The 451,559-nt window shown below is 61.2% G+C and carries 449 protein-coding genes, 1 tRNA gene, 4 pseudogenes and 1 riboswitch (2 of these 455 cut by a window edge); of the genes and pseudogenes, 161 read left to right on the top strand and 293 right to left on the bottom strand.

Features of this window, described 5'->3' with window-relative positions:
* A protein-coding gene (locus tag ASC80_RS03775) for a crotonase/enoyl-CoA hydratase family protein (RefSeq protein ID WP_056292958.1) crosses the window boundary here: on the top strand, positions 1-825 show its 3' portion. The gene continues 72 nt to the left of window position 1, outside the view; 825 of the gene's 897 nt are visible here — the last part of the coding sequence; the start codon falls outside the window, past its left edge; the stop codon is at positions 823-825.
* 62 nt (positions 826-887) lie between these two features.
* On the opposite strand, the gene ASC80_RS03770 is transcribed toward ASC80_RS03775, so the two are convergent.
* From ASC80_RS03770 to ASC80_RS03760, 3 genes are all read right to left on the bottom strand, one after another.
* Positions 888-1,862 carry an NADPH:quinone oxidoreductase family protein gene (locus ASC80_RS03770; protein ID WP_056292957.1) on the bottom strand — a complete coding sequence of 325 codons (975 nt, stop codon included), beginning with the start codon at positions 1,860-1,862 and terminating at the stop codon, positions 888-890.
* 99 nt (positions 1,863-1,961) lie between these two features.
* Positions 1,962-2,588 (bottom strand): 2-hydroxychromene-2-carboxylate isomerase, encoded by a 627-nt coding sequence (locus tag ASC80_RS03765; protein ID WP_056292956.1) that lies wholly within the window; start codon positions 2,586-2,588, stop codon positions 1,962-1,964.
* The gene (locus tag ASC80_RS03760; protein ID WP_056292955.1) at positions 2,588-3,295 is read right to left on the bottom strand and encodes a glutathione S-transferase N-terminal domain-containing protein; all 708 of its coding nucleotides are present in this window, start codon (positions 3,293-3,295) and stop codon (positions 2,588-2,590) included. The genes ASC80_RS03765 and ASC80_RS03760 overlap by 1 nt, the downstream gene beginning before the upstream one ends.
* A 277-nt stretch (positions 3,296-3,572) precedes the next feature.
* Between ASC80_RS03760 and ASC80_RS03755 the strand changes: the two genes are divergently transcribed.
* Positions 3,573-4,595 carry a methionine synthase gene (locus tag ASC80_RS03755; RefSeq protein WP_056292953.1) on the top strand — a complete coding sequence of 341 codons (1,023 nt, stop codon included), beginning with the start codon at positions 3,573-3,575 and terminating at the stop codon, positions 4,593-4,595.
* A gap of 69 nt (positions 4,596-4,664) precedes the next feature.
* Positions 4,665-5,537: an NHL repeat-containing protein gene (locus tag ASC80_RS03750; protein ID WP_056292951.1), complete on the top strand. Its 873-nt coding sequence runs from the start codon at positions 4,665-4,667 to the stop codon at positions 5,535-5,537.
* A 203-nt stretch (positions 5,538-5,740) separates the two neighbouring features.
* On the opposite strand, the gene gpt is transcribed toward ASC80_RS03750, so the two are convergent.
* Together gpt and ASC80_RS03740 are read right to left on the bottom strand one after the other, a co-directional pair.
* Positions 5,741-6,244, bottom strand: a complete 504-nt coding sequence (gene gpt / locus ASC80_RS03745) for a xanthine phosphoribosyltransferase (RefSeq protein WP_056295536.1) — start codon at positions 6,242-6,244, stop codon at positions 5,741-5,743.
* Positions 6,245-6,258: 14 nt separating this feature from the next.
* Positions 6,259-6,993 (bottom strand): competence/damage-inducible protein A, encoded by a 735-nt coding sequence (locus ASC80_RS03740; RefSeq protein WP_056292950.1) that lies wholly within the window; start codon positions 6,991-6,993, stop codon positions 6,259-6,261.
* Positions 6,994-7,215: 222 nt separating this feature from the next.
* Here ASC80_RS03740 and ASC80_RS03735 point away from each other — a divergent pair, with 222 nt between their 5' ends.
* The 6 genes from ASC80_RS03735 to ASC80_RS23525 all read left to right on the top strand — a co-directional run bounded on the left by ASC80_RS03735 (position 7,216) and on the right by ASC80_RS23525 (position 12,924).
* Positions 7,216-8,682, top strand: coding sequence for a circularly permuted type 2 ATP-grasp protein (locus ASC80_RS03735; protein ID WP_056292949.1), 1,467 nt, complete (start codon positions 7,216-7,218; stop codon positions 8,680-8,682).
* 2 nt (positions 8,683-8,684) lie between these two features.
* Positions 8,685-9,629, top strand: coding sequence for an alpha-E domain-containing protein (locus tag ASC80_RS03730; RefSeq protein WP_056292948.1), 945 nt, complete (start codon positions 8,685-8,687; stop codon positions 9,627-9,629).
* 7 nt (positions 9,630-9,636) lie between these two features.
* Entirely contained in the window at positions 9,637-10,461 is an 825-nt protein-coding gene (locus ASC80_RS03725; RefSeq protein WP_056292947.1) for a transglutaminase family protein, read from the top strand.
* A gap of 106 nt (positions 10,462-10,567) precedes the next feature.
* A complete protein-coding gene (locus ASC80_RS03720) occupies positions 10,568-11,314 on the top strand; it encodes a proteasome-type protease (RefSeq protein ID WP_056292946.1) in 747 nt (248 codons plus the stop codon).
* Between the two features lie 128 nt (positions 11,315-11,442).
* Complete coding sequence (locus tag ASC80_RS03715; RefSeq protein ID WP_056292945.1) at positions 11,443-12,195, top strand: SDR family oxidoreductase; 753 nt, start codon at positions 11,443-11,445, stop codon at positions 12,193-12,195.
* 54 nt (positions 12,196-12,249) lie between these two features.
* Entirely contained in the window at positions 12,250-12,924 is a 675-nt protein-coding gene (locus ASC80_RS23525; protein WP_156464249.1) for a hypothetical protein, read from the top strand.
* Positions 12,925-12,960: 36 nt separating this feature from the next.
* Here ASC80_RS23525 and ASC80_RS03705 read toward each other — a convergent pair whose 3' ends face one another.
* The 3 genes from ASC80_RS03705 to ASC80_RS03695 form a co-directional block, all read right to left on the bottom strand.
* A complete protein-coding gene (locus tag ASC80_RS03705; protein ID WP_056295534.1) occupies positions 12,961-13,770 on the bottom strand; it encodes an aminoglycoside phosphotransferase family protein in 810 nt (269 codons plus the stop codon).
* A 64-nt stretch (positions 13,771-13,834) separates the two neighbouring features.
* The gene (locus ASC80_RS03700; protein WP_056292943.1) at positions 13,835-14,392 is read right to left on the bottom strand and encodes a cupin domain-containing protein; all 558 of its coding nucleotides are present in this window, start codon (positions 14,390-14,392) and stop codon (positions 13,835-13,837) included.
* A gap of 103 nt (positions 14,393-14,495) precedes the next feature.
* The gene (locus tag ASC80_RS03695; RefSeq protein WP_056292941.1) at positions 14,496-14,798 is read right to left on the bottom strand and encodes an usg protein; all 303 of its coding nucleotides are present in this window, start codon (positions 14,796-14,798) and stop codon (positions 14,496-14,498) included.
* A 403-nt stretch (positions 14,799-15,201) separates the two neighbouring features.
* On the opposite strand from ASC80_RS03695, the gene ASC80_RS03690 reads away from it, so the two are divergent.
* The 6 genes from ASC80_RS03690 (at position 15,202) to ASC80_RS03670 (ending at position 21,355) form a co-directional block, all read left to right on the top strand.
* Positions 15,202-15,519, top strand: a complete 318-nt coding sequence (locus ASC80_RS03690) for a co-chaperone GroES (protein ID WP_056292939.1) — start codon at positions 15,202-15,204, stop codon at positions 15,517-15,519.
* 139 nt (positions 15,520-15,658) lie between these two features.
* Entirely contained in the window at positions 15,659-17,302 is a 1,644-nt protein-coding gene (gene groL / locus ASC80_RS03685; protein ID WP_056292937.1) for a chaperonin GroEL, read from the top strand.
* A gap of 263 nt (positions 17,303-17,565) precedes the next feature.
* On the top strand, positions 17,566-18,321 hold the full coding sequence (locus tag ASC80_RS03680) for a hypothetical protein (RefSeq protein WP_056292935.1): 756 nt from the start codon (positions 17,566-17,568) through the stop codon (positions 18,319-18,321).
* 187 nt (positions 18,322-18,508) lie between these two features.
* A complete protein-coding gene (locus ASC80_RS22895; protein WP_156464248.1) occupies positions 18,509-19,093 on the top strand; it encodes a reverse transcriptase domain-containing protein in 585 nt (194 codons plus the stop codon).
* Between the two features lie 437 nt (positions 19,094-19,530).
* A complete protein-coding gene (locus ASC80_RS03675) occupies positions 19,531-20,481 on the top strand; it encodes an IS1595 family transposase (RefSeq protein ID WP_056292933.1) in 951 nt (316 codons plus the stop codon).
* A gap of 247 nt (positions 20,482-20,728) precedes the next feature.
* Complete coding sequence (locus ASC80_RS03670) at positions 20,729-21,355, top strand: NYN domain-containing protein (RefSeq protein ID WP_056292931.1); 627 nt, start codon at positions 20,729-20,731, stop codon at positions 21,353-21,355.
* Here ASC80_RS03670 and ASC80_RS23520 read toward each other — a convergent pair.
* The gene (locus tag ASC80_RS23520) at positions 21,352-21,510 is read right to left on the bottom strand and encodes a hypothetical protein (protein WP_156464247.1); all 159 of its coding nucleotides are present in this window, start codon (positions 21,508-21,510) and stop codon (positions 21,352-21,354) included. The two genes, ASC80_RS03670 and ASC80_RS23520, sit on opposite strands and share 4 nt — an antisense overlap.
* Here ASC80_RS23520 and ASC80_RS03665 point away from each other — a divergent pair.
* Positions 21,509-22,186 carry a hypothetical protein gene (locus tag ASC80_RS03665; RefSeq protein WP_056292930.1) on the top strand — a complete coding sequence of 226 codons (678 nt, stop codon included), beginning with the start codon at positions 21,509-21,511 and terminating at the stop codon, positions 22,184-22,186. The genes ASC80_RS23520 and ASC80_RS03665 overlap by 2 nt on opposite strands.
* A 783-nt stretch (positions 22,187-22,969) precedes the next feature.
* On the opposite strand, the gene ASC80_RS03655 is transcribed toward ASC80_RS03665, so the two are convergent.
* Together ASC80_RS03655 and ASC80_RS03650 are read right to left on the bottom strand one after the other, a co-directional pair.
* Positions 22,970-23,272: a hypothetical protein gene (locus tag ASC80_RS03655; RefSeq protein ID WP_244487178.1), complete on the bottom strand. Its 303-nt coding sequence runs from the start codon at positions 23,270-23,272 to the stop codon at positions 22,970-22,972.
* 89 nt (positions 23,273-23,361) lie between these two features.
* Positions 23,362-24,474: a glycosyltransferase gene (locus ASC80_RS03650; protein WP_056292926.1), complete on the bottom strand. Its 1,113-nt coding sequence runs from the start codon at positions 24,472-24,474 to the stop codon at positions 23,362-23,364.
* 304 nt (positions 24,475-24,778) lie between these two features.
* Between ASC80_RS03650 and ASC80_RS03645 the strand changes: the two genes are divergently transcribed.
* From ASC80_RS03645 to bcsS, 3 genes are all read left to right on the top strand, one after another.
* Positions 24,779-25,582, top strand: coding sequence for a DUF72 domain-containing protein (locus ASC80_RS03645; RefSeq protein ID WP_056292925.1), 804 nt, complete (start codon positions 24,779-24,781; stop codon positions 25,580-25,582).
* Positions 25,583-25,609: 27 nt separating this feature from the next.
* Positions 25,610-26,071, top strand: coding sequence for a DUF488 domain-containing protein (locus ASC80_RS03640; RefSeq protein WP_056292924.1), 462 nt, complete (start codon positions 25,610-25,612; stop codon positions 26,069-26,071).
* A gap of 145 nt (positions 26,072-26,216) precedes the next feature.
* Positions 26,217-26,957 (top strand): cellulose biosynthesis protein BcsS, encoded by a 741-nt coding sequence (gene bcsS / locus ASC80_RS03635; protein ID WP_244487177.1) that lies wholly within the window; start codon positions 26,217-26,219, stop codon positions 26,955-26,957.
* 6 nt (positions 26,958-26,963) lie between these two features.
* Here bcsS and ASC80_RS03630 read toward each other — a convergent pair whose 3' ends face one another.
* The 15 genes from ASC80_RS03630 to ASC80_RS03560 all read right to left on the bottom strand — a co-directional run bounded on the left by ASC80_RS03630 (position 26,964) and on the right by ASC80_RS03560 (position 39,810).
* On the bottom strand, positions 26,964-28,265 hold the full coding sequence (locus ASC80_RS03630; protein ID WP_056292919.1) for an adenylate/guanylate cyclase domain-containing protein: 1,302 nt from the start codon (positions 28,263-28,265) through the stop codon (positions 26,964-26,966).
* Positions 28,266-28,316: 51 nt separating this feature from the next.
* A complete protein-coding gene (locus ASC80_RS03625; protein WP_056292918.1) occupies positions 28,317-29,465 on the bottom strand; it encodes an ABC transporter permease in 1,149 nt (382 codons plus the stop codon).
* Complete coding sequence (locus ASC80_RS03620) at positions 29,462-30,430, bottom strand: ABC transporter ATP-binding protein (protein WP_056292917.1); 969 nt, start codon at positions 30,428-30,430, stop codon at positions 29,462-29,464. Before ASC80_RS03620 ends, ASC80_RS03625 begins: the two co-directional genes overlap by 4 nt.
* Complete coding sequence (locus tag ASC80_RS03615) at positions 30,427-31,200, bottom strand: HlyD family secretion protein (protein WP_056292916.1); 774 nt, start codon at positions 31,198-31,200, stop codon at positions 30,427-30,429. The genes ASC80_RS03620 and ASC80_RS03615 overlap by 4 nt, the downstream gene beginning before the upstream one ends.
* Positions 31,197-31,907, bottom strand: a complete 711-nt coding sequence (locus tag ASC80_RS03610) for a TetR/AcrR family transcriptional regulator (protein ID WP_056292915.1) — start codon at positions 31,905-31,907, stop codon at positions 31,197-31,199. Before ASC80_RS03610 ends, ASC80_RS03615 begins: the two co-directional genes overlap by 4 nt.
* An 87-nt stretch (positions 31,908-31,994) precedes the next feature.
* Entirely contained in the window at positions 31,995-32,405 is a 411-nt protein-coding gene (locus ASC80_RS03605; protein ID WP_056292913.1) for a DUF2000 family protein, read from the bottom strand.
* A 42-nt stretch (positions 32,406-32,447) separates the two neighbouring features.
* The gene (locus ASC80_RS03600; RefSeq protein ID WP_082512390.1) at positions 32,448-32,837 is read right to left on the bottom strand and encodes a DUF4189 domain-containing protein; all 390 of its coding nucleotides are present in this window, start codon (positions 32,835-32,837) and stop codon (positions 32,448-32,450) included.
* A gap of 218 nt (positions 32,838-33,055) precedes the next feature.
* The gene (locus ASC80_RS03595; protein ID WP_056292912.1) at positions 33,056-34,660 is read right to left on the bottom strand and encodes an NTP transferase domain-containing protein; all 1,605 of its coding nucleotides are present in this window, start codon (positions 34,658-34,660) and stop codon (positions 33,056-33,058) included.
* Positions 34,657-35,376 carry an XdhC family protein gene (locus tag ASC80_RS03590; RefSeq protein WP_056292911.1) on the bottom strand — a complete coding sequence of 240 codons (720 nt, stop codon included), beginning with the start codon at positions 35,374-35,376 and terminating at the stop codon, positions 34,657-34,659. The genes ASC80_RS03595 and ASC80_RS03590 overlap by 4 nt, the downstream gene beginning before the upstream one ends.
* Positions 35,373-35,702, bottom strand: coding sequence for an XdhC family protein (locus ASC80_RS03585; RefSeq protein WP_056295527.1), 330 nt, complete (start codon positions 35,700-35,702; stop codon positions 35,373-35,375). The genes ASC80_RS03590 and ASC80_RS03585 overlap by 4 nt, the downstream gene beginning before the upstream one ends.
* A 10-nt stretch (positions 35,703-35,712) precedes the next feature.
* Positions 35,713-36,921, bottom strand: a complete 1,209-nt coding sequence (locus tag ASC80_RS03580; protein ID WP_056292909.1) for a vWA domain-containing protein — start codon at positions 36,919-36,921, stop codon at positions 35,713-35,715.
* An 8-nt stretch (positions 36,922-36,929) separates the two neighbouring features.
* Positions 36,930-37,847: an AAA family ATPase gene (locus tag ASC80_RS03575; RefSeq protein ID WP_056292907.1), complete on the bottom strand. Its 918-nt coding sequence runs from the start codon at positions 37,845-37,847 to the stop codon at positions 36,930-36,932.
* A 20-nt stretch (positions 37,848-37,867) separates the two neighbouring features.
* Complete coding sequence (locus ASC80_RS03570; RefSeq protein WP_056292906.1) at positions 37,868-38,674, bottom strand: FAD binding domain-containing protein; 807 nt, start codon at positions 38,672-38,674, stop codon at positions 37,868-37,870.
* Between the two features lie 32 nt (positions 38,675-38,706).
* Positions 38,707-39,192, bottom strand: a complete 486-nt coding sequence (locus ASC80_RS03565; protein ID WP_056295525.1) for a (2Fe-2S)-binding protein — start codon at positions 39,190-39,192, stop codon at positions 38,707-38,709.
* 165 nt (positions 39,193-39,357) lie between these two features.
* Complete coding sequence (locus tag ASC80_RS03560; protein ID WP_056292904.1) at positions 39,358-39,810, bottom strand: SRPBCC family protein; 453 nt, start codon at positions 39,808-39,810, stop codon at positions 39,358-39,360.
* A 184-nt stretch (positions 39,811-39,994) separates the two neighbouring features.
* Between ASC80_RS03560 and ASC80_RS23515 the strand changes: the two genes are divergently transcribed.
* From ASC80_RS23515 to ASC80_RS03545, 3 genes are read left to right on the top strand one after another with little or no spacing between them, the layout of a single operon-like run.
* Positions 39,995-41,350, top strand: coding sequence for a 3-carboxy-cis,cis-muconate cycloisomerase (locus tag ASC80_RS23515; protein ID WP_056292903.1), 1,356 nt, complete (start codon positions 39,995-39,997; stop codon positions 41,348-41,350).
* A gap of 15 nt (positions 41,351-41,365) precedes the next feature.
* On the top strand, positions 41,366-42,148 hold the full coding sequence (pcaD, locus tag ASC80_RS23510; protein WP_056292902.1) for a 3-oxoadipate enol-lactonase: 783 nt from the start codon (positions 41,366-41,368) through the stop codon (positions 42,146-42,148).
* A 10-nt stretch (positions 42,149-42,158) separates the two neighbouring features.
* Entirely contained in the window at positions 42,159-42,545 is a 387-nt protein-coding gene (locus tag ASC80_RS03545) for a carboxymuconolactone decarboxylase family protein (RefSeq protein ID WP_056292901.1), read from the top strand.
* Here the strand turns inward: ASC80_RS03545 and ASC80_RS03540 are convergent.
* On the bottom strand, positions 42,524-43,075 hold the full coding sequence (locus ASC80_RS03540) for a hypothetical protein (RefSeq protein ID WP_056292899.1): 552 nt from the start codon (positions 43,073-43,075) through the stop codon (positions 42,524-42,526). The two genes, ASC80_RS03545 and ASC80_RS03540, sit on opposite strands and share 22 nt — an antisense overlap.
* A gap of 208 nt (positions 43,076-43,283) precedes the next feature.
* The gene (locus ASC80_RS24105; RefSeq protein WP_200941141.1) at positions 43,284-43,445 is read right to left on the bottom strand and encodes a hypothetical protein; all 162 of its coding nucleotides are present in this window, start codon (positions 43,443-43,445) and stop codon (positions 43,284-43,286) included.
* Between the two features lie 276 nt (positions 43,446-43,721).
* Between ASC80_RS24105 and ASC80_RS03535 the strand changes: the two genes are divergently transcribed.
* From ASC80_RS03535 to ASC80_RS03510, 6 genes are all read left to right on the top strand, one after another.
* Positions 43,722-44,636: an ABC transporter permease subunit gene (locus tag ASC80_RS03535; RefSeq protein ID WP_056292898.1), complete on the top strand. Its 915-nt coding sequence runs from the start codon at positions 43,722-43,724 to the stop codon at positions 44,634-44,636.
* A gap of 18 nt (positions 44,637-44,654) precedes the next feature.
* Entirely contained in the window at positions 44,655-45,983 is a 1,329-nt protein-coding gene (livM, locus tag ASC80_RS03530; protein ID WP_056295522.1) for a high-affinity branched-chain amino acid ABC transporter permease LivM, read from the top strand.
* Positions 45,980-46,825 (top strand): ABC transporter ATP-binding protein, encoded by an 846-nt coding sequence (locus ASC80_RS03525; RefSeq protein ID WP_056292897.1) that lies wholly within the window; start codon positions 45,980-45,982, stop codon positions 46,823-46,825. Before livM ends, ASC80_RS03525 begins: the two co-directional genes overlap by 4 nt.
* A complete protein-coding gene (locus tag ASC80_RS03520; RefSeq protein ID WP_056292896.1) occupies positions 46,822-47,571 on the top strand; it encodes an ABC transporter ATP-binding protein in 750 nt (249 codons plus the stop codon). The genes ASC80_RS03525 and ASC80_RS03520 overlap by 4 nt, the downstream gene beginning before the upstream one ends.
* A complete protein-coding gene (locus ASC80_RS03515) occupies positions 47,571-47,942 on the top strand; it encodes a DUF6867 family protein (RefSeq protein WP_056292894.1) in 372 nt (123 codons plus the stop codon). Before ASC80_RS03520 ends, ASC80_RS03515 begins: the two co-directional genes overlap by 1 nt.
* 120 nt (positions 47,943-48,062) lie before the next feature.
* Complete coding sequence (locus ASC80_RS03510; RefSeq protein ID WP_056292893.1) at positions 48,063-49,184, top strand: branched-chain amino acid ABC transporter substrate-binding protein; 1,122 nt, start codon at positions 48,063-48,065, stop codon at positions 49,182-49,184.
* 149 nt (positions 49,185-49,333) lie between these two features.
* Here the strand turns inward: ASC80_RS03510 and ASC80_RS03505 are convergent, their stop codons facing one another.
* Positions 49,334-50,068, bottom strand: a complete 735-nt coding sequence (locus tag ASC80_RS03505; RefSeq protein WP_056292891.1) for a cytochrome c biogenesis CcdA family protein — start codon at positions 50,066-50,068, stop codon at positions 49,334-49,336.
* A gap of 192 nt (positions 50,069-50,260) precedes the next feature.
* Between ASC80_RS03505 and ASC80_RS03500 the strand changes: the two genes are divergently transcribed.
* Both ASC80_RS03500 and ASC80_RS03495 read left to right on the top strand, forming a co-directional pair.
* Positions 50,261-51,259, top strand: coding sequence for a P1 family peptidase (locus ASC80_RS03500; RefSeq protein ID WP_056292889.1), 999 nt, complete (start codon positions 50,261-50,263; stop codon positions 51,257-51,259).
* Positions 51,260-51,439: 180 nt separating this feature from the next.
* Positions 51,440-51,697, top strand: a complete 258-nt coding sequence (locus ASC80_RS03495; protein WP_056292888.1) for a hypothetical protein — start codon at positions 51,440-51,442, stop codon at positions 51,695-51,697.
* A 52-nt stretch (positions 51,698-51,749) separates the two neighbouring features.
* Here the strand turns inward: ASC80_RS03495 and ASC80_RS03490 are convergent, their stop codons facing one another.
* The gene (locus ASC80_RS03490) at positions 51,750-52,922 is read right to left on the bottom strand and encodes an outer membrane beta-barrel protein (RefSeq protein ID WP_200941140.1); all 1,173 of its coding nucleotides are present in this window, start codon (positions 52,920-52,922) and stop codon (positions 51,750-51,752) included.
* A gap of 121 nt (positions 52,923-53,043) precedes the next feature.
* Entirely contained in the window at positions 53,044-53,598 is a 555-nt protein-coding gene (locus ASC80_RS03485; protein ID WP_056292887.1) for an EF-hand domain-containing protein, read from the bottom strand.
* Between the two features lie 283 nt (positions 53,599-53,881).
* Here ASC80_RS03485 and rpe point away from each other — a divergent pair, with 283 nt between their 5' ends.
* From rpe to rpsD, 7 genes are all read left to right on the top strand, one after another.
* Positions 53,882-54,583: a ribulose-phosphate 3-epimerase gene (gene rpe, locus ASC80_RS03480; protein WP_056292886.1), complete on the top strand. Its 702-nt coding sequence runs from the start codon at positions 53,882-53,884 to the stop codon at positions 54,581-54,583.
* A gap of 139 nt (positions 54,584-54,722) precedes the next feature.
* Positions 54,723-56,030, top strand: coding sequence for an adenylosuccinate lyase (gene purB, locus ASC80_RS03475; protein WP_056292885.1), 1,308 nt, complete (start codon positions 54,723-54,725; stop codon positions 56,028-56,030).
* Positions 56,031-56,035: 5 nt separating this feature from the next.
* The gene (locus tag ASC80_RS03470; RefSeq protein WP_056292884.1) at positions 56,036-56,575 is read left to right on the top strand and encodes an MOSC domain-containing protein; all 540 of its coding nucleotides are present in this window, start codon (positions 56,036-56,038) and stop codon (positions 56,573-56,575) included.
* A gap of 38 nt (positions 56,576-56,613) precedes the next feature.
* The gene (murI, locus tag ASC80_RS03465) at positions 56,614-57,414 is read left to right on the top strand and encodes a glutamate racemase (protein WP_056295513.1); all 801 of its coding nucleotides are present in this window, start codon (positions 56,614-56,616) and stop codon (positions 57,412-57,414) included.
* Positions 57,415-57,543: 129 nt separating this feature from the next.
* Complete coding sequence (locus ASC80_RS03460) at positions 57,544-58,302, top strand: hypothetical protein (RefSeq protein WP_056292879.1); 759 nt, start codon at positions 57,544-57,546, stop codon at positions 58,300-58,302.
* Positions 58,303-58,393: 91 nt separating this feature from the next.
* Positions 58,394-58,789 carry a cupin domain-containing protein gene (locus ASC80_RS03455; RefSeq protein ID WP_056292877.1) on the top strand — a complete coding sequence of 132 codons (396 nt, stop codon included), beginning with the start codon at positions 58,394-58,396 and terminating at the stop codon, positions 58,787-58,789.
* A 218-nt stretch (positions 58,790-59,007) separates the two neighbouring features.
* Positions 59,008-59,625 (top strand): 30S ribosomal protein S4, encoded by a 618-nt coding sequence (gene rpsD / locus ASC80_RS03450; RefSeq protein ID WP_056292875.1) that lies wholly within the window; start codon positions 59,008-59,010, stop codon positions 59,623-59,625.
* A 75-nt stretch (positions 59,626-59,700) separates the two neighbouring features.
* Here rpsD and ASC80_RS03445 read toward each other — a convergent pair whose 3' ends face one another.
* From ASC80_RS03445 to grxD, 4 genes are all read right to left on the bottom strand, one after another.
* On the bottom strand, positions 59,701-60,987 hold the full coding sequence (locus ASC80_RS03445; protein ID WP_056292873.1) for a serine hydrolase domain-containing protein: 1,287 nt from the start codon (positions 60,985-60,987) through the stop codon (positions 59,701-59,703).
* A 67-nt stretch (positions 60,988-61,054) separates the two neighbouring features.
* The gene (locus ASC80_RS03440) at positions 61,055-62,332 is read right to left on the bottom strand and encodes a serine hydrolase domain-containing protein (protein WP_502690943.1); all 1,278 of its coding nucleotides are present in this window, start codon (positions 62,330-62,332) and stop codon (positions 61,055-61,057) included.
* 104 nt (positions 62,333-62,436) lie between these two features.
* On the bottom strand, positions 62,437-62,694 hold the full coding sequence (locus tag ASC80_RS03435) for a PepSY domain-containing protein (protein WP_056292869.1): 258 nt from the start codon (positions 62,692-62,694) through the stop codon (positions 62,437-62,439).
* Positions 62,695-62,772: 78 nt separating this feature from the next.
* The gene (gene grxD / locus ASC80_RS03430; protein ID WP_056292867.1) at positions 62,773-63,108 is read right to left on the bottom strand and encodes a Grx4 family monothiol glutaredoxin; all 336 of its coding nucleotides are present in this window, start codon (positions 63,106-63,108) and stop codon (positions 62,773-62,775) included.
* 307 nt (positions 63,109-63,415) lie between these two features.
* Between grxD and egtB the strand changes: the two genes are divergently transcribed.
* Positions 63,416-64,681 (top strand): ergothioneine biosynthesis protein EgtB, encoded by a 1,266-nt coding sequence (gene egtB, locus ASC80_RS03425; RefSeq protein ID WP_056292865.1) that lies wholly within the window; start codon positions 63,416-63,418, stop codon positions 64,679-64,681.
* Positions 64,682-64,768: 87 nt separating this feature from the next.
* Complete coding sequence (gene egtD / locus ASC80_RS03420; RefSeq protein WP_056292864.1) at positions 64,769-65,740, top strand: L-histidine N(alpha)-methyltransferase; 972 nt, start codon at positions 64,769-64,771, stop codon at positions 65,738-65,740.
* Here egtD and ASC80_RS03415 read toward each other — a convergent pair.
* Both ASC80_RS03415 and ASC80_RS03410 read right to left on the bottom strand, forming a co-directional pair.
* Positions 65,716-66,918 (bottom strand): annotated as a pseudogene (locus ASC80_RS03415) (low temperature requirement protein A). The gene egtD and the pseudogene ASC80_RS03415 overlap by 25 nt on opposite strands.
* A gap of 22 nt (positions 66,919-66,940) precedes the next feature.
* The gene (locus tag ASC80_RS03410; protein ID WP_056292862.1) at positions 66,941-67,177 is read right to left on the bottom strand and encodes a BolA/IbaG family iron-sulfur metabolism protein; all 237 of its coding nucleotides are present in this window, start codon (positions 67,175-67,177) and stop codon (positions 66,941-66,943) included.
* A 146-nt stretch (positions 67,178-67,323) separates the two neighbouring features.
* Here ASC80_RS03410 and ASC80_RS03405 point away from each other — a divergent pair, with 146 nt between their 5' ends.
* Both ASC80_RS03405 and ASC80_RS03400 read left to right on the top strand, forming a co-directional pair.
* Positions 67,324-67,686, top strand: coding sequence for a DUF427 domain-containing protein (locus ASC80_RS03405; protein ID WP_056292860.1), 363 nt, complete (start codon positions 67,324-67,326; stop codon positions 67,684-67,686).
* A 34-nt stretch (positions 67,687-67,720) separates the two neighbouring features.
* Positions 67,721-68,851: an acyltransferase family protein gene (locus tag ASC80_RS03400; RefSeq protein ID WP_056292858.1), complete on the top strand. Its 1,131-nt coding sequence runs from the start codon at positions 67,721-67,723 to the stop codon at positions 68,849-68,851.
* Positions 68,852-68,880: 29 nt separating this feature from the next.
* On the opposite strand, the gene purL is transcribed toward ASC80_RS03400, so the two are convergent.
* The gene (gene purL / locus ASC80_RS03395) at positions 68,881-71,088 is read right to left on the bottom strand and encodes a phosphoribosylformylglycinamidine synthase subunit PurL (RefSeq protein WP_056292856.1); all 2,208 of its coding nucleotides are present in this window, start codon (positions 71,086-71,088) and stop codon (positions 68,881-68,883) included.
* A 183-nt stretch (positions 71,089-71,271) separates the two neighbouring features.
* Here purL and ASC80_RS03390 point away from each other — a divergent pair, with 183 nt between their 5' ends.
* A complete protein-coding gene (locus ASC80_RS03390; RefSeq protein WP_056295511.1) occupies positions 71,272-71,733 on the top strand; it encodes a PaaI family thioesterase in 462 nt (153 codons plus the stop codon).
* A gap of 3 nt (positions 71,734-71,736) precedes the next feature.
* Here ASC80_RS03390 and purQ read toward each other — a convergent pair whose 3' ends face one another.
* The 3 genes from purQ to purC are packed head-to-tail and all read right to left on the bottom strand — an operon-like array spanning position 71,737 to position 73,462.
* A complete protein-coding gene (purQ, locus tag ASC80_RS03385; protein WP_056292855.1) occupies positions 71,737-72,438 on the bottom strand; it encodes a phosphoribosylformylglycinamidine synthase subunit PurQ in 702 nt (233 codons plus the stop codon).
* A 7-nt stretch (positions 72,439-72,445) separates the two neighbouring features.
* Positions 72,446-72,688 carry a phosphoribosylformylglycinamidine synthase subunit PurS gene (purS, locus tag ASC80_RS03380; RefSeq protein WP_056292853.1) on the bottom strand — a complete coding sequence of 81 codons (243 nt, stop codon included), beginning with the start codon at positions 72,686-72,688 and terminating at the stop codon, positions 72,446-72,448.
* Between the two features lie 6 nt (positions 72,689-72,694).
* A complete protein-coding gene (purC, locus tag ASC80_RS03375; protein WP_156464246.1) occupies positions 72,695-73,462 on the bottom strand; it encodes a phosphoribosylaminoimidazolesuccinocarboxamide synthase in 768 nt (255 codons plus the stop codon).
* 293 nt (positions 73,463-73,755) lie between these two features.
* On the opposite strand from purC, the gene ASC80_RS03370 reads away from it, so the two are divergent.
* Positions 73,756-74,070 carry a DUF1476 domain-containing protein gene (locus tag ASC80_RS03370; protein ID WP_056292848.1) on the top strand — a complete coding sequence of 105 codons (315 nt, stop codon included), beginning with the start codon at positions 73,756-73,758 and terminating at the stop codon, positions 74,068-74,070.
* A 52-nt stretch (positions 74,071-74,122) separates the two neighbouring features.
* Here ASC80_RS03370 and ASC80_RS03365 read toward each other — a convergent pair whose 3' ends face one another.
* Entirely contained in the window at positions 74,123-75,328 is a 1,206-nt protein-coding gene (locus ASC80_RS03365) for a TrmJ/YjtD family RNA methyltransferase (RefSeq protein WP_056292846.1), read from the bottom strand.
* Positions 75,329-75,360: 32 nt separating this feature from the next.
* On the opposite strand from ASC80_RS03365, the gene ASC80_RS23505 reads away from it, so the two are divergent.
* The gene (locus tag ASC80_RS23505) at positions 75,361-75,510 is read left to right on the top strand and encodes a hypothetical protein (protein WP_156464245.1); all 150 of its coding nucleotides are present in this window, start codon (positions 75,361-75,363) and stop codon (positions 75,508-75,510) included.
* Positions 75,511-75,640: 130 nt separating this feature from the next.
* On the opposite strand, the gene ASC80_RS03360 is transcribed toward ASC80_RS23505, so the two are convergent.
* Positions 75,641-76,528: an FkbM family methyltransferase gene (locus ASC80_RS03360; protein ID WP_162244569.1), complete on the bottom strand. Its 888-nt coding sequence runs from the start codon at positions 76,526-76,528 to the stop codon at positions 75,641-75,643.
* Positions 76,529-76,949: 421 nt separating this feature from the next.
* Between ASC80_RS03360 and ASC80_RS03355 the strand changes: the two genes are divergently transcribed.
* A complete protein-coding gene (locus ASC80_RS03355) occupies positions 76,950-78,164 on the top strand; it encodes an NADP-dependent isocitrate dehydrogenase (RefSeq protein WP_056292843.1) in 1,215 nt (404 codons plus the stop codon).
* Between the two features lie 95 nt (positions 78,165-78,259).
* Here the strand turns inward: ASC80_RS03355 and ASC80_RS03350 are convergent, their stop codons facing one another.
* Positions 78,260-78,574, bottom strand: a complete 315-nt coding sequence (locus ASC80_RS03350) for a GIY-YIG nuclease family protein (RefSeq protein WP_056292841.1) — start codon at positions 78,572-78,574, stop codon at positions 78,260-78,262.
* Positions 78,575-78,646: 72 nt separating this feature from the next.
* Here ASC80_RS03350 and ASC80_RS03345 point away from each other — a divergent pair, with 72 nt between their 5' ends.
* The gene (locus ASC80_RS03345; protein ID WP_056292839.1) at positions 78,647-79,084 is read left to right on the top strand and encodes an acyl-CoA thioesterase; all 438 of its coding nucleotides are present in this window, start codon (positions 78,647-78,649) and stop codon (positions 79,082-79,084) included.
* A 320-nt stretch (positions 79,085-79,404) separates the two neighbouring features.
* The gene (locus ASC80_RS03340; protein ID WP_056292837.1) at positions 79,405-80,286 is read left to right on the top strand and encodes a hypothetical protein; all 882 of its coding nucleotides are present in this window, start codon (positions 79,405-79,407) and stop codon (positions 80,284-80,286) included.
* 5 nt (positions 80,287-80,291) lie between these two features.
* Here ASC80_RS03340 and ybaL read toward each other — a convergent pair whose 3' ends face one another.
* A complete protein-coding gene (gene ybaL / locus ASC80_RS03335) occupies positions 80,292-81,962 on the bottom strand; it encodes a YbaL family putative K(+) efflux transporter (RefSeq protein ID WP_056292836.1) in 1,671 nt (556 codons plus the stop codon).
* A gap of 197 nt (positions 81,963-82,159) precedes the next feature.
* Here ybaL and ASC80_RS03330 point away from each other — a divergent pair, with 197 nt between their 5' ends.
* On the top strand, positions 82,160-82,993 hold the full coding sequence (locus ASC80_RS03330; protein ID WP_056292834.1) for a universal stress protein: 834 nt from the start codon (positions 82,160-82,162) through the stop codon (positions 82,991-82,993).
* A 55-nt stretch (positions 82,994-83,048) separates the two neighbouring features.
* Here ASC80_RS03330 and alaS read toward each other — a convergent pair whose 3' ends face one another.
* Positions 83,049-85,712 (bottom strand): alanine--tRNA ligase, encoded by a 2,664-nt coding sequence (gene alaS, locus ASC80_RS03325; RefSeq protein ID WP_056292832.1) that lies wholly within the window; start codon positions 85,710-85,712, stop codon positions 83,049-83,051.
* A 207-nt stretch (positions 85,713-85,919) separates the two neighbouring features.
* A riboswitch (glycine riboswitch) is annotated at positions 85,920-86,011 on the top strand.
* A 137-nt stretch (positions 86,012-86,148) separates the two neighbouring features.
* On the opposite strand from alaS, the gene gcvT reads away from it, so the two are divergent.
* The 3 genes from gcvT (at position 86,149) to gcvP (ending at position 90,614) form a co-directional block, all read left to right on the top strand.
* Positions 86,149-87,300 (top strand): glycine cleavage system aminomethyltransferase GcvT, encoded by a 1,152-nt coding sequence (gcvT, locus tag ASC80_RS03320; protein ID WP_056292830.1) that lies wholly within the window; start codon positions 86,149-86,151, stop codon positions 87,298-87,300.
* 9 nt (positions 87,301-87,309) lie between these two features.
* Positions 87,310-87,675 (top strand): glycine cleavage system protein GcvH, encoded by a 366-nt coding sequence (gcvH, locus tag ASC80_RS03315; RefSeq protein ID WP_056292828.1) that lies wholly within the window; start codon positions 87,310-87,312, stop codon positions 87,673-87,675.
* 68 nt (positions 87,676-87,743) lie between these two features.
* Positions 87,744-90,614: an aminomethyl-transferring glycine dehydrogenase gene (gene gcvP / locus ASC80_RS03310; RefSeq protein ID WP_056292826.1), complete on the top strand. Its 2,871-nt coding sequence runs from the start codon at positions 87,744-87,746 to the stop codon at positions 90,612-90,614.
* Positions 90,615-91,007: 393 nt separating this feature from the next.
* Here gcvP and recA read toward each other — a convergent pair whose 3' ends face one another.
* From recA to ASC80_RS03285, 5 genes are all read right to left on the bottom strand, one after another.
* On the bottom strand, positions 91,008-92,096 hold the full coding sequence (gene recA / locus ASC80_RS03305; protein WP_056292825.1) for a recombinase RecA: 1,089 nt from the start codon (positions 92,094-92,096) through the stop codon (positions 91,008-91,010).
* A 191-nt stretch (positions 92,097-92,287) separates the two neighbouring features.
* Positions 92,288-92,704: a DUF2335 domain-containing protein gene (locus ASC80_RS03300; RefSeq protein WP_162244568.1), complete on the bottom strand. Its 417-nt coding sequence runs from the start codon at positions 92,702-92,704 to the stop codon at positions 92,288-92,290.
* A gap of 352 nt (positions 92,705-93,056) precedes the next feature.
* Positions 93,057-93,923, bottom strand: coding sequence for a DDE-type integrase/transposase/recombinase (locus tag ASC80_RS03295; RefSeq protein WP_056292822.1), 867 nt, complete (start codon positions 93,921-93,923; stop codon positions 93,057-93,059).
* Positions 93,924-93,967: 44 nt separating this feature from the next.
* Positions 93,968-94,942, bottom strand: a complete 975-nt coding sequence (locus ASC80_RS03290) for a P63C domain-containing protein (RefSeq protein ID WP_056292819.1) — start codon at positions 94,940-94,942, stop codon at positions 93,968-93,970.
* A 91-nt stretch (positions 94,943-95,033) separates the two neighbouring features.
* Positions 95,034-95,261, bottom strand: coding sequence for a hypothetical protein (locus ASC80_RS03285; protein ID WP_056295508.1), 228 nt, complete (start codon positions 95,259-95,261; stop codon positions 95,034-95,036).
* 209 nt (positions 95,262-95,470) lie between these two features.
* Here ASC80_RS03285 and ASC80_RS03280 point away from each other — a divergent pair, with 209 nt between their 5' ends.
* Positions 95,471-95,827 (top strand): hypothetical protein, encoded by a 357-nt coding sequence (locus ASC80_RS03280; protein WP_156464243.1) that lies wholly within the window; start codon positions 95,471-95,473, stop codon positions 95,825-95,827.
* Here the strand turns inward: ASC80_RS03280 and ASC80_RS24700 are convergent.
* Positions 95,817-95,984, bottom strand: a pseudogene (locus ASC80_RS24700) (IS1 family transposase); the annotation flags it as partial. The gene ASC80_RS03280 and the pseudogene ASC80_RS24700 sit on opposite strands and share 11 nt — an antisense overlap.
* A 22-nt stretch (positions 95,985-96,006) precedes the next feature.
* Entirely contained in the window at positions 96,007-96,660 is a 654-nt protein-coding gene (locus ASC80_RS03275; protein ID WP_056292815.1) for a cation efflux transmembrane domain-containing protein, read from the bottom strand.
* Positions 96,661-96,811: 151 nt separating this feature from the next.
* On the opposite strand from ASC80_RS03275, the gene ASC80_RS03270 reads away from it, so the two are divergent.
* A complete protein-coding gene (locus ASC80_RS03270; RefSeq protein ID WP_056292813.1) occupies positions 96,812-97,240 on the top strand; it encodes a hypothetical protein in 429 nt (142 codons plus the stop codon).
* 150 nt (positions 97,241-97,390) lie between these two features.
* Here the strand turns inward: ASC80_RS03270 and ASC80_RS03265 are convergent, their stop codons facing one another.
* The gene (locus ASC80_RS03265) at positions 97,391-97,813 is read right to left on the bottom strand and encodes a DUF5413 family protein (RefSeq protein WP_056292811.1); all 423 of its coding nucleotides are present in this window, start codon (positions 97,811-97,813) and stop codon (positions 97,391-97,393) included.
* A gap of 222 nt (positions 97,814-98,035) precedes the next feature.
* Between ASC80_RS03265 and ASC80_RS23500 the strand changes: the two genes are divergently transcribed.
* On the top strand, positions 98,036-98,401 hold the full coding sequence (locus ASC80_RS23500) for a hypothetical protein (protein WP_156464242.1): 366 nt from the start codon (positions 98,036-98,038) through the stop codon (positions 98,399-98,401).
* Between the two features lie 63 nt (positions 98,402-98,464).
* Here the strand turns inward: ASC80_RS23500 and ASC80_RS03260 are convergent, their stop codons facing one another.
* Positions 98,465-98,722, bottom strand: a complete 258-nt coding sequence (locus ASC80_RS03260; protein WP_056292809.1) for a hypothetical protein — start codon at positions 98,720-98,722, stop codon at positions 98,465-98,467.
* A gap of 273 nt (positions 98,723-98,995) precedes the next feature.
* Between ASC80_RS03260 and ASC80_RS03255 the strand changes: the two genes are divergently transcribed.
* The 4 genes from ASC80_RS03255 (at position 98,996) to ASC80_RS03240 (ending at position 102,229) form a co-directional block, all read left to right on the top strand.
* Complete coding sequence (locus tag ASC80_RS03255) at positions 98,996-99,472, top strand: hypothetical protein (protein WP_056292808.1); 477 nt, start codon at positions 98,996-98,998, stop codon at positions 99,470-99,472.
* Between the two features lie 115 nt (positions 99,473-99,587).
* Entirely contained in the window at positions 99,588-99,827 is a 240-nt protein-coding gene (locus ASC80_RS03250) for a PilZ domain-containing protein (protein ID WP_244487175.1), read from the top strand.
* Positions 99,828-100,013: 186 nt separating this feature from the next.
* Positions 100,014-101,288: a GNAT family N-acetyltransferase gene (locus tag ASC80_RS03245; RefSeq protein ID WP_082512388.1), complete on the top strand. Its 1,275-nt coding sequence runs from the start codon at positions 100,014-100,016 to the stop codon at positions 101,286-101,288.
* Positions 101,285-102,229 carry a JmjC domain-containing protein gene (locus ASC80_RS03240; RefSeq protein ID WP_056292804.1) on the top strand — a complete coding sequence of 315 codons (945 nt, stop codon included), beginning with the start codon at positions 101,285-101,287 and terminating at the stop codon, positions 102,227-102,229. Before ASC80_RS03245 ends, ASC80_RS03240 begins: the two co-directional genes overlap by 4 nt.
* A 290-nt stretch (positions 102,230-102,519) precedes the next feature.
* Here the strand turns inward: ASC80_RS03240 and ASC80_RS03235 are convergent, their stop codons facing one another.
* Complete coding sequence (locus ASC80_RS03235; RefSeq protein WP_056295505.1) at positions 102,520-103,323, bottom strand: AraC family transcriptional regulator; 804 nt, start codon at positions 103,321-103,323, stop codon at positions 102,520-102,522.
* Positions 103,324-103,425: 102 nt separating this feature from the next.
* On the opposite strand from ASC80_RS03235, the gene ASC80_RS03230 reads away from it, so the two are divergent.
* A complete protein-coding gene (locus ASC80_RS03230) occupies positions 103,426-104,679 on the top strand; it encodes an MFS transporter (protein WP_056292802.1) in 1,254 nt (417 codons plus the stop codon).
* Between the two features lie 170 nt (positions 104,680-104,849).
* Here the strand turns inward: ASC80_RS03230 and ASC80_RS03225 are convergent, their stop codons facing one another.
* Both ASC80_RS03225 and ASC80_RS03220 read right to left on the bottom strand, forming a co-directional pair.
* Positions 104,850-105,503, bottom strand: a complete 654-nt coding sequence (locus ASC80_RS03225; protein ID WP_056292800.1) for a DsbA family oxidoreductase — start codon at positions 105,501-105,503, stop codon at positions 104,850-104,852.
* 199 nt (positions 105,504-105,702) lie between these two features.
* Complete coding sequence (locus ASC80_RS03220) at positions 105,703-106,521, bottom strand: helix-turn-helix transcriptional regulator (protein WP_200941166.1); 819 nt, start codon at positions 106,519-106,521, stop codon at positions 105,703-105,705.
* A gap of 103 nt (positions 106,522-106,624) precedes the next feature.
* On the opposite strand from ASC80_RS03220, the gene ASC80_RS03215 reads away from it, so the two are divergent.
* Both ASC80_RS03215 and ASC80_RS03210 read left to right on the top strand, forming a co-directional pair.
* Complete coding sequence (locus tag ASC80_RS03215) at positions 106,625-106,867, top strand: hypothetical protein (RefSeq protein ID WP_082512387.1); 243 nt, start codon at positions 106,625-106,627, stop codon at positions 106,865-106,867.
* A gap of 25 nt (positions 106,868-106,892) precedes the next feature.
* Positions 106,893-107,288: a hypothetical protein gene (locus tag ASC80_RS03210; protein ID WP_056292795.1), complete on the top strand. Its 396-nt coding sequence runs from the start codon at positions 106,893-106,895 to the stop codon at positions 107,286-107,288.
* 169 nt (positions 107,289-107,457) lie between these two features.
* Here ASC80_RS03210 and ASC80_RS03205 read toward each other — a convergent pair whose 3' ends face one another.
* The 3 genes from ASC80_RS03205 to ASC80_RS03195 all read right to left on the bottom strand — a co-directional run bounded on the left by ASC80_RS03205 (position 107,458) and on the right by ASC80_RS03195 (position 109,538).
* A complete protein-coding gene (locus ASC80_RS03205) occupies positions 107,458-108,183 on the bottom strand; it encodes an SET domain-containing protein (RefSeq protein WP_056292793.1) in 726 nt (241 codons plus the stop codon).
* Between the two features lie 136 nt (positions 108,184-108,319).
* Positions 108,320-108,979 carry a glutathione S-transferase family protein gene (locus tag ASC80_RS03200; protein ID WP_056292791.1) on the bottom strand — a complete coding sequence of 220 codons (660 nt, stop codon included), beginning with the start codon at positions 108,977-108,979 and terminating at the stop codon, positions 108,320-108,322.
* A 4-nt stretch (positions 108,980-108,983) separates the two neighbouring features.
* Positions 108,984-109,538, bottom strand: a complete 555-nt coding sequence (locus ASC80_RS03195) for a dihydrofolate reductase family protein (RefSeq protein ID WP_056292789.1) — start codon at positions 109,536-109,538, stop codon at positions 108,984-108,986.
* 100 nt (positions 109,539-109,638) lie between these two features.
* Between ASC80_RS03195 and ASC80_RS03190 the strand changes: the two genes are divergently transcribed.
* Entirely contained in the window at positions 109,639-110,142 is a 504-nt protein-coding gene (locus tag ASC80_RS03190; RefSeq protein ID WP_056292787.1) for a winged helix-turn-helix transcriptional regulator, read from the top strand.
* Positions 110,143-110,188: 46 nt separating this feature from the next.
* Entirely contained in the window at positions 110,189-110,974 is a 786-nt protein-coding gene (locus tag ASC80_RS03185; RefSeq protein ID WP_056292785.1) for an SDR family NAD(P)-dependent oxidoreductase, read from the top strand.
* 2 nt (positions 110,975-110,976) lie between these two features.
* Here ASC80_RS03185 and ASC80_RS03180 read toward each other — a convergent pair whose 3' ends face one another.
* From ASC80_RS03180 to ASC80_RS03145, 8 genes are all read right to left on the bottom strand, one after another.
* Entirely contained in the window at positions 110,977-112,179 is a 1,203-nt protein-coding gene (locus ASC80_RS03180) for a multidrug effflux MFS transporter (RefSeq protein WP_200941139.1), read from the bottom strand.
* A gap of 93 nt (positions 112,180-112,272) precedes the next feature.
* Entirely contained in the window at positions 112,273-112,746 is a 474-nt protein-coding gene (locus ASC80_RS03175) for a VOC family protein (RefSeq protein ID WP_056292781.1), read from the bottom strand.
* A 108-nt stretch (positions 112,747-112,854) separates the two neighbouring features.
* Positions 112,855-113,331, bottom strand: coding sequence for an SRPBCC family protein (locus tag ASC80_RS03170; RefSeq protein ID WP_056292779.1), 477 nt, complete (start codon positions 113,329-113,331; stop codon positions 112,855-112,857).
* Positions 113,332-113,364: 33 nt separating this feature from the next.
* Complete coding sequence (locus ASC80_RS03165; protein WP_056292777.1) at positions 113,365-113,787, bottom strand: VOC family protein; 423 nt, start codon at positions 113,785-113,787, stop codon at positions 113,365-113,367.
* Between the two features lie 93 nt (positions 113,788-113,880).
* Positions 113,881-114,276: a DoxX family protein gene (locus tag ASC80_RS03160; RefSeq protein WP_244487174.1), complete on the bottom strand. Its 396-nt coding sequence runs from the start codon at positions 114,274-114,276 to the stop codon at positions 113,881-113,883.
* Positions 114,277-114,310: 34 nt separating this feature from the next.
* Positions 114,311-114,817, bottom strand: a complete 507-nt coding sequence (locus tag ASC80_RS03155) for an SRPBCC family protein (RefSeq protein ID WP_056292773.1) — start codon at positions 114,815-114,817, stop codon at positions 114,311-114,313.
* Complete coding sequence (locus tag ASC80_RS03150) at positions 114,804-115,202, bottom strand: ArsR/SmtB family transcription factor (RefSeq protein WP_056292771.1); 399 nt, start codon at positions 115,200-115,202, stop codon at positions 114,804-114,806. The genes ASC80_RS03155 and ASC80_RS03150 overlap by 14 nt, the downstream gene beginning before the upstream one ends.
* Before the next feature lie 118 nt (positions 115,203-115,320).
* Entirely contained in the window at positions 115,321-116,073 is a 753-nt protein-coding gene (locus ASC80_RS03145) for a TetR/AcrR family transcriptional regulator (RefSeq protein ID WP_056292769.1), read from the bottom strand.
* Positions 116,074-116,199: 126 nt separating this feature from the next.
* On the opposite strand from ASC80_RS03145, the gene ASC80_RS03140 reads away from it, so the two are divergent.
* The 3 genes from ASC80_RS03140 to ASC80_RS03130 all read left to right on the top strand — a co-directional run bounded on the left by ASC80_RS03140 (position 116,200) and on the right by ASC80_RS03130 (position 117,902).
* Positions 116,200-116,805, top strand: a complete 606-nt coding sequence (locus ASC80_RS03140) for a DUF3159 domain-containing protein (protein ID WP_244487173.1) — start codon at positions 116,200-116,202, stop codon at positions 116,803-116,805.
* Positions 116,806-116,815: 10 nt separating this feature from the next.
* The gene (locus tag ASC80_RS23970; protein ID WP_056292767.1) at positions 116,816-117,124 is read left to right on the top strand and encodes a septation protein IspZ; all 309 of its coding nucleotides are present in this window, start codon (positions 116,816-116,818) and stop codon (positions 117,122-117,124) included.
* Between the two features lie 220 nt (positions 117,125-117,344).
* Positions 117,345-117,902 carry an inner membrane-spanning protein YciB gene (locus ASC80_RS03130; protein WP_056292765.1) on the top strand — a complete coding sequence of 186 codons (558 nt, stop codon included), beginning with the start codon at positions 117,345-117,347 and terminating at the stop codon, positions 117,900-117,902.
* An 8-nt stretch (positions 117,903-117,910) separates the two neighbouring features.
* Here ASC80_RS03130 and ASC80_RS03125 read toward each other — a convergent pair whose 3' ends face one another.
* Positions 117,911-118,513 (bottom strand): cysteine hydrolase family protein, encoded by a 603-nt coding sequence (locus tag ASC80_RS03125; RefSeq protein ID WP_056292763.1) that lies wholly within the window; start codon positions 118,511-118,513, stop codon positions 117,911-117,913.
* A 183-nt stretch (positions 118,514-118,696) separates the two neighbouring features.
* Between ASC80_RS03125 and ASC80_RS03120 the strand changes: the two genes are divergently transcribed.
* The gene (locus ASC80_RS03120; protein ID WP_056295499.1) at positions 118,697-118,993 is read left to right on the top strand and encodes a hypothetical protein; all 297 of its coding nucleotides are present in this window, start codon (positions 118,697-118,699) and stop codon (positions 118,991-118,993) included.
* Positions 118,994-119,442: 449 nt separating this feature from the next.
* Positions 119,443-120,393, top strand: coding sequence for a class I SAM-dependent methyltransferase (locus ASC80_RS03115; protein WP_200941138.1), 951 nt, complete (start codon positions 119,443-119,445; stop codon positions 120,391-120,393).
* 103 nt (positions 120,394-120,496) lie between these two features.
* Here ASC80_RS03115 and ASC80_RS03110 read toward each other — a convergent pair whose 3' ends face one another.
* Positions 120,497-122,143 (bottom strand): fumarate hydratase, encoded by a 1,647-nt coding sequence (locus ASC80_RS03110; protein WP_056292761.1) that lies wholly within the window; start codon positions 122,141-122,143, stop codon positions 120,497-120,499.
* A gap of 225 nt (positions 122,144-122,368) precedes the next feature.
* On the opposite strand from ASC80_RS03110, the gene ASC80_RS03105 reads away from it, so the two are divergent.
* Positions 122,369-122,827 carry a hypothetical protein gene (locus ASC80_RS03105; protein ID WP_056292759.1) on the top strand — a complete coding sequence of 153 codons (459 nt, stop codon included), beginning with the start codon at positions 122,369-122,371 and terminating at the stop codon, positions 122,825-122,827.
* An 81-nt stretch (positions 122,828-122,908) separates the two neighbouring features.
* Here the strand turns inward: ASC80_RS03105 and ASC80_RS03100 are convergent, their stop codons facing one another.
* Positions 122,909-123,292: a VOC family protein gene (locus tag ASC80_RS03100; protein ID WP_056295491.1), complete on the bottom strand. Its 384-nt coding sequence runs from the start codon at positions 123,290-123,292 to the stop codon at positions 122,909-122,911.
* Between the two features lie 212 nt (positions 123,293-123,504).
* Entirely contained in the window at positions 123,505-123,870 is a 366-nt protein-coding gene (locus ASC80_RS03095) for a hypothetical protein (protein ID WP_056292757.1), read from the bottom strand.
* 315 nt (positions 123,871-124,185) lie between these two features.
* On the opposite strand from ASC80_RS03095, the gene ASC80_RS03090 reads away from it, so the two are divergent.
* Positions 124,186-124,617, top strand: coding sequence for a hypothetical protein (locus tag ASC80_RS03090; RefSeq protein ID WP_056292755.1), 432 nt, complete (start codon positions 124,186-124,188; stop codon positions 124,615-124,617).
* 108 nt (positions 124,618-124,725) lie between these two features.
* On the opposite strand, the gene ASC80_RS03085 is transcribed toward ASC80_RS03090, so the two are convergent.
* The 11 genes from ASC80_RS03085 to flgB all read right to left on the bottom strand — a co-directional run bounded on the left by ASC80_RS03085 (position 124,726) and on the right by flgB (position 134,114).
* On the bottom strand, positions 124,726-125,133 hold the full coding sequence (locus tag ASC80_RS03085) for a (R)-mandelonitrile lyase (RefSeq protein WP_056292754.1): 408 nt from the start codon (positions 125,131-125,133) through the stop codon (positions 124,726-124,728).
* Positions 125,134-125,223: 90 nt separating this feature from the next.
* Positions 125,224-125,931, bottom strand: coding sequence for a glutathione S-transferase (locus tag ASC80_RS03080; RefSeq protein ID WP_056292752.1), 708 nt, complete (start codon positions 125,929-125,931; stop codon positions 125,224-125,226).
* Positions 125,932-126,017: 86 nt separating this feature from the next.
* Positions 126,018-126,704 (bottom strand): hypothetical protein, encoded by a 687-nt coding sequence (locus ASC80_RS03075; RefSeq protein ID WP_056292750.1) that lies wholly within the window; start codon positions 126,702-126,704, stop codon positions 126,018-126,020.
* 153 nt (positions 126,705-126,857) lie between these two features.
* Positions 126,858-127,835 (bottom strand): Tim44 domain-containing protein, encoded by a 978-nt coding sequence (locus tag ASC80_RS03070; protein ID WP_056292748.1) that lies wholly within the window; start codon positions 127,833-127,835, stop codon positions 126,858-126,860.
* Positions 127,836-128,043: 208 nt separating this feature from the next.
* Positions 128,044-130,596 carry a cell cycle histidine kinase CckA gene (gene cckA / locus ASC80_RS03065; RefSeq protein ID WP_056292747.1) on the bottom strand — a complete coding sequence of 851 codons (2,553 nt, stop codon included), beginning with the start codon at positions 130,594-130,596 and terminating at the stop codon, positions 128,044-128,046.
* 144 nt (positions 130,597-130,740) lie between these two features.
* A complete protein-coding gene (gene flhB / locus ASC80_RS03060) occupies positions 130,741-131,808 on the bottom strand; it encodes a flagellar biosynthesis protein FlhB (RefSeq protein ID WP_056292746.1) in 1,068 nt (355 codons plus the stop codon).
* A 12-nt stretch (positions 131,809-131,820) separates the two neighbouring features.
* Complete coding sequence (fliR, locus tag ASC80_RS03055) at positions 131,821-132,588, bottom strand: flagellar biosynthetic protein FliR (RefSeq protein ID WP_056292745.1); 768 nt, start codon at positions 132,586-132,588, stop codon at positions 131,821-131,823.
* A gap of 19 nt (positions 132,589-132,607) precedes the next feature.
* Positions 132,608-132,871, bottom strand: coding sequence for a flagellar biosynthesis protein FliQ (gene fliQ / locus ASC80_RS03050; protein WP_056292743.1), 264 nt, complete (start codon positions 132,869-132,871; stop codon positions 132,608-132,610).
* A gap of 42 nt (positions 132,872-132,913) precedes the next feature.
* Positions 132,914-133,234 (bottom strand): flagellar hook-basal body complex protein FliE, encoded by a 321-nt coding sequence (gene fliE, locus ASC80_RS03045; protein ID WP_056292742.1) that lies wholly within the window; start codon positions 133,232-133,234, stop codon positions 132,914-132,916.
* Positions 133,235-133,249: 15 nt separating this feature from the next.
* Positions 133,250-133,672, bottom strand: a complete 423-nt coding sequence (gene flgC / locus ASC80_RS03040; RefSeq protein ID WP_056292740.1) for a flagellar basal body rod protein FlgC — start codon at positions 133,670-133,672, stop codon at positions 133,250-133,252.
* Between the two features lie 34 nt (positions 133,673-133,706).
* Positions 133,707-134,114: a flagellar basal body rod protein FlgB gene (flgB, locus tag ASC80_RS03035; protein WP_056292738.1), complete on the bottom strand. Its 408-nt coding sequence runs from the start codon at positions 134,112-134,114 to the stop codon at positions 133,707-133,709.
* A 428-nt stretch (positions 134,115-134,542) separates the two neighbouring features.
* Between flgB and ASC80_RS03030 the strand changes: the two genes are divergently transcribed.
* Both ASC80_RS03030 and fliP read left to right on the top strand, forming a co-directional pair.
* Entirely contained in the window at positions 134,543-135,532 is a 990-nt protein-coding gene (locus ASC80_RS03030; RefSeq protein ID WP_056292736.1) for a flagellar biosynthetic protein FliO, read from the top strand.
* A complete protein-coding gene (gene fliP, locus ASC80_RS03025; protein ID WP_056292735.1) occupies positions 135,529-136,281 on the top strand; it encodes a flagellar type III secretion system pore protein FliP in 753 nt (250 codons plus the stop codon). The genes ASC80_RS03030 and fliP overlap by 4 nt, the downstream gene beginning before the upstream one ends.
* Before the next feature lie 12 nt (positions 136,282-136,293).
* Here fliP and ASC80_RS03020 read toward each other — a convergent pair whose 3' ends face one another.
* The 5 genes from ASC80_RS03020 to fliL form a co-directional block, all read right to left on the bottom strand.
* Complete coding sequence (locus ASC80_RS03020) at positions 136,294-139,944, bottom strand: tetratricopeptide repeat protein (RefSeq protein WP_056292733.1); 3,651 nt, start codon at positions 139,942-139,944, stop codon at positions 136,294-136,296.
* A 102-nt stretch (positions 139,945-140,046) separates the two neighbouring features.
* Positions 140,047-140,823: a MotE family protein gene (locus ASC80_RS03015; protein WP_056292732.1), complete on the bottom strand. Its 777-nt coding sequence runs from the start codon at positions 140,821-140,823 to the stop codon at positions 140,047-140,049.
* Positions 140,820-141,254, bottom strand: coding sequence for a DUF6468 domain-containing protein (locus ASC80_RS03010; RefSeq protein ID WP_056292730.1), 435 nt, complete (start codon positions 141,252-141,254; stop codon positions 140,820-140,822). Before ASC80_RS03010 ends, ASC80_RS03015 begins: the two co-directional genes overlap by 4 nt.
* Positions 141,251-142,456: a flagellar motor switch protein FliM gene (gene fliM, locus ASC80_RS03005; RefSeq protein ID WP_056292728.1), complete on the bottom strand. Its 1,206-nt coding sequence runs from the start codon at positions 142,454-142,456 to the stop codon at positions 141,251-141,253. Before fliM ends, ASC80_RS03010 begins: the two co-directional genes overlap by 4 nt.
* Before the next feature lie 18 nt (positions 142,457-142,474).
* The gene (gene fliL, locus ASC80_RS03000) at positions 142,475-142,969 is read right to left on the bottom strand and encodes a flagellar basal body-associated protein FliL (RefSeq protein ID WP_056292726.1); all 495 of its coding nucleotides are present in this window, start codon (positions 142,967-142,969) and stop codon (positions 142,475-142,477) included.
* 364 nt (positions 142,970-143,333) lie between these two features.
* Between fliL and flgF the strand changes: the two genes are divergently transcribed.
* The 5 genes from flgF (at position 143,334) to ASC80_RS02970 (ending at position 147,546) form a co-directional block, all read left to right on the top strand.
* The gene (gene flgF, locus ASC80_RS02995; RefSeq protein ID WP_056292724.1) at positions 143,334-144,101 is read left to right on the top strand and encodes a flagellar basal-body rod protein FlgF; all 768 of its coding nucleotides are present in this window, start codon (positions 143,334-143,336) and stop codon (positions 144,099-144,101) included.
* A gap of 12 nt (positions 144,102-144,113) precedes the next feature.
* Entirely contained in the window at positions 144,114-144,902 is a 789-nt protein-coding gene (gene flgG, locus ASC80_RS02990; RefSeq protein WP_056292722.1) for a flagellar basal-body rod protein FlgG, read from the top strand.
* A gap of 26 nt (positions 144,903-144,928) precedes the next feature.
* Positions 144,929-145,972, top strand: a complete 1,044-nt coding sequence (flgA, locus tag ASC80_RS02985; protein WP_244487172.1) for a flagellar basal body P-ring formation chaperone FlgA — start codon at positions 144,929-144,931, stop codon at positions 145,970-145,972.
* Between the two features lie 5 nt (positions 145,973-145,977).
* Positions 145,978-146,733: a flagellar basal body L-ring protein FlgH gene (gene flgH / locus ASC80_RS02980; RefSeq protein ID WP_056292718.1), complete on the top strand. Its 756-nt coding sequence runs from the start codon at positions 145,978-145,980 to the stop codon at positions 146,731-146,733.
* Between the two features lie 504 nt (positions 146,734-147,237).
* Positions 147,238-147,546 (top strand): hypothetical protein, encoded by a 309-nt coding sequence (locus tag ASC80_RS02970; protein ID WP_156464240.1) that lies wholly within the window; start codon positions 147,238-147,240, stop codon positions 147,544-147,546.
* Positions 147,547-147,672: 126 nt separating this feature from the next.
* Here ASC80_RS02970 and bla read toward each other — a convergent pair whose 3' ends face one another.
* From bla to ASC80_RS02955, 3 genes are all read right to left on the bottom strand, one after another.
* On the bottom strand, positions 147,673-148,530 hold the full coding sequence (gene bla, locus ASC80_RS02965; protein ID WP_056292711.1) for a class A beta-lactamase: 858 nt from the start codon (positions 148,528-148,530) through the stop codon (positions 147,673-147,675).
* A gap of 68 nt (positions 148,531-148,598) precedes the next feature.
* The gene (gene dksA / locus ASC80_RS02960; RefSeq protein ID WP_002715155.1) at positions 148,599-148,964 is read right to left on the bottom strand and encodes an RNA polymerase-binding protein DksA; all 366 of its coding nucleotides are present in this window, start codon (positions 148,962-148,964) and stop codon (positions 148,599-148,601) included.
* A 240-nt stretch (positions 148,965-149,204) separates the two neighbouring features.
* Complete coding sequence (locus ASC80_RS02955; RefSeq protein ID WP_056295488.1) at positions 149,205-149,612, bottom strand: flagellar assembly protein FliX; 408 nt, start codon at positions 149,610-149,612, stop codon at positions 149,205-149,207.
* 323 nt (positions 149,613-149,935) lie between these two features.
* On the opposite strand from ASC80_RS02955, the gene ASC80_RS02950 reads away from it, so the two are divergent.
* The 4 genes from ASC80_RS02950 (at position 149,936) to ASC80_RS02935 (ending at position 152,455) form a co-directional block, all read left to right on the top strand.
* Positions 149,936-151,045 (top strand): flagellar basal body P-ring protein FlgI, encoded by a 1,110-nt coding sequence (locus tag ASC80_RS02950; RefSeq protein ID WP_056292706.1) that lies wholly within the window; start codon positions 149,936-149,938, stop codon positions 151,043-151,045.
* The gene (flgJ, locus tag ASC80_RS02945) at positions 151,045-151,383 is read left to right on the top strand and encodes a flagellar assembly peptidoglycan hydrolase FlgJ (protein WP_056292705.1); all 339 of its coding nucleotides are present in this window, start codon (positions 151,045-151,047) and stop codon (positions 151,381-151,383) included. Before ASC80_RS02950 ends, flgJ begins: the two co-directional genes overlap by 1 nt.
* A gap of 20 nt (positions 151,384-151,403) precedes the next feature.
* Positions 151,404-151,895, top strand: a complete 492-nt coding sequence (locus ASC80_RS02940; protein ID WP_056292704.1) for a hypothetical protein — start codon at positions 151,404-151,406, stop codon at positions 151,893-151,895.
* A gap of 284 nt (positions 151,896-152,179) precedes the next feature.
* A complete protein-coding gene (locus ASC80_RS02935; RefSeq protein WP_349509645.1) occupies positions 152,180-152,455 on the top strand; it encodes a hypothetical protein in 276 nt (91 codons plus the stop codon).
* A 15-nt stretch (positions 152,456-152,470) separates the two neighbouring features.
* Here ASC80_RS02935 and ASC80_RS02930 read toward each other — a convergent pair whose 3' ends face one another.
* From ASC80_RS02930 to ASC80_RS02910, 5 genes are all read right to left on the bottom strand, one after another.
* Entirely contained in the window at positions 152,471-152,836 is a 366-nt protein-coding gene (locus ASC80_RS02930) for a hypothetical protein (RefSeq protein WP_056292701.1), read from the bottom strand.
* 21 nt (positions 152,837-152,857) lie between these two features.
* Positions 152,858-153,223 (bottom strand): flagellar biosynthesis regulator FlaF, encoded by a 366-nt coding sequence (gene flaF, locus ASC80_RS02925; RefSeq protein ID WP_056292699.1) that lies wholly within the window; start codon positions 153,221-153,223, stop codon positions 152,858-152,860.
* A 3-nt stretch (positions 153,224-153,226) separates the two neighbouring features.
* Positions 153,227-153,604, bottom strand: coding sequence for a flagellar biosynthesis repressor FlbT (gene flbT / locus ASC80_RS02920; protein ID WP_056292698.1), 378 nt, complete (start codon positions 153,602-153,604; stop codon positions 153,227-153,229).
* A gap of 171 nt (positions 153,605-153,775) precedes the next feature.
* On the bottom strand, positions 153,776-155,377 hold the full coding sequence (locus tag ASC80_RS02915; RefSeq protein WP_056292696.1) for a flagellin N-terminal helical domain-containing protein: 1,602 nt from the start codon (positions 155,375-155,377) through the stop codon (positions 153,776-153,778).
* Between the two features lie 275 nt (positions 155,378-155,652).
* Positions 155,653-157,221, bottom strand: coding sequence for a flagellin N-terminal helical domain-containing protein (locus tag ASC80_RS02910; protein ID WP_056292694.1), 1,569 nt, complete (start codon positions 157,219-157,221; stop codon positions 155,653-155,655).
* 297 nt (positions 157,222-157,518) lie between these two features.
* Here ASC80_RS02910 and flbT (ASC80_RS02905) point away from each other — a divergent pair, with 297 nt between their 5' ends.
* A complete protein-coding gene (gene flbT, locus ASC80_RS02905; protein ID WP_056292692.1) occupies positions 157,519-157,944 on the top strand; it encodes a flagellar biosynthesis repressor FlbT in 426 nt (141 codons plus the stop codon).
* Between the two features lie 58 nt (positions 157,945-158,002).
* On the opposite strand, the gene ASC80_RS02900 is transcribed toward flbT (ASC80_RS02905), so the two are convergent.
* From ASC80_RS02900 to ASC80_RS02880, 5 genes are all read right to left on the bottom strand, one after another.
* Positions 158,003-159,526, bottom strand: a complete 1,524-nt coding sequence (locus ASC80_RS02900) for a flagellar biosynthesis protein FlgL (RefSeq protein WP_056292691.1) — start codon at positions 159,524-159,526, stop codon at positions 158,003-158,005.
* Between the two features lie 10 nt (positions 159,527-159,536).
* Positions 159,537-161,420 (bottom strand): flagellar hook-associated protein FlgK, encoded by a 1,884-nt coding sequence (flgK, locus tag ASC80_RS02895; RefSeq protein WP_056292689.1) that lies wholly within the window; start codon positions 161,418-161,420, stop codon positions 159,537-159,539.
* A 41-nt stretch (positions 161,421-161,461) separates the two neighbouring features.
* Positions 161,462-163,273: a flagellar hook protein FlgE gene (locus ASC80_RS02890; RefSeq protein ID WP_056292688.1), complete on the bottom strand. Its 1,812-nt coding sequence runs from the start codon at positions 163,271-163,273 to the stop codon at positions 161,462-161,464.
* A gap of 187 nt (positions 163,274-163,460) precedes the next feature.
* Positions 163,461-163,964 carry a peptide-methionine (R)-S-oxide reductase MsrB gene (gene msrB, locus ASC80_RS02885; protein WP_056292687.1) on the bottom strand — a complete coding sequence of 168 codons (504 nt, stop codon included), beginning with the start codon at positions 163,962-163,964 and terminating at the stop codon, positions 163,461-163,463.
* 109 nt (positions 163,965-164,073) lie between these two features.
* The gene (locus ASC80_RS02880) at positions 164,074-165,492 is read right to left on the bottom strand and encodes an NAD(P)/FAD-dependent oxidoreductase (RefSeq protein ID WP_056292686.1); all 1,419 of its coding nucleotides are present in this window, start codon (positions 165,490-165,492) and stop codon (positions 164,074-164,076) included.
* Between the two features lie 118 nt (positions 165,493-165,610).
* Here ASC80_RS02880 and ASC80_RS02875 point away from each other — a divergent pair, with 118 nt between their 5' ends.
* A complete protein-coding gene (locus tag ASC80_RS02875; protein WP_056292684.1) occupies positions 165,611-166,150 on the top strand; it encodes a SixA phosphatase family protein in 540 nt (179 codons plus the stop codon).
* A gap of 33 nt (positions 166,151-166,183) precedes the next feature.
* Entirely contained in the window at positions 166,184-166,609 is a 426-nt protein-coding gene (locus tag ASC80_RS02870) for a universal stress protein (protein WP_056292683.1), read from the top strand.
* Positions 166,610-166,614: 5 nt separating this feature from the next.
* Here ASC80_RS02870 and ASC80_RS02865 read toward each other — a convergent pair whose 3' ends face one another.
* Positions 166,615-167,235 carry a hypothetical protein gene (locus ASC80_RS02865; RefSeq protein WP_082512386.1) on the bottom strand — a complete coding sequence of 207 codons (621 nt, stop codon included), beginning with the start codon at positions 167,233-167,235 and terminating at the stop codon, positions 166,615-166,617.
* Between the two features lie 105 nt (positions 167,236-167,340).
* On the opposite strand from ASC80_RS02865, the gene ASC80_RS02860 reads away from it, so the two are divergent.
* The 3 genes from ASC80_RS02860 to ASC80_RS02850 all read left to right on the top strand — a co-directional run bounded on the left by ASC80_RS02860 (position 167,341) and on the right by ASC80_RS02850 (position 171,460).
* Complete coding sequence (locus tag ASC80_RS02860) at positions 167,341-167,775, top strand: hypothetical protein (protein WP_056295480.1); 435 nt, start codon at positions 167,341-167,343, stop codon at positions 167,773-167,775.
* 510 nt (positions 167,776-168,285) lie between these two features.
* Entirely contained in the window at positions 168,286-169,341 is a 1,056-nt protein-coding gene (locus ASC80_RS02855) for a lysylphosphatidylglycerol synthase transmembrane domain-containing protein (protein WP_056292681.1), read from the top strand.
* Between the two features lie 79 nt (positions 169,342-169,420).
* Positions 169,421-171,460 (top strand): SGNH/GDSL hydrolase family protein, encoded by a 2,040-nt coding sequence (locus ASC80_RS02850; RefSeq protein WP_082512385.1) that lies wholly within the window; start codon positions 169,421-169,423, stop codon positions 171,458-171,460.
* 12 nt (positions 171,461-171,472) lie between these two features.
* On the opposite strand, the gene ASC80_RS02845 is transcribed toward ASC80_RS02850, so the two are convergent.
* Positions 171,473-172,501 carry an NAD(P)/FAD-dependent oxidoreductase gene (locus ASC80_RS02845; RefSeq protein WP_056292680.1) on the bottom strand — a complete coding sequence of 343 codons (1,029 nt, stop codon included), beginning with the start codon at positions 172,499-172,501 and terminating at the stop codon, positions 171,473-171,475.
* A 185-nt stretch (positions 172,502-172,686) separates the two neighbouring features.
* Between ASC80_RS02845 and ASC80_RS02840 the strand changes: the two genes are divergently transcribed.
* A complete protein-coding gene (locus ASC80_RS02840; RefSeq protein ID WP_056292679.1) occupies positions 172,687-173,145 on the top strand; it encodes an acyl-CoA thioesterase in 459 nt (152 codons plus the stop codon).
* A 35-nt stretch (positions 173,146-173,180) separates the two neighbouring features.
* Here the strand turns inward: ASC80_RS02840 and ASC80_RS02835 are convergent, their stop codons facing one another.
* Positions 173,181-173,501, bottom strand: coding sequence for a 2Fe-2S iron-sulfur cluster-binding protein (locus tag ASC80_RS02835; protein ID WP_056292678.1), 321 nt, complete (start codon positions 173,499-173,501; stop codon positions 173,181-173,183).
* Between the two features lie 102 nt (positions 173,502-173,603).
* Positions 173,604-173,981, bottom strand: a complete 378-nt coding sequence (locus tag ASC80_RS02830) for an Hpt domain-containing protein (RefSeq protein WP_056292676.1) — start codon at positions 173,979-173,981, stop codon at positions 173,604-173,606.
* 395 nt (positions 173,982-174,376) lie between these two features.
* Between ASC80_RS02830 and ASC80_RS02825 the strand changes: the two genes are divergently transcribed.
* Complete coding sequence (locus ASC80_RS02825; RefSeq protein ID WP_056292675.1) at positions 174,377-179,272, top strand: apolipoprotein A-IV repeat region-like domain-containing protein; 4,896 nt, start codon at positions 174,377-174,379, stop codon at positions 179,270-179,272.
* A gap of 63 nt (positions 179,273-179,335) precedes the next feature.
* Here ASC80_RS02825 and glk read toward each other — a convergent pair whose 3' ends face one another.
* The 4 genes from glk to ASC80_RS02805 form a co-directional block, all read right to left on the bottom strand.
* A complete protein-coding gene (gene glk / locus ASC80_RS02820) occupies positions 179,336-180,292 on the bottom strand; it encodes a glucokinase (protein WP_244487171.1) in 957 nt (318 codons plus the stop codon).
* A 62-nt stretch (positions 180,293-180,354) separates the two neighbouring features.
* On the bottom strand, positions 180,355-181,218 hold the full coding sequence (locus tag ASC80_RS02815) for an MlaD family protein (RefSeq protein WP_056292673.1): 864 nt from the start codon (positions 181,216-181,218) through the stop codon (positions 180,355-180,357).
* A 30-nt stretch (positions 181,219-181,248) separates the two neighbouring features.
* On the bottom strand, positions 181,249-182,016 hold the full coding sequence (locus ASC80_RS02810) for an ABC transporter ATP-binding protein (protein ID WP_056292672.1): 768 nt from the start codon (positions 182,014-182,016) through the stop codon (positions 181,249-181,251).
* A 3-nt stretch (positions 182,017-182,019) separates the two neighbouring features.
* Positions 182,020-183,159 (bottom strand): MlaE family ABC transporter permease, encoded by a 1,140-nt coding sequence (locus ASC80_RS02805; protein ID WP_056292671.1) that lies wholly within the window; start codon positions 183,157-183,159, stop codon positions 182,020-182,022.
* A 141-nt stretch (positions 183,160-183,300) separates the two neighbouring features.
* Between ASC80_RS02805 and dgcA the strand changes: the two genes are divergently transcribed.
* Positions 183,301-184,293, top strand: a complete 993-nt coding sequence (dgcA, locus tag ASC80_RS02800) for an N-acetyl-D-Glu racemase DgcA (RefSeq protein ID WP_056292669.1) — start codon at positions 183,301-183,303, stop codon at positions 184,291-184,293.
* On the opposite strand, the gene ASC80_RS02795 is transcribed toward dgcA, so the two are convergent.
* Positions 184,290-185,483 carry an MFS transporter gene (locus tag ASC80_RS02795; protein WP_056292668.1) on the bottom strand — a complete coding sequence of 398 codons (1,194 nt, stop codon included), beginning with the start codon at positions 185,481-185,483 and terminating at the stop codon, positions 184,290-184,292. The two genes, dgcA and ASC80_RS02795, sit on opposite strands and share 4 nt — an antisense overlap.
* 107 nt (positions 185,484-185,590) lie before the next feature.
* Here ASC80_RS02795 and ASC80_RS02790 point away from each other — a divergent pair, with 107 nt between their 5' ends.
* On the top strand, positions 185,591-186,676 hold the full coding sequence (locus ASC80_RS02790) for a hypothetical protein (protein ID WP_056292667.1): 1,086 nt from the start codon (positions 185,591-185,593) through the stop codon (positions 186,674-186,676).
* On the opposite strand, the gene ASC80_RS02785 is transcribed toward ASC80_RS02790, so the two are convergent.
* The 5 genes from ASC80_RS02785 to thiD all read right to left on the bottom strand — a co-directional run bounded on the left by ASC80_RS02785 (position 186,673) and on the right by thiD (position 191,273).
* Positions 186,673-187,659, bottom strand: coding sequence for a threonine ammonia-lyase (locus ASC80_RS02785; RefSeq protein ID WP_056292665.1), 987 nt, complete (start codon positions 187,657-187,659; stop codon positions 186,673-186,675). The two genes, ASC80_RS02790 and ASC80_RS02785, sit on opposite strands and share 4 nt — an antisense overlap.
* A gap of 49 nt (positions 187,660-187,708) precedes the next feature.
* Positions 187,709-188,764, bottom strand: a complete 1,056-nt coding sequence (locus tag ASC80_RS02780) for a glycosyltransferase family 4 protein (RefSeq protein WP_056292664.1) — start codon at positions 188,762-188,764, stop codon at positions 187,709-187,711.
* Positions 188,764-189,561, bottom strand: coding sequence for a UDP-2,3-diacylglucosamine diphosphatase (locus tag ASC80_RS02775; protein ID WP_200941137.1), 798 nt, complete (start codon positions 189,559-189,561; stop codon positions 188,764-188,766). Before ASC80_RS02775 ends, ASC80_RS02780 begins: the two co-directional genes overlap by 1 nt.
* 69 nt (positions 189,562-189,630) lie before the next feature.
* Complete coding sequence (locus ASC80_RS02770; protein WP_056292661.1) at positions 189,631-190,287, bottom strand: class I SAM-dependent methyltransferase; 657 nt, start codon at positions 190,285-190,287, stop codon at positions 189,631-189,633.
* Between the two features lie 179 nt (positions 190,288-190,466).
* Positions 190,467-191,273, bottom strand: coding sequence for a bifunctional hydroxymethylpyrimidine kinase/phosphomethylpyrimidine kinase (gene thiD / locus ASC80_RS02765; protein ID WP_056292659.1), 807 nt, complete (start codon positions 191,271-191,273; stop codon positions 190,467-190,469).
* Positions 191,274-191,431: 158 nt separating this feature from the next.
* On the opposite strand from thiD, the gene ASC80_RS02760 reads away from it, so the two are divergent.
* The gene (locus ASC80_RS02760) at positions 191,432-191,674 is read left to right on the top strand and encodes an Lrp/AsnC ligand binding domain-containing protein (RefSeq protein ID WP_056295474.1); all 243 of its coding nucleotides are present in this window, start codon (positions 191,432-191,434) and stop codon (positions 191,672-191,674) included.
* A 21-nt stretch (positions 191,675-191,695) separates the two neighbouring features.
* Here ASC80_RS02760 and ASC80_RS02755 read toward each other — a convergent pair whose 3' ends face one another.
* Positions 191,696-192,670 carry a DMT family transporter gene (locus ASC80_RS02755; RefSeq protein ID WP_056292658.1) on the bottom strand — a complete coding sequence of 325 codons (975 nt, stop codon included), beginning with the start codon at positions 192,668-192,670 and terminating at the stop codon, positions 191,696-191,698.
* Between the two features lie 124 nt (positions 192,671-192,794).
* On the bottom strand, positions 192,795-193,718 hold the full coding sequence (locus ASC80_RS02750; protein WP_056292657.1) for a c-type cytochrome: 924 nt from the start codon (positions 193,716-193,718) through the stop codon (positions 192,795-192,797).
* Positions 193,719-193,792: 74 nt separating this feature from the next.
* Here ASC80_RS02750 and ASC80_RS02745 point away from each other — a divergent pair, with 74 nt between their 5' ends.
* Entirely contained in the window at positions 193,793-194,221 is a 429-nt protein-coding gene (locus ASC80_RS02745) for a CHRD domain-containing protein (protein WP_056292655.1), read from the top strand.
* Between the two features lie 100 nt (positions 194,222-194,321).
* Here the strand turns inward: ASC80_RS02745 and ASC80_RS02740 are convergent, their stop codons facing one another.
* The 5 genes from ASC80_RS02740 to ASC80_RS02720 all read right to left on the bottom strand — a co-directional run bounded on the left by ASC80_RS02740 (position 194,322) and on the right by ASC80_RS02720 (position 201,135).
* Complete coding sequence (locus ASC80_RS02740; protein WP_056292654.1) at positions 194,322-194,768, bottom strand: c-type cytochrome; 447 nt, start codon at positions 194,766-194,768, stop codon at positions 194,322-194,324.
* A 109-nt stretch (positions 194,769-194,877) separates the two neighbouring features.
* Positions 194,878-197,181 carry a xanthine dehydrogenase family protein molybdopterin-binding subunit gene (locus ASC80_RS02735; protein WP_156464317.1) on the bottom strand — a complete coding sequence of 768 codons (2,304 nt, stop codon included), beginning with the start codon at positions 197,179-197,181 and terminating at the stop codon, positions 194,878-194,880.
* A gap of 80 nt (positions 197,182-197,261) precedes the next feature.
* Positions 197,262-198,791 (bottom strand): murein biosynthesis integral membrane protein MurJ, encoded by a 1,530-nt coding sequence (gene murJ, locus ASC80_RS02730; RefSeq protein WP_056292649.1) that lies wholly within the window; start codon positions 198,789-198,791, stop codon positions 197,262-197,264.
* Positions 198,792-198,931: 140 nt separating this feature from the next.
* Complete coding sequence (locus tag ASC80_RS02725) at positions 198,932-200,086, bottom strand: DegT/DnrJ/EryC1/StrS family aminotransferase (RefSeq protein WP_056292647.1); 1,155 nt, start codon at positions 200,084-200,086, stop codon at positions 198,932-198,934.
* A 35-nt stretch (positions 200,087-200,121) separates the two neighbouring features.
* Entirely contained in the window at positions 200,122-201,135 is a 1,014-nt protein-coding gene (locus ASC80_RS02720; RefSeq protein ID WP_056292646.1) for a Gfo/Idh/MocA family protein, read from the bottom strand.
* 360 nt (positions 201,136-201,495) lie between these two features.
* On the opposite strand from ASC80_RS02720, the gene ASC80_RS23490 reads away from it, so the two are divergent.
* The gene (locus tag ASC80_RS23490) at positions 201,496-201,885 is read left to right on the top strand and encodes a hypothetical protein (protein WP_156464239.1); all 390 of its coding nucleotides are present in this window, start codon (positions 201,496-201,498) and stop codon (positions 201,883-201,885) included.
* Positions 201,886-202,014: 129 nt separating this feature from the next.
* Here the strand turns inward: ASC80_RS23490 and ASC80_RS02715 are convergent, their stop codons facing one another.
* From ASC80_RS02715 to ASC80_RS02695, 5 genes are all read right to left on the bottom strand, one after another.
* Complete coding sequence (locus ASC80_RS02715; protein ID WP_056292645.1) at positions 202,015-202,434, bottom strand: hypothetical protein; 420 nt, start codon at positions 202,432-202,434, stop codon at positions 202,015-202,017.
* 1 nt (position 202,435) lies between these two features.
* Positions 202,436-203,056, bottom strand: coding sequence for a hypothetical protein (locus ASC80_RS02710; protein WP_056292643.1), 621 nt, complete (start codon positions 203,054-203,056; stop codon positions 202,436-202,438).
* A gap of 185 nt (positions 203,057-203,241) precedes the next feature.
* On the bottom strand, positions 203,242-204,654 hold the full coding sequence (locus ASC80_RS02705) for a mannose-1-phosphate guanylyltransferase/mannose-6-phosphate isomerase (RefSeq protein ID WP_056292641.1): 1,413 nt from the start codon (positions 204,652-204,654) through the stop codon (positions 203,242-203,244).
* 25 nt (positions 204,655-204,679) lie between these two features.
* Positions 204,680-205,696, bottom strand: coding sequence for an NAD-dependent epimerase (locus tag ASC80_RS02700; RefSeq protein ID WP_056292640.1), 1,017 nt, complete (start codon positions 205,694-205,696; stop codon positions 204,680-204,682).
* An 18-nt stretch (positions 205,697-205,714) separates the two neighbouring features.
* Complete coding sequence (locus ASC80_RS02695) at positions 205,715-207,001, bottom strand: nucleotide sugar dehydrogenase (protein WP_056292638.1); 1,287 nt, start codon at positions 206,999-207,001, stop codon at positions 205,715-205,717.
* A gap of 198 nt (positions 207,002-207,199) precedes the next feature.
* On the opposite strand from ASC80_RS02695, the gene ASC80_RS02690 reads away from it, so the two are divergent.
* Positions 207,200-208,159, top strand: coding sequence for a lysylphosphatidylglycerol synthase transmembrane domain-containing protein (locus ASC80_RS02690; RefSeq protein ID WP_056292636.1), 960 nt, complete (start codon positions 207,200-207,202; stop codon positions 208,157-208,159).
* 45 nt (positions 208,160-208,204) lie between these two features.
* On the opposite strand, the gene asnB (ASC80_RS02685) is transcribed toward ASC80_RS02690, so the two are convergent.
* The 30 genes from asnB (ASC80_RS02685) to ASC80_RS02540 all read right to left on the bottom strand — a co-directional run bounded on the left by asnB (ASC80_RS02685) (position 208,205) and on the right by ASC80_RS02540 (position 239,673).
* Entirely contained in the window at positions 208,205-210,166 is a 1,962-nt protein-coding gene (asnB, locus tag ASC80_RS02685; protein ID WP_056292635.1) for an asparagine synthase (glutamine-hydrolyzing), read from the bottom strand.
* A gap of 4 nt (positions 210,167-210,170) precedes the next feature.
* A complete protein-coding gene (locus ASC80_RS02680; RefSeq protein WP_056292633.1) occupies positions 210,171-211,373 on the bottom strand; it encodes a glycosyltransferase family protein in 1,203 nt (400 codons plus the stop codon).
* Between the two features lie 20 nt (positions 211,374-211,393).
* Positions 211,394-212,437: a non-hydrolyzing UDP-N-acetylglucosamine 2-epimerase gene (gene wecB / locus ASC80_RS02675; RefSeq protein ID WP_156464238.1), complete on the bottom strand. Its 1,044-nt coding sequence runs from the start codon at positions 212,435-212,437 to the stop codon at positions 211,394-211,396.
* The gene (locus ASC80_RS02670) at positions 212,434-213,501 is read right to left on the bottom strand and encodes an NAD-dependent epimerase/dehydratase family protein (RefSeq protein WP_056292631.1); all 1,068 of its coding nucleotides are present in this window, start codon (positions 213,499-213,501) and stop codon (positions 212,434-212,436) included. The genes wecB (ASC80_RS02675) and ASC80_RS02670 overlap by 4 nt, the downstream gene beginning before the upstream one ends.
* 134 nt (positions 213,502-213,635) lie before the next feature.
* Positions 213,636-214,565 (bottom strand): NAD-dependent epimerase/dehydratase family protein, encoded by a 930-nt coding sequence (locus tag ASC80_RS02665; RefSeq protein ID WP_056292630.1) that lies wholly within the window; start codon positions 214,563-214,565, stop codon positions 213,636-213,638.
* A 15-nt stretch (positions 214,566-214,580) separates the two neighbouring features.
* On the bottom strand, positions 214,581-215,516 hold the full coding sequence (locus ASC80_RS02660) for an NAD-dependent epimerase/dehydratase family protein (protein ID WP_056292628.1): 936 nt from the start codon (positions 215,514-215,516) through the stop codon (positions 214,581-214,583).
* Positions 215,517-215,540: 24 nt separating this feature from the next.
* A complete protein-coding gene (locus tag ASC80_RS02655) occupies positions 215,541-216,350 on the bottom strand; it encodes a class I SAM-dependent methyltransferase (protein ID WP_056292626.1) in 810 nt (269 codons plus the stop codon).
* Positions 216,351-216,419: 69 nt separating this feature from the next.
* A complete protein-coding gene (asnB, locus tag ASC80_RS02650; protein WP_056292624.1) occupies positions 216,420-218,333 on the bottom strand; it encodes an asparagine synthase (glutamine-hydrolyzing) in 1,914 nt (637 codons plus the stop codon).
* A 6-nt stretch (positions 218,334-218,339) separates the two neighbouring features.
* The gene (locus ASC80_RS02645; protein ID WP_156464237.1) at positions 218,340-219,698 is read right to left on the bottom strand and encodes a hypothetical protein; all 1,359 of its coding nucleotides are present in this window, start codon (positions 219,696-219,698) and stop codon (positions 218,340-218,342) included.
* Positions 219,699-219,771: 73 nt separating this feature from the next.
* Complete coding sequence (locus ASC80_RS02640; protein ID WP_056292620.1) at positions 219,772-221,142, bottom strand: glycosyltransferase; 1,371 nt, start codon at positions 221,140-221,142, stop codon at positions 219,772-219,774.
* 55 nt (positions 221,143-221,197) lie between these two features.
* Positions 221,198-222,106, bottom strand: coding sequence for a class I SAM-dependent methyltransferase (locus ASC80_RS02635; RefSeq protein ID WP_056292619.1), 909 nt, complete (start codon positions 222,104-222,106; stop codon positions 221,198-221,200).
* A 146-nt stretch (positions 222,107-222,252) separates the two neighbouring features.
* The gene (locus ASC80_RS02630; protein WP_056292617.1) at positions 222,253-223,146 is read right to left on the bottom strand and encodes an NAD-dependent epimerase/dehydratase family protein; all 894 of its coding nucleotides are present in this window, start codon (positions 223,144-223,146) and stop codon (positions 222,253-222,255) included.
* 1 nt (position 223,147) lies between these two features.
* Positions 223,148-223,918, bottom strand: a complete 771-nt coding sequence (locus tag ASC80_RS02625; protein WP_210168404.1) for an ABC transporter permease — start codon at positions 223,916-223,918, stop codon at positions 223,148-223,150.
* The gene (locus ASC80_RS02620) at positions 223,908-225,182 is read right to left on the bottom strand and encodes an ABC transporter ATP-binding protein (protein ID WP_056292614.1); all 1,275 of its coding nucleotides are present in this window, start codon (positions 225,180-225,182) and stop codon (positions 223,908-223,910) included. The genes ASC80_RS02625 and ASC80_RS02620 overlap by 11 nt, the downstream gene beginning before the upstream one ends.
* A gap of 18 nt (positions 225,183-225,200) precedes the next feature.
* Complete coding sequence (locus tag ASC80_RS02615) at positions 225,201-226,493, bottom strand: glycosyltransferase (protein ID WP_156464236.1); 1,293 nt, start codon at positions 226,491-226,493, stop codon at positions 225,201-225,203.
* Between the two features lie 73 nt (positions 226,494-226,566).
* Positions 226,567-226,809, bottom strand: coding sequence for an acyl carrier protein (locus ASC80_RS02610; protein ID WP_056292609.1), 243 nt, complete (start codon positions 226,807-226,809; stop codon positions 226,567-226,569).
* Complete coding sequence (locus ASC80_RS02605; RefSeq protein WP_056292607.1) at positions 226,806-227,738, bottom strand: ketoacyl-ACP synthase III; 933 nt, start codon at positions 227,736-227,738, stop codon at positions 226,806-226,808. Before ASC80_RS02605 ends, ASC80_RS02610 begins: the two co-directional genes overlap by 4 nt.
* 7 nt (positions 227,739-227,745) lie before the next feature.
* Entirely contained in the window at positions 227,746-228,357 is a 612-nt protein-coding gene (locus ASC80_RS02600) for a hypothetical protein (RefSeq protein WP_056292606.1), read from the bottom strand.
* A complete protein-coding gene (locus ASC80_RS02595; protein WP_056292604.1) occupies positions 228,344-229,249 on the bottom strand; it encodes an LbetaH domain-containing protein in 906 nt (301 codons plus the stop codon). The genes ASC80_RS02600 and ASC80_RS02595 overlap by 14 nt, the downstream gene beginning before the upstream one ends.
* Positions 229,246-229,989, bottom strand: a complete 744-nt coding sequence (locus tag ASC80_RS02590) for a polysaccharide deacetylase WbmS family protein (RefSeq protein ID WP_056292602.1) — start codon at positions 229,987-229,989, stop codon at positions 229,246-229,248. The genes ASC80_RS02595 and ASC80_RS02590 overlap by 4 nt, the downstream gene beginning before the upstream one ends.
* Positions 229,986-231,065 (bottom strand): GNAT family N-acetyltransferase, encoded by a 1,080-nt coding sequence (locus ASC80_RS02585; protein WP_056292600.1) that lies wholly within the window; start codon positions 231,063-231,065, stop codon positions 229,986-229,988. Before ASC80_RS02585 ends, ASC80_RS02590 begins: the two co-directional genes overlap by 4 nt.
* A gap of 61 nt (positions 231,066-231,126) precedes the next feature.
* The gene (locus ASC80_RS02580) at positions 231,127-231,714 is read right to left on the bottom strand and encodes an acyltransferase (protein ID WP_056292599.1); all 588 of its coding nucleotides are present in this window, start codon (positions 231,712-231,714) and stop codon (positions 231,127-231,129) included.
* Positions 231,715-231,764: 50 nt separating this feature from the next.
* A complete protein-coding gene (locus tag ASC80_RS02575; protein ID WP_056292597.1) occupies positions 231,765-232,817 on the bottom strand; it encodes an NAD-dependent epimerase/dehydratase family protein in 1,053 nt (350 codons plus the stop codon).
* On the bottom strand, positions 232,814-234,688 hold the full coding sequence (gene asnB, locus ASC80_RS02570) for an asparagine synthase (glutamine-hydrolyzing) (protein WP_056292595.1): 1,875 nt from the start codon (positions 234,686-234,688) through the stop codon (positions 232,814-232,816). The genes ASC80_RS02575 and asnB (ASC80_RS02570) overlap by 4 nt, the downstream gene beginning before the upstream one ends.
* Positions 234,689-234,692: 4 nt before the next feature.
* Complete coding sequence (locus ASC80_RS02565; protein ID WP_056292593.1) at positions 234,693-235,847, bottom strand: DegT/DnrJ/EryC1/StrS family aminotransferase; 1,155 nt, start codon at positions 235,845-235,847, stop codon at positions 234,693-234,695.
* Between the two features lie 15 nt (positions 235,848-235,862).
* Positions 235,863-236,858 (bottom strand): NAD-dependent epimerase/dehydratase family protein, encoded by a 996-nt coding sequence (locus ASC80_RS02560; RefSeq protein ID WP_156464235.1) that lies wholly within the window; start codon positions 236,856-236,858, stop codon positions 235,863-235,865.
* An 11-nt stretch (positions 236,859-236,869) separates the two neighbouring features.
* The gene (locus ASC80_RS02555) at positions 236,870-237,463 is read right to left on the bottom strand and encodes an acyltransferase (protein WP_056292591.1); all 594 of its coding nucleotides are present in this window, start codon (positions 237,461-237,463) and stop codon (positions 236,870-236,872) included.
* Positions 237,460-238,401, bottom strand: a complete 942-nt coding sequence (locus tag ASC80_RS02550) for a Gfo/Idh/MocA family oxidoreductase (protein WP_056292589.1) — start codon at positions 238,399-238,401, stop codon at positions 237,460-237,462. Before ASC80_RS02550 ends, ASC80_RS02555 begins: the two co-directional genes overlap by 4 nt.
* A 118-nt stretch (positions 238,402-238,519) precedes the next feature.
* A complete protein-coding gene (gene nusG / locus ASC80_RS02545) occupies positions 238,520-239,035 on the bottom strand; it encodes a transcription termination/antitermination protein NusG (protein ID WP_056292588.1) in 516 nt (171 codons plus the stop codon).
* Positions 239,032-239,673, bottom strand: a complete 642-nt coding sequence (locus ASC80_RS02540) for a winged helix-turn-helix transcriptional regulator (RefSeq protein WP_056292586.1) — start codon at positions 239,671-239,673, stop codon at positions 239,032-239,034. The genes nusG and ASC80_RS02540 overlap by 4 nt, the downstream gene beginning before the upstream one ends.
* A gap of 367 nt (positions 239,674-240,040) precedes the next feature.
* On the opposite strand from ASC80_RS02540, the gene ASC80_RS02535 reads away from it, so the two are divergent.
* The gene (locus tag ASC80_RS02535; RefSeq protein ID WP_056292584.1) at positions 240,041-240,922 is read left to right on the top strand and encodes an MBL fold metallo-hydrolase; all 882 of its coding nucleotides are present in this window, start codon (positions 240,041-240,043) and stop codon (positions 240,920-240,922) included.
* Here the strand turns inward: ASC80_RS02535 and ASC80_RS22885 are convergent.
* A complete protein-coding gene (locus ASC80_RS22885; RefSeq protein ID WP_082512381.1) occupies positions 240,919-241,164 on the bottom strand; it encodes a helix-turn-helix domain-containing protein in 246 nt (81 codons plus the stop codon). The two genes, ASC80_RS02535 and ASC80_RS22885, sit on opposite strands and share 4 nt — an antisense overlap.
* 56 nt (positions 241,165-241,220) lie before the next feature.
* On the opposite strand from ASC80_RS22885, the gene ASC80_RS02530 reads away from it, so the two are divergent.
* On the top strand, positions 241,221-242,045 hold the full coding sequence (locus ASC80_RS02530; protein WP_056292582.1) for a YqaJ viral recombinase family protein: 825 nt from the start codon (positions 241,221-241,223) through the stop codon (positions 242,043-242,045).
* On the top strand, positions 242,032-243,408 hold the full coding sequence (locus tag ASC80_RS02525) for an ERF family protein (RefSeq protein ID WP_056292581.1): 1,377 nt from the start codon (positions 242,032-242,034) through the stop codon (positions 243,406-243,408). Before ASC80_RS02530 ends, ASC80_RS02525 begins: the two co-directional genes overlap by 14 nt.
* 135 nt (positions 243,409-243,543) lie before the next feature.
* On the opposite strand, the gene ASC80_RS02520 is transcribed toward ASC80_RS02525, so the two are convergent.
* Entirely contained in the window at positions 243,544-244,284 is a 741-nt protein-coding gene (locus ASC80_RS02520) for a transglutaminase-like domain-containing protein (RefSeq protein ID WP_156464234.1), read from the bottom strand.
* Between the two features lie 643 nt (positions 244,285-244,927).
* On the opposite strand from ASC80_RS02520, the gene ASC80_RS02515 reads away from it, so the two are divergent.
* Together ASC80_RS02515 and ASC80_RS02510 are read left to right on the top strand one after the other, a co-directional pair.
* A complete protein-coding gene (locus ASC80_RS02515) occupies positions 244,928-246,070 on the top strand; it encodes a glycosyltransferase family 4 protein (protein ID WP_056292579.1) in 1,143 nt (380 codons plus the stop codon).
* 6 nt (positions 246,071-246,076) lie between these two features.
* Complete coding sequence (locus tag ASC80_RS02510) at positions 246,077-247,093, top strand: MraY family glycosyltransferase (RefSeq protein ID WP_244487170.1); 1,017 nt, start codon at positions 246,077-246,079, stop codon at positions 247,091-247,093.
* Here ASC80_RS02510 and ASC80_RS02505 read toward each other — a convergent pair whose 3' ends face one another.
* From ASC80_RS02505 to rfaD, 4 genes are read right to left on the bottom strand one after another with little or no spacing between them, the layout of a single operon-like run.
* Complete coding sequence (locus ASC80_RS02505) at positions 247,094-249,004, bottom strand: SDR family NAD(P)-dependent oxidoreductase (protein ID WP_056292578.1); 1,911 nt, start codon at positions 249,002-249,004, stop codon at positions 247,094-247,096.
* Positions 249,001-250,263 carry an O-antigen ligase family protein gene (locus ASC80_RS02500; RefSeq protein WP_056292576.1) on the bottom strand — a complete coding sequence of 421 codons (1,263 nt, stop codon included), beginning with the start codon at positions 250,261-250,263 and terminating at the stop codon, positions 249,001-249,003. The genes ASC80_RS02505 and ASC80_RS02500 overlap by 4 nt, the downstream gene beginning before the upstream one ends.
* Positions 250,260-251,732: a D-glycero-beta-D-manno-heptose-7-phosphate kinase gene (gene rfaE1, locus ASC80_RS02495; protein ID WP_056292574.1), complete on the bottom strand. Its 1,473-nt coding sequence runs from the start codon at positions 251,730-251,732 to the stop codon at positions 250,260-250,262. Before rfaE1 ends, ASC80_RS02500 begins: the two co-directional genes overlap by 4 nt.
* 18 nt (positions 251,733-251,750) lie before the next feature.
* Positions 251,751-252,731 (bottom strand): ADP-glyceromanno-heptose 6-epimerase, encoded by a 981-nt coding sequence (gene rfaD / locus ASC80_RS02490; protein ID WP_056292572.1) that lies wholly within the window; start codon positions 252,729-252,731, stop codon positions 251,751-251,753.
* Positions 252,732-252,917: 186 nt separating this feature from the next.
* Here rfaD and waaF point away from each other — a divergent pair, with 186 nt between their 5' ends.
* The 3 genes from waaF to ASC80_RS02475 all read left to right on the top strand — a co-directional run bounded on the left by waaF (position 252,918) and on the right by ASC80_RS02475 (position 255,177).
* Positions 252,918-253,991 carry a lipopolysaccharide heptosyltransferase II gene (gene waaF, locus ASC80_RS02485; RefSeq protein WP_056292571.1) on the top strand — a complete coding sequence of 358 codons (1,074 nt, stop codon included), beginning with the start codon at positions 252,918-252,920 and terminating at the stop codon, positions 253,989-253,991.
* A 68-nt stretch (positions 253,992-254,059) separates the two neighbouring features.
* Positions 254,060-254,653: a D-sedoheptulose 7-phosphate isomerase gene (locus ASC80_RS02480; RefSeq protein ID WP_056292569.1), complete on the top strand. Its 594-nt coding sequence runs from the start codon at positions 254,060-254,062 to the stop codon at positions 254,651-254,653.
* Positions 254,650-255,177: an HAD family hydrolase gene (locus ASC80_RS02475; RefSeq protein ID WP_056292567.1), complete on the top strand. Its 528-nt coding sequence runs from the start codon at positions 254,650-254,652 to the stop codon at positions 255,175-255,177. Before ASC80_RS02480 ends, ASC80_RS02475 begins: the two co-directional genes overlap by 4 nt.
* Positions 255,178-255,204: 27 nt before the next feature.
* Here ASC80_RS02475 and ASC80_RS02470 read toward each other — a convergent pair whose 3' ends face one another.
* Entirely contained in the window at positions 255,205-258,030 is a 2,826-nt protein-coding gene (locus ASC80_RS02470) for a hybrid sensor histidine kinase/response regulator (RefSeq protein WP_056292564.1), read from the bottom strand.
* 118 nt (positions 258,031-258,148) lie between these two features.
* Complete coding sequence (locus ASC80_RS02465; RefSeq protein WP_056292562.1) at positions 258,149-259,195, bottom strand: glycosyltransferase family 4 protein; 1,047 nt, start codon at positions 259,193-259,195, stop codon at positions 258,149-258,151.
* A gap of 124 nt (positions 259,196-259,319) precedes the next feature.
* Here ASC80_RS02465 and galE (ASC80_RS02460) point away from each other — a divergent pair, with 124 nt between their 5' ends.
* From galE (ASC80_RS02460) to ASC80_RS02450, 3 genes are all read left to right on the top strand, one after another.
* Positions 259,320-260,333, top strand: a complete 1,014-nt coding sequence (gene galE, locus ASC80_RS02460) for a UDP-glucose 4-epimerase GalE (RefSeq protein ID WP_056292560.1) — start codon at positions 259,320-259,322, stop codon at positions 260,331-260,333.
* Between the two features lie 88 nt (positions 260,334-260,421).
* Entirely contained in the window at positions 260,422-262,224 is a 1,803-nt protein-coding gene (locus tag ASC80_RS02455) for an ABC transporter ATP-binding protein (RefSeq protein WP_056292558.1), read from the top strand.
* A gap of 46 nt (positions 262,225-262,270) precedes the next feature.
* Positions 262,271-262,969: a fumarylacetoacetate hydrolase family protein gene (locus ASC80_RS02450; protein WP_056292556.1), complete on the top strand. Its 699-nt coding sequence runs from the start codon at positions 262,271-262,273 to the stop codon at positions 262,967-262,969.
* Between the two features lie 129 nt (positions 262,970-263,098).
* Here the strand turns inward: ASC80_RS02450 and ASC80_RS02445 are convergent, their stop codons facing one another.
* Positions 263,099-264,403, bottom strand: coding sequence for an amidase (locus tag ASC80_RS02445; RefSeq protein WP_056292555.1), 1,305 nt, complete (start codon positions 264,401-264,403; stop codon positions 263,099-263,101).
* Between the two features lie 95 nt (positions 264,404-264,498).
* Positions 264,499-265,515: a methyltransferase domain-containing protein gene (locus tag ASC80_RS02440; RefSeq protein ID WP_056292553.1), complete on the bottom strand. Its 1,017-nt coding sequence runs from the start codon at positions 265,513-265,515 to the stop codon at positions 264,499-264,501.
* Positions 265,516-265,856: 341 nt separating this feature from the next.
* On the opposite strand from ASC80_RS02440, the gene ASC80_RS02435 reads away from it, so the two are divergent.
* Complete coding sequence (locus ASC80_RS02435) at positions 265,857-266,186, top strand: DUF6968 family protein (RefSeq protein ID WP_056292551.1); 330 nt, start codon at positions 265,857-265,859, stop codon at positions 266,184-266,186.
* A 257-nt stretch (positions 266,187-266,443) separates the two neighbouring features.
* Here ASC80_RS02435 and ASC80_RS02430 read toward each other — a convergent pair whose 3' ends face one another.
* Positions 266,444-266,965: a DUF1993 domain-containing protein gene (locus ASC80_RS02430; protein WP_056292549.1), complete on the bottom strand. Its 522-nt coding sequence runs from the start codon at positions 266,963-266,965 to the stop codon at positions 266,444-266,446.
* 368 nt (positions 266,966-267,333) lie between these two features.
* Here ASC80_RS02430 and ASC80_RS02425 point away from each other — a divergent pair, with 368 nt between their 5' ends.
* Entirely contained in the window at positions 267,334-268,209 is an 876-nt protein-coding gene (locus tag ASC80_RS02425; RefSeq protein WP_056292547.1) for an alpha/beta hydrolase, read from the top strand.
* A gap of 196 nt (positions 268,210-268,405) precedes the next feature.
* Here ASC80_RS02425 and ASC80_RS02420 read toward each other — a convergent pair whose 3' ends face one another.
* The 4 genes from ASC80_RS02420 to ASC80_RS02405 all read right to left on the bottom strand — a co-directional run bounded on the left by ASC80_RS02420 (position 268,406) and on the right by ASC80_RS02405 (position 271,710).
* Positions 268,406-268,615, bottom strand: coding sequence for a cold-shock protein (locus ASC80_RS02420; protein WP_056295464.1), 210 nt, complete (start codon positions 268,613-268,615; stop codon positions 268,406-268,408).
* Positions 268,616-268,874: 259 nt separating this feature from the next.
* Positions 268,875-269,078, bottom strand: a complete 204-nt coding sequence (locus tag ASC80_RS02415) for a hypothetical protein (RefSeq protein ID WP_244487169.1) — start codon at positions 269,076-269,078, stop codon at positions 268,875-268,877.
* Positions 269,079-270,368: 1,290 nt separating this feature from the next.
* Positions 270,369-271,361 (bottom strand): UDP-glucose 4-epimerase GalE, encoded by a 993-nt coding sequence (gene galE, locus ASC80_RS02410; protein WP_056292544.1) that lies wholly within the window; start codon positions 271,359-271,361, stop codon positions 270,369-270,371.
* A 22-nt stretch (positions 271,362-271,383) separates the two neighbouring features.
* Entirely contained in the window at positions 271,384-271,710 is a 327-nt protein-coding gene (locus ASC80_RS02405) for a VanZ family protein (RefSeq protein WP_056292542.1), read from the bottom strand.
* A 261-nt stretch (positions 271,711-271,971) separates the two neighbouring features.
* Here ASC80_RS02405 and ASC80_RS02400 point away from each other — a divergent pair, with 261 nt between their 5' ends.
* A complete protein-coding gene (locus ASC80_RS02400; protein ID WP_082512378.1) occupies positions 271,972-272,886 on the top strand; it encodes a metallophosphoesterase family protein in 915 nt (304 codons plus the stop codon).
* A 71-nt stretch (positions 272,887-272,957) separates the two neighbouring features.
* Here the strand turns inward: ASC80_RS02400 and ASC80_RS02395 are convergent, their stop codons facing one another.
* From ASC80_RS02395 to ASC80_RS02385, 3 genes are all read right to left on the bottom strand, one after another.
* Positions 272,958-274,271, bottom strand: coding sequence for an HlyD family type I secretion periplasmic adaptor subunit (locus ASC80_RS02395; protein ID WP_056292539.1), 1,314 nt, complete (start codon positions 274,269-274,271; stop codon positions 272,958-272,960).
* Positions 274,271-276,286: a type I secretion system permease/ATPase gene (locus tag ASC80_RS02390; RefSeq protein WP_244487168.1), complete on the bottom strand. Its 2,016-nt coding sequence runs from the start codon at positions 276,284-276,286 to the stop codon at positions 274,271-274,273. Before ASC80_RS02390 ends, ASC80_RS02395 begins: the two co-directional genes overlap by 1 nt.
* A 99-nt stretch (positions 276,287-276,385) precedes the next feature.
* Positions 276,386-278,938 (bottom strand): Ig-like domain-containing protein, encoded by a 2,553-nt coding sequence (locus ASC80_RS02385; protein WP_156464232.1) that lies wholly within the window; start codon positions 278,936-278,938, stop codon positions 276,386-276,388.
* Positions 278,939-279,712: 774 nt separating this feature from the next.
* Here ASC80_RS02385 and ASC80_RS02380 point away from each other — a divergent pair.
* Positions 279,713-280,489 (top strand): FkbM family methyltransferase, encoded by a 777-nt coding sequence (locus ASC80_RS02380; protein ID WP_082512376.1) that lies wholly within the window; start codon positions 279,713-279,715, stop codon positions 280,487-280,489.
* Positions 280,490-280,573: 84 nt separating this feature from the next.
* Here the strand turns inward: ASC80_RS02380 and ASC80_RS02375 are convergent, their stop codons facing one another.
* From ASC80_RS02375 to ASC80_RS02295, 17 genes and pseudogenes are all read right to left on the bottom strand, one after another.
* Positions 280,574-281,344: a class I SAM-dependent methyltransferase gene (locus ASC80_RS02375; RefSeq protein ID WP_056292534.1), complete on the bottom strand. Its 771-nt coding sequence runs from the start codon at positions 281,342-281,344 to the stop codon at positions 280,574-280,576.
* A 56-nt stretch (positions 281,345-281,400) separates the two neighbouring features.
* Entirely contained in the window at positions 281,401-282,705 is a 1,305-nt protein-coding gene (locus tag ASC80_RS02370; RefSeq protein ID WP_056292532.1) for an O-antigen ligase family protein, read from the bottom strand.
* Positions 282,702-283,451, bottom strand: coding sequence for a right-handed parallel beta-helix repeat-containing protein (locus ASC80_RS02365; RefSeq protein WP_156464231.1), 750 nt, complete (start codon positions 283,449-283,451; stop codon positions 282,702-282,704). Before ASC80_RS02365 ends, ASC80_RS02370 begins: the two co-directional genes overlap by 4 nt.
* 175 nt (positions 283,452-283,626) lie before the next feature.
* Positions 283,627-284,622 carry a glycosyltransferase family 2 protein gene (locus ASC80_RS02360; protein ID WP_082512375.1) on the bottom strand — a complete coding sequence of 332 codons (996 nt, stop codon included), beginning with the start codon at positions 284,620-284,622 and terminating at the stop codon, positions 283,627-283,629.
* A gap of 164 nt (positions 284,623-284,786) precedes the next feature.
* Positions 284,787-285,914 carry an acyltransferase family protein gene (locus tag ASC80_RS02355; RefSeq protein WP_056292527.1) on the bottom strand — a complete coding sequence of 376 codons (1,128 nt, stop codon included), beginning with the start codon at positions 285,912-285,914 and terminating at the stop codon, positions 284,787-284,789.
* A 43-nt stretch (positions 285,915-285,957) separates the two neighbouring features.
* Positions 285,958-287,193, bottom strand: a complete 1,236-nt coding sequence (locus ASC80_RS02350; protein ID WP_056292525.1) for a glycosyltransferase — start codon at positions 287,191-287,193, stop codon at positions 285,958-285,960.
* Positions 287,193-288,227: a glycosyltransferase gene (locus tag ASC80_RS02345; RefSeq protein WP_056292522.1), complete on the bottom strand. Its 1,035-nt coding sequence runs from the start codon at positions 288,225-288,227 to the stop codon at positions 287,193-287,195. Before ASC80_RS02345 ends, ASC80_RS02350 begins: the two co-directional genes overlap by 1 nt.
* A 5-nt stretch (positions 288,228-288,232) precedes the next feature.
* The gene (locus tag ASC80_RS02340) at positions 288,233-289,357 is read right to left on the bottom strand and encodes a DegT/DnrJ/EryC1/StrS family aminotransferase (RefSeq protein WP_244487167.1); all 1,125 of its coding nucleotides are present in this window, start codon (positions 289,355-289,357) and stop codon (positions 288,233-288,235) included.
* A gap of 11 nt (positions 289,358-289,368) precedes the next feature.
* Positions 289,369-290,361 carry an SDR family NAD(P)-dependent oxidoreductase gene (locus ASC80_RS02335; protein WP_056295458.1) on the bottom strand — a complete coding sequence of 331 codons (993 nt, stop codon included), beginning with the start codon at positions 290,359-290,361 and terminating at the stop codon, positions 289,369-289,371.
* A gap of 58 nt (positions 290,362-290,419) precedes the next feature.
* Positions 290,420-291,529, bottom strand: coding sequence for a DegT/DnrJ/EryC1/StrS family aminotransferase (locus ASC80_RS02330; protein ID WP_056292520.1), 1,110 nt, complete (start codon positions 291,527-291,529; stop codon positions 290,420-290,422).
* Between the two features lie 272 nt (positions 291,530-291,801).
* Positions 291,802-292,032: pseudogene (locus tag ASC80_RS24695) on the bottom strand (DapH/DapD/GlmU-related protein); the annotation flags it as partial.
* Between the two features lie 294 nt (positions 292,033-292,326).
* Positions 292,327-293,853, bottom strand: coding sequence for an oligosaccharide flippase family protein (locus tag ASC80_RS02320; RefSeq protein ID WP_056292517.1), 1,527 nt, complete (start codon positions 293,851-293,853; stop codon positions 292,327-292,329).
* Positions 293,854-293,977: 124 nt separating this feature from the next.
* A complete protein-coding gene (locus ASC80_RS02315) occupies positions 293,978-294,745 on the bottom strand; it encodes an acyltransferase (RefSeq protein WP_056292515.1) in 768 nt (255 codons plus the stop codon).
* Positions 294,742-295,782, bottom strand: a complete 1,041-nt coding sequence (locus ASC80_RS02310; RefSeq protein WP_200941165.1) for a Gfo/Idh/MocA family protein — start codon at positions 295,780-295,782, stop codon at positions 294,742-294,744. Before ASC80_RS02310 ends, ASC80_RS02315 begins: the two co-directional genes overlap by 4 nt.
* A 77-nt stretch (positions 295,783-295,859) precedes the next feature.
* Positions 295,860-297,116, bottom strand: a complete 1,257-nt coding sequence (gene wecC, locus ASC80_RS02305; protein WP_056292512.1) for a UDP-N-acetyl-D-mannosamine dehydrogenase — start codon at positions 297,114-297,116, stop codon at positions 295,860-295,862.
* Complete coding sequence (gene wecB / locus ASC80_RS02300; RefSeq protein ID WP_056292511.1) at positions 297,109-298,227, bottom strand: non-hydrolyzing UDP-N-acetylglucosamine 2-epimerase; 1,119 nt, start codon at positions 298,225-298,227, stop codon at positions 297,109-297,111. Before wecB (ASC80_RS02300) ends, wecC begins: the two co-directional genes overlap by 8 nt.
* Positions 298,228-298,229: 2 nt before the next feature.
* On the bottom strand, positions 298,230-299,024 hold the full coding sequence (locus tag ASC80_RS02295) for a WecB/TagA/CpsF family glycosyltransferase (protein ID WP_056292509.1): 795 nt from the start codon (positions 299,022-299,024) through the stop codon (positions 298,230-298,232).
* Between the two features lie 276 nt (positions 299,025-299,300).
* On the opposite strand from ASC80_RS02295, the gene ASC80_RS02290 reads away from it, so the two are divergent.
* Entirely contained in the window at positions 299,301-300,221 is a 921-nt protein-coding gene (locus ASC80_RS02290; protein ID WP_056292506.1) for a glycosyltransferase family 2 protein, read from the top strand.
* Between the two features lie 26 nt (positions 300,222-300,247).
* Here ASC80_RS02290 and ASC80_RS02285 read toward each other — a convergent pair whose 3' ends face one another.
* The 9 genes from ASC80_RS02285 to rfbC all read right to left on the bottom strand — a co-directional run bounded on the left by ASC80_RS02285 (position 300,248) and on the right by rfbC (position 313,227).
* Positions 300,248-301,384, bottom strand: a complete 1,137-nt coding sequence (locus ASC80_RS02285; RefSeq protein ID WP_244487166.1) for a hypothetical protein — start codon at positions 301,382-301,384, stop codon at positions 300,248-300,250.
* 53 nt (positions 301,385-301,437) lie between these two features.
* On the bottom strand, positions 301,438-302,766 hold the full coding sequence (locus ASC80_RS02280) for an HlyD family type I secretion periplasmic adaptor subunit (RefSeq protein ID WP_244487165.1): 1,329 nt from the start codon (positions 302,764-302,766) through the stop codon (positions 301,438-301,440).
* A 95-nt stretch (positions 302,767-302,861) separates the two neighbouring features.
* Entirely contained in the window at positions 302,862-305,084 is a 2,223-nt protein-coding gene (locus tag ASC80_RS02275; protein WP_082512372.1) for a peptidase domain-containing ABC transporter, read from the bottom strand.
* Complete coding sequence (locus ASC80_RS02270; protein WP_056292503.1) at positions 305,062-305,400, bottom strand: hypothetical protein; 339 nt, start codon at positions 305,398-305,400, stop codon at positions 305,062-305,064. The genes ASC80_RS02275 and ASC80_RS02270 overlap by 23 nt, the downstream gene beginning before the upstream one ends.
* Positions 305,401-305,411: 11 nt before the next feature.
* Complete coding sequence (locus tag ASC80_RS02265) at positions 305,412-309,578, bottom strand: DUF4082 domain-containing protein (protein ID WP_056292502.1); 4,167 nt, start codon at positions 309,576-309,578, stop codon at positions 305,412-305,414.
* Between the two features lie 193 nt (positions 309,579-309,771).
* Complete coding sequence (gene rfbA, locus ASC80_RS02260; protein WP_056292501.1) at positions 309,772-310,686, bottom strand: glucose-1-phosphate thymidylyltransferase RfbA; 915 nt, start codon at positions 310,684-310,686, stop codon at positions 309,772-309,774.
* Positions 310,680-311,615 (bottom strand): dTDP-4-dehydrorhamnose reductase, encoded by a 936-nt coding sequence (gene rfbD, locus ASC80_RS02255; protein WP_244487164.1) that lies wholly within the window; start codon positions 311,613-311,615, stop codon positions 310,680-310,682. The genes rfbA and rfbD overlap by 7 nt, the downstream gene beginning before the upstream one ends.
* Complete coding sequence (gene rfbB / locus ASC80_RS02250) at positions 311,590-312,648, bottom strand: dTDP-glucose 4,6-dehydratase (RefSeq protein ID WP_056292499.1); 1,059 nt, start codon at positions 312,646-312,648, stop codon at positions 311,590-311,592. The genes rfbD and rfbB overlap by 26 nt, the downstream gene beginning before the upstream one ends.
* Positions 312,649-312,666: 18 nt before the next feature.
* Positions 312,667-313,227, bottom strand: a complete 561-nt coding sequence (gene rfbC, locus ASC80_RS02245) for a dTDP-4-dehydrorhamnose 3,5-epimerase (protein WP_056292498.1) — start codon at positions 313,225-313,227, stop codon at positions 312,667-312,669.
* A 267-nt stretch (positions 313,228-313,494) separates the two neighbouring features.
* Here rfbC and ASC80_RS02240 point away from each other — a divergent pair, with 267 nt between their 5' ends.
* The 5 genes from ASC80_RS02240 to ASC80_RS02220 all read left to right on the top strand — a co-directional run bounded on the left by ASC80_RS02240 (position 313,495) and on the right by ASC80_RS02220 (position 321,077).
* A complete protein-coding gene (locus ASC80_RS02240; RefSeq protein ID WP_056292497.1) occupies positions 313,495-315,819 on the top strand; it encodes a polysaccharide biosynthesis tyrosine autokinase in 2,325 nt (774 codons plus the stop codon).
* Positions 315,820-316,089: 270 nt separating this feature from the next.
* Positions 316,090-317,244 carry a polysaccharide biosynthesis/export family protein gene (locus ASC80_RS02235; protein WP_056292496.1) on the top strand — a complete coding sequence of 385 codons (1,155 nt, stop codon included), beginning with the start codon at positions 316,090-316,092 and terminating at the stop codon, positions 317,242-317,244.
* Between the two features lie 115 nt (positions 317,245-317,359).
* Positions 317,360-318,637, top strand: a complete 1,278-nt coding sequence (locus ASC80_RS02230; protein WP_056292495.1) for a hypothetical protein — start codon at positions 317,360-317,362, stop codon at positions 318,635-318,637.
* Between the two features lie 28 nt (positions 318,638-318,665).
* Positions 318,666-319,409 (top strand): hypothetical protein, encoded by a 744-nt coding sequence (locus tag ASC80_RS02225; RefSeq protein WP_056292494.1) that lies wholly within the window; start codon positions 318,666-318,668, stop codon positions 319,407-319,409.
* Positions 319,410-319,601: 192 nt separating this feature from the next.
* Complete coding sequence (locus ASC80_RS02220; RefSeq protein WP_056292493.1) at positions 319,602-321,077, top strand: undecaprenyl-phosphate glucose phosphotransferase; 1,476 nt, start codon at positions 319,602-319,604, stop codon at positions 321,075-321,077.
* A 37-nt stretch (positions 321,078-321,114) separates the two neighbouring features.
* Here the strand turns inward: ASC80_RS02220 and ASC80_RS02215 are convergent, their stop codons facing one another.
* The 3 genes from ASC80_RS02215 to ASC80_RS23485 form a co-directional block, all read right to left on the bottom strand.
* Positions 321,115-321,297, bottom strand: a complete 183-nt coding sequence (locus ASC80_RS02215; RefSeq protein WP_056292492.1) for a hypothetical protein — start codon at positions 321,295-321,297, stop codon at positions 321,115-321,117.
* A 222-nt stretch (positions 321,298-321,519) separates the two neighbouring features.
* The gene (locus ASC80_RS02210; protein ID WP_056292491.1) at positions 321,520-321,894 is read right to left on the bottom strand and encodes an H-NS histone family protein; all 375 of its coding nucleotides are present in this window, start codon (positions 321,892-321,894) and stop codon (positions 321,520-321,522) included.
* A 185-nt stretch (positions 321,895-322,079) separates the two neighbouring features.
* Positions 322,080-322,367: a hypothetical protein gene (locus tag ASC80_RS23485; protein WP_156464230.1), complete on the bottom strand. Its 288-nt coding sequence runs from the start codon at positions 322,365-322,367 to the stop codon at positions 322,080-322,082.
* A gap of 378 nt (positions 322,368-322,745) precedes the next feature.
* Between ASC80_RS23485 and ASC80_RS02205 the strand changes: the two genes are divergently transcribed.
* Positions 322,746-323,102 (top strand): H-NS histone family protein, encoded by a 357-nt coding sequence (locus ASC80_RS02205; protein WP_056292490.1) that lies wholly within the window; start codon positions 322,746-322,748, stop codon positions 323,100-323,102.
* Between the two features lie 142 nt (positions 323,103-323,244).
* Here the strand turns inward: ASC80_RS02205 and ASC80_RS02200 are convergent, their stop codons facing one another.
* On the bottom strand, positions 323,245-324,249 hold the full coding sequence (locus ASC80_RS02200; RefSeq protein ID WP_056292489.1) for a nucleotidyltransferase family protein: 1,005 nt from the start codon (positions 324,247-324,249) through the stop codon (positions 323,245-323,247).
* Positions 324,250-324,316: 67 nt separating this feature from the next.
* Positions 324,317-325,447 carry a PqqD family peptide modification chaperone gene (locus ASC80_RS02195; protein WP_056292488.1) on the bottom strand — a complete coding sequence of 377 codons (1,131 nt, stop codon included), beginning with the start codon at positions 325,445-325,447 and terminating at the stop codon, positions 324,317-324,319.
* A 243-nt stretch (positions 325,448-325,690) separates the two neighbouring features.
* Here ASC80_RS02195 and ASC80_RS23480 point away from each other — a divergent pair, with 243 nt between their 5' ends.
* Together ASC80_RS23480 and ASC80_RS02185 are read left to right on the top strand one after the other, a co-directional pair.
* Positions 325,691-326,035, top strand: coding sequence for a hypothetical protein (locus ASC80_RS23480; RefSeq protein WP_156464228.1), 345 nt, complete (start codon positions 325,691-325,693; stop codon positions 326,033-326,035).
* Positions 326,036-326,139: 104 nt separating this feature from the next.
* The gene (locus ASC80_RS02185) at positions 326,140-326,715 is read left to right on the top strand and encodes a hypothetical protein (RefSeq protein ID WP_056292487.1); all 576 of its coding nucleotides are present in this window, start codon (positions 326,140-326,142) and stop codon (positions 326,713-326,715) included.
* 555 nt (positions 326,716-327,270) lie between these two features.
* Here ASC80_RS02185 and ASC80_RS23965 read toward each other — a convergent pair.
* The 5 genes from ASC80_RS23965 to ASC80_RS02165 form a co-directional block, all read right to left on the bottom strand.
* Positions 327,271-327,630 carry a hypothetical protein gene (locus ASC80_RS23965; protein WP_162244566.1) on the bottom strand — a complete coding sequence of 120 codons (360 nt, stop codon included), beginning with the start codon at positions 327,628-327,630 and terminating at the stop codon, positions 327,271-327,273.
* A gap of 361 nt (positions 327,631-327,991) precedes the next feature.
* Positions 327,992-329,428, bottom strand: a complete 1,437-nt coding sequence (ahcY, locus tag ASC80_RS02175; protein ID WP_056292485.1) for an adenosylhomocysteinase — start codon at positions 329,426-329,428, stop codon at positions 327,992-327,994.
* The gene (locus ASC80_RS23475; RefSeq protein ID WP_156464227.1) at positions 329,425-329,568 is read right to left on the bottom strand and encodes a hypothetical protein; all 144 of its coding nucleotides are present in this window, start codon (positions 329,566-329,568) and stop codon (positions 329,425-329,427) included. Before ASC80_RS23475 ends, ahcY begins: the two co-directional genes overlap by 4 nt.
* 18 nt (positions 329,569-329,586) lie before the next feature.
* Entirely contained in the window at positions 329,587-330,783 is a 1,197-nt protein-coding gene (gene metK / locus ASC80_RS02170) for a methionine adenosyltransferase (protein WP_056292484.1), read from the bottom strand.
* Positions 330,784-330,840: 57 nt separating this feature from the next.
* Positions 330,841-332,184 carry a hypothetical protein gene (locus ASC80_RS02165; RefSeq protein WP_056292483.1) on the bottom strand — a complete coding sequence of 448 codons (1,344 nt, stop codon included), beginning with the start codon at positions 332,182-332,184 and terminating at the stop codon, positions 330,841-330,843.
* 213 nt (positions 332,185-332,397) lie between these two features.
* Between ASC80_RS02165 and ASC80_RS02160 the strand changes: the two genes are divergently transcribed.
* Positions 332,398-332,799, top strand: coding sequence for an META domain-containing protein (locus ASC80_RS02160; protein WP_056292482.1), 402 nt, complete (start codon positions 332,398-332,400; stop codon positions 332,797-332,799).
* Positions 332,800-332,810: 11 nt separating this feature from the next.
* Here the strand turns inward: ASC80_RS02160 and ASC80_RS02155 are convergent, their stop codons facing one another.
* From ASC80_RS02155 to purU, 9 genes are all read right to left on the bottom strand, one after another.
* Positions 332,811-334,775, bottom strand: coding sequence for an AI-2E family transporter (locus ASC80_RS02155; RefSeq protein WP_056295452.1), 1,965 nt, complete (start codon positions 334,773-334,775; stop codon positions 332,811-332,813).
* Between the two features lie 198 nt (positions 334,776-334,973).
* On the bottom strand, positions 334,974-335,228 hold the full coding sequence (locus ASC80_RS02150) for a hypothetical protein (RefSeq protein WP_056292481.1): 255 nt from the start codon (positions 335,226-335,228) through the stop codon (positions 334,974-334,976).
* A gap of 175 nt (positions 335,229-335,403) precedes the next feature.
* Complete coding sequence (locus ASC80_RS02145; RefSeq protein ID WP_056292479.1) at positions 335,404-336,522, bottom strand: cobalamin-independent methionine synthase II family protein; 1,119 nt, start codon at positions 336,520-336,522, stop codon at positions 335,404-335,406.
* Between the two features lie 22 nt (positions 336,523-336,544).
* Complete coding sequence (locus ASC80_RS02140; RefSeq protein ID WP_056292478.1) at positions 336,545-337,285, bottom strand: ABC transporter ATP-binding protein; 741 nt, start codon at positions 337,283-337,285, stop codon at positions 336,545-336,547.
* Positions 337,278-338,030 carry an ABC transporter ATP-binding protein gene (locus ASC80_RS02135; protein WP_056292476.1) on the bottom strand — a complete coding sequence of 251 codons (753 nt, stop codon included), beginning with the start codon at positions 338,028-338,030 and terminating at the stop codon, positions 337,278-337,280. Before ASC80_RS02135 ends, ASC80_RS02140 begins: the two co-directional genes overlap by 8 nt.
* On the bottom strand, positions 338,027-339,052 hold the full coding sequence (locus ASC80_RS02130; RefSeq protein ID WP_056292475.1) for a branched-chain amino acid ABC transporter permease: 1,026 nt from the start codon (positions 339,050-339,052) through the stop codon (positions 338,027-338,029). The genes ASC80_RS02135 and ASC80_RS02130 overlap by 4 nt, the downstream gene beginning before the upstream one ends.
* Positions 339,053-339,059: 7 nt before the next feature.
* Entirely contained in the window at positions 339,060-339,929 is an 870-nt protein-coding gene (locus ASC80_RS02125) for a branched-chain amino acid ABC transporter permease (RefSeq protein ID WP_056292473.1), read from the bottom strand.
* Positions 339,930-340,178: 249 nt separating this feature from the next.
* Positions 340,179-341,360 carry an ABC transporter substrate-binding protein gene (locus ASC80_RS02120; protein WP_056292471.1) on the bottom strand — a complete coding sequence of 394 codons (1,182 nt, stop codon included), beginning with the start codon at positions 341,358-341,360 and terminating at the stop codon, positions 340,179-340,181.
* A 238-nt stretch (positions 341,361-341,598) separates the two neighbouring features.
* Positions 341,599-342,462, bottom strand: coding sequence for a formyltetrahydrofolate deformylase (gene purU / locus ASC80_RS02115; protein WP_056292470.1), 864 nt, complete (start codon positions 342,460-342,462; stop codon positions 341,599-341,601).
* Between the two features lie 228 nt (positions 342,463-342,690).
* Between purU and ASC80_RS02110 the strand changes: the two genes are divergently transcribed.
* The 7 genes from ASC80_RS02110 (at position 342,691) to ASC80_RS02080 (ending at position 351,418) form a co-directional block, all read left to right on the top strand.
* On the top strand, positions 342,691-343,533 hold the full coding sequence (locus ASC80_RS02110) for a uroporphyrinogen-III synthase (protein WP_056292469.1): 843 nt from the start codon (positions 342,691-342,693) through the stop codon (positions 343,531-343,533).
* A gap of 86 nt (positions 343,534-343,619) precedes the next feature.
* Complete coding sequence (locus ASC80_RS02105; protein ID WP_056292467.1) at positions 343,620-346,076, top strand: CaiB/BaiF CoA transferase family protein; 2,457 nt, start codon at positions 343,620-343,622, stop codon at positions 346,074-346,076.
* A 338-nt stretch (positions 346,077-346,414) separates the two neighbouring features.
* Complete coding sequence (locus ASC80_RS02100; RefSeq protein WP_056292465.1) at positions 346,415-347,647, top strand: branched-chain amino acid ABC transporter substrate-binding protein; 1,233 nt, start codon at positions 346,415-346,417, stop codon at positions 347,645-347,647.
* Positions 347,648-347,731: 84 nt separating this feature from the next.
* Entirely contained in the window at positions 347,732-348,679 is a 948-nt protein-coding gene (locus tag ASC80_RS02095; RefSeq protein ID WP_056295449.1) for a branched-chain amino acid ABC transporter permease, read from the top strand.
* Positions 348,676-349,977: a branched-chain amino acid ABC transporter permease gene (locus tag ASC80_RS02090; RefSeq protein WP_056292463.1), complete on the top strand. Its 1,302-nt coding sequence runs from the start codon at positions 348,676-348,678 to the stop codon at positions 349,975-349,977. Before ASC80_RS02095 ends, ASC80_RS02090 begins: the two co-directional genes overlap by 4 nt.
* The gene (locus ASC80_RS02085; RefSeq protein ID WP_056292462.1) at positions 349,974-350,723 is read left to right on the top strand and encodes an ABC transporter ATP-binding protein; all 750 of its coding nucleotides are present in this window, start codon (positions 349,974-349,976) and stop codon (positions 350,721-350,723) included. The genes ASC80_RS02090 and ASC80_RS02085 overlap by 4 nt, the downstream gene beginning before the upstream one ends.
* Positions 350,723-351,418, top strand: a complete 696-nt coding sequence (locus tag ASC80_RS02080) for an ABC transporter ATP-binding protein (protein WP_056292460.1) — start codon at positions 350,723-350,725, stop codon at positions 351,416-351,418. The genes ASC80_RS02085 and ASC80_RS02080 overlap by 1 nt, the downstream gene beginning before the upstream one ends.
* Positions 351,419-351,500: 82 nt before the next feature.
* Here the strand turns inward: ASC80_RS02080 and ASC80_RS02075 are convergent, their stop codons facing one another.
* Positions 351,501-352,175 (bottom strand): Crp/Fnr family transcriptional regulator, encoded by a 675-nt coding sequence (locus ASC80_RS02075; protein WP_056292458.1) that lies wholly within the window; start codon positions 352,173-352,175, stop codon positions 351,501-351,503.
* A gap of 443 nt (positions 352,176-352,618) precedes the next feature.
* Between ASC80_RS02075 and ASC80_RS02070 the strand changes: the two genes are divergently transcribed.
* The 8 genes from ASC80_RS02070 (at position 352,619) to ASC80_RS02030 (ending at position 362,551) form a co-directional block, all read left to right on the top strand.
* Complete coding sequence (locus ASC80_RS02070; RefSeq protein ID WP_056292456.1) at positions 352,619-353,440, top strand: ABC transporter ATP-binding protein; 822 nt, start codon at positions 352,619-352,621, stop codon at positions 353,438-353,440.
* Positions 353,437-355,368, top strand: a complete 1,932-nt coding sequence (locus ASC80_RS02065) for a long-chain fatty acid--CoA ligase (protein ID WP_056292454.1) — start codon at positions 353,437-353,439, stop codon at positions 355,366-355,368. Before ASC80_RS02070 ends, ASC80_RS02065 begins: the two co-directional genes overlap by 4 nt.
* Complete coding sequence (locus ASC80_RS02060; RefSeq protein WP_056292452.1) at positions 355,365-356,258, top strand: branched-chain amino acid ABC transporter permease; 894 nt, start codon at positions 355,365-355,367, stop codon at positions 356,256-356,258. Before ASC80_RS02065 ends, ASC80_RS02060 begins: the two co-directional genes overlap by 4 nt.
* Before the next feature lie 202 nt (positions 356,259-356,460).
* Positions 356,461-357,534, top strand: coding sequence for a branched-chain amino acid ABC transporter permease (locus ASC80_RS02050; RefSeq protein ID WP_056292448.1), 1,074 nt, complete (start codon positions 356,461-356,463; stop codon positions 357,532-357,534).
* A 57-nt stretch (positions 357,535-357,591) separates the two neighbouring features.
* Positions 357,592-358,872: an ABC transporter substrate-binding protein gene (locus tag ASC80_RS02045; RefSeq protein ID WP_056292446.1), complete on the top strand. Its 1,281-nt coding sequence runs from the start codon at positions 357,592-357,594 to the stop codon at positions 358,870-358,872.
* Positions 358,873-359,033: 161 nt separating this feature from the next.
* Complete coding sequence (locus tag ASC80_RS02040) at positions 359,034-359,870, top strand: ABC transporter ATP-binding protein (protein ID WP_056295445.1); 837 nt, start codon at positions 359,034-359,036, stop codon at positions 359,868-359,870.
* A 133-nt stretch (positions 359,871-360,003) separates the two neighbouring features.
* Positions 360,004-361,236 (top strand): phenylacetate--CoA ligase family protein, encoded by a 1,233-nt coding sequence (locus tag ASC80_RS02035; protein WP_056292445.1) that lies wholly within the window; start codon positions 360,004-360,006, stop codon positions 361,234-361,236.
* A 106-nt stretch (positions 361,237-361,342) separates the two neighbouring features.
* Positions 361,343-362,551: a CaiB/BaiF CoA transferase family protein gene (locus tag ASC80_RS02030; protein WP_056292443.1), complete on the top strand. Its 1,209-nt coding sequence runs from the start codon at positions 361,343-361,345 to the stop codon at positions 362,549-362,551.
* A 190-nt stretch (positions 362,552-362,741) separates the two neighbouring features.
* Here ASC80_RS02030 and ASC80_RS02025 read toward each other — a convergent pair whose 3' ends face one another.
* Positions 362,742-364,316, bottom strand: coding sequence for a hypothetical protein (locus ASC80_RS02025; protein WP_056292441.1), 1,575 nt, complete (start codon positions 364,314-364,316; stop codon positions 362,742-362,744).
* A 45-nt stretch (positions 364,317-364,361) separates the two neighbouring features.
* Positions 364,362-365,630: an MFS transporter gene (locus ASC80_RS02020; RefSeq protein WP_056295442.1), complete on the bottom strand. Its 1,269-nt coding sequence runs from the start codon at positions 365,628-365,630 to the stop codon at positions 364,362-364,364.
* Between ASC80_RS02020 and ASC80_RS24285 the strand changes: the two genes are divergently transcribed.
* Positions 365,623-366,063, top strand: coding sequence for a hypothetical protein (locus ASC80_RS24285; RefSeq protein ID WP_244487163.1), 441 nt, complete (start codon positions 365,623-365,625; stop codon positions 366,061-366,063). The genes ASC80_RS02020 and ASC80_RS24285 overlap by 8 nt on opposite strands.
* A 17-nt stretch (positions 366,064-366,080) precedes the next feature.
* Here the strand turns inward: ASC80_RS24285 and ASC80_RS02010 are convergent, their stop codons facing one another.
* Positions 366,081-366,506: a DUF4399 domain-containing protein gene (locus ASC80_RS02010; RefSeq protein ID WP_056292437.1), complete on the bottom strand. Its 426-nt coding sequence runs from the start codon at positions 366,504-366,506 to the stop codon at positions 366,081-366,083.
* A 51-nt stretch (positions 366,507-366,557) separates the two neighbouring features.
* A complete protein-coding gene (locus ASC80_RS02005) occupies positions 366,558-368,096 on the bottom strand; it encodes an SUMF1/EgtB/PvdO family nonheme iron enzyme (RefSeq protein ID WP_056292436.1) in 1,539 nt (512 codons plus the stop codon).
* 316 nt (positions 368,097-368,412) lie between these two features.
* Between ASC80_RS02005 and ASC80_RS02000 the strand changes: the two genes are divergently transcribed.
* Both ASC80_RS02000 and ASC80_RS01995 read left to right on the top strand, forming a co-directional pair.
* Positions 368,413-368,892: a VOC family protein gene (locus ASC80_RS02000; protein WP_056292435.1), complete on the top strand. Its 480-nt coding sequence runs from the start codon at positions 368,413-368,415 to the stop codon at positions 368,890-368,892.
* A gap of 143 nt (positions 368,893-369,035) precedes the next feature.
* A complete protein-coding gene (locus ASC80_RS01995) occupies positions 369,036-369,791 on the top strand; it encodes an outer membrane protein (RefSeq protein WP_056292434.1) in 756 nt (251 codons plus the stop codon).
* A 160-nt stretch (positions 369,792-369,951) separates the two neighbouring features.
* On the opposite strand, the gene ASC80_RS01990 is transcribed toward ASC80_RS01995, so the two are convergent.
* On the bottom strand, positions 369,952-370,602 hold the full coding sequence (locus ASC80_RS01990) for a glutathione S-transferase family protein (RefSeq protein ID WP_056292433.1): 651 nt from the start codon (positions 370,600-370,602) through the stop codon (positions 369,952-369,954).
* A gap of 317 nt (positions 370,603-370,919) precedes the next feature.
* Here ASC80_RS01990 and ASC80_RS01985 point away from each other — a divergent pair, with 317 nt between their 5' ends.
* On the top strand, positions 370,920-372,065 hold the full coding sequence (locus ASC80_RS01985; protein WP_210168403.1) for a hypothetical protein: 1,146 nt from the start codon (positions 370,920-370,922) through the stop codon (positions 372,063-372,065).
* Positions 372,066-372,150: 85 nt separating this feature from the next.
* On the opposite strand, the gene ASC80_RS01980 is transcribed toward ASC80_RS01985, so the two are convergent.
* A complete protein-coding gene (locus ASC80_RS01980) occupies positions 372,151-373,554 on the bottom strand; it encodes an amidase family protein (RefSeq protein ID WP_056292428.1) in 1,404 nt (467 codons plus the stop codon).
* Between the two features lie 223 nt (positions 373,555-373,777).
* Here ASC80_RS01980 and ASC80_RS01975 point away from each other — a divergent pair, with 223 nt between their 5' ends.
* Positions 373,778-374,065 (top strand): hypothetical protein, encoded by a 288-nt coding sequence (locus ASC80_RS01975; RefSeq protein ID WP_244487162.1) that lies wholly within the window; start codon positions 373,778-373,780, stop codon positions 374,063-374,065.
* A 9-nt stretch (positions 374,066-374,074) separates the two neighbouring features.
* On the opposite strand, the gene ASC80_RS01970 is transcribed toward ASC80_RS01975, so the two are convergent.
* Complete coding sequence (locus tag ASC80_RS01970; RefSeq protein WP_056292425.1) at positions 374,075-374,770, bottom strand: sulfite exporter TauE/SafE family protein; 696 nt, start codon at positions 374,768-374,770, stop codon at positions 374,075-374,077.
* A 72-nt stretch (positions 374,771-374,842) separates the two neighbouring features.
* Positions 374,843-375,169: pseudogene (locus tag ASC80_RS01965) on the bottom strand (TonB-dependent receptor); the annotation flags it as partial.
* On the opposite strand from ASC80_RS01965, the gene ASC80_RS01960 reads away from it, so the two are divergent.
* Complete coding sequence (locus tag ASC80_RS01960) at positions 375,071-375,673, top strand: CopG family ribbon-helix-helix protein (protein ID WP_502690942.1); 603 nt, start codon at positions 375,071-375,073, stop codon at positions 375,671-375,673. The pseudogene ASC80_RS01965 and the gene ASC80_RS01960 overlap by 99 nt on opposite strands.
* 11 nt (positions 375,674-375,684) lie before the next feature.
* Here ASC80_RS01960 and fdhF read toward each other — a convergent pair whose 3' ends face one another.
* From fdhF to mobB, 7 genes are all read right to left on the bottom strand, one after another.
* On the bottom strand, positions 375,685-378,450 hold the full coding sequence (gene fdhF, locus ASC80_RS01955; protein WP_056292421.1) for a formate dehydrogenase subunit alpha: 2,766 nt from the start codon (positions 378,448-378,450) through the stop codon (positions 375,685-375,687).
* Positions 378,447-380,168, bottom strand: coding sequence for an NADH-ubiquinone oxidoreductase-F iron-sulfur binding region domain-containing protein (locus ASC80_RS01950; RefSeq protein WP_056292419.1), 1,722 nt, complete (start codon positions 380,166-380,168; stop codon positions 378,447-378,449). The genes fdhF and ASC80_RS01950 overlap by 4 nt, the downstream gene beginning before the upstream one ends.
* Positions 380,169-380,491: 323 nt before the next feature.
* Entirely contained in the window at positions 380,492-380,617 is a 126-nt protein-coding gene (locus ASC80_RS24510) for an MFS transporter small subunit (protein WP_283805032.1), read from the bottom strand.
* A gap of 12 nt (positions 380,618-380,629) precedes the next feature.
* Entirely contained in the window at positions 380,630-381,970 is a 1,341-nt protein-coding gene (locus ASC80_RS01945; protein WP_244487161.1) for an OFA family MFS transporter, read from the bottom strand.
* A gap of 520 nt (positions 381,971-382,490) precedes the next feature.
* Entirely contained in the window at positions 382,491-382,715 is a 225-nt protein-coding gene (locus tag ASC80_RS01940; RefSeq protein ID WP_056292416.1) for a sulfurtransferase TusA family protein, read from the bottom strand.
* A 9-nt stretch (positions 382,716-382,724) separates the two neighbouring features.
* Positions 382,725-383,981: a molybdopterin molybdotransferase MoeA gene (locus tag ASC80_RS01935; protein WP_056292413.1), complete on the bottom strand. Its 1,257-nt coding sequence runs from the start codon at positions 383,979-383,981 to the stop codon at positions 382,725-382,727.
* 5 nt (positions 383,982-383,986) lie between these two features.
* Positions 383,987-384,514, bottom strand: coding sequence for a molybdopterin-guanine dinucleotide biosynthesis protein B (gene mobB, locus ASC80_RS01930; protein ID WP_056292411.1), 528 nt, complete (start codon positions 384,512-384,514; stop codon positions 383,987-383,989).
* 168 nt (positions 384,515-384,682) lie between these two features.
* Between mobB and ASC80_RS01925 the strand changes: the two genes are divergently transcribed.
* Both ASC80_RS01925 and mobA read left to right on the top strand, forming a co-directional pair.
* Entirely contained in the window at positions 384,683-385,573 is an 891-nt protein-coding gene (locus ASC80_RS01925) for a formate dehydrogenase accessory sulfurtransferase FdhD (RefSeq protein ID WP_056292408.1), read from the top strand.
* Entirely contained in the window at positions 385,566-386,192 is a 627-nt protein-coding gene (mobA, locus tag ASC80_RS01920) for a molybdenum cofactor guanylyltransferase MobA (RefSeq protein WP_056292406.1), read from the top strand. The genes ASC80_RS01925 and mobA overlap by 8 nt, the downstream gene beginning before the upstream one ends.
* Here mobA and ASC80_RS01915 read toward each other — a convergent pair.
* Together ASC80_RS01915 and ASC80_RS01910 are read right to left on the bottom strand one after the other, a co-directional pair.
* The gene (locus ASC80_RS01915) at positions 386,189-388,138 is read right to left on the bottom strand and encodes a molybdopterin biosynthesis protein (RefSeq protein ID WP_056292404.1); all 1,950 of its coding nucleotides are present in this window, start codon (positions 388,136-388,138) and stop codon (positions 386,189-386,191) included. The two genes, mobA and ASC80_RS01915, sit on opposite strands and share 4 nt — an antisense overlap.
* 13 nt (positions 388,139-388,151) lie before the next feature.
* Positions 388,152-389,276: a molybdopterin-binding protein gene (locus ASC80_RS01910; protein WP_056292402.1), complete on the bottom strand. Its 1,125-nt coding sequence runs from the start codon at positions 389,274-389,276 to the stop codon at positions 388,152-388,154.
* Between the two features lie 139 nt (positions 389,277-389,415).
* On the opposite strand from ASC80_RS01910, the gene ASC80_RS01905 reads away from it, so the two are divergent.
* From ASC80_RS01905 to ASC80_RS01895, 3 genes are read left to right on the top strand one after another with little or no spacing between them, the layout of a single operon-like run.
* Positions 389,416-390,111: an ABC transporter permease gene (locus ASC80_RS01905; protein WP_056292400.1), complete on the top strand. Its 696-nt coding sequence runs from the start codon at positions 389,416-389,418 to the stop codon at positions 390,109-390,111.
* A gap of 2 nt (positions 390,112-390,113) precedes the next feature.
* Positions 390,114-390,836 carry an ABC transporter ATP-binding protein gene (locus ASC80_RS01900; RefSeq protein WP_056292397.1) on the top strand — a complete coding sequence of 241 codons (723 nt, stop codon included), beginning with the start codon at positions 390,114-390,116 and terminating at the stop codon, positions 390,834-390,836.
* Between the two features lie 12 nt (positions 390,837-390,848).
* Entirely contained in the window at positions 390,849-391,682 is an 834-nt protein-coding gene (locus ASC80_RS01895; RefSeq protein ID WP_056292394.1) for an ABC transporter substrate-binding protein, read from the top strand.
* 21 nt (positions 391,683-391,703) lie between these two features.
* Here ASC80_RS01895 and ppc read toward each other — a convergent pair whose 3' ends face one another.
* Both ppc and ASC80_RS01885 read right to left on the bottom strand, forming a co-directional pair.
* Entirely contained in the window at positions 391,704-394,481 is a 2,778-nt protein-coding gene (ppc, locus tag ASC80_RS01890) for a phosphoenolpyruvate carboxylase (protein ID WP_056292391.1), read from the bottom strand.
* Between the two features lie 143 nt (positions 394,482-394,624).
* Complete coding sequence (locus tag ASC80_RS01885) at positions 394,625-396,085, bottom strand: flavin-containing monooxygenase (RefSeq protein ID WP_162244565.1); 1,461 nt, start codon at positions 396,083-396,085, stop codon at positions 394,625-394,627.
* A gap of 172 nt (positions 396,086-396,257) precedes the next feature.
* On the opposite strand from ASC80_RS01885, the gene hemE reads away from it, so the two are divergent.
* Complete coding sequence (gene hemE, locus ASC80_RS01880) at positions 396,258-397,313, top strand: uroporphyrinogen decarboxylase (protein WP_056292386.1); 1,056 nt, start codon at positions 396,258-396,260, stop codon at positions 397,311-397,313.
* Positions 397,314-397,330: 17 nt separating this feature from the next.
* Here hemE and ASC80_RS01875 read toward each other — a convergent pair whose 3' ends face one another.
* Positions 397,331-397,612: a hypothetical protein gene (locus ASC80_RS01875; RefSeq protein ID WP_056292383.1), complete on the bottom strand. Its 282-nt coding sequence runs from the start codon at positions 397,610-397,612 to the stop codon at positions 397,331-397,333.
* Positions 397,613-397,834: 222 nt separating this feature from the next.
* Between ASC80_RS01875 and ASC80_RS01870 the strand changes: the two genes are divergently transcribed.
* Together ASC80_RS01870 and ASC80_RS01865 are read left to right on the top strand one after the other, a co-directional pair.
* Positions 397,835-398,047: a hypothetical protein gene (locus tag ASC80_RS01870; protein WP_056292381.1), complete on the top strand. Its 213-nt coding sequence runs from the start codon at positions 397,835-397,837 to the stop codon at positions 398,045-398,047.
* Positions 398,048-398,142: 95 nt separating this feature from the next.
* The gene (locus ASC80_RS01865) at positions 398,143-398,802 is read left to right on the top strand and encodes a glutathione S-transferase family protein (protein WP_056292379.1); all 660 of its coding nucleotides are present in this window, start codon (positions 398,143-398,145) and stop codon (positions 398,800-398,802) included.
* 35 nt (positions 398,803-398,837) lie between these two features.
* On the opposite strand, the gene ASC80_RS01860 is transcribed toward ASC80_RS01865, so the two are convergent.
* Entirely contained in the window at positions 398,838-400,112 is a 1,275-nt protein-coding gene (locus tag ASC80_RS01860; protein ID WP_056292376.1) for an acyl-CoA dehydrogenase family protein, read from the bottom strand.
* Between the two features lie 187 nt (positions 400,113-400,299).
* Here ASC80_RS01860 and ASC80_RS01855 point away from each other — a divergent pair, with 187 nt between their 5' ends.
* On the top strand, positions 400,300-401,079 hold the full coding sequence (locus ASC80_RS01855; RefSeq protein WP_056295441.1) for an enoyl-CoA hydratase-related protein: 780 nt from the start codon (positions 400,300-400,302) through the stop codon (positions 401,077-401,079).
* Between the two features lie 68 nt (positions 401,080-401,147).
* Here the strand turns inward: ASC80_RS01855 and ASC80_RS01850 are convergent, their stop codons facing one another.
* From ASC80_RS01850 to ASC80_RS01700, 31 genes are all read right to left on the bottom strand, one after another.
* The gene (locus ASC80_RS01850) at positions 401,148-401,528 is read right to left on the bottom strand and encodes a DUF6285 domain-containing protein (RefSeq protein ID WP_056295438.1); all 381 of its coding nucleotides are present in this window, start codon (positions 401,526-401,528) and stop codon (positions 401,148-401,150) included.
* A 19-nt stretch (positions 401,529-401,547) separates the two neighbouring features.
* Complete coding sequence (locus ASC80_RS01845; protein ID WP_244487160.1) at positions 401,548-402,555, bottom strand: phosphotransferase family protein; 1,008 nt, start codon at positions 402,553-402,555, stop codon at positions 401,548-401,550.
* A 90-nt stretch (positions 402,556-402,645) separates the two neighbouring features.
* Positions 402,646-403,845 carry an ABC transporter substrate-binding protein gene (locus tag ASC80_RS01840; RefSeq protein ID WP_056295434.1) on the bottom strand — a complete coding sequence of 400 codons (1,200 nt, stop codon included), beginning with the start codon at positions 403,843-403,845 and terminating at the stop codon, positions 402,646-402,648.
* Between the two features lie 113 nt (positions 403,846-403,958).
* A complete protein-coding gene (locus tag ASC80_RS01835) occupies positions 403,959-405,797 on the bottom strand; it encodes an AMP-dependent synthetase/ligase (RefSeq protein ID WP_056292374.1) in 1,839 nt (612 codons plus the stop codon).
* Between the two features lie 103 nt (positions 405,798-405,900).
* The gene (locus tag ASC80_RS01830; protein ID WP_056295433.1) at positions 405,901-406,680 is read right to left on the bottom strand and encodes an ABC transporter ATP-binding protein; all 780 of its coding nucleotides are present in this window, start codon (positions 406,678-406,680) and stop codon (positions 405,901-405,903) included.
* Between the two features lie 10 nt (positions 406,681-406,690).
* Positions 406,691-407,449, bottom strand: coding sequence for an ABC transporter ATP-binding protein (locus ASC80_RS01825; protein ID WP_056292370.1), 759 nt, complete (start codon positions 407,447-407,449; stop codon positions 406,691-406,693).
* The gene (locus ASC80_RS01820; protein ID WP_056292364.1) at positions 407,446-408,597 is read right to left on the bottom strand and encodes a branched-chain amino acid ABC transporter permease; all 1,152 of its coding nucleotides are present in this window, start codon (positions 408,595-408,597) and stop codon (positions 407,446-407,448) included. The genes ASC80_RS01825 and ASC80_RS01820 overlap by 4 nt, the downstream gene beginning before the upstream one ends.
* A gap of 6 nt (positions 408,598-408,603) precedes the next feature.
* Positions 408,604-409,479 (bottom strand): branched-chain amino acid ABC transporter permease, encoded by an 876-nt coding sequence (locus ASC80_RS01815; protein WP_056292361.1) that lies wholly within the window; start codon positions 409,477-409,479, stop codon positions 408,604-408,606.
* A 271-nt stretch (positions 409,480-409,750) separates the two neighbouring features.
* Positions 409,751-410,896: an alpha-hydroxy acid oxidase gene (locus tag ASC80_RS01810; RefSeq protein ID WP_056292357.1), complete on the bottom strand. Its 1,146-nt coding sequence runs from the start codon at positions 410,894-410,896 to the stop codon at positions 409,751-409,753.
* A gap of 250 nt (positions 410,897-411,146) precedes the next feature.
* Positions 411,147-411,512: a hypothetical protein gene (locus ASC80_RS01805; protein WP_056292355.1), complete on the bottom strand. Its 366-nt coding sequence runs from the start codon at positions 411,510-411,512 to the stop codon at positions 411,147-411,149.
* A 38-nt stretch (positions 411,513-411,550) separates the two neighbouring features.
* The gene (locus ASC80_RS01800) at positions 411,551-411,988 is read right to left on the bottom strand and encodes a hypothetical protein (RefSeq protein ID WP_056292352.1); all 438 of its coding nucleotides are present in this window, start codon (positions 411,986-411,988) and stop codon (positions 411,551-411,553) included.
* Entirely contained in the window at positions 411,988-412,362 is a 375-nt protein-coding gene (locus tag ASC80_RS01795; protein WP_056292350.1) for a hypothetical protein, read from the bottom strand. The genes ASC80_RS01800 and ASC80_RS01795 overlap by 1 nt, the downstream gene beginning before the upstream one ends.
* Positions 412,359-413,030, bottom strand: coding sequence for a hypothetical protein (locus tag ASC80_RS01790; RefSeq protein ID WP_056292347.1), 672 nt, complete (start codon positions 413,028-413,030; stop codon positions 412,359-412,361). Before ASC80_RS01790 ends, ASC80_RS01795 begins: the two co-directional genes overlap by 4 nt.
* A gap of 66 nt (positions 413,031-413,096) precedes the next feature.
* The gene (locus ASC80_RS01785) at positions 413,097-415,181 is read right to left on the bottom strand and encodes a hyaluronate lyase N-terminal domain-containing protein (protein ID WP_056292345.1); all 2,085 of its coding nucleotides are present in this window, start codon (positions 415,179-415,181) and stop codon (positions 413,097-413,099) included.
* A complete protein-coding gene (locus tag ASC80_RS01780; protein ID WP_156464224.1) occupies positions 415,178-415,876 on the bottom strand; it encodes a hypothetical protein in 699 nt (232 codons plus the stop codon). The genes ASC80_RS01785 and ASC80_RS01780 overlap by 4 nt, the downstream gene beginning before the upstream one ends.
* A 40-nt stretch (positions 415,877-415,916) precedes the next feature.
* Entirely contained in the window at positions 415,917-418,520 is a 2,604-nt protein-coding gene (locus tag ASC80_RS01775; RefSeq protein ID WP_056292340.1) for a hypothetical protein, read from the bottom strand.
* Positions 418,517-420,865, bottom strand: a complete 2,349-nt coding sequence (locus tag ASC80_RS01770; protein ID WP_056292338.1) for a hypothetical protein — start codon at positions 420,863-420,865, stop codon at positions 418,517-418,519. The genes ASC80_RS01775 and ASC80_RS01770 overlap by 4 nt, the downstream gene beginning before the upstream one ends.
* Positions 420,862-423,849, bottom strand: a complete 2,988-nt coding sequence (locus ASC80_RS24100) for a transglycosylase SLT domain-containing protein (RefSeq protein WP_056292335.1) — start codon at positions 423,847-423,849, stop codon at positions 420,862-420,864. The genes ASC80_RS01770 and ASC80_RS24100 overlap by 4 nt, the downstream gene beginning before the upstream one ends.
* Positions 423,849-424,547, bottom strand: coding sequence for a hypothetical protein (locus tag ASC80_RS01760; RefSeq protein ID WP_056292332.1), 699 nt, complete (start codon positions 424,545-424,547; stop codon positions 423,849-423,851). Before ASC80_RS01760 ends, ASC80_RS24100 begins: the two co-directional genes overlap by 1 nt.
* Positions 424,547-426,799: a phage tail protein gene (locus tag ASC80_RS01755; protein ID WP_056292331.1), complete on the bottom strand. Its 2,253-nt coding sequence runs from the start codon at positions 426,797-426,799 to the stop codon at positions 424,547-424,549. Before ASC80_RS01755 ends, ASC80_RS01760 begins: the two co-directional genes overlap by 1 nt.
* Positions 426,800-426,807: 8 nt before the next feature.
* The gene (locus ASC80_RS01750; protein ID WP_056292330.1) at positions 426,808-427,440 is read right to left on the bottom strand and encodes a phage connector family protein; all 633 of its coding nucleotides are present in this window, start codon (positions 427,438-427,440) and stop codon (positions 426,808-426,810) included.
* 18 nt (positions 427,441-427,458) lie between these two features.
* Positions 427,459-427,941, bottom strand: coding sequence for a hypothetical protein (locus ASC80_RS01745; protein WP_156464223.1), 483 nt, complete (start codon positions 427,939-427,941; stop codon positions 427,459-427,461).
* A gap of 87 nt (positions 427,942-428,028) precedes the next feature.
* The gene (locus ASC80_RS01740; RefSeq protein WP_056292328.1) at positions 428,029-428,922 is read right to left on the bottom strand and encodes a phage capsid protein; all 894 of its coding nucleotides are present in this window, start codon (positions 428,920-428,922) and stop codon (positions 428,029-428,031) included.
* 292 nt (positions 428,923-429,214) lie between these two features.
* On the bottom strand, positions 429,215-429,736 hold the full coding sequence (locus ASC80_RS01735) for a hypothetical protein (RefSeq protein WP_056292327.1): 522 nt from the start codon (positions 429,734-429,736) through the stop codon (positions 429,215-429,217).
* A gap of 31 nt (positions 429,737-429,767) precedes the next feature.
* Entirely contained in the window at positions 429,768-430,775 is a 1,008-nt protein-coding gene (locus ASC80_RS01730; protein ID WP_056292325.1) for a hypothetical protein, read from the bottom strand.
* A complete protein-coding gene (locus ASC80_RS01725) occupies positions 430,772-431,086 on the bottom strand; it encodes a hypothetical protein (RefSeq protein ID WP_156464222.1) in 315 nt (104 codons plus the stop codon). Before ASC80_RS01725 ends, ASC80_RS01730 begins: the two co-directional genes overlap by 4 nt.
* Entirely contained in the window at positions 431,083-432,699 is a 1,617-nt protein-coding gene (locus tag ASC80_RS01720) for a portal protein (RefSeq protein WP_056292317.1), read from the bottom strand. Before ASC80_RS01720 ends, ASC80_RS01725 begins: the two co-directional genes overlap by 4 nt.
* A gap of 6 nt (positions 432,700-432,705) precedes the next feature.
* Positions 432,706-433,053, bottom strand: coding sequence for a hypothetical protein (locus ASC80_RS01715; RefSeq protein WP_056292313.1), 348 nt, complete (start codon positions 433,051-433,053; stop codon positions 432,706-432,708).
* 79 nt (positions 433,054-433,132) lie between these two features.
* Positions 433,133-434,752 (bottom strand): hypothetical protein, encoded by a 1,620-nt coding sequence (locus ASC80_RS01710; RefSeq protein WP_056292311.1) that lies wholly within the window; start codon positions 434,750-434,752, stop codon positions 433,133-433,135.
* 339 nt (positions 434,753-435,091) lie between these two features.
* Positions 435,092-435,694: a hypothetical protein gene (locus ASC80_RS01705; RefSeq protein WP_156464220.1), complete on the bottom strand. Its 603-nt coding sequence runs from the start codon at positions 435,692-435,694 to the stop codon at positions 435,092-435,094.
* Between the two features lie 565 nt (positions 435,695-436,259).
* Positions 436,260-437,159, bottom strand: coding sequence for a Rha family transcriptional regulator (locus tag ASC80_RS01700; RefSeq protein ID WP_156464219.1), 900 nt, complete (start codon positions 437,157-437,159; stop codon positions 436,260-436,262).
* A 236-nt stretch (positions 437,160-437,395) separates the two neighbouring features.
* On the opposite strand from ASC80_RS01700, the gene ASC80_RS01695 reads away from it, so the two are divergent.
* Both ASC80_RS01695 and ASC80_RS01690 read left to right on the top strand, forming a co-directional pair.
* Positions 437,396-437,719 carry a hypothetical protein gene (locus ASC80_RS01695; RefSeq protein ID WP_056292304.1) on the top strand — a complete coding sequence of 108 codons (324 nt, stop codon included), beginning with the start codon at positions 437,396-437,398 and terminating at the stop codon, positions 437,717-437,719.
* An 11-nt stretch (positions 437,720-437,730) separates the two neighbouring features.
* Complete coding sequence (locus tag ASC80_RS01690; RefSeq protein ID WP_056292302.1) at positions 437,731-437,919, top strand: hypothetical protein; 189 nt, start codon at positions 437,731-437,733, stop codon at positions 437,917-437,919.
* Here the strand turns inward: ASC80_RS01690 and ASC80_RS01685 are convergent.
* The 16 genes from ASC80_RS01685 to ASC80_RS01615 all read right to left on the bottom strand — a co-directional run bounded on the left by ASC80_RS01685 (position 437,916) and on the right by ASC80_RS01615 (position 446,184).
* The gene (locus ASC80_RS01685; protein ID WP_056292299.1) at positions 437,916-438,359 is read right to left on the bottom strand and encodes an HNH endonuclease; all 444 of its coding nucleotides are present in this window, start codon (positions 438,357-438,359) and stop codon (positions 437,916-437,918) included. The genes ASC80_RS01690 and ASC80_RS01685 overlap by 4 nt on opposite strands.
* A 259-nt stretch (positions 438,360-438,618) precedes the next feature.
* On the bottom strand, positions 438,619-438,942 hold the full coding sequence (locus tag ASC80_RS01680; protein WP_056292296.1) for a hypothetical protein: 324 nt from the start codon (positions 438,940-438,942) through the stop codon (positions 438,619-438,621).
* Positions 438,943-438,944: 2 nt separating this feature from the next.
* The gene (locus ASC80_RS01675; protein ID WP_156464218.1) at positions 438,945-440,933 is read right to left on the bottom strand and encodes a hypothetical protein; all 1,989 of its coding nucleotides are present in this window, start codon (positions 440,931-440,933) and stop codon (positions 438,945-438,947) included.
* A 38-nt stretch (positions 440,934-440,971) separates the two neighbouring features.
* Entirely contained in the window at positions 440,972-441,490 is a 519-nt protein-coding gene (locus tag ASC80_RS01670; protein WP_056292289.1) for a hypothetical protein, read from the bottom strand.
* The gene (locus tag ASC80_RS01665) at positions 441,490-441,759 is read right to left on the bottom strand and encodes a DUF2312 domain-containing protein (RefSeq protein WP_056292284.1); all 270 of its coding nucleotides are present in this window, start codon (positions 441,757-441,759) and stop codon (positions 441,490-441,492) included. Before ASC80_RS01665 ends, ASC80_RS01670 begins: the two co-directional genes overlap by 1 nt.
* 54 nt (positions 441,760-441,813) lie before the next feature.
* Entirely contained in the window at positions 441,814-442,155 is a 342-nt protein-coding gene (locus ASC80_RS01660; protein ID WP_056292281.1) for a Gp49 family protein, read from the bottom strand.
* An 18-nt stretch (positions 442,156-442,173) separates the two neighbouring features.
* Positions 442,174-443,343, bottom strand: coding sequence for a DUF7146 domain-containing protein (locus tag ASC80_RS01655; protein WP_056292280.1), 1,170 nt, complete (start codon positions 443,341-443,343; stop codon positions 442,174-442,176).
* Positions 443,333-443,716, bottom strand: a complete 384-nt coding sequence (locus ASC80_RS01650; protein ID WP_056292277.1) for a hypothetical protein — start codon at positions 443,714-443,716, stop codon at positions 443,333-443,335. The genes ASC80_RS01655 and ASC80_RS01650 overlap by 11 nt, the downstream gene beginning before the upstream one ends.
* Positions 443,716-443,928: a hypothetical protein gene (locus ASC80_RS01645; RefSeq protein WP_156464217.1), complete on the bottom strand. Its 213-nt coding sequence runs from the start codon at positions 443,926-443,928 to the stop codon at positions 443,716-443,718. Before ASC80_RS01645 ends, ASC80_RS01650 begins: the two co-directional genes overlap by 1 nt.
* Positions 443,928-444,608 carry a hypothetical protein gene (locus tag ASC80_RS01640; protein ID WP_056292270.1) on the bottom strand — a complete coding sequence of 227 codons (681 nt, stop codon included), beginning with the start codon at positions 444,606-444,608 and terminating at the stop codon, positions 443,928-443,930. Before ASC80_RS01640 ends, ASC80_RS01645 begins: the two co-directional genes overlap by 1 nt.
* Positions 444,609-444,611: 3 nt before the next feature.
* Positions 444,612-444,887 carry a hypothetical protein gene (locus tag ASC80_RS01635; protein WP_056292269.1) on the bottom strand — a complete coding sequence of 92 codons (276 nt, stop codon included), beginning with the start codon at positions 444,885-444,887 and terminating at the stop codon, positions 444,612-444,614.
* A complete protein-coding gene (locus tag ASC80_RS01630) occupies positions 444,884-445,114 on the bottom strand; it encodes a hypothetical protein (protein ID WP_056292266.1) in 231 nt (76 codons plus the stop codon). The genes ASC80_RS01635 and ASC80_RS01630 overlap by 4 nt, the downstream gene beginning before the upstream one ends.
* Positions 445,111-445,473: a hypothetical protein gene (locus tag ASC80_RS01625; protein ID WP_156464216.1), complete on the bottom strand. Its 363-nt coding sequence runs from the start codon at positions 445,471-445,473 to the stop codon at positions 445,111-445,113. Before ASC80_RS01625 ends, ASC80_RS01630 begins: the two co-directional genes overlap by 4 nt.
* On the bottom strand, positions 445,437-445,760 hold the full coding sequence (locus ASC80_RS01620) for a hypothetical protein (protein ID WP_056292261.1): 324 nt from the start codon (positions 445,758-445,760) through the stop codon (positions 445,437-445,439). The genes ASC80_RS01625 and ASC80_RS01620 overlap by 37 nt, the downstream gene beginning before the upstream one ends.
* Before the next feature lie 8 nt (positions 445,761-445,768).
* Complete coding sequence (locus tag ASC80_RS23470; RefSeq protein WP_156464215.1) at positions 445,769-445,921, bottom strand: hypothetical protein; 153 nt, start codon at positions 445,919-445,921, stop codon at positions 445,769-445,771.
* A complete protein-coding gene (locus ASC80_RS01615; protein ID WP_056292258.1) occupies positions 445,921-446,184 on the bottom strand; it encodes a hypothetical protein in 264 nt (87 codons plus the stop codon). The genes ASC80_RS23470 and ASC80_RS01615 overlap by 1 nt, the downstream gene beginning before the upstream one ends.
* Before the next feature lie 145 nt (positions 446,185-446,329).
* Here ASC80_RS01615 and ASC80_RS01610 point away from each other — a divergent pair, with 145 nt between their 5' ends.
* The 9 genes from ASC80_RS01610 to ASC80_RS01575 all read left to right on the top strand — a co-directional run bounded on the left by ASC80_RS01610 (position 446,330) and on the right by ASC80_RS01575 (position 450,455).
* The gene (locus ASC80_RS01610; protein ID WP_056292255.1) at positions 446,330-446,983 is read left to right on the top strand and encodes a LexA family transcriptional regulator; all 654 of its coding nucleotides are present in this window, start codon (positions 446,330-446,332) and stop codon (positions 446,981-446,983) included.
* A 99-nt stretch (positions 446,984-447,082) separates the two neighbouring features.
* Entirely contained in the window at positions 447,083-447,277 is a 195-nt protein-coding gene (locus ASC80_RS01605) for a hypothetical protein (RefSeq protein ID WP_056292252.1), read from the top strand.
* Positions 447,274-447,657, top strand: coding sequence for a hypothetical protein (locus ASC80_RS01600; RefSeq protein ID WP_056292249.1), 384 nt, complete (start codon positions 447,274-447,276; stop codon positions 447,655-447,657). Before ASC80_RS01605 ends, ASC80_RS01600 begins: the two co-directional genes overlap by 4 nt.
* Before the next feature lie 94 nt (positions 447,658-447,751).
* A complete protein-coding gene (locus tag ASC80_RS01595; protein WP_056292246.1) occupies positions 447,752-447,949 on the top strand; it encodes a hypothetical protein in 198 nt (65 codons plus the stop codon).
* Positions 447,949-448,086 (top strand): hypothetical protein, encoded by a 138-nt coding sequence (locus tag ASC80_RS23465; protein ID WP_156464214.1) that lies wholly within the window; start codon positions 447,949-447,951, stop codon positions 448,084-448,086. Before ASC80_RS01595 ends, ASC80_RS23465 begins: the two co-directional genes overlap by 1 nt.
* Entirely contained in the window at positions 448,086-448,370 is a 285-nt protein-coding gene (locus ASC80_RS01590; protein WP_056292243.1) for a hypothetical protein, read from the top strand. Before ASC80_RS23465 ends, ASC80_RS01590 begins: the two co-directional genes overlap by 1 nt.
* A complete protein-coding gene (locus ASC80_RS01585; RefSeq protein ID WP_056292240.1) occupies positions 448,363-448,698 on the top strand; it encodes a hypothetical protein in 336 nt (111 codons plus the stop codon). The genes ASC80_RS01590 and ASC80_RS01585 overlap by 8 nt, the downstream gene beginning before the upstream one ends.
* A 30-nt stretch (positions 448,699-448,728) precedes the next feature.
* A complete protein-coding gene (locus ASC80_RS01580; protein WP_056292237.1) occupies positions 448,729-450,243 on the top strand; it encodes a site-specific integrase in 1,515 nt (504 codons plus the stop codon).
* Entirely contained in the window at positions 450,240-450,455 is a 216-nt protein-coding gene (locus ASC80_RS01575) for a hypothetical protein (RefSeq protein ID WP_056292233.1), read from the top strand. The genes ASC80_RS01580 and ASC80_RS01575 overlap by 4 nt, the downstream gene beginning before the upstream one ends.
* Here the strand turns inward: ASC80_RS01575 and ASC80_RS01570 are convergent.
* The 3 genes from ASC80_RS01570 to ASC80_RS01560 form a co-directional block, all read right to left on the bottom strand.
* Positions 450,445-450,687, bottom strand: coding sequence for a hypothetical protein (locus ASC80_RS01570; protein ID WP_056292230.1), 243 nt, complete (start codon positions 450,685-450,687; stop codon positions 450,445-450,447). The two genes, ASC80_RS01575 and ASC80_RS01570, sit on opposite strands and share 11 nt — an antisense overlap.
* Before the next feature lie 148 nt (positions 450,688-450,835).
* Positions 450,836-450,911 (bottom strand) — tRNA-Lys (locus ASC80_RS01565).
* 262 nt (positions 450,912-451,173) lie between these two features.
* A protein-coding gene (locus tag ASC80_RS01560) for a TRAP transporter large permease (RefSeq protein ID WP_056292227.1) crosses the window boundary here: on the bottom strand, positions 451,174-451,559 show its end. The gene runs 907 nt beyond the window's last position; only the last 386 of its 1,293 coding nucleotides appear in the window; the start codon falls outside the window, past its right edge; it ends in the stop codon at positions 451,174-451,176.

Genomic DNA, 451,559 nt, shown 5'->3' with positions numbered 1-451,559 from the left:
CTCAACGCCTTCACGCACATCATGATGGCGGAACTGATCGACGCCTTCGACAAGGCGGATGCCGACGACGATGTGCGCGCGATCATCGTCACCGGCGCGGGCCGCGCCTTCTGCGCCGGCGCCGATCTCTCCGCCGGCGGCGCGACCTTCGACCGCGCGGCGCGCCCCGACCGCAAGACCGCGCCGCTGCGCCCGAATGGCGAAGTGGAATGGAGCGACGATGCGGTGCGTGACGGCGGCGGGCGCGTGACGCTGCGCATCTTCAAAAGCCTCAAGCCGGTAATCGGCGCGATCAACGGCGCAGCCGTCGGCATCGGCGTCACCATGCAGTTGCCGATGGATATCCGCATCGCCTCGGTGAACGCGCGCTTCGGCTTCGTGTTCGCACGGCGCGGCATCGTGCCGGAAGCGGCGTCAAGCTGGTTCCTGCCGCGCCTCGTCGGCATTTCGCAGGCGCTGGAGTGGACCTATTCCGGCCGGGTGTTTCCGGCGCAGGAAGCACTCGAAGGCCGTTTGGTCAGCAAGGTGGTCCCGGCTGACGAACTGCTGCCGACAGCGCGCGCCATCGCCCGCGAAATCGTGGAGAACACCGCGCCGGTGTCGATCGCGCTGATCCGCCAGATGATGTGGCGGATGTTGGGGGCCGACGATCCGATGGAGGCGCACAAAGTCGACAGTCGCGGCATCTATTCGCGCGGCCAATCGGCCGACGTCAAGGAAGGCGTGATGTCGTTCCTCGAAAAGCGCCCGGCGAAATTCACCCAGACGGTGTCGAAGGACATGCCGTCCTATTTCCCGTGGTGGACCGAGCGGGAATATAAGTAGCGGTACAAGAACTTCGTCATCCTGAGGTAGTCATCCCTTCCCCTTGTGGGGAGGGATAAGCGTTACCGCGTCTCCAGCACCATGCGGCCGATCGCCTTGCGCTCGATCAGCAGCCGCATCGCGGGCGCGAACTCCGCGAGCGGCAGGCGGTGCGAAATGTTGGGACTGATCCTGCCCTCGACGGCCAGCGCATCAAGGGCCTTCATGCGCGCAACACCGAGCGCGGGATTTTTCCGCACCGCTTCGCCGGCCCGCACCCCGAGCACGCTCGCGCCCTTGATCAGAACCAGATTTGTGCGCGCCAACCCAATGCCGCCGGTGAAGCCGACCACCAGCACGCGCGCGCCCCACGCCATGCAGCGCAGGCTCTGCTCGAAAATCTCGCCGCCGACCGGATCGAAAATCACGTCGGCGCCCTGCCCGCCCGTGATGCGCTTGACGGCATCGCGAAACGGCTCGCTTGCATAGAGAATCACATGATCCGCGCCGCGCTGTTTCGCGACCGCGAGCTTCTCTTCGCTCGATGCCGCCGCGATCACGGTCGCGCCCAACACCTTGCCGAGTTCGACGGCGGCAAGCCCGACACCGCCGCCCGCGCCATGCACCAGCAGCGTCTCACCTGCGCGGAGGCGCGCGCGATCCACCAGTGCGTGATAAGCGGTGCCATGCGCGGCGAGAAACGCAGCGCCCTGCGCGTAATCGAAATTTTCCGGCAACGGCGACAACTGGTCCGGCATCACCACCATCTCGTCGGTGTAGCAGCCGTGCCGCGCCTTCACGATCACGCGGTCGCCAATCGACACACCATCTGCGCCGGACACTTCAATCACCTCCCCCGCCGCCTCCATGCCCGGCGTGAACGGCAGCGGCGGCTTGAGCTGGTATTCGCCGGCGACCATCAGGATATCGGGGAAATTGATTCCGGCGGCACGGATTGCCACGCGCACCTGCCCGGCCGCCAGCGGCGCTGACGATACCGTTTCAAGCGTCAGGCTTTCCGGCGGACCGAGTTCGCGGCAGATCACGGCGCGGGGCATGGTTCGATTTCCTGGCAGACTTGCGCTCGCTTCGCTCACGACCCTCGGGTCAAGCCCGAGGGCGGGCTCTCTCCCCGTAAACGGGGAGAGGTGAAAGCATCACGACCACGCCTTGCCGTCCTTCTTCCGAATGATTGCCGCGCGCAGCAGCGGCAGGCGATCGTTGCCGAAGTACATATCGGTCTTTTCGAAATAGATTGTCGGCGAGCCGAAGGCGCCGCGCCGGATCGCCTCGTCTGTATTCGACTTGAGTCGATCCTTGGTTGCCTGTTCGCCGATGCCGGCGAAAAACGCTGCAGGGTCGATCCCGACCCGCTCGCAGATTTTGGTCAGCACTGCCTCCTGCGACACGTCCTGATCGTCGCCCCAATAGGCCTCGAACACGGCGGTGGCGAACGGCACCAGTTTGTCCGGCGCCTGCTCCTGTACCCAGCAGCAGCCGCGCATCGACTTCACCGCATTCACCGGAAACACCGTCGGCGGCATCTTGATCTTCAGTCCCGCGACGCGCGCCCAGTCGGCAAGGTCCTTCAGCATGTAGGCCTGTTTCGCGGGCACCGGCTTGGCCCGGGTCTCATACATCGTCGGGTTGACGGTGTTGAAAATGCCGCCGACCAGGATCGGCCGCCACGTGATGTCCTCGCCAAGCTCGGTCGCCAGCGGCTGGATGTTGTGGAACGCGAGATAGGTCCACGGGCTGGAGCAGTCGAAGAAGAACTCAATCATCAGCGTTGTCCCTTTTGAATGGCGGCTGCGGTCTGGCCAAACATGTTGCGCCGTTCCTCTTCTGTAAACGGCTCCTTCACGAACTTGCCGACCGCAAGCCCCTTCTGCACCTCCGGCCGCGCGCGCACCGTCGCGTACCAGCGCTTGATGTTCGAATAGTCGTCGAGGGTAAAGCCCTGCGCCTTGTGGGTCATGGTCCACGGAAAGCAGGCGATGTCGGCGATGGTATAGTCGTCACCGGCAACATAGGCGCCGGTTTTGCCGAGCTGGATGTCGAGCACGCCGTAAAGCCGCGCTGCCTCGGCGCGATAACGATCGATGGCATAGGGAATTTTCTCCGCCGCATAGAGCGCGAAGTGGCCGTGCTGGCCGAGCATCGGCCCGAGCCCACCCATCTGCCACATCAGCCATTGAATCACCTTGAAGCGCCCGCGCGTGTCGGACGGTAAAAAGCGCCCGGTCTTTTCCGCGAGATAGATCAGGATCGCGCCGGTCTCGAACATCGCGATCGGCTCGCCGCCGTCCTTGGGCGCCTGATCGACGATCGCCGGAATCCGGTTGTTCGGGCTGATCGCGAGGAATTCCGGCCTGAATTGCTCGCCGGTGCGGATGTTCACGGGGTGGACGGTGTAAGGCAGCCCCAGTTCCTCGAGCATGATGGAAATCTTCCATCCGTTCGGGGTCGGCGCGTAATGCAGATCGATCATGAATTCATCCGCTCGAATATGACGGGGTCTGACGGCGGCGCGATCCTAACCGCGGCTTCCGGCACATTCCATCCTTGACGGATCATTTCGACGCGCGCAGTCCAAGGCTTGGTGTCCCGGGCGACGCAGCGTGTAACGCTGCTTTGCGGGCCCGGGACCATGACGAACTCTGGAGTATGGAACGGCCCCGTTCATAAACCCGATTATCTTGTATGCCACCGCTCCGCTGTGGCACATACTCCGGCAAAATCAAAAAACACCAGGAGAGGACACGCCCATGCTGTTTCCCACCACCAATGCCGGATCGTTGCCGAAGCCCTCATGGCTCGCGGAGCCCAACACGCTGTGGGCGCCGTGGAAGCTCGAAGGCGCGGAGCTTAAAAGCGCCAAGCGCGACGCAACGCTGCTGGCGGTGAAAGTCCAGGAAGACGCCGGCATCGATATCGTTACCGATGGCGAGCAGGCGCGGCAGCATTTCGTCCACGGCTTTCTCGAGCGCATCGATGGTATCGACTTCGCCCACAAGGTCGAAATGGGCATCCGCAACGATCGCTACAAGGCGATGGTGCCGCAGGTGGTCGCGCCGCTTAAACTGAAAGGCCGCGTCCACGCCGACGAGGCCCGCGCCGCGCGCGCCCACACCACGCGCAAGCTGAAATTCACCATGCCCGGCCCGATGACCATCATCGACACCATTGCGGACTCGCACTACGGCGACCGGGTGAAGATGGCATTCGCCTTCGCCGACCTCCTCAACGAGGAAGCGCGCGCCCTGCAGGCCGATGGCGTCGACCTGATCCAGTTCGACGAGCCTGCCTTCAACGTCTACATGGACGAGGTCAATGAATGGGGCATCGAGGCGCTGACCCGCGCCGCCAAGGGACTGACCTGCACCACCGCCGTTCACATCTGCTACGGCTACGGCATCAAGGCCAATATCGACTGGAAGGGATCACTGGGCGCCGAATGGCGGCAATACGAAAAGATCTTCCCGGCGATCGACAACAGCCTGATCCAGCAGGTCGCCATCGAGTGCCGCAACTCGCATGTGCCGCTGGATATTCTCGGCCTGCTCAAGAACACCGCCGTGCAGGCCGGCGTGATCGACGTCGCCAGCGACACCATCGAGACGCCGGAAGATGTGGTGAAGACCATTGAAGCGGTAATGAAGTTCGTGCCGAAGGACAAGATCATCGCCACCACCAATTGCGGCATGGCGCCGATGCGCCGCGATATCGCCGAAGCCAAGCTGCAGGCGCTCGGCGCCGGCGCGAAACTGGCACGGGAGAGGCTTGCGTAAAGCCAGTCAGGGACCGGAGACCGCCACCGTCGTTGACGAAAGACCCAACGGCTACGCCGGACTTTGAGCATGACTGGATTCGCATCTTTCAAACACATCGTCATCGCCGCCGCCGTGACGGCGATGACCGGTGCGGCATTGCACGCGGAAGAACCGCGCGGGACGCGCCCCTCCTCCGTCACCAAGCCGTTGTCGGAGGTGCCGAACAGCGCAGCATTCACCGCGCGCATCTGGGCGCCGCAGATCGACGACGGCTACGTGCCGCAGGGCCTGTCCTTTGCGGACGGGCATCTCTTGCTGTCGGCGTATCGCAGCACCGATCCGAAACAGGGTCGCGGCCCATGCCGGCTGTTCGTCATCGCGCCCGACACCGGCGCGGTGAACGATCACGTCGATCTGCCGGAGAGTTGCGGCCAGGCCGGCGGCATCGCGGTGCTGGCGGATGGCCGCATTGTCGTCGCCGATACCCATGCGATTTATGAGATCAAGGACCGCAAGGTGACCGCGACCGTCCAGCTGAAAGGCAAGCTGCGCGGCTCGTTCGCCGATGCGGATGGCAACGCGCTGTGGATCGGCTCCTACGACAAAAGCGGCGGCGCGTTGTGGCAACTGCCATCCGATGTGTTCAGCCGATCCGACATCGACGAGAGCGGCGCCACGAAGACGCTGACGATCCCTGCCCGCGTGCAGGGATTGCTGTTCGACGGCAAGGGCAACGGCTGGATGACGATTTCCGGCTCGCACGACGGCGCATTGCTCAAATTCGATCCCGCCGACGGCCATGTCATCGCGACCTATCCGATGCCCGCCGGCATCGAGGACCTTGCGATGGATTCGAAAGGCTTGATCTGGGCCGTGTCGGAAGCCGGCTCGCTCCGCTGGTCGGACTGGGCAACCACCTATCCGGTGCTGTTCGCCATCGATCCGGCGAAGCTGCGGTAGATGCGCGAACCACGGCCCGACGACGAGACTCAAATTGTCATGCGCGGATATAGCCGTCCGAAGAACGGCGTCGCTTCGCTCGCCCAGGATCCGCGCATCCATCCATTTCCGAAAGGTGGATTGCCGGGTCAAGCCCGGCAATGACGGACCCGTCTTTCTTTGGGAAACATTCGCCTTCGGACTGATCGCGCGTGGGCGAGAAACTACGCCGCGCCATCCCGGATCGGCGGCTGGAACGACAGGCCGGTATCCCACGGAAAGAAGATCCAGGTGTCCTGCGACACCTCAGTGATAAACGTATCAACCAGCGGCTTGCCCATCGGCTTGGCATAGACTGCCGCGATGTGCGCCTGCGGCACCAGTTCGCGCACGATGCGCGCGGTCTTGCCGGTGTCCACGAGATCCTCGATCACCAGCAAGCCTTTTCCGGTGCCGCGCCCAAGTTTCGCAACAGCATCGGAGACACCTTTCAGCACGGTCGGCTCGCCCTGCGCGGTGTGATTGTAGCTCGACACGCAGATCGTATCGATGACGCGGATGCCGATCTCACGCGCGACGATCGCCGCCGGCACGAGGCCACCGCGCGTCACCGCCACCAGCGCCTCGAACGGCCCAGCACCATTGAGCCGCCACGCCAGCGCACGCGCATCGCGGTGGAATTGATCCCACGAGACCGGAAACGGCTTTTTCGCATTCTCGTCCGCCATCGCGCCTGCTCCGCTCATCGCGCGACGTTGAGACCGGCGAGCATCGCCTTGACCTCGTCCATCGCGGCTTGCAGCCTGGCTTCGTCGCGCGAACGGACCACGACGTTGGTGTTCGGCTTGCCGTTCTCGTCGAGGAATGGATAGCTGCCGATGCTGGTGTCCGGGTGCGCCTCCTGAATGGCGCGCAGCGGGCCGCCGATATCGCCCTCGCGGGCGTTGGCGCGCACCGAATCGGACAGCATCCGCACGCCGGATTTCAACCGCGGCGTGATGATGTCCATCATCGCCTGCATGATCGACGGCACGCCGGCCATCACGATCACATTGTCGATCTTGAATCCCGGCGCGAGGATGGTCGCGCTTTCGATCAGCTCCGCGCCATCGGGAATCCGGGCCATCCGCAGCCGCGCCTCGTTGGCGTCGGCGCCGAACCGCTCCCTGAAGCGCGCGACCACGTCCGGGTGATGATGGATGCCGACCCGGAACGCCTTCGCCACGCTGTCGGCGGTGATGTCGTCATGGGTCGGCCCGATGCCGCCGGTGGTGAAGACATACGTATAGCGATTGCGCAGCGCGTCGAGCGCTTCGATGATCGCGCCCTCGTCGTCGGCCACCACCCGCACTTCCTTCAGGTCGATGCCGATATTGGTCAGGTACTCGGCGATGAAGCCGATGTTCTTGTCCTTGGTCCGCCCGGACAGGATTTCGTCGCCGATCACCAGAATGCCGGCCGTGACGATCTCGCTCATTGTTCTTGTCTCCCACCCTTTCGGGAACCGTTGCACGTTCGGCGCATTGAAGTCACGGGGCGCCTGCCAAATCAACAAGCACTTGTCCGCCTGTTTTCCAGGCAATGCATCGCCCGCGGCTGCGAAATGCCACCTGACAAGGCATATCGCGACGGCGCAAGCCTTGCTAGCATCCCTTGGTACGGCATTTGCTCAGATCGTCTGGGAAGCACCAGGGGACTTATGGCAGTTGCGTTCGACGAGATGAATGGACCGGGCGGGCATTTGCGCCCGGCCTATGAAGAACTGGCGCGGTGGTTGAAGGAAACCCCGCCCGATGCACTCGACTATCGCCGCAAGGAAGCCGAGCTGCTGTTTCGGCGGATCGGCATCACCTTCGCGGTCTACGGCGAGGCCGAATCCACTGAACGCCTGATCCCGTTCGATGTCATCCCCCGCATCCTGTCCGGCCGCGAATGGACCAAGCTCGAGCAGGGACTGCGGCAGCGCGTCCGCGCGCTCAACATGTTCCTGCGCGACATCTATCACGATCGCGACATTCTGCGCGCGAAACTCATTCCCAGCGACCTGATTTTCCAGAACCCGGTGTTTCGCCCGGAGATGAACGGCCAGAACGTGCCGTACGACGTTTATGTCCACATCGCCGGCATCGACGTCGTCCGCGTCAATCCGGATGAATTTTTCGTGCTGGAGGACAATGCGCGCACGCCGTCCGGCGTCTCCTACATGCTGGAAAACCGCGAAATCATGATGCGGCTGTTTCCGGACCTGTTCTCGCGCCATCGCGTCGCGCCGGTCGAGAAATATCCCGACGAGCTGTTGTCCGCGCTGCGCTCGGTAGCGCCGGTCACCGCCAAGACCGAGCCGACCGTCGCACTGCTGACGCCCGGCATCTACAATTCCGCCTATTACGAACACTCGTTTCTCGCCGACAAGCTCGGCGTCGAGCTGGTCGAGGGCCGCGACCTGATCGTGCGCAACAACGAAGTGCTGATGCGCACCACCGAAGGGCTCAAGCGCGTCGACGTGATCTATCGCCGCGTCGACGACGATTTCATCGATCCCCTCACCTTCCGTCCGGATTCAGCACTCGGCGTACCGGGCCTGATGTCGGCCTATGCCGCCGGCAACGTCACGCTTGCGAATGCCGTCGGCACCGGCATCGCCGACGACAAGGCGATCTACAGCTACATGCCGGAGATCGTGAAATTCTATCTCGGCGAAGACCCGATCCTGAAGAACGTGCCGACCTGGCGCTGCCGCGAACCGGACCACCTCTCTTATGTGCTCGACAACCTGCACGACCTCGTCGTCAAGGAAGTCCACGGCTCGGGCGGCTACGGCATGCTGATCGGCCCGGCCGCAACGAAGGACGCGATCGAGACCTTCCGCGCCCGGCTGACGGAGGATCCGGAAGGCTTCATCGCCCAGCCGACGCTGGCGTTGTCGACCTGCCCCACCTGCACCGCGGCGGGCCTCGCGCCGCGCCACGTCGACCTGCGTCCATTCGTGCTGACCGGGCGCGATCGCGTCACCGTGGTGCCGGGCGGCCTCACCCGCGTCGCGCTCAAGGAAGGATCGCTGGTGGTCAATTCAAGCCAGGGCGGCGGCACCAAGGACACCTGGATTCTCGACGACGAACCCGACGCGCAGAGCGACCTGTTTTCCGTGCCGGCGCGAGCGAGCTAGCCATGCTGTCGCGCACCGCCGAAAACCTGTTCTGGCTCGCACGCTACGTCGAGCGCGCGGAATATCTCGCCCGCACGATGGAAGCGACGCTGCGCGCCACCTCGCTGCCCGATGCCTATGCCGGCAAGACCAACGAGTGGGAATCGGCCCTGCTCACCGCCGGGATCGGCGATGCATTCTACGAGGTGCATCAGGAGGCCAACGAGCGCACCGTGGTCGATTACCTGTCGTTCTCGCGCGACAATCCGTCATCGATCCGCAACTGCATCGAGAATGCGCGGCTCAATTCGCGCTCGGTCCGCACCGCGCTGACCGGCGAGATGTGGGACACCATCAACAGCGCGTGGATCGAGCTGCAGCAGATCTGGCAATGCGGCGTGCGAACCCGCGAGGAACTGGCGAACTTCCTGCGCTTCGTGCAGGAAATTTCGTTGCGCTTCGACGGTTCGGCCTACCGCACCATGCTGCGCAACGATGCCTACTGGTTTTCGCGGCTCGGACTGCATCTGGAGCGCGCCGACAACACCGCGCGCATTCTCGACGTGAAGTACCACATGCTGCTGCCGGAGAAGGAGCATGTCGGCGGCCCGCTCGATTATTATCAATGGACCTCGATCCTGCGCTCGGTGTCGGCGCTGACTGCCTATCACTGGGTCTATCGCGAGACGCTGAAGCCGTGGCTGATCGCCGATCTGCTGATCCTGAATGAAACGCTGCCGCGCTCGCTGGCAAGCTGCTACGGCAACCTCGTTCGCAACCTCGACCAGATCGGCGTCGCCTACGGCCGCCAGGGCGCGGCGCAGCGCCACGCGCGCGGCGTGCGGAACCGGCTCGGCCATAGCAACATGAACGACATTTTCCAGCGCGGCGTTCACGAGTTCATTCAGGAATTCCTCGCAGACAACAGCCGGCTCGGTGAGATCATCTCCAAGCAATATCTTTTGTGAGCGCACCATGCGACTACAGATTCGCCACTCCACCACCTACCGTTACGACCCGCCGGCGGCGAGCGTGATCCAGGTGCTGCGCCTGACGCCCGGCAACCATGACGGCCAGTATGTCGCCGACTGGCAGATCGACGTCTCGACCGACACGCGGCTCGATGTCCATGAGGATGCGTTCGGCAACATCACCCACGTGCTGACCGACGGCCCGGTATCGGACCTCACCATTAGCGTCGAGGGCCGGATCGAAACCCAGGACACCGGCGGCGTGCTGCGCGGCACCGACGAGCGCTTTCCGCCCGAGCTGTTCCTGCGCGCGACGCCGCTGACCCTGACCGATTCCGCAATGGCACAATTCGCGGATGAGGTGCGCGCGGAGTCAGGGCCTCCTGCGCTGGACTATCTCCACACCCTGTTGCGCAGGCTTCATGCCGGCATGACGTTCGACCCCGACCCGACCCACACCGGGACCTCGGCCTCGGAAGCTTTCGTGCTCAAGCGCGGCGTGTGTCAGGACTATGCGCACATCTTCATTGCCTGCGCACGCAACGCCGGCATCCCCGCGCGTTTCGTATCGGGGCACTTTTTGCGCGCCGACGGTATCGTTCATCAGGACGCCGGCCACGCCTGGGTCGAGGCCTTCGTCGAAAACCTCGGATGGATCGGATTCGATCCCGCCAACGGCATTTCCACCACCGACGCCCACGCCCGCGTCGCCATCGGGCTGGACTATCTGGGCGCCGCGCCGGTGCGCGGCACCCGCTACGGCGGCGGGCCGGAAATCATGTCGGTGGCGGTCACGGTCGATCAGGCCGGACGCCAGAGCCAGAGCTGACCTCGCCCGAGAGTTTCGCCTGCTGTGCATGCGGAACAGGCCAACCCCGTCCACGGTTGCCTGCCTCCACTTCGCCGCGTAGAAAAGCGCAAGCTGGAGAGCCGGAATGACCTATTGCTGCGGAATTCTTGTCAAGGAAGGCCTCGTCATGATGGCCGACACCCGCACCAATGCGGGCCTCGACAACATTTCCACCTTCCGCAAGCTGCATGTCTTCAACAAACCGGGCGAACGCATTCTGGCGATCGCCTCCGCCGGCAATCTTGCGATCAGCCAGTCGGTGATCTCGACCTTGACCGAAGGTGTCGAGGACCCGGAGACGGGCGAACTCCAGACCCTGATGAATGCGCCGACGATGTTTCAGGCAGCGCAGCGCATCGGACGCGCGATCCGCGACGTGCACCGTCTCGAAGGCAATGCGCTGAAGGCCGAGGACATCAGCTTCGACGTCTCCTTCCTGTTCGGCGGGCAGATCAAGGGCGGGCGGATGCGCCTGTTCATGATCTATCCGGCAGGCAACTTCATCGAATGCACCATCGACACGCCGTATCTGCAGATCGGCGAGCACAAATACGGCAAGCCGGTGCTCGACCGTGCGATCCACTACGATGTCGATCTCTACGAGGCGCTGAAAGTCGGACTGGTGTCGATGGACTCCACCCTGCGGTCCAATCTCGGCGTCGGCCTGCCGATCGATATTCTCGTGGTGCGCCCCGATGTCTGCGATGCCGAACTGAACTATCGCATCGAGGAAGGCGACACGTATTTCCACGACCTGCGCACGCGCTGGTCGACAGCGTTGCGCGCCGCGCACCAGAGCATTCCCCGCCCGCCCTACGGCCAGCCGCGCTGATTGCATCGGCCCGACCTCCCGTCGTATCTTGTCGTACAACCGCATCAAGCGGCGCCGGGCAATGACGCCTGGCGGCGGACAGCGATCTCCACCCAGCGTCGCGCCACACAAGAACAAAGGGAAGAAACATGGCTGATCTCAAAGTCGCACTCGTCACCGGCGCGGGCTCGGGAATCGGGCGGGCGTGCTCGCTGGCGCTGATGAAGGCGGGCTTCACGCTGGTGCTGACCGGGCGGCGCAAGGAAAACCTCGAAGACACCGCCAAGGCCGGCAAGGATTTCGGCAAGAGCCTCGTAGTGCCGTCCGACATGACCGATCCCGACTCGATCGCGGCGCTGTTCGCGAAGATCAAGAGCGACCTCGGCCGCCTCGACGTGCTGTTCAACAATGCCGGCATCGGCGCGCCGGCGATCCCGCTGGAAGATCTCAGCCTCGCGCAATGGCAGGCGGTGGTGGACACCAACCTCACCGCGCCGTTCCTGTGCACCCAGCACGCCTTCCGCATCATGAAGGACCAGAAGCCGCGCGGCGGCCGCATCATCAACAACGGTTCGATCTCGGCCTACGCGCCGCGTCCGCTGTCGTCGCCCTACACCGCCACCAAGCACGCCATCACTGGCCTGACCCGTGCGACATCGCTCGACGGCCGCGCCTATGACATCGCCTGCGGCCAGATAGACGTCGGTAACGCCGCCACCGAAATGACCGAGCGCATGACCGCCGGCGTCAAGCAGCCGCGCGGCGACATGATGATCGAACCGCGGATGGACGTGCAGAACGTCGCCGACGCACTGGTGTTCATGGCGACGCGCCCGCTCGACGCCAATGCGATGTTCGTCAACATCATGGCGACCCAGATGCCGTTCGTCGGGCGGGGGTGACGTTTTGTGTTAGCCGCGAATAAGGACCATCTCGATTTCTAAAAGGGATATTTCATGATTTCTCCGGAATTCGAATTATCGACTCCATACATACCATCCACCACTCTACGCATTCGTGGTGTCAGCGGAGTTCCTCTCGATCAAATTCAAACTCTTTTTGGGGCAGTCCTGACCGCCTACAACTCGGTTCTTCTATTTGACTCGATCACTTGGCAGGTTGCAGCAATGGCACATGAGTTCGAAAGATTCTCCCCGGAATTTCGCTATCGCTCACCTCGATTACTTCGAAGACAATTCTTAAGTAAAATTGGCTTCTACTATCGACAGTCTCAAACTGAATATTTCAGCCCGAACGAGATGGTGCCGGCCGAAAGCCAGCTAGTCCTTAGAGGAGCTACGTTTAACTCTCCGGGTTTTTGGGAGTTCTTCGGAAAATTAAACCCGCTTGAGGTATTACGACTTTATCTAAACGACCGACACGAACGGCGGAAGGATAAGAGTTATCGCGAAGGTCACGAGAACGAAAAGCTTAGACTCGAAAATGAGCTGCGGAAAAATGAGATATTTAGTGGCAAACTCCGCATTTTAAGAGAGATGGGGGTTACAGAAGAAGAATTATCGGCACTGAAAAATCGTCTTCTTCACAAACCTCTGGATGCACTCGGCTCGATCCAAGACCGGGAACCAATCAGCACCGCCGAATTTGTTTCTCAAGATCGACAAGAATAATGCGTCCATGCGGACAAAGCCGTCTCGTCAACTCCGTCAGCGGTTCAATTCCGCTGACGCCAGTTCAGCGACGCGCAGATCGACCTCGGCAGGATCGCTATCGTCAAAGTACCAGGCCGCGGACAGTCCGGTCCACGCCAGAATCCACCGCAGCATCCGCGTCCGGTCGATCTTCGCGACATCTGTCACAATCTCCAGCCGCTGTGCGAACCGCTCCGGAATAGTCGCGACCGGCCATTGCGGATGGTCGAGGTCCGGATTCGTGAAGATGTTCGCATAGTCGAACGCTCGTTCTCCGATCAGATGCTTGGGATCGATCGCGAGCCATCCGCGCGCGCCGAAATCCAGCACATTGTTGTGGTGCAGATCGCCGTGAAGAACGCAGACATCGCGCGGCTGCGCCAGCAGCCTTCGCGCCGCTTCGGCGGATTGCGCCAGAATGCCGCCGTACTTTGCAGCAGCGGGTTCGAGATCGCGAAACCAGTGTGCCAGCGGCAACAGATTTGGCGGCGGGTCTGAACGGCGACCATGCAGCCGCGCGGCAACGGTGCAGAGAATCGCGCAAGCTTCGTCATCGCGTCCGGTCCGGGACATTACCGCGAGCGACGCTGGTCCCTCGGCACGTTCCAGCAAAATCGCAGCATCGTCGCGGGCCAGCACACGGGCGGCGCCGTCGCCGTTCCACCACTGCATCACCGAGCCACCGACCCGCTCGTCCTCGTGGTCGGCAATCTTCAGCATTGCCGCCGCGCCGTGCTGCCGGACCGGCAGCAGGCGCGCCGCACGGGTCACGATGGGAGCACCATCGGGGATCAGATCCCAGGCGGACAGATATTCATCGAACATCACTGAGGTCTACGCTATCGACTGCCGGTTCGCACCATCCTGCGGCAATCGCACATGCCGCGTTCTAAGCCACCAGTTCGACGGTCTTGAACTCCGCAGGAAGGATGATTTCGAGCAATTCGCAGTTGTCCGAATAATCGAGGATCAGGTGCCTGATGCGCGGCGGCTGTGTCCAGCAGCTGCGTTCGCGCATCATGACCTCGCCCTGCCCTTCGAGGTAGACCTTCACCCATCCCTTGAGCACGAACACCATCTGGAATTCGATGTCGTGGAAGTGGAGTTTTGAAACCTCCTTCGGGTCGCACGGCCCGATCAGGCGGATGACATGGGCCTGGGCGAGGCCGCGGGTCGCATCGGCAATCCCGAGATCGCGATAATGCGCGTAAGCGCGCAGTCCCGGCGCGAAATCTTCCTCGCGGTGATGGCTCACGGCGACACGTTGCTTGCGACGGACGGGCCGCTTCGCCGACGCAGCCGGCCGCGGCGATACCGACGCGCGGGCTTTTGTTTTGCCGGATGCACGGGATGAGGGTTTCGCAGCCGCGGCTGTCTTGCGTGGCGGTGATTTTTTCAGCGCGCCCGGCTTCGCGGCCGCGCGTGATTTGGCTTTGGCTTTGGCCATGACCGACCTCCCTGCGTTGGTCTGCATCGCATCGCGCGCAGCACAGTGAGGTTAGCCATTGCCCGGCGGCGCGACAATGCAATCGCGAGGCGCGCCCAACCGCTCAATGCAGCCGGAACATCCCGTCCACCGCTTTCAGTTCGGCGGGCTTGATCAGCTTCGAGTGCGCGACCGTGACGGAAAACAACGGGCCCTCGAGCTTGTCCTGCCAGAAGGCGAGAAAATCCTTCAGCGCCGGAAAGTTCGGAAACACGTCGTAGTTCTGCCAGACGTAGGATTGCAGCAGCCAGCGGTGATCGGGGCGGCGGTAAAGGATCTCCGCCGTCGTCAGCCCATAGCCCGCGAGTTGCTTGAGAAAATCCGGCGAGACCTGTCCCCCTGGGGACGCCGGGTACTGTGAAGCCATCTGCCAATCTCCATGTCTGGAGCGCATCCGGCCGCACGAAACTCGGTTCTCACTCAGCACACGTCCGAATCCGCTTCGTGGGACAACGCGCTCAGATGAAATTTGACGCCGTACAAGCCTCGATCTCAAGCCTAAAGATTAAATAAAGTGTTAACAATCAAGGCACTAGCAGCGCCCTTGCGAGTCTGCTGACAGCCATCGCGGCTAACCCCACGCAGTTAACGATGCTTAACGAAAGCGCAGCGGCCGCTGGCAATCGTCATTCTGGAGTGCCAAAAATTCTGCTACAGCCCCTTGCCGGACAGCCGGCTCCGGACTATGTCCCCAGCAGTTGCGATAGCACTCGCTCTCCGCGACTGCCAAAACTTAAACCCAAGTATTATCAATATCCTAGGAGGACTGCATGAAATTCCGTCCGCTTCACGACCGCGTCGTGGTCAAGCGTATCGACGCCGAAGAGAAGTCCGCAGGCGGCATCATCATTCCGGACAGCGCGAAGGAAAAGCCGTCGCAGGGCGAGATCCTGTCGGTGGGTCCGGGCGGCCGCGACGAGGCCGGCAAGCTGATCCCGATCGATCTCAAGGTCGGCGACGTCGTCCTGTTCGGCAAATGGTCGGGCACCGAGGTGAAGATCGACGGTCAGGACGTCCTGATCATGAAGGAAAGCGACATCATGGGCGTCATCACCGGACTGCCCGCTGCCAAGAAGAAGGCCGCCTGACGCGATCGTCATCCTGAGGTGCCCGAGCACGCGAGGGCCTCGAAGGATGACAGCAACGATCAACCCGTCCTCCTTCGAGGCTCGCCAAACGGCTCGCTCCTCAGGATGACGGGATAACCTCAACCGAAGGAAACAATACATGTCAGCTAAAGAAGTGAAATTCGGCGTAGACGCGCGCGACAAGATGCTGCGCGGCGTCGACATCCTCGCCAACGCCGTCAAGGTGACGCTCGGCCCGAAGGGCCGCAACGTCGTCCTCGACAAGTCGTTCGGCGCACCCCGCATCACCAAGGACGGCGTCACCGTCGCCAAGGACATCGAGCTTGAGGACAAGTTCGAGAACATGGGCGCGCAGATGGTCAAGGAAGTGGCCTCCAAGTCGGCGGACCTCGCCGGCGACGGCACCACCACCGCCACCGTGCTCGCCCAGGCGATCGTGAAGGAAGGCGCGAAGTCCGTTGCCGCCGGCATGAACCCGATGGACCTGAAGCGCGGCATCGACCTCGCGGTCGAAGCCGTGGTCGCGGATCTCGTCAAGAACTCCAAGAAGGTCACCTCGAACGACGAGATCGCCCAGGTCGGCACCATCTCGGCGAACGGCGACAAGGAAATCGGCGACTTCCTCGCCAAGGCGATGGCCAAGGTCGGCAACGAAGGCGTCATCACCGTTGAGGAAGCGAAGTCCCTCGACACCGAACTCGACGTCGTCGAAGGCATGCAGTTCGACCGCGGCTATATCTCGCCGTACTTCGTCACCAACGCGGAAAAGATGCGCGTTGAATTCGACGACGCCTACATCCTGATCAACGAGAAGAAACTCTCGTCGCTCAACGAGCTGCTGCCGCTGCTCGAAGCCGTGGTGCAGACCGGCAAGCCGCTGGTCATCGTCGCGGAAGACGTCGAAGGCGAAGCTCTCGCCACCCTCGTCGTCAACCGTCTGCGTGGCGGTTTGAAGGTCGCGGCCGTCAAGGCTCCGGGCTTCGGCGACCGCCGCAAGGCCATGCTGCAGGACATCGCGATCCTGACCGGCGGCCAGGCGATCTCGGAAGACCTCGGCATCAAGCTCGAGAACGTGACGCTCAACATGCTCGGCCGCGCCAAGAAGGTGATGATCGACAAGGAGAACACCACGATCGTCAACGGCGCCGGCAAGAAGGCCGACATCGAGGCGCGCGTGCAGCAGATCAAGGCGCAGATCGAAGAGACCACTTCGGACTACGACCGCGAGAAGCTGCAGGAGCGTCTGGCGAAGCTCGCGGGCGGCGTCGCGGTGATCCGCGTCGGCGGCGCGACCGAAGTCGAGGTGAAGGAGCGCAAGGATCGCGTTGATGACGCGATGCACGCGACCCGCGCCGCTGTGGAAGAAGGCATCGTGCCGGGCGGCGGCGTCGCCCTGCTCCGCGCCTCCGAGCAGCTCAAGCGCATCAAGACCCAGAACGACGACCAGAAGACCGGCGTCGAGATCGTCCGCAAGGCGCTCTCCGCTCCGGCCCGCCAGATCGCCATCAACGCCGGCGAAGACGGCTCGGTCATCGTCGGCAAGATCCTGGAGAAGGAGCAGTATGCTTACGGCTTCGACTCGCAGTCGGGCGAATATGGCAACCTCGTCTCCAAGGGCATCATCGACCCGACCAAGGTCGTGCGTGCGGCGATCCAGAACGCGGCGTCGGTTGCTTCGCTCCTGATTACCACCGAAGCGATGATCGCCGAACTGCCCAAGAAGGGCGGCGCTGGCGGCGGCGGAATGCCTCCGGGCGGCGGCATGGGCGGCATGGATTTCTAAATCCTATCCGACTACCGCAACAAACAAAGAAGCCCGGGAGAAATCCCGGGCTTTTTCTTTTTGGGTGCTGCAAATGATTCCAAAAAGGAAAACCCTGGGCGGATGCGCTGGGATTTTATTTGATAGCTTCATCCATCCTATTGCGAATGAATCAAACCACTGCTCTAATTTGCAGATGAATATCGTATCACCTTACGATCCTAGAATTTTGAAAAAAGCAGGCATCGAAAAAAGCCTGCGAGTATTTCTATGTGGTCCTGGGTATGAAAGTTCGCGATATGGATTTCGCGAGAATCTCCGAAATTTTTATGGAATCGTTTCCAAACACACAAACAATACTGGGTGAAGAGCTTGATCCCAAAAAGCACGGATTAAAGCGAAGCGATTTGCAAACCGCCGAACTCGCATTTGCTCAGAAGGCCGACTTTACAATATTACTACTTGAATCACCTGGAGCTATTGCAGAGCTCGCTACTTTCAGCATGATGGAAAATATCCGCCCTCGGCTGTTCGTTATGGTGCCAGACCGATTTTACAATTCAGAGAGCTATATTGCCCGCGGACCACTAAGCGTTCTCGCAAAAGCGCACCTAAATAACGTCATTTACTTTGACGAAAAAAGGCAAGAGGAAGCTATACACGCGCTTCAGATGCCTATCGCTCTGTTTAAATATGCAAAATTGACAGATTCATTTTTCGCAATGTTCACAGCGAACAGCGCAGACCGTCCGGCGGAATATCTACGTGCCCTTGCAAAAGCAAAGCTTCGCTTCTTGGAGTTTTCGGTGCTGGTGGGAATAAATATGTTGGAAACTCCAACCTTTCCTATGATCGTGGGACTCACAAGATTGAACCCTCAAGACACAAACGAAACAATTGGAAGATTAATTCGCAAAGAAGCAATTCAACGAGAGGGAAACATCTGGAGAGCCACGAAGGGATTTTTTGACCCCCTCATGGCAGAAGCTAATTCAACTTATTTGAGCGTATTAAAAGCAAATTTTCTGGCAGCAGCTTGACTGAGCCGGTTGCAGCAAAATTACGCTGCAACCGCTCTTAGTAATCCCTCATACGGGCCACGACGATTCGTCGTGGGCAAGGATAGAACGTAGAAACCCGGCCGTAGTTCCGGCCTAAAGCTCAGACTCTCGCTTTCGGCCGGAACAATCGTCCTTCGAACTGATAAGTCAGTAAGAGCGAATAGCTGTGGCTGCAAATGATCTAAATACGTTAAGTGCGTTTCTGGGATTTGCGCCACAGCATATTTTTTATTTGGTTGAACTAGCCGACAAGATGTATTTTGAGTTTGAGATCGCAAAAGCAACCGGCGGGAAACGGAAAATATCAGCTCCACGTTCGGAGCTAAAAGGGGTTCAACGCGCAATTCTTGGAAAGATACTTGAGCCAATTCCTGTGGATCAAGCTTGCTTTGCTTATGTCAAAGATAAAGGGGTTGTGGGCGCCGCATCGCAACTGAGCGGACATAAAGCTCTACTAAGATTAGATATCAAAGATTTTTTCCCATCCATAAGCCAATTTCGAGTTCATAGATTTTTTGAGTCCATCGGCTACAATAGCAAGGTTGCATACATTCTCTCACGACTTTGCACCTTGAACGGAGCCTTGTGCCAAGGAGCTCCAACTAGCCCCTGTCTGAGCAACTTGATTTTCAGAAAGACCGATAGGCAGATGCACTCGTTGGCAAAATCATTCAAACTTTCCTATGTCAGATACTCGGACGACATTTTTCTTTTCGCTAACACAAATTTTAATCACACTCGCGTACGCTAAATCGCCGCTAGTATTTTGACGGAAAATGGATTTCAGATTCATCCGGACAAAACTCGCTTTCACCGAAAGAGCTCACCTAGATTTACCTTAGGACTTCAAACATCAGGAAAAACACCTGAACTATCCCGTGCAGCAAAACGCGGCTTTCGAGCAGCGTTTTTTAAAGCTTCGAAAGACTTAAGGTGGGGTGCTAATAACCTAGACTATCTTTCGGGTATGGCTGAATGGCATAAGTGCGTCTATGGCTCGGACGATAAATATCGCGACTACATCAGAACAATTCGGAATGTTCGCAGTATCCGATTCCACGAAGTCTATACTCAATGATCGAGCATCTATTGGCTTGACATTCCCCATAATAGGACTATATTCCCAATTATATACTTGACACCATAAGGATAGAATCCTAGAAAGGGCCATCAACACGGATTGGCCCAATGTCTCAGTTCAACGCACCGCATTTTCAGACCCCGGAAGCCGCCCGCGCTTATCTCGAAAAGCTGCGTTGGGGCGGTGAACGGGTCTGCCCGCATTGCGGTTCGGTCAATCTGTCGTTCGCCACCAAGAAGGCTGGCGTCTACCGTTGCAGCGCCAAGGAGTGCCGCAAGGACTTCAGCGTGACTACCAAAAGCGTGATGGAAAGCAGCCATATCAAGCTGCACATCTGGCTTCAGGCCTTCTACCTCATGGCCTCGTCCAAGAAGGGCGTGTCCAGCCATCAACTGCACCGCGCCTTGGGCGTCACCTATAAGACCGCTTGGTTCCTTTCGCATCGTATCCGCGAAGCCATGAGCAATGGTGGCTTGCTCCCGCCGACCCCGATGGGCGGCGAAGGCGCAATCGTCGAAGCCGATGAAACCTATTTTGGCCCGGTCGCTAAGGACAAGGTTCGTAAGGTCACGACCTCTGGCCGTCCCTTCACCAAGTCCGGCCGTCCGGGTCCGTCTAACAAGCGTGCTATCGTGTCTCTCGTTGAGCGCGGCGGTTCGGTTCGCTCGTTCCATGTCGCCGTTGCTGACGGTGCCAGCGTTCGCAAGATCGTCATGGACAACGTCGCTCGTGAAACCCGCCTGCACACTGACGAAAGCCGCCTCTATCACGGCGCAGAACTGCACTTCGCCTCTCATGAGACGATCAATCACAGCCGCAAGGAATACGCTCGCGGCGATGTGACCACGAACTCCGTCGAAGGCTACTTCTCAATTTTCAAAAGAGGCATGAAGGGCGTCTATCAGCATTGCGCTGAGAAGCACCTGCACCGCTACCTTTCAGAATACGACTTCCGCTACAATCACCGGGTCAAGCTCGGCTACAGCGATGGGGAACGTGCTGACCTTGCCGTCAAGGGTGCTGCCGGTAAGCGTCTGACGTATCGTCAAGCTAACTGAGCCTGACTTTTCCAAGAAGGCGGGGCGCTTCCTGCGCTGGCGCTCAAAGCTGCCCAAGCCGAAGCCGAAGTTCGTCCGCTATTGGCGAACTAAATAGGCGGCAAATTAAGAAACGTATGCCACAAATAGAAAACCCCCAGACCGAGGTCCGGGGGGTGCTCAACGGCGTACCGTTAAAGCGTTGATATACCCTAGATATTCTAAAACCAAGAATTGTCAAGAGGTTTCCGTGATTACTAGATCGGCCATGTATATCGACGGGTTTAATCTTTACCACTCAATAGACGATCTCAAAATCCCGCATTTAAAGTGGCTGGATCTAGTAAAACTTGGGAATCTAATCATTCCCAAAGCTACAGAAAAGCTGGTTCGAACCGTCTATTGCACCGCCTACCACCCCGGAGACTCTCAAAAGAGATGGCGACACGATCAATATCTGAACGCTCTAAGGGTTGTTGGGGCAACGCCCGTATTTGGCCACTACATTCACGAACCAAAAAAGTGCAACTCCTGCGGCGACAAATGGCAACAACCAAATGAGAAAGAGACCGACATCAATCTCGCATTGTCTATCTTTAACGACGCAAGGTTGGACGTGTTTGACACAGCTTATCTAGTAACAGCGGACTCAGACCAAGCGGCAACCGCAAAGATGCTTCGTGAAAATTTCGAAAATAAAAAGCTTGTTACCGTCGCGCCGCCCGGCAGAAATTTTTCCACCCACATCCTTGCAAACGCTTCGGCAAGGATCGCCTTGAATCAAGAGCACCTAGAACGCTGCCTGTTTTCAGCAATGGTTTTTAAAGAAGGGCAACCAGCCGGGCGAAGGCCGAGGGAATACGAGCCACCACAGGGCTGGACACCCCCAGCTTAAGTTTTCTTCTTTGCCTTTAGCGCCCTGCGCTTGGCGGTCGCTGTCTTCGGAATGTCTTTCATCGGCTTTGGCGGCGACTTAAGCGCGCCCTTTAGCATCGCGTCGAAACGATCTTTAGTTTCCTTATCCGAATAATTGTCAGGGTTCTTTTTCATGCGAAGAAAATCCACAGGGCCCAAAGATGCATCAAACGCCTTCAACATTTTAACCGATATTAGCCCTGAGCGTCTGCAGAAGTTCGCGGCTATCGTGATCGTCTGGAACTATATCGAGACATTCCTGGATGCTAGTCTTGGCTTGGCGCTCCGCATTGATGTTCAAATGTTTCCCCACGTCAGTTCTAGAATAAATGGAACCGACGGGAAAATAGCGATCATCAAGGAGTCTATCCTGTTAGCCCAACCCAAGGAACACACGCGGGTCCTGCTTAGTAAGACCCTGAACGCCGTTCAGGCGTATAAAAAGAACCGCGACGGCGTCGTTCACGTAAAAATATCAGATCCAAGTGCTGACGTTGCTGACACAATACAGCGTCAGGGCATTGCCGATGAAGTACTCATTTCACAAGCGGCGCTTGATGCTATCTTCGCCCGGCTCAGTCTTGTCGGGCTTGAGATGAACCAACTATTCAAAGTTCTACATCATTGCGCGATGGGCGATCTTACTAACGACGTGGCTGAGAAAAAACGACACGCAGAACTAGCTGAACAAGCTCTGGCTCAACTCCAGAGCTTCCAGACTGAACGAGAAGCGCTTCCGCCGCCTCCAAAGTTTCCGGACGAACTCCCAGAGCCTCTAAGCTCGGAAGGCGATCAAGCGCTTCCGGGCTGAGGTCTATTCGCGGTGAGGCCGGCCTGTCAGGCATAGGGCTATATCTTCCCGCTTGTGGTTTCAAGTATATAATTGGGACTATATTCCTCTCATCCCGTCTCACTTTGAGGGGCGGCTCGCGATCGTCACAGGACGCGAGGCGGGATGCGGTGGACGCGATCGGTGTTCGATCGCCGTGACGCGTGCGGGGTTTCCCCGGCTTGCCGGGACGCGCGCCGATGGTGATGACGACCACGCCGAAAGCGTACGGCCCAAGGCGCGATATCCCGGCGCATCGCCTTGCGCCATGGGCAGCGCGCCACCGTCCCTCCCGTTCGCGGGAAGGCGGCGGCGTCAGTCCCTCCAGCGGTGATGGACCGAAGGGCCGGTCACCGGAGGTTTTCGCGCAGCAAGCCGTTAAAACCATTGCGTGCGGAACGCCGGATGTTTTCGGCGTGTTCGTGGTGACCATGCTCGTGTGCTTTTTACTTTTGCGCACGAGGCTGCGGATGCGGCGAGCATCCGGCGTTCCGCGCGCCCTCATGTGATGAGGGACGGAATGTTCACCCCATACCTCGGGCGCATTCGCGCCGCGGGATCGCGAACGTGCATCTGCTGTTTGAAAATTGAATCTGGAGCGCGCGAAGCGCGACGACGTCTCAACATTTCGATTGTCATCACCGGGCTTGTCCCGGTGATCCACGTCTTCAACGTCCTGCGTGGTGAGGCAAGACGCGGATGGCCGGAACAAGTCCGGCCATGACAGGAAAGAGTCCCGGGCGCGTTGCGGTGTGCGATAAGTGCTCAATCGTCGTCCTCATCATAACCCGCGGGCGGCGGCAAAGGCCGGCGCATGCCGGGCCGCTGCGGCTGCGCCGCGTTCTCCTCGGGATGAAACACGACGTAGCACGCGCGGCTGAGGCGCGGGCTGTTGTCGCGCAGACAGGTCTCGATGCGATCCTCGTCGGGAATGAACCGGCCGCATAGCCGCATGGCGTCCGGCGTGCAGGCTTCGCGCTCGGCTTCAGTGCCGCGCGCCTGCGCCGCCTGGCTTCCTGCGAACAACACCATCGCCGCAATCGCGCCGCAAACTGCTTTCGACAACATGACCGGCTCCCGGATATGGATCGTGAAATCCAACACCAGCGCCGCGCGCAGGTCCGAATGGGCCGATCACATCGCGTCGACGCCGCGCGTCAGCGCGCGCGCCACACGAACAGGCTGGACACCGCGTAGTTCCACACTACGCCCATCAGCGCGCCCGCAGCACCGGCGAGCCACCACAGCGCGCGCTGGCCATAGAGCGAGAACGCAACGCCGACATTGGCGAGCAATCCGATGCTGCATACCAGATAGAAAATCACGAGGCCGCGCAGCAGCGCGAAACCCTTCAGCCGCTGGTCGCGATAGGTCAGGCGATTGTTGAGCAGGAAGTTGAACGTCATCGCGACGAACGCCGCCACCGCCTGCGCTTCGGCGAACGGCTCGTTGAACGCGTTCAACGCGACATAAAGCGTGACGAGATGCACCGCGAGACCGAGCGAGCCGATCATCGCGAACAGCAGAAACCGCAACGATACCAGATCGCGCGTCAGCTTCGCCAGCACGAGGCCGAGGAAATCCATCACCACCAGCGAGTCAAGCTTGCTCTCGCCGTGCAGCCGCGAACCGAACGTGTACGGCACCTCGACGATGCGCAGCGCGCCCTGCGCGGTCGCGACGAGATCGAGCAGGATCTTGAAGCCCTGTATCGACAGCGACGGCGCCAGCTGCTCGAAGCGGTCACGCCGCACCATGAAGAAGCCGCTCATCGGATCGGCGATGTCGATATGGAGCAGACGCTTGGCGATCGAGGTCGCGAACATGCTGCCGCCGAGCCGCTGCCTGTCGAAACTATCGGCGCTGCCGCCGCTGACGTAGCGGCTGCCGACCACGAGATCGGCCTCCCCGCCCTGCAGCAGGCCAAGCATCTTCGGCAACTGGGTCTCGTCGTGCTGAAGGTCGGCGTCCATCACCGCGACATACGGCGCCGACGACGCCAGGATGCCCTCGATGCACGCGCCGGACAGGCCGCGGCGGCCGATGCGGCGGATGCAGCGCACGCGGGTGTCGGCCTGCGCCAGTTGCCTCACCACGTCCCAGGTGCCGTCCGGCGAATTGTCGTCGACGAAGATGACTTCCCACGACACGCCCGTGAGCGCCGCCTGCAACTTGGCAAGCAGCTTCGCAACGTTGTCGCGCTCGTTGAAAGTCGGCACCACCACGCATAATTGACGGGCGTCTGCGGACGGGGCGATGGCTGAACTCATGGCGCCAGCATATATCCGGCGGTTCCGGCCCTGCCAAGCGACGCCGGACGGGTTTGGCGGCAATCCGGCGTCCGCCTGTGAGACGAGGCGGGAAAACGGGTGGAAATGGCGCGGAAAAATCGGCCAGACATGCCAACGACCACGAACGACGCGGGCCGCGCGTACATCCGGCGCTGGCCCAAGGCGGTGTCATCGTGACAGCGCCCAGTCATCTCGTGGTCGTCCCGGCGATGGTGCGGGGGCAGCGACATCGCCGTTATGTGTTAGATGGTAATGAACGAGACGTTTCGCAAGAGGGCAGAAAATGGCTGGCAAGGCAGGCAAAATCCACATCGGAATCGGCGGATGGACCTTCGCGCCGTGGCGCGGGGTGTTCTACCCGGAGAAACTGACGCAGGCCAAGGAGCTCAGCTACGCCGCCTCGAAGCTGACCTCGATCGAAATCAACGGCACCTATTACGGATCGCAAAAGCCGGAAAGCTTCCGCAAATGGGCCAGCGAAGTGCCGGACGGTTTTATCTTCTCGGTCAAGGGTCCGCGGTTCGCCACCAATCGCAAGGTGCTGGCGGAGGCCGGCGATTCCATCAAGCGGTTCTACGATTCCGGCGTGCTGGAATTGGCCGACCGGCTCGGCCCCGTGCTGTGGCAATTTGCGCCGACCAAGAAATTCGACGAGGCCGATTTCGGCGCCTTCCTCGAGTTGCTGCCGCGCAAGCTCGAGGGCCGCACGCTGCGTCACGTGGTCGAGGTCCGGCACGACAGCTTCCAGACACCGGCCTTCATCGCGCTGCTGCGCCAGCACGAGGTGCCGGTGGTCTATGCCGAGCACGGCAAGTATCCGGCGATCGCCGACCTCGCGAGCGATTTCGTCTACGTCCGCCTCCAGACCGGCAAGGACACGGTGAAGACCGCCTACCCGCCCAAGGAACTGGATGAGTGGGCGGAGCGATTCAAGCTATGGGCAAAAGGCGGAGAGCCCGACGACCTCAACCGCGTCGATGCCAAACCTGCGAAGAAGCAACCACGCGACGTCTTTGCCTACGTCATCCACGAAGGAAAAATTCGCGCGCCGGCCGGCGCGATGGAGTTGATCGCGCGCGTGAAGTGACCGACACTGATCCGGTCGGAGCACCACATGGCGAAATCAAAAAAGCTGTTCACCATCGGATATGAGCAAACGCCGCCCCTGGCGGTGTACGACGCACTGGAGAAAGCCGGCGTCAAACTTCTGGTCGATGTCCGCGCCGTCACGTCGTCGCGGCGGCCGGGATTCTCGAAAAACCAGCTTGCGGCGGCGCTCGACGAACGCGGCATCTCATATATTCATCTGCGCGGGCTCGGCACGCCGAAGGAAGGACGCCTCGCCGCGCGCAGCGGCGATATCAAGACGCTGGAGAAGATTTACAGCGCTCATCTCAAGAAACCGGAAGCGCGCGAAGAGATGGACGAACTGGCGGCGCTAGTGATGAAAGCGGGCCCGGTGTGTCTGCTGTGCTACGAGCGCGATCACACCAACTGCCACCGGACTTTCATTGCCGAGATCATCGAAAAACGTGACGGCGTGAAAATCGACAATCTGATACCGCCGCAACACTAAGTTACCGCTGTCGCAGCAAAACTTTCGTCGCGTTCATTGCTTGTTCTCCGCCCGTTACTGGACGGCGATGATCTCCCGCATTTTAATCATATCCGTACTATTGCGTACTCCGGGGCTGCGGGGCTCCATGCGTTGCGTCGAAGTCATGCGCATATTGGGCGCGGTCGCGATCCTTTCGATCAGCGGCGCTGCATCCGTTGTTGCCAATCCGCTGAGCGACATCTTTGGTTTCAAAAACAACCTCACGGGCGGCAGTGCTCCGGAGACATTTCTCTATTTCAGCGGCTTCGATTTGTGGCGCGAGGGCGGCTCATCGTATGGCGGCGTGCAATGGGCGCCGGGCGGATTGAACAGCGATGGCTTCACGCTGAAATTGCTGCTCGCGGGCGGGCAGTATCTCTACACAGCAGGAACGACAAATATCACCGGCACCAATTTTCTCGGAGCGGCCCTGCCCGGCTGGCGGATCAAGCGCGGCAATTTCGAGATCAAGGTCTTCGCCGGTCTCGATCTCCAGCATCACATCCTGTCGCCGGTCGATCCGAACAACGCGTTGCGTGGCACCCACGCAGGACTGCGCGTCGGTACGGATCTGTGGTGGGAGCCGACGCGCAAGCTGATGATTGCATCTTCCCTTTCGGGCTCGACCATCGGCACGAATTTCGGCGCACGCGCTGCGGTCGGCTGGCGATTGTTCGACAGCTTCTGGGTGGGACCGGAGATAGAGACGTCGGGCGACGACATCTATCGTCAGTATCGCGCCGGTGCTCACGTCACGTCGCTGAAGTACGGCCGATTTGAATGGGCATTCGGCGCCGGTTACGTCGAGGACAATGATCACCGCTCGGGGCTTTACGGACGGTTCAGCCTGCTGACACGACAGTGAGCCGGATCATCCAAGACGCCAGATCGCCAATGGCTGCTCGTATCCCCTGATGGCAACATCGCCGAGCGGCACGGCATCCTTGTCGACATCGCCCAGCGCATCGCGCACCGTCGACGAAATCAGAAACTGCGATTCGAACTCCTTGTTGAGGGATTCGATCCGCGCGGCCAGATTCACGGTGTCGCCGATCACGGTATATTCCTTGCGGCGCGGCGAACCGATATTCCCCGCGACCACCTCGCCGGCATGAAGCCCGATACCGATACGCAGGGGCCAAGTATTTCCCTCATTGTCGCGTGACATTGCGGCCAGCATCTCACGCGCAGCTGCAACCGCGTTATGCGTGGCGTGGGTATCCTCAAACGGCGCACCGAACAGCGCCAGGAATCCATCCCCCAGAAACTTGTTCACGATGCCATTATGACGATCGACGATATCCACCAGCACTCCGAAGGCGCCGTCAAGCCGGTCCACCACCTCCTGCGGAGACCGCGCCTGAGCAGCAGCCGTGAAGCTGCGAAAATCCACGAACATCACGGCAACGTGCCGGGTTTCGCTGGGCGTCCCGGTCCCCTCCGCCATCAACCGCTCGACCACCTGAGCAGACACGTGCTGACCGAACAGATTGGTGACACGATCGCGCACAGTAGCCGCGGCGATACTGGTCGCGAATTGTCGACGCAACTGAACGCCGACCGCTCCGGCCAGTATCCCGCAAACCAGAATGATCAGGCTGCGCGCAAGATGATAAAAGGAATCAGGGCCTGGCTCGGGATGATAATACATGGCCATCAGAAACAGTTCGGCCGCCGCAACGAACCCGGTGAAGGTCGACAGCCAGAAATCCAGCCGCAATGTCGACAGGATGATAAAGATGAAATAGGTGAACGGCACCACGAAACCGAGCGCCGCAACCGATCCCATATTCTGGATGTGAAGCGCCAGCGCCACCGTGGGCATGCTGGTCTCGATGAAAGCGCCGACGTAACGGCGCAATGGCGGCGTATCGCGATCAAGCGTGATCTGTCGCTTGACGAGAGCATGGACCGCAATCTCGAACAGAATGAACGGCACCAGGATAATATAAAGATATGCTGGCTTCAGATTACCGTGCCAGAGATTCTCAATCTTCTCGGGCGCAAGAATATAAACAGTCCAGAGAATTGCCGTAATCACGGTGGTGGTGACGATCAGGGCTTTGACGCGCAGGAGTTCGGTCTTGAGAATCTCGCGAGTCAACGCGCGTTGAAAATCAGACGAAAGCGCTGACTGCCCGTCGCCTGCTGGTTTGCCGTTGGGCGCACGCATCGTGATATTCCATCCTGCCTCGAGTACAGCATACAGGATCGCCCGCCGTGCTCAATCCAGCGTCCGCCTGAACCGGGTCACGGCGATGGTCATCGCCACCAGCACCAGCGCCACCAACACGATTGTATCGTATTGCAGATTCTCCAGTGCGGCGCCCTTCAGCATGATGGCGCGGACGATGCGAATATAATGCGTCAGCGGCAGACACTCACCGATCCATTGCGCCCACACCGGCATTCCGGCGAACGGAAACATGAACCCCGACAGCAGAATGTTCGGCAGGAAAAACATCATCGACATCTGCATCGCCTGCAACTGGTTCTGCGCGATGGTCGAAAACGTATAGCCAATGGACAGGTTCGCGGCGATGAACAGCGTCGACAGCAGCGCCAGCATGGTGAGGCTGCCGCGGATCGGAACACCGAACAGGAAATAGCCGATGCCGATAATGATCGTTGCCTGCAGGAAACCGACAAGGATATAGGGAATGATCTTGCCGAGCATCACCTCGATCGGCGTGATCGGCATCGCCAGCAAATTCTCCATCGTCCCGCGCTCGATTTCGCGGGTGACCGACAGCGCGGTGAAGATCAGCATGGTCATGGTCAGGATGGTGCCGACCAGACCCGGGACGATATTCAAGCGCGACTCCGCCGCCGGATTGTAGCGGGCGTGGGCGCGAATCTCGAACGGCGGCGACGGCGGATCGCCGGCAAACAGATCGTGAGCCAGCGCGCTCTGGATCAATTGTCCGAGCGCGGACATCGCAGAACCCGATGCAACGGGATCGGTGGCGTCCGCCGCCACCAGCAGGGCCGGCTTGTCGCCGCGACGGACCGCGCGCTCGAAACCACGCGGAATTTCGACGCCGAACAACACGGTTCCGGATTCGAGCAGGCCGTCGAACTCTTTCTCGGTATGAACTTCCCGCACGAACCTGAAGTAGGCCGTATTCTGCAGCGCCTTCAGGATCGAGCGGCCGAGGTCGCTGTTTTCCTGCAGCAGGACCGCCGTCGGCAGATGGCGCGGCGTGGTGTTGATGGCGTAGCCGAACAACAGCAGTTGCATGATCGGCAGCATGACGATCATCGCGAACGAGACGCGGTCGCGCCGCAACTGGATGAACTCCTTAGTCAGCATCGCGAAGGTGCGGCGCAGGAACCCTGACCTGTCGGATACAGCGATGCCCTGTTCGCTCATGGGAAATTATCCTTCGAGCGGCTCATGAGTTCGATGAACACGTCTTCGAGCGACGGCTCAGACTTGTGCCAGGTCATGCCCGTACGGTCGCGATACAGCGCGACAGCTTGCTCCAGCGCGGCCTCGTCGCGGCCGGAGACGTGGAGGCTGTTGCCAAACGGCGCCACCATGTCGATGCCGGGTTTTCCGGTCAGCTCGGACGCAAGCCGGTTGATTCCATTGCCGTCGCCATTGGTCGCGACGGTGTAGGTCGTCAGCGCCGAATTCGCGATCACCTCTTCCACAGTGCCGTGAACCAGCAGGTGGCCGTAAGCGATATACGCAATCTCGTGGCAGCGCTCGGCTTCGTCCATATAGTGCGTTGACACCAGCACGGTCAGCCCGTCGGCGGCCAGCGTATGGATTTCGTTCCAGAAGTCGCGGCGCGCCTTGGGATCGACGCCCGCGGTGGGCTCATCGAGCAGCAGCAATTGCGGACTTGGCAGCGTACAGGCACCGAGCGCAAGACGCTGTTTCCAGCCGCCGGACAGATCGCCCGCGAGTTGCTCCTCGCGCCCTTTCAGGCCGAGGCGTTCGATCATGTCGCGCGCCGCCCTGCGCGGCTCGGGCACGCCGTAGAGCCGCGCGACGAATTCCAGATTCTCCCGGACCGACAGGTCCTGATACAGGCTGAACCGCTGCGTCATGTAGCCGACCCGACGCTTGATCTTGTCCGCCTCGCGCCGGATGTCGAAACCGAGGCAAGTGCCCTCGCCGCTGTCCGGCGTCAGCAGGCCGCACAGCATCCGGATCGTGGTGGTCTTGCCGGAACCGTTGGGGCCGAGAAAGCCGTAGATGCTGCCGCGCTTCACCTGCATCGACAGATCGTGCACGACCTCATGGCCGTTGAACGATTTCGACAATCCCGACACGTCGATGGCGATATCGGAAGTCGAAGTTGGCCGGCACTCCGAAACCGCTGTCATGGCGAGCCGCCGTTGAGAAAGACGCTGACCGGCTGGCCGACACGCAGATCGTCCGGCTTCTCGGGCCGTGCCTGGATCAGGTAGACGAGTTTCGAACGCTCATCCTGACTGTAGATCACCGGCGGCGTATACTCGGCCTGCGTCGCAATAAAGTAGATCTTCGCAGACAGATCGGCGACGCAGCCATCGCAGGTCACGCGGACCTGCTGTCCGATCTTGAGTTTTGCCAGCACGGTTTCCGGCACGAAGAAACGCACCTTCATGTTGCCCGGCGGCAGAATCGAGACCACAGGCCGCTGCGCCGGCACAGTCTCGCCTTCGCGGAAATAGATCTGCTGCACCATGCCGCTGATCGGCGCGGCCATGCGGCGGCGATTGAGCCGGGTTTCCGACGTTACCACGCGCGCCTGCGCAACACGCAATGTTGCCAGCGCCGAATCCAGATTTGCTTGCGTGCCTGACCCAGTCTTGCTCAGCGATAACGCGCGATCGTAGATCTGCTGCGCATTCGCGAGCGACGCCTTGTTCTGGTTGAGATCCGCCTGCTGCAAATCGTCATCCACCGCATAGAGCGTCTGGCCTTCCTTGACTTCGTCACCTTCGCGCACCCTCAGCGAAACCACGCGGCCCGATTCATCCGGGCTGACGAAAATCATGTCGGCCTCTACCCAGCCCTGAAAGCCGGGGTCTTTCTGCCCACTGCAGCTCGCAAGACATCCGATCAGCACGAATGCTGCAGCGGCGCGGGTTACTATTCCAGAGGCGATCATGCCGCTTTCCCTTCGCCGAAAATCAGATCGAGATGAACGCGCAACATCGCTGCCGCATCGAGCGGCGAATATGTGCCAAACAGGCCCTGCCAGATCACCGCCACCACCGCGGGCGCCACCACGACTTGGGGAAACTCGGCAACGGCTTTGTTTTTGATTTCGCCGCGGGCGATGCCGTACTCGATCATCCGCCGCATCCCGGCGATTCCGACCGAGACCACCTCGCGGTGATAGAATTCCGCCAGAGATGGAAAGCGCGTCCCTTCCGCAATGATCAGGCGAAGGATGTCGCCGCGCCGGGTGCCGACCACCTCGCGCGCGAACGTGTCGGCGAAGCCCTCCATCATCGCGCGGGCCGAGACGCCGCTCATCAGCGGTGGATTGGCCATCCGCCCAATCAGCGGCACCAGCGCGGTCCGCACCAACTCCTGAAACAGCGCTTCCTTGTCCTTGAAGTGCAAATAGATCGTCCCCTTGGCAACGCCCGCCCGCTTTGCAACGTCATCAAGGCGCGTCGCGGCAAAGCCGCGCGCAGTGAATTCGTCGAGACCGGCGGCAACGATCGCAGCGCGGCGCTCGCTGGCGCGCATTTCACGGCTCGAGGGGCGCTTGCCGGTTGCGGCGCCGGTAGCGGCCCTGGGTGTCGTTTTGCTTGCCGCTTTGGGTGCGCTCGCCTCGGCTGCTTTTATCCTCGCCGGCTTCTTCATGTTCACAATATGACTGACTGGTCAGTCATATTCAAGATAGTAAAATCGCCATCGCGGCAACGTGACGGTGACCGCTCCTCCCGTGCGTCAGGCGTGAAACTTCAATCCGTCCAGTATCTTGTCGACAATCTTGCGCTCGGCACGAAACCCGAGGCCGACCAGATTGAGGTCCGCCCGCGCCACCGCCCTCACCGCCTCGCGGTTGGCGCCATCGTGGGTCGTCTTGAACATATCCTCGGTGTAGATCGCCGGGACGACGTCACGCGTCAGCGCGCGATCCAGCGCACGGGAGAGTTGAGGTCCGTCACCGCCGTAAATCAGAATCGGCTGACCGATCAGGGACAGATACGGCGTGCCGGAGCCGTCCTGATACGGCTCGCCGATCGAAACGGGAAAGGCCGCGGCGACACCGCTGGCGAGAAACGCAGAGACATTCAGCTTCTGCCACCCCTCGAGATCCGAACGGATCACGAGGGCAATCTTGGTGTCGAATTGCATGATGGAGCCTTGGGAGATCAAATCACTCAGGTCATTCTAGGGTCAGCCCCGCGCGTCGCAAGCCCAGGCCCGGATCACACATTCCTTGCCGCCGAAGGCATAGCACTTGCGCATAGCCGAATTCAGCGCGCTGGAAATGCGCGGCGCAATCGCATAGCCGTGCGCGCCGCAGGGATTGGACATGTCCACCGACAACGCGACGCAGGCGCGCTTCATGGTAACGACCGTGCATTTGCCGTGGCATTGCTTACTGGCGGCAGCGCGGGCACCGGCCTCCGTGGGATAGTCGAACGCCTGCCCGTAGGCGGCGCATTTTCCGACCGCTAAAGCACCAGCGGCCTGCGACGGCGAGGCGAAAGTGATGGCGGCAAAAGCGAAAATCAAAGCGAGCAAAAAAAACGCGCGAACGCGCGCGGCAGACAACACCTTCAAAGCCCTCTCCCCTGCATGATCCGGCAATCCGGATCGCGTGCGTGGTTCACCCCGGAGGCACCGTAATCACGCGGCGTTTCAACTTGGTGAACGCGCGCACAGGCGCCCATGCGCAGCGCAGCGACTCACCAAAATGTGAGTCGTTTCAAGCCGGTGGCTCAGCCGATTCAGGTGTCGGCAAAAGATGAGAGGAAACCCTGCCGGGTCACACGACCATGTCAGGCACGCCGAACGTCCGCCAGCGCCTCCGGCGTGTCGATATCGAGAAAAGCGCTTTTGCCCTCGACTTCGACCTCGGCGACGGCTTCGCCGTGCTGCGCGATCAAATGGCGCGCGCCGATATCGCCGTCCAGCATCATCAGTTCGCCGAAGAAACGCCGCGACCACAGGACCGGATTGCCGCGCCGCCCGCCCGCCACCGGCTGCACGATCAACGAACCCTTATCCGGCGCGAAAGACTCGATCAGCTTGTCGAGCAGTTGGGCGTCGATCAGCGGCATATCGCCGAGACACACGACCACTCCGTCAGCCTCCTCCGGCACAGCCGCGATGCCGGTCTTGACCGAAGTCGCAAGGCCCTCTGCAAAATCCGGATTATGGGCAAACCTAACGTTGAGCCCGCTCAATGCCTGCTCGATTTCTGCCTTCTGGTGGCCGGTGACGACCACGACCGGCGACGCCTTGGATGCCAAGGCCTGCTCCGCGACGATCCGCACCAGCGGCTTGCCGCCGATTTCCGCGAGCAGCTTGTTCGGCCCGCCCATCCGCGTCGAACGGCCAGCGGCGAGAACAATCGCCGCGACATTGCGGTTGCCGTCGGTACCGACCGGCACACGCGGCTGCGGCCGGGTGACGATTTCCATCAGAAGTCCGCCGACCCCCATGCCGGTGACGTCCGCACGGGTCACCTTCAGCCCGGCGAGCAGGCGCATCAGCACCCAGTCGAATCCGTTTTCCTTCGGGGAGCGCGCGCAGCCGGGCGCGCCGAGCACCGGCACGTTGTTGGCATTGCCGATCAGCATGAGATTGCCGGGATCGACCGGCATGCCGAAATGCTCGACCACGCCGCCGACATTCTCAATCGCGGCCGGGATCACGTCACGGCGGTCGGCAATCGCCGACGCGCCGAACACCAGCACCAGTTCAGCCCCCAGCGACAGCATCTCCGCGATCGCAGGCGTCAGCGCATTCTGGTCATGCGGAACGCGGCGTTCGGCGATAATCGTGGCACCGGCGGGAGCAAGGCGCTCGGCCGTCACGCGCAACGTCTTGTCGATGACCTTCGGAGCCAGCCCCGGCAGCATGGTCGAGACAATGCCGACACGCTTGACCTTGAACGGCGCGACGCTCAGCCGGCCGGATTTCGCCGCCGCCACGGCCGCATCGCGCAATTTCGCTTCCACTCCGAACGGGATCAGCTTCACGGTCGCGATCATCTCGCCTTCGACGACCGCCTTGTAAGCCGGCAACGTCGCGAAAGTGATCGCCTCGTCGACACGATTGATGCGGTCGACCGCCTCGCGATCAACGACGAGAACGCCCGGGGTCGCGGCGAAAAGATTGGCGCGTCCGGTAAACGCGCGCTCGACGGTGACACCCTCTCCCGCCACCGCTTCGGCGATACCGGCGGCAGCCGCATCCTCCGACACTTCGTTATCATCGAGACGTGCCACCACAATCTGCGTGATGCCCGCCTTCTGCAATTGCTCGGCTTCCGCGGCACCGATAGTGGTGCCTTTCTTGAGAACAAACCCGTTCTGCCGGATAGCGTGGACGGTGACGCCGCCGATGGCATCGGCGGGCGAAACGGGACCGAATTTCATGCGACTTTCTCGACAGGCACGGCTTTAGGAGTCTTCTCGGCAGGCAGCCGCAGTACGGCGGTGATCTCCGCCATGATGGCAACGGCGATTTCGGCCGGCGACACCGCGCCGATGGCGAGACCGATAGGCGCATGGATACGCGCGAGCTGCTGCTCCGTCGCACCTCGCGCCTTCAGGCGATCGAGCCGCTTGCCGTGAGTTTTCCGCGAGCCGAGCGCGCCGATGTAAAAGCAATCGCGTTCCATCGCATGCAGCAACGCCGGATCGTCGATTTTCGGATCGTGGGTCAGAGCTACGAACGCTGTGTAACGATCGACCTTCAGCGTCGGCAAGGCGACATCCGGCCAGTCCGCGAACAGCGGCACGTCGGGAAAGCGCTCCGGCGAAGCGAACGCGGTGCGCGGATCGACAACGAACACATCGTAACCCAGCAGCCGTGCCAGCGGCGCAAGCGCCTGACTGATATGGACCGCGCCGGTGATGATAAGGCGCGCGGTCGGGGCATAGACGTTGAGAAAGAGCTTCCTGCCATCGATCTCGATCGTGGCGCTTTTGCCCATGCGCAACTGCCGGTCGAGATCGGCATGAAGCGGATCGGCAGCAACATCGGCCGCCTTCACCATACGCTGCTCGCCGCTGGTGACATCTGTCACGACGACGACAGCACGGCGCGCGGCACGCTCGGCATTCAGTTCGGAAAGCGTCTGGTCCTTCACGACTGGCCGACCTTTTCGACAAACACGCGGATGGTGCCGCCGCATGACAAGCCGACATTCCAGGCGGTCTCGTCGGCGACGCCGAACTCCAGCATCTTCGGCTGGCCGCTGGCGATGACATCCAGCGCCTCGGTCACCACCGCGCCTTCGACGCAGCCGCCGGACACCGAGCCGAGAAACGTGCCCTCGTCGTTGATGACGAGGCTCGATCCGGCCGGACGCGGCGCCGAGCCCCAGGTCTCAACCACGGTGGCAAGCGCCACGCCGTGCCCGGACTTCTTCCAGTCTTCCGCCGCCTTCAGAATATCTTCGTCGCGATTGAGCATGGTGATGTCCTCAAGCTGCCGGTTTGGATGCCGCGCGCCGCTCATAGGCCGGGGGTGCATGGAGAGGCGATGACAACGCGGCAATCAGCCCTTCCATCGACCTCAAGTTATGCACTGGGCGAAATTCATCAACATGCGGCAGCATCATTTTAATGCCCTGCGCCTTGGCCTCGAAGCCCTCGAAACGCAGCAGGGGATTGAGCCAGATCAATCTGCGGCAGGAACGATGGAGCCGGTCCATCTCGAACTCCAGCCGTGAATCAGCTTCGCGCTCCAGCCCGTCCGAAATCAACAGTACAATCGCACCCTGCCCGAGCACGCGGCGGCCCCAGAGATTGTTGAACTTGTGCAGCGACGTCGCGATCCGGGTGCCGCCAGCCCAGTCCTCGACACTGGACGAAACAGACGCCAGCGCCTCGTCCGGGTCACGCGCCCTCAAGGCGCGGGTGACGTTGGTCAGCCGGGTGCCGAACAGGAACACCGAGACGCGCTTGCGCGCATCCGTGATCGCATGGAGAAAATGGAGAAACAGCCGGGTGTAGTCGCTCATCGATCCGGAAATATCGAGCAATGCCACGATCGGAGCCGGCTTCTCGATTCGCCCAAGACGCTGGAAATTGATGATCTCGCCCCCGGTGCGGAGGCTCCCGCGCAGGGTGCGGCGCAGATCGAGTTTGTGACCACGGGCATTCGGCGCGAACCGCCGTGTCAGCAACTCGGCCTGCGGCAGCTTCATATTCGAGATGGCGCGGGTCACTTCGACGATCTCTGCCGCGCTCATCTGCGCGAAATCCTTGCTCTGCAACACCTCGCGATCGGACACAGAGAGCTGGATATTCTTCTCTTCGATCTCCTGCGTTGCGACCTCGCGACTCTGCGCGAACGCTTCCTGCACGCGGCGCGCAGCCGGTGGCGGCGGCTTCTTCGCCTCCGGCGGCAGCGGCACCGAGTCCAGCATGTGCTCGATGCCTTCAGAGCGGCGGAAGAACAGATCGAACGCCTGGGCGAAGATCAGCGCGTGCTCGTGCCGTTTGACGAAGATCGATTCGAGCGTGGTGAACATGTCGGCGCGATTGCCGATGTCGATCAGGCGAATCGCATTCAGGGCATCGATCACCGCGCCGGGACCGATCGGCAACCCCGCGACACGCAGCGCGCGCGCGAAACCCACCACGTTGTCTGCAATCAGACCGTTCGCTGGCGTATCGCTGCCTTGCATCGGTGTGCTCAATTCGAAGGGTCGCTGACCGCTTCCTTGATGACCTTGGTCAGGGCATCTCCCTGCATCCGGCCGATATCGTCCTGATACTTCAAAAGCGCGCCGAGCGTATCGCCGACCACTTCCGGCGTCAGCGAGCGTGCGTCGAGTTCGGTCAGCGCCGTCGCCCAGTCGATGGTCTCGGCGACACCCGGCACCTTGAACAGATCCTGATCGCGCAGCGCCTGCACAAAGCCGACCACCTGCTGCGACAATTTCGCGCTGATGTTCGGTACCCGCGATTTGACGATCGCAAGTTCTCGCTCGGCCGACGGATAGTCGACCCAGTGATAGAGACAGCGGCGCTTGAGGGCGTCGTGAATTTCGCGGGTCCGGTTCGAGGTCACGATCACGATCGGCGGATGCGGCGCGCGCACCGTACCGAGTTCAGGGATCGTCACCTGGAAGTCGCTGAGAATTTCCAGCAGATACGCCTCAAAGGCTTCGTCGGCGCGGTCAAGCTCGTCGATCAGCAGCACCGGCGGCCCGGCGACATCCGGTTCGAGCGCCTGCAGCAGTGGCCGCTTGATCAGATACTTCTCGGCGAAAATATCGGCGGAGAGCTGCTCGCGATCGGTTTCGCCGCCAGCTTCGGCAAGGCGGATCGCGATCATCTGCGCCGCGCTGTTCCACTCATATACCGCGGACGCAACGTCGAGACCTTCATAGCATTGCAGCCGGATCAGCTTGCGGCCGAGCGCGGCGCTGAGGACCTTGGCGATTTCAGTCTTGCCGACACCGGCCTCGCCTTCGAGAAACAGCGGCCGGCCCATGCGAAGCGAGAGATAAACCACCGTCGCCAGCGAACGTTCGGCGAGATAGCCGCGACTTGTCAGCAGGTCGAGCGTCGCATCGACGGAAGTGGGAATCGCCGATGTCGCACTCATGATAACGCTTGCCTCACCGATCAGGATTTTGCCGTTGCCGCTTCGACTGCTCGCCGCGCCAACACGTGAATGAGATGCGCCCGATATTCGGCGCTGCCATGAAGATCGCTGTTCAGCCCGTCCGGCGACACCGACAGGCCGTCGAGCGCTTTCGGCGAGAAGCGCTTCTTCAGCGCCTCCTCGAACTCCGTCACCCGGAACACGCCATCGCCGCCGGCGCCGGTGACCGCAACGCGCACTTCGGACGGCCGCTTGGCGACGAACACGCCGACCAGCGCGTAGCGCGAGGCCTGATTGCGGAATTTCTGATATGCGGCCTTCTTTGCCAGCGGAAACATCACCTTGGTGATGATCTCGTCCGGCTCGAGCGCAGTCGTGAACAGGCCCTGGAAAAACTCTTCCGGCTTCAACCGGCGCTTGTTGGTGATGATGGTCGCGCCCAGTGCCATGCAGGCGGCGGGATAGTCCGCGGTCGGATCGTTGTTCGCCAGCGAGCCGCCGATGGTACCCTTGTGGCGCACCGCCGGATCGCCGATCAGGCCGGCGAGATTGGCGAGCGCCGGAATGGCTTCACCGACGATTGCCGAATTGGCAACATCGGCATGAAGCGCGGTCGCGCCGATCACCAGATTGCGGCCCTTCATCTCGATGCTGTTGAGGCCTTCGATGTGCGACAGATCGACGAGATGCGGCGGGCTTGCCAGCCGCTGCTTCATCACCGGGACGAGGGTATGTCCGCCCGCGATCAGCTTGGCGTCCTCGTTCTTGACGAGCAGATTGGCGGCCTGCCGCACGGTGCCGGGGCGATGATATTTAAATTCGTACATGAGCGGTCCTTTGGGGTCGCCGTTCGGTCGCTTTACGCCAGGTCGGATTTCGCCATCGCCTTCGCGCCGGCGGCAATCGAGAGCACGATGTTCTGGTAGCCGGTACAGCGGCAGAGATTGCCTTCGAGTTCCTCGCGGATGGTGTGGTCGTCGAGATCATGGCCCTTGCGGTGAACCAGATCGACCGCAGTCATGATCATGCCGGGGGTGCAGAAGCCGCACTGCAAGCCGTGATGCTCACGAAACGCCTCCTGCATCGGGTGCAGCGGCGCACCATCGGCGGCAAGACCTTCGATGGTGGTGACATTGTGTCCGTCGGCCATTACGGCGAGCGTGGTGCACGACTTCACGGCCTTGCCGTCGAGATGGACGACACAGGCGCCGCATTGCGACGTGTCGCAGCCGACATGTGTGCCGGTCAGCTTGAGGTTCTCGCGCAGAAACTGCACCAGCAGCGTGCGAGGATCGACATTGGCCGCCACAGGGTTGCCGTTCACGATCAGCGAAATCTTGGCCATCGGCACTCTCTTGCTGGTTAGCTTATCGCCGGCCATCGCAGCATGCCGCATTGCACGGCATCAGCCAGCTTAAAATCGTTCCAAAGACATAATATGTGCCAAAGCGCCAATGGGCAACCTCAGCCGGCCAGAGTCGACGCAGGCGTGATATGCTAAAAACGCCCGTTAATTGCCACCTTTGACGGCCTCGGCAAAATTCGCGAAAAATTCATCGGCCAGCTTTTTCGCCGAGCCGTTGATCAGACGCTGACCGAGCTGCGCCAGCTTGCCGCCGATCTGGGCTTCGACATTATAGACAAGCAGCGTGCCGCCGTCCTTGTCCTGCAAATTGACCGTCGCGCCGCCCTTGGCAAATCCCGCAACTCCGCCCTCACCCTCGCCCGTGATCTTATAGCTGTTGGGCGGATCGAAGTCGCTGAGCGTCACGCGGCCCTTGAAGCGCGCCGACACCGGGCCGACCTTCATTTTGGCGACGGCCTGAAACTCGTTGTCGGACGTCTTGTCCAATTCTTCGCATCCCGGGATGCAGGATTTGAGCACGGCCGGATCGTTGAGCTTTTCCCAAACCACCTGACGGGGCGCCGGAAGTTGAACTTCGCCGGTCATTGTCATTGCCATGAGTATTGTCTCCCATTTGATCCGATGCGGCCCGGCCGCAGCTTCCACCAGTTAAGCCACCGCGCGGCCAAAGAAAAGGGGATCGCCGGATTGAAGATGATCCATATTCACGCCCGCAAAGACATTGGAATGGGACGATGAAAGGCGTTGGCAGGATTAGGCGCGTTGGCTAGGGTCGCGGCCCATGAGCACGTCCCTCCCGCCTTCGCTGGCGCCGCTCCTGTCCAGCCCCGCCATGCGCGCGGCCTGCGACGACACGGCACACCTGCAGCGCATGCTCGATTTCGAGAGCGCGCTGGCTAGGGCGGAAGCAGCAACCGGCGTGATCCCCGGGTCCGCCGTGGCCGCGATTGAAGCGGCCTGCCAGGCAGACCGATTCGACATTGCGGAGTTGGCGGAGGGCGTCGCGCGCGCCGGCAATCTTGCCATTCCGCTGGTCAAAGCCCTCACCGCAGAGGTCGCCAAATCCGATCCCGATGCGGCGCGCTATGTCCATTGGGGCGCGACCAGCCAGGACGTGATCGACACCGCGACCATGCTGGGCCTGCGCGCCGCGGTCGATACCTTGCTGCCGGATCTCGATCGCGCCATCGCCGGATTCGCCCAGCTCGCGCGCCAGCACCGTGACACGGCGATGGCGGCGCGGACATGGCTGCAGCACGCCCTGCCGATGCCATTCGGGTTGAAGCTTGCCGAATATGCCGCCGCCCTGCACCGCTCGCACCGGCGACTGAAGCGGCTGCGCGCGGATGACATCGTCTTGCAATTCGGCGGCGCGGCCGGAACGCTGGCGGCGCTTGGCGCCGACGGATTGAAGGTCGCCGAGCGACTGGCGAAAGAGCTGGATCTCCGGTTGCCGGATGCGCCATGGCACACCCATCGCGACCGCATCGCGGATGCCGCATCGGTGCTGGCGATTCTGGCGGGCACCTGCGGAAAAATCGCGCGCGATATCTCACTGATGATGCAGACCGACGTCGGCGAAGCTTTCGAGCCGGCCAGCGCCGGCCGTGGCGGCTCTTCGACCTTGCCGCACAAGCGCAATCCCGTCGCGTCAGCCTCCGCACTCGCTGCGGCGACCATGGCCCCCAATCTGGCGGCGACAATGTTTGCGGCCCAGGTGCAGGATCACGAACGCAGCGCCGGACCGTGGCATGCCGAATGGCCGACCTTGCCGACGCTGCAACTGGTCACCTCGGGGGCACTTGCCGCTATCGTCGACATTGCGGAGGGGTTGGAAGTCGACGCGACGCGGATGCGCGCCAATCTCGACAGTACGCATGGTCTTGTGATGGCCGAAGCGATTTCGATGGCTTTGGCCGAGAAGGTCGGAAAAAGCGAATCTCATCACATCGTCGAAGCTGCGTCACGCACGGCGATTAAGAGCAGAACGCACTTGCGCGACGTTCTGGCAAAGGATACCCGCGTGACGGCGCATCTGAGCGCCAGCGAACTGGAACGATTGTTCGAGCCGATGGCCTATCAGGGTGTTTCGCAAACGCTGATCGACCGGCTGCTCACCTCGATCGAGCAGCAATAAGAGACGGAGACTCCCATGCCGATGATCGATGCCGACGGCTGCCTGTTGAATGTATCCGTGGAAGGCCGCGACGGCGGGCCGACGCTGATGCTGTCGAACTCGCTCGGCACCACCATGCAGATGTGGGAGCCGCAAATGCCGGCGCTCACCAAGCTGTTTCGCGTGGTTCGCTACGACCGGCGCGGCCACGGCAAGTCCGGCCTCGGCACGACGCCCTACTCCATGGAGCGCTTCGGCAAGGACGTGCTCGCGATCCTCGACGATCTCAACATCGAGAAAACCCACTGGTGCGGGCTGTCGATGGGCGGCATGGTCGGACAATGGCTCGGCGCCAACGCCCCGAAGCGTTTCGACCGCATGATCCTGTCGAACACCGCCTGCTACTATCCGGACCCGACCAACTGGCACAACCGCATCAAGGCGGTGAAAGAAGGCGGCCTCGCATCGATCGCCGATGGCGTCATGACCGGATGGTTCTCCGCCGATTTCCGCGAGCGGGAGCCGCAGATCGTCGCACGCATGAAGGCAATGCTGCAGGCGACGCCGGTCGAGGGTTACCTCGCCTGCTGCGCAGCGCTCAGCACGCTCGACCAGCGCGAGTTGCTGCCGCGCATCAAGGCCAAGACGCTGGTGATCGCCGGCCGCAGCGATCCTGCCACACCGGTCGAGGCTGGAGAATTCATCCGCGGCCGTGTTCCCGGCGCCAGCATGACCATTCTCGATGCCGCGCATATCTCCAATATCGAGCAGCCGCACAATTTCACCGAAGCCGTGGTCGGTTTCCTGACCCAGCGCTAAAGGACCCACGATGGACGAAAGCGAGCGCCGCAACTCCGGCGATGCGAAGCGCCGAAAGGTTCTGGGCGACGCCTGGGTCGACAAGTCCGCCGCCAACAAAACGGCCTTCAACACGGACTTTCTCGATCTTATCACCCGCTATGCGTGGGGTGAGATCTGGACCCGGCCGCATTTCGACGAACGCACCCGCCGCGTGCTGGTGATCGGCACCATGATGGCGCTCGGACAATGGGACGAGTTCAGGATGCACGTGAGAGCCGCCCTCACCGAAGGCGGCTTCACACCGGATGACATCAAGGAAATCCTGTTGCAGCAGGCGATCTACTGCGGCGTGCCTGCTGCCAATCACGCAACCAAGGAAGCCGCCAGCGTGATTCAGGAGTTAGGGCTGAAGTGATGCCCAAGGTGCCGGGCATGCATTGCCTGCGCTGCTGACGACGACGCCTGCTGTTGCGGCATGTCGATCAGGAGAAGGATACCGGCGCCGATCAGCACCAGCGTTTCGCTGGCATGGAGGCGAAGCGCCTCGAATTCACCCAGCTGCGATGCCGCGATCAGGCTCGCCATACTGATGAGCGCACCGAACAGCAGCGCGAATCCGAGCGCCTCGTCGCAGCCCGCTTTTCTGCGCACCGATTCGCGCACGATCAGCACGAGAAAGACGAGGAAGAAGGCCGCCACGATCACCTTGCCGAGCGCCAGCAGCCACGCGAACCGCACCGTCTGAAGGACAGAGAAGCTCAGATGGTCGCTGATGAACATGCCCGGCGCGATATTCGCGCGGTCGTAAAGTCCGTGGACAGGAGAAATCCAGATTTTCATCGCAGCGATGGTCCACGCCGGAATGAAATAGGATGCCACCAAGGCACCGTTGAACGTGCTGAGCCGCCAGTCCGCTGTCCAGTTCTTTGTCCAGCCCTCGGGCATTTCGCGTCGCTCCCCGCTTCAGCCGCGCCACCGACCGGCGCGGCCACGACGTTTGCGAGGTAACTCTCCTCAAGTCAGAGCGGCAACGTCAACCATTTGTTTACCTTAACGGCGGGACCGAAAACGCCGGGTTATCCCCATCTCTCGACCCGGAACAGAAAAATCCCGCCTTGCGGCGGGATTTTCCGGCTGAACCATCCGAACCTGACTAGTGGCCGGCCTTCTGACCTGGCTTCTGGCTGCCTGGGTCCTGCTGCTGCTGACCCGGCTTCTGACCACCGCCCTGCTGCTGCTGACCAGGCTTCTGACCGGGCTGCTGGTTCTGCTGGCCGGGGCTCTGGTTCGGATTGTTCTGATTCTGGTTCGACATCTTGGACCTCCTGTTGAACGCGGGACCAACTGTCCGTCCTCGCCAAGGTTGCAACGGAACTCATTGCTCTTTGAGTTCCTCCGACACGATGATGTGTTGGCCATGGGCGCGGAACAAAACGCGTGCACTGCAAACGCGCTATACACAGGGCTCAACTTGCCGCGTCCCGCGCTGTTGCCGCTCCCGGTTCCCGCTGTTAAAAATTGTAGCAATGCAACGTCTTGGCTGCCGGAGCCTTCGACGTGACATTTCCAGATTTCTCAAGCGCGGCAGCCCATGGATTATTTCGCCCAGCAGCTCATCAACGGACTGGTGCTCGGCTCGATCTACGGCCTGATCGCGATCGGCTACACGATGGTCTACGGCATCGTCGGCATGATCAATTTCGCGCACGGCGACATCTTCATGATCGGCGGATTCATCGCGCTGATTTCCTTCCTGATTCTGGTCTCGATCGGGATGACCTTCGTTCCTGTGATCCTGCTGCTGGTGCTGCTGGTGGCGATGGCGATCACCGCGCTCTACGGCTGGACGGTGGAGCGGATCGCCTACCGGCCGCTGCGGCAATCGTTTCGCCTCGCGCCTATGCTGTCGGCGATCGGCATGTCTTTCGTGCTGTCGAACTATGCGCAGGTCGCGCAAGGCGCGCGCGTCAAGCCGGTGCCGCCGATCATCACCGGCGGATACACGCTGTTCGAGCAGGACGGCTTCGTGGTCCGGCTGTCCAACGTCCAGATCATCGTCGTCATCACGACGGTTGTTCTGCTGGCGATCTTCTCCTGGCTGGTCGCGCGCACCCGGCTCGGACGCGACATGCGCGCCTGCGAGCAGGACCAGACCATGGCGGCGCTGCTCGGCGTCGATGTCGATCGCACGATCTCGATGACCTTCGTGATCGGCGCCGCGCTCGCGGCCGTCGCCGGCATGATGTACCTGCTCTATTACGGCGTCGTCGATTTCTTCATGGGCTTTGTCGCCGGCATCAAGGCGTTCACCGCCGCCGTGCTGGGCGGCATCGGCTCGCTGCCCGGTGCGATGCTCGGCGGTCTCGCCATCGGCCTGATCGAGACATTCTGGTCGGCTTATTTCTCATCGGAATACAAGGACGTCGCCGCCTTCTCGATCCTGATCATCGTTCTCATCTTCCTTCCGACCGGCCTGCTCGGCCGTCCGGAAGTCGAAAAAGTCTGAGAGACCGGCGTGGCGCTCATCGATCGGCAACCCTCAGCACTCGCCGGCAACACGGCTCCAGCCCATGGCATCGCATTCATCCTGAAAAAATCCGCGATCAGCGCGCTGGTGGCGCTGGTGCTGTTCTCGCTGATGATCGGCATCCGCACCGAGGCCGGCGACGCAGGTGGACTGATCTACTGGACCCGATTCGGCAATCTCGCGGCCATGGTCGTCGCGGTTTTCGCAGGCAGCATCGTCGTCGAACTGCTGCGACAACGGCTGGCTCCGCGACGCGGCACGCCAGTCCTGTCAGCCGGTGCGCAGGCTGCGTTTTCCAGGATCGGCCGCTTCGCCGGCCCTGCGCTGCTGATCTTCGCACTCCTGATGCCAGTCATCTTTTACGACCAGCGCTACATTCTCGACCTCGGCATTCTGGTGCTGACTTACGTCATGCTCGGCTGGGGCCTGAACATCGTCGTCGGCCTCGCCGGGCTGCTCGATCTCGGCTATGTCGCATTCTACGCCGTCGGCGCTTATTCCTACGCGCTGCTGGCGACGACGTTCGGGCTCTCGTTCTGGATCTGCCTGCCGCTCGCCGGAATCCTCGCCGCCTTCTGGGGCATGATGCTGGGCTTTCCGGTGCTGAGGCTCAAAGGCGACTATCTCGCGATCGTCACGCTGGCATTCGGCGAAATCATCCGGCTGATCCTGCTCAACTGGCAGCATGTGACCGGTGGACCCAACGGCATCTCCAGCATCCCTCGCCCGTCGTTTTTCGGAATCCCGCTCACGCCCGCGGAAGACGGACTGGCGGCGCGGCTCGGCATCGAGTTCTCGCCCTCCCATCGCGTGATATTCCTGTTCTACCTGATCCTCGCGCTCGCGCTGCTGACCAACTGGGTCACCATCCGGCTGCGCCGCCTGCCGATCGGCCGCGCATGGGAAGCCCTGCGTGAGGACGAAGTCGCCTGCCGCTCGCTCGGCATCAACACCACCACAACCAAACTTACGGCGTTCGCCACCGGCGCGATGTTCGGCGGATTCGCAGGCGCCTTCTTCGCCACACGGCAAGGTTTCATCAGCCCCGAATCGTTTTCATTCCAGGAATCGGCGCTGGTGCTGGCCATCGTCGTTCTCGGCGGCATGGGTTCGCAGCTTGGCGTCGCGCTCGCGGCGGTGGCGATGATCGGCGGATTCGAACTGTTCCGCGGCTTCGAACAATTCCGCATGCTGGTGTTCGGCGCGGCGATGGTTTTCCTGATGATCTGGCGGCCACGCGGCCTGATCGGACATCGTGCGCCGTCGGTTTTTCTCGAGAAACCCACCGCGATTTCATCATCCATGGTCAAGGAAGGCCACGGATGACGGGAGAGAAAGTTTCCGACAACATCCTCGAGGTCGATCACCTGTCGATGCGCTTCGGCGGCATCGTCGCCGTCAACGATCTGTCGTTCACCGCCAGGCGCGGCGACATCACCGCGCTGATCGGTCCCAACGGTGCCGGCAAGACCACCGTCTTTAATTGCATCACCGGCTTCTACAAACCGACCACCGGCATGATGCGCATGATCCACGGCGACGGCAGCGTGTTCCTGCTCGAACGGCTGTTCGACTTCCGCATCTCCAAGCTCGCAAAAGTTGCGCGCACCTTTCAGAACATCCGTTTGTTCGCCGGCATGACCGCGCTGGAAAACCTGATGGTGGCCCAGCACAATCCGCTGATGCGGGCCTCTGGCTACACGTTCCTCGGCCTGATCGGTGCGCCGCGTTTCCGCGCCGCCGAGAACGCGGCGATCGAGCGCGCGCGCTACTGGCTCGAGCGCATCGGCCTGACCGCACGGGCCGACGATGCCGCCGGCAACCTGCCTTATGGCGACCAGCGGCGGCTGGAGATCGCCCGCGCGATGTGTTCCGAACCGGCACTGCTGTGTCTCGACGAACCCGCCGCCGGGCTCAACGCGCGCGAGGGCGAAGCGCTCAGCGAATTGCTGCGCATGATTCGCAAGGAACACGACACGTCGGTTCTCCTGATCGAACACGACATGTCGGTTGTGATGGAAATCTCCGACCGGATCGTCGTGCTCGACTACGGCGTCAAGATTTCCGAGGGCGCCCCGGAATACATCCGCGACGACCCCAAGGTGATCGCCGCTTATCTCGGCGCCGACGAGGAAGCCGCCGTCGCGGTGATGGAGGGCAACGCATGAGCGCGGCCGCCGCGACACCCCTCCTTGCCGTTCGCGGACTGCACGCGGCCTATGGCAATATCGAAGCGCTCAAGGGCGTCGATATCGAGATCGCGCCGGGCGAGATCGTGGCGCTGATCGGCGCCAACGGCGCCGGCAAATCGACGTTGATGATGTCGGTGTTCGGCAGGCCGCGCGCGGCGGCCGGCCGGATCGAGTTCGACGGCCAGGACATCACGCAGCTTCCGACCCATCACATCGCGCGGATGCGGATTGCGCAATCGCCGGAAGGCCGGCGAATTTTTCCGCGCATGAGCGTCGCCGAGAATCTGCGGATGGGCGCGGACGCCGCCAACGGCGGCAGCAGCGAGAGCGAGCGCAGTGCCGATCTCGATCGCGTCCTCACCCTGTTTCCACGCCTCAAGGAGCGCATGACCCAGCGCGGCGGCACATTATCCGGCGGTGAACAGCAAATGCTGGCGATCGGCCGCGCGTTGATGAGCCGTCCCCGCCTTCTGATGCTGGACGAGCCCTCGCTCGGCCTTGCTCCACTGATCACACGGCAGATCTTCGACGCGATCCGCACGCTCAACCGCAAGGACGGGCTGACCGTCCTGATCGTCGAGCAGAACGCGAACCATGCGCTCAAGCTCGCCCACCGCGGCTACGTCATGGTCAACGGCCTGATCACGCTGAGCGGCACCGGAACGGAACTGCTGGAACGGCCCGAAATCCGCGCGGCCTATCTCGAAGGCGGACGGCACTGATGGGCGCATACTACTCAAACGAATCCATCATTCAGGTGGCGCTGATCACGCTGGTCCTCGGCGGCGGCTGCGCGATCCTGACTGGTCGCGCCATCGCGCTGACCTGGCGCAGCATCTGGATCGCGGTCATCGCCATGATCCCGATGGGGATGGCAGTGCGCTTTATCCATTTCGCATTGTTCGATGAAACGCTTCTCGCACCGCAAACGTTTGTCATCGAGACAATCGTTCTGATCGTGATGTCATGCCTGTCGTTCCAGCGCACCCGCGCGCTCCAGATGGTCAGGCAATATTACTGGCTCTATCAGCCGCACGGCCCGCTGGGGTGGCGGCTGCGGCAAGATGTGCCAGCGCGGCCGTCACGAGGCTAAAAAAATGCCCATGACACCGGCGCCAAATCAGCCGACAATGCGTCGGGCTAGCTCCGTCCCGGCACCTTTCCGGCCGCCGGGCAATATCTGACAATTCCGGATCAGCGTGAGGAACACCTTATGAGAAAGAGTCACATCATCGGCCTGGCGCTCGGCGCATCCCTTGCCTTGTCGACTGCTGCATTCGCCCAGGACATCCCCGTCGCCGTTGCGGGACCGATGACGGGCGGAGAATCGGCTTTCGGCATCCAGATGAAAAATGGCGCGGAACTCGCGGTGGCCGATCTCAACGCGGCCGGCGGCGTGCTCGGCAAGAAGCTCGCCCTGCAGGTTGGCGACGATGCCTGCGATCCGAAGCAGGCCCGCTCGGTCGCCGAAAAGCTCGCCGGCGCGCATGTGCCGTTCGTCGCCGGACATTTCTGCTCGTCGTCCTCGATCCCCGCGTCGGAATCTTACGCCGAAAACAATATTCTCCAGATCACTCCGGCATCGACCAACCCGGTCTTCACCGAACGCAAGCTGTGGAACGTGCTGCGCATCTGCGGCCGTGACGATCAGCAGGGCGTGGTCGCCGCGCAATACATCCTGAAGACCTTCAAGGACAAGAACGTCGCGATCCTCAACGACAAGACGACTTACGGAAAGGGTCTTGCCGACGAAACCAAGAAGGCTCTGAACGCCGCTGGCTTCAAGGAGAAGCTGTTCGAATCCTACAACAAGGGCGACAAGGACTTTAACTCGATCGTCTCGCGCCTGAAGCGCGAGAACATCGATCTCGTCTATGTCGGCGGCTACCATCAGGAAGCCGGACTGATCCTGCGCCAGATGCGCGACCAGGGCCTCAAGACCGTTCTGATGGCCGGCGACGCCATGAACGCCAAGGAATTCGCTTCGATCACCGGCCCGGCCGCGGAAGGCACGCTGTTCACCTTCGGCCCCGATCCGCGCAACAAGCCGACTGCGAAAGCCATCGTCGAGAAGTTCAAGGCCAAGGGCATCGATCCGGAAGGCTACACGCTCTACACCTATGCCGCCTTCCAGATCTGGTCGCAGGCTGCCGCCAAGGTGAAGTCCACTGATCCGAAGAAGGTCATCGCCGCGATCAAGGACGGCTCGTGGGACACGGTTCTCGGCAACCTGTCGTTCGATGCCAAGGGCGACATCAAGCAGATCGACTACGTCGTCTATAAGTGGGACGCCAAGGGCAACTACGCCGAGATCAATCCCGGCAAGGGCTCGTAACTTCGTCATCCTCGATCTGAGGGTGCACCAGATTAACAACAGTCGTCATGGCCGGGCTTGTCCCGGCCATTTCGATTCAGGGAGCACGGTGCTCCCCTAAGCGAGATTCCCGGCATAAAGCCGGGCATGACGGGATTACGGTAATCTCCTCAGCCGAAATTCTGCAGCGCGGGGAATGTCTCCAGCAACCAGATGCTGAACGTCGAGACCATTCCGGTCAGAAAGCCAATGCCGACCAGAATCATCAGGACACCCATCGCGCGCTCGATGGTCGCGAGATGCCGTTTCATGCGGCTGAAAACGGACGAGAACCGCTCGATCATGAAGGCGGCAATCAAAAACGGAATCCCGAGCCCGGCGGAATAAACTGCCAGCAGGCCGGCGCCTTTCGCTACGGTTGCCTCGGAGGCTGCGACCGACAGGATCGCCGCCAGAATCGGCCCGATGCATGGCGTCCACCCGAACGCGAATGCCAGTCCCATCACGTAGGCGCCCCACATGCCGACCGGCTTCGGGATCGGCAGCCGCCCTTCCCGCATCAGGAAGCCGATGCGGGTCAGGCCGAGGAAATGCAGCCCCATGACGATGATGACGATACCTGCGACGATCGACAGTTCCGCCGACCATGCGCGGATCAGTCCGCCAATCAGGCTGGCACTGGCGCCGAGTGCGACGAACACCGTTGAAAAGCCGAACACGAACATCAGCGCCGACAGCATCACGGCGCGGCGCGACACGGACGGAGCCTCGTCGTTGGCGACGCGCTCGATCGTCGCACCGGTCAGATAGACGAGATAGGCGGGTACCAGCGGCAGCACGCAGGGCGACAAAAAGCTGACAAGGCCTGCGATGAGCGCGGCGGGGATCGAAACAGTCTCAATCATGACGCCAGATGCCCTGCCCCGGCACCGGAAAGCAAGGGCTGCGGCACGTGTTGACTTGTATTTGAACTCATCGTGATCGCGAGTTTCACGCGCCGATCATTGAAGATGAAGCGCGCCTGCTGCTCGTTGTTACGCTTTATCCCGCTTTTGCGCGGTACGCGCCTGTGCAATTATCGATGTAGAGGTATTTGCATGAAGAATCTTCTCACCGATATCGCTGGCGTTCGTGTCGGTCACGCCGACGATGCCGCAGTCGCCTCCGGTGTCACCGCAGTGGTGTTCGACCGCCCGGCTGTCGCGGCAATGGACGTGCGCGGCGGCGGACCGGGAATCCGCGAAGGCGCATTGCTCGATCTGGTCAACACGGTCGAGACGGTGGATGCCATCACGCTCTCCGGCGGTTCGGCTTTCGGCCTCGATGCCGGCGATGGCGTGCAGGCGTGGCTCGCCGAGCACGGACGTGGCTTTACCATCGGCGATGCCGTCATCCCGATCGTTCCCGGCGCGATTCTGTTCGACCTGCTCAACGGCGGCAACAAGAAGTGGGGCCGCTTCGCGCCGTTTCGCGATCTCGGTCATACCGCCGCGGCCGCGGCGAGCGAGACATTCGCGCTTGGCAGCATTGGTGCCGGTCTTGGCGCGACCACGGCGAATCTCAAGGGTGGTCTTGGTTCAGCATCGGCGCAGATGGAGAGCGGCATTCGCGTCGCAGCACTGGCCGCGGTCAATGCCGTCGGCAGCGTGACGGTTGGCGATGGTCCCTGGTTCTGGGCTGCTCCGTTCGAGCAGAACAAGGAGTTCGGCGGGCGCGGCCTGCCGGCGGAGTTTACGAAAGACATGCTCGCCGCACGCCTGAAAGGCGGCACTGCGGCCACTGCAATCGAAAACACCACGCTTGCAGTTGTCGTCACAGATGCGATCCTCACCAAGCCGCAGGCAAAGCGACTGGCTATGATCGCGCAAACCGGATTCGCGCGCGCGATTTATCCGGTTCACGCACCGCTCGACGGCGACGTCGTGTTCGCGGCCGCGACCTGCGAAAAATCCGTCGATCCGCTCTACGGCCTGACTGAACTCGGCATGGTTGCGGCCAACGTACTGGCGCGTGCCGTTGCGCGCGGCGTTTATGAGGCGCGTCCCTTGCCGTTCGCAGGCGCATTGCCGTCGTGGAAAGCCAAATTCGCCGAGTGAATTTTTTCTCTGCTGCGGCGATACGCAAAAGCACGTAGGCCGACGCGTATCCTGCTGCATCAAATTGCGAGAAACCCCGGCCGTTTAAGGTTAGCTTCGCATTTCGATTGCCGGATCGATTTTCGCGATCATTCTCCGCGTCGTGCGTAACCCCACGCACACAACAGTGGAAAAAGCGTCATGAAGAAAGTCTTGTGTCTGGCTGTCCTCGCAACCGCGCTCGCCGGCGCTCCGGCGTTTGCCAAAGGCAACCGCCTGAACCTGGGAGCGAACGTCCTCACCGGTAAGGGCGGCGTGGTTGGCCTGCTCAACGGCAAGGGCGCTCTCGTGGTCAATGCCGGCCTCACCACCGGCAAGCGCGGCGTGCTCGGTGTCCTGCTCGGGCGCGGCGGTGCGCTGGGCGGACTGCTCGGCGGTGGCGGCTGCGGCTGCCACTAACCCGAACCACTGATGGCCGCGGACGGGAGTCTCCCCTCCACTCCCGTCCGCACTATCCCTTACTCGCCAATACCGGCATCGCCCTGCTGTCCGTCTCGTCTTTCGCGAACGGTGAAAACTTCTTGGTGATCGACGAACTGATGATTGTCCCATCGGCCTTGTCGCCGGAGATCAGGGTGCCCTGCGCCCGAGTCAGATCGAGCCCCAGCGCATAACCGTTGCCGAGATCGTGCGACAGGCCGACGCCATAGGTCGCGGTCTGCGCCTTGAACGGCGAGTCGAGATACTTGGTGATTGCGTATCCGGCTGCAGCCGTCAGCGTCCATTTCGGGTCGACCTGCCACGCGACCTTGCCGGAATAGATTGTATCGATCGTGATCGGCGAAATCGGAAACGTCGTCTCTCCGGCGCTGCGGGCAGCTTTAAGATCGATCGTGAAAGGCGCGATGCGCCAGGTCAGGTTGGTATCGAACAGAACTTCGCGGACATTGGTGAAATCGACATCGTGCCACGTGCCGCGCAGATACGAGATCGCGCCGAACGCGGAGAAATCCGCCGAGCCATATTTCGCGAACAGAAACGGCTGCACACGCTCGTTGTCGCGCCGGTAGCCGAAATCGTCGAACTCCTCGAGATAGCGCCGCACCGACAGATTGACCGAGGCCCCGATCTCGAACTTGTCTTTCACGAAACTGACGCCAGGGATCACCGTTCCGCGCAGATATTGCTGCGGGTTCGGCAGGAAATCCTGAAAGATGACGTTGGTCTGGTTGAGCGACGACCGCGCCCCCTCGGCTGAGGCAAACAGCTTGAACGAGCCGACGCGGACTTCGCCCTTGGATGTCTGGATCAGATCCGACGAGCGCAGATTGTAGCTGTTGGTGTCGCCGATGGTCGTGGTTGAAGAGACGTTGGCGTTGTCATCGCCGAGCAATCCGCGCAACACCACCTTGCCCGACATGGATGGGACGACATCGGAATTTGAATACTGCGTGGTGCCGGCTTCGGCGACGACGCCGTAGCTGTAACCGTCCTGTTTTGTGCCTGCCGCCAGCGCGGCGTCGGTGCCGATGAAAGCGGTGCGGCCGGAGTTCGGGCCCGGCAAAAACTGCGGATTGGTATCGAAGCCGCCGCGAAGATGCACCGAGGCGACGAACTCGTCTTCCGCCATCGTGGCGCGCAGCCCGATCATTGTCAGGCAGACACAGACAAACACTCTCACCATTACGCAGCCTCCACGACATTTGCGTGGCTGCGATTACTTCGGAGCGTCGTTAGCGCGGAGTGAAGATAGGCCTGCGTTGCGTAGTGCTACGGAGGCGATGCGGACGGCGTTACCCGCAAAATCAGACGTTCAGCGACACCGCCCGCTTGGCGGCGGTCGACAGCCCGTTCGCCTGCATCTCGGTCAGTTGCTCGACGAGATTGTAGGAATGAGCCGCATTCGCCGCACGGTGATTGCGGAGCGCGGATGACATTTCCTTCAGCGTCACGGAGCCGTCGCTGTCGGCATCGAGCTTCGCGAACATATCGTCGGCCGCGGAGACGTTGGTGCCGCCGGCGCCGAGCTTGTCCTCGAACTCCGCCTTGCTGATCTTGCCGTCACCATTGCCGTCGATCAGCGACAGTAAATCCTTGAGGCTGTCGCTCGGGCTTGGCCGCGCCAAGGTCTGCGAGCCGTCCTGCGCCGCGAGCAACGCGTTGAACGTCGCCGGTGACAGATTCGGGGTGCCGCCGGACGCGGACAGCGGATTGAGCGACTCCGGGCCGTTGACCTTGAACGACGACCCGGACTTGACCCCGGTCGAGGCCGAACCCGACAGCTTGGAGCCCAGCGACGACAGCAGATCCAGCGCAGTGGATGCCGCCGCACCGGCCATCGCTCCCATGGCAAAATACATGGCCCAACTCCCTTGATCGCCGCGCAGGCACGGCCCCCATCCACGAAAGACGGAGCAAATCCCGTGCCGCATGGGAAATGCCCATAAACAAGGGTTTTGAGCCCGTACGCATGGCGCCCGGACGGCAAACCGTGCCGTAAACGGCAGAAACTGCCGGGCAAAACCGCTATATTCCCTGCGCAAAAGCCGATTTCCGGTTTTGCGCCCGGCCTGCCGCCGTGTTAGGCGAAGGCCGATCCCGAAACCGTTCCGGGCCGCCCTCGCAGACAGGCAAGAAACGCTGATGTCTCAACAGCTTGCACCGCGCCCTCTGATCATCGCGCCGTCGATTCTGGCGTCCGATTTCGCCAAACTCGGCGAGGAGGTCCGTGCGGTCGATCAGGCCGGAGCCGACTGGCTGCACCTCGACGTGATGGACGGCCATTTCGTTCCGAACATTTCCTACGGGCCCGATGTCATCAAGGCGATGCGTCCGCACTCGAAGAAGATCTTCGACGCCCACCTGATGATCGCGCCCTGCGATCCGTATCTCGAAGCCTTCGCCAAGGCCGGCTGCGACCACATCACGGTTCACGCCGAGGCGGGACCGCACCTGCACCGGTCGCTGCAGGCGATCCGCGCGCTCGGCAAGAAGGCCGGCGTCTCGCTCAATCCGGCGACGCCCGCGAGCGCCATCGAATACGTCATCGACATGGTCGATCTGGTGCTGGTGATGTCGGTCAATCCGGGCTTCGGCGGCCAGTCGTTCATTCCATCCGCCCTGGAGAAAATTTCACAGGTTCGCGCGATGTGCGCGGGCCGTCCGATCGATATCGAAGTCGACGGCGGCGTGACCGCGAACAATGCCGCGGAAATCGCCGCGGCCGGTGCGAACGCATTGGTTGCCGGTTCAGCCGTGTTCAAGGGCGGCACGCTGGAAAGCTACAAGGCAAACATCTCCGCCATCCGCAACGCCGCCGCCATGGCGCGCGGTGAAGCGATTTGATTTCCTCGTGGTGAGGAGCCGGGCAAAGCCCGGCGTCTCGAACCACGAGCGCAAGTTCTGAAATCGCTTTGGCCATTCGAGACGCGCTGCGCGCTCCTCAGGATGAAGCCAAAGCGGTAAGCACGATGAAAGGCATTCCATGATCCCCCGCTATTCCCGCCCCGAAATGGTGTCCATCTGGGAGCCGCAGACCCGGTTCCAGATCTGGTTCGAGATCGAGGCCCACGCCAGCGACGCGCTGGCGGAACTCGGCGTCATTCCGAAGGAAGCGGCGAAAACCATCTGGGCCAAAGCCAAGGGGGTCACCTTCAATGTCGAGCGCATCGACGAGATCGAGCGCGAGACCAAGCACGACGTCATCGCCTTCCTGACGCATCTTGCCGAAATCGTCGGCCCCGAGGCGCGCTTCGTCCATCAGGGCATGACGTCGTCCGACGTGCTCGACACCTGCCTCAACGTGCAGCTTTCGCGCGCCGCCGATATCCTGCTCGCCGATATCGACAAGGTGCTGGACGCGCTGAAGCGCCGCGCCTTCGAATACAAGATGACGCCGACCATCGGCCGCTCGCACGGCATCCACGCCGAGCCGGTAACTTTCGGCCTCAAGCTCGCCTACGCCTATGCCGAATTCACCCGCGCCCGCGCCCGCCTTGTTGCCGCGCGCAAGGAAATCGCGACCTGCGCCATCTCCGGTGCCGTCGGCACCTTCGCGCAGATCGATCCGCGCGTCGAAGCCCACGTCGCCAAGGCGATGGGCCTCGAAGTCGAACCGATCTCGACGCAGGTGATTCCGCGCGACCGCCACGCGATGTTCTTCGCCACCCTCGGCGTCATCGCATCGTCGGTCGAGCGCCTCGCCACCGAAATCCGCCACATGCAGCGCACCGAAGTGCTCGAGGCCGAGGAATTTTTCTCGGAAGGCCAGAAGGGCTCGTCGGCGATGCCGCACAAGCGCAATCCGGTGCTGACCGAGAACCTCACCGGCCTGTCGCGCATGGTGCGTGCTTACGTCACTCCGGCGATGGAAAACGTCGTGCTGTGGCACGAGCGCGATATCTCCCACTCCTCCGCCGAGCGCATGATGGCGCCGGACGCCACGGTGACGCTCGACTTCGCGCTGAACCGTCTGGCCGGTGTGATCGACAAGCTGCTGGTCTATCCGCAGAACATGCAGAAGAACCTCGACCGCCTCGGCGGCCTCGTTCATTCGCAGCGTCTGCTGATCGCGCTCACCCAGAAGGGCGCGTCGCGCGAGGACGCCTACAAGCTCGTTCAGCGCAACGCCATGCCGGTGTGGCGTGGCGAAGGCGACTTCCAGACGCTGCTGAAGAAGGACGCCGACGTAAGAAAGTATCTCACCGACGCGGAGATCGAGGAGCAGTTCGACCTCGGGTATCATCTCAAGCACGTCGACACGATCTTCAAGCGGGTGTTCGGAGCATCGTGAACTTCATGGGCGTCGTCACCGCCGTCAGCCTGCGCAAGGGCCACCACTTCAGCAAGACCAACAGCCTGAGCATCCGGCTGCTCAAGGGGCTCGGCGTCGACGGCGACGCGCATATGGGCGAGACGGTGAAGCACCGCTCGCGGGTGGCGAGGGATCCGACCCAGCCCAATTTGCGCCAGGTCCACCTCCTCCACGAGGAGCTGTTCGACGAGCTGCAGGCTAAGGACTTCATCGTCCGGCCTGGGGAGATGGGCGAGAACGTGACGACGCGCGGCGTCGATCTGCTCGGGCTGCCGACCGGAACACGGCTGAGTCTGGGCGACGCCGCTGTGGTGGAAATCACCGGCCTGCGCAATCCCTGCGTCCAGATCGACCGCTTCCAGAGGGGCCTGATGGCGGCCACGCTGGACCGGGACGCCGACGGCCATCTGATCCGCAAAGCCGGAATTATGAGTGTGGTTCTCACCGAAGGCGATGTTCGCCCCGGTGATGCCATCAAGATCGAGCTACCTGCGGAACCGCATCGGCCGCTCCAGCCGGTCTAGCATCACAACCGAATGGTAACCGCCGATCGGCTATCATGATGTCCGTGCCCCACGTTCCGACAATTCTGGTGTTCGATTCCGGCCTCGGCGGCCTCACGGTGTTCCGCGAGATCGTGAAGGCGCGGCCCGACGCGATCTATACCTACGTAGCCGACGACGCCTTTTTCCCTTACGGCCATCACACCGAGGGCGAGATCATCGCCCGTGTCGTGCCGCTGATCGGCGACCTGATCGCCCAACATGCGCCCGATCTGGTGGTGATCGCCTGCAACACGGCATCGACGCTGGTGATGGAGCATTTGCGCGCCGCCTATACCGTGCCCTTCGTCGGCACTGTGCCTGCGATCAAGCCGGCCTGCGCGATCTCGAAGACCAAGCGCGTTTCGGTGCTCGGCACCAAGGGCACCGTGAAACGCGAATACACCAAGACGCTGATCCGCGACTTCGCGCAGGGCTGCGACGTCACGCTGGTCGGTGCGGAAAACCTCGCCTCACTGGCCGAGGCAGCGTTGCGCGGCCAGAGCGTGAGCGACGCCAGCATCGCCGCCGAAATCGCACCATGCTTTCTCGATGGCGCAGCGCCAACCGACACGGTGGTGCTCGCCTGCACCCATTATCCTTTGCTGATGGAGCAATTGACCCGGCTCGCGCCGTGGCCGGTTGACTGGATCGATCCGGCACCCGCCATTGCGCGGCGGGTCACCGCATTGCTCGGTCCGGCCATCGACGCTCCCGCTCCTCCACCCGCCCGCATCGCCTTCACCTCGGGGCGGCAACCCGGCCCTGTGCTGGCACGGGGGCTCGAACCATTTTTTGGCTCAACTTTGCCCGCAGCCTGACGCGTTCGGCCGCTACGGTGACCGCCGCGTCTCAAAAAGACTGCCTGTGACGCGCGCTCGTGCTATATCGCTCCGCCGTATCGCGGAGCTTGCCAGCACGCAGAGGCAAGCCGGGGAAAGACTGTCGGGATGCGCGGGACTTACAAGAAAATATCGCTGCCGCGGCGGCTGATCGGCGATCTCATGCACGCGTCGATGGATGTCCCGCGCGTCTCGGTGCGGCGCACGCTGAATCTCGGCCCACTGGTTCAGGCCCGCGCGGCGCAGGTCCAGCGGCCGGGATGGTCTTCGATCATCGCGAAGGCGTTCGGCGTCGTCGCCCGCGACGATGCGTTGTTCCGCACGCTCTATGTGAAATGGCCGTGGCCGCATTTCTTTGAAGTCCACCGTAACGCCGCAATGATCGCGATCGTCCGCAACGATTTCGACGAACAGGCGGTCCACTTCCTGAAGGTCGGCGATCCCGAACAGTTGTCGCTGAACGACATCGACGAAGAGATCCGTCACGGCAAGGAAGCACCGTTGGACAAGATTCCCTCCCTCAGCAGGCTGATGCAGGTCTCGCGGCTGCCGCGGCCGTTGCGGCGCCTGATCTGGGCCTTCGCGCTCAATATCGGCCGACAACGCTCCAATCATGCCGGCACATTCGCGATTACATCGGTCGCGTCGCTGGGAATCGAAACCGTCACGGCGCTGTTTCCCGGCCCCTGCCTTATCAGTTACGGACTGGTCCGGTCCGATCACACGATGGAAATCATCTTTCACTGGGACCATCGCATCTATGACGGCGTCCCGGTCGCGAGCGCGCTCGACCGGATGGAAGAGGTCATGAACGGCGAGATCGCCGACGAGATCGCCGCCTTCGGCAAAATCAGGTCGATTGCCTGAGCGGCGTCAAAGATATCCTTCCCGGCATTTTGCGCCGCTGATAGCCTGACATCGATCCGTTCCGCGAAGAGAACGGTTTTGGAGGATCGTCATGTTCAGGAAGGCATTGCTTTGCGCGTCTGTCGTCGCTTTCGCCAGCCTCAGTGTTGCGGCGGCCCAGCAACCGCCGGCGGGGATCAAGCGCACCCCATTGCAGAAAATCGACTTTCCGGAGGGCTACACCACCGTCACCGGCATCGCTGAAATCGGCCCCGGCGGCGCGGCCGGCCGGCACACCCACCCCGGCATCGAGACCGGCTATGTGCTGGAAGGTGAAGCCGAGCTCCTCATCGACGGCAAACCGCCCCTGCACCTGAAGGCCGGCGAGTCCTATTCGATCCCGGCCGGAGTCGTCCATGACGCCAAGGTCCATGGCGACAAGTCATTGAAAGTGCTTGGAATTTATATCGTCGACAAAACCAAGCCGCTGGCCTCGCCGGCCAAATAACGGCCCCTGCGGAAAACCGCGCCAAACCATCGATCTGTTTGACTTGGCGGCGGTTTCTCCCTAAAAACCCCCTGCTCGCGGGCCGTTTTCGGCCCGCGTTGCGTTTCGCGACCCGTGGTTTTCCTCGTCAAGCTTACGAGGCGGACCTGTCAGCACCGGGATTTCCCGCTGCACAGGAGGGCGCGTTTCCTCAAACCGTAACCTAGAAAGAGGACGCGATGACTAAGCGTAGTGAGGCGAAGTACAAGATTGATCGCCGTATGGGCCAGAACATCTGGGGCCGCCCGAAGAGCCCCGTCAACAAGCGCGAATACGGCCCCGGCCAGCACGGCCAGCGCCGCAAAGGCAAGCTCTCGGATTTCGGCACGCAGCTGCGCGCCAAGCAGAAGCTCAAGGGCTACTACGCCAACATTTCCGAACGCCAGTTCTATGCGGTGTATGTCGAAGCGACTCGCCTCAAGGGTGACTCGGGCGAAAACCTGATCGGCCTGCTCGAGCGCCGCCTCGACACCGTGGTCTATCGTGCCAAGTTCGTCTCGACCATGTTCGCGGCACGCCAGTTCATCAACCACGGCCACGTCAAGGTGAACGGCAAGCGCGTCAACATCGCGAGCTACAAGGTCAAGGTCGGCGACGTCGTCGAGATCAAGGAATCTTCGAAGCAGCTCACCTTCGTTCTCGAAGCCAATCAGCTCGGCGAGCGTGATGTGCCGGACTTCATCGAAGTCGATCACGGCAAGCAGGTCGCGAAGTTCACGCGCGTTCCGAGCCTGTCGGAAGTGCCGTTCCCGGTTCAGATGGAGCCGCACCTGATCATCGAATTCTATTCGCGCTGATCTCTTTCCGCGCGATACGGAACACCAAGGCCGCCCCACCGGGCGGCCTTTTTTCTTGGGTCGGAGAAAGGCGAGTCAGTTCTCGAACGCGTCATACACCAGCGCCTTGAACTCGCGCTGGATCCGGCCCCGCTCCGAGGGCGACTGGATCATCAGGACCGCGAACATGTCGTGCATGCGATCGATCCAGAAATAGGCGCCGCCCGCCCCGTCCCATTTCAGTTCGCCCAGCACGCCCGGATCGGCGCGCTCGCCCGGCTCGACCCGGATGCCGAACCCCAGGCCGAACCCGAAACCGTCGCCGGGAAAGTAATAGTCGCCACGCTTGATCGGACCGTCCGGCTCGATCTGGTTGGTCGTCATCGCTGACAGCGTCTCGGGCCGAAGATACCGTCGGCCGTCCAGCGTGCCGCCGCTCAGGATCATCTGGCAGAAGCGCGCGAAGTCGCCGACGGTCGACACCATGCCGCCACCGCCCGACTCCATTTTGGGGCGCTTCCGCGGGTTTCTGATCAAATCGATATTCAACCTTCTGTCCTGCGGAAGCGGTTCCGCGATCAAGTGATGCTTCGCCTGGTCCGGAACGTAAAATCCCGTATCAGACATGCCGAGCGGTTTAAGCAACCGTTCGCTCTCAAAAGCGTACAGTGTCTTTCCAGACGCGACCTCGATTACGCGGCCAAGCACATCTATCGCATAGCCATAGTCCCACACCGTTCCGGGCTGTTCCTTCAATGGCGCCAGCGCGATCTTCTCCGCAAGCTCAGCGTTGCTGATGTCCTGGGATATGAAATCCGCATTGCCATAAACCTTTCGAACAAGGCCCTCACCATAGAACCCGTAGGGAAACCCTGCGGAATGACGCATCAAGTCCTTGATCGTGATCGGCCGAGTCGCCCGTTCGAGCGTCAACACGCCATCGCCTTCAGGACTCTTGCTTTCGACGCCGACAAACATGGTGGCAAACGACGGAATGTATTTCGACAGCGGATCCTCGAGCTGCAATTTGCCGTCGTCGACCAGCATCATCGCCGCGACACTGGTGATCGGCTTGGTCATGGAATACATGCGAAAGATCGCCTGTGGCGTCATTCGCTCGCTCGAACGCGGATCGATCAAGCCGAATGCGCCCAGATAGACCGGCTTGCCTCCGCGCTGAACCAGGACGACAGCGCCCGGAATCTTTCTCTCGGCAACTTCATTCTTGAAGTAGGCGGTAATCCGTTCGAGCCGCTTTACCGACAACGGTGCATCCGGCGGCCATGTCCGCATACGGCCGCCGTCGCGCGCGTGGCTTCGTCCGGACACGACCGACGTGATCGCGGCAGAAACGGCCAGCCGAAGGACTGACCGCCGTGCCATTCGCAACCGCGCCGGGCGATGTATCAAGAGGGCCAAGCTCCGTCCGTGCGAGAGGTGAACCGCACGATCATTTTTCGAACGCGCCGTAGACGAGATTCTTGAGCGCTGAGCGAATTCGCCCGCGTTCCTTCACCGTCTGGGCCATGAACACCACGTACATGTCCTCTTTCGGGTCGATCCAGAACGTCGTGCCGCCGGCACCCGACCAGTTCATCTCGCCGACCGAACCTTCCATCGGACTGATCCCCGCATCGGTCCGCACCGCGAAACCAAGGCCAAATCCGAACCCGGGACCCGGCAGATAATACGGACCCGGCTTCACCCCGGAGCCCGGGCCGATGTGGTTCGATCCCATGTAGGCAATGGTTTTCGGGCTGAGATAGCGTTTGCCGTCAAGCGCCCCGCCGTTCGCCAGCATCTGCGCGAAGCGCGCGTAATCGCCGGCCGTGGAGACCATCCCCCCGCCGCCCGACTGCCATCTACGGGCGATCCGCGGGTCGTTCATTTCTGCATCGTTGCCGATCTTGCGATCGGTCGGGAACGGCTCGGCGATCAGATCCTGTTTGCTTTTATCGGTGACGTAAAAGCCGGTACTCTTCATGCCTAGCGGATCGAGGATGCGCTCCTTCTCGAATTCGTAAAGCGATTTTCCTGACACCACTTCAACTACGCGGCCGAGAATGTCGGTGGAGTGGCTATAATCCCAAGTCGTGCCGGGCTGATAGGCAAGCGGCAGTTTGGCAATGCGATCGGCGAATTCCGCGTTGTCGAAATCGCCGTTGAACACATGCGCATCGACATACAGCTTTTTCACCATGCCTTCGCCGAAGAACCCATAGGTAATCCCCGACGTGTGGCGCATCAGGTCCTGAACCGTCATCGGCCGCTTCGGCGCAACGAGTTCGAGCGTCAGACTGCCGTCCTCACGCTTGTGTTCGACGCCGACTTTGACGTCCTTGAACGCGGGAATGTATTTCGCGACCGGATCGTTCAGGGCAAGCTTGCCCTCCTCGACCAGCATCATCGCCGCCACCGAGGTGACCGGTTTCGACATCGAGTAAATCCGGAAGATCGAACTCGCCGTCATCGGCGCCTTGGTGGCGGGATCGCGAACACCGAAGGTTTCGTAATAGGCGACCTTGCCGTGGCGCTTGATCAACATCACCGCGCCGGGAATTTTGTTATCAGCGATCTCGTTCTTGATGTAGGCGCTGATGCGGGCAAGCCCTGCCTGCGAAAAACCCGCCTCAGCGGGGCGGGTTTGAACGACACTATCGGCGCGCGCATGACCCGCGGCAAGGAAGGCCAGCGCGACGGCAGCCGGCGCGACAAGGCTACGCAACATGAGCATAAACACCTCCCGATGTCCGGTGTTTGCAGTCCGGACTTGAGAGGAAGTGTATCGGCCGCCTGCCGCAAGGCAAGACGACGGCCACCGCATGGGGGCCGCTATTTCTTCAGTTCGACCTTGGTCAATTTGCCGGTCTTGGGATCGATATGAAGCTCGTAGACCTTGCCGTCCTTGGTCGCGTCAGCTTCCCAATGTCCATCGTCAGCCTCAAGTTCGGTGACGGCGGAATATCCTTCGTTGTTGAGGATCTTGAGGACGGCATCCGCACTCATCCAGTCAGGACCGGGTTGGTCCGAAACAGCGACGCCTGCTGACAGCGCAATCAGCGCTGTTCCGAATATCGCGGCTTTCATCATGACCTGACCTCCTGTGCGTCACCAATGCTTTGGCGACGCACACGTTCCTTGCAAAACGGAGGCAGGTCCGGCGACCGATCAGCCCGCAGGCTGATGAACCACGACGCCCTTGTCGGCGAGCAACTGCTGCAATTCACCAGCCTGGAACATCTCGCGGATGATGTCGCAACCACCGACGAATTCGCCCTTGACGTAAAGCTGGGGAATGGTCGGCCAGTTCGAGTAGATCTTGATGCCGTCGCGCAGCTCGGACGATTCGAGAACGTTCAGGCCTTTGTAGGCGACGCCGACATGGTCGAGAATCTGAACCACCTGGCCCGAGAAACCACACTGCGGAAACTGCGGGGTTCCCTTCATGAAGAGGACCACGTCGTTCGACTTCACTTCGGAATCGATAAATTGCTCGATGCTCATTGTCTGTCCTTTTGGGAGCCTTCCGTGAGGCTCATCCAGCTTGCCGCGCGGCCGCGCAATACGACGTGACCTGCCGCTTCATCATATATGTAGCCTGAAATCCTTCTGCATCCCAATAAAATTGACGTGCAGGCCATGCTTTAGGCCAATTTCAGCGACCCGCGCGGTAACATTCGGCAGTCTCGCCGCGTATCAAATCAGATGCGATTGCATCTTTTTTTCTGGACATCAGCCCCTATCTAGGGGGACCTTTCTTCTTCGGAACCGATCCGCAGGAGTATCGTTCTCTCCCAAACCGGAGATTTTCGTGACAAAAGCAGCAGATATACCGGCCGCGAGCGTCGAGAGATCCAACTCCCCGTCCGCCAAATCGCTGACCGGCCTTGCTGACAGTCTGCTCGATGCTTATCGGCGCGTCCGCGACGAGACCGAGCATCGCGCCGCGCCATTGTCACCCGAGGATCAGCTTGTTCAGTCGATGCCCGACGCCAGCCCGGCCAAGTGGCACCGCGCCCATACCACGTGGTTTTTCGAGCAGTTTCTGCTCGGCAAGTATGTCCCCGGCTACAAGCCTTACCATCCGGACTACGCCTATCTGTTCAATTCCTATTACGTCAGTGCCGGCCCGCGCCACGCCCGCGCCCAACGTGGCCACCTGACCCGGCCCGGCGCGGAAGCGGTGACCGCCTATCGCAAGCATGTCGATGCCGCGATGGCGAAATTTCTCGGCTCGGCCAGTACCGAGACGTTGCGCGACGTCGCCCCGCTGATGGAGGTCGGCCTCAATCACGAGCAGCAGCACCAGGAACTGATGCTGACCGACATTCTTCATGCCTTCGCGCAGAATCCCATTCCACCCGCCTACGATCCGGATTGGAAATTTCCGGCCTCGCGTCGAGAGGGCGATGATTGGGTGACGCTGACCGAAGGCATTCACACCGTCGGCCACCCGAACGAAACCTTCCACTTCGACAACGAGAAACCCGCGCACCGCGCCCTCGTCGGCCCGGTGAAGCTCGCGCGCAACCTCATCACCAATCGGGAATGGCTCGCCTTCATGCAGGACGGCGGCTATCGCACCGCGACGTTATGGCTGATGGATGGATTCGCCGCCGTCGAGAGAGAGGAATGGGATGCGCCCGGCCATTGGCGCAAGATCGACGGCGCCTGGCAGATCATGACGCTCGGCGGATTACAACCCGTCGATCCCGACGCGCCGGTGTCCCATGTCAGCTACTACGAGGCCGATGCGTTCGCGCGCTGGAGCGGCAAGCATCTGCCGACCGAGATGGAGTGGGAAGTGGCGGCGCGCGCCGGACATCTGAACGACGCCTTCGGCATCGTCTGGCAATGGACGCGCAGCGCCTACTCGCCGTACCCCGGCTATCGCGCTATCGAAGGCGCGCTCGGAGAATACAACGGCAAGTTCATGGTCAATCAGCTTGTGCTGCGTGGCTCGTCGCTGGCAACACCCGCCGGTCATAGCCGTGTCACCTATCGTAACTTCTTCTATCCGCATCATCGCTGGCAATTCACCGGTTTGCGGCTTGCCGACTATTCCACATCAACCTGAACGGACGACCTGGGTCCGGACGCAACGCGCACGACGATTTCCTTTAGAACCGCTCGCGATTCGATCTTTGTGCGACAGGAGACTTCAATGAACGTTCACGTATCCGCGCTGGCCAAGAACGGCACCCGCGATCCGAAAGACAGCGTGTTCGCGCGCGACGTCATCGACGGGTTGGCACGTCAGCCCAAGCAGCTGCCGCCAAAATACTTTTACGATGAAACAGGCTCGGAGCTGTTCGAGCAGATCACGGTGTTGCCTGAATATTATCCGACCCGCACCGAGCTTGGCATCCTGAGCGATCGTGGCGCCGACATCGCGGCGATCATTCCGAAGGGCGCGGCACTGGTGGAATTCGGCGCCGGCGCCACCACCAAGGTTCGCCTGCTGCTCGATCGCTGCGCGTTCGACGCCTATGTGCCGGTTGATATTTCCGGCGCATTCCTGAACGGCCAGGCCGACGCGCTGCGCAAGGACTTTCCGCACCTCGCCGTTCATCCGGTCGTTGCCGATTTCACGACGCCGTTCGCATTGCCCGGCGCCGTCAAGGCGATGCCGAAGGTCGGATTCTTCCCCGGCTCGACACTCGGCAATTTCGAACCGCATGAGGCCAGCGCGTTCCTGCGTAGCGCCCGCGCGATCCTCGGCGACGGCGCGACCATGATCGTCGGCGTCGACCTCGAGAAGGACGAACGCCTCCTGCACGATGCCTACAACGACGCCGCCGGCATCACCGGCCGTTTCAACAAAAATGTACTGGTGCGCATCAACCGCGAACTCGGCGGCGATTTCGATCTGTCGGGATTCGCCCATCGCGCGATCTACAATCGCGAGCGCCACCGCATCGAGATGCACCTCGTCAGCCTCAAGGCGCAGACCGTGCGTATCTTCGGGCAGGACATGTCATTCCGCGCCGGCGAAACGATCCACACCGAGTCGAGCTACAAGTACAGCGTCGAGCGCTTTCAGGCTTTGGCCCGAGGAGCCGGCTGGACGCCGCGCGCCAGCTGGACCGACGACAACGGCATGTTCTCGGTTCATGCGGTGGTGGCGTCGGATTGAACCGGCGGGCCCGATCGCAGCGAGATCGCTTCCCACGCCGCGACACCCAGCAGGATCGCCGTCGTCACCGATGACAGCACGAGCGGCGACAGCAGATGCGCGAACGACATCAGGACCACCAGTGCCCCGATGCCCACGAGATGGGAGAGCTGCAGGCGGCCGTGGATGCTGCGCTTGAACAGGATCACGCCTGCCAGATAGAGCAACGGACCGCCGCCGATGGTCAGCACCTACTTCATCCCGGAGTGTCCGTCGGGATGCGCCAGCAGCATCTCGTCCCCCACCGCAGACACCACGATGCCGGCGACGATCGGCAAGTGAAGGTAAGTGTAGGCGAGCCGCGCGAGACGGCCAGTATCCTGAACATTTGAAATATGTTCCGCGCCTGCTTCGGCACCGATGTGAAAATAGATCCACCACATCGCGATGCTGCCGAGCAGCGCCACAAGAAAGGCCGCGATCGCAGGTGCCGACCATGCGGCTTCTGCGAACGTCGCGCCCGTCACCACGATCGATTCGCCGAGCGCGATGATGATGAACAGCGCGGAGCGCTCGGCCATGTGCCCGCCCTCGACCACCCAGTCATGGGTCGAGGATGCGCCTAATCCCGGTGTCCGAAATCGCGTCGCGGGCCCGGCATATTCGATCGCCAGTGCGATCAGCCACAGGAAAAGCCGCATCTGCGGATCAGCCAGACCGCCGGCAATCCAGAACACCGCGCTGACGGACAGCCAGAACGTAATCCGCGCGAGATTTTTGCGATGAGCAACTTCCGATTTCGGCACTGCCCATAGAAAGAAGAGAGAGCGGCCGACCTGCATCGCGGCGAACGCCAGCGCAAAGGCGAGGCCGCGGCTCTCGAATGCTTTCGGGATCGAGGTGGATAGCACCAGCCCGGCGATCATCAGCACGAACAGCATCACGCGCACCGGCGTGCGCTCCGGGTCCAGCCAGTTGGTGATCCATGAGGTGAAGACCCAGACCCACCACACCGCGAACATCAGGATCGTGGTCTGAAGCACGCCGAGCGGCGTGAAATGGGCAAGCAGGGTATGGGAAATCTGGGTGATCGCGAACACGAAGACCAGGTCGAAGAACAGTTCGACATAGGTGACGCGATGATGGCCGTCGGGGCTGCTCGGCCGCAGCAGGGTTTCGCCGTTTTCCGACCGCGACATCAGCGCCCCCGATGGTAGCCGATCAGGCGTCCGGCACCCCGGTCTGGAGCGCGAGCGCATGCAGGATGCCGCCCATCTGTCCCTTCAGGGACTGATAGACGATCTGGTGCTGCTGAACCCGCGATTTGCCGCGAAACGATTCCGAGATCACCGTCGCCGCGTAGTGGTCACCGTCACCGGCAAGGTCGCGAATCGTCACGGTTGCATCGGGAATCGCAGCCTTGATCATGGTTTCGATATCCCGCGCGTCCATCGGCATTCCAAGGTCTCCCGTCTCGGGCCACCGGCCCTTCCATCATACCAGATATGCCCAATTCTAGCGCCGACAAGCAGCGGGGTCACGCGGGCAATCGTCGCAATCGTTCCTATATCGCGAACACCCACAGGAGACTGCCGGAGCCCGTTATGAAAATTCCCGGACCGGACCATCCCATCACCATCGCGCCCAACCCGAAGCGGGTCCGCGTCACCGCCGGCGGCAAGGTCGTCGCCGACACCACCGGAGCACTGACCCTCCGGGAAGCCTCCTACCCCCCGGTCCAGTACATTCCCCGGGCCGATGTCGACATGGCGCTGCTGTCAGCCACCGACCGCCGGACCCATTGCCCGTACAAGGGCGACGCCGGCTATTTCACCATCAAGACCCACGGCAAGATGCTCGATAACGCGATCTGGACCTATGAGGCCCCCTATGACGCGGTGAAGGAAATCGCCGGGCACTTGGCATTCTATCCCGACAGGGTCACGATCGAGGAACTGCCCGCCTGATTGCGACGAATCTTCGGTGCTGGTATCGGGAATCATGTCCGAGAGAAACGTTGCCCTCGACCGCGCCCGCACCGCGCTCACCGTTCTGGTGGTCATCCATCACGCGGTGATCCCGTACACCTATTACGGCTACGCCGACAAAAACAGGTGGGTCGGCTTCGACGGCATTATCCTGGCAACGGACAGCTTCTTCATGGCGCTGTTCTTTTTTCTATCGGGACTGTTCACCTGGCCGAGCCTGCGACGCAAGAGCACCGCAAGTTTCCTGCATGACCGGCTGTTGCGTCTCGGCCTGCCGTTCGCGATCGCTGCGCTGACGCTGATGCCGCTCGCCTACTATGCGCTCCAGCCGCGCGACGCGAATATCGGCTTTGCCGCCTATTGGTGGAAGACGGTCACGGTCGGCCCGTGGCCAAGCGGGCCGATCTGGTTCGTCTGGGTGCTGCTGGCGTTCGACACCTGCGCCGCGCTGCTGTATCGCGTCGCCCCGAACTGTCTGGAGCCGATCAACCGATTGGCCCAGCGCGCATACAGCAACCCCGCGCTGTTTTTCGCATTCTTCCTCGGTGTCACCACCCTCGCCTATGTGCCGATGCGCTTGCACTACGGCACCACCTACTGGTTCGAGTTCGGCGGCCCGCTGGTGGTCCAGGCCAGCCGCGTGCTGCTGTACGCCTGTTATTTCGCCATCGGCGTCGGCGTCGGCCTCGCTGCCTTGGACAAGGGTTTATTGTCCGGCGAAGGGCAACTCGCGAAACGCTGGGGCCGGTGGGCGCTCGTCACACTCGTCGCCTACAGTTTTCTGGTGATGCTGATCGTTTACAAGCGCGGCATCGCGCTTGATCCCGATCATCTGCCCGAGTGGTATGAGGTTGCCTACAGCTTCGCGCTCCCGCTGTTCAGCGCAGCGATCACCTTCAGCTTCCTCGCCTTCTATTTGCACTTCGACAAACCGGGCACCGGATTCCTCGACGCCATGCACGAGGCCGCCTACGGGATCTTCCTCATTCACTACGTGCCAGTTCTGTGGATGCAGTACTGGTTGCGCGACATCGACCTGCCGGCCGGCGTCAAGGCCGCCAGCCTGTTCGTGGTCGGGCTGTTCGCGAGTTGGGCAGTGACCGCGGTGCTGCTGCGGATTCCCGGCGCGCGTCGCGTGTTATAAGCCACAACGCTTGGGGCGAAGCGAAAGCTCTAGGCCTTGCCTGCCATGTAATCCGGCAGCCAGCCCTCGAAGCCCTTGCGCAGCGCCTCGATCGACACCGCTTTCTCGCCCGCGATCGCAACTGCGTCGCCGCCCGTGGTGCCGATGCGAACGCACGGCACCCCGACGGCATGGGTCTTCATCAGCAACGCATGCGCGTCGGATTCGGGCACGGTGACGATGTAGCGCGCCTGATCTTCGCCGAACCACCACGCATGGGGCACGAGGCTTTCCGGCCCCGCATCGAGCTTTGCACCGATGCTGCCGGCCATCGCCATTTCCGCCAGCGCGACAAGCAAGCCGCCATCCGACAGATCGTGGACCGCAGTCGCGGTGCCGCCATGGATCATGCCGCGCACCGCGTCGCCATTGCGCTTTTCAATCGCGAGATCGACCGGAGGCGGCGCGCCCTCTTCGCGGCCGCAGATGTCGCGCAGATAAACCGACTGGCCGAGCCAGCCCTGGGTGTCGCCGATCAGCAGGATCGCCTCGCCTTCGGCCTTGAAAGCGAGCGTCGCCGATTTGGTGAAATCCTCGAGCAGCCCGACGCCGCCGATCGACGGCGTCGGCAGGATGCCGCGGCCGTTGGTTTCGTTGTAGAGCGAGACGTTACCGGACACGACCGGGAAGTCGAGCGTGCGGCAGGCTTCCGCAATGCCCTTCAGACAACCGACGAACTGGCCCATGATCTCGGGCCGTTCGGGATTGCCGAAATTCAGATTGTCGGTGATCGCGAGCGGACGCCCGCCGACCGCGGTAATGTTGCGCCACGCTTCGGCGACCGCCTGCTTGCCGCCCTCGAACGGATCGGCCTCGCAATAGCGCGGCGTCACGTCGACGGTCAGCGCAAGGCCCTTCGGCCCGTCCTGCACGCGCACCACCGCGGCATCGCCGCCGGGGCGCTGCACGGTGTTGCCGCCGATGACATGATCGTACTGTTCCCACACCCAGCGCTTCGAGCACAGTTCGGGTGTTGCGATCAGCTTCTCCAATGCCGCCACGATGCCGAGCGGCGGCTTGACGTCCTGCGCGCGGATCGTCGGCAGTTGCGGCGACGGCACGTGCGGCCGGTCATACAGAGGCGCCTCTGACTCCAGCTCCTTGATCGGCAGGTCCGCCATCACATCGCCGCCATGCTTGACGACGAAGCGCTGCGACGGCGTGGTGTAACCGACGATGGCGAAGTCGAGGCCCCACTTCTTGAAGATCGCCTCGGCCTGCTTTTCCTTCTCGGGCTTGAGCACCATGAGCATCCGCTCCTGGCTTTCCGAGAGCATCATCTCATAGGCGCTCATGCCGGTTTCGCGCGTCGGCACCGAATCGAGATCAAGATCGACGCCGAGATCGCCCTTGGCGCCCATCTCGACGGCGGAGCATGTCAGGCCCGCCGCGCCCATGTCCTGAATCGCGATCACGCAATCCGCTTCCATGATTTCGAGGCAGGCCTCCAGCAGCAGCTTTTCCGCGAACGGGTCGCCGACCTGCACGGTCGGACGCTTCTCCGCACTGTCGTCATCGAATTCGGCGGACGCCATGGTTGCGCCGTGGATGCCGTCGCGGCCGGTCTTGGAGCCGAGATAGACGATCGGCATGTTCACGCCGGACGCCGCCGCATAGAAAATCTTGTCCGCTTCGGCGAGACCCACCGCCATCGCATTGACGAGGATGTTGCCGTCATAGCGGGTGTGGAAGCGCATCTGGCCGCCCACCGTCGGCACACCGAACGAATTGCCGTAACCGCCGATTCCCGCGACGACACCGGACACCAGATGACGCGTGCGCGGATGCTCCGGCGCGCCGAATGAGATCGCGTTGAGACAAGCGATGGGGCGCGCGCCCATGGTGAATACGTCGCGCAGGATACCGCCGACGCCGGTGGTCGCGCCCTGATACGGCTCGATGTAGCTCGGGTGGTTGTGGCTCTCCATCTTGAAGACCACCGCCAGCCCGTCGCCGATGTCGATGACGCCGGCGTTTTCGCCCGGCCCCTGGATCACCCACGGCGCCTTGGTCGGCAGGCCGCGCAGATGCAGGCGCGAGGATTTGTACGAGCAGTGCTCGTTCCACATCGCCGAAAAGATCCCAAGCTCGGTAAAGCTCGGCGTGCGCCCGATCAGCTTGAGGATGCGCTCATACTCGTCCGGCTTGAGGCCGTGGCCGGCGATCAGTTCGGGCGTGATCTGGGGTTCATTTCGCATCGTGGACCTGGGTGCGGGTTAAACCCCTTCTTAGGGGCACCAAAGAGGTGAGAAAAGGGCTTTTTCCGAGTGTTTTCAACAATCCCCCGGTTTGCGGGATATCCCGCCAAGGCGGGATTTGCGCGCTGCACCAGGATCGGATTTAACAGCACGCAATACCTCCTCGAACAAGGGCCGAAGCGCTTGGACGACCAGACCAAAACACCTTTCACCCGCCGCCCCGACCTGCTGGTCGCCACCGAGGGCGAATTCGCCGGCTGGCGGACCTGGAGCCGCGACACTTTCGAATCCCACAACGGGCCGTTCTGGCACAAGATCGAGGACGACGGCCGGGTCCGCTGCGCATTCCGCGCCGAGACCAAACATCTCAACGGCCTGAAGCACGTCCACGGCGGCTGCTACATGACGTTCGCGGATTATTGCCTGTTCGCATTCGCCTCGCCTGTCCTGCAGGGTCCGGCCGTGACCGTGACGTTTGCCAGCGAATTCCTCAACGCCGCCTATGAAGGCGAACTCGTTGAGGCCGAAGGTGAAGTCACCCGCGCCGGCGGTTCGCTGATTTTCGTGCGCGGACTTCTCAAGAGCGGCGAACGGCCGCTGTTCTCGTTCTCGGGGACGATCAAGCGGGTGAAGCGAAAGACGTAAGAGTTACGCCGCGTTTTTCAGATGATCGACGAGGCCTGCGAACAGGCCGCGGCCGTCGGTGCAACCCATGATCTCTTCGACGTGATTTTCCGGGTGCGGCATCATGCCGAGCACATTGCCCTTGTCGCTGACGATCCCGGCGATCGCCGCCGCCGCGCCGTTGATGTTGTGGGTGTCGCCGACTTCGCCGGTCGGCGAGCAATAACGATAGAGCACGCGGCCTTCGCCTTCGAGACGGCGGATCGTGTCTTCGTCGGCGGCGTAGTTGCCCTCACCGTGCGCCACCGGCACGCGGATCACCTGACCGGCGTTGTAGCCGCGGGTAAACGGTGTATCGGAGCGTTCGACGCGCAGATGCACATCGTGACAGATGAATTTCAGCCGCGCGTTGCGCATCAGCACGCCGGGCAACAGGCCCGACTCGCACAGGATCTGGAAGCCGTTGCAGACACCGAGAACGAGGCCGCCGGCGGCGGCGTGGGCGCGCACCGCGTCCATCACCGGCGAGCGTGCGGCAATCGCGCCGCAGCGCAGATAGTCGCCATAGGAAAAACCGCCCGGCACCACCACCAGATCGGTGCCCTTCGGCAGCGCTGTTTCCGCGTGCCACACCATCGCAGCCTCGTTGCCGGAGGCAAGCTTGAGTGCCCGCGCCATGTCGCGTTCGCGATTGATGCCGGGGAAAACGAGGACGGCTGATTTCATTGGTCGCTTAGCCCAAAACCTCGACGCGATAGTTCTCGATCACCGTATTGGCCAGTAGCTTGTCGGCGGCGGCTTTCAACGCCGCCTCCGCCTTGGCCTTGTCGGTGGTGCCGAGTTCGATGTCGAACACCTTGCCCTGCCGCACGCTGGCGATGCCATCGACGCCGAGCGATTTCAGAGCGCCTTCGATGGCCTTGCCCTGCGGATCGAGAATGCCGTTCTTCAGTGTGACGGTGACGCGAGCTTTCATCGGAGATCAGCTCTTCACCAGCACCGGGCCGGAGCCTGCCGGACGTTCATTCTCGATCAGGATGCCGAGACGCTTGGCGACTTCGGTATAGGCCTCGAGCAGGCCACCGAGATCGCGGCGGAAACGGTCCTTGTCGAGTTTCTCGTTCGACTTGATGTCCCACAGCCGGCACGAATCCGGCGAGATTTCGTCGGCGACGATGATCCGCATCATCTCGTTCTCGAACAGGCGGCCGCACTCCATCTTGAAATCGACCAGACGAATGCCGATGCCGAGGAACAGCCCGCTGAGGAAGTCGTTGACGCGAATGGCGAGCGCCATGATGTCGTCGATTTCCTGCGGCGTCGCCCAGCCGAAAGCGGTGATGTGTTCTTCGGACACCATCGGATCGCCGAGCTGATCGTTCTTGTAATAGAATTCGATGATCGAGCGCGGCAGCTGCGTGCCTTCCTCGATGCCGAGGCGCTGCGACAGCGAACCCGCGGCGACGTTCCGCACCACGACTTCGAGCGGCACAATCTCAACCTCGCGGATCAACTGCTCGCGCATGTTGAGCCGCTTGATGAAATGCGTCGGCACGCCGATGTCGTTCAGGTGCTGGAAGACGTATTCCGAAATCCGGTTATTGAGGACGCCTTTGCCCTCGATCACCTGATGTTTCTTGGCATTGAACGCGGTGGCGTCATCCTTGAAATGTTGAATCAAGGTTCCCGGCTCCGGTCCTTCATACAGGACCTTGGCCTTGCCTTCGTAAATGCGACGCCGACGGCTCATAGGGATGTACCGTGTGTTGTTGAAATCCATGAGATGGGTGTGCTCCGAATGGTTACGCGACTCACGGCGGAGCTGCCGCAAAGCCCAGAATCGCGAAACAAACCGCGAACCGGACCCAGCCGCAACGTAACCCATTGATCTCCCCGATACAACGCAAGGAGACGTGTTTTACCGCCCTGTTTGGCCATCAATCCTGCGACCTTTCGGACGTTGCCCGGCCGCGTTCGAAACCTATATGCAGGGATCACCGCTGCCGGTCCGAGCGCAGCCAATTCACCTTACGGAACAGATATATGTCCAGCTTCGACAAACGCCAGGAAGATTTCGAGAAGAAGTTCGCGCTCGATGAGGAGCAGAAATTCAAGGCGCTCGCCCGCCGGAACAAGCTGCTCGGATTGTGGGCCGCCGAGAAGCTGGGCAAAAGCAGCGACGATGCCGCCGCCTATGCCAAGGACGTGGTAGCGGCGGATTTCGAGGAATCGGGTGACGACGATGTCCTGCGCAAGGTCGCCAAGGACCTCGACGGCAAGGCCAGTGAGGCCGAGATCCGCAAGAAAATGGATGAACTGCTCGCCGTCGCCGCCGTGCAGGTGAAGGCCGGAACCTGACCGCAAGCGACCTGGCGCCGTGGGCGGTCAACCGCCCGCGACGCCTTTCGCGCTACGCGGAGGCGGACGGCGCTCCGTTTTCGATCAGATCCAGAGCCGCGGCGAGATCGCGCTCGATCTGGTCTGTCGACAGTGCGACGACGCAATAACCGCGCTCCGCCAGCCAGTTGCTGCGCACGGCGCGGTCCTTGCGCACGACATCGTTCTCCCCGGGATTGACGATCTCGATCGCGACCCGCTTCGAGAACGACACGAAATCCGGGATATGCCGCCCCACCGGGGTCTGACGCTTGAACTGTGCCGCGAAGCGCCGGTCAGTGGTCAGCGCCTGCCACAACAGGCGTTCGGCGTCGGTCGGATTCCGCCGCAGCAGCCGCGCCAATCCCCGCACCGTGCCGCTTTCCGACGGTGCCCGCCCCTCGCTGTGTTCCGCGAGCAGCGCGCGCAGCCGCGTCGCCTCGTTGCCGTCGAGGACGCCGCCCTTGGCGGGGCCCTTGCGGCCCTCGGCAATGGCCATCACCACGCCGTGGAGCGTGTGCATGTCCTGCTTGGTCGGCTCCATCCGCGTGAAAATGTTGCGCAGGTTGACCAGCATGGTGTCGCGCTTTTCTGCCGGACGCAGAAATTCCACCTTGTCGAGTTCGCCGATGAGATTGTCGAAAAACGCCTGCATTTGATGGCTGGACGCACGCTCGGAGCGCTCCGGCATCGTGAACGGCAGCGCGTTCCCGGTCGACAGCTTGAACCACTCGTAGCCCATCAGCAGAACCGCCTGCGCGAGGTTCAGCGAGGCGAAGCCTGGGCTGACCGGAAAGGTCACGATGCGATTGGCGAGCGCGGCCTCTTCATTGTTCAGCCCCCAACGTTCGCGGCCGAACAGGATCGCGGCGGTGCCGCCCGATGCGATTTCCGTCACGCTCTGGCGCGCCGCCTCCTCGGGGCCGACCACCGGCTTGGCCTGATCGTGGGCGCGGGCCGTGGTGGCGAACAGCAGCGAACAGTCGGCCACCGCCGCCTCCACCGTGTCGAACAGTTCAACCTTGTCGAGGATGTGGTCGGCGCCTGCCGCTGCGCGTTGCGCCGCGACGTTCGGCCAGCCGTCGCGGGGCTTGACGATGCGCAGGCGCGTCAGCCCGAAATTTCCCATGGCGCGGGCCGCCATGCCGATATTCTCGCCGAGCTGCGGTTCGACCAGCACCACGATCGGGCCGGCCAATTCCTTCCGCGCTTTGGTTTTATCGGTCCCAGACCCGGACATCGGCTCACTTTCTGATTCAAAGGCTGAACGATTTGATTCAGCTGCTGAACGCACTGATTCAACTGCTGAAGCTTTTGAATCAAGGCCTGAAGGGTCTGAATCAGGTTCTGAAGACGTTGATTCAACTGCTGAAGGATTTGAATCAACCGCTTAAGACGGCGATTCAGGGCGCTGGCTGGTAACCCGCAGCGCAAGCCTCGCTGAGAATCTAAAATTCATCAATAAAATAAACAGGTTGCAGAATCGTTTGAAATCTCCGGCGAAAGCGGAGCAGCGTCGCCGGGAGCGGTCACGCTCGCGAACGGGACGATCTCAGTAGACCAGGATATCGACGATGCCCTCGACCGACGGCAGGACACGCGGCGACTGGGCTGGCGACGCCTCGGCCCCGAGCCGGTGAAGCGTGCTGTATTTGGCGGCGAGCAGTTCATCGAACGCCTGCCGCGTCGCTTTTGAATATCGCGCCGGCGCGTATTCGATCACCAGCGGGACCTGCCCGAGATATTTGCCGAGGCTGCGCACGACGTCGGGCTCGAGGCCTTCGACGTCGATCCAGATCATCCCGATCTCGGAGACTGCGTATGCATCAAGCTCGGTGCTGAGCCGCACGATCTCGACCTCGATGCTCTCGGTGCCGTCATAGGACGGACGGCGGCCGACCGCGTGAGCGCCCTTGTTGCGCGGATGCAGATAGAGAGTGGCGTGGCCTTCGGTATCGCCCAGCGCCTTGCCGACCACGCGAACCTGATTCGCGAGTCCGTTGGCCGCGACGTTCATTTCGAGCAGGCGGCGATTGCCCGGCTCGGGTTCGAACGACACGGCGCTCCCGAACCGGCCGCTGCGGAGGGCGTAAACCGTCTGGACCCCGATATTGGCGCCGGCATCGACGAACAACGTACCGGGCTGGAGCCGCGATTCCTGAACCAGAATGGAAATGGCCTGATCAAGTTCGGCGTGTTGCCATACCCCGCGCCACACCAGATGGGTCCCGACCGTGCGGTCGGCGGGATCGACGAAAAAACGGCCATGCGGGGTGTCGCAATAGATCAGGTGTCCGCGCGCCGACACCGCATTCAGGACGGTTTCGCGGAAGGAGCGATGCCCGACAAGCACGGGCTCCAGAATGCGCTTGCGCATCTGCCGGCGAAAGCGGCCGGTAACGCCGCGGACTTGATGCCAGAGCGAGGGTTGATCTGCCAATGCGCCGTCTTCCATCCCCGAGGCCGGACGCGGCGCATCATCGCGGGCTGAGGGGATTCGAGGCAGCCCGCGAGTGCCTTGATGCACGACCTCAAGGATCTGAATCAAGTTCTGAAGATACCGATTCAACGGCTGAAGGGTTTGAATCAACCTCCTGAGAAGCTGATTCAGCGGCTGCACCGGAAGCGGCCGTCAAACCGTCATCGCCCACCGTAAATTCATCAATAAAATAAATGGGTTAAAGAATCACATGGAATCTTGGGCTCAAGCCGAACGGGTTCATCGCGCGGTGACCCGCTCCGGGCAAATTCCCTCGTCTCTGATGCGTTTGGCTGGCTTTCGCGACCCATCCTGCGGTGCTATAGCCAGCGCAAATTCCATCCACCCCGCCAAATCCCCCCTCAAGAAGGCCCGATCACACATGGCAAAAATCAAGGTGACCAATCCCGTCGTCGAACTCGATGGCGACGAAATGACCCGGATCATCTGGCAGTACATCAAGGACAAGCTGATCCACCCGTTCCTTGATATCGACCTGATGTATTTCGACCTCGGGATGGAATACCGCGACCAGACCAACGATCAGGTCACCATTGATGCCGCCAACGCCATCAAGAAGGTCGGCGTCGGCGTGAAGTGCGCCACCATCACCCCCGACGAAGGCCGCGTGAAGGAATTCGGCCTCAAGGAAATGTGGAAGTCGCCGAACGGCACCATCCGCAACATCCTCGGCGGCGTCGTGTTCCGCGAACCGATCATCTGCAAGAACGTGCCGCGCCTCGTCCCCGGTTGGACCAAGCCGATCATCATCGGCCGCCACGCCTTCGGCGATCAGTACCGCGCCACCGATTTCAAATTCCCGACCGCAGGCACCATCACCCTGAAATTCGTCGGCGACGACGGCAAGGTGATCGAGCGCGAAGTGTTCAAGGCCCCCGGCCCCGGCGTCACGCTTGCCATGTTCAACCTCGACGATTCGATCCGCGACTTCGCCCGCGCCTCGATGAACCTCGGTCTGACCAAGGGCTATCCGGTTTATCTCTCGACCAAGAACACGATTCTCAAGCAGTACGACGGCCGCTTCAAGGACATCTTCCAGGAAGTGTTCGACAAGGAGTTCAAGAAGGACTTCGACGCCAAGGGCATCACCTACGAGCATCGCCTGATCGACGACATGGTCGCGGCAGCGATGAAGTGGTCCGGCGGTTACGTCTGGGCCTGTAAGAACTACGACGGCGACGTCCAGTCCGACACCGTGGCGCAAGGTTACGGCTCACTCGGCCTGATGACCTCGGTGCTGCTGACCCCGGACGGCAAGGTGATGGAAGCGGAAGCCGCCCACGGCACCGTGACCCGCCACTACCGCGAACACCAGAAGGGCAAGGAAACCTCGACCAACTCGATCGCGTCGATCTTCGCCTGGACCCGCGGCCTCTCCCATCGCGCCAAGCTCGACAACAACGACGCGCTGGCGAAGTTCGCCAGCACCCTCGAGAAGGTCTGCGTCGAGACCGTCGAATCCGGCTACATGACCAAGGATCTCGCGCTGCTGGTCGGCGCCGACCAGCGCTGGCTGTCGACCACCGGCTTCCTCGACAAGGTCGCCGAGAACCTGACCAAGGCGATGGCCGCGTAAGCGACGCACAATTTTTCCCGTCATCCTGAGGTGCGAGGGCCATAAGCGCGTCTTCGACGCACTATGGCCCGAGCCTCGAAGGATGACGGGATTGATCAATCGGCCGGCAAGCGCCCGCCTCGCCGTCGGGAAAATAGGCGAACCGCAGCCCGGTCCGAACGGATCAACGCTTCCTTCTTTGCGCGGCTCCAACCTTTGATCTGCCGCTCCACCGCGATCCCGTCGGTTATTCTGTCAAAGTATTCGGACCACACGCCGACGACCGGGCGCCGCGAAAAGGTGTCGCCGGGATAAGCACCGCTGTTGTGCTGGTCGATCCGGTTGTTCAAATCAGAGCCGGTCGCGCTGCCGACATAGTAAGATCCGTCGGCACATCGTAGCATGTAGATATAGATGCCGGCGCCTGTCATCCTTCGAGGCTCGCTTCGCTCACACCTCAGGATGACGAAACACCGCTTCGGCAACAAGGAGAATTACAGGCAATGGATCGCGACCAGTTCCGCTTTTTCCATCCCTTCCGGGTGCGCTACTCGGAGATCGACGGCCAGGGCGTGCTGTTCAACGCCCACTACCTGACCTACTACGACACGACCATCACCGAGTACTTCCGCGCGCTCGACTACGACCAGTACGCCGATGCCAAGAAAACCGGAGTGGATTTCCACGTCGTCAAATCGGTGGTCGAATACAAGGCTCCGATCCGCTTCGATCAGGAACTCGAGGTCGGCGCGCGTGTCGCGCGGATCGGCAATTCAAGCCTGGTGTTCGAACTCGCGATTTTTCCGAAAGACGGCAGCGACCTGCTCGCCACCGGCGAAGTGGTCTGGGTCAACACCGATCAGCGAACACACCGGCCGACCGCAATCTCCGACGACATCCGCCGCCTGATCGCGACGCGCGAATCTCACCTGAAGCCGTGATCACGTCGGCAGCTAGAACGGCCACGACGCCCGCGCATTGGCGGTCCATACGCTGTAGCCCGCGCCGATGCCGCTCGCCGCCAAGCGCCAGCGCACCGACACCCGGCGCTGCGATGCTGACGCCATAAAACATCAAAGGCGCGGATCACTCCGCGCCTTTTCCTATCCGTGTCAGGCGATTCCGGCGTCCCAGCGCAACTGTGCACCGCTTATCACGGAGCCTCCCTTGATTCCCGGGCTTCGCCAGCCGTAAACAGGGTTAAATGGCTCCGCGCCGGAATGCGCGATCACAAACGTCTCTGGTCCGGAATCCCTGTTCAATGCAAGGTCTTGCGGAACTTCTCAAGTCGGGATCGCGCGATAGGCATCGCGGCGAAGACACGTTGCTCGCCGAAGCCGCACACCTGCGCGCCTCGCCCGCCTTCGCTGACGCCGTTCGCGAATACACGGTCGCCATCGCGCGCTTTCGCGAGGCGCCGCGCCTCATCAACAAGCTGATGGCTTCGGAAACGCGCTTCCGTCTGACCGCCTATGTATTTTATCTTGCTGCCGATCATGAAAACTATGGCCCGCTGGGCGGCGCCACCTACACCCGGCTGCTCGAACTGTGCACACAGCGGGAAGAACTCAGCCCGCGCGTCCTCAAGACAACGCTGACATTGCTGAAACTGGCAGGCTTCGTCAAAACATCGCGGAACACATCCGACCGCCGCTCGAAATCCTACCAGCCGACCGCGCGCATGATGGATTTCGTCAGGAACTGGATGCCCCATGCGGTGAACGCTCTCGACGCACTGCAGCCGGACATGCAGCGCGCGCAGATGTTTGCGCAAGATCCGGATTTCAGCCGACGTTTCGCCGCCGCTGCCGGACGCGAGCATGCTACGGGCATCCCGCTGATTGACCGCATGCCTGAATTCACCTGCTTTTTCGGAAAGCGCGAGGGCGCCATTCCTGTCGTGCTGGCGGTCATGCTGTCCGACATCACAGGTACGCCGTTGCCGAGCCGGGCGCAGGTCGCCAAGCGTTTCGGGCTGTCGAAGACGCAGGTGTCGAGCATCGTGGCTGAAGGCACCGGGCTCGGCTTTTTCTCAACCGATGAAACAGGAACTCCCCAACCGACCGCCTATCTGCGAGACAGCTTCGCTCGCTTTGTGTCGATCGAACTGGCGTTCTACGCACGGCACATGCGGCCGGCCTAACGCAGTCAGGCGCTCGCCACTCCGATCTGCGCAATCATCGCTTTCGCGATTTCCTGTTCGCCCATGATCACCGAATTCGCGCCGTGGTGCTTGAGGTGCGCGATCTCCTCCTCGGAATGGGCGCGCGCGATGATCGGCAGCGCAGTGCTGATGGCGCGCGCTTTTGCCACGATCTGCCCGCCCTCGAACGCATCGGGAATCGCCACCAGCAGTCCACGCGCGGCGGCGACATTGGCAGCCTGCAGCATGTCGGGCGCGGCGGCATTGCCGGTGATGACGTCGATGCTCTCCTGCCGCAACCGCTCGATCGTGCCGGGATTATCCTCGATCACCAGAAACGGGATATTTCCGGCGCGCAGCGCCCTGCCGACCACGCTGCCGACCCGGCCATAACCGACCAATACCACATGGTTCGTCAGCGCGGAGACCGGCAGTTCGACACGCGGCACCGGCTTCGCGTCCGGTGGCGCTTTCGGCGCGCCCTCTTTCTCCGCCAGCACGCGATCCAGCAATGCGAACCACAACGGATTGAGCATGATGGTGATGATTGCGCCGGCCAGCACCAGATCGCGCCCGCGCTCGGTCATCAGCGACAGGCTGACGCCAAGGCTGACAAGAATGAACGAGAATTCGCCGATCTGCGCCAGCGACGCCGAAATCGTCAGCGCCGTCGAATTGGAATGTCCGAATACGCGCACGATGGCGTACGCCGCCAGCGATTTGCCGAACAGGATGATGAACAGCGTCGCCAGAAGCGGCAGCGGCTCCTTCACGATAATCGAAGGATCGAACAGCATGCCGACCGAGACGAAGAACAGCACCGCGAACGCATCGCGCAGCGGCAGCGTCTCGCTGGCGGCGCGCTGGCTGAGTTCGGATTCGCTCAGGATCATGCCGGCGAAGAACGCTCCCAGCGCGAACGAGACGTCGAACAGGATCGCCGCACCGAACGCCACTCCGAGCGAGATCGCGAACACCGCGAGGCGAAACAGTTCGCGCGATCCGGTATGAGCGATATAGTGCAGAAGCCACGGGATGACGCGGCGGCCGACCACCAGCATCAGCACCACGAAGGCCGCGACCTTGCCGAGTGTTATCGCCAGCGGCCAGGCGAGCGTCGAGAGCGCAATATCGCCCGCTGCCTGGCCATTCATCAGCCCCGCCAGCGGCGGCAGCATGACCAGCGTCAGAACGCAGGCGATATCCTCGACGATCAGCCAGCCGACCGAGATCCGTCCGCGCTCGGTATCGATCAGCCGCCGCTCCTGCATGGCGCGCAGTAGCACCACCGTGGATGCGGTGGAAAGCGCGATGCCGAACATGATGCCCTTGCCGGTGTTCCAGCCGAGCATCCAGCCTAGCGCCCATCCCATCACCGTGGCGGCCGTGATCTGCACCACGGCGCCGGGTAAGGCGATGGCACGCACCGACCACAAATCCTTCAACGAGAAATGGAGGCCGACACCGAACATCAGCAAAATGATGCCGATTTCGGCGAGTTCATTCGCGATGTTCTGGTCGGCGACGTAACCGGGGGTGAATGGACCCATCACCACACCGGCCAGCAGGTAGCCGACCAGGGGAGAGATGCGAATACGCTGGACCAGCGCGCCGAAGATAAAAGCGAGCACAAGGCCGACGACGACCGTCGACATCAGAGGGGTGTTGTGATGCATGCGGCATTTTGTTGCATTCGCGAATAAGATGCCAGCGCGTTGTTCGGCTACCCATCGCCGCAGTCAGGCGGGGCCGACATGCGACAATGAGGGCATGGCAACCCTGCGCCGCAAGTTGATGTGCCTCAATGTGTCGGCGCGGGGACAGCGCGATGATGCCGCGTGAACTGCAACGATCAACTGATTGGAGGCATCCCGTGATCAAGGATATCACCCTCAAACTCGAAACCGAGAAATCCCGCGACCGCTCTCTCAGCTACGCGATATCGGTGGCGGAGACCTGTGACGCGCATGTGACGGCGATAGCGTTCTGCGACCCGATCAGCTTTCCGCAGTATCCGATCCCGAAGATGCCCGCATCGGTCGTCTCCAACATCATCATGGAAAAGGAGCAAGAAGCCCGTGCCGCGATCACGCGGTTCGAGGATGCCGCGCGCGGCCGCAACCTGTCCTTCGACCATGAGCTTGTAACTCACCGCCTGCCACGCTCGGCGGAAGCCTTCGCGGTGAGAGCGCGGCGATCCGACATCAGTATCGTCCAGCAGACAGAGGACAGCGGCGACGACAACCAGGCGATCATCGAAAGTGTCCTGTTCGATTCCGGGCGGCCGGTCATGATCGTGCCCTATATCCAGAGGGAGAAGTTGAAACTCGACCACGTGGTATGCTGCTGGGACGGCAGTTCGACCGCCGCGCGTGCGGTGAATGACGCCCGGCCGCTCTTGAAGCGGGCCAGCCACGTCGAGATTTTGATTGTTGCCAACGAAAAGACCGCGGATTCACGCCATCAGGCCAGCGGCGAAGGCATAGTAAACCATCTCGCCCGTCATGGCATCGAAGCGACATTGAAAATACTGCACGCGCCTGATGTCGACGCCGCCAACGCCATCCTGTCTTACATCGCCGAACAGGGAACGGATGTGGTGGTGATGGGCGGTTACGGGCATTCGCGTTTGCGCGAATTCGTGCTCGGCGGCGTGACGCGCACCATCCTCGGCTCGATGACGGTGCCGGTGTTCATGTCGCACTAGTTAAACGGCATCGTCGCCGGCGCGTCGTGCGCCGGCGGTTCGTGGATTCAGGACACTAGGCGCCCATCGCCTTTTCGATCGCCTTCAGCGCGTCGTTGGCCTTGGCGCCATCCGGCCCGCCCGCCTGCGCCATATCAGGCTTTCCGCCGCCGCCCTTGCCGCCAAGCGCTTCGCTGGCCTTGCGCACGAGGTCGACCGCACTGAACCGCGAGGTGAGATCCGGTGTGACGCCAACCACCACGCTCGCCTTGCCATCCTCGCTGGTGGCAACAAGCGCAACGACGCCGGAGCCAATCTGCTTCTTGCCTGCATCGGCGAGGCTTTTGAGATCCTTGACATCGACGCCTTGAACGGCCCGTCCGAGGAATTTGACGTCGGCAACGGTGCGGATGTCCGCGCCGCCGTCGCCGCCGGCAGCGGACGCGCCGCCGCCCATCGCCAGCTTCTTGCGGGCGTCGGACAGATCGCGCTCCAGCTTCTTGCGTTCTTCCAGCAGCGTCGCGATGCGCGCCGGCATGTCGTCGAGCGTGGTGCGCAGTTCGGCGGCTGCCGCCTTCGCGGTCTGGATGCTGGCATTGGCGGCCTGCCGCGCATTGCGGCCGGTCAGCGCTTCGATCCGGCGCACGCCGGAGGCGACCGCGCTCTCGCCGGTCACCGAAATCAGTCCGATGTCGCCGGTGCGCTTCACATGGGTGCCGCCGCACAGTTCGACCGACCAGCCGAGCATGTTGCCGCTGCCCTTGCCCATCGACACCACGCGAACCTCGTCGCCGTACTTCTCGCCGAACAGCGCGCGGGCGCCGGAGGCGCGGGCATCGTCCACCGCCATCGAGCGGGTGACGACTTCGCCGTTCTCGAGCACGACATCGTTGGCGATGTCCTCGATCCGGCTCAGTTCTTCCGCCGAGATCGGCTTGTTATGCGCGAAATCGAAACGCAACCGATCGGGCGCAACCAGCGAACCGCGCTGGGCGATGTGATCGCCGAGCACCTGGCGCAGCGCCTCGTGCAGCAGATGCGTCGCCGAATGGTTGGCGCGGATCGCAGTGCGGCGGCCGTGGTCGACTTCGAGCGCGAGCGCCGTGCCGGGCTTGAGCGTGCCCTCCTCGACCGTGCCGAGATGCACGAACAGATCGCCGCCCTTCTTTTGTGTATCGGTGACGCGGAAGCGTACCCCATCGCCGGTCAGGACACCGATGTCGCCGACCTGACCGCCGGACTCGCCGTAGAACGGCGTCTGGTTGAGAACCACCGAACCGGTATCGCCGGTTTTCAGGCTGTCGGCTTCCTTGCCGTCCTTGACCAGCGCGGCGACGACGCCTTCGGCGCTTTCGGTCTCGTAGCCCAAAAATTCCGTCGGCCCGAGCTTCTCGCGCAGCGGAAACCATACCGCCTCGGCCGAACTGTCGCCCGAGCCCTTCCAGGATTCGCGCGCCTTGGCCTTCTGCCGTTCCATCGCATCGGTGAACGATGCGATATCGACGCCGATGCCGCGATTGCGCAGCGCGTCCTGCGTCAGGTCGAGCGGGAAGCCATAGGTGTCGTACAGCGTGAACGCGGTTTCGCCGTCGAACATGTCGCCCTTCTTGAGCGAGACACTTTTCTCGTCGAGAATCGACAGGCCGCGCTCCAGCGTCTTGCGGAAGCGGGTCTCTTCCAGCCGCAGCGTTTCCTCGATCAGGCTCTCGGCGCGCACCAGTTCGGGATAGGCCTGGCCCATCTCGCGCACCAGCGCCCACACAAGACGGTACATCAACGGTTCCTTGGCGCCGAGCAGCTGGCCGTGGCGCATCGCGCGGCGCATGATCCGGCGCAGCACGTAGCCGCGGCCCTCGTTCGACGGCAGCACGCCGTCCGCGATCAGGAAGGCGGAAGCGCGCAGATGGTCGGCGATCACGCGCAGCGACGCCTTCTGCGGGCCGTGCGGGTCGGCGCCGGTGAGTTCGGCCGCGGCGCGGATCAGCGCGACGAACAGGTCGATTTCGTAATTGTCATGCTTGCCCTGAAGCACGGCGGCGATGCGCTCCAGCCCCATGCCGGTGTCGATCGAGGGATGCGGCAGCGGATTGCGGTTGCCCGGCGCGATCTGCTCGAACTGCATGAACACGAGATTCCAGATCTCGATGAAACGGTCGCCGTCCTCGTCCGGCGAACCGGGAGGGCCGCCGGGAATCTTGTCGCCGTGGTCGAAGAAGATTTCCGAGCACGGGCCGCAGGGGCCGGTGTCGCCCATCTGCCAGAAATTGTCGCCGGTCGGGATCCGGATGATTTTCGATTCGGGCAGGCCCGCGATCTTCTTCCACAGGCCGAACGCCTCGTCGTCCTCGGAATAAACCGTGACCAGAAGCCGGTCCTTCGGCAGCGCGAATTCCTTGGTGATCAGGTTCCAGGCGAGTTCGATCGCGCGGTCCTTGAAGTAGTTCCCGAACGAGAAATTGCCGAGCATCTCGAAGAAGGTGTGATGCCGCGCGGTGTAGCCGACGTTATCGAGGTCGTTGTGCTTGCCGCCGGCGCGAACGCACTTCTGCGAGGTGGTGGCGCGCTGGTAGGGCCGCTTTTCCAGGCCGGTGAAGACGTTCTTGAACTGCACCATGCCGGCATTGGTGAACATCAATGTCGGGTCGTTGCGCGGAACCAGCGGCGACGATGGCACGATCTCGTGATCGTTCTTCGCGAAAAAGTTGAGGAATTCCGATCTGATCTCGTTAACGCCGCTCATGTCCGTCCAATCGCGCCTGAAAATTCGCCCGCGATCATGACGCGTGCAAGGAAAGCCTGTCCGGCACCGCTTTTAGACGCGAGGGCCGGACCTGTCCAGAAAGTGTGCAGCGGATCAGCGGGTTGCAAGCATCCGCGAGGACCGTTGATAGCTCTTTCGGTCGCGTTGACAGGGGCTCGAAAGCCATGTTCTGGTCCCCATATCAGACGACGTCACGTCGGGAGAGACCGGCCCTCGAGGCCGGCGCCGAAGGAGCAACCGCCCCGGAAACTCTCAGGCAAAAGGACCGCGTGATCGACTGAAATCTGGAAAGAGATGCGGCCGGACTTCCGGCGCGGCATCCGCCGACGGGATAATACTCTCAGGCACAGCGACAGATGGGGTTTCGACAGGCTTTTTGGGGAATGGGTCCCCGTGAGCCGTCAGGAGCCTCGATATGCCGTCGCACGATTCCCGGACTCCCTCTCTCAAACGCGTTCCGCTTCATGCGCTCCATGTCGCCTGCGGCGGCAAGATCGTGCCGTTCGCCGGCTACGAGATGCCGGTGCAGTACACGGCCGGCGTGCTGAAGGAACATCTCCACACCCGCGCCGCGGCCGGGCTGTTCGATGTCTCCCACATGGGCCAGATCGTGCTGCGGCCGAAATCCGGCAAGGTCGAGGACGCCGCCCGCGCGCTCGAGCGGCTGGTGCCGCAGGATATTCTCAGCGTCGCGCCGGGCCGCCAGCGCTACGCCCAGTTCACCAATGACAATGGCGGCATCCTCGACGACCTGATGGTGGCGAATTTCGGCGACCACCTGTTCGTCGTGGTCAACGCCGCCTGCAAGGACGACGATGAGGCGCATTTACGCACTCACCTGTCCGGCGATTGCGTGATCGAGCCGCTGCCGGGTCGCGCGCTGGTCGCGCTGCAAGGGCCGAAGGCCGTCACCGTGCTGGCGAAACACGCGCCGGACCTCGCGGCGATGCGCTTCATGGACGCCGGGCCGCGCACGATTCTCGACACCGCCTGCTTCGTGTCGCGCTCCGGCTACACCGGCGAGGACGGCTTCGAGATTTCGATTCCGGCCGACGCCGCCGAGCGCGTGGTGACGACGCTGCTGTCCGATCCCGACGTGCTGCCGATCGGTCTTGGCGCGCGCGACAGCCTGCGGCTCGAAGCCGGGCTTTGTCTTTACGGCCACGACATCGACACCACCACGACGCCGGTCGAAGGCGCACTGGAATGGTCCGTTCAGAAGAGCCGCCGCAGCGGCGGCGCGCGGGCCGGCGGCTTCCCGGGCGCGGATCGCATCCTGAAACAGTTCGACAGTGGCGCCGCGCGCCGCCGCGTCGGCCTCAAGGCCGAAGGCCGCGCCCCGGTGCGGGAAGGCGCGGCGCTGTTCGCGGACGACACGTCATCCGACGCCATCGGCAAGGTCACGTCCGGCGGCTTCGGCCCGAGCGTCAACGCGCCGGTCGCGATGGGTTATCTGCCGACATCCCTCTCCGCCATCGACACCGTCGTGTTCGCCGAAGTGCGCGGACAGCGGCTGCCGCTGCGCGTTTCCAAACTACCTTTCGTCGCTCCCACCTATCAACGCTGAGGACCACCCATGACCACCCTGTTCACAGACGACCATGAATGGCTCCGTATCGAGGGCGATGTCGCGACCATCGGCGTCACCGACTATGCCCAGTCGCAGCTCGGCGACGTGGTGTTCGTCGAACTGCCGAAGGTCGGCCGCGCGCTGAAGAAGGCCGAGGCCGCCGCCGTCGTCGAAAGCGTCAAGGCTGCCTCCGACGTCTATGCGCCGATCACCGGCGAAGTCGTTGAAGTCAACGACGCGCTAGTGGCGGACCCGTCGCTGGTGAATTCCGACGCCAATAACGGCGCGTGGTTCTTCAAGATCAAGATCGCCGACAAGGGCGAACTCGACGGCCTGATGGATGAAGCTGCCTACAAGGCGCATACGGCGTGATTTTTCGTCATGCCCGGCCTTGTGCCGGGCATGACGAAAGCAGATCAATTTCCCTTCGAGGATGTCCCATGACGACGCATCGCTCATCGAACGAACCCGCCACCGATTTCGTCCGCCGCCATATCGGCCCCTCGCCGCGCGACATCGACGCGATGCTGACGAGCGTCAGCGCCAAAAGCCTGGACGCGCTGATCGGCGAAACGCTGCCGGCGTCGATCCGCCAGACCACGCCGCTCGATCTCGGCCGCGCGCTGAGCGAGACCGAAGCGCTCGCGCATATGGGCGAACTGGCAAGCCAGAACCGGATTTTCACGTCGCTGATCGGTCAGGGCTATTCCGGCACGATCCTGCCAGCCGTGATCCAGCGCAACATTCTGGAGAACCCCGCGTGGTACACGGCCTACACGCCATATCAGCCCGAGATCAGTCAGGGCCGGCTTGAGGCGCTGTTCAATTTCCAGACCATGATCTGCGACCTCACCGGCCTCGATGTCGCCAACGCCTCGCTGCTCGACGAGGCAACCGCTGCGGCGGAAGCGATGGCGCTGGCGGAGCGCGCCTCATCGGTAAAGACCAAGGCGTTCTTCGTCGACCATGAGGTTCATCCGCAGACGCTGGCGGTGCTGAAAACCCGTGCCGAACCGCTGGGCTGGGCACTCGTTGTCGGAGATCCCGCACGCGACCTTGAGAAGGCCGACGTGTTCGGCGCGCTGTTCCAGTATCCCGGCACGCACGGGAGCTTGCGCGATCCGCGCGCCGCGATCGCCGCTCTCCATGCCAAGGGCGGCCTCGCCGTCATTGCCGCCGACATCCTGGCGCTGGCGTTGGTGGCCTCTCCCGGCGAACTCGGCGCCGACATCGCGATCGGCTCGACCCAGCGTTTCGGCGTGCCGATGGGCTATGGCGGCCCGCACGCCGCCTACATGGCGGTGAAGGATGCACTGAAACGATCCTTGCCCGGCCGTCTCGTCGGCCTGTCGGTGGATTCACGCGGGGCTCCTGCCTATCGCCTCGCGCTGCAGACCCGCGAACAGCACATCCGCCGCGAGAAGGCGACCTCCAACATCTGCACCGCGCAGGTGCTGCTGGCGGTGATCGCGTCGATGTACGCGGTCTATCACGGCCCCGAGGGTCTCGCGCATATCGCGCGCACTGTGCATCGCCGCGCGGCGGTGCTGGCGCAGGGCCTGCGCAAGCTCGGCTTCGCGCCGACGAGCGACACCTTCTTCGACACCGTGACGGTGAAAGCCGATCCCGCGCAGCAGAAGGCGACCATCGCGCGCGCGCTGGGTGAGACCATCAACCTGCGTCATGACGAGAACACTATCAGCATCGCATTGGATGAAACCACCACGCCGTCAATCGTCGAAGCCGTGTGGCGCGCGTTCGGCGGCAAACTCGTTTACGCCGACGTGGAGAAAGAATCCCGCGACGCACTGCCGCCCGAGCTTGCGCGCGCCAGCGACTTCCTCACCCATCCGGTGTTCCACAGCCATCGCTCGGAAACCGAGCTGCTGCGCTACATGCGCAAGCTCTCCGACCGCGACCTCGCGCTCGACCGCGCGATGATCCCGCTCGGCTCCTGCACCATGAAGCTCAACGCCACCACCGAGATGATCCCGGTGACGTGGCCGCAATTCGGCGCGCTGCATCCGTTCGCGCCGAAGGACCAGGCGGCGGGCTATCACGCCATGTTCGCGACATTCGAGGAATGGCTCGCCGCCATCACCGGCTACGACGCAGTGTCGCTGCAGCCGAACTCCGGCGCGCAGGGCGAATATGCCGGCCTGCTCGCGATCCGCGCCTATCACCGCTCGCGCAACGAAGCCCACCGCACCGTGTGCCTGATCCCCTCTTCCGCGCACGGCACCAACCCGGCCTCCGCCAGCATGGCGGGAATGAACGTGGTGGTGGTGGCCTGCGACGCCGGCGGCAATGTCGATGTCGAGGATCTGCGCAAGAAAGCCGAACAGCACGCCGACAAGCTCGCGGCGGTGATGATCACCTATCCCTCGACCCATGGCGTGTTCGAGGAACAGATCCGCGACATCTGCGACATCGTCCATGCCAACGGCGGACAGGTCTATCTCGACGGTGCCAACCTCAATGCGCAGGTCGGGCTGGCGCAGCCCGGCGCGTATGGCGCCGATGTCAGCCATCTCAACCTGCACAAGACGTTCTGCATTCCGCATGGCGGCGGCGGTCCCGGCATGGGGCCGATCGGCGTCAAGACGCATCTCGCGCCGTTCCTGCCTGGCCATGTCACCATCGACGGCGGCCATGCCGGCGTCGGCGCGGTGTCGGCGGCGCCCTACGGCTCGCCCTCGATCATCGTGATTTCCTACATCTACATCCTGATGATGGGCGGCGAAGGCCTCAAGCGCGCCACCGAGATCGCGATCCTCAACGCCAACTACATCGCGCAGCGGCTCGATCCGCATTTCCCGGTGCTCTACCGCAACCACAACGGCCGCGTGGCGCACGAATGCATCGTCGATCCGCGCGCGCTGAAAGCGACGTCGGGCGTGACGGTGGACGACATCGCGAAGCGGCTGATCGATTACGGCTTCCACGCGCCGACCATGAGCTTCCCGGTGCCGGGCACGCTGATGATCGAGCCGACCGAATCCGAATCGAAGGCGGAGCTGGACCGCTTTTGCGAGGCAATGATCGCGATCCGCCGCGAGATCGCCGAGGTCGAGGCCGGGCGGTTCAAGATCGAGGCGTCGCCGCTGCGCCACGCGCCGCATACGGTCCACGACATCGCCGACGACAACTGGCAGAGGGCCTATACCCGCGCCGAAGGCTGCTTCCCCAACGGGACCTCGCGCACCGACAAGTACTGGTGCCCGGTCGGCCGCGTCGACAACGTCTATGGCGACCGCAATCTGGTGTGCTCCTGCCCGCCGGTGTCGGACTACGCGCAGGCGGCGGAGTAGCCAGTTGATCGCGAAGGCATCGTCACCCCGAGAGTGGTCATGGCCGGATTTATTCCGGCCATCCCGCTTAGACAGGCATGGTGCGTCCCTTATCGAGGTCACCGGGACGAGCCCGGTGACGACATCGGTAAAGTACGAGGCGTCGGACCGCCTCGTCATCCTTCGAGGCTCGCCGCAAGCGCGGCTCGCACCTCAGGAGGACGGCCGCCCCAGAGACGATGCCCCTCAGATCAACAATCCAAAAGACAAAACGGGCGCTGGGGATGTCGGCAACTCAACATCCACAACGCCCGCTGTCTTCCGAAGGCACGATTTTGTCCCGAAAGGATTCCCGTCTTTCGGGATCGCGCCATAGCCCGGGCCGTTGAACGCGGGCCTCGGAAATAAAGTGATTTAGTCTTCGGCCGGCTCCTCGCCGTCGGCGTCGCGCTCAACAGGGCCGGCGAGAATCTGCTCGGCAATCAGGCCTGAATTCTGCCGGATCGCGGCTTCGATCTTGGCCGTCATGTCGGGATTGGCCTTGAGGAATGCCTTGGAATTCTCACGGCCCTGGCCGAGGCGCTGGCTGTCATAGGAGAACCACGCGCCGGACTTCTCGACGATGCCGGCCTTGACGCCGAGATCGAGAATCTCGCCCATCTTGGAGACGCCCTCGCCGTACATGATGTCGAACTCGACCTGCTTGAACGGCGGCGCCAGCTTGTTCTTCACCACCTTGACGCGGGTCGAATTGCCGATGACTTCGTCGCGCTCCTTGATCGCGCCGATGCGGCGGATGTCGAGGCGCACCGAGGCGTAGAATTTCAGCGCGTTGCCGCCGGTGGTGGTTTCGGGCGAGCCGTACATCACGCCGATCTTCATGCGGATCTGGTTGATGAAGATCACCATGGTGTGGGATTTGTTGATCGAGGCGGTCAGCTTGCGCAGCGCCTGGCTCATCAGCCGCGCCTGCAGGCCGGGCAGCGCGTCGCCCATTTCGCCCTCGAGTTCGGCGCGCGGCACGAGCGCGGCCACCGAATCGACCACCAGCACGTCGACGGCGCCGGAGCGCACCAGCGTGTCGCAAATCTCGAGCGCCTGCTCACCGGTGTCGGGCTGGGAAATCAGCAGGTCGTCGATATTGACGCCGAGCTTGCGGGCATAGACCGGGTCGAGCGCGTGTTCGGCGTCGATGAAGGCGCAGATGCCGCCCTTCTTCTGGGCTTCGGCCACGGTGTGCAGCGCCAGCGTGGTCTTGCCGGAGGATTCCGGCCCGTAAATCTCGACCACCCGGCCCCTCGGCAGGCCGCCGACGCCAAGCGCGATGTCCAGCCCGAGCGAGCCGGAGGAAATCACCTCGATATCCATCGAACGGTCGTTCTTGCCCAGCCGCATCACCGAACCCTTGCCGAACTGGCGCTCGATCTGGGAGAGCGCGGCCGACAGGGCCTTGGTCTTGTCCATGGACGTTCCTTCAACGATACGCAGGGCTGCGGGGGCCATAGTGATGCTCCATATGAACGGGATTCGCCAGCCGGACAAACGGCTTCCCAGGGACGGCGGACCGGAATCAGCGGGGGGATCCGATGAAAGAAATGTACCCCATTTGTTCTCAGTTCGCAATATGTTCTTTTTTGGCGGGGTGGTAGTGTCTCAGTTTGAAGGCTGAACTTTTTGCTTAGGCCTTGTTCGGGTCAAGCCTGATCGTCAGTCCACGTTTGACGCAGAAAAGCGTAAACGATGGGGGCGATTGTACCGCCCCCTATCACCGTAGCCGCCCAAGGCTTGTCTAAATAGATTGCAAGGGCCGCTACAGCCAATCCGCTTATTGCAAAAAGGCCAGCAAGAAACTGGCCAATATGCACGTCTCTCACTAAAAACTTGGATTGCCGCTGCTCTAATTCGCGCCTGTGAGCGCCTTCGGCTTCGAACTGATTGAAAATACGCTCCGCCCCGCCAGGTACGATACGATTGAATTCGTCCAGAGCCGCAGGCGGCGGGAGAGGCCCGCTCCAGCCCGCGGAAATAATCTGACGGCGCTCGTTAATGTGTTGATTGTGCTGTGGCTGAGGAACAGGAGCGGGTGGACGGTTACGCCTTGGCTTTTTCACGTCCCCGCACCTTGTCCATGCCGCGCTGCATGTCACCACCAACGCGCTTCCAGTCCCCGCGGATAGCGTCATCGCTTCGCGTGCTTGGGTAATTTGTTATTGGCCCGGCGGTGCCGAAGGAGCCAATCTGAGCTAGCCCGTGGACAAAACCAGCCACGAGCGACCCCGACGATGCGGATCTCCGAACGATTCTGCGGGTCTTGCTGTTTTTGGTCATGGCAGGAAAGTGCCTATCTGATACTCATTTACAATGAGATATTGCGTTGTTTGTTCCAAAAATCAAGAGTTAATTCAGTAACTTACACGCATGGCTGACTAAAATAGTCGTGATTTTTCAATGCCTATCAGATTTTTATGAATTTTTGTTCCGCGCCCGCTCATCCCGCGCGTCGATCAGCGCAACGATGTCTTCCATGTTCCACAGCTTTTCCGTCACACCAGCCGCCATCGCCGGTGCCACTTTCAACGTCTTATGGATGCGGCAGAAATTGTAGAACATGAAATACAGCGCCAGCGCGTGACAGTGATTATCGATCTTCTTTGAGAAGGCATTTGTCAGGCGGGTAAACCGGCGCATCCCCATCCGCATATTGAGGTTCTGGCGCTCTACGTAGGACGTGGAAACGTGCTTGATGTCCGGGTCGCCGTCGACTTTCACCTTCTTTGCGCCGATGCACTGAGCGGGGCTGTAGCGGCGCTCGTCGCCCTTACCGGGCGTGTTGCCGTAAATCTTGATCAGCATGGCGTAGTCCACGCCATCGTTGCCGAAGGCTTCCTGCACGGCGTCGAGATACAAGCGGAGGCCGTCAGTCGTAATCTGCGTCCGCGTCTTCACGCGAGCCTGCAAGTCCTCCATGAAAAGCTGAGCGGTGTCGGCATCGCGTCCGCCGACCGCCCATGTGCAGATCAGCTTGGTATCGGCGTCCAGCGCCGTCCACGTCCAGACGTTGCCAGCGCCTTCCGGAGCCGCCTTAGCGCCCTTCACGTTGCGCTCTTTCGAGTAGCAGAACGACCAGATTTCGTCGCACTGGACCCGCTTGCAAGTCAGGCCCCGCACATACTGGTCGTGGTAGGCGCTGCAAACCTCGCCAGCATCCACCAACAGCTTCGAAACCGTGTTGATCGACACATCAGCCACGCGGGAGATCGACCGCATGGACGATCCCTCGCAGAGCATCGACAGGATTTGGACACGGGTTTTGAGGGGCAATTTGTTCATGCCCCGAGTATCTGAACTTTTATGCTTAGCGTCAAGCATAAAGTTCACACACTCATTTCGGCTTGGTCGCCCTTCTTTGGGAAGGCCTTTTTGTAGTTCCGCCAGAAGTCTGTTTTGTCGGCGGAAACTCGAAACAGCATAGTTGCAACGGCAACTAGCTTTTCGACATGGGGGTGGCCGATTTCGCTCGATAGCAACTGCGCCATGCGGCTTTTCCTCTGCCACTTGCCGTCTGCCGGGTTGATCTCATCGAGCTTTTCCAAAACGCCGGGCGGAAGGTTTTCAAAGATAATCTGTCTGACGAGCTTTCCCGCATAACGCGGGCCTAGGGGACCCGGATAATCGGCCTCGGTGTATGGCCAAGGCCATCCATAAACCCGGAACATTTCCTTAAAAAAATCGAGGGGGAATTTCTCGGTCCAAGGCAGCAGCGTCGGCGAAATGTATGCGGCGAGAATCTTTTGGAGATCGTCCCTTGGGCGATCCTCCTGGTATTTGGTGGCCTCATCGACGAGGGCGATGATGCCGACCGTTTCTAGGCCGCTTAAGAGAGTTCGCGCCTTAGCCGCAATATGCTTCTGATGAGCATTCAGCTTGCCAGCCTTGTCGGCGTCAATAAAAACGCGGCAAATCTTCGGGAGCAATTCTGCTGGGTAGCCATATGCCTTGCCACCTCCCTTTCGGCGAAATTCAATCTGACTTGACGTCACGTATAACTCTTTGGGGATAAAGGGCTTTAGGTTCTTTGCCGTGATAAATGCTGGCAAGTTGACGTCGCCGTCGTAATGGCTGCGACCCTTGGCTTGGCGCGCTCGCCCCAATGACTTCATGACAGCGCTCTGCGTAAGAACGCGCCTCTTGTCCTTCAGGACGGCGGCGGGGATGACCGACTCCCCAAGGGTCAGCGGCCCCTCATGTGTGGCCTCTGGCAAATCGGCCCATCGGGCCTTTCCACCAAGACTGGCGATTTCGCGCCGCCGTTCAGCAGGAACGTTTGAATCCTCGGGAATATCGCTCATAGAATCACCTCTAAGGCTAAGCTTAGACGGTGATATGCTGCCCCTTACATAAGGGCAAGCTAATTCGGAACAAATGTGAACAAGCTGGCTCTTATTTCCATCTGGCCTTAGCTGCCTTCTTGGCGATTTCCTTACGCTTCTTGGCCGTCATGCTAGCCGCCCGCGCTTTCCCGCCCTTGCTCCCCAACTCGACGGCAGCAGCGTTCTTGGTGCTGGCCGGTGGCTTCTCGTCAATCTCGCCGGTGGCAATCCTACCGACCATGACGGCGGCTCCGATCACGTCAGCGGGGCGCTTCTCGCCTTTAGGTCCTCGGGGCATATTCTGGCTCCTGCTTATCGCTAAGCATACCACGGCAGCTATGGAGGCGCACCCCAGCGTCAAGACCCTAAATTTTCAAACTGAGACACTACCGGCGGGGTAGTGTCTCAGTTTGAAAGCTGAACTTTTATGCTTACGGGTTGCAGTCACTCATCTTGATGATCAGGAACTGCATCCATTTTATCGGTCCTTTTGAAGAGGATTTCGATATGAATTTGAAACAAGCACACAGTCTGACTGGCCCGGACCAATGGTTTCGCTATTGGCTGCCATATCAATTCGTAAAAATCGATGGACCACGTAAGCACACTTACCTTCCGGTCAATCGAAACTACAAACCGCTTGGCGTGGTTTCAAAGGAATGGGCCGACTACCATAAATTCCACGATCAGGCGGTCGTTTTTGCCAAGAATCCGGCAGAGTTCAAAGGTATTTGGTACAACGAAGACGGACTGTATCTCTACAGCGATGACCCAAAAACGCGGCTCGATTATTTTGAAAGATTGCAGAAGCTATTGAGCTATTCGGCAGCGCTGGTTTGCCGTGTGGGAGCGACTACCCTCTGATTTTTCGGGCTTTTCGCTCGTCAGCCGTATCTATCAGTGCAACGATATCTTCCATGTTCCATAGCTTTTCCGTGACGCCTGCTGCCATGGCTGGCGACACTTTCAGCGTTTTATGGATACGGCAGAAGTTGTAGAACATGAAGTACAGCGCTAGCGCGTGACACAGCGGCGGAAGCCCCCTACTCCGCCGCCATCACCTTGCCATGGCGCAGTTCGCCGAAGGCCTGCCGGATCACGAGGACTGCGCCCTGCAGCGCGAGAGCGGCCATGATCGCCGCCACGATGATATCCGGCCAGCCGGTACCGGTGCCGAACACGCCGGCCGCCGCGACCAAAACGGCCAGATTGCCGAGAACGTCGTTGCGGGTGCAGATCCACGCCGAGCGCATGTTCGAGTCGCCGTGGCGGTAAGCCCACAGCAGACCGAACGAGACGGCGTTCGCCACAAGCGCGGCAATGCCGACCGTCCCCATGGTGAGGGCGCTCGGCAACGTCCCCTGCGCGATGTGCCAGATCACCATCGCGACGACCCACAGGCCGAACGCCGCCATGGTGAGGCCCTTTGCCATCGCGGCGGACGCCCGGTAACGCAGCGCCATGCCCACGACCAGCAGGCTGATGGCGTAGTTCGCGGTGTCGCCCAGGAAGTCGAGCGCATCGGCCTGCAACGATGCCGAACCGGCGGCCAACCCGGCGACCACCTCGACCGCGAACATCACGCCATTGATGACGAGCACCGCCCACAGCACACGGCGGAGGACGTCGTTCTGTTTCCCGGCATCGGAGTTTTTCGGGCCGAGGTTCAACGGCGGGGGCGCGCAGCAATCATCCATGCGTATAGGATAATTGCCGAAGCGCCGATGTGCCAGACCGTCTCATTTCGAGACCACCGATACACGCAGACGGCCCTGGCAGGCGGCACTCGCGCCCGAAACGGAATACGCTATAGTTGCGATTCATCGGGTGCCGTTTTTGGGAGGTGAGATGCGCGCGCTTCGGAAGATGCTCTTTGTGTTAGCTGCCATCCTTTCGGCAAGTGCCATGACGCCCGCGGCCGCACTGGATCGCGCGCCGTTATCGGACGCCGTGCAATCGGATGTGGTGCAGGTCCAGTCCCGCGGCGGCAATTGCGCCAACTGGCAACGGCAATGCGCCCGGCTTTACGGCGGCGGCACCTACCAGTGGAATGCCTGCATGAACCAGCCACAGGCGCAGTACGATTGCGGCCGTGGTGGCTACGGCGGCGGGTATGGTCGCGGCGGATATGGTCGCGGCGGCTACGGCGGCGGATATCGGGACGCCGACCTTTGCGCCAACTGGCACAACGAGTGCACCCGCCTTTACGGCAGAGGCCAGGCTTACCGGGCGTGTTTGAGACAACCCCAGGCCCGCGCGGATTGCGGCCGCTATTGATAAGCGCGCGGGGCCGCCTTCGTCGGCGGGCTCTTCATTTTGCGCTGTAACGCGCGCCGCGCATCGTACAAGCCTCGGTTCGCGGCAAGCATTCATCGAACGCAGGTGAGCGATTGAATCCCGGTGCGCGCCACGGCGCGCTCCGACCTTTCACGCCAGCCGCGGGTGGCCTTCCTTGTCATAGACCTTGTGCGCCCACCACGATGACAGCATCGCCGGGATCAGGCCGACGAAGCCGAACAGCAGAACCTGCCGCGTGCCGCTGGCGTTTTCCAGCGAGCCGTAGAGATAGAACGTGGTGGCGAAGGCGATGGCGCCGACAAGCAGCATGCGGATGACCGGCGGCACGCGCTTGACGTGATAGATGATGTCGTCGATCGCGCCCAGCATCAGCGCCGGCAGGATGCCGAACATGTAGGTGTATTGCAGCGTCGACACGAACACCTTGAACAGCGTCGCCACTTCCGACGCCGAGGTCTCGTCCCAATAGCCCGCCATATAGGTGTTGGCGATCAAAAGCAGAAAGCCTCCGATCAGCGGCCCCACCAGCCCGAAAATCAGGTATCGCCTCACGCGCCACTCCCTCACCGGTCGGCGTGGTTGAACCGGCCTGCGTTAATCTGACATATTTCAAGGCAGTTCCGAAAGGGCGCGGACACAGTTGCGCACCGCGCACAATCGCCACCGCGCCGGTCCACGTGGAAGGGTCAGTCCGGAGGCAAGAAACCCGGCTGCGGCGCATCGTCCGCGCCGGAGGCTGGCTCATCCGTACTCAACAGCCGAACCAGGTCGGCCATGCTGGAACGGTCTTCCTCGGGAGCCTGGCTGGTGGCTTCGGGAGCCCAGAGCCAGCCGAAAAGTCGCGCAATCAAGTTCTGCATTGTCCCGGCATACACTTATTTATTATGCAAACCGGCGCCGCGCCGTTCGTTCCACGATCTGAAAAAATATTCTCCGGGCAGCAAGAGTTTGGCAGCATTCTCCGGGCCGGTCATTCTCCCCCGCCGGGTGAGGGCCCTGATGGGCGGGAACGATGCCGCTCCATGTCGGCATCGAGGTCGGCGAGCGGGCGCCGATCTTGAACAGGCAATAGCCCTCGGCCTCGACCGCATCGCGCACGTCGGAATTGGTATCTGCGACGGCGCGGGCAGCGTTCTGTGAACGTGAAACCGGTACAGCATTGCTGGTATCGGGCGACGCACTCCCGCCTTTTGAAGCGAGATGTTACTTGCCGGACTTGTGCTTCGTCGCCGACTTCGCCGGCGCCGGCGTCGCGCGCACATCCGCCCACGGATCGTCGCTCACCTTCGGCGTCGGAACCCGGGAAGACGCCGCGCGCGCGGCCCTTTCGTTCGCCTCGAGCTTCGCTTTCTGCTCCGGCGTGAGCTTGGTTCCGTCATCTATGGGAAAGGTCGGCGAGAGTTGCGCCAACGCGGGTCCCGCCAGTGCGGTCAGAATAGCCACGATCCACAGAGCTTTCATTCAAACATCTCCTGACATCCAGCCAAGCTTCCACCCTGCCCGGCCGGCAGCGTTATAGCAAAGCCAGGGCGCAAGCTCCAAGCCGATGGAGCCGCGAGCGTCGGCTTTCGCGGCATTTTCACGGCGGGATCATGAACGATGCAGCGGCGTTGCGCGCCTGCGCCGTTCATGACAATCCTTCGGTGGCGGCATGTCACACCATGTTCCATTGCTGTCTCTACCGATACTGGCGCTTGCGCGATTCTGGACAGATTGAATGACCGGACTTGTTGGATGACCGGACTTGCACGTCGCGCTGTTGCCGCCCGCTATCTGACGCAATGCGCGATCGTATGGACCGCACTGGCCCTGAGCGGACCGGCAACGGCATCATCCGCTGCCGACGCTGCGCAGCAATGGGGCCTGCTCGGAATCTGGGCGATCGATTGCAACGTGCCGCCCGACCGCAATCGCGGCGCCCGCCTGACCTATCGGGTTGCCGAGGACGGCCGCCTCGTTCACGACCGTGACTTCGGCGACATCACCGACAGTCACGATGTCCGCGATGCCACGATCGGCACGGACGGCTCGCTGGTGCTGACGGTGGATTTCCCCGAGCTGAAGCAAACCCGTGAATACAGCCTGGGCAAAGAACCGGACGGCAGCATCCGGGCATTGTCCAACCGCAGCAGCAATGGCCGCTTCACCATCCGCAACGGCAGGTTTACCGACAACGGCAAGGTAACGCCGAAGCAGGTCAGGTGTGACTGACATCCCTAACCGTTTCTAAACGGCCGATGCAGCCTGGTGCAGCACCGGTTTATCCAGCGGCAAGACAAGCGGTCGTAAATTACCAGCCATTGCACTCGGGCAATGGATGACGGCCATGATCGAACGACGGGCAGAACCGCGGCGCCGCGTACTCAAGAGCGGGACCATCGCATTCAGCGGTCAGACTGTTGACTGCACCATCCGCAACCTGTCGACGCGCGGCGCAGCGCTCGACGTCGCCACGCCGATGATGCTGCCGGCGTCGTTCAAGCTCGCGATCGCCGCCGAGCAGGTGACGCGGCCGTGCCATTTGATCTGGCATCACAACCAGCGCATCGGCATCGCCTTCGACTGATCGGCGGGACGCGGCATCGCCCGTGGTTAATCCGTGTTTAAGCCGACCCCCGGGATTTAGCGACAATCTCCAAGCTTATTTTGAAGTCTCTCCCCTAACGTTCCCCGCAATGAAAGAGGCGGCGAGGCTCGCGTGAGCGGGCGCGCGAAGCCTATTTGGTTTGGGGATTGGGACGTGATTGAAGTCATGAAAGCGGCAGAAGCTGCTGTATCGAACAGCGCGACCTACGACGAGGCGACGCTTGCACCGAGCGCGAACGCAGCGCTTCCGGCGGCTGCGCCGGCCGGCGCGCCACTCGTCAAGCTGTCGGAAATTCCTGTTGCGCCCTGGCGGCAACTCGCCGACCGCGCCGCTGAAGCCAACGGCTATTACCTGCCCGAATGGGAGTTGGCGGTGAACGCGTTTTCGCGCGGGCGCACCGGCGTGTCCGCGCTCGCCGCGTGGAACGACAGGACGACCGGCGACAGCACCTTCGACGCCGTCGCCGCCGCCAACGACAATGACGGACGATTGATCGGCCTGATGCCCGCGATCTCCGCGTGGCGCGCCTATCGCATTCCGCTGCCCGCGCTGGTGACGGCCGACGCCTTCCCGCCGCTCGGCACGCTGCTGCTCGACCGCGATCACGCCGATGCGGCGGCAGGGCAACTGATGCAACAGGCGCGCAATGCAGGCGCCCATGCGCTGATCCTGCGCGACCTGCCGCTCGACGGCGCGGTGATGAAGGCCTTCACGAAAGCGCTGGCGTGGACCGGGCTGCGCCCGCACGTTCTTCATTCGCACCAGCGCGCGATGCTCGACGCCACCCGCGACGCCGAAGAGCTGCTGCGCGACGCGCTCGGGCCGAAGAAAATGAAAGAGCTGCGCCGCCAGCGCAACCGCCTCGCCGATATCGGCGACGTGGTGTTCTCGATTGCCGGGACCACCGGCGACGCCGCGCCCGCGCTCGAAACATTTCTCAAACTCGAAGCCAGCGGCTGGAAGGCGCGGCGCGGCACCGCACTGATCCAGGACGAAGGCCACCTTGCGTTCATCCGCCGTGCGGTCTGCGACATGGCGGCGCGTGGAAACTGCGAAGTGATCTCGCTTTACGCCGGCGATACGCCGCTTGCCTCCGCCATCGTGCTGCGCCATCTCGACCGCGCGTTCTATTTCAAGCTCGGCGTCGACGAGCGTTTCGCGAAATATTCGCCCGGCGTCCAGCTCACGCTGGAGCTGACGCGCCACATGTGCGCCGATGACACCATCGCCACGGTGGATTCCACCGCGATTCCCAACCATCCGATGATCGATCCGATCTGGCGCGACCGCCTCGCCATCGGCGATGTGCTGATTCCGCTCCGCCGCAACGATCCGCTGGTCCCCGCCATCCGTGCCGCGCTCGCGCTGCGCCAGGCGATACGCGAACCGGCCCGCCGCGCCGTCCATACCTTGAGAAAATTGAAGGAGAAACGCTCATGAACGCCACATCGAACGTCGCCCCCGTCATCACCGCCGACAACGACGCGCTGACCCTCGATTTCCCGCTCAAGCCGTTCGCGATCCGCCACAAGCTCGCCGGCCATCCGCTGCTGACGCTGCCGCGCATCGCGCAACTGGCGGCCGAACTGCCGCGCGACCGCATCGAATACAACTCAGGCGACGCCGCGATCAGCCAGGATCCCGACAAGGTCAAGAGCGTCGATCTCGATCCGGTCGAGGTGGTGAAGCGCATCGAGTCGGCCGGCGCCTGGATGGTGCTGAAGCGCATCGACGAGTCGCCGGAATATCGCGCGCTCCTCGAAGACACTCTGCTCTCGGTGGCCCGCGCCCGCGGCTTCAAGAGCCTCAACGATGCCGGCTTCTCGCAGGTCGAAGGTTTCCTGTTCGTGTCGTCGCCGAATTCGACGACGCCGTTCCACATGGACGCCGAGGACAATTTCTTCGTCCAGATCCACGGCGATAAAACCTTCGCGATTTTCGACAACCGCGACGGCTTCATCGCCAATGAGGAGCAGGTCGAATACTCGACCGTCAAGCACCGCAACGTGCCCTACAACGACAGCTTCAAGCCGCGCGGCGTCGAATTCCATCTGGTCGGCGGCGACGGCTGTTACGTGCCGTATCAGTGGCCACACTGGGTCAAGACCGCGGGCACCCATTCGATCTCGATGGCGATCACCTGGAAGACCGCGGAAGTGCGCCGCCTCAACGACCTGCACCGCTTCAATTCGCTGCTGCGCAGTGCCGGTTTTGCGCAGGCCGCGCCCGGCGTGCATCCGGCGTGGGATGCCGCGAAACTCGCGACCTATCGCGGCATCGCCGCGTTCATCGAGCCGCTGCGCAAATCCGAGACCATGCGCCGCGTCATCCGCCGCATCGCGCTCGGCAAGAACGCGAATTATTATCTGAAGAAGGCGTGAGGCGAACGCCAAACTTGCTTGTCAATGCGTCATGGCGGGCACAGCCGTTCGACGAACGGTTCGGTACCGCTCGCCTATGTCCCCGCCATCCACGTTCTACGTTTCTGCGTCGTGAGCGAGGCCTCAATCGTCAGTACGAATTCTCACGTCGTCCCGGCGAAAGCCGGGACCCATATGCTGTGAACCCTCCATTCTCGTGAGATGCTGGAGCAACGTCTCACCGTTGTCATCACGCTCGGTGATTATGGATCCCGGCTTACGCCGGGACGACATCCGAGTAACTGGCAGGCTCAAGCCGCCCCTGAACCTTCACCCCTGAGCGAACTTGGCGCTTGCCCCATCGCCTTGCGGAACGCCGCCGAGAACGCGCTCGAACTGCGATAGCCGTTGCGCTCGGCAACGCGTGCGATCGGCTCGCCGGCGACGATGGCTTCCAGCGCACTGTGAAACCGTACCCGCTGCCGCCACACCGCGAAGCTGAGACCTAATTCCGTCTCGAACAGCCGCGCCAGCGTCCGCGCCGATGCGCCTGCGACATCGACCCATCCCTCGAGCGTCAGGCGGCTCGCGGGATCGGCGAGCAGCGCGTTGCAGACGCGCAGCAAACGTGGATCGCGCGGCATCGGGATCACCAGTCCGAGCCGCCGTGCGCGGGCTATCTCGGCGAAGATCAGATACGCCATCGCGCCGCCGCGCCCCTGCTCGTCATAGATCACCGGCTCCTCGATCAGCGCCAGCACCAGTTCGCGCAGCAGCGGCGACACCTCCAGCACGGTCGGCGCCGACGGCAGGTCGTCATGTGCATCGCGCGCAATGTAGAGCGTGCGCATTTCGACCTGACCGCGAATGCCGATCGAGTGTGTCGTCCGCGCCGGCAGATAGACCGCGCGATCCGGCGGCACGATCCACGCTTCGCTCTCGGTGCGCAGTCGCATCACCCCGGTCACCGCATAGACGAGTTGGTCGCGCGCATGGTGATGCGGCGCGATCTCGAAGCCGTCGCGGAAACTCTTCGACATCGCGGCGAGCGGACGCGGCACGCCCTGATAATCATTGGCGTTGCTGCTGCGGGTCTGGCGGCTGCGTGAAACCATTTTGAGGCCCGAACCGGGAATGGCGCATTCTCGACGATTTTTGGCATGACGACGCCAACGTGCCAAGGGTATTTTGAGGCCGGAATCGAACCTGAGGCCCCCATGACGCGCGACCGCATCCATTTCCTGTTCCTGAATCTCGGCCATTTTCTCGATCACCTGTTCACGCTGATCTTCGCCACCGTCGCCGCGCTGGCGCTGTCGCGCGAATGGGGCCTGAGCTATGGCGAGCTTCTGGCTTACGCGACGCCGGGTTTCTTCGCGTTCGGCCTGTTCTCGCTGCCGGCCGGCTGGCTCGCCGACAAATGGAGCCGCGAGGGCATGATCGCGGTGTTCTTCGTCGGCATCGGCGCGTCGTCGATCGCCACCGCCTTCGCGCAGACGCCGCTGCAGGTCGGCATCGGCCTGTTCATCGTCGGCGTGTTCGCCGCGATCTATCATCCGGTCGGCCTCGCCATCGTCACTGCGCGCTGGAAAAACACCGGAATGCGGCTGGCCGTGAACGGCGTGTGGGGCAATCTCGGCGTCGCCAGCGCCGCGCTGATCACCGGCTATTTCATCGACCACGGCGGCTGGCGCGTGGCGTTCGTCGTGCCGGGCATCCTCTCCATCATCATCGGCATCCTCTACGCCATCCACCAGTGGCCGGAAGTATCGCACCGCAAAGCGCCTGCGGCTGTTGCCGCCGCCTCAGGATCGGCATTCACAGCGGACGCCAGGGCGCTGCTGCTGCGCATCTCCGCCATTGTGTTCCTCACCACCGCGATCTGCAGCGTCATCTTCCAGTCGACGACGTTTGCATTGCCGAAGATCTTCGACGAGCGCCTGCAGGGCCTCGCGACCGGCATGGCGCAATGGCTGTCGGCGAGCGGCGTGCCCGCCGCCAAGGGCGATGTCGCCACCGTGCTCGGTGCATTCACGTTCCTGGTGTTCGCGGTGGCGTCGATGGCGCAGCTGGTGGTCGGCCACCTGCTCGACAAATGGGGACCGCGCGTCGTGTTCCTGATCGTCGCCACTATCCAGATCGTGTTCTTCTCGCTGATGCCGGGCCTGCATGACGGCCTCGCGCTGGCCGTGGCCCTCGGCTTCATGCTCGGCGCGTTCGGGCAGATCCCGATCAACGATTTCATGATCGGCAAGATGGCGAGCGGCGAGGCGCGCGCCCGCGTCTACGGCGTGCGTTACGTCGTCAGCTTCACCGCGCTGGCGGCGGCATTGCCGCTGATCGGATTCGTCTACGAGAATTACGGCTTCGACACGCTGTTCAAGCTGATGGCGAGCGCGGCCGCTGTGATCTTCGTTGCGGTGATGTGCCTGCCGTCAAGGCTGCCGGCCCCGGCGGTGGCGACGGCGTAGTCAAACCTGCAAGATTCTTTTTCATCCCTCCCCCTTGTGGGGAGGTGGCGAGTTGCGAGCGACGCGAGCAATGAGCCGGGTGGGGGAATTATCGAGCAAGGTCGCATACCCCACCCCGGCCTTCGCTTCGCTTGGCCGACCCTCCCCACAAGGGGGAGGGAAAGAAAGAGCTACTGATTGATCTCCGCCGACACCTGACGGATCGCGCGGGCCAGCTGCTCCGGCGGCTGCGCGCCGGACACCGCGTATTTCTGCGCGAACACATACGTCGGCACGCCGGAAATGCCCTTGTCGGCCGCTTCCTTGGCCTGCGCGGAAATCAGCTCGACATCCTCGTCGGTGGCCAGGCGCTTGCGGATGCTGTCAGCATCGAGGCCGACATCGGCCGCCGCCTGCACCAGCACGTCGGCGCTGGTGAGATCGCCGCCGTCGCGGAAATAAAGCTCCATGAGTTTTTGCTTCATCTGCGCCGCCTTGCCTTGCGCCTCCGCCCAATGGATCAGGCGATGGCTGTCGGTGGTGTTGGGCTGGCGCTTCACGCGATCGGAATTGTATTCGAGCCCCTCTTCCGCCGCCGCTGCACCGACACGCCCGGCGATGCTTTTATACGCCTCCGGCGAGCCGAACTTCGCGGTGAGATACTCGTCGCGCGAGATGCCTTCGCGCGGCACCCACGGATTGAGAAAGTACGGCCGCCAGTTGACCTCGACCGGCACATCCGGCACCAGCGCCAGCGCGCTCTCGATGCGGTGCTTGCCGATGTAGCACCACGGGCACACCACGTCGGAGACGATATCGATCTGCAGCGGCTTGACGGTGCTCATGGGCGGGTCCTTTGCGTTATGACCCGCCAGAGATAGGCCTGACTTCCTATCGAGACAAGGCAAACCGACGGTATCGTCTCCGCCTCATCCGCAATGTCATGGCCGGACTTGTTCCGGCCATCTCGCTTAGGTGAGCACAGTGCCAGCCTGCTCGGGATCACCGCGACAAGCCCGGCGATGACAACTCGTGCAAAAGTCCCTACCCCAACCCCGCCGCAATCTCGCGCATTTTCGCTGAGGTAAATTCGTCCGCCGGAAAGAACGTCTCCAGCGCGATTTCCGACAGCGTGATGTCCACCGGCGTGCCGAAGATCATCGTCGTCGAAATGAAGCTCAGCACATCGCCGCCAAAGCGCATTTGGAACGGAATCGCGACGCTGTCGGCGGCCGACGCCGGTGTCTTGCGCGCCGGAATCGGAATCGCCTTGAGGTCGTCGTAGAGCTTCACCAGTTCGGGATCGGCGGTGGCCTCGCACTGGCGATGCAGACGCTCCAGCAGATGCGCGCACCATTCGGCGAGATTGACCGTGCGCGGCGCCAGCCCTTCGGGATGGAAACTCAGGCGCATCACGTTGAACGGCTGGCCCATCAGGTCGGGCGAAATCCCTGCGAGCAGCGGCGCGACCATGCGGTTGGCCGACACCAGATTCCAGTGCCGGTCGACCGCCAGCGCAGGATAAGGCTCATGCGCCTTGAGCACGATGTTGATTGCCTCGCGCGCCGCCTTCAGCGCCGGATCGTCGAGCGGGCGGTTGGGAAACGCCGGCGCGAAGCCCGCCGCGACCAAAAGCACGTTGCGCTCGCGTAACGGCACGTCGAGCCGCTCGGCCAGACGCAGCACCATGTCGCGCGACGGCGCGGCGCGGCCGGTTTCGACGAAACTCAAATGCCGCGCTGAAATTTCGGCATCACCGGCGAGATCGAGCTGGCTGAGATGGCGGCGCTGGCGCCATTCGCGCAGGTGCGCGCCGACGTGAATGGATTTGGCGGGGGAAGACGCGGTGGCGAGCTGTGTCATCATGCCAAAAAGCTAGCACGCAAATTTTCCAGCTTCCATTACCTGCCAGGTAATCGCTTTGCGCGCGGGCCGGGATCATCTTCGCCACCACAGGAGATGACCGATGACCGACCGTTCCCGCTTTCCCGCGTCCAGCCCGGCCTTAGCCGAACCCTTGGCATGGATGCACGATCTTGCGATCCGGCTGCTGGCGCACACGCTCAACATGCCCGCGCCGCTGGTTCACACCACCGGCTTCTATGTCGTCGCGCAGGTGCAGGCCGCCGAACACCGCGCCGCGAAAACGCTGTGCCCGTTCACGCTGCTGCGCCGGGCGCTCGCCCGCAGCCGTCGCCGCACGTCGTAATCCCCTCAACCAGAAGGAGACTGCCATGATCCATCCCTCGATGTTTCTTCGCCGTGCGTTGCTGGCCGACGCCATCTTCAGCGGCGTATCGGCGCTGCTGCTGACCTTCGGCGCAGGTTATCTGGCAACGTTGCTCAACCTGCCGGAAACGCTGCTGCGCGAAACCGGCCTGTTCCTGATCGCCTATGCGGCGTTCGTCGGCATCCTCGGCAGCCGCGCGGCGATGCCGAAGGCACTCGTGCTGCTGGTGATTGCCGGCAATGCGGCGTGGACGCTGGCGAGTGTGGCGCTGCTGCTCAGCGGCATCGTCTCGCCGAACCTGCTCGGCGAAGCCGCAGTGGTCATGCAGGCGATCATGGTCGGCGTGTTCGCGGAATTGCAGTTCATCGGACTGCGCCGCGGTGCGGCGGCGGTGGCGTGAACACTCTAAGGAATACGTGAAATGTGATTCCCGTCATGCCCGGGCTTGTCCCGGGCATCCACGTTTTCCTTTTTGCCAGCCGTCAAGACGTGGATGGCCGGAATAAATCCGGCCATGACAGCGGTGAGATCTTGTTCTGCAGCCGCTTTCGCGTCTGGCCTCAGCGCAATTAGCCCGCAGCCGCGCGCTTTTTCCGACCCGCCTTCGCAGCACCCGCAGCCGGCGCGGATCGCGACGCCTTGGTCTTGCTCGGCTTGCCGGTGCCACGGGCATGAGCGCTGGCCTTAACGACCTTCGCCTTCGCGACATCGGCTTTTTCTGCCTTTGTCTTGGCCTTAGCTTCGGTCTTGGCCTTGGCTTTGGCTTCCTTGGCCTTCGCCTTGTCGGCCTTCTTCAGCGCCTTCTCGGCGACCTTCGCCGCCTTCTTCTCGGCCTTTTTCTTCAGCCGCAATTTTTCGGCGCGCTCTTCCGCGCGCTTCTTCGCCCGCTTCTTCTCGCAGGCGTCGCACTTGCAGCCGATCGGTTTAAGGAAAATCTTGAAATAGTCGGTGCCGTAATCGTAGTTGATCTCGTCGCCGACCTCGATGTTCCTGATCGCGCGGATCACCACCCTGCGCTTGCGCGAATTGACGTCGGATTCCGCGTTGGGCTTGCAGGCGTGGTTGATGTAGCGCGCGATGTTCTTGCGCACCGAACCGTCGATGGTCCAGCGGTTGTTGATCTCGAACAGATACTTGTTGTCGACCGCGTCATCCTTTTTCTTCTTGGAATCGAGCAACGGCCCGAAATAGCGGATGATCTTGGTGCCCTTCTTGATCGGCTTGGTGGCGAAAAGGCCAAGGCCGGTTTTCGAACGACCGATGCGATAAGGCTTCTTGGGGGAAATGGCGGGCATGGCTCACTGACAGACGACAACAACGGGAACACGCTTTCTAATGCGATTCCGCGACAATGTCAGGTTTTTCGCGGCCACAGGGACAGCTCAAGCGAACCATCCCCATCTTCGTCGCGGTTCCCGCCGGCCCCGGCGATCAGGCCGCATCCTGCTGCGGAAACAGATGGAAATAGGGTTTGGCCTCCGCGACCACCCGCGCGAAGGACGGCCGCGCCATCAGGCGATCGAAATAGGCCCTGACAGTCTTGTGATTGTCACCAAACGGCTCGACCAGATTGGCGTAGAACAGCGCCGGTCCCGCCGCGCAGTCGGCCATGCCGAAATCGTCGCCCATGGCCCAGGTTTTCGCCGCCATCTCGCGCTCGATCATGCCATAGGCCGTCTGCAGCCGCGCCCGCGCATCGGCAACGCCCCTCGGGTCCCTGGCGTCGGCGGGCCGCAGGCGATTGCCGACGATCTTCTGCATCGGATCGTTGACATATAGATCGTAAAAGCGGTCCCACAGCCGCATCCGCCATGCCTCATCGGCATCCGCCGACACGAACCGCGTTACCCCCGGATAATGCGTGTCGAGATATTCGATGATGATGGTCGATTCCGGGATCGTCAGGTCGCGCCGCTCGTCGCGCAGCACCGGGAATTTCCCGATCGGCCACAGCTTGAGAAACGCCTCGCGGTCGGCAGCGTCACCGAGATCGACGATCTGCGGCGTGAACGCCGTATCGTTCTCATAAAGCGCGATCAGCGCCTTCTGACAGAACGACGACAGCGGATGGAACAGTAGCCTGAGCGACATGAGATCAATCCTGTGCGGCGGGTAAATAACGCGAAATCACGATGCCGGTCGAGAACGGACGGGATTCGACGAGCTTCAGCTTGAGACGCTGCGGGCTTGCCTTGAACAGCGGCGTCCCGGCGCCGAGCAGCACCGGGCAGACGCCGATGCGATATTCGTCGATCAGACCGTGCGGGATCAGGCCAGCAGCAAGATCGGCGCTGCCGAACAGGAAAATGTCCTTCGCGGTGTCGCGCTTCAACCGGGCGACCGTCCCGGCCACGTCATCCTTGAAGATCGTGGTGTTGGTCCAGTCCGATCCGGCCAGCGTGCGCGAGAACACGAATTTCGGCAGCGCGTTCATGAAATCGGCGACCTCGCCTTTTTCACTGGGCCAGTAGCCCGCCATCAGGTCGTAGGTGACACGCCCGAACAGCAGGCCGCCTGCACTGTTGCACTGCTCGATCGACAGTTTTTCGAGCTCGTCGCCCCAGACATCATTGTGAAAGGACAAATCGCGGTTGGGACCTTCGATATAACCGTCCAGTGTCATCACATTCCACATGATCAGCCGTGCCATCGTGCCGCTTCTTAACTGATTGCGTTTTGCAACTGGTTGCATCCTAGGATCACTGGTGCGAGAATGCAACCGGTTTTCGACGGCTATCGGAAATGTCAACATGGACGATGCACAGCGGTCGGGCTGCCCGATCAATCTCACGCTGGAAATCCTCGGCGACAAATGGAGTCTGCTGATCATCCGCGACATGATGTTCGGCAACCGCCGCCACTTCCGCGAACTGCTGACGAAGTCGGACGAGAAAATTTCGTCGAACATCCTGTCGGACCGGCTGAAGACGCTGGTCGAGGAAGGCATCCTGACCCGCGTCGACGATCCCACCCACAAGCAGAAGGGCATCTACAGCCTCACCGAACAGGGCATCGAGCTGTTGCCGATCCTCGCGCAGATGGCGGCATGGGGATTCAAGTATCTCCCGGTCAGCGAGGAGCTAGGCATCCGCGCCGAACTGCTCGCCGACGGCGGTCCGAAAATGTGGAACGAATTCATGGACGAACTGCGCGAGGTTCACCTCGGCACCAGGCGCCGCCGGAAAAGCGGGCCGTCGGTCGGCGAGCGATTGCAGAAGGCCTATGAAGCGGTTGTGGCGAAGCGCAAAAAATGATGAAAGCGGCTCACGCTTCTCGCTCGCTCAGGCAGACAGGATGACAATGACCAAGGACGCAAGAAAAGTCGCGCTGGTGACCGGCGCCGCGCGCGGGATCGGCCTTGCCGCCGCCAAACGCTTTCTTGCGGACGGATGGTGCGTCGCCTTGCTCGACATCGAACGCGACCTGCTCGCACAATCCGTCAAGGCACTGGGACAGCCGGACGCGACGCAGGCCCTGCCCTGCGACGTGTCGGATCCGAAGGCCGTGGCTGACGCAGTCGCGCAGATCGGCGCACGCTTCGGCCGCCTCGATGCACTGGTCAACAATGCCGGCATCGCGATCTTCAAGCCGATGCTGCAAACCACGCTGGACGACTGGAACCGGGTGCTGGCGGTCAATCTCAGCGGGCCTTTCATCTGCACGCAGGCGACCGTTCCGCTGATGCGCGAGCATGGCGGCGCCATCGTCAACATCACCTCGATTTCGGGATTGCGCGCCTCCGCGCTGCGCACCGCCTACGGCACCAGCAAGGCGGCGCTGGCCCATCTCACCAAGCAATTCTCGGTGGAGCTGGCCGGGCTCGGGATTCGCGTCAACGCGGTCGCGCCAGGTCCGGTCGAGACAGCCATGGCGAAAGACGTGCATACGCCCGCGATCCGCGCCGATTATCACGACGCCATTCCGCTCAACCGCTACGGGCTGGAGGAAGAACTGGCCGATGCGATCTTCTTCCTGTGCAGCGACCGCGCGAGCTACATCACCGGACAGACGCTGGCCGTCGACGGCGGCTTCGACGCCACCGGCATCGGCCTGCCGACCCTGCGCCGCGACAGCGGCAACGGCTGAACCTACTCCGCGAGTTGCGGCGCGAGTTCCTTGCCCCGCAGCGTCAGCACGCTGAGCACGAAGGCGCCGAAACCGGAGATCGCGATGATCGTGACCATCGGCAACGCCGTGCCGTCGAAGAACAGACTGGCGACCGCGATCATCGCACCACCGGTCAGCATCTGCAGCGTGCCGCCGAGCGCCGAGGCAATGCCCGCGATCGGACCGTGATCCTCCAGCGCCAGCACCATCGTCGATGGAATGACGAGGCCGAGGAAGGCGTTGGCCGCGAACAGCATCGCGATCAGCACCACAAGGCTGTCGCTGCCCGCTGCCGTGATGGCGAGCAGGATCAGCGTCAGCAGCGAGAACATCGACACCGCGCCGATCACCATCCGCCCCATGCCGAAGCGGCCGCCGATTGCGGCGGCGAACTGCGACGCGCCGATGAAGCTGATCGCGTTGACCGAGAACGCGAGGCTGTATTGCGTCGGCGTCAGGCCGAAATGGTCGATATAGACGAACGACGAACTGGCGAGGAAGGCGAAGAAGCTCGCCATGCCGAAGCCGCCGATGAAGGTCAGGCCGAGGAAATGGCGGTCGCGCAGCAACTGCCAGAACCCGCCGAGCACATTGCCGACGCTGACCTTGATGCGGTCCTGCGGCGGGCGCGTCTCAGGCAGGAAGGTCGCGACCAGCGCAAGACCGAGCAGCGCCACCACCGTGACCGCGACGAACACCGCGCGCCAGCCGAACGGTACGATCAGCGCGCTGCCGGTCAGGGGCGCCAGGATCGGCGACACGCTGAACACCAGCATCACCAGCGACATCAGCCGTGTCGCTTCGACGCCGGTGTGCAGGTCGCGGATGATCGCGCGCGGAATCACCATCACCGCCGATGCGCCGATGCCCTGCACCGCGCGGAAGAAAATCAGCCATTCGATGCTGGGCGCCAGCCCGCAGCCGACCGAGCCGATGGTGAACAGCACGAGGCCGAAATACAGCGGCGGCTTTCGCCCCACCATGTCCGACACCGGGCCATAGACGATCTGGCAGATGCCGAACGCCATGAAGAACACCATCAGGGTCATCTGCGTCGCCGCCGTCGAGGCATGCAGATCGGAGGCGATGGAGGGCAGCGCCGGCAGATACATGTCGATCGCGAACGGCCCGACCGCGGACAGGAGGCCGAGGACGATCGCGTTTTTGGCGTAGCTCGAGGACATCACGGATGCTTTCAGTTCAGACGTTTCAGTTTTTATCTTTGAAAAGCGCTGCCCGGGACCATCGACGCCACCGATGTTGTCCCGTGCGCGCGGTCACTTGCCGTCAAAAGCCGCCTTCAATGTGGCGATGTCGAGCTTGATCATCGCCAGCACGGCTTTCATCACCCGCTCGCGCTGTTCGCCGGTGCCGGACTTCATCATCTCGCCCAGCGCGGTCGGCACAATTTGCCACGACACACCGAACTTGTCAGTGAGCCAGCCGCATTGCTGCTCGGCGCCGCCGGCGGAAAGTTTCGTCCACATGTCGTCGACTTCCGCCTGCGTTTCGCAATTCACGATGAAGGAGATCGCCGGCGAAATCTTGAAATGCGGGCCGCCGTTCAACGCCATGAACTCCTGTCCGTCAAGTGTGGCGGTCACAGTCATCACCGACCCTTTCGGGCCCGGCCCGGCGTCGCCGTAACGCGCGATGGCGCCGAGCTTTGAATTCCTGAAGGTCGCGACGTAGAAATTCATTGCGTCTTCGGCCTGATTGTCGAACCACAGGCACGGATTGATCTTGTTCACGACAGAACTCCTTGTTGGGCGTTTTCAAGCACAGCGAAGGCGCTGCGCGGACGCGCATCAAAAAACGGCGGTTGGAGGTCCGCTCCGGCAAGACGGAGCGGACGGTTTTCAGCGAACGGCGAGCGCAGCCAGCCGCTCGAGGCTCTGGGTCCATCCGGCTTCCATGCCGGCCAGCATCTGTGGCGCAGTGGCGACAAGGCCGACGGCGCGCGCCTCGACCGTCAGGCGCGTTCCGGACCCCTCGCTTGCGAAGGTGACTTCAGTCAGCGATTCCAGCAGCGGATTTTCATCCTTGTCACGGGCGACGGCAACAAACACCAGACGCTCGTTCGGAACGATCTCCTTGAATTCGCCGGTCATCGGATAGTCGGTGCCGTCGGGCGCGCGCATCACGATGCGCAATTTTCCGCCCGGCCGCACATTCATTTCGCACACCGGATTGGTAAAGCCGTGCGGCCCCCACCACTGCGCCATATGAACCGGATCGGTCCACATCCTGAACACAAGGTCGCACGGCGCGGCGATGGTGCGAACGATCGTCACCTCGGCCTTGCCGAATCCGGTATCAGTGGCGGGAGCACTCATGACAAACTCCGTTTGTTACGCTGGAACCGACGACTAGCAGCTCGCGCCGCTCTTCTCCGGCGAATTGATCATCCACGGCGTGCCGAACTTGTCGGTCAGCATGCCGAAGCGTTCGGCCCAGAAGGTCTCGCCGATCGGCATGGTGATGGTGGCGCCATCCGACAGCGCCTTGAACACACGTTCGGCCTCCGCGCCGTTGTCGGCGTTCAGCGTCACCGAAATTCCTTCGGGCTTCTTGTAGTGCTCGGGCGGCGAGTCGGATGCGAGGATCATCTGGTCGCCGAGCATCAGCTGGGCGTGCATGATCTTCTTCTTCCAGTTCGCGGGCACATGCTCTTCCGCCGGTGTGCCTTCATGCGGCATTATCGCCGTGATCTTGGCGCCGAGCGCTGTCTCGTAGAATTTCAGCGCTTCTTCGCAGTTGCCGTTGAAGAACAGATAAGGCTGGACCTTCATGATCGTCTCCTTGGGTTGATCGTTGATTTGAATGTGCTGCGGGCGACAATTCCGATGGAAATGGCGCGATCAGACAAAATAATTGCGAAGCTGTTATGTCCGCTGGAACGGGATCAGCGCGCGCACCCGCTCGTCGCGCAAATAGAGACCGCCCCAGATCAGCAGCGCGAGATAGACGCCGAACAGCGTATGCGTGAACAGCGGGCTGCCGACGCGCAGATGGGTGTAGATCGCGCCGAGCACCGAGGTGCGCGGGAAAGCATAAAGAGCGGTGCAGGCCAGCGTCAGGACGCCGAGCGTGCGCGCGAGGTCCGTCGGGATCCCGAGCTGCTGCGATGTCGTGATGACGATGTCGAGCGGAACGAGCTTGATGCCGCCATCGAACACCAGGAATACGATGGCGAGGCCGCTGAGGATGCGGCCGGTCCAGATCGCGCCGCCTGAAATCGTGCCGGTCGAAATCGCCGGCGCCTGCATCTGGGCTTGCATTGTTTCTCTCCGTTGAATGCCGATGCGCGTGGTGTCAGGTTTTGGCCAGATAGGCGTCGAGCTGATCGAAGGTGCCGCCGAAGCCCTGCTGCATCGACGCGAACATGCCTTCGAACATCGCGCGTTCTTCATCGCTGACGTCGATCGGGCCGCCGCGCAGCGACAGCGTGGTCTTGCCGCCCTCCTCGGTCAGCGTCATCACGTTGAGGATTTCCTTCGGCCATTTGTCGCTGAACGGCGCGCGGGTGACGTTGCCGCTCTCGTCCGAGAACGAATTGACGAACACGATGCGCTCCGGCTTGACGATCTCGCGATAAATGAAACGGCCCCACCATTTGTCGCCGTTCGGCAAACCCATCGAATAGAGGAACATGCCGCCGGGCCGCACCTCGAGCCTGGTGACATCGATGGTGCAACCTTTCGGTCCCCACCATTGCGCCAGCGCGTCACGATCGGTCCACGCTGTCCACACCACATCGCGCGGCGCGTTGAAGGTGCGGCTGATGGTGAACTCCTTGGTCGCGGCGTTACTTGCGGTCATTTTTTGTCTCCGTGGATTTCGGCGTCTTCGGCTTCCGGGGTTTCGCTTTCGATGGCTGCTTGGCTTCATCCGATTGCAGCCGGTGCAGGTATTCCTCGAGGCGGTCGAGGCTCGCCTCCCAGAACTTGCGATAGTTCTCGATCCAGCTCGCGGCGTCCTTTAGCGGGCCGGCTTCGAGCCGGCACGGCCGCCATTGCGCATCGCGCCCGCGGGTGATGAGGCCCGCGCCTTCCAGCACCTTCAGGTGCTTCGAGACCGCCGGAAGGCTCATCGCGAAGGGTTTCGCGATTTCGTTCACCGAGGTTTCGCCGAGCGCAAGGCGCGCGAGGATGGCGCGGCGCGTGGGGTCGGCGAGAGCTGCGAAGGTGCTGCTGAGGTGATCCATATTCAACCATTCAGTTAAATAACTGATCGGTTAAATACCGCCGAACACCCCGCCCGTCAAGCGATACCGCGAAAAATTCGGCATGAATCAGGGAAGCGGCTGACGGATCAGGGGAAAATCAGGACGAACATGTGCGTCCGGCCAGCACGGCATCGAGCATGGCGTCGAGCAGCATGTCGATCGTGGTGCCGTCCGGCAGGCCGTGGAGGATTTCATTGAGGCGGCCGTCGATCGCCAGCGTGGCGAAGCCGTGCACCAGCGACCACACCCGCGCGATGTCGGCAGCCTGCGGCAGCGTCAGATGCTCTTTTTCCACCTGCTCGTTGCGGCGCTCCCCGACGGCGGTTGCCATCAGGACGAAGGCGCAGCTCTGCGCCTCGTTCAGCACCGGGCAGCCCATGTCGAGGCGTTCGCGCCGGAACATCAGCTTGAACATCGCCGGGCTCGCCTGCGCAAAGCCGATATAGGCCTTGGCCCGCGCCCTGCTCGCCTCAGGAAACGGCTTGTTGGCGGACGCTTCCACCAGCGCCTCGGTGAAGCGGCGAAACCCGATCGCGGCGAGTTCGCTCAGCAACCGCGCGAGATCGCCGAAATGATGGGTCGGCGCGGCATGGGAGACGCCGGCTTCGCGCGCCACCGCGCGCAGGGTCAGGCCGCGAATCCCGTCACGTTCCAGAATCCGCTCGGCGGTGGCGAGCAGCGCCTGATGCAAATCGCCGTGATGATAAGGCTGCTGGCGGACAGGCGCGGCCACAGCCGCGGCCGCAACACGTGCCTTGGACGCAGGTTTGCCATGCGTCTTCCGGTCGGCGGGGGCTGCGCCCTGCCGGAAACCGGACTTTGTGGCCGTTTTAAGCGGTTTTGTCGCCATGCCATCAATATGACCTCAATTTTTTACACTGTCAAGATTTTACTTGACGGTGACAAGATCGACCTCTAAATACATCTTTACGACGTAAAGATCGTTCTGAAAAAGCACTCAGCCGGACCATTCGCCATGACGCTGTTCATGATCATCGCACCCTTCGCCACTTTCGCGACCCTGCTGATGCTGGTGCCTGCCAAGCTGAGCCTGGCGGCCGGCGCCATGGTGGCGCTGATTGCCATGATCTGGGATCTCGCCAACGGCCGTTCGGTGAAAATGCTGTCGCTGGGCGCCTTCGTCCTGTTTTCGCTGATCGGCGGTTATCTGACGATCGTGGGCGCGGACTGGAGCAGCACCGCGATTCGCCTCGCGGTCGATGGCGGCGTTCTTGCCATGGCGCTGGGTTCACTGGCCGTCCGGTTTCCGTTCACCCTGCAATACGCCCGCGAAACGGTCGAGCCCGAGATCATGAAGCTGCCGGGCTTCATGCGGGTCAATTACATCCTGACATGGGTGTGGACTTCGGCCTTCGTCCTGATGCTGGCCGTCGATGTTATCGCGATCTATCTGCCGAGCTTCCCGCTGTGGGCTTGCGCCGGCATCGCCTTCGCCGCCCGTAACGGCGCGGTCTACTTCACCAAATGGTACCCGAACCACCGCCGCGCGGCGGCCGCCGGGCTTGCTCGCGACGCAATGCCCCGCCTGCCCGCGCTGGCGCGAACGGCTTCGGCAATCTGAAAGACAAAAAATGACCTGGCTTCTTAAACTCATTGCGGGCCTGCTGCCCGTTCTCATCTTCTTCGCGGCCTTCGCGGTGCTTGGCGATATCCTGATCGCCACTCTCCTTGCAGTCGCAGGGGCGATGGCGCAGCTCATCCTGACCTGGTCGGCGCAGAAAAAGGCCGGCGTGCTGGTGTGGGTCAGCCTCGCTGTCGTTCTCGCACTCGGCGGCGCGACGTTTGCCGGAACGGATGTCAATTCGCTGAAGCTGTCACCGGCCAAAGTGAGCTGCGAAGGACCGCACTGCGTCTGCCGTATGCCGCTGCTGCCGATCTAAGCGCGTTCGCCGGCGTTCTGGCGAGCGCCGGCAGACCGCCCTTCCGGGCGTTCAATCATATCGCCAAGCTCCGCCTCCAAGGATCTTCCACCGGAGCCGATCAGGAACCCGCCGGACGACCGAGATGCCCCTCGCTCTCCGGCGGCTCCGCTCAGGACAGGCCTGCGTCAGCCGTTCGGTCCTGTTGCCTGCAGGCCGTCGCCCGTGACAGAAATGCCGCATGGGCCACTCTCTCAAACAGCTCTTCAGCGACTTCTTCTCGACCATCGTGTTCCTCGCTGTCTATGCCGTCAGCGGGGACGTGCTGGTCGCCACCGGCGTCGCGATTGCCGGCGCCATCGCGCAATTCCTTGTCGCGCGGCTCCGCAACCAGAAGCTGGAAATCATGACGCTCGCCAGCGTTGCGCTGGTGATCGTGCTCGGCGGCGCGACGCTGCTGACCAGGGATCCGCGCTTCGTGCTGATCAAGCCGAGCATCGCGCATTTCGCCATCGGCTTCATCATGCTCAAGCGCGGCTGGATGCTGCGCTACATGCCGCAGATCGTGATCGACAATGTTCCGCATGCCATCACCGTCGCGGGCTATCTTTGGGCGGCGCTGATGTTCATTCTCGGCGCCGGCACCATCGCGGTGGCGATGACCGGTGACATCAAGCTGTGGGCCATCTATGTGTCGGTGGTCGCGGTCGGCGCCAAGATCGTTGCCTTCCTCGTTCAGTATGCCGTGATCCGCATCCTCGTCCACCGCAAGCTGCGCGCGCAGACGGCTGTGGCTTGACGCGGCGTTCAAACCTGCCAGCGGGCGATGACCGCTTCCGTGTCGGCGATCTCGATCTGGATTTCGAAGCGACGCCGATAGAGGTCCAGCAGCGCGTCATGGCTTTCGTCCGACGAACTGCACATCGCATCGGACACGAGAATGACCCGATAGCCCTGATCGACGGCCGCAAGCGCCGACGACAGCACGCAGACGTCGGTCTCCGATCCGCTCATGATCAGCGTGTCGCAGCGGCGGTGTCGCAGTTCAGCCACCAGCTTGCCGTCGGCGAACGCCGAATAGACCATCTTGTCGATGACCGCGGCCGGCGGCACAAACCGCTCAAGCTGCGGCATCAGATCGAGCAGACGCGGATCGACCTCTTCGCGCGTTGTCTCGTGCCACTTCTCGTAATAGCGCGCCCACGTTCCGGGCATGTCGGAGGCGCGTCGCGGCGTCATGAAGCGCGTGAAGATCGTCTGGCCGGGCGCGCGGCGGACCAGCTCTTCCACATTGGGGAGCACCCGCTCCATCCACGGCGTCGGCCATGGTCCGTCGCTGGAAAATATCTGCTGCATATCGATGCACAAATGCACCGCTTGCGGCGGCACCTCCCGCGTCAGTTGGCCCATGCGCGCTCCCGTGTGACCCGACGATGACAAACACGGATGCCGCCGAAGGGTTCCGGCGGGACGCGCGACACGGAATCGCAGCCGATGTATTGGCGTGGCACCGGCAAAATGAGTTATATCGTCGAAGCGCGTCCCGATCAGAACCAATTCCGGTCGCCGCGGACCGCACCGAGGGGAAGCTACATGTCAATCGATGGAAACTGGAAAATCACCATGACCACGCCGATGGGTGACCGCGACGCGGACCTGTCGCTCAAGGCCGATGGCGGCACGCTGACCGGCACGCAAGCCGCCGACGGCAATTCCGGCGAGATTTTCGATGGCACCGTGACCGGCGATGATGTCGCCTGGAAGCTCAAGATTACCGACCCGATGCCGCTGACGCTGGCGTTCTCCGGCAAGGTCGAGGGCGATTCCATGTCGGGCGAAATGGGCATTGGCCCGATGGGCAGTTTCCCGTTCACGGGATCGCGCGCGTAAATCCGGCGCGCGCTTCGCTGCGAGCACATCTCGACATTTCCGACGCGTCATCACCGGGCTTGTCCCGGTGATTTCGTTTTATCGCGACCATGATTTGCAACATCTGAATCGCTTGACGACGTGATCATGAAACATGCGCGCTGAAATGCGCGATATTCCGCGTCACAATTGCGGATTCGCGATAAAATTTCGCGCCGATTTCATCCGCGCATCGCACCGCAACGCATCGCGCAAGTCCTTGCTTTATAGTGAAAAGTCAGACTCTCGATGCTCATGCGCATCGTGCATCGCGATGTCACGCTGACACATGAAGGCATCGCAGGGTTTATCTCCACTCCCGTTTCTGTAATAAGCGATTTGCTTCCGCCACAGCGACGGTACGTGAGTGACGACGGAAGTTTTTGCGCGTTCGCAAATCGAGGAAAACAACAATAAGGAAAGAGGTGCTGATGTTGGAGCTGGGGACAGAATTTTCACGGATCAATCAGGCAAAAGCGATCTTCGACGACATTTATATTCAGGAAGACCCGCGATCATATTTTTCCGTTCTCGGCGATCTCGATTACATGATTCCGGATGTCGCCGAACCTGTCATACGTCAGATCCTATCCGCCAAGGCTTCCGTCACCGGCACCAGACCGGTCGTGCTCGATGTCGGCTGCTCCTATGGCATCAACGCCGCGGTGCATCGCTTCCCATTGACGTTCGGCGGCTTGCGTCACCGCTACGCGCGGCGCGAAATGAAGGCGGTCTGCTCCGAAGAATTGATGCGTCTCGACCGCAATTTTTATTCATCGTGGCCCGATGTCGGCCTGGCCCGGTTTATCGGTCTCGATATATCGGCGCCGGCCATTCGCTATGCAACGAATGCCGGTCTTCTCGATCAAGGCGTCGTCGCGGATCTGGAGAACAACGCACTCTCGAAGGATGACGCGCGCATCGTCCGCCCCGCCGACGTCATCATGTCGACCGGCTGTATCGGTTATGTGACGGAGAAGACCTTCGGCAAGCTTCTCGACGCGACGGAAAAGACTCCCTGGGTCATCTCCTTCGTGCTGCGGATGTTTCCGTTCGATGAGCTGGCGAAGACCTTCGCACAGCGCGGTCTTGTGACGGAACGGCTCGCCGGCGTGACTTTCATCCAGCGCCGTTTCCGCGACGCCGAGGAGTTCGAGAACAGCCTCGCGACGCTTGCAAAACTCGGAGTCGATTCCACCGGCCTCGAATCCGAAGGCCTGTTCCACGCCGATCTGATCCTGTCGCGCCCCGAGGCCGATGCGCGCGCGATGCCGCTCGACGACATCGTGACCGTCGCCAGCGGACGCGGCCGGCCGATCGCCCCGCGCTATGTTCATGTCGAAAGCGGCGACGGTCTGCAGGTGGTGACGCTGGAGCCGTAAGACGAGCGCACGATTTATCGAGTGTGTCGTCGCCGCGCAGGCGGAACTTCGAGACGCGCGCAACAGCGCGCTCCTCAGAATGAGGAAGCCGCGCCAGCGAGCATCACCCCAGATTCAATTCCTTGAAGAAGTCGTTGCCCTTGTCATCGATGATGATGAAGGCCGGGAAATCCTCGACCTCGATGCGCCAGATCGCTTCCATGCCGAGTTCGGGATATTCCACCACCTCGACCTTCTTGATGCAGTGTTCGGCAAGGTTCGCCGCCGAACCGCCGACCGAACCGAGATAGAAGCCGCCGTGCTTCTTGCAGGCCTCGCGCACCGCGACCGCGCGGTTGCCCTTCGCCACCATCACCATCGAACCGCCCGCCGCCTGGAACTGGTCGACGAACGAATCCATCCGCCCCGCCGTGGTCGGGCCGAACGCGCCGGACGCGTAGCCTTCCGGCGTCTTGGCCGGGCCGGCGTAATAGACCGGATGGTTCTTGAAGTAATCCGGCAGCGGCTCGCCCTTTTCCAGCCGCTCGCGCAGCTTGGCATGCGCCGCGTCGCGCGCCACGACCATGGTGCCGGTCAGCGACAGCCGGGTCTTGGTCGGATATTGCGACAGGGTCGCAAGGATCTCCTTCATCGGCCGGTTGAGATCGATCTTCACCACCTCGCCGCCAAGCTGGCCTTCGAGCGCCGGCAGGTACTGCGCGGGATTGTGCTCGAGTTCTTCGAGGTAGACGCCGTCTTTCGTGATCTTGCCGAGCACCTGACGATCGGCCGAGCATGACACGCCAAGACCGATCGGCAGCGACGCACCGTGGCGCGGTAGCCGGATCACGCGCACGTCGTGGCAGAAATACTTGCCGCCGAACTGCGCGCCGACGCCGAGCGACTGCGTCATCTTGAGGATTTCCTGCTCCATCTCGAGATCGCGGAAAGCATGGCCGTCCTCGCTGCCCTTGGTCGGCAGCGCGTCGAGATAGCGCGCGGAGGCGAGCTTCACCGTTTTCATGCACAGTTCGGCGGAGGTGCCGCCGATGACGATGGCGAGGTGATAGGGCGGGCATGCCGCCGTGCCGAGCGTCAGCACCTTCTCTTTCAGGAACGCCAGCAGCCGGTCGCGGGTCAGCACCGACGGCGTCGCCTGAAACAGGAAGCTCTTGTTGGCCGAGCCGCCGCCCTTGGCCATGAACATGAACTTGTAGGCGTCATCGCCCTCGGCGTAGATCTCGCACTGCGCCGGCATGTTGTTGCGGGTGTTCTTTTCCTCGAACATCGACAGCGGCGCGACCTGCGAATAGCGCAGATTGCGCTTGAGGTAGGCGTCGCGCGCGCCTTCGGCCAGCGCGCCCTCGTCCTCGCCGTCGGTGATGACGTTGAAGCCCTTCTTGCCCATGATAATCGCGGTGCCGGTGTCCTGGCACATCGGCAGCACGCCACCGGCCGCGATGTTGGCGTTCTTCAAAAAGTCGAAGGCGACGAACTTGTCGTTGTCGCTGGCCTCGGGGTCGTCGAGAATCTTGCGCAGCTGCGCCAGATGGCCCGGCCGCAGATAGTGGTTGATATCGACGAAGGCGGCTTCCGACAGCGCCTTGAGCGCCTCGCGCGACACCACCAGCATGTCGCGGCCCATCACCTTCTCGACCCGCACGCCCGCGGACGAAATCTTCTTGTAGGGCGTCTCGTCGCGGCCGAGCGGGAACAGCGGCGTGTGCTTGTAGGGTGGAACGGCGACGGGCGGGGTGACAGGTGCATTCATGACAGGTTCTCGAGGCTCGCAGGATGGAAAAGGCACGGTCCAGACAGGCCGAAACGCCTTTGATAGAACCGTTCTAAGCACTTTTTCGCCGGAAGGAATAGCACCCGGAGCGCGGCTGCCTTGTCCGCCCTGTCCGCGCCGCAGAGCGCGGAGTCGCCGACGCAAGGCCCTAGCCCGGCAGGCGAATTTTCCGTAGGGTCAGGACAATCAGCCGGGGGGCTTGTCATGAATTTTAAATGTCTGGGTCTGGCCGCATTGGGAATGGTGGCGCTCGCCGCCTCCCCCGCCCGCGCCGACCGCTGCGATGATCTCGCCAAGCAACTCGCCGGGCAGATCGACGGCGTGACCATCGGCGAAACCCGCGCGGGTGTCATCTACCTCAAGCACCCGGCAGCGGCGCGCGCCACCCTCGGCTGCTCCAGCCGCAACAGGCAGAACGATTTCTACGCCTTTACCCCGGTCAAGAAACCGTCCGACGCCTTCGTCCAGTTCGCAGCCACCGCCGCCGCGCTGATCTTCACCATCCCGAAGGGCGATGCCGAGCGCGGCGCACGGCGCTGCCTGAAACGGATCGGCCTGCTGCGCGGCAATAACATCACCACCCGCTACCGCAAGCTCGACATTCTCTGCAACCGCACCAAGTCGGGCACCAGCATCTCGATTTCGCGGGAGAAGGAGCAGTAGGTTCGCGCGCGAAGCGCAATCCGGGAAACCGCGTCGTCACCCCGCATTTCGCCGCACGTCATGCGGGCTAAGATATCGGACCTACTGATACTTCTTGTCGCGCTCGAGCAGCTCGATCGAAATGCCCTGCGGCCCGCGGATGAAGCAGATGCGGATGCCGGGGCGCAGCGTGTAGGGCTCGCGGGTGAATTCGACGCCCTTGCCTTTCAGTTCGGCGGCGACATCGTCGATGTCCTTCACCGCCAGCCCGATGTGGTCGAGGCCCTGATAGGGCGTCACCGGCGGCGGATTGACGCCGTCGCCGTCCGTCACCGGCGCGATGAAAATTCGGGCACCGCCGAGATTGAGATCGATGCGGTTCGGCGCGCGGACGATCTCGGCGCCCAGCTTCTGCTCGAACCACTTCGCCGTCGCCTCGGGATCGGGACTGCGCAGGTGAACGTGATCCCAGACGATTGACGACATCAGCGACATCGGCGCTTCTCCCTTTTGTTCTTGTTGGCGGCGCATAAAAGATGGCGCGGCGGGCGCGGTCAAGAGCGTCGCCCGGATGCAGCGAGCGCAATCCGTCGCCACCCCGCATTCCGCTTCGCTTCATCCGGGCTACGATCTCTCAATGTCGTCCCCGCGCAGGCGGGGACGACATCGAAACAATGTGCAGTGATTTCGGTTGCGCCTTACGCCGCGACGCAGCTCTTGACGTAGGTCTTGCGCAGCGAGCCGCGGATGTTCTGCTTGATCGCCTGTTCGAGGCACTCGACCCGCGCCTTGGCGACGCAGAGCTGCAGTTGATCGCGCGCCTGATGGCGGCGCAGGTGCCGCGACGCGACCTTCTGGCGGCACAGTTCACGCTTGCCGACACGAACCGGCGCCGCTTTCGCGGGCGTGGCGCCTTCCGACGGCGAGGCATAAGCGAGTTTGGTTTCCCCGGCGGGGGCAACGCTCGCCTGCGGGACCGGCGGCAGCGGCGAGGTCTGCGCGATGGCGGCGTAAATCGAGACCGCAAGCGCACCTGCGTAGAGGACGGGGGTCAGGTAGCGCATCGGAGCCTCCAGCGTTGCGTTCCGGGCGGATTCTACAACAGGAATCGCGCCAATACGACAGGCATAAGACATGGAACTTGGGCCGAAATCCGGCGCCCGCGCCGCTCCGCCGTTCGCGGGAGCCCGCGCGGCGTTACCGCAGGCTCACTCCGTCGCCGCGACCGCCGCACGGCCAGCGCTCCGGCTGCAATACTTCTCACGAAAACGTCACTCACGTTTTCACAAGAACGCCGCGAACCGGGCGCTCACTGTGCATTACCTGCTCAGCACGCTGGCAGAGGCTGGCGTGCTCGGAACAGTCAGAGGAGCGCAGCCATGTGTGACTATAGCTTGCATGCCGTCGCCACCCGCCCCGCCAAGGTTGGCGATAAACTGGTTTCGACCAAATTCCCTCATACCATCACCCGCGGGTTCGCCGCGCCCAATGAACCCGAAGTCGCGGTCTGCCTGTTGCCGGGCACCGAGATCGCGTTCGAAGGCGACGTCGAATTCGACGGAAGCTTCTTCCGCAAGAAGGTCGGGAATACGATGGCGCGATTCCGCACCGTCAATCTCGATCAGGAACACCGCCACCACGACGCGCTGGAATTCGCCAACGGCCATTTCGTGCTGTTGACCCAGTTGGCGCCGGGTCAGATCGCCACCGTGCTGCAATTGCCCGCAAGCGAGAAGCGTGCGGAAGAGCATCACGAGGCGACTGAGGAGCAGGTGGCTATCCGGGAGTGGCCGGCAAACCTGCTGGTCTGAACGGATCGCCCTCGCCGGATGCGGGAGCGGCGGACCCAAGCGCCCGCCGCTCGCCGGGTTTCTGCGCTCCTCGCGGGCGGCTCATGACTTGAAGCACGCGTTCGCTGCTCAGGTGCCGACAGGCGCCGCGTATTGTGCGTCGGTGACGTGTTCAAGCCATGTGGCGGCGCCGCCGTTCTGGCGCTCCTGCATCGCGAGGTGAACCATCCCGGTTGCCGGCGACGCGCCGTGCCAGTGCTTTTCGCCGGGCGGAATCCACACCACATCGCCGGGGCGGATTTCGCGCACCGGCCCGCCTTCGCTCTGAACACGGCCGCACCCCGACAACACCAGCAGCGTCTGTCCGAGCGGATGGGTGTGCCAGGCGGTGCGCGCGCCCGGCTCGAAGCTGACGCGCACGGCGTTTAGCCGGGCGGGATCCGCCGCTTCGATCACCAGATCCTGCCACACCGTACCGGTGAAATATTCGGCGGGGGCGCGACGCGACGGCATGGTGCCTGCAGTGGTGATTTTCATGGGATGTCTCCTGACAGATAGGATCGCGGCAGAGACAAAGCAGCCTCTTTTTCTTCACGCGAACCTGTCCCCACTTCGCTCGAAAACGCTCTAGAGATCAAGCGCCTTGTAATGGCGGAATATCCCGTCCTCGTTGAACGCAATGCGCCGCTTGCTCGCAAGATAAGCCGCGATGTTCGGCCGCGCGGCGACGCGATCATGCAGCGCGACCACCTTCGGCACCTTGCGCTCGAAACGTTTCATGCGGCCGGGAAACGCGTAGCGCAGCCCTTCGACGATCTGAAACAGCGACAGGTCAACGTAAGTCACCCGGCGTCCGCTGACATAAGGGCCGTTCCGCTCGATCAGGTTTTCGAAATAGCCGAGATACTTCGGCACGCGCTCGTCCCAGAATTCCGTCGTGCGTTTTTTCGCGGCCGGGCGCTGGTCCTCGTAGTACAGCGTCGGCCCGAGCGGATGATGGGTGTCGTGAATTTCGACCACGAAGTCGGCGATGGTGAGTTGTAGTTCATGCACCCACAGCCGCCCGGCGTCTGCCTTCGGCGCGAGGCCGTGTCGCGCGCCGAGATAGAGCAGGATGTTGGCGGTCTGCCCGATCACGAGCTTGCCGGCTTTCAGAAACGGCGGCGCGAACGGCGGCGTCGCGCCGCGCCTGCTGTTCATCATCGCCATCATTTTCGCGGTGCCGTTGCTGCGGCGTGCAGCATCGACATAATCCGCGCCCGCGTCTTCCAGCGCGAGGCGCACATATTCGCCACGGCCCTGAATGGTCGGCCAGTAATAGAGTTCATATGTCATGATAAATTCCCGCGCGACATGGCGACGAAACAACGAACGGCGGCGCGGATGGTTTCCGCGCCGCCGTCAGCCGTCAAACTGAAAGCTCAGTTCGCCGCGAAGCAGTACAGCAGGCCGTCGCCGCCGGTGCTCCTGAGATCCTTCTGCGAACAGCCGCCGTCAGGTCCGCGCGAGGGATGCGACGAATTCCACGACTTCGCCGGAGGCTCCTCGTTGAGGCCGGTGCGATCGGCGTGACCGACCATCGCGGCACCCTGCGTGCTGCTCGTCCAGTTCTTGCAGGTCCGGTCGTCGCTGCCCGCGAACGCAGTGCCGTCCGGCTGCGAACCGGTGAGCACATCGTGACGGTTCGGCGTGTCGCCGCGGCCGTTGATCACCTCTCCCTTCTCGCTCAGCGCGGTCTGCTTGGTGAGATTGTTGGCGGCATGGAGTTCGGCGACATCCTTGGCGACCACGACGCCTTTCGCATTGGTCCACGGACCCTTGCCGATGCGATCGCGGGCGTTGATCGCCGGCTTGCCGTCCGCCGCCTGCGTCGAGAGATAGGCGTGCCACGTCCTGGCGCCCGCCCCCGCCGCCTGCGCCAGCGTCTGGCACTGGTTGTCGGCGCCGGCGAGGCCGCCGAGATTGCCGCCATTGCCGATCGGCGTGCTGGACACGAAGAACGTCATGGCGGCGGCCTGCTGGGCGAGCGCGGGACCGGCCGCACCCGACCCAAATCCAAGTGCGGCGACAGAGCAGACAGAAGCGAAGCATTTCGAGAACGTAGACATCGACACCTCCCTAGATTTTTTTCCGGAAGAAACGTCTGTTTGTTCAGGTCTCCTATCAACACACAATGCCGCGACATATTCCGGGCGCGGCGCAAAACAAAAGGCGCCGCGCGATGCGCGACGCCTCGATGTTTCGTCAAATGCGACAATCGATCACACCTGCTGGATCGCCGACAACTCCCAGGTGCCGCCGGGACGGCGCGCGAAGGTCCACACTTCGGTCGCCTCGATCGGCGTCTCGCTGCCCTCGACGACGCGGCCGGTGGCGCGCTCGACGGTCTTGTCGACCAGTGCGAAACGCATCGCCAGCGTGGCGTAGTCGGTCTGGCCCTCGCGCCAGGATTCCGCAAGGTCGCCCTGCAGCAGCTTGACGTCGCTGACCTTGTTGACGACGCCGCGGTCGGCGTTCTCCTTCAGGTCCTGCGTGAAGTACGAGACCATTTCAGGCGTCGCGATGGTGTGCAGCGTGTTGACGTCCTCGTTCGTCCACGCGGTCTGGACCTCGCCGAGCATGCGCTCGAACGTGTCGTAGTCCTGCGGCGTGATTTCGAGCGGCGGCGCGTTGGCGCCGGCGCCGAGGCCGAAACCGGAACGCGCGTAACCCTGCGCGCCGTCGTTCGCTACCGGAGCCGCGCCCGCTGCCGCGCTGGCAAAGGCCGGCGCATTGCGGCGACGCCACCACGACATCGCAAGGCGGACGACCAGATAGATCAGGCCGATCTGCAGGATCAGGCCGAAAATCGACGACAGGCTGCCGAGGCCGCCGAACAGGCCGCCGCCGAACAGCATGCCCAACAGGCCCGCGCCGAGGAAGCCGGCCGCGAGACCGCCGAGCATCCCCGGACGGTTGAAGAAGCCGCCGCCTGCGGTCGCTCCCGGACGGGCCGCGTTGGTCGCGCCGGGCTGGGTAATGCTTCGCTGCATCGGCTGCGCCGCGGTCGGTGCGGTGCGTGTCGACGGCGGAGGCGTAAATGAGCGCGTCCCGCGCGACCCCGACGAGAAGCCGCGACCGGCGCGGGCATCGGCGGATGACGACAGGATAGCCGACGAGATCATCGCCAACGGCATCGCCAGCGCGAGAACGACGGCAAATGTCTTGACGATGGCGCGCGTGCGCTGCGGAAAGTTCATCTAAAGTTCCCTCCAACCCCACTACGGGGAGTTGCCTTTAAGATGGGCAAGTACGAGCGAAAGGGAAGCCTCCGCGGTGACGAAAAGCTGCGGCGCTCGGTCGCGGCCGGTTGGATACCGAGATGTTGCCGCCGTCAGCCCGGGTGGCGACCGCACATATTGAACCGTCATAGTGCCGTGTTTCGCTGACCGCTTTAGTCAAACCAACTCACGACGGCGCCATGGTTTCCTTCACCGCTGCAACCAGCTGGCTGAGGGTGAAGGGCTTCGGCAGGAAGTTGAACTGCTGGCCTTCCGGCAGGCTTTTGGCGAACGCATCCTCGGCGTAGCCCGACACGAAGATGATCTTGAGGTCGGGATTGCGCTTGCGCATCTCCGCCAGCAGCGTCGGGCCGTCCATTTCCGGCATCACGACGTCGGACACCACCAGATCGACCTCGCCATTCTCCTGCTCGAGCGATTCCATCGCCTCCAGCCCGTTCGCGGCCTCGATCACGGTGTAGCCGCGCGAGCGCAGGCCGCGGGCATTGAGCGAGCGCAGGCCGTCCTCGTCCTCGACCAGCAGGATGGTGCCGTGCCCGGTGAGATCCGGCGCCTTCGGCTTCTCGGGCGCCAGCGGCGCGCCGTTGGTGGCGGGCACCTCGATCACGGTTTCCTTTTCAGGAATATGGCGCGGCAGGAAGATGCGGAACACCGTGCCCTGGTCGGGCACGGAATCGACGTAGATGAAGCCGCCGGTCTGCTTGACGATGCCGTACACCGTCGACAGCCCGAGGCCGGTGCCCTTGCCGACCTCCTTGGTCGAGAAGAACGGCTCGAAAATCTTGTCGACGATATCGGCCGGAATGCCGGTGCCGGTGTCGCTGATGTCGATCGAGACGTAATCGGCGGCGGGCATGCCCTTGTACTGCAGCCGGTCGGCGTCCTGCGCCGTGATGTTCGCGGTCCTGATGATCAGCTTGCCGCCTTCGGGCATCGCGTCGCGCGCATTGACGGCGAGATTGACGATCACCTGTTCAAACTGGGAAACGTCGACCTTGACCGGCCACAGGTCGCGGCCGTGGACGAAATCGAGCTTCACCTTCTCGCCGATCAGGCGCTTCAGCAGCATCGTCAGGTCGGACAGCGCATCGCCCATGTCGAGCACCTGCGGTCGCAGGGTCTGACGGCGCGAGAACGCGAGCAATTGCCGGACCAGCGTCGCCGCGCGCGTGGCGTTCTGCTTGATCTGCATGATGTCCTGGAACGACGGATCGGTCGGCTTGTGCGCGTTCAGCAGGAAGTCGTTGGCCATCATGATGGCCGAGAGGACGTTGTTGAAATCGTGCGCGATGCCGCCGGCGAGCTGGCCGACCGCCTGCATCTTCTGCGACTGCGCCAGATTCGTTTCGAGCGTCCGCTTCTCGGTGGTATCGAGCAGATAGACGATGGCGACCTCGGCGTCGCGCTCGTCATGCTCCACGGAGGTGACGAAGAACTGGCCCCAGCGCTCCTTGGGCCCGTCCAGCACCGCCTCGACGGGTGGAATATCGCCCTGCCCGTCGGTCGCCTTGCCGATCGCCGACGTCAGTTCGCCGCGATCGCGTTCGCTGACCACGGCGAAGATCGACTTGTTGGCGCCGGCCCCCGCCGACAGGCTTTGCGTCAGCTTGGCAAACCGCGCATTGGCGCGGACGATGTCGCCCGCCTTGTCGACGGTGGCGATCGCCATCGGCGTGTGATCGAAGAAGCGCATGAAGCGGACTTCGGCGGCGCGCTGCGGATCGGAGCGCTCGTCGCGTGCGCGGTTGATCACCAGCGTCCGCGACGCGCCGGGCACGCCGTCGGCGCCGAACGCCAGCTTGTGATAGAGCCGCGTCGGCATCGTCTTGCCATTGCGCATCCGCAGGTCGACGTCGAACACCTCGGTTTTCACTTCACCCGGTTCGGGCGCGATCGAGGTCAGCAGCGCCGCGCCGTCGCCGGACAGAATGTCGGTCAGCTTCAGCCCGCCGGAGCCGATCTCGGCGAGATCGTGATCGAGCCAGTTCGCCAGCGTCGCGTTGATGTAAGTGATCTCGCCCGCCGGGGTGACGGAGAAGAACCCGCACGGCGCGTGGTCGAGATACTCGATGGCGTGCTGCAATTCCTGGAAGACGTGTTCCTGGCGTTCGCGGTCGCGGGTGATGTCGGCGATCGACCAGACCGAGAATTTGGCCTCGCGCTTGGTGGTGCCGAGCGGGCGCACCCGCATCCGCAGCCAGCGGCCGTTGCTGCCGTCGGCGGCGACCCGCACCTCCTCCTGCTGGCGCTTGCCTTCGCGCGCGGCCTTGAGCAGGCGGAACACTGCTTCGGAAACGTCCGGGTTGCCGATGAAGACCCGCTCGACCGGCCGCACGTCATGCGCGCTGGTCGCGCCGGTCAGCGCCAGATAGGCGGTGTTGGCATAGACCACATGACCGCGCGGATCGGTGACGGCGAGACCGTCGAACGCATGGTCGGCAATCGGGCGGGTGACCGGATCCTCGGCGGCGCGATCGGCGAAGCGGACAATTCCAGCGGCGAAGGCGAACAGCGTGAACAGCCCGACCATCGCCAGCAGCGCCAGCAGGCCCATAATATAAGGCTGGGCCTGCGTCCGCCCGAGCGTCATGAAGGCGACGGCGGCGGCCACGAGAATGCCCGCGACCACCAGCACCAGCACGATGCTGCCGCTGCGCCGCGCCGGCTCATGCACGGCGGCAAATGGATCCTGGGAAATATGGTCCCGATCGATTGTCATCGAACGCTGCGCAACCCGTTCTGGGCGGTTTTGATCACAGGGCCGATGCCTGCGATTTGCCGGATACGCCCGAATTCCAGTCCTTGAGTGCCTGAATCGGCCCGCCCAACGCAAGCACCATATCCACAGGAAGGGCCGATGGCCCTAGCCGCCCAGCCTTCGCCTCAGGCGCATGACGTAACCGATGACTTCGGCCACAGCATGGTAATGCTCGACCGGAATCTCGCCGTCGACCTCCACCGAGGCGTGGAGTGCGCGCGCCAGCGGCACATTCTCGACGATCGGGACGTTGTTGGCGGTAGCAACCTCCCTGATCTTGAGCGCCATCAGGTCGACGCCCTTGGCGATGCAGATCGGAGCCGGCATTCCCCGCTCGTATCTCAGCGCCACCGCATAGTGGGTCGGGTTGGTGATGACGACCGAGGCGGTCGGCACCGCCGTCATCATGCGCTTTTTCATGCGGGCATGGCGAAGGGCGCGAAGCCGGCCCTTGATGTGGGGATCGCCTTCGGATTGCTTGTATTCTTCCTTCACTTCCTCGAACGACATCTTCTGCCGCTCGAACCACTGCCGATACTGGAACAGGTAATCCAGCATCGCCACCACCGCGAGCATGGCGACCACGGTTCCCATCAGTTCCAGCGACAGGCCCCGGGTGATTCCCATCAGCGCCGCCGGATCGGTCCGCACCAGCGCGTCGAGCCGGTCGCGCTCCGGCCACAGCACCATGCACATCACCGCGCCGAGCGCGATCACCTTGAACAGCCCCTTGAGGAAGTTCGCCGCCGCCTGCTTGCCGAACAGACGCTTGGCACCGGCCATCGGGGAAATCTTGCTGAACTTCGGCGTCAGCGGCTCGGTCGACCACACCGGGCGATGCTGGATCAGGTTGCTGCCCACCGCGGCGATCAGCAGAAGGAGCAGCGGCACGCCGAGCGCGCCGATCATCAGCCATTCGAGCCGGCCGACCAGCGACAGCACGCCGGGGCCGTCGACCCGAATCTGATGGGCGTTCATCAGCAGGTTCCGCATCGGGCCTTCGATGCTGACGCCGATCGAACCCGAGAACGACGAGATCAATAGCGTCGAGGCCGCGATCAGAAACCAGGTGTTGACCTCCTGGCTCTTGGCGACGTCGCCCTTCTCATGAGCGTCATCGAGACGCTTTTGCGTCGGGTCCTGTGTTTTGGAGTCCTGGTCATCATCGGCCATGGCGGCGTCCCGTTATCCCGGCGCCAGTTCGTGAAGAACGCCGCCGAAATAGTCCATGAACGTGCCCATCATGGTCGCGATGATCACTGCGAGAATCATGAAGCCGCCGAGAATCGAAAGCGGCACGCCGACGAAATAGACCTGCATCTGCGGCATCAGCCGCGCCAGGATGCCGAGCCCGAGGTTGAACACCAGCCCGAACACGATGAACGGCGCCGCCAGCTGAATGCCGATCTTGAAAGCGGTGGTGAACGCGCGGGTGAACAATGAAGCGACGTCGCCGCTCGGCAGCAACTGGCCCGGCGCGAAAACATTATAGCTATCGTTCAGCGCCGCGATGACGAGATGGTGCATGTCGGTCGCGAACAGCAACGTCAGACCGAGGATGGTGAGAAAATTTCCGATCAGCGCGCCCTGCTGGCCTTGCGTGGGATCGATCGACGTCACGAAACCGAGGCCGAGTTGCTGGGCGATGACCGAGCCCGCGACCTGCAACGCCGACAGCGTGACCCGCGCGGTGGCGCCCAGCACGACGCCGATGATGATCTCGTGAACCATCATCACCATCAGCGGCGCCATGGAGTTCATGTCCACGGTATAGGCCGCGCGATGGAGCGGCAGCAGGATCATCGTCAGCATCAGCGCGATGCCGAGCCGGATACGGACGGGGATATTGACCTCGCCGAATCCGGGCAACAGCATCACCATCGCGCCGATGCGGGCGAACACCAGCATGAAGGACGCGGCGAGAGCCGGAAGAAGCGAGATGTCGATGCGCATGGGCGAGGCATAGTGTGGCTTATCCGGCGATGATTCGCGACGAGATCCGCATCATCTGACCGTGTAAGGCATCCGCCATGAACGGCAACGCCAGCAGCAGGGTGACGAAGATCGCGAGAATCTTCGGCACGAACACCAGCGTCTGCTCCTGAATCTGCGTCAGCGCCTGCACCAGCGAGATCGCGACGCCGACCACGAGGCCGACCAGCAGCAATGGCAGCGACACGATAACGATCGTCCAGATCGCATCGCGCGCAACGTCGAGAACCTCAGCACCTGTCATGTCATTCCCCTGCCCGTGGGCAATTCCCCAACCCGACCGAAATCAGATCGGCATCCTCATGATCTCTTCGTAGGACTGGATCACCCGGTCGCGCACCGACACCAGCGTCGAGACTGCAACGTCGGTTTCGGCGACGGCAGTGACAACATCCATCACGTTCGCCTTGCCCGACGCCATCGCGACGGTCTGGGCATCGGATTTCTTGCCGGCTTCAAGAACGCCGCCGACCGCGTCCTTCAGCATCGCGCTGAACGACGGTCCGGCGGTCTCGCCCGACTTGCCGAGGCCGCCCGCGCCCCCGGCGGACTCGAGGATGCGCGAGAGCGAGGCGTAAGCATTTGCGGCGACTGTAGGCGATGCCATGATTCAATCTCCCGATCAGGCCTTGAGGATATCAAGAGTGCGCTGGATCATCCGGCGCGTCGCACTGATGATGTTGAGGTTCGCTTCGTAGGACCGCTGCGCCTCGCGCATGTCGGTCATTTCGATCAGCGGATTGACGTTGGGATATTTGACGTTGCCCGCTGCATCCGCCGCCGGATTGCCGGGCTCGTGCTTGATCCGGAAACTCGACGTATCCGGCTTGATCCGCCCAAGGGTGACGACCTGCGCATCCAGCGAGCGGTCGAGTTCGGACGAGAAGGTCGGCACCTTGCGGCGATACGGATCGCCGCCGGCGGTCTTCGCGGTCGAGTCGGCGTTGGCGATATTTTCGGAGATCACCCGCATCCGGCCCGCCTGCGCCCGCAGACCGGAGGTCGCGATGCTCATCGACCGCAGAAAATCACCACCCTCGCTCATGACCCTGTCTCCTCAATCCTGATTGTCCGACGCGTCATCGCTTGCCGATCGCGGTCTTAATCAGACCGAGACTGCGGGTGTAGAGCGATGTCACCGCGGCGTAGTCCATCTGGTTGGCCGAGACCTTCAGCATTTCGTCCTCGAGGTTGACCGCGTTGCCCGCGGGCCGGGTCTCGTAGCCGCCGCGATTGTTCGATCCGAAATTGTTGCTGGTCCCCGCCGCCTGAATGTGCCCGGCGCTGGTGCGCGTCATCGCCAGCGAATGGGTCATCGCCGACGTGCTCATGGTGTCGGGATTGAACTTGGGCTCGACGAGATCGCGCGGCTTGAAGTTCGGCGTGTCCGAATTCGAGATGTTCTCGGCCAGCACCCGCTGACGCTCCTGATGCCATTGCATCTTGGTGCGGAGCATCGACAGCATCGGAAGATCGTTGATTGCCATATCGGCTCTCCACCCGCAAAGCCCCGGCACAGGGTCCGAGGTAGGCAGAATTTGCCGCCTGTATGGTTAACAGGGAGTTAAGAAAGCGGGCCGAGCCGGTCCGATGATCGTCACCTGAGCCAGTCCCAGCCTTCGGACGGGAGGAAACGGTAATCCTGTGGTGCAACGCCGCCTTCGGGGATCAGGCACAATTTCGCCACGATAAGCACATTAACCCTCCCGAACCGTCCGGACCCTCGGTGCCCACTTAACAAGAGATTTGGGCTGAGCCGATTCTGGGTTTATGAAGGCTGACGCGGCAGGTTTTTGCCGTGGAGAATTAACGGATGGCGCAAAACTTCCCGCTGTTTACGCCGCTTGTTGTATCTTACGCGCTCTGCTGCCCGCGAATCCGGGCCGGAATCGGCGCTGTTTGACGAGGATAACGTATGCAACCGCTCTGGTACTTCATCGCCTTCGTCATTGTGGTGGCGCTGATCGGAGCGACGGCCTGGCTGGTACGTCGATTCGCAGGTGGCAGCATTGGCGGAGGCGCAACGCGCGGCCGGATGCCCCGGCTCGCCGTGATCGACGCTGCGGCCGTTGATGGCCGCCGCCGCCTGGTTCTGGTCCGCCGCGACAATGTCGAGCATCTGCTGATTATCGGCGGCCCCACCGACGTCGTCGTCGAAACCAATATCGTCCGCGCGGGCGCGCCGCGCGATCAGGCTCCTTCGCGATCCCCCGCCGGCACCGAACTGCCGGCTCGCGTTTCGCCGCTGCCCGACGCCAACAACTGGGGCGCGGACAACGAAGCCGCCCGGGCCGATACATTCGATCTGCCGGAGCCGCCGATTGTCCCCGAGCGCCCTGCTGCCCGCGTGCCGCACACCGATGAACTTCGCCGTCCCGCAACTGCCGATCGGCGCAGCAGCAGCGAATTCGGCAGCTTCGTCCCCGAGCCGATCACCCGGCATGAACCCGTCCGGCCGGAGCCATCCGTTCGACCCGGAGCACCCCTCCGCGCCGAGCCGCGGCCTTCGTCGCGCACCGAGCCGGTGATTCCGCGGTCACCACCACGACCGCCGGAAATGCCCTCGCGTGGACCCGCGGCCTTGACGCGCTCGACACCACCGCGCCCACCCGAGCCACCGATGTCAGCGGCGGACCAGAACCTCGCCGAAATGGCCCAGCGGCTTGAAGCTGCGTTGCGCCGGCCCGCCGGCGGTGAACCCAAGGCGCCCACCGTCAGCCATGCCGACCGCATTGGCGCGCCGTCGGTGGCACCCGAACAGCCCGCCAGCCGCCCGATATCCGAAACCGATGCTCCCGTCGCGCCGACGCCGGCAGCAGCGCCGGAGCCAAACGCAAAATCCGGTTTCGAGAATCTCGAAGACGAGATGGCGAGTTTGCTCGGCCGCCCGAAAACCCCATCGTGAGGCCGGGACAACTTTCGCGTAGAGTTTTATTTCTTTCCATATTGATTGCTGCGGGATCGCTGGCCGATCCTGCTGTCGCGCAAGACATCAGCATCAATCTCGGACAAGGCAGCGGCGGCGTCACCGAGCGCGCGATTCAGTTGATCGCGCTGCTCACGGTGCTCTCGATCGCGCCGTCCATCCTGATCATGATGACGTCGTTCACGCGCATCGTGGTCGTGCTGTCGCTGCTGCGCACGGCGCTGGGCACCGCAACCGCGCCGCCCAACTCTGTCATCATTGCGCTGGCACTATTCCTGACGGCCTTCGTGATGGGGCCGGTGCTGCAGAAATCTTACGACGACGGCATCCATCCGCTGGTCGCCAATCAGATCAGCGTCGAGGAGGCGATGGAACGCGGCGCCATGCCGTTGCGCGGCTTCATGCAGAAGAACGTGCGCGAGAAAGACCTCAAGCTGTTCATGGATCTCGCGAAGGAGCCGCCGGTCGCCGGCCCCGACCAGATGCCGCTGCGGATTCTGGTGCCGGCCTTCATGATTTCGGAATTGCGGCGCGCGTTCGAGATCGGGTTTCTGCTGTTCCTGCCGTTCCTGGTGATCGACCTCGTCGTCGCGTCGGTCCTGATGTCGATGGGCATGATGATGCTGCCGCCGGTCGTGGTGTCGCTGCCGTTCAAGCTGATCTTTTTCGTGCTGGTCGATGGCTGGGCGCTGGTCGCGGGCAGCCTGGTGCAGAGTTACGGCGGTTAGCCGCGATCGACCTTAACGTTCGGCCTTCGCCTCGACCCTCGCCGGCTTCGAGCCAATGATCGCCGGCAGGGATCCTGTCGGATCGAGATCGGCCGAAATCCCCGGCGGCAGTTTGGCGCGTGCGACAGCGTCCGGGAAACGCGTCTTCATTTCGCGCAGGAAGCCATCGAGCGTGTCGATGGTCGCCGCCATCTTCGCGATCTTGGCGAAATCGGCGCTGTCCGCAGACGCCGGCTTGCTGGCGACAGCAAAGGCGGAGCGGTCCCCGGCGCTTTCCATCTTCGGCGCATACTTCTCGCGGAAGCGCGACAGACCGATGGCGTCCTCGGCCAGCGCATAGCCGATGGTTGCGCGAATGATGTCGCTCTTCTCCAACTCCGTCAGCGGCTGGAAGTTGCGCCAGCGGTCGCCATACAGAAGTTCGATCTGCTCGGCCGATTCACGCCAGCGCCGCGCGGCCCAGTAAATATCCGAGCGCAGGCGGATCGCTTCGCGGCCGGCCAGATTCGAGATGATATCCAGCGCCAGATCGCGGCGGCCGATGTCGCTTTGCGCGCGTGCCTCAAGAAGCAGCCGTTGCTGGCGCAACTCGCCGGCAAGATCGGCGATACGCGTGGTTCGCAGCGCGGCGATGGCGCGGTTCGGCTTGCGGTTCATCAGATAGATCGTGGCAAGACGCGCGGCGACCTGCGCACGTGCTGCGCCTTCGAGGCGATGATCGACCTGGTACTGCAGCAGTTCGCTCGCCTGATCGAGCAGATCGAAGGCGACCAGCCGGTCAGCGAGACGACGGATCATTTCGTCGCCGCGCCGCCCGATCGGGGCCAGATCGCGATACTCGTAAAACATCGCCAGCGCCTCGACCGGCGGGAGGCTGTCGCCCTTGGTCGTGAGATAGAGTTGCGAGAACAGCTCCGATGCGTCGTCCTGCATCGCTCGGGCAATTGCGGAATTCGGCTGCAACCTGGTCACGATATGGGAAGCCGCGAAGGCCTCGCTGTAGCGTTCCTTTTCGCCATAGATGCGCGCCAGCATCTGCAGCGTTCGCATTTCGGTATCGTCACCACGCCAGGTTACGGCAAGCGTTTCGAGATCGCGAAGCGCGTCGTCTTCGCTGATCTCGTTCCGCTTCTGGCGCAATGCGATTTCGTGCAACCTGGCCTTGGCGGCGACCGGCCGGTCCTCGGACGCGGCCGCGTCATGGAAATAAGTCAGCGCGTCCTTATCCTGACCCAATGCCTCGGCCAAACGCCCCCTCAACAGGGCCAGCGCGGCTTTCTGCTCCGGCATGACGCCGACGATCCCAAGTTCGTTGCTGCGCGCGGTCGCACCGGAATAATCCTTGACCTCAAGCAAGGCGCGCATCGAGTCCATCATGACGATGCGCTGCAGATCGATCGGCAGGCCAATGATGACCGACTCGACGTTCTTGAATTTTTCCCGCGCTTCCGCCCATTTGCCAAGGCGCGCATTCGCCAGCGCCCGCCACAGTTGCAAATCCAGACTGTTGCCCGCCGCCGGACTATCCAGATCCTTCAGCCCCTGCGCCGGGCGTCCCGAAAGCGTATCCGCCACCGAACGCGCGATCAGCGCGGCTTCACCCTCGCTGGTCTTGGACTCCGCCCGCGCAAGGTCGAGAACGCCTCTCGCCTCCGGATAGAAGCCGCGGGCGATATAAAAGCGTGCAAGGGCAAGATGCGCCAGAACCTGATCGTCGCCGGTCGTGGTGGCGGCGGCTCGCATCAACTCATCAAGCCGCTGATTGAAGTTGCTCTTCTGGTTGTCCTGCCATTCCCTGACATCGAAAGCGGACCCGACCACAACGGCGGCACGCTCCGGCGCCGAATTTGATGCCGACAGCGTGAGGCCGCCGGGACGGTTGAGCACAATGCCGGCCGTCGACAGCGTTGCCGTGATGTCATCGGAATTCGGCTTGACCACGACGCCATGAATCGATTCCAGCAGAGTGAACTCGACGAAATTCTGGCGCCGCGCGAAGCCGCGAGCCGGTAACGTTGCCGGAACAACGATCAGCATGTCACCTGCACCTGGATCGGTGAAGCGGAGGACCGGCCCCGGCTTGTCCAAAGCGATGCTGACGTTTTCGCGCCCTGGATCCGCGATGTTGCGCAAGGCGACCAGCGGCTGCGGCGACGCTTGTGCCTTGTCGGACAGCGTCAGCACCGGCGCGTCCGCGTCTCCCGTCAGCGAAGCAAGCTGCGGCCGGTTCAGCCTGATCCGGATCGCCCGCCCCTGCGGTATGTCTGTCGTTGTTGCATCCGCCAGCAACGAGCCGCCCTCACGGCGAGCGGCATCGAGATCGAATTTCTTTTCGGTGGCGAAAACAATCCAGACCGCGTCGGCGCGGCGAAACAGCGCCAAAGGCGTCGGCGTTCCAATCGGAAACGTCAGACGAAGCTCATCGCTGGTGCGCTTCGCGTCCACCGCGACGACATCGCCGGACGGTTTTACGGGCGCTGCAGCGGCCGAGGGTAGCGGCGTGGCCGTTTTCACCGCTGGAGGCTCTATCGCCGCGACCGGCGGCACCGGTGGCGAATGCTTTGCTATATCGCCGCCCGATGGCGTCGGGGTTGTTTGAAGACGGGTCTCAACTTTCGCGACCTGAGACTTCGCATCGGCGCCGGTGCGCGGCCCGATCTCGATCCTCGCTTCCTTTGCAATGCTCTCCGAAGTCGGCGGCGCAACCAACGGAGAGTCGGCCACGTTTTTCGGAGCAACCGGCGCAGCCTGCGTGACCGGCAGCCTGATCGAGGATTTTTGTGCCTGATCGAAGCCGATATCGACAATGTAGTTCCGATCGTCGCGGAACGCGTGAACGTCCACTTCGCCGATCAGCGAGATATCCACCGTCGCACTGTCGCCCGCGACCTTCTGATCAATCGACTTGATGTTGCTGGGCGCGGAAATCTTGGCGTCGGCGAGATCGAATGTCAGGGCCGAGGAGAACGACAGCGAGAACTTCTCCGCGCTCAACGAGGACGACACCGCGATGCCGTCCGGCAATTCGAAAACAAAGCGAACAAAGGTCGGTTGCACGGAGGTTCGCACACGGACCGGCGGCTTCTTCTTCGCCTCGTCCGCCGCACGCTGCAGCCGCAGCGCGCGCTCGGCCGCAAGCGCCCGCTCCGACAGTTCGCGAACCACTTCAGCCGGAAGCGGCGGGGGCAATCCGACCCAGCTGTCCGGCAACAGATCCACGAACACGCGCTCACCGGCGGTCATGACATTGACGCGGACCTTTTGCGCGAGCGCGAAACGGACGGCCGTGCCGTCGGGATCGCGACGCGTCGACCCGATGTAGGATGGAACGGCATCGGCGAGCTGGTCGACCGGCAGATCGACCGGCTTGTTGAAACGCACGACCAGAATTGCACCCGCGACCACGACCTCGGTCGCAACCTCCTGATCGAACTTGAGCAGCAGCCGGGCATAGCCGTTCGCGGCCGACAGCGTCGCCTCGCCCTTGACCGGTTCACTCCTGGCCGGTTCAGCCCGCGACGGCGTGGCCCATGCGACAGCCAGTCCCGTCAGCGCCACGCACGCCAATCGACCGGCATACTGGCGCACGGCGCGCGCAAAGCTACGCACCCGCGGCCCATATTCGCCGGCAGCCCTGGAATGAGAAGCGGCCGTGCAGGCCATCGTGACTGTCTCTCGGCTTAAGGTTTCGATCGGCCCGTTGCCGCTTGCGTGTGTGAATTCAAATCTAGATTTTGCCGTTTAACGACCTGTTAATCATGCAACTCAATGGGTGCCGACAGGCTGCGGCCGGCCCTCGATCTTCGGCAGATCGGAGGCCGACGACATCATCTTGTCGCCGCTGGCCCGGCGCGCGAGTTCGACCGTCAGCCGTTCGGCGGCCTCCGGCTTCATCTGCCCGAGAATGTCGGCCATCTTGCGCGGGGCGATCTGCGAGGCGATCTCGAACAACACCGGCAGTTCAAGACGATCGAACACCCGTGCCGCGTCCTTCGGCTTCATTCCCTCGTACATCGTGATGATGCCCTTGAAGCGCGCGGTTTCGGCTTCCTTCTTCTGCTCGGTGGCTGCGGTGATGCGAGACTCGATTGCCTTCAGTTCCTCGGTCTTGCCCTCGATCCGCTTCTCGGCCGACTTGATAAGACTCTCGCGAATGTCGATCTCGCGCGCCCGCGCTTCGATTTCCTGACGCCGCGACTGGAGCCGCTCAAGAACAGCGCGCTCCGATGCCGTCACCGGGCGGGTGGGATCGGGATAGATCACCTGGCCTTCCGATTGCGGCGGGTCCGGCTCGGCTGCCGGCTTGGTTGCGGGCTCTTCCTTCTTTGCGCTGACAGAGCCGGTGACATCCGACATATCGACCGCCGGACGCCCCGTCGGGAAGCCCAGGTTCTCCTGCGCCCACGACATCTTGGGCGGCGGCGACTTGTCATTGAGAATATACCCGCCATCCAGAAGCAAACCGGCAACCTTGAGCACGACCAGGCACGAGATCGCGATCAGCACCGTCGGAATGATCCGGAATTCGCGGATAAGATTCATGCCGCAATGCCAGCCCGTCTACGCTCGGAGAAAGCCTGCGCGGCGGCGACGAGCGCCCTCGCATCCGGAGCCCTGGCCGCGGGCATCGATTCAACCTCAGCCGGACGCGCCGCCATTGCGATCTGCGACAGGCGCTTGAGAATCTCATCGCCAATCAGAATCTGCCGTCCGAGCTTTTCAGTGAGCGCGGTCGCCGTCGACAGTTGCTCGCCGAGATTCGCGTCGCACTCGCGCACCGTAATTTTAAGTCCGCCGATCGCACGCTCGGCGATTTCGGTTGCGGTGATTAACTCCGAGATCGTCGCTTTCAGCGAATGCTCGTCCGCTTTCAGCGCCTTGAGACGGCGGTTCAGGATCATGCAGTACCAGATCGTGAACAGCAGCAGCACCGCCACCATGCTCTCGATCATGAATCCGAATGAATGACTCATTGTTGCGCCTCCATCAGTTTGGTCTGCTCGTCGGCCTTCTCGAACATCGCGTAGGTCGTATGCGGCTTGCGCAACGGCTTGGACACGCGAATGGCGACCTTGTCTCCGACCCGGCCCATCCGCCCTTCGCTGAGGGTGACGTCGCCACAACGCACTGATATCAGCGCGTCAGGGCGAATGCCGAGCGGCAGCGTGTCGCCGACCTTCAGGCTCATCAGTTGCTTGAGCGGGATCTTGGCTTCGTACAGCACCGCATCGACGGCCATCGACGCCTTTGAAATCTCGGTCGCGAGATGACCTTCCCAGATCGGGTCGCGGCCGAATTTTTCACCCATGAACATCTGCAACAGCACGTTGCGGATCGGTTCGATGGTGGCGTAAGGCAGCAGCAGTTCGACGTTGCCGCCGCGATCTTCCATGTCGATGCGCAGACGCACCAGAATGGCGGCGTTGGCCGGGCGGCTGATCGCGGCAAAGCGCGGATTGGTCTCAAGACGGTCGATCGTGAACGTCACCGGCGACAGCGGCCGGAAGGCCTGCTCGGCATCCGCCAGCACCACTTCGACGAGGCGCTTGACCAGATTGGTCTCGATGGTGGTGTAGGGCCGGCCCTCGATGCGCAGCGACGTGACGCCGCGCCGGCCGCCGAGCAGCACGTCGATCATCGAATAGATCAGGCTGGAATCGACGGTGAACAGCCCGAAATTCTCCCACTCCTCGGCCTTGAAAACGGTCAGGACGCAGGGCAGCGGGATCGAGTTGAGATAGTCGGCGAACCGCACCGAGGTGATGCGGTCAAGTGAGACTTCGACGTTGTCGGAGGTGAAATTGCGCAGGCTCGTCGTCATCAACCGCACCAGACGGTCGAACACGATTTCGAGCATCGGCAGACGCTCATAGGACACCATCGCGGAATCGATGATCGCCCGGATACCTGAATTATCCTCGAGATTGACTTCGCCGTCGCTGAAACCGAGCAGATTGTCGATTTCCTCCTGCGACAGCACGCGTTCGCCGCTGGCCTTGGCCGAGCCGAGGCCGCGACTGCCGTCGTCGACCATCGCGGCCCATTGCTCCGCCATGGTTTCGGTGAGTTCGTTGGCCGCGGCTTCAGCAGCAGCGGCCTCCGGATCCTCCGAATCGAGCGCGCCTTCCCATTGGGCGGCTAACGCATCCTGATCGACATCATCGCCGGGTGTCATGTCTTCAATTCCGTTCCGTCACTGGACGATGATTTCCTTGAACAGCACGGCGTTCACCTGGCTCGGCGAGATCGCCGCGTTGACGCGCCGCGTCAGTTCTTCCTTCAACCGGAACAGACCGACCGAGCCATTGAGATCGCTCGGCCGTAATTCGCGCAGATAGGTCTGAAACAGATCGGTGACGCGCGGGATCGTCGGCTTGATCGTCTCGACCAGCGGCTGATCCTTGACCTCGAGCGTCACCTTCACCTTGAGATACTGGATGCGCTCGCCCGGCAGATTGGCGAGGTTGACGAGAATGTCCGGCACATCGAGGAAAACCGGCGGCTTGGGCGGCGCGGCTTCGGCGTGTTTCTCACCGTGACCGCGCAGAAAGAAGAACCAGCCTCCGCCGCCAAGTGCGCCAAACAGCACCACCGCGGCCGCAGCCATAATAATGAGCTTGCGCTTGGTCTTCGGAGAAGCGGCATCGGCTGCTGCCGCGCCCTCCTCGGTTTGATCGTCGTCTGCCATCGCCCTGCCCGCACATTGTCGGATTGGCTCGATGCTGCCGAACTGGCTTGAAATACGCGATACGAAGGCCCGCCGGCGCCCAAGCGCCCCTCGTTTGGACGCTAGGTCGCAATGGTTAACGGAATCTTTCTTTTTGTCCCGAACTGGGAAAATTTTGCCGGGGCAACATGGTCAACAAGATCTTATTGCCGCCCTGCGGCGATAGCCGAAACCATCTAATACATTGAAAATATGATATTTTCCTTGTTGGCACGCTCCTCGCATTAACCATACCGAACCGCCCGGCTTGGGAGAGCCAAACGGTTCGCACGAGCCCCGGCGGTCTTGGGAGAGGCAGCCGCGGTTCTTCAGGGGAGAACTGCCGATGGAGAATACTCTTCTCGTCGCGCTATCGCGCCAGATGTCGCTTGAGCGGCAAATCGACGTCATCGCCAACAATGTGGCGAACGTAAACACGGCCGGCTTCAAGGCCGACAAGTCGCTGTTCGAGGAATTCCTCCGGACCGGCGCCCATGAAGATAATTTCCAGACCGCCGACCGGCGCGTCAGTTTCGTTCAGGACCGTGCGACGTTCCACGACTTCGCACAGGGCGCCATCGACCAGACCCGCAATCCGCTCGACGTCGCGATCAACGGCAACGGCTTCCTCGCCGTGCAGACGACCGGCGGTGAACGCTACACCCGCGACGGCGCGCTGCAGATCAACTCGCAGGGCCAGTTGGTCACGACCGGCGGCGACATCGTGCTCGGCACCAACGGGCCAATCGCCTTCCAGCCGACCGATCGTAACATCGTCATCTCGAACGACGGCACCATCACCGTGCAGGAAGGCACCATCACCCAGGCCGACTCGATCCGCGGCCGGTTGAAGATCGTGAAGTTCGACAGCCCGCAGCGGCTCGTCAAGGAAGGCGCCAATCTGTATTCGGCGCCGGCCGGCGTTCTTGCCCAGGCCGACCTGTCGTCGCGGGTCAATCAGGGCTTCATCGAAAAATCCAACGTCAGCGCGGTCACCGAAATGAGCCGCATGATGCAGGTGATGCGCACCTATCAACAGGTCGCATCGCTGATGCAGCAGCAGAGCGATCTGCGCAAAACCGCCATTCAAACGCTTGCCGACGTTCCGGCCTGAGGAGATTGACCGATGCGCGCACTCTACACAGCAGCGACGGGCATGGCCGCCCAGGAACTCAACGTTCAGGTCATCTCGAACAACATCGCGAACATGCGCACGACCGGCTACAAGAAGCAGCGCGCGCAGTTCCAGGATCTGATCTACGAACACGTTCAGCGTGTCGGCGCGCAGGCGTCGGATCAGGGCACCATCCTGCCGGTCGGCATTGACATCGGCGGCGGCGTCAAGACCGCCGGCACGCCGCGCCAGATGACCCAGGGCACGCTGCTGCCCACCGGAAACGACCTCGATGTCGCGATCCGCGGCGAGGGTTTCTTCAAGATCCAGATGACCGACGGCACCTACACCTACACACGCGACGGTTCGTTCACGACCGACGGGACCGGCCGCATCGTGACACCACAGGGCAATCTGGTGCAGCCGACAATCACGATCCCGCAGAACGCATCCGGCCTGACCATCAATGCACAGGGCCAAGTCTCGGTGATGCTGCCGGGAACGACGACGCCGACAGTGGTCGGACAGATCGGCATGACCCGTTTCATCAACAAGGCCGGCCTGCAGCCGATCGGCGACAACCTGTTCACCGATACGCCGGCCTCCGGTCCGCCGCAGGACGGCCTCGCCAACAATGACGGCTTCGGCGACATGCAGCAACGCAACCTCGAACAGGCGAACGTTGAGGTGGTGTCGGAAATCTCCGACCTGATCGCCGCGCAGCGGGCCTACGAGATGAACGCCAAGGTCATCAGCGCCGCCGACCAGATGCTGCAATCGACCACGGGCATGTTCCGCTGACGCGCAACCGGACAATGAGACCAACCATGACCATCCGCCCCCTCCTCGTCGCCCTCACCCTCCTCGCCGCCGGCGTCGCGCCCGCGCTGGCGCAACAGGATCGTGACGCGGCAACGACCCCGGTGCTGCGCGCCAATGTCACCGTCAGCAGCGATGTCGTGCGCATCGGCGACGTCATCGACAACGCCGGGACGGCGGCGCAAATCGCGATCTATCGCGCGCCCGACCTCGGCACCACCGGAATGGTTCCGGCCGCACAGATCGTCGACATCCTGCGGTCGCATCAGATCATTGGCGTCGACACCCACGACCTCCGTGAAATCAGCGTGACGCGCCTGTCGCGCGTACTGTCGAGCAAGGATGTCGAGAGCCAGGTCGCCCACGCGCTCGAGGGGCGCAATGGTCTCGGCGAAGCTGCCGATCTCTCGATCACCTTCGATCGTAACTTCGGCGATCTGCAGCTCGACGCGTCGAACAGCGGCGACCTGAAGCCGGCGATGGTCCGGTTCGACCGCCGCAACGGCCGCTTCGATGTGACATTCGAAATCGCCAACGACGCAGCTTCGGTGCCGACCCGGCTGCGCTTCACCGGCGTCGCGGTGGACACCGTGGAAGCGATGGTGCTGACGCGAAGCGTGGACCGAAATGAAATTCTCAAGGCATCCGATGTCGTCGTCGAGCGGCGTCCGAAGTCCGAAGTCGGAAGCGCCCCCGCAACCCGCGATCAGACCATCGGCATGCAGGCACGCCGCCCACTGCGCGTCGGGCTGGCCTTGAAGGCGACCGACCTCACCAAGGCCGATCTGGTAACGCGCGATCAGAACATCACGCTGGTCTATCAGGTACCCGGAATTTACGTGACCGGCCGCGGCAAGGCCCTCGAAGCCGGCACCGAAGGCGACACCATCAGCGTGACCAGCCTGCAATCCAAGCGCGTCGTGCAGGGCAAGGTCATCGGCCCCGGTCAGGTTGCGATCATCGTTGCAACGCCACCACGCCAGACCGCCGCTATCGCCTCGAACGAAACGACATCCTCCGTCAGCGTCGCTGAAGCCAGCAAAGTCGAGTAACGCCCATGTATCAGGCCAGTATCATCAATCGCGCACTTCTCATCGGCAGCTTGCTGGCCATCGGCGGCCTTGGCGGCGGATGCTCGGCGATCGATCGTCTCGCGGCGATCGGCGAACAGCCGAAGCTGTCGGCGATCGACAATCCGACGACACAGGCGGGCTACAAGCCGGTCTCGATGCCGATGCCCGCACCGCAAGCCGCATCGTATAATCCGAACTCGTTGTGGCGGAACGGCTCGCGCGCCTTCTTCAAGGATCAGCGCGCCCACCAGATCGGCGACATTCTCACCGTCACCGTCAACTTCACCGACAAGGCCGCCATCGCCAACGAGACACAGCGCAGCCGGACCAGCACCGAGGATTCCGGCATCACCAATTTCTTCGGAATCACGAAGGTGCCGCTGACGAACGCGCCCGTTCCCGGACGGCTGATGACGACCGATTCAACCGCCAGTACCGACGGCAAGGGCTCGGTCAACCGTCAGGAAGCATTGCAGACCAGCGTCGCGGCGGTCGTCACGCAGCTTCTGCCGAACGGAAACCTCGTGGTCGAAGGCAGGCAGGAAATCCGGGTCAACTTCGAAGTCCGCGAACTGATCGTTGCCGGCATCGTGCGGCCGGAAGACATCCAGAGCGACAACACCATCGACTCCAGCAAGATCGCACAGGCCCGCATCGCCTACGGCGGACGCGGCCAGATCACCGATGTGCAACAGCCGCGTTACGGCCAACAGGTGATGGACGTGCTGCTGCCCTTCTGATCGTAGCGGCGCTCTCCCGCGCCGCCTCCCCGAGCTCCCACGCCGATCCGCGAACCTAGGCGCGGCAAGGCGTTACGACGCGGCCTTCGTCAGCTCCCCTGACGGAGGCCGCAGTTGGTTTTTATAGCTTGCACTGCATGCTGCTCGATCGCTTGGGACAGTGCAATGGAATCGACTTCAGCCATACAATGAGCATCCGCCGGCCCCGCCTTGACCACTCTCGCTTCAACCCTCATCATCTGTTCGCTAAACGCTAGTGCTGTTAGAGGCCGCGAATTAATGAGTGCTAGGACCATCGTGGACTCACGGTAAGGATAGTGACGAGTGGGCTGGAGTCGATGGACGGGACTGACTATCGCTCTCGCGTTCCTTGCTGGAAGCACATGGGCTTTGGTTCGTAACCCGTTCAGCACCCCCGAAGCCGCACTTGCAGCCTTTTATACGGGCGCACCCGGTTTTGAATGCATGCAAGACGCTCCCCTCCGCCAAGCGGGGAGAATGGTAGTGCCGCTGGTCATCGCAGAGCTACCAAAGCGTTCGATGCCCCGACGCCGCTACGCTATCGGGTTTCTTGGCGACGGAGGTTACAGAGAGGCTCTTCCTGCGCTTGAAGTGATCGCAAAGGACAGGACGGAATTGGATTACTTTAGAGGCGATGCTCTTCTGGCAATCTCTCAGATCGATCTTCACCTTGCGCAAAGGCTGGCCGGCGAATTTGCAGACGCTACTGGGCACCTCGGCCCCGTTGTGCAGGTCGTCTTACAAGGCGGTTCGGCCTTGAAGGCGCGCAACGATCACTCGTGCAAGTGGTGACGTTAAGGCACTAACAGCGAACGGCTTCGTTCACGGTACTACAACTAACCTTGTCGATAGGAAGCATGGCTAAGCGGCGCGACACGATGAACGACCCTCGCGACGCATAGTCATTTGGTTAGGCTGTTAGCCCAGCCGTTCCGCCGCCATCCGGCCGATCGCCGTGAAAACGGTTTTCACCTGCGCGGCCGTGGGCGAACCGCCTCTCGTATAAGCGCAGATCACGATCGGCGCATCGGGCTTCGGCCACGCCACCGCGATGTCGCCAAACCCGTCCTTGCCGTTGTTGCCGGTCTTGTCGCCGATCTTCCAGTCCTTGGGCAGGCCAGCGCGCAGCCGGTCGGCTCCGGTCTTGCAGTTCACCATCCAGCCGGTCAGTCGCTCGCGCGAGCCCGCTGACAGCGCCGAACCCGACACAAGGCGGTGAAGACTGCCGGCCATCGCGACGGGTGTGGTGGTGTCGTCCAGACCGCCCGGCGGCGTACGGTTGAGTTCGGGTTCATAATGCTCGAGACGCGAAACGGTATCGCCAAGCGAGCGCCAGAATTCTGTCAGCTTCGCGGGTCCGCCGACATGGGCAAGCAACAGATTGGCGCAGGTGTTGTCGCTGAGTTCGACCACAGCCTGGCACATGTCCTCCATCGACATCGCGCCTTTGGCGAGGTTCTGCTTGGCCACCGGCGCGTAGGGCTGAATATCCTTCGGCCCGTATGAAATCATATGGTCGAGCCGATCTTCGCCATGATCGACACGCGCGAGTACGAAAGCTGCGAGCGAGGCCTTGAACGTGCTGCACATGACGAAGCGCTCGTCGGCACGCCAGCCGAGTTTCGCGCCGGAGGCGAGATTCTCGGCATGGAAGCCGATCCGCCCGCCGCTCTCGCGCTCATAGGTCTGAAGAGCAGGCGGCGCCTCTTCGGCAAACGCGGGCCATATTGCAAGGCCAGGCACGGCAGCGAGCAGAGTACGTCGATTGATGATCATGGGAATTCCTGAAGCTGGACAGTCATCCAGCTTCAGCAATCTTTCGCGCCAGGACTAAGGCAGCCCGGCTATTCGTCGCGATAAACCTTCTCGCGCTTCTCGTGGCGCTCTTGCGCCTCTACCGACAGCGTCGCGATCGGACGGGCTTCCAGCCGCTTCAGCGAAATCGGCTCGCCGGTCTCTTCGCAATAGCCGTAGGTATTATCTTCGATGCGCTGGATCGCAGCGTCGATCTTGGAGATCAGCTTTCGCTGCCGATCCCGCGCGCGCAGTTCGATGGCGCGATCCGTTTCCGAAGACGCCCGGTCCGCTAGGTCCGGGTGATTGACGTTTTCTTCCTGAAGCTGCTGGAGCGTCGTCTTCGCTTCACGAAGAATCTCCTCCTTCCAGGCGAGCAGCTTGGCGCGGAAATACTCGCGCTGCCGCTCGTTCATAAAGGGCTCCTTCTCAGAAGGCTTGTAGCTCTTTACTTTTTCCAACACCGATCTCTCGTCCGTGCAATTGGCCGGAACACAGGTCCGGCGCGGAGGCGCTTTATATAGCGGCACTCTGTGACAAACAATATCGGGAAACAGGGTTCGTGCAGCGCGCAGGATATCGTGTTTGGGCGGTTTAACCGCCGTTTTCCCCAAAAACGGCCAAGGGAACCATGCCGGGCCGTTTATTAGCAGCCTTTATTGACCAGCCTTGGCGAGTTCTACTTCGACTCGCAGTTCGATCTCGGCCAGCACCTGATCCAGTCCGGGATCGCCCGAGGTCGATTTCAGGTCGGCCGCCGCCGTCCTGAGGCGGGTAACGGTCGACGAATCGAGGGAACCGGCCAGCAAGCCGATCTTGAGGTCGTCCAGCACATCGAGCGCCGTTCTGCCCCGGGTCACCGATCGCTTGCGGCGCTCTGTCGGATCCTCCACCCCCTGCATCGCAAGCAGGGCATCGATTCCACCTGCAGCTCGCGGGGCAGTCGCCGCCCGGCTTTCCGTGGCGGTGGCAATTTCGCCAAGCGAAAATGTAGTGGAACTGGACCGCCTGGTATTTGCGGACGGCGATCCCGCAATCACGCCGTTGGGTCCGTAGATGCGCATCGTCATCGCTCGCGACAGTGGTGGGAACAGCCTCGGAGAGGCGATAGCCGCCAGCAACATGAATCAGCGGCTGTCCGATTTATCGGCACCAACCTCATCCCTTATGGTTAACAAGCGGTAAACGACCCGGCAAAAACTGCCGGACGCGGCAGTTTCTCCCGCGACAGTCAGCGCGCGCGACGCCGCAAGTCGTGAATTCCCCTCGCAAATTCAACGCTTTTATCGAAACTCAAATCTGGCACGACCCTCGCATGGTTAATAGCGGCCTAACCTCATGGGGAGCATGGGGCGCGGACACCAAAGACCTCAGCGGGGAGCAGAGGATGTTTCGGGTTCTAAGAGCAGCCGGCCTGGCGGCGATCGCATTGACGATCGGTTGCGGGTCTGCGGGTGCGACGTCGCGAATCAAGGATCTCGCGAATATCGAAGGCGTGCGCCAGAACCAGCTCATCGGCTACGGCCTCGTCGTCGGCCTCAATGGCACCGGCGATACTCTCAACAACATCCCGTTCACGAAACAATCGCTGCAGGCGATGCTTGAACGCATGGGCGTCAACATCCGCGGCGCGACCATCCGCACCGGCAACGTCGCCGCCGTGATGGTCACCGGAAACCTGCCGGCGTTCGGCACCCAAGGCACCCGCATGGACGTCACGGTCTCGGCGCTCGGCGATGCCAAAAGCCTTCAGGGCGGCACGCTGTTGGTCACCCCCCTGCTCGGCGCCGATGGCAACGTCTATGCCGTGGCCCAAGGTTCACTGGCGATCGGCGGCTTTTCCGCCGAAGGCGCTGCCGCGAGCGTAACGAAGGGGGTTCCCACCGTCGGTCGCATCGCCAATGGCGCGATCATCGAACGCGAAATCGAGTTTGCGCTCAACCGCCTGCCCAATGTGCGGCTCGCGCTGCGCAACAGCGACTTCACCACGGCCAAGCGCATCGCAGCCGCCGTCAACGATTTCCTCGGCACCAAGACGGCGGAGCCGGTCGACCCCTCGACCGTGCAGTTGAGCATTCCAGCCGAGTTCAAGGGCAATGTCGTTGCCCTGCTCACCGAGATCGAGCAGCTGCAGGTCGAGCCCGATCAGGTCGCCAAGATCGTGATCGACGAACGATCCGGCATCATCGTGATGGGACGCGACGTGCGCGTAAATACGGTTGCAGTGGCGCAAGGCAATCTCACCGTCTCGATTTCCGAAAGCCCGCAGGTCAGCCAGCCGGCGCCGTTCTCGCGCGGCCGCACCGTGGTCACACCGAACACGCGGGTCGGCGTCACCGAAGACGGCAAGAAGCTCGCGCTGGTCAAGAACGGCGTCTCGCTCCAGCAACTCGTCGACGGTCTCAATGGCCTCGGCATCGGCCCGCGCGACCTGATCGGTATTCTTCAGGCGATCAAGGCGGCCGGTGCGATCCAGGCCGACATCGAGGTGATGTGATGTCGACCATTCCGATGGCCAGCACCGGCACTCCGATGATCAACGGCCGCCGCGACCTGTTGCTGGCGGACGCGCTGACGAAGGTTTCACCGCAGGATCAGGCCAAAGCGAAAGCCAAGGCGCAGGACTTCGAGGCGGTGTTCCTCAACTCGATGTTCTCGCAAATGACCGATGGACTTAAAGGCGAAGGCCCGTTCGGCAACACGCCCGGCACAGGCGTGTGGCGCTCAATGATGACAGAGGAATACTCCAAGTCGTTCGCCAAAACCGGCGGCATCGGGATTTCCAACGATGTCTACCGGACGCTCATTCTTCAACAGGCAAATCGGTCCAGCTAAAAGATCCGGAGCAGACCCTCATGAACTCATCCACACAACCGGCTACGCCTCACGCACCAGCGGCGCCGGTATCGTCGCCTTCCGAAGCGCGCCGGCTGGCCGAAGGGTTGATGGATGTGATGAGCGCACTGCTCGGCATCATCGAACAGGAAACAGAACTGGTGCGCGCCGGCAGCGTGCGCGATGCGATGGCGCTGGAAGCGAAGAAGTGCGAAGCGTCGCGCCAGTACATGACAGCGATCACGCAGTTGAAGAACAACAGCGACTATCTCAAGACATCGACGCCCGAGCTTTTGACCGCCCTGCATCGTCATCACGACGTGTTCCGCGCCATGCTTCAGGTCAACCTGACCGTACTGGCGACCGCCCATGCCGTGTCCGAAGGCATCGTTCGCGGCGTCAACGGCGAATTGCAGCGCCGGAACCTGCCGCAAGGATACACCGCCGGTGGACAACGCTCCGCGCCCGCCCCGCGCCACGCGACTCCGCTCGCCGTCAGCCGCGTGCTCTGACGCTCAAACGCCGGCTAGCAACGCAGCATCTTCCGCATCACCGCATCTCCATCATCTGCGCACCGGCGACGGGCGGCAGATCGTTAGCGTTTGAATCAAATTGGCGCACCCGCATCATCGTAAAATTTAGAAACAACCTGCGATAACGGGTTCCGGAGAGGGTTGGGATTTGACTCAAGTGGGGCCAGGAGGCTGCCATGGGTACGGATTTCAACATCCGACCGATCGGGGGATCGGTCGTAACCGCAATTGCTTGGCCCGCGCCAAACGCAGCGAGGACGGCTGTGCCGACCGAACTGCCGCGTGACAAGGCCGTCAGCGCGGCGGATACGTCATTGCCGGCCAGAAACAACCCCCAGGCCAATGCCGATCAGCAGTCAAAGCAGATCGTGATCGATCGGGCTGCGGCCGAGATCGTCTATCGCGTCGTCGACAACAGGACGAGCATGGTGGTGCGCCAGTTTCCCGACGAAGCGCGGCTTCGCGCGCGCGCCTATCTGCGGGCGCAGGACATCGCCAAACAGGAAGCCTCCAGCCGGAATACGGATCGCGAGGCCTAGGTTCGCCGCACGCAATCAGGACTGCTTTGCGTAAGCCGTTTCAAGCGACTGCCCGCCGGTGGCCGGGTTCGTCATCACGGTCTTGATTTGCGCCGTGCCGATTTTTGTCAGCGTGAATTTGGAATCGCCGAACTTGAAGGCATTGTCCTTGATGAGGACATCCTGATACTTCACCGTCGATCCGCTCTGGTATCGCACCTTCGCGCGGAAGCCGACCACGTTCGAAACCTGGACGGTGAACTTGGTGTTGTCGGCGTATGCGCCGCTCCACGTGCCCTGATAACTGTCGGCATCCACGGGGACGTATGGCGTCCTGGAATAGTTGACGTTGGCGCCGACAGCGACATAGTTCGACTGGAGAATGGTGTAGATGTCACCCATCTGGATCGCTCCTGACGTGACCTACGCGCGACCCGACAACCCTGCAGCGAGATTGCAATTGATGTCGATCAACGGCTTAAGCCGTTCGCGCTGCGGATTGAGCTGAAGCTCCATCGTCTGCGTCATGACGAAGGTGCCGATATTGGCGATGTTCTGCCGAACCTCAAGGGTCTGCTGACTCTCGTCGCTCGTCACTGCACTGAGAAGAATCGACCAGAGCTTGCGATTAAACAGCAAGGCCTCGGCAAAATCATTGTCGGTCCGGCCGAGATTGATCATGACGTCCTGCAGCTTATTGGCTGCTTTCAGCAAGGCTTGCGCTTCGATGTCTCGCGGAGATGCGGTGGTTTGGGCGACGCGTGCGTAGGCTTGAGCAGCATTAGACATTCGTCACCTCAACAACCCCTCTTCCCTCTTCATCAGTTTCCTGACTTCCCTCAATGCCTTATAAAGAGCACCATTTAAAATATGGTTACTGGCGTTTTCAATCTCTTCCCTGAAGCTGGGAACAGCTTCCAGAAGATCCTTCACGAAGCTCATGTAGAGATCCTGATACTTCGGGATATCGTTCTCGAGGTACATCATCTGTATGCACAGATAGAGTCGCTTGACCGGTGTATCCGCGGTCTCCGCTGTCAGGATGTCTTTCTCGCGCAGGATTGGCGTCTCGCCGTCGACCAGAAACGATGCGCGTGTCTCCGAATTGGTAATGACGCTCTGACCGATGACGATCCGCTCATGCGGTTTCAATTCGACACGAAGGGACACGATCGTCTCCAGTTATCTAGATTCGGGACGCGCCCTGCTGCAGCACAAGCGCAATATCTTCCCATCATACCGCGCTTGAATCAAACGCGACATATCGAGACAATTTTACATATACCGCAAAGACACGACGGGATGATTACCCGCCGCACCGACTATCATTGGGCCGTCAAATTACTGCAGCAGCTTCAGCACGCTCTGCTGCGACTGGTTGGCGAGAGCGAGCGCCGACACCGCAATCGACTGGCGTGTCGCGAGCGCCTGGCTGTTGGCAGCCTCTTCGTTGGTATCGGCAATGGTCAGATTGGCCGAGCCGGTCTGCAGCACGTTGATCAGGTTCTTCGAGAAATCCTGACGGATCTGCACGATCGAGAGATTCGAACCGAGCGTCGACGCCTGCGACCGCAGCAGACTGCTGGCACCCTGAAGCTGCGCCAGCACCTTGTTGGTCGCAACGTTGTCGATAAAGTCTGTTCCCGACGTAAGCGTCGAAAGACCGAGGCCGGCAGGGTTGAGCGAGGTGCCGGTGATGTTCAGCGTCGACTTGCCGGTCTCGTTGAACACCAGTTTGAGCTGGTCTCCCGCAAGCAGGTTGACGCCGTTGAACGAAGCGTCGCCCGCGGTCGTGGAGATCTGCTCGATGATGTGGTTGTACTGATCGACGAGCTTGGCGCGGGCATCCTGCGAGGTCGGGTCGGCCACCGGATTGGCAATCGTCAGGCCGTTGAACAGTTGCGTCGCCGCCGCTGCGGTGCCGCCGATCGCACCGATGGTGTAGGACGCGGCATCGTTCGAAGTCGTGATCGTAATCGCGCCGGTCGAGTCGATGCTGGCCTGAAGATTATTGGCGAGCAGCTTGGCGTTGAGCTGATTGAGTGAGGAGATCTGTCCGGGGCCGGTGCCGAAGGTCAGATTGGTCGGCGTCCCTCCTCCCGTCGAATCGATGGTCAGGGTCTTGCCGGCGAGCGCCGGAACGCCTGGCGTGCGCGCGACGGTGCTGACGGCGCCGAGACCGAGCTTGGACAGGCCGCTGCCGCTGACCGTCAGGTCGCTGGCGGTGCCGGTGCTCAGGGTGATCTGGCCACCGGTGATTGTGGACGGCACGGCCGTGCCGGTGATGGCGTCGATGGCGGTGAGAACGTTCTGCACCGTGCCGGTGGTGACGTCGATCGACAGCGTGCCGTCGGCCGCCACGCCCGTGGTACCCGCGCCCGAGTTGAACGCGATGGTGATGCCGTTGATCACGAGAGTGTCACCGGCGACGAAGTTCGTCGCGAGGTTGTCCGAACCGGCGCCCGCGGCGCCCGCGAGATTGGTCGCGCCGGTGATCGGAGCCGCACCGCCGGTATCGTCGTTGTTCACGACCGCGCCTGTCACCGTGTTGTTGGTCGGAGGCGCAGTTCCAAGAATGTTGGCAGCGGTCGCGCCGGGATTCGGGCCGGTGCTCACGGTCGACTTGGTGTAGCCGACAGTGGTCTGCAAGGCCTGATTCGCGACCGACTTGGCGCTGTCGACCAGCTTCTGCAACGAGGTGATGCCGGTGTTGGCAGCCTGCAGAATTTGCACGCCGTTGCCGATGCCATCGAGAAGGTTGTTGATGTCGCCAGCGCGGCTATCGAGCGCGGCTGCGGTGAAGTAGTTGGTTGGATTATCGAGGGCGGTATTGACCTTCTTGCCAGTCGCAAGCCGATTTTGCGTGGTCGCAAGCAGATCAGCCGTTGACTGAAGCGACAGCAGGTTCTGGCGGACTGATGCCGAGAGAACGATATCGGACATGTCGATGTACCTTCCTGATTATCCGCGCGATGCCGCTAATCCGACGGCAAGCGCACCCTTGGAGAACGCGTCTTTCCCCAATTCTTAGGAGGCACGGTTTAAGGTATGGTTAACAGCCGCTTAAATTTCATCCTTCACAAAGTGTAAACGCCGCCAGAAACCCCGCAAATGGCTTTGAAACGAGCCCGGTTGCCCTGCCCGGCCATCCGGAAAACCGCATAAAAAAAGCGGCGGGGTTTTGCCCCGCCGCCTCGTTTTGTTTTGGACCGTCGAGATCAGCGCAGGAGCTGAAGAACGCTCTGCTGCGACTGGTTGGCCAGCGCCAGCGCGGACACCGCGATCGACTGGCGGGTCGACAGCGCCTGGCTGTTTGCCGCTTCCTCGTTGGTGTCGGCCAGCGTCAGGTTCGCCGAGCCGGTCTGCAGCACGTTGATCAGGTTCTTCGAGAAGTCCTGACGGATCTGCACGACCGAGAGATTCGAACCGAAGGCAGACGCCTGCGACCGCAGCGAGGTGCTGGCATCGTTGAGCGACGTCAGGACCTTGTTGGTCGAGGCGTTGTCAACGAAGTCCGCGCCCTTGGTGAGCGAGGACAGGCCGAGGCCTTCCGGGTTGAACAGCACGCCGGTGATGTTCAGCGTGGACTTGCCGGTTTCGTTGAACGTCAGCTTGAGCTGGTCGCCGTTGAGCAGGTTGACGCCGTTGAAGGACGAGTCCTGCGCCGTGGTGCGGATCTGGTCGATCACGGTGTTGTACTGATTGACCAGGCTCGCGCGGGTGTTCTGCGAGTTGACGTCTTCCGCCGGTCCGGCAATCGTCAGCGAACCGAGGAAGCCCGAAACCGCGGTGCCACCGAAGATGCTGCCCGAGCTGAGGTCGAACGAAGCTTCGTCATTCGACGTCGTGAAGGTCAGAACGCCGGTCGAGCTGATCGAGGCCTGCAGATTGCTCTTCGCAAGCTTCGCATTCAACCCATCGAGCGTGTTGACCTGGTCAGTGCCGGTGCCGAAGGTGATGGTCTGAGCCGGGCTGCCGTCGATTGCAGCGATGGTCAGCGTTTCAGCCTCATGCGAACTCGTCGGAGCGGTCGTGCCGGCGGTCAGACCAATCTTGGCGAGCGCGGTACCGCCGAGAGTGATGCTGTCCGAAGCGTTGCCCGCGGTGAGCGTGACCTGGTTGGTCGCAATCGCCGCAGTAGCGGTGCCGCCGCCGAGCGCCGTCGTGATGGCGGTGGTCAGGTCGTCCGTGTCGGCAGCAGCCGTCGCGGTGGTGTTCAGGTTGATGGTGCCGTCCGGATCGGTGGTGAGCGCATTAACACCGGTGCCCGCAGCGGTGATGTTGATCGTCGTCCCGTTGACGATGATGGTGTCACCCGCAACAAAGCCACCGCCAGCCGCAGCGGTCAGGGCCGAAGAAGCAGCGAGGGTCGCAACAGCTGTGCCGGTAAGCGTCGCAGCAGTATCCGGCGTGCCGAGCAGGTTGCTGGCGGTCGCGCCGGCGATGGCCGAGCTGGTCGCGCTGGACTTGGTGTAGCCGACCGGAGTCTGCAACGCCTGGTTGGCGATCGACTTGGCACTGTCGACCAGCTTCTGCAGCGAGGTGATGCCGGTGTTGGCAGCCTGCAGCACCTGCACGCCGTTGCCGATACCGTCGAGCAGGTTGTTGATGTCGCTGGCGCGCGCATCGAGACCGGCAGCGGTGAAATAGTTGGTCGGGTTGTCGAGAGCGGTGTTGACCTTCTTGCCGGTAGCAAGGCGGGTCTGCGTGGTGGAGAGCAGTTCCGCGGTCGACTGGAGGGAGAGCAGGTTCTGACGAACCGATGACGAGAGAACGATGTCAGACATGGATGTACCTTTCTGGTGAACGCATGTGTACTTGCGACGCTGACTTTCAATCAGCGTTGAGCCCACGCAGACTGGGGTCAACAATTGAAGAAGCTATGAATTGAATGGCTTCACTTGTCGGCGGTTGGGCGATGCAAACCGCCGACACAGAATCGCGACACCGTTGATTTCATTCAGCAATCGCTAGCAGCCAGATCAGCCACCCTGCGTTTTCGTTTACGTGGCGTTAACCACGATAGGAAACGATGGCTCCCGGGCTGGGGATGTCTGAAACGGAAACCATTTTGGAGATCTCCGATGGCGTTGAAAGTCGATCTCAAGCCGCACGAGAAGATCATCATCGGCTCCTGCGTGATTACCAACACGGACCAGCGGGCCAAGCTGTTGATCGAAGGCGAGCGGATTCCGGTGCTGCGCGAGAAGGATGTCCTGACGCCGGCCACCGCCGACACGCCCGCGAAGCTCATCTATCTGGCGGTACAGCTGATGTACATCTCGCCGGACCCGCAACAGCATCACGCGGTTTATTTCGATCTGATCAGGAACGTCCTCAGCGCCGCACCCAGCAGCGCGCCGGCGATCGCGGATATCAACAACCACATTCTTGAGGGCGACTATTACAAGGCGCTGAAGGACTCGAAGAAGCTGATCGCTTATGAGGAGCAGCTTCTCGCGCAGGCCCGGGCGCAACAAGCCGCAGACGGTCTGGTCGGGGCCGCCTGAGACTTCCGGCGGGACCGGCGCACGAGCCTCCACAGGCTCGCCAGCCATTTGACCGTCATCAGCGCGGCAGGAAGTTGATCAGGCTCATCTGATAAAGCGATGCCGTGGTCTGGTACGACGCCTGCAAACTCGTCTGCAGCGCGAGAATTTTGGTCGCGACCTCATTGTCGTCAATGCCCTGGATCGAATCCAGCAGCGACTGCGCAATCGCACCGGCCTGCGTCTGCCGGTCCGTCGTCGTCTTGATCGACGCTTGCGCGCCAGCGAACTCGGCCTGAACGTCCTGAATGGTCTGCTGTCCGGTCTGGACGCCAAGATTCTGGACCAGCCGGGAGTTCAGCGCGGTCAATTGCGCCGTAGCATTGGGATCGCTGGTGCTGGTGGTGACCGCCGCGTACACCGCAACATTCTTGAGCGCGGTACGGAACGCATCCTCGTTGGCCCGAGCACCATACTGCACCGTGATCGCCGTATCGATTCCGGCGACAGCCGTGCCGCGCGCCGGATCGGCGCCGTCTTCGCCGGTGTACCATGACACGGTGTTCGCGGCGGTGCCGTCGACAAGCGACGTCGCGGAATCGAACGGAGGGCCGTTGACCCGCTGCGGCGGCGAGGAATCGAAGAAATTTCCCGACGCCGCGATCGCCGAACCCGCGACGAGCGACGTGTTGGCGAGTTTGCCGACCGAGATATTGAGTGCGGCGTTGAGATTTGCCGCGGTCGCAGTCGAATCCACGCCAATCGCAAAGCTGCCTGCAGGCAATGGAACTTCGGACGAAGCGGTGAGCTCGATCGACTCGGTCGTACCATCCGGCAAGGTAAAGGTGAATTTCACCTTCTCACCGTCGCCGGGATTGGTCGGCCCGAGATCGACCGACATCGTCGACGGCGGCGCCGGTAAAACCGGTGGCGGATCTGGCGGCGCGGTCACCGTCGACCCCGTCAGGCTCGAGGAAATCGAATCGAGCTTGAGACCGAACGGCGATCCGGTGACGTCTTCGCTGACCGCGACCGAAGTAACCGTGGGCGAACTAACGGTTACGCGCCCCATACCGCCTGCGCCGAGATCAGCCGCCTTGCGCTCGGCAATCATCTGCTTCAATCCGGCCTGCGTGGCGGTGCCGTTGAGAATGGCATCTGCCGATGCCGTCGCCGGCGTGTCGGTCGCGCGACCCGAGAAAAGATAGCGGCCGCCGGAATCAGCATTGAGCAGCGCGATCGTCTGCGTGAACGACGCCATCGCGGTCTGCTGGCCCGCGGTCTGCCCGGTGTTGTCGAGCGTCAGCGACGCACCCGCCGCGGCGGCTTTCACCTCGCTGGTCGCGTCCGCGATTCCCTGCAGCGAAAGATTGACGATGCCGATGCGGGTGTTGAGGTTGGTGGCGGTGCCGGCGTAGCTTGCGATGCTGGCGATCTGCGCGCGCAGGCCCGTTGCCGTGCCGGCGTCGACACCGAGACCAGCGTAGGTATTCGACTTCTGTCCGGACGCGAGCTGCTGCGTCAGGGAATCGAGCTGGCTCTTGATATTGATGAGCTGCGAACCGAGGTACGATGTCCGACCGCTGACGCCATCGATGGTCATGAGAACTTCCTCAAATTGATTGCAGCAGCGCCTGGAACATGGAGTTGACCGTCGACATCACCCGGGCGTTGGCGGCATAGGCGCTCTGCAGCGCCAGAAGATTGGCCATCTCCTCGTCGATATCGACGCCGGACGATGCATTCATCTTGTTCTGCAGCGTATTCAGCACGACGTTCTGACCGTCCGAAATCTGCTGCGCCATGCTTGCGGCATCGCCCTGCATGCTGGTGAACTGCTTCGTGAAGCTGAGAAGCGTTCCCTTGAACGGCGAAGCCGTGGTGCCGAGGCCGGACTGCGGCAGGTAGGTGTAAGTACCGGACGTCAGCTGCGACAAAATATAATCGGACCGCGTGGTGTCGCCCGACGCCGTCTGCGGCGAGGTGCTGTAGACGATCAGGCGCGACGGATCGGCGAGCAGTGCAGGGTTGATCGTGATCCGCCCCGCCAGACCGGTTTGCTGCGCGCCCGATGCGGTGATCGCGCCGGTATAGGGATTCCCTGCATCGGTGAACAGCGGCAGCTGCGGCCCGCCGTTGATCAGCGACGTCATCGTCGTGGTGACCGATGCCGAATTGACGTCCGACATTCCCCCGGCACCGTCGTCGAGGATGCGCAGGTTCTGACCCGAAGGATTCGAAAACTGGAGACCGGCGCTGCCGAGCGCGGCAGTCAGCTGCGACACCACCGACGCCATGCCGCCGGAAAAATCCACGCCGATGACCCGATCGTTCGGGTCGGCGGTTGCTGAATTCTGCAGCGACACCGATGGATCGTCGGTGCGAACGATCGAGATGCTGTGCTGGGTATTGGTCGCCGTGTCGGTGTAGGTGAGATGAATGACGTTGCCGTTCTGAAGTCCGGTCAGGTCAACATCGAATCCAGCCGGCGTGCCGGGCGGCACCGGCGACGGCGGATAGGCAATACCGTCGGTCGTCCGGTCGGACAGCGCGCTCGACATCGAGGCCGCCAATTGATCGACCTGCGCCTGCGCCTGAACCAGCGTTTTATCGCGCAGCTCCACATAGGCCGCAATCGCGCCGGAGCGAATCGCGCCGGTCGCGATCAGATCGATATTTCCGCCGCCCGGTGAAACAACAGTGATCGAACCGAGATTGCTCTTCGACGGATCGGCACTCCATTGCGTGTTCGGCGTGACCGTGCCTTGCGGATTGAATGCCATCTGAATGGCGTCGGGACCGCTGACGAGTTGCATTCCGGAGCCGGTGAGAACCGACACCTGATTGCCGCTGGTGACGACGCGCACGTCCATCAGTTGCGACAACTGAGTGATGTATTGATCGCGCTGATCCATCAGCGTGGCCGACGCGGTGTCCTGCGTCGAGTGGCCCTGCAACTGCTTGTTGATCGCTGCAATCTGCGCCATCGCATTGTTGGCGATCGACACCGCACTGTTGATTCCGGATTCCGCACTGGCGCGCAGACCCTGAATCCCTTGCGTTGCTGAATTGAGCTGCTGCGCCATCGACTGCGCGGCGTTGAGCACGGCGGCGCGTGCCGACTGCGAGTCGGGGCTGGTCGACAACGCCTGCAAAGCCGTCGTCAACGAGTTGAACGCGCCTTCGATCGTGGACTTCGAGTTTGGATTGCCATAGATCGTCTGAAGATTGTTCAGAAAGCTGGCGCGCGTTCCGGCGTAAGAGGCGCCGGACATCTCGGTGCGCAACTGGGTCTGGATGTACTGATCGAGCTCGCGATTGACGCCGGCGACGCGAACGCTCGCGCTGTCGCCCGAGACGGTCTGAAGCTGGTTGATCGTCTTGCGAACATAACCCGGCGTCTCGGTGTTCGCGACATTGGACGACACCAGCGCCAGAGCAGCCTGGTTGGCGCGCAGGCCAGCCATCGCGGTTGAGAGAGCTTGGCTCAGACCCATAACATACTGCCCATCTCAAATTGATTGCGAACGCTTGCCGCTTATCGCAGCACGTTCAGCAGATCCTGCGCCATCTGGTTGGCGGTGGTGATGACCTTGGTGTTCGCCGAGTAGGCCTGCTGGGTGACGATCAGCTTGGTGAATTCGTCGGCGATATCGCTGTTCGAGCCTTCGAGCGAGGAACCGACGATGGTGCCGCCCTTGCCATATAGCGCCTGACCCGACTCGTCGGTTGCTTCGAACGCGCCGCCGTCGATGCGCTTGAGGAAGTTCGGACCGTTGAAAGTCGCGAGCGTGATCTGCGCGAGATCGATATTGCGGCCGTTGGAATAGCTGCCGACCACGCGGCCGTTGTTGCTGATCGCAACGGTCTGCAACTGACCGGCCGGGAAGCCGTCCTGGTGAATATCGTTGACCTGCACGTTGCCATTGGCATCGGCGAATTGCGTGACGCCGCTGGCGCCGAAATTGACGGTGACGTTACCCAGCGCCACGCCGCCAATGGTCGCGCTGTTCAGCGTAACCGACGACACCGCCGGGTTCATCTGGCCGTTGGCGCCGAAGGTGAAGTCGGTCCCGACGTTTTGCCAGGCGACGGCTGCACCGGTTGCATTGGCATCGACCTGATAGAACAGATTCCACTTGTCGACGTGACCGGCACCGAGATTCGAGCTGTCCACCTTGGCCCAGCGGAACTGCAGGCTGACAGGCGAACCCGAGACGTCGTAGGCGGTGGTTGCGCCGCCGGATACCGATTCATCGATGAACGACTGAATATCCGATCCGACCACAGTGCCGGTACCGGGCGTGCCGCCGCCAAGCCGCGTGGCGGTCACCGGCAGCGACAGGCCGAGCGCGGTGAACGCACCGGTGTTCGAACTGGTGATCTGGAGATTGTTCGCAAGGCCGGTGTGCATCGTGACGACGCCCGTCGCCGAGACGGTCGACGGGTTGGTGGTGTTTCCGTTCGCCGCGTCGATCTTGGCAAGCAGGTTTGCGACCGTGGAATCGACCGGGATATTGGTCGCGTCATCGAGACCGCCGGATGCAGTGAAAGTGATGGTCACGCCATTCACGGTCACGGTGTCACCGATCGCGAAATCCGTCGTCAGCGAGTCGGTGTTGGCGCCGCCCGATAGCAGCGTCGCACCGCTGATCGCGGTCGGAGTCGTCAGCTTGCTGCTGGCCGCGGTGCCCGGCGATGCATTGTCCATGTACGGATTGGGCGGCGTGCCGATGATCCGCGGATTGGAGGTGAAGTCGCCGACGTTGAGCAGTTCGGAGCCAGGCACCGAATTGTCATGCTTCGAGGTCAGCGGATAGCTCGCAAGGTTGGCGCGATAAGTGACCGAGGTGGTCGGCTGCGCCGGCAGGAAGTCGCTGCCGAACCGCAACACCGTCGGCACACTGCCGGTCACGTTGCCCGTCGTCGGGTCGATCGGAATGCCTTCGAGATAGTAGCCCGCACCGTTGACGAGATAACCGTTCTTGTCGAGCGTGAAGTCGCCGCGGCGCGTGTAGCGATCGACACCGTCGAACACCGGCTGGTTGTCCGTGAAATTGCCTGGCTTCTGGACGGCGAAAAAACCGTCGCCGTTGATCGCCATGTAGGTGGCGACCGCAGCGGCCTGCACGTCGCCCTGCACCGTGTTGGTTTCGCGCGACGCCGAGGTCACGCTGCCGGCGAGTTGGCTGGTCGTTCCGGTATCTGGAATGAGATCGAGAAAGCTGGTGTCGATGCGCTTGAATGCAGTGGTCTGCGAGTTCGCGATGTTGCCGGAGATATTTTCCAGCGCGTAGGACTGGGCGCGGAGGCCCGCGACGGATGTGGTGAGAGCCCCGAAGATACCCATGACATCGTCTCCAGCTTCGATCCGGGCGGCCTGCCGGTTGCCAAAACAAGGGCCGCGTTTCGAAGGTGGAGTCGCAAGCGTCGTGCCAACGTATAAAATATTGCTATATCAATCACTTAAGAAAAAGCCCCGGCCATTTGACCGGGGCACAATTGCCTAGCGCGGCAAGAATTGCCGGAGCCGGGTGTCAGGACGACGAGCCATCGGCGGGTTTGAAGACCATGCCGTCGCCATCCATGCAGTAACGAAGTCCGGTCGGCTTCGGGCCGTCGTCGAACACATGTCCGAGGTGGCCGCCGCAACGGCGGCAATGGATCTCGGTCCGCACCATCATCATGGTGCGATCCTCGGTCTTGCTGACGGCATTCGGCAGATGATCGTAGAAGCTCGGCCATCCGGTTCCGCTCTCGAACTTGGTTTCGGAGGCGAACAGCGGCAGGTCGCAACCGGCGCAGGCGAAGATGCCCTTACGCTTCTCCTTGTTGAGCGGACTCGAAAACGGCCGCTCGGTGCCATGCTCGCGCAGGATGTAATATTGCCGAGGCGTCAGTTGCCGCTTCCATTCTTCCGGGGTTTTTTCGATCTCGAATTTGCCGGCAGCTTCGGCCTTCCCCGGAAAACCGAGCCAGCGCAGCGCAGCGAACGCCGCCAAACCGGCAGTGGATGCGAGAAGAAAGCGGCGGTTGATCATTGGAAACTCCGTTCAAGCCGGGCGATACCGGGTCCTATGGCAGCTACGACCTAAAACACCGGAAGTTACGGTGATTATCCCCGCCTCGGCTCACATTCCCGCGAGGTGATCAGGGCCGGCCATGCGGCTTTTGCAGTTCAGCCGCACGCCGGGCCGCCGCTGCGGAGCGCGATTGGGCCACGGCCACCCGTTTTTCATGCGCCAATTCGCGGGTCTGTTCCCGCGCCGCCGCTCGCTCGCGATAACGTGCCAGCGCCCCGGCCGCCGCGGATTGCTGCCGCGAGAGCTTGCCGATGGCATGACCGACCACCCGCCCGGCGGTCCCGCCTGCCCAGACCAGTTCAAAGGGCGAAAACAGTTTCCAGCGATCATCCCCCAGCAACATGCTTCTGGCGATCAACTCCCCGGCCATCGCAGATGTGTTGAGACCCTGACGCCCGAAACCGCTGACCACCCAGAGGCCGGGCCGAAGCTGGCCGATCTGCGGCATGCCATGGACGGTCTGGCCAAAGACCCCGCCCCAGGTCTCCGCGATCTCGACGCGGCCGAGTTGAGGAAACATGGTCGCGATGCGCTGGCGGATAGCCTTGGCAAATCTCGACGGGTTGGCCTGCCACGTCGTTTCCGGAGACGACCACAACAGCCTGTCGCCATCGACAATACGAAAATGATCGATCCCGTCGGTATCGATTACCGATCCCTGGAACGTCACCGTCTCGGCAAGACGCTCGCCAAGCGGCGCCGTCAATGCCGCATAGCGCCAGACCGGCAACAGCGTCGTCGCCAACCGAACGCCGGCCGCGCCGATATGCGCATTGCCCGCAAGCACGACCTGCGAGGCACGCAGCCGCGCCGATGGCGTCACGACACGCTTGCGGACACCGGCGGGGTCGATATTGACCACCGGCGTGTTCTCGAAAATCCGCACCCCGTCCTGCTCCGCAAGCGAGGCAAGACCATGCACATACTTGCGTCCGTCGATCTGGAACGCTTTCGGATAATGGATGGCGTGAAAATAGCGTCGGGTCTTGAGAACGTCACGGACGCGGTCGGCCTGCCAGCCTTCGACGTCGGCGCCGAAATCCTCACCCAGCGTTTGCAGGCGGCTGATGATCTCATCCCCGGCGTCGACGGTCGAGACTTCGAGCGCGCCATCGGTCACCGCGGTTTCGGGCGCATTCGTCATGACGGTCGCCCGCACATAATCCGCGCCGGCCTGAGAGAGCGACCAAAGCTCGCGGGCATTATCAAAGCCGACCCGCGCGATCAGGTCGGAAACCGGCACGCCATATCCGGGCATCACTGTGCCGAGATGATGCCCCGATGCATTCCAGCCGACCTGCCGTCCTTCGAGCAGCGCGACACTCGCGCCGTTCCGGGCAGCCTCGCGCGCAACGGTCAGCCCGGCGAGTCCGCCGCCGACAACGCACACATCGACATCGAGGTCGAATGTCAGCCGCGGGCGGCCGGCATCCGCGGACGCATCGCCAGCCTCGCTCCCGGTTTCATGTGTCGCAGACTGCGCCATCGGATTTTCTTAGCCGCCGATCGGATGCTTGTCACTTGTCGGACGCCGGCTTGTACACTATTCCCGGTTCAAAGCCTGTATCGAGTATCATCGGCTCCAGCCGAATCGAGGTCGCGCCATGCTCCGTCTGATGCTGCTGCGCCACGCCAAAACGGAGCGCGACGCGACAAGCGGCAAGGACCGCGACCGCCGCCTCGACCCGCGTGGCCGCGACGATGCCCCTGTCATGGCGGCATGGATGGCCGACAATGGTTATCGGGCGGACCTCGCCCTCGTTTCGACCGCGACACGGGCGCAGGAGACCTGGGCGCTGGTTGCACCCGTCATGCCGCACTGCCTCGTCGAGTCAGTCGATGAACTTTACCACGCAGGCGCGACCGAACTGCTCGGGATCATTCGAGATGCGGCGGCAACCGCTCCCCGAAGCCTTCTTATCGTGGCGCACAATCCCGGTCTTCATGAACTGGCGTTGACCTTGCCGGCGCGCGGCGACAAGGCCGGGCTGCGCGCACTGATCAACAACCTGCCGACGACGGGTCTTGCGGTCATCGACTTCGACATCGAGGACTGGACCGAGGTATCATTCCGAACCGGCACATTGACGCAGTTCAAGAGTCCTAAGCTTCTTCAACAACCTTTTGCGAGCGACACCGACTAGCGACGCCGACATACCGAAACCGCGGAGACACAGATGTTCAAATCGATCCTTGTCCCCATCGATCTCGCCGACACCGATCTGGCCAAACCGGCGATCGAAACCGCGGCATCGTTATCCCGATACTCCAGCGGGGTCGTGCGTCTTCTCAATGTCATGCCGCTGACGCCGGTCATGCTCGCCGAATATGTGCCGCCTGATTTCGATACACAGCAGCGGCAATCGGCGGAGGAAGCCTTGATCATCGTGGCGCGCGAGTCGGGCATCGAAGCCAGCCGGATTTCATCGATCGTACGCCAAGGCGGCATCTACCACGAAATTCTTGGAGAGGCGTCCGATGTCGGCGCCGACCTCATCGTGATGACGTCACACCGGCCGTCGATGCAAAGCTATTTCCTCGGCTCGAATGCCGGTCACGTGGTGCGCTATGCCAAGTGTTCGGTTCTGGTGGTGAGGCACTGACGGGTTTACGGCAACAGATCTGACGGCAGCGGGTCCAGCGTGTATCGGCCCGGCGCGTTGCGTTTCAGGAATCCGCCGATCTGCCAGCCGAACAACGCAGCGAATGCCGCCAGAAAAAGCACTGCGGTGAACTGACCGACCATCAACCCGCGGATCATCAATCCGGCCAGCGCGATGCCCACCAGTCCGACCAGGCACATGCCCGCGACATGAACCTTCGGATTGATGCCGCTGACGAGGACCACATCCGGCTTTGCCTCAGCCAGACGCCGATGCAACGCCACCATGAACGCGCGGTAGTCGTCGTCCTGCGGCGACATCAGCGCCAGGGTGTGCCATGTCGTCGAATACAGCGTGACACGCTCTCCCAACGTGTTCTCGATATCGGCGCGAAACCGCCGCGACTGCATCGAGACCGGCCGGTATGACAGGCGAACGGCCGCGATCTTGTTGTAAGGCCAGAGGCTCGACTTCCCCGACGCACTCCACCACAGGCCGTCGTCACGCAGTTCGAACTGGCGCGCCGATCCAACCAGCGTAGGCTTGAAAGTGTAGCGCGAGCCATCGCCCGGAGCCTGAGGCGGCGGGGGCTTAGCCGATTTCGATGTCTGTGCCTGAACGATCAATTCGACGACCCCGTGCTTGCGCTGGCGTTCAACTCTATCTTACAAGCGATGATAACGTACCGGATGGCAACGTCCTATCATCTCCACACCACGCAGTTGAAGCACATGGCCGCGGTGACCACCTATCCACGCCATCTGATCCTGGCCGGAGCCGCGGTTTTCGGCGTCCTGCTTGCGCTCGGCGTTCATATCCTCGGACAGCGCTTCGGATTGTATCTCGGCGATTTATGGAAAACGGATGCACCCGGACTGATCCCGGCCTCGGCGGCGATCGCCTGGTGGCTGATCGCCGCCACGGCCTTCGTCGGCGGATTCGTAACGGCCTCGCTGATGCACAGCGCCGCATCGGGGCAGATTCCGCGACGGATGCGTCAATTCCTGATTGCCGTCGGCGTTGTGTTGCTGGCCGCGGCCGGTCAGGCCGCTTCGGCGCCGAGCGCCATCCCGACCGTATCCGGACTGCTCGCCGGTATCGTCGCCCTCGTACTCGGCGCGGTGATGGCCTTTTGCGGCGCGCACTTCGCGCTTCGCCGCGAATAGCAGCGCCGGCAAACCGGGTCCGCACGCGCCTTGTCTGCGCGGCTTTTTGTCTCAATCCGTCGCATCCTCGATAGCGTTCATGCTACGGCTGGACTTATTGCCGCGCGCGAATGATCTATCGGCGTTTTCCACATCGGCCGCACCGATGAGATCGATCGCCTTTACGGATCAGCCGCGAGCGCAAATATTTTTTTGCCGGAGCGCGGTTGCTCTGGGCGGAATGAGCCGGCCCGGCTATGCTTCAAGCCCCTTCGCAAGCAGTGAATCCGGCCGAAGACCGGGCGTTGTCATGTTTGAACCATGAGCTGTCGCAAGTGCCTGCGCGTGAATATATAGAGATAATAAGACAGCCCGTTTTTTGGCCGCATTTCAGGCGTTGCAACGGCAGGCCGGACAGCACAACGCCCTATTTTGCCGGTATGAGATTTCGCGTATGAGTACCCACGCAGCCGCTTGCTTCCTGTCGCCTCAATCGGCTTATGTTTTCTGCTCGCCCCGCCGGGAGGACGAATGCAAGGTTTGTTGAGCATGCTTCGGCGTGTCTTTTATGACTGGATCGGCTGGAAACGGCTTGGCCTCATCGCCAGCCTCGTCATTGTCGTCGTCGCCATCATGCATCTTGTCCGTACGCTCAAGGGCGTCGACACGGGCATCGTCCTGACCGCCCTGGAAGAGAAATCGCACACCCAGATCGCGCTCGCCGCACTCTGCGTCGTATGCGCATTCTGCACCCTGACCTTCTACGATCTGTTCGCCCTGCGCACGATCGGCAAGAAGCACGTCCCCTACCGCATCGCCGCGCTATCAAGTTTCGCCAGCTATTCGATCGGCCATAATCTCGGCGCCACTGTCTTCACCGGCGGCGCAATCCGCTTCCGCATCTATTCGGACTGGGGCCTGAGTGCGATCGACGTCGCCAAGATCTGCTTCATCTCCGGATTGACGTTCTGGCTCGGCAACAGTTTCGTTCTCGGCATCGGAATGATCTGGCATCCGACGGCGGCGACAGCGATCGATCTGCTGCCTGAAGGCATCAACCGGCTGATCGGATTTGGCGTTCTCATTGGCATCGCCGCCTATCTGCTGTGGCTGGCAATGGGCCGCAACCGGCGGGAACTCGGCCAGAACGGCTGGAAGGTGGTGTTGCCATCCGCGCCGCTGACATTGTTGCAAATCCTGATCGGCGTGGTCGATCTCGGATTCTGCGCGCTGGCGATGTATCTGCTGATCCCAACCCAGCCGCACGTGGACTTCGTCTCGATGGCGGTGGTCTTTATTCTGGCGACCCTGCTCGGATTTGCCAGCCACGCACCCGGAAGCCTGGGCGTGTTCGACGCCGCAATGCTCGTCGGCCTTCCCGAACTCGGCAAGGAACAGTTGCTGGCGTCCCTGCTGATCTTCCGGATTCTCTATTTCCTCATTCCCTTCACGCTCGCCATCACCATCATGGGAACACGCGAGATCTGGCTGAGCGTCTGGTTGCCGTGGCAACGCCGCAAGGCCAATGGCCTGAGTGCTGCCCGTGCTATCGTGCAACCGGCAAAGCAGCAGCAGCCGCAGGGATAATGCTGCGAACCTCGCGCGTCCGGTCACAGTCGTTTCGTCGCTCCCTCATTTTCGCCTTAACCGTGCGCTTCAAAACTCCATGATCCAGCGTTGCGCAACTGCCCTCCTGTTTTTGCTGGCGTTCCCGATTGCCATTCCGGGATCGGCTTTCGCACAGCAGCCGCCTGCTCCCATTCCGCAAGTACCGGCTCAGCAATCCCCGCTGCAGTTTCCATCCGCCCAGCAACCCCAGCCGCTCGTGAATTCCGGTGACCTGCAGATTTCATGGGAAGTCCGCAACCGCTTCCGGCTGTTTCGCGAGGAGCGCGATTTCCTGCTTCAGACCGAAGCCCTGCGTGGACACAGCGTTCTCGCCTCCGAGCAGGCGCTCGAGATTCAAAGCGACGGCCGCGGCTGGGCACGCAATACATTCCGGCGCCTTTGCATCGATCTGGCGGGACGGGTCAACAAGCCCTGCACCCGGGATGGCGTGAAAGAGGACTATCTTGCGCCGGTCGACCATCCCGTCACGGTGCGGCTGTCGGGAACGATTCCGGTCGGCGCCACATGTGCATGGTCTTTCGACGACGGTGAAGGACAGCCCCGAGCGCCAATTCTCGACTGCAACGAGCCGATCAATTTCCGCGCTCGCTATGGCAGGACGACCGTGGTCACGGTCGACGTTTCGAGCGGAACAGATGCTCCGCAACGTGTCACAACCGAGGTCGGGGTGCGGGACATCCTGGTCGCAGGCCTGGGTGACTCCATCGCATCCGGCGAAGGCAATCCTGACCTTGCGGTTGCGTTATCCGATGAAGGCTTCTGCTTCCGCTCCTATCTCGGCGGGCTTTCGGGCCAGTATTTCCGTCCCAGCCGGGCCAACTTCAAAGGCACTCGCGCCTGCGAAGGTTCGTCGGACGGGCCAAATGCCCTGCAAACCTGGCAGCGCCTCAGCGCGCAATGGCTCAATGCCGCCTGCCATCGCTCGCTGTACAGCTATCAGACGCGCGTGGCGCTGGCGCTGGCGGTGCGCCATCCGCACATCGCCGTCACCTATCTGCCGCTGGCATGTTCAGGCGCGACCATCGATGAGGGCCTGTTCGAGTCGATGCCCGCGCGCGAATGCCTGGTCACGAAAAAAACGATGAATTGCCAGGGCACCGTCAACGCACAATTGGCGGAATTGCGTGAAGCGCTGGCGGCCGCCAAGAAAAGATTGCCAAGCCGTGAGCTCGATCTCGTGCTGCTGTCGGTTGGCGCCAACGACATCGACTTCTCGGGTCTGGTCGCCGATGTGATCGTCGACCAGAGCACGGAGCGGGCGATATTCCAGCGCAGCGGCGTTCTCGGATCGGTCGAAACCTCGCGCGCGACGTTGAAGCGCGACCTGCCGCAACGCTTCCGCCGCCTGCGGCAGGCGCTGAAACCGATGGTCGGCGGCGACCTGTCTCATGTGGTGTTCGTGTCCTACGGCAATCCCGCCCTTGCCAACGGGGCGCCCTGCCCCGGCGGACGGGCCGGCTTCGACGTTCATCCCTCGTTCAATGCCGATCCTCGCCGGCTTGCCAGCACCATCGGCTTCGTCGAGAACGAATTCCTGCCGCAGATGAAGAACCTCGCACTTTGTACCGGCGGAATCATCTGCGACGGCCGTGGCGACACCATGACATTCGTCGACAGTCATCAGGCGGCATTTGCGAACCATGGCTTCTGCGCGCGCGGGCCGAACGACCCTGCGTTCGATCAGCAATGCTTCCTGGCCAACGGGCACAGTTTCACCGAGGACATTGTCGCTGCGGCGAACAACCCGATGGCGTGCGGTCAGCCCGCCAGTAAATTCCGCGCTTATCTGCCGCGCGCACGCTGGATTCGCGACGCCAATGACAGCTACTTCGCGGCGATGACGTATCCGCTGGCGGCCAAGACCTCGAGCCAGCCGTCGGATATTCACGATGCGACCTGGGGTGTTCTGTCGGCGGTCTACGGCGGCGCCATTCATCCGACTGCCGAAGGGCATGCCGCGATGGCGGACGCCGCGTTGCCTGCCGCTGCGGCAGTGCTCGGGCTTGGAAGGCCGGAGGCTGAAGTCGTCAGCGAACCGCTGGCGCCGGCGGCATTCCCGCCCCCTCAGCTGCGATAACAAAACCCGGCGTCAGTTGACGCCGAGCTTCTTCTGCAGGCTCGATGAAGACGTCGTGTATTGAAACACGAGGCGCTTGTCCGGATAGACATAGCGATGCGCCTTCTGCGCCATCAGCGCACCTTCATGGAAACCGGAAAGGATCAGCTTCAGCTTGCCGGGATAGGTGTTGATGTCGCCGATCGCGAAGATGCCGGGGACATTGGTTTCGAACGCCTCGGTATCCACGGGGATCAGGTTGTTCTCGAGCTTGACGCCCCAGTTGGCGATCGGACCGAGCTTCATGGTGAGGCCGAAGAACGGAAGGATGATGTTGCAGTCGACCCGGATCGTCTCCCCGTCATTGCCCTTGACCTGCGCCCCTGACAGTTGGCCGCCCTCGCCTTCAAGGCTGGTCACCTGGCCGATCCGCAAATCCATCTTGTCGGAAGCAACCAGCGCCCGCATCTGCTCGACGCTGTGGGGCGCGGCACGGAAATCGTCACGGCGATGCAGCAGCGTGACTCGCCGTGCGATCGGCTGCAGGTTGAGCGTCCAGTCGAGCGCGGAATCTCCGCCGCCGACGATCAGCAGATCCTTGCCGCGGAATTGCTCCATCTTGCGCACGGCATAGAACACCGACGTGCCTTCGTAAGCCTCGATGCCCGGCACCGGCGGACGCTTCGGCTGGAACGATCCGCCACCCGCGGAAACCACAACCACCTTCGCTTCGAACACCTGCCCGGCATCCGTTGTCACGCGAAACAGCGGATCGCCGATCTTCTCGATTGTCTCCACCATCTCGTTGAGGTGGAAGGTCGGGTTGAACGGCTTGATCTGCTCCATCAGCGCCTCGGTCAGGCCCTGGCCGGTGACAAGCGGAATCCCCGGAATGTCGTAGATCGGTTTCTCAGGGTAGAGCTCCGCGCATTGCCCCCCGAGCTTGTCGAGAATGTCGACAAGATGAACCTTCATATCGAGCAACCCCAGTTCGAACACCGCGAACAGTCCGCAGGGGCCTGCGCCGATGATCAGCACATCGGTCTTGATGACTTCACTCATGATCGTTCTTTGTCAGTTGTTGGCTTCGATTGCGGGAGGACCGGCCCGGACGCCGTGTTTCAGAGGTTTGTCTAGCCAAGGACAGCCCCCTGGGAAAGCGATAATTGCGGCTCTGCCATCCCTGATAAGAGCTTGTAAGACCCCGATATTTCCCTGTATGGGCGATGGTCTGCCGGAGAGCCTCAGTGAACGCGCCAACTCGTCTCGAAACCCCGCTGCGACTGGAAGATTATCCCTTCCGCCTTTCGGACAATGTCCGTTTCGCGGACCTCGATCCCCAGTACCACGTCAATAACGTGGTCTATTCCACCTATTTCGAGACCGGCCGCGTCACGTTGATGCGGAATCCGGCCTACGGCCTGATGCCGGACGGGCAGAGCTGGATGCTGGTGAGGCTCGCGATCGATTTTCACGCCGAGGTCAATTGGCCAGGGACCGTCGAACTCGGTCTCGGCGTGTCGCGGATCGGCCGCACGTCGGTGGCCTATCGGCAAGTGGTCTTTTCCGAAAGAAAGTGCGCAGCTTCGTGCGAAGCGGTGACGGTCCTCGTCGACAAGCAGACCCGGAGGCCGACGGTTTTGCCGGACGAACTGATCGCGAAATTTCAGCCATGGCGGCTGCGCGAAACAAACGAGCAGGTCTGAACGGTCCCCGCTCAGGCCTGCAGTCAAGCTTGGGTTTAAGCCTGGCGTTCCGGCGTTGATACCACCAGCCCGTCCAGTTCATCGGTCACCTTGATCTGGCACGACAGGCGTGAGTTCGGCCGGACGTCGTAGCCGAAATCGAGCATGTCTTCTTCCATCGGTGTCGGATCACCGACTTTCGCGCGCCACGCCTCGTCGACATACACATGGCAGGTGGCGCAAGCGCAGGCGCCGCCGCACTCGGCTTCGATGCCGGGAATCGCATTGCGAATTGCGGCTTCCATCACCGTCGAGCCGGTCTCGGCGTCAACGGTGCGTGTTGTTCCTGCGTGATCGGTGAAATTGATCTTGGCCATGATGTCTCGCGCTGCCGAAAGATAAACGACGAGGCAGTCCTATAACGGGTCAATCCCCGCCACGCTAGCGTTCGGCGGCAAAAGAGGACCTATTCACGGCGATCAGGGCTGATTCAGGATCGTGTCGATCGCGGCCCGCGCCGCATCCGCAGCGGCTTCCAGTTCCCGCAAGGCTCCTGCGATACCGCTCCTGGCTCGCATCGCCGCCTCGAGGGCCTGCGCGGCATCGGCCACGCCAAACGCTCCGATCGCGCGCGCCGATCCCTTCAGCGTATGAGCCAGTGCAGCAGCGTCGTCGGGCATCGCACCGAGGCGACCGAGCAGATCGCGGGATTGTTGCGCGAACAGCGACAGCACCTCCCGCTCAAGTTCAATCTCACCGAGCGTCATCCTGCGCAGGTGCACGATATCGATCGAGGTCTGATCGGGGACCAGCGGCGGCGATGGCATCCAGGCGATCTGTTCCAGAAGAGGTGGCATAGTAAGCCAAGCACGTTTGCCGCGCGGGTGATCCGGCAGCCGAAGTCGCCTAACCAAGCACACCGGTGGTTAACGAAACCTTGTTGAATAAGACACGATTACGCCACTATTTTGCCATGCCAGCGCCATGAAGTCCCATAACGGCGCAGAATTTTGTGAAATTTGAAAGCGTTAGCCGCCCATCGTTAACGATGATTAAAATGTTCTTAACGGCAACCATTTCATTCGAACCGCCTAGCCAATAGGATGTTTGCGGAAGTAGGGGACAAGCCAAGCAGCAACGAGCTCCACTTTGGACTTTGGCGGCAGTCGAAGGTCCGGGAGCGGGACACCGGCGCGGCGTCAAGCCGCTGCGGGACCCTTCCGGATAAGTAAAACAAGGGCGTAGACGAAAAATGGCAAAAAATCCGAAGGTCAAAGACCCAACCGAAGTCGCACTTTCGGCTATTCAGGAAGCCCTCAACATCTCCGATGCACCGGCCGATCACATTCGTCCGGACGGTTCAGGGCGCGATACCGTTCACGAGTCATCGCTGGGGTCCTTTGACACGCACGCCGCCGAACTGCGCTCCGCTGGCAACGATTTCGATCAGCCTCGCATGGCGCGCCCCGCCGCCAACGACGACCGCGAAACCATTGGCGCCATTCTCCAGATCATCCAGAAGGGCCGCCCGCGCCGCAGCGCCTATACCTTCGCCACCGTATTCTCGGTTTTGTGGCTCGCCGCAGCCGGCCTGCTGACATTTGCCTTCCTGCCGACCCTCGAAGCGATCACCGCCCAGCCAGGCAGCAGTGGCCTGCTTGCGCTTGCCGGCCTCGCCTGCGCTTTCGTCGCCCCGCTGCTGCTGTTCTACTTCCTTGCCGGGGTCGCCTGGCGCAGCCAGGAATTGAGCCTGATCGCGCAATCCATGGCGCAAATGGCGATTCGCTTTTCCGAGCCGGAGAACGTCGCCAGCGGCGCTATCGTCACTGTCGGACAGGCGATCCGTCGCGAGGTTTCCGCGATGGGCGACGGCGTCGAACGCGCGATCGCCCGCGCCGGCGAACTCGAAGCCCTCGTGACCAATGAAGTGTCCGCGCTCGAGCGCGCCTACAGCGACAACGAAGTGCGCATGCGCGCCCTGCTGCAGGATATCTCGGTCCAGCGCGACAATCTCGTCGGCCAGGCGGAACAGGTCCGCAACGCCATCGCAGGCGTCCAGATCGACCTGCGCCAGGACATCGCGCTCATCAGCGACGCGATTGCCGCGCGTGTCGACGAAGTCGCGCTCAATATCACCCAGACTCTCGAAAGCCGCAGCGAACACATCACCGGCGCGCTCGGCGCGGCCGGCGACAACATGATCATCGCGCTTGGCGAGCGCGGCGGCGACCTCCTCGATCGCCTCGAGGAAGCCAGCAGCCAGACCGCGCAAGCCGTCATGGAAGCAAGCGAGCAACTGACCGCCAGCCTGAACTTCAAGACCGGCCACGTTCACGAGGAATTCGCCGATCTGGCGGATCGCGTTCACGAGATCCTCAATGACAAGATCGACCACATCACCAGCGCTTTCGAACTGAAATCGACCACGATCGTGGACGGTATTGCCGCACGCGCCGACGAGATCGTCGGTGGCGTCTCGGAGAAAACCGAGAAGGTCTACGATTCGCTGAAAACCTCCACCGACTCCCTGATCGACGAACTCGATATCCGCGGCGGCGAAGTCGTCAGCAAGATCGATGAAATCGGCGACCGGCTTGCCGAGCGCATCCTGACCAGCGGCGACAAGGTCAGCGAATCCCTTGACGTGACGGTGAATGCACTGGTTGCGAAGGTCGTCAGCCAGACAGAAACATCGCACGATGCGCTGAGCGAGCAGATCGGCTCGTTCGAAGGCCTGATACGCGACCGCGGCTCGGAACTGGCGGAGAAATTCGCGCGGGACAGCGGCACGCTGGGCGCGCTGATCACCCGTCATGTTGCCGAGTTCGATCGCACCGTGAAGACCTTCGGCGGCGAAATCGTCGACCGTATGGGCCAGCACACCCAGAGCATCGGCGACAACCTGAAGAACTACGTCGACACGTTCGACGGTCGGATCAATGCCCATAGCGGCCAGATCCAGTCTGTCCTCGACAGCACCCTCACCGGCTTCCAGTCGGCCATCGAATCCCGCGTGACCAGCCTCGACGTGTCGCTAGACTCGAAGATCAAGCAGTTCGACGAAACCGTGGACGGCAAGCTCAAGGCGCTCGAGGAATCGTTCGACGGTCGCGCGACCTCGGTGACGCAGACCATCGAGAGCCGCAGCAACGATCTCAACGAGACGATCTCGAATCGCTTCACCCAGATTCAGCAGGGCATCGAAAACCATGCCAGCTCGGTCGCCTCCGATATCGAGGCCCGCGTCGGACGTTTCGAGAACCTGCTCGACATCCGCGTCGATGCCGCCGCCAGCCGCGTCGAAGCGAGCGGCCAGAGGGCGAGCGACGTTCTGCTCACCCGCGCCGAAGAACTCACGCAGGGTATCAAGTCCCGCGTCGACGATTCGGAGCGGACACTCACTACCCTCATCGCGGGAACCAGCGAAGCCATTCAGTCGAGCGCACGCGTTGCACAGCAATCGCTGCTGACGCTGTCGGGAGAAGTCACCTCGCAGTTGCAGGCGGCATCGTCGGACATCGAACGCTCGGTCGAAGCCAGCGCCCGGGAAGCCGAGAATCTTCTCTCCCTCTCCTCCTCCAATGCCACCACGCAGATTAAGGCTGCTTCGGAGGAAATCGAGCGCACGGTCCAGACCAGTGCCCGCGAGGCCGAAAATCTTCTCACCCTCTCCTCCGCCAACGCGACCGCACAGATCAAGGCCGCTTCGGAAGAAATCGAGCGCACGGTTCAGACCACCGCCCGCGAGGCCGAGACCGCCCTCATTCAGGCATCCAGCAGCGCAAGCATGCAGATCAAGTCATCGTCCGCCGAAATCGAGCGGATGGTCCAGATTAGCGTCGCTGAGGTCGAGAACATACTCGTCCAGGCATCCAGCGGTGCCAGCAGCCAGTACAAGTCGATCTCCGGTGAAATCGAGCGGGCCCTCCAGATGGGCACCAGCGCGGCGGAGACTCTCCTCGTTCAGGCGTCCAACAACGCCAGCGCCCAGATCAAGCTGTCGTCGGCCGAGATCGAGCGAGCCCTTCAGACCGGCGCCGCCGAGGCCGAAAGCGCCCTCGTCGCCGCAGCCAACGCCGCGAGCGCGCAGATCAGGACATCGTCCGCCGAGATCGAGCGTACGATGCAGATCGGTGCGCGCGAAGCCGAAAGCACGCTCATTCTCGCCGCCAACAATGCCAGCACGCATGTGAAGGCGTCGTCCGCGGAAATCGAGCGTACGATCGCGGCTTCGACCGAAAACCTTGGCGCGCATGTCGCGAACAAGGTCGCGGAGCTGACCAACGGACTACAGGAGCAGAGCGACCGGATCGCCCGCGCACTCGACGATCGCCGCGCACCACTGATTGAAGTCATCACCGGTAAGGGCGACCAGCTCGTTCACGCGCTCGGCACCAAGAGCGAAGAGCTTGCGGCGGTGATCGGCAACGCCACCGAAGTGGCGCTGACCTCGATCGAGGGCCGTGGCGGCGCCTTCACACTCGCCATGATGAACAACAGCGCCGATCTGGCCCGTCAGATCAACACCGCGAGCGAGATCGCGACCGGCGCCGTCAACAAGGCCCTGAAGGATATCGAGCAAACCTCGCGCGCAGCGATCGACCAGTCGCGACAGGTCGCGACTTCGGCGGTCACGGAAATGCAGGAGACCAGCAAAATCCTGCGGACCGATACAGTCGCCCTGTTCGAGCGCCTGCGCGAAGGCAACATCCTGCTGCAGGAAGTGCTGACCGGGGCACACGAGAACCTGAACTCGCTTGAGCGAGCGCTGGTGACCCGCGTGGCTGACTTCGTTTCGACGCTGAACGACGTCACGACGCGCAATGGCGCCTCCACCAATGCACTCGAGGAACAGCTTGCCATCTTCAACAGGTCGACCTCAGGTGCCCTTGAGGGCCTGAGCGCACTGTCCAGCAAATTTGAAAGCCATGGGCAGATGCTGGCTGAGGCTGCCAAGCTGGTCGATGAGAGCAACGAACGCACCAGTGCATCAGTTGCGGACCGCAACACCATGCTGGAGTCGCTCGTGACAACGATCGACATTCGCACCCTCGACCTCGACGAGCGTCTGCAGCGCTTCACCACCCTGCTCGACGAGTCCCTGGTCGCCGCTGAAAACCGCGCTCGAGACATCGCACGCGTGGTGGCGGAGAGCGCCGGTGCAAGCTCGACCGCGGTCGGCCGACAGTTCGAGGCCGTCAGGCTGGCGGTCGAAGAGGAACGCCGTCAGACGATGGAGGTATTGTCCGAAATCTACGAACAGGGCACGCAGGACGCCGGATCGATGTTCCAGCAGGCGGCTGACAAGTTCAGCTCCATCGTTCATGGCATGAAGCAGATGGCGTCGGAGCTTCACAGCGAGCTCGATGCGACACGCGCCGAGCTTCGGCGTGGCGTGTTCGATATGCCGCAGGAAGCAGCCGAGAGCACCGCGCAGATGCGCAAGGTCATCGTCGATCAGATCGAGGCTCTGGCCGAACTCAACCGGATCGTCGCGCGCCATGGTCGTGGTCTGGACGTCGCGGGATCGACGCGAGTCAATCATCGCGAAGAGGAGCCGGTATTGGCCGCCGCCGGTGGCCGGGCCGAAGCTCCCCGTCCTGCCGCGCCGCGACGTGACACCACCAGCGCGTCAAACCTGCCACCGCCCGATCTCGGCATGACTGCCGGCCCTCGCCGAACCGAGGCGCCTCCGGTCAGCCCCGCCGCAGCAGCCGATCAGAGCCGCGACGGCTGGCTTTCCGATCTGCTGACCCGCGCCGACAACGATACCGCGCCGCGTGGGCGCGCACCGCAGAGCCGTCCGAGCGCCAACCCGCTCGAGGCTCTCTCGCTCGACATCAGCCGTCTGGTCGACAGGGAGATGGCGGCCGAGATGTGGGATCGCTATCAGCGCGGCGAACGCAAGGCTTTCAGCAAGCGTCTCTATACGCCTGCCGGACAGAAGGCGTTCGACGAGGTTGCGCGGAAGTATCGGGCCGATCGGGCTTTCAAGCAGACGGTCGACCGCTACATCAACGAGTTCGAGCGCCTGCTCGACGAGGTGTCGCGCGACGAGCGCGGACCGGCGGCGTTGCGAAACCATCTCGTTTCGGAAACCGGCCTGGTCTACACCCTGCTCGCGCATGCGGCCGGCCGCCTCGGCTGAGGCAGCACGCAACGCCATTTCAAAAAAGCGGAGGCGCAAGCCTCCGCTTTTTTATACGGTGAATCAGGTCGCAGGGTCGGCCGGGATATTCGCCAAGCCGAGCAGTGCCGGAGATTCTTCCAGGATCAGATGCGTCGGAATCCGCTGCATCAGTTCCCGGAACCGGCCCTTGCTTTCGAACCGTTCGCGGAAACCGGACGACGCGAACGCTTCCTTGAATCGCAATAGAATGCCGCCCGCGACGTAGACGCCGCCGGTCGCGCCAATGGTGAGCGCAAGATCGCCAGCGACCGTCCCCAATATCTCGCAGAAATGCGCGAACGCTTTCACGCAGGCCGTGTCGGTCTTGCGGATCGCCCGATCGGTCACATCGGCCGGCGTCAGCGGCAGCGGATCGATATTTTCGATCGCGCATATCGCTTCATAAAGATTGACCAGCCCCGATCCCGAAAGCACGCGCTCGGCGGACACGTGATCCCAGCGCGTTCGCAGGAAAGCCTGTATCTCGTCTTCAGCCTTGGTCGAGGTCGGGAGAGTGACGTGACCTCCTTCGCCCGGCACATGGACCCATCTTCCGCCATCCGGCACCAGGGATCCGACGCCAAGGCCCGTCCCCGGGCCGATGACACCGATCGGTCCCCGCGCCTCGGGGCAAGACGGCCCGACAAGAAAACGATCGGCGGCCGGCAGATAAGGCACGGCCATCGCGGTCGCTGCAAAATCGTTAAACACGCGCAGCGAGCGCAAGCCCAGTTTGTCTTTCAACTCGGATACGGAGAACGACCAGCCCAGGTTGGTCAGCGTGATGCGATCACCGATCACAGGGCCCGCGACATCGATAGCCGCCTGCGAGGGCCGCCGGTCGGACGGCAGTTTGTCGAGATAGTCGGTCAACGCATCGTGCAACGACGCGTATTTGCTGACAGCGACATGCACGAGATGGCTGTATTGCCCGTTCTGTGCGATGGCGAAGCGAGCGTTCGTTCCGCCGATGTCAGCGATCAGCCGCAAGCTTTTCAAACAGTCACCTGAAACGCGCCGGCAATACATCGACGTCCGCCGATGCCAGGCACGCCCTCACCTTAGCGACGCGGAGTTCTCGCCCGCGCATCGTTCGGATTCTGCTGCTGTGGCAGTACTGGCCGTGCATCGGTGTTGCTCGCGCCGAACAGCACCCGGGTCGGGTTGCGGTCGAAATTGTTCACGGCGCGGCTGATGTCCGCGAGAGTCTTGCGGCTATCGCCAATCAGCACCCGGCCATCTGAAAGCAGGAGCGCCGTCCGCTTGTCGAGGTTCTCAGCCAGTTCGCGGAACGACTTCGCCGCCTTCTGCAATTCGCCCTCCCCGCCGTCCTTGCCGCCCATCAGTGACTCGACACCAACCATGATGTTGTCGATGCGGCCGGAGTTGTCAGCCAGACTCTTGGAGAACGACTGGAGATTGCTGATGCTGTTGTGCAGGGCTTCCTGATTGTCGTTGACCAGCCGGTTGACGTTTTGAAGCGTGGCGCGCACGGCCTCGCCGATGTCCTGAATCGCATTGGGGTCAGCAGTAAGGGTCGGAACGCCATCCTCGGCTGCCGGCACGCCGGGCGCTTCGAGCGAGCCGCCCTTGAGTGAAACCGATGACACGCCGGTCAGGCCCGCAAACTCCAATCCGACCAAGGTGTCCTTGCGGATCGGGGCGCTTTTGTCGACGGTCGCCAGCACGACCACCCGCTTGGGATCGTCGAGCTTCACCGAGGTGACTTCGCCGATCTTGATGCCGTTGAAATTGACGTTGCCGCCGGTTCGCAATCCGGACGCTGCGCCTTCAAAAATAATCCGGATCGGAGTGCGCTGAGCGACGGCGCCGAGGTTCTGAAACCAGAACACGAAGCCAAACGCTGCGGCGATCACCGCAAGGGTGAACGAGCCGATCAGCAGGTAATTCGCCCGCGTTTCCATTACTTTAACTCCAAACCTACGCCACTCGACTTAAACAACTGCACGTGCGCGCTTGCCATGAAAATAGGCCCGCAGCCACGGGTGCTGCGAGGCCAGCATATCGTCCATCGTGCCTACCAGCAGAACCTTGCGATCCCCTAACACTGCAATGCGGTTGCAGGCGGTTTTAAGGCTATCCAGGTCATGGGTTACCATAAAAACGGTCAGCCCCAAAGTACGCTGCAGGGTCATCACCAGTTCGTCGAAATCACCTGCACTGATCGGGTCAAGTCCCGAGGTCGGCTCATCGAGGAACACGATTTCGGGATCGAGCGCCAACGCCCGCGCCAGCGCCACGCGCTTGATCATGCCGCCGGACAGTTCCGAAGGAAACCGGTCGGCAACCTCGGGCTTGAGGCCCACCATCGCCAGCTTGGCGATCGCAATCTCGTCGAGCAGCCTTTCCGAAACATCCATGAACTCGCGGACCGGGAACTGGATATTCTGCCGGACCGTCAGCGATGAGAACAACGCACCATGCTGGAACAGGACGCCCCAGCGGCGTTCCACCGCGCGGCGCTCATCCTCACTCGCCTCATTCATGTTGACGCCGAAGACTTCGATCGTGCCGCTGCGCTTCGCCATCAGGCCAATGATGGTGCGGGTCAGCACTGACTTGCCCGCGCCGGACGCACCGACGAAGCCGAGGATTTCACCGCGTTTCACGTCGAGGTCGAGATGATCGAGGATCAGATTGTTCCCGAAGCCAACCGTGAGATCGCGCACGCGGATGATGGCGTCGCCTGAAGGTGTCGTCATTGGTCAGATCCCGATCGACGCAAAGAAGATGGCGAAGATGCCGTCCACCACGATGACGAAGAAAATCGATTTGACCACCGAGGCCGTGGTGTGGCGTCCGAGCGATTCCGCGCTGCCTTGCACGGCCGCACCTTCGACGCAGGCGATAATGCCGATGATCAGCGCCATGAATGGCGCCTTGATCAGGCCGACCGTGAAATGGTTGATCGAAATCGCCTCGCGCAGGCGCGCCAGGAACGCTTCCGGCTGCACGCCGCCATAGACCCACGCCACCAGGCCGCCGCCATAGAGCGCGGCCATCGCGCCGAGAAACGCCAGGATTGGCATTGCGATGATCAGGGCGAGGATCCGCGGCAGGATCAGAACTTCGGTCGGATCGAAGCCCATGGTGCGCAGCGCATCGACTTCCTCGCGCATCCGCATCGAACCGAGTTCGGCGGTGTAGGCGCTGCCCGAACGGCCGGCGACCATAATCGCGACCAGCAGCACGCCGATCTCACGCAAAACCAGCACGCCGAGCATATCGACCACGAACACATCAGCGCCGAATTTGCGGAACTGGAATATCCCCTGCTGCGCGATAATGCAGCCGATCAGGAACGTGATCAGCACCACGATCGGCACCGCGCGCCAGCACACCTGTTCGAGGTGGTGGATCGTGGATGTGAAGCGGAATGTGGTCGGGTGGCGGATCACGCGGCCAAGCGCATAGATGATCGAGCCCGCCATATTGATAAGGCCGACCAGCGTCTCGCCGATCTCCACGACGCTCTTGCCGACCGCTTCCACGGCGCCGGTCAGGGTCGCCCGCTGCCGCTTGTGAACGACGCCTTCCTTGACCCGCTGAACCTCGCCGACGAGACTCGCATAGTCAGCTGAAAGTCCGGATATCTTGATATCGGCGCCGCCCTGGGTGAGCGTGCGCCGCAGCCGTTCGATCAGCCACGCACCAAAGGTGTCGAGGCTGGAGATCTGTGAGACATCGATCACAATGCTGGCATTGGCGCCGCTGCCCCCGAGTTTTTCGGTGGTGTCGACGATCTTTTCCAGATCCGGCGCATGGTGAACCGTCCACTGGCCGGCTGCGCGTAGCGCAAGGCCCGAGCCCAGTCTGGTCTGCTCCAGTGTCGGATTGCCGTTCAACGCATGCTCCCGCGCATCAATTCTCCGTCCCTCGATCGCAAGCAATCTGACCTTGGAACCTGTGACTGTACGGAGATGCTCTTAAGAGCCATACTTGCCATCGTTGAGCAAGCCCACACACGAAAAATCGTCCATTTCCGAATGACTTCCGCCAAACCGACGCTGACCGCGCGCCTCGAACGCTGGCCCATTGCCGGCAATTTCACCATCAGCCGCGGCGTCAAAACCGAAGCGGTCGTTATTGTGGCTGAAGTATGCAGCGGGCCACACATAGGGCGCGGTGAGTGCGTGCCCTATCCGCGCTACGGCGAAACGCCGGAGGCCACATTGGCGGCGATCCTTGCCGTGCGCGAGGCCATCGAGTGCGGTCTGTCTCGGCAGGAACTGCAGACGGCGATACCGGCGGGCGCGGCGCGCAATGCGCTCGATTGCGCGCTGTGGGATCTGGACGCCAAACAGTCCGGCCGCCCCGCCTGGGTGATCGCCGGACTGGCCGCGCCGCAGCCGCTGACCACCGCCTACACCATTTCGCTCGGCACCCCCGAGGCGATGGCGGAGGCGACCGCGAAGACGGCGCGCCGGCCGCTGCTCAAGATCAAGCTCGGAGGCGACGGTGACGTCGCCCGCATCGCCGCGGTTCGCAGTGCCGCACCTAACTCAACCCTGATCGTGGATGCCAATGAGGCATGGACCGAGGCCAGCCTCGAATCCCATCTCGCGGCCTGTGCCGCGGCCGGCGTGACGCTGGTCGAGCAGCCGCTTCCGGCCGGTCACGACGCGGCCTTGGCGCGCATCAAGCGACCGATCGCGGTGTGTGCCGATGAAAGCGTTCACGACCGCGCCTCGCTGACGGGGCTGCGCGATCGCTACGACGCCATCAACATCAAGCTCGACAAGACCGGCGGCCTCACCGAGGCGGTGGCGATGAGCGATGCGGCGCGGGCGCTCGGATTCGAGATCATGGTCGGCTGCATGGTTGCGACCTCGCTGGCCATGGCGCCGGCGATACTGGCGGCGCAGCAAGCGCGTGTGGTCGATCTCGACGGGCCACTGTTGCTGGCGAAGGATCGCGACGGCGGCCTGCGCTACGACGGCAGCACCGTCTATCCGCCCGACGCGAGCCTGTGGGGCTAACCCGCGATCTCGGATGACGCATCGAGCTTCTGGCGGGCGACGCCGATCAGCAGCAGCCCTGCACCCGCCATCGCGGCCATGAGATAATAGACGCCCTGTCCGACCTGCGCATAGATCAAGCCCGACAGCACCATGGTGATGGTCGTCACCACCCCGATCGAGGCCACGAGATAACCCTGTGCGCTTGCCAGCACGTGATGCGGCACGCTGCGTACCAGAAGGCCAATGGTGCCGATATGGGTCATGCCGTAGGACAGGCCGTGCATCAGTTGCACCACGGCCAATACGGCGATCGGCGGTTCCTGCGCGGTGATGACCCAACGCAGCGCCGCTCCCGCTGCGCCGATCATCACCAGAACCACCGGTGAACCCGAAAAGCGAGGCGACAGCGCGAACACGACAATTTCGGCGATGACACCGAGCGACCACAGGGCCGCGATCGTCATGCCGTCCAGTCCGGTATCCTGCCAGGTAATCGAGGCGAAGGTGTAATAAGCTGCGTGACTGCCCTGCACCAAAGCGGCCGTCCCAATGATCGCAAGGAATAGCGGCCGCCGCAGCAGAGCATTGGCGCGAGACAGCGAGGCAGTTGCGACAACCGGTGGGGTATCGAGCGGCTGCAGGCCGAGGCTGACGAACGCGCTCAGCACGGTCACGCCGACAATGACCCAGATCAGATGCGGCGCGGCGATGACGCCGGCAAGCAGGCCGCATCCCAGAGCGCCGACCACGAACGCCGCCGATCCCCACAGCCGCAACGGGCCATAGTCGAGGCCGTAACGCGCCACCCCCTTGAGCGTATAGCCGTCGGTCATCGGGCCGAGCGGCGTCCACACGCAGGCGGTGAGCGCAAACAGGATCAGGATCGTCACAGGCTGGTGAAGCACACCAATGGCGGCAAAACCCAATGCCGTTGCAAAGGCCATGAAAACAATGGCGCCGCGCAGCACCTGATGACGCTCCGCCAGGGCGGTCACGAAAGGCAGGACCGTAAAGCGCGACAGCGACGGCAGAGCGGTGATGATCCCGATCAATGACGCTTCAACGCCGACCGCTTTCAGCCAGACCGGGAAGAACGGCAGATAAACACCGATAATGCCGAGGGTCGTTGCGTAGAACAGGCCGACACCCACCGCAAACCGGCGACCGGACGATTGCGCGCCACCGGGAAACTGTGATTCCGTAGTCATTGGGAGAATTGCGATTCGCTGCGTAGGATGCCGACGCTTATCTAGCGCGCATCCGGCGGATGTTGGTACGGATTTCACACCCGACGATTTTGAGCGACGGATCACTCATGGCTGACGAAGCCTTTGCATTATCGCCGATTTCCGCACGAAGCGCGTCGCCGACCGATGCCGACTACGACGCCATCAGCGAAGCCTTCATGGAAACCGCGCGCGGGCGCTGGTTTCTGGGCGAGTTCGCCAAGCGCAACCGCAATGCCGACACCGCCATGGTGCTCGACGCCGTCACGCGGATCGAGCGCACCATCGCCGCCCAGAAGGCATCGCCGTCCGACGACCTGAACGACACGCTCGCGGCGGTCAGGGCCATTGTCGCCGGCGCCAAAACCGCCGTCGCGGATGCGCTGGGCGATCCGGCGCTCGACCATATCCTTGCTCCCCATCGCAAAAGCGCGCGCGTCATCCGCGAGATCGCGTGGGGGCTTCGTGAATCGGGTGCGGATGTCCGGATTTGCGATCTGCTCGATGGGCAGGTTGGGGCGATCAACACCGCTTGCGACAGCTTCGCGGCGTTTCCGATGCGTGAGGCCGCTCTCCTGGCGGTCGATGCGGCGATGGCCGACATTGATCGGCTCGCGGCTGGGAATATCCCCCCTTCCGGACTGGCCGACCCAACAGAGACCGATGCAGCGGCAACCGCGCCGCCGGACGCAACAGAAGCCGTTGCGTATGAATCGGCCCCGGACGAACCAGCGGCCCCCGAAATCGCTCTGGAGGCCTCGGCTGAAGCCTTCGAGGCCCTGCCGCAGGAGTCTGACGATGCACCGGAGATCGGCTCTGAGGTCCCGGAGATACTGCCAGAGGCGTCTGAAACCGGTCTGGAGGCCGTCCCGGAGGCGATGGAGCCGGAACCGGCAGAACCCGAAACCGAGCTGGCCGACGCCTTGGCGGCTGAAATCTTCGAGGAACCGGGCGTGATCGAACCACCCGCCCGGCACACCATTCTGGCTCAGGTTGAGCTGATGCCCGTCACCGAACCCGGCCCGGCGGCCGAACTACCCGGTCCGGCCGGTATCTCGCTGGGCGCCAGCCTGATCGCCAGCGGCATCGTCGCTAAGCCGGCCGAGCCGCGCATCGACCCGCTGGCGCCGATCCAGCGGATGAGCCAAGCCGAAAAGATCGCGTTCTTCAGCTAGACCTGCTGGATCAGCTTCGCGAACAGGTCGGCGTCGACATTGCCACCTGACAGCACGATGCCGACCGTTTTGCCTCGCGCGTCGATGCGGCCGGCCAGAAGCGCCGCCAGCGCCACCGCACCACCCGGCTCGACCACCAGCTTCAACTCACGGAAGGCAAACGCGACCGCCTCGCCGACCTCGGCGTCAGAGGCCGTCACGCCATGGGCGACCAGCTTGCTATTGACCGCGAAGGTCAATTCGCCCGGGATCGAGGCCATCAGCGCGTCGCAAATCGTGCGACCCTCGGCGCGATGCGGTTGGCGAACGCCGCTGTTGAGCGAACGCGCGTGATCGTCGAAGCCGTCCGGCTCCGCGGTCATCAGGGTCGCATCGGGAAACTTCGCCTTGATCGCCAGCGCAATGCCGGCCATCAGCCCACCGCCAGACGCCGGCGCGGAGACGATGTCCGGCAGAACACCGATGGCTGCGAAATCCTCGGCCATTTCAAACCCGACCGTCCCCTGCCCCGCGATGACCATCGGATCATCGAACGGCGGCACCAGCACCGCGCCGCTCTTGCCCGAAATATCCCGCGCGATCTGCTCGCGGTCTTCCTTGTCGCGGTCGTACAGCACGACCTGCGCGCCATACCCTTTGGTGCGCTCACGCTTGGAGGCCGGCGCATCGGACGGCATCACGATGGTCGCAGGCATCTTGAGGATCTGCGCCGCCGCCGCGACGCCCTGCGCATGGTTGCCGGATGAAAACGCCACGACACCGGCGGCTCGCCTGTCCTGCGGAATCGACGACAGCTTGTTGAACGCGCCGCGAAACTTGAACGACCCGGTCCGCTGCAGCACTTCCGGCTTGAGCAGCACCCGTGCGCCAACCCGCTCATCAAGGGCGGGCGATGAGATCAATCTCGTCCGGACGGCATAAGGAGACAGAACACGCGCAGCGGATTCAATGTCGGCGAAGGTCGGCAGGAGCTTGTCGGTCATGACATCTTGTATCGCGCCCCGCGCGACACGATCAAGGCGCAAACTTGGATCAAGCCGCCGTCTGCGTCGGCTGAACGTGGAGATGCTGCTTGCTGCCCTTAAGCGCTTCAAGGCGCACACAGGCGACGTTCTCGACGAACGCGCGGGCCGACACGTCCCAGCTTTGAGCAAAGGCAAACTGGCGGCAGGTTTCGCGCGACAGCGCGAGCGCCGACAGGCAGGCCACCCGCAAATCCTCGTTCAGAGCGCCGACCGGCGCATCACCGATCACATCGCGGGGACCCGACACCGGAAATGCCGCGACAGGAACGCCGCTTGCCAGAGCCTCGAGCAGGACCAGTCCGAACGTATCGGTGCGGCTCGGAAATACGAACACATCCGCAGCCGCATACGCCTCGGCGAGCCGCTCGCCCTGCATCCCGCCGAGGAAAACAGCGTCAGGATATTTCCGTTCAAGCGCCGCCCGGGCCGGCCCGTCACCGACCACGACCTTGGTGCCGGGTAGATCGAGGTCGAGAAATGCCTCGAGATTTTTCTCGACCGCAATGCGCCCCACCGACAGAAACACCGGACGCGGCAGACCGAGATCGATTGTGCGGGGATGAAACAACTTGGCATCGACGCCGCGCGGCCACAGCACGATGTTATTGAAGCCACGGTTGCGCAATTCATCCGCCAGCGCCGGCGTCGCCGCCATCACCGCGTGACTGGTGGAATGAAATCGCCGCAGCGCGGCCCAGACCCACGACTCCGGAATCGGCGAGCGCGCCGAGATGTATTCAGGAAAACGGGTGTGGAAGCTGGTCGTAAACGGCAGACGGTGTTTGCGGCAAAAGCGCCGGACCATGAAGCCGATCGGCCCTTCGGTGGCGATGTGAATATTGTCAGGCCGGGCTTCCGCAATCAGCCGGGCGATCCGTGCCGGTCCCGGCAGCGCGACGCGCAGATCCGGATAGCTCGGCAGCGCGAAGGTGGCGAACGATTTCGGAGTCAGGAAGCTGACATCGACGCCAAGTGCCGCGGCGGCTTCCGCCATCATGGTCAGAGTGCGGACGACGCCATTGACCTGCGGGTGCCAAGCGTCGGTGGCGACAAGAATACGCATCAGGCAGCCCGCGCCGTCATCGACGGCAATGGTTCCGCCCGCCGCACGGGATCGGTCCAGGACAGAATTTCGAAACGGCCGTCGGTATGTTCCACCAGCGCCGTGCAACTCTCGACCCAGTCCCCGCAATTCATGTAGCGAATGCCTTCGAGATCGCGGATCACCGCGTAGTGGATGTGGCCGCAGATCACGCCGTCAGCCCCGTGACGGCGCGCCTCGCCGGCCAGCGTCTGCTCGAACGCACCGATATAATTCACCGCGTTCTTGACCTTCAGCTTCGCCCATTGCGACAGCGACCAATACGGGAAGCCGAACAGGCGGCGGCCGGCATTGACCAGACGGTTCATCCGGATCGCGAAATCGTAGGCCTTGTCGCCAAGATGCGCGAGCCAGCGCGCGTTCTGCACCACGAGGTCGAAGATATCGCCGTGGATCACGAGATAGCGCTTGCCGTCGGCGCCTTCATGGATCGCCTGCTCCGCCACTTCGACGCCGCCGAAATGCGTGCCGTAGTAGGAGCGCAGAAACTCGTCGTGGTTGCCGGGAATGTAGAAAACCTTGGCGCCCTTGCGGACCCGCCGCAGCATCTTCTGCACGAAGTCGTTGTGCGATTGCGGCCAGTGCCAGTTCGACTTCAATGCCCAGCCGTCAATGATATCGCCGACGAGATAAATGGTCTCGGCATCATGGACGCGGAGAAAATCGAGCAATCGCTCCGCCTGGGACCCTCGGGCTCCGAGATGAACGTCGGAGATAAACAATGTGCGAAAGTTCCGTTCCGGATGACTATCGCTCATAACCGGCCTTTCCATGGGGGAGCAGCTAGCAGAATCGTGTGACAGGCGAATGACAATCCAGACCAGCCCTCAGGCCGCCAGAGGAGACGCGGCACGCTCGAAACAGACCAGCGTATAAATGCCGAACGGTGCAACTTTCCGCCGCTCGACCAGGATGGCATTTTCGTTGGATTGCGCCCATGCCTGCAGGCGCGCGAACGGAAATTCGGGGCGCAGCCCGAGCGCGCGGGTGCGTTGCGCGGCCCAGCGCTCGACCGCTGCCGCTACGCCGACTTCCGAATAGAGATGGTTGACGAGAATGATCCGCCCGCCCGGCTTCACCACCCGGTGACATTCGGACAGCACCTGCTCGGGATTTTCGACGAGTGTTATGACGAACTGGGCCACCACGCAGTCGAAGGTCGCGTCCGCGAATGTCATGCGATGGGCGTCCATCTGCAGGACTTGCCTGACGAACGGATAGCGGCCGGTCGCCATTCTGGCGCGGGCCTTCTCCAGCATCGGCGCGCTCATGTCGATGCCGGTGATTTCCGTGGTGTTGTCATAGTCGTCGAACGACAGGCCGGTGCCGACGCCGACTTCCAAAATTTTACCGCCGACCGAGCGCGCGGCGGCGGCGGCGGCGCGACGGCCTTTCACCATCACCGGGCCACATACCGCGTCATAGATCGGTGCCCACCGCGCATAGGCAGTTTCGACGATGGTCTTTTCGAGATCGGGAGTCATTGCGTTTCGTCCGACAGGCGATCCGGGAATCGGATCGAAATGAACCTGTCCGGCGAATAGCAATCGACTGCGACAACCGCACGACAGACGCGGCACCACGTCGCAGGCGTTTTAGATCGGCATGATCATTTCCGAAAACCGGAATCCGCTTTTCGCTGGCACCGCCCTTCTGGTCGGGATCATGCCTGATCGTGTGCGTGAAAATGATGGATCGGGCCGTGACCGTGGCCGACATCAAGCCGGTCGGCAGCGGCGATCGCTGCGCTGACATACGCCTTGGCATGACCGACCGCGACATCGAGCGTTTCGCCTTTCGCAAGGCCGGCGGCGATCGCCGACGACAGCGAACAACCGGTGCCGTGGGTATTCTTTGTCTGAATACGTTTGGCCGCGAACGGTATCACGCCGTCGGCGCGAACCAGATAGTCCGTGCTTTCCGCGCCTTCGCCGTGGCCACCCTTGATCAGAACCGCAGGACAGCCGAGCTTGAGAAGCCGCCGTCCCTGCTCCGAGATCTGGTCCACGCTCGTCGCCATCTCCTCTTCGAGCAGGGCTGCAGCTTCCGGCAGGTTCGGCGTGATGAGTTGGGCGCGCGGGATCAGGTCGTTGCGCAAGGCATCGATGGCGGCAGGCGACAGCAGGCGGTCGCCCGAAGTCGCCACCATCACCGGATCGACGACGACGTTCCTTGCCGACCAGCGCTTGAGGCCTTCGACAATCGCTTCGATGACGATCCGCTGTGACACCATACCGATCTTCACTGCATCCACCGTGAGATCGCCGAACACGGCGTCGATCTGCGCGGTGATGAATTCCGCCGGCACCTCATGGATGCCGGCCACGCCCCGGGTGTTCTGCGCGGTCAGGGCGGTGATCACGGACGCACCATAGACACCGCTGGCGCCAAACGTCTTCAGATCCGCCTGAATGCCGGCACCGCCGCTCGAATCCGACCCGGCAATGGTGAGTGCAATCGGTATCCGCATGTCCGTTCCGTCAAAGCGCCTGCGAAGGCGTCAGCCCGCCGCACCCTCGTAACGCTCTCCACGCGCGGCAGCAAGCGCGAGCCTGCGGCAAGTGCTTGCCACGGCCCACGGATTTTGGCTCTATGGCCCGCGAAACGCACCTGCCGGGAGAAATTGCGATGGTCCCCTTCTTCGTCCAGATCAAATGCAAGATGGGCCAGTCCTATGCCGTCGCCAATGCGCTGGCGGAGGCCGAAATCGCCTCGGAAGTCTATTCAACGGCGGGCGACTACGACCTGCTGGTCAAGTTCTACGTCGACCATTCCGTGGATATCGGCCATTTCGTCAACGAAAAGGTCCAGTGCATCCCCGGCATCCAGGACACCTACACCATCATCACGTTCAAGGCATTCAACGCCTGAGCCTCGACGGACCGGCGCCGCTCACGACGCCTTGGACAGAATCACCGGCGCATCCGGGTCGGCCTCCTGATCCGTCATCGACGAGATTGCAGAGATCGGCACGTCGCGCAGTCGCTTCAGGCCCAGATAGCGCTCGCGCAGGATGACGAAAATGCCCGCTCCCGCAACGATGACCGCGCCGATCATGACATAGATCGTCGGCACTTCGCCGAACAGCCAGTAACCGAGCGCGAACGCCCACAACATGGCGCTATAGTCGAACGGCGCGAGGAACGAGGCCGGCGCGTGACGATAGCTGTCCGTGAAGAAGATCTGGCCCAAGCCGCCACTAATCCCGATCCCGATCAGGACTGCGAGGTCGCCCCATGACGCCGGCATTAGCCAGCCGAACGGGACGCTTACCAGCGATACGATCATCACCATCAGGGTCATGAAGATCACGATGGCGGAGGTCGACTCCGTCGTGGTCAGGCGGCGAATCTGGATGGTCGCGCCACCCGCGGTAAAAGCATTGGTTATGGCGAACCCGACCCCGATCAGCATCGCGGTGCTGAGTTCGGCATGACTCCCGAGGTACGGGGTCAGCATCAGGATCACCCCGGTGAATCCGACCCCGACCGCAGACCAGCGATAGACGTGAACATGCTCCTTCAGGATCAGGGCGGCGAACACCACGGTGATCAGCGGCGCGATGAAAGCGATCGCGGTGTAATCGGCGATCGGAATCCGCGCCAGCGCCCCGAATGTGCAGAACGTCCCGACCACGCTGAACATGCCGCGAATGACGTGATCCTTGGGGCGGTCGGTTCTGAGCGCGCCCCGCAACTCACCGCGCCAGCCGAAAAAGATCAGGATCGGAATCAGTGCGAACAGCGACCGGAAAAAGGCGACCTCGCCGATCGGGTAGGCGCCGCTGAGATAGCGCGCCTGGGCGCCCATGATCGCAAACATCAATGTGCTGGCGAGCTTGAGCGAAACGGCTTTAACAATATTCATCAATTCTGGCGGGAAACGGGGAATCTACACCCGACAGAACCATGGTTGTCCGGCGAAAAACAGCCCCGCTCCGGCATGGCTTTGCTCGCAACCATGCGGCGGGCGAGGACGACGGCTCCAGCGATCAGGATTTCTTCTGCTTGGGTGGCCGCGGCGGCCCCTCGACCGGCGGCAGCGATTTCAGGTAGGCCGCCATGGCGGCACGGTCGTCGTCGCTGAGCTGCGAGGTATTCTTGACCACGCGGACCATCGACCCTCCGACAGAGTCCCCATCCGGCAAGTCACCGGTTTTAAGCAACCCGGCAATGTCGGCTTCCGACCAGTCCTTCAGTCCCTTCCCGGTGATGTTCGGCACCCAGCCCTCGCCTTCGGGATTCGGTCCGCCGGCAAAGCGTTGCGATTCAACGATGCCGCCGAGAAAATTACGCGGGCTGTGGCATTCGGCGCAATGCCCGAAGCCGTTCACCAGATACGCGCCCCTGTTCCATTTCGCCGACTGTTTCGGGTCCGGCACGAACGGCTTGCCATCGAGAAACAGGAACTGCCAGCCACCGAGCAAACGGCGAATGTTGAAGGGAAACTTCAGATCATGCGGACGGGTGCGACCGGACAGCGGCGGCAGCGTCTTGATGTAGGCGAACAGGTCGCGGACATCCTCAACCCTGGCGTGCTGGTACGACGTGTAAGGAAACGCCGGATATAGATGCGTCCCGGCCGGTGACGTGCCTTTCATCATCGCCGTGACGAAGCCCGCCTCGCTCCATTTTCCGATTCCGTTAGTCGGGTGCGGCGAGATGTTCGGCGCGTAGAAAGTTCCGAACGGCGACGGAATCGCCAGTCCCCCGCCGAGCATGGTGCGCGGCTCGCCTTTAACTGCATGACAGGAGGAACAGCCGCCCGCGTTGAAGACCACCTCGCCATTGGCGACATTCGGTGTGTAAGACGGCAGCGCGCTCGCCGGAACAACCGCGGGAACAGTGACAACCCAGAACACGGCGAACGCCGCTGCGGCGACAAGCCCTGCCGGAAGAAGAAGCCGTCGTAACATTCGCGTATCTCCGGGAATAAAATGCGCGGGCGATTGTTAGGGCAATGTCACCAATCAGAGTATGGGAGAACGCCATGAACGGCAAAACATTTGGGATCGCAGCACTCGCCATCGGTGCCGCTCTCGCCTTTGCGGCACCGGCCAGCGCCGAAAAGATGACCATGAAGATTGACCTGACCGGCGCCGCCGAAGTGCCGCCGAACGACAGCCCCGCCAAGGGTACCGCCGACGTCACCTACGACACCACATCGAAAATGCTGACCTGGAAAACGACGTATTCCGGCCTGACCGGACCTGCGACCATGGCGCATTTCCACGGGCCGGCGGAAGCGGGCAAGAACGCGGCGGTCGTCATTCCGTTCAAGGATGCATCGAGCGGCGCGAGCGGCAGCGCCACATTGACCGACGCGCAGGCCGCCGACCTGATGGCGGGCAAGCTGTATATCAACGTTCACACCGCCAAGAATCCCGGCGGCGAAATCCGTGGGCAGGTCAAGAAATAGCCGCTCAGCGGCCACGCACAGTTCAAAAGCAAAAGGCGGATGCTTTGCATCCGCCTTTTATTTCAGCCTGTCCATTTCATCGCGCACGGGCGGGAAATGATCAGCTCTTCTTGATACGATAGGTCTCGTGGCAGCCCTTGCAGCTATCGCCGAACTGAGGGATCGCGGCCTTCAGCGTATCGAGACTGGTGATCTTGCCCTTGTTGTCGGCAACCACCTTTCCGAGCTTGGCGATGTGCGACTCGAAATCGGCCTTGTTCTCCCAGACTTTCGATGACGCGGTATATTTCTCTTCGGTCTGCACGTCCTTGGTGCTTGCCGGATACAGCGTCGGCAGCTTTTTGGCCGCTGCTTCGAGCTTGGTAAGGGAGGAATCGACGGTCGCCTGATCGTAGGGCTTTTCGCCCTTCGCCATCTGGGCGAAAGCAGCCATGCTCTTTCCATTATCCTTCATCAACTGGATGCGGGTTGCGACCAGATCCTGCTGTGCGCCTGCGATTCCGGCACCCAACAGCAAGACGGCCAAGGCAATTCCAGTGCGCTTCATCAAATCACTCCCTTTCTTGATGCTGAGCGAGTCAGGCAGGAACCGTCAGTCGATCATTCCGGCCCAACTCCCGCAACCCATCAAATTTTTCTGAAGTCAGGGAATTTTTTCATCGAGCGCGTTGCTGGCTCTGGTTGATAGCCATCCACACCCGCTCGGCGGTCGCCGGCATGTCGATGTGTTCGATGCCATATTCGCGTGACAAGCCTTCAATGATCGCATTGACGACGGCCGCGCAGGACCCGATGGAGCCTGCCTCGCCGGCCCCCTTTACCCCGAGCGGATTTGTCGCACACGGAATGTTGTGGGTCTCGAAGATAAACGACGGCGCGTCGGCCGCGCGCGGCAGCGCATAATCCATGAACGTGCCGGTCACAAGCTGGCCGTCCTCTGGATCGTAGACCGCCTGTTCCATCAGCGCCTGGCCAATGCCCTGCGCCGCGCCGCCATGCACCTGCCCCTCCAGCAGCAACGGATTGAGCGTCGCGCCGAAATCATCGACGATTACGTAGTTCATGATGCGGACGACGCCGGTGGCAGGATCGATTTCGACCTCCGCCAGATGCGTTCCGTTCGGGAAAGTGCCGTCGACGCTGCTGAACTTTTCGCTGGCCGAGAGCTTCGACGGATCGATGCCGGGCCGCTTGGCCAGATCGGCGAAGGTGATGGTGCGGTCGGTGCCCGCCACACGGATGGTGCCGTTGCTGATTTCGAGATCGCCGGCGCCGGCTTCCAGCACCTCTGCCGCGATGTCCTTCAGACGGGCGCCGAGCTTGCGCGTCGCCCGCTCCACGCTGACGCCGCCGGACGGGATCGAACTCGATCCGCCGGTGCCGAGACCGGTCGCCACCCGATCGGTATCGCCCTGCACGATATGCACGCGATCAGGCGACAGGCCGAACTGCTCGGCAACGAGTTGCGCGTAGGCGGTCTGGTGACCCTGTCCGGTCGATTGCGTTCCGATCAGGATCGTGACGTCGCCGTTGGGATCGAGCCGCACATCGGCGGTCTCCTCGCCCATGGTGCCGCAGACCTCGACATAGGTCGACATGCCAATGCCGCGCACCAGGCCAGCCTTCTTTGCTGCCTTGGCGCGCTTGGGAAATTCCTTCCACTGCGCAATGTCCTGCGCGCGCTTCATGTGCGCGGTAAAGTCGCCTGAGTCATAGACCTTGCCGGTCGCGGTCTTGTAAGGCATCGCGCGCGGCGGAATGAAATTTTTGCGTCGGATCGCGTCCGGCGACATGCCGAGCTTGCGCGCGGCCGCGTCCACCAGACGCTCCACAACATAAGCCGCCTCGGGACGGCCCGCGCCGCGATAGGCGTCCACCGGAACGGTGTTGGTGAACACGGTGCGGACGCGGCAATAAAACGCCTGAATGTCGTACAGGCCCGGCAGCATCCCCGCCCCACCGTGCGGAATGTAGGGGCCGAACGTCGACAGGTAGCCGCCCATGTCGGCGACCAGATCGACATCCATGCCGAGGAACTTGCCATCCTTGTCGAGGGCCATACGCGCGGTCGTGATGTTGTCGCGGCCCTGACTGTCGCCGAGGAAGTGATCGGCACGATCCGCGACCCACTTCACCGACTTGCGCAGCTTGCGCGACGCCACCGCAGCGAGAGCGTATTCGCGATACGGAAACAACTTGGTGCCGAACCCGCCACCGACATCGTTCGCGATCACACGCATCTTATCGGTCGGAATATTCAGGACATTCTGGCAGAGGATATCCCGCAGCCGGTGGCTGCCCTGACTGCCAATGGTCATCGTGAAATGATCGCGTTTGGCGTCGTACTCGCAAACGACCGCACGGGTTTCCATGTAGTTGGTCACCACGCGCGGATTGACGATGGAAACCTCCGCGACCGCATGGGCGTTCTTGAACGCAGCTGCCGCCTTCGCCTTGTCGCCAATCGACGTATCGAACAACACGTTGCCGGGATGCTCGGTCCACACCAGCGGCGCACCGGGCTTGATCGCGTTGGCGGCGCCGATCACCGGCGCCAGCGGCTGCCACTTGACGTCGATCGCCTCGATCGCATCGCGCGCATGATCGACGCTGTCGGCAACGACGAAAGCAATGGCATCGCCGACGTGACGCGCCTTGTCGCGCGCGAGAATCGGATACGGCGGCGCGGTGAACGGTTCATCCGGCAGGTTGAACAGGCACGGTAAACTGCCAAGGTCAGCGGTGTCCTCGCCGGTCAGGATCGCGGCGACACCCGGCAGATGACGGGCCTTCGATACATCAATCGTGAAGCTGGCGTGAGCATGGGGCGAGCGCAGCACCAGCGCATGAAGCAGCCCGGCAGGCGCATGGTCGTCGGTATAGCGGCCCTTGCCGCGAATAAGAGGATCGTCTTCCTTGCGGACGACGCTTTGACCGACGCCAAATTTCACGGGAGTCATATTCGCGGGAGCCATGTGATCTCCGGATGTTTGCTGATTTCAGATATATTGCAGCGTATCGGGCGGAAGCGCAAACGGCTTTAAGGGCGCACCAGTGCGCGGAGCCAACGCATGCCGAACAGAAGCAAGATCGCGCCGCCATAAACAACGACGCCGGTGGCGATCAAAACTCCGAGAGCGGCCTCATCGCGCATTGCTGCCATACCCGCGAACGCCGTTGCCGCCCATCGCGCCGCCCCCCACAACGCAGCGGCAAGGATCAGCCCGACCGCTGCGAATTTCACCAGTGACAGAGCGAATGCGCGGTCGAATTCGAGAAAGCCGCGTCGCACGGCGAACGTCACGACAAGAAGCAGATTGATCCAGGCACCAACGGCCGTGGCGAGCGCCAGACCGATTTGCGCCAGCGAGCCAACCAGCGCGACCTTGAGCGCGACGTTGACAGCGACACCTGTCAACGCAGCCTTGACCGGCGTTGCGGTATCCTTGCGGGCATAGAAGGTCGCGACCGCGCTGCGGATCAGAACGAAGGGGATGAGGCCCACCGCATAGGCCGCCAGCGTCGCGCCGGCAGTCGCCGCATCCGCCTTGGAAAAGGCACCGCGCGCGAACATCGCCCGCATGATGACATCCGGCACCGTTAGGAAGGCGGCGACGAACGGCACCGAGAACAGCAGCGTGAATTCGAAGGCGCGGCGCTGCGACGCCATCGCGCCGGCATGATCGCCTGCGGTCAGCCGCCGCGACATCTCCGGCAGCAGCACCGTGCCGATGGCGATGCCGATCACGCCGATCGGCAACTGATTCAGACGATCCGCATAATACAGCGCGGACAACGCACCGGCGGCGAGAAACGTCGCGATAATGGTGTCGGCAAACAACGCCACCTGCGTTCCCATCGATCCGATGGTTGCCGGACCGAGCGCCTTGAAGAAGCCGCGCACGTCGTCGTCGAGTTTCAGCGCCGTGAATTTCGGCAGCACGCCGTGCTTCGCCGCATCGCCCGCCAGCAGGAAGAACTGCAGGAAGCCCGACAGCAGCACGCCCCACGCCGCCGCATGGCCGGCACTGGGGAAGAACGCCGCCAGCGCCAGCGTCAGCATCATCGACAGGTTGAGGAAGATCGGCGCAGCGGCCGCGGTGGCGAAGCGGTGCATCACATTGAGCATCCCGCCGTAGAGCGTCACCAGCGTAATCAGCAGCAGATAGGGAAAGGTGATCCGCGTCAGCGAGATCGCCAGTTCGCGCTGCGACGGGTCATCGGAGAAGCCCGGTGCCAGCAGCGAGATCGCCTGCGGCATGAAAAGCCAGGCGACAACCAGCAGAACGACCTGCACGCTAAACAGCAGCGTGAAGATACGGTTCGCGAACAGCCTGGCGGCGAGCGAGCCGCCCTGATCCTGCAGGTGGGCGTAGGCCGGGACGAATGCGGCGTTAAACGCGCCCTCCGCAAAGATCGCCCGGAAGTGATTGGGCAACCGCAACGCCACGAAAAAGGCGTCGGCCACCGGCCCGGCACCGAGGATGGCGGCGAGCATGATATCGCGCGCGAATCCGGTCAGGCGCGAAAGGAGGGTATAGCCGCCGACGGTGAAGATGCGACCGAGCATCCGCCGCTTCTACAGCATCACGCGGCGGCGCAAAACGCCCAAGTCATGTTTAATAACAAAGTCATGCTTAATCACACCCGGCATAGCCTATTCCGAGAACCGGACGGTCGGTTTGGCTGGCGCTGCCCTTCGGGTCGGGGTCACGCCCCGAGCGCGTCGCGCACAGCCTTGATGACACGTTCCTGAGTCGGCTGATCGAGATAGGCGTGCATCGGCAGGCTGATGACCTCCTCCGACAGCTTCTCGCTGACCGGAAGGCCGCCTTCGGCCACCGGATAATGCTTGTAGGCGGTCTGCTGATGCATCGATTTCGGATAGTAGATCGCGGTCGGAATGCCCTGCGCCTTCAGCGCCGCGGCGAAGGCATCGCGTCCCGGCCCGTCTTTCGGCAGGCGGATGGTGTATTGCGCCCACACCGACAGATTGCCGTCGGCCACGCGGGGAGCAATCACGAGGTTATGGAGTGCGTCGAAATAGCGCTGCGCCACGACGTTCCGCGCTACGATCTCGTCCTCGAAGATCTTCAGCTTCTCGATCAGGATCGCAGCCTGCATGGTATCGAGCCGCGCCGTCAGTCCGATGCGGACATTATCGTATTTTTCGTTGCCCTGCCCGTGGACGCGCACACTGCGCAGCGCATCGGCCAGCTCCGCATCGTCGGTGAAGATCGCGCCGCCATCGCCAAAGCAGCCGAGCGGCTTGGCCGGGAAGAAACTGGTGGCCGTCGCCAGGCCGAACGTGCCGAGCCGCCTGCCTTTGTAGGTGGCGCCGAAGCTCTGTGCCGCATCGTCGAGAATAAACAGGCCTTCAGCCGCGGCAACGGCGGCAATCGCATCGTGATCGGCGCTCTGACCGAACAGATCGACCGGGATCACCGCCTTCGGCTTCAGGCCCAGCTTTTTCGCAGCCGCAATCCCACGCTTGAGCGAGTCGATATTGATGTTGAAGGAAGTCTCATCGACGTCGACGAACACCGGCGTCGCGCCGGTGAGCGCCACGACTTCGCCTGTGGCGCAGAACGTAAAGGACGGGCAGATCACCGCATCGCCGGGGCCAACGTTCTTCGCCATCAGCACCATCAGCAGCGCATCGGTTCCGCTGGCGCAGGCGACCACATGCTTCGCACCGCTGAACTTCGCCAGATCGGATTCGAGCTGGGTGACCTCGGGACCGTTGATGAACTGGCAATGAGTCAGAACGCGGCCGACCGCGTCGTCGATCGATGCGCCAAGCCGGCGGCGCTGGGCGTGAACATCGATGAAGGCGACGGGCTCTTGGCGCAAATGCTGGTTCATGAGACTTTCAATTTCCTGCACGATGGCAATGAGGGTCAGCCGACGATCCGGCGCGGACCCTTACGTTCGACCGAAGCAATCGCCGATGCCGGCGTGTCCAGGCAGCGGATCGCGATCTCCAGACTGCCGACTCCTTCCTCACCCGTCACCGCCGGCACCCCGCCGGTGCGCACGGCGTGAACGAAGGCCATGAGTTCAGCGCGCAGCGGCTCGTCGTGACCGACCGACAGATGCCGCATCGAGTAGCTACCGTCGGGCTGGAAACCAAAGCACTCGGTGACCTGGCGGGTGAGCAGATCGCCCTGCACGTATTTGCCGCGCGTCGCGACCGTGACGTTGCGCGCCTTGAACGGCGTCAGCCAGTTGGTGTTGATGTGAGCCAGGACACCCGAGGCGGTACGAAACTGCAGCAGCGCGATATCTTCGCGTTCGGCGACGGCGCGGGCCAGCTGCGGCTGCACATCGACGATGTCGGATTCGGTGAACCACTGGATCAGATCGATGTCATGCACGGCGAGATCGATGACGACGCCGACATTGGACATGCGGGGCGGAAACGGGCCGACGCGGGTGATGGCGATGGAGAGGATTTCCTCGCCGCTGATCGCTTCCTTGATCGCCGCCACCGCCGGATTGAACCGCTCGACATGGCCGACCATCAGGGTGACGCCAGCCTTGCGCGCGGCGTTGACGATCTCATGCCCTTCTTCACCGGTAGAGGCGATCGGCTTTTCGACCATGACGTGGATCTTGCGCGCGATACAGGCCAGCGCGATATCGCGATGAAGATGGGTCGGTGCTGCGATGGTCAAGGCGTCGACGCCGATATCCAGCAACTCCTCGACGGTTTCATAGGTCGGGCAATCGGCCATTCCGGTGACGCGGGCGCGATTCGCCGGCAAGGGATCGACAACGCCGACGAGCGATATTCCCGGCAGTCCGGCAAAGACGCGTGCATGGTTGCTGCCCATGACACCGGCCCCGATCACGCCGACACGAAGCGGCCGTTCTGCGGTGCCCATCTCGTGCGCCGGTTTGCTGGAACTCATTGAAAACGTCCTTTGAATGCGCTGGCGCGTTTCATGCGACAACGCCAGAATCGCTCTCTAGCACGTGGACACATGTGTGGCGAAGGACGCAGCCCATGAAACCGAACACGTTTTGATTCAAACAGTTACAAGGACATCCGTCGTAACTCCTTGGAGTGACGCGAAATTCAGCCGCTGCTATTAGCCCGCGAGGATCCATCCGCAGCGAGATTAACTATGCACTGACCGTGCAGAATGGACTGGGTTCGTTTTGCCAAGAACCGTTGCCTGGTGTGATCCGTGGGTTCGTTCGGCCAAAACTAATCCCGTCAGGAACCCAACCAGCTTCTTTTCCTGCATAAAAATTGGTATTGCCCGACGATGAAACTGCGAAATTGCTTAGCCCTCATTGCCTGCGTTCACACACTTTCTGCATGCGGAATTGTGGACGCCGAAAACACGTTTATGCCGAAGGTCTTCCTGGCAGCTAAGCCCCAGGACTTATTTCCGGACCCAGAACCGGATGTCCGTCAATTGGTGGGAGAAAATCCCAATGCTGTATTTGTCGGCGAAGCAACAGATATCCAAGTGAGTAAACCGCGCCCTCATGGTCGCCATTGGGAAGCCTGCGTTGCGGCAACGGTCCGCGGGGTGACCGGCAACTCGGCCAAAACCCTCATTCTGATGCAAATCGAATATGGAAAAATTGGTGCTCGAACGCGCGTTTCCCCAGATGACTGGTGCTCAACCGAGGCTTTAAGCGCGATCTAAAACTAAACCCAGCTTACACGACCTCCAAAGCACTGGAACAAGTGTCATGGTACGATGGTCTGAACTTAAGCAGCCCTGTCCATCACTCACAACATATTCGATCACTGGGAAATTCGATCCTCAGCGCCATCAAGCGGCTTTAACAAGGTCCAGGTCACGCATACTTTTCTTCCAGCGAGATCGCGCCTTCCGCTCATAGGTCTCAAACTTCGCAAGTTCCCTGAAAAGAAAATTGGACGTGTCATCAACCGAAGGATCAAGCAGTCTCCTGATAATCTCTCCCTTGACTGATCTTACACGCTGGAGCTGAACGAATCGTTCCGCCGCAGACCTTGCAGCCTCGGCAACCCAGTAGTCATTGCTTCCCTCGGACAGTCCTCGCGAAAGTTGCTCTATTTTCAGATTATCCGAGCTGTCCAAACCGGACTTCGAAGCAAGCCCGTGGCGGTGCGAATTGGTGCTCGAACGCGCTTTGCCCTTCGCAGTCTGGGGACCAGTGCTGCGGAGGGCATTTTTGCGGTTTGCCGCGGTTTTCTTGTCGGAAGACATCTTACGTCGGCAGCAACTTCGGGATGTTGTTGGCGAGCGCCTCGTCGGAAGCCCTACGGCAGCGTTTTGCGAACTCCCGACGGCCATCAATTTCACGGAATATCAGCATTCGGCGATGTTGGGCGAATGCGATCGACTTATCGAGAGCGTCGAACATACTTTGGTTCAAGATGTAACTTTGTGCCATGATCGCGAAGTCGTCACCTCCGCTACCCTTGTTGAGTCTGGCTTCGATCTTTTCGCGCTTGCCTGTGTCCAAACGCCAGTTCTTATATTCGGCCTTCGTCTGGACACGGGCAAACTGTTCCGCTCCCACAGGCGCATCAGACAGATACTCCCTGAACAAGAGCGCCTCAACAGCCACGCTACGACCTTGCGCTTTTACAGCCTCCTTTATTAAGCGCAGACGGATCAACTCCCACGTGAGATTGATCAAATCAACGGTGTACAGGTACTCAACGAAATCTTTAGGACGGATAGTTTCCAACATCTGCTCGACGAGCACGCAGAACAGATTTGGATCTTCGCCAGGACCAAATGCCGGCGACCCCAAGAGGTCGTAGAACATCTGGGGCGCACTGAACTTCTGATTTTTGGGAATATTATTGGGCTGTTCAGCCATAGCTGAACTCCTTTCGTTTAGAGTTACGAAATGGCCTGCCCATTTGGCCGGACGGAACTAGAGCTGATTCGCCGCTCTTGAAAAATGCTTAGTAGAACGGCTGTGGATAACTTAGGCAACGAGCAACAGAAATTGCTTTGCCTACATGATCGCCGACATCGTTATTGCTCAGGCGACCGACATTCCTATGAACGGCGGTAATCGTCCTCGATTCGGATGATGTCGTCCTCGCCGAGATAGCTGCCGGTTTGAACCTCGATCAGTTCCAGCGGGATCTTGCCGGGATTTTCCATCCGGTGCGTCGCGCCGATCGGAATGTAGATCGACTCGTTCTCATGAACGATTTTCTCGGTCTCATTCACCGTGACCAGGGCAGCGCCTCGCACCACGATCCAGTGTTCGGAGCGATGGTGATGCTTCTGCAGCGACAGCCGCCCGCCCGCCTTGACGATGATGCGCTTGACCTGATGGCGGTCGCCGATGTCGAGCGACTGATAGGACCCCCACGGACGGTGAACCTTGAGATGATCGGCGGTAACCTCAGGCGCGACCTTCTTGAGCTTGGCGACCAGCCGTTTCAGCCCGGCCGGATCCTTCTGGCGCGAGACCAGCACGGCGTCCTGCGTCGCCACCACCACCAGGTCGTCGACGCCTTCCAGCGCCACCAACGCCTTGTCGGTCGAGACGTTGCAATTGGTCGCGCCCTCAAACACCGCAGTCCCCTGGGCTGCGTTGCCGTGATCGTCCTTGTCGGACAGTTCCCACACCGCATGCCACGAGCCGACATCGGACCAGCCGCACGACACCGGCACCACCGCCGCCTGCTTGGTTTTCTCCATCACCGCGTAGTCGATCGAGATCGCCTTGGCTTTGCCGAAAGCCTCCGGATCGAGCAGAACGAATCCGAGGTCACGCCCCGCTTCCTTCACCGCATCCCTGACAGCCTGGACGCTGCCTGCATCCATCCTGGCGTATTCGTCGAGCAGCATCTGCGCCCGGAACATGAAGTTGCCGCTGTTCCAGAGATAGCCATCTTTGACATACCCCGCAGCGGTGACCGCATCCGGCTTCTCGACGAAAGCTGCGACCGCGGACACGCCGCCGAAAATTTCCTCGCCCGGCCGGATGTAGCCATATTCGGTGGCCGGCCGCTCCGGCTGAACGCCGAACGTCACGATACGGCCAGCACTTGCGACACTGAGCGCCTTGCGGCACGCCTCGGCGAACGCCGCGGTATCGCGTACGACATGGTCGGCGGCGAGCGCCAACACAACCGCATCGGCACTCCTCGTCAGGGCAAATGCGGCACCTGCGGCGATCGCCGGGCCGGAATCACGGCGCACCGGCTCGAGCAGCACATCCGCCTCGATCTCGACGGCGGCCAATTGCTCCAGCACCATGAAGCGGTAGGCGTTGTTGGTGATGATGACCGGCCGCTCGAACAGCGTGGCATCGCTGACACGCAACAGCGTTTCCTGAAACGTCGAGCGCGATCCGAACAATTGCAGGAATTGCTTTGGACGGCCCTCGCGCGATGCCGGCCACAGCCGGGTCCCGGCGCCGCCGCACATGATTAGTGGAATGATGCGCTCACTCATGCGTCCCCGGCGTCAGTTGATTGAACTAGAGCTTGTGATAGTCACGATACCATGCCGCGAACCGGGCAATACCGTCCTTGATCGAGGTCGCGGGTCGAAAACCGACCTCCCGCATCAGATCGTCGACATCGGCGTAGGTCGCGTACACGTCGCCCGGCTGCATCGGCAGCATTTCTTTCTTCGCGGTCCGCCCGAACTCCTGTTCGAGCAAGCCGACAATCTCCATCAGGTCTTCCGGCCGATTATTGCCGATGTTGAAGATTCGCCACGGAGCCGCGCTGGTGGCAGGATCGGGCTTGTCGCCTGACCACGCCTTGTCGCCGGTCGGTACATGATCGATCAACCGCTGGATCGCTTCGGTGACGTCATCGACATAGGTGAAATCGCGGCGCATATCGCCATGATTGAACAGCTTGATCGGTTCGCCGGAGAGGATCGCCTTGGCGAAAAGATACATCGCCATATCGGGGCGACCCCACGGCCCGTAGACCGTAAAGAAACGCAGGCCGGTGGCCGGCAGGCGGTACAGATGGCTGTAGGAATGCGCGATCAGCTCGTTGGCCTTCTTGCTCGCTGCATAGAGGCTGATCGGATGATCGACATTGTCGTGAACCGAGAACGGCAGTTTGGTGTTGGCGCCGTAGACCGATGACGACGAAGCGAACAACAGGTGTTTGCAATCATTGTGGCGGCAGCCTTCCAGCACGTTGACGAAGCCTTCGAAGTTGGCATCGACATAGGCATGCGGGTTCTGGAGCGAATAACGCACACCCGCCTGTGCGGCCAGATGGACAACTGCGGGAAAGCGATGCTCCTCGAAGATCCTCTTCATCGACGGACGATCGGCGAGATCGATCTTCTCGAACGAAAAATGAGGATTATTACGCAGAATATTGAGCCGCGCTTCCTTCAGCTTCGGATCGTAGTAGGAATTAAGATTATCGAGGCCGACGACATCATGTCCTGCCTGCAAGAGGCGTTGCGCCACGTGAAAGCCGATGAAACCGGCGGCGCCCGTCACCAGGATTTTTTTGTTTGTCATGAAATCTCAATACCGCCGCTAAATCCGCCACAACTGGATCGCCGCCGGCACCGTGGCACGATCAAGTTTCATTTTTACGTCAAGCACGAAGCCACGGGCTCCGGCGAGCAAGCCTTCAACCAGCGGCCACCCGCCTTCCACGTATTCATCATGCGCCACTGCGAGGATGACAGCGTCGGCGGGCTTTAACATGTCGAAATTTGTCAATGTCACGCCATATTCGTGACGTGCATCGTCGGGATGCGCGAGAGGATCGTGCACTTGAACGGTGATCCCGAACGACTGCAATTCGCGGATGATATCGATCACCTTCGAATTGCGCGTATCGGGGACATTCTCCTTGAACGTTAGACCGAGCACGGTCACCACACCGCCGCCCTGCCCCTTTTGCTGCAGCAGCCCGCGAATACATTCGCGCGCGATGCGCTGGCCCATCGCATCGTTGATGCGCCGGCCCGCCAGGATGACTTCGGGATGATAGCCCGCCTTTTCAGCCCGATAAGTGAGGTAATATGGATCGACGCCGATACAGTGACCACCAACCAGACCGGGCTGGAACGGCATGAAATTCCACTTGGTCCGCGCCGCTGCAAGCACATCGCCGGTATCGATGTTCAGCGCCTGGAAGATCAGAGACAGTTCGTTCATAAACGCGATGTTGAGATCGCGCTGCGTGTTCTCGATGACTTTTGCCGCTTCGGCCACCTTGATCGACGGGGCACGATGGATGCCTCCGGTCACCACCGATCCATAGACATCGGCGACGACATTCAACGTTTCCTCATCCTGCGCGGACACCACCTTCATGATGGTCTCGAAGCGGTGCTGCTTGTCGCCCGGATTGATCCGCTCCGGCGAGTAACCAACCTTGAAATCAGAACCCGCCTTCAGCCCCGATGTCCGCTCGAGAACGGGGACACATTCTTCCTCAACCGCGCCCGGGTACACCGTCGATTCGTAAACCACGATATCGCCCGCCTTCAACGCGCCGCCGACGCTGCGCGACGCGGACAGCATGGCGCCAAGATCCGGCCTGCGCGCCTCGTCGATCGGCGTCGGGACGGTGACGATGTAGAAGTCGGATTCGCGAAGTGAAGCAACATCGCTGCTGAATGTCAGCGACGGATGTTTCAGATCACCTGCCTCGACTTCGCGGGTCCGGTCCTGCCCCGATTTGAGTTCAGCAATACGCGCCGCGTCGATATCAAATCCGATCACGGGTACACCAGCACGGGCGAAGGCAACCGCAACCGGAAGCCCGACATATCCCAATCCGATAACCGCGATCTTCCGGCCGTGTGACATTCGATAGATTCCCCAAGTCCGCTCAAAGGGGCCGATTCACGGCTGTTTAGCCGTTGCCCCCACATGCACCGCAATAGATGCCTTTACTATTGCCAGGTTGGCTTCAACGCCATACCAAGATATGAGAATTCCGGCGCCAGACGCCTGTTTTGCGTCATCCAAGCCGCCAAATCTAGGTGCTAACAACCCCGGTCCGGAATGCGTTCTTTTCTCGTTCTTACCGTTCGAATCCTGGTATCGCTGGCGCTGCTCTATCTGTCGTTGCGCGGCATAAATTTTGCCGCGATTCAGGCAAGGCTGAGCCAGATTAGCCCGGGCTGGATCGCGCTCGCGGTATTGGCGACACTCATCCAGACCTTTTTCGGCGCGTTGCGCTGGCGGGAGATCACCGAGCGCTGCAGCGCGCCACTCACGGACCTGCAGGCGTTCCGCTTCAACATGATCGGCACGTTCTTTAATCAGACGCTGCCCTCCACCATCGGCGGCGATGCCATGCGGCTATGGCTGGTCAACCGCACCGGAGCGGGCTGGCGCGCGGCAACCTATTCAGTGCTGGTGGACCGTGCGGTCGGCCTGATCGCGCTGGCGATCATTGTCGTCACCAGCCTGCCGTGGAGCTACCGGCTGATTGACAACTCCCACGGCCGCCTCGCGCTGGTGCTGGTCGACATGGCGGCGATCGGCGCCGGCGTTGTCTTTCTTCTCCTCAGCCGCCTGCCATGGCCATGGCTGAAAACATGGTGGCCGACGCACCACATTCACGCCTGCTCCGTGATCGCCAATCGCGTGATCTTCGACCGGCGCGCGGGGCCGAAGATCGCCGTACTGTCGCTCCTCGTCCATGTGCTGACCGTCGTGATCGCGTGGTGTGCGGCTCGCTCAATCGATGCGCCGGTCACATTCGAACAGGTATTCCTGCTGATCCCGCCGATCATGCTGATCACCATGTTGCCGATCTCAATTGCGGGATGGGGCGTGCGCGAAGCGACGATGATGGTCGCGTTTGGCTATGCCGGCCTTGCCCAGGCCGATGGCACGCTGGTGTCTTTGCTGTTCGGTGCGGCGTCGTTCATCGTCGGCGCGATCGGTGGGCTGGTCTGGATTCTGAGCGCCGAGAAAGGATCGAAATTGCCCGATGTGGCACCGAAGCTCGATTAACGGCGCTGCACTTTCAGCCCAAGGAGCTATCGCACAGCTTGGATTTTATCGCGTACACCACTCGTCGTGCCACGCCTGTGCCATCAGGACATTCCACAGCCAGTAGCCGTGATTCTGTTGCGCGCTCATGTGCTCGCCGAGCATTTGCGCGACACGTTTGTCGTTGAACAAACCCTGTTGCCGCAGCCGCGCCGGCGCCAGCAAATCGCTGGCCCACGATCTGAGCGGCCCCCTCAGCCAGTCGTCCATCGGGATGCTGAAGCCGGTCTTGGGCCGATCGACAAGAGCGGGAGGAACGTGCCGATAGAGCACCTGCCGCACCAGCCATTTGCCGCGGCCGGAGCGGACCTTCATCGATGCGGGAACCCGTGCCGCGAACTCGACAACATCCCTGTCGAGAAACGGCACGCGCGTCTCCAGGCTCACTGACATCGCCGCACGGTCCACCTTCTGCAGGATATCGTCGGTCAGATAACTCAATGCATCCGCCAACGTCATGCGATCGAGAGGATCGATCGTCGTTCCGATCTTCTTCATCTCCGCGGCAGACCAGCCATCCACCTCACTGCCCTGCACAACCGTTCGAGAGGGATCGCTGTCGATGGAACACAGAAGTCGATATATGTCGTCGGCCGATCTTGAATCGAGAACGCGCGCCAGCTTAACGGCTTGATCACCTGCGCGGCGAACATGCAGGCGCGAGGGCAGCAGCGGCTGCGCCAGTCGCGCCAGCGTACCGACCGGTTCGGGTGAGACGGCTTTGAGAAGCACAGCAAGCGCACGCCGGAGTGAAGCCGGAACTCGCCCCAGCCGATCATTCAACTGACCGCCCCACACATGTCTGTTGTAGCCGCCAAACAATTCGTCTCCGGCATCGCCGGACAGCGCGACCGTGACGTGCTGGCGCGCCAGCGATGACACCAGATGCGTCGGAATCTGCGACGAATCCGCGAATGGTTCGTCATACATCCGCGGCAGCTTCGGAATCACGTCCATCGCTGTTTTCGGATCGACACGAAGCTCGGTATGCAGGGTGCCGAGATGATCCGCGACCTTGCGCGCGTCGTTGGCCTCGTCAAACGCCCCTTCCGAAAACCCGATGGTGAACGTTCTTACCGGTTGGCTCGCCTGCTTCTGCATCAAGGCGACGATGACAGACGAGTCGATTCCGCCGGACAGGAAGGCCCCGAGCGGCACGTCCGACAGGGATTGTCGCTTGATTGCGATCGACAGCAGCCGCTGCAATTCTTCGGTGGCTTCGCTTTCGCTGGCGATCCGGGACTCCTGCCCCGCGACCACACATTCTCTATGCGACCAATAAGCCGCGGGCTCGGGCAGGCTTCCAGGCCGGGCAGTGTCGGTGAATGTGACGCTCGATGCCGGTGGAAGCTTCCTGATATCCTGCCAGATCGTCATTGGCGCAGGCACGTAGGAATAGCGCGTGAACGCGGTAAGCGCCCGGCGATCAATCACCGGATTCCATTTGGGATGAGCCGCGAGGGCCTTCAGCTCCGATCCAAAGACCAGGTCGCGGCCCACCCAGCCGTAAAACAACGGCTTCTCGCCGAAACGGTCCCGGCACAAGGTCAATGAGTTGTCGCGCGCATCCCAAAGCCCGAAAGCAAACATGCCATTGAAGCGCTGCAATGCCTCGTGAACACCCCAATGGCGAATTGCTGCCAGAAGTGTCTCGGTATCCGAATGGCCTCGCCAGTTTGGCGCAACTCCCGCCGCGTCAAGCTCCGATCTGATCTGGAGATGTTTGTAAATCTCGCCGTTGAACGTCACGGTCAGGCGCCCGCATTCGCTTGTCATCGGCTGCGCGCCCGCCGTGGTGAGATCCAGAATCGACAAGCGCCGATGTCCCAGAGAGACCTTGCCCGCGATATCCGTCCAGACGTCGCCCGCATCCGGCCCGCGATGGATCAGAGTGGAGATCATACGGCCGACATTTTCGGAAATGTCGCCCCCGCCAGCACTTCGGAGGATTCCTGCGATGCCGCACATCAGACTATCCTGATGCTGCCACGAGCAGATCGTGGACCTGCCGCATGCGGTGCGCATATGTGTGTTGCTCAGTGACCAGAGCGAATGCCGCGTCGGCTCTGCGCTGGCGCTCCAAAGGATCGCGAAACAGCGTCAACACTTCATCAACGTTGGAAAAATCCGGTTCAAGCGCGAGATAATGCTCATCCGCCTTGAGGATGTCGTTGAAACGGCCGCGGAACATGATCTGGCAGGTTTTGGTGCCTGCAGCATCGAAATGCCGCGAACTGATGCATTTTGCATAGTGTGCCGGACGCGGCCGGTCAGCAAAGAACTTCGTAAAAATCTCTTCGTGATCGGCCTGCTCGTTGACCAGCGCCTCGTGCCGCAATGGGCCACGCGTCATGACGTGCCGGGCCAACGATCTCATCCACCATGGCAGGCGATGGCCGAACCGGCGCAGCACTGAATCATTGCGGAGCACGTACCCTTTCGATGGTTTCGACAGCACGTACTCGCGAATGAGATCGACTGTTTTGTCATCACGCTCGAGATACCAGGAGCCGGCTTCGGTCGCGACCGTGCCTCTGCACTGATTGAGATAGTTTGCCCAGCCGCTACGATCGAGCCGCTCGTCGGAGACTTCAACATGCAAACCACGGCCGGACCCATGATCGGCGAACCATTGCAATAAACGATTGCGGTCGTCGTCGCCAAGATGCGGCAGATATCGGGTTGCCCGGGCGCCGATATCGAGTGCACGATCCTCCGGCGCAATCGTGGGGTGATAAACGCTGGGGTTCAGAGCGTGAGGAATCGAAACAACCCCACGGGTTGTTACATCCTCAAAAAGATACTTTCCTGCTTCAGGCAAAAGCTGGGTGGCAACATACTCCGGACGTAACAGGGCAAACGCCTTACGTTTGTCGACAATCGGCGAGCCCGGAAGATTCACCTCGTTGCCGACAAACGTCAAAAGCGGCACCTTGCGATCTGCAAGGACCTCGAGGTGGGGCTCCAGATATATCGTCGTATCGCCGTTCGTGGAGTGCAACAGAACGACGGCATCGACTTCGCGCAGCAAGCGTGGAAGCTTCCCTTTCGCATCGGAGGCAGCGAGATTAAGGGGAACAGCGTCAAACTGCGGGGCGCTTACAAACGCATCGCGCCAGTCGTCGAAATAAGACAGCCGGTCGGTGTAATCGGCATAACCGACCAGCAGCCGCATCCGGCTGTCTCCACCTGAAATCATAAGGACTTTTTCAGAAGGTCCGCGATCAGAAATGCCGCGCGGCCATCGCCATACTCGTTGATTTCCTTACGTGCGGTGAAATCCGGCCCCTGCCAAAGCCTGTTCCAGCCGTGCGTGATGGTTTCGCCCCACTCGGTTTCATCACGCAAGGTCGTGCACGGAACGCGGTGGAAATAGGCTTCCTTTTGCAATCCGCCGGAATCGGTAAAGACAGCAACTGCGCCATTTAACAGCTTGGCCATGTCGAGATAACCCACCGGACCGACCACCTTCAATCCGGTGAGAGCAATGCCCATTCGTTCGGCGTTCTGCCGCGTGCGGGGATGTAGGGGGAGGATAACGGGGTGGCTTTCCGCTTCTTTTTGTAGAAAAGAAATCGCAGCCTTGAGTCGCCCCGGGTCGTCCGTGTTCTCCGCCCGGTGAACGGTTGCAACGCTGTAACTCTTCGGCGTGAGACCTAGCTGGCTGAAAATATTCGATTCAGCTTCCGCGCGGCTGATCGCAAAGAGCGTTGCATCGTACATGACATCGCCAATGTGATGCACGCCGTCACGAACGCCTTCCTTGGACAAGTTCTCGACCGCGGCTTGAGTCGGGCAAAGATGCAGCACGGAGAGATGATCGGTCAAAACGCGATTGATCTCTTCCGGCATTCGCCGATTGTACGACCGCAAACCTGCCTCGACGTGGGCAATCGGGATGTGCAGCTTGGCCGCTGCGAGCGCACCGGCAAGCGTGGAATTAGTATCGCCGTAGACAACGACCCAGTCCGGCTTCTCGGATATTAGAATCGGCTCGATCGCAGCCAACATTCTGCCCGTCATCTCGCCATGGCCACCGCCGTGAATGTCGAGCCGGTGCGCTGGCGCCGGAATATCAAGCTCCGTGAAGAACACATCCGACATGTCAGCGTCGAAATGTTGCCCGGTATGAACCATGACCTCTTCAAGACCCGCGGTTTCGCGAATGGCGCGGCTGACCGCGGCGGCCTTGATAAACTGGGGACGCGCGCCGACGACGGTGAGAATCTTCAACGTCACGGGCGATAGCTCCCGACTTGCGGCACATAGCGCTGGTGCTGTTTCATGCAAGCTAGGATGCGTTCCTTGTTGTCCCGCGTCCACGCGACGGTCTTTGCCAACCCGTCCTTGTGCGCCACGGTTGCAGCAAAGCCGAGTTTCTCAGCCGCTTTGGACGGATCACCGAAACGTTGACCCGACCGATCCCAGTCCCGCGCCGGCGTCAATGCGATCGGCGTGGCGTTGCCCGTGAGCGCATTGATGCGTTCAGCCAGTTCCTTGATGGTGATCTCGACGCCGGAGGCGAGATTGTAGATTTCGCCGGGGTCGCCATTGAGGGCGCAGGCCATCAAGCCGCGCGCCATGTCCTCGACGAAAATAAAATCTCGCGTCGCGATACCCCCGTTTTCGACCGGGAGCGCTTCGTTGTGCAGGGCTTTCCATACAAATGTCGGCGTCACGTTGCGCCACACGGTATGAACCGTTCCGCGCCAACGTCCTGCACCGAGAATTTCTCCCGGACCATAAACGTTCTGAAATCGCGCCTTGACGAAAGGAAGCTTGTGGCGCGCGAAGTAGTAATTTCCGTACATCTCACCGATCAGCTTTGAAATCGAATACGGGCTGTCGTGAAACAAACTCACGGGAGCATCTTCGGTCGTCGCGCTCGCGCCGTCGAAGGTTTTCTCCGCCACAGCGCATCCGGCCGCCGCATAGACAACCTTGCGCAGCGATCCCATTCCCTTGAGCCGCTCGAACAGCTTGAGGGTGGTCAGCGTATTGTTGGCATGATCCGCCAACGGATCGGCAATCGACGATTGGTTGCCATGATAGCAGGCGAGATGAAAAACATAATCGAGATCGTCAGGAAGTTTTTGGAGCAGAGCGTCGTCGGCAATCGACCCGAGCCGGAAATCGACATCATCACCTTCCGGAACATTGGAAATATCGGCCGACAGCAGATTATCCACGATAACGATGCGTGTCGGGCGGTGTTCGCGCAGAAACCGCACGAGATTCGAACCGACAAATCCAGCACCTCCGACAACAAGGATATTGGCGCTCGCGAACGTCTTCTGTGTCATTGAATCAAGCTTTCTGCGAAACAGGTTTAATGGCGCAAGATCGTCTAGCCGGACAGGCCGGTGACGTTCCTCATTTTTGATGTCTGTGCCGTAAGTCGTGCCGATACCCGGCAGGTTGCCCTTACCACGGCCGATCAGTTCTTAGCCGCAAGGTGGCTGTAAACATCGCTGACACCGTGCGCGTCATACCAGGACAGCATCCGCTTGATGGTTTCGGCGAACGAAACCTTTGCGCTCCACCCAAGACGGGAGCGGGTCAGCGAGGGATCGGGAACGACAGCCGGCACATCGTCATCGCCGACCGGCACAACCTTGACGTCCGGGTCGGCAGGCAATCCCAAATGGCTACGCACCGCGTCATAGACGTCGCGGATCGAATGTCCCTCGCCGCTCGACACGTTGAAAATCCCCGCAGGAGCATCGTCCTTCATCACAAGATCGACCGCGGCGAGAAAATCCGACATGTCGAGAAAATCGCGTTGCGCGTCGGTGCAGAAACATCCCTGCCCGGCCTTCAGCCGCTTGTAGAACGTCGGGATCGGACCAATGGCGAGCCGTGGCCCGGTCACGTTCGCGAGCCTCAATGACGCAAACGGCAAGCCGCTCATGGCCAGATAACGCTCGCCCGCAACCTTGGAAATGCCGTAGCTCGTGAACGGCCGCAGCGGATGATCGACCGGGATTGGCACGGTTTCCGGCCGGCCGTAGCAAAGCACGGTCTGGAAGTTGAGAATGCGCGACACCTGGTGGGCGCGGGCAGCTTCGACCACATTGATCGTTCCGGCGACATTGGTGGCTGCATCCTCCCGCCAATCCGCCGGATCCTTGTATGCCGCCGCGGAATGCACCACGTGCGTCGGCTGGAATGCGTCGAAGGTGCGCGACACCAGATCACGATCAGCCACCGACCCTTCTGTCAGCGTCAGGCCATTCACCGGCGGCACGACTTCACGCTTCCCGGTGGCAAAGTTATCGATGACGAGAATGTCGTGACCTTGTGGCAACCAGTGCTCGATCACGTTCGAGCCCAGACAGCCGGCGCCGCCGGTAATCAGAATCCGCATGTCAGTGGTCTTCCGTCAGGAGCGCGCAATCTTGAGATGAGTGTAACCGCCCTGCACGCCTTCTTTCTTCCAGCGTTCGACAGCGGCTTCCGCGATCTTCGCCAGCGGGGTGAACTCCACCGCGCCGAAGTCAGCGAATGTCCGGGACGGATCGAGCAGGATGGACGCGGCATCGTCCTTCCCCAGCGGCTTCACTTCGGGCTCCGGATAATCGTTCAGCTTCATCGCCGCGACGACCGCATCGTAAAGCTCGATGATTGCGACATCCTTTCCGGACGAGAAGTGGTAAGTGCCGCGACCGTCGCCGTCGGCGGCACGAACCACGACCCGCGCCAGATCGCGCGCGTAGCAGAAGTCGCGGCGCGCCGGCGTCACAAAGCACTTCTTGCCCGCCGACAGACGCTCAAAGAAAATCGGCAGCGGCCCCGAAACGTTGCGCTCGCCGATGACGTTGGCAAGCCGAAACGTCACCCAATCGACACCCGAAAACTGCACATAGTGCTCGCCGGCTGTCTTGGAGATCGCATAGCTTGAGTTCACCGGATCAATCGGATGATCGAGCGTGATCGGAGATTGAATCGGCTTGGTGCCGTAGCAGAGTGCGGTCTGGAAATAGATCAACCTCGAAACATCATGGGCCTTCGATGCCTTGGCGATATTCGCCGTGCCCGCCGCATTCACCAGCGCGTCGGTACCCCAATCGTCAGGATCCTTGTACGACGCGGCGGTATGGACCACGACGCTCGGCTTGAAGTCGGCGAACAGCGCATCGACAACTGTGGCGTCGGTGATGGTGTCCTCGACGAGTTTCAGGTTCGGATGCTGCGTAAGGTTATCACGCCGGCCGGTCGAGAAATTGTCGATCGCGAGAACCTGGTCACCGCGCGCCAACAGCATCTCGATCACGGTCGACCCGACTTGTCCGGCTCCGCCGGTTACAAAAATCTTCATACGAGATTCCTTAGAGTGAACGAGTTACTTGATGCATTTGATATATAGGTCAAGCCCTAGAAACGGCTCGAAGCACGCGTTCGCCATGGAGCGCGGGATAAAACGAGCGGGCAGAAAATCCTGGCCGATATTGCGAGGCACCACATCCACCGAACTGAAGTATTTCAGCAGATACTGTTTTGCCTCTCCCGGCGAGATAAACGTCGTTGAAGGTGCGGCGACGCCTTTCCGGTTAGAGTCGTATGCGTTCCGGAGCCTCGGATCGGCGTTAGACCATTCGAAATCCGGCTTCTTCATGCGTCTGTAAGCAGCCAGCGGGCTTCGCAACCACTGACGGTAAGAAAGCGCATTATAGACCATGATAATCGCCGGCTGACCTGGCTTCAGTACACGATGAACTTCGCGCATCGCCAGAGCCAGATCGCCCGTGTGATGCAGGCAACCGATCGTGACGACGAAATCGAACGTCTCGTCGGGGTAAGGAATGGCAAGCGCGCTGCCCTGCGAGGCCTTGATAGGTTTGCCCAGCATATCAGCGCGATGCTGAGCCATCGCGACCGGACCGTCGGCGATATCGAGCCCATGATAGTTGGCGCCCGATTCCATCAGCTTCTGCGCGACGGTTCCATATCCCAGACCGATTTCGAGAACATTCCGGCCGGATACTTTGGAGAACGGAATGTGATCGTACAGATAAGGGTAGAAGTCGAAGTACCAGTCGTCGAATTTTTTCAAACTCGCCTCGGAGTTGTCCTTGATACCCAATTGGGTCGCTAGAATCGTTCCGCATAGCTCGTTCCAGAACGCGATGTTCTTTTCATCGACGGCGCTCACGCGAAATCTCCAATGTTCATGAGGACGACTTCAGCGCACCTGCGGCAAAACGCAATAGACAGCGCCACGTCAGTTCACCATCGCCCTGAATTCGGCAGCGCGGTCGTGAAACCGCTGATGCCAGAGTTCTAGACTGAGCAAACCCCATGTCTTGCGGGAAAACTGAGAGGCTGATCCAAAATTTTCCAGCACGAGATCGCTGTTGAAATAGGGCCGATGCCGCGCCTTCTGCTGGGCAAAAACATCCCGGACATAGCTTGCCAGCGGTCCCTCAAACCATTCCTTGAGAGGAACCGGGAATCCCATTTTATCGCGCCGCTCGACGACACTCGTTGGAAGCGTATTCTTGTAAGCTTCCTTCATGAGCTGCTTCATCTGTCCGCCACGAAACTTGACGTCGGCAGGCACCGTAGCGAGAAATTCCACTAGCGGATGATCGAGAAACGGAACGCGACTTTCAAGCCCGTGCGCCATGCTCATGCGATCCTCAACATGAAGCAATGCGGGCAACAAGCACTTGAAGTCGAAGTGAGTCATCTTGTCAAAATAAGCTTCCTTGCGGACGTTATCCTGATTGTTGAAAATCGCGCGGAACGCCTCGAAGACCCGGCTCTTGTCCAGCGACGACCAATCGACTTCGCCGACCATGTCGGTTGAGCGGTCGACGAGCCTGAAGTATCGTTTGTCGAGATCCTCAAACAATCCTTCGCGCCAGAATTCTTTGATCATTGGCTTATATTCGCGCAGCAGTCCAAGATTTGGCACGATCGATTCGATCGTCACGACGTAATTACCCTGCTTGTAGGTACCGTCCATCGCAGCCTTGATGCTCTGCTCAAAGTACGCGACCAGGTATCTCGCATAGCCGCCGAGCAACTCGTCGCCACCCTGCCCGCCAAGAACGACCTTGAGATGCTTCGCCGCCAGCGCGGAAACCATGAACTGCGGAAATGAACCCGGCCCGGCAACTGGGAAATCGAGATGGTAAATCACGTCATGCATATGTGTACGGAAATCCTCCGCCGTGATATCGGCGATATGCAACGACATATCCGCAAGATCTGTGACCTCGCGGGCATAATGACTCTCGTCGTAACCAGGATACTCCAGGAACCGGCCGTGAAAAGCGGATCTGTTGCGATGATCGTGTTTTGACGCAAGCAGCGCGACCAGGCTTGAATCCAATCCCCCCGAGACGTACCCCCCAACCGGAACGTCGGCGCGCAGATGCACGTTCATAGAGTCGGCGAGCAACTCCTTGAAACGCGATTCAAAATGGCGCGGACTGTGATCAAAATCAACTTCGTACTGCACGTCCCAATAGCGGGAGATCCTGACTTGACCGTCGGCGACGACAAGCGAATGACCGGGCAGAAGAGTATCGATGCCCTTGAAAAGCGTCTTAACGCCAATCGTGTACTGAAAGGTCAAATACTCAGCGAGGGCGGACGAATCTGTTTCAATGTCCGACAGGAACGGCAGAAGCGCCTTCGCTTCTGACGCAAAATACAACACGCCGTTCTGCTCAGTATGGTAAAATGGTTTGATGCCAAAGCGATCGCGTGCCACGAATAATTTGTGTTTACGCTCATCCCAGATCGCGAAAGCGAACATACCGCGCAAATGAGAGACGCAATCTTCTCCCCAGCGCTCATAGGCGGCGAGAATAACTTCAGTGTCCGACGAAGAATGAAAGGTCCAATGCGCCGAAAGCTCATCGCGCAATTCAACGTAGTTATAAATCTCGCCATTGTAGGTGATAACTGTGTCGTTTGGCGCATGCATCGGTTGCGCACCGCCAGGCGACAAATCGATGATCGCAAGCCTTCGATGCACAAAACCAACCCGTTCGTCCGGTGAAACCCACTCTCCTTCGCCGTCCGGACCTCGGTGCGAAATGAGATCGCTCATCGCAGATAATTTTCGGAAAATGCCTGCGTTAAGACCTTTCTTCAGGCCGTAAATTCCCGCTATCCCGCACATGTTTTCTCAGGCCACCTTGATAAGACGCCGCCAAATAGACTGCGCAGCTCGCGTGACCGCCGGCTGCGCGCTTTTGGGAACAATTGTTTTTATAGATGAATTCACAACCCGACGTGCACCCAAAACGAGGGACTGCCGTACCTGAAGATACGTTTCAATACGCCGTCCAAGCCGACGGATATTTTCTAAACTAGGTTCCTGCCTCACCCGCTGAAAGTGACGCAAAGGCCATTCTGCATCAATTGCCGCGTCAAAATCGGCAACCATTGCCTCAAACGTGTTGTCGAAGTTGCAAGCAACTTCCTGATACGCACGCTCCGTAATAGCTTCAGCCATTGACGGATCCCGTATGACAGCTAGGACTTCTTTAATGTTGCTGAAATCACGTTCGAGAGGGACGTAATGCTGCCAGGCTTTAAGTCGTCCCGAATACTTACCCGGATAGAGAATCATCAAGGTTCTCAGCGCCGCAGCCTCAAAGCAGCGAGGGGATATCACGCTAATGGTAAGCGCGCCGTCCGCTTGAGAAAAGAACCTATCCCGGACCTGATCAAAATGCACATCCGGATGCTGGGCTTCGAACGCTTCTACATGTTCCTGAATACTGCCATCAAAGTCGCAAACTGATGCACCGCTCTCAGTACCCAATACTGCCTTACAGTTGCTCAGAAAATTAATCCATGCCCTACCATACAGACGTTTCTGCTCATCGCTCTCGATGTCACAGACGAGATTTGCAGCCTGACCCACTTCAAGAAAGCGCTGACCGATCACCCACTTTTCGTGCGCAAAACTTCCCAACCATGCAGGCACCCGCCGCGCACGATAGCCAACGTCGACGCGCCTCTCCTGATAAGCGGGCACATTCATCGACAGCAATGCCTTGGGGACAAAGCCCGTCAACGTTACTTTCTTCGTTACACCCTTCAATCCCTCATGGTGATAGATTTTGTGGACAATCTCCTCGTTAACGACCGAAAACAAAATGTTAAATTCGCATTCTTCGATCGCCTTGGCGGTCTCATTGATCCAGCGATATTCATCTTGAATGAAGATGACTTTCAATCCTCGATAACTCCTCAACCTCTCGCGAAAAGCGCGAGACAAACGCCCCCTGTCAGCAACTACAACTGAATAGTGCAGAACGACGACGTCAAATCGATCGAAAGAAAACGGAAGCCGTTGGTCCGTGGAGGGGTTGAATGCACGAAAATCAAAATCGACAACCCGATGTCGACTGAATTGAACCAACCCACGGATATGATCATCGACGGTGTTTATGTGCTTAGTCGATGTATCTGCCAAAACGAGAACATCAAGAACCCGGCTAGCAGATAGGGATTTGACCCGCTTATCGATATTCACTGCAAACGACAACCTAAAATTTCCTTTAACAAAACGTCATCCTGCACAAAGTCAGCGCGATAAGCTGGACCATTTAGTTCGATGCGGGCGGAAAGCCCATCATCAAGCGATCGTACACCTGCTCAAACCGCTCGGCACAAGAATCAGCCGAATGCCATTTCATCGCAAATTTTCGGCTCTCGATACCAATCCTACGTCGCCTTTCAGCATCGAGGAGCAGGTCACGCAGAACGTCATAAACGGTTTCTTCGTTGGCCGAGACGAGTGGACAGGTTTCTATAGATTCCAGGCGATCCTCTGGCGACCGTTCGGCCTTGTTAATGTGACAGATCGTCGGACGGCCAAGCATCATGCCTTCCCGGGCGGTCGCACCATAGCGACCATGGTTCAGCTGGTCGACGATAACGTCCGCTTGCACCTGGAAGTAACGAACGTCGATGTTGGGAACATTTGAGCGAAACTCAAGTCGAACATTCATGCCTTCGGATCGCAAGCGATCAACCGCCTTCACAACCGCACCGGTGCCTTTAAGATTCCGTCCGCCAGATGCACGAAGCTCGAAATTTCCGACTGCATGATAGACGATGAGCTCGCCCTCCTCGCGCGCAAGCCTAAATTGCTCGGGGATCGCTAGGTTGGGATTCCAAATCTCCGGATCGATCGCGGTAGTTAAGGGCTCACGATAGGCCTTCGGACCGGACTGATAGTCTAGGGCGGGAAATCCTTCGCAGGAAATCAGATCGCAGAACATCGCGACCTTATGACCCCAGGCGAGGTTCGATCGGTCGTTGCATACAACCGGATTATTTTGCCAGACGCACCGATCGCAACACCCTACGCTCCAGCTATTAAAAGTCGTTTGCGACACACCATCAAGACATCCACACACCGAATAGCCGACTTTAGTTCCTCGTTGTTTAAGCTTGAGAAAATCCAACGGCAACCGCGTTGAGGAATCACCCGAATCGAACTCCGACGGGAAGAATGACATGTGTCCTTTCCCGTAAAAATGCACCATGTGAAAGCGGCGCGTGCTCTCGTTGAAAAAATGCTCGATATTGGCGCGCATCTGGGTCGGGGACGGATCGTACAAGCTGAGATCATTCCCATGGTAAAAATTTGCATTCGGACCATTAGGATCCTCAACGCTTACCGAGATCGCATCCCATCCTCTTTTTCTTAAAGCTCGCGCTAGATAGTAAAAATTGTAATAGCTGTTGTGTAGAAACACCACGCTGCGCTTATCGGCGTTGACTGGTGTGCCAAATTCCTGAGTGGATTCTTTTTCGCGGATTGCAAACCACTCCAGCTGTGCAATACGACCATACAATTGCAGCAACTGCGAACGACGCACGATGGCAAACGCTCCGATCCAAAAAACCTTTCCGAAACGCAGGTCTTCAGCGATCATCGAGAGCGCGCGCTGGAACATATTCTTCAACATTGGGGGCTGCGCTTATTTAGCATTTTACAGACGCAGAAAATTGAACGCGGAAGAATCATCGACGACCACGCATCGTAATCCCATAAAGATCCTGATTTTCCCAAAGGACACGCAATCCCATGTCGGAGAACCACCTCCGCACTTCCTCTAGTGTATGTCGCGAACATTGCACAGGGTGATACCAGTCGTAATTAATGACTGCATTATCCTCGAATGAAAGATCTGGATTCCAGTAGCATTTCAGGAAGAAATTATAGAGCAGCCGCTGAGGCGTATAGCGGCCCTTCTCAATCCCCAAAGCCGATATTTCATCGAATTCCATCTCATCCTTCGACTCAGAAAGTTTTCGGCCAAGCTCGGTGATCTGCCGGCAAACGGCCATCGCCTCTTCGTAAGGCAAGGACGATATCCGCTCGCGAACGAAGTCGTCCATGAACTCACGGGCGGGAGCTTTCCGACGATAAACGTAGATCGCGATCTCACCGTCGGGTGCAAGAATTTCAACAAGATTCCTGAACGACGCGAATGCATCCCCCGTATGGTGCAGCACTTCCTGACAGTAGATGAAATCAAAAGAGTCAATCCCGATTATGGGCTCTCGCAAGTTCACGTTTAGAAATGACGTATTCGTAAACGGCTTGTTGTTTTCTCGGGCCGGCGTGAGATCGACCTGGTCGATACCGACAACCTGAGCAGACGGTGCCAACGAAGCCAATAGAGCCGTTACCCGCCCATTGCCGCAGCCCGCGTCGAGAATTCGACAATGCCCCTTCAAATGCCGCTTGAGCACATCCGCAGACGACCATCCATTGCGTTCTAGAATCCAAGCTTGAAACGACGATTTAGGATCGAGCGTTTGATGAAAGACAAGATCTGGATTTTTACTCCACTTGTCCGAAAACGATTGACGGGTCTGGTCGGCATTATCAATTGACTGCCTGTCCGCCATAGCTTCGTCATTCATTTGATTTACGTTTCCTGGGAGAACAACATCGCACAAGTTTCCATTTGAGATTCTTGGATCAGCAGATATCATCCGAGCGCAGCACTTTTGACTTCGACCCGCATTAAACGAGAGTGATAGATCGTGATGATGTTTGAGACAGGATCTCACTTCGAGCCTAGCGTCTCAGTCAATCCGACGGCGAATGGACGAGGCTCCAGTTTCAATACCTGACGCGCTATCGTAATGTCGGCGACATAGTCTACTGGCTCACCCTGCACCGCCTCGAAGAGGGGGGGGCGTCCTAGATGCAGCCCCGCTCCCTCCGCCACGGATCGGAGGCTTAGAACGTCTGGGCCTGCGACATTGATCGTCTTGTTTCCATTAACTTCCAGCGCCCTCGCAAATGCAACAGCCGCGTCATCCACATAGACCGGGTTAACTCTCAGACCGTCTGGACCTTGAAGCGTGATCGGTCGACCATCACGCACGGAGTTGATGATACGCGCAATAAACATATCCGACCGCTGCCCAGGACCGTAAATGAAGAACGGCCGCACAGTTACAGCGCAGTCGAACAACTGACGATAGTTTTGTAAAATAATTTCCGAGCAAAACTTGCTACCAAGATAAAACCCCAAAGGGGAGTTGGTCTGAAAATCATCGGTCTCCTGAAATTGAACACCACGCTTACCGCCGTAGATTCCGCCCGACGACGCCAGAACGAACCGCTTAACACCGGACCTTACAGCCCAGTCTAGCAATTGCAGATTCGCTACCACGTTAACCTGGAACACTTCCTTCGAGCGTTCAGGGAAATCACGAAAATAAGCTGACTGCGCCAGCGATATGACGCCGGTAACCCCTTGGGGAAGGGATGAGGGGTCGAATGTCAGAAGATCAACCTCACGAACGGTAATGCGCTTGTTCGAGAAATAGTGCCTGTCTTCGTCGGATGGCATGGAATGCACCAGTGCGAACACATCGTAACTCGCATCCGCAAGAAGCGAGACAAGGCGCTTGCCCACAAAACCACCAGCCCCCGTTACAACTATTGTCATGCTAGACCATATCGCCGACAAAACGCTGCGCCCCGCGAACCGCAAACCAGCCCGCTACGAGAAAGAATGCAGATATCGAAAAGGCCGCTATCCAAGCGGAAACATGGATTCCTCCAGAGCCAGGCAGGATTACATCGCGAAATATGATCACATAACTCGTCGCAGGATTGAGATAGATCAGCGTCTGTAAAATAGGTGGCGCGGATTCCGGCGGATACATGATCGGCGTGACGTAAAGCAATGCGGAAAACAGCACAGTCATGATCTCTTGAAGGTCACGCAGGGCGTAAGTCAAAACCGACAGAAGCCAACTAAGGCCAATTGCCAAAGTGAACAATGCCAGCAGAGCAAACGGTAGCAAGACGACTGTCCAGGTTAGCGCCGATCCAGCGACGATAAGAAGTACCGCCATAAACACGCATTGAATCATAAACTCGACAAGCAATGCGCCAATAGCGGACAGTGTAAGAAAGGGCAGCGGAAAAACTGTCGTTTTTAACATCTCCATATTTCCGACCAGCAGATCGCAACTTTCAGTCGTCGCTTTCTGCACAATTCGGAATGGCAACAACCCACTGAACATGAATGCCGCATACGCAGGTAGGCTCATGGACTGAATTTGAGGTATTCGCGCGATAAAATAGAACACCGCGATATTAACAAGCAGCGGGATGATGGGCGACAATATCACCCAGAAAACGCGCGAACTGGTCCCGATATACCTGTCAGCTATGCGACGGCGGGTCAGCTCAACAAGGAAGTCAGCCCGCAACCGCATCACTCCAATTCGATAATGTCGCAGCAGCCGGCTGATAGTAAACCACCGAGCGGTTCGGGTTACCCAGACGCCGAACGCCTAATTCCAAAATGTTTGTCTTAAAAAAATATTGCTGATCGCTGGTAAAACCACTGTGGGTGGCGGGATCAAATAAATGCAGATCGACGGTGTAGTCACCAGGAGCGAGAAGCAGAGGATCGAGACTGAATTTCACGGTCGAAAGCCCCGGCTTCAATTCGAAACTGGTGTGGACGAACTCATGTCTCTCGTTCAACGTTCCACCAGCTAATCCGGCTATGGTTGTTGCCGATATACCATCGCCTCGTTTGAAGGCGACGGACAGAGCAACATTTCTGGGTAAGTCGCGGCTTTCGAGCTCGAGCCACAACGAGCCAGATTCCCCAGAACTAACAATCCGCGCGCTCCTTCCAGAAGGATCTCGGAAATCCACACGGGTGAGCTTGACCTCGCCGGTACCGACGAACCCATTGTCGGCATTTTCCGGCAAATAAGCTCCGACCTCGTTTTTGAGCATGAATTCATAATAGCGATCCGCCACCCGCGACGTTTCGCCATCATCCGCGACCTTCCCGTCGTTGATCAAAATGCATCGATTGGTCAATCGCTTGATGCTCCATATATTATGAGAGACAAACAGCGCAGTCGTTCCAGATTTCGTGATTTCGTGAATGCGGTCGATGCATTTCTGCACGAAACGGACGTCCCCCGTCGCCAGCGCTTCATCGACGATCAAAATTTCCGGATCCTGACAGGCCGCTACTGCGAACGAAAGACGTGCGCGCATTCCAGTGGAGTAGCTTGTCAGCGGGTGTTCAATGTAACGTTCCAGCCCTGCGAAATCGATGATCCAATCGCGCTTTCTGCGGATTTCCTCTCGCGACATTCCAAGCATCATGCCAGCAAGATCGATATTTTGAAGGCCCGTCAGTCTAGGATGAAAACCAAGTCCCAACGCAAGAACGGCAACCACGCGACCGTCAACCTTTACGCGCCCTTCCGTCGGATGGGAGATCCCTGCTATAATTTTGAGCAGCGTCGTCTTGCCAGCGCCATTGGGGCCAATGACACCGACAACCTCACCCTTCTCGAGCCGAAGGTTGATATCGTCGAGTGCGACTTTCTCGCGGTAATAAGTGTTCCAGAAAAGAAGCCCCTGCTTAATCCGAGATGAAACCAGATCCGGATATAATCGAAAGACCTTTCGCAGACCGGCTATTTCGATTGCGGGAGCTGACATGAATTCGCGTTCGCTAAACTATGACTTGCTGGCGATATAGTCTGCCGGCAGAAGGCCGCCGACGAGAGGATGGTCCACACGCGGTCGCCGCTTGTTGAACTCAGACTTCAATGGATGAAACAAATTCATGAGGTCGATGTCTTTGCCGTCGACTATCTTCGCGTACACTGAACCGAACAGATATTGTGCCGTTTCGTACGAATGGTATTTCTCTGCATACTGTCGCGCAGCCTTGCCGAGCCGTTGCCGAAGCGCTGGATCGGTCACCAAAATGCGCAGATCCTTCTTGATCGTCTCCGGCGAGGTCGACAGAATTGGACATTCCTCCGCAAACGAATAGCGCCGAAAGACTGTCTTGCGAGGCTGATCCTCAAGCCCCGATAGCACAGCGACCCCTGTCGCCATTCCTTCAATAGCGCTCAGTGCATAGCCTCCCGCAATGAGCTGCTCGACCAGAATATCCGCCTTGGTGCGAAGTACTTCCATGACCTGATCGTTAGGGACCCCTTCCAGAAGGATCAGCTCGATGTTGAGCCCCTCTGAGAGGAGCTCTTCAACCGCCCGGATCAGGAACTCTGTACCCTTAAACCCCCTGTGATTAGGCGCGTGGACGATACGCACAGGCGAGATCACGCCGTCGGACATTGAATAATCATGACGCGGCTCGATCGCAGCAAGATTCAGGCAAAGCGGACTTGGCGTGGTGACGTCCCAGCGGCTCATTCCGTAAATCAAAGCTCCGCAAATCACACAATCCGCCTGCGAGGCCCAGTATTCGACACGTTCGCGAATAGCTCGCTCGTTTCGAGCCCCGGCGGGATAATCGATTAATAAGGCGTTGCGCATCGATGTGTTCAAAATCGCAGAGTACATATGGGCGTCGCCGCCATAGGGAATGACAACCACCTTGATGCCTGCGGCTTTGTAGAGCTCGCATTCGTGCCGCCAGAACGGAGTCCGGCCTAGCGGACCACCTGTAAACGGAATGTGCACGACCTTCGCATGAGAAATCACATAAAAAAACGCAATAAAATCGACGACGTAAGAAAACCCGCGGAAGACCTGCGCCCAATGAACCTTGACGATATCCTCGTAATAGATGTCGAAATCGCTTCGTTTGTAGACCGCATAATAATGCGTCATCAGCGTAACAGCATCATGCCCGGCTTCTTTCAGTGCAGCGGCCCAATATTTGTTATTGATGAGCGGCGTCGGGCAGAAAATTAACTGTCGCAGGGACTTCGGCACAAAATGGATAATCAGCCTAAGTAGCCAAAACGCCATACGTGTACGTGCGATAAAGCGGATCAAGATTTTGTATCACCAGTTAAAAAACGTGGAATTTTGATATACCCGAACGGAACGAGTTCCACCGCTCTCTCGGTCATTTTCTAGCAAGCTTCATGTTAACGAGCGCAACGATGTCATTGATGGTTTTCACACCATCAACCTCGGAATCCGGCAGCTTGATTTCGTAGTCTTCCTCGAAACGAAACAGCAGATTCACGAAATCAAGCGAATCGAGCCCTTGCTTATTCAAAGGTATATCGACGATCAAAGCGCTAGGATCTGCGATCAGATCCAGCTTCCCTATCAACGTACGGACAGTTTCGGCGTCGATACTCATGATTTGACCCGCGTTCGTGTGAGGATAGTGCTGGCCCAGGAAAGACCAACTCCAAACCCTGATGCAAAAATCAGATTCTTGTCGATTGCCAGCATCTCGTTTTCGAGAATCATCGGCACGGACGACGAGACCGTATTCCCATATTCAGCGGCACCGAAAGGAACTTTCAACTTCGGCACACCCAGCGAATTTGCGATTGCTTCGACGATATATCGGCTTCCCTGGTGAAACACAAAACTGTCGATGTCTCCAATCTCCAAACCATTCGCCGCCAGTACGAGCTTCACATCTCTCGGAATATGACGTGCGGCGAAATTGAAAATCGCCCGGCCATTCATGTACAGCGCATCATAGCTCACACGCAGTTCAGCGCTTTCCTGACCGATCGTTCCGAAGCTAAATTGTCCTGGCACAAAAGTTGGCGTATCTGACAGCAAGGTCACCGTCGCTCCGTCGCCAAAGAGCAAAGCTGTACTCTTGTCATCATTATCGATGATCTTCGAATATGGATCGGCGGTGAACAGTAGACCGCGACTCATGCCGTTCGCCATCATAAACGACAGTGCGATCGAAAGACCGTGGACATAACCCGAACACCCCAGGGAAACATCGAAACAAGCGCACTGCTCCGGCAAACCAAGACGGCCATGCAAGATCGCAGAAACATGCGGGATATTGGTATCCGGGTTCTGGGTGACGACGATAACGGCTTGCAGTCCATTCTTGTCGATTGCGATCTTGTCCGCGAGGCGCGCGTAAGCCTTTTCGCATAAGGTGGAGGTTGTATCATCCGCTTCCATCCGCGAAACAGCAAGAAAGCCAATTTTTTTCTCGATAAAGTGGTCATCGATCGCGAATTGATCTTTCCGTTCGAAATTCGACATCCGCAAGGGCGGGAGGTACGAGGCGATCTCTTCTATGCCAAGCATGAGCCGTTCACGTCATCGAGAAATAAATGAAGCCACGCGAGATACCGTCTACCATTATCTCGCTCTTGGTGAGCCGGAAGTTGAAGTTATGCAGCAAGCGCAATTCGACAACTTCATAGTTAGAATTCAACGAATAAACGCCGAACTCTCCTTGCACGAACCACCACTTCCCCGCTCGTTCAGAAAATTTTCGCTCAAGTAAAAGCTTGTTCTGCGCGACCCACAATTCAATATCTGAATAAGGAAGCACGCGTTCGATCCGTAGTGCGGACCGATCATGGTCGAACACACTTACCTTCCGGATCGGCTCTTCGTCATAAACCCGCCGATCTGTAACCGGAACATCGTCTTCAAGAGCCGACAGCCTCCAGGCCTTTCCTCCCGAACGAAATAGAAGCGTTGCTGCGACTTTGGATTGCGTCGCACTTTCCTGCTGCTTCTCTGACAGCACCAGCGATAGTCCGGATCGCACGACCCGGTGAATCGTAAACTTAATATCTATAGCATCCGGCACCTGGAAATCCCGGATCAATGCCGCATTCATCCCATCGAAGATGTCTGGGCCTTGAATATAGTCCCGTTCCCCCTTGAATGACGCAACGAACTTAACGGGCGCCATGACGAGTCCGTGTGTAAATCCGGAGATTTGTGACGTGGTTGACCGCGAAGTTGCCCGAAATATCAGCACGATCGGGAACATCTTCAATGACGACACTGCCAATGCGGATTCGCGCATTGTCCCCGATGCGAAGTCCGTCCTTGATCGTGACAGATGGTCCAATCACAACATTACTACCCATTCTGACGCTTCCGCCGATCAGACAGTTGCCCGCAATAGAGCATCGGGGACCGATTTCAGATTGATGACCAATGCTGCTGAGAAGGCTCAGATGCGTATCGTCTCCAACCAGGGTGAAGATCGGATGCACCGCGCGTGAAATCACCGCGTTTGCGAGCACAACGACACGTTCTCCAAGCCTGACACCCCCAGCATGCGAGATAAAAATCTTACGCCCGTCGATAGAAAGGCTCTGAAGTCCGTCCGCTCCAATGCGCACACCTGGCCCTATAATGCTTCCGGGGCCCACTACCGAGTAGTCCGACACTGAAGCCTGGGCATCGATGGTCACATCGTCACCGATCCACGTCTTCCCCGACACACTCGCCGAGGGATGAATGCGACAACGACTGCCACGTCCAAATTCCATCTCGGGAACGAGCAGTCCCCGTTCAGCGAGCGAAAGAAATGCCTGCCAGTAGACAACCCGAGGGTGATCAACAAACGCAATGCCCCCGCCAGCAAGTCCGCCAATCAGATCAAAATCGCTACGCCTTGCCATTATAGCCGAAACGTTCGGATTCTGCATCGCGCTACGCAGGTTTTCGAGATCTTCGCAATACGCCAGGGCTGCAGGCGCAGTCGCTTGCGGATCGCCAAAATGAGTGAACGACCCGGGTTGAACCAATTCGTTCGATGCCACGATATCCTGAAGCTGAAACTCGTAGCTCATCCACGAAATTCCCGGATGAAGGAGCCGCCGCCGCGCGTGGAGACAGCCTCCGCGAGAGCGACCAATGCAGTCTTGGCGCCGGAACGTTCAGTCTCGATGAAGGGCGCGGCCAAAGCAGGCGTAATGTCCGCCAACCTAGAATAATTGCGCTTCATTGCATTGTAATTATCCATCACGTTGGAATTCAAAAGAACATGAATAGGATGGAAGTTGAACACCTGAATTCCGCGCGCCCGAGCAAGCGTCTCGGAAAATCCGGAAAACTCGGGTTCCCGCGAGACGTTTAGCGGCGACGACTCCATCACATAATCGTCTTCCCAGACGTAAGGAACACGCCACAGAGTTTGGCCGAAGCGCTCATACTTCACGACGTCGATCTGCAGTGCTCTCGGATGAAACAGCGACACGTCAAACGTCACCGGGGTCAGCGCCATTAAAAAGTCAAAAATATTTCCCGATTGCAACAAACCATGCGTCCGCACGCTCACAGCATCGGGGACCAATTCCATACAAGTTCTCAAAACCTGCTCGGGATCCTCGCCGTGCGACGATCCCGGCATGAAATTCGGATGAATACCCAGTTCGAACAAATCGGGACGGGCGCGCAGCCGCTCAACCGCCGGGCTCAGATGAGTGACAAACCACGTCGATTTGACGCCGCGCTCCGCCAATAAATTGGATGCAAGATCGATCGCGCAATCAGGCGCCCAATCGATATCGAATGTGATCGCAGCCTTCATTGCTGTTGCTGCTCAAGCATGCTGAAGGGGAGTACATAAAAATTCGGATACTGTGCCAGAATATCTTGCCGCGTCCGCCGCATCAGAGAACCGTCGTAAATCTTGACGAAGTACCGATAATGCAGGTCCCTTGCCGCCCAACGTTTCTTGAAAGAATAAACGCCCTCTTGCGTGGTCCAAGTCCCGCCCCAATTCCACCAACGAAAACCAGCCTTCGAAGCATCGCTCATCGCGCGAAAAATCGCTCCGCTTAGTGCTTGCGTGTCGCGAAACTCGGCACGGATCACGGGCGTGAAATATTCCACTGTCGTGTTGAAGTAAAACAACAACACCGCAGCGACGGGTTCACCGCCAATTCTCGCCACATAGACTTTGAAGCCCTCATTCGGCTTGAAATATTTGGGTATCAACGAGAAAAACCGCTTCGTCTTGGCGATGCCGCCGATCGTCTGCATGTTCTGCGCATGAATCTCATGGACGAAATCCAGCATTCCGTTCTCGATGCTGATCTCCGCACCGACCTTTCCAGCCTTTCGGACCATGTTGCGAGTTTTCTGATGGAACGAGGCCATCAATTGATCCTCGTGATCGCAATCAAAATTCAACGCCGTCATCTGACACATGCGCTCGTCAACAGAGTCGTAGTCTAAGTTCTCGCGATACCAGACATCCCTTTCCGATCCGTCGAAGGGAGAACTGATGATCGTGGAGGATACACATTTAGATTCACGTGCAATTTCGTAAAACCGCTCGACTAGCGGCTTCCACGAGTCGTGAGCATGAGATCCAATAATACCGCCATAGCTGCCGTAAAATGGCAGAGAATTGAGGACCGGGCCGGAGCCACCCACTTGCGAAACAAAAGCCGGCAGCGCGGCTCCAATTCGTCCTTCATCGTTCCTGGCATATAGATAGTGATCCGTCCCGCCGAGCAGATCTCGTAGAAGATCGCGATAGCCGCTTGACGCATACACAAGTGCATCGGGTTGGTTCGCTAGGAATGCGTCATAGGGAGCGTCACTCCCATCGCCTAACTCTGATATGCACTGCTTCATTTGCTCAACCGAAATGAGCAAGCACTCTCCAACTGTTGGATCATGCAGATCGCAAAAACACGAGCCAGCATCGTATCAGATTTTACACCGGCGGCTTCCAGTCACGAATATGATCTTTTAGCCGGGGACGCTGCCCTATTTTCTTCGCTGGGCTGCCGACATAGACGCTCCACGATTCCACGTCTTTGTTCACGAAGCTTCCACCACCGATCACAGCTCCTTCACCGATGGTTACATTTGGCATGATCGTACAATTGACACCAACATAGACATCACTTTCGATAACAAGTTTGCCAAACAGCGTGTTTGTGTGGCCGTCGGGCAGACCGTCGACCATACGATAACCATTGTAGTCGTATGTCGCGGTAAGAAGCTGAGACCCGCCGCCGATCGAAATGTAATCTCCCAAGATCGCCTCACCGCCGCCCCATATGTTCACGAACGGCTGGATATCGTTGTAGTTTCCGATTTTGATTCCGCGCCCCCCCCACATGAAAACGAAATCATGGATTCTCGCCATCTCTCCGATTTCGATAACGTCAGGCTTACATAGTTTCGCCAGGGGAAATAGTTTTGCAGATTCAGCACACTTCTTGAGCAATTTGCGGACACTATCACCCATGAACTCGTTCCCTGGGAAATCGCCCGGAATTTCTTGACGGCTAATCATGCGTTCCTCCCTTGATACATTTTCATGGCTGCTGAATTCACCGCCTTCATTTACCGAGTGCCCGACGTGCCCTCGGTAGCCATTCTGAGCTTCCTGTTCAGAAGAAAACCCAACTCTCCACGTTCCATTTCAGCCCTATAGTCGATCAGCATATTCTCAAACGAGTATTGAGGCTGCCACCCAAGGATTCGGTTAGCCTTGCTGATGTCATAGACGCAAGGATCGATCGAATTTTGCTTTTCGGGTTTGTAAACAATCTGCGGTGAGACATCTTTTCGCCCGAACACTTTAACAATGTTGTCCACTTGCTCCTGCAAGCTCAGGGCAACTCCAGAAGCAATATTGAAAGTACCCGAAACGCTTGCATTCTCATTCCTGATCGCGAGGATGATCGCCGCGACAACGTCCTTTACGTAGATTACATCGCGGCCACGCCCTGGATCTCCCCACACCTCAATAGGCTTCCCAGCCGCGGCATTTTCAATGAATACGCCAAGGCCGGTCTTGACCCCCTTGCCGTTCACCAAAAAGCTTTCGTGGTGGCCAAAACCATACACCGACGGAAGCCGAAATATTACACAGTTCATACCATGCTGTTGGTTGTAGTACTCGATGATGTCTGCAGCGGCACTCTCGGAAATACTGAACAGTGAAAATTTTCCAGTATACTTGATCGCACGCGGAGAATCTTCGGTGATCTTCTCGCCACGCTCCCACAGGCCCTGTACATTCCTGTGTGAAATCGTATGAAGCATTTTCGTGATATTATTTTTGCGACAGTACTTCAGAATGTTCGCGACCCCTAACGTATTGACGCTGACATATATCGCAGGGTCGGATTCGTCTGTCGGCATATTCGCCGGCTGAACGCAAGCCAGATTGATAAACGCAGATATACCATCTTTCGGTAATCTATCGAATTCCTCTTCCTTGGTTATATCGACGGCCGCAAATGAAATCCCGCTCTTGATAAGATACTCGGCCTCATCGGTCAGCCCCTTGTCGACAGCAAGAACTGGATATCCCGCTTCGTGCAGTTGCTTAACAAGATAGAACCCCACAAAACCGCATGCGCCCGTCACAATGATTGAAGGTACTGTCATGGGAGGAACGTCTGACACCATTGTTCGAAACTCAGCAGCGACCATATCAGCAACCGGCGGTTTTTCTCACCGTTAAGATGTTGGGTCACCAAGCCCTGAATGGTTTTCCGATCCATGAACTCATACATCCGGGCGCGATCATTGAAGACAGTCCGTCGCAGATAATCGATGCTTTCACCCTTGAACCAGCTCGCGTCCGGCGCCGAAAAACCCTGCTTCGCGCGCGACGTGACCTCCTCCGGAACGTAGCGGCGCATGGCATTGCGCAGCAACAGTTTGCCGTCCCTTGTATTCTGATAGTATTTCTCGGTTTTATCACCCGGCTCGTTTTCATTGATGCGGACGACCTCAGCGAGATTACCAAGCTTTTGACTGACTGGCACGCGCATCGCGAAGTCGACAAGATCATTATCGAGGAATGGCAAACGCGTTTCCAACCCGTGAGCCATACTGAGCTTGTCCTCCACAACGAGGAGCCCGTGCAGAAATGTCTTAGACTCAAAATAGAGCGAATGGTTCACATAGTCCTCCGGCCGGGCCAGATGATTACCATGTACTGTGAATACATCGCGGAAGATGTCGCGGGTCCAGACGTGTTTGACGTCGGACCAGATCGGTTTAAAAACTTGCTGAATGGCAGTATTGGGAATTAGTCGCTGCCAAAACGAATAATACTTATCAATGTAGTGCTCAAAGTCATCGTTGACGACAGCGCGATAGTAGCGCCAAGGATATCCCCCAAACAGTTCATCTCCGCCGGCTCCCGACAACACAACCTTTCCGAACTTCCCCGCCAGTTGCGCCGCGTAGAAATTCGGATAGCTCTGACCGACCCGCGGTTCTTCAAGGTGGCGCGTAAGCCGCGGCATGACACGCTCCATGTCGCCAGCTTTCAAGACCATTTCATAATGCTCGGTCTTGAAGAGATATGACATGTGCTCGGCTTTTTCGCGCTCGTCGTATCCGAGCTCCACACCGGACGCCGAGTTAAGATCAAAACCAGCCGTAAACGTCTTCATATATGGCAGCTGCCTGGCCGCCAGCGCCGTAATGGATCCAGAATCCAATCCGCCTGACAGATACGCTCCGATGTCTACGTCACTTACGAGTTGCCGATTGACGGCTTGCTGAAACAGGCGATCAAACTCTTCAACATACTCCTGCTGCCCTCTTGGACTTTCCGGCTCCTCGAAGCAAAAATCCCAATACCGCGACGTTGCCATCGTCCTATCGTCTGCATCGACCCTCATAATCGAGCCTGGCGGAAGAAGGCGAACACCCTCAAATAACGTGCGGTCTGTGAACAGATTTTGGAATGTGAAGTATTCGAGGAGCGCCTCCTTATCGAGGCTAACGCGATAAGATGGATGAGCCAGGATCGCCTTGACTTCCGACCCGAACAGCAGTGTGCCGTTCTGTTCCGTCCAATAAAGGGGCTTGATGCCGTAGCGATCGCGCCCCAGAATCAAAACCCGTTCGCGCTTATCCCAGAATGAAAATGCGAACATCCCATTGAGGCGCGGCAATGCGTCCACACCCCACTCGATGAGGGCATTCAGCAGAACTTCGGTGTCGCTTCTCGAGTGAAACTGATGACCAACAGCCTCGAGTTCGAGCCTCAATTCCTGAAAATTATAAATCTCACCATTGTAGCTGAGAACGAACCGCGTATCGGAGCTCAGCATCGGCTGATGCCCGCCTGAAGTCAGATCGATAATGGACAGGCGCCGGTGAGAAAATCCAAGCGGCCCATCCACAAAAAGACCCTCACCATCTGGGCCGCGATGGGCAAGTGCCGCTCCCATCCGCTGTAATAAAACCTGAGATGCAGGCTCACCTCGCAAATTCAGAACGCCCGCGATACCGCACATTGGTTCAGGATATCTCTAGTAAAGCATCGACCACATAGTTGTAGTCGTCTTCGCACATTCTGTTGTGCAACGGGATAGCCATCGTGTTTATGTCGCAATCGCGCGCGCCGGGAAAATCGTCAGCGTCATATCCAAAGCGCTCCCGATAAAATCCAAGCATGTGAACAGCATGCGTGCCAGGTCGAGTCGATACTCCCCTATCTTGGAGAAATTGCATGATTTCGTTCCGAACCAAAGGCGCGATATCGGGCTCGACATACGTCACATACGACTGCCAGGCATGCCTGCCGGATTTTGGTTCCTCCGGATGGCGCAGCCATTTGATGTGCGACAACTTCTTCCTGTACCAGGCCGCCCAGGTCGCGCGTTCGTCGATGAACCGGTCGAGCTTATTGAGCTGAACGATACCGACCGATCCTTGTAGATCGGTCATGCGGTAGTTGAACCCGAGCAGATTGAAGTCCGGCAAGATGTAAGGTTTCGCACCACGATGGCGCTGCTCCTCTGAGATCGAAGCGCCATGGTTGCGCAGCATAATGCATCGCTCGGCGATCCCCGCATCGTTGGTGGTGATCATTCCACCCTCGCCCGTAGTAATCGATTTACGGGGGTGGAATGAGAAAACGCCGACGTCACCAAGCGCGCCTGCACTTGTATTGCCGAGCGATCCTCCCGCCGCGCAGGCCGCGTCCTCGATAATTCGAATGTGGGCAGGAAGTAGCGCACGCAAGGCTGGGATATCGGCACATAGACCAAAAAGATGCACCGGAATGATTGCTTTAGTGCGCGACGTCACCCGCCGTACGGCGTCCTGAATGTCAATATTGTATGTGCGGGGGTCAACGTCGCAGAGAACGACGGTAGCGCCACAGTAGAGAACTGCGTTTGCAGTCGCTACCCAAGTGAACGCCGGAACTATCACCTCGTCCCCAGGACCGATACCAATCGCGGTCAGAGCCAGATGCAATCCCGTGGTCGCAGACGTACAGGCTAGCGAATGCTTGACATCGTGCCGCTCGCTGAATGCCCGCTCGAAGGCATTGACCTTCGGGCCATGCGTCAACCAACCGCTCTCGATGGATTCGCGCATCGCCAGCCATTCGTCCTCGCCGGTGACAGGCTGGGCGATCTGGATCGTTCGTTTTGGCTTTGGGTTCATTTAACAGCGTCTACTTCAGCCATCTATCTTCGCGCGGCGAGCCTCGACCTGATCCTTATGCGCCTTGCGCCATTCGATCAGCCGACTCAAGCCGTCATCCAGATCAATCGCAGCCTCAAAACCGATTTCGTCCTTCGCCCGCTTGGGCGAGCCGATGCGATTGCGGACCAGCGTCGCCTGACTGCGAGGCGCATAGTTGATGGGCTGATTAGATCCTGTCAAATTCAGAAGCTTTTCTGCCACCTCTTTAAGTGACGTGCGTTTGCCAGTTCCCACATTATAGAACCTGTCCATCGTGTCGGCGCTCATCGCGCAGAGATTGGATCGGGCACAATCCTCGACCGCGACAAAATCGAATGCTTCCGAACCATCACCGAGAATTGTCGGCCCCTCGTTACGATCGATCGCATCGAGCATTTTCATGATCACGGCAATATATGCGCCGCGATAGTCTTGCCGAGGACCATAGACGTTCATGTATCGTAGGCCAACATAGTTGAGCCCGTAGCGGAAGTGATAGGCTCGCGCCATTGCCTCACCGCAGATCTTCGTTGCGCCATAAAAATTCTTGTTGTTGAAAGGATGATCTTCCGTCATCGGCTCTTCTATCGCATCGCCGTACACGGAAGCAGAAGACGACCACACCAAGCGCTTAACGTCGTTTCTGACGCAGGCATCGAGCACATTAAACATTCCCCGGACGTTCACGTCGAATGCTGTGCGCGGATAGTCATGACATTGCAGTAGCCAAAGCGCCGCGAACTGAAAGACTCCGTCTGCGCCTTTAAGAGCTGCATCCAGAATATCCGTCTGCGTAATGTCGCCGCCTGCCTCGAAAATCTTCACGCGCGGATCGCGCAAGGCGCCTGCCAGATTCTCATGTGTGCCGCGAACGAAATTGTCGTAGATGACGATTTCTCCAACATCCTGCTGCACTAACTGGTCGATAGCGTGAGATCCAATCAATCCTGCGCCGCCAATAACTACGAACCGCTTTCCGCGAATATCCACAATTATCTCCGTTAATCGATGAGCGCGAGATGGGAGGAGGAAATCTCGCGATACCGGTCCCCGCTGCGCGGACAGACAAGGTCTGCCTTAAGCTTTTCGCCGACCCGGCTCATCCATCCAGTACGACGCGCGGGATTTCCCGTCATCAGCGCAAACGGCGGCACATTTTTCGTTATTACCGCCCCAGCTCCGATAAAGCAGTACTCGCCAAGCGAATGACCACAGACGATTGTCGCATTGGCACCTATGCTTGCGCCACGGCCGATCTGCGTTAGCCTGAATTCATCCTTGCGCGAAACGTTAGCCCGTGGATTGTTGACGTTCGTGAAAACGCAACTCGGTCCGCAGAAGACATCGTCGGCAAGCTCGACGCCCGCATAAAGCGAGACGTTATTCTGTATCTTACACCCGTTGCCGAGCCTGACGTTCGGGCCAATCATGACATTCTGCCCGATGGAGCAATTTTCACCAATCACAGTTCCCGGCAGGATGTGACAGAAATGCCAGATTTTTGTGCCGCGACCGACGATTGCACCGTTATCAATGTAGCTGGATTTATGTATCAGAACGTTGGGAAAGCGCGGATCTTCGCGTAACTCACTCATCCGGCGATCATCCTTTGCGCGAACGGGTGAAGTAAACCGCTTCCACTTTTCACCGGCGCGTTACGGAAGTTAGATACAATGTCGATCGAAGATCTAACTTCATCCAAACCAAACCCGCGGCCCGCGATGATTTCCTCATAACTACGGGTGTGAAGATCGGTGAAGCCTTCGGAGAACTCAACCTCGTCACCATCGACGGAAATGGACCGGAACGTAGTCTTCTTACCCTTGACGCTATCCGGCAAGTCGTTGCGGTCCACCGAAAGGAACCAATTGATCTCGGCTCGCTCGCACTCCAAATAGCCAGCCGCGCGCTCTGGTTCGCGTAGATGCGCTTCATTGCGCTTTACAGGACCGAACACGAAACTCAGCATGTCGAAGAAGTGAACGCCGATATTGGTCGCGACACCACCCGACTTAGCATCTTCACCTTTCCAGGACGCGTAGTACCAGCGCCCCCGCGAAGTGATATAGGTCAAGTTGACTTGGTGTCGATCATTGCTCTTTGCGAACTTTTCGCGCAACGCGATGATTGCTGGATGAAGCCGCAGTTGGAGAATGGTCGATATCCGCCGGCCAGTATCTCGTTCAATTTCCGCAAGCCCATCAATATTCCAAGGATTAAGTACCAACGGTTTTTCGCAGATAGCGTCAGCGCCCGAGCGAAGGGCGAAGCGGCAGTGTGCATCGTGTAGGTGGTTCGGTGAGCAGATTGAAACATAGTCGATCTGCTCATCCCGACGTCGAAGCTTGTCGACATGGCGGTCAAACCGTTCGAATTCTGTAAAAAAATGAGCATCTGGAAAGTGACTATCAATGATCCCCACCGAGTCATTGGGATCATACGCAACTTTCAGATCACCACCGATCGCCTGCATTGCCTTCATATGGCGCGGCGCGACATAGCCCGCAGCCCCGATCAGGGCAAATGTAGTCATCTGATCATTACCTTTGAAAGTTAGAGGGCATTTTTCCAAGCTACCGCAGCCCGGGTGACTCGACGTCACCAGACCATGGCATATCAATCGCGCGCAACAACCGCACGCTCGCGCAAGCCTAGGCCGGCGCGATCAAATCCGACTCTATCGAGAGACGAACCTTTCGTCCTAATAGATCAAGCAAAATAGCAACTCGATCGCGATCACCCAACCCGTCGAACAATCCCAAATTATCAGCGAAAACGCCCGCTATGACCCGAACTTTCTGCCCCAGCGAGTATTGCGGACCGCTATCCAGCTTGACGAACCCGCTTTCGTCCTCGCGTGCCTTCAGCACCTCAAGCACCTGAGGTGCAACTTGAGCCGGATCAGAGCCGCTCAAGACGAGACGCGAAACGCCGAATGTCGATTGTATCGAACGCCAACGCTGCACAGCCGTATCGATGCGCACGAACATATAACGCGGAAACAGCGGTGCAGGCACCTTCTCGATCTTTCGCGCGTGACTGCGGCGCTTGAGGTACCGAGGTAGATACGTCTCGTATCCTTGCTGCATCAAGTTGCGCGCGGCCTTCGCTTCCGCGTTCACCTGCGTTTGAACAACATACCATGCGTTGTCTACGAGATCAGTCATGACTTACTAGCCTCGACGCCGGAGACATTCAGTCCCAGCAATCTAGGCGCAAGCACTCGCTGAGCGCCAAACCTGGTCACAGCATCATCGAAAAATTGCCGCGCTCTGCGCAAATCGGTAATTACGACCGCATCGAAAGCTGTTGTCAGCTCGTCGTAAGAAGATACGATTTCTTTGCCGATAATCTCGGAGCCATCCGCGCCATCGTCCAGAACTGCAACGATCGAGACCCCACTATCGGCCGCGGAGAGGATCCCAATTTCTGCCAGATCCGATTTTCCGACTAAAACGATATTGTGGAAATTTCTCGCTTGCGCAATCCGGAAAACGTCGGCGCAATCTGATTTTGCCTGCCGAAAAAATGAAAATGACGAGGATAAATATTCAACCGTCAGACGCGACTTTTCAGTGAAGCCTTTCGGTGTCAGATAATACGCGTAACGGCGCGCCGGCGCCTCGCTGACTTTGATCAGGCCCTTCGTAACGCAACGCTTGAGATACGCATTGACGAGGCCGAGCGCGATGCCAAGTTCCGCCGCGATCCTCCGCTGCGAGGTCGCGCCGTCCTCAACTGAATTGAGCAATCCGAGAACAATCCTGTCGTCCTCGCCGCTCTGGCCGGGCAGCACACGCTCCATAAAACCTCCCAATTGGGGATTGGGTTAATCTGTTCACGGCATGAACGTCAAGCACATTGTTCACGCCTTGAACAAGGTATGGATCCAGAACCGTGAATCCGAAGTCGCATTCATCCGATTTGCAATCTTTAGTTGAGTAACAACGAGTCACGTGAATAACCAATTGGATTATTTATATTTTTATCCTGTTTAGGTATTCGGAAGGCACAATTTCCTTACAAGGAAGTCGAACAGCCCGTGGAACCCCTATTACTTGACCTCGTCGGAGCACCCCGCTTGGGTTTCCGCGATGGTATTACTCCGCCATATACACGGGTCTGATGTCCGGTGAGCAGCGCTCGACCGTGGAACTTCGCAGGTTATAGAAATGGATGAACTGGCCCCCTCGGTTAAAGGTTTTTACGACGCGGACACCGGCAGCATCCAATACATCGTCAGCGATCCAGCGACGTCCTTATGCGCCATCATCGATCCCGTTCTCGATTTCTCGGAGACTCGGAATCCACATTTATTTACGCGGTCCGCTGATGCGATCCTCGCGTACGTCGCAGCCAATAAACTCATAGTGCAGTGGGTTCTCGACACCCATCTCCACGCGGACCACTTCTCGGCATCGCAATACATCAAGAATGCGACCGGCGCGAAAACCGCGACAAGCACTTACGTGGTTGAGGCGCAAAAAATTTGGAGTGAGATTTATAACCTGCCAGACATTCCAACCGACGGGTCGCAATGGGACCACCTGTTTGCGGAAAATGAGAGCTTCAAGATTGGCGAAATAGGCGGAACGCTCATGTATTCGCCAGGCCACACGCCTGCATCAGTGACGTATTTGATCGGCGACGCCGCGTTTATCCACGATACGCTTTTTATGCCCGACCTAGGGACCGCACGCGCGGACTTTCCGGGCGGCAGTGCAAAGCAGCTTTGGCAGACCATCCAGAACATCATCGCGCTTCCCGATGAAACGCGCCTGTTCACAGGACATGACTACCCTCCGAATGGCCGTGAACCCTTATGGGAAAGCACCGTTGGCGCGCAAAAAGCAAACAATATCCATTTGCTCGCCGCGAAAACGGAGCAGGAATTCATTCAGCTCCGCGAAACGAGAGATCGCACGCTGGCCACACCACGGCTGATGTTCCGGGCGCTCCAGATCAACATCCGCGGCGGCAAGCTCCCCGCCCCTGAAAGCAATGGACGGCGGTACTTAAAAATACCACTGAGTCACTGTATTTTCCCAAGCTAAACATATAGCCGCACACCAATCCCTTTCCCATCTTCTCCTACGAATCGCACACCCGATCTCTCTAGGGCACTTCGAAGCTTTTCCGCGGTCCCCTCGCGACCTCCAAGCTCGCCCTTGAGCGCTTCCAATCGCTTAACCGTTGGAATCGAAACAGACGCCTCTCTCGCCAGATCTTCTTGAGACCATCCAAGCAGAGCTCTAGCCGCCTTGATTTGTCGGATCGATACTTTTGGTCTTGACATTTCATGCCATTTTGATACTTTTAGTATCATTAATTGTTCTGCAGGAGAGATCCAGAATGCCTCAAGAAAAGCAAGTCAGCCAGAATACTCGTCGAAATTTTATTGGCGGCTCGGATGCTCGGATAGTCATGGGCCAAGATGAGAAAGCACTCGTGCGGCTATGGAAAGAAAAGCGCGGCGAGATTCCCCACCCTGATCTTTCCGGCGAACTGATCGTGCAACTCGGATTGGCGACAGAGCATTTGAACCAGCGGTGGTACGAGCGCAACACTGGGCATCGGATCATAGATGTCCAGCGCAGAGTTATCCATAAGTCCATTCCGTGGATGGCCGCCACTCTTGACGGTCGGGTTAAGGAAACTGGGGCCGTTTTCGAAGCGAAGTTTATGCTGCCTTGGTCGTTTTCAGAAGAAGCTGCGATCGAAAAACATACGGCGCAACTCCAACACAATATGTTGGTCGTTGGCACAACAAAATCGGCCTTGTCGATCATCAATGGTGGCGGCAAATGGGTCGAACTCTCCGTTGAAGCCGATCCAATTTACCAGACTGTTATGATAGCCGCTGAGAAGGCCTTTTGGCGTGCTGTCAAGACTGGCGAGCATCCAACATTGTTCGGCTGTGAGCCACCAAAACCGAGGGTGAAGGCGATTCGCGTGGTCGATATGAACACATCCAACTCATGGGCAGAGTTTGCGGCTCTTTACGTCCAAACGCGCGACGCGCACCTCGATCATGAACGCGCTAAGGCTGAGCTCAAGGGCCTAATGTCAGAGGACGTCAAAGAAGCCATGGGCCACGGAATCCGTGCCAAACGATCGAAAGCAGGGGCAGTAAGCTTCGAGATCGTCGAGACGGAGAGCGCTCATGCATCGCTCTAGTGAAAGCATTGCCGCAATTGCAACCGCACTGGCAAAAGCCCAAACTGAACTCTCTAATCCCGAAAAATCGATGGTCGGCTTTATCAACCACCACTACCGTGACGATAATCCACAGACGTTCCGATATGCTCCGTTGTCAAGCGGGCTAGAAATTGTGCGCAAAACATTGGGGGGTCAGCAGATCGCAGTCGCCCAGACGACCGACATCGATCGAGCTAACGGGATGATTAATCTTAATACCCTTCTCATGCACACGTCAGGTGAATGGATTTCATCCGACTGGCCGGTCTGCCAGCTCTCTGATGCATCCGCACCTCGACGAATGGGGGCAGCCCTTACCTATGCCCGACGCTACGCTCTGTTCACCATGGTCGGAATCGCCGGTGAGGACGATCTCGATGCGCCCCACACCGAGAACATCGGCGTCACCCCGCCGGGCACCCATCTTGTGGTTCCGGCAGATGGCAGGAGTCCTCCACTGTATTCGAAACCAAAACCAACGAACGTCGAAATATCCGCACAGGCACGTGCGCGCGGCGCGCGACCACGCTCGGCAAAAATCCCATCAGCCCTGAACAAAGAAGTGCTTGATCTCGACGAATCGGCAACTATCCGGAACGAAATCCAATCAGTGATTAATTCCACAACAAACATTGAGGCCTTGCAGGCCAGCGCGGAGAACATTCTCAAGGTCAAAAATCGGTTGCGTCCCGAGCATGCTAAATCGATTGAAGCAACATTCAGCGAGAAATTAGCCTTTCTCCAAAACCTAGAGATTGCAGACGCTCATCAATCGAGCCCTTCGCCTCCTCCTCAGGGTGATCTAGCGGATCAACTCGAGACCACAGTCAGCAAGCCGATCATCGCGCCCAAGCGCAAACGACGACGTCCAGCTCAGCAAGATAATGTCAATGGTACCGCGCAGGACTGCTCATCCGAGCTGAAATTCAGCGCCGCCATCTTAGGTCAGTCGACCGACGCAAGATCCGAGCTGAAATTCAGCGCCGCCATCTTAGGTCAGTCGACCGACGCAATTGAGCTGCATAAAATCGACAAAAGCGCCCTTGCTCTCAGTGAGCCACGCCGAAGGCGTGACAAGCAGCATTTGCGGTTCGTAGCTGCCCAACCATGTTTAATCTGCGCACGTAGCCCCTCGGACGCCCATCATCTACGGTTTGCGCAGGCGCGCGCAATGGGACGCAAGGTCAGCGACGAATTCACAGTCCCGCTTTGCCGCGCACATCATCGAGAGATTCACCGTTTCGGCGACGAGTTCGCTTGGTGGCAAAAGGCGTCAATCGATCCAATCGAAATCTCGCAACGACTTTGGGCATCAACTCGAGATCTTAAATGCCAGCACTAATCCCCAGAAGTGAAACAGGCTCAATTTACAGAACAGCCATCGTGACATTGACCGGGCGCTCAGGGTCCCGAAATCATATGCCCAGCACGTTGATACCAAAGCGAATCCTGCACCAAGGGGGGAACCAGAATTGGGTTACTTTGCTGCGGCGACATCTGCAGCAACGATCTCCGGCAGATTTCGATCTGCGCTATAAGAATCGGCAACATTCCAATACAAGCGCCCCTTGATCCGATAAACACCAGTCCAATTGGCCGGCAAGAACATAACTTTGCGATCTATAAATGCAACGAACGTCATATCGCGCTTCAGATCAATCCCCGCTCGCTTCAGCGGATCAGTTTTTAAGCTTGGATCATTTGGCACGACTATCACATCGAGACCTTCTTTGAGACGATTGTAGGCACTTAACCAATCAAGCCGATGACCGCTCCCTCCAACGAGATGGAAGTCAAAAGTTGGATCGATTGCCTCCCATCTCCCATCCAGGAGGACATCAACACTTGCGTGACTATTGATCACCTCATTTGGCAGTTGCTCGACCGTGGCATAAAATAAGACGGCCCTGTTTCTGATGCCGAACGCGCTTAACATCGTTCTGAAAATAAGAGCCACGCCCTGGCAACTATAGCTGGTTGATTTTTTAACGACCGCATCAGAGTAAACGCCGTAGAGATCGTCCTCCAAATTTCCAGGCGAGGAACCTATAGTGATTTCTCTATTAGCGATCTCTTCAATTGCTCGAACAAGATCGCGTCCTCTTAACTCTCCAAGATGCTTGAATCGAGACAACATGTCAGCTTTGATTTTCCGCAACTCTGAGCGCTGTCGGTCAATCGGCTTCAGCAGATGAAATTCCACCACGGCTTTATTCAACGCCGATCGCCCTATCTCCGTGGAAATGAATACTATGCACATCAAACATAGGCCGATGCACAACGATCCAACAATGAAAAGCCGCCTACGTATCATCGGCCACCCAAAAGTTAAATCACAGATCTCGCAGTAGAACTCCGGCTGGGGCCATATCGCTGCGCACGTCTTGAATACGAGGGCTGCTACGATGCCCATGCTATCCATGACGTGCGCGACGAATTTCCTCCTGCCCGGCAACACCCCATTCAAAATTTCCCACAGCAATACTTTTCAATTGTGTGAAATTTACGGACGGCCATCAGCAGCGCGCCCGAGACGAATTCGGCCGTCGCATCTCTCCAGCCGATCACGCAGCGCAAGAGGAACTCGATCACAGCCGACACGTAGAGCCATCAGCATGGAGGCAGCCGAGGGGTACCAGCCAGCCCATGCCATCTCACTGGCCGATTGACCTGGTGCTTCGCAACGAGCGAAGTCCTACTTCCCTTGCAAGAAAAGCCGCGACTTTCCTGGGGAGCATCGACGGAGACAGGGTTGAGAATGGGCAGCCGCCGATTGTTTTTACGAAGAACATAACATACTGATCTAGCTTCAAAAGACGCTGCCAACTTTGTGAGAAGACAACCGCTCTGATGTCCCGCGCGTGAAACCGATTCTGCTTTATCTCGCCAATGAAGACTGGGCCTTCATTTCGCATCGCCTGCCGATGGCACGGGCCGCGCGTGAGGCCGGCTTCGACGTGCATGTTGCCACCAACGTCAATACGGCGGCCGACAAAATTCGCGCCGAAGGTTTTACGCTGCATCCGATTCCGTTTCGCAGGGGCCGCCTTTCACCTACGGCCGCGCTGACAACCATGCTCGCGCTACGGCGGCTGGAACGCACGATCAAGCCAGCACTGATCCATCATTCCGGGTTGCAATGCTGCGTATTGGGCTCAGTCGCCGCGCTCGGCACCGCGACGCCGCAGGTCAATGCGCTTACCGGCATGGGTTTCCTGTTCACTTCGTCATCGGCCGTCGCGCGGGTTCTCAAACCTATCGTCGCTGCGGCTCTTGGAATTCTGTTCGGACGCGAGCACAGCGTCGCACTGGTGCAGAATCCGGATGATCTCGGCGCACTCCGCGCGATGGGCATCTCCAGCGACCGGATCGCACTGATCCCCGGTTCCGGTGTCGATACCGATGCCTTGCAGAGCCTGCCCGAACCGGATGGCGCAATCACGGTCGGCTTCGCCGGGCGGCTTCTCGCGGACAAGGGTATTCATGCGCTGGTCGCGGCCCATCGCCTGCTGCTGCAGCGCGGACTGGATGTCCGGCTGCTGATCGCGGGCGAGCCAGACCCCGCTAATCCGGCCTCGGTATCGCTGGCGCAGGCTCAGGCCTGGGGTCAGGAGCCCGGCATCACCTGGCTCGGCCATGTCGATGACATCGTATCGTTGTGGCGGCGCTCGCATATCGCGGCATTGCCCTCGCACCGCGAAGGCCTGCCGAAAAGCCTGCTGGAAGCCGCGGCATGTGGTCGGACGATGGTCGCGACCGACGCGCCGGGATGCCGCGAAATCTGCATCCATGACCGTACCGGCCTGCTGGTGCCGATCGAAGACCCGCAAGCCCTCGCGGAGGCCATCGCTACCCTTGCCGCCTCCCCCGAGCTGCGTGGCCGTTATGGCCATGCCGCGCGTCAACTGGTGGTCGACAAAATGTCGGATAAAGCGGTTGGCGCAGCGACGGTTGCGCTCTATCGATCGGTCATGGGCAAATCCGCCCGCACCGATCACGAGTAACGCCATATGTCAGACGGATTCAATCTCATGCTGGGCGGGCTTGTCGCGCTCGTCGCTGCGCTGGGTACAGCGCTGCTGACATGGGCGATCCATCCCCTGCTCGTGCGCTATGCGCTGGCCCGTCCCAATGCGCGCTCGTCGCACAAGGTTCCGACGCCGCAAGGCGCCGGCATCGCCGTCGTCGCGGTAACGCTTGCGGTCGCGGCCTTCGCGATCCTCACGACAAACAATGCCGAGACGCATCTGGTTTTCATGACGTTCGGAGCGACGATCCTGCTCGCGATCGTCGGCGCGGTCGATGATCTGCGCACCATTGCCGTTCTGCCACGCCTGCTGCTGCAAGCCGCCGCCGTTATCATCGTCGTCGCCGCCCTGCCCGACAGCGTCCGCGCCATGCCGCAACTGCCACTGCTGGCGGAGCGCGCAATGGTGTTCGTGGCCGGCCTCTGGCTGGTCAATCTTGTGAATTTCATGGACGGTATCGACTGGATCATGGTCGCGGAAGTAGTTCCGATTGCCGCTGCTCTCGTCCTGCTGTGTGTCGCCGGTGAAGTCTCACCGCGCGTCGGCATTGTCGCCGCGGCGCTTGGCGGTGCCATGATCGGCTTCGCACCATTCAACAAGCCAGTGGCGAAGGTCTTCCTCGGCGATGTCGGCAGCCTGCCGATCGGCCTGCTGCTCGGCTGGTGCCTGCTGGCGCTTGCCTGGCACGGACATCTGGCGGCCGCCCTGCTGCTTCCGCTGTATTTCCTGACTGACGCGACGGCAACGCTGCTGCGGCGCATGTGGCGCCGCGAACCGTTCTGGGACGCACACCGCTCTCACTTTTATCAGCGTGCCACCGACAACGGTTTTACGGTGCAGCGCATCGTCGGCGAGATCTTTGTGCTGAACGTTTTGCTGGCCGCTCTGGCAGGGCTTTCGGTGACGATCAATGCGGCAAGCATGGATGTTGCCGCGCTCGTTGCCGGTCTCTGCGCAACGTCGCTGCTTCTCTACCGCTTTTCGCGGCCGAAATCGTAGCTATTCGGCGGTTGCCTTGAATTCCGGCACCGCGTCCTTGAGAAGGCTGACGATCACCGCTCGCTGCTCGCTGCCGACCGATTTTTCGAGCGTCTGAAGCCAACCGCGCAGCGTCTCGAGTGGCGGCTCGTTCGGCCGCGCGGCGACAATGCCGTCGATGCCGATGTCCGCGGTCGGCTCCTCGCTCGCGAACAGAATCTCGTTCAACCGTTCGCCGGGCCGCACACCCGTAAATACGATTTCGATGTCGTAGCCGACCTGCAACCCCGAGAGCCGGATCATCCGCTCAGCGAGATCGACGATTTTCACCGGTTGGCCCATGTTGAGCACGTACACCGACACATCGGGCCGCTGTGGCTGCAGCGCATGGGTCGCTGCGGTCACAACCAGGTCGCAAGCTTCACGAATGGTCATGAAGTAACGCACCATGTCCGGATGCGTCACCGTCACCGGCCCTCCGGCCTCGATCTGCGCCTTGAATTTCGGCACCACCGACCCGTTCGACGCCAGCACGTTGCCGAAACGGACGGAGATCAGACGCATCGGCGTCTTTCCATTCGCGGCCTTCGCCAGATCGCGATCGAGTGCCTGGCAATACATTTCGGCAAAGCGCTTGGTCAGTCCCAGCATCGACACCGGCTCGATCGCCTTGTCGGTGGAAATCATCACCATGGCTTCCGCGCCGGAGGCGACCGCGGCGTCTGCAACGTTGATCGACCCGAAGATGTTGGTCTTGATCCCCTCGCCCCAATCGCGCTCGAGGATCGGAACATGTTTGAGCGCGGCAGCATGAAATACGATGTCCGGCTTGAACTCGGCCATCAACGCCATAATGCGCTGGCGATCGCGAATGTCCGCGATACGTCCCTCGATCACAACGCCGGACGACTGTGCGGATAGCTCTTCCATCACCATGAACAGCGCAGGTTCGGCATTCTCGATGACCAGAAGACGCGAGGCGCCGAACGTCACAACGCGATCGCAGATTTCCGAGCCAATCGAACCGCCGCCACCGGTCACAACGATCGACTTGCCCTTCACCAGAGCCTCAAGCCGCCGATAGTCGATCTTGACGCTGGGGCGCAGCAGCAAATCCTCGACGGCGACCGGCGCCAGCCGCGGCGCCTCTCCGCTGCCTTCGAGCGACGGCAACCTGCTGACCGAAAGGCCGAGCTTGCGCACCCGCGTCAGAATGGATTCGGGATGTGCATCGGGCTCGAATGCCGATGGCAGCATTACCACGCGCCCCATCGGCTTGTCGCGCCGGGAAAAATCAGCGACCACATCCGCGAGATCGTCGAGGTTACCAAGAACCGGAACGCCACGGATCGCCTGCCCGCGATCAGCGGTGGACGGCGACAGAATGCCCGCAGGCCAGATGCGCTTCACGGCGCCGTTCTCGATCGCCCGCAGCAACACCTCGGCATCGGCGGCGCGGCCGATCAGCAGCGCCGGCGCGGCATCGATCACCCGGGCCTGATTGCGCGTCCGGGTGTAGCGGAAATAGCGATACGCCAGCCGGGCTCCGCTGAGGGCGAAGATTTCGATGAACCAGTAGAGAATGATGGTGGTCTTGCCGAGGAAGAACGTCCCGTAGACGTTCGGGGCGAGGAAGATGTAGTCGAGAATCAGCAACGCAACTGCGAGCACGGTCGCGGAGCGAACGATGTTCATCAAATCGGGAAATGAAATAAAGCGCCATTTCGTTGTCGTCAGGCGAAACGCAAAACACACAAAGAAGCTGAGGACGGCGAAGTACGGCAACACTTTCAAAAGCAGCGGTAGCCGGGTATCGAGATCGGTCCCTTCAAACCGCAGAAAGAAACTTAAAAGGACCGCCGCGATGGTCGCGAGTACATCGTGCGCCGCAATTAGCCAGTTACGCCACGTGAAGTGGAGAAGTTGTCTCATAAAGTGCCGTTGTTCTTTTGCTTGGCGACCATACCTGCCGCGATTCCGACGCCCAGAACATACATCCAGCCTTCATGAAAATCGAACAGATGCGAGTTGAAAAGCGAGCTGATCAGGTTCTGAACCACCACCAGCAATCCCAGCCACGGCACAAGTCCAGGCCCCAGGAACTGCGCACCGTGAACGATCCACATTGCATACAGGATCAAGACGCCGATCAGACCCCACTGAACCGCGACATTGAGCGTCTGGTTATGCGGGTTGTCGACCACCTCGGCCGCAAGACCGGTTTGCCCGATCGCATCCCGGACGAACAGCGTTTTGGTCGAACCGGTGCCATGACCCGCGATCGGCGCCTCTTTCACAAACTTGATGGATTTGGTCCAGAACTCCAACCGCTGACCAGCCGACGTGATCTGATTGGCAGTGTCCCGATATTCATCAACCTCGGTGAAGATCGTGCCGACCTTGGTTCTCAGATTGGGCGAGGCGCTCCACGCCACCCCGACGGCAATGGCACCGGCAATCCCAAGCAAGATAATCTCGCGCAACTTGAGATGGAGTAGTGCGAACGTCAGCAACATGACCGGAAAATACACAAAGGCTGTTCGTGCGACGTTGATGAACATCATGTTGGCAACGAACGCCAGCGCCACCGCTGCGAGCAGCGCTGCCCGCTGATAAGAGCGCCTGCGCACCTGATCGAGCACCGGCCATGCCAATGCAACAGCGCACAACGCAAACTCCTGGCTCTGATCGATGTAATTTTTGACTGGAACGCCGTAGACACCTTTTTTAATGGAGAGCGACGGTGCGTAAGCCACCACCCACGACATGATCATCAATAGAAAGCACGACACCAGGAACGTGAAAAAGACCCACATGCCGCGCTGCGATCGCTCGAAATGATAGACCAGAAACGGAATCGCAAGCAGCTTGGCCAGCGGACTGATGCCCTGCAGCCGCGCCGACCACGGAATATCTGTCGCCCACAACGTCCCCAGCACCGCGAGTGCAAAGAAGACGATCGGCAGAAGATTGACCGGACGCCTAAGCGACCGCACAAATTCACGCACGTTCCCCGAGGGGATCAAGACCACAAAGAAAATGACGAAGAAGATCGCCACCAGCGACGTCGACCACGGCAACGCTGCAGCGGTCAGGATCGCCATCACATCGGCGGTGCGGGCCCACGCCGCGGGATCGCGCCACGACGGACGCACGACACCGGCTATCGGGTTCGTCGTCTCCCCGCTCATGCCATGTTCTCGCGCGCGCGTTTAACCAGCGACGTCGTGCTGTGACCGGGCATGATCTCTACCAGAACAATCTCACCGCCGTTTGCGGTGACGATCTCGTGTCCGACCACCTGCTCGCGGGTGTAATCGCCCCCCTTGACCAGTACGCTGGGCTTGATCCGTTCGATCAGCTTGAGCGGCGTATCCTCGGCGAAAATCACCACGAGGTCGACCGCCTCGAGTGCCGCCAGCACCTCGGCCCGCGCCCGCTCGTCCTGTACTGGACGATCGGGGCCTTTGAGACGCTTCACAGAGGCATCACTGTTCAGCCCGACGATCAACCGATCACAGGTGGCGCGTGCCTGCGTCAGCACGCGGACGTGCCCTGGATGGAGAATATCGAAACAGCCGTTCGTGAATCCGACGCGCAACCCCTGCTGACGCCATTCGGCAAGATGAGCGTCGAGATCGTCGGAACTTACCGCGATCTTTTCCTCCGCCGCCAACGAGGCCTGCGGTAAAATCTTCTTGCGCAATTCCGCCAACGTGACCGTCGCGGTGCCGCGCTTGCCCACCGCAACCGCGGCCGCTGCCGACGCCATCCGCAACGCGTCTTCCTGATCGGCACCGCCTGCCAGCGTCACCGCCAGTGCGGCAACTACCGTATCGCCCGCGCCGGATACATCGCGCACCTTCGCGGGATAGGCAGGGACATGAACCACATCGCGGTTGCGCGCCACTAGCGTCATACCGTGCTCGCTCTGAGTGACCAGCATCGCCTCACAGTCAGCCAGCAACATCGCTTCTTGAGCCGCCGCGGCGATTTCCGCCTGCGTGGTGGCGCGGCTGCGGGTGGCTTCCGCGAACTCCTTGCGGTTCGGCGTCAGAATCGTCGCACCGCGATAGATCGCGAAGTTCGCACTTTTCGGATCGACAATCACGCGCTTGCCGAGCTTGCGTGCTGCATCGATCACATTCCGGATTACCCGTGCGGTCAGAACACCCTTCGCATAATCTGACAGCAAGACAACGTCGGCGCGCGGCAGCGCGGCCACGATCGCATCGATTAGTTGCTGCTCGATCGCGGCCGATGCCGGCATCGCCTGCTCCCAGTCGGCCCGCAGCATGTGTGTGGAGAAATGCTCGGAAACAAAGCGCACCTTGCGCGTGGTCGGCCGCGATGCATCCGTCACCAGGATGGGTTCGATCAGCCGCTCCTTGGCAAGTTCGGCCCTGAGCATTCGTCCGGCATCGTCATTGCCGATCAGCCCGACGAAAATACACCCTGCACCGAGAGCAGCGATATTGCGCGCGACATTCCCCGCCCCGCCGACGTTCAATTCGCTGCGCTGCGCGGCGATTACCGGCGCCGGCGCTTCGGGCGAAATGCGCGACACTTCGCCATAGACGAATTCATCCAGCATCAGATCGCCGACACACAGCACGATCTGGCGGGCCATCGCTTGCGAGAGCGCATCAAAATCGAACATCAGCGAAATCCATTGCCCTCAACGATAGCGATCCGGCTGGTCGAGAAAGTCTTTCACGTAAACGCCGACCGCGTCTTCCAATGCGGTGAAGCCGCCATTATAGCCCGCGCCGCGCAACCGCTCACCCTCCGCTTGGGTGAAATACTGATAGCTGTCACGAATCTGGACCGGCATGTCGATGTACTCGATATTCGGCCGTGTGCCGAGGGCAGCATACGCCGCGTGCATCAGATCGCGAAAACTGCGCGCCACGCCGGTCCCGACATTGAAAATCCCATTCACCGACGGCGTCGCCAGTAACCACATGATGACGCGGACGACGTCATCAATGTAGATGAAATCGCGGCGCTGATCGCCGTCGGCAATGCCGTCGCGGTGCGATTTGAAAAGCTGGATCGGATTGCCGGCACGGATGTCGTCGAAGCGGCGGGTCAGCACGCTCATCATCGCACCCTTGTGGTATTCATTGGGGCCGAACACGTTGAAAAATTTCAGGCCAGCCCAGTGCGGCGGCATCGCTTGTCGCTTCGCCACCCGCGCCGCCACCGCCATATCGAACAGATGCTTGCTCCAGCCGTAGAGATTCATCGGCCTGAGCTGCTTCAGCGCGGCAAGCGAAGGATCGTCGCCAAAACCTTGATGGCCGTCGCCATAGGTCGCCGCCGACGACGCATAAATGAATGGCACCCCATTGACAGTGCACCAGTCGAGCAACCGCATCGAAAGGCGGAAATTGGTTTCAACCACCAGATCGCCGTCGGTGGCGGTGGTCTCCGAAATCGCGCCGAGGTGGACGATGCCGTCGAGCTTGCGGCCCTTTAGCCATTCCATCAGTTCAGCGGGCGGAACCACGTCGGACAGCTGCCGCTTGGCGAGATTTCGCCATTTACCGTCGTGACCGAGGAAATCGCACACGGCCACGTCCGCATGGCCGGCATCGTTCAGCGCAGCCACGACGTTGGATCCGATAAACCCGGCGCCACCCGTCACCAGCAGCATGAATGTTTCCCGCCCAATTGAACCGGGGTTACGTTTGCCCGAGTGAGGTCCGTCAGGCAACGTCCACCGCAGGATTTGGTGAAGGCCGAAGCGACCTTTTTTGCAATTTTTGGTTGGCTTTACCCCGGTCCACGGAGCAGATACCGACAAGATCAGGATTTCCGGGAAACAGCGTCGCTCGAAAGTATGAATTCCTATTCATTTGAAAAGCTGGGCATCCGGCCCGATCCGGACGATACGCGGCCGATTCTGATCGTCCCGTACATGTGGATCGGCGACTTCGTCCGGGGCCACACAGTGGTGCGCCTTCTCAAGTATCGCTGGCCAAACCGACCGGTCGACCTGCTGACCACCAGCCTGTGCGCGCCGCTTGTGGACTATATGCCCGGCGTCCGGACCGGGATCGTCTGGGACCTGCCCCGCTCTCGTCTGGCCTTGGCCCAGCAGCGGGCTCTCGCAGCGAAATTCCGCGCGGGAGGTTATGGCACCGTGCTGGTGATGCCCCGAACGTGGAAGTCGGCGCTCGCTCCGGCGCTCGCCGGTATTCCCGAGCGGGTCGGCTTCGTCGGCGAAGCCCGGTTTGGCCTGATCAACGAATGGCGCTGGGGCGAGCGGGCGCTGCCGCGCTTCATCGACAAGAACGCCGCGCTGGCCATGCCTCCGGACGCACCGCTCCCCAGGGAATGGCCTGTCCCGGCCCTCTCGGTTCCGGGGGAGGAAGCCCGGGCATGGCGTCAGGCCAACGGCCTCGGCAACGGCCCGGCCGTGGCGCTGGCTCCCGGCTCGGTCGGCGCCTCCAAACGCTGGACCGATTATGCCGGAGCAGCACGGCAGTTCGCCGCCAAGGGCCTCGACGTATGGGTGGTCGGCGGCCCCGGCGAAAAGGCCCTGGCGGAGGAAATCGTCCGCGCCGGCGGCAGCCGAGTTCGCGATCTCACCGGCAACGATTTGCGCAATGGTGTTCTCGCCATGGCGGCAGCGAGCGTCGCGATCGCCAACGATTCGGGGCTGATGCATATCGCCGCCGCCATCGGCACCCCGACCATGGGAATTTTCGGGCCGACCGACCCCTGGCTGTGGGCACCGCTCAACCCGACCACGACCGTGGTGCAACGCAAAGAAAAGCTGTCGTGCCAGCCGTGCCAGCGCACGATCTGCACCATGAACGATCATCGCTGCATGACGAACATCACCGCTGCGGACGTCGTGGAGATCGCCCGCGGCATTCTCGCAGGTACCGCACCGACGGCGGCCCACTGATGCCCACGCTTGCGCCCGGGCGGAGCGAACATTACCACTGATGGACCCTGCAACCTCGACGGTGCCCCGTGAGCCACGACGAAATCGGCAACCACTTTGAAAAATCGCTCGCGGCCATCACGGCGGCGGCGAGCGACGCCACGTTGCTGGCTGTGACCCGCACCATCGCAGACGTCATCGCCAACGCAATCAGCAATGGCGGCAAGTTCCTGATCGCCGGCAATGGCGGCAGCGCGGCAGATGCCCAGCATATCGCCGCAGAAATCATCGGACGTTACAAGCACGACCGGCCGGGCTATGCGGCGATCGCCTTGACCACCGACACGTCGGCCCTCACCGCCATCGCCAATGACTACGGTTTCGAACAGGTCTTTTCACGACAGGTGCAAGGGCTTGGCCGCCGCGGCGACGTATTCCTTGGCATCTCCACATCTGGCCGCTCGCCCAATATTCTCACCGCGCTGAAAATTGCGCGCGAACAGGGTCTCGTGACCATCGGCTTCACCGGCACCAACGGTGAATCGATGCGTGCGCTCTGCGATCATTTGCTGGTCGCGCCGAGCGACGAGGCCGCCGTGATCCAGCAGGTTCACATGGTCGCCGCCCACGCGATCTGCGGCGCGGTCGAGCACACACTGATGACCAAGGGTCAGAAGGCATGAAAGACGGCAACGCTGCGCCGATTCGCAAGCCTGCGGCCTTCCTCGATCGCGACGGCGTCGTCAACTACGACGACGGTTACATGGGCACGCGCGAGCGCATCCGCTGGATGCCTAATGCGGCGGCCGCGATCCGCCGGCTCAACGAAGCCGGTTATTTCGTATTCCTGATTTCCAATCAGTCCGGCATTGCGCGCGGCTATTTCACCGACGACGACGTGCAAGTGCTGCATCGCTGGATGACCGGCGAACTCGCAGCACAAGGCGCGCGGATCGACGACATCCGCTATTGCCCGCATCATCCCGAAGGAACGGTGGATGCCTATTGTCAGGACAGTGACTGGCGCAAGCCGAAGCCGGGCATGATCCTCGACTTGATGAAGCACTGGCCGATCAACCAGAGCGGCAGCTTTGTGATCGGCGATCGCCAAACCGACCTGGAAGCCGCCGCCGCCGCGGGTATTGGAGGCTATCTGTTCTCCGGCGGCGATCTCGATGCTTTCGTCGCGGGATGTCTGCAACTCTAAGGCATTATCACGAGCGTCCCGGCACGCTCAAATCATCTCACCGATCATCCGTGACAGATTGTCGAGGTCGAACGGCTTGGTGATCATTCGCATCCCCGGCTTCAGGAAACCCTTGGCGCTTGCAGCATCTGCTGCATAACCGGTCGTGAACAGGATACTCAGATCGGGCCGCACTTCTCGCGCGAAATCCGCAAGCTGCCGTCCATTCATGCCCGGCAAGCCAATATCGGTGACCAGCAGATCGACGCGTTGTGCCCGGTCGCGCAGGATTTGCAGGGCGGAGGGTCCGTCGGTCGCTTCAATGGTGCGGTAACCCTGATCGCTCAGCATCTCAAGGATGACGCCGCGCACGACCGGTTCGTCCTCCACCACCAGAACGACCTCACCCGCCGCATTGCGGCTGTCGGCATCTTGCGGCGTGTCCGGTTCAACACCGCCGACCTCACCGTGAAGGCGCGGCAGATAAAGTCGGACCGATGTGCCCTCCCCCCATTTGCTGTCGATCATAACGTGGCCGTTCGACTGCCGAGCGAACCCGTAAATCATCGACAGGCCGAGACCTGTCCCCTGGCCGATCGGCTTGGTCGTGAAAAACGGATCGAACGCGCGCGCGGCAACTTCCGAACTCATACCGGTTCCGGTGTCGGAAACATTGATGCAGATATAGTCGCCTTCGGGCAGCGGCGGATTAGCGGCCGGTACGTCATCGAGCCACGCGTTGGAGAGCGCGATTGTCAACTTGCCGCCATTCGGCATCGCGTCCCGCGCGTTGATGGTGAGATTCAACAGCGCGTTCTCCAACTGGTTGGGATCGCACAAGATCGGCCAGAGATTTTCGGCAGCGACAACTTCAAGGTCGATGCCTTCACCAATGGTTCGGCGCAGCAGATCTTCGAGCGACGCCATGAGCTGACTCGCATCGACGGATTTCGGCACCAGCGGCTGGCGGCGCGCGAAAGCGAGCAGACGATGCGTGAGAGCCGCGGCACGATTGGCTGACGCCATCGCTGCTTCGATATAGCGGCTGATCCCGTTGGTGCGCCCTTGCGCAAAGCGGGTCTGCATTAGATCGAGCGAACCGACGATGCCAGTGAGAAGATTGTTGAAGTCATGGGCGATGCCGCCAGTCAGTTGTCCCACCGCCTCCATCTTCTGTGACTGGCGCAAGGCTTCCTCAGCGGCCTTGAGCCGCTCCTCGGCCACTTTCTCCGCGGTCACGTCACGGCCGACAGCGTAGATGAATCCGTCATCCGGCACGGCGGTCCATGACAGCCAGCGATACGATCCATCCTTGTGCTGGGCCCGGCTTTCGAACCGCACCGTGGTCCGCCCCCGCGCCAGATGCGCGAGTTCGATCCTGGTTCTCGGGACATCGTTAGGGTGCTGAAGCCAGTCCGCGGTCCGGTTCAACAAATCGGCCTCGCTCCAGCCGAGGGTTCTCGTCCACGCCGGGTTCACCGCGTGGACAATTCCGTCAGTGCTGGCGACGACCAAAAGATCTTGCGAGACGTTCCAGATACGATCCCGCTCGCGGGTTTTCTCAAGCACGCGCTCGGCGAGCGTCTCGTTGAGGCGAGCCAGTTCGGCGGAAATCAGCTTGTGATCGTGAACGTCGGTATTGGTCCCCATCCACCGCACGATGTTGCCGTACTCGTCACGCGCGGGCACCGCGCGAGACAGGAACCATCGGAACGCGCCGTCCGCCCTGCGCAGACGAAACTCGATCTCATAAGGATTGCCGGTCGAAACAGCATGGGACCATGCCGCCACCGCAGCGGATATGTTGTCGGGGTGGACAACCTTGCTCCACCCGTCGCCATCCAGCTCTCCGAAGGCCGCGCCGGCGTATTCGTAGACACGCCGGTTGAACCAGTTCAGCGAGCCGGCCGGTGTCGCCGTCCACACGTGATGCGGCACGGCTTCAGCCAGCGTGCGGAACGCCTCTTCGCTCTGGCGAAGCGCCCGCTCCGCCATCACCTGCTCGGTGACATCGCTGTGAGCTCCAACCAGCCGGATCGCCGCGCCGTTGACGTCCCGTTCGATCACGGATTTCACCGAAATCCAGCGCACCTGTCCGTCGCTCGGCCGGATGATACGGTATTGCGCGTTGTAGTCTCGCACGTCGCCTGCAACAGCGTCGCGGAATTGTTTGTCGGTGGTTTCGCGATCCTCAGGATGAATCCGCCGTACCCAGTCCTCATGGGTTTCCGTGACGGCATCCGGCGGCAGCCCGTGGATCAGCAGATATTCCGGCGAACGGCGATTCCGGAATCCGGTGCGTAGATCGACTTCGAGTCCGCCGATCCGGCCGATCTGCTGGACACGTGCGAGTTCAGCCTCGCGTTCCCGCAGAGCTGCGGCGGCCATATGATCCTCTGTGACATCGCGGCACACAACAAGCACGCCGCCGACCCGATCGCCTTCATCGATCGGGCTGTAACCATAGGTCCAGTAGACTTGTTCGAGGCGACCATGACGGGTCACTGGCACAAGCTGATCCTCGTGCCATGTCGCGCCGCCGCCGCTCATGACCTGCTCGATCTGCGGCCCGATGATGTCCCAGATTTCAGCCCAGCATTCGCGCCCGCGCTGGCCGAGTGCGCTAGGATGACGTTCGGGACCCATCGTCTGGCGATAGGCGTCGTTGTAAAACTGGATCAGATCCGGTCCCCACCAGATGAACATCGGATGATTGGAGTTCAGCACGATGCGGACCGCGGTCCGCAGACTTTGCGGCCACTTATCCGGCGGACCGAGCGAACTGGCCGACCAATCGAACGCGCGTGTCAGAGCGCCCATCTCTCCGCCGCCGGAGAGGAAGTCCGGTAAAGTGGCCTTGTGTGTGTGCAGCATCAGGGCGATCTAGGGTCGAATTGGATCGACACAACAGGATAGGGCGCAGGATTGGCTCGAATTCAAACATCCGAAAGCCAGCTTGGTTCATTATACGCTGCTTTGTCGGGTTCTTTGGTTAAATTGAACGGTAGACCTCGGCAATTTTACGAGCTTCCGCATCGATACTGAAGCGCTCGACCACCCGTTTGCGGGCGCGTGCGCCCATGGCATGAGCGGCTGACGGATCGCGCATCAGCGGTTCAATCGCCGCCGCCAGCGCACCGGCATCGCCGGTCGGGACCAGCACGCCGGTATCGCCATCGGTCACCACCAGTTCGGCTGCACCCGCGCGCGCCGCCACCAGTGCGGCACCGGCAGCCATCGCCTCGATCAGCGTCAGGCCGTATCCCTCATTGCGCGATGTAAAGGCATAGATCGTCAGGCGCTGAAACCAGCGCTGCACCTCCTCGATCGGCAGCTCACCGAGAATGACAATCCGGTCCGACAGGCCTGCCGCTTCGATCTTCGTCTTCAATGCGCTGCCGAACGCGGTTTGATCCGGAGTGATTGCGCCGACGATGACTGCGGTGAAATCGGGAAAGCGCGGCAATAGATCGCACATCGCGTCGACGAAAATATCCGTGCCCTTCTGCGCGCGCACCCGTCCGAAACAGCCGATCGCATAACGCCCCGGGAGTCCCGTCTCGGCAAACGCCGCCGCGCGATCGGATGCCGGTACGTAGACATCTGCATCGACACCATGTGGCGACACCGTTGCCTCGCGCTTCAGATATGAGGCCGAGACATCGCTGGTGGCGATGATCGCATCCATCCGGTTGATGAGCCAGCGCGTGATCCAGGTATGATGACGTTGCGCGGCTGACGTAAAGATCAGCTTGAACGGCCAGCCGAGCGCACGAAGCAATACGCCGACGATCATTTCGTTGTTGCGGCGCGCGTGCCAGATCAGCGGCGTCTTGCGGCGCCACAGCGACAGCAGATTGACGAAATCCATATGCGCGATGCCGTCCGGCGCATCCGGCCCGAGCCATGCCGCGCGGAACAGTCCCGCCAGCTTGGGTGCAACCATCCGATTGGTTGCGGTGACGCCCGAATAGCGCCAGTGCAGGTTGGGAATGACAACCTGCAGATCTTGCGCCTCGTTCGGACTGATCGACACCATGTAGCTCCGTTTCGCGTCACTGCTATACGCAACATTAAGCATAGTGACCAGATCGGGTGATCAGAAAGCCCCTCTTCACCGTCAAGCCGTACCTTCGCCGGTGGAAATTGGGTAGATCATCGTCATGACCGTACTCGTCACCGGCGGCGCCGGATACATTGGAAGCCACACCGTTCTCGCGCTGGCGGAAGCCGGCCAGGAGGTCGTGGTCATCGACAATTTGTCCACCGGATTTTCATCCGCATTGCCGGCGGGCGTGCCGCTGTTCATCGGTGACGTTGCCGATGAGAATCTTGTCGAAGGCGTCATCGCTGCGCACAACGTCGGCTCGATCATCCATTTCGCCGGTTCGGTCGTGGTGCCGGAATCGATGCGCGATCCGCTTGCGTATTATCGCAACAACACGATGACCACGCGCAACCTGCTCAACACCGCGGTCAAGTGCAACATCAACCGCTTCATCTTCTCGTCGACCGCCGCAGTCTATGGCAACCCGGAGCGTGTGCCGGTCGCCGAGGACGCGCCGACGCGGCCGCTGTCGCCCTACGGCTCCTCCAAGCTGATGACCGAAATCATGCTGCACGACGTCGCCACGGCGCACGGCATGAGCTACGTGGTGCTGCGTTATTTCAACGTCGCCGGCGCGGACCCGCAGGCACGGATTGGACTTTCGACCGCCGGTGCTACCCATCTCCTCAAGATCGCGGTGGAAGCCGCGACCGGCCAGCGCGCCAAGATCGACGTGTTCGGCACCGACTATCCGACCCCGGACGGAAGTTGCATCCGCGACTTCATCCATGTCAGCGACCTTGCGCAGGCGCATCGCGCCGCGTTGTCGTATCTGAGCAACGGTGGCCCGTCCGCCACCCTGAATTGCGGCTACGGCCGCGGCTATTCAGTGCTTGAGACGATCGAAGCGGTTCGCCGCGCCTCCGGCCGCAACTTCGCCACTCAATATGCGTCCCGCCGGCCCGGCGACATCATGACGATGGTCGCGGATACCTCGCGCATCCGCGCCACGCTGGACTGGACGCCGCAATACGACAATCTGGACACGATCGCCGCCCATGCCCTGGCCTGGGAGCAGAAATTGCTCCGCGAGCGCCAGCCGGACGATGACCGGGTCGCCTCAGCCTGACGTAATAAAGGCCCGTTTTGGCTTGAAAATCCGTCCCATAGCGGGCAAGGAGACGCATGTTTCGCTCCTTGCCGCCGATGGGACGCGGATGAACACGGTTCCACGCAAAATCACCGACGATCCTTATGGCGCAGCCACGCTGGTCCGCCGGCTGGTCGCCGACCAGGGCCTTGAATATTGGCCCCAATACCTCAAAGCCTTCGTCCTGATGGCGATTTCGGCCGCGACGACCGCCGGGGCAGCCTGGCTGCTCGGCGAGGTCATCAACCAGACCTACATCAACCGAAGCGTGCAGGGCATCGTCCTGCTGTCCGTCGCCATCATCGTGCTGTTCGCCCTCAAGGGATTCTCGACCTACGGGCATTCCGTCATCCTGTCGAAGATCGGCAACGCGATCCTCGCCAACAATCAGCGCCGGTTGTTCGCCAAGCTGATGCGCGAGAATGTCGGCTTCTACTCGGAACGCCATTCGTCGGAGTTCCTGGCGCGGCTCTCGGCCGGCGCGCAGGCCGTCACGCAGGTTCTCAATCTTCTCGTCAGCGCGGTGGGCCGCGATGTCCTGTCGCTGATCGGCCTTGTGATCGTGATGGCGGTGCAGGACCCGTGGATGTCGCTGTTCGGGCTGGTGGTTGCCCCCCCGGCGCTGATCTTCATCCGCAAGCTGGTCCGCCGGATCAAGGGGCTCGCGCATACGCAGTTCACCGGCACCACCGACATTCTCGAGACGATGCAGGAATCGCTGCAAGGCATCCGTACCGTCAAAGCCTTCACGCTCGAGGACACGATGCAGGCGCGCATCGACAAGAGCATTTCCGAAGTCGAAGCCAACGCCAACAAGATGGCGCGGGTGCAGGCCCGCTCCAGTCCGCTGATGGAAATGCTCGGCGGTTTCGCGATTGCCGGCGCGCTGATGTACGGCGGCTACCGCGTGCTCTCCACCGGAGCGGCACCCGGACAGTTCTTTTCGTTCGTCACCGCGTTCCTGCTCGCCTATGAGCCGGCGAAGCGGCTCGCCCGCCTCAATATCGAACTCAACAGCCATCTGATCGGCGCGCGCAAGCTGCTGGAAATCGTCGACAGCCCGGCAAGCGAACCCGACGACAGCGACAAGCCGGCGCTCAAACTGACCGATGCCCGCGTCGAACTGCGCGACGTCACATTTTCTTACCGGATTGACGAGCCGGTGCTGAACCACATGAGTCTCGTCGCCGAGCCCGGCAAGGTGACGGCACTGGTCGGGCCATCTGGTGGCGGCAAATCCACCGTTCTGGCGCTGCTGCTGCGGCTCTATGAGGCGAACGAAGGCGCAATTCTGATCGACGGCCAGAACATCCTCGATGCGTCGCGCAAATCGCTGCGCCAGCAGACCGCTTATGTCGGGCAGGACGTCTACCTGTTCCGCGACACCGTCCGCGAGAACATCGCCTTCGGCCGGATCGGCGCGTCGGAGGATGACATTGTCGCCGCGGCGAAAGCGGCCTGCGCCCACGACTTCATTATGGGCTTCCCGCTCGGCTATGACACCCCGGTCGGCGAACACGGCACGCAACTGTCCGGTGGCCAGCGCCAGCGCATCGCCATTGCCCGTGCACTGGTCAAGAATGCGCCGATCATCCTGCTGGATGAAGCTACCGCCGCGCTCGATTCCGAATCCGAAAAGCAGGTTCAGGAAGCGATCGAGCATCTGTGCCAGAACCGCACCACAATCGTCATTGCCCACCGTCTCCACACCATCATGCATGCAGACCAGATTCTGGTGGTCGAAGGCGGCCAGATCGTCGAGTCCGGACGCCATGATGACCTGCTGCGGCGCGGCGGGCGTTACGCTTCGTTCTTCCGGCTACAGCATCGCCATGACGGGACGCTGGCACCGGTCGCCGCGAGCGCGTAAGATCGCGCATCCTTCCTTCGTTCCTCCCCACAATCCGGAATCACCCATGAGCGCCACCGCATCCTTTGTCATTCCCGCACTCGTCCAGCCATCGCTTCCCGTCGCCGGTGAAGCGAAAGCCTTTCCGGTCCGGCGGATCTGGTGCGTGGGGCGCAACTATCTCGAGCACATCCGCGAACTCGGCAACGACGAGCGCCAGCCGCCGTTCTTCTTCGCCAAGCACGCCGACATGATTGCCGGTGAAGGCACCATTATCCCCTACCCGTCGCTGACCAAGGACTTCCAGCACGAGGTCGAAATGGTCGTCGCGCTGAAATCCGGCGGCGCGAACATCGCCACCGACCGCGCGCTGGATTGCGTGTACGGCTACGGCGTCGGCATCGACCTCACCCGCCGCGATTTGCAGATGGCCTCGCGCAAGAAGGAGCAGCCCTGGGAAATCGGCAAATCGTTCGACCAGTCGGCGCCGTGCGGCGCGCTGCGTCCGGCTTCCGAAATCGGCCATCCCGCCAAGGGAAAAATCTGGCTGTCGGTCAACGGCACCGAGAAGCAGAAAGGTGACCTCTCCGAGATGATCTGGAACGTCGCCGAGATCATTTCCAAGCTCTCACTTCAGGTCTCGCTCGGCGCCGGCGACATCATCATGACCGGCACGCCGGCCGGCGTCGCGGCGCTGCAGCCCGGCGATAACATCGAATGCGGCATCGATGGCGTCGGCACCCTGAAAGTGTCGATCGCGAGGTAAGAAAGCGCGACTCGTCGAAAACTGCCCTCACCGAGCTTGTCCCGGTGATCCCGCTTAGGCGAACACGGTGCGTCCCTCAGCGAGATGCCCGGCACAGGGCCGGGCATGACAGCGTTGAGAACGGCTGCCCTACCCCGCCAGCGCCTGCTCAACCGACTTCGCGATCCGCAGCAAGTTGCGGTCGTTGCCGTGGCGGCCGATCAGCATCAGGCCGACAGGCAGCTGGTTGCCGAGTTTGATCGGCAGTGAAATGCCGCAAACATCGAAGAAATTCCAGATCGACGTGTTGCGCAGCATCCGCATGTTCTTCGAATTGAAAGTCTCCACCGTCGCGATTTCGTCGAGCGTCGGCGCGACGATCGGGGTGGTCGGCATCGCCAGCACGTCGAACTTATCGAACAGCGCATCCATCGCCGCGACGGCGCGCTCGCGGTCGCGCAGGTTCTGGATATAGTCGGTGGCATTGACGTTCTCCGACCGCAAAAGACGCAGCCGCACGTTGGGATCGACGCCCTCACCCGCGTCCTTGAGCAGATCGCGATGGACCGAGTAGGCTTCCGGCGGCGCGATACCTCCGCGATGGTTGACCTCGTGCATGATGTCGAGCGGCGCCAGCGTCAGTTCTTCAGCGGATTTCCACTTCGATTGCAGCTTCTCCACCGCTTTCGGAAACGCAGTGCCGACGATGTCGTCCATGCCCTCGAGCAGATAGCCCTGGACCAGGCCGACCCTCACCTCGTTCAACGCAATCGGCGATTGCGGCGCGGTGTTTTCACCGGCCATCACCGCGTCGGCCAGTTCGCAGGCGGCGACGTTGCGGGCAATCGGCCCGATCGAATCGAACGTATAGGACAAGGGAAACGCGCCCGTGCGCGGCACGCGCTTCACGGTCGGCTTGAAGCCGACGATGCCGCACAGTGCGGCGGGAATCCGCGTCGAGCCGCCGGTGTCGGTGCCGATGGCGATCTCGCCGATGCCGTCGGCCACAGCCACCGCCGCACCTGACGACGAGCCGCCGGGCGCGCGCTTGCGGTCGGCCGGATTGCCCGGCGTGCCGAAATGCGGATTGGCGCCGAGACCGGAATAGGCAAACTCGGTCATGTTGGTTTTGGCGACGATGATGGCGCCGGCCTCGCGCAGGCGCGTGACGATGGCGGCATCGGACGTTGCCGGCTTGCCGCGCGACGCCAGAACCTTCGAGCCAGCGCGGGTCACCTCGCCCTTGACGTCAAACAGATCCTTGATGGTGACGACCACGCCGTCCATCGGGCCGAGGCTTTTACCGGCCTTGGCGCGGGCATCAGCCTCATCGGCGGCCTGGCGCGCGGCGTCGGCATAAACCGAAAGGCACGAGCGGCTGCCCTCACCCGCGGGATCGCTGATGCGCTTGAGAGCGTCTTCGACGCGGTCGCGGGAGGATGGCTTGGCGGACATCACGGTCTCCTTGTCGTTGTGCGTTTCTTGTCAGAGACCGGCAGGCCTCGCGCAAGGAGTTTTGCCAAACTTGACCGCCGAAACCAATCCCCTTTCTAGCGCGAATGCTGCGGCGACAGCGCGCCGCCATGGTGCGAAGCGCGATCCGCCTCCACCGGCTGCCCGAGATTCTCGTAATAAGCGATGATGTCGCCGTGGCCGACGGCGCGGCGCGACCTGCGGCCGAGAAAAAACACGCCGCTGGCGCTGTCCGCGACATAGCGGCCGTCCGCGAGATAATCGAGATAACGCAGCCAGAAAAACGCCATCGCCGCCGCGGTGCCTGCCTTGTTGCTGCGGAAGATGGCGCGGACCAGATGGCGGATCGACCAGATCATCACCGTGCCCGGCCCGCGCGTGACGCCGGCATCGATCTGGTCGAAGCCGCGAAATAGCCAGCGATGGCCGCTGGCGGTAAAGCGCGAGAAATCATGGGCGCCCTCGTGGACCTGTTGCATGAACGGGGTCTCGGCATAGACGAGGCCGCGCTCCGCCAGCACGCGATGGATTTCCCGCGCCACGCGATGCGGCTCCAGCACATGCTCGAGCACGGCCTGGATCCAGACGCCATGAACCGATTTGTCGGCCAGCGGAATCCGATGGCCGTCGGCGACGAGATCGGTGTTGCCGTTGCGATAGATGTCGGAGCCGATCACGGTGACGTCGGGGTCATTGTAGAGCGCTTCCGCGCCAAAGCCGATGCTGCCGCCGCCGACCACCAGCACCACCGGATCGTTCGACAGCTTCTTCACCTCGGCGAGAAACGTCCGCGCATTGGCGGCGGTCGGCCCCGGCGAGCGGGTGAGGAAATTGTAGAGCCACCGCGCGAGCGTGTTGTCGGCGCGTCGCCGTTCGGCGACATGGCCGAGATCGGCCACCGCGCCGCGCGACACCACCGACTGCTCAAAATCGATCAGCACCGGCGCGTTCGCCACCATCGGGAAACCGGTGCGGGCATACGTGCAATCCGGATTGGTGCAGAACAGCGCCTGCCCGTCGAACGGATCGTCGGGCGTGATCACCGCGCTCTGGCATTTCGGACACTGGACGATATCGGCGAGTACTGGATGCATCACGCCCCCTTGCTGATGAAACTTCATTCGCGCCGTTCGCGCGCGACGCCGCGCGTGGCATGAGGAAGGCAAACATTAAGCATTGGAAAGCGTTCCTGCCGTGGGCCGACAATGGCAGGCGCATGACGACACCGCGGGGACTCTGTGCCGGGAATCCGGCGTCACCGTGCCAACATCGCGGCCGCGCATAGCGCCGCTTGCAATCTTCAATACGAGAGCGACATTTTTCACTGCAAGATGGTCGGACTTTCAACCTGTTACGCCCAAGCAATGGTACGTTTCGTTGCATGTTAACGCGGCCAACCAATTCCACCTCTCAACTACTGATCGCGAGCCCCCAGATGATCATTGCCTCTCGCACCTTGAAGATGACCGATCCTTCCGGAGTGACTGATGTCCGCATCGATCTTTTTCAGCCGACGCGGGACAACGGCGAATGGACGTGCCGCTACATCGTCGACTGGCCGGATGCACCCTGGGAGAGTTACGCGGCTGGACAAGATGCCGTGCAGGCCTTGTTCAGCGCCATGCAGAAGATCGGCGTCGAGCTTTACGCCAGCGATGAAGGCAAAGCCGGCCACCTCACATGGGAGGACTGGAAAGGATTCGGTTTTCCCGTCCCGCAGAACATGCGCGATCGCCTCATCGGAGACGACGCGAAGTTTCTTTGACGTGACTTACGCGGAACTACATTCATGCAGACAAAAGCCCCGGATCGCCTTCGGGGCTTTTGTTTTCCGCGATATCATCACCGGGCATAGCCGTTCGAAGAACGGCATCGCTTCGCTCGCCTATGTCCTGGTGATCCCGATGAGGAAGGCACTGTGCCCACCTCAACGAGATGCCCGGCACAAGGCCGGGCATGACAATATCGTTTTTGCTGTTTCTTATCGCGAGGCTCGCACTGTTCGTGCCGCAGCACGCTCCGCTACCCCGCCGCGCCGGTAAAGCTCCGCAAATAATCGATCTTGCCGATCTTCATGCCGTTGTGGCGCAGGATGGCGTGGGCAGTGGTGACGTGAAACAGGAAGTTCGGCAGCAGGAAGCCGAGCGCGTATTGATCGCCGCGAAACGTTTTCGCATGCGCGCCGAATTTTAATTCGACCGGCCGGCTCTCGCCGCCGTCGAATTTTTCCTTCGGCACCGACTGCAGAAGCGCGATGGTTTTCGCAACACGCTCCTTCAATTCCGGCAGCGTCGTCTCGGTGTCGGCATAGGATGGCACCTCAAGGCCTGTCAGCCGCCCGACCGCGGCCTTGGCGCTGTCGCTCGCGCGCTGCACCTGGCCCGCCAGCGGCAGCATGTCCGGCGCGAGCCGCGCATTCACCAGCACCGATGGATCGAACTTGTTGTCCGTCGCATAAGCCTCGGCCTTGTCGAGATAGGTCGACAATGTTGTGAGCCCGGCGAGCAGCGGCGTGATGGCGACGTCATAGATCGAAAGCGACATGGGAGAACCTCTGGGACGGCGGTTGGGAAAACCGTGTGGATCGGCGGGAGCGCGGCGGTGTCGCCGCGCCGGTTCTCGCCAGATGGGGATGCCGCCCGGCCGCCGCAAGCGGAGCGGAAGGTCCGGCTCGCGGATTCATTCTCCTGAAGTCCGACGGAATGGCCGGTGAAATTAAGACACTCCCATCAGCGCGTCATGGCCGGATTTATTCCGGCCATGACGAAGAGAAACCCTATTCAGCTACCTGGTAGCCACCGCCTCTTGGTTCGAGACGCCGAACTGATGGCTGCTCGCACCTGGAACGCTCTTTCCGTCCGCGCCCTCCGCCCTCTAGACTGCGCTCCCGATCACACACCGGGGAATGCGCCATGTCCGAGATCGACGCCGTCCGGAAGCTTCTGACATCGAAGCCGCGCCCTGTCGGCTGGGCCGAACGGCGCGCGCGGCTCGACGAAGTCGGCGCGGTGTGGCCGGTGGCGGACGACATCACGCTGACGGCCGCCGACCTCGGCGGCATCGCTGGCGAATGGTCGCTGGCGCCCGGCAGTGATGCTGAGCGCGTGCTGATGTTCTTCCACGGCGGCGGCTATTGTTCGGGATCGATCGCGAGCCACCGCCGCATGGTGACGGAAGCCGGACGCGCGGCCGGCGTGCGCACGCTGGCGGTCGGTTATCGCCTCGCGCCGGAGGATCCGTTTCCGGCCGCGTTCGACGATGCGACCGCGGCATGGCGCTTCCTGCGCGCGCAGGGCTATGCGCCGGACCGGATCGCCGTGGGCGGCGACAGCGCGGGCGGCAATCTCACCTGCGTGCTGGTCAACGCGCTGCGCGCGCAAGGCGAGCGCCCGGCCTGCGCGTGGCTGGTGTCGCCGTGGACCGATCTCACGATGTCGGGCGCGTCGCTCGCCACCGAGGACAGCGTCGATCCGCTGATCCACAAACCCTATCTCGAAGAACTGGCTGCGGCCTATGTGCCGGCCGGCATCGCGCGCGACGATCCGCGCATCTCGCCGCTGGTCGCGGACGTGCGCGGCTTCGTGCCGACACTGATCCAGGTCGGCTCGCACGAAACCCTGCTCGACGATGCGACACGCCTTGCCCGCGTGCTCGGCGCGGCCGACGTGCCGGTGACGCTGGAGGTCTGGCCGGAGATGATCCACGCGTGGGCGCTGTGGAATGCGCATCTCGAACCGGGGCGACGCGCGCTGGCACAGGCCGGCCAGTTCATGCGCCGCTATCTCTAAGCGCAACACAAAAGGCCCCGGAGCGATCCGGGGCCTTGGGTATCCAGCCGATCCTCGCCGGCAATGCCGGCGGTGACGATTGAACAGCTCTTAAGAGCGCGCCGATGTTTCAGTACATCCGTGAAACAGGCGAAACGCTCGCAAGAGCGGACGAGCCGGTCCGGTACATCCGCGAACCGGCGTCAGTCCTTTATCTTCAGAGCAGCGAAAGATTTTCCGCGCTGACCTTGCCGCGCACCGGGTCTTTCTTGGCTTCGAACGAAACCTTCTGCCCTTCGGCGAGGCCGGTCAGGCCTGCGCGCTCAACAGCGCTGATGTGAACGAACACATCGCTGCCGCCTTCGCTCGACTCGATAAAACCGAAACCCTTTTGGCCGTTAAACCACTTCACTGTACCAGTTGCCACTTGTCTGTTCTCCATACGCGCACATGCGCTTTTCCGCGCGACGTCGCGCGGAACCTATCCAACTTCTGCGATGTCTTTGGAAAGGGGGCCGAGGAGGCGCTTAACAAATGCAATGCCGACAATCGAATATGCGTCTTTAACATGCGGCCAAACGAAAGCAACACATCAATTGTGTTCAATCATGAGCGCGGGGCGGCCCCGGCCGCCCTCACCCGCATCATTTTGCTGCTGTTCGCTGACCTGGCTGGCGGATTGCCGCTTATAGCGGGCGGCTCAGCTGGTCTTCCGTCACCACGCGTTCGACGTTTTCGGTCTTGCTGCGGATCCGGTAGCGCAACCGGCCATCGGATTCGACCGGCATCCGCGCCACCACGGTGTAGATGTTGGATTCGCTGAGTTCGGTGCGGCCCTGCGGGCCCTGAGCATGATGACGAACATCGTCGTCCTTTGAAAAGGCGTGCATCATTAAGTGTCCTGTGATGGCATCCGGGCTGACGGGGCTTTACCACCGTTCGCGGAAAAAGGGCGAGAAATCTTGCCCACGATTTAGGCACAAATGACACTGAAATGACGCTGGAGGTCTGCAGGTCCTGGAATCCTTCACCCACATGGGTGTTTCGGGATACGCTGGACCACAGCATACTGCGGGCTAAACCATTTTGGGCTTCCCATGACGATTTCAGCACGCAGTTTCTCCAATAAACGACGTCAAAACGCCGGTTCGAGAAGTAATTTTCGGAGTCACAAGAGCCTTCGACAGCGGCTTATGGAAATTGCCCGGCTCCGCGACTTGGTTAACGCGGCCGAACGACGGGCGCAGCAGCGCAATCTCCTCCGATAAAAGAGCCGCCCCCCTACTCCATTCGAGGTAGGGGCGGTGCAGGCACCGGACGTCATTCGTGCGGGCTTCGATCCGCGGCAGTGACAGCGGATGTGCCGTCATGCGCTCGAGTTCGGCTGCTTGCCTGCAGGCCGGCGTGGCGGGGAATACGACCTGCTTCTAAATCCATCGCCAGCGTCGGCGGATAACATCACGCGAACGCCGACGCTGCAAAAGCAGTCAGCGACATGGCTTTGCGAGCGACAACCGGTCTCCAAAATCATTGCCGCAGCATGCGACGCAAATCGTAACTCGTTTGAGTAAATAGCGAATAGCCATCGGTCTTGCTAACCTGACCTTCGCCTCTTTTTCTGGAGGGCGAAATGCATAGACAAACTCAATTACTGACAAATCATCGCAATACATCCCTCTGCACAGATTTCATATTCGGACCGTACTCGGATTTAAGACGGCGACTTCGCGAGATCGAAGATCTCCGCAAATTGGTGAACGCTGCAGAGCAACGTCTGGAAAACAGCCAACCCGCTGATACCCGGAGCGAGGCTGTCAAAGCCGATACATCCGAGTCCGAGCTTGGCAGTTCGGTCTGGCTAGGAGGGTGACGACTGCGGCGACCTGCCCAAACGCGACAGGCTTGAGCAGGCCGCCACAGCTTTGACATCACAGAAACATCCCATCGTTAGCGATGAGCCAAATGAGCAGGCCGCAGGCGTTCAGAACTGTGTGTACCAACTGCGACAGCATAGCGGTCTGCATCGACTGCAGCGAAGGCGCGCCAGCGTCCACGCCGGTCAAATGCGCCAACTGCGGGCATTCTCGCGGAACGCTCGGCGAGCTTCGAAAGATTGCGCGATTGCCTCACTCCGGTTCGGTCGTTTTGATGACGGGTGAGACAGACGGCCACCGCACGCTCTAGCGGTGTTTCGCAATACTCCGGTGCCAGCGCCACGCGGTGGCGATGATCGCATCCAGGCTTGAATGGGACGGCTTGAATCCCAGATCTCTGCGCGCCGCCGAAGGATCGGCAATCAACATCGGCGGATCGCCGGCACGCCGCGGACGATAGACCAGCGGCATGGTCAGTCCGGTTTCCCGGAAAATGGCGGACAGGACGTCCTTCACGGAATAGCCCGCGCCGGTGCCGAGGTTGTAGATCCCCCCGCCGTGGCCGCTCGCGAGCAGGCCCGCTCCCATCACATGGGCGGCGGCAAGATCCGACACGTGGATGTAATCGCGGATCGCCGTGCCGTCGGGCGTCGGATAATCGTTTCCGAAAATAGCGAAGTCGCCAACCTCCCCCTGCAGAGCCATGATCGCGCGCGGGATCAGATGTGTTTCCGGATCCCTGTCCTCCCCGATCTCCCCCGACGAATCCGCGCCACTGGCGTTGAAGTATCTGAAGCAGAACGACCGAAGACCGTAGGCCGTCCGGTAATCCGCGAGGATGTCCTCGATCATCAGTTTCGAGCGGCCGTAGGGATTGATCGGACTCTTGATCGCGCCTTCGGCGATCGGTTCGGAACTGGCGTTGCCATACACCGCACCGGTGCTCGAGAAGATCAGGTTCTGGCAGCCGGCGTCACGCATCGCACGCAACAGCGTGAGCGTTCCGCCAACGTTGTTCGTATAGTATTTGTGCGGATCGACGACGGATTCTCCCACCGCGCTGGCAGCGGCGAAATGCATCACCGCGACAAAGTCCTGCGTCCGGAAAACAGCTTCAAGGCTCTTCGGGTCCTGGACATTGCCCTCAACGGCAGGCCCCCATTTGACGAAGCTGCGATGTCCCGTCGAGAAGTCGTCGAACGCAACTGGAAGATACCCGGCCTCATGCAGGGCCTTGCAGCAGTGAGCGCCGATATAACCACCGCCGCCAGTTACCAGCACCGCGCCGCGTTGGGTCATCGTTCCCTACCTTAAAAAAAACCTAAGCCCGCTTCACAAAACGGGAAGCGACGACGCCAATGGACCCGCCCGCCAACTTGACCAGCAGATCGGGAAGCCGCCCATGCCGCCCCGGAACGACCAGTTGAAGCGACTCAAGCAAGACCGCACTGACCAGAACAATTGCAACGACGAAAATCATGTGGCGAGGATATGCGATGCCGAACAGCAGGCCGCTCACCGTAAAGGCCACAAGGTGCTCGAAGCCCGGTCCGGCAATATGAGGCCTCAGGCCCGGTGACGATAGCGTTGCGAAGGTAATGAATGCCAGACTGAGCCACGCAGCGATCACGACAAGCCTGTGAAACATGACCTTGGCTCAGACTCAGCGTTAGCAGGAAATGACCAATATATAACGAATTCTAGGCATCTTCCGCTATCCAACGCAAGCCGCAATCCCTCGCCGCTTCATTCACGGTCACGCCAGCGCGCATCGAAGCTGGAGATTCACAAAGCGATTGGAGCAATCAGGCGTCACGTTTAGGATAGCATCGCCTGCGTCGCTCAATACCGGCCGGGCTCCGGCTCATTCCCTATTTCATTTCGCTTCACGACGTTCAGGGTCGATATCGTGTGGAAGCTACCTTCGCTGCGCAGCGGCCGGCACCTTCCGAAAGTACCGGATGGCACACGGATCTATGCCATTGGAGACGTCCACGGCCGGGCCGACCTATTGGCGCTGGTCATGCAGCAGATCGAGATCGACATTCTGCTGCACCCAATTGCGAGGCCGATCGTGGTGTTTCTCGGCGACTACGTCGACCGCGGCCCAGCGTCGAAAGAGGTTCTCGACCTGCTCCTCGGCTCCCGCCAGATGCCGGAAATGGTTTTTCTCAAGGGCAACCACGAAGCCTTTGTCCTCGACATGCTCAGGAATTCCGCGCGGCTCGACGACTGGCGGCGATACGGAGGACTGGAAACGCTGATCTCCTATGGGTTGAAACCGCCCATCAATCCCACCGCGTCGGAGCAGGTCACGCTGGTCGACGCATTCGCAAAAGCTCTCCCGGAAACCCATCGCCGGTTTCTGGAGACGCTTCAAACTTCTTTCGACTGCGGCGATTTCCTTTTTGTCCATGCCGGCGTGCGGCCTCTCGTCCCGCTATCCGCCCAGACCGAACACGACCTGCTCTGGATTCGCGATGACTTTTTGAACTGGGACAAGAAATTCGAGAAAGTCATCGTCCACGGCCATACGCCGGTCGAAGAGCCGGATGTTCGGTTCAACCGCATCAATATCGATACCGGCGCGTTCGCGACCGGACGGTTGACCTGCATGACGTTTGATGCTTCCGACGTTATGCCGTTGATGGATGTTCGCGACTGGAGCCGGGATATCCCATGCATCGAGACGTCCAGTTCCGGACCGGACCGGTCGGGCCAAGACGCGGGTCCCGACATCGCGGATCTCATCAAGCGTCTCAGGGACGAGATAAGCACCTGCAGCCCGGACATGTTGGTCAGGCTGAATCCGCGACGGCGGTGATTTGAAAGCCGGAGCAGTGCGCGAGCATGGCGAGGCAAAAGCCGGTCCGGCGTTGCCCCGCCTGCTGGGTGTCAGTTTTCCTTGAAGGCCTTTGCGGCCTGATCACGCAACGGCTTCATCAGATACGACAGCGCCGTTCGGCCGCCTGTCTGGATGAAGGCATCCGCGGGCATGCCCGGAATGAGCTTGGCGCCGTTCAGGCGTTCGGCTTCATTCGGTTTCAACAGAATACGCGCGGTATAGTAACTCGCCCCCGTGCGCTGATCGACAGTCAAATCCGGAGAGACAAGGCTGACCTCGCCGTTAACTTCCGGCGTGGTGCGTTGATTGAACGCTGAAAAGCGCAGGATGGCGGTCTGGCCGAGATGGACGTGATCGATATCCTGCGGCGAAATCTTGACTTCGATCGCGAGCGCATCGGCGTCCGGAACGATCAGCATGATCTTTTCGCCGGGAGCAATCACGCCGCCGATGGTATGCACCGCCAACTGATGGACGCGGCCGTTCTGCGGCGCGCGGATGTCGACGCGATTTAGCTGGTCCATGGCTGCGATCTTGCGCTCGGCGAGTTCCGACAGCTTGGAGCGAACCTCAACAAGATCCTTGCCGACTTCGCTGCGAAGATCCTGACCGATCTGAATGATCTGCAGCTCGATTTCGGCGATCTTGCCCTTCGATTGGGCAATAATGCCGGCAAGCTGGCTGCGCTCGCCCTCGATCCGGGCGGCATCCCGCTCCAGTGCGGTCAAGCGCGTGATGGGAACGAGTTTTTTATCCCACAGGGTGCGCACGCCCTTGAGTTCTTCCTGGATGAACTCGACTTCCTTCTTCTTGGCTTCGACCTGTCCAAGATATCCCTGTATTTCGTCCCGCAACTGGGCACTGCGCTCCTGCAACTGCGACTTCTGACCGCCACGTGCCTGCCGGCGCAGCTTGAAGAGACTGCGTTCAGCGGCGACGGCACGCGCTGCATCTGAATTCGTCGCACGCGAACGCTCGATCAGCGTCGGCGGGAATACGATCTCGTCCATGTCATCGCGCTCGGCCTCGAGGCGCGCCTGACGGGCCAGAAAATCATCGACACTCTTGGTGATGATCGATGCGGCCGCCTTGGTCTGGGTCTCATCGAGCCGAACCAGAATGTCACCGGCCTTCACGCGATCGCCGTCGCGCACATGCAATTCCCCGACGACACCGCCGGTGGGATGCTGCACGGTTTTGACGCTGGAATCGACGACGAGAACGCCGGGCGCAATCACCGCGCCGGACAGCTCGGTGGTTGTCGCCCACCCGCCGACGCCGAAGGTGACGAGGAGCACAAGAACCGTGCCCAGCATCAAGTAACGCTGGATCGAATGCTCTGCCGAGTCGGAAACCGGGGCCATCAGGCTCTCCCCCCTTCACTCGCCATTCGCAGCGGAACCGGGGCGTGCGCCGGATTGTGCAGCACCTTCTTGAGCACATCATCCTTCCTGCCGAACGCCTGAGAGGTGCCGTCGGCAATGACCAGCACATGATCGACGCCATCGAGCGATTTGGGGCGATGCGTCACCACGATGACGATCCCCCCGCGATTTCGCACGCTGAGGATGGCGTTGGTCAAAGCCGCCTCGCCCTCGGAATCGAGATTGGAACTTGGCTCATCGAGGACAACCAGGAACGGGTTGCCGTAGAACGCACGCGCCAGCGCGATCCGCTGACGCTGACCGGCCGAGAGCGACATGCCGCTTTCGCCGATCCGAGTGCCATAGCCTTCGGGGAACGACAGAATAAGCTCATGCGCACCGGCGGCTCTTGCGGCCTCAAGTACGGCCGCGGGCGTCGCGTCCGGGTCGAAGCGGGCAATGTTGACCGCGATACTTCCGTCGAACAGTTCGACGTCCTGCGGAAGGTATCCGATATGTCGGCCAAGGGCCTCGGATGACCATTGATCGAGTGCTGCGCTGTCGATCCTGATCTTGCCGTTCAGATGCGGCCAAACCCCCACCAGCGCGCGTGCGAGCGATGATTTTCCGGAGCCGCTGGGACCGATGATTCCCAAGCCCTGACCACCGCTCAATCCGAAGGAGACGTTCTGCAGCACCGGCCGTTCCGCTCCCGGCGGCACGACGTGGATACGATCGACGCTCAATGACTGCGCCGGCGGAGGAAGCTCCATGGGCTCCTCCTCCTTCGGCAGAAGGATCAGAAGCTGGTCAAGCCGCCGCGCCGCCTGACGTGCCGCGGTGAAGCCTTTCCAGTTCGCGATGGCCAGCTCCAGCGGCGCAAGTGCGCGCGCCGTCAGAATCGACGCGGCAATGATGATGCCTGCGGTCGCTTCCTGATGGATCACCAGATAGGCACCGACGGCCAGAACCCCGGATTGCAGGATCATGCGGAAGACCTTGGACACTCCGCCAAGTCCGCTCGCCGCGTCATTGGCCGCCTCGTTGGCCGCCATGTAGTGCCTGTTGGCTTCGTTCCAGCGGTCCGCCGCGCGACGCCCCATGCCCATGGCCCGCAGCACCTCGGCATTGCGGCGGCCTTCGATCGCCAGCGCATTGCGCGACATCGCGAACTTCGCCGACGCCTTGGTGGCGCCGCGCGTCCGGGCTTCCGTCAGAATGGTGAAAAAGACCAGCACGCAGGCACCGACCAGCGCCACGACACCAATCCAGAAATGGAAATAGAAGCAGATACCGATATAAAGCGGCATCCACGGAAGATCGAAAAGCGCAGTCGGCCCGCCGCTCGCGAGGAAGGTTCGCACCTGATCCATATCGCGCATCGGCTGCATACCATCGCCGTCGCCACGCGTTTTCAGGGGCATGCGAACGACAGCATCGTACATCCGCGTGCCCAGGGTTTCCTCCAAGTGGCGTCCCACGCGGCCGCTCAGGCGCGTTCGCACAAGGTCCAACGCACCCTGGAAGATGTAGAGAATGATAGCGAGGCCGAGCAGCCCCAACAGCGTGGGAATGCTCCGGCTCGGCAGCACGCGGTCGTAGACCTGCAGCATGAAGAACGAGCCGGTCAGCATCAAGACGTTGCTCAAACCGCTGAAGACGGCGAGCCCCCAAAATGCGTGCCGAACAGACGCCAGAAAATTCGAAATCTCGGATCGGTCTTCGTTATAACGCACCACGTTGCGACGAGAGCGGCGCGAAAAGAAAAACGGCCTGATCCGCTCGAGGGATTCGCGAATACGATCGCGTGAACCAAGCGAGGCAAGAAGACGCATCGCATCCGTGGCGAAGGACCGGAAGCCACCGACGTACTCGGTTATCCGCGACAATCGCCCTGGGCCAGTTGCAGCTGCAGCTTCCTGAGTATCGAACGTTGGGCCGGATGCAGATGCCGTTCTAGCAGATTGCATTCTCTGAGGCGGAGGGATGGCCCTCCGCCGGCCAAATTCTACCATTGTTTTTGCCCCAAGGCTCTAAGTCAAAATGTACCCAAGAGCGGTTCTCCGCTCTTGGGTACCTCTGAGTTCTGGACTTTGGACCAGACGGTCTTCGCGTTAGGCGAAGTGGAAGTCCGTCTTGTCCAAGGCCGCCATCTTCGTATCCTTCAACGTCAGCGTATTGCCCCCGCCGGCATTGATAACAACGTCATGACCGCTCTGTGATGCATGAGACAGAACGTCCGCAAAGCTGTCGAACACGCTCTTGCTGATCTGAACAACGTCATGACCACGCCCCGAAGCCTGGAAGTCGGTGATGACATCCTTGCCGAAGTTCGGCGCGAACACGAAGGTGTCATGACCGCCATTTCCTTTCAGCAAGTCGTTGCCCGATGTGCTCTTGATCGTGTCGGAGCGGCTTGACCCAAGAACGGCACTGCCTTCACCAGCTGTGACGTGGCCGGAACCATCCTTGACCTTCATGGTAAAGGTGTGGACCGCATCGGAGACCGCGGATTTGGTGGAAACACTCCACGCCCCGTCGTCTCCTGCCTTGGCGGTTGCGACGCCACTGGCTTTGCCATTGTCGTAAATGGTGATCTGGCTGAACGGATCCGCAGTGCCCTTGAACCAGACACTGTCATTCCACTTCTGGTACATGCCGTTGAAGACAGAGTCCGCACCATGCGCGTCATGCGCATCCACCTTCACGTTGAGCGCGGCGGATGCCTTGCTCAGGTTTCCAGCGGCATCCATGGCTTTCGACGTGAAGCTGTGGTTGCCGTCCGCCAGCGAATCGGCAGCGTAGTTCCACGCTCCCTTGGCGTTGGCTGTCGCCGTGCCGACCTGCTTGTTGCCGTCGAAAATGCTCACCGTGCTGTTCGCTTCGGCCGTGCCGGTCAACGTCACATGATCGGAGCCGGCGACGCCCTTGTCGGCAACCTTGTTGCCATCCGAGGAGACCGACGCAATCTTCGGCGCGTCGGGCGCATGGGTATCGACCTTCACAGCAAGCACCGCGGAGGCGTCACTCATCTTGCCCGCTTTGTCGACGGTCTTGGCCGTCAGATTGTGGGCACCGTCTGCCAGCGCGGCAGTGGTGAAGCTCCACGCCCCGCTGCTGTTCGCAGTGGCCGTGCCAACCCCCTTGGTGCCATCGAACACCTTGACCACACTGTTCGCGGCGGCCGATCCCGTCAGCGTCAGGGTGTTGTCGCTGGTGATACCGTCACCCTTGGTACCGGTGTCGTTCGACATCGATCCGATTTTCGGCGCGGTCGGGGTGCCGGGGGTGCCCGGCGTTCCGGGATTTCCCGAGTCCGACGGAACGTTGACGACGACAGCCTTGGACGCAACGCCGGTGTTGCCGGCCGAATCCATCGCCTTCGAGGTCAGGCTGTGTTTGCCGGCTGACAGCGGAGACGTCGTGAAGCTCCAGGCTCCCTTCGCGTCTGCGGTCGCCGTGCCGATCTGCGTCGTGCCGTCGAACACCTTCACCACACTGTTGGCTTCGGCGGTCCCCTTCAGCGACGCAACGTTGGTGGCTGTCGATGTCGCGGCAGCCGCCTTCTCTGCAATGGCCGCAGCCATCGCCGACGAGGTGATCGTCGGCGCAACGGGAGCCGCCGTGTCGATCTTGATTGCAAGGGCGGACGAGGCGGTGCTGGTCTTGCCGGATGCATTGGTGGCGGTTGCCGTCAGGCTGTGATTGCCGTCAGCAAGAACACCTGTCGTGTAGCTCCAGGCACCGCTTGAGTTCGCGGTCGCAGTTCCGATCTGCTTGCCGGCATCCATGATCTTGATCGCGCTGTTTGCGGCAGCGGACCCGGTCACGGTCAGCGTGTTGTCGTTGGTGATGCCGTCTCCGGCAACGCCGCTGTCGTTGGAGAACGAGGCGAGCTTGGGCGCGTCGGGAGTGGTCGTCGCCGGGGGTGGCTCCGTAGTACCCGTACCCGTGCCGGGCGGCTGACCGACGGTCGTCAATCCATTCACCAGAGCAGCGCCGTCTTCGGCATTGCCCGTATAGGTCGGCGAATTGCTCTTGAAATAGGTCGACCCATACTGACCCGGCGAAATATGGTTGTTTGTGATCGTGACGCCGGTGATCGGATTGCTGTTGAAGCTGCCGTCCGAATAAATGGTGAAGCTGCCGCCGGCGAGCAGGTTGTTATCGACGGAGATGTTCTTGATCGCGCCAAAGTAGTTATCGATCATGATCGCACCGGCCGAGCCGTGATCATTAATGATCGTATTCTGGCTGATCTTCACATTCGAAATACCGCCATCGATCTGGATGCCGTCATAATGCGGCGCGCCAGCCGCCTGCAAATCGTGAATGTAGTTGCCTTCAATAACGGTGTTATTACCCTGGATGGTAATGCCGTTTTCAACGTTCGAGATATTGTTTCTCAGGAACGTGCCGTTACCCATGATGCCCTGGTTACCAGCACCGTCAAACGTGGAGCCTGTTCCGTCGATCGTGCAATCCTTGACCACCACGCCGGTCGCATTCGAAGCGATATTCACAACGGCATAGTCATTCGAGGTTATCTTGCAGTTCATCAACGTCACGTTGGACGCCTTGATATAGACCGTGCCGCGAATATCGAGACCGGAAATGACCGCTCCGTCCTGGGTGACGATAACGTCACCGGACTTCGTCAAGGTCACGCCCGCGGGCACACCTGTATTTGTAGCGTCTGGCCATCCATTTGCTGGTGTGGTTGCTGCCAAGATTAATTCTCCTTCGATCAGAACGTGGGGATGCAGCGTTTGCTCGATTCCAACTTTTCACTGCCAATGAGCAACGCCTGACCGCGCGACACAACGGTGCTGCACAGTGTTTTCGTATTGGTCGGCGACCGAGGGCTTTTTTGGGACAACATGGCGGCCCACCTGAGGTGATTTCTGCGGGCAGCGTCAAAATCCCTCCGCCGAGAATTCTGCATTGCGGTAATCCCTTTAATTAATTACCTCATTCGGGCTATGTTGCCCGCATGCTACATAAAACAAAAATTTTGCATTTGCAGTTTATGATTGCATCACCCTCTCACTACCCTCGATAAAACCAAAAAAACCGGCACGGGATAAATACAAACAAGAACATCCCCTCCTTTAATTTCCGATTCGCGGCCATTTGCGGCCCTGAGAGGTATGTCGTATCGCCACCAAACTAACGGCCAAGTCTTTAGCTGTTATTATTGCGATGTTTATTGTTTTATTGATTGCGAGGAGCTTGCTTAACACTGGGTTTTTTAATGCAAGACAATCCATTAGCCCGAAGGCTCAAACTAGCGATTCATTGAATTTTCGACAGGGAATCAGAAAAGGCACGAAAATGCCAACTGATTCGATGATTCAATGGGATATTATGTGGCGAAACAATTATCCTGGCAGCCAAGATACTGAGGCCAGACCAACTGTATTCTCGACGGGAGCAATCCGATGAGCGGGCCTGATGTGAAAAAGGTCCTCAGAACTGTCCAAGTCCAGTTTCCTGCGATGGTCGAAGCCAAATTCGCGCTCCACGACGCTTTCTTCCGTTCGACAGGGCTTCTCTACAAGTCGGACTACGGGGGGCTTCGGCACTTCAACCTGGACGGGAAACTGCTTCTCGATGTCGGAGCCAACCGCGGGCAAAGCATCACAGCCTTCAAAAATGCCGTTAAGGACCCGCAGATCGTGGCTTTCGAGCCGAACCCGAAATTAGCCGCCGCGCTCGCACGGCGGCACGCTGGCGATGCAAACGTCTCTATTATCGATAACGCGTTGTGCGAAACCGAGCAGGACATCATCCTGCACATGCCGTACTACAACGGCTTCATGCTCGATGGCCTCGCCTCGCTCAAGCTCGAGGAAGCGCGCGACTGGTCGAGCACTGAGCGGTTCTATTTTTTCAGCCCCGACAAGGTCGCGATCGAAACCTATCGGGTGCATGGCCGGACGCTCGACTCCTTCGGGCTGAAGCCGGCCCTGATCAAGCTGCACATTCAGCGCTCCGAGATCGAGGCTTTGAAAGGCGCAACCGATACGCTGAGAACGAGCCGGCCGGTCATCATGTCGGCATGGCCGTGGCCCGCGCTGGTCGACTATCTGGCTGCCAACAGCTACGCCTACTACGGCTACGTCGGTGGGCGTTTCGTACCGAACCACCGCAGTTATATGAACTGGTTTCTGCTGCCCGAGCATCGGGAACAGGTCGCACACCTGCTTTCGCACTGATCGCAGCCGCCCGGTTGCGATCAGTGTCGCGCGTGGCGGCTGGCTCAATCGAGCCATCGACTTCGATGGAGCCGGCTCCCGGCGTCAGGGCTTTCGGCAGAGAAAGACCTTCTCCCCGCGAATTAATCCGTATTTTGAAACCTCGGGCTCGACCGCGGTGTATTCCTCGACCTCGAAGTTCGCCTGGCGCAGGCGCTCGCGCAGATCGCTGCCAAAGAATCTGAGGTGATCGTGCTGGTTGAAGTACAGGATACGATCCTCGGTGGTCCGCTGCTTGCTGCGATCCTCGAACGTATCCTGCCATCCCTCGATCACCGGCGTCATCGCGATCAGCTGACCACCCTTGCGCAGGATCCGGTACAATTCAGGAATCGCCAGACTGTCATCGACATGCTCGAGAATATGACAGCACACGATCATGTCGAACTCACCGTCGTTGAGCTTGATGTTCTCGATGTTGATATCCAGGTCGGCGTCGCGTCCGCCGTACTCGCAGGTGACGTAGCGGCTCGGCTTCTTGGAGCGGACATAGTTCGCCAGCCCCTTTTCGGGCGCGAAATGCAGGATGCTCCTTCCCGAAAACAGATCGCGCTCCTTATCGAACAGCGCCAGCAGGCGATGCCGCTCGTGCGACAAGCAACGCGGGCACAGGGAATCGATGTTGATACCGAGAGACAGCGGATTGCCGTAGGCAAAGAACCGTCCCTTGTAACCGCAAACCGAACATTCCCGCGGAAATCGCCCGAACAGAAAGCGGATGGTGCGAAGGCCGTTGCGCAACGTCCAGACATACGGCCGCAGCCGGTCCTTGACGCTTGCTTGTGCTTCGTAGCTGCTGCTCGAATTGGCTGTCATGTTACGCAACCCTCTATTCACTGTTTCAACGCCCGCACGCCATGCGAGAGCGTGCTTCAATAGCCACTCCGGATTCGTCTCATCGCCTGTTCGCGAAGCGCTGCCCGCATGCCGATGCAGACGCCCCAGAAAATCCACATGTAGTTCCAGAAATGCACCGTTATGCCCGTGAACATGAACACCACGAGAACCAGGGTGAATGCGGTGGACATCCTGCTCAGATAGCTGGGCTGCCTTGCGATGCGGCGGTTGACCGGCAGGACCACCGATACGGTCAGCAAGATCATCAGCACGACCATCGGCACGCCGAAGCGCAGCGCGACGACCAGCCAGACGCTGTCAACGGTATGGTCGAGGATGTCGTCGTTGAACAGGCTGAAACCGGCGCCGAAGATCGGCTGCTGGGAAATCTGTGCCATCGCGGAATCCCAGATCAGGATACGGTAGTATCCGCTCTGCGGATCCAGGGTCAGGTGCGAAATAACCCAACCGATGGGATGGCGCGCAACAGCGAAGATGATCACAGTGCAGATGGCGATCGTGGTCCACAGAAGCGTCCATCGCCACGAATACTGCCGGAGCATATGATCGTATGTGTACGTCGCCGTGATGATGACGAAGCCCATCATCGCAGCCGAGGATTGCGACAGGAAGCAGCCAACGAAACAGACACCGACCCAGAAAAGGCGTTTGAGAGGATCGGATTCGGCATAGAACAATATGGCGGCAGCCAGCGAACAGAACGTTCCGAACAGGATGGGATGATCGAACGTCGCTTTCGCGCGGATCATGTTGCCACGGAACGTCGCATCGAACAGCGGAGCGCCCAGGAACGATGCAATCGTATCGTGAATGAGCCAGCGCCCTGACAAAGCGTCCAGCAGAGCCGCGCCGACAATGGCAAGCACAAGCAGCTTCAGGACCCGGACAAAGCCTTCGACGGTCATCGCTTCGACGAAAAAGGTTCGCGCGACCAGATAGCCGCCGACGAACTCGATGGCTTCCGCGACCGCTGATGTAAACGACTCCGAGGCTCCGGCAAAAATCGCGGCGACGACCATCCAGATGGCCAGAGCCAAGGCGACCAGATCGGATGGCAACAACCGACGCCGGCCGCCGAACAGCGTGACCAGAGCCGGCACCAGCAGCAGCATGATTCCAATTCGGCCGGCCGTGAACTTCGATCCGCCGATCGAAATCTGGATTTCCGCCGGCAAGATAATTCCGATCAGAATCAGCCACGCCGGCACAAGGCTCGGACGGCGGATCCGGCGAGGCGTCCCCTTGATCGCGTGAGCCGCCGCACCGCCCCGGCTAAACGGCATATGCGGAGGATTGAGGGAGGCGCTGTTGCCTGTCATTTCAGGACCATATCCGTCGGCCCCAGATTAAGCCTGCGAATCAGAAGTGCACCGTCGGTCCTGTTCCCGCGATAGATCGGAAGATTGTTCTTGAAGTACGTCGCGCCATACCGGCCGGGAGCGATACGATTATTGTTGATCGACACGCCGACGATCGGGTGGGTGGTGAAACTCGCATCCGAATAGATCGTAAAGCTGCCGCCTGCGAACAGGTTATCCTCGACAGTAATGTTGGAGATGGGCCCGAAATAGTTGTCGATCATCACGGCGCTGGCGGACCCGTGGACATTGATGATCGTGTTGTGGCGAATTTCGACGTTTTCGATGCCGCCATCGATCTGAATGCCATCGTAATGCGGCGTTCCCCCGGCTCGAAGGTCGTGAATGTAATTGCCCACGATCACCGAGTTATGGCCGAGGAGAGTGATGCCATTCTCGACGTTGAAGATGTTGTTGTTCCGGAACGTCCCCTGCCCCTGAATGCCCTGATTGCCTGTGCCGTCGAAGGCGGCGCCCGTGCCGTCGATGAGACAATTCTGAACGACCGCGCCGCTCACATGCGGTGCGATATCGACCACGGCAAAGCCACTGGACATCACCCGGCAATTCATCAGGGTCACGTTCGACGCCTTGATATAAACAGAGCCGCGGACATCGACGCCGGAAATCACCGTCCCCGGTTCGGTGACCACGAGCTCACCCGACGGCTTCAAGACCAGATCCTTCGGCGGTCCGGTGTTTGTCACGTCGGGCCATCCGGCCGGCGTCGCCTCACTGACGGCAGGATTTTGATCACCTTGCCCTGCTCCGCCTTGCGCAGCCACGGATGTCAGGCAAAGAACTTCGGCGCAGACGAGAATGGCAATCGCGCAACCGACATCCCGCGCGCGGCGAGACGCTCCGCCAGGCTTCGCCGGACCATCACTTCTTTTCGGGAGCATAAGCGTCATAACCGTTGATCCATTCGGCTCTGCGGCGCCAGACTGCTTTCCAGTAGTCGGCCTTGCTTGCGAGATCGAACTTGCCGGACAGGAATGCCGCCAGCCGATAGCCGCACCAGCGCATCAGCGGCGCAATCAGATGCAGCCCCCGCGCGAGATCGCGCGTGATCGATGAAAAATGGCGGTTGATCAGGGTAATCCGTCCCTTGAAGACCTTCACGCGCTTGTCGACAGGGACGACGTCGGATGCACCACCATAATGAACGATGGTTGCGTTGGGCGTGACCGCCGGCCGTGCGCCGGCGACGCGCGCGCGCTGGCACAGATCGGCTTCTTCTCCGTACATGAAAAATGCAGGATCGAATCCGTCGAGCTGATCCCACAGATCGCGGTCGATCAGAAGGAAGCAGCCCGTGACGATATCGACGTGCCGCACGGTGTCGCGCTGCCAGCCACCGTAGGACTCGGAATTGAGGAATGCGCTTCGTCGGCCGAAATAGGTGAGACAGAAGGCGAAGCAGGCCAGATTCCAGAGCGTAATCTTGCGGAAGCAGGAGGTCGCGTTGAGCGACCCATCACCGAAGACGGTACGGCCGCCCCAGACCCGGTACGACGGATTGCGGGCCGCGAATTCCATCAGGCGATCGATCGCGCGGTGCAGGATGATCGTATCCGGATTGAGAAGCAAAATTCGACGACCGCGCGCGGTTTTAGCCGCGAGGTTGTTCGCCCGGGCAAAACCGATGTTGTCGGTCAATGCCGTCAGTTTCACATCAGGGAAATTTTCACGGATCGCTTCGGCGGAGCCGTCCGAAGACTTGTTGTCGACGACCAGCACCTCGTAGCTTGTGTCACGGGTCTCGGCGGCGATGGACCTCAGACATTCGACGGTCATCTCGCGCGTGTTGTAACTCACAATGATGATGCTGAGATCGACATCGCCAGCAGATCGGTTGTTTGCAGCCTGCCGATTCATAAGACGACCCGGATACGCTCGCGAAAAGCCGCATAGGCCGCACCTCGCCCGGCCCGGCCATATAATCACATTAAATAGAATATTATATTATAATATTTAATTCATCAACCGGATCAGCCCTGCAGGGCACTCCGTGAAAACGGGGTTAATATCGCGGGCGCCGGTCATTCGCCGGGAGACGATGGGTGGACTACATCCGGCAGCGGCGCCGGCTTGACCGGGCTTCGCAACGGTGCCCATCGCCGGGTGTAGGAGGCCAGCCACTCCGACGCGGCTTTCTTCCGGTCCAGAGCAGGTTTTTCGATAAAGTTCCACGACAGATAGGCCAGCACCAGGGTGATGCAGGTCGTGATGATCGCAACCGGCCAGCCGGCCCTCAGGCCAGACAGTTCCGTCACCGCGAGAATGATCGGCGAGTGGATCAGGTAGATGCCATACGACAGGTCATGTTTGAACAGCGCCCGGCCGGGGAGATCGGACAGCCCGAGATAGACAACGATATATGACACACATAGCGGAAGCACGACCGCGCCCAGGCCCACGCCCAGCCCCGCGACACCAACGATCAAGGCCCCGAAAGCCAGCACTGGCGAGAACGGCACCCGGTCGCCGAACAGGAAGAGATTTGCTCCGGCGATGAAGTAAACGAAGAGGCCGATGAAGTTAATCAGGCGCTCCGATGCCATCGCGTTCAAGGCCGGACTCATCGCAAGCCCGACATAGATGACGTACGCTACAACGAAGGCCGCCAACGCCAACGACCGATGGCGGAGCGCGCCGACAATGCTCAAAGCGGCCAGCGCGATATACGAATAGACCTCGATATTCAGCGTCCACAGCGCGCCATTGACGATAACCGGCGCACCGTCCTCGGTCACACCCGGCAGATAGTGCGCCATCAGGGTGGTGACGTTCTTGGCATAGAGATAAAGCCGCGGGTCCGAGAAATACGAGGTCAGCGAATCCTGGGTCACCAGCGGGCCGATGATGAACATCGACGCCGCAACCACGACGATCAGCGCGGGAAATATCCGCAACGCCCTGTGCACGGCAAACTTGCCGACGTCTGCTGATCGCTGTAAGCCGGGCGTGACAAGAAATCCGCTGATGCAGAAAAACACGATGACAGCAAACAGTCCGAGATGAACAAATCCGCCGCTATATCGATACAGGATATCGTCAACGCCCCACCACGAATGATGAAAGACCACCAGCAATGCCGCGGCGAACCGGATCTGGTCGAAACCCGGCCCCTTGAACGATGCGGATGAAAACCTTTCCAGTAGCGTCATCTGACTTCCTTGCGGATGTCGACATTCGACAGACCCGTGTCCGTCAAGCAGACTGATAATTCTCCAAACTGGCCGCTGATCTTGAAGAGCGCTGAGCAACAGGCGAGCCATCGATGACTTCAAGCAGATTGGCCGCCCGCCGGGCCCAGCTGTGCTGGATCGCGAACGCGCGGCGAGCGTGGACATCAGCCTCGGTGCGCCCCCGATCGAGCAAGACATCGACCGCATCCGCGAAATCCGAGGGCGCCGTCGCCACCGTGACCAGATCGGTATTGAGCCAGCGGGTCGCCGGCAGGTCGGTCGCCACCACGGGCCGGCCGGCCGCAAGATACTCGAGCGTCTTGAGCGGAAAGCTTCCGCGGTTGAACGCGGAATCGCGGTAGGGAACCAGACCGACATCGATCGCCGCGAGATAAGGCGGCAGCGCGGAGAACGGTTGCGGGCCGACCCACGCCACGTTGGTGCGCGCCATCAAGGCATTCCAGCGCTCCGGCTCGAACGCCGGATGGCGCGGGCCCACCAGCAACAGCGAGCGGCCCCTTGCCGCGATCGCCTCAAGAAGCGCGAGATCGGTTCGATCGTTGATGTGGCCGACAAATCCGGCAATCGGGCGAGGCAAGGAAACGGCCTTCGGCATATCGAGGTGGTCCACGGCCTCGTAGGCTGCGGCATCGACGCCAAACGGAATCAGATGGGTGGCCGATCCCGAGCGCCGCCAGCGTTCGTCCACCAGCGGATTTGCGGCAACGATCGCGTCGGCCTGGGCGGCAACCCGCAATTCTCCGGCGCCGAGGTGTGCCGCGTTGAGTCCGAGCAACGCCGCTCCGCCGACAAAGTCATCCTGCGCCCAGTAGATGCTGGTCCGCTCCCGGCAGGCGCCAAAGATCGGGTGCAGGGGCCATGCGGAGACAACGGCGTCTACGGTGCCGCCAAGGCGCGCGGTGGCGCGTCGCAAAAGCGTTCGCAGCAGGATATTGGTGACCACCGTCATCCCGCGGCGCGCCGGAAGCGGCTGAACGACGGGCGTCAGCCGTGCCAGACCGGCCGATTGCATCCGCAATCGCGGCTGCTGCAGCGACGTTGCGATGTAAGGATGCTTTTTGGGCGTGAGAACCGAGATCGGGGGATCGACGTAGAGAACGGGCCGCAGACGGGCAAGCTCCTCCGCCATGTGCTGGTCGGCCAGCTTGATGCCGTCGTAGTTGTTCGCGGCACACAGAACCACCAGTCCGTCCCATTGCCGGCCGGTATCGATAGGTGTGCCGTGCGATCCATTCATTACACGCCCCGCAGGCGGCGGCGGCGCCACCAAAGCTTGTTCCTGAACCAGTGGAGGTATCCGCTGGGAAGAAACGGCTGCAGGATCGGCGGCCAGCGGGGACCGACGCGACGACGCCAGCGCAATCCCCAATACTCCGTCAATGAACGCAAATCCGGATAGGTCTCACGCGCGAACGCTTCGAGGTCGTCGACCGAAACGCGATCGAGACGGCGACGGTCGTAGCACCAGCACGCCGTCCACAGCGCTTCCTTCGCCAACGCGCGGTATGCTTTCTCTCGCAACTCGTCATGATTCCGGATCACCGGCCAGTGTGTATCGAAAAGCGCGTCGAATGCGGTTTTGCGTTGCCGCAGATCGGCCAGCACCGAGTTGAACGTCGTGACATGCATACTCGCGCTGTGCTTGCGATAGTAGGCCTGATCGACTTCACCGAGATAGGCGACAGTTCCGTAGGCGGCAAAGCGGAGCCACATCTCGAGATCGCCGGCGTGGGGCAGATCCACGCGGTAGCCGCCGAGCCGTTGCTGGAGGGAGGTCCGCACCACAACCTCGGGCGAGGAAATGCAGGACGTCGCCGTCTTGCAGCGCTGCGCGATCCAGTCCCGGCCATGCCAGATGTCGACCCGAGGCTTGCCGATACGCGGCCGCGGCAGATCGCTCTCTGATTGAAAGTAGATCGAGTGCCCATACACCATCCCGACCTCGGGATGAGCATCCAGAACGGCCTGGGCGCGTTGCAAGGCGCCGGGCGTCAACAGATCGTCCGAAGACACCAGAGCGGTGTAATCGCCGGTCGCGAGCGCCAGACCTTCATTGTACGTCCTGATGTGGCCCTGATTGACCTCGTGACGGAGAAACGTCACGCGCGGATCCTTGGCGAGTTCAGCGCCGACCGCCGGAGTGTCATCGCTCGAACAATCGTCGATAATCAAAACATGGACATCGACGCCCTGCGACAGAATACTGTCGACGCACGCCTTGAGATAACGTGCGTAGTTGTAGCAAGGCACGATAACGCTAAACGAGCTCATAACGGCTACCCGTTGATTTCTGCCCGCACCGCATCCGCGACCCGGACCAGATCGTCATCGGTCATTTGCGCGTAGATCGGCAGCAGGATGGCATGGTCCTGCGCGTGCTCGGATTCCTTCAGGCTGTGCCGCAACGGCTCGTCGCGATAGGGCGCCTCGCGATGGGCGCACATGATCCCGCGCCGCGTTGCGATGCCCTGATCGAGCAGGCTCTGCATGACGGCCTTCTGATCGACACGATCGGGCAGACGCACACAGTAGCTCTGCCAGTTCGATCGCGCCCATTTCGGCTCGAACGGCAGGATTAGACCTTCGATATTGCCCAACAGATCGGCGTACCGCGCGGCAAGGGGGCGGCGGCGCAAGATGATGTCGGGCAGACGCTCGAGCTGTTTGCGGCCGATCGCGGCCTGCATGTCGGTCATCCGGTAATTGAAGCCGACGGACAGATAATCCTCGAAGATCACCTGCGGTGAGCCATGGCGCACCGTATCCGGAACGCTCATGCCGTGCTGGCGGCTCAACTTGAACTTCTGAGCGAAATCGGCGCTCGCCGTCGTCAGCATTCCGCCCTCGCCGGTCGTGATGACCTTGCGCGGGTGGAAGGAGAAGCAGGCAATCTCGCCGTGGGGCTTTCCGATTGCATCCCACGTACCATTGATATTGATCTGGCTGCCGGCCGCACAAGCGGCATCTTCGATCAGGACAATCCCGTGACGCTTTGCCAAGGCTGTCAGGGCTGGCAAATCGCATGGCATGCCCATCTGATGGACCGCGAGGATGGCACGCGTTCGCTCGGTGATCGCTTCGGCAACCCGATCGGGATCGAGATTGTAGGTCGCGGGATCGATATCGACGAAAACGGGCGTCGCGCCGCAGTACCGTATGCTGTTGGCGCTTGCGATGAACGAATGGCTTGCCGTGATGACTTCATCGCCCGGCTGTATGCCGACGGCGAGCAGTGCGAGGTGAAGCGCCGTTGTGCAGTTCGAGACGGCACACGCATATGGCGCGCCGACGAGAGCCGCGAACTCCTGTTCAAAAGCCAGAACCTGCGGGCCTTGGGACACCCAGCCGGACAACACCGCGTCCCGGGCGACATTCGCCTCGGTCGCGTCAAGAACCGGCATTGCAATTGGTATCACGAGCCTAGCGCCTGTTGCTTGGGAAGGGCGAAACGATCGCGCTCGGTTCGCCACCATTCGACGAGTTCGCTCAAGCCCTCTTCCAGTCCGATGGTCGAGCGGAAACCGAGAACGCGCTCCGCCAGTTCCGTCGATGCAAGACGGCGCGGCACGGGATTAACCGACCTTTCCGGCGCGAAGATCGGATTGAGCGTTTTCCGCCCCATCACGGTTGCGAGCGCCCTCGCCAGTTGCGCGAGACTGGTCTCCGTGCCGCTCGCGATATTGAAAACCTGATCGCTTGCCTTCGACTTGGCGCCGAGAATGTTGGCGCGCGCGACGTCGCGAACATGCACGAAGTCCATGGTCTGCTGGCCGTCGCCGAAAATGATCGGCATCTCGCCGTCCTCGAGACGCTCCATCCAGCGGATGAGGACCTCGGTGTACCGGCCATGGATATCCATGCGGTTGCCATAGACATTGAAATATCTGAAGGCGACGTAATCGAGCCCGTGCATATCGTTGAAGGTGCGCAGAAGTCCTTCGTTGAACGCCTTCGCGGCTCCGTACAGCGTCCGGTTGTCGTAAGGGTTCTGACTTTCGGTGGTCGGAAACTGATCCGCCATTCCGTAAACCGAGGCCGATGAGGCGGCGATCACTTTCTCAACCTTGTGCTTGACGCACATTTCAAGCAGATCGAAGGTCGACTGGACCATGACTTCCATCGCCAGCCGAGGCTCGGCGGCGCAATGCGTGATCCGCAGCGCGGCCTGATGGAAGACAATGTCGGACGCGCTCACCAGCGCCTCCATCAACTTATGATCGCGAATATCGCCATGAACGAGCCGGACCGGGCCCCGCGCCTTGGTGTTCTGGAGATTTTCGGGGCGGCCTCTCACCATGTTGTCGAGCGCGACAACCTCGAGACAGCCTTCGTCGCAAAGCAGGTCGACGATGTGAGAGCCGATAAATCCGGCTCCGCCCGTCACCAGAACACGCTTGCCTTTCAGATCCGCCACGGCAATCCCCTCTTCACGTCTTGAGTGCGCATCACCGGCACAGTTCCGATCATGCCGCTTCGGTGAGCGTCACCTTGTTCAGTTCCGACACCACCATCGATACCTGTTCCGATCGAAGCTCCGCATAAATCGGCAGCGACAGGAAACGGCTGGCCAGTGCTTCGGTCACCGGCAAGTCGCCAGGACGGCCGCCGAGATCCGCATATGCTTTCTGAAGATGGACCGGGACGGGATAGTGAATGCCGGTCTTGATATCGGCCGCATCGAGCGCTGCCTGCACGCTGTCACGCTGCGGAATCTCGATTGCGTAAACGTGGTAGACATGCCGGCAATCATCCCGCGGCGCCGGACGCCTGTAAGGATGGCTTGCGAGAAGCCGGTCATACTGCGCGGCAATGGTCCTGCGAGCTTCGGTCCACGCCTCGATGTAGTTCATCTTGACGTTCAGAACCGCGCCCTGAATTCCATCCATGCGATAGTTGTAACCGGCCAGCACATGGTTGTACTTGGACTCCTGCCCCCAGTCCCTGAGCAGCGAAATACGGCGCGCCAGATCGTCATCGTTGCAAACGACAGCACCGCCCTCGCCGTAGGCGCCGAGGTTCTTTCCGGGATAGAAGCTGAAACAACCGAGATCGCCGATCGAGCCGGCGCGGCGGCCCTTGTATTCGGCACCGTGTGCCTGCGCCGCATCCTCGATCACGATGAGATTATGCCGGCGGGCGATCGCCATGATCGCATCCATGTCGGCCATCAAGCCATGCAGATGGACCGGGATGATCGCCCTGGTCCGGGGCGTGACCGCCGCTTCGATCAACGCCGGATCCATCGTCCAGGTACGCGGGTCGATATCGACGAAAACCGGCTTCGCGCCGCTGTAGAGAATGGCCGCCGTCGTCGCGACGAAAGTCATCGACACCGTCACCACCTCATCGCCAGCGCCGATGCCGGCGGCCAGCAGCGCAAGATGAAGCGCCGACGTGCCGCTGCTGACGGCCTTGCAGTGCCTGGTGTTGCAGAATGCGGCGAAGCGCTCTTCGAAAGCTCCGACCTGTGGACCCATCACGAACTGGGTGCTGTCGATGGCGGCGATGACTGCCTCATCAATCTCGGCTTTCATGCCTCGGTACTGGGCTTTCAAATCCAAGAACGGTACCAAAGGACCAATCCCTCAATGCAAATTCGGCGGGCTGAAGCCCGAACATCGCGCCCTGAACAATCCAGACGTTCACACGCCAGGCGAGATACACCGAAATTTAAATCAACGTTATTTAAATATAAAATGAGGTATTTAATATCGCAACTTATTAATTCGAGGATATCTCATTAAAATACGGAATATAGTTTACGTGCCTCGCAGCCTGCGACACGACATGGCCGGACGACGCCCGGCCGTCACGCCGAATGACGATGCTGTTCCTTGCCCGCGACAATCCGGGCTGGAACGCCGGCCACTACGGCGTGCGGAGGAACATCGCGGGTCACGACAGCACCGGCGCCGACAATGGCGCCCTCGCCGACCGTAATCCCGCACAGGATCGTCGCATTTGACCCGATCGACGCCCCGCGCCCGACCCGCGTCGGCTCGACTTTCCAGTCGTCCGGGCCCTGCAGTTCGCCGTTCGCCAGCGTCGCCCTCGGAAACTTGTCATTGGTGAACATCACGCCATGACCGATGAAAACCTCATCCTCGATCGTGACGCCCTCACAAATGAAGCTATGGGACGATATCTTGCAGCGTGCCCCGACCTTTCCGCCGGCCTGAATCTCGACGAATGTCCCGATTTTTGTCTCGTCGCCGACCACGCACCCGTACAGATTGACGAGATCCGGATGATGGATTCGAACATCCTTGCCGAGTTGCACGTCTTTCCCGATTGGCACGCTCTGTCTCCATTCATAACCGTACGCGATTGAGTACGGAGCCTTATTGTATCTGAAAACGGCCCGCGGCCCCTAGAAGCTCTTTCGCCGGAACGTATGTGGCAGTTCATCCGTGGGTCCCCCTGCCGGCTGATTTCGGACAGGCAGGATCGGCGGAACTGCACTCAACAATTCGCTGATGGCCGATCGCACATGGGCGAGCAACGGATGGTTCGTCACCGCCAGACCGGCAAACCAGCTGCCGGCCGCACAGACGCCTACGCAAATCAAGCCGGCAAGCGAGCCGATCACCCCGCCATGTATCAGGAGCGCAATGACGACGGCAGCAGTCGAAGTAAACAAAGCGACGACGGCACTTTTCCGCACGGCTCGAAACACATCCGCCGGACCGAATGCGAGATGCCGGCTTATGAAATAGATCGCGACAAATGCCTGGAACGGCAAGGTCACCAGCGCGCTCGCCGCCACAGCCTCAACTCCGTAGAACGACGCCGCGAAGATCAGCAGCAGCGACGGCGGCAACGAGATCAGCGACGACAGCAACGCATCGCGCACGCTGCCGACCGCGACCAGAACGGGGTAAGACAGACAGGCGGCAAACAACGCCAGATAGCCGATGCATAGCAGCCGGACCAACGGGACGATGTCGATCCAGGTCGGGCCGAGCCAGACCAGAATCAGGGGGTGCGCCATGATCGCGATGACCAGCAGGAACGGCCAATGAACCGCGGTGAGAAGCTCGATCGCGTCGAGATAAATGCGCTTCAGGTCTCCGCCCGCTTTGGTCTGCGCGAAGATCGCCGGCATGATGACCGGGCTCAGAACCTGAATCACCAGCTTGTCGAACGTCTGTGTCAGCGTCACGGCTCGGCTGTAGAGACCGACAGCGGTGAAATCCATCACACGGGCGATCGTCAACTGTGGCGCGAGATTGTAGAACACGTTGATGATCACAACGCCGCCTGAATAAAGGCCGAACCCGACGACATCCCGGTAGCCCGCGAAAGAGGGAAGAAAGATGCGCACATTCTTTCGCTCGCGGACCAGCAGCAGGGCTGCGATCGCATTCCCCGCCAGCGTCCCCCACACCGGAGCCATGTAGCTGAACTGCATCAGCGCCAATGCAATCGAGATCGCGGCGGTCGCGAAGTTTCCGGCGAGGTTGCAGGCCGCAAGCGCGCCGAACGCGAGATCACGCCGGAACAGCGCTGCAATCGTGATCGAGAACGGCCAGACCAGGAAATTCAGCACCGAAACCGCGATCCCGATTCTCATTCCGTCCTGCGCAAAGAATGCCGCCGTGATATCGCGCAGGAAAAAAAGTACGATACCGACCGCGGTCGAGAGCAGGAGCGTGATCGTAAAAGCTGTCCGGATATTTCGTTCTGAAAGGTTTTGTTTCTGGATCAGATAATTAGCGCCGCCAAATTCCTGGAACGACGCAGCGACGATGACCGTGACGGCATTGATGACGGCATAGGTTCCGAATTCCTCCGGCGTCAGAAGGCGTGCCAGAATCGCGGTCGAGAGCAGAAAGAAGAACAGGCTTCCGTAACGCTCGACAGCGGAGAAAAAGATGGAGCGATGCACCTGGCTCATTGCGATCCATTACTAGCGCCGCCGGCAACCCCGCGGCCGGGAAGCGGCCTTGTCGGCACGTGCTGTTTCAATCCGACAGCTTCGGAAAACCGAGCACGCGCGGGCAACTCACCTGCCCGAACGCTCATTTCATGTTGACGGCTCTCGGGCCGGTCGGGTTGCCGGCCTGCAGCGCCTCGATATCCTGCTTCTTGCGCCAGCCGATCACGCGCGCCGGCGCACCGACCACGGTCGCGAATTCAGGAACATCGCGGGTCACCACCGATCCCGCACCGACCACCGCGCCGCGGCCAATGGTGACGCCGGGCAAGACAACCGAGTTGACGCCGACATCCGCCCACTCGCAGACGCGAACCGGCGCGATCTTCAGATCAGTCTGGATGAACGGAACATCGACCGGATCGCCGGTGTGCTCCGATCCCAGCACCTTGGCGCCCGATCCCCATCCGACATAGTCCTCGAGAACCAGATCGCGGGCATCGAAGTAACTTTGCGGGCCGATCCACACGCCCTTGCCAATCACCAGACGGCCGTCGAACCGGCCTTGAATGATCGTCTGCTCACCGAAGAACACGCCATCGCCGATCTCGAAGGTTTCGGGATGAATCACGCTCACATTGCGATGGACCGTGGCGCCATGGCCGAGACTCTTGACCAGCGTACGCAAGCAAATGCGCCGCATCATCTCGTCAATATGGCCCGCGCCCATCGCGTGCCGAAGATAGGCCTCTTGAAGCTGGTCCCGGCTGAGATGGCCCGACAGATGCGCCGCCATATCGAGCTCGAACTGCGGGTCCGGCTTGACGGCGCGGGCGCCGTGAATCGCCTTGACCACGCGCGACCCGCCTTTGCGCTTCCTCGGCAGAACCCGGTCGTCCTTATCGGAGTTCATGATGCCAGCTCCGTGATTCTTTGCGGCAAGCCCAAACGAACCGGAATGCCTTGCGCCGCGATCGAGCGCGACGCGGCTTCAAGAACTTCCACCACCCGCAGACCTGTTGCACCGCTCGAAATGGGCGTCGCACTGGTGCGAATGCAATCGACAAAATGCTCGACCTCGGTCTGCAATGCTTCCGTGGCCGCCAGATGGGGTGCCCACATATCGCCGGCACGATAGCCGATCCTGAGCTGATGAGCGACCTCCGAGGGACCATCCACCGTAATCCCCTTGTCATAGACTTTGATCTTCTCGGTCGGCTCCAGATCGTCATAGACGATCATCTTCTGGCTTCCGCCGACGAACGTCTGCCTCACCTTCACCGGCGACAGCCAGTTGACGCTGACATGAGCGACACAGCTGCTGGCGAAGAACAAGGTGATATGCGCCATGTTCTCGGGCGTTCCTGCAACGTGGCATGACCCCGTCGCGGAGACCGCGACCGGCGCCTCATCGAAAATATACTGGATAATCGAGATATCGTGAACCGCGAGATCCCAGATCACGTTCACGTCGCACTGGAACAAGCCGAGGCTGGCCCGAACGCCGTTGTAATAATAGATGTCGCCAAGGGCACCGTCGGAGATAAGCTTGCGGATTTTCTGAACGGCTGGCGTGTAAAGGAAGGTATGATCGACCATCAGCGTCAGGTTGCGCCGTTCCGCTTCCTCGACGAGGTGACGCACCTGTTCGGAAGTCTGCGCCAGGGGCTTTTCGACAAAGACATGCTTGCCCGCCCTCAATGCGGCGAGCGCAAGATTGTAGTGGGAATGGACAGGCGTTGCGATCGCGACAGCCTCGACTTCCGGGTTCATGAGCAGATCACGAAACTCGGTTGTAACTTCGACGCCGGGATACTGACGGCTCACTGTTTCGAGTTTCGCGGGATCAAGGTCGCTCACGCTTACGACGCGCGAGACTTTACTGTTCGCAAAATTGCGAACGAGGTTCGGCCCCCAATAGCCGTAACCAATCACACCAATGCCAATCAGGTTATCTTGCATATGTCACCAAACCATTCGAAACGATGAAAGCGCACTTGCTATAAATTCCATTCCACGCCGGAAATTCAGAACCGCACCGACATATCCTGCCAAATGCCACGCGTATCGATCACGTCGAGATGACGCCGCTCGGCCAGCGGCACCATTTTGAATTCGTCGTGATCGACAAGAAGAATGGCGATCTCGCAGGTCCGTAATGCCTCATCGATGCCCATACGTTCCGCACCGTGATTGGCGAGCACCGGAGGCAGACTGCGAATATTCGGCTCCACGACCTTGATGCGCGAACCGTATTTCTCGGCAAGATGGATCGCGATTTCGAGCGCCGGGCTTTCCCGCAGATCGTCGACGTTTGCCTTGAAAGCGAGGCCGCAGCAGGCAACGTTGGCATAGGGATGATCGTCGATCAGCGCGGCCGCGCGTTCGATAACGGTTTCCGTCTTGTGATTGTTGACCTCGCGGCTCGTCCGCATGACCCGCGCAAGATCCGGAACGGCGTCGATGATGAACCACGGATCGACAGCGATACAGTGGCCTCCGACGCCAGGCCCCGGCCGAAGCACATTCACCCGTGGATGGCGATTGGCAAGGTCGATCGCTTCCCAGACGTTGATCTCGTAACGATCGCAGATCAGCGACAGCTCGTTCGCAAAGGCGATATTGGTGTCGCGATAGGCGTTTTCCGTCAGCTTGACGAGTTCCGCCGTTCGGGCAGTCGTTGCGACGCAAGCTCCCCGGACAAACATCTTGTAAAATCGTTGCGCCTTTCGCGCGCACAACGCGGTAACGCCGCCGATGCAGCGATCGTTGTTGACAAGCTCTGTGAGAATTCTGCCGGGCAACACGCGCTCCGGGCAATAGGCCACGAAAATCGAGCTGCCATTGGCGGTGCCGACGGTCAGGTCCGGGCGCGTCTCGACGATCTTCTTCGATATCCGTTCCGTCGTCCCGATCGGCGACGTCGATTCGAGGATCACGAGATTTCCCGGCGCGAGCACCCCCGTGATGCGCTCGACGGCAGCCATCACGCAGGTCAGATCGGGCCGGTTGGCGTGATCGATCGGAGTCGGGACCGCGATGATGAACACATCAGCCGGTTCAGGCTCGGTGCCGACGACCAGCGAGCCGTTGGACACGACTTTCTGCACAAGGCCATCAAGATCAGGTTCCGCGATATGAATGGAGCCGGACCCGACGGTTTTGACGATATCGGGATTGGTATCGATGCCGAGGACTTTGATACCACGGCTGGCGATGACGGCCGCGGTGGGAAGGCCGATATAACCGAGGCCGATGACGGAGACTTTCTGAACGTCAAGCATCGAGAAGAACCTTTGCAATCCGTTCGCTCGCCAGACCGTCGCCGAACGGATTGTGTGCACGAGACATTGCTGAGTAGTGATCATCGTCGTCGAGCAACCGGAAGGTTTCCTCGACGATCCGCCGCGTGTCGGCGCCAACCAGAAGTGCCGTGCCGGCTTCAACACCTTCCGGCCGTTCCGTCGTTTCCCGCATCACAAGAACCGGCTTGCCGAGAGTCGGCGCTTCTTCCTGAACGCCTCCGGAATCGGTCAGCACGAGATAGGCCAGAGACAGCAGGCTGACGAAATCAGTGTACTCCTGCGGTTCGATCAGTTCGACGCGCGGATGGTTCGACAGGCGCGATGAAAGAACGTCGTAGACGTTCGGATTCGGGTGAACCGGCAGGACAATCGCCACATCTTCCCTGCGGAGAATTGTCAGCAGCGCCTCAACAATGTTGAGAACGCCATCACCGAAATTCTCGCGCCGATGGCACGTCACGAGGATAATGCGCCGATTGCCGTGCCTCGCCCGGATATCGTCCCAGCGCGACGCCAGCTTGAGGTCCGCATCGACGATGCCTTTCGCGGCCAGCAACGCATCGACTACGGTGTTGCCCGTGACGTGAATTCGCTCGTTGGGAATATTCTCGCGCCGCAGGGCGTTGGCGGCCCTCTCCGTCGGCGCGAAATGCTGATCGGCGATCGACCCAATGATCTTCCGGTTCACCTCTTCCGGCCATGGTGCGTAGATATCGCCGCTCCGCAATCCGGCTTCGACGTGGGACACCGGAATGCGCCGGTAGTAGCAGGCAAGAGCGCCCATCATGGCGGTGGTCGTATCGCCCTGGACAATGACACGGGTCGGGCGCGTCTGATCGAGAACGCCGCCAATGCCTTCGAGAAGACGGGCGCTCAGCCGATCGAGCGTCTGGTTTGCCGTCATCACGTTCAGATCGACGTCGGGAACAATGTGAGTCAGCTTAAGAACCTGATCGAGCATCTGGCGATGCTGCGCCGTGGCACATACGGTCAGGGTGGGGCCGCCATCCGCCTTCAGGCGATTGATGATGGGAAACAGCTTGATGGCTTCCGGTCGCGTTCCCAACAGAACGAAGAAATGCTTTCCCACGTCTACCCTCCAGATCCGGTCGAGTTGACGTGCGGCACGCTGCGCGATTGTGCCGGTGCAAGGATGTTGTGACGGATCATCGCGTGCGCCAGAATTCCGGCAAAGAGCGCGTTGGTTTTGGCGTAGCGCCACCACATCCGCCTCGGCTCCTGATAGACGCGATAGAGCCATTCAAGGCCCATGGCCTGCATGCGAACAGGCGCGCGGTCGATGCTCCCGGAGAGGACGTCGAACGAGCCACCGACACCCATAATGAACGGGACATTGAGTTCATCGCGGTGAGCCGCCAGAAACCGCTCCTTGCGCGGCGTCGGCATGCCGATGAACAGACAGTCCGCTCCGCTGTTTCTGATCTCCGCGACAACGCCGGCTTCCTGATCCGGCGTGAAATAGCCGTCACGGAATCCCGCCATGCGCAGCGCAGGATGCTTTTTCTCCGTCTCGCGAACCGCAGAATGCAAAACGTCTTGCGTTGCTCCGAGGAAATAGGGCCTGAAGCCATCGGCGGCACAAACCGCAAGAAGTTCGGTCAGCAAATCGACACCGCTGACACGCTCACGCACCGGAAGGCCGAGCAGGCGCGCGGCCCATACGATTCCCATTCCATCGATACCGATCAGGTCACTGCCCCCGATATCGGCTGCGAGAAGTGAATCGCTGCGTGCGTTGACGAGCTTGGCGACATTGAGCGCGACATGCTGCAGTCTTGTCCGAGTGCGCATGGCGTCTCGCGCCAGATGAACGGTTTCGGCCATTGTCAAAACATCAACGGGGCAACCCAGAAGAACGTCGCGCACTCTCCCCTCCCCACTTGATTGTCAACATTCAATCACCCGAGATTATTGCTTTTAAATATCCTTTAAACAATATACTCCATCGAATTAAATACAATATATTTAATTTGAAAGCGGACTTAGTTAATTTTCGGAACGATGAAAAAAGGGCGCAAGGCGCGTCGCATCGGCCTTATTTCATGCGAAGTGAACCCGCCGCCGCTATAATGTGGCGGCGGAACATCCGGCCCAGCGCCAACAGGTTGCCGGTTGTTGCCAGATCGGATCGCGAGACCAGGGATGACAGAATTAAATCGGCCGGTGGTTTCAGTCATAATCCCGCACCTCAACCAGGCGGAGATGCTGAACGTCTGCCTTGGCACGCTGTGTGCCCAAAGCATCGACAGGTCGCTTTACGAAATCATCGTGGTCGACAACGGCTCGAAAAGCCCGCCAGCGGAAACTGTGGCGCGCTATCCCGGCGTACGCCTGCTTCATGAGCCGCAGCCGGGTCCGGGGCCGGCGCGCAACGCCGGAATTCGCAGCGCGACCGGCGATATCCTGATGTTTCTGGATGCCGATTGCCGCGCTCACCCGGACTGGATCGGAAGCGCGATAAGAGCCTTTGATTCAATCCCGGCTGGGACAATTCTGGGCGGCGACGTCCGGATCTGGCGCGATGACCCAACCGCGTTCACCGCGGTGGAAGCGTACGAAACCGTGTTCGGGTTCCGGAACAAGCTATATGTCGAAAAGCAGGGCTATTCCGTCACGGCCAATCTCGCCGGACGAAGAATGGACCTGCAGAAGGTCGCACCTTTTCTCGGGATCCAGTTTGCGGAAGACATGGACTGGGGGCAGCGGGCGCGCGAAGCGGGATTCAGATTCCACTACGTTCCGGAGATGATCGTTTTTCACCCTGCCCGTAAATCCCTGCGGGAACTGCGCATCAAATGGGACCGGCAAATCCAGCATTATCTGAACATGGCGCAGCGCGAGCCGGCGTGGAAATGGCGCTGGCTCCTGCGGTCGGTGGCGGTTCTGGGTTCGCCGATTATCGACATCGAAATAGTTCTGCGCAGCGACCGGATTGCGGGCCTCACCCCGCGCCTTAAAGCCATCATGATCCTTTTCGCCATTCGCGCCCATCGCGCGCGGAAAATGGCAAGCCTGCTCAGGGAGAGCCAGGCCGTGGTCTGGAACCGCGAAGTCGGCGTCTAGCGGCGTCAGGTCGCGATCCGACGATCCTAGCCACTGAATGCCGGATGATGCGTCAGTTCGTCCAGATCCGTGCGCTGGCCAAACGACCAGAGGATCCACCCAAGTTCGTAACTGCGGCATTCCAATCGCAAGTCGATATCGGCGGGATCGATCAGCGCCGCCGGCCGTGAAAAATAAGCATTGCGAAGAGCCCGCAACATACGCAGCCGGTTGGTATGCAGCTCCCCTTTTCTGACCTGCGATCGAATGCTCAGTTTCTTGTCGGGGACCATCATCGACCGCCCGAGCTGATTGTCGCCGAGCACCCATTTGAAGCCCTTGATCAGCGCCGCCCGCGCTTCACGGACGTCATGCTGTGCGGCGCATTCGAGGAAGGCCGGCGCCATTCCATACTGATGCACCGAATACACTTCATAGAAATCGAGAATGCGACCGTTCTGCGCATCGAAGAACCACGGCCACTCGCCTTGAGGGCCCTGCAAGGCGATCAGCCGCCAGGTGCACCTTTTAGCGATATCGATCGCCGTGGCGTCGCCTGCGAAATCTCCATAGTGATAGCAGGCCAGAGTCAGATAAGTCTGGGTGGCGAAGGACGCGAAGCGCCGCCGAAAGCCCGTCGGTTCATCGAAAAACAAACCGGCCGGACCGCGATAGCCACGCACGAGAAATGCAAAGAGAGGTTGCGCAAAGCGGCGCCACCGATTGTTGCCCGCCCGTGACTGGGCGACAATGCCCGACACCAGCATTCCGATATCCTGTGCACGGAATGCCGTCCACTCGCGCTCATTCGACAGCAGGCTATCGATCGCACCAGCGACGTTCTCCGGTATCTCGAGTTTGAGTTCCGCCGCCGCCCACAGCGCCATGCCATATGCATACTTCGCAACCGGCAGCTGCGGCAGCAGCACCACGTTCCGCTCGAAAATCTTCGCACAGTCGATATCAGCCGGCTTAACCTTGAGACGCGACATGCCCAGAAGCACGTTGAGCGAATAGAACACGTCACTGTGCGGAACCGACTGGTTGGGCTGGCTCCTGCCGTCAAGATGATAGATGTGAGACCAGCGGCCGTGATCCGGCATCCAGCACTGCTGAAGGCCCTTCAGGGCATACGTGATCAGCGGCGAGTATTGCGATCGGCTGGCGCCAGCCAACCGAGCCACGTTCTCTCCACCACTAAAAGTCTGGCTGATATTCATCGATTGTGATTCCACAGCTAGGGTTCGCGTATGCTTTCATCCAGTCCGCGGATCAGCGGGTAGAGGAAGTAAGACATCACACTCCGGTGCCCAACTTTCATCTCGGCCGTCACCGCCATTCCCGGAATCATCTGGAAATCCGCCGGCTGGGATCGCAGCCGCGCCTCATCGACGTCGATCAGGATGCGATAATAAGGCGACGACATATGGCGCGTTGCGTCGTTCTTGGTGTCCGGCGCGAACGAGTCCCTGCTCACGACACGAACGGTGCCGTGCCCGGTGCCATATTTCTGGAATGGAAAGGCGTCGAACTTCAGCCGCACGGACTGGCCGACAGCAACCTGCCCAATATCCTTCCCTTCGACATTCACTTCCGCCTGAAGCTTCTCGTTGCGCGGTACCAGGACAAACAGCGTTTCAGCCTCGCGTACCACCGAGCCCACCGTGCGGCTCGCGATCTCGAGTACTATTGAATCCACAGGCGCTTTCAGAACAATCAATTGCTGCCGCAACTCGGCCTTCTTCAGGTCTTCCACCGCGCTGTTGCGTTTGGCAATCGCGTCAACCAGATCCTGATAAGCGGTCCGGCGGAAATCCTCGATGAATGTCTGCTGCTCCGCCCGCGATCGCTCAATACGGTGCGTGTAGTCGACCTGATTGCCGCGCAAGCGAGCGAGATTGCCATCGACATCAAGGCGAGCATCGCGCGACAGCAGATAATTCAATTTTGAACCGACTGCCTTGTCCATCAGCGTCTCTCGCATGGTCTCGATCGACCGCAGCGTTTCGAGCCGCTGTTGCAGCGTGACTTCCTCGCTCTGACTGGTCTTCAGATTGGCTTGCGCACTGGCAATCTGCGCATCGTAGTTCCGCAACGACGTTTCATAGAACGCCTTGCGCTCGGCAAACAGCTTCGCCTGCAGGACCTGATCCTGATTGCCCGGGTCCACCCCGATGAATTTCTGATTGTTCAGTTCGGCTTGAAGCCGATGGATATTGGCGTCGAGAGCAGTGAGCCGGGTCCGCAACTGGTCGACGTCCGCCTGCGAGAATGTGGGGTCCAGCGTCGCCAGCGCCTGTCCGCGTCCGACGACATCCCCGGCCTTGACATGGATTTTCCTGACGACCGACGTCTCGAGCGGCTGCACCACAATGTTGGGGCTGGTCGAGATCAGCTTGCCCTGAGCGGCAACGATGGTATCGACCTGGGACAATGACGCCCAGGTGATGGCCGCGGCGATCAACGCCACCACGGTATAGAGCGTGATCCGCGCGACACGCGGAGGCGTGCTTTCCTCGACCTCGATCGCATCCGGTTGAAACTCCGATATCAACCGCTGCCGCACCGGCTCGGTGGTCCTCGGAGGACGAGGCCGCCTATCCTTCCGGAGGCCGATCATGCGCCTCGCAGTGCCGTCGGACGGTTTTTGGTTCAAGCCGGTCATGCGATCTGCTTCGTCTGCTGATTCCAGAGCTGCCGATAGGTCGTGCACTGCGTCAGCAGCCTGTCATGACGATCGACATCGACGATCCGGCCCCGATCGATCACCAGAATCGCGTCGGCATCCGCCAGCATCGAAAGCCGGTGAGAGACGATAATGACAGTGCGGCCTTCCGCGATACGCCTGATGTTCCGGCGGATGATCAATTCGCTCTCCGAATCCAAAGCACTCGTCGCTTCGTCAAGGATCAGGATGCGAGGATTGGTGATCAGTGCCCTCGCAATGGCGAGGCGCTGTTTCTGGCCACCCGAAAGGTTTTCCGCATTTTCCTCGAGCATGGTGTCGAAGCCACGCGGCAGGCGTTCGATGAACTCATCCGCACCGGCGAGGCGCGCGGCCTGGGCGACCTCCTCAAACGTTGCATCGCGTTTGACGCACGCGATGTTTTCGCGAACGGTTCCGCGGAACAGGAAGTTCTCCTGCAGCACGAGCCCGAGATTGGTGCGCAGATGAACCAGATCGATTTCGCGTGCATCGAAACCATCGATCCGAAGCAGACCTTGCTGGATCGGATACAGCCCGGAAATGAGCCGCGTCAGCGTGGTCTTGCCAGAGCCACTCCTGCCGACAATGCCGAACACGGTTCCGGCGGGTATCGTGAATGAAATGTCATCCAGCGCCGGGGCACCGTCCGCACCATAGCGGAACGAAACATTCTCGAACTCAATCTGACCGTTGAATTCCGGCCGGATCCCGTCCCGCTTTCCCGCACGCTCCTCCTGCTGGTTCATGACCTCGCCCAGCATCTGCACCGCCAGGGCCACTTCCTGATACTCGTGGACCATGGTGACCATTTGAACGAGAGGCCCTGAGACGCGGCCGGCCAGCATGTTGAACGCGACCAGCGAGCCGATGGTCATCGCGCCGCTGAAAACATCGAGAGCACCGAAACCGATAATCCCCAGCGACATCAATTTTTCGAGCAACCCGGTCACGGACTGGGCGCTGGCCGATATCTTCTCGACATCGAACCGCATCGAGACCGACTGGGCACAGCGATCGTCCCACGCCCGGCGCTGCAGCGGCTCCATCGCAAGCGCCTTGACCGTTCGCATGCCGTGGACGGTTTCCACCAGCATCGCCTGCCGCTCGCCCTCGGCCTGATAGAGGTTGAACAACCGGCGCCGGAACGGTCCGACCAGCAGGGCGACCACGATCCCGCTGAGAGCCGTGAATGCCAGCACTATTCCGGTCAGCTTGAGGCTGTAAAGCGCCAGAACGGGAAGGAAGACGAACAGCGACAGCGCGTCGAGCGCCGTCAGGAACAAACGGCCGGTGAGAAACTCCCGGACGCGCGTCGCCTGCTGCATATGCTTGACGAGCACGCCCGCCGAGATGTGCTCAAAGAACTGGATCGGCAAGCCGAGCAGATGGCCGAAGGTTTTGGTTGCGACGCGGATATCGATCTTGTTGGTCGCATACAGCAACAGATAGCGCCGCAGGAAGCTGAAGATCGAATCGAACACCAACGCGACGATCGCACCCGCAGCCAGAACATAAAGCGTCGTGATGCTCTCATGCACCAGGACCTTGTCGATCACCAGCTGGAAGAAGATCGGCGTGATCAGGCCAAGGCCATAAAGAAGCACCGCGGCGACCGCGACATCCCGGAACAACCGCCGTTCGCGGATCAGTTCGGGGATAAACCAGCGGAAACCGAAAGGCCGATGCGCCGCGGAATGCTTGCGGTTCGGCTTCAGCAAGATGACGTCGCCCCGCCAATTCGGGCAGAAGCTGTCCTTCGATACATCCAGCGGTTCCGGCCGCACCGAAAGCGGATCGAAGACGCGGATCGCTTCCCCTTCCCCGTCGGTCGTGCAGCCGATCGCGACAACCCAGTTGCAGTTGGCGAGCTTGACGAGCGCAGGATAAGACTCGCGCAATCGAAGCAGGGATTCCCACGTCAGCTGGACGCGGCGGGCGCGAAACCCGGAATCCTTGGCGATCCGCAACAGCTGGATTTCCGGGATCGGCAGATCGCCCAACGCGTAGGTGTGACGCAGCCGGTCGACCGAAAGGTCGATGCCATGATATCTCGCGACATTGACCAGAGACTCGAGCGCCGTGCGCAACTGCTGATGTGATGGCTCGGAAGGATCGACAGCCGCAACATCCGGGCCGTTCAGGCGACCCTCCGCATCAACGGAAATTGGTTGAGACATTTGGCGGCCGTTGGAAACTTGGAGCCGGCGAGCCGGAGCGCTCACTGCCCGGATTGGCACTGGTATGTTCAGGAGTTTCCCGCGATGGAGTGCGTTTGATCACGCCGGCATCCACCAGTCCCTGAAGCGCGTTCTGCATCACTTCGACGGAGTTCGCGAACGCCTCGGCCGAGAAGATGAGCCGCTGGCGGAACACCTTCTTCGGAAAATTGCTGGCGTCCCGTTCCGTCGGCGACAGGCTCATCAGATCGACGCGCACGATCGTGCCGCTGACCATGATCTCGGAGATGCCGTCGGTATAGAGCTCTTCCTGCATGATCAATGGTCCTAGGCAGCCAGTTGCGCTCTGAAGAGCACGTCAACACCATAGCTGCTCGCGTTATAGGTGTTGGTCGGGAAGAGACTCGAACCGCCATAAGCATAGAGACCATTGCCACCGCTGCTCGCAGACGACGGCGCTGTCAGAGGCCCCTCGGTATGCGAGGTCGCAAAGTAGTTGGGATCCGCCGAGTAGCTGCCATTGGTGTGATACGACGCCACGTAGGTGGTGCCGGCCGTAATCGCGATCGGCGTCGAGAAGTTCACCTGCTGCCAGCCGCTGGCGCTTTCGTTGGTGAAAGTCGCCGTCGCAAGCAGATTGCCGCTTACGGACCATACATTGGCGACATGCGGGCCGGTGTTGTCCGCGCTCTTGTAGAACTCCAGGCCAACGATTTCACCGCTCGCCGACGCTTGGAACTTCATCCCAAGCTCGACGGATGCATAGTCCGGCACGCTCACCATGTTCGGCACGAAATCGGGGCCGAACAGTCCGACGATCGTTGTGTCCTCGATCGTCATGGCAACATTGGCAGACGCCGTACCGCCTTGACCATCGGAGATCGCATAACTGAAGGACGCAGCACCGGTATATCCGGCGGTCGGATTGAAGGTGATTGTGTTGGTCTGACTGTCGAAACTCACGCTGCCGTTCACGCCACCGCTTGCGCCGGTGATCGTCAACGTGTCGCCGTCCGGGTCGCTGTCATTGGCCAGCAAACTCGCAGCCGACAGCGTCAACGCCGTATTCCGCGATCCGACAAACCCGTTGTCGTTCACAGCCACCGGCGACGCGTTCACCGGCGCACCGGACGCGTCGAACACTACGTCGACCCAGTAGTTGGTTGAGCCGTATGAATTGGTCGGGAACAGGTTTCCGGTGCCATAGGCATACACACCGTTGGTTCCGGCTACTGCCGTCAGCGGGCCGTTGGTATGCGCCGTTCCAAAATAGCCACCCGTCGCGGTGTATTGGCCGTTGCTGTGATAGCTCGCGACATACGTCGTGTTCGCCGTGATCGTGACCGGCGATGCGAAAGTGACCTGCTGCCAGCCGCTCGAGGTCTCGTTGGTGAACGTCGCGCTGGCAAGCAACTGACCACCGCTGGTCCACAGCGAACCGGTATGGGTGCCGGTATCGCCGGCGCCCTTGTAATATCGGATTCCGCTAATGACGCCTGGCGCCGATGAGACGAACCGGACGCCGAGATTGACCTGGTTCGTATCCGAATCCCCGAGCACGGCCGGAGTATCCGAAGCCGAGAACAGGCTGACGCTGGTCGACGGCGGCACCACCGTAAGATTGACCATTGCGGAGCCGACTCCGCCACGGCCGTCGGAAATCGCGTAACCGAACGTCGCGGGGCCGGTGTAGCCCGCATTCGGGGTGAACGTGATGATGTTGGTCTGGCTGTTGAAGCTGACCGTCCCGCCCGACGCAGCACCAATGCCGGTGATAGACAGCACGTCGCCATTCGGATCGGTGTCGTTGGCGAGAAGAACCGCCGCGTTGAAGGTGATCGGCGTATCGCGCTCGACCGAATATCCGTTGTCGTTGGTCCCGACCGGCGGTTCGTTAACGAACGTGCCCGGATTGAAAACAACGTCGACCCAGTAATTCGTCCCGTTCGATGACGTGGTGGGAAACACGGTATCGCTGCTGTAGGTGTAGTATCCATTCCCGGCCTGGGCGGAGAGCGGACCGTTGGTATATGTCGCCGTGAAATAGTCAGGCGTGTTCGCGTAGTGTCCGAAGCTTTGATAGCTGGCGACGAACGTCATGCCGGCTGAAATCGAAATCGGCGTCCCGAACATGACGGTTTGCCAGCCGCTGCTGGTTTCTCCCGTGAATGTTGCACTCGTCAGTAACGTACCCGTGGCGGACCACAGCGAGCCGACATGGGTGCCGATGTCACCGACCCCCTTGTAGAATTTCAGACCCACAATGGTGCCGGCCTGCGAGGCCGAGAACTTGACGCCCAGATTGACGGTTCCAGTATCGGCATCAGCGGGATTTGATGGAACGGCGAAGGGTGAGAACAGCGTCACCGTTGTCGGCGGCGCGACAGTAAAGACCCTGCCGGCACCCGGCGTTTCCAGGTTGACGCTGTCATCCACGGCACGCGACTTGATCGTATAGTCGCCGCCGACGAGCGGCGTGAAAGTATATGTCCAGTTTTGAAAGCCGGTCGCGCGATGCCAGGTCGCTCCGCCATCGGTCGAGACTTCAACAACCGCGACCGATCCTCCTCCGGTATCGACCGCGGTACCCGTGATCGTGATCGGATCATTTGTTATGAAAGTATCGCCGGGGTTTGGCGGCGCGATCGTCGAGGTCGGCGCCGCATGGTCGGTGGTTTGCGCGGCAACCGCCAGACTCGCCATCAGCGTTTGGGGCTGAATACCCATATCGGCAAACAGGTTCACCATCGCCTGCTGCACGTTCGGATCGGTGGGCGTCGCCTCGTTGTCGTGATGGTCATCAAGACCCCACGCCCAGTAGACCGTTCCGGCGCCAAATACCAAGGCGCCGCTGGGCGCACGATACAACGTCAAACTGTGCGACGCAGTCCCCGGACCGGTCGTGCTGCCGTAATCCAGCAGCAGTGTGTTGACATCGACAGTCGTCGAAGAGAGCGCAATAAGGCCATCGGGGCGGAAGCCGTTGTCGACATCCGAATCCCACTCATAACCCAGCAGATTCGGCACCAGCGAATACACCTGGCCGGGCTGTATGTCGTCGACCGCCGTGTTGCTCCAGAACCGGAAGTTGGAGAGATCGTACGGAATCGTAATGGTATCGAGCCGGTAGGAGTCGACCGTGAACATCGTGCCGGTCAGCGCATTCTCCGGCTCACCCGCACCGAATTCCGGATCGCGCCATGTCGATGTAGTGCCGTTAACGTCGACGTTGTCGTTCGACCAGACTTCTTTATAGGACACGAGCGTCTTGTACGGCGTTCCGCTGCCGTCGATGCTCGATTCCCAGCGTGTCTGCCAATAGACCTCGTTCCCGCTCAGAAATGCGAGATTGACGCCGGCGTCCCGCGCCGCTTCGACATTGTCACGCTGATCCGCTGACCAGTATTCATCGTGGCCGACGGAAAGAAACACCTTGCTGTTGAGCAGTTGCGCGCCAGTACTCGCCGTATCGATGCCCGAAATGTAATTGACGTCATAACCGTTCTGTTCGAGCCAGCGGATTGCGGGGTATTCCACCCCGAAGATGAAGTCCTGCGGTCCCGCTGCAAAGCCGCCATCGCGGGTAATGATCGGACGGTTATAGCTGACGGCGGAAGCCCGCCCGGCCCGTCCACCCTGATCGACGCCGCCATAAAAATTGTAGCCGCCCCACCAGTTGTAGGCCTGCCACGTCGTATCCGACGTCTGGAAAGTGATGTCGCTCGGGGTTTCATCATCCCGCACGATAAACGGAATCATGTTCTCGCCGCCGCTGCCATCAAGGCGCGTCAGCTTGGCGAAATAAACGCCGGACACGGCGTCGGCGGGGATGTCCCATGACGCCGACACGTTCCAGTTTCCGGCATCCACCAGCTTTCTCACGGGATCGAAGATCGGAAGCGGCTGAACCTGCGCGGTCGCAAGATTCTGATTGATCGTCGCGACCTTGCGGGCGCCATCACCGCCGTAATAACCGATCCGGTAGATATCGATGCGGTAGTTGGTCGAATCCGTGTCGATCTTGAAATCGACCTGCTGCCCGTGATTGATGGTGAATTGAGCGGCATAGCCTTCAATGCTGGGATCGCCCTGAGCAATCAGCCATTCGCTCTCCGGCGAACCCTGCTTCATGTTTTCGGCAACGATCGGGTTGGCGATCACGCCAGGTGCAAGCGCATTGACCGTAGCAGACTGATCGAGCGTGGCGGTTTGCGTCGGCGCTGCAAGACTCGAAATACCCAGGCTGCCGAAGGCAGCCAGGGCGCCATCGTCCGGATTGTAGAGTTGAAGGGTGCGAGGAACGTAGCCGGTCGGCTGACCGTCCGCCTTGGGTGCAGTACCGGTGCGTATCGAACAGATCCCGCAGGCCCCGCCAACGCAGGTGCCGCAAACCGAGGTTGAGGCCTCACCGCGCCATTGATTGGCCCACGCATCGAGTTCGGAACCGCCGCTCGATGAGCCCGACTCTGCACCATAGACGTCAGAAATGCTCATTTCGGCACCCCAGACTTGCCGGCGAAAACGTTGCGAGCGCGCCTTGCTGCGCCTGATAGCAGACCAGACCGCACGTTCATTTCCGTCGATTTAAAACAGTTCAAAATTCATTTAAATTCACATTATGAAGCGAGTCAATTGCGCATTTAAAATTAAATAAACCAAGCAAAACCGTACTGATTTGGCACAATAATTAAACGGCCCGGGCGGCGGGCGGAACCGCCACGGGCTCCTGAACGCTGGATTCCAGCAGCTCGATCAGGTATCGGCCGTACCCGCTCTTCTCCAGCGGCTTCGCCAGATCGATCACCTGCTGGCGATCGATGAATCCCTGCCGGAATGCGATCTCCTCGAGACAAGCGACCTTCATTCCCTGCCGGGTTTCCAGCGTCTGCACGAAACTCGCCGCGTCGATCAGCGACTCGAACGTGCCGGTGTCGAGCCACGCAAAGCCCCGCCCCATCCGCTCCACATGAAGATTGCCTTCCGCGAGATAGCGCGATTGCAGATCGGTAATCTCAAGTTCGCCGCGCGCCGAGGGCCGCACCTCGGAGGCATATTTCACGACGTCATTGTCGAAGAAATAGAGACCGGTCACAGCCCAGTTCGAGCGCGGATTGCGGGGTTTCTCTTCAATGCTGATCGCGCGGTCGTCACGATCGAACGTCACCACCCCGTAACGCTCGGGATCGCGCACATGATAGGCAAACACCGTCGCACCGTCCGTCCGGCCGGCGGCCTCCGCCAGCATGTCCGGCAAGCCGTGACCGAAGAAAATATTGTCGCCAAGAACCATCGCGACGCGATCGCGGCCGATGAACTCGGCGCCGATAATAAATGCTTGGGCAAGCCCCGCAGGCGTCGGCTGCTCCGCGTACTGCAGCCGTATGCCCCATTGCCCGCCATCGCCAAGCAGCCGCTCGAACTGATGGTGGTCTTCGGGCGTGGTGATCACGAGGATGTCGCGAATTCCCGCGAGCATCAGCGTCGACAGCGGATAATAGATCATCGGCTTGTCGTAGACCGGCAGCAACTGCTTGCTGACGCCCCGCGTGATCGGATAGAGCCGCGTTCCGCTTCCGCCGGCGAGAATGATTCCCTTCAGCATGTCGTCAACTCCATCTGACTGATCAGCCGATCAAGACAGCGATCGAGTGAGGTTTGCCACGGGGGAAGCCGCACGCCGAAGGCAGCGTGCGCCTTTGAGGAATCGAGGCAGGAGTTCAACGGCCGGCGTGCGGGCGTGGGATACTCTTGCGTGAGGATGGCGTGAAGCCGCGGTGTCGGCAGGGCATGCCGCGAAAGGGCGGCGAAGATTTCACTCGCGAAGCCATGCCACGTCGTCTCGCCCTGCCCGGCCAGATGATAGATTCCGGAGTGCGATCGGGCCTGGTCCCGTTGCCGGACAATCTCAACGATGGCTGCGGCCAGATCCGGAGCGGAAGTCGGCGTGCCTCGCTGATCGTCAACAACGCGCACGTCCTGCTGGGTCGCAGCCAGACGGAGCATCGTACGAACGAAATTCTGACCATACAGGCTGTAGACCCACGATGTCCGGACCACGACGGCCCAGGGACAGGCGTCCAGAACCGCGGTTTCGCCGTCGAGCTTTGATTGACCATAGACATTGAGTGGCGCGGTCACGTCGCTTTCAACGTAGGCGCTTGGCTTTTCGCCGTTGAAGACATAATCGGTGGAAACATGAATGAACGGGATGCCTCGCTGCTTCGCCACGGCGGCAAGACGCGCGGCTCCATCGCAGTTGATGGCATAAGCGGAATCCGGTTCGGCTTCCGCCCGATCGACCGCGGTGTAAGCCGCCGCATTGATCATCGCCGAAGGTGAGAGCGTTGCGACGGCGTGTTCGATGCTTGCAGTATCCGCAAGATCGAGCTCAGGGCGCCCGATCGATACCATCGGCGTGTTGTACGGCGCAGCCAGATCCATCAGGGAGCGGGCCAACTGTCCGCTCTTGCCGACGACAAGGATCGGCCCTTCGGCCGTCCCTGGCCTAGAGCTGAGCTTGGGCGAGGCCAAGGCGCTCTCCTTTATAGACCGTCGCGCGCGATGGTTCCCACCACGCATGGTTCTCCAGATACCAGAGAACGGTTTGCTCGATCCTGTCGTCGAAATTTCCGCGCGGTGCCCAGCCAAGCTCGCGGCGCGCCTTGGTCGCATCGATGGCGTAACGCAGGTCGTGTCCCGGGCGATCCTGAACAAACGTAATCAGGGACTCCCTTGGTCGCGGGGCCGGAGCAACCCGGTCGACGATGCGGCAGATCGTTTTGACGACCTCAAGATTGGTGCGCTCGCTGTCGCCGCCGAAATTATACTTCTCGCCCGGCCGTCCGCGCTGCAGGAGCGTGATCAAGCCGTCGGCATGATCCTCGACGTACAGCCAGTCCCGGACATTGGTGCCTTCTCCGTAAACCGGCAGCGGCTTTCCTTCGATGGCATTGAGAATGATCAACGGAATGAGCTTTTCCGGAAACTGGTACGGCCCGTAATTGTTCGAGCAGTTCGAGATCATGACCGGCAGGCCGTAAGTCTTGAACCAGGCATGAACCAGATGATCGGATGCAGCCTTGCTGGCCGAATACGGCGAACTGGGCTGATAAGGCGTATCCTCCCGGAAGCGGCCTGTTGCACCGAGCGATCCATAAACTTCGTCGGTCGAGACATGAACGAAGCGGAACTGGTTGCGGCGATCCGCGGGAAGCCGATCGTAATAGCGCCTACAAACTTCCAGCAGCTGATACGTCCCAACGAAGTTTGTATCGATAAAGGCCGACGAGCCCGTGATCGAGCGATCGACGTGGCTTTCCGCCGCCAGATGGATCACGGCAGCCGGCGCGTACCTGACGAAAATGTCATCCAGCGCGGCGCGGTCGCAGATGTCGGCCTGCTCGAACGCATAACGCGGATCGCCGGCGATCGAGTCGAGCGATCGAAGGTTTGCTGCATAGGTGAGATTATCGACATTGATGACGTCCATGCCGTGCTCATGGACAAGCTGCCGGCAAACGGCCGATCCGATGAACCCTGCCCCACCTGTCACCAGAACGCGCATTGGAACCGCCCCGCACCACTAGTTGAAGACATGAGGACTCTCGCTGAGCATCGGCAGCCGGCGATCCTTGTCCGAGAGGATCGCGCGCTCCTTGCTCACCGGCCATGCAATGCCGAGCGCAGGATCGGCCCAGTTAATTCCGCGATCGTGTTCCGGCGAATAGTGGGCATCGACCTTGTAGAAAACGATCGTGTTTGGCTCCATCGTGCAGAAGCCGTGCGCAAATCCGGCCGGCACGATCAGTTGCTCATCGCTCTCTTCACTAAGCTCGACCGCAACGTGCTTGCCGTAATTCGGAGACGACCGCCGGAGATCGACCGCGACATCGAGGATCTTCCCGCGAAGAACGCGCACGAGCTTGGTCTGGGCAAAGGGCGGGGATTGATAATGAAGGCCGCGCACGGTTCCCGCGGCGGCTGAGCAGGATTGATTATCCTGCACGAAGTCGTGATCGACGCTGCACTTTGCGAAAGCCGAGCGCGTGTAGGTTTCGCTGAAGTAACCCCGCGTATCGCTGATCCGTTTGGTTTTGACCAATTTGACCTCGGGTATCGGCAGCGAGCGAACATCCAGTTGCATCTGTCTCTCCCCGAGACTCTTTCCATTCGCCTCGGAATCAGCCGTCAGGAACTCACCTTCAGCACAGCCGCCCGAATATTAATCACATTCAATATTAAATTTTGCCCCTCAAAAAAATCGTATGATATAACAAAATTAAATGCAATAAATTATCCAGTATATGGATTTAATGGTAAATTCGCGCCGGAACTTCGACACCAGCGCACTTCCATTTAAATCCATCCGGCAGACCGCATCGTTCAACGGCAGGAAGTACGAGCCAGTTCAATGCTTCAGACACTTCAGAACGATAGAATGCGGCATGGAGCCGATAATGGACCAGCCTTCGAACACGAGGAAAACGGCGGGATCGGCGATCTGATCAACTTCGTCATCGGCTTCGTACGGCGTCAGTATCTGCTCATTTTGTTCGTCACCGCATTGGCGCTCGCCGCCAGCTTTATTTATCTGCGCATAACTCCGCCGACCTACACGAGCCAGGCCAAGGTTCTGTTCGTCAATCCCAAGGCTGAATTCCTGCAGCAGCAATCGCTCCTGGCGGATAATCCGCTCGATCGCGCGCAGTTTGAGAGCCAGATCCAGATATTGCGATCGAAAGCGATCGCGATTGCGGTGATCAATCAGCTCAAGCTCGCCGACGATCCCGATCTCAACGGTTCGGATCAGCCGGTTCGCCGGCTCTCGGCGAAGCTGAAAAGAATGCTCAATATCGGGAGCGACAACAGCGAGGCCGAACAGGATGACGGGCCCAGTGACGGGTTGATTGCGGCCTTTGACGATCGGTTGAGAGCCGAACGCATCGGCTACAGCGCCGTCATCGAAATCAGCTTCAGCTCAAGCAACCCGGAACGCGCCGCGGAGATCGCGAATACCGTCGCGAATGTTTATATTGCCGATCAGCTCAATGCGAAATTCGATGCCAACCGGCGAGCCACCCTGTGGCTGCAGGGGCGCCTGAACGAGATTGGCGAGCAGGCGCTGACCGCGGAGCGCGCGGTTGCCGTGTTCAAATCGCAGAACAATATTGTCACAGCGGGCGGCAAGCTGATGGACGACCAGCAGGTCGCCGATCTGAACAGCCGGCTTGTCGCGGCACGGGCCGTGACCGCCGATGCTCAAGCCCGCCTCAACCGGTTTGAGGCCTCGATCCGGGCCAGCAACAATGATGCCGGTCAGGCGAACGCCAATCTCGACGCGTCGATTACGGACACCCTGAACAGTCCGATCATCAACAATCTGCGCCAGCAGTATCTCGAGTTTGCCCGGCGCGCAGCCGACTGGTCGACCCGGTTCGGGAAAAACCATCTGGCTGTCATCAATCTGCACACCAGGATGCAGGACCTGCGATCCTCCATCATGAACGAGGTTCGCCGTCTCGCGGAGGCTTCCAGAAGCGATTACGAAATCGCCAAACAGAAGCAGACCGAGGTCGAAAAGCAGCTTGCACAGGCCGTGTCGCAATCGCGGACGGTCAACTCCGCTGAAACGACCATGCGAGAGCTGGAAACCAAGGCAAAGAGCTATCGCAGTTTATACGAGAGCTTCCTGCAGCGTTACATGGGCGCGGTTCAGCAGGAGTCCTTCCCGATCTCGGAAGCCCGCGTGATTTCGCCTGCCTTCCCGCCGCAGGGCAAGAGCAAGCCCAAGGCGAGCCTTATTCTAGCCCTCGGCCTTTTCGGCGGACTGGCATTGGGCACGGCGCTCGGGCTGCTCCGCGACATCATGGACCGGGTATTCCGCACCGCTGCGCAAGTTGAAACGACGCTGCGTCTTCCCAGCATCGCGCTCATCCCGCTTGTGAAAGAGACAAAACATATCCCGCCCCGCAAGGAGCCGCCACCCAACAAGCCGCTACCTCCAAGGACAATCACACGCCATTCGGGGGTTATCTGGACGGCGACCGAAATGCCGCTGTCCCGCTTTGCCGAGTCGATCCGCTCGATCAGGCTGGCGATCGATCTTCATGTCACCGACACGTCCAACAAGGTGGTGGGCATCACATCGTCCTTGCCCAACGAGGGAAAATCGACAATCGCAGCGGCTCTCGCGCAGCTGATAGCCCATGCAGGCGCGCGCGTGATCGTGGTCGATTGCGATCTCCGCAACCCGTCGCTGTCCCGCAGCCTCGCCCCCGAGGCCACCGCCGGCCTCGTGGAAGTGATCGCAGGACACGCTCCCCTCGAAGAGGTCATCTGGCGAGATCCCAAGACCAACATGGATTTCCTGCCGACCGTCAAGAAGCGGCCCTTGTTCCATACCAGCGAGATCCTCTCAGCCACCTCCACGAGGAAGCTGTTCGACACCCTTCGGGCCAACTACGACTATGTCGTGGTCGATCTTCCTCCGCTGGCTCCGGTGATCGATGTCCGGGCGACGACCTCGTTGATCGATTGCTTTATCCTGGCCGTCGAGTGGGGGTGCACCAAGACAGACGTCGTCCAGCACGCGCTGCATACCGCGCCCAACCTGCGCGAAGCATTAATCGGCGTCGTATTGAATAAAACCGATATGAACGCGATTAAAAGCTACGATGGCTATCACAACGATTATTATAACAATAAGCATTATACCCGGTATGGATACACGTCGTAGGCGCCTCACGAGTCCCGCTGCGGACTTAATCGGCTACCGCCATTTCCCGGAAAACATTAAGAATTCCAGCAAGGCATATGTGGCAAACAAGCCACAAGACGCGAGATACCGCAGTTGCAGCAATCAAACCGGCTGGTCTGAATCAGCCAAGAATGTCAACCTTCTGCAGGTACGGCGTTAAGGTGGGGATTTAATCTGTCCAGCTCTGGCTCTCATCGAGGGTGGATCGCTCTAGCCCTCGCTGCACTTGCGTGCGGCGGATGTACGATCATGCCCGCCAGTGGCCCGCAGAGCATGGACGTCCGGATGCAGACGGCCGATGCCGAAAGCCTCCCCTACGCGCTGATCAAACTCAGCCCCGAGGTTGTTCGCACGCTGGGCCAGTTCACCCCGCGACTTTCAACCGCCTTTGCAAACCGCAGTCCCCCCAAGGCGTTTCGCTTCGGGATCGGTGACACGGTCAGCGTGACCATATTTGAAGCCGCGGCCGGCGGATTGTTCATCCCGGCCGAAGCCGGCGTCCGCCCCGGCAATTTCGTCACGATCCCAAATCAGGCCGTTGACAATAATGGCAATATTTCCGTGCCATATGCTGGCCCCATCCGGGCGAAGGACAAGACTCCGTTCGAGGTCCAGCAGGCCGTGGTGGCCGCCCTCAAGAACCGCGCCATCGATCCTCAGGCTGTCGTCACGCTGATCGATCAGCACGCCTCTCTCATCAGCGTGCTCGGCGATGTGCGCTCCGCAGGGCGATTCCCGGCCAGCGCTTCGGGCGAGCGCATCCTGGACGCCATTACGCGTGCCGGCGGACCGATCAGTCAGGGATACGACATCTGGGTGACGCTCGAGCGCTCCGGACACCGGGCCAGCGTCCCCTTCGGTGCGCTGATCTATGAGCCGGCCAACAACATCTTCGTCTTGCCCAGCGATACCATCTATCTCTACAGCCAGCCCCAGACCTTTGTGGCCTTTGGCGCCGCAGGTACCCAGGGACAGTACAAGTTCGACGCCTGGCGGGTCAGCCTGGCAGAAGCGGTCGGCAAGCAGGGCGGCCTGAGCGATTCCCTGGCGGATCCGGCCTCGGTCTTCCTGTATCGCGGCGAGACCAGAGAAGTCGCCGAACGGCTCGGGATCGATTGCTCCAAATTCCAGGGACCGATCATTCCGGTTATTTACCTCGTGAATTTGCGCGACCCCTCCGGCTATTTCCTGGCGCAGACGTTTGAGATGCGGAACAAGGACGTCATCTACGTCTCGAACGCAGCCTCGGTCGAAACCACGAAGTTCTTGAATTTCCTGAGAACGATCATGGCGACGGCCAACGATCCGATCATCTACGCGACCAACGGGTACGCGTTGAAGGCTGCAATCAAGGGCGTCGGGTCGACGACGATCATCAACACGCCGACACCTGTCGGACCGTAAGATTTATCGAAGGCGGCCATTTTGGCCGCCTTTCTTTTGAACTCTCGATTTGATCGCGATTGGCCGTCTATAATTTAAGCTGAAACGCCGCTGTTCTTGATGGTGGGAGCAGTTTGTGGCCGCTGTCTTTGCAATCCTCGCCTCCCTGATTGTCGTCACCCCCGCGTTCACGGTTATCGACGGACCCTTCGTCCGTGGTTGTGTTCTGGCGTACACGGCCGCGCTGATCATGATGACAGCGCTGGTCCTTCGCCCAGTGGACCTTGCCCGCCTCACCCATCTGACCAGACCGATCACGGCTCTTGCCTGCCTGCCAGCGCTATGGATGCTGATCCAGATCGTGCCGCTGCCGGGCGGCTGGCTGGCTCATTCGATCTGGGAAAGCGCATCCTCGGCGTTGAGCAGGCCGGTCGAGGCCACCATCAGTGTGGACATCGGCGCGACCCTGCTAAGCCTCTGCTGGTACGCGATGGCGCTGGCCGCAGCGCTCGCGACGGCTGCCGTCGCGCTCGACCGGCAGAGGGCTGACGTGATCTTCAGCCTGCTGACGGCATGCGCCGCGGTGAGCGCCGTCGCGATGTTGGGTCTGAGCACCATTCATCTTCAGTACGTCATTCCGATCGAGCGCACGCAGGTCGCCAGCATTGCCGTGATCGGGCTCCTGCTGTCTTACGCGACCGGCATTCGTGCCTATCAGCACCGCACAATGCATGGCGAAAGGAATAAAAAGCCCGAGATCGGGACCCTCATTCCATTTGCAGCGTCAGCCGTGAGCTTCATGGTTTGTCTCGCCGCCATAGCCACCGAACCCAACGCAGCAGTCATTTTCGCCAGCGTCGCCGGAATAGGCACCTTGCTCAGCATTACCGTCATCCGTCGTCTGAGGCTCGGCAATTGGGGAAAGTCCGGAATAGCTGCAGCGGCGCTGATCTGCGTCGCAGGCTTCTTCGCGATCAATCCGGCGAACAAGGACGTCGATGCCACGCTCGCGCTGTCGACCCAGCCGCCGGCGTCGGTCGCCATCGTCGAGCGCATGCTGACCGACGCCAAACTCGGCGGCACCGGCGCAGGGACGTTCGGCGCGCTGTGGCCGATCTATCGCAACACTTTGGATGTGCAGCCTCGCGCGGCGACCACAGCCGCAGCTTCGACCGCGATTGAAATGGGGCGGCCGTTTCTATGGACCACGGTCATCCTGGCGCTGCTGGCAGCTTTTGCCCTTTATCGGCGATCCCTGCTCCGCGGCCGCGATTACTTTTATTCAGGAACGGGTGCGGGCTGCATCCTGTCGCTGCTGATTTTGTCGTTTGCCAATGCCGCGATCTTCGGCTTGGCGTTATCTCTCTTGAGTGCGATGGTTTGCGGATTGGCCCTTGCCCGAAGCAAGGGCTGACACCGCTGAGATGGATTGAGGCGCATCCATGACCCGGTCGGGCATCGACGACCACGCCGCTCGCGCTCAGAGACAGTCCACCGTTCCGGGGGACCCTGTCCCCGTCTGGTACCGCGCCCAGCTGTTGCTGTTCGGCCTGATCCTGGCGGCACTGGCGCTTTGGGTTCTGCTGCCCGAAAGCTATCGCGCCCGGAATATCGAACTGCCCACCAATGAGCCGGCAAGCCGGTTACTTCTGGCAAAGAGAGACAGTGCCGCACGCGCAGCCTCGCTTGCCGCTCTTCGCGGCGACCTATGGGCCGAAAGCGCCCTCACCTATTCGAACCTGCTGTGGGGCGCCGGAACAACGGGGGCGGGTGCCGCCCAGACCACGGCTGCGAAAGCGCGCGAAGATCTTGAAAACGCGCTGCGCTATTCACCTCACCGCAGCGATGTATGGCTGATGCTGGCAGAACTGGCCGAGCGGAATCACTGGCAGAACTACGCGCCGACGCTGTTGCTCAGGATGTCCTATTATACCGCGCCGAACGAACTTGCGCTGTTTGCCCTGCGCGTCAAAACCTCGCTCCGCGCCGGGATGATCGACGATCCCGAAATTCAAGACATGAGCAAGCACGACATCCGTCAGGTCGTGACCAAAGCCCCCACCCTGCGGCCTGCATTGGTCGAGGCCTACAAGCAGGCGTCGCCCGCAGGCAAAGCCTTTGTCGAGCGCGTGATCTCCGAGATCGATCCGACATACCTCGCACTGCTGCGGGCCGGGATGCTTTAGGGATCGCCGCACGATCCTGCCGGATCGAAGCGGCTCCGCCCCGATCGGAAGCCGGGGTTACCCGGCCCTGCGCGGCACAAGACGCCGCAAATCACATTCCTGAATTAAATAGATTAAATACTTGCATCAATTTAAATACCGCAGCATATTTAATTTATTAAATATTAAGAATTAGGCCGATCAGGACCGCCTATGAATTTCATGAAGCGGCACACGGACTTGGACGTTGTCCCCATTGTCGTCAGGGGCGTGCCGAATGGGCAACGCGCTGAGCGGAAATGGCCCATCTCCTATGAATCCCTGAATTTCGCGACTGTCCTCGCCGACGCCGTTATTATTCTGTCCGTCGGCATCCTGACCAGCACGGCCTATAACATTCAGGCCTTCGGAACGACGGGCGACCTCGGCCAGCATGCCGGGGCATCCGCTGTGGTCGCCGCGCTTTTCATCGTGCTGATGAAAGGCCAGGGCATGTACAGGCCTGCCGAACTGCTTCTTCTGGGCAAGCAACTTCGCGCCGTCTGCCTGGTCTGGGCGACGGTATTCCTGCTGCTTGCGGGAATCCTGTTTACCTTGAAGGCAGGCAACCAGCTGTCGCGCGGCTCGATCCTGCTGTTCGCGGGTGCCGGCCTGGGCGCAATCGCTGTCCATCGGATTTTCTGGCGAAGGCTGCTCACACGCGGCATCTCACAAAGGCGGCTTTCGGGCCGCAAGATCGTGCTGATTACCGACCATCAGCGGTTCGCGGGACGGAATCTCCCGCACCTCCTCGCTCGTTTAGGTTTCCAGCTCGATCATCATTTCAGGCTGCCGCCGCCCGAGCTGGGAGCCCAGGACCGCAGAGACACGATCAACAGGGTGATCGCCTGTATCCGCGGATCCGAGGTCGAAGAGATCGTCGTCGGTACCGATCTGAGCAACTGGTCCGACCTGCGGGAACTTGTCGCCCAGCTCCGCGTGCTGCCATTGCCGGTGAATCTCATCCCGGTCGGCGCGATATCCGAGATCATGAAGCAACCGTCCCAGGCGTTTGGGAACACTGTCTGCGTGGAGATTCAGCGCGGCCCGCTGACGCAGTTCGAATGCATCGTCAAGCGAACGGTCGACATCGTTCTGGCGGCTGCCGCGCTGGTTGCGTTCTTGCCGTTGCTTGTTGCCGTCGCGATCGCAATCAAGCTCGACTCGCCCGGCCCCGTGTTCTTCCGCCAGCGGCGTTGCGGATTCAATGGCCGGTGCTTCCAGATCTTCAAGTTCAGGACGATGTCCGTGCAGGAAGATGGAGCCACGGTTACGCAAGCGCAGCGGTGCGACGCACGGGTTACGCGCATGGGCCATCTGTTACGCGTGACAAGTATCGATGAGTTGCCCCAATTGCTCAACGTGCTGGAAGGCACCATGTCGCTTGTCGGCCCCCGCCCTCACGCCATCGCCCACGATACGGCGTTTGACAAGGTCGTGAAGAATTATGCCTTCCGGCATCGCGTCAAGCCGGGTCTCACGGGTTGGGCGCAGGTCAATGGATTCCGCGGCCCCACTCCGACACCGAGGGATATCGAGCTGCGTGTGCAGCATGACCTCTGGTACATCGACAATTGGAGCTTCCGCCTCGACTTCACAATCATACTCCAGACATTTGCCGAAGTTCTGCGCCGCCGGAACGCTTACTGATCGAGCTTCCGGCGTTCTGGCCGCTGAAGCGATCCCGTCAGTCCCGCCGGCTGGAGGACCGATCAGGGTTCGTGGTATCGAGCTTCAACGCATCCGCGATGTGCTTGAGTATATCGGCCTCAGCCTTGGCCGATTCCGCTGCCGCGTTTTCGGATTGAATCTGCGCAGGCGTCTTGCTGCGCAGCTGGGCTTCAACTGATTTCCAGTCCACGGTGCTCATGGAATTTCTGCGCGCTGTTTTGGATCACGCAGGCCTACCAGAAATCCCTAGCCAAGAAGTAAACCGCGGATTTTATAGTTAAATATTCGCTGCCGCAGGATCTCGCCGCCGGTCCCCGCAGCGATCGGCAGAACATCAATGAGGCGAGTTCTGTGTCGCGGAGGATCAATCCGCCGGGCGCGGAAACGGACCGCGAAAACAGGCGGGAAACATTACCCGGATTTAATTTTTCTGGCGTTTGCTTTTTGCCGTGGCGGGCGCGCCAATCTTGAAATCATCAATCTTGCGGCCGGATCTTATCGCCGAAACCAGCCAGCGCGGCTGCTTTCCTCTGCCGGACCACGTTTCAGACGGCACCGCGGGGTTTCGGTACTTCGGCAGAACCCTGGGGTATTTCCGCCGGGTCCTTCCTTCTTCCTTCCGGGAAGACAGGTCGCCGGCGGGAGAAATCAAGCCATCAGACTTGTTCAGGTAGGCGAGCCGTTTTTCCAGCTCGCGTTTTTCAGAAATGATCCGTGAAGACAATATTTTGCTGACCGTTTCGTGGAGCACCCACAGGTCATCCAATGACATCGTTTCCAGATCGGCTTTCTTCATGAGTAAGCACCTGCATTTCCAAATTTCCACCGCAACGTTTAGGCTATGCCCGGGAATTTTTCAACGCCAGGTGGGATAAAACAGATTTGACAGGCGTGCGCCACGACCGGGGAGTTCGCGGTGTATCACCCACGTCCTGACATCCCGATGGTTACGCTGACGAAATTTGTATGATGCGCCGCCACTCACCATATCGTCGCGCGGCGAATTCGACTGTGTGCAGCGCGGTAAATGCTTCGACGATAACCGCTTCGCCGGCAACCAGACAGGCGACCCCGCCCCTTCTTCGGTCCTTTGAGGCGCGCGCGAATCAATTCGATGTCTCTCAGCAAACACGCCCGCAGCTCGATTTGATGTTCGAGCACGGATCGGGAAAAGCCATCGGAAACGGGGAGGAGCTGATTTGTAACGGCCTTGATGCGCTGGGAGGGGTACCAATTAAATTCCGGCAAGTCCGGATAAATAGCAGACATTATAACCTCCACACACAACCAGAAATTTTAAACATTTAAATCTAATTTCATCCGCCAAGCATTGTGAAACAACATTCTTGTGATGCAATATGCCGATACCTCGCCTTCCGCGTGTTCCCATCTGGCATACCAATGGTATGGGACTGTATCCCACCACGATACCACACCGGGGCCGCTTCTTCGAAAAGTTCCCAAACCTTAGTTCAATATCCTCTTGTGGAACAAATCTCATATGACACAATTAAACGGTCACATTTAAAACGAATCGATTATTATCATAAGCGTCATGACCAATATCTAATGGTTCGATCATGAACCCAGTCAGTGGAATGCATTGCCCGTTACGACAATTGGACAAACAACTGACGAGATAATTCGATGCGAAAACCAAATCTGAACGACATGCCATTTGACGAGCTTTGGCTCCTCCACGAGGAGATCACGAAGATTCTGGCTGAAAGGATAGTCGCCGAAAAGCACGAGCTGGAAAAACGATTGGCTCAGCTCAACAGGGACAATATCTCCGGTGCTAATTTATCGGATGCGGCGGTTAATCCGGCGAGTCGCCCCCGCCGTAAGTATCCGAGAGTGCTGCCTAAATACCGCAACCCCTCGTCACCGTCGGAAACCTGGTCGGGCCGCGGTAAAACTCCACGGTGGCTGGTTGTGGCACTCAAGACCGGACGCAAGATCGACGACTTTAAAATCAATCATTCCGGCAAGCGGAATGACTAGCGGATAGAACCGACACTCTTCGTACTCGTGCTCTTTACGAACCGACAGCCCGCTCGGCGCAAGCCGTGGGCTGCCGTCTTTGGAAGCGTCCGCCAGGGACACCACCGCACCCGCCACACTCCTCCGTGAACCGCATCGGGGCCTAGATCTTTCCGGCACGGTGCTCCCGAGAGAGATCGAACAGGAACCGCGCCGTGTTCCATTTGGGCAAGACCCAGGTCCGGGGCCTGAGGTCATTCGCCTTCCTTTCCTCTCTCCCCAACTCCCGACGATAATTCCGGTAATCGAGAAGCATCATGGTCAAGAACAGATCGCTGAGGACCGGAAAACGGATCTGAGTTAAGCGGCGCCAGTTCTGCAGCCACGGGACCAGCCGCGACCGCATGGCCGGGGGGACATCCGTCCCAAGCAACGATGACAGCGTGACGAGCTGGGTTTCGATGGCGTTTTTGGCGAGCGAGCCAGAACAGAACGATGCCAGCAAAGTCCAGTCGATACCTTCCGGCGAATTTGCCAGATCGTGCAAATCCAGAAGGTGACGCAGGTCCATTCTGCCGATCCAGTAATCGGCGTCCTGGAACTGGTCATGAATCATCAGCATGAAGGCGTGATAGGTCGCCGACGGGATGTAGGCGGTCCCGCCCCGCCACGTCGTCTTCCGGCAATTGTCCTTTGCCTCACCGGCGGCCGTGTAGAAGAACGCGTGCCCCGGAGGATTTTTGTGCAGGTCGATCATCCCGACATCGCCCTGCCGTTCGAGTTCGACATACCACTTGGCAGCGTCATCGGACGTTCTGAGATAGGTCTGGTAGCCGATATCGGACAGGCCGGCCAACGCCGCTTCGATGTCTTCGGGGGCAACGAGAATATCCAGATCCGAGACGATCCTGTGGGCCATCTCCTCCGGCGGTCGTGCTGCCAGGAACGCGGTGCTTTTCAAAAGAATTGGCGTGATATCGACCTTGTTGAGAGCAGCCAGAACATCCATCAGCTGCGCACCAAGCCTGTCGTTGCGCTCCGAATTTCGCGCAAAAAGCTCGAGCACATACTGCCCAACATCTTCGGGGACTTTGTCGGGGAAGCGGCTGACGATACGCTGCAAGGCTGGCGTCGTCAGGGTCTGGTTTGCCAGGCCGATCACAGACATCCAGTCAAAATCACCTGGCGGCAAATTTCGAAGGCATTGACATAGCTGCGATAGTTCGCTGCCTCGGCTATTCATCGCACAAACGAACCATCAGATCGCTCGCTTCGGCCAGATCCGAATATCTCAGCTCGAAGGATCTCGCACCCTCGAGCATGCGCTTGATCGCGTGGCACGACGCAATGTCGAGCTGTCCTCCCGCCCTGTAGGAGCTTTCCATCACCCGGCCCATGGCTTCCAAGGGCCGGAGCGGCTCAAGAGCTGCGTGCCCTTTCTTCCTTCTGATGAAGACGATCCAACCCACGGGATATGGGTTACCCAGGGCGGTCTCCGGCTTGAGATAACGTACGCGCTTGCCGTCGACCCGCTTATGAATGCGCGCCCCGTCCAGGTCGGCACGGAAACGATTGGCGATATTCCACGCACCGGCTTTCACGGTGAAGGGGAAAGGCACAGCGGTGGCGCAACCATTCTCGGCGATGAGAGCGATATCGTCGCCGGCACAATCGAACCCAGGCCGGGCAGCCAGGCAAAGAGCAAGCGTCGTCTTGCCGGCGCCGGGACGCCCGCTGATAAGCAGGTTTCGTCCCTTGCTCACGACGCTGGCAGCGTGAAACGCCACGTCTCGCGACCGTGCCGCGAGGATCTGCTCGGTGAAATAGGCCTTGATCAACGGAACGAGTTCGCTCGGCTCGCAGCAGATAACCAGCCGCTCGTTGTGAAACACCTCGACGAAGCCTTCGACCTCTCCGAGATGGAAAGTATCGGCACCGTCCCGGACAGCCGCCCGGTTCTGATCGAACGCCGACATCAATTCCACCAGGCCGGCATTGGCGCTATGGACGACGGCATTAAAGCCCGCGATGTCGAGATTGAATGTAAGCTGCGGCGGGAAGCGCGTGTGATCGAAAGCCCACGTGTGATTGGGTTCAACCAGCCCCAGCTTCAGCCAGCTCTCGAAAATTTTACGGACGTATTGCCTGGCCGCACCCGGAGGGGTTCCCGATCGCGTCAGTTCGCCGCATAAGGCATCGATGTCCGCATGCTCCTCGAAACGGCACCAGATGTAAGCCGCGGTCTGATTCAGCGCGTAAATCTGCTGGCTTCGTTCCGAAAAAATCGCTCCCTGCCCGTCGAGGAGCAAAAAAGATACACCGCTGGCCGGTTTAAAAATGCCACGGAACGGCCGATTGTCGCTCAAATTCGGCGATCGCCGACCCGCTGATGCTTCTAGGTTCATGTGACCGCGACATCGTTGGCATGCGCAAGATGACTGGAACTTGCTGCAAGGCCTGCAACAGGCGCCAGCTGGCAGTTTCCACGACAGGAATACTAAACACAACTCGGGGAATTTCCGTTCATTAATGTTTATAATCGAAACATTGACAATTAAATATGAAGCTAATTAAATCAAACTCGGAAGTATGAAATGTAGGAGGAGACAATGGCGCCAGAGAACGACAAATCCACCTCCGCTAACGCAGACGACGCGAACGAAGACCGGCGGAAATTTCTTGCCGCATGCGGGAAGTTTGCCCTCGTAACGCCGCCCGCCATCACGATGCTGCTGTCGACCTCCTTGACTTCGTCGGCGATCGCTCATTCCAGCGGTCAGGGCAATAACGGGCATGGCCGGGGCCGTGGTCGCGGCAACAACAACAGCGGCGGCAGCAGTGAGTGGCACAAAAATAACGGCATCCGCAGCAATCGCAGTTCGTTTTGGGATTGGGACTTCGATAACGACCGGCGCCGCAAGTTCGTAAAACGGCAAGACACCGGACGCATGTAAAGGCGTGACAGAGAGAAGCATGTTGCGTTCCTTACTCGTCAGCGCGAATCCTGCCTGCGGCGCACAGTCGATGTCTCAATAGGGTGTGCGGAGTAGCAGCGTCGATGAGCGGAGAGCAGCAGCCTTACAAGCTCGGCAGTCACGCGTTCAAGCGCGACGCACAGCCGGACGCGGCAGTATCCGCATTGAGAGGCGCCAACTCATCTTTGAAGCGGATGCCGCTCTCAGCGACGCCGCCTCCGCGCGATCTGGCCGGTTCGATTCAGGATAGTACGGCCGAAATCGCCATCATCTGGATGCTTCACAGGTCGGCGCTGACGAAGAAGCAGCGAGACGAGCCACTCGATCAGCAGATTAAAAATTTCAGCACCATTGCCTTCGACACCATCGTCACACGATTTCCGATACTTCAGGACTCAAAGAAAGAGCATCTTTGGCTGATATATTTTAAAGGGCTTCTTGCTTCCGCCAGCCCTACGCGCGAACAAATCCTGGAAGCCATCAAAACGATCCGCCTGGAAGATGAACCGGCAGTCCCTCGCAGGGCGCCCGTGGTGCACCGGCCAAGGTTGACGGCGGTGCCGAAAACAATCCCGCCACCCCAAAATGCAGCATCGGATCTCGACGCGCTGGAGCAGATTAGCCGAGCGTTGAGCAAGAGAAGCGTCAACAGTGACTAGCCCTCATGGGCATCTGACCTGCGCTGCAACCTTCGTCGCCTTTTCAACGTTCTGGACCTTACGTGACAAACAGGCTGGCCACTTGCTGCTGCTCTTCCGTCCGGCCTTCAGGTGCAGCAGTCGGATCTTTTCGATCCATCACCCTGCACGCAGCAGGGATGTCGGCGCCAGTCGCGCGCCAGGCGGTTCCAGATTTAACCCGGATCGCGCCTATTAAGCTTGAGACTTTAGGATGTTTACTGACTTTTGTTGCGGTCAGATCGAAATCGGATAGCGTTCGTGCGCGCCTGTTTAATTTTCAACGCAGGACGAGCCGAAACCACAATTATTGCTACTCGTGACTTCATTGCGCAAACGCCAAGCTTTCATAAGATTTCCAAAGGAGCCATCTGGTGGCCCCACAGGGTAGAAAAAAGCGGAAAGCCGGCCAGACTGAGCGTTCGAACAGGACTGCGCGCGATTCCAAACTCGGTGCAGCTGAAGAGCGACGCATCAAGGCACGGTTGAAATTGCTTAACTCGCGCCTTCAACTGATCAACAGACAGGCCCTGAACCTCACCACCGGCTGCGAGCAAGCCGCACTGGTCCGAAGGGCTCTAAATGAGCATGTCGGCGCCCAAACTTCCCACCGCGTTCGTGGCAAGTTTCAGCAATAGAAAATTCCCGTCTTAAGGTACTCAATAGTGCACGGAGCAAGAGGAGACGTGCGCGCTCTATCCATGGAATGCCGTGTTCGGCGGCGAGAAGCAGAACATCATCTGCAGCCTTCCATTCCTCGCTGGCCCGCTCTGCATCCGGCAGCGCCAAAATGAAGTGCCGCGCCTGGTGTATGGTCAGAATTTTTCTGTTGTGACGGACGACGACGGCCTCACCAAAGCGCGCAGACCACTGCATGGAATTCGACGGAACACCCATGACACGCCCCCCAACGACGCGCGAAAATTCTTTTCAGTTCAATTTATGCGGACATCGCATGATCGAAAATTCGCCTGAAAGAGGTATCAGGCGATCATGGTTCCACATTGAGAGAGATCAAAACCTTTCTGGCCCCACCGCCAAATACCGGCTCGGTCGGATAGGTCTGAAAGAAGCACAAAGGGCCGGATGACGAGCGGGTTCGTGCCTGTTCGCGACAGGTTCCACGCCGGCGGTCGGGCCTGAAAGAGCGATTCCCACGGCGGACGAAAATCACGCACAAAGGAAAACCGCCATGCCGGCGGCCCTTCCGGACCGACGGCATGGCGGTTTGAGATCCCCTGCGAGCGCCAGTGAGCGCTCAGTAACGGTAATGATCAGCCTTGTACGGACCTTCCTGCTTCACGCCGATGTAATCTGCCTGATCCTTGCGCAGCTCCGTGAGCTTCACGCCGATCTTCGACAGGTGGAGACGCGCGACCTTCTCGTCGAGCGACTTCGGCAGCACGTAGACTTCCTTCTTGTACCTGCCGTCCTTGTTGTTGGCGAACAGCTCGATCTGCGCCAGCGTCTGGTTGGTGAACGACGCCGACATCACGAAGGACGGATGGCCCATTGCGTTGCCGAGGTTCACGAGGCGGCCTTCGGACAGCATGATGATGCGGTGACCGTCGGCGAACGTAATCTCATCGACCTGCGGCTTGATGTTGGTCCACTTCAGGTTCTTCAGAGACGCGATCTGGATCTCGTTGTCGAAGTGGCCGATGTTGCAGACAATGGCGCGATCCTTCATCGCGCGCATATGCTCGATCGTAATGATGTCCTTGTTGCCGGTCGCGGTGACGAAGATGTCCGCCTGCGGTGCGGCGTCTTCCATCGTCACGACCTGATAGCCTTCCATCGCCGCCTGCAGCGCGCAGATCGGGTCGACTTCGGAAACCATCACGCGGCAGCCGGCCTGGCGCAGCGACGCTGCCGAACCCTTGCCGACGTCGCCGAAGCCCGCGACCATCGCGACCTTGCCCGACATCATGACGTCGGTGCCGCGGCGGATGCCGTCGACCAGCGATTCACGGCAACCATAGAGGTTGTCGAATTTCGACTTGGTGACCGAGTCGTTGACGTTGATGGCGGGCCACAGCAGCGTGCCGGCCTTCTGCATGTCGTAGAGACGATGCACGCCCGTGGTGGTCTCTTCCGAGACGCCCTTGATGCTGTCGGCAATTGCCTTGAAGTAGCCCTTGGGCTTTTCCTTGAGCTGCTTCTTGAGCAGCGCGAAGAACACTTCTTCTTCCTCGGAGCCCGGCTTGTCGAGGAATGCGGTGTCGCCGTTCTCGGCGCGCAGGCCGAGGTGAACGTACATGGTGGCGTCGCCGCCGTCATCGAGGATCATGTTGGGATGGCCGCCGCCGTGCCAGTCGAACAGCTTGGCGGTGTAATCCCAGTAATCTTTCAGCGTCTCGCCCTTCACCGCGAACACCGGAATTCCGGCGGCGGCAATGGCGGCAGCGGCGTGATCCTGCGTCGAATAGATGTTGCAGGAGACCCAGCGGATGTCGGCGCCGAGCGCCTTCAGCGTTTCAATCAGCACGCCGGTCTGGATCGTCATGTGCAGCGAGCCTGCGATGCGCGCGCCTTTCAGCGGCTGCTTCGGGCCGTACTCTTCACGGGTGGCCATCAGCCCCGGCATTTCAGTCTCGGCCAGCGAGAGTTCCTTGCGGCCGAAATCGGCGAGACCGATGTCGGCAACGATGTAGTCGACGCCGGGGGTCGGCTTCTTCGCAGTGGCAGTGGTCATGTGTCGCTATCCTTATTCGAGGCGGCCCGGCGCAGTCGCGCGATCCGCAGTTTGATTTCGTCATGCCCGGCCTTGTGCCGGGCATCCACGCCTTCCTGAATCATCACCAAGACGCGGATGGCCGGGACAGGCCCGGCCATGACGTCGTGGATGTTGCTTCACACCGCTTTCTTCAGCACTTCGGCGAGATCGGTCTTCTCCCACGAGAAGCCGCCGTCGGCGTCGGGCTGGCGGCCGAAGTGGCCGTAAGCCGCGGTGCGCGCGTAGATCGGCTTGTTGAGGTCGAGGTGCTTGCGGATACCGCGCGGGGTCAGGTCCATCGACGTGGCCACGGCCTTCTCGATCTTTTCGTCCGAGACTTTGCCGGTGCCGTGGGTGTCGATGTAGATCGACAGCGGGCGCGCCACGCCGATCGCGTAAGCGAGCTGCAGCGTGCACTTGTCGGCGAGGCCGGCCGCCACGACGTTCTTGGCGACATAGCGCGCGGCATAAGCGGCCGAACGGTCGACCTTGGTGGAGTCCTTGCCGGAGAACGCGCCGCCGCCGTGCGGAGCAGCACCACCGTAGGTATCGACGATGATCTTGCGGCCGGTCAGACCGGCGTCGCCGTCAGGACCGCCGATGAAGAACTTGCCGGTCGGATTGATGTGCCAGATCGTCTTGTCGGTGATCCAGCCTTCCGGCAGCGCCTTGCGGACGTACGGCTCGACGCGTTCGCGCACCTGGTTCGATGTCATATCCTCAATCAGGTGCTGGTGCGAAACGACGATCTCGCGCACGCCGACCGGCTTGCCGTTCTCATACTGCACCGTGACCTGGCTCTTGGAGTCGGGGCCGAGCACCTTTTCGGTGCCGCTGTGCCGCGCTTCGGAAATCAGGCGCAAAATCTTGTGGGCGTAGTGGATCGGCGCCGGCATCAGTTCCGGCGTCTCGTTGGTGGCGTAACCGAACATGATGCCCTGGTCGCCGGCGCCCTCTTCGCGGTTGGTGCCGGGCTGCATCGCATCGACGCCCTGCGCGATATCGGCAGACTGCGGATGCAGCAGGATCTCGATGTCGCAGTTCTTCCAGTGGAAGCCTTCCTGCTCGTAGCCGATATCCTTGATGGCGTTGCGGATCACGCTTTCGATCTGGTCGTTGGTGACCGAGGCCGGGCCACGGGTTTCGCCGGCGACCACCACCTTGTTGGTGGTGGCGAGCGTTTCGCACGCCGCCCGGATCGCCCACGGGTCGATGCCCGCTTTGGGACCCTCGCGGAAAAACAGATCGACGATCTCGTCCGAAATACGGTCACAGACCTTGTCCGGATGACCTTCGGAAACCGATTCACTGGTGAACAGATAAGACGCGCGCATCAACCCAATTCCTTCTCGCTTATCGCTGCGGCTGGTTCATGAATTTCTCTGGAATCGTCAGTCGCGGCGACGCGAGATGACGTAGGACTCGTCGTAGAACCACAGCCCGTTATGCTTGCGCAGAACGTCTCGTGTGGCATCGAGATAGCGACCGCTTTGGGTGACTTCCGTCAAGCGGTCATCTTCGACCTGAGCGACATACACCGCCGCGTTCCATGCTGCAAAGGCCGTTGAAGTCCCGATCGGACCGGTGACCTCGTTGGGCAATGCTTCCATATCGTATCGGAAGATGGAGCGGTTATCGGCGTATGCGTTGAAATTGAGGTCGCGCGCGGCAGACCCAAGCTCGTATTTTACCGTGCGCAGTAGCTCATGGCGGCTGAGAGAGAAAGGATTTTCTCCCGGCCATACCGACTGGACGATCTCCATGCCGGGATCGTGGCCGTAAGAGTGGATTCCTATCAATCGCCCTCCCGCGCGTAGCGACCGTGCCAGCGGTGCGATGATCCGTTTGGACCTGAAATTGAGCGAAGATTTGGCCCGGTAAGGCTGGGAGGCGATCACGAGGTCAAAATTCGCCTCGACCTTGCCGGCCCGGGGAATGATCGAATCCAGCAGAAACCGGTGATCCTCCCGGTACAGGACGATCACGATCGGCCGCTCATAGACCGGCATGCCGGAGCGCGACGAAACGCTGGCGCGCCAGTTGTCCTCGATAAACGGCTCCAGCTCGGCGATCTGCTCCTCGAACTCCCCGGACGAGTTGCCGGTCAGCGCCACCTCGCGCCAGATCATCCCGGCAGCGGCAGCAGGCGATTTCGGCGCCAGCCACGGGGCCTCGGCATAATTCATGTTGGTCAGCACGAACACCGTCGCAGGATGCTCGAACAGCCGGTCCGGCACCTTGTCGAGGGTCAGGCGGACGTCCTCGAGGCTGATCTCCTTGCCGGCGATATAGAACGGCATGTGCGGGAAGCGGCCGTGCATCGACCGCATCACCCGCGCCAGCACCGTGCCGTCCCCCACGCCCGCGTCGAATACCCGCAGTGCGGGTGGGCGCGGATGAATGCTCCCCAACTCCAGCGAGACGCGCTGGGCAATCACCCGCTTCTCGCTGCAGGTATGGACGAACAGCAGATATTTCTGGCGGTTCTCGAAGAACCGGAAATTGCCGCGGGGATCGCGTCGCTCGATCGGCGGCTCCGGCGGACGCGGCACCGGCGCACTGTCGCCGAGGAACGCCTGAATCCGCTCCAGCGTATCGACGGTGATGCGCTTGCCCTCACGCAGCCGCTGCACCAGTTTGCCGTCGTTGACCGCATGGCGGCCGAACGTCGACTCGGCCATATCCGCCTGACGGCAGTAATCCGATATCTGTGCGAGCAGCGGTTCGTTTCTCATGCGAGCGGTGGGCAGACCTTGCGTGGGCAGAAATTTGTGGGCAGAGTTCATTTGATGCGCGCTTCCTACCACCTTCTGCCCACCTTTGAAACCCGTGACTCAGGCTAAAATCGCACTTCTTGCGAAATATCCCGCCTTCAAACAGCCGCATCTCCCGACACGTCTGGGTGGGCACCCGCAACGAACCGGCCCGTTCGCCGCCCGGAGAACCTCATGTTTCCCAAACCGCTCGCCGCAGTCTTTCTCTTTTGCGCGATCGCCCTGCCCGCCACTGCCGGTGCAGCATCGCCGCAGGGGCGCTGGCTGGCGGAAGACATCAACGGCGGCGGCGTCATCGACCGACTGCAGACCACGCTGGAATTGGGCACCGACGGCAAGGTGACCGGCATGGGCGGCTGCAACCGCTACATGGGATCCGCGACCGTCACCGAAAGCACGATTTCATTCCGGCCGATGGCCAGCACGCGTAAGGCCTGCTCGCCGGCTGTCATGGATCAGGAGAACAAGTTTCACGCTGCGCTCACCACGGTGGCGTCATGGCGGATCGAGCAGACCAAGCTGCTGCTGCTCGACAAGGACGGAATTGAACTGATGCGCCTTAGCAAGCTGAACTAGCGCGCCATTCGTCAGCCGGCGACACGCAGGGTGGCGCCGTGAGCCGTTGGCGTCTTGTCCTTGCCGGCCTTTGCGGAAGGTTGTGCGAGATCGAGGCAATATTGCGCGGCGGCGCTCAGGGTGGTTGCGACCGCATCGGCCCTCACCGCCTCGTCCATCGCCGCGCTGTTCTCACCCATCCAGTAACACACCAGAATTTTCGCCTGCGGCAGCTTGCGCCGCAGTCTGCGCACCACATAGCGGGTGTGCGCGGGACTTGAATCGTCGAGCGCGGAGACACAGACCAGCGCGACACCTTCACCGTCGAGACGGAAAATCGCGGGGCCCGCGACATCGCCCTTCTTCGCCACCCGCGCACCGAGGCCGTGCTTGGTCAGGACCTGCGCCAGAATCAGCGCGGCAGCCTCGTCGAGATCGCTGCGTTCGGCGACACACAGCACCGGCTGCTCGGCCTGCCAACCTTGCGGCAGACCTTCCTTGATCAGGAACGGCAATTCGGGCATCGGCATCGCGGCATAGTCGATGGCCGCCTCGGTTTCGGCGTCCTGAGCATCGCCGGTCCGCCTCGTATCGGCCTCGTCGGACAGATCCTCGATCAGTTCGGCGACGTTGTCGCGGATTTCCGCAAGCTGCTTCGCATCCAGGCGTTCGCGCAACACATCGTTCTGTGCGAGCTTGAGGCCGCGCAGCGCGACATCCTCGTAGTATTCCGACAGCGAGCGTTCCTTGAGAAATTTCTCGGCCTTCTCCACCGCCTCGGCCGGATCGTCAGCCAGCATACGCTGGTAGAAGATTTCCGGCGGCGACAGCGCTGGCCGGTCGCCCAGCAGAATGTCGAAAAACTTCAGCCGGTCGACGTGACGGCCCAGCACCACGAGGCACACCGTGAGCGGCGTCGCCAGCACAAGGCCGATCGGCCCCCATAGCGCGGTCCAGAATGTCGCGGAGACGACGACGGCGAACGGCGAGAGGCCGCTGCTATGGCCGAACAGCATCGGCTCGATGATGTGGCCGACGATTAGTTCAGTGCTCAGGATCAGCACGGCCGTCCAGATCAGCATCGACCATCCGGGATCGACGGCAATCGAGAGGGTGAGCGGGAAAAATGCCGCGATGAACGCACCGATATACGGCACGAAGCGCATGATGCCGGCAAGGATGCCCCACAGGATCGCGCTCGGCACGCCGACCACCCAAAGCCCGAGACCGATCACCACGCCGAAAGCCGTGTTCAATCCGAGTTGCGACAGGAACAGACTGCTGAGGCGGCTTGCGGCATCGTCAATGGCCGATGTTGTCTTCTGCAAGTCGTGCGAGCCGGCGAGCTTGATAAGCCGGTTTCTCAAATCCTCGCGCTGGAAAAGAATGAACACCACGAAGATGATCACGACGCCCACCGTTGCGAGCGGATGAAGCAGCGGGGCGATCAGCGAGGTAATGCTTTCCAGCGCGGTCGGCGGCGGCGGGCGAACTTCCACCGGGATCGGACGCACTGCCTCGGCTTCGGCTTCGGGCGCAGGCGCGGTGGACGGCCCGCGAGTCGGCGCCTTGGTTTCCGGCCTGTTCAGCTCCTTGCCGAGGCCCTGCAGAATATCGGCCGCGCGCTCCAGCGGACCCGCGGTCGTCGCACTTTTCAGGGACAGAATCTTCTGGTGCATGGTCACCTGATAGGCCGGCAGCCGCTCCGCAAGCTGCGTCACCTGCGAGACGATCACGCTGCCGAGCCCGAACAATACTAGGAAAGCGACGATGACGACGATCGGCACGGCCGCCGCACGCGGCAGATGCCAGCGCTCGAGAAAATCGACCGGGGGCGCGAGGACGAAACTGAGTAGAATGGCCAGCGCGATGGGGACAAAGATTTCCCGTCCGACATACAGACCGGTAATCACGAGCGCGGCGATGATGGCTGTCGAAAGCGCACGACCGGCGCGAGCACCTGCTCCATCCGGGTAGAGCGTCGCGTCGGTTTTCAATTCGTCCTCCGTCGCCGCACGGCGCAGCACCCATTAACGGCGATGGGGGAAACTGGTTCCATATCCGGCCGCGCCCCCGCGATGCGGATCAAAAAAGCCGCCGCCGAACGAACGGCAGCGGCTGAGATTCGACCGACGATGCCTGATGCCATGCATCCGGCATCGCGATCGCACCAGTTCTTGAGTTATCTTGCCAAATTACTTCTTGGGCGTCTCAGCGGACGAATCCTTGCCCATCGGCTGAGCCGGACTTGTTTGCGGCTTGGCCGACGGCTGCGACGTTCCTGACGAGCCGGTGGTCGACGGCGTCATCGTGCCGGGCTTGTCCTTCTTCATCATGGTGTCCGACTTCTTCATCGAGTCAGACTTTTTCATGCCTTCCGCGGACGCCATGCTCGAAACGCCTGCAATCAATCCGGCCGCCAGAACAGCGCTCAAAATTTTCGAATTCATTATGCGATCTCCCCTTGCATTGGATGCGGGAAATCAACGACCGCTACTCGTGATCGTTCCGGGCATTACGCAGTTCCATGCGAATCTTTCGATCCACAGGGAACTGCCGAAGCCGAATTCGCGCCAACATTAAAATCCGGTCATGTCAGAAGCGGCGCGCGCCAATGAAGAGAGATTATTTGCCCCATAACTCCTGCGCGACATCGACGGCCAGTGTCAGCTTCGCCCATTGCTCGTCTTCGCTGAGGATGTTGCCCTCCTCGGTCGAGGCGAAGCCGCATTGCGGCGAAATCGCCAGTTGATCCAGATCGACGAATTTGGCGGCTTCCTGCATCCGCACCATCACGGCGTCCTTGCTCTCAAGCTCGCCGAACTTCGAGGTGATGACGCCGACCACGACAACCTTGTTGCCCTTCGGCAGGAAACGCAGCGGCTCAAAGCCGCCGGCACGCTCGGAATCGTATTCGAGGAAATAGCCGTCGTAGTTGATGCCGGCGAGCAATGTCTCCGCCACCGGCTCGTAGCCGCCCGACGAAATCCAGGTCGAGCGGAAATTGCCGCGGCAGACATGTGTGGTGATGACCATGTCGCTCGGCCGCTCGGCGATCGCGTAGTTGATGACGCGCGCATAAATCTGCTGGAAGTTGTCCGGATTCTCGCCGCGCTTGCGCACCTTATCCAGTTCGTCCTGCGAACACAGATAGGCCCACACGGTGTCGTCGAACTGCAAGTAACGACAGCCTGCATCGTAGAACGCCTTCACCGCCTTGCGATAGGCCTTGGCGAGATCCTCGAAGAACGGTTCGAGATCGGGATAAATGTCTTTCGAGATCGCGTTGCGGCCGCCACGGAAATGCAGCACCGACGGCGACGGGATCGTCATCTTCGCGGTGACGCCCGCGACATCGCAATGCTTCTTGAGAAACCGGAAGTGATCGAGCATCGGATGGTCGAGCGGGAAGTCGATCTTGCCGATGACGCGAACGTTGTCATGGCGGGTCTGGACGCCGGCGAACTGGATGCCGGTCTCGGGATGATACAATTCGCAGCCGGTGAGATGGCTGAGAAAATCGAAGTGCCACCACGAGCGGCGGAATTCGCCGTCGGTCGCGAGTTTCAATCCGATCTGCTGCTGCTTGTGGACGACCTTCTCGATCTCGATGTCCTCGATGCGGCGCAACTCATCGGCCTTGATCTCGCCCTTCTCCAGTCTGGCGCGCGCCTCCTTGATGCGCTGCGGACGCAGCAGGCTTCCGACTTCATCGGCGCGAAAAGGAGCTCTGGTTCTTTGCATGGTTGTTTTCTCCCAACTTAAATCAAACTGGCCGGCCGGCGTGGTTCTGCCTGTCCGAAGCGCCCGCGACGCCGAGGTGACGCTCCAGCGCCGCAGGATCAGCCTTGAGTTCCGCGCTGGTCGCATCGTGCACGATCGTCCCGCGATCCAGTATCACGGCACGGTCGGCAAGACCCAGAATCTTTTGCGCGTTCTGCTCGACGATGATCGAGCAGGTGCCGCCGGCGCGCGTGATCTCGCCGAGCGCGCGCAGCAGTTCCTCGACGATAATCGGAGCAAGCCCCTCGGTCGGCTCGTCGAGCAGCAGCACCTTGGGATTGAGTGTCAGCGCGCGGCCGATCGCCAGCATCTGCTGTTCGCCGCCGGAGAGTTCATTGCCGAAATTCCTGCGCCGCTCGGCAAGACGCGGAAACATCTCGTAGACCCGGGCGATGGTCCAGGGTCCTGGCTGCGCCACCGCGCTCATGTTCTCCTCGACGGTAAGCGAGCGGAAGATGTTGCGCTCCTGCGGCACCCAGCCGATTCCGGCGCGGGCGCGCTGGTCGGCGCGCAGCCGCGTGATGTCGTGGCCGCCGACCCGGATCGTGCCGCCAAAACGGCGGGTGACGCCGACGATGGAATTGATCAGCGTGGTCTTGCCGGTGCCGTTGCGCCCGAGCAGCGCCAGCACCTGCCCCTCGCCGAGACTGAGTGTCATCTGCGGCAGCACCACGGCCTCGCCGTATCCGGCGCGCAATCCTTCGATGGACAGCAGCTCAGACATCGGCGCCCTCACCGAGATAAACCGCCTTCACGCGCGGATCGCGCGCAACCTCCTCGGGTGTGCCCTCGACCAGGATCGATCCGGCCACCATCACCGAAATCCGGTCGGCAAACGAAAACACCAGATCCATGTCGTGTTCGATCAGCAGCACGGTCACATCGCGCGGCAGGCTGGCGACAGCGGCGAGAATATCGTGACGCTCGCTTTCCGGCACGCCGGCTGCCGGCTCATCGAGCAGCAGCACGCGCGGCCGGGTGGCGATGGCGACCGCGATCTCCAGCAGCCGCTGTTTGCCGTAAGGCAGTGTCGCGGTGCGCTCGTTCATGGCGTCGAGCAGATGGAAACGCGACAGGTGTTCCGCGATCTCGCCGTTGACTTCGGCGTGGGTGCCGAGCCGCCGCCACCAGTCGCCGCCGTGGCCCATCCGCTCGGACACCGCGAGGCCGACAGTTTCGAGCGGCGTCAGATCCGGATAAAGCTGGTTGATCTGGAAGGTGCGTGACAGCCCGCGCAGCACCCGCTTGTGGACCGGGAGCGACGTGATGTCCGATCCTTCGAGCAGGATGCGGCCGCTGTTTGGCTTCAGCACGCCGGTCAGCAGATTGATCGCCGTGGTCTTTCCGGCGCCGTTAGGGCCGATCAGCGCATGACGCGCGCCGGCTTCGACCTTGAGCGATAGATCGCGGGTGACGGCCAGCGCGCCGAATGTCTTTTCGAGATTGACGGTTTCGAGCGCGATGGTCATGACGCGCCTCCGTCCGCCGCGGGCGCGGCATCGCGCCGGAACAGCTTTTCGATCCGCCGCGGCCCCCATTGCGCCCAGCGCTGGATGCGCTCGCGGCCGATCAGCACCACGATGACCAGCACGAGCCCGATCCAGAACTGCCAGTATTGCGGCGTGATCGTCGAGAAGAATTCCTGCAGCAGCTTGAACGCCACCGCGCCGATCAGCCCGCCGTAGAGATAGCCGGTGCCGCCGAGCACCAGCACCAGCAGCAGATCCGCCGAACGCTCGAACGAGAACACGTCGAGCGAGGCGAGCGCCGTGCTCTGCGTGAACAACCCTCCGGCGATGCCGGCGTAGAACGCGGCGATGGTGTAGATCGCGATCAGGCGGCGATTGACCGGAATGCCGATGGCAGCCGCGCGCAGCGGATTGTTCTTGATTGCGCGCAGCGACAGCCCGAACGGCGAATGAACCAGATGCCGCGCCACCGCGAACAGGATGAACAGCACGACCAGGCAGTAGATAAACGCGGTCCGCCCGAAGATGTCGAACGCGAACAGTCCGAGCAGCGGCTCCATCACGATGCCCTGCAAGCCGTCGAAGCCGCCGGTGATGTCGGAGAATTTATTGGCGAGTTCGCGCAGCACCAGCGCGATGCCGAGCGTCACCATCAGGCGCGTCAGGTCCGATCCGCGCATCACCAGGAAGCTGGTGAGGAATCCGAGCAGCGCGGCGGCCAATCCCGCAACGGCCAGCGCCAGCACCGGCTGCGGGATCGCGCCATGAACGGCGAGCAATCCGGCGGTGTAGGCGCCGATTCCGAAAAACGCCGCGTGGCCGAGCGAGATGATCCCAGCGTAACCGAGGATCAGATCGAGCGACAGCGCGAACAGCCCCAGCCACGCCATTTCGGTGAGGATCAGATAGCGGTTCGGAAACACGAAGATGGTGGCGACCGCGAACAGCCAGAACGCGATCTCGCTCCAGCGCCAGCGCGCCAGTTCGGCAAACCGTTCGCCGAGGGGTTGATGATGCGCCATCACGAACTCAGCGCGCTGCCGTGCGGCCGAACAGGCCGTGCGGACGCCACAGCAGCAGCACGATCATCATCGCATAAATGACGAAAGCGCCGAGCTTCGGCACATAGTATTTTCCCGCGACGTCGCCGATGCCGAGCAGCAGCGCGGCGAGAAACGGGCCGGTCATCGTCGAGGTGCCGCCGACCGCGACCACGATCAGCACATAGATCAGAAACTTGAGCGGGAAATACGGATCGAGGCCGAGGATCTCCGCGCCGAGCGCCCCGCCGAGGCCCGCAAGCCCTGACCCAAATGCAAACGTCAGCGCGAACACCTGCGGCACGTTGATGCCGAGACCGCTGGCGGCGCGCGGATCGTCGACCGCGGCACGCAACCGGCTGCCGAAACGGGTCCGCGCCAGGATCAATTGCAGCGCGATCGTCAGCAGGCCGCAAATCACGATGATCATGAGGCGATAGCGCCCGACGCCGACGCCGAAAATGTTGATCTGGCCATGCAGCCAGTCCGGCAGTTTCACGAACACCTGGGTCGAGCCCATGATGTAGTCGACCGCCGCCACCGACATGAAAACAAGACCGACGGTGAACAGCACCTGATCGAGATGGCTGCGCCCGTACATGTAGCGATAGACGCCGCGCTCCATCACCGCGCCGAGCAGCGCGCTCGCCAGAAACGCCACCGGCAAGGCCGCGAAGAACGGCACGCCGTAGCCGTTGACGATGACCGCGCAAATATAGCCACCGGCCATCGCGAACGCGCCGTGCGCCAGATTGACAAAATTCATCAGGCCGAGCGTCACCGCCAATCCGCACGACAGCACGAACAGCAACATGCCGTAGGCGATACCGTCGAACAGGATGGTGAACAGCGTGGTCATATGGAGATGGCTTCGCTTCGCGTATTCCGGCGGATGATGTTCGCTCTTTTATCCCTCCCCCTTGTGGGGAGAGTGGCGCGTCGAGAGCGAAGCGAGCGATGCGCCGGGTGGGGGTGCACGATGAGCCGCGCTGGCCGAGGCCACCCACCCCGGCCTCCGCTTCGCTCGGCCGACCCTCCCCACAAGGGGGAGGGAAACCTTGATGCTTGCGTTGTCAGACGCGACGCAGGAAGTAGCGCCAACACACTCTCACTTCTTCGTCTTGCCCGGATCCTTGACGGCCTCGAAGGTGGCGAATTCGACGTTGTAGAGTTCGCCATCCACCTTCTCGACCTTACGGATGTAGATGTTCTGCACGATGTCGCGGGTCTCCGGATCGATCGAGATCGGCCCGCGCGGGCTTTCCCACTTCATGCCCTTCATCGCCGCGATCAGGGAATCGCCGTCGGCCTTGCCGCCGGTTTTCTTGAGCGCTTCGTAGATCAGGTGGATGCCGTCATAACCGCCGACCGCCATGAAGCCGGGACGCTGGCCGTAGGCCTTCTTGTAGGCCGCGACGAAATCCTTGTTCATCTGCGACGGATGCGCCGCCGAATACAGATGCGCGGTCACGGCACCCAGCGCCGCATCGCCCATGCTGTTCAGCAGGTCGTCGTCCATCACGTCGCCCGGCCCGATCACCTTGATGCCGCTCTTGTCGAGACCGCGCTCGGCATATTGCTTCATGAAGGTGCCGCCCTGCCCGGCCGGCACGAACACGAACATCGCGTCGGGCTTGGCGTCCTTCATGCGCTGCAGGAACGGCGCGAAATCCGGATTGGCCAGCGGCACTTTCACTTCCTCGACGATCTCGCCGCCGGCGGCGGTGAAGTGATCCTTGAAGAACTTCAGCGCGTCATTGCCCGGCGCATAATCCGAGGTCAGGGTCGCAACCTTCTTGATGCCGTTCTTGGCGGCCCAGTCCCCGATGATGATCGACGACTGGCCGAGGGTGAAGCTGGTGCGCACGATGTAGGGCGAACGCTCGGTAATGATCGAGGTGCCCGCCGCCATCACGACCTCAGGCACCTTGGCCTGCGTCGCCAGCGGCGCGGCCGCCAATGCCGACGGGGTGATGCCGAAACCGGCGATGACATTGACCTTGTCGTTGACGATCAATTCCTGCGCGGCGCGCTTGGTGTTGTCGGGAACGGTGCCGTCGTCCTTGAGCAGGATTTCGATCTTCTTGCCGGCGACGGTGTCGCCATGCTGCTTCATGTAGAGTTTGACCGCGTTGTCGATCTGCTTGCCGGTCGAGGACTGGCCGCCGGTCATCGGCAGGATCAGCCCGATCTTGACCGAGTCCTGCGCCTGCGCGCCCGGCATTGTCGCCACGGCCAGCAGCGCCGCACCGGCCGCCGCCAGCATCAATTGTGTCGGACGAACGAACATGAACCATCTCCCTCGCATGTCATTGTGCCAAGGCCGCGTCTCCGGCCATTGCGGTTATCCTAGCTGAAATGCACGTGGCGGCGCAAAGGCGCAATAGCGCGCGACGCCATGTCGATGCTGGACGCCAGCCATCTGTAAGCCGCCGGCCCCGGCTGGCCAATGCGACGATTGAACGACGACCGCCAAGGATGCCGTCAAGAGTGCGGCGCAACGAAGGCCCGGCAACGCGTGGGCCGCCTCAGTCGGTGAAGACCACCGTTTTGCGGCCGTTCAGGATCACACGGTCCTCGAGGTGGTAGCGCAATGCGCGCGCCAGCACCCGCCGCTCGATGTCGCTGCCCTTGCGGACGAGGTTGTCCGGGGAATCGCGATGGCTGATGCGCTCGACGTCCTGATCGATGATCGGGCCTTCGTCGAGATCGCCGGTGACATAATGGGCCGTCGCGCCGATCAGCTTCACGCCGCGCTCGTGAGCCTGATGATAAGGCTTGGCGCCCTTGAAGCCCGGCAGGAACGAATGGTGGATGTTGATGCAGCGGCCGGACAGCTTGCCGGCAAGGTCGTCGGATAAAACCTGCATGTAGCGCGCCAGGACGACGAGGTCTGTCTGGGTGTCTTCGATCAGTTTCCAGATCGCGGCTTCCTGCTCGCCCTTGGTGGCGCGCGTCACCGGCAGATAGTGAAACTGGATATCGCCGAATTCCATACCGTTATAGGTCTCGCGCGGATGGTTGGACACGATCGCGGTCGGGATCATCGGCAGTTCGGTATGGTGCCAGCGATACAGGATATCGGCGAGGCAATGGTCGAACTTCGACACCATCAGCAGGACCCGATGATGGGTGGAGCGGTCCCGCATCTGCCACTCCATCCCGAACGGCTTGGCGATGGCGCCGAAGCCGCCGCGCAGGGTCGCCAGATCCGAGGTCCCGGCGGTGGGATTGAACATCACCCGCATGAAGAAATTGCCGGTTTCGATGTCGTCATATTGCTGGGCGTCGAGAATGTTCTGGCCGCTGGCGAACAGGAAGGTGGACACCGCCGACACGATGCCGGGCCGGTCGGGGCACGACAAGGTCAGGACGAACTGCTGCTGTGACATGGCAAATCTTCTGGCAATCTTCTGGAAGGCGTCGTTGGACCGGCGCCGCGAAGGCGCCGCCGCAGACAGGGGGAGAATTCGCCTCCGTCTAACACCGCCGCCCTCTTGCGCCAATCCCGCCTGGGACCACAATAGGGTCACGAGACCAAATGATAATGTGTCATTCCGGGGCGGCCGTGCTGCCGGTCAACGACGGCACGTTTAAAGGCGGAGTTTCAAAGGAAAGTCATGGCGGACAGGCTGATCGGCTACCGGATCCTCATTCTGGAGACGCGCGAGGAAGCGCAGTTCTCGCGGCTGCTGCAAGAACAAGGCGCCGACGCCATGCAATGCCCGATGTTCACCATTCATGACGCGCCCGACTCCGGGCCGGTCGAAGCCTGGATTCGTCGCGCCATCGAACGGCCGTTCGACGATCTGGTGCTGATGACCGGCGAAGGCCTGCGGCGGCTGATGAAAGTCGCGAGAAAAATCGACGTCGAGCAGGCGTTCGTCGCGGCCATCGGACGATCGCGCACGTTTGCGCGCGGGCCGAAACCCGGCCGGGCGCTGCGCGAGATCGGCCTCGAGCCGAAAGCGGTCACCGAAACGCCGACTTCGGAAGGCATGGCGGCGCTGCTGTCCCGCTCGGACATCAAGGGTCATCGCGTCGGGCTGCAGCTTTATCCCGACAAGGATCATGCGAAACTGACCGCGGCCATCGCTGGATGCGGCGCCGAGGTCGATCCGGTGCTGCCTTATGTGTATGACGCCGAAGCCGCCGACACCAATATCGTCGCCGCCATCGACGAAATGGTTGCCGGACACATCGACGCCATCGCGTTGACGAGTTCGGGCCAGGTCCGCCGCCTTGTCGAGGTCGCGATCAAACATGGCCGCGAGGAGCAGTTGCGCGCCGGCCTTGAGCGTACGCCGATTGCATCGGTCGGCCCGGTGGTCTCCGGCGAACTGAAGACATATGGCCTGCGCACCGACATCTATCCTGCCAACGATGCTTTCTTCATGAAACCTTTGATCAGCGCGATGGCCGTGGCGCTGAACAAGGCCCCGCCCCGTCACAAGACAGGTTGAGGTTCTCAAATCGGCCGTTAACATCCGTCCACAAAACTGAAACGCGACCGAAACGTGTTGCGGCGCCAACAAGCGGATGGAAACTCATGCCCAATTTGCCCCTGTCGAAATTTCGCGTGGTCGAACTTGGAACGGGGGACACGCTGGGATATTGCGGCAAGCTGTTTGCGGATTTCGGCGCCGAGGTCATCAAGATCGAACCGACCGGCGGCGATCCGGGCCGCCGCGTCGAACCGCGCGTCGATGCCGGCAGCGGTGAACGTGAGAGCGTGCATTTTGCGTGGCTCAACACCAACAAGTCCAGCATCATCGCCGATCCTGAAACGCCCGAAGGTGCACGGCGGATCACGGCGCTGCTCGAAACGGCGGACGTCCTGCTCGATGCCCGCCATCCGCCCGTTGCCGAGTCATCGGAACTGTCTCACGCGAAATTGCGCGCAGCGATGCCGGGACTCGCGATCACCGCGATCTCATGGTTCGGCGAGCACGGCCCCTACCGCGACTACGCGGTGACGGAATCGGTGTGCCGCAGCCTTGCCGGTCTGGTGAAACTGGTCGGCCATGTCGAAGGGCCGCCGGTGTTGCCGCGCGACGGCCAGACCGGCCCGATTGCCGGCATCACCGCATTCATTCCGACGCTCGCCGGCCTTTATGGCAATGCGCATGGCGCCCGTCGCTTCGCGATCAATAATTTCGATGCGATGCTGCAGATCAGCGAATTCGACATCGGCCTTGCGCTCGAGTCCGGCTTCAGCCGCCCCCGCCCCGGCATCAACCGCTTCGGCCGCGGCTATCCGAGCGGCAACTTCCCCACCAAACACGGCTGGCTTGGCATCACCGTGGTGACGCCGGCGCAGTGGGCTGCATTCTGCCAGTTGATCGAACTGCCGGAACTGGCGAAGGAGCCGAAATATTCGGCGACCATCGGCCGCTTTCTCCACGCCGACGAACTCGGCGCGATCATCCGCCCCGTTCTGTTGCACAAGACCGCGATGGACTGGTTCCAGCGCGGTATCGAACTGCGGCTGCCGCTCGCCGTCGTGCCGGACATGAAGGAGCTTCTCGAACAGGAGGTGCATCGCAGCCGTGGTGCGTTCGGTACTGTGAATATCGGCGACGCCTCGTTCGAAGGTCCGGTGGTGCCGCAACATCTGACGCGCTCGCGCCCGTTGCCGAACGGCCGTGCGCCGCGCGCCGGCGAGCATGACAGGCAGGATTTTCCTGCGCACACGCGCACCGCAACACGCGCCGCGACGGCGAACGATCCGCTGCCGCTCAAGGGGCTGCGCATCATCGATCTCACGATGGGCTGGGCGGGGCCGACCGCGACGCGGCAGATGGCCGATCTCGGCGCCGACGTCATCAAGATCGAGTCGTGCCAGTATCCCGACTGGTTTCGCGGCACCGACACGCGTCCGCCCTATCATGAAGAGCGGACCTACGAGAAGACGCACTGGTTTCAGTACAACAACCGCAACAAGCGCGGCATCACCCTCGACCTCACCTCCGAAAAGGGATTGTCGCTGCTCAAGCAACTGATCGCCGGCGCTGACGGCGTGATCGACAACTACGCCGCCGACGTAATGCCGCGCCTCGGTCTCGGCACCGACGCGATCTTCAAGCTCAATCCGCGCGCTGTCGTTCTCACCATGCCGGCGTTCGGCATGACCGGCGCATGGAGCGGCGTACGCGCTTACGGCTCGACGCTGGAACAGGCGTCGGGCCTGCCATCGGTTACCGGGCGCGAGGAAGATCCGCCGACCATGCTGCACACCGCGCTGGGCGATCCGGTCGGTGGACTTAATGCCGCAGCCGCACTGATGGTCGGCTTCATGCATCAGAAAAATACCGGACAGGGCCAGCACATCGACCTGTCGCAGGTGCAGTGCATGTTACCGCTGGTTGCGCCCTCGATCCTCGAACAGTCCGCGACTGGCACCACCGGCCCGCGTCTCGGCAACAGGCATCCCGAATACACGCCGCACGGCTGCTTCCCTTGTCTCGGCAACGACCAATGGCTCACGCTCGCTGTCCGCAGCGACGAGGAATGGCAGGCGCTGTGCAAGGCGATGCGGCGGCCCGATCTTGCTGCCGACCCGGCGCTGGCGACGGCGGACGGACGGCGCAACGAGGAAGACCGTATCGAGGTCGCGATCCGCACCTGGCTTGCCGACGTGCGGCCCGACATCGCAATGATGACGCTGCAGGGGCTCGGCGTCCCGGCGGGCATTGCCCGGCTGCCGCAGGACCTCGCCGCCGATCCCCATTTGATGACGACCGGACACTGGCAGGTGTGCAACCGGGCATTCATCGGGCCGCATCTGGAGCCGTCGGCTGCGTATCGCGAAGGCGACGCGCTGTTGCCCTACAAGATCGAGCATCTCGCGCCGACGCTCGGCCAGCACAATGACGACGTCCTGCGCGACGTGCTGGGGCTGACCGCGGACGAGATCGCCCAGCTTGCGCAAGATCAAATCATCGGCACCGAGGCGATCGAGAAAAAGCCGGTGAAAAAGACCGACGCGAAACGCAAGGCGGGATAGCCCCGTGCCGGAGAAGACGAGGCTGCGACCGAGCGGCGGACGGATCGGCCGCATCACAAACCCGAGCGTAGCCGCGGATTGCACTAAAAACCGCGTCCCGGTACCGGACTGCATAAACCATAGGCCGATGGTTCTTCCGCTGTGCGAAAATGCACCGATCGCTGACATGCCTTTCTTGCCGCGAGCAAATTAAGGATGGCCGCGTTCTTAATTTGACCTTGGGCTTGCAGCCTGCGGAGGCTTGGACCACAATCCGGCCAACAAGATGATAGCGTGGCACGAGATCAAGATCTCGGCCGCTCTTAAGAACACGTCAAAAACCCCAAGGAGGAAAATTGATGCGTAAACTATTGATGGCTGCGGCGTTCGCGCTGCCGATGCTCGGCGGTACGGCCTTCGCCCAGGACACGGTCAAGATCGGATATATCGATCCGCTCTCGGGCGGCGGCGCCAGCGTCGGCGAAGTCGGCTTCAAGACCTACCAATTCCTCGCCGACGAATTGAACGCCAAGGGCGGTATTCTCGGCAAGAAGGTCGAGATCGTTCCGCTCGACAACAAGACCAATCCTCAGGAAAGCATCGTTCAGGCTCAGAAAGCCATCGACGCCGGCATCCGCTACCTCACGCAGGGCAACGGTTCGTCGGTCGCCATCGCGCTGTCCGAATTCGTCACCAAGTACAACGAGCGCAACCCCGGCAAGGAAGTCCTCTACTTCAACTACGCCGCGGTCGACCCGGTCCTGACCAATGAAAAGTGCAGCTTCTGGCACTTCCGCTGGGACGCGAACTCCGACATCAAGATGGCGGCGCTCACCAACTACATGAAAACCCAGCCGTCCGTGAAGAAGGTGTACCTGATCAATCAGGACTACTCGTTCGGTGAATCGGTCCGCACCGCGGCCCGCGCGATGCTGAAGGAAAAGCGCCCCGACGTCGAAATCGTCGGCGATGAAAAGCACCCCCTGCTGAAGATCACCGATTTCGCGCCGTACATCGCCAAGATCAAGGCGTCCGGCGCAGATAGCGTCATCACCGGCAACTGGGGTCAGGACATCGCGCTGCTGCTGAAGGCATCGGCCGACGCCGGTCTCAAGGTGAACTGGTACACCTACTATGCCGGCGGCACCGGCGGCCCGACCGCGATCAAGCAGGCCGGCCTGAACCATCAGGTCTTCCAGATCGCCGAGGGCGTCGCGAATATCGACCACAAGGCATCGAGGGATTTCGAAAAGGCGCTGCGTGATAAATACAACTTCGGCCTCTTCTATCCGCGTGCCGTGAATGAAATGCGGATGTTCGCCGCAGCCGCCGAAAAGGCCAAGTCGCTCGATCCGGTCAAGGTTGCGACCGCGCTCGAAGGCATGGAGTTCGAGGTGTTCAGCGGCGGCAAGGGCCATATGCGGAAGGACGATCACCAGTTCTTCCAGCCGATGTACATTGCCTCGTTCGGCGAGCGTAAGGCCGACGAGCCGTTCGATGAGGAAAAGACCGGCTGGGGCTGGCACGTGGTCGCCAAGATCGACACCGATCAGACCAACGTGCCCACCACCTGCAAAATGACCCGTCCGTAACGGATCCCGTCATAACTGCGCCCGCCGGTCTCGTCCGGCGGGCGCAGTTCTCTCTTGATCGCCTTGCAGGGAGATGCGGTCGCCGTGCTCGAATTAATCGTTATATCCACGCTCAACGGCGTTCTGTTCGGAATGCTGCTGTTCCTGATGGCCAGCGGCCTCACCGTTATCTTCAGCATGCTGGGCGTGTTGAACTTCGCGCATGCGAGCTTCTACATGCTCGGCGCGTTCTTCGGATTTCAGCTGGCGCACTGGTTCAACTTCTGGATCGCGCTGCTGGTGGCTCCCATCCTTGCCGGACTGATCGGCGCTGCCGTCGAGCGCTACGGCCTGCGCAGGGTCCATAACAACGGCCATGTCGCCGAACTGCTGTTCACCTTCGGTCTCGCCTTCGCGATCGAGGAAATCGTGCAGATCATCTGGGGCAAGAGCCCGCTCGATTTCCGTGTGCCGGATGTGCTCGAATTCCCTGCCTTCCGGATTTTCTCGACCAATTATCCTGCTTACAAGATGTTCATGCTGGCGGTGTCGATCGCCATTTTCGTCGGCCTTCTGGTCGCGCTGAAAAAGACGCGCATCGGCCTGATCGTGCAGGCGGCGCTGACGCATCCGCATATGGTCGGCCATCTCGGGCACAATGTCGGCCGCATCTTCATGATGGTGTTCGGCGTCGGCACCGCGCTCGCCGCCGTCGCCGGCGTCATCGCCGGTCCGGCGCTGGTGACGCAATCGAACATGGCCGGGCTGCTCGGCCCCATTCTGTTCGTGGTCGTTGTGGTCGGCGGGCTCGGCTCCCTGCCCGGCGCGTTCATCGCCTCGCTGCTGATCGGACTGCTGCAAACCTTCGCGGTGTCGATGAACGGATCGCTCTCCGAGGTCTTCGGACCGCTGAGCCCTGATCTCGCCAAGACGTGGCTGTCCGACATCTGGAATGTCACGATCGCTCAAATCGCGCCCATCATGCCCTATGTGCTGCTGGTGCTGATCCTGATCTTCCGCCCCCTTGGCCTGATGGGAACGCGCGAAACATGACCGATACCGTCGCAACCGTCGCCCCGCCGCGCCCGACCGCCGCCGGTCAGGCGAAGTTCTATGGCCTGTGGGTTCTCACCGCCGTCGCGCTGCTGCTGCTGCCCAGGATTTTCACCTCGGGCGGATCGCTGACGACATTCAGCCTGATCGGCATCTCGATCATCTTCGCGCTGTCCTACAACATCCTGCTCGGCCAGACCGGCCTGCTGTCGTTCGGACACGCGGTCTATTACGGCCTTGGCGGCTTTCTCGCCATTCACGCCATCAACATCATCGGCGCCAACAAATGGCCGATCCCGCTGCCGGTGGTGCCGCTGATCGGCGGCCTGACCGGGCTTACGTTCGGAATCCTGCTCGGATGGGTGTCGACCCGGCGTTCCGGCACCGTGTTCGCCATGATCTCGCTCGGCGTCGGCGAACTGGTCGCCTCCTCCGCGCTGATCCTGCGCACGTTCTTCGGCGGCGAAGGCGGCGTTTCGGCCAACCGCACCAAGCTGCTGAGAGTGTTCGACTGGAGCTTCGGCCCGCAAATCCAGATCTACTTTCTGGTCGCGGCCTGGACGCTGGCCTGCATGATCGCGATGTATGCGCTGACGCGCACGCCATGGGGCCGCATGTGTAATGCGGTGCGCGACAATCCAGAGCGTGTGGAGTTCGTCGGCTACGATCCGCACGTCGTCCGCTATATCGCGTTCTGCTTCTCCGGCTTCTTCGCCGGAATTGCCGGCGCGTTGTCCGCGATCAATTTCGAGATCGCCAACTCCGCCTATCTCGGCGCGGTGCAGTCCGGCACGGTTCTGTTCGCGACCTACATCGGCGGCGTCGCGTTCTTCATCGGCCCGATCGTCGGCGCCATCTTCGTGACGTTCCTGTCGCTGGCGCTGAGCGACGTCACCTCGGTGTGGCAGCTTTACTTCGGCCTGTTCTTCATCGCCGTGGTGATGTTCGCGCCCGGCGGCATCACCGGCCTGCTGATGATGCACCGCCCGCTGATCCGCAACGGCACGCTCAGCAAGGTGCTGCCGTGGTACGCGATCGCCTTCGTGCCGACTTTGGCGATGGTCGCCGGCCTCGCGCTCATGATCGAGACCATCGTGCATTTCACCGTCAATCCCGGCGACGACCCGCACATCCGCGCGTTCGGCGTCAGCTTCAATGCCGCGAGCCCGCTGATCTGGGTCACCTCCGCCGTCCTGATCGTCGGCGGCTTTATCATCGCGCGGCGGACATGGACCAAGGTCGGACAGGCCTGGGACGATGCCACCTCCGCCGCTCGTGAACAGGGCATCGCCGTATGACCGCAGCTATCGAACTTCGTGGAGTAAACAAGAACTTCGGCCTCACCACGGTGATCCGCGACATCAACCTCACGGTCGCGCAAGGCGAACGCCATGCCCTGATCGGGCCGAACGGCGCCGGCAAATCGACCACGTTCAACCTGATCAGCGGCTACATGGCGCCGACCTCGGGGACGGTCCTGCTCCGCGACCAGGTGATCTCGGGCCTTGCGCCCTACCAGATCAACCGCCGCGGCCTGTCGCGCAGCTTTCAGGTGACCAACGTCTTCGCGCGCATGACCGTGTGGGAGAACCTGCGCTGCTCGGTGCTGTGGGCCACCGGCCAGCGCTATGCGTTCTGGAAGAATGTCGACAACCTGCCCGAGGTGCGCGAACGCACTGCGCGCATCATGCAGGACATCGGCCTCGTCTCACGGCGAGACGTCCCGGCCGGCCTTCTGACCTATGCCGAGCAGCGCGCGCTGGAGATCGGCATCACGGTGGCGGGCGGCGCCGACGTCATCCTGCTGGATGAGCCGACCGCGGGCATGAGCCACGCCGAAACCGAACGCGCGGTCTCGCTGATCCGCCGCCTCACCGAAGGCCGAACCCTGCTGATTGTCGAGCATGACATGAGCGTGGTGTTCGGCCTCGCCGACCGCATCTCTGTGCTGGTCTATGGCCAGATCATCGCGTCGGGCACGCCGGAGGAAATCCGCAAAAATCCGAAGGTCAAGGAAGCCTATCTCGGCGAGGAGGCTGCCTGATGCTCGAAGTTCGCGATCTTCACGCCTACTACGGCAAGAGCCACATCCTGCAGGGCGTCGATATGCATATCGGCGCCGGCGAGATCGTCAGCCTGCTCGGCCGCAACGGCGTCGGCCGTTCCACCACCGTCAAGGCGATCATGGGCGAGGTCGCCCCGCATGGAACGATCAAGTTCAAGGGCCAGGACATCGCCGGGCTGCCGAGCTATCGCATCGCCCATCTCGGCCTCGGCTACGTGCCGGAGCATCGCGACATCTTCCCCGGCCTGACGGTGCGGCAGAACTTGATGCTTGGCATCAAGGACACCAAACGCCCGGGCAAGTGGAAGCTCGACGACATGCTCGAGATGTTTCCGAACCTGAAGGCGCGCGCCGACACCGCGGCCGGCGTGCTGTCCGGCGGCGAAAAGCAGATGCTGACGACGTGCCGCACCCTGATGGGCGATCCCGAACTCATCATGATCGACGAGCCGACTGAAGGCCTCGCGCCCTTGATCGTGCATCAGGTCGGCGACCTGATCGCGGAAATTGCCCGGCGCGGCGTGGCGATCCTGCTGGTCGAGCAGAAGCTGTCGATCGCGATGCGGATCTCGCACCGTGTCTACGTCATGGGCCACGGCCGGATCGTGTTCGAAGGCACTCCCGCCGAACTCAAGGCCAATGAATCGGTGCGGAAAGAGTGGCTCGAAGTTTAGGGCTTCATAAGGGAGGAACACGGACTCCATCAAGGTCGTCCCGGCGAAGGCGGGACGACGCGCGGGGGATCACGCAGCACTATTACTCCCCGTAACTGCGCAGCCGCTCCAGATCGACGATCGTCACGCCGCCGTACTCGATGCGCAGCAGCCCTTCCCGCTCCAGTGTCTTGAGGCACTGGTTGGTGTTTTGCCGGGAGATTCCGGAAATGGCGCCGAGTTCCTCCTGCGTGATCTCCAGATGGCGGGTGACGTCCGGATAGAGGATCGGATTGAACAGGGACGCGATGGAGCGCGCGAGACGCGCCTTGGCATCCAGCATACGGCCGTATTCCAGAAGGCCGATGAACTGGCCGAGGCGCTCGTTCAGCAGCGCCACCAGAAAGCGATTGAAGCCGACGCTGTTCTCGAACAGCCACAGAAAGGTGGCGCGGTCCATCATGGCCAGCCGCGTTTCGCGCAAGGCGACCGCATCGTAGCGCCGCGCTTCGTTCTTGAGCATGGTTCCTTCGCCGAACCAGGCGCCGGCGGCCATGCCGGTGAGACTGACAGCCTTGCCGTCGCGCGACACCGTGCCGATCCGGACCAGACCGGTGACCACGCCGGTCCAGTACTCGAAGTGATCTCCACGCATGCAGATGAATTCGTTGGCCTGAAACGTTTTCTCGACGATCCCGGCGCGTGCGATCGCAAGCTCCGGCTCGGTCAGCCCGCGCGACCACACCGCGATACGTTTCAGGTAATCCGCCGCGATCATGATGCCATCGGGGTCGCGCGCCGGGCCGGCTCGCCCTGCCCGATATCCTGAACTTCATCCGATAGCGTGATCATGTTGCGTTGCAGAAACGACCTCTGGTGCGGGAAAGCCGGGACAACGTCCCGCTGCGACGAGTTTGCCCGGCGAAATGTCAGGCGCAAGACATTTCACTGTACCGCTTTGCCGTAATGAAGACCATCGCTCCGCGCAACACGGATGCTGGCAGGATGACCCGATGGCGAAGTTTGAAACGACCGCTGGATGCGTCACGATGACGCTCAAAGCCGCCGGGCTGCGCCAGGGAGACTCCGTGGCGTAAAGCATCAATAGTAGAATGGCTTGCTCGCAGTCGCCGATGTAGGATCGAGGCTGCAATGTCGGGCTCGTAAATTAAACCCACAAGATAAAGAGCGCGCAAAAGCGCCGTATCCCGGGAGGAATGAGTGGCGTCTGCGTTGGAGGTCCGAGGGGTCTCATTGCGTTTCGGTGGCGTTCGCGCGCTGACCGACGTGAGTTTTGCCGTCAACAACGGCGAACTGTTTTCCATTATCGGACCGAACGGCGCCGGCAAGACCTCGATCGTCAACTGCATCTCGGGGCGCTACACACCGACCGAAGGCCAGCTGTTCTATCAGGGCCGCGACATCACCGGCCTGAAACCGAATGCCCGCGCCGCGCTGGGCATCGGCCGCACCTTCCAGAACCTCGCGCTGTTCCACCACATGAGTGTACTCGACAACATCATGGTCGGGCGCCACCATTTGCTGAAGAACAACTTCATCACCGGCTCGCTGTACTGGCTGACCGGCGCGCGCCGCGAAGAACTCGAACATCGCCACAAGGTCGAGGAGATCATCGACTTCCTCGATCTGCAATCGGTGCGCAAGGCGACCGCCGGCACCCTGTCCTACGGCCTGCGCAAGCGCGTCGAACTCGCGCGCGCGATGGCGCTGGAGCCGAAACTCATTCTTCTCGACGAGCCGATGGCCGGCATGAATTTCGAGGAGAAGGAAGACATGGCGCGCTACATCGTCGATCTCAACGAGGAATACGGGATGACGGTGATGATGATCGAGCACGACATGGGCGTGGTGATGGATATTTCCCATCGCGTCACCGTGCTCGACTTCGGCCGCAAGATCGCCGAAGGCGATCCGGTCGCCGTGCTGGACGATCCGCATGTGCGCAAGGCCTATCTCGGCGAGGAAGATGAAGTCCTCGATGTCCTCGACGATACGCTCCCCATCGCGGAGGCGCGCGCATGATGGATTATGCAGGCCGCGCCGCGCAGGCCGACACCTATCCGAAACTGCTGCGGCTGAACGCCAAGGAACACGGCAGCGAGATCGCGCTGCGCGAGAAGGATTTCGGCCTGTGGCGCGTGTTCACCTGGGCCGACTACCAGACCCGCGTCCGCGATTTCGCGCTCGGCATGGTCGAACTCGGTTTCACGCGCGGTGACGTCGTCGCCATCGTCGGCGACAACCGGCCGGACTGGGTGGCCGCGGAAATCGCAGCCCATGCCATCGGCGCGATGTCGCTCGGCGTCTATCGCGACGCGCTCGGCGAGGAAGTCGCCTATCTCCTGACCTATGGCGAAGCCAAGATCGTTTTCGCCGAGGATGAGGAACAGGTCGACAAGCTGCTCGAGCTGGGTGACCGCATTCCGCATGTCCGCCACATCGTTTATTCCGATCCGCGCGGGATGCGGAAATATGACGATCCGCGCCTGCTGTTCGCCGACGACCTTGCCGCCAAGGGCCGCGAGCGCGCCGCGCGCGAGCCCGGGCTTTACGACCAGTTGGTCGATGCCACCAAGGGCGAGGACGTCGCGGTGCTGTGCACCACCTCGGGCACCACCGCGCATCCGAAACTGGCGATGCTGGCGGCGGGCCGCGTGCTGCGCCATTGCGCGATCTATCTCGCCTTCGATCCCAAGGGGCCGGACGACGAATACGTCTCCGTGCTGCCGCTGCCGTGGATCATGGAGCAAGTCTACGCACTGGGCAAAGGGCTGCTGTGCCGGATGAAGGTCAACTTCGTCGAGCAGGCCGACACCATGATGCACGATTTCCGCGAGATCGCGCCGACCTTCGTGCTGTTCGCGCCGCGGATCTGGGAAGCGATCGCCGCCGATGTCCGCGCCCGGGTGATGGATGCTTCCGCGATGAAACAGGGTCTCTACGATCTCGGCATGAAGGCGGGCCTCGCCGCGCTCGACGACGGCAAACATTCGGCGGTCGGCGAGATACTGCTTTTCCGCGCGCTGCGCGACCGGCTTGGATTCAGCCGCCTGCGTTCGGCCGCGACCGGCGGCGCCGCGCTCGGCCCCGATACCTTCCGCTTCTTCCGCGCCATGGGCGTGCCGCTGCGCACGCTCTACGGCCAGACCGAACTGCTCGGCGCCTACACGCTTCACAAGCCCGACGCCGTCGATCCCGACACCACCGGCGTGCCGATGGCCGACGAGGTCGAAATCCGCGTCGAGCGTCCCGACGTCAACGGCGTCGGCGAGATCGTGGTCAAGCACCCCAACATGTTCCTCGGCTACTACAAGAATCCGGAAGCCTCGGCCGCCGACATGGACAACGGCTGGATGCGGTCCGGCGACGCCGGCTATTTCAACGATGCCCGGCAGCTCGTGGTGATCGACCGCATCAAGGATCTTGCCGAAACGGCGCAGGGCGCGCGCTTCTCGCCGCAATACATCGAGAACAAGCTGAAATTCTCGCCCTACGTCGCCGAAGCCGTGGTGCTCGGCGACGGCCGCAACCATCTCGCGGCGATGATCTGCATCCGCTTCTCGATCGTGTCCAAATGGGCCGAGAAGAGCCGGATTTCCTTCACCACCTACACCGACCTCGCCTCGCGGCCGGAGGTCTACGCCCTGCTGCGCAAGGAAGTGGAAAGCGTCAACGCGACGCTGCCGCCGGCGCAGCGCATCGCCAAATTCCTGCTGCTTTATAAAGAACTCGATGCCGACGACGGCGAACTGACCCGCACCCGCAAGGTCCGTCGCAGCGTCATCAACGAGAAATACGCCGACATCATCGACGCCATCTACGGCGGCCAGCCCGATATCGACATCGACACCGTGATCAAGTTCCAGGACGGCACCACCCAGCGCATCCGCACCACGCTGCCGGTGGTCGATCTCGGCCTGCTCCACAAGACGGCGGAGGCCGCGGAATGAATACCCAGCTTCTGATCCAGCTTCTGGTCAACGGCGTCGTCATCGGCACGCTCTACGGCGTGGTCGCGATGTCGTTCGTGCTGATCTACAAGGCGACGCAGGTCGTCAACTTCGCGCAGGGCGAACTGCTGCTGATCGGCGCATGGGTGTGCTGGTGGCTGCTCACCAAATATCACGTGCCGTTCTGGATCGGCATGCCGATCACGCTGGTGTTCATGTTCATCTTCGGCATCGCGATCCAGATCGTGATCCTGCGCCCGATGATCGGCGAACCGATCATATCGGTCATCATGGTGACCATCGCGCTGTCCACCGTGTTCTCGGCGCTGATGAAGTGGATCTTCGGCGTCAATCTTCAGCCATTTCCGGATATTTTCGAAAGCCGCATCGTCACCATTCTCGGCATCCAGATCCAGACCGTTTACGTGCTGTCGCTCGTGGTTTCGCTGGCGATGATGGCCGGCATGGCGTGGTTCTTCCGCGTCTCCAAATACGGCCTTGCGATGCGCGCCACCGCCTTCAGCCAGCAGGTCGCGCAGTCGCTCGGCATTTCGGTGAAGAACGTGTTCGCGATGGCGTGGGCGATCTCGGCCATGGTGTCGGCGGTCGCCGGCGTCGTGGTGGCTGTCGTCAACGGCGTCTCGGCCGGGCTGTCGGTGTACGGCATCAAGGTGTTCCCGGCCACCATTCTCGGCGGCCTCGACAGCATCGGCGGCGCGGTGCTCGGCGGCATCATCATCGGTGTGCTCGAGCATCTCGCCCACTTCATCGACAGCGAATACCTGCACTGGGGCAATCTCTACGAGATCGCGCCATTCTACGTTCTGATTATCGTCCTCATGATCAAGCCATACGGCCTGTTCGGCACCAAAGACATCGAGCGGATATGAGCATGGCGCATGCAGAAGCTATCGGAGCAGACATGAGCGCGGACACCATGCACGGTGGGCTCCCTCTCCCCTTGGGGGAGAGGGTTGGGGTGAGGGGGTCCGGTGCCTCGATCAGGCCATCGACCCCCCTCACCCGCCGCGCTACGCGCGTCGACCTCTCCCCGCCGGGGAGAGGTGAAAGAAAGAACGAGCGCATCTGATCATGGCGAGCCAGACCCTCATTCCCGCCGGCGATTTCCGCACCACCTACGCGGCGGACACCACGATCTTCCCGACCACGACCAGCCGCAACGCGATGATCGTGGGCGTCATCCTGATCTGCTTCGCCCCTTACGCGATCAACGAATACTGGCTCAGCCTGCTGATCCAGATCGGCATCTTCGGCATCGCGGCGCTCGGGCTGAATATCGTCGTCGGATTCACCGGGCAGATCTCGATCGGCCATGCCGCGTTCTTCGGCTTCGGCGCTTTCACCTCGGCCTATCTCTCCGGCAAGCTCGGCGTGCCGGTGTTCTTCGCCATTCCGCTGTCCGGCATCGTCACCGCGGCGGTCGGCCTTATCTTCGGTCTGCCCGCGGCGCGGCTGAAGGGACTCTACCTCGCCATTGCCACCTTGGCCGCGCAGTACATCCTGCTCGACTTCTTCTCGCGCGCCGAATGGTTCACCGGCGGCAGCGTTCCGGCGATCGCCGAGCCGTTCTCGATCTTCGGCAAGGCCATCCAGGGCGACCGGCAATATTTCTACGTCGTGCTGGCTTATGTGATCGTCTGCTATCTCCTGGTGACCAACCTGATGCGGACGCGCGACGGACGCGCGCTGATCGCGGTGCGCGACCATTATCTCTCCGCCGAGATCATGGGCATCAACCTCACGAAATACCGCACCCTGTCGTTCGGCCTCGCCGCCTTCTTCGCCGGCATCGGCGGCGCGCTCTACGCGCACTACAATCTGGTGGTCTCGAACGAAGGCTTCGGCATCGACCGCTCGATCATCTTCCTCGCGATGATCATTATCGGGGGGCTCGGTTCGGTGATGGGCACGCTGATGGGCACCGCCTTCATGGTGCTGCTGCCGGAATCGATGGAATGGCTGAGCGCGGCGCTGCGCGGCTCGTCGATCGACCATCTTCTCGCACTCAAGAACAACATCGCGTTCTTGCGCGAGATGGCCATCGGCATCATCATCATCGTCTTTTTGATTTTCGAACCGGATGGGCTCGCCCATCGCTGGCGGCAGATCAAGGCTTACTGGAAACTCTACCCGTTCTCGCATTGAGGTCGGAACGGGACTGGCAACAATAATGACCTCGAGTGATAACCGGAGGATTAGCTCATGAACATCAAGTCTCTTCTCGGCACGGCAGCCATGGCGGTTGTGCTTGGCGGCGCGCCCGCTCTGGCGGCGGACGCGATCTCGCTCGGCCATCTCGCCGATTATTCGGGTCCGACATCGGACGTCGGCACCCCGTTCGGCCAGGGCGTCGCTGACGCTTTCGCCTGGGTCAACAAGAACGGCGGCATCAACGGCGCCAAGGTCAATGTCGATACCGTCGACTACGGCTATCAGGTGCCGCGCGCGATCGCGCAGTACAAGAAGTGGTCGGGCTCCGACAAGGTCGCCGCCATTCTCGGCTGGGGCACGGCCGATACCGAAGCGCTCACCGGCTTCCTCGCCAACGACAAGATCCCCGACATCTCGGGCTCGTATGCCGCGGCGTTGTCCGACCCGACCGGCGCCGGCGGCAAGGCCAAGGCCGCGCCCTACAACTTCTTCTACGGCCCGAGCTATTCGGATGCGCTGCGCGGCATGCTGACCTGGGCCGCCGAGGACTGGAAGGCCAAGGGCAAGACCGGCGCGCCCAAATATGTCCACATGGGCGCCAACCATCCTTACCCGAACGCACCGAAGGCCGCAGGCGAAGCACTCGCCAAGGAACTCGGCTTTGAAGTGCTTCCGGCAGTGGTGTTCGCACTGACGCCCGGCGACTACAGCGCGCAGTGCCTGACGCTGAAGAGCTCCGGCGCCAACTACGCCTATCTCGGCAACACCGCAGGCTCTAACATCTCCGTGCTGAACGCCTGCAAGGCGGCCGGCGTCGATGTCCAGTTCATGGGCAACGTCTGGGGCATGGATGAGAACGCCGCCAAGGCGGCCGGTGCTGCCGCCGACGGCGTGGTGTTCCCGCTGCGCACGGCTGTGGCCTGGGGCGGCAACGCGCCCGGCATGAAGACGGTGCAGGAAATCTCCAAGATGTCCGATGCCGCCGGCACCGCCTATCGTCCGGTGCATTATCTCGCCGGTGTCTGCACCGCGCTCTACATGAAGGAAGCCGTCGAATGGGCTGCCAAGAACGGCGGCGCAACCGGCGAGAACGTCAAGAAGGGCTTCTACCAGAAGAAGGATTGGGTGCCGGCCGGCATGGACGGCGTCTGCAATCCCTCGACCTGGACCGAGAAGGACCATCGCCCGACCATGAAGGTCGACATCTACCGGATGAAGGTCTCCGGCGCGACCGCCGCCCCGCTGAACGAACTGGTGAAGGACGGCACGGTCAAGCTCGAGAAGGTCAAGACCGTCGACCTGCCGCGCAAGAACGACTGGCTCGGCTGGTAACTCCGAATGATGCGTCATGGCCGGGCATAGCCGTTTGAAGAACGGCGTTCTAGAGAACGCCTATGCCCCGGCCATCCACGCCTTTCGGACTGTACAAAAAAGACGTGGATGCCCGCGACAAGCGCGGGCATGACGATTCCTCTGGTTGAGACGCCATGCTCATGACCGAAGCTGTAGAACTCGCGCGATCTTCACACGCGACAACCGTGGCGCCGCTGCTTGCCGTGCGCAACATCGAGGTCGTTTACGACAACGTCATTCTCGTTCTGCGCGGGCTCAGTCTCGATGTGCCGAAAGGCGCGATCGTCGCCCTGCTCGGCGCCAACGGCGCGGGCAAGTCGACCACGCTCAAGGCGATCTCCGGCTTGCTCAAGACCGAGGACGGCGAAGTCACCCGCGGCGAGATCGTGTTCGACGGCGAGCGCATCAACGGCATCGATCCCGACAAAATCGTCCGGCGCGGCATCTTTCAGGTGATGGAAGGCCGCCGCATCATCGCCGACATGACATCGCTGGAAAACCTGCGGCTCGGCGCATTCACCCGCAGCGACAAGAACATCGATGACGACATCGAGATGGTCTACAGATATTTCCCGCGCCTCAAGGAGCGGACGGGCCTTGCCGGGTATCTCTCCGGCGGCGAACAGCAGATGCTGGCGATCGGCCGCGCGATGATGGCGCGCCCCAAGATGATCCTGATGGACGAGCCGTCGATGGGGCTGTCGCCGCTGCTGGTCAAGGAAGTGTTCGGCATCATCCAGCAGATCAACCGCGATCTCGGCGTCACGATTCTTCTGGTCGAGCAGAATGCGCGCGCGGCCCTTTCGGTCGCGAGCCATGGCTACATCATGGAGCAAGGCAAGGTCGTGCTCGACGGCACCGCCGATGAATTGCGCGACAACGAGGACGTCAAGGAATTCTACCTCGGCGGCGCCGGCGACCAGCGCAAGAGCTTCAAGAACCTCAAGAGCTTCAAGCGCCGCAAGCGGTGGCTGTGATGAGGCAATTGAAACCGGGCTGAATCTCTTCCGTCATGCCCGGCCTTGTGCCGGGCATCCACGACTTCCTTTGAGACGAAGACGTGGATGGCCGGTCAAGCCCGCCATGACAGATCAACCTTAGGACCACCCGATGACGCAGCACTACGACTCCCTCGAAACCCGTTCGGCCACTGAGCGTGATGCAGCCAACTTCGCCCGCCTGCCCGAAGTGCTGCGCGCCGCCGCGAAAGCACCGGCCTATGCCGAGCGCTTCAAGGAGATCGACCTCGCATCGGTCACGAGCCGCGCCGCGCTGGCGAAGCTGCCGGTGCTGCGCAAGTCCGAACTGCCCGCATTGCACAAGGCCAGCCCGCCGTTCGGCGGCTTCGTCGCCCATCCGTCCGGATCGTTCGGCCGGCTGTTCACGTCGCCGGGTCCGATTTTCGAACCGGAGCCGGCGCGCGACGATGTCTGGCGCGGCGCGCGGGCGCTGTTCGCATCCGGCTTTTGCCCCGGCGATGTCGTGCTCAACACCTTCAGTTATCACCTGACGCCAGGCGGCTTCATTTTCGATTCCGCCGCCCGCGCGCTCGGCTGCGCCGTGATTCCCGCCGGGCCTGGCAACACCGAGCAGCAATTCGAACTGATCGAGACCTATCGTCCCGCCGGCTATTCCGGCACGCCGGACTTTCTCAAGATCCTGCTCGATGCCGCCGACAAAACCGGGCGCGATGCGTCGTCGATCAAGCGCGCGGTGGTGTCGGGTGCTGCGTTTCCGAAATCGCTGCAGGACGAATTCAAATCGCGCGGCATCGACACCTACCAGACCTTCGGCACCGCCGATCTCGGGGTCATCGCCTATGAGAGCGCCGCGCGTGACGGCCTGATCGTCAACGAGGATTTGATCCTTGAAATCGTCAAACCCGGCACCGGCGATCCGGTCGCGGATGGCGACGTCGGCGAAATCGTCGTCACCTCGCTCGACCTGCATCATCCGTGGATCAGGCTGGCGCTCGGCGACCTCAGCGCCGTGCTGCCGGGCGCGAGCCCGTGCGGGCGCACCAACATGCGGATCAAGGGCTGGATGGGCCGCGCCGATCAAACGACCAAGGTGAAGGGCATGTTCGTGCGCCCCGAGCAGATTGCCGAAATCGGCAAACGCCATCCGGAACTCGGCCGCCTCCGTCTCGTCGTCACCCGCGAGGACGAAACCGACATGATGACCCTGTCCGCCGAATCCGCGTCGCAGGACGCCGCGCTGCGCGACGCCATTGCGGGCGTTTTGCGCGACGTCACCAAGCTCAGCGGCAGCGTCGTGCTGGTGGTGCCCGGCTCGTTGCCCAATGACGGCAAAATCATCGCCGACGAGCGCAAAACCGGCTAGTTATCCGGCCGAACCGGCCTGAAAACCGGTTTCCCCTTTCCGCGATCATGTCCTAAAACAATCCCTCAACACCGGGACATAACAACACGCGTGAAAAGGAGCGCCGATGTCGCAAGGAATTTTTGAGGGCCTCAAGGTTATCGATTGCGCGAGTTTCATCGCCGCCCCCTCCTCCGCGACCGCCCTGTCGGATTTCGGCGCCGACGTCATCAAGATCGAACCACCGGGCGCCGGCGATCCGGTACGCAATCTGCCGAACCTGCCGGGATATCCGATCAGCAACCACAACTATGCGTGGATGCTGGAGGGCCGCAACAAGAAGAGCCTCGCGCTCGATCTCAGCAAGCCCGAAGGCCAGGCCGTGCTGCGCAAGCTCGCCGCCGAGGCCGATGTGTTCATCACCAATTTTCCGCCGCCGGTCCGCAAGAAACTCGGCGTCACCTGGAAGGATCTTGCCCCGCTCAACGACCGGCTGATCTACGCCTCCTTCACCGGCTACGGCGAGACCGGCGCCGAGGCCGACAAGCCCGGCTTCGACAGCAATGCGTGGTGGGCGCGCTCCGGCCTGATGGATCTCGTGCGCGAGACAAATGATACCGTGCCGGCGCGCTCGATGCCCGGCATGGGCGATCATCCCTGCGCGATGTCGCTGTTCGCCGGAATCGTCACCGCGCTCTATCAGCGCGAGAAGACCGGCAAGGGCACCCAGGTGATGTCGAACCTGATGGTCAACGGCATCTGGTCGAACGGAATCTATGCGCAGGCCGCTCTTTGCGGCGCCAAGTTTCAGGAGCGCCCGCCGCGCGATCACGCGCTCAATGCCGTGACGTGTCACTACAAATGCGCCGACGGCCGCTGGATCATCCTGTCGCTGCTGAACGAGGATCGGCAGTGGCCCACCTTCGTCAAGGTGATCGGCCGCGAGGACCTCGCCTCCGATCCGCGTTTCGAAACCAAACCGATCCGCCACAAGAATGCAGCGGCGCTGATCGCGATTCTCGACGAGGTGTTCGCCGGCAAGCCGCTCGCAGAGTGGCGCAAGATCCTCGACGGCAATGGGCTCATTTTCGGCGTGGTCGGCATCCCCACCGATATTCCGGACGATCAGCAAATGCGCGAGACCGAAGCGGTGGTGCCGTTTCAGGACAGCGACCTGCGCACCATCAACACTCCGATCTTCATCGAGGGTGCGAAGAAAGTGCAGCCGCGGATGGCGCCCAATGTCGGCCAGCACAGCGACGAGGTTCTCGGCGCAGCCGGTTTCACAGCTGCCGAAATCGCCAAGATGCGCGCGGCGGGGATCGTCGCCGGATAGGCTGGCATCTCAGCCTGACCGAGTGCATCCAGGCTCTTTCCAAGTGCTTGAGTATGAGTGTTTTCGTCATGGCCGGATTTATTCCGGCCATCCACGTCTTAGCGATGCCGCAGCGGAAAAGGCGTGGATGCCCGGGACATAGGAGAGCGGCAGCGACGCCGTTCTTCGAATGGCTATGCCCGGCTGACTCTCAATTGTCCTTGAGAAAGCACATGCCGATGCGCGGGGCAGCTTTCGTCCCGCCGCCCGCGCCGAGCCCGACGGTTGTTTGCGGCATCGCGCGGCAGGCCAATCCCTCGGCGCAGGTCCACCCGGCAAAGCTGGCGTCGATTTCGGATGTCTCCAGCGCGCAGGTGGCTCCCCAGCCGTCCATATAGGTGGTGCCTGCGAGCGCTGCGGAACGCCGCGCCTGCGGCCGCGCGGAGAAGCCACGTGAGTAATCCGGCGGCTTGCCGTCGCGCACCGCCTGCAAAATATCGCGACGGCGCGGCTGGTCGGCGATGAAATGCGGCGAAGCCGGCAACGCGACTCCATCCGGCGGCGCCTTGCTCAGCCAGTCGATCCCCGGAAAATGAAAGCCGCCGATGGCGCGCGTCTCGTGACAACCCGAACAGGTGGTGTCGTCGAGCCGCCGCTCGAAGCCGGCGAACGACCGGATGTTCTCGAATGTCACTCCGTTGCGCGACGCGGCCGCAAGCGCCTCGACCACATCGCCTTGCTTGAAGATCGTGCCCGCCTCGATTCCGCCGCCCAGCGCGGACGGCGTCGAGGCAATAGCGCGCATCGCCAGATATTCCGGCGGGACAATAACAATGCCGCGATCCAGTTCGGAGATGTGTTTCGGATCGAGAATCCAGCGCTGGAAAGCCGCTTTCAGCCGCGCGTCCGCGACGATCCGGGCGTAGTCGATCTGGTTTTCCAGCGGCGATTCCTCGAAGGTCCGCAGTCCGGCATTGTACTGGAACGACTTGATGAGATAGTCCGCGCGCGCGTCCGTGGATGACCCCGTTGGCGCGTGACCGATCTGGATATTGGTTTCGATCCGGTCGATGGCGTTCGGCTTCACGAATTCCAGTGCGCCGCCTTTGCCGAGCAGCCTGACAGCGAGATCGGCTCCAGTGTCGCGCCATTCCCCGGCGTCGAGCCATCGCCGCGCCAGTTCACCGCACGGCACGTTGCCGGCGTCCGGCAGATCGCCTCGCGCCTTCAGGATTAAATTGAGCGTCATCGGCAATCGCGGCGCGGCGGCCAGATCAGGGCCGGCTGGCGCCTGCTTGACCACAGGACGATAGATCAGCCGGATCTCGCCGCAGGTCCCGGGCTGTTTGAACGCACGGTCCATCCGGTTGACGACACCGGCGAGGACGAACCGCGTCGCGCCGGAATACAGCGCTCTTCGATCGAAGACCTGCATCGTCGAAGGCGGCTCGCTTCCTCCGGCGGTGGTGTTCGGCGCGCTGGTTCGGGTACGAGCGGTATATCGCTCCAGTTCGTTGTCGAGCGCGGCCTTGACGGGTGCCAGCGCCGGCAGCGCGAACAACTCGGCGCCCGAAATCGGTTCGGCCGTCGGCCGCGCCACGTTCATCATCCGGCCGAGACCAACGCCCCGGCTTTCGGAGCTGTCGGCCTGATGCTCCCGGATGTCGAGCTCGCGCAGCGTCTGCGGATCGGCGATCACAAGGCTGCGGTCCAGCGTCTCGGCCCGCAGGCCATGGGACCCGAACAGGAGCAGCAGCCCGATCAGAAGAGAGCGTCGAATCTGCATCCGATGCCTCCCTCGCTCGCCGTTCATGAAATAGTGCCTCGAATTCTACGGGCCTGCCGTCAGCCCCTCCCCGCGCTGCCATCGGCGCAAACGCATCACAGCCAGCACGAATAACACGGCTCCTCCCAGGAGCCAGCACGCAATAGGCGCCAAATGCAACAAGGTTTCGTAACCCGGATCCTTGGCCCACCCGGCTGCGACGGCCGCCATGCGCGCGAAGGTGGCCAGTGCGATCGCCGAAAACATCAGCCCGACCACCTTGCCTTCCGAACCACGGCCGCCGATTGCGATCGCAGCCGCAACCGCACTCATCAGAATGCATCCCCACGCCGCACCGGCGGTGAATTGCATGACCAGCATCGTGTTCAGGCTGCCGGCATTCTCGACACCGAGCACCGCGCCGGCGCCGAGCAATCCCGCAGCGCCCATCACCAGCAGACCGCCAAGCCGTCGCGTGATGAAACTCGCGGGAAACATCGCGATGTTGAATCCGATCCAGTAAACCGGCATCAGCCATTCAAGGTCGGGTTGCTTGGCGAAACGCAGAAACAGCGGCGCGCTGTTGATGCTGAAATGCAATTGATAGCCGAGCGCCAGCACCAGCGCCGCCGCGACGAAGATCAGCGTCAGCCTCGCAGCCGGTTTTCCCGGCAACAGCTGCGGACGCGGCGCGGCTTTCAATGCGCCTTCGCGAATTTGGCGCTCGATCCATGACAGGCCGAATGCCGTCAGCAACAGCACCACGCTCGAGACCACGAACGGAATCCGCGGATCGTAGTTGCGCAACGCGACGCCGAGATACGGCGAGATCGCACCGGCGACGCCGTAGCCGAACATCGCAAGGCAGGCGAGCCACGGAATCGATGGACGCGCGGCGAATTTTCCGAGCAACGCCAGCGGCGGCGCCCGCAACGCCGACGACGTGACGGCCCAGATCACGATCAGCGCCAGGAACACGGGCTGCGCCTGCGCACCCAGATTCGCGACGAACGGCAAGGCGAGAAATGCGACGCACGATATCGCCGTCGCCATCACCACGAAACGGCTCAGGCGCCCGGCCAGCGGCGTCATGCGGTCGGCCGCAATGCCCATCAGCGTGTCGGTGATCGTGAAGATCGCCTGATCGAGCAGCAGGATCACGATGACCATGCCTGCCGGAATTCCAACCTTCGCCGCGAGTTGCGGCAAATAGACCACGTAGATGGTCCAGCCCAGCGTGAACACCAACTGGAGAACGGCGAGATAGATGCCGGCCTTGCCGGTGCTACGGGCGTCGGTAGAGGTCGCAGGATCGGCGTCAGAGGTCGTGGCCATCGAATCGCGGGTCCAGTTCACCTGTATCTTCAACATAAAGCAGCGAAACAGACCACAAGCACGATCGCTCGCGGCGCCAGGCCACTGTCATGGGTCGACCGGCCGGATCGTCGGGTTCATCGCCACGCCGGGCGGCGCGGGAAAACCGCCGCCCGAACATCGCAAACGAACGATTTGGCGGCTGGCGCGTTGGGATCGCAGGCAGGCACAGGAGCAACCCATGACCACGCCGGAAGCCGCGATGGCTCTCGTCACGTTCAGCAAGCAGCTACAGCGCGCCCGCGAACTCGCCGTTGAAGGCCACCGCCTGCTTCATCGCGCCCGCCGCGATCTCAAGACCGGCAGCGTCCTGATCCGGCAGTCGCACCGCGATATCGTGGACACCGAAAGCATCCTGCGCCGCAACAAACCGCCGCAGCCGCCCGCGAACTAAGCTTCTCAGTCCACATTCTATCTGACTGTGATCGTGATCTTCTTCGATACGATCGGCGGATCGAAGGGATAATGTTTGGCGTCGCCCAGCACCAGTTGCAGGGTGTGCTTTCCAGGCGGCAATTCGATCCGCGCTTCGGTCTGACCGCCGCCGAAATGAAGGTGCGCCTTGTCCTGCGGAATCGGCTCCTTGGGATCGAGCGGCTCATTCACATCCACAAGCAGATGATGATGGCCGCTGTTCTGAAAATTGCTGCCGGCCTGGGTGACGCCCATGTTGCGCAAGCCGAAACGGCACCAGAACGCGCCTCTGATTATCGTCCCGTCCTGCGGCCAGACGAAATAGAGATACGCGTCCTTGGGCGCCGGCGTTCCCTGGGCAAGTGCGGTCAAGGGAAGCAACGTCAGCACCGCCGTCAGCACACTGAGCCGAATGATATTCATGACCGTCCCCTGTCCTGGCAATTCAAAAATAAAAACTGGATCTGCCGCGCGCTAGGGAGAGAGCGCGACACGAAAACCGTGAGTCGGATAGCGCACAATCGCCTCGTAATGATCCCGGTTGGCCGGGCGGACATAACGCGCGTCATTCCGCCATGAACCGGATCGAAGGACACGCAGGGCGCAGTCGCCGTCGACCCATGGCGAGCCGTCGGCCGGGGCGCCCTGATAATTCCTGTGCCAGCAGTCCTCGACCCACTGGTCGATACTGCCGCCCATCTCGTAAAGGCCAAATGGATTCGGCTTGAGACTGCCGACCGTCATCGGTTGCTCGGCCACCGCGGCCTCGCTGCAACCCTTGCAATTGACGATGCCGGATTGAAACTGGTCGCCCCACCAGTATTTCGTTTGCGTGCCGCCCCGCGCGGCATATTCCCATTCGGCTTCGCTCGGCAACCGGTACGGCTTGCGCGTGACCTCTGCGAGCCATCCGACATATTGCTTGGCATCGTTCCAGCTCACATCGGTGACGGGAGCGTCGTCCTTGCCTTTCGCCACGAACGGACAGGCCTTCGCCGCGACACAGTCGTTCCACTCACCAACGGTGACGGGAAACTTGCCGATCGCGAAGGGCTTGATGGTGACCCGATGGACGGGCTTCTCCGAGATATCGTCATTACTGCCCATCGCGAAGCTGCCGCCCTGAACCGGGATCATCTCGGGCTCCCGGAGCGATGGCGCCACCGGCTGCGGGGCGATCGCCGGCGCCGCCGTTGTCTCAGGTGAGGACGGCTTCGGTGCGACCGGTGCCGGAGCAGGCGCCACGACAGGCGGCGGCTCCGCAGGGGCCGCCGCGATCTTCCCCGGGATGGGCGCAGGCGTGGAGAACCAGCTCGCCAGCTGGCCGTCCGGTTGCGTCGCGTACCAATAGGCGCCACCCGCAATCGCCAACAGAACGACGCCAAGCGCCGTCAGCATCCGCGCGACCCGATAGCTGCGGCCTTCCGCCAGCGCAGACGGATCAGGCAGAACCCGGTAGACCCTGACGGGATCGGTGATGTTCTTGACCTGACGGTCTCCGAGCGACTGATAACCGCAAACCAGCTTGTGCTTGACCTGCTCATAGACGCCGCCGGAAATGTAGATGTGTCCGGGGCTGGCGATGTTCTCGAGGCGGGCGGCAACGTTGACGCCATCGCCATAAACGTCATCGCCTTCGACAATGACGTCGCCGAGATTGACGCCGATCCGGAACATGATCCAGCGTTCGCGCGGCAGCGATGCGTTGCGCCCGAGCATGCTTTGCTGAACGACGATGCCACACCGCACCGCTTCGACCGGGCTGTCGAAAATCGCGATGAACCCGTCCCCTGCGGTGCTGATCAGCCGGCCATGGTGTTCCGCAATCGTCGGCTCGAGGAGGTCGCGCTGAATTCGCTTCACGCGCGCGAACGTCCCCTCCTCGTCGAGCTCCATCAAACGGCTGTAGCCCGAGATGTCTCCGGCGAGGATCGCCATGAGACGGCGCGGCATCGCCTCATGCGGATGTCCGGTGTCTGAATCCGAATGGATGTGGTGAATTTCGCCGCGCATGGCTCAACGCCTTTGCCGATCGAAACGCGGACTCGTTGGCCCGCTGTCACCTCGCCGCCTTCAGTTGCCCGGCCAGAAGCTACGCCGATCCATCCATCCAGACAATTACCTCAAACCGTCATGTGTTTGTTAGGTCAGCGTGGCTGTCTGATAAGACAGCTTTCAGGCCGCGCTCCCGACTGACCGGAATGTTGACCGGCGGAACGCCAGATGGCACGAGCACATTCCACCTTCGTGGTGCGCGCTCAAGACCGACTGCAACCACCGGGTGCGCGAGAACCTGCCGGAACCGGCTTCAAAAGCAAAAGGACAAGCAATGGCCCTTGCCAAGAATACGATCTGCGTCTGGTACAACAAGGACGCCGAGGCTGCGGCGCGCTTCTACGCCGAGACCTTTCCCGACAGCTCGGTGAGCGCCGTCCACCGCGCGCCCAGCGACTTTCCGTCGGGCAAGGAAGGCGACGTGCTGACGGTCGAGTTCACCGTCGCCGGCATTCCATGCATCGGCCTCAATGGCGGGACCGCGTTCAAACACACCGAAGCCTTCTCGTTCCAGATCGCCACCGACGATCAGCAGGAAACGGACCGCTACTGGAACGCCATTGTCGGCAATGGCGGCCAGGAAAGCGTGTGCGGATGGTGCAAGGACAAATGGGGCATCTCGTGGCAGATCACGCCGCGCGTGCTGACCGACGCGATGGCGGCCGGCGGCGCTGAAGCCAAGCGCGCGTTCGAAGCGATGATGACGATGAAGAAGATCGACGTCGCCGCGATCGAGAAGGCCCGGCGGGGGTGAAGCCGACCGGGCCTGATGGTTCAGTGCTGTACGGTCTTGCGACCGCGGACATGGCCCGACATAAGTCAGGACTGTGGCTATTAAGTCATGGCGGATCGGCCCGCCCGCGTGTTAGTTTTTCAGCGTATTTCCAGGGATTGCCGATGAAAAAATTTGCCATAACGCTTTGCGCGTTGATGCTGGGGGCCGTAACTGCGGCTTCGGCTGCGGACCTGCCCGCCCGCGCTTATAGCAAGGCTCCATCGCTGCCGATGGTTGCCGCGTATGACTGGTCCGGTTTCTACATCGGCGTAAACGGCGGCGGCGGCGGCGGCCAGAACTGCTTCCACTATATCAGAGTGGACGGCGGCTGTCACAATCCGAGCGGCGGCCTGGCGGGCGGCCAGGTTGGCTACAACTGGCAACTGAGCAATGTCGTGCTTGGCCTGGAGTTTTCCGGCGACTGGGCAGACCTGACAGGAAGCCACGTTCGGCCGTTCGGTCCCTGGGGCACCATGCATTCTCATATCTCCGGTATCTATATGGGAACGGCGCGCGTCGGCTATGCCTGGGACCGGACCTTGCTTTACATCAAGGGCGGCGTGGCCTGGGTCGACGCAGACTACCATTTGACATGCAACGGTGTCGTCGGGGGCGGCATCTGCCTTCCGGTTGGCGCCACGGCGGAAAGATCAAGCGTAACGCGCATTGGCGGTGTCGTCGGTGCCGGTGTCGAATACGCGCTGACCAAAAACCTGATTCTGGGCGTCGAGGGCGACTATCTCCCGTTTGGTACCAGGAACGAGACGTTCATTGAGCCCCCCGGCTATGCTTGCGGCGCTGGCGTCGGGCAGCCCTGCCCCATCGCCGTCAAACAGAACCTCTGGACGGTGGCGGGACGCCTGAGCTGGAAATTCTGAGGACCGGCAATCGCGAAGGACTGACCCTTCTGATCCGCAATGAAAAAGCCCCGGCATCTCCGGGGTTTTTTTCGTTTTTGACGCCGGTGCCGGCGCGAAAAAGCCGCCGCGCATAAGCCCTCACCGCCTCCACCGGATTGACCGGCGACGGCGCCACTCATCAGCCTTTCGATGCGGCAGTGAAAATCGCCAACTGGGCAGCGAACGCGCGCTTGAACGCGGGCCGCGCTTCGCCGCGGGCGACATAGGCGGCGAGGTTTGGATACTCCTCCAGGATTCCCGAGCTGTTCAACCGGCGCAGCACCGTCACCATCAGAAGATCGCCGGCGCTGAACGCGCCGTCGAGCCAGTCAGCATCGCCGAGGCGACCGGAAAGGTCGCTGAGCCGCTTTCTGATGCTGCCATCAAGGGCACGCAGGCGCTGCTCGTACCACGGCTCGTTACGCTCGAGGATCTGGACGAGAGAGCGGTCGAAGATCGGCGGCTCCACCGTGTCGAGCGCAGCGAACATCCACGCGATCGCACGCGCCCGGGCATTCGCATCATCCGGCAGCAAGCCGCCATGGCGCACCGCGATATGGAGCACGATCGCCCCCGACTCGAACAGGACGAGATCGCCTTCCTCATAGGTTGGAATCTGCCCGAAAGGATGAAGCGCACGATGCGCGGGCTCTTTCATTGCACTGAACGACACAAGACGAACGTCGTAAGGCTGGCCCACCTCCTCAAACGCCCAGCGCACGCGCATGTCACGCGCAAGACCCCTGCCGCGATCGGGCGAGGATTCAAAGGCAGTGATGGTGGGCGGCATCGGAAGGCTCCGAGGTTGATGGCGTGATGATGAGAATGGCGCGAAGAAGAGGTTGGTAGTAAGGCCGCTGTACACGCCATCGGATCGACTGGCGATAGCGATGAAGTAAAACGCGTGTTCGCTGCAGTGATGGACGTGAAGTAGACCGGCATCGTCGCGATCGAGAAGGCTCGACGGGACAGAGGCCTGAGTATTCAGGTTCTGTAAAAATGATGCATTTTGATGCACTGTGCCTAAGATGGTCAGCGTCTGTTGGTAAGCATTAAAGAGGGCTTATGATAAAGCGACGCCGAAAATCTTTTGAACGCGCATACTCATTGCTCGATGAACTGTGCAAATCCCATCTCACTATACGGAATGCTGTTTATACTACTTCTCAGCAACTACAGCCACTAAAGTCATTGCAGAAGCTACTGATTAAGGAAATCACACGAGCAGAGCGCAAAATCCGGCGGAGTAAATCTATCCTAAGGACGTGCGATACAGCACAGGCGCAAGAAGCCTCTACAGCATTACAAGAGCGAATTGAGCAGTACCGTCATCTGGCATACACTTGGCGGTGTTTTGGCGATGCAATTGCTTTTTTGTTTATGGATAAGTTTGCGCTCAAGCAGACCTTGTTCAACACTCACAATGTGAACGCCAAACAAGATGCGGGCTTCATAGCTGACAAGGAAGGCCTCTCCAAAGAATGGAGCATTATGGAGAATCTGCTTGATAAAGGTATTCCAGCGCTTCTCACTGACATTACCAACACCATTCGGCACGGCGACGTATGCATCATGATCGGGCCTGATCCCCATCTCATCGAGATTAAATCGGGAAAGTTTGACGGCAGAGGGAGACGCCAAAGGAATTCGATACGTGAGCTCTTGAATTTCTTTGAAACAGATGAGGCGGAAGGTCTGCGGGGGTTTGAAAAAATTCGCCGAATAACCCACGATACTAGCGAAGTGGTTTACGTCGACGCAATGAACGACTGTATCAGGGAGGCCATGAGGAGTGGGACGGCTTGGCGTTCTCCTGAAGAAGGGCTTTATTACGTTGCAATAACTGCAGGGGACGTGAGTATAGAGAATATTCTTGTCGAGCTCGGGGTGACGCAACCGATGGCATTTTCCCTCAATGAGGTAAAAGCTCGAAGAGCTTGGTCGCCATATAGCCCCTTCACATTATCCATTCGCAATTGCCGCGCCCTGTTTGGCTTTATCTGGGGCGAGATCTATATCGCGGTATTCTACGAGCCTGATGCTTTACAACGACTGGCAGAGTGCCGAGGCTACAAGCTCGAATTTCAGCCTTCCGAATCAGAGATCGCATTCGAATTAACTCGGCTGGGAGACGGTCGCCAGATACGCGTTGCCAGTCAGATGTTTTTCAGACTTGCGTTCGATTTTACGTCGCCTGCATGGATCCTTTGTGTAGCCATCGAAAATCTCAATCGGCATGAGATCATGGTGTGAGTCTTAATTCGAATCCCTGCTGCGCATCCGTTCGCAGACGATAGGTTTTCTGGAAGCCATCCACTCGCTTCACGTAACTCGCCCCTTACGCCCCCACCGGATCGATCGGCGATGGTGGCACGCCGCCCGCCTCGATCGCTTCGCCTGCCGCGAGACACAAATCCTCGCGGTAGCGACCCGCGATGATCTGCACGCCGACCGGCGATGTGCCGACCATGCCGGTCGACACCGTCAGCCCCGGCATTCCGATGAACGGCAGCGCGATCTGCGGCATCTGGGCCCGCCACACCCGCTTGAACGACGCCTCGTCCTTGATGTCGAGCTGGTCCGCGAACGGCAGTTCGGCGCACACCGGCATCACGATCACCGCGTAGGTGTCGAGGAAGGTCGCCCAGTCGCGCACCAGCGTGGCGCGCCGCGCCAGCGTTTGCGAGAACAGCGCGAGATCGAGCGACTTGCCGACGCTGGCATGGCCGCGCAGCGCCGCCAGCGCGCCGGGATCGCCCTCCTTCTCGGCGGCCTCGACCATCGCCTCATAGCCATCGCCGAGCCACAAGCGGACCTGCAATTGCGCCGCCTCATCGAACGGCGGAATTTTGGTGACCTCCTCGACGGTCCACCCGGCGCGCTCGAGCCGCTTGCCGGCGTCGATCACCGCCGCCTTCACCTCCGGCACGGTCTCAAGTCCATCGGGGCTGACGCACAGTGCAGCGCGGCGCGGCATCGCCGGGCCTTCCAGCGGCACAGGCACCCACCACGGATCGCGGATATCGGATTGCGACATCGCCTTCAGCGCGAGGCGCAAATCGCCCACCGTGCGCGCCAGCGGCCCTGAGACGGCGGTGATCTGGGCGCCGATCGGGCGCTCGGGCAACGACGCATTGAATGCCGCGATCCGTCCCACAGTCGGGCGCAGGCCGTGCACGCCGCAGGCATAGGCCGGGTAACGGATCGAGCCGGCGATATCGGTGCCGTGAGCGATGGCGCCGATGCCCGCCGTCACCGCCGACGCCGCGCCGCCGGACGAGCCGCCCGGCGTGATCGCCGGGTTACGCGGGTTCTTCGTGTTGCCATGCAGCAAATTCGACGTGAACCAGCGGTAGGAAAATGCCGGCGTGTTGGTGCGCCCGATGATGATCGCGCCCGCCTTCTCCAGATTGTCGACCACCGGGCTGTTGTGCTGCGCGACATTGTCCCGCAGCAGCCGCACGCCGTTGGTCGTGGCATAGCCCTTCTGGTCGATATTGACCTTGACGGTGACCGGAACGCCCGCGAGCGGCCCTGCGTTATCGCCTTTGGCGATGGTGCGATCGATCGCGTCGGCGCGCGCAAGCGCGTCCTCCGGGCGGTGCGCGATCACCGCATTGATTGCGCCGTTGACGGCATCGAGCCGAGCGAGGGAAGCGGATACCGCTTCGCGGGCGGACACCTTGCGGCCCGCGATCAGCGATGAGAGCTCCTGAGCCGAGCGGCGCCAAAGATCATCCATCCGTCACCTCTTCTCTTCCAAAACGATTGCAGGGCAAATCTTGCAGCCGCTATAGTAACGGGGAAATCGTCGCACTCAATGGCGCGCTCGCTTTGGTGCTTGCGATAATTGTTCTTTGTAAGTTTTTGAAATTCTGGATCCTTTAATGAACCGACTGACTGTTTCCACATTTGCCGCCCTGTCCGCGATCGCGGGCCCCTCTTGCGCCTCGGCCGCGGAGCCGATGGACAATGTGAAAATGTCGATCGAACGGTGGCGCGAGCCCGGCTCGAACAACATCGGCACCGCCGACATGATCCTCACCAACGAGAATGCCTTCGCCGTTTCCGGCATCAAGGTGAAGTGCCACTATGTCGTGAAGGAAACCGGCCGGACCATCGAAACCACGCAGACCCTGCCGATGACCCTGAAGCCCAAGACCACGAAGAAATTCAGGAAGGTTCGCTTCGCCTATATCGACGTCGATGCCGCCGAAGGCTCCTGCAAGATCGCAAGCGCCGCGAAGAAATAACCACGAGCATCAGGCCAGCGTCGTCGTCGCGATGGTGTGGACGCCGATCCCGATGGTCACGAGACCGACTGCGAGTTGCAGGCCGCGATTGGCCCAGGTGAGAAATCTCGCCGATGCCGCCAGCGGCAGTGCGATCACGGTCGACAACGCGCCCATGCCGATCATCGAACCGACGCCGAACAGCAGGACGTACAGCAGACCGTGAACCGGATCCGCCGCCTGCGACACGGTCAGCACCAGCAGCGCCGCCGAACCGGCCATGCCGTGCATCAACCCCACCACCAGCGAACGCCAGCGGAAGCCGTGACCATGCTCATGCGAACTGCGCGCATGCGGAAGAGTGTCACCTGCGTGGCTGTGAACATGGATGTGATGGGTGCCGTCATCGTGAACGTGCTGATGGAAGTGCACCCGGTCACGCCACAGCCGCCACAGCACATGCGCGCCGAGGCCGACCAGCATGATCCCCACCGCCGTTTCAAGCGGCCGTTCCAGATGATCGGGAATCGCATGACCAAGCACGAGCGCCGCGCCCGCGAACAGGAACAGGGTGATCGTATGACCGAGTCCCCACGTCAGGCCGTGCTTGACGATGTCGCCGACATGGCTGCGGCGCGCCGCGATGCTCGACACGGCTGCGATATGATCGGCTTCAAGGGCGTGCTGCATCCCAAGCACGAAACCCAGACCCAGAAATGCCAGCATCACAAAACAGCCCCATTAACAACATTACGAAACTAGGCGTCATTTCCCCGCCGTCCAAACGGTTTCTGCCGTCTAGAACCGCCCCGCCAGCGTCACGCGAACAGCAAGCGGCTCGACCGGATGCAGCACCCGATCCATCACACCGGTCGCGCAGACAGCCGCCGGCGCAGCATGGACAAGACACTGTGCGAACAACGGATCCGATTTCAGCAGCGACCCATAGGCATAAGTGATCTGGTCCGAATGGCTGTTGGTCAGGTTGAAGGCCGCCTGTCCGGAATTATCGCCACGGAAGCGCGCATGGGTCAGCGCAATGTCGCCATCGAACCTCAGCCACGACATCGGCTGATAGCGATTGGTCCACTCGACGCCGTAGCGGCGGCTGGGGCGGCTCGCCTCGACGACGACCTGATGGAGAATCTCGACCGCATGATCGCCGAGCACGGCTATCAGAACCGCTCCGAGGCGATCAGGGATTTCCCCCCGCGCCGGGATGCAGCAGGCGGCACAGAGGGCTGGAGCCGGCGGCGAATGCGTCGCGGCGCTGGTCTATGTCTACGACCACGCCGCGCGCGATCTCTCAAGCCGGCTGGTGAAGAACTTCCACGGCCATCACGATCTGTCGCTGGCGACGCTGCACGTCCATCTCGACGACGACAACTGCGTGGAGATCACCGCGCTCAAGGGCCAAACGGGAGAGATCCAGCATTTTGCCGATCACATCATCGCCGAGCGTGGCGTGCGCTACGGCCGCGTGGTGATTCCGACGGAAGGCAGCAAGAGCGGCAAGGCGCGCAAGCACGCGCATCCTCGCAAATGAACCACGCCTTCCCAAAGTCGCCCGGCAATGAGCCAGCCGAAAACAGCAATGCCCGGGCAAGGCCCGGGCATTGTGATTGCTAAGCAGCTGTCACCTATTCGGCTGCGGTGCGCAGCTCGGCCCGTTCAATCCGGACGGCACAGAACTTGAACTCGGGAATCTTCCCGTAAGGGTCCAGCGCCGGATTGGTCAGCAGGTTAGCCGCGCCTTCGGCGTAACAGAACGGCATGAACGCCATGTTCTCGGGTACGTCGCGATCTGAGCGTGCCTTGACCTCGATGGCACCACGGCGTGTCTCGAGACGAACGAAATCACCCGGCTGGACGTTGAGCCGGCGCATGTCCTTCGGCGACATGAACACAGTCGCTTCCGGCTCGATGCTGTCGAGCACATCCGAACGGCGTGTCATCGAACCAGTGTGCCAGTGTTCGAGGATGCGGCCGGTGGACAGTACCATCGGGTACTCGGTATCGGGGATTTCATCCGGCGGCGTAACACGCGCCGGCACGATCTTGCCGCGACCACTCTTGGTCGGGAAGCCGGTGGTGAAAATGATCTCGTTGCCGGGCTTATCCGGACCGTCCACGGGATAGGTGACCGCGCCTTCGCGCTCCAGCCGCTCCCAGGTGATGTTCTTCAGCGACGGCATGACCCGGGTCATTTCGGCGAAGACGTCGGCCGCCCCGGAATAGGTCCAGCCGCAGCCCATGCGGTTGGCGATCTCCTGGATGATCCACAGATCCTGACGCGCATCGCCAGGCGGCTTGATAACCTGCCGGGAAATCTGCACGCGACGGTCGGTGTTGGTGAAGGTGCCGACCTTCTCCGCGAATGCCGAAGCCGGCAGGATCACGTCAGCATGGAAAGCCGTCTCGGTGACGAACAGATCCTGGACCACAAGATGCTCGAGCTTGGCGAGCGCTTCGCGGGCATGTTGCAGATCGGGGTCCGACATCGCCGGGTTTTCACCCTCGATATACATGCCCGTGATGGTGCCGGCATGGATCGCATCCATGATCTCAACCACCGTCAAGCCCGGAACCGGATCAATCGCGTGGTTCCAGATCTTCTCGACCGGTTCGCGCAGATCGACGCGGCCGACCGGCTGATAATCCGGCAGCAGCATCGGAATAAGACCGGCGTCGGACGCGCCCTGAACGTTGTTCTGGCCGCGCAGGGGATGCAGCCCGGTGCCGGGACGTCCGATCTGTCCTGTCGTCAGCGCCATCGCGATCAGGCAGCGCGAGTTGTCGGTGCCGTGAATATGCTGGCTGACGCCCATACCCCAGAAAATGATCGAGGATTTCGCCGTGGCGTACATCCGCGCGACCTCGCGCAACGTCTCGGCCGGGATGCCGCAAATCGCCTCCATCTTTTCCGGCGGGAAGTCCTTGATCTTCTCCTTGAGGTCGTCGAAGCCTTCGGTATAGCCGGCGATGTACTGATCGTCGGTCAGCCCCTCGGTCACGATCGTGTGCAGGATGCCGTTGAGCATCGCGACGTCGGAGCCGGGCTTGAACTGAAGATGTTTGTAGGCATGGCGCGACAGGGCCTGGCGGCGCGGATCCATGATGATCAGCTTGGCGCCCTTCTTCACCGCATTCTTCATGAAGGTCGCGGCAACCGGGTGATTGACCGTCGGGTTGGCGCCAATGATGATGATGACCTCGGCATCCGCCGCGGCGGCAAAAGGCGCGGACACGGCGCCCGAGTTGACGCCTTCCATCAACGCGGCAACCGACGAGGCATGGCACAGCCGCGTGCAGTGATCGACGTTGTTTGAGCCGAAGCCGGTCCGCACCAGCTTCTGGAACAGATAGGCCTCTTCATTAGAGCCCTTGGCTGAGCCGAAACCGGCCAGCGCCTTGACGTCTTTTCCATCGCGGATTTTCACCAGTCCCTTGGCGGCGATGTCGAGAGCTTCCTCCCATGACGCCTCGCGGAAATGCGTGAATGGATTGGCCGGATCGACCTGATCGGTCGAACTCTTCTTCGCATTGGGCAAGCGCACCAGCGGCTTGGTGATGCGATGCGGATGGTGGATGTAGTCGAAGCCAAAACGGCCCTTGACGCAAAGACGATTGTGGTTGGCCGGGCCGTCACGGCCCTCGACATAAACGATCTTCTCGTCCTTGAGCTGATAGGTCACCTGACAGCCGACGCCGCAGAACGGGCACAGCGAGTCGACCTTCTTGTCGGGATAAACCGCGCGAGTCTGGTTCGCATCGAGCAGCGCCGACGGCATCAGTGCGCCGGTCGGACAGGCCTGAACACATTCGCCGCAGGCAACACAGGTCGACTCGCCCATCGGGTCGTCAAAATCGAATACGATCTTGGAGTCATGATTGCGATAGGCCATGCCAATGACGTCGTTGACCTGTACCTCGCGACAGGCGCGCACGCACAAGCCACACTGGATGCAGGCATCGAGGTTGACGCTCATCGCCGGATGGCTGGTATCGCTCGACCAGCGCTCATTGGCCGGAAATCGGCTTTCGGTGACCTCGACCTTGTCAGCCCAGTTCCAGAATTTCGAATCCGGATCGTGTGAGGTTTTGCGCGCCGGCTGATCGGCGACCAGCAGTTCCATCACCATCTTGCGCGCCGACACCGCGCGCGCGCTCTCCGACTTCACCTTCATCCCGACGGTCGGTGCGCGCTTGCACGACGCCGCCAGCACGCGCTCGCCTTCGATCTCGACCATGCAGGCGCGGCAATTGCCGTCGGCGCGATAGTCGGGTTCGGGCGAATAACAGAGATGCGGGATTTCGGTGCCTTCACGCCTGGCGACCTGCCAGATAGATTCGCCCGGCGCGGCCTCAACCATCTTCCCATCGAGTTCGAACTGAATCTTGGTCATTCCGCAGCCTCCTTGGGCGCGAGTTCATCGGGGAAATATTTAATGACAGAGGTGAGAGGGTTCGAGGCTGCCTGCCCCAGACCGCAGATCGACGCATCACGCATCGCCTGACTCAATTCATCGAGCAGATCGCGGTTCCAGACTCGTTGTTCCATCAGCATGGCCGCTTTCTGGGTTCCGACGCGACACGGCGTGCACTGGCCGCAACTTTCGTCCTCGAAGAAGCGCATCAGGTTCAGCGCGGCATCCTTGACCTGATCCTTGTCGGACAGGATCACGACCGCGGCAGACCCGATGAAGCAGCCATATTTTTCCAGCGTGCCGAAATCGAGCGGGATGTTGTCCATCGACGCCGGCAGGATGCCGCCCGAGGCGCCGCCCGGCAGATAGGCATGGAACGTGTGGCCGTCAGCCATGCCGCCGCAGAATTCGTCGATCAATTCGCGCACGGTGACGCCGGCAGGTGCCAGCTTCATGCCCGGATTCTTGACTCGGCCTGATACCGAATAGCTGCGCAGGCCATGGCGCTCATTGCGCCCCTGCCCCTGCCACCAGTCGGCGCCCTTCTCGACGATGTCGCGTACCCACCACAGCGTCTCGATGTTGTTGATCAGCGTCGGCAGGCCGAACAGGCCAACCTGGAACGGATACGGCGGCTTGTGACGCGGTAGCCCGCGCTTGCCCTCGATGCTCTCCAGCAGCGCCGATTCCTCGCCGCAGATATAGGCGCCGGCACCGCGGCGCAGATGCAGCTTGGGTCCGCCCGGCGGCAGTTTCGCGATCTCGCGCTGGATGATTTCGCGCGAGGCCGGATATTCGTCACGCAGATAGATGTAGACGTCGGGCGCTTCGACGACATATGCGCCGATCAGCATGCCTTCGATGAACCTGTGCGGATCGGTCTCGAGATAATAGCGATCCTTGAACGTGCCGGGCTCGCCCTCGTCGCCGTTGATTGCCATCAGGCGGGGCCCGGGCTCGCCGAGCACCGCGCGCCACTTGCGTCCGGTCGGGAAGCCCGCGCCGCCGAGGCCGCGCAGCGAGGCGCCATCGAGCACCTTCAGCAGATCCTCTTTCGTCATCGCGCCGGAGCGCAGCTTGTTGAGCAGTGCGTAGCCGCCATTAGCGACATAGGCGTCGTAGTCGATGTATTTCGGTAGATGCGCGTGGGTGTCGCCGCCCTTCACCGCGGCCAGAACATTTTCGACGGTCGCATGATCGACGAAATGATGACCGACCTCAGCAGCCGGCGCAGTGTCGCAGCGGCCGACGCACGGCGCACGAACGACGCGCACGTTCGGTCCTGCGCTTTTCTGCAACTCATGGAGCAGCGTTTCCGCGCCCAGCATGGCGCAGGTCAACGAATCGCAGACCCTGATGGTGAGCGGCGCTATATCGGCTTGGCCTTCCTTCACCACATCGAAGTGCGCGTAAAACGTCGCGACCTCGAACACCTCCGCGAACGCGAGCCCCATCACATCGGCCAGCGCGGCAAGATGCGCAGCAGAAATCTGGTTGTAGGTATCTTGGATCAGATGAAGATGTTCGATCAGCAGATCGCGGCGGCGGGAACGGTCGCCGAGCAATAGCTCGATCTCTTCCTGCGCCCTGGGATCGACCTGCCGCCCCTTCGGCGTCGGCTTGGTGCGGCGGCGGCCCTCACCCGGGTGCTCGAAGCGCTGAACTGTATGAGCGCCGTGACTCGCTGATTGGCCCATTTGAACGTGTCCCACCCTTAATTCAGTTCGTTATCTTTTTTATTCGACTTGTTATCCGGCAACGATACCGCCTTGGCATTTGACATGCCAACAATAATTCCAAGCTTGGCCCCACCGCAAATAGTCGCATGACATGAGGGCGTTAGCCTCGATCAGTTGCAATATGAATTGTTGTTCCGATAGGAAAATCGGACTTTCCGCGGGTCAAATCCCCGGAGCCGAATAGATGCTTCGACCAAACCGATTCATGCCCGGGAACAAAAAGGCCGGGGCAACCTGCGCCACCCCGGCCTTTCTTGATTTCACTCGTCAGCACGCCTGCCCTATTGGAACAGCTTCATCGCATTGCTGAGAGTCTGGAGCACGCCCCACATGAGCGGGACGCCAACGAAGCCCCACGCCAGCACAAGCTGGAAAGTGGTGGTTTTGTTCTCGGTTGCTGTTGTCATGTTCGTTCCTCCTTAGGCCCGCGCGCCAGCGGCCGGTACGGTGTCCCGTTCCGTGCCGCGAGCGTCAGCATCTTTCATATGGAAGCGGGCATCGACCGCCTTGACGAGGAAGTTGCAGATGAAGCCGATCACCAGCAATCCGGCCATGATGTACATGGTCGTGTTGTAGGCTTGGGCTTTCGGCACGCCGTGAGTGACGTTGTACTCGCGGATGTAGTTCACGAGCACCGGCCCGAAGATGCCAGCCGCCGACCACGCAGTGAGCAACATGCCATGGATAGCGCCGACGTAGCGCGTTCCGAACATGTCCCTCAGATACGCAGGCACGGTGGAAAACCCGCCGCCGTACATGCTGATGATGACGAGGAAGCAGCACACGAACAGTGCGACGCTGCCGGTGTTGCCGGCGTACGGCACGGTGCAATAGAGGCAGAAGCCGAGCACCATGAACACGAAGTAGGTGTTCCGGCGGCCGATATAGTCAGAGGTGGACGCCCAGAAGAAACGGCCGCCCATGTTGAACAGACTCATCAGACCGACGAAGCCAGCCGCCGCAATCGGGGTGATGTGGCCGGGGAACATTTCCTGGCTCATCGCCGATGCCTGACCGAGCACGCCGATGCCGGCGGTGACGTTGAGGCACAGCACCCACCAGATCAGCCAGAACTGCGGCGTCTTCAGCGCGTCGTAGACGAAGACGTCGTTCCGGGTGATCAGTTTGGTCGCGGTCACCGGTGCGACATAACCTTCAGGTTTCCAGCCGGGCGCCGGCACGCGCACGAGGATCGAACCGACGATCATGAAGAAGAAATAGACGCAGCCCAGCACAATGAAGGTTTCGGCAACGCCAATATGAGTGGCGGTGGTGAATTTACCGAGCAGCCACACCGACAACGGAGAGGCGATGAAAGCGCCGCCGCCGAAGCCCATGATCGCCATGCCGGTTGCCATGCCGGGACGATCAGGAAACCATTTGATCAGGGTCGAGACCGGCGAGATGTAGCCGATGCCGAGACCGCAACCGCCAAGCGCGCCGTAGCCGATATAGATCAGCCACAGTTGATGGGTGTAGACGCCGATCGCCGACAGCAAGAAGCCACCGGCCCAACACAGCGCGGCGGTGAACATGGCGCGCCGCGGCCCGCCTTCCTCGACCCAGCGACCAAATATCGCAGCCGAGCCGCCGAGAAACACCATCGCGATAGAGAAGATCCAGCCCAGTTCGGTGAGTTTCCAGTCACCCGGCGCGGATTGCGTGATGCCGATCAGTTTGGTCATCGGCAGGTTGAACACACTGAGTGCGTAGGCCTGACCGATACACAAATGCACGCACAATGCGGCCGGCGGAACCATCCACCGGCTGTATCCCGGTTTAGCGACCGTGTGCTCACGGTCTAGAAAAGATAGAAGACCCATTTATTTTCTCCCCATAAACAGCCGCCCTTAATGAGCTGATCTGCATAGCCTCGTGTTGCGACCCTTTTTCTTCCTCATCCGAAACGCCCCGAAAACACGCTCCGCCGTACTAGTCTCGAGGCGCGCCAGGATCGCGAAGCGCACTCGATCAGTTCAAACCGTGCACCGTCTTGTCATGAGCAGCCAATGCTCACGCGACAGTGTCACCTCACCTGTGTAGTTCGCTAAAGCCGACGCCGAGAACCCAACCCGGGCTTCACTCTTCCCGGCAAGCCGGAACGCGACCGACAGAATCTACACTGAATTGTGATTGGGGCAGAAGCTATCGGCTCTGTCGATAGTAAAATGGTAGAATCCCGAACTAATGCGCTTGTTGCGAATGCGAAAAGGTCGGAAAGCGATATATGAAAATTAGTGCATATGGCCGAGCGAATGCGCGGCTTCGATATGCCGAGCCTCAGGCTTTCACGATCACGAACACGATCTCCTGCTCGCTGCGCCGTGCAATTTCGACCCGGTCTCCGGTCTCCTGAATCAGGGCCGGAATATCGATGATGGACAACGGATCGGTGCACAGCACTTCGAGAACGTCACCGGGCGCAAGCGACTTCAACGCCTTGCGGGTCTTGAGAGCCGGCAGCGGGCATTTCAGTCGGCTGAGATCGAGCTTGGTGGTGGTCATAAGCCGCTTTTACATCAGGCTTGAGTAAGCGAGAAAGCCGATGGTCTGACCGGGCTCGACCGCGGTGACGTTCTCGCCGAGCTCCGCCAGCCCGTCGGTATCCACCAGTGACGACAACAGTCCTGCACCCTCACGCGGGAATTTCACCGCCTCATAGAGACCATCGCTGTCTTTGCGCAAGTTGACCCGGACGTATTCGCGGCGCGCGATCTTCTTCTTGTAGCTGAACGCGGCGCGCACGGGAGTCGGCACCAGTTGCTCCTGCGCCGCGCCGGCGAGCGCGAGCACGGCCGGCCGCACCACATGAGCGAAGGTCACAAAACTCGCGACCGGATTGCCCGGCAGACCAATGAAGGGCGTACCGCCGATGATGCCCATCGCCACGGGACGGCCGGGTTTGATCGCCATTCGCCACAGCACCAGCGTTCCGACGCTCTCCACGCTGGCCTTGACGTGATCCTCCTCACCGGTGGACACGCCGCCCGACGTCAGGATCAGATCGTGGCTCGACGCGGCTTGCTTCAGGGCAGCGGCAAGCGAACCGCGCTCGTCACGCAGGATACCGAGATCGCTGACCGCACAGCCAAGCCGCGCCAGCATCGCTATCAACATCACCCGGTTCGAATCGAACAGTTGCGCCGGTCCGCGCACCTCCCCCGGCGACACGAGTTCGTTGCCGGTCGAGAACACCGCGACCCGCAGGCGGCGGCGAACTTCGAGTTGCGTCAGACCGAGTGCGGCGGTCAGTGCGACGTCCTGGGGGCGCAGCCGTCGTCCGGACGGCAGCACTGTGGCGTCGCGCCGAATATCCTCTCCTGCGGGCCGCACATTGGCGCCGGGCTTGAGACCTGCGGGCAATACGACATTGCCGGCGTCATCGACCTGTACGTCTTCCTGCATGAACACCGTGTCGGCGCCCTCGGGCATCGGCGCGCCGGTGAAAATGCGCACCGCCTGGCCCGGCAGAACCGGCGCACCCGGCGCCGCGCCCGCCTGAATTCGCCCCATTACCGGAAACGGCTGCTGGCCGGCGAGCGCCAGATCGGCGCTGCGCACCGCATAACCATCAACGGCGGAGTTGGTGAATGGCGGCAGCGGCAACGGCGCGCGAATATCCGCGGCGAGAACGCGGCCATCCGCCTGCACGACCGGCACGGTTTCAAGATCGGCAACCGGCGTGACGCGCGACGCGATGATGCCGACCGCTTCGTCGATCGACATCAGCGGCCCGCCAAATGCAAAGCAGTCGTCAGAAAGCTGCGCCATGCGGTTCAGATTCCGCTCAGTTCGCGGGTCAGCACGTCATCGATATCGACGGCCGCCGCCTGCATCATCGTGGCGATCACCGGAATATCGTCGAGATGCGCGACCGGCAGTTTGGTCTCCACCGTCACATCGGAAATAACGCCGACAATATCGGGATCGTCCGGGAACAGCAGCGGCTTGCCGTTGGCGGCGCGGTGTATCTCTATCTTGCGATGCTGTTCCGACTTGAAGCCCTCCACGATCACGAGATCGACCGGCGACATCTTGGCCAGCAGATCAGGCAATTTCAGTTCGTGCTCGCCGCGCAATTCATGCAGGAGCGCCCAGCGGCGGCCGGACGAGATCAGCACCTCAGTCGCGCCGGACTGACGATGGACCCAGGAATCCTTGCCCGGAACGTCAATATCGAAACTGTGATGCGCCCGCTTCAAGGTCGAGACGCGCAAACCCTGCGCTGTGAAATACGGAATGAGCCGGGTCAGCAGGGTCGTTTTCCCCGCGCCGCTCCATCCCGCAAGAGCAATCACCTTCATGCCATTCTCCGGCGTCGCACCCGGCGACGAATTCCTTCAAGCGGACTCAACTTAAGCGGTCTATGATATTGAAACCAGAGCGGCGCGGCGTTGAATTCCGCCTCGTTACCCCCAAATCGGCGGAGTTGCGCCCAGAGGCACGATGACGAGCACAGGAATGAGAGTGACGTGACCAAGGCTGTCAAAACACCCGCCCCGCTTATCGTGCCCAATCCGGCGGACCCGCGCCTGACCGAAAAGGTCCTCGGCACCGACCAGACCGGCGCGCCGGTCGAGATCAGCGTTCCGGTCGAACGGCCGTTGACGCTGTACCTGAACGCGCAGGAAATCGTCACCATGATGACGATCAACGACTATCCGGAGTATCTCGCGCTCGGCTACCTGCTCAACCAGAACATGCTGAAGTATGACGACATCGTCACCGACGTCGAATATCACGACGATCTGCAGGTGGTCGTGGTCCGCACCGAGCACGGCACCAATTTCGAGCAGAAGCTGAAGAAGCGCACCCAGACCTCCGGCTGTGCGCAAGGCACAGCATTCGGCGACCTGCTCGAGGCGATCGAGGAGATCAAGCTGCCCGCCACGCAACTGCGCACGTCGTGGCTTTATGAGATGACGCACCAGATCAACACCATGCCCTCGCTCTATCTCGAGGCTGGCGCGATACATGGCTGCGTGCTGTGCAAGGAAGGCACGCCGGTCTGCTACACCGAGGACGTCGGGCGACACAACGCGGTCGACAAGATTGCCGGCTGGATCTATCGCCACGACGTCGACCCCGGCGACAAGATTCTCTACACCACCGGGCGGCTGACATCGGAAATGGTGATCAAGACGGTCCGCATGGGAATTCCGATTCTGGTGTCGCGCTCCGGCTTCACCGCATGGGGTGTCGATCTGGCGCGGCAGGTTGGCTTGACGCTGGTCGGTCGCGCACGCGGCAAGCGATTCATCGCATTGTCGGGACAGGAGCGCATCGTTTTCGATCAGGACCTTGCCTACGTCGAAGACGAATCCGCCAAGCACAAGCGCAAGGGCAGCGATCGCGATGACTGAGTTTCCGCCGACGCCCGGTGTACTGCTCGCGGGCGGTCTGGCGCGCCGTATGGGCGGCGGCGACAAGCCGATGCGCCAGATCGGTGGCCGGACCATTCTCGACCGCGTCATCGCGCGGCTGCAGCCGCAATGCGATGGCCTGATCCTCAACGCCAATGGTGATCCGTCGCGCTTCGCCGCCTTCGGCCTGCCGGTGATCGCCGATACGGTGGAAGACTTTCCCGGTCCGCTTGCCGGCATCCTCGCTGCGCTCGACTGGACCGCCGCGCATCGCCCCGATGTCACATGGATATTGAGCGCGGCGGGCGATTGCCCGTTCCTGCCGCGCGATCTGGTGGAGCGGCTTCACCGCGCCCGCGCCGAACAGGACGCGCAACTCGCAGTCGCATCGTCGGGCGGCCAAACCCATCCGGTAATCGGATTGTGGCATGTCGGCCTGCGCGAAGAGCTGCGTCACGCGCTGGTGGGGGAGGACATGCGCAAGATCGACCGCTGGACCGCGCGCTATCGTCTTGCCACTGTCGACTGGCCGACCGAACCGCTCGATCCGTTTTTCAACGCCAATACCGTCGAAGACATTGCCGACGCCGAGCGCATTGCGGCGCTGGATGGTGGTTAGGCCGGGCGGAAGCCGGCCCGCTCCAGCGCAGCGCGCGTTTCCGGCGACGCCAGCGACTCCAGAAATGCCTTCACCGCAGGCCGGTCGCGCCGTTTTTCGACCATCGCGAAATCGTAGTGCTCTTCGGCCAGCGGAATGAATCCAAGACCGGCAGCGCGCGCCACCGGCGCAATGGTGACGCCCCAGTCGGCGCGATGCTGCGCAACTGCCGCCGCAACTGCATTGTGCGAGCGCGGTTGATTCCAGTAGCCGTCGGGCCGTTGCCTGCCGAGCAGTTGATCGATCAGAATGCGTGTTCCCGCGCCCTGATTGCGATTGACCATCAGGCATGACGGATCGGCCAGCGCGGCACGCACCGCGCCTTGCGCGTCTTCCCCCTCGAACCGTTTGTCGCCGACACGAAACGCGATGCCCTGCATGCGCCGGTAGCCCGGCACGAGATCAAGACCGGCGTAAAGGAACGGTGTGTTGTAGGTCCCGGTCTTGTCGTCGAACAGGTGGATTGGTGCGAGATCGCACTCGCCGCGCCGCGCCGCCGCCAGCCCGCCAAGACTGCCGACCGAAATCGAACGCACCGACAGGCCCGCGCGCACCAGCGGCGCGGTGACCACGTCGAGGCCGGTACAGTGACTGCCGATGATGACAAGATCCGGCACGCGGACATGCGGCGTGAACAGCGTGACCTGCGCTTGCGTATCGGCCGGCATCTGGTCGGCGAGCGCGTCAATCTTCAGAAATCCATCCGATTGCGAGAACGATGTGATCGCGCCGGAGCCCTTGCCGGACGGATAGGCGATCAGCCCGTTGTCGCCTTCGACCAGCGACACCATCACGAATTCGGTGCGGCCGAGTTCGGACGCGATGCGCACCGGCACCCGCGCGGTCACCTGCGCATCCGCACGCGGCGGCAGACCCGCGAGTTCTCGCAGCACCGGCACGATCATGTCGTGGAAGGTGAACATCGCCGATGTCGGAAAACCCGGCAGGATCACCACCGGCTTGCCGTCGCACACCGCGAGACACAGCGGCTTGCCCGGCTTCAGCGCCACGCCATGGGCGACAATTCCCGGTGCGCCAAGGCGGGAAATGATGCGATGGGAGACATCGCCTGCCCCTTTCGACGTGCCGCCGGACAGAACCAGCATATCGTGCTCAGCCAGCGCCTTGCGCATCGCCGCTTCGAGTTCGGCTTCATCGTCCGAGAAGGCACCGAGGAAATTCGCCTCGCCGCCGTTTTCCGCGACAGCCGCGGTGACGATGGCGCCGTTGGTATCGTAGATCGCGGCCGGCCGCAGCGCCGCACCGGGCTGAACCAGTTCGTCGCCAGTGGACAGGATCGCGACGCGCGGCCGCTTGACCACCGCCACCTCGGCAATGCCGCAGGCGGCAAGCATCCCGATTTCGCGCGACCCGATCACCGTGCCGGCGCGCATCAACGCCTCGCCGCGCGCAATGTCCGAACCGGCGTAGGACACAAACTGGCCGGGTGCGGTGGCGCGGCGGATGTCGATGGCATTGTCGCCGGCCGGCTGAGTGTGCTCGATCATGATGACGGCATTTGCGCCACGCGGCACCGGGCCGCCGGTCGCGATCGGGGTCGCCGTCCCCGGCTGCACCGGCAGGCGCGGCTGAGTGCCGCAGGCGATCATCTCACCATTGAGGGAGAGACGGACGGGGTTTGCCTCGGTGGCCTCATTGAGATCCGCCGCACGGACCGCGAAACCGTCGACATTGGAGCGGTCGAATGGCGGAACATCGATCGGCGCCACCACATCGGCCAGGAGCGCAAAACCCAGCGCATCGCCGAGCTTGCGTATTTCGTGAGCGCGCACGCGTGGAAACAACGCCTGCTCGAAGCGGGCCAGCGCCTCCTCGCGCGACAGTACGGTCAGGAACTGATCCTGTTCGGTCGCCGCGGAAGAGATGGTTCGGAACGGGTTGTTCATGACGGCTAGTCTATCAGCAATCGCGCAGAAGATATGCGGCGCAGGGCGTTCCCGCGGCATGGCCTTCGCTGTCGCCCGGCACCGCGAGCCAGGCGTCGGCCTGCGCAAGGTGTTGAAGCGACAGGTCGCCGATCGCCAGCGGCATCCAGTGATCGTCCGCCTGTTGGAGCAGAACGACATCGGCGACGCCGGGGCCGGATGAAATTTTTCGCGCCAGCGGCAATGTGAGCGTCCGGCGCGCGCTGCGGCCCGCAAGGTGATCCAACGCCGGGCGTCCCAGCGTCCACCACACCGCCAGCGCCTGATCTGGCGCGCCGGGCAAGGCGATCACCGGCGAGCCATTGAGCTGCCCGACGGCCGCCGTTCGCCCCGGTTGCACGGCGAGACTGTGAGCGAGTTGCGCGCCTTGCTCCGTCAGCGCCGAAATAGCGGCATCACTGCGCCCTGCGCCAGTGCCGCCCACCGTCAGCAACAGATCACATGTCACATCCTTCAGCACCGCCGCGATCGACGCGGCGTCGCGTCCCGGCGCCGGGATGACCGTGATATCCGCGCCGCCATGGCGCGCTTCTTCCGCAATCATGTGCGCCGTCACAGCATCGCCCGTCGCCGATGGCACGGTGACAATCGTCATTCGCGGACGGCGCACCGGGACCGTATCGAGGCCCGCGGTCCGCGCCACCATCATGTCGATGGCGCGCAATGGCTCACCGGCCTGCAGAACGGATTGCCCTTCCTTAAGATCGCCACCGGCGCGGCGGACGCCCTGTCCCGGAAGTGCTTCGGCCAGTACATGAACCATCGCGCCAGCCGTTTCGACCTGCGCCGTGTCGAGCACGCAATCGCAGCCCTCCGGCATGCGATCCCCGGCATCTACCCAGGCGGGCGACACAGCCAGCATCACAGGCGCATAGGACGACGCTCCGACAAGATCGTAAGCCGAAAGCGCCCAGCCATCGACCACGGCCATGTCATATAGCGGTAGCCTATGCCGCAATGCGACATTCTCCGCCACGACACCGCCTTGCGCCGTCGCGAGAGGAATCGGGCGAGGAGCAACCGGTGCGAGGCCGTCGAGCAGCAGGGCCAAAGCCTTTTCGAGAGGTGTCAGCGATCCAGGATGTTGCGCGTGAGTCATGCCGCAAGGTGGCCCAATCGGCTGCGACTTTGCAAGGATGCGGCTCTTGCGCCCATCTACGGCAGCGACGCGACTTTCAGTTTCCCGGCGGCGACGCTATGAGGCAAACTACCGCAAACGCTGCAAATGGATTGCGACCATGTCCAATGGAGAATCGGCACTGCACCTCATATTGACCCTCGACGCGGGTCTGCTTGAGGTGGTTCGGCTATCGCTGTTCGTCAGCCTGTCGGCGGTGTGCTGCGCTGCATTGATCGGCGTGCCGGCCGGGGCCGCGATTGCCTTGAATTCGTTTCCGGGGCGCCAGGCGGTGATCGTCGTTCTCAACGCATTAATGGGTCTGCCGCCGGTCGTGGTCGGGCTCGCGGTCTACCTGCTGCTGTCGCGTTCCGGCCTGTTCGGGTCGCTCGGACTGCTGTTCACTCCCAAAGCCATGATCGTCGCGCAAACCATCCTGGTGACGCCGATCATCGCCGCTCTGGCGCGACAGACCATTGAGGACTATTGGGTCGAGTATCGCGACGAGTTGACCGCGATGAATATCGGCCCGGTCGGGCGTGTCGCCACCCTGATCTGGGATGCGCGCTTCAGCCTCGTCACCGCTCTGCTCGCCGGCTTCGGACGAGCGGCAGCGGAGGTCGGCGCCATCATCATCGTCGGCGGCAACATCGATGGCTTCACTCGCACCATGACCACGACCATTGCGCTCGAGACCTCCAAAGGCGACCTGCCCCTGGCTGTCGGCCTCGGCATCGTGCTGATCGTCATCGTCATGGCGATCAATGCGCTGGCCTGGGGCGCGCGGCGCGCCGGCGAACGATACGCGGGCGGGTGATCATGCGCGCACCACCGTCCGACCTGCCGATCAGATTCGAACGCGTCACCGTGCGCGCCGGCGGTCGCGCGATCCTCGACGCCGTCGACATGACCCTCAATCCCGGCGCGCCGACACTGCTGATCGGCCCCAACGGGTCCGGCAAAACCACGCTGCTGCGGCTGGCGATGGGATTGATCGCGCCGAGCGAGGGACGCGTCACGTGGGGCGAACGCGAGCATGTCGCTCCGGTTCGCCGTGCCATCGTGTTTCAGCGCCCGTCGATGTTACGACGCAGCGCCGCGGCCAATATCGAATATGCACTCGCCAGCGCCGACATTCCCCGCTCGCGCTGGAAAGCGCGGATTGCCGAATTGCTCGAACTGGTGGGCCTGTCCGAATTCGCCGACCGTTCAGCGCGGCAATTGTCCGGCGGCGAGCAGCAGCGCCTGGCGCTGGCGCGCGCGCTCGGGCGCGATCCGGAAGTGCTATTCCTCGACGAGCCGACCGCGGCGCTCGATCCCGCCGCCACCAAGGCGATAGAGGATGTTGTCCGCGCGGTCGCCGCCCGCAACATCAAGGTCGTGATGTCGACACACGATCTCGGCGAGGCTCGCCGCCTCGCCGGCGAGGTCATTCTACTTAATCGCGGCCGCATCGTCGAAAGCAGTGCAGGCCCTACCTTCTTCTCCAACCCGACCACCGAGGCCGCCCAGCGTTTCCTCGCTGGCGAGCTTCTTCTCTGAAAGGATATCATCATGAATTTACGCCGCTCACTCATCGCATTGACCGCCCTTACCCTTCTCGGTGGTATCAACGTCGCATCCGCGCAGGACAAGTCGATCGTTGTCGCATCCACCACCTCGACGCAAGATTCCGGCCTGTTCGGCTATCTCCTGCCGCTGTTCAAGGCCAAGACCGGGATCGAGGTCAAAGTCGTCGCCCAAGGCACTGGACAGGCGCTCGACACTGCGCGGCGCGGCGATGCCGACGTGGTGTTCGTACACGCCAAATCCGCCGAAGAAAAATTCCTGTCCGAAGGCTTCGGCGTGAAGCGCTATCCGGTGATGTACAACGACTTCATCCTGATCGGGCCGAAGAGCGATCCCGCAGGCATCAAAGGCACCAAGGATATCGTCGCCGCCCTGAAAACCATCAAGGCCAAGGATGCTCCGTTTATTTCGCGCGGTGACCGTTCCGGCACCCACATCGCAGAGCAGAAGCTCTGGAAGGCCGCCGACATCGATATCGCGAAGGACAAGGGCCCCTGGTACAAGGAGATCGGTCAGGGCATGGGCGCCGCGCTCAACATGGCATCGGCAGCCAACTCCTATGTGCTGTCCGACCGCGGCACCTGGCTTCACTTCAAGAACCGCGGTGATCTCGCGATTCTCGTCGAGGGCGACAAGCGGCTGTTCAACCAGTACGGCGTGATGCTGGTCAACCCGCAGAAGCATGCGACCGTGAAGGCCGATCTCGGCCAGCAGTTCATCGACTGGCTGGTGTCGCCGGAAGGCCAGAAGGCCATCGCCGGCTACAAGATCAATGGCGACCAGCTGTTCTACCCCAACGCTGAAGAACCGAACGCCTGAGGTCGATCGGCACAGCAGGCCTCAGCCGCTGTTGCGCAATCCGGCCGAAATGCCGTTGATCGTAAGCTGAATGCCGCGCAGGACCTGTGGGTCCGGGTCCTGCGCGCGATATGCCCTGAGCAACTCGAGCTGCACATGGTTCAGCGGATCGAGATACGGAAAGCGGTTGCGGATCGAACGCTCCAGCAGCGGGTTGCCGGCCACCAGCCGGTCCTGATCCATGATCTCCAGCAGCGCGCGGATCGAGGTCTGCCATTCAGTACGGATACGCTGGAAAATCGAATCACGCAGCTTTTGGTCGGGAACGAGTTCCGCGTAGCGCGACGCGATGGCGATGCTGCTCTTCGACAAGACCATGTCCATGTTCGACAACAGTGTGCGGAAGAAAGGCCACTCCTGATACAGCCCTCGCAGGAACGCGATGCCTTTCTCGGGATGCTGTTTGACGAAAGCTTCGACAGCGCTGCCGAAGCCATACCAGCCAGGCAGCATCAGACGGCACTGCGCCCAGCTGAACACCCAGGGAATCGCACGCAAATCCTCAATTCGGCGTGTTTTGGTCCGTGACGCCGGGCGACTGCCGATGTTCAACGTCGAGATTTCATTGATGACGGTCGAGGCCCAGAAATATTCCTCGAAGCCTTCGGTCTCGTACACCAGACCACGATAAGCGGTATAGGCCAGCGACGACAGCGTTTCCATCACAGCGAAATGTTCGGCGCGCGGCACAGAATGTGGCGGCTGCAGCAGGCTTGCTTCCATTGTCGCCGCAGTGAGGATTTCCAGATTGTGCCGGCCGACTTCCGGATTGGAATACTTGCTGGAGATGATCTCACCCTGTTCGGTGATGCGGATTTGACCGTTCACCGCCCCGCCCGGCTGCGCGAGAATGGCGTCGTAACTCGGGCCGCCGCCGCGCCCCACCGAGCCGCCGCGGCCGTGGAACAGGCGCAGCCGCACGCCGTGACGTGCGAACACATCGATCAGCCCGATCTCTGCCTTGTAGAGCTCCCAGCCCGAGGTAACGAAGCCACCATCCTTGTTGCTGTCCGAATAGCCGAGCATCACCTCCTGTACGCCACCGCGGCTATCGACCAGCGCGCGATAGGCCGGCAACGACAGGAGGCGGTCCATGACCTCTGCGCACTGGCGCAGATCGTCGATCGTCTCGAACAGTGGCACGACATTGAGGCTGCTTGCTCCCCTCGGATCGATCAGGCCCACCTCCTTGAGCAGCACCGCGATCTCGAGCAGGTCGGACACGCCTTCTGTCATCGAGACAATGCTTTGCGGAATCACGGACTCACCGAACGTCGCGTGCGCGCCGGCGGCGGCATGAAGCACCGCGAGTTCGTCTCGGGTCTCCTCACTGTAGGAGACAAAGGGGGACACCAGCGGACGAGCCGTTGCAAGTTCGCCAACCAGTAGCGCGATCCGATCCTGCTCCGACAGCGCGCGATAGCTTGTGCCCGGCGCGACCGTCTCGAACAGTTCGGCAATCGTACGCTCGTGAACCGCCGAATTCTGCCGCATGTCGAGGCTCGCCAGATGGAAGCCGAAACAGTCGACCGCGCGACGCAGTAGCCGCAGACGTCCGCGGGCGATCACGCCAGATCGGTTAGCAATGAGCGAGCGATTGATGATGTCTAGATCGGCCTTGAATTCGGCCACGTTTGCATAAGCCGCCGCCTCGCCGACCGGCGGCCGGCGCGTCTCCACACCCAGCAGATGGGCGGTTGCCGCGAGCCGCGCGTAGATTCCGGACACTGCACGGCGATAGGGCTCGCCGCTGCGGTGCGCCGATGTATCCGGCGAGCGCTCGGCCAGCGCCTGCAATTCCGGCGACACATCGACGAGTTGCGAAGCCAGCGACAGTTCCCCACCCAGATCGTGCAGTTCTCCGAGGTAGAATTTCAACACCTGCGCGCATTGCATATGCAGCGTTTCGCGCAAGACATCCGCCGTCACGAACGGATTACCATCGCGGTCACCACCGATCCAGCTCCCCATGCGCAGGAATGGTGCGAGCTCTCGCGATGTATGAGTCTGATCCGCCGCGCCCTCCGGCTGCAACCGATCCTCCAGCGCGCACAGCAGCCGCGGCAGCTGGGTAAAGAATGTGTAGTCGTAGAACGACAGGCCGTTGGCAACCTCATCCAGCACCGTCAGCTTGGTTCGGCGGAGCAGATTGGTCTGCCACAACGTCAGCACCGCACGGCGCAATTGTTCGTCGGCCGCGTCCCTCTCGTCGGCGGTCAGTTGCGTGCGCTGGCAGCGATCCAGCAAGGTCGCAATCTCCATCTCGCGATCGATGGTGCTCTTGCGTCGGACTTCCGTCGGGTGCGCGGTCAGCACCGGACTGACAAGGGCGCCGTCAAAAAAACCGCGCAGTTCCTCCGCGCCGATGCCTGCCTCGCGCGCCCGTGCAACCGCTCCGGCCAGGGTGCCTGCCTGCCGCGACGGCCCGGCAAGGTTTTGGCTGCGAGTCTGGCGGATGTGGTTCTGGTCTTCGGCAATATTGGCGAGGTGGGAGAAGTAGCTGTAAGCGCGGACGATTCGCACAGTCTCGCCGGTCGACATACCATCGAGGATGGCCTCGAGCTCCTGCCGCGCAGGCTTGTCATCGTCACGATGAAAACGAATAGAGGTCTGGCGGATGCGCTCGACCAGGTCGAACACCGCCTCGCCTTCCTGATTGCGTACGGTATCGCCGAGAATGCGCCCAAGCAGACGGATATCGGCACGGAGCATCGCCTCGGCTTCGGCACTCACGCTATCCGTCTCGATATCCATATCCATATGCCCGGTCGCCAAAGCTGCTCTGTTACCGGCCACCTGTGTCGTCGATGTCATGAGCCGTCCGCTCCAAAAATGTTCGGCAAGTTTCCCTCGCAATTTTTTAATGATGACGCAAGCCAACCGGCTCTGACGAAAGCGCTCAGTCAGGTCGTGGGCCGCGAATATTCCATCGCGCCGTCATCCAACGATCCGTATTTCAGGCTCATGATATCGAGCGCGTAGTTCTGGTGCAGTTTCCACGGCGCTTTTGAGCCCTGCTTCGGAAATTTATCGAGCGAGCGCCGGACATAGCCGGACGAGAAATCGAGCCAAGGCACTTCGGTTACCGACGGATCGTTCTGGCGCGGTGTGCACCGTGCATAACCGTGCTTATCCATGTAATTCAGCAGCCGGCAGACATATCCGCAGGTCAGATCACATTTCAGCGTCCATGACGCATTGGTGTAGCCGAACGACGACGCGAGATTGGGCACACCGCTGTACATCATGCCCTTGTAGTTCATGGTCCGCGCCGGTTCGATCGTCTCGCCATCGACGCTTAATTGAACGCCACCCAGCACTTTCAGGTTGAGCCCGGTAGCAGTAACAATGACATCCGCCGCAAGTTCCTCGCCGCTCTGCAGCCTGATGCCGCGCTCGGTGAACGTCTCGATGTGGTCGGTCACCACCGAGGCGCGGCCTTGATTGATCGCCTTGAACAGATCGCCGTTCGGCACCAGGCACAGGCGCTGGTCCCATGGATTGTAGCGCGGCGTGAAATGCTTGCCGACATCGACGTTCGGCAGCATCGCCTTGACGTGGTTGAGGATCAGCGCTTTCGCGCGCTCCGGCGCGCGGCGACAGAGCCGGAAGAAGTACATGCCATAGAGCACATTCTTCCAGCGCACGATGCTGTAGACCAGTTTGGGCGACAGATAGCGGCGCAGCGAATTTGCGATGCGATCCTCCGCGGGCCGCGCGACCACGTAAGTCGGTGAACGCTGCAACATCGTCACATGAGCCGCGTCCTTCGCCATCTCTGGCACCAGCGTTACCGCCGTCGCGCCCGAACCTATCACCACCACACGTTTGCCGGCGTAATCTATGTCAGGCGTCCATTTCTGCGGATGGACAATACGGCCGCTGAAACGGTCGCGGCCCGGGAACTCCGGCGTGTAGCCTTCGTCATAGTCGTAGTAGCCGCTGCACAGGAACAGGAAGTTGCAGGTGAAACGGGCGACGACGTTGTCAGGCCCATGCTCCGCCTCGACCGTCCACACACCATCGCGTGACGACCACGACGCGCGCTTGACGCGATGGCTGAAACGGATATGGCGGTCGATACCGTGATCGCGGGCGGTGTCGCGTACATAGTTCAGGATCGAGGGGCCGTCGGCGATCGATTTCGCCTCCAGCCATGGCCGAAAGGAATAGCCGAGCGTGAACATGTCGGAATCGGAGCGCACGCCGGGATAGCGAAACAGATCCCACGTCCCTCCGATGCAATCACGGCCTTCGAGAATGGCGTAGGTCTTGCCCGGACAGTTTGTCTGGAGGTGGTAGCCGGCCCCGATCCCTGACAGGCCGGCGCCGACGATCAGGACATCCACATGTTCGTTCGGCACGGCTATCTCCGGTGGCAATTGTCCGCCAGCTTACCGCATACCGCGGATCTTGCGCCAATCCACCGATTAGTGGGCAAAAAGGAGGGTTCCCGTCGGTGCAAAGCACAGTGGCCAAGAACGGCTTGGCCATGTATCAGAACGCCACGAAAGCAACGCCCGAAGGAAATCGAGATTGACCCAACCCGCCCCCCGCAAGCCGTTCATGGATGTCCTGTCGGGCGAGGCCCAACCCATCCCGCCGATCTGGATGATGCGGCAGGCCGGGCGTTACTTGCCGGAGTATCGTGACCTGCGCGCCAAGGCCGGTAGCTTCCTCAACCTCTGCTTCACGCCGGAATATGCCGCCGAAGTCACGCTGCAGCCGATCCGCCGGTTCAATTTCGACGCCGCCATCATCTTCTCGGACATTCTGGTGATCCCGCATGCGCTCGGCCGGGCGGTGCGTTTCGAGGCCGGCGAAGGACCGCAACTCGATCCGCTCGATACGCCTGCCAAAATTCAAGCGCTCGCAACCGAGGCCGATTTCACCACGCTCGAACCGGTTTACGAAGCCTTGCGACGGGTGCGCGCCGAACTCGCACCCGAGATCGCGCTGATCGGCTTCTGCGGTGCGCCGTGGACGGTGGCGACCTACATGATCGCCGGTCACGGCACACCGGATCAGGCGCCGGCGCGGCTGTTCGCCTATCGAGAGCCCGACGTCTTTGCCCAACTGATCGACAGGCTTGTCGAGGCGTCCATCGGATATCTCGTCGGACAACTCGCGGCCGGCGCCGACGTTCTGCAGATTTTCGATACCTGGGCCGGAGTGCTCCCGCCCGCCGAGTTTGAACGCTGGTCGATCGAGCCGACCCGCCGCATCGTCGAGGGTGTGCGCGCCAAAGTGCCCGGCGCGAAGATCATCGGTTTTCCGCGTGGTGCCGGCGCGTTGTTGCCATCCTATGCCGCGCGTACCGGCGTCAACGGCGTCAGCATCGACTGGGCCGCCGAGCCGTCATTCATTCGCGATCATGTGCAAAACCGCGTCGCGGTTCAGGGCAATCTCGATCCGCTCGCGCTGATCGCAGGCGGCGCGGCGCTTGACCGCGCGGTCGACGACATTCTCGCCAACTACGGCAAAGGGCGGCTGATCTTCAATCTCGGCCATGGCATCCAGCCGCAGACGCCGATCGCTCATGTCGAGCGGATGGTGGCGCGTGTGCGGGGATCCAACAGCGGCGTGAGATGACCGGCGGCCGCGCAACATCAGCGGAAACGGGACATCCCGAATATCGATGGCCGGGATTGCGGCCGGGCGGCGCGGCGAAACAGCTTCTTGGTCAATCCGGCGAAATAGCCAAGCTGTAAACCGATGGCGATCAGCGCCACCATGCCGACCATTCCCCACGCGCCCGCTCCCGCGGTCAGCCCAAAGCCGACAGCAACAGCGACAAGCACGGCCATGGCAGGAATCAGCATCATCACGCGAAACTGTGCGAGACCGAATGCGAAACCTGCGGTAGCGGCAAAGATCGTCAACGACAGCATGGAAGCCTCTCAGCCCCACGATGGCTGTGAGGCGTTAAGGGCGGGTTACGCCAGCATACCTGCCCCGTCTGGTTCAACGCATGCGAGCAGCTGAAACAAGGTGAATGTTCTCCTTAACCCACGATCAACAAAGACCGGTAACCAGCCGTGGGCATGGACGCCCGTATCGGCTAAAGTGATGGAGTCCGCTGTCAGCCTCAAACCAGGTGCGGAGACGATGACATGACATCCGAGCGGCCCGAGACAGGCTGGGACGCCGCGCTGGCGGCAGCAAAGCAGGCCGCCGACAGACTCAACGCCGCCCGTCAACTGCCACCGACCGATCCCGAGTTCAAAGCCGCCTCTCTCGCTTTCCGCGCGGCGCTCGACGAGCTCCAACGCGCCGCCGATCAGGCCGATTCCGACGCCAGCCCGATGCAGCCCGATTTCCCATAGAGCGAAGCGAAGCTCGCGCGACTGCTGTCCGTCAGGGCAAGGCGCTTGCGAAATTTCCCGATCCGGCTTCTATAAGCCGAAAGGCAGGGAGAGCTATGCTGACACTTTATCATTGCGCCAGTGCGCGTTCGTTTCGCCCGTTGTGGGCTCTGGAAGAACTCGGCCTGCCGTATGAACTCATGATGCTTCCATTCCCTCCGCGATTTCTCAAGCGAGAGTATCTGGAGCTCAACCCTCTCGGCACGATTCCACTCCTGATCGATGGCGACACGCGGATGACGGAATCCGCTGCGATCTGCCAGTATCTCGTCACCCGACATGGACCGTCTCCCCTCTCCGTCGCAGTCGATGATCCCGCCTACGGCGCATTCCTGAACTGGCTGCATTTCGGCGAGGCTACGCTGACATTTCCGCAAACTCTTGTGCTGCGCTATTCGCGCCTCGAACCGGACGAGAAGAAAAATCCGCAAGTCGCATCCGACTATGCGCGGTGGTTCCTGGCGCGGCTGCGCGGGATCGATGCCGTCGTCTCAAAAACCGATACGCTCTGCGCCGGCCGCTTCACTGCCGCTGACATCTCGGTCGGTTACGCCCTGATGCTGGCGCAGTCGCTGAAACTGGACGCGGAATTTCCGCCTGCCGTGAGCGCTTATTGGCAGCGGCTTCAGGAGCGCGACGGCTACCGCCGCGCCATCGCCGCGCAGGATCGTGCCGGCACCGAACAGGGCATCGCCAGATCGACGTGGCGCGACTGACAGCGGCCCGCGCCGGTCGCCTGAATTGCCTACCATTATCGCTTGCTGGCCCACATATAGCCGAACAGAAAGCCTGCGACCTTGCGCTTCTGGATCTCCTCGCTGCCTTCGGTGATCCGATAGCGCCGGTGATGGCGGTAGATGTGTTCGAATGGCTTGTGGCGCGAATAACCAATACCGCCATGCACCTGCATGGCGCGATCTGCCGCCTCGCAAGACAACCGGTTCGCCCAGAAATTGCACATCGACACTTTGTCCGATAGTCGATGCTCGACGTCAGTCTGCGTCATGCGATCCATTTCCCACGCGGTCTTGCGGATCAACAGCCGCAACATTTCGGCCTGGGTCGCGAGTTCAACCAGTGGCCACTGGATCGCCTGATTCTCGGCCAGCGCATGGCCGAACGGTTTGCGCTCGCGCGCATACCGGACGCTTTCTTCAATACAATAAACGGCCGCGCCAAGCGAACTTGCTGCCTGGCGGATCCGGTTCTCATGGACGAAACACTGCGCCAATGACAGGCCGCGATCGATGTCTCCGAACAACGCTGTCTCCGGAACGAACACATCCGTAAAGCTGACACGAGGGTGATCGGTCGGCATGTTGAAGGTCCACAAATACTCCTCGACCTTCACGCCTTTGGTATCGGCCGGCACCAGAAAGCAGGTGATGCCTTTGGCGTCGCCATCGTTGCCCGAGGTGCGAGCGAACGTCGCGCAATGGGTCGCGGCATGCATCCCCGTCGTCCACATCTTCTCGCCGCTGATGACCCATCCACTGACACCATCGCGTGTCGCCTGAACCGCGCGGGTTTCCATGTGGGTGGCGTCTGAACCGTGGTCGGGTTCGGTCAGCCCAAACGTGATGCGATATTGACCCGTGATCGAGCCTTCGATCATCGCCTTCTGATCGTCCCGCCCATAGCGATCGAGCATGGTGACAATCGGAAAATTTCCAACGATCGAATGTTCGTTCTGCAAATCGTTATGCAGCCCAAGTCCTTTGCTGGCAAAGTGCTCGCGGATTACAGCCATCCAAAGATTCGAACCATCTCTCCCGCCATAGCGCGACGGAATGGCAAAACGCAGGTGGCCCGCTTCGTCGGCAACATTCTTCGCCGTCCGCAGCAATTCTTCCCATTCGCGGCGCGGCAGGCCGTCGTTGTCGAAATCGGTCCGCGCCCATTCGCGGCGATGATCGAAGAAGCGACCATTGTCGTCTTGATCTTCCAGCGGCCTGATCTTGTCCGCGATGAAGCGATCGAGCTCCGCGAGATAGGCCGTCAGGTCGTCAGGCAGCGAGAAATCCAAATGCTCAACTCCCGATGGGTAATGATCACGACACGCAGCCAGCGAATTAAGGTAAGCCGTGCGAACTTCGTCAAGCAGGCAATTGGGGATTGTCGAAGGCGCGCGTTTTCTGGCTAATAGCCGGATGCGTGGCGCACGCCGCTGCAATGCACCGTTTCAAACAAACAAGAAACGCAAAGGAACAAAAATGGCTTACGAATTCGCCAAGGTCGAGCGCAAGGGTCCGGTCACCATCGTGACGCTCAATCGTCCCGACGTGATGAACGCGATGCACTCCCCGGCGCATTTTGAATTGCACCGTGTATTCGACGAATTCGCCGCCGATCCCGATCAATGGATCGCCATCGTCACCGGCGCCGGCGACCGGGCGTTCTGCGCCGGCAACGATCTGAAGTGGCAGGCGGCGGGCGGCAAGCGCGGCTGGGACGCCAGCGGCTTTGCCGGACTGACCGAACGCTTCGATTGCGACAAGCCTATCATCGCCGCGGTCAATGGCGTCGCGATGGGCGGCGGGTTTGAAGTCGCGCTGGCTTGCGATCTCATTATCGCAGCCGAGAACGCCGTTTTCGCCCTGCCCGAGCCCCGCGTCGGCCTCGCGGCGCTGGCGGGCGGCCTGCAACGCCTGCCGCGCCTGATCGGGACCAAGCGGGCGATGGGCATGATCCTGACCGGACGCCACGTCAAAGCGCGCGAAGGCCACGAACTCGGCTTCGTCAATGAGGTTGTCCCGCAGGGCGAAGCGCTGGCAGCAGCGGAACGCTGGGCACAGGCCATTCTGCAGAACAGTCCGATGTCGATCCGCGCCTCCAAGCAGGCCGTGACCAAGGGGCTTGCCGTGTCGTTGCAGCAAGCGATGACGGAACAGCGAAGCTATCCCGCAGTTACCGCCATGGCTGCCTCCGAGGACTACATCGAGGGGCCGAAAGCGTTCTCCGAGAAACGCCCGCCGCAATGGAAAGGCCGCTGAGCCGCACCTCGCTCTTTGTTGTGACGCGTTTTCTTCACGCAAACCGGTAACCACTTCGCTCGAAAACGCTACGCTCTGTCCCGATCAAGCTCGCGCCGATAGCTCGCGTAATTGGGCTGATCGATCGCGAGCTTGTCCATCGTCGTCCGCCACAGATGATCCTTGAGGCCGGGCGTGGTCAGGTCCACGGCGCCGCTGGCGATCCGCTCCGACAGTGTGCGGTTGAGATCGCCGAGCGTTCCGGACATACCGAGCAGGTTCGACAGCCGTTCGATTTCCGCGGCATCGCCCTGCGCCTCTGTTCCAAGCTGACGCACCACGAGATCGAGCGCATTGAGCCCGACCCGCAGCTTGAACGCGGCGTGTCCCGACAATTGCGGCGCAATGTCAGAGCGGAGAAAATCCGCTACCGCGCCGATCAGTTCTGCCGGTGTGGGTTGATCCTGCATATCGTCTCCTTTCGCGCCCTCAAACGCCACGCGGGGCTAAAAGCCGCAACAGATCGATCTCGGTCTCGGAGGCGCGGCGGCCGATCATCGCGCGCTCCATCGAATGGTCCGGCCCTGCACGAAATCGCTGCATCATCCCGCAACACATCAGCCCCCAGCGCAGCGTGCCGAGAGTTTCCCAGAACAGCACCCGTCCTTCATCGACGCGACGCCCGGACACCGCTTCATAGGCCGCAAACATCTCCTCGCGCCGACCGAAGCCGCCGACCGGCTTGTCGATCTCGCCAAACCGCCACGAGTTGACGCAGATCCAGCCGAGGTCCTCCATCGGATCGCCGAGATGCGCCAGTTTCCAGTCGAGCACGGCGCGAATGCCATCCGGACCGATGATCAGATTGCCGTGACGGAAGTCGCCATGAACCAGCGTGACCGCATCCGTGGCGGACGGCTCGTGCTCGTGCAGCCAGCGCAGCGCGAGATCGAACACCGGGCGCGGCCAATCGAGCGCGTGATATTCGCGCGCAAGCTCGGTGAGTTCCGATGATGTTGTCATCAGCCGCAGTTCGGGAAGACCCGATTTATCGAGCGAATGAATTCCGGCGAGAATTTTCCCGACCTGCCCGGCGAGCTTCGGCCGCACTTGCGCGAAAATGTCATCGCGCAGAATTTTGCGCGGAATGGTTTCACCAGCAACGCGATCCATGACGAAACCACGACCGAGGCCATCCTGCTCACGCAGGACATGACGCACGCGCGGCGAAGGGATGCCCGCCTCATAGGCCCGCTGCATGAGAGCCGCTTCGATCTCAAGCCCTGCGGCCCGGGTTGGAGCAGCGCCATAGCCCGCAGGCGCGCGGCGAAGAATGGCGCCGATGTCGCCGGACGGATGCACGACGTCGAACGACCAGGTTTCCTGGCTGGCGCCGCCGGAGAGTTGCTGAATCCGATCGACCCCGGTCGCCCCAGGGAACCAGCCGGCCGCACCGGCCTTGTTCAGCGCCACGGCGGTTATTGCATCAAAAGACACGCGACTGACACCTTCAAAACGAACTGTGTGCGCGAGGATGAACCTCACGCACACAGGACAAATGTGTCAATCAGAATGCCCGACGATCTGTCAGAAGGTCAAATTGTCCTTCACCAGAACCCAGCGGCCATCCTTGACCTGCTGAACCTGCGTCACTGTGCTGGCCAGATGGTTGGTCTTGGAGAACTTGGTCGGCGGCGAACTGAAGATGTCCTGGAACACATCGCCGGATTCGAGCGCCTCCAGCATCTTGGCGCCCGTTAGATCCTTGCCCGCTTTCTTCGCATAGTGAGCAAAAGTCATCATCGCGTTGTAACCGATGATCGCCTGGGTGTTCGCCGAGCTTCCAAACTCCTTCTTGTAGGTGGTCAGCCAATCCTTCACCTTGCCCTTGGCCGTGTCTTCGTAAGGAATTTCAAATCCCGCCGCGGCGTACAAGCCCTCGACGGCTTCCTTGCCGAGCGCCGGAACCTCAAGCACGTTGGTCGGCGTGGCGCCAAGGAAGGTCACGTCCCAGCCGAGCTTCTTGGCTTCAGCCATCGCACCGATCGTTTCACGGATAATGGTGCCGAGAACGACGAGATCGCAGCCATCCGACTTCATCTTGGCGATCTGGGCGCTGAAATCGGATACACCTCGCTTGTAGCTGGTGATTGAAGCCGGCGTCAGCTTCATGGCAGCGACTTCCTGCTTGAAGCCGTCGAGCACGCTCTTACCGTACTCGTCGTCCTGATGCATGATGCAGGGCTTGGCGACCTTCTTTGCCTCGATCATATATTTTATCGCGGCCCGCGTGCTTTCCACGTAAGGCAGAATGTTGTTGAACTTCAGCCTCTCCTGCGCCTTCGCCGGGTCGAACTTGAAGGTGAACTCGGCCGCGGTCAGCGGGAACAGCTGCAACACGCCGGCATCGAACAAAATATCCTGCGCGGCGAGCACCGTAGGCGAGCCCATCGGGCCGACCATGGCGAAGATCTTGTCCTTCTCGATCAGCTTTTGCGATGCAAGAACCGCGCGCTTCGGATCATAACCGCTGTCCTCGACGATCAGCTTGATCTTGCGGCCGTTGATGCCACCGGCGGCGTTGATCTCCTCGGTCGCCATCTTCATTCCGTTAGCCACTGGAACACCCCAGCCCTTGATCGGGCCGGACAGATCCTGGTGCGAGCCGACGACGATTTCCGTCGGCGAGATTCCCTCATTGGTGACCTTGGTTTGCGCGAAGGCCGGCAGATGGGTCAGCGCAATGGCGCTTACCGCAAGGCCGAGCGCCTTGAACGATGTCGACATGTCAGTCTCCTCTCCGTGGCCCATATCGAGCGAAGGCGGGGCCTCCATCCCTTCGCCGGTGAGCGGCCTTGTCCGACCGCCTGATTTCGTCCGCGCGGCGCGATCCCGAAGGATCACGCCAACGCCGCTGCGCGATACATCGCATCGATCTCCGTTGCATACTGCTTGTTCACGAAGCCGCGCTTGAGCTTCATCGTCGCCGTCAACTCCTCGTCTTCGGGGGTGAGCTGACGTTCGATCAGATGGAATTTCTTGATTGTCTCGACACGCGCGAAGTTCTGATTCACGACCTCGACCTCACGCCGGATCAGATCCTGAATTTCCGGCGCGCGGCACAGGCTGGCGTAATTCGTAAACGGAATATCGTAATCCTGAGCGAACTTCTCGACATTCTCGTGATCGATCATGATCAGGCATGTCAGATACGGGCGCTTGTCGCCGATCACTACCGCATCCGAGATATAGGGCGAGAACTTGAGCTGGTTCTCGATTTCCGACGGCGTGACGTTCTTTCCGCCCGAGGTGATGATGATGTCCTTCATCCGGTCTGTGATTTTGACGAAACCTTCGTTATCGATCGAACCGACGTCACCGGTGTGAAGCCAGCCATGTGCGTCGAGCGCTTCGGCGGTTTTCTCCGGCTGGTTCAGATAGCCCATGAACAGGAAATCGCCCTTGATCAGGATCTCGCCGCGCGGACAGATCTTGACCTCACCCCAGGGAGCCGCCTTTCCGACCGAACCAAGCTTGATCTGGTCGTTCGGCATCATGGTCGCGACACCGCAATTCTCGGTCTGGCCATAGACCTCGCGCAGGTCGAGCCCGAGGGCGAGATACCAGCGGATGAGTTCGGGGGCGATCGGCGCCGCACCGGTAAACGCAATGCGCACCCGGTCCAGACCGAGCATCCGCCGGATGTTGCGGAACACCAGCCAGTAGGCCGCCGTGTTTGCGAGCCGCAGCGACGCCGGCGCCGGGCGCCCCTCCAGCCTCGCGTCGGTCATACGATAGCCGATCGCGATCGCGCGATCGTACATCCAGCGCTGGAGCGGCGTCGCATCCTTCAGCGCGATGGTAATCGCCGAATAGAACTTCTCCCAGACGCGCGGTACGGCGAGAAATGCAGTCGGCTGCACTTCGCGCAAATTATCCGGCACGGTTTCGGGGCTTTCGGCGAAATTCATCACCGAGCCACACGCTACCGAGAGGTAGTATCCCCCGATACGCTCGGCGACATGGCACAACGGCAGGAAGACAAGCCGTTCCTCGTGTTCGGACGGAACGAGAAGATGATCGACGTAGCGCATCTGATAAGTCACGCCGCGATTGGCGTGCATCGCCCCTTTCGGCGGGCCGGTGGTGCCTGACGTATAAACCAGGATGGCAAGGTCGTTCGGACCGCGGCTCGCGATCATTTCGTCCCAAAGCGCCTCGTTCCCCGCAATGGCGTTGCGTCCCAACGCTCTGAACTCATCGAGTGACATCACCATCGGATCGCTGAATCCGCTCAGGCCTTCCATGTCGAAGACGATGATTCGCTCGAGCGTCGGGCACCGCGCACGACAGGTCAGCACCTTGTCGAGCTGTTCTTCATCCTCGACGAAGATGACACGCGTGCTGGAATCGTTGACGAGATATTCGACCTGGCTCGCTGAATCGGTCGGGTAGATTCCCGACGACACGCCGCCCGCGCAGAGAATGCCCATATCGGCGAACACCCACTCGGGCGTGGCATTGGATACGATCGAGGCGACATCGCCAGCTTTAAAGCCAACTGCATGGAGAGCATAAGCGATCTCCCGGGCGATCTGCTGCCATTCGCGCCAGCTCGTCGACGTCCAGACGCCGAGATGCTTCTCGCGGATCGCCGGCCGATCGCCACGAGCCTCGACGGCAAGAAGAAAGCTCTTCGCGATTGTGTCCGCCACGGTAATGACAGCCGGTCTGGTCATCGCACTTCGCTCCTTGTCGCACCCGCCCGGATTCGATATCCGGCCGAACTTCAGCTCTGCGTCTTCATTCCAGCCTTATCTCCAGGTCTTTATCGCCAGACCTTTATCGCCAGGTCTTTTTCTTCTTCCAGCGCCGCTCGCCACGCGCGCCCTGCTCTTTGGCTCCGAGATAGAATTCCTGAATGTCCTGCGATTTCATCAGCCGTTCGCAGGTATCGTTCATCACGATCCGCCCGACTTCGAGAACGTAGCCATAATGCGCTGTCTCAAGCGCCACTTTCGCGTTTTGCTCGACCAGCAGGATCGACATTCCCTGCTCTTCGTTCACACGCCGGATGATCGCGAAGATTTCCTTGACCAGAATTGGTGACAGGCCAAGCGACGGCTCGTCGAGCAGCAGCAGCGTCGGGCGGTTCATCAGCGCGCGGCCGATCGCCAGCATCTGCTGTTCGCCGCCCGAAAGCTGCCCCGCCGGCTGGTTGATCCGCTCGCGCAGCCGCGGAAAGTAGCCATAGACACGTTCGAGATCCGCCGCGATGGCGTCGCGGTCGCGGCGCGGATAAGCCCCCATCATCAGGTTCTCGCGCACGCTGAGGAATGGAAAAACCTCCCGCCCCTCTGGCACGTGGCTCAGGCCGAGACGAACGATTCGATCGGCCTCCATTCGCTGGATCGGCTTGCCCTCGAACTCGATCGCCCCCTTTTGCGGATCGAGAATGCCGGAAATTGTTTTGAGGACTGTGGTCTTCCCGGCACCGTTGGCACCGAGCAGCGTCACGATCTGCCCGCGCGGCACTTCGAGGCTGATGCCTCGGATCGCCATGATCGGCCCATAGTAGCTTTCGATGTTGCTGAGCTTCAGGATGGTATCCGCTGTGCTCATGACATCTGCCTCACGCACCCAGATAAGCAGCAACGACGCCGGGATGGGCCTGAACCTCGGCGGGCGCGCCCATCGCCAGCACCTTGCCGTAGTTCAGTGCGATCACCCGGTCGGAAACGCGGTTCACGAGGGTCATATCGTGCTCGACCATCAGCACGGTTATGCCAAGCTCGCTTTTCATGTCGCGGATCCAGAACGACATGTCGTCCGTCTCCTCCGCGTTCAGCCCCGAGGACGGCTCATCGAGCAGGATGAGCTTCGGCTCGGTGCATAGCGCGCGGGCAAGTTCGATCACCTTGCGCACTCCGTATGGAAGGCCCGAGATCAGCTTGTCTCGATGCGCCTCCAGATCAAGGAACTCTATCACCTGCTCGACCCGCCGGCGGTGAGCCTTTTCGTCACGCCGGACGTTGGGGAGGAACAGAAGCTCCTGCCAGAGTTGGGTCGTGCAGTGCCGATGCCGGCCGACCAGAAGATTGTTCAGGACGGTAGCATTCTCGAACAGTTCGATATTCTGGAAGGTGCGCGCGATCCCAAGCTTGGCGATATCGTGCGCGGGCTCCCGGGTAATGTCCTGATCCTCGAAGTAAAGCGTCCCCGAGGTCGGATCGTACAGGCGGGAAATCAGGTTGAAGATCGAGCTCTTGCCGGCGCCGTTAGGGCCGATGATCGACAGGATCTCGCCCTTCTCGACCGCAAAACTGACGGCATCGACGGCCTTGAGACCGCCGAAGTGGAGGGACAGGTTCTCGGCCCGGAAACAGCTCATCTGTTCCGCTCCGATTTCACGTAGATCTTCTGGCGCTTAAAGGTGGCGCGCTTGTAAAGCGGGAATAGCTGGAAAAACAGCTTGATCTTGAGCCATCGGCCGTACAGCCCGTATGGCTCGAACAGAATGAACAGCATGATGATCAGGCCGTAGATCGCGCCCTTCAGGCCATTGGCGGAAGCGAAGGCCGCGACGCTGTCCTGAATATGGCCGACATGCTCGGCACCGGCTCCCAGGGCTGCCGCAAGCCCCGCCACCATGCCGGGAATGTCGTCCTTCAGGAACGTCAGGAACGGATCGACCATCACGATGAAGATCGCTCCAAGAACGGCACCATGCAGGCTGAGAACTCCGCCGATGATGATCACCATGATGAACTCGATCGACAGTTGCAGCGTGAACATCTCCGGGCTGATGAAGGACAGCTTGTGGGCGTAGAGGCAGCCCGCGAGGCCGGTGATAGCGGCGCTGACCGCGAATGACTTGACCTTGTACAGCGAGACGTTGACGCCCATGCTCCGCGCGGCGGTTTCGCTATCACGAATGGCGATGAATGCCCGGCCGGTCGGAGAGCGCATCAGATTCAGCGCGGCGACGATCACCACGATCAGCAATCCGAGACAGAGGAAATAGAAGGTCGGGCTGTCGCGCGGCACCGTGGTGTCCAGAATCTGGATCGGCCGCACACGCATCCCCTCGTTGCCGTTCGTCACGCTTTCCCATCGCGCCATGATTTCCTCGACAATGAGGGCGAACGAGATCGTTGCAATGACGAGATAGATGCCCTGAAGGCGCAATGCGGGGAAACCGACCACGGCCCCGACAACGCCCGCGAGCAAACCGGCAGCGATGAAATAGACCGGAAACGGAACCCCGAGCCTGTGAAGGTAAGCCGTGGTATAGGCGCCGATGGCGAGAAATGCCGCATGGCCCAGCGATGCCTGCCCGGTGAAGCCGGTGAGGATCATCAACCCGACGCCGACGATCGCGTAGATGCAAACAAATACCAGTTGGCTGACGAGATAGCTGCTGAGAACGAATGGCGCTGCGACGAGAAACGCAAGCAGAATCCCGTAAGACACCACATAGCCGCGATGAGGAAACAGGCGGATATCGTCTTCATAGTCGGTCTTGAACAGGAACCGCATGCCGCCTCACACCTTCTTTCGGGCGTGAAGGCCGAATATGCCTTCAGGCTTCAGCAGCAGAACGGCCAGCAACACGATATACGGCGCAACGTCCTTCCAGCCCTGCAGCAGGTAGAACCCCGCCATACTTTCGATCACTCCGATCAGGACGCCGCCGACAACCGCGCCCGGAATCGAGCCGAATCCGCCGAGAACGGCGGCGGGAAACGCCTTGAGACCAAGCACCAGACCGACATTGGAATGGATGAAGGTGATCGGTGCGAGCAGCACGCCGGCACATGTCGCGACCGCGGCGCTGATCGCCCAGACGATCGACACCACGCGCTTGACCGGGATGCCCATGTAATAGGCCGCGAGCATGTTTTCCGAGCTCGCCCGCATGGCGGTTCCGAGCGTCGTCTTGTTGAAGAACAGATAGAGCAGACCGCACAACAGGATGGTTGCGGCGATCACCGAGAGCTTGTCGTAGGCGAGCACGAGACTCCCGAGCCTGACGACACCGTGACTGAACGGAGTCTCGATCTTGAGATCGTCGGTGCCCCAGACCATGCCGGCAACCGACCGCAGGAAGAACCCCAGCCCGATCGTCACCATGATGATCGAGAATTGCGGGTAGCCGAGGATCGGGCGGACCACCAGCCGCTCGGTCAGCATGCCGAACAGCGCCATCGCCACCACCGCGAAGACGAAACCGATCCAGTAGTTGAAGCCGAGAATGCCGATGAAGGTGAAGGCGAAAAACCCACCCAGCATCATCAGGTCGCCCTGGGCAAAATTGACGACCTCGGTCGCCTTGTAAACAAGGACGAAACCGAGCGCGATCAGGCCATACACACAGCCCAGCGCAATGCCGCTCACCAACTGCTGAACGAAGTCCAGCATGGCTCAAGTCCCTCCCCCGATGCACCTCGCGATTCTAGCGACCGCGTTTGTTGCATCTTGTGTCGACCTGCTATGCGGACTTCGTTTCTGGAAGAAGCCGCATGCGATAAGACAGCCTCAACCGGTGTTCGCTGTCAACACGATACCGGCTTGGTGCATCGCAACGTTCAACACCGATTGCAGCAGAAGATGGGATCCAAAGTATTGGTCGAGATTTGGCCGCCCGAAGCGGGGCCGTCGCCATGCGGGCGGCGGCGGCACCAAAGTCACGTTACCGGATGCGCAGATTCTGCCGCGTGAGCTGATCGATCGAGGTGCACCCCATCAGCCTCATGTCCCGTTCGATTTCGATACGCATCATGTCCAGTGCTCGCTCCACGCCGGGTTGTCCGGCAGCAGCCAGCGGGAACAGATAGTAGCGGCCGATGCCGACCGCCTTGGCGCCGAGCGAGAGCGCCTTGAGGACATGGGTGCCGCGCTGCACGCCGCCATCCATCATCACGTCGATTTTGTCGCCGACGGCGTCGACGATCTCGGCAAGCTGATCAAAGGCACTGCGCGACCCGTCGAGCTGCCGTCCCCCGTGATTGGAGAGCACGATGCCGGTGCAGCCGATCGCGACCGCCCGTTTTGCATCTTCGACGGACATGATGCCTTTGAGGCAGAACTGCCCGCCCCAATGCTGAACCATTTCCGCAACGTCGTCCCATGTCATCGAGGGATCGAGCATCTCGGTAAAATAGCGACTGATCGACATCGTGCCGCTGCCCATGTCGACGTGGCTGTCGAGTTGCGGAAGCCGGAAGCGCTCGTGGGTGAGATAATTGATCGCCCAGGCCGGCCTGATGGCAAATTGGGCAATGCCGGTCAGATTGAGCTTGAAGGGAATGGCGAAGCCGGTGCGCTTGTCGCGCTCGCGGTTGCCGCCTGTGATGCTGTCCACGGTCAGCATCATCACCTCGACACCGGCCTGTCGGGCACGGGCCATCATCTCGCGATTCAGGCCACGGTCCTTGTGGAAATAGAACTGATAGACCTGCGGCGCGCTGCTGATCCGCCGCGCCTCCTCAAGGCTGACGGTGCCGAGCGACGACACGCCGAACATGGTGCCGTACTTGCCGGCCGCCGCGGCCACCGCGCGTTCGCCTTGATGGTGAAACAGGCGCTGCAGCGCGGTCGGTGAACAATACACCGGCATTGCCAGCTTCTGGCCCATGACGGTCACCGACATATCCACGTCGGTCACGCCGCGCAGAACATTCGGTAGAAGATCACAATCCCGGAACGCATCGGTGTTGCGCCGGTAGGTGGTCTCGTCCTCGGCTGCGCCATCGATGTAGTTGAAGATCGGCCCCGGAAGACGCTGCTTGGCCATCCGGCGGAAGTCGTGAAAGTTGTGGCAGTCCTGCAATCGCAATTTTGTATCTCCGGTGACCTGGCCTGCACAATCCGCGGCACGAGGCAGGGCCGAAAACCGGGCTCACGCCTCGCCCGGATACTATCTCAAATGCTTGGATTATCTCGGGATTTGGTGGGCGCACCAGGGCTCGAACCTGGGACCCGCTGATTAAGAGTTATCGTACTCTACATGTTTTTCAAAGGGTTAGCAGTCGCACGCTGGGGAATTTCCGACACATTATGTATGCCGGTCGCACGGGTCGCACGGTCTATTTCGGCGTGGCCTGCAGCCTCACCTTGATGCCGGCCAGATCATCGCGCATCGCCTCGATTTTCAGCAGGACCTGCGAGTTCGAATTGCGGATATCGACGACGGCCGAGGACAGATTGGCGATCCGCTCATCCTGCACCGCCTGCGAGGAGTTCATCCCGTCGATCATCGGCGCCACGCGCAGCGCCCATTTGTCGGCCGCGTCGAGCCGCTGGGTGACCTCGGTCTGGAACGATCCGAACTTATAGGCAAATCCGAAAATCGTCAGGATGAGCATCCCCACCTGCAGCAGGTGGCCGTAATTGATGGTTGGATCGAAACGCGGGCGCTGGACGGTCATATCGTTCTCACCCTGCTCTGCCATTGCTCAGTCCCAGACAACGCGCCGCAGCCGCAGCGGTTCTATCGCTCGCGACGATTGAAGAACATTTGCCCGACCGCCATCACGGAGCCGGTGCCGAAGATGCCGGCGAGGATCACGCCTGACCAGTCGGCCACGAGGCCCGTCATCGGCGGGGTGAAGCCAGGACTGCCATAGAGCCAAGGGCAAACGAGATTGTCCCAAACGACCGCCTTCCACTCGTAGAGGATCCACGGCAGAGCAAACCCGCCGACCAGGCACATCAAAAATTTGCTCTGTGAGACAGTCTTCAGGAATTCAACGCGCGTCTGGCCTTCGGCAACGATGCCGGACACCAACGCCTTTGCCACCGTGACGTCGCCGCCGATGCGCGCCGTGGTGATCTGCACCTTGGCGTCGTAATACTTGGAGACAAAGTTGTTGATGCCGCCGAAGATCGCGGGGATCGCCTGAAAGAACGCCAGGATCGCAGTGAGCATCAGTCGTCATCCTTTGGCATCAGCGACCGCATGCGCGCCGCGATGGTGACGGCGGAAATGCCCATCAGAACCCAGCCCAAGATTTTCGGGTTGGCCTGCAGCGTCTCGGTGAGCTGCTGACGGAAGTCAGGGTCGCCGAGAAAATTGGCAATCGGGTCGATCCACTGTAGCGCCCAACTGATCCCCTGAATGACATAGGCAAACGCGAGCGTCACCGACTTGCCGCACAGCGCCCACACCTTCTGCCAGAAGCCGTCCGCCTCGGCATAGAACCGCGAGAATGTCGGCATCGCGTGCAGCACCGGCCGCAGGAACAGCGCGTAACCGACAAGAAGCCCCGGCAGCACCAGGGCAAGGAAAACCGGCCAGCTCATACCGAGGCTCCCTCAACATTCACCGGCGCGACAGCGTCAGGGTGCGGCGTGTCATGCTCCGCCTTCTTCGGCTTGAACTTCCACACCAGGAAGATCGCGAGTGCGACGGCGAGACCGATCGCAAATGCGACCGGCAGGCTAAGGCCCGATTGGGTGCCCGCGACGGTGCCCGAGGCCGTGCCGGAGACCAGTGACACCGCGGCCTTCTTGACCGTGGCCTTCGTCGGGACACCGGAGAACACGCGGCGCTGCGCCTCGATCCAATCGGCGTCGGGTGCGGGATAGCGCTTGCCCGCTTCATGCCAGGCCTGCGCTTTCAGGAAGGCGACGCCCTTTGCGCTCCGCCAGAATTCATCGTTCATGATGGTGTCGCGGGTCATGCCCGGCACGCGCGCCAGTACGAACTTGATATAGCTCTCGACGTTGTTGTGGCCTGACCAGATCGCGATCGCGTCGGCGAGGCGCTTGTTGCGGTAGTTCTTCGACGTGCGCCACAGGTCGAGCTGCGCACAAATGCCGGCAACATAGGTCGGAAAAACCGCGATATTGTTTCCCTGCCCCTTGCCGTCGTTGAGCGTGACGGCCTTCTTCTGCGCGCCCCACTTGATGGCGAGCGCACTGCCCCACATCGCGCCGGGGTTTTTGTAGCGAATGGACGCTGGCTCCATGGAAACTCTCCCTGCTGTTGCTGGGAGAGTGAGGCCGGTCACGCGCCGTCAAGCGTTGTAGCGCTATCAGCCCATGATTTCTCGCGCGGCCACAAATGTCGCGAGCGTTCCGCCATAGTAACGTGATCCGCCCTCCCCATTGACGGTGAACGTGCCTGCGGCAGGCGCACCGGTGCGGAGTTTGAACGTGGTGCTGGCGGTGGCGCCCGCAAGAACGGACCCCTTTACACTGAGGTGTCGATTTTCACCGGATGAGCTGATCCGCTCGCGCGATGAAAACAGCGCATCCGATCCGCTGTCGCGGCAGATGAACAGGGAATACAGCGTGCCGGCCGTACCATGACTGCAGGCGGCGACAAACCCTTCAATGTCGAGAAGGTTGGCTGCGGCTGTCGGGACGATATCCGTCGATAAAACCGCCATTCCCTCGGTGATCTGCGGGATCGTATCGTCATTCGGGATCGCATTGTTTGCGGTAAGAAGATTTCCTGATGTAGTAACCGATCGATTTCCTGTCGCCTCGCCCGGCCGCGGCACGCCAGGGCCATGCAGCACCATGCGCGAGGGCGCGGCATCCCACGTGCCGACCGATGTGAGGCCGGTGTCGTAGTCCGCAAAGCCGATGAGGCAGAAATATTTTGACGATTGCGCCGCCGTCGAATAAACGACTTGGTTGCTGTCAGCGCCGCCGGCGCCGCCCTCTGCCGTTGTCGAAATCGGCAAGCCATCGGGCAGGCCGCGAATGCTGCCGCCATTGAGACAATTGACCGCACCGAGCACCACGGCGGATCCGGTATCGATCGCCAGCAGCCAAAGACGAAACGCGGTTGCGTTGGCGGGCACGCCCATCACGGATCCGGACGAGATCGTCAGCAACAATGCCGACACGACCGGCCGCACGGTGTAACCGCCGCTACCGCTGTGAAACACGAAAACGACCGGCTCGGCCAACGATGGATCCCGGCCTGACGCGGTCTTGACCGCGAAGGTCACGGCGTTGCCGGAATGACTTTCGACAATCGACCCGCCGATCATGCCGGTGGACTTACGCGCGATCGCGGCTAACCCGGCGCCAGGCAGCGCAATGCCGTTGTGAAAAGGTTGCACTGTTGTGGGCACCGCATCCCACGTGCCGGCGGCGGTGAGCCCGCTTGACCAGTCGAGATAGCCAAGAACCGCGAACGGTTTCGAAGCGACGCTCGTCCCCGCATAGACCGTGAGAGAACTGTCGGCCGCGCCGGCCCCGCCTTCGGCTGTCGCGGACAGCAGGCTGTTGGGCGCCAGCATCGGCAGTGAAGCCGCACCGCGGCCCGCGTTAATCGCACCCAGCCGGAACGTTCCGGCATCGTTGAAGCCGATCAGCCACAGCGAGAACGGCGCGGCATTGGTGGTGCCGAGCGAAGATCCGGATGAGATCACCAACGACGTCGCCGCCGTTAACGACATCATGGTGAACCCGCCGTCGCCCAAGGCGGCCGAGCGCACAATCACGTGCACCGGATCCGAGCTTGACGGATCATTACCGGCCAGTGTCTTGATCGCAACAGTCAGCGCGCCAGAGCCGACGCTTGAAGTGATGACGCCGTTGATGAGAGAGAAGCCCTGCGACGATGTTGCGAGTGTGCGGGCAATGACGGCCTCGGCCGACACCGCGGCGCCGGCGGTTTGCGCCACCAACTCCCAGCGCGAGATCGCATTGCGATAGCGCAAGCTGGCGGAAGTCTTTGGCGAAAGCACGATGTCGGCGCCGCCGAGATCGAAACGATTGGCGGCGCTCGAAGAAGCGCTGGCGTTCTTCAGCGTGAGGTTGAAGCTGCCGGCATTGTAGATCGTGATCTCGCGGCCGTTGGTTGTCTCAGTCGCTGTGGTCGGCACCATGCCGGTGAACTCGCGCGCAGCGTCGCTCGTCAAGACCAGATGACCGGCGTGCTTCAGGCCGGTCGGATTAAAATCGACAACGTCCGCGGTTATCTCCGCCGGCGCGAGGATCTCGCGGATATTTTTCTTGGCGAGGCGGATGCCGCCGGCGGTCGAGCCGTTCCCGACGTGCAGCTCTTGCTTTTCGGTATCGTAGCCGACTTCCGCCGGGTTTGGTGTCACTCCTTCAACCTCGGCCGTGCTGCCGCGGATGTGTTGAACGCGAATGCTCATGGCGCATATGTCCCATAGTCGCGGGTTTCAGTGGGTGCATCGACGTAGAAGCCGTAGTCAGGATTTTCGAGGATCGCCGCATAGCCCTCGGCTGCGTTGGCTGATCCTGCCGCGGACTGCGCATCCGCGGATGCGGTTTCCGCTGCTGCGACCGCAATATCGCGCGCAGCCTCAGCGGCTTCCTGCGCCGCGGTGCCGGTGTGATCGTCCGAATATTGCTTGGTAACGAGATCTTCCGGTTGTATCGGATCTGCGGCCTTCAATCGCCGCGACCGGAAGTCCACCGCCGTTTCACTAACAGCAAAGGGCGTGACCGTGCGGTTCTGCCGATTGCGCAACTCGGCGTCACGCATCGCGCCAGCGTCCGCAATCTGCTGGTGAACCTCCGGGTTGAAGCGGTTCAGATTTTTGAAATCAGTGCCCTGGACGGCCGGCGTGATGCGCTCGACCCAGATTGTCAGCGGGCTCAGCGCGCTTGCAATCGGAAAGGCAATGCGGCCGATCGTTACTGCCGCGGAGCTATCAAGCGTCACGGTGAAATGCGTGCCGCGGATCAATTCGACGGACAATCCGTCACCATCCAAATAGCCGCAATGGACGTCAGCCTGTTGCTGCGCCTGCATGCCCGGCGTGAAGATCGTCTCCACGCCGGTGTAGATCAGTTCCGCATATGAGGCTTCTGTGGCGACTGTCATGCCCGCAAGGTACGGGCGGACCGGCGGCGTCAAGCGTGCGCTAGTTGCCCACGATCGCCCCGAAGTTCGGCGCGCGGCGGGTTTCGGTGCGACCCGGCGGCAGCCAGTAGTCCTGCCCCCACTCCTTCTTGGCCTGCCCTTCGATCCTGGCAAAGCGCTCGCGGGCGCGCGGATCCGCCATCAATGCCAGCTGATCGAGGACGCCGCGCTGAAATGCCAGCCGCGAGAACCACAGCGACGATCCGGGGATGTGGCGGCCGAGCGCATACAAAGCATCGCCGGCGAAGTGCGTTTCCTGACCCTTGCCTGCCTGCTGGATGTTCTTGATGACGAAATCGCCCAGGATGCTTTCGGCCGACGATGCCAGCGGGCCGGCCAGCGTCGCCGCCCAGGAGTTGCCGTAGCGGGTCTGGTCGAGAAACAGGATGTCGCCGAACACGCCGAAGCCGCCGCCCTGCAGCACCGCCTTGCCCCAAGCCCGCAGGCCGTTGCCCGTGGTCGGATCCAGCGACAACGGGTCGCGGCCGCTGGCGACCTCCTTGGTCTGCATCGACAACACGCCCAGCGCCGTCATGACCGAGAACGCCAATGCAGAATGTGCCAGGCGCGAGCCGTCCCAGCCGCGCGCGGCCGCCCGCGAGAAGTGCATCATCACGAAGGTGGCCGGAAACGAACGGTACATGCTGACGGCGCGGCGGGTTTCACCGCCGAGCGAGCCCGGCTTGCTGTCACCGATCATCAGCGCGCGCGTTACCGGATCGCCTTCGATCACCGCATAATCCATTTCGGTGTCGATCATCCGCTGGAACTTGTCCGCGGCGGCGCGGTGCGCCGGGGTGGCGCCCTCTGCGATGTCGATCGGCCTGACGAGCACTGCATTGGGCTGCGGCTCATGCGGCGCCGTGGCACGGATCAGATCCCAGTCGCCCTCCGCGATGCCGTACCGGGACAGCGCGCCGCGGAATTCATCCGACAACGCGGCGAAGGCCTTGCCGCGCTCACGTGCGACATGCGCCATCATTTCCAGTCCGAACGCGCCGCGCAGCATCGCCGTCCACTTGCGCAGGCCCGAGGCGCGGATATTGGCGCTCGAGAGTTTTTGCGCGAGGCCGGTCCGGATCTCCTCACCCATGATCCGGTCGACCTGACCGGCCGCGTGCGCGAGACTGTCGAGCACCAGTCCCTGCTGGGCGACGAAAATCTCGCTGCCCTTTTCGGTCATCATCGCGGTTGCGCGCTGCAGCGTGTTCATCACCGGCAGGCCGTTGAAGCGCGCCACCATGGCGAGCGAGCCCGGATCAGTGAACGACGAAATAATCGCCGAGCCCAGCTGGGTCGCGGACAGCCAGTGCCGCGCATTCGCCATCCCTGTTGCGAATGTCGTATTGACCGCGACCTGATTGGATCCGGTGACTTCGGCGTAGAGATCGTCGAACAGCCGCTTCTCCAGCTTGATGCGGCTTTCGATCCCCCGATTGGTCTTGACCGCCGCGGCGAGATCCGCCGGCGTCGCGTTGGCGCCAGCCGTCACCGCCAGGCGCGCCGCCTCGCGGTCAAAAAGATTGTGGATAAATGTTTTGGTCGCTTCCGGATTTGGCCCCAGCACACGCAGCGCCGCGATGTCGTCGGCCATGCCCTTGATGTGGTTTGTCATGGTCTCGAACACGCTCTGATGCGTGCCGACGGCGTCGGCGATCGCCTGCCAGCTCTCCGCGCTTTTCCACGAAAAGAACCGGGCCATGTCGCGCTGGTTGGCGAGCATCGGCCGCCCCGATCGCGCGGCCGTCACCGGCCCTTGCGGACCGTCGATGATGTCGGACGTGACGCTGTCGAGCAGCTGATTAAACCGGGCGTCGTTCAGCGGCGCGCCGGTGTCCCAGTCGAGCATGTCGGCGCGATCGGCATGGTCGCGCACCAGCTGGCGGAAACGATCGGCGCCCAGCGCGCGCACCTTCGCGGCATCGATCGCCGGGTTGGGCAGCCGCCAGTTTTCGCGTTCGGCCAGCACGCCACCGGCTGCGCGATACTGATCGCCGAGGCTTTTGGCGACCTTGGCCCATGCCTGGGCGGCAAGGCCGGCCTCGGGCTGCGTGGTGCCCTGACCGTAAACCGCGCGCAGCACGTCCAGCTCGCGCGTCGCCTCGGCCTGGAAGCCAAGTTTTTTCGGTCGCAGGAATTCGATCGTGTCCGCGAATGCCGCGTGAGCGACGCCGCGGATGTTACGCGCAAGGTAGTGCACGTTGTTCCAGCTGGAGATCTCGAAGGGATCTCGCGCCAGCAGCGAGCGCACCGCGAAGCCCAGCGTCGATTGATCCTTGCCCAGCGTCGGCGGCGCCTTGTTGCCGAAACCGAGATCTCCGGGTGTCTCGCGCAGTTGCACAACGGTGCCGTCATAAGCCGCGATCGAGCGCAGCACGTTCGACTGTGCGATGATGCTGCCGCGTGTCTGATCGGCCTTGCGCGCCGCTTCACTCTTGGCGATTTCGGCGGCATCGAGCGCCGCCTGGCGGCCGCCGGCGGCATCGCCCAGCGTGCGCTGATACTCCTCCTCGAAGGCGTTCATCATATCGAGGATCTGGCGGCCGGATCGCGACGACACCTTGCCGGCCGAGATCTTGCGAACAAAGCATTTGCGCGCGGTCAAAACGGTATCTCCTCGTCACCATTGGAAATGCAGGCGTTGAGTTCATCCGCCGCCCGCGCATCATCCTCAACCTCGCGCAAGGCTTCGCTGGCTTTCAGCGTGCGCGTGGTGCCGTCCGGATTTTGCAATGTGATGTCGAGATCGCCGCCGGCCTCAGCCATGGCGCGCTGGGCATCGGCCGCCAGCGCTGGATCGCCTAGCTGGCGCGCCGCTCGATCGCCGCCGCCAGCGTCTCGTGCCGCTTCGCCATCGTTTCCGACGTCTGCTTGTCCGGCGCGTTCGGCTTGCCCGCGTTGCTGCGGATCAGCCGCGCCATCGCGCGGTGCTGCGCCGGCGTCATCAACGTCCCAGCCTGGGATTTTTGCGAGTTCTGCATCTTTCGACCTGGCCGCGGCCAGCCCCTCGTAACGCTCGGCGTCCTCCATGATAGCACGTTCATAGGCCGAGAGAAGATCGGTTTCGCCCTCGCGCTTGACGATCTGCACAACGCGATCGGCCAGCTCCGGATCGACGTGGACATTGCCGCCGCCGGTTTCGAACAGTTCCTGTTCCAGCGCGCCGATGATCTGGTGCGCTTCCTCGGCATCGTCGATCTTGGTTTCCTGCAGATGCTCCTGGCGATACTGACGACGGCCGGCCTGCTGCTCATCAATCATGCGCAGCAATTCGTTGAAGTTCTTGGTCAGCTGGGCGCCGGTGACATCGGCGGCATCAAACGCATATCCGCCTTCCTTGGCGAGACGAAAGGCATCATCCAGCGTGCGGCCGTTCTTGCGAATGAGCGGCCCGAAGCCGGGGACAAACGGCCCTTTCTTGCCGCCGAAAATGGCGTCAAGCTCGGAGTGCGGCGCGAGCCCGCCATTGGCCGCGAGATATTCGAACAGCGACCACGTCTTGGGATCCGCGGCGGCGCGGCCGCGGGCGGCTTTCGGCTTGATTTCCTGGGTGACAACGTCGTTAGGATCGACCGGCTTGCGCGCAGCGGCGATTTTCGGTCCTGCCGCGATCTCAACATCGACCGTTTCCGGCTTCGTTGCCGTTGGCTGCACACCGGACAACCGACGATCGAGCAACAGGTCCCGCAATTCATCTTCGGTCCTTGCCTTATCGAAGCCATCGCGCGCGAGATCTCGTCGCATTGTAGCGATGTTGTTCCGGAACAACTCGGACGCTTCCGCCGGGATCGGCTCGTTAACGTGATGCCACATGTTGACGATCTGCTCATCCTCCTCTGAGAGCAGTCGGCGCATCTGTGATGGTGTAAAGCCGGCACTCTGCTCCGGTTTTTCGGACGGAGCGGCGCCGTCGATCCTGGCAACACGGTTTTCCACTGCCGCGGCATGGTCAACACGGCCAGCGGCCGTATCGGTCGGCGACATGATGTCGATGATCTGGTCGCGCTCCGCCAGGTGAGCGGCGGCGGTAAAGTCCTCCGGCGCGAACTGTTCGACCGGCCGGCTAGGCGCAAGTGCGCCGGCTGGCGGCGGGTCAAACGGCCTCTCAGGCGCGCTGGCAGACTCACCGGTGCGGGTTTCTGGCGCGGGCGTCGCAACCCGACCTTCCGGCGCCACGCTCTGGACGGATTCCGCTGCGGGCCGCTCCCCCCTCAGAGCCCGCACGCCGCGGCCGGCGACATGAAACAGGCCGGACAGGACGCCGCCGCCGATCCCGGCTTCCAGAATATTGCCGGCGGCGCGGCCGAAACCGGCATCGAGCCCGAGATCCGCCCGCGTGTTTTCAACCGCTGGCTCGACCGCCGCCTGGGCACCGGCATTTGCCAGCGCCTCGCGGCCGACGACGCGGGCGAAAGCGGCGATGCCGGCGCCGCCCTCTCCGCCGAATGGTGCAGTGGCGACCATGGCGCCGAGATTGACCGGGTCGACCGCCTGCCGCGCCACGCCGGCGATGAAAGCCACGGCATGGCCGGACAGCCCATAGGTGGAATTCGCGACATCGTTGGCGTCGGCTTCGATCTTCTGCGCCTTGCGGGCCGCATTCAGCCGAACATCCTTCAACGGCTCGACCCGCTTGCGGTGCTCGTCCGGCAAGGTATCCGCCAGCCGACCCAGCTCGGCTGCATCCCAGTCGATCGACACGCCGCCCGACAACCGCACACCATGTTCCGCGGCATATTCGACGATCGGCTTGCCCGCCGCCGTTTCGATCGCGGTCGACAGCTCCGACAGCGCATCGGTGGAAGGTTGCGCCAGACCGCCGATGGTATCGAGGCCGCCGCGCTTCCATTCCGAACCCCAGATCTCGCCGATCGTCGCCGGCGCCCGCGCGGCCGGCCGCCGGGCAATCTCGGTCAGAAACCCTGCTTCATCGGCTGACCAGTCGCTCATGGCAACGCACCACCCAATGCGAACGGATCCACCATCGGCCCACTCTCCGGCTTGGACAGCCGGGCCACATCGATCACCAGCGGCGCCGGCGGCGTGCTGTAGAATTTAGCCTGGGCATCGTGCAGTTGCTTTGCGTAGGCGGTCGCACTTTTCGGCGTGTCAAAGACGCCCAGATGTTTTCCCGACTTCATGTAGAGATCGACCGCATCGCGGTCGCTCAAGACCTTGCCGTCATCACTGACGGTCGGAATGAGAATTTCCTTGCCGTCGACGCCGATCGACAGCGATCGCACTGTGCTGATGGATCCGTCATTGTTGCGAACGACCGGACGGCTGCGCAGATCGATATTGCCAGGCTCGGTCATCCCTTGCGCCGCCGCCGGCGCGGCATCACCCGCCCGCGACATGACAGGCGACCCCCTGCCGTCCGCACTCGGCAGCATCACGACATAACGGGATCCGCCGGGCTGCAGCTGACGCAGTTGCGCGTGCGAGCCCAGCCAGGCCGCATCGAACGGTTTGCCGTTGCGATCATAGGCGCCGCCGAATTGCGCGAGAGCGCGATCGTCAAGATTATCGAGCAAGCCGGTGAACTGCCCCGCGGTCATGCCCGGAGGTGCGGCGGTTTTCACGCCGTTCCGCTTGACGATCGGCCCGGTGACATCCTCCAGCGCCTTCTCGATCGCGCCGGTGTCCGTCGCCTCATAGAGATTGCCGGAGGAGCCGCGGCGCGCGGTGTAAAGGGCCAGCGCCGCGTCGATGACAGCGCCCTGCTGATCGGGGCTGACATAGATCTCGCCGCCCAGCTTGCTCGCCAGCGCGGATCGAACGTCGCCCAGTTTATTTTTGACGCCCTCTGTGTTGGAAAGCGACTGCCCCTTGAAGATCTCGCGCGCCAGCTCGGGCCGGGTGCGGGCGATCTGGCCGACAAACTGCGTCCCGCTGTCGGTGCCGGCGATCTGTTTCAGGGTGTCGGCATAAACCCGATCCGGCAGCGTGACCGCCAGCGCTTGCACGATGCGAAACTTATCGTCGGCGTTGGAGCTGTCATAACGCTCTTTCAGCGCCAGCGCCTCCTCCGGCTTGAGCGCAGCCGCGCTGCCGAGATACACCTTGGCCGCGACCTGCGCCTGGGCGCCGCGCTGCGCCAGGGCACCGCGAAAATTCGGATCATCCGGATTGGCCGTCGGGTCGATCGCCGTCGGCGCGTAATAACCGCCGCGCTCGCCCAGCGAGATCGGATCGGTGTTGCGCCGCTTGGCGACTTCATCGCGCACCGCCTGAAATGCCTTGAGCTGGTTTTGCTGCGCCGGCGTCGCGTTCGGCGATGACGTCACCTCATGTTCCAGACGCGCGATCAACCCGTCGAGCATCGCAGGTGATGTTTTCCATGCCTGCTGGATGTAGGGGTGCATCTGCAGCGCCTGGTCGAGTGACCGCAACCGCGCGGCCGCCTGCGCGTCGCCGCGATCGGCGGACGCTTGCTGGGTCGCCCTCCAGCTCGCAATGCGCGCGGGATCCGCATTCAGACCCTCCTGCAGCATCTTGTCGAGCGGATCGGTCGCGGCGCGCGCCGACGCCTGCACCGCGAGCAGATGATTTTCCTGCGACTGTTGCTGGATGATGGCGGCGCCGATGCCATTGGTGGCGCGGACAAGGGATGCCGGCGACGAAAAGCCGACATCCATCGGCGCGCCGGCGGACTTGTAGAGCTTGCCGACGTAATCGCGGGTTTCCCTGAAATCGATCACGCTGGCGAGCTGTGCCGGCGTGAACGCGACACCGAATTTTTCTTCCGCAGCCTTCTTCCAGCGATCGGCGTTGCCCGGTCCGGCATTGTACGCGGCCGCCGCCAGCGCGACATTACCGTCATAACGCACCGCCATTTGCTGGAAATACGAGCGGCCGAGGCGGACGTTGAGCTCGCCATCGGTTAGCAGCCGCTTGTGCAGATCGTCATCCGACAACGCGGCAACGTCACCGAGACCAAGGCCGCGCGCGACATCGCGCGCGGTGCCCGGCATCAGCTGGGCCAGCCCGAGCGCGCCGGCGGGTGAAACCGCGTCGACCTTTCCGGCGCTGTTCTCGATCGGCAGGATCCCGCGATCGAAAATCTTGTTGACCTGATCCGGCGTCGAAACCCGGCCAACCGTGAGAGCGGCGCCGACAGGATCGAACGGGGCGCGGCTGACAACAGCGGTGATCTGCGCATTGTCGCCGCGCTCGATCGCCTGCGTGATGTAGGCCTGCCGGGTGACAGGATCCAGCGCCGGAAATTGCGCGGGATCCTGCAGGCGGGCAAGCGCGCCGGCGGGATCCTTCTGGATCGCCGACATCGCGTCGGCGTTCTGCAACTGCCGGGAGAAATTCAACCCACGCTGCACAGCGGTGCGATGGTCGATCCAGCCCGCCTCGACTGCTCGATTGACCTCGGCACCGTATTCATCGATCACCGCAACGCGTGCGACGTCCGATGGCGCACTGATCGCGCGCCGGAGCGAATTGTTCTCGAACGTGTCGAGACCGGCGACGGTGATGTCCTTCTGTTTCGTGAGGGCATTCACGCGAATGGTGCCACCGGCCTCGATACCGGATCGCCTCATCATCAGTTCGGTGCGCGAGCGCAGCTGCGGATCGTCGATGTTTTCGAGGTGCTTCGCCTTGGCGGCTTCCAGATCGTTGCGGAACCGGTTCTCGGCGGTCGCGTAGTCCTTGTCATCCAGATACGTCTTGGTCAGCCTGTCGGTATCGTCGAGAAAACCGGACATCGCCTCCGTGGCTTTGGTGTGCTGGGTGGCCTCGTTGATCTTGGTGGCGATCGCGCCGAGTTCGGTCCCGAAACTGGCAGTTGCAGTTTCAACGCCGGTCGACGCCGGTCCCGCCGACAGCTTCGGCACCGCCATCAGCGGCGTGGCGGTGATGCCGGGGATCGGCCCGCTGCCGATCGAAACGCGGCCCTCATAATCGGGAAGATCTTTCGCCATCAGAAGTCCCGCCCTGCGCTCGGCACGTTGACGCTTTCCGCGCCCCATGGATTGCCCTGGAAAGTCGATCCGCCGCCGAAGGAGCCGCCCTTGCCCAGCGACGCCGCGCCGGACAGGATCGAGGACAATGCGCCGATCGCGCCGGCCGCGACGTCATCCTCCGATTTCGTGAACAGCGATTTGGCTTTCATGGTCGACGTCAGTTGCTGGCCGATCGACGACACCACCTGTCCCTGTGCGCCGGCAGCGTGACCGAGAATGTTCGCGCGCCGGGTCTTGGCGTCGGCAGCCTCGATTTCCGCGTTGGCGTCTGTCAGGTCGAGATCCTGGGCGATGCGGCCCGCTGTCAGCGCTTGAGTGAGCAGCGGAGAGCCAAAGGTCGGATCGATGTTGCGGCTGGCATATTCCGCGCGCTGCGCCGCAAGCGTGGTGCGGCCCTTTTCGAGGATCCGGCCCTTTTGCAGCCGCGCCTTGGCAAACGCAAAATCGGCGCCCATGCCGGCGATCTCGGCCTGCGTTGTCAGAACCTTGACATTGGTCAGCGCAGTCTCGGCGTTGAGACCGTACAGATCGGCCTGCGTCAGCTGCATCTGGCCTTCGGCATAGTCCGCGCGCGATTGCGACAACCCGGCCATGAACTTGCCGCCGGATGAAAGTGCCGTCGACGCCATCATGAGCCCGATGGTGAACGGATCCATCAGTCATCCTCCTCAACTTCGATGACCGGCGACAGACCGAGCAGTGTGAACGGCATGGCATCATCGCATTCGACTTCGAGCTGCGCTTCGTCGCGGATGTTGCCCTCGATGTTCATGCGGAATTGACCGGATACGAGGAGCGGCACGTCGCTGTAACCGCCGCCGCCGCTTTCAACGATGTCCTCCCAGCTTTCGGCATCAACCTTGCGCTGGGCGGCGGTCGCATCCGCCGGCAGATCATTTTCGGGATCGTAGGCGCGGATCCGGCCGCCGCCGGTGTGCAGAATATGAACGTCCGCCTCGGCAACCCGCTTTTGCTTCGCCGACGTGCCCTGAAGGTTGCGCGGCAAGTCCCGGAGATAAGCGCGCACCGGAATGCCGACTGTGACGTCATCGGATGGCCGATCGAGCGTGATGCGCCCGCCGACGACCGTCTTGCGGCTTTGCATCGCGCCGTCGGCAAATACCGCGACCTCCTGCCCTTCGAGGTGGACAAGCTGGGTGATCGTTTTCATCTGAGATCCGGTGACGCGCAGGCCGCAGTCGACGAACCACGCACCCGCCGCGGTCGGGCTCTCCAGATCCGCCGGCTCGAAATAATCCGCCAGCTGCTCGACATACCGGCGGGTCTGACCGTTAATCGTGCGACGGACGGTCATGTAGACTTCATCGACACCACTGGCGACGCCAGGGATCGATGCGATATTCTCGATGAAAAAGTTTGTTCGAGGCTGACGCGCGAACGCAATGATTTCCTGCTCCGGCATGAACGTCGCCGAGGCAAGCGTGCCGTCTTTCAATGCCATCCAAAGGATGCGGTGCGGATCGCGCTGCCACGCCATTTCCGCGACACCGACGCCGAAGATATGCCGGGCGGTGACCGACAGCTCCTGTGTCTGCAGCTCCTGCCGCTGGCGGTCATACTTGCCGTAATGCATCCGCTTCGCGGTCTTACCGATGAACATCGCGCCGCCGTCGACGCGGACAGGGACATGCGGCTCAGAGCCCTCGCTGGTTTCCGGAAACGCATCGATCGTCTTTGGCGTCAGCGCATCGAATACGTTGGGGCCGCGCAGAACCCACTCGCCATCTGCACAGCCGAGGATCAGCGCGCCGGACGGCAGCGCCCATTTGATCTCGACCAGTGATGCATCGGGTGCGCGAAGCCGCAAAGCAATCGCGTCGTCGTCATCGGCGAGACCAAGATCGTGATCGGCTGGATCATCCTGCGCCGACAGCCAGATCTTGTCGCCGCGAAAGAAGCCCAGCCGCGACTTGACGAACGCCACGACCTCGGGCCAGCCGGATCCTGCGGTCCATGCCGGCGGATACCAGCGATAGCTGGCGCCAGTCGTTACGTTGTCCGGCAGGCGCTTCAACACCGTGCCCGCGGCGGTGTTGGCGTCGGTGACTTCGGTCACGCGAACATAGCCGTAGCCGGAATGCAGAAATCGCCATGTCTGGTAAACCTCGGTCGGCGACGCCTGGCCGGCCGAGACATCGCCCTCGGTGTGAACCGGCGAATTCGGCCCAGCATCCTTGCCGTCCAGCAGCGCCTCATAGACGTTGCCGTTCCACCGGCGTTTTTGACCTGCGGCGATCGCAGTTTCCAACGCACTGAATTCCGGCGTCAGCGACAGATCGCGATCGTCGATCCGGATCACGCCCGCGACCATGTCCGCTGTGAAAGGATCGCCGGCGCCTGTCAGGGTCACAGCACCTGTCACCGCGCTGGCCTGAATGGTGATGTTGACATCAAGATTTTGGGTGTCGACCGGGCCGCTGTCCGGCGAATAGTCCTCTACGAGCCAGTCGGTGTGTTCGTTGCGCGTCAGCTTCTGCGGTTTCGTTTTCGACGTCACATACAGCTGATTGCCGGCGGGCGCCGAGCGCAGGCTGCTCATGTCCTCCTCGACCCATGGCACATTGAACTCATAGACCGATGTATCGGGCCGCTGGATGAAACCGCCCATGCGCACCAGGCGCACGACGCCGCCATTGACGACGAGCATGTAATAATCGTTTGAGCCGACACGGAACGGGAGCAAGCGGCCGCGCTGCGAACTGTCCTTCACCTCCAGCACAAACCGGGTGCCCGGCGTGCGCGTGACCACGCCCTCCACGAGGGTTACGAAACCCTCCTGCTTCTCGAAAGCGATCTGAAATTTGGCCGTGTCGGCGCGGCCGGTCAGCTTCTGGCCGTATTCGCCGCCGGCGAAAGTGATGCGCTCGATCAGTCCGCGGCCACCCATCGCCGCTCCTATCGAGTTCTGTTGAAGCGGCCGCGGCGGGCGGCGGCCCAGCCTGTCTCTGCGCGCGGCGTCTCACGCGCCTTTTCCTTGCTGTCGATACCGCCGGCGACTTTCAGCTTGTCGGCGGCGATACCGCGCAGATTTTCGGCGTAGCTCGCGGACTTGCCGCACTTGCGCGCACAGCACGCAGCCAGCTCATAGCCGAACTGTTCGAGGAACAGCACATCCCACAGGCGGACCAATTCGACCCGGCGGGTGTAGCAGACATTTGGCGCAACGATCGACGACGCGACAATGGTCGCCTCAACCGCGACGCCGCCCTGGTTGATGACTGCGTTTTCAACGGCCCAACTGTCATCGGGTGCATTCTCGATAAACCGGACGCGGATGCAATCAGGCGGCATCGGATAGCGGATGGTGAGCGGGCCATTGCCCGGTTGTGCATCGGCCGCCGGCGTGTGCCAGGCCGTTGCGAAATTCCACCACTTGAGCCGCAGCGTCGCATCGCGCGCGATGGCAAAAAACTGCCGCACGGCGCGCGCGCGCGTGCTGTTGTCCTGTAACGAAGCAATCTCGCGCTGGCCCAGATGGCCCATCGCGAGATTGGCAACGTATTCTTCGGTCCCGCCGAGAGCGGTCATGCCGACGCCCCGATCGGGTTACTTCTTGCTGTAGAGGATCGCGCCGCCAATGCTGGCCGTGGCGGTCGCCGCGACCTTGATGGTGAGGACGATGTCGTATTCAACGCCCGGATCATTGGCGAGGCCGAGCAATTCCCAGACCTGCTTGCCGACATTCGCGACGGCGACCGCGGCGAATGGGTCCTTGGCACCAGCCGAGGAAATGTCGATACCGTCGGCAAACAGATCGGCGTCGACAGCGACGCCATCGCGATAAATGCCGATGTCGGCATCGTTCACCGACGTGACCGCGCCGTGCTTCAATGTCGACAGCCCGGCGAGTGGCACCGCGTTGGATGCGATCTTGCCGAGATAGAACAGCGACGCGATGCTGTCTCCCGTGGTGATCGCAAGGGCGGGAATGTTGATCGCACGCAAGCGACCTTCGGCGAGAACCGCGGGGATGAGGTTTGCAGCGACCGGATCCTTGGCGCTGCCTGCATATTTGGTGACGACGGCCATGTGGCCCTCCATGGTTGGATCTTCGAAAACGCGAAAGGCGAACGCAAAACTCGATGCGCGGGCGGATCGCTCCGCCCGCGCGGGCTATCAGCCCTTCTTGTTGAGGATCTTCACGACCTTGTAGTCCTCGGAGCGCGTCGCAGCTTCCCAGCCCTCGATGTAGACGTGCTCGCGGAACTGCTTCGACGCGTTCTGGGCGGACTTGATGTCCATCGGCATGAACGGACCCCAGTGCATCGCGCTCTTGCAGAACAGCGACGCCTGATAGGTGTTGACGTCGTAGAGGCCGAGACGCTTGGTGATAACGATCGGAATGCCGAAGATTGCTTTCACACGCTTCGTCATATCGTCGAGCTGTGCCTCGGCGCGATAGTCCTTCGACACGAAGGTGACATCGCCCCACAGTTGCTCGTTTTCGACCGCCGTCATCGCCAGCGCGAGGTTCTCTTCTTCGAGAGTGACGTCATCGGTCTCCATCAGCTGCATGCCGTTGAGGATCTTCCGCACCGACATGCCGGCCGCTGTGCCGGATGCGACCAGATCGACCGGGACGGTGCGCCCTGCCCATGCACTGGACGACGGCACCTCGTTGCCGATCAGGCGCGGGCCGAAAATCGACCCCGCGAGGATCTGGTTGTGCGCCCGCACGTAGGCGCTGGCGCCGCCCTGGACGTATTCCGATTTAAAATCGGTCAACGCCTTGATCTGATCCTCCTTGCGGATGAGCTTGCCCCAGTCAATGCGCTTGGGCTTGACCCAGACCGGCTCGTGCGTGCTCTCGATGTCCGGGGTGTCGCCGCCTTCCGGCGCGTCAACGCGCGCTTCCGTGGTGCCGATGATGTCGGTGACCTGCACCTGCTTGCCCGACATGCCGTCGATGTAGGTGAAAAAATCGTCGAACTGGCGATGCCGCTCCTGGATCGCCAACTGGGTCTGGTCGCGATAGATGATGCGATGTGCATCGGTAACTGGGCCTGCCATTGCAGCCTCCGATCGAAACAAGGGTTGAGGGTTGCTTCGGTCGGGTTGCGGCGATCCGGGGATCGCGGGTCCGTCCTGCCGATTTACACCTCGGGTCGGCGGCGCGGCTTTCGCGCGGGTCAGCCGGGTCCGGCACAGGCCGGGTTGCAGGCAACGCACTCAACAGATCCGAGAAAGGGACCGCCGCGAACGGCGATCCAAGTCTGGGAGGAAACGCCCAAGGAGGGCAGCGTTGACGCCGAAGCGTCAGCGCACAGTGGCAAACATAGACGGCCGGCGCGGCCGTCAAGCGTCAGAGCTTGGCGTCCTGGACCGGGACGTTGGCGTAGCTGTCGGCACGGGTATCCGGACGTGCCTTGCTTGCCTGGATGAAGCGGCCGCCCCGGAACGACAATATCCAGTCGACGCCAAGCACGCGGTAATCGCCATCGGGCACGCCATGGTCCTCGGCATCCTTGCGCTTGTCCTTGTCGATTTCCCACACGCCGGAGGACTGCGCCGCGAACGGGACATTGCGCGAAAACCATGCCCACACTTTCTGGATCGCGCCGATCTGATCGTCGGTCAGCTCATTGCCGATCGCGCGGCGGCCGGTTTTGGCATTGCCGCCGGCATTGACCGGACGCCGCGGCGGTTTCGCGGCAGCTTCTTCCTCTGCCTTTTTCACGGCGGCACGCTCGATCATGGTTTCGGCGACTTCGCGGCTGGTTGCAGCTGCGATGTCGATCTGATGATCCTCTGCAAATTTGCGCAGGCCGTCGTCGTCGAGCTTGGCGAGATACGCGCGCAGCTTTTCGATTTGTTTGTTGGTCATCGTCATGGTCTCCCGTTGAGTTTGTTGGCGGTTACGCGGCGCGGCCGCCGCGCGACTTGACTTCGAGCGCGGCCTTGCGCTCCAGCAGGCTCTGATGCTGCGCCTTCACATCCCTGTGGCGGGCGTTGCGCGGATCATCGAATGCCTTCTTCCAGGCGGGATCCGTCCAGTTGCGATTGATCTCGGCCTGCAGGCCGGCAACGGTTTCGGTTTGCTGGAAACCTCCGCCGCCGCCGTGGCCTCCGGCGCCCGGCATCTTGTCCTCGCCGATCATGTCGTGGAGCTTTGCGAACAGCTTGGCGGTGCGCGGCGAGCCGATCGCCGCGGCGATTTCCTCCGGCTTGAAATCCTCGCCGCCCACGAATGCGAAGGCGCGCTTCGCTCCCTCGATCTTGGTCTCGTAGTCCGCTCCCCAGTCGGCGCGCAGCTTCTGGTCGAGTTCGCGCTTGGCGGCGGCGCCGCGCGACTGCGCTTCCTTCGTTTGCTGCACCTCCATCTGGTGCAGCATGTTGAAAAGCCCTTCCGTCTGGAACGGCAGCAACTTCAAATCGTGGGCGGCCTGGGTGAACGTGCTGAAAGCACCCTCATCCAGCGTTTCGCCGTCTTTCAACTGCGGCTTGTTGATCGACGTCGCATATTTTTCCTTGTCCGGCGTCCATCCCAGTTCGTTGAAGCCGGTCCAGTCCTTGACGTTCTTCGGATCCGGCTTCGGGATCACGTTGCGATCGCGCGCCAGGCGCGATCCTTCGCGACCCGCCTTGAGAGTTTCGCCGAGATCCGGAAACTTGCGCTCCTCGATCCACGCGACGGTGTCGGCGTCAAAATTGTGCGAGGCGTACCACGGTCCGGCGGCCGCACCGCCGGCTGCAGCACCGCCAGATGCCGCTCCAGCCGCCGCGGCGCCGCCAGCTGCAGCTCCACCAGCTGCAGCTCCGCCCGCCGCGGCTCCGGCAGCCGCAGCACCGCCACCAGCTGCGGCACCGCCGCCGTCGGCATTTCGCGCAATCACGTTGTTCATGTACTTCAACAGCAAACTCATGGTCGCTCTCCTCGTTTGGACGGACGTTTCTCGATCTGCTCCCACAGCTGATCGATGTCGGTTTTCGCCGTCTTGAAAATTTCCAATGCCAGCTGGCGCCGGCCTTCCTCGATCGCCGCCTGGCGATCGGTCTCCGCCCGGATCGGGCCGAACAGATTGGCGCGCAGCGCGATGTCGGCAAGCAGTGCGCGCTGGGTGCCGAGCATCCGGTATTGCTCCAGCACCACGCGCCGGCGGCCACCATCCGGCCACATCGCCGCAAACCAATTCACCGCGGTGTCGTAAAGCCGGGAGGGAACGCCGCGCATCACGATGCCTTCCGGGTGCGCGACAGTGTGCGGGCCTGCTCGGCGTGCGCCATGGTGGCGTCGACCTCAGACGCCATCGATGCCTGTTCAAGTTGCGATTGCTGTTGCTGGGCGGCCGCGCGGTTCTCGCGGATCTTGGTGACGTCGCGCGGGTCCAGCTTGACGGATGGTTCACCCGTCATCGCATCGTGCAAGACGCTGGACACGCCGTCGATGTCGACGTCGTCCATCCACATCGGGTTGCCGCTTGCCGACGCAAAGCCGGCCTTGACGTTGACCCAGCCCATGATGCCCTGGGCGCGTTCGGACTTCTGCGCCTTGGTGAACGGCGAAACGAACTTCGGCGAGATCGCGTGACCTTCCAGCTCGGGCGGCGGCGGCGCGATCATGCCGGGAATGCGGCCGATGATGTTGGCGCGGCGAGCGATGAAGCCGCCGACGCCGCGATAAACGCGGATCAGGTTGGGCGCGAGCAGTTTAAGCTCGTCCGCCTTGTAACCCATGACCTCCTCTGCGGTCATTTGCGGCCGAGCGGCAAGGATGTCGGTGAGCCCGAAGCGGAACGCCTTCTTCACCGCCATCTGCAATTGCTGGATGTAGGCCAGCGCAAGCTGCGGATTTTCGCCCCGCTTGATCGGCGCAACCGGCGGGCGCCCGCCCTGCAGCGCCGCGCCGTAAACCATGTTGCCGGGGATCACGTCGGCCATCGTCATGATGTCCTCGTTCTCCGACCACATCATCGGCTCGGCTTCGAACTGGATCCCGATGATGGTCGACCGCGCCGCCTCATCCAGACCGCGCATATCGGCGAGCGCATTGTGGCCGGGGCCGGTCGCCCAGGCGCGGCCGCTGCGCATGTTCCACTGCAGCTCATGGCACGGCAGTTCGTTGTAGCCGGCGCGCTCCTGGTAGAAATCGCGCTTGTCCGGCGAGACGACGCAGCTGCGCCACCGCTTGCCGCGCGGCCCCAGCATACCGGGCACATAGCCCTCATTCCGCGCAACAGCGTGAATGAAGGTTGCTTCCTCATCGTTGCGCATGTGTGGGCCGCGGCCGCCGAATTCGACCTCGGCCTGGCGACCATTGAGGCGGAATTTCCGATGCAGCGCGATGGTGTCACCGTTGCCGTCGACCAGCTTGTAATTCTCGCCGATCGGGCGCGCGTTCGACATGATCTTGCCGGCGCCGACCATCTCCTCCTGCCACAGGAAGCCGTTGCCGAAGGCGGCCATGTCGGCAAACCACGCCGGCGCGGAGAGATAAAAATTATCGTAACCGGGATTGAGCGATGCAAAGATCTTGCTGGTGTAATCCCACAGCCACTTTTTCACCGGCCGGAATTCGGCCAGATCCTCATCCTCGATACCAAGGGCACACCAGCGTTCAGCCGGGTTAATCGATTTGACGAACATGCCGCCGGCGAAGTCATCGAGCGCATAAAGCGGTGTGCTGTCGAAAGGATCATCCGCGCCATCGCGCTCGCGCCGATCGGTGACGTTGAAGCTGACATTGTCCGGCCGCAGAAACCGTGCGAGATCCCGCCACGTGCTTTCCTCGCGCTGGCGCTCGGTCTCCATCTGTGACTGCGCAGGCTCGAAATCGTTGTAAGCGGGCATGTGCGCTCACGATCCAGACAGAACGCGGAAGCCGGTCGGCGCCGCTCCGAGTTTTTTCTGCAGGCCGATGCCGAACGGCGACGCCGCCTGCAGCTTGCGCCGCTGATTGTCCTGGGAGCTGCGGACGCTTTCGCTGTCGATGGCCGGCATCAGCGCCGCCTCGCTTTTGGCGATCGCGGCCTTTTGCGCGGTCAGGGCCGTGTCCGCCGCCGCCTGTGCGATTGCGTTCGATTTTTTCAGTGCAGCGGTTTGCTGATCGAGCGACTGCTGGATCGCCGCGCTGTTGTCCGGCGGCGGCGGCCCTGGCGGGTCGATGCCGAGAACATCGTCAGTTAACCAGCTCCAGAAACCCATGCGCGCGGCCCTCGCCTGACAATCCGAGACGTTGAGGGCTGGACCCTACGCCCGCCGTCCGGGCGTCAAGCGTGCCGGGTCAGCGCCGGCGCACCGGGTTGTAGCGCTTGGTGGATCTGTTCTCCTCCCGGCGCCGCGCCCGCTCCTCGCGGCGATCGGTCCGACGCTTTCGCGCGGCATCGGTGCCGCATTCGAGCATGGCGTATTGCTCCGCATCGGCAATGTGGGTGTCAAAAGTCGGCTTCACCGACGACAGATCGTTGGATCCCTGCAGTTTCCGGAACTGGTAGGTTTGGCGCTTGCCGCGGATCAGGCCTTTGCAGGACGGATCGAGAAGATAATTGCGGCCGGGTGGACCGATCTTGTCGCGAACCGCGTCCCAGCGGCGGCCGGGCTCCTGGCTCGCCGCTTGAGCGACCTCGCGGCCGAGCTTTTCAGCGAGCCGTTGCCGATCCGATCCCTTCGAAACCCGCTGCTCGCGCTGATCGCTGGTGTCCTTGTCCTCACCCGCAAGCATCGCCGGGTCGCACACGGTGCGGAATTCGCAGCCGCGGAAGTCCCGCGCCTCCAGCGCCAGCATCGCCGACGCCAGCTCCTCGACGCCGCCGCGCTCGAGCGCTATCTCGCGAAGTGTCCGCCATTGGCCGTCCGGCATTTCCTGCCCGTAGCAGGCCGCCGGCGTCAGTCCGCCGTCGATGCCGACAACGACCGGCAAAACCGTCTCCGGATGCAACGTCACCGGCGACAGATGCAGCGTTTCGTCAAACTTGTCGTAGACCAGATCGGTCGCGCGCGTGATGCCGGGCTTGGCGTGCACCATGCGGCGCACGTACCACGGGCTCTTTCGGTTGACCGTGATGATTTGCTCGTAATAGGCCCGATCGCCGCCATGCGCCTGCAGATTTTCCGCGCCCTCATCCATGCCGCCCGGCTGCTGAAACAGCATGTAGCCCGCCTGCAGATCCTCCCAAAACGTGGAATACGTCCAGTTCTCGACATCGGGCGCGTTGAGGTCGCCGAAGATCCGCCCGGTGCGGCGGATGATCTCGCGCGGCGGTTCACGACCCACGGCGCGGCCGAGACCAGTCAGCAGCTCGATCGGCAGTGTGTCGATCTCGCCGAGCTGCACGTCAGTGAATTCCAGGCCGCGCAAATCCTCCGGATCCGCATCCTCGCCGTGCGCGAGGAAGTGCGTCGTCATGTGGATGCGGCCGTACTTGTCGTCAAAAAACAGATCGTGCCGCGCCGATCGCGGGCTGGCGCCCGACCACTTCGCCCCGGCAAAGTCCTTGGGGAAAAGTTTCCAGTGTGAAGGGATTGCAGCTTTCCAGAGAGCGTCGTACTTTTGTCGGAAGTTGCCGAGCACGTATCGGCGCACCCCGTCCGCACCGGGATAAATCCTTTGGGCCTCAACCAGACCTTTTTTCTCGCTGGCGATCGTCTTGCCGCTGCCCACCGGGCCGCAGATGACGCTGATCGGGTACTCGTTGAGGATGTAGGCGTCGCTCACCGGGCCGGCGCTTCGCAGAAGGTTCACCTTCCCGGTTTTCTCCCCCTTGTGAATTTGGTCGACGATCTCCGGGTTTTGTTTTCGGAATTCGTCGTCGGCCTCCAGATAGCTCATCTGGTTTTTGTACGGATCGGCGTTGCCGAGTGCATCGGCGAGCGACGTATCGCTTAACGGCGGTTTGTCAGTCATCGCGCGATCTCCCCCCGCCCCCGGTCGACGGCTGAAAGTTCGCGATTTTTTTTGACCTTCGATCCAAACAGTGAGGGGTGTGGATCGAGGGCTCGAAAAAATCTCAGGAGAGCATACGGGTGGAGAGATCGCTGGCGATTTTGGGGGTGCCCCACCCGGCCAGGCCGGGGGGGTGGGCCTGCGAATTCGCGGCCGCCGGCCGCGCCATCTCGCGGCGGCCGGCGGCCGGAGCCGCGGCGGGTCCGACACCGCGCGGCAGTCACCGGCTCGCCCTTTGGCTCACGGGCCGGTGATTTCGGATCAGCGGCTAGGATGAGCCAAACCGCTGATGCAATGGAGTTAATCGGAACGGTGCGACCGCTCGCCGTGCGACTGCCCCGGAGTGACATCGATAAGCTGTTGATTTTGCTGGACTTGGGCATCGGACACCGGAGGAGCCTGAGAGCGCAGCCAGGGCGGCACATCCGCGCCATCCGGGCCGATCGAGCCCGCACCATGACCGTGAAATTCGACCGTCAAGCCAGGCACCGCCTTGCCGTCGTGATCCACCGGAGCCTGCTTCGCGTAGAAATACGGCCGCAGATCCGCGCGAATCTTCTCCAGGCGATCGAACGCCTCCAGCTTGTCGCAGCCCAGCTCGCGCGCCAGCGTCTCCGGCGTGTGCCCCAGCACCCGCGCACTCTCCAGCATCGGATCGCCAATGGTTTTCCGAATGAATTCAAGCATTTCGCGCGTCGTTTTGTTGGTCGCGCCAGGCGGCCGCCCGCGCCGATCGCGCCGCACCGCCTCGGCCATCCGGCCATGCTCCAGCGGATCGAGCTTCGGATCGTACCGCGTCGGCGGTAGCAGATCGATTTGCTCCTCGACCTGCGCGCCGGCCGATCGCGCCTCGGCGCGCGCGACGGCGGCAATCACTACCTCTGAACCGTGTTTTGGCGACATTGGGCTCTACCCGATTGAATTTAAGGGAATATTTAATTCACAGCGCGGCGCGAGCCATGCGCGGAGAGCCGAACAGGTGTCTAGGGTGTCTTTTTGCTGTCTAGACCTAACTAATTGAACCATCATATCTATTTCCATATTTAGACAGTTAGACACATAAGACACCAAGTTTCCTCACGCGCGCGCGCGTGTACGCGCGTATGCGAGGCTTAGGGGTGTCTTTGGTGTCTAGCTGTCTAGGATCGGGAATTGTGCAGCCTTTGCAGACACTTCGCGCTAGACAGTCCGCTTCATGAACTGTCTTTTCGATGTCTGACACCCCGCGCCCAATGGCTCGCGATCGGGCACGCGGCCACGCTGGCACATGCCACCCGCCGTCAAGCGTCGTCTGACTTATGTTTGCCAACAGAATAGAGGGCGCGCGGCGCGCTGGCGCTGATCTGGCGTCGTCGGCGAGCTATGCAAAAGCGCTTGCCGCGCGCTCATTCTCGACCACCATCGGGCGCGGGTGCGGGATACGAAAAACCCCCGCAGGGCGGGGGTTTTTGAGATCACGGGGCGCGGGTCAGGCGACCGCAGGCAGGCCGACAGGCGGCCGATCGACGAAGGTGTCGATCATCAGCACCGGCAGGAACACGGCGCGTTGCTGGCGGCCGGCGAACATCGCCCGCTGCGACGGGATCGCGCCGGCGATCTTGATCAGCGACGGCCGCCAGCCGCCATCGGCCCATTGCGTGCCGGCGTAAAGCCCGGTCAGCCACGGATGGCTGTTGGCGACCAGAAACCCTTCATTTCCGCCGATATTCGCCGCCGCCACGCCAAAGCCCTTGCACATCAGCTGGTCGACATCGTTGCCGTTGATGGCGCTGTCGAGCAGCGTGAACATCGGCTGGCCGCGCACCGAATTGGCATCGACCCGCGCCGACAGCAGATGCGTCAGGCAGGCCCTGCCGTCATCCAGCTCCTCGATCTGGCTCTCGTAGACCTGGGGAAGCCCGAGCCGCCGCCACAGCCGCGCCGCGGCCCTGGGGCCGTGGATCAGCCGGCATTCCCGCAGTGTGGCGATCTTCGCCAGATGCTCGTTGAGCGGTCCGTCGGCCGCGGGGAATTCGGCAAGCGCCTCGGGCGCGGGCTTGGGCGCCCGCTGCGCCCGCCATTCCATAAACACCCGGATCACCTCGGCGCGGACCACCGCCGCCCGATCGGTGCGGGCGAACATGCAAATCAGCAGCGATTGCGGCTCATTGAGCCAGTATTCCTCGCCCGGCCGACCGCCGGCGGCGGAGGTTTTTGCCACCATGGCAAAAACCTCCCCATGATCCTCGAGCTCCTCGACGTTGCGGCGGATGAGTTTGCGAACATCGATGGGCTCGGCGAACCCGAGGGCGTCGCCAAGGTCGAGATCCATCACGCGCGGCGCGTCGTCGATCAGTTTCAGGCTGTTGGGTGAAATATGCTGGGTCATGAAAGCCTCGTTGTGCGGCGTGACCGCGACCACGGGCTTCCTCGACCCGCTGGTGGCGGGGGCTAAGAACCTGCAACGAGACAGGCGGAGTTATTCGAGCGCTCGCGCGCCTTATGTCCTCGCACCCCCGCCATAGGGGCATGTCGTGATTGATTTTGGATTCGACAAGGCCGTCATGACGGGGCAGCATCCGCTCGTTGAACAGGAGTTCTTAGCTCCGATGGGGATTTGTTCTGATGCGGCGGGCATTGTCAACGGTTGCGCTGGGAACCGTTATATTACTAGGGCCGGCTTTTGCGGGCGACGATCCTGATGCCATGAATGCGATTATGTGTGGCCACGTTCAAGCGGTCGCACTCGACGATCACATTTCGGATGCCCGAACGGTCGCCACGGCCATTTTTTCATACTGCCGCAACGATATGCTGACGGCGTACAAGAAGATGTTTCCAAAAGCCGACGCCGAGGCTGAACTACAATCTCAAAAGCAGGGCATCATCGACGTTTTGGTGGCATATGTTTTAAAAGCACGGGCCGGCAGAAGTCCGGTGCAACCTTAGCGGATATTCCCATGGAGCCATCAGAAGCGTTCAAACACATCAAGGTGCTGACCAAGGTTGCGCTGGAAAGCGACAACGTTGTCCTGATCCATGAACAGCTCAAGATGATCAACGTCATCATCGAAAAAACGACCAACCCAGCTACGTTCCAGACGCAGGTGCGGTCACAGCCGCGGCCGTCACGGCCGCGCGGCGGCTAGAACGGCACATCGGCCATCATTGGTGCGTGCGAATGGCCGGCGAGTAACCGGCCGACGATCATGTCGAGCGATGGAATTCTCTCGCGCGGCCGGGTGTTGCGCGCGTTCTCGCTCCGCGTCGCCCATCGCAGATTGACGCGGCGGTTATCGAGCGTCTGGCCGTTGATATGGTCGACGTGCAGCGTCGCCGCTTCCTCGATCGACAGCGGCTCGGCCCGCATCATGATCTCGCGGTGCATCCGCACCGTGGCGCGATCGCGGCCGATGTTCCGCTTCGCGTAGAGCTGCCACCGGGTGCGGGATCCGTAGCTGACATTCCAGGTGTTGGCGGCGAGCCACGGATAATCGATCGCATCGACCAGGCACCAGATGCCATCGCGCACGCTGAGTGTGATGGCGCAATAGGGCGTGCCGGCAAGGTCGACGACGCGGGCGTTCATCAGTCCCACCTAAACCAATCTGGCGGCGGCGACTGCCCGCAATGGTCGCAGTAATGCCCTTCGTATCGGTCGTAAACATAATCGTGATCCGGGCAATGCTCCGGGCACCATGTGTGTCGCCAGAAATAAGCCCATAGTCCGCGCGGATCGAAACAGATGACATCCTCGCTGGACCCGCAAACACGACAGCGTGACATCCAGCGCGCGGAGAGGGGCGAAGTCAGCCGCCACCATAGACTAGCGATCAGGCGCGAGATTTTCATTGTTTCGCCGATGCACAGCGTGCCAGCATATCTGCAACAGCCATTTGGTGGATCTCCGGATGTTCGGTGATCTCCCGCACCCGAGCAGATGTCGCGATTAGCTGCGCGCCGATCTGACGGGCGATGTCCGGCGTCGCTATGAACTTCGCAAAAAACCTCCCGTCAGCATGGCGAAATCGAAAATTGATGCCGCAGCATGGACACCAATCCACGTCCAGCTTGGCTGCGACGTCGTAATTGGCCCGCGTTTCTTCTTCGAGCTTCGCGGCAATGTCAGCGATCACGTCCGCCGGAACGGGCTTTGGCAAAATTCGTTTCATATCTATCGCTCCGGTGCCTCGTGATACTTGTCCAAAACGATCAGCGTGCAGCGCGTTTGCGTGCCGTCGATCGTGTGGCGGTTGATTGCGCTGTCGGTGATGATGACGCCCTCGATCGGGCACTGGCGCAGCGCGTCCGACCAGCTGCCATTGGCCCAGTCGCTGCCGTCCAGATGCTCGGCTACCTTGGTCGATGAATTCGGCACCGCCAGCACCCAGCCCGCCTTGGGCAGGCCGAAACGCTGCAAGGCCGTCTCCAGATTGATCTTGTCGCGGCGCATCACGCCGGCGACGATCTCGTGGGTATTGAACAGGCCAAAGCCGGCCATGTTGATGTCGCGCTTTGCGGTGCCGCGATCGAGCACGGGAGGGTCGATCGTCTTGCCATCTTCATCCTGCGTCCGCGTCAGGTAGATTGCCTGGCCGATGGTGTTGTGGCTCGAATTGCGCCAGATGCGAACAGCGCTGGTCAGGATCCGGTCGACGCATTGCCGGTAATTCGGCTTGGCGTTCTGCACTTCCGGCAGCAGATCCGCCGCCAGGCGCTCGCTCCACTCGCGCTCCTCATCCGGCCCGAAGGCGCAGCCGAGTTTCGAGCCCAGCTCATGGCCCAGCATCATCGACGCACAGGCCAGCAGCGTGCCGTAGGTGTCGCAGCCGCGGCGATCGTGCCCGCCGGCCTTGAGCGCCTTGGTGAAGCGCTCCAGCTCCCATTTGAAGTTGTGGCCGTGATCGCCCCACGCCTTCATCATCAGCGCCAGCACCATCGGCCCCGTGGTGATTTCGTCGACCGGCGCCGGCGCCGCCTGGTCGGGATTGAGCGGTTTCAGGCGCAGCACCGCGCAGCGGCTCATGTCCTGGGCGGCGTGCAGCGGATTGTTGATGGCGGAGAACAGGAACGCCGATCGCATCTGGAATTGCGTCGCCTGTCCGGACTGGCCGCCGCGGCCGCCGATCGCGCCCGATGACGAGGTGCGCATCAGGTGCACCATCTTGCGCAGGATCGAGGCATCGCCGTCCGGCTCCAGCTCATCGAGCGCCACCGGCCGGCTGTCATGGGCCATCGACTGATAGATGAACGCCGCCGTCGGATCCGAGGATTGCATCAGCGTATCGCCGAACAGCCGCAGCAGGTTTTCCTGCAGCGTCGATTTGCCGGTCGATCGGTCGCCGAGCAGCAGCACCGAGGAGCGCCAGCGCAGCGCGCCGCCGATCATGGCGCAGCCGATCCAGCCCAGCAGCAGCTCCGGATCGACGTTGGGCCGGGTCCAGTTCCACTTGCGGAAGATCTCCAGCAGCTTCACCGCCGGATTGACGTCGTCGGGGATCGGCTTCTGCCACGGCTCCGCCAGCGTCGCGAGGCGCGGAAACAGCTTGCCTTCATGGACGCCGGTTTTCTTACGCTCCCACTGCCCGCCCTTGACGCTCCAGAGCGCATCGCCGGCGTGGTAGATGATGTTGCCGTCGTTCGTGGTCCACGCCCCACGGCCGCGCATCTTGTTATCGGGCGAGAAGAAGCCCGCGACCGAACAGGCGCGGAAAATCAGCTTGGCGATGTCGTCGACCTCGAACGACACGATCTCCGATGGCTTGACCAGCTCATCGGTTTTCTTGTCATAGACGGGCTTGGACCAGCGCGGCGCCAGCCAGTCCGGATAATTCGGCGTCGCCGAAAACCATTCCTGAATGCCGCGCTGCGTGAAGTCCGCAGCTTTCAGCGTGCGGAACTGGTCGCGGCTGTCGGTGATATAGAAATACGGGCCTTCAAAGCCGATCGGCTGGACCGGGCACTCGCAGCCGGGATCGGTCGGCATGCCGCTGACAAGATCTGGCGTCCATTTGCCGGCCAAAACCTTGTCCGGCCCGCGCGGGATCATCGGATGAGGATCCTCGCGCGATTTCCGCTGCCGCTCGATGTCGCGCGCCGCCTTGCCCATTTCGACAACGACGGCGGCTTTCCCCGCGGCGGTTTTTTTAGTGCTGTCAGCCAAGTTATGCCCCGTCATCGCCGGCGTGCCGGCGGTCTCCGCTAGTGCTTCTTGCACAGCTCAAAATTGAACGTGTCGCCATTTTCGAGATTGAACGAGAGGGTTTCGCTGCCGGTGTCGTCGACTTCTGCCACCGGCAAGGAGAGCTTGCCGCCCAGTCGGCGCAGGAACACGATCAACAACTGTTCTTTGAGATCGTTGATGAGTTGTGCGTGGACCGGCGCATCCGATGCGGCCGCGGCGATGCCGAGGCCCATCTGGTTCACTGTCCGCAGCAAGAGCCCGCCCTTCAACACGTGCTCGATTTCTCCCGGCCGCAAGCAATCATCCGGCGTCGGCCGATACCATTCATGACTTGCGGCCATGTCCTGGTCGAAAACGCGATACATGCTCGATCGCATCGTGCCCTTGCAACGCGGATGAGCGCGGCAATTGATCATGAACGGCGTCACGCCGGCATCGACGTCGATGGTCACGATGTGGCCGTGACACGCATCGCAGACGTAGATGTTTTTCTTGCCCTTGAACGCTTCGGGGGCTTCCTGTTTTGGCTTTTCCATCACAGCATCCCCAGCGCTTGCATGTAGGTTTCGAGGATCGTTTCCTGTTCCTCGCGCGTGTTCGCGTCCTGCTTGCGCATGCGAACAATCGTGCGCAGCGCGACGACGTCGAAGCCGTTGCCCTTGGCTTCCGCGTAGACGTCGCGGATGTCGTCGCTGAGTGTTTTCTTTTCCTCCTCCAGCCGCTCGATGCGCTCGATGACCGCTTTCAGCTGATCCTTGGCGAAGCGGTGCGCGGTTTCTTCCGCGACTGCTGCTGTGGTTGCCATGCTTTCCTCCTTGATTTTGGAAAAATGGCCGGGCACGCGGCCCGGCCGGTTAACTCAGACGGCGACCGCTGCAAGTTTTTCCTTGAGCAAATAGCCTTCGAGCGGCCAGATCTGCTCAATGGCGTTCGCGCGCGCGATCTTGTTGCCGAGTTCCTGATTGTAGTTTTCAGGGCTAGCGCACGCGCTCTTGCCGACGATCGTAAATCCGTTGGTCAACACCAAGATGCAAAGCGTGAGGCATTCCAGCGATGTGTGTGACGGCACGTCGGCGCCGACGGCGCTCGAAGCCCGCATATAATATTCAGCTGCAACCTTGCTTTCGATCAGGGTTGGCGTCAGCCGAGGCGCGTTGAGCCCTTTGGCCTGAATTTCTTTTTCGATTGCATTATTGTCCATCTGCTCTCTCCTCCTGTTTCACGCCGCACCGCGCAGCGTGTCGTTGATGTCCTTGCCGACAGGCGCGGCCAGCTCGGCGACGGCGCGGCCGCTCGCGCGAAACGCCGCCAGCCCGGCGTCGAATTGCTTGACGGCCTGCGGCTTGTCCCAGTCGTTCTGGCGATGGATGATCGCGGCGTCACAGCACGGGGGCAGGCGGCCCGCGACGTTGACCATGTTCGACAGCGAGATCATTCCCCAGGTGCGGAATTCCGGCGCCGCCAGCACGGCCGTGAGGCCGTCCTCAACGCCTTCGGTGAACACGAAGGTCTGCACCAGGCCGAAACGGTGCGCGTCCGCCGGCGAGAAGTTGCCCTCGCCGCGCCACAGCGGAATGACGAGGCCCGCGCTGTCCGGCCACACCTTGCGCGCCGGCTGCGATTGCCCATCGGGCGCGGGCGGAATGTCGGCCTTGTCGGAAAAGTCGTCGCGCAGATAGGTCTGGTGGATGGCGCGGATCTTCATGCCGGCGTCGACGCAGCAGGCGATCATGCAGGGGTGCCAGCTTTCCGCGTAGGTCCGCCCCTTCTTGTCGCGGTGCACGTATTTGTGGCGCGCCTTGAAGCGCAGCGCCGCCGGCGCGATCAGTCCGCCGCGTGGCCCGAGGAACGGCACGGCGCGCAGGTCGATGCCGCGCGCCTCGCGCAGGTAGATCTCTGCGCCGGTGCCCTCGCCATGGGCGCCGAGGATCGGCACACTCTCGCGCGTGAAGGTGTAGAACGCGGCGCCCTGCTTGCGGCGCAGCTCCTCATCCTGTTTCGCCTGGGCCTTGACCTGCGCGGTCTGGGCGTTGGCGCGGTCGCGCTGCAGCTGCTCGCGCGAGACGCGGCCGAGGCCCAGCGCATCGATCGCCCAGTTCGCCGCTTCTTTGTAGCCGCGCTTGTCGAGGTGATACCAGCCCTTGATGTAGGCGATCAGCTCCAGCATCCGGCCCTTGTCGCCGGAGGTGAAATTTTTCCACGACAGGCCGTCGGCCTTGAGCCAGATCGCGAAATTGCCGTGGCCGCTCTGGCGCGGATCGTCGATCACGATCACGCCGCCGCGCTTCGGCATGTCGAGCTGCAGACGGCCAAGGATGTCGGCGGCCCGATCGTCGAGGATCCGCCGCAGATCGTCCCAGCCTTCGCGGGTGTGGAGGTTAATCGACATCGGCGCTGGCCTTCGACGCAGCTGCGCAAATGTGCCGATGCCAATTTGCCAGCATCGCAGCGGCGGTCACAGTGTGATGCTTCGCCTTCTCCCAGTTCTCCTCTAGCGTGGCATGGGCGGCTTTGCTGGTGAGATAACCGGCGAGCCAATACCAATCCCACGCGGTCTTGCTGGCGTCGTGTTCCGCGCCCCAACGATAGACTTGATGCTTGGCCTCGGACACCGCCGCCTCGACGAAAGGCTCGATCACCGGCGTGTTCATGATCTTATTCAGACGCTCGACCTCGGCGAGCAGATCACAGGCGTTCTGGTGATTGAGTTTGCCGCCCTCATCGACGTGCGACCTCATGTTCTCGAGATATTCGGGGCGCATCAGGACTCCTCCGCTGGCATCGCCTGCTCGATCGTGGCGAGACAGTTCGCCGCCATGCCGCGCACATCGCGCGTCAGCAGGTATTCGACCGCATCGAGCTTTTCGCTCTCGCGCGCAATGTAATCGTCAAGCTCGGCAACGCGCCGCCGCACGATCGACAGCAGCTGCCGCGCGTGGGGAAGATCCAGCTCGATGCGGATGCCGGCGGCCATCACGCCCTCACCAGCTGCGTGACCGCGACCAGGACGCGATCGATTTCGTTGCCGTCCTCGCGCAGATCCTCGATCGCGTCGCGGGCGTATTTGATGTTGGCGCGGGTGTCGCCGATCGCGCGGCCGAGATCGGCGTTGCTCACGCCCAGCTCCACCGATGTGATGTAGCTCGCCATCTGGCGGATCCGCGCCGCGCGCAACCATTGCGGATTGCTCGGCCGCTGCACGGAGAAATCGGTCGCCAGCAGCATCGCCAGATCGAACGCCATCTGCATCGCGATGGTCTGCATCACCAGACGATGAAACGCCGCGACCACCTGCGGCGGCTTGGTTTCGCGCGGCGCATCCAGCGCCGCCTGCAGCTTCGCCAGCGTGGCGCCCATCGGCGCGCGGTTGCCGCGGCGCAGATCCCGCCAGGTCCAGATGTTGACGCCGGCGAGACGCGCGAACTGATCGTGCGCAATCCCGGCCGCAGCGCGGCGGCGGTCGATCGCGGCGATGCGTGGATCAACGCTTGACGAAGCAGAGGGCGCGACCGGATTTTGAACGCGCGCCGTGAGGCTTGACGAAGCAGAGGGTGCGGCGGCTTTGACGCACGTTTGACGAAGCAGAGGGCGAGGTGCCAGCCGAGGATCCTCGCGCAGCTTGGTGTCTGCAATGATGTCGAGCTGCGCCGCCATGGTTCACCGTTGCGAGGGCTGGACGTCGTCGGAAAAGCACTCACGCAACGCGGACATGGCATGGTCGAAACGCTTGATGCCGTCGGCGAGCGCGATCACCTCACCGCGCACCACGCGAAATTTCTGATTGCTGACGACAAGCAATGGCCGCGTGCGCGGCGGCGGCGCCTCGCCGACGAGCTGCAGCGCCTCGATCTCGCGACGGTGTTGTTCGCGCCAGCTCGGATCACCGAACCCCGGTCGCGTCACGATCGGCAGGATGATGACGGGCGCGGTCATGCCGCCTCCTCGATGACGGTGCGCAGAGGCCAGTGAGAACCACCACCGACATAGTAGCGCTCGGTCGCTCGCGGAAATCGCGTCATCGTGTCGGGAAGTTCGGTGGCCCGACGCCACAGCGGATAGGTGATCGGCACCTCAAGCGATCCGCCGCTGCGGTCGACAATGAATTGTAGCAGCGCTGATGTGCGATCTCGATTGAGGTAGATGGTAAGGGGCGGCTTCATGACAGCGCCTTTTCCGCGCGCATCACATCGCCACGCATGAAGCCGGTGAGCGAATTGACGTAACAGATCGCCCGGCTTTCCCGGTTCGCGTCCTGGTCGGTTCGCGCGAAGGCCAGCTCGGCGATGCACTCAACCAGGCACGTCGCCTCGTAACCGATGAGGGTCTGCTCGTTGCGAATGTCCATGCGCATATCCGCGACCTGCTCGCGCAGAACGCGGATCGAGGCATCGGAGATCTGTGTGCGGCGGTTTTCGGCCAGCCCTTCGCCAATCAGCACGAGGCGCTTGGCGAGATCCAGCGGCCTGACAGGATCCTGTGCTGTCATGACTTCGGCCTCCAGTGGATCGCCATCACGCACATATCGTCGCAGATGCCCTGCGTGATGCCCTTGACCGATGCCGTCGGGTTGCGCCCGTACCAGTCGGCGATTTCCTTTTCCATGCGGACGCGGATCGCCTCCGGCCACTGTTCGAAGCGATGGCCGACCGGCTTGTCCCGCTCGAATTCGTTCATCAGCATGTTGATGTACGCGACGTTGCAGCCTTCGAGATCGAGCGTGACGATCTTCTCGCGCTGCATGTCGCCCACCATGGTGTGCGGTGTATCGGCCAGCTTGGGCTGTCGCGGGATGGTGCAGGACGTCATGATGCCCCTCAGAAAAAAGAACGCCCCGACACCGCTTGAACGATGCCGAGGCAGTTGACGACGAAGCCCGCCAAGAGGGCCGCCGCGATCAGAAGGCCGGCCACGCGGAAATCCCGCCGGTCCTCGGATGAGTGATTGAGACTGTCGACGTGGCGGCGCATCAGGCGGCCTCTCCGCGGCGATCGTCACGCTCGGCGACTGCCTGCCGGACGTGAGGCAGTTCGAGCAGATGCAGGGCGGTTTCGATCTCCCGCTCGACCACCACCTGCCGCACCCGCTCGACTGTGCGCTGGAGCGGTCCCATGGGACGATCCCGGCCGATCTGCTGAACGGTTTGCTTGTCGAGCTTGGCCTGGCGGGAGATTTCAGCCTGACTGAGACCGACCCTTTTGGCCCTCTGAAGGAGATTGTCGCCGCTTGCCATGACCCGGATAACCTGCGAATGTGACTGTAGTCACATGGCGATCTGATTTGCGGCACATTTGCAAGTGGAAAATCATCACATCGCAATCGCCCATCCACAAGTCCACCGTCGCGGGGGATTGAACCCCTCTGCGAAGGTTATTGCCGTGACCCGGAAGCCGAAAAGCGAAGTCAATGAGGCCTTGCGTGCGGCTCAACTCGAATGGCTGGCACACGCGGAAAAGACGACGGGCAAGACACACACCGAGCTGGCCCGTGAAGCCTCGGTCGATCCGTCCACTCTTTCCAAGTTCAAAAGTCAGCCCAATCGCGTCCTGACGGCCCTGACGATCACCCAGATCTCCACCCGCTGGTCGATCCCCGCGGGCGAAGACGTCATCGGACCAGGAGCGCCGCGCGGTTTCGGCGAGGAAGCCGTCCCTTATAAGACGCCCATAAATGGCTCCATGCTCGATGCCGCGATCCAGGCGCTGATTGCCGGCAGAAATAACTGCGACCCCTGGACGCTGCGCACAAGGTCACTGGAGGCCGTCGGCTTCATGCCCGGCGATGTGGTTCTGGTCGACCTGTCTGCCTCACCGCGTGACGGCGATGCCGTTCTCGCCCAAGTCTACGATTTTACCTCAATGAAAGCGCGCACGATCTGGCGCCGGTTTCGCCAGAGTGGCGAGCTTGGCTTCCTGGTGCCTGCCAGCTTCGACCCGGACGCCGGCGAGCCGATGCTGGTCAACGGCCGGAATGTTGTCGTGAAGGGTGTCTTGCTACCGCATCGGCTGCGCCCTGTGAATAACGCGGCTTAAGAGTTGTTTCATGTGAAACACTTTCTTCCGGTCATGTGACCGCTTGCCTATTACCATGTGACTGTTATCATATGCCTCGCTGATTTGCAGGGAGGTAGAATGTCCGACACTCACAGCATCACCAGATCGATTGTCAGCGGCAATGGCGCGTCGGTTTATCGCGCCCGCTGCTCGTGTGGCCTGCGCGTCGATGCGCCCAGGCTGTCCGTTGCAGGCCGCCGCAAGCAGGCCCGCGCGATCGCGAAGCATCTGGCCGACGTCGGCCAGGTCGAACAGCCGGAGCTGGCGACATGAGCCCGCACCGCAACCATGTCGAGGCCCGCGCCAATCGCCGCCCGGTCCGCCAGTTCGTCAGCGACACCCACGATCACAAACCGGATGCCGGTATCTCGATCAAAACGCACCAACGCCTCATTCTACAGCGCAACGGTGTGGTTGCTCTCGAAACACGCGCCCCGGGATTGATAAGGATCTCATTGGCGGACGATCTGCGATATCGCATCGAGCTGAAAACCAATCGAGGATGGGAAAGCCGCGGAGAGCACAAAGACGAACGCACAGCGCGAAAAACCTATGCTGAGCGCAACAAATTCTTCCGCTGGCGCATGGTGGCCTTCAATGACATCGGATACGTCCGTCTCCCCGACAGTTGGAGGGGAGGCCCGTCATGGTGAGCCCGATCATCATCACCGCCATCGCCTTCGCCGCCTTGATCGGCATCGCCGTGTTGCTGCACTGCTGGCACGCCAGCATCGAGCGGAGCATCACATGGTGACCGCGGCAACACCTCCGATCGTCGCCGCGCTCGATGCGCTGGCGGCCGATCCCAATCTGCAGTTCGCCGCCGGCGCGGTCACCGTCGCGCTTGGCATCGTCGCGATCGCGATGTCGATCGCCGAGATCCGGCGCTGGTGGCAGTGGCGCGACATGCGCCGCCTGCTGCGCCGGCAGCGCGGGAGGCTGTGATGCTTTCAAAAATCCTCACGTTCGTGACGTCCGACAGCCCGGCCATGATTGCATGGAGCAATATCGCCATCGGCGCAGTCGTCGGCGGAGCGCTCGTTGCCATGCTGTTTTGGCTTTGCATCGACAGGAGCCGGTGATGGCCGAACGATATCGCCCTTGTCGAACAGGCCTGCATGTCTGCGGCGCGGATGAGGACGCCAACGAATTCTTCACGCTCGCTAACTATCCGGCGCGCGATCAAGCCGAGGCCAACGCGGCTTTCGATCGCGCGCGCAAAGAGTGCGAAGCCGGCGCCGGGGAGCCAGCCGATTTTGTCGTCGACCTGATGTGCGCCGGCGACATCAGCGACGATTTCCACGTCACACGACAGATGCTGCCGAGGTTGGCCAAGGCCGTTCACGGAGTTTCAACCGATGCGTAATTCCTACACCGCGTTCGAGGTCGCGCAGAAAATCGGGATCTCGCTCGATACGTTCTATCGCACCCGCGAGCGGCGGCACGGCGAGGATGGCTTGCCGCGGCCAATCAGCGAGCGCGGCCCGCTGCGCTTCGAATGCACCGGCATCGACGCCTGGCTGATGCGCCACCATCCGGCGCGGCCGGCCGCGCGCGCCGCCAACGATACCAGCCTCGCGCCTGTGCTGGCGGCGATGACCGACGCCGAACACCGCGACCGCCTGCACCGCGCCTATGCACCGCAAACGCCGCCGGTTCCCCTTGACAGCAGCCGCCGGCGCGCCCGAGGCTAAATCTCTTCCTCCGTCCGCACCGGAGCCGACATGGCAAACGTCCGACTTCCCTACGTCCGCCTGCGCGAGCAGCCCGACGGCACGATCAGGCCGCGATCCTCGCACGGCCCGCGCCAGCGCGCGCTGGGCTTCAAGGATCAGGATCTGAAACATCCGAACGGCGCGTGGCTTACGTTTCAGGAATGCCGCGAGTTCTCCGACACGCGCGTGCGCGAGGTGGCGGCCGCGATCGAGAGCGGCCAGAGCGTTGCCTTGCCCGTGCGCAAGGGAAGCACGATCGAACATCTGCTGGAGGACTGGATCGCATCGCCCGAAGTGCAGGGCCTGTCGGCGAAGTCGGTTTCCAGCTATCGCAAGGCGATGCGCGCGGTGATCTTCCGGCCGGAGAGCCGCACCGAGGCCGCCGATCGCCGCAAGAAGGAGAAGGCCGCCGCAGTCCTTGGCGTGGCGCCGCCCGAACGCGAGCGCGAACCGATGGCGGCCGCAACGCCGTCCAGCGTCGGCGCGCCCGAGCTGCGAAATTTCTACAACTACCTGAAAGACGCGCGCGGCCATCACATGGCGCTGGCCGCGATCGCCGCGCTGTCCGCCGCCTTCACCTGGGGCCGCGAAAGCACCAGCTGGCGGCTCGGCCGCAATCCGCGGCTCGATATGGAATTCGACCAGCCCGACGGCCGCGTGGTGCTGGTGACGCTGGAGGAGTTTCACGCGCTGGTCGCCGCCGCCGATGCCAGCGGCCGCCCGTCGATCGGCGACGCGATCTATCTCGGCCTGTTCACCGGCCAGCGCCAGACCGACCGGCTCGCGCTGGTCGACGTCGGGCTGACAGGCGAAGGCCGCCGCAAGTTCAAGCAGAGCAAGACCGGCGCCATCGTCGAGATCAAGGAAACACCGCAGCTCGCCGCGCGCCTCACCGACGCCGGCCGCCGCGCCAAGGAATTAAAGCTCCGGCTGCAGCTGCGCGAGCTGCCGCAAACCATCGTCGTCGACGAGACGACCGGGCGGCCGTACAACGAACACACCTACCGGCATTCCTTCGCCGATATCCGCACCCTGGCGGCATTCGGCGCGCTCCATCGCTCATCCATCGAGGACGCCAAGGTGCGCGCAGCACAATGTGCTGCTGACATGCGAAAATGGTGGCCCGAGGTAGAGAGAAAATTCCCGCTCACGGGCAATCCAGAGCAGGTCAACAGCGCGATCGACGCCCGCGGCGAAGCGCTTTCCCAATGGCTGATGGCGCGCGCAAAGCTCGACAGCAACGGCGCCCCCGACGCGTGGCGGCTGACGCCCTGCCCCGGCCTGCTGTTCGTCAATGTGCGCGGCGAGATAGACGCCAAGCACGATCAGGATCTCCGCGACACCTGCGTGATGCTGCTCGATCGCGCCGGCAATGACATCCTGTCGATCTGCGATGTCACCGGCCACAGCTACCAGTCGGCGCAGACCATCATGAAGCACTACCGCGCCCGCAACGCCGCGCGCGCCGACGTCGCGATCGACAAGCTGGTGGCGTTCATCGGCAAGGAAGGAATGACGGGATGATCGAACTGCGCCCCAGCACAGATGGCCCATGGCAGTTCGCGGTCGTTAGCGATGAGCCAGACGTCACCATTTACATGCTGTATCCGGGAAAAGCAGTCGTCGATCGCGAGAATGGCCCTCGGCTGTTGGCGGACCTTTGCGTTGGAACGCTGCGCGATCTGACCGGGGACGAAAATTCGCAGTGGGATTACAACCACACACTCACAGATTGACGCCGGGCCGGCGCAGCCGATCGGGCACATAACAGCGGTAGATATGCGCGCAGTGCCTCATGACGACCCGCATCTGCGGCCGGCCGATCGTCAGCCGGTCATACTCCTCAGCCGCCGCATCGAAGTGCGTGAACTCGCCGACGATGATGTGATGGCTGTCGTCGTCATTGGCGATCTCGACATAGAATTCCTTGGCCTGGCCGGCGTGCAGCAGTGTGAGAAGTTCGGACATTCCCTCATGAGAACACAGCCAGAACAAACGTCAAGCAGTCGCACGCGATGCGACTGCGTGCGACCAGATCGGCAAACCGCGGTCGCATGGTCGCAGTTTGTTCTCTGCGGCCTCTGCGATTAACGCCTGATTTTGTTGGGCTTTGTGGTGGTGGGCGCACCAGGGCTCGAACCTGGGACCCGCTGATTAAGAGTCAGCTGCTCTACCAACTGAGCTATGCGCCCGGATCCAACCGGAAATCCCTTGCGGGACGGCGTGGCTTTAGCAAAGCGAACCGGCCATGTCCAGCAACGGAAGCTCGTTTTTATACGAGACGATGGGCTATTCGAAGAATCCGCTGTGGATGGTTTTCCCCGCCCTGTATCAGGACGTTACAGCGCTCGCCGGACAGGCAAAAGCCGCCGGAAACCGGCGGCTTTGCGAGTGTCGTAGTGGACGCCGGGATCGCTCCCTCACCTGCATGCGGGGCGCTGCGTTTGCGGTGACCTACCCTCCGCCGGGACCGAACAGCCAGTTCGGCAAGGCCAGTGAAATCTCGGGCACGTAGGTCACGATGATCAGGAACACCAGCAACAGCATCAGCCATCGCCATGACGCCGCGACCACCTTCATCAACGGCATCCCGGTGATACCTGACGCCACGAACAGATTCAGGCCGACCGGTGGCGTGACCATGCCGATTTCCATGTTCACCACGAAAATGATGCCGAGGTGAATCGGATCGATCCCCAAATGAACAGCCGTCGGGAAAATGATCGGCGCGACAATCAGGATGATTGCCGATGGCTCCATGAAGTTGCCCGCGATCAACAGGATGATATTGACCACGATCAGGAACTGCCACGGCTTGAGGTCAGCCGCGAGAATTGCAC

Origin of the sequence: Afipia sp. Root123D2 (assembly GCF_001425835.1) — a bacterium.
In the GTDB taxonomy this organism is placed as follows: Bacteria; Pseudomonadota; Alphaproteobacteria; order Rhizobiales; family Xanthobacteraceae; genus Afipia.
This window is presented reverse-complemented; position numbering and strand designations above follow the sequence as displayed.

Excerpts from the sequence above, each read along its gene's own strand:
- ASC80_RS03770 (WP_056292957.1), bottom strand. The coding sequence starts at position 1,862 with ATGCCCCGCGCCGTGATCTGCCGCGAACTCGGTCCGCCGGAAAGCCTG.
- ASC80_RS03765 (WP_056292956.1), bottom strand. The coding sequence starts at position 2,588 with ATGATTGAGTTCTTCTTCGACTGCTCCAGCCCGTGGACCTATCTCGCG.
- ASC80_RS03760 (WP_056292955.1), bottom strand. The coding sequence starts at position 3,295 with ATGATCGATCTGCATTACGCGCCGACCCCGAACGGATGGAAGATTTCC.
- ASC80_RS03755 (WP_056292953.1), top strand. The coding sequence starts at position 3,573 with ATGCTGTTTCCCACCACCAATGCCGGATCGTTGCCGAAGCCCTCATGG.
- ASC80_RS03750 (WP_056292951.1), top strand. The coding sequence starts at position 4,665 with ATGACTGGATTCGCATCTTTCAAACACATCGTCATCGCCGCCGCCGTG.
- gpt (WP_056295536.1), bottom strand. The coding sequence starts at position 6,244 with ATGGCGGACGAGAATGCGAAAAAGCCGTTTCCGGTCTCGTGGGATCAA.
- ASC80_RS03740 (WP_056292950.1), bottom strand. The coding sequence starts at position 6,993 with ATGAGCGAGATCGTCACGGCCGGCATTCTGGTGATCGGCGACGAAATC.
- ASC80_RS03735 (WP_056292949.1), top strand. The coding sequence starts at position 7,216 with ATGGCAGTTGCGTTCGACGAGATGAATGGACCGGGCGGGCATTTGCGC.
- ASC80_RS03730 (WP_056292948.1), top strand. The coding sequence starts at position 8,685 with ATGCTGTCGCGCACCGCCGAAAACCTGTTCTGGCTCGCACGCTACGTC.
- ASC80_RS03725 (WP_056292947.1), top strand. The coding sequence starts at position 9,637 with ATGCGACTACAGATTCGCCACTCCACCACCTACCGTTACGACCCGCCG.
- ASC80_RS03720 (WP_056292946.1), top strand. The coding sequence starts at position 10,568 with ATGACCTATTGCTGCGGAATTCTTGTCAAGGAAGGCCTCGTCATGATG.
- ASC80_RS03715 (WP_056292945.1), top strand. The coding sequence starts at position 11,443 with ATGGCTGATCTCAAAGTCGCACTCGTCACCGGCGCGGGCTCGGGAATC.
- ASC80_RS23525 (WP_156464249.1), top strand. The coding sequence starts at position 12,250 with ATGATTTCTCCGGAATTCGAATTATCGACTCCATACATACCATCCACC.
- ASC80_RS03705 (WP_056295534.1), bottom strand. The coding sequence starts at position 13,770 with ATGTTCGATGAATATCTGTCCGCCTGGGATCTGATCCCCGATGGTGCT.
- ASC80_RS03700 (WP_056292943.1), bottom strand. The coding sequence starts at position 14,392 with ATGGCCAAAGCCAAAGCCAAATCACGCGCGGCCGCGAAGCCGGGCGCG.
- ASC80_RS03695 (WP_056292941.1), bottom strand. The coding sequence starts at position 14,798 with ATGGCTTCACAGTACCCGGCGTCCCCAGGGGGACAGGTCTCGCCGGAT.
- ASC80_RS03690 (WP_056292939.1), top strand. The coding sequence starts at position 15,202 with ATGAAATTCCGTCCGCTTCACGACCGCGTCGTGGTCAAGCGTATCGAC.
- groL (WP_056292937.1), top strand. The coding sequence starts at position 15,659 with ATGTCAGCTAAAGAAGTGAAATTCGGCGTAGACGCGCGCGACAAGATG.
- ASC80_RS03680 (WP_056292935.1), top strand. The coding sequence starts at position 17,566 with ATGAAAGTTCGCGATATGGATTTCGCGAGAATCTCCGAAATTTTTATG.
- ASC80_RS03675 (WP_056292933.1), top strand. The coding sequence starts at position 19,531 with ATGTCTCAGTTCAACGCACCGCATTTTCAGACCCCGGAAGCCGCCCGC.
- ASC80_RS03670 (WP_056292931.1), top strand. The coding sequence starts at position 20,729 with ATGTATATCGACGGGTTTAATCTTTACCACTCAATAGACGATCTCAAA.
- ASC80_RS03665 (WP_056292930.1), top strand. The coding sequence starts at position 21,509 with ATGCGAAGAAAATCCACAGGGCCCAAAGATGCATCAAACGCCTTCAAC.
- ASC80_RS23520 (WP_156464247.1), bottom strand. The coding sequence starts at position 21,510 with ATGAAAAAGAACCCTGACAATTATTCGGATAAGGAAACTAAAGATCGT.
- ASC80_RS03655 (WP_244487178.1), bottom strand. The coding sequence starts at position 23,272 with ATGTTGTCGAAAGCAGTTTGCGGCGCGATTGCGGCGATGGTGTTGTTC.
- ASC80_RS03650 (WP_056292926.1), bottom strand. The coding sequence starts at position 24,474 with ATGAGTTCAGCCATCGCCCCGTCCGCAGACGCCCGTCAATTATGCGTG.
- ASC80_RS03645 (WP_056292925.1), top strand. The coding sequence starts at position 24,779 with ATGGCTGGCAAGGCAGGCAAAATCCACATCGGAATCGGCGGATGGACC.
- ASC80_RS03640 (WP_056292924.1), top strand. The coding sequence starts at position 25,610 with ATGGCGAAATCAAAAAAGCTGTTCACCATCGGATATGAGCAAACGCCG.
- bcsS (WP_244487177.1), top strand. The coding sequence starts at position 26,217 with ATGCGCATATTGGGCGCGGTCGCGATCCTTTCGATCAGCGGCGCTGCA.
- ASC80_RS03630 (WP_056292919.1), bottom strand. The coding sequence starts at position 28,265 with ATGCGTGCGCCCAACGGCAAACCAGCAGGCGACGGGCAGTCAGCGCTT.
- ASC80_RS03625 (WP_056292918.1), bottom strand. The coding sequence starts at position 29,465 with ATGAGCGAACAGGGCATCGCTGTATCCGACAGGTCAGGGTTCCTGCGC.
- ASC80_RS03620 (WP_056292917.1), bottom strand. The coding sequence starts at position 30,430 with ATGACAGCGGTTTCGGAGTGCCGGCCAACTTCGACTTCCGATATCGCC.
- ASC80_RS03615 (WP_056292916.1), bottom strand. The coding sequence starts at position 31,200 with ATGATCGCCTCTGGAATAGTAACCCGCGCCGCTGCAGCATTCGTGCTG.
- ASC80_RS03610 (WP_056292915.1), bottom strand. The coding sequence starts at position 31,907 with ATGAAGAAGCCGGCGAGGATAAAAGCAGCCGAGGCGAGCGCACCCAAA.
- ASC80_RS03605 (WP_056292913.1), bottom strand. The coding sequence starts at position 32,405 with ATGCAATTCGACACCAAGATTGCCCTCGTGATCCGTTCGGATCTCGAG.
- ASC80_RS03595 (WP_056292912.1), bottom strand. The coding sequence starts at position 34,660 with ATGAAATTCGGTCCCGTTTCGCCCGCCGATGCCATCGGCGGCGTCACC.
- ASC80_RS03585 (WP_056295527.1), bottom strand. The coding sequence starts at position 35,702 with ATGCTCAATCGCGACGAAGATATTCTGAAGGCGGCGGAAGACTGGAAG.
- ASC80_RS03580 (WP_056292909.1), bottom strand. The coding sequence starts at position 36,921 with ATGCAAGGCAGCGATACGCCAGCGAACGGTCTGATTGCAGACAACGTG.
- ASC80_RS03575 (WP_056292907.1), bottom strand. The coding sequence starts at position 37,847 with ATGAGTGCGACATCGGCGATTCCCACTTCCGTCGATGCGACGCTCGAC.
- ASC80_RS03570 (WP_056292906.1), bottom strand. The coding sequence starts at position 38,674 with ATGTACGAATTTAAATATCATCGCCCCGGCACCGTGCGGCAGGCCGCC.
- ASC80_RS03565 (WP_056295525.1), bottom strand. The coding sequence starts at position 39,192 with ATGGCCAAGATTTCGCTGATCGTGAACGGCAACCCTGTGGCGGCCAAT.
- ASC80_RS03560 (WP_056292904.1), bottom strand. The coding sequence starts at position 39,810 with ATGGCAATGACAATGACCGGCGAAGTTCAACTTCCGGCGCCCCGTCAG.
- ASC80_RS23515 (WP_056292903.1), top strand. The coding sequence starts at position 39,995 with ATGAGCACGTCCCTCCCGCCTTCGCTGGCGCCGCTCCTGTCCAGCCCC.
- pcaD (WP_056292902.1), top strand. The coding sequence starts at position 41,366 with ATGCCGATGATCGATGCCGACGGCTGCCTGTTGAATGTATCCGTGGAA.
- ASC80_RS03545 (WP_056292901.1), top strand. The coding sequence starts at position 42,159 with ATGGACGAAAGCGAGCGCCGCAACTCCGGCGATGCGAAGCGCCGAAAG.
- ASC80_RS03540 (WP_056292899.1), bottom strand. The coding sequence starts at position 43,075 with ATGCCCGAGGGCTGGACAAAGAACTGGACAGCGGACTGGCGGCTCAGC.
- ASC80_RS24105 (WP_200941141.1), bottom strand. The coding sequence starts at position 43,445 with ATGTCGAACCAGAATCAGAACAATCCGAACCAGAGCCCCGGCCAGCAG.
- ASC80_RS03535 (WP_056292898.1), top strand. The coding sequence starts at position 43,722 with ATGGATTATTTCGCCCAGCAGCTCATCAACGGACTGGTGCTCGGCTCG.
- ASC80_RS03525 (WP_056292897.1), top strand. The coding sequence starts at position 45,980 with ATGACGGGAGAGAAAGTTTCCGACAACATCCTCGAGGTCGATCACCTG.
- ASC80_RS03520 (WP_056292896.1), top strand. The coding sequence starts at position 46,822 with ATGAGCGCGGCCGCCGCGACACCCCTCCTTGCCGTTCGCGGACTGCAC.
- ASC80_RS03515 (WP_056292894.1), top strand. The coding sequence starts at position 47,571 with ATGGGCGCATACTACTCAAACGAATCCATCATTCAGGTGGCGCTGATC.
- ASC80_RS03510 (WP_056292893.1), top strand. The coding sequence starts at position 48,063 with ATGAGAAAGAGTCACATCATCGGCCTGGCGCTCGGCGCATCCCTTGCC.
- ASC80_RS03505 (WP_056292891.1), bottom strand. The coding sequence starts at position 50,068 with ATGATTGAGACTGTTTCGATCCCCGCCGCGCTCATCGCAGGCCTTGTC.
- ASC80_RS03500 (WP_056292889.1), top strand. The coding sequence starts at position 50,261 with ATGAAGAATCTTCTCACCGATATCGCTGGCGTTCGTGTCGGTCACGCC.
- ASC80_RS03495 (WP_056292888.1), top strand. The coding sequence starts at position 51,440 with ATGAAGAAAGTCTTGTGTCTGGCTGTCCTCGCAACCGCGCTCGCCGGC.
- ASC80_RS03490 (WP_200941140.1), bottom strand. The coding sequence starts at position 52,922 with ATGGTGAGAGTGTTTGTCTGTGTCTGCCTGACAATGATCGGGCTGCGC.
- ASC80_RS03485 (WP_056292887.1), bottom strand. The coding sequence starts at position 53,598 with ATGTATTTTGCCATGGGAGCGATGGCCGGTGCGGCGGCATCCACTGCG.
- rpe (WP_056292886.1), top strand. The coding sequence starts at position 53,882 with ATGTCTCAACAGCTTGCACCGCGCCCTCTGATCATCGCGCCGTCGATT.
- purB (WP_056292885.1), top strand. The coding sequence starts at position 54,723 with ATGATCCCCCGCTATTCCCGCCCCGAAATGGTGTCCATCTGGGAGCCG.
- ASC80_RS03470 (WP_056292884.1), top strand. The coding sequence starts at position 56,036 with ATGGGCGTCGTCACCGCCGTCAGCCTGCGCAAGGGCCACCACTTCAGC.
- murI (WP_056295513.1), top strand. The coding sequence starts at position 56,614 with ATGTCCGTGCCCCACGTTCCGACAATTCTGGTGTTCGATTCCGGCCTC.
- ASC80_RS03460 (WP_056292879.1), top strand. The coding sequence starts at position 57,544 with ATGCGCGGGACTTACAAGAAAATATCGCTGCCGCGGCGGCTGATCGGC.
- ASC80_RS03455 (WP_056292877.1), top strand. The coding sequence starts at position 58,394 with ATGTTCAGGAAGGCATTGCTTTGCGCGTCTGTCGTCGCTTTCGCCAGC.
- rpsD (WP_056292875.1), top strand. The coding sequence starts at position 59,008 with ATGACTAAGCGTAGTGAGGCGAAGTACAAGATTGATCGCCGTATGGGC.
- ASC80_RS03445 (WP_056292873.1), bottom strand. The coding sequence starts at position 60,987 with ATGGCACGGCGGTCAGTCCTTCGGCTGGCCGTTTCTGCCGCGATCACG.
- ASC80_RS03440 (WP_502690943.1), bottom strand. The coding sequence starts at position 62,332 with ATGTTGCGTAGCCTTGTCGCGCCGGCTGCCGTCGCGCTGGCCTTCCTT.
- ASC80_RS03435 (WP_056292869.1), bottom strand. The coding sequence starts at position 62,694 with ATGATGAAAGCCGCGATATTCGGAACAGCGCTGATTGCGCTGTCAGCA.
- grxD (WP_056292867.1), bottom strand. The coding sequence starts at position 63,108 with ATGAGCATCGAGCAATTTATCGATTCCGAAGTGAAGTCGAACGACGTG.
- egtD (WP_056292864.1), top strand. The coding sequence starts at position 64,769 with ATGAACGTTCACGTATCCGCGCTGGCCAAGAACGGCACCCGCGATCCG.
- ASC80_RS03410 (WP_056292862.1), bottom strand. The coding sequence starts at position 67,177 with ATGCCGATGGACGCGCGGGATATCGAAACCATGATCAAGGCTGCGATT.
- ASC80_RS03405 (WP_056292860.1), top strand. The coding sequence starts at position 67,324 with ATGAAAATTCCCGGACCGGACCATCCCATCACCATCGCGCCCAACCCG.
- ASC80_RS03400 (WP_056292858.1), top strand. The coding sequence starts at position 67,721 with ATGTCCGAGAGAAACGTTGCCCTCGACCGCGCCCGCACCGCGCTCACC.
- purL (WP_056292856.1), bottom strand. The coding sequence starts at position 71,088 with ATGCGAAATGAACCCCAGATCACGCCCGAACTGATCGCCGGCCACGGC.
- purQ (WP_056292855.1), bottom strand. The coding sequence starts at position 72,438 with ATGAAATCAGCCGTCCTCGTTTTCCCCGGCATCAATCGCGAACGCGAC.
- purS (WP_056292853.1), bottom strand. The coding sequence starts at position 72,688 with ATGAAAGCTCGCGTCACCGTCACACTGAAGAACGGCATTCTCGATCCG.
- purC (WP_156464246.1), bottom strand. The coding sequence starts at position 73,462 with ATGAGCCGTCGGCGTCGCATTTACGAAGGCAAGGCCAAGGTCCTGTAT.
- ASC80_RS03370 (WP_056292848.1), top strand. The coding sequence starts at position 73,756 with ATGTCCAGCTTCGACAAACGCCAGGAAGATTTCGAGAAGAAGTTCGCG.
- ASC80_RS03365 (WP_056292846.1), bottom strand. The coding sequence starts at position 75,328 with ATGTCCGGGTCTGGGACCGATAAAACCAAAGCGCGGAAGGAATTGGCC.
- ASC80_RS03355 (WP_056292843.1), top strand. The coding sequence starts at position 76,950 with ATGGCAAAAATCAAGGTGACCAATCCCGTCGTCGAACTCGATGGCGAC.
- ASC80_RS03350 (WP_056292841.1), bottom strand. The coding sequence starts at position 78,574 with ATGACAGGCGCCGGCATCTATATCTACATGCTACGATGTGCCGACGGA.
- ASC80_RS03345 (WP_056292839.1), top strand. The coding sequence starts at position 78,647 with ATGGATCGCGACCAGTTCCGCTTTTTCCATCCCTTCCGGGTGCGCTAC.
- ASC80_RS03340 (WP_056292837.1), top strand. The coding sequence starts at position 79,405 with ATGCAAGGTCTTGCGGAACTTCTCAAGTCGGGATCGCGCGATAGGCAT.
- ybaL (WP_056292836.1), bottom strand. The coding sequence starts at position 81,962 with ATGCATCACAACACCCCTCTGATGTCGACGGTCGTCGTCGGCCTTGTG.
- alaS (WP_056292832.1), bottom strand. The coding sequence starts at position 85,712 with ATGAGCGGCGTTAACGAGATCAGATCGGAATTCCTCAACTTTTTCGCG.
- gcvT (WP_056292830.1), top strand. The coding sequence starts at position 86,149 with ATGCCGTCGCACGATTCCCGGACTCCCTCTCTCAAACGCGTTCCGCTT.
- gcvH (WP_056292828.1), top strand. The coding sequence starts at position 87,310 with ATGACCACCCTGTTCACAGACGACCATGAATGGCTCCGTATCGAGGGC.
- gcvP (WP_056292826.1), top strand. The coding sequence starts at position 87,744 with ATGACGACGCATCGCTCATCGAACGAACCCGCCACCGATTTCGTCCGC.
- recA (WP_056292825.1), bottom strand. The coding sequence starts at position 92,096 with ATGGCCCCCGCAGCCCTGCGTATCGTTGAAGGAACGTCCATGGACAAG.
- ASC80_RS03295 (WP_056292822.1), bottom strand. The coding sequence starts at position 93,923 with ATGAACAAATTGCCCCTCAAAACCCGTGTCCAAATCCTGTCGATGCTC.
- ASC80_RS03290 (WP_056292819.1), bottom strand. The coding sequence starts at position 94,942 with ATGAGCGATATTCCCGAGGATTCAAACGTTCCTGCTGAACGGCGGCGC.
- ASC80_RS03285 (WP_056295508.1), bottom strand. The coding sequence starts at position 95,261 with ATGCCCCGAGGACCTAAAGGCGAGAAGCGCCCCGCTGACGTGATCGGA.
- ASC80_RS03280 (WP_156464243.1), top strand. The coding sequence starts at position 95,471 with ATGAATTTGAAACAAGCACACAGTCTGACTGGCCCGGACCAATGGTTT.
- ASC80_RS03275 (WP_056292815.1), bottom strand. The coding sequence starts at position 96,660 with ATGGATGATTGCTGCGCGCCCCCGCCGTTGAACCTCGGCCCGAAAAAC.
- ASC80_RS03270 (WP_056292813.1), top strand. The coding sequence starts at position 96,812 with ATGCGCGCGCTTCGGAAGATGCTCTTTGTGTTAGCTGCCATCCTTTCG.
- ASC80_RS23500 (WP_156464242.1), top strand. The coding sequence starts at position 98,036 with ATGCTGGAACGGTCTTCCTCGGGAGCCTGGCTGGTGGCTTCGGGAGCC.
- ASC80_RS03260 (WP_056292809.1), bottom strand. The coding sequence starts at position 98,722 with ATGAAAGCTCTGTGGATCGTGGCTATTCTGACCGCACTGGCGGGACCC.
- ASC80_RS03255 (WP_056292808.1), top strand. The coding sequence starts at position 98,996 with ATGACCGGACTTGCACGTCGCGCTGTTGCCGCCCGCTATCTGACGCAA.
- ASC80_RS03250 (WP_244487175.1), top strand. The coding sequence starts at position 99,588 with ATGATCGAACGACGGGCAGAACCGCGGCGCCGCGTACTCAAGAGCGGG.
- ASC80_RS03245 (WP_082512388.1), top strand. The coding sequence starts at position 100,014 with ATGAAAGCGGCAGAAGCTGCTGTATCGAACAGCGCGACCTACGACGAG.
- ASC80_RS03240 (WP_056292804.1), top strand. The coding sequence starts at position 101,285 with ATGAACGCCACATCGAACGTCGCCCCCGTCATCACCGCCGACAACGAC.
- ASC80_RS03235 (WP_056295505.1), bottom strand. The coding sequence starts at position 103,323 with ATGGTTTCACGCAGCCGCCAGACCCGCAGCAGCAACGCCAATGATTAT.
- ASC80_RS03230 (WP_056292802.1), top strand. The coding sequence starts at position 103,426 with ATGACGCGCGACCGCATCCATTTCCTGTTCCTGAATCTCGGCCATTTT.
- ASC80_RS03225 (WP_056292800.1), bottom strand. The coding sequence starts at position 105,503 with ATGAGCACCGTCAAGCCGCTGCAGATCGATATCGTCTCCGACGTGGTG.
- ASC80_RS03220 (WP_200941166.1), bottom strand. The coding sequence starts at position 106,521 with ATGACACAGCTCGCCACCGCGTCTTCCCCCGCCAAATCCATTCACGTC.
- ASC80_RS03215 (WP_082512387.1), top strand. The coding sequence starts at position 106,625 with ATGACCGACCGTTCCCGCTTTCCCGCGTCCAGCCCGGCCTTAGCCGAA.
- ASC80_RS03210 (WP_056292795.1), top strand. The coding sequence starts at position 106,893 with ATGATCCATCCCTCGATGTTTCTTCGCCGTGCGTTGCTGGCCGACGCC.
- ASC80_RS03205 (WP_056292793.1), bottom strand. The coding sequence starts at position 108,183 with ATGCCCGCCATTTCCCCCAAGAAGCCTTATCGCATCGGTCGTTCGAAA.
- ASC80_RS03200 (WP_056292791.1), bottom strand. The coding sequence starts at position 108,979 with ATGTCGCTCAGGCTACTGTTCCATCCGCTGTCGTCGTTCTGTCAGAAG.
- ASC80_RS03195 (WP_056292789.1), bottom strand. The coding sequence starts at position 109,538 with ATGGCACGGCTGATCATGTGGAATGTGATGACACTGGACGGTTATATC.
- ASC80_RS03190 (WP_056292787.1), top strand. The coding sequence starts at position 109,639 with ATGGACGATGCACAGCGGTCGGGCTGCCCGATCAATCTCACGCTGGAA.
- ASC80_RS03185 (WP_056292785.1), top strand. The coding sequence starts at position 110,189 with ATGACCAAGGACGCAAGAAAAGTCGCGCTGGTGACCGGCGCCGCGCGC.
- ASC80_RS03180 (WP_200941139.1), bottom strand. The coding sequence starts at position 112,179 with ATGTCCTCGAGCTACGCCAAAAACGCGATCGTCCTCGGCCTCCTGTCC.
- ASC80_RS03170 (WP_056292779.1), bottom strand. The coding sequence starts at position 113,331 with ATGAGTGCTCCCGCCACTGATACCGGATTCGGCAAGGCCGAGGTGACG.
- ASC80_RS03165 (WP_056292777.1), bottom strand. The coding sequence starts at position 113,787 with ATGAAGGTCCAGCCTTATCTGTTCTTCAACGGCAACTGCGAAGAAGCG.
- ASC80_RS03160 (WP_244487174.1), bottom strand. The coding sequence starts at position 114,276 with ATGCAAGCCCAGATGCAGGCGCCGGCGATTTCGACCGGCACGATTTCA.
- ASC80_RS03155 (WP_056292773.1), bottom strand. The coding sequence starts at position 114,817 with ATGACCGCAAGTAACGCCGCGACCAAGGAGTTCACCATCAGCCGCACC.
- ASC80_RS03150 (WP_056292771.1), bottom strand. The coding sequence starts at position 115,202 with ATGGATCACCTCAGCAGCACCTTCGCAGCTCTCGCCGACCCCACGCGC.
- ASC80_RS03145 (WP_056292769.1), bottom strand. The coding sequence starts at position 116,073 with ATGGCGACAAAACCGCTTAAAACGGCCACAAAGTCCGGTTTCCGGCAG.
- ASC80_RS03140 (WP_244487173.1), top strand. The coding sequence starts at position 116,200 with ATGACGCTGTTCATGATCATCGCACCCTTCGCCACTTTCGCGACCCTG.
- ASC80_RS23970 (WP_056292767.1), top strand. The coding sequence starts at position 116,816 with ATGACCTGGCTTCTTAAACTCATTGCGGGCCTGCTGCCCGTTCTCATC.
- ASC80_RS03130 (WP_056292765.1), top strand. The coding sequence starts at position 117,345 with ATGGGCCACTCTCTCAAACAGCTCTTCAGCGACTTCTTCTCGACCATC.
- ASC80_RS03125 (WP_056292763.1), bottom strand. The coding sequence starts at position 118,513 with ATGGGCCAACTGACGCGGGAGGTGCCGCCGCAAGCGGTGCATTTGTGC.
- ASC80_RS03120 (WP_056295499.1), top strand. The coding sequence starts at position 118,697 with ATGTCAATCGATGGAAACTGGAAAATCACCATGACCACGCCGATGGGT.
- ASC80_RS03115 (WP_200941138.1), top strand. The coding sequence starts at position 119,443 with ATGTTGGAGCTGGGGACAGAATTTTCACGGATCAATCAGGCAAAAGCG.
- ASC80_RS03110 (WP_056292761.1), bottom strand. The coding sequence starts at position 122,143 with ATGAATGCACCTGTCACCCCGCCCGTCGCCGTTCCACCCTACAAGCAC.
- ASC80_RS03105 (WP_056292759.1), top strand. The coding sequence starts at position 122,369 with ATGAATTTTAAATGTCTGGGTCTGGCCGCATTGGGAATGGTGGCGCTC.
- ASC80_RS03100 (WP_056295491.1), bottom strand. The coding sequence starts at position 123,292 with ATGTCGTCAATCGTCTGGGATCACGTTCACCTGCGCAGTCCCGATCCC.
- ASC80_RS03095 (WP_056292757.1), bottom strand. The coding sequence starts at position 123,870 with ATGCGCTACCTGACCCCCGTCCTCTACGCAGGTGCGCTTGCGGTCTCG.
- ASC80_RS03090 (WP_056292755.1), top strand. The coding sequence starts at position 124,186 with ATGTGTGACTATAGCTTGCATGCCGTCGCCACCCGCCCCGCCAAGGTT.
- ASC80_RS03085 (WP_056292754.1), bottom strand. The coding sequence starts at position 125,133 with ATGAAAATCACCACTGCAGGCACCATGCCGTCGCGTCGCGCCCCCGCC.
- ASC80_RS03080 (WP_056292752.1), bottom strand. The coding sequence starts at position 125,931 with ATGACATATGAACTCTATTACTGGCCGACCATTCAGGGCCGTGGCGAA.
- ASC80_RS03075 (WP_056292750.1), bottom strand. The coding sequence starts at position 126,704 with ATGTCTACGTTCTCGAAATGCTTCGCTTCTGTCTGCTCTGTCGCCGCA.
- ASC80_RS03070 (WP_056292748.1), bottom strand. The coding sequence starts at position 127,835 with ATGAACTTTCCGCAGCGCACGCGCGCCATCGTCAAGACATTTGCCGTC.
- cckA (WP_056292747.1), bottom strand. The coding sequence starts at position 130,596 with ATGACAATCGATCGGGACCATATTTCCCAGGATCCATTTGCCGCCGTG.
- flhB (WP_056292746.1), bottom strand. The coding sequence starts at position 131,808 with ATGGCCGATGATGACCAGGACTCCAAAACACAGGACCCGACGCAAAAG.
- fliR (WP_056292745.1), bottom strand. The coding sequence starts at position 132,588 with ATGCGCATCGACATCTCGCTTCTTCCGGCTCTCGCCGCGTCCTTCATG.
- fliQ (WP_056292743.1), bottom strand. The coding sequence starts at position 132,871 with ATGACAGGTGCTGAGGTTCTCGACGTTGCGCGCGATGCGATCTGGACG.
- fliE (WP_056292742.1), bottom strand. The coding sequence starts at position 133,234 with ATGGCATCGCCTACAGTCGCCGCAAATGCTTACGCCTCGCTCTCGCGC.
- flgC (WP_056292740.1), bottom strand. The coding sequence starts at position 133,672 with ATGAGCGAGGGTGGTGATTTTCTGCGGTCGATGAGCATCGCGACCTCC.
- flgB (WP_056292738.1), bottom strand. The coding sequence starts at position 134,114 with ATGGCAATCAACGATCTTCCGATGCTGTCGATGCTCCGCACCAAGATG.
- ASC80_RS03030 (WP_056292736.1), top strand. The coding sequence starts at position 134,543 with ATGCAACCGCTCTGGTACTTCATCGCCTTCGTCATTGTGGTGGCGCTG.
- ASC80_RS03020 (WP_056292733.1), bottom strand. The coding sequence starts at position 139,944 with ATGGCCTGCACGGCCGCTTCTCATTCCAGGGCTGCCGGCGAATATGGG.
- ASC80_RS03015 (WP_056292732.1), bottom strand. The coding sequence starts at position 140,823 with ATGAATCTTATCCGCGAATTCCGGATCATTCCGACGGTGCTGATCGCG.
- ASC80_RS03010 (WP_056292730.1), bottom strand. The coding sequence starts at position 141,254 with ATGAGTCATTCATTCGGATTCATGATCGAGAGCATGGTGGCGGTGCTG.
- fliM (WP_056292728.1), bottom strand. The coding sequence starts at position 142,456 with ATGACACCCGGCGATGATGTCGATCAGGATGCGTTAGCCGCCCAATGG.
- fliL (WP_056292726.1), bottom strand. The coding sequence starts at position 142,969 with ATGGCAGACGACGATCAAACCGAGGAGGGCGCGGCAGCAGCCGATGCC.
- flgF (WP_056292724.1), top strand. The coding sequence starts at position 143,334 with ATGGAGAATACTCTTCTCGTCGCGCTATCGCGCCAGATGTCGCTTGAG.
- flgG (WP_056292722.1), top strand. The coding sequence starts at position 144,114 with ATGCGCGCACTCTACACAGCAGCGACGGGCATGGCCGCCCAGGAACTC.
- flgA (WP_244487172.1), top strand. The coding sequence starts at position 144,929 with ATGACCATCCGCCCCCTCCTCGTCGCCCTCACCCTCCTCGCCGCCGGC.
- flgH (WP_056292718.1), top strand. The coding sequence starts at position 145,978 with ATGTATCAGGCCAGTATCATCAATCGCGCACTTCTCATCGGCAGCTTG.
- bla (WP_056292711.1), bottom strand. The coding sequence starts at position 148,530 with ATGATCATCAATCGACGTACTCTGCTCGCTGCCGTGCCTGGCCTTGCA.
- dksA (WP_002715155.1), bottom strand. The coding sequence starts at position 148,964 with ATGAACGAGCGGCAGCGCGAGTATTTCCGCGCCAAGCTGCTCGCCTGG.
- ASC80_RS02955 (WP_056295488.1), bottom strand. The coding sequence starts at position 149,612 with ATGCGCATCTACGGACCCAACGGCGTGATTGCGGGATCGCCGTCCGCA.
- ASC80_RS02950 (WP_056292706.1), top strand. The coding sequence starts at position 149,936 with ATGTTTCGGGTTCTAAGAGCAGCCGGCCTGGCGGCGATCGCATTGACG.
- flgJ (WP_056292705.1), top strand. The coding sequence starts at position 151,045 with ATGTCGACCATTCCGATGGCCAGCACCGGCACTCCGATGATCAACGGC.
- ASC80_RS02940 (WP_056292704.1), top strand. The coding sequence starts at position 151,404 with ATGAACTCATCCACACAACCGGCTACGCCTCACGCACCAGCGGCGCCG.
- ASC80_RS02930 (WP_056292701.1), bottom strand. The coding sequence starts at position 152,836 with ATGGGTGACATCTACACCATTCTCCAGTCGAACTATGTCGCTGTCGGC.
- flaF (WP_056292699.1), bottom strand. The coding sequence starts at position 153,223 with ATGTCTAATGCTGCTCAAGCCTACGCACGCGTCGCCCAAACCACCGCA.
- ASC80_RS02915 (WP_056292696.1), bottom strand. The coding sequence starts at position 155,377 with ATGTCCGATATCGTTCTCTCGGCATCAGTCCGCCAGAACCTGCTGTCG.
- ASC80_RS02910 (WP_056292694.1), bottom strand. The coding sequence starts at position 157,221 with ATGTCTGACATCGTTCTCTCGTCATCGGTTCGTCAGAACCTGCTCTCC.
- flbT (WP_056292692.1), top strand. The coding sequence starts at position 157,519 with ATGGCGTTGAAAGTCGATCTCAAGCCGCACGAGAAGATCATCATCGGC.
- ASC80_RS02900 (WP_056292691.1), bottom strand. The coding sequence starts at position 159,526 with ATGACCATCGATGGCGTCAGCGGTCGGACATCGTACCTCGGTTCGCAG.
- flgK (WP_056292689.1), bottom strand. The coding sequence starts at position 161,420 with ATGGGTCTGAGCCAAGCTCTCTCAACCGCGATGGCTGGCCTGCGCGCC.
- ASC80_RS02890 (WP_056292688.1), bottom strand. The coding sequence starts at position 163,273 with ATGGGTATCTTCGGGGCTCTCACCACATCCGTCGCGGGCCTCCGCGCC.
- msrB (WP_056292687.1), bottom strand. The coding sequence starts at position 163,964 with ATGATCAACCGCCGCTTTCTTCTCGCATCCACTGCCGGTTTGGCGGCG.
- ASC80_RS02880 (WP_056292686.1), bottom strand. The coding sequence starts at position 165,492 with ATGGCGCAGTCTGCGACACATGAAACCGGGAGCGAGGCTGGCGATGCG.
- ASC80_RS02875 (WP_056292684.1), top strand. The coding sequence starts at position 165,611 with ATGCTCCGTCTGATGCTGCTGCGCCACGCCAAAACGGAGCGCGACGCG.
- ASC80_RS02870 (WP_056292683.1), top strand. The coding sequence starts at position 166,184 with ATGTTCAAATCGATCCTTGTCCCCATCGATCTCGCCGACACCGATCTG.
- ASC80_RS02860 (WP_056295480.1), top strand. The coding sequence starts at position 167,341 with ATGGCCGCGGTGACCACCTATCCACGCCATCTGATCCTGGCCGGAGCC.
- ASC80_RS02855 (WP_056292681.1), top strand. The coding sequence starts at position 168,286 with ATGCAAGGTTTGTTGAGCATGCTTCGGCGTGTCTTTTATGACTGGATC.
- ASC80_RS02850 (WP_082512385.1), top strand. The coding sequence starts at position 169,421 with ATGATCCAGCGTTGCGCAACTGCCCTCCTGTTTTTGCTGGCGTTCCCG.
- ASC80_RS02845 (WP_056292680.1), bottom strand. The coding sequence starts at position 172,501 with ATGAGTGAAGTCATCAAGACCGATGTGCTGATCATCGGCGCAGGCCCC.
- ASC80_RS02835 (WP_056292678.1), bottom strand. The coding sequence starts at position 173,501 with ATGGCCAAGATCAATTTCACCGATCACGCAGGAACAACACGCACCGTT.
- ASC80_RS02830 (WP_056292676.1), bottom strand. The coding sequence starts at position 173,981 with ATGCCACCTCTTCTGGAACAGATCGCCTGGATGCCATCGCCGCCGCTG.
- ASC80_RS02825 (WP_056292675.1), top strand. The coding sequence starts at position 174,377 with ATGGCAAAAAATCCGAAGGTCAAAGACCCAACCGAAGTCGCACTTTCG.
- ASC80_RS02815 (WP_056292673.1), bottom strand. The coding sequence starts at position 181,218 with ATGGAAACGCGGGCGAATTACCTGCTGATCGGCTCGTTCACCCTTGCG.
- ASC80_RS02810 (WP_056292672.1), bottom strand. The coding sequence starts at position 182,016 with ATGACGACACCTTCAGGCGACGCCATCATCCGCGTGCGCGATCTCACG.
- dgcA (WP_056292669.1), top strand. The coding sequence starts at position 183,301 with ATGACTTCCGCCAAACCGACGCTGACCGCGCGCCTCGAACGCTGGCCC.
- ASC80_RS02795 (WP_056292668.1), bottom strand. The coding sequence starts at position 185,483 with ATGACTACGGAATCACAGTTTCCCGGTGGCGCGCAATCGTCCGGTCGC.
- ASC80_RS02790 (WP_056292667.1), top strand. The coding sequence starts at position 185,591 with ATGGCTGACGAAGCCTTTGCATTATCGCCGATTTCCGCACGAAGCGCG.
- ASC80_RS02785 (WP_056292665.1), bottom strand. The coding sequence starts at position 187,659 with ATGACCGACAAGCTCCTGCCGACCTTCGCCGACATTGAATCCGCTGCG.
- ASC80_RS02780 (WP_056292664.1), bottom strand. The coding sequence starts at position 188,764 with ATGCGTATTCTTGTCGCCACCGACGCTTGGCACCCGCAGGTCAATGGC.
- ASC80_RS02775 (WP_200941137.1), bottom strand. The coding sequence starts at position 189,561 with ATGAGCGATAGTCATCCGGAACGGAACTTTCGCACATTGTTTATCTCC.
- ASC80_RS02770 (WP_056292661.1), bottom strand. The coding sequence starts at position 190,287 with ATGACTCCCGATCTCGAAAAGACCATCGTCGAAACTGCCTATGCGCGG.
- thiD (WP_056292659.1), bottom strand. The coding sequence starts at position 191,273 with ATGCGGATACCGATTGCACTCACCATTGCCGGGTCGGATTCGAGCGGC.
- ASC80_RS02760 (WP_056295474.1), top strand. The coding sequence starts at position 191,432 with ATGGTCCCCTTCTTCGTCCAGATCAAATGCAAGATGGGCCAGTCCTAT.
- ASC80_RS02755 (WP_056292658.1), bottom strand. The coding sequence starts at position 192,670 with ATGAATATTGTTAAAGCCGTTTCGCTCAAGCTCGCCAGCACATTGATG.
- ASC80_RS02750 (WP_056292657.1), bottom strand. The coding sequence starts at position 193,718 with ATGTTACGACGGCTTCTTCTTCCGGCAGGGCTTGTCGCCGCAGCGGCG.
- ASC80_RS02745 (WP_056292655.1), top strand. The coding sequence starts at position 193,793 with ATGAACGGCAAAACATTTGGGATCGCAGCACTCGCCATCGGTGCCGCT.
- ASC80_RS02740 (WP_056292654.1), bottom strand. The coding sequence starts at position 194,768 with ATGAAGCGCACTGGAATTGCCTTGGCCGTCTTGCTGTTGGGTGCCGGA.
- ASC80_RS02735 (WP_156464317.1), bottom strand. The coding sequence starts at position 197,181 with ATGACTCCCGTGAAATTTGGCGTCGGTCAAAGCGTCGTCCGCAAGGAA.
- murJ (WP_056292649.1), bottom strand. The coding sequence starts at position 198,791 with ATGCTCGGTCGCATCTTCACCGTCGGCGGCTATACCCTCCTTTCGCGC.
- ASC80_RS02725 (WP_056292647.1), bottom strand. The coding sequence starts at position 200,086 with ATGAACCAGCATTTGCGCCAAGAGCCCGTCGCCTTCATCGATGTTCAC.
- ASC80_RS02720 (WP_056292646.1), bottom strand. The coding sequence starts at position 201,135 with ATGAGTTCCAGCAAACCGGCGCACGAGATGGGCACCGCAGAACGGCCG.
- ASC80_RS23490 (WP_156464239.1), top strand. The coding sequence starts at position 201,496 with ATGAAACTGCGAAATTGCTTAGCCCTCATTGCCTGCGTTCACACACTT.
- ASC80_RS02715 (WP_056292645.1), bottom strand. The coding sequence starts at position 202,434 with ATGTCTTCCGACAAGAAAACCGCGGCAAACCGCAAAAATGCCCTCCGC.
- ASC80_RS02710 (WP_056292643.1), bottom strand. The coding sequence starts at position 203,056 with ATGGCTGAACAGCCCAATAATATTCCCAAAAATCAGAAGTTCAGTGCG.
- ASC80_RS02705 (WP_056292641.1), bottom strand. The coding sequence starts at position 204,654 with ATGAGTGAGCGCATCATTCCACTAATCATGTGCGGCGGCGCCGGGACC.
- ASC80_RS02700 (WP_056292640.1), bottom strand. The coding sequence starts at position 205,696 with ATGACAAACAAAAAAATCCTGGTGACGGGCGCCGCCGGTTTCATCGGC.
- ASC80_RS02695 (WP_056292638.1), bottom strand. The coding sequence starts at position 207,001 with ATGTCACACGGCCGGAAGATCGCGGTTATCGGATTGGGATATGTCGGG.
- ASC80_RS02690 (WP_056292636.1), top strand. The coding sequence starts at position 207,200 with ATGCGTTCTTTTCTCGTTCTTACCGTTCGAATCCTGGTATCGCTGGCG.
- asnB (WP_056292635.1), bottom strand. The coding sequence starts at position 210,166 with ATGTGCGGCATCGCAGGAATCCTCCGAAGTGCTGGCGGGGGCGACATT.
- ASC80_RS02680 (WP_056292633.1), bottom strand. The coding sequence starts at position 211,373 with ATGCGGCTGCTGGTCGGTTATGCCGATTACACCGACCGGCTGTCTTAT.
- ASC80_RS02670 (WP_056292631.1), bottom strand. The coding sequence starts at position 213,501 with ATGACACAGAAGACGTTCGCGAGCGCCAATATCCTTGTTGTCGGAGGT.
- ASC80_RS02665 (WP_056292630.1), bottom strand. The coding sequence starts at position 214,565 with ATGCGGATTCTGATTACCGGCGGCGCCGGCTGTCTGGGCTCGAACGTG.
- ASC80_RS02660 (WP_056292628.1), bottom strand. The coding sequence starts at position 215,516 with ATGAAGATTTTTGTAACCGGCGGAGCCGGACAAGTCGGGTCGACCGTG.
- asnB (WP_056292624.1), bottom strand. The coding sequence starts at position 218,333 with ATGTGCGGGATAGCGGGAATTTACGGCCTGAAGAAAGGTCTTAACGCA.
- ASC80_RS02640 (WP_056292620.1), bottom strand. The coding sequence starts at position 221,142 with ATGTTGAAGAATATGTTCCAGCGCGCGCTCTCGATGATCGCTGAAGAC.
- ASC80_RS02635 (WP_056292619.1), bottom strand. The coding sequence starts at position 222,106 with ATGAATGACGAAGCTATGGCGGACAGGCAGTCAATTGATAATGCCGAC.
- ASC80_RS02630 (WP_056292617.1), bottom strand. The coding sequence starts at position 223,146 with ATGACAATAGTTGTAACGGGGGCTGGTGGTTTTGTGGGCAAGCGCCTT.
- ASC80_RS02620 (WP_056292614.1), bottom strand. The coding sequence starts at position 225,182 with ATGTCAGCTCCCGCAATCGAAATAGCCGGTCTGCGAAAGGTCTTTCGA.
- ASC80_RS02610 (WP_056292609.1), bottom strand. The coding sequence starts at position 226,809 with ATGAGTATCGACGCCGAAACTGTCCGTACGTTGATAGGGAAGCTGGAT.
- ASC80_RS02605 (WP_056292607.1), bottom strand. The coding sequence starts at position 227,738 with ATGCTTGGCATAGAAGAGATCGCCTCGTACCTCCCGCCCTTGCGGATG.
- ASC80_RS02600 (WP_056292606.1), bottom strand. The coding sequence starts at position 228,357 with ATGGCGCCCGTTAAGTTCGTTGCGTCATTCAAGGGGGAACGGGACTAT.
- ASC80_RS02595 (WP_056292604.1), bottom strand. The coding sequence starts at position 229,249 with ATGAGCTACGAGTTTCAGCTTCAGGATATCGTGGCATCGAACGAATTG.
- ASC80_RS02590 (WP_056292602.1), bottom strand. The coding sequence starts at position 229,989 with ATGAAGGCTGCGATCACATTCGATATCGATTGGGCGCCTGATTGCGCG.
- ASC80_RS02580 (WP_056292599.1), bottom strand. The coding sequence starts at position 231,714 with ATGATTAGCCGTCAAGAAATTCCGGGCGATTTCCCAGGGAACGAGTTC.
- ASC80_RS02575 (WP_056292597.1), bottom strand. The coding sequence starts at position 232,817 with ATGACAGTACCTTCAATCATTGTGACGGGCGCATGCGGTTTTGTGGGG.
- asnB (WP_056292595.1), bottom strand. The coding sequence starts at position 234,688 with ATGTGCGGTATCGCGGGCGTTCTGAATTTGCGAGGTGAGCCTGCATCT.
- ASC80_RS02565 (WP_056292593.1), bottom strand. The coding sequence starts at position 235,847 with ATGAACCCAAAGCCAAAACGAACGATCCAGATCGCCCAGCCTGTCACC.
- ASC80_RS02555 (WP_056292591.1), bottom strand. The coding sequence starts at position 237,463 with ATGAGTGAGTTACGCGAAGATCCGCGCTTTCCCAACGTTCTGATACAT.
- ASC80_RS02550 (WP_056292589.1), bottom strand. The coding sequence starts at position 238,401 with ATGACTACATTTGCCCTGATCGGGGCTGCGGGCTATGTCGCGCCGCGC.
- nusG (WP_056292588.1), bottom strand. The coding sequence starts at position 239,035 with ATGACTGATCTCGTAGACAACGCATGGTATGTTGTTCAAACGCAGGTG.
- ASC80_RS02540 (WP_056292586.1), bottom strand. The coding sequence starts at position 239,673 with ATGGAGCGTGTGCTGCCCGGCCAGAGCGGCGAGGACGACAGGATTGTT.
- ASC80_RS02535 (WP_056292584.1), top strand. The coding sequence starts at position 240,041 with ATGGATGAACTGGCCCCCTCGGTTAAAGGTTTTTACGACGCGGACACC.
- ASC80_RS22885 (WP_082512381.1), bottom strand. The coding sequence starts at position 241,164 with ATGTCAAGACCAAAAGTATCGATCCGACAAATCAAGGCGGCTAGAGCT.
- ASC80_RS02530 (WP_056292582.1), top strand. The coding sequence starts at position 241,221 with ATGCCTCAAGAAAAGCAAGTCAGCCAGAATACTCGTCGAAATTTTATT.
- ASC80_RS02525 (WP_056292581.1), top strand. The coding sequence starts at position 242,032 with ATGCATCGCTCTAGTGAAAGCATTGCCGCAATTGCAACCGCACTGGCA.
- ASC80_RS02510 (WP_244487170.1), top strand. The coding sequence starts at position 246,077 with ATGTCAGACGGATTCAATCTCATGCTGGGCGGGCTTGTCGCGCTCGTC.
- ASC80_RS02505 (WP_056292578.1), bottom strand. The coding sequence starts at position 249,004 with ATGAGACAACTTCTCCACTTCACGTGGCGTAACTGGCTAATTGCGGCG.
- ASC80_RS02500 (WP_056292576.1), bottom strand. The coding sequence starts at position 250,263 with ATGAGCGGGGAGACGACGAACCCGATAGCCGGTGTCGTGCGTCCGTCG.
- rfaE1 (WP_056292574.1), bottom strand. The coding sequence starts at position 251,732 with ATGTTCGATTTTGATGCGCTCTCGCAAGCGATGGCCCGCCAGATCGTG.
- rfaD (WP_056292572.1), bottom strand. The coding sequence starts at position 252,731 with ATGCTGCTGGTGACGGGTGGCGCCGGGTTTATCGGATCCAACGTCGTG.
- waaF (WP_056292571.1), top strand. The coding sequence starts at position 252,918 with ATGAATTCCTATTCATTTGAAAAGCTGGGCATCCGGCCCGATCCGGAC.
- ASC80_RS02475 (WP_056292567.1), top strand. The coding sequence starts at position 254,650 with ATGAAAGACGGCAACGCTGCGCCGATTCGCAAGCCTGCGGCCTTCCTC.
- ASC80_RS02470 (WP_056292564.1), bottom strand. The coding sequence starts at position 258,030 with ATGCTGCACACACACAAGGCCACTTTACCGGACTTCCTCTCCGGCGGC.
- ASC80_RS02465 (WP_056292562.1), bottom strand. The coding sequence starts at position 259,195 with ATGGTGTCGATCAGTCCGAACGAGGCGCAAGATCTGCAGGTTGTCATT.
- galE (WP_056292560.1), top strand. The coding sequence starts at position 259,320 with ATGACCGTACTCGTCACCGGCGGCGCCGGATACATTGGAAGCCACACC.
- ASC80_RS02455 (WP_056292558.1), top strand. The coding sequence starts at position 260,422 with ATGAACACGGTTCCACGCAAAATCACCGACGATCCTTATGGCGCAGCC.
- ASC80_RS02450 (WP_056292556.1), top strand. The coding sequence starts at position 262,271 with ATGAGCGCCACCGCATCCTTTGTCATTCCCGCACTCGTCCAGCCATCG.
- ASC80_RS02445 (WP_056292555.1), bottom strand. The coding sequence starts at position 264,403 with ATGTCCGCCAAGCCATCCTCCCGCGACCGCGTCGAAGACGCTCTCAAG.
- ASC80_RS02440 (WP_056292553.1), bottom strand. The coding sequence starts at position 265,515 with ATGCATCCAGTACTCGCCGATATCGTCCAGTGTCCGAAATGCCAGAGC.
- ASC80_RS02435 (WP_056292551.1), top strand. The coding sequence starts at position 265,857 with ATGATCATTGCCTCTCGCACCTTGAAGATGACCGATCCTTCCGGAGTG.
- ASC80_RS02430 (WP_056292549.1), bottom strand. The coding sequence starts at position 266,965 with ATGTCGCTTTCGATCTATGACGTCGCCATCACGCCGCTGCTCGCCGGG.
- ASC80_RS02425 (WP_056292547.1), top strand. The coding sequence starts at position 267,334 with ATGTCCGAGATCGACGCCGTCCGGAAGCTTCTGACATCGAAGCCGCGC.
- ASC80_RS02415 (WP_244487169.1), bottom strand. The coding sequence starts at position 269,078 with ATGCACGCCTTTTCAAAGGACGACGATGTTCGTCATCATGCTCAGGGC.
- galE (WP_056292544.1), bottom strand. The coding sequence starts at position 271,361 with ATGACCCAACGCGGCGCGGTGCTGGTAACTGGCGGCGGTGGTTATATC.
- ASC80_RS02405 (WP_056292542.1), bottom strand. The coding sequence starts at position 271,710 with ATGTTTCACAGGCTTGTCGTGATCGCTGCGTGGCTCAGTCTGGCATTC.
- ASC80_RS02395 (WP_056292539.1), bottom strand. The coding sequence starts at position 274,271 with ATGGCCCCGGTTTCCGACTCGGCAGAGCATTCGATCCAGCGTTACTTG.
- ASC80_RS02390 (WP_244487168.1), bottom strand. The coding sequence starts at position 276,286 with ATGGTAGAATTTGGCCGGCGGAGGGCCATCCCTCCGCCTCAGAGAATG.
- ASC80_RS02380 (WP_082512376.1), top strand. The coding sequence starts at position 279,713 with ATGAGCGGGCCTGATGTGAAAAAGGTCCTCAGAACTGTCCAAGTCCAG.
- ASC80_RS02375 (WP_056292534.1), bottom strand. The coding sequence starts at position 281,344 with ATGACAGCCAATTCGAGCAGCAGCTACGAAGCACAAGCAAGCGTCAAG.
- ASC80_RS02370 (WP_056292532.1), bottom strand. The coding sequence starts at position 282,705 with ATGACAGGCAACAGCGCCTCCCTCAATCCTCCGCATATGCCGTTTAGC.
- ASC80_RS02360 (WP_082512375.1), bottom strand. The coding sequence starts at position 284,622 with ATGAATCGGCAGGCTGCAAACAACCGATCTGCTGGCGATGTCGATCTC.
- ASC80_RS02355 (WP_056292527.1), bottom strand. The coding sequence starts at position 285,914 with ATGACGCTACTGGAAAGGTTTTCATCCGCATCGTTCAAGGGGCCGGGT.
- ASC80_RS02350 (WP_056292525.1), bottom strand. The coding sequence starts at position 287,193 with ATGAATGGATCGCACGGCACACCTATCGATACCGGCCGGCAATGGGAC.
- ASC80_RS02345 (WP_056292522.1), bottom strand. The coding sequence starts at position 288,227 with ATGAGCTCGTTTAGCGTTATCGTGCCTTGCTACAACTACGCACGTTAT.
- ASC80_RS02340 (WP_244487167.1), bottom strand. The coding sequence starts at position 289,357 with ATGCCGGTTCTTGACGCGACCGAGGCGAATGTCGCCCGGGACGCGGTG.
- ASC80_RS02320 (WP_056292517.1), bottom strand. The coding sequence starts at position 293,853 with ATGAGCCAGGTGCATCGCTCCATCTTTTTCTCCGCTGTCGAGCGTTAC.
- ASC80_RS02315 (WP_056292515.1), bottom strand. The coding sequence starts at position 294,745 with ATGAACTCCGATAAGGACGACCGGGTTCTGCCGAGGAAGCGCAAAGGC.
- wecC (WP_056292512.1), bottom strand. The coding sequence starts at position 297,116 with ATGCTTGACGTTCAGAAAGTCTCCGTCATCGGCCTCGGTTATATCGGC.
- ASC80_RS02290 (WP_056292506.1), top strand. The coding sequence starts at position 299,301 with ATGACAGAATTAAATCGGCCGGTGGTTTCAGTCATAATCCCGCACCTC.
- ASC80_RS02275 (WP_082512372.1), bottom strand. The coding sequence starts at position 305,084 with ATGTCTCAACCAATTTCCGTTGATGCGGAGGGTCGCCTGAACGGCCCG.
- ASC80_RS02270 (WP_056292503.1), bottom strand. The coding sequence starts at position 305,400 with ATGCAGGAAGAGCTCTATACCGACGGCATCTCCGAGATCATGGTCAGC.
- ASC80_RS02265 (WP_056292502.1), bottom strand. The coding sequence starts at position 309,578 with ATGAGCATTTCTGACGTCTATGGTGCAGAGTCGGGCTCATCGAGCGGC.
- rfbA (WP_056292501.1), bottom strand. The coding sequence starts at position 310,686 with ATGCTGAAGGGAATCATTCTCGCCGGCGGAAGCGGAACGCGGCTCTAT.
- rfbB (WP_056292499.1), bottom strand. The coding sequence starts at position 312,648 with ATGCGCGTTCTGGTGACAGGTGGGGCAGGGTTCATCGGATCGGCCGTT.
- rfbC (WP_056292498.1), bottom strand. The coding sequence starts at position 313,227 with ATGCAACTGGATGTTCGCTCGCTGCCGATACCCGAGGTCAAATTGGTC.
- ASC80_RS02240 (WP_056292497.1), top strand. The coding sequence starts at position 313,495 with ATGCTTCAGACACTTCAGAACGATAGAATGCGGCATGGAGCCGATAAT.
- ASC80_RS02235 (WP_056292496.1), top strand. The coding sequence starts at position 316,090 with ATGCCCGCCAGTGGCCCGCAGAGCATGGACGTCCGGATGCAGACGGCC.
- ASC80_RS02225 (WP_056292494.1), top strand. The coding sequence starts at position 318,666 with ATGACCCGGTCGGGCATCGACGACCACGCCGCTCGCGCTCAGAGACAG.
- ASC80_RS02220 (WP_056292493.1), top strand. The coding sequence starts at position 319,602 with ATGAATTTCATGAAGCGGCACACGGACTTGGACGTTGTCCCCATTGTC.
- ASC80_RS02215 (WP_056292492.1), bottom strand. The coding sequence starts at position 321,297 with ATGAGCACCGTGGACTGGAAATCAGTTGAAGCCCAGCTGCGCAGCAAG.
- ASC80_RS02210 (WP_056292491.1), bottom strand. The coding sequence starts at position 321,894 with ATGAAGAAAGCCGATCTGGAAACGATGTCATTGGATGACCTGTGGGTG.
- ASC80_RS23485 (WP_156464230.1), bottom strand. The coding sequence starts at position 322,367 with ATGTCTGCTATTTATCCGGACTTGCCGGAATTTAATTGGTACCCCTCC.
- ASC80_RS02205 (WP_056292490.1), top strand. The coding sequence starts at position 322,746 with ATGCGAAAACCAAATCTGAACGACATGCCATTTGACGAGCTTTGGCTC.
- ASC80_RS02200 (WP_056292489.1), bottom strand. The coding sequence starts at position 324,249 with ATGTCTGTGATCGGCCTGGCAAACCAGACCCTGACGACGCCAGCCTTG.
- ASC80_RS23480 (WP_156464228.1), top strand. The coding sequence starts at position 325,691 with ATGGCGCCAGAGAACGACAAATCCACCTCCGCTAACGCAGACGACGCG.
- ASC80_RS02185 (WP_056292487.1), top strand. The coding sequence starts at position 326,140 with ATGAGCGGAGAGCAGCAGCCTTACAAGCTCGGCAGTCACGCGTTCAAG.
- ASC80_RS23965 (WP_162244566.1), bottom strand. The coding sequence starts at position 327,630 with ATGGGTGTTCCGTCGAATTCCATGCAGTGGTCTGCGCGCTTTGGTGAG.
- ahcY (WP_056292485.1), bottom strand. The coding sequence starts at position 329,428 with ATGACCACTGCCACTGCGAAGAAGCCGACCCCCGGCGTCGACTACATC.
- ASC80_RS23475 (WP_156464227.1), bottom strand. The coding sequence starts at position 329,568 with ATGGCCGGGCCTGTCCCGGCCATCCGCGTCTTGGTGATGATTCAGGAA.
- metK (WP_056292484.1), bottom strand. The coding sequence starts at position 330,783 with ATGCGCGCGTCTTATCTGTTCACCAGTGAATCGGTTTCCGAAGGTCAT.
- ASC80_RS02165 (WP_056292483.1), bottom strand. The coding sequence starts at position 332,184 with ATGAGAAACGAACCGCTGCTCGCACAGATATCGGATTACTGCCGTCAG.
- ASC80_RS02160 (WP_056292482.1), top strand. The coding sequence starts at position 332,398 with ATGTTTCCCAAACCGCTCGCCGCAGTCTTTCTCTTTTGCGCGATCGCC.
- ASC80_RS02150 (WP_056292481.1), bottom strand. The coding sequence starts at position 335,228 with ATGAATTCGAAAATTTTGAGCGCTGTTCTGGCGGCCGGATTGATTGCA.
- ASC80_RS02145 (WP_056292479.1), bottom strand. The coding sequence starts at position 336,522 with ATGCAAAGAACCAGAGCTCCTTTTCGCGCCGATGAAGTCGGAAGCCTG.
- ASC80_RS02140 (WP_056292478.1), bottom strand. The coding sequence starts at position 337,285 with ATGTCTGAGCTGCTGTCCATCGAAGGATTGCGCGCCGGATACGGCGAG.
- ASC80_RS02135 (WP_056292476.1), bottom strand. The coding sequence starts at position 338,030 with ATGACCATCGCGCTCGAAACCGTCAATCTCGAAAAGACATTCGGCGCG.
- ASC80_RS02130 (WP_056292475.1), bottom strand. The coding sequence starts at position 339,052 with ATGGCGCATCATCAACCCCTCGGCGAACGGTTTGCCGAACTGGCGCGC.
- ASC80_RS02125 (WP_056292473.1), bottom strand. The coding sequence starts at position 339,929 with ATGACCACGCTGTTCACCATCCTGTTCGACGGTATCGCCTACGGCATG.
- ASC80_RS02120 (WP_056292471.1), bottom strand. The coding sequence starts at position 341,360 with ATGTTCGTTCGTCCGACACAATTGATGCTGGCGGCGGCCGGTGCGGCG.
- purU (WP_056292470.1), bottom strand. The coding sequence starts at position 342,462 with ATGTCACAGCAGCAGTTCGTCCTGACCTTGTCGTGCCCCGACCGGCCC.
- ASC80_RS02110 (WP_056292469.1), top strand. The coding sequence starts at position 342,691 with ATGGCGGACAGGCTGATCGGCTACCGGATCCTCATTCTGGAGACGCGC.
- ASC80_RS02105 (WP_056292467.1), top strand. The coding sequence starts at position 343,620 with ATGCCCAATTTGCCCCTGTCGAAATTTCGCGTGGTCGAACTTGGAACG.
- ASC80_RS02100 (WP_056292465.1), top strand. The coding sequence starts at position 346,415 with ATGCGTAAACTATTGATGGCTGCGGCGTTCGCGCTGCCGATGCTCGGC.
- ASC80_RS02090 (WP_056292463.1), top strand. The coding sequence starts at position 348,676 with ATGACCGATACCGTCGCAACCGTCGCCCCGCCGCGCCCGACCGCCGCC.
- ASC80_RS02085 (WP_056292462.1), top strand. The coding sequence starts at position 349,974 with ATGACCGCAGCTATCGAACTTCGTGGAGTAAACAAGAACTTCGGCCTC.
- ASC80_RS02080 (WP_056292460.1), top strand. The coding sequence starts at position 350,723 with ATGCTCGAAGTTCGCGATCTTCACGCCTACTACGGCAAGAGCCACATC.
- ASC80_RS02075 (WP_056292458.1), bottom strand. The coding sequence starts at position 352,175 with ATGATCGCGGCGGATTACCTGAAACGTATCGCGGTGTGGTCGCGCGGG.
- ASC80_RS02065 (WP_056292454.1), top strand. The coding sequence starts at position 353,437 with ATGATGGATTATGCAGGCCGCGCCGCGCAGGCCGACACCTATCCGAAA.
- ASC80_RS02060 (WP_056292452.1), top strand. The coding sequence starts at position 355,365 with ATGAATACCCAGCTTCTGATCCAGCTTCTGGTCAACGGCGTCGTCATC.
- ASC80_RS02050 (WP_056292448.1), top strand. The coding sequence starts at position 356,461 with ATGGCGAGCCAGACCCTCATTCCCGCCGGCGATTTCCGCACCACCTAC.
- ASC80_RS02045 (WP_056292446.1), top strand. The coding sequence starts at position 357,592 with ATGAACATCAAGTCTCTTCTCGGCACGGCAGCCATGGCGGTTGTGCTT.
- ASC80_RS02040 (WP_056295445.1), top strand. The coding sequence starts at position 359,034 with ATGACCGAAGCTGTAGAACTCGCGCGATCTTCACACGCGACAACCGTG.
- ASC80_RS02035 (WP_056292445.1), top strand. The coding sequence starts at position 360,004 with ATGACGCAGCACTACGACTCCCTCGAAACCCGTTCGGCCACTGAGCGT.
- ASC80_RS02030 (WP_056292443.1), top strand. The coding sequence starts at position 361,343 with ATGTCGCAAGGAATTTTTGAGGGCCTCAAGGTTATCGATTGCGCGAGT.
- ASC80_RS02025 (WP_056292441.1), bottom strand. The coding sequence starts at position 364,316 with ATGCAGATTCGACGCTCTCTTCTGATCGGGCTGCTGCTCCTGTTCGGG.
- ASC80_RS02020 (WP_056295442.1), bottom strand. The coding sequence starts at position 365,630 with ATGGCCACGACCTCTGACGCCGATCCTGCGACCTCTACCGACGCCCGT.
- ASC80_RS02010 (WP_056292437.1), bottom strand. The coding sequence starts at position 366,506 with ATGAATATCATTCGGCTCAGTGTGCTGACGGCGGTGCTGACGTTGCTT.
- ASC80_RS02005 (WP_056292436.1), bottom strand. The coding sequence starts at position 368,096 with ATGCGCGGCGAAATTCACCACATCCATTCGGATTCAGACACCGGACAT.
- ASC80_RS02000 (WP_056292435.1), top strand. The coding sequence starts at position 368,413 with ATGGCCCTTGCCAAGAATACGATCTGCGTCTGGTACAACAAGGACGCC.
- ASC80_RS01995 (WP_056292434.1), top strand. The coding sequence starts at position 369,036 with ATGAAAAAATTTGCCATAACGCTTTGCGCGTTGATGCTGGGGGCCGTA.
- ASC80_RS01990 (WP_056292433.1), bottom strand. The coding sequence starts at position 370,602 with ATGCCGCCCACCATCACTGCCTTTGAATCCTCGCCCGATCGCGGCAGG.
- ASC80_RS01980 (WP_056292428.1), bottom strand. The coding sequence starts at position 373,554 with ATGGATGATCTTTGGCGCCGCTCGGCTCAGGAGCTCTCATCGCTGATC.
- ASC80_RS01975 (WP_244487162.1), top strand. The coding sequence starts at position 373,778 with ATGGACAATGTGAAAATGTCGATCGAACGGTGGCGCGAGCCCGGCTCG.
- ASC80_RS01970 (WP_056292425.1), bottom strand. The coding sequence starts at position 374,770 with ATGCTGGCATTTCTGGGTCTGGGTTTCGTGCTTGGGATGCAGCACGCC.
- ASC80_RS01960 (WP_502690942.1), top strand. The coding sequence starts at position 375,071 with ATGGGTCAGCGCAATGTCGCCATCGAACCTCAGCCACGACATCGGCTG.
- fdhF (WP_056292421.1), bottom strand. The coding sequence starts at position 378,450 with ATGACCAAGATTCAGTTCGAACTCGATGGGAAGATGGTTGAGGCCGCG.
- ASC80_RS01950 (WP_056292419.1), bottom strand. The coding sequence starts at position 380,168 with ATGGGCCAATCAGCGAGTCACGGCGCTCATACAGTTCAGCGCTTCGAG.
- ASC80_RS24510 (WP_283805032.1), bottom strand. The coding sequence starts at position 380,617 with ATGACAACAGCAACCGAGAACAAAACCACCACTTTCCAGCTTGTGCTG.
- ASC80_RS01945 (WP_244487161.1), bottom strand. The coding sequence starts at position 381,970 with ATGGTTCCGCCGGCCGCATTGTGCGTGCATTTGTGTATCGGTCAGGCC.
- ASC80_RS01940 (WP_056292416.1), bottom strand. The coding sequence starts at position 382,715 with ATGACCACCACCAAGCTCGATCTCAGCCGACTGAAATGCCCGCTGCCG.
- ASC80_RS01935 (WP_056292413.1), bottom strand. The coding sequence starts at position 383,981 with ATGGCGCAGCTTTCTGACGACTGCTTTGCATTTGGCGGGCCGCTGATG.
- mobB (WP_056292411.1), bottom strand. The coding sequence starts at position 384,514 with ATGAAGGTGATTGCTCTTGCGGGATGGAGCGGCGCGGGGAAAACGACC.
- mobA (WP_056292406.1), top strand. The coding sequence starts at position 385,566 with ATGACTGAGTTTCCGCCGACGCCCGGTGTACTGCTCGCGGGCGGTCTG.
- ASC80_RS01915 (WP_056292404.1), bottom strand. The coding sequence starts at position 388,138 with ATGAACAACCCGTTCCGAACCATCTCTTCCGCGGCGACCGAACAGGAT.
- ASC80_RS01910 (WP_056292402.1), bottom strand. The coding sequence starts at position 389,276 with ATGACTCACGCGCAACATCCTGGATCGCTGACACCTCTCGAAAAGGCT.
- ASC80_RS01905 (WP_056292400.1), top strand. The coding sequence starts at position 389,416 with ATGTCCAATGGAGAATCGGCACTGCACCTCATATTGACCCTCGACGCG.
- ASC80_RS01900 (WP_056292397.1), top strand. The coding sequence starts at position 390,114 with ATGCGCGCACCACCGTCCGACCTGCCGATCAGATTCGAACGCGTCACC.
- ASC80_RS01895 (WP_056292394.1), top strand. The coding sequence starts at position 390,849 with ATGAATTTACGCCGCTCACTCATCGCATTGACCGCCCTTACCCTTCTC.
- ppc (WP_056292391.1), bottom strand. The coding sequence starts at position 394,481 with ATGGATATGGATATCGAGACGGATAGCGTGAGTGCCGAAGCCGAGGCG.
- ASC80_RS01875 (WP_056292383.1), bottom strand. The coding sequence starts at position 397,612 with ATGCTGTCGTTGACGATCTTTGCCGCTACCGCAGGTTTCGCATTCGGT.
- ASC80_RS01870 (WP_056292381.1), top strand. The coding sequence starts at position 397,835 with ATGACATCCGAGCGGCCCGAGACAGGCTGGGACGCCGCGCTGGCGGCA.
- ASC80_RS01865 (WP_056292379.1), top strand. The coding sequence starts at position 398,143 with ATGCTGACACTTTATCATTGCGCCAGTGCGCGTTCGTTTCGCCCGTTG.
- ASC80_RS01855 (WP_056295441.1), top strand. The coding sequence starts at position 400,300 with ATGGCTTACGAATTCGCCAAGGTCGAGCGCAAGGGTCCGGTCACCATC.
- ASC80_RS01850 (WP_056295438.1), bottom strand. The coding sequence starts at position 401,528 with ATGCAGGATCAACCCACACCGGCAGAACTGATCGGCGCGGTAGCGGAT.
- ASC80_RS01840 (WP_056295434.1), bottom strand. The coding sequence starts at position 403,845 with ATGTCGACATCGTTCAAGGCGCTCGGCCTTGCGGTAAGCGCCATTGCG.
- ASC80_RS01835 (WP_056292374.1), bottom strand. The coding sequence starts at position 405,797 with ATGACCAGACCGGCTGTCATTACCGTGGCGGACACAATCGCGAAGAGC.
- ASC80_RS01830 (WP_056295433.1), bottom strand. The coding sequence starts at position 406,680 with ATGAGCACAGCGGATACCATCCTGAAGCTCAGCAACATCGAAAGCTAC.
- ASC80_RS01825 (WP_056292370.1), bottom strand. The coding sequence starts at position 407,449 with ATGAGCTGTTTCCGGGCCGAGAACCTGTCCCTCCACTTCGGCGGTCTC.
- ASC80_RS01820 (WP_056292364.1), bottom strand. The coding sequence starts at position 408,597 with ATGCGGTTCCTGTTCAAGACCGACTATGAAGACGATATCCGCCTGTTT.
- ASC80_RS01815 (WP_056292361.1), bottom strand. The coding sequence starts at position 409,479 with ATGCTGGACTTCGTTCAGCAGTTGGTGAGCGGCATTGCGCTGGGCTGT.
- ASC80_RS01805 (WP_056292355.1), bottom strand. The coding sequence starts at position 411,512 with ATGGCAGAGCAGGGTGAGAACGATATGACCGTCCAGCGCCCGCGTTTC.
- ASC80_RS01800 (WP_056292352.1), bottom strand. The coding sequence starts at position 411,988 with ATGCTCACTGCGATCCTGGCGTTCTTTCAGGCGATCCCCGCGATCTTC.
- ASC80_RS01795 (WP_056292350.1), bottom strand. The coding sequence starts at position 412,362 with ATGAGCTGGCCGGTTTTCCTTGCCCTGGTGCTGCCGGGGCTTCTTGTC.
- ASC80_RS01790 (WP_056292347.1), bottom strand. The coding sequence starts at position 413,030 with ATGGAGCCAGCGTCCATTCGCTACAAAAACCCCGGCGCGATGTGGGGC.
- ASC80_RS01785 (WP_056292345.1), bottom strand. The coding sequence starts at position 415,181 with ATGAGCATTCGCGTTCAACACATCCGCGGCAGCACGGCCGAGGTTGAA.
- ASC80_RS01780 (WP_156464224.1), bottom strand. The coding sequence starts at position 415,876 with ATGACAGTCGCCACAGAAGCCTCATATGCGGAACTGATCTACACCGGC.
- ASC80_RS01770 (WP_056292338.1), bottom strand. The coding sequence starts at position 420,865 with ATGAGCGACTGGTCAGCCGATGAAGCAGGGTTTCTGACCGAGATTGCC.
- ASC80_RS24100 (WP_056292335.1), bottom strand. The coding sequence starts at position 423,849 with ATGGCGAAAGATCTTCCCGATTATGAGGGCCGCGTTTCGATCGGCAGC.
- ASC80_RS01760 (WP_056292332.1), bottom strand. The coding sequence starts at position 424,547 with ATGGATCCGTTCACCATCGGGCTCATGATGGCGTCGACGGCACTTTCA.
- ASC80_RS01755 (WP_056292331.1), bottom strand. The coding sequence starts at position 426,799 with ATGGGTGGCCGCGGACTGATCGAGCGCATCACTTTCGCCGGCGGCGAA.
- ASC80_RS01750 (WP_056292330.1), bottom strand. The coding sequence starts at position 427,440 with ATGACCGCTCTCGGCGGGACCGAAGAATACGTTGCCAATCTCGCGATG.
- ASC80_RS01745 (WP_156464223.1), bottom strand. The coding sequence starts at position 427,941 with ATGGCCGTCGTCACCAAATATGCAGGCAGCGCCAAGGATCCGGTCGCT.
- ASC80_RS01740 (WP_056292328.1), bottom strand. The coding sequence starts at position 428,922 with ATGGCAGGCCCAGTTACCGATGCACATCGCATCATCTATCGCGACCAG.
- ASC80_RS01735 (WP_056292327.1), bottom strand. The coding sequence starts at position 429,736 with ATGACCAACAAACAAATCGAAAAGCTGCGCGCGTATCTCGCCAAGCTC.
- ASC80_RS01730 (WP_056292325.1), bottom strand. The coding sequence starts at position 430,775 with ATGAGTTTGCTGTTGAAGTACATGAACAACGTGATTGCGCGAAATGCC.
- ASC80_RS01720 (WP_056292317.1), bottom strand. The coding sequence starts at position 432,699 with ATGCCCGCTTACAACGATTTCGAGCCTGCGCAGTCACAGATGGAGACC.
- ASC80_RS01715 (WP_056292313.1), bottom strand. The coding sequence starts at position 433,053 with ATGGGTTTCTGGAGCTGGTTAACTGACGATGTTCTCGGCATCGACCCG.
- ASC80_RS01710 (WP_056292311.1), bottom strand. The coding sequence starts at position 434,752 with ATGACTGACAAACCGCCGTTAAGCGATACGTCGCTCGCCGATGCACTC.
- ASC80_RS01705 (WP_156464220.1), bottom strand. The coding sequence starts at position 435,694 with ATGTCGCCAAAACACGGTTCAGAGGTAGTGATTGCCGCCGTCGCGCGC.
- ASC80_RS01700 (WP_156464219.1), bottom strand. The coding sequence starts at position 437,159 with ATGACCCAGCATATTTCACCCAACAGCCTGAAACTGATCGACGACGCG.
- ASC80_RS01695 (WP_056292304.1), top strand. The coding sequence starts at position 437,396 with ATGCGGCGGGCATTGTCAACGGTTGCGCTGGGAACCGTTATATTACTA.
- ASC80_RS01690 (WP_056292302.1), top strand. The coding sequence starts at position 437,731 with ATGGAGCCATCAGAAGCGTTCAAACACATCAAGGTGCTGACCAAGGTT.
- ASC80_RS01685 (WP_056292299.1), bottom strand. The coding sequence starts at position 438,359 with ATGAACGCCCGCGTCGTCGACCTTGCCGGCACGCCCTATTGCGCCATC.
- ASC80_RS01680 (WP_056292296.1), bottom strand. The coding sequence starts at position 438,942 with ATGAAACGAATTTTGCCAAAGCCCGTTCCGGCGGACGTGATCGCTGAC.
- ASC80_RS01670 (WP_056292289.1), bottom strand. The coding sequence starts at position 441,490 with ATGGAAAAGCCAAAACAGGAAGCCCCCGAAGCGTTCAAGGGCAAGAAA.
- ASC80_RS01665 (WP_056292284.1), bottom strand. The coding sequence starts at position 441,759 with ATGGCAACCACAGCAGCAGTCGCGGAAGAAACCGCGCACCGCTTCGCC.
- ASC80_RS01660 (WP_056292281.1), bottom strand. The coding sequence starts at position 442,155 with ATGGACAATAATGCAATCGAAAAAGAAATTCAGGCCAAAGGGCTCAAC.
- ASC80_RS01655 (WP_056292280.1), bottom strand. The coding sequence starts at position 443,343 with ATGTCGATTAACCTCCACACCCGCGAAGGCTGGGACGATCTGCGGCGG.
- ASC80_RS01650 (WP_056292277.1), bottom strand. The coding sequence starts at position 443,716 with ATGCGCCCCGAATATCTCGAGAACATGAGGTCGCACGTCGATGAGGGC.
- ASC80_RS01645 (WP_156464217.1), bottom strand. The coding sequence starts at position 443,928 with ATGGCCGCCGGCATCCGCATCGAGCTGGATCTTCCCCACGCGCGGCAG.
- ASC80_RS01640 (WP_056292270.1), bottom strand. The coding sequence starts at position 444,608 with ATGGCGGCGCAGCTCGACATCATTGCAGACACCAAGCTGCGCGAGGAT.
- ASC80_RS01635 (WP_056292269.1), bottom strand. The coding sequence starts at position 444,887 with ATGACCGCGCCCGTCATCATCCTGCCGATCGTGACGCGACCGGGGTTC.
- ASC80_RS01630 (WP_056292266.1), bottom strand. The coding sequence starts at position 445,114 with ATGAAGCCGCCCCTTACCATCTACCTCAATCGAGATCGCACATCAGCG.
- ASC80_RS01620 (WP_056292261.1), bottom strand. The coding sequence starts at position 445,760 with ATGACGTCCTGCACCATCCCGCGACAGCCCAAGCTGGCCGATACACCG.
- ASC80_RS23470 (WP_156464215.1), bottom strand. The coding sequence starts at position 445,921 with ATGCGCCGCCACGTCGACAGTCTCAATCACTCATCCGAGGACCGGCGG.
- ASC80_RS01615 (WP_056292258.1), bottom strand. The coding sequence starts at position 446,184 with ATGGCAAGCGGCGACAATCTCCTTCAGAGGGCCAAAAGGGTCGGTCTC.
- ASC80_RS01605 (WP_056292252.1), top strand. The coding sequence starts at position 447,083 with ATGTCCGACACTCACAGCATCACCAGATCGATTGTCAGCGGCAATGGC.
- ASC80_RS01600 (WP_056292249.1), top strand. The coding sequence starts at position 447,274 with ATGAGCCCGCACCGCAACCATGTCGAGGCCCGCGCCAATCGCCGCCCG.
- ASC80_RS01595 (WP_056292246.1), top strand. The coding sequence starts at position 447,752 with ATGGTGACCGCGGCAACACCTCCGATCGTCGCCGCGCTCGATGCGCTG.
- ASC80_RS23465 (WP_156464214.1), top strand. The coding sequence starts at position 447,949 with ATGCTTTCAAAAATCCTCACGTTCGTGACGTCCGACAGCCCGGCCATG.
- ASC80_RS01590 (WP_056292243.1), top strand. The coding sequence starts at position 448,086 with ATGGCCGAACGATATCGCCCTTGTCGAACAGGCCTGCATGTCTGCGGC.
- ASC80_RS01585 (WP_056292240.1), top strand. The coding sequence starts at position 448,363 with ATGCGTAATTCCTACACCGCGTTCGAGGTCGCGCAGAAAATCGGGATC.
- ASC80_RS01580 (WP_056292237.1), top strand. The coding sequence starts at position 448,729 with ATGGCAAACGTCCGACTTCCCTACGTCCGCCTGCGCGAGCAGCCCGAC.
- ASC80_RS01575 (WP_056292233.1), top strand. The coding sequence starts at position 450,240 with ATGATCGAACTGCGCCCCAGCACAGATGGCCCATGGCAGTTCGCGGTC.
- ASC80_RS01570 (WP_056292230.1), bottom strand. The coding sequence starts at position 450,687 with ATGTCCGAACTTCTCACACTGCTGCACGCCGGCCAGGCCAAGGAATTC.